The sequence below is a fragment of the Bradyrhizobium guangdongense genome, assembly GCF_004114975.1.
Classification (GTDB): Bacteria; Pseudomonadota; Alphaproteobacteria; order Rhizobiales; family Xanthobacteraceae; genus Bradyrhizobium; species Bradyrhizobium guangdongense.
The window spans coordinates 2,731,238-3,192,610 of record NZ_CP030051.1; the positions used below are offsets into that span (position 1 = coordinate 2,731,238).

The following is a 461,373-nucleotide window of genomic DNA, read 5'->3' on the forward strand; positions in this document are numbered from 1 at the left end:
GCAACGGGAGTGAGACCTCGCGCGCGGATGTGGCCAGCGAGGGGAAACGCGATCTCACCCAGCGGATCCACCACTACAGTACGGTCAAGCTTCGGGTCCTGCAGGACGGTAATCGAGAGCGTATCACCCGATTTGAGGGTCTGGGCGTCGGCAGCGGAAATCAGCCAACCAAAACAAAACAAAACGAGCAGGATCCGCATGTCCATTCCCCCAAAACCGTTAAACCAAAGCCAACTGTCGCGATGCCATCACCCGGATGGTCGATGTCATCGCGCCGCGGCAAACCCCGAGTCTCGAGAGGAAAGTAATGCTCTTCAGCTACTTAGGGAACGGCAGGCGACTGTCTGACGGGAAAAATGCTGTACTGTTGCTTGTCTGCAATAACGTCGCGCACCAGATGTTCGGAGATCACGTCCTGATCATTCGCGAATCCATAGACCAGCGACGTATCGCATAACACGTTGATAATACGAGGAATTCCGCCGCTTGCCGACGCGATAAGCGAGCAAGCTTCCGGAGTGAAGAGTTGCCGCTGGGCTCCCACAGCGCGAAGGCGAAAATCGATGTAGTTTGCGACCTCCGATCGGTCGAGTGGCCTAAGGTGGAAGTCGGACGAGATGCGTTGGGCGAATTGATGCAACTGCGGCATTAGCAATAGATCCCGCAACTGGGGCTGTCCCACCAGGATAAGCTGAAGGATCTGAAACTTGTCCGCGTTGATGTTAGACAGCATCCGGAGATGCTCTAATGCTTCGGGTTCTAGATTTTGGGCCTCATCGATAATAAGGATCGTCCTTCGCCCGCCAGCATATTGTCCATACAGGTAATCCTGGAAGCGTTTGAAAAGGTTGGCATAATCCCCTTCGAATGGCTGGTTCAGGGACATCAGAATCCATTGCAGCAGCTCTTGGCGCCCCTGCGGTGAATTTGAGATCAGTCCAATGGTAATTCCGGCGTTCACCTTTTTCAGGAGGTGCCGTACCAAGGTGGTTTTTCCCGAGCCGATTTCGCCGGTAATTACGGTGAACCCCGCGTTGTTCATGACGCCGAATTCCAGCATCGTGAACGCCATGGAGTGCATTTTACCCCAGTAGATGAGATCGGGATCGGGAAGAATTGAGAACGGCTTCTCCCGAAGGTGATAGAATGCCTCGTACATTGATGTTCCTTGACCGCTGGCGGTCAATATAAACACAATTAGCTAAGAGTACTTCGGTTACAGGCTAGATTTTGCGAGCTACGTAAACGCGCTCCTGCAAAGGTTCAAAGAGCGGAACCCGTTAAGGAAAATTTAAATTTCCTTTCCGCAGGACAACAATTCGTAAGTTCCGTCGAAATTTGATGCTAGAATTAATAAGTGGCAGTTCTTTATCGCTTTCCAGCGCGTTGCTGCCGCCTCGTTTCATTGAAGGCTTCGCTCCATGCTGCAAAAGCTTAATTTCGAGGACGATTTTCAGGCGACCGAACAGGAGGATCGAGGCCACCTCCTGAGACCCGGCTTCTACTGGAGCGTGTTCAAGAGACGGTGGCCCTATTTCGTTCTTCCGTTCATGGTGATCGCGTCCGCGGGTGTTGCCGGAGCGCTGCTCTGGCCCGCGACTTATCTGTCGGAAGGGAAGATACTGGTTCAGACTCAACAGATTCCATCTGATCTCGTCAGGCCGACGGTTACCAATGCTGCTCAAGAACGCATTCAGGTGATCGAGCAGCGAACCATGACCCGCGATAATCTGATCGCCATTGCGGACAGATTCCAGCTTTTCCCCGAAAAGCGAACATTGATGTCTCCGACAGAGCTTGTCGAGCTGATGAGGAAGAGCACGAAGATCGAGCCAGTCGATCTTCACCTGGATTTCAAGCAGCGAACTCGCGCCGCGCTGGAGAACCCAACCATCGTCTTTTCGGTGGGCTTTTTGTACAATGATGCTGCTGTGGCCACGCGTGTGGCCAACGAACTAATGACGCGCATCCTGAATGAGGATTTGCGCGACCGTACAAGTCGCGCAACTGACACCACCAAGTTCTTGGAGCGTGAAGTTCAACGTCTTCAGGCCGAAAATGTCGCCCTTGACGCCAAAATCGCGCAGCTAAAACTTGTGCAGCAGGCGAGGCCGTCTCCGCTGGCTTCCGGTCCCGACGCCCCCGCGGGGACACTTGGGCAGCTCAAGGCTGAGCTGATCCAAAAAGGCGCACTCTACTCGGAGCGCCATCCTGCCATTCAGTCGCTGAAGCGCCAGATCGAGGCGATGGAAAAGGCCACAACAACGCCCGTGGCCCCAGCGGCAGGTAGCAGCAACACGGCCTCGAGTAACGGCAATGATCCTGCGGTTCTCGCGGCAAGCCTGGAGGCCCTTACCGCCCAGCAGGAAGGCTTGCAAAAGAATCTCGAGACTGCAACCGCCAAGCTGATGGCCGCGCGCCTTGGTGAGAATCTTGAAAAGGATCAGCAGTCTGAAAAGCTCGAGGTGATTGAACAGCCAACGGTGCCGCAGGAGCCAGTCAAGCCCAATCGTCCGAAGGTTGCAGCCCTTGCCTTCGCTCTCGCGTTCGCGGCGGGTGCCGGCCTGACATTTCTGATGGAGTTTTCCGACAAGGCCATTCGTCGTAGCTCTGATATGTTCTCGGTTGTCGAGTTTCCGCTCATCGTTTCGATCCCGTACATTACAACGGTTACAGAGACACGCAGTCACCGGAGGCGCATTATAGCTGCCTCTGTCATGGTCATTGCAGCTGTGGTCGGCTTGGCAGCGATCGCATTTTTCGTCCTACCGCCGCTCGATCTGATGTTTGCCAAGGCCCGTGTCGGCCTCTTCCGCCTTTAGGAGTTCGCAAGTGGATTCGATCAAGCACGCAGTCGAGTTGGCACGTTCAGCTGAACAGGGCGCTCGAATTGTCCAACCCCATTCTGTTGGACCGCAGGGCAACGCTTCAGATGCAATCCGGGAGATCCGACTTAATTCCGCGCATCTCGAGAAAAATCGTATTGTGGCGCACGGCGGTATTTCGGGGCAGCCTGGGCGCTACTACGATATGCTCAGAACGCAAGTTCTGCAGGAGATGGACAAAAAGGGATGGCAGTTCCTCGCGGTCACGTCTCCAACGCCAGGATGCGGTAAGACGGTGACGGCTTGTAATCTCGCCATGAGCATCGCGAGACTTCCTGAGCGCTCGGTCCTTCTTGTCGACCTTGATCTGCGTAAGCCTACGCTTGCCACATATTTGGGTTTCAAGCCCGAGCATGACATCATTGACGTGCTTGAGGGGCAAGACGCTCTGGCGTCGGCTGTCGTGGAAGCCGCGATTGGCCCAACCAAGATGCTCGTTTTGCCGGGGTCGACAACTTCTCACAATTCATCGGAGTGGATGGCCTCGCAGACTATGGCGACGCTGCTTGAGCGGATCAAACGGGATTTCAGGTCCCGCACGGTGATCTTCGACTTGCCGCCGATGCTGCTCGGCGATGATGTTATTTCCATTCTGCCCCGTATGGATGCGGTTCTCTTGATTGCAGCTGTCGGAAGCACCTCGGTTGCGGACATCAAGGAGTGCCAAAAGCACCTTCAGCGAACGCCCGTCGTCCGCGTCGTCGTCAACAAAACCGCTGGCGCCGCCGAGGAGGGTTTTTACGGCTACGGCTATTACTAGAAACGTGTCCTCTGCCGAGGCGGGCGGAGCCTCGATGAAAGTCGATCCGAGCAGTCAGACTCTGCTCAAACGCCAGAGCGTGCCGATTGCCCAGGGGGGGCATCGCGCAGCGCCAAGTTGAACCCGGTCGTCTACTCGGATCGGGAGATGTCACCTTACACTTGCCGTGGAAGTTGCGCCTGAAGAGGCTACGACCAGCCCTGTTCAAATCGGAATCAAAAAGGGACAGCCGCCGCAACAAGGCGGCGTGAGATCATAAGGACCTTTACCAGTGGTTGGATTGCGCAAATCTTGCGCGCGATACTGATCCTTGACTCTTTGTCAAGGCGCTTTTTATACTTATGCTGTTTTTATTGTAAATAACCAAATTAACAGTGGAGGATGGAATGAAATTCAATCCCCTCTTTAAGACGGCGCTTCAGCTTCCCATTGCCATCGGCCTGATCTGCTACAGCTGCGGTGCGCAGGCGGCGAGCTATAACATCGACATCTTCACAGGCTACTCGAGCTCCAATCCATTCGGCGGGTCGACATTCCTGGGTGGTGGCAGTCCAAGTCCTGATACGGGCTTCGCGGAGGTGGTGAATAATGGTCCCACGACGTTCACTGGTTCCGTGAGCACTACGGCCGTTTCGAATAGTGCGGGAGATTTGTCCAGTACGTTCCTCGGGCTAACCCTGGCTCCTGGTCAAGCTGTAAGTTTCGCAATCGGCACGGAGTCCAGCAATGTGGGTGGATTTAACGGACCCTTCGGCAGCCCGCAGCCCGGCGTTATCATTACCCTGAACGGGCTGTTCAATGGCCAGTCAGCATTATTGAGCGTGAACGATTCGAACATTCACTCGGGGGTATTTAGAACCAACCCCTTTGGGGTGACGCTCGACAACTACGTTCTCCAAGGCGGAGATCCGCTGGGTAGGGATACTGGCGACGGTTTCGAAGAATCCCAGGCCCAGGGACACGTCAACTTCTCTTCAGTGGGCGCCGTGCCCGAACCCTCCACGTGGGCGATGATGATCCTCGGCTTCTTCGGGCTCGGTTTCCTTGCCTATCGTCGCAAGGAGCAAGTCTCACTGACCGCAACCTGATCATCCGCTTCACCTACGAAACTGCGAGACCGCCTTCGGGCGGTCTTCGTTTTTGGTTTAGCCTCGGAGCAATGTGATCGATCGGGGCGGGAGGGAAGACGCGGTCTCGCGGCAGAAGCCAATCTATTTGCGATGTCGCAAAAATCGTTTTGTCGGCCGATGCGGCGCCTGACTGATCTTCCGGCTCATGATGCCGGGTGCTTCACGTCGAATATGCTCGATCCGGCACTTCCAGTCCGAGCGATGTGCTTGATTGCCGTGCCGAAGCGCCCATGCCGTACCGGGAGCGCGCGTTTAGGCGCAACAGTCTGCGCTCTGCGGGCCAGTGCGCATGCGCCGCGCTGCCTCCCCCCAATCGCCTCGTCCCATCTTGATCAGAGACAGCGAGCCATTCTGGCAGTTGGCCGGATTCCAAGTGACTTGGAGAATGGTCACTTGAACCATGGAACGCCGGAAGCGAACTCAGTTGTTCATCACGCGCGGGAGAGAATGAGGGCGTGCGTAGCTGGATCGGACGGAGGCTGGGGTCGCACAGGGCACGCGTGGAAATGGTGCGACGTCGACGAATGAGATGGCACCGCTCTGCGGGCCGCCAAGCGGGCCAAGTTGGAATTTCGATCTGGCTGCTGGCGCTTGCGCAACAGCACCGCGTGTGATCGCGTTCTGACCGCGCAAAAAAAGGCCGCCTCGCGGCGGCCTTTCGAACTCGTCGTGTTACAGCTCAGGCAAAGCGGAAGCTGGTCCCACTTCGCCGGCGATATGCGGCGAAGCCCACGCCCATGAAACCAAGCAGCATCATTGCCCAAGTGGATGCCTCAGGAACCGCGGGTGCGGCGGGACCCTGCACCGACAGGTCATCAAAGAAGTTGTAAGACGGGTCGTTTCGGCTGGTGATCACGAAGGAATCAGTGCCGTGTCCAATGAAAAAACCGGTGAACGGTAGCCAACCACCGGTGGGGGGAACTGTCGGCGGACCCAATGTCAAGCTGGCGGTGCCGCCCACGTTGATCCCGAGGTCGGCCGGGGTGCCGCCGTAGCTGAAAGCCCAACCCGAGAAGGTGTACAACGCGCCCACGACATCATGGAACGTCTGCGTCAAGATGCCATCGCTGCCGACTGGGCCGCTGAAGAAAGAGTAATTACCGCTATGGACAGGGGAGGTGCCCACACCGGTGAAACCGCCATTCCCCGTCAATGTCCAGCCGGGGGCGAGACTGCCGCTTTCAAAGCCGCCATTTTGGAGCAGCTCAACCGCCTTGGCGGAAGTACCAAGGCCGATCGACATGACTGCCGCTGTGCCGACCGCAATTAATGTTTGACGTATATTCATTTGATCCAAACTCCTCTGCGCAGGTTTTACCAATTATTTACTACCATTCAATCGCAGGGGATTCAAGGGCTCCCGATTTTTTTATTCCGAAAGCCAAAAGCCCAAACTCTAAGCATCAGAACTGGCAATTAATTCGCCTACGATTGCGGGCCTGAAGGCCCACATGATAGGATGAAGATATCGCTTCTGACCAAATTGTCCTGCGTTCCGACGAGAATTTAACGCAAATTAAATGTTATGTCTTGGGGCCGGCTGTCGGTGACCTGCAATATTGGCGTCCTAACCTCTTGAAATTATGTTCTTAGCTGGTGAAAGCCGCAGGCCTTATCCGGGTCCATCACACGGCGGTCACAGACTTCTTTAGCCCGTTTGGCGGCTTTTGCGGTCGCAAGCCCGCTCGGCACGACTTGTTGAGCGCAATCCTCGACCGTGCCGAGGCTTTGGGCATTCCATGACTTTTCCGATCAACACCGGAGTTAAGCAGTGTTGCAAATTTAAAGGAGCATACGGCCGCCACCATCCCCTTGAACGGCTGATTCCATGGCATGCAGCCCTCATGAGTTTGGCCGATTCAAATATACCCATTCCTGGTCGTAGGCGGCCGGGCTATTCAGAGACACCAGAGATGCCTGCGAGGTCGCCTAAGCGCAAAGACCGCGTTCGTGAGCCACCGGCTGTGCGATGATGATCCTGGCCTTCTTCTGACCTCGGTCCTTGGGGGTATCGCCGTACGGACAGATCACACTCGCTGCCGTCCGGTCGCAACCTCGTACGAGACCACGCAAACCGCCGTCGGGCGGTCTCCTGTTTCGGCCAGAACTCCGATAATCTGTTTAGCCTCACAGTATCGCCTCGCATCGGGAACTGGCCCCAACTCAGGCATTGTCTAGATTCGTCGGGCAATGCCCTATTTGCGTCGTGCCAAACCCTGTCTTCAGAGGCCGGGAGGCAGAAAGGCCGCGATCTCGCGCGCAGGCACGAAGTATTTGGCGACGTCGCGATTATAATTCTTGCCCATAGAGAGAGGCGATCGCGCTTGAGTGATCTTCCGACTCATGATCCCCAGCAGGCAACGCTGCTGCACATCGAACACGCCTGACCCGGAATTTCCGGTCCGAGCGACATCCTCAATTGCTGTGCTGAAGCGCCGCAGGCTTATCGGGATCCGCTCGGGCGATATCACCCGCGACGGGACTACGCCTTCAGGCACAACTGTCACAACGGGCTCACCCGCGACCGGTTGGTGGCGGCACACTTCCATGTGGCGAAGACGGAGCCGCATCGGAAGCAGCTTCTCGTCTACAGACAAGAGGGTGAGGTCAGTCGATTCGAAGCTTCCTTCCCTGACGATCTCGGTCGGGTACTCGACGCCCGCAACCACCACTTTCGGCCAGGTTAACCATCCCCGACCTACTACATGGGCGGCCGTTATGAACAAGCCCTTCCCCAGGTAGATGCCATAGCCTGTCCACGTCTGTGTCGGGGTGCGGTGAATATTGACCGCATAGGGGAGCAGCGTCTCCTCGGCGACTTGCAGACTATCTTGGGCCAGCTGGAGCGCCGTGGGCAATGGCGCAAAGCCAAGACCTAACGCGGCAAGAACTAGCGCTCGGCTAAGGTGCAACAGGCGTCCCATGCGCCACCATTGCAGGAGGCGACCCTGCAGCAATGTTCCCAACGTTACGATGCGCCAGTGAAAAATCTCAGCTCCTGGGCGGGGACCGCTGATAAGAGGTCGTGGATAAATTGATCCTGCAACTGGAATGAAGCTTCTTTTGGCAGACCGATTGTAGAAACTCTGATGAGCGCCCCGTCCGGGATCAGCCCGCGCAACCCATACTTGAGGCGACTTAGCTGGTAACTGACCACGCCATTTGTCACATCATTGCCGATCCTAATCCAATAGGTCACCGGCTCGTACCGCGACTCTCGCTCCGCGATGAGGCGCGTGGCCAAGATCGGCGACGCCCCATTTCGAAAACTCACGGGTGCATCAACCTTGTCCGAGATCCTAAAGCCGTTGGCGGTATAGCAGATTTCGGGGCGATGAGCTTTGAGCCGGTAATTCTGAACTGGCCCGTAGGCCACCATCAACATCACGATATGGCCCTGACCGTCCGAATAGCCGCGGCCGACTTCCTGACTGTAGACCTTGGCAGACTGCGGATCGGGCTGGACATACGCCTCGGGATCGACCGGCTGAACCGGGCTAATTTCAGGAACGATCTTCCAAGTTCCAAACTGGCGCGGGATCACGGTCTCCAGGCTTGGAGCAGCCGAGGTTCGCGCCATAAGCTCGCGCGGGGCGAGCACATTGGCCATGACGGCGGAGCCCACAATGGCTACCGAAGCGAGCACAAAATGAATACGGGACAAATGCATGTCTTCAAATATACCGGTCTCAATTGCCTAAGAAAAGCCGGCTCTGGAACAATTTAATGCGAGTGAGAGATTTTAGGCTGTTAACATAAACCAGCCAAATCCCGGCGCCAGACCGGACGTTCGGCTCGACGCGAGGCGGCCAAGCCGATAGTGATCGTAGTACGCTTTTTTGAAGTGGTGCTCCTGACGCTTTGCTCGCCAAGATTATTCATTCAACTCGCTCTCGGGGTTCGCCTATGAGGAACTGGCCGAACTGGCCTTATCACTCCATTGCCGTCGTCCTTTGTTCCGCTGCTTTGCTGGCCGGGTGCGGCAAGAAAGAGCAGGCCACAGCCCAGCGCGGCCAGGTCGTTGCCCACGTCGGCGACGAGGTGATCACCAATCAGGAGCTCGAAAACGAGTTTCGTTTGGCCAACATCCCGCCGGACAAGCAGAAGGATCCTGAAATCGTCAAGCAGGTGCTGGGGCAGCTGGTCACGCGCAAATACTTGTTACAGCAGGCGCTCAATGCCAAGCTCGATCGAGAGCCAGGTGTCCTCCTGGACCTTTTACGGGCGCGCGAGCAGGTGCTCGAAAATGCCTATCTGCTCCGTCGGGTGATGTCCAAGCCGCCGACCAAGGCCGATATCGATCGTTATATTGCGGATAACCCGGCGAAGTTCTCAAATCGGAAGCTTCTGCAGGTCGACCAGATCGCGTTTCCATTAGGTCCGGCAGCTCAATCGGTCGTCGAATCCAGCCGCGAGGCAAAGTCGCTTGATGAACTCGACCAGCAGCTGACGGCGGCCTCCATACCGCACGGTCGCCAGAGCGGTGTGCTCTCGAGCGGCGATGTCGGCCCGGAGCTGTTTGACAAGATCGAAGCCAAAAAAGCGGACGACGTCTTCTTCGTTCGTTCCGGTCAAAACGGGATTTTCTTCAAGGTCCTAGGCGAAGAGACGCGTCCGCTGGAGGGACAGGCGGCGGCCAATCAGGCGCGGCAGCTGATGCGAAATGACGCGCTCAAGGGAGAGATCGGCATTGCGACCTATTCGGCCAACATGGAGGCCAAATTTGAGGGCGAATATCAGCAAATCATGCAAGGGCAGGGGAAGGGCCAATAGGTCCTACGGCTAGGCTCAGCTAAAGGATCGCGACATTTCATGACGACCGTGTTCGATATTCTCACCGTGACGTGCTTTATTGGTTTGGTGGTCGCCTTCTTCCAGTTTACGGATCGAGAGCGCTCGACGCTTTTGCATTTTCTGCTGGCTGGAGTCGTTTTTGCCGTCGCCAATCAAATCGGAAACAACGGCCACTTCTATTTGGCAGCCATCCTTGTGCTGGCAGGCATTGGATATGCAGCGCTGGGGGCCCGCAGATAATTGATTGTTACGGGATTTTTCCGATGCTAACCTATTGAGCATTCAGCACAGCGGATTAATGCATGACATATTCCCAGGTGGTGCAATCAGCAGAAGCTCGGCCCTTGTCCAAATTTTTCTGGCCGGCGCTCCTCTTTGGTTCCGTGTTGGCCGGCTATTTTCCCACTCTCCTCTCCTTGATTGATGGTCCCTGGCAGACCGAGCAGGAGGGGCATGGGCCTCTCATCATGGCGGCCTCGTTGTGGTGGGTCTGGCAGTCTCGTGCCCGTTTGAAGGCGGTTGAATTATCGCCAGCACCGATTGCCGGCTGGGTGATTCTCCTTTGCGGCCTGATCCTGATGTATCTTGCCAGAATTCAACAGGGACTGGTGACGATCGAAATGGCGTCTCTGCTGCCGGTGATCGTGGGATGCATCCTGCTCACGGCAGGCTGGCCGACGTTGCGCATCTTGGCATTCCCGATAGGCTTCCTCATCTTCGCCGTGCCGATGCCTGACTGGCTGATTGACGCCGCGACCGTGCCGCTAAAGGTCTTCATCTCGAACATGGTCACGAAGGTACTGTATGCAGCGGGTTACCCGGTGGCGCAGAACGGTGTGATGATCATGATCGGCTCATATCAGCTCCTGGTGAAGGATGCCTGCTCGGGCATGAACTCAATTTTTGCCCTTTCGGCAATTGGCGTTTTCTACGCATACGCGTTCCGCTGGGAGGAGAAGCTGCGCAGCGTGCTGCTGTTGCTGGCGATCGTCCCGATCACGATTCTTGCCAATTTCGTGCGGGTCTTCACGCTCGTCCTCATCGCTTATTACGCGGGGCCGGACCTTCTTGAGGGGATCGTGCACGATATGACCGGCATTGGCCTGTTCATCGTCGCGGTCGTTCTCATGTTCATGTTTGACGCGGTGCTGGGTTTGGCGTTCGGTCTGGTCAGCCGTCTTCGGAGGCGAAGTTTGCCGGAAGCTCACCCCCATACGGCCTGAGCCTCAGTCGCAGCGATTTCCTTCAGAGCGCATCTCGCTCCGCTGGTGAGATCAATTGTCTTGTTGACTCGGTCTAATCTTAGTTGCGTCTGAGTGGCGCATCAAATCGGTTTGCCGCAGTGCGCGAATGGGGCTTCTTGTTGCGGCTGGCGCGCCTTTCCACAAGGCGAACGTCAAGTTAATTCCCATCCAGGCGCTTAGACCTATCTTCAGGATCGACCGCTGCGGGCTGAGGCTCAGCCCTTTTGCGGTAGGCGCCAATAGAAGCAACGCTGCGCCGCGGACCCAACATAGTCGGTCGTGCAGACTGGTTGAACTGCGGTTTGGTGCGACGCGATAATGGGAAGGTCAAACTCGCTGAGGTGGGGCGTTGGCCTACTCAGGCTCTGTTTACGAGCTCTCGTGCGGTTGCCCATCGAGCCGAATCGCCACAGGCCGGTGCATGTCGCCAAACTGGGCTTTGCGGCTCCTCGTCGGCATTGCTTGTTCGGTGAGCTGCGGTCAACGGCTCGTGAGCACCCGGCCCTCAATCGGAAAGTGCTTGTCTGTGTTATATCATCCGCCAAGCCGCTGCATCCGATGACTGTTTCAGTGGAGCTACGCCATGAGATTTGCATTCGCTCTCCTCTTCCCGGCCGCGCTGCTGCACGTCGGTCCGGCCGATGCTCAAGCGACCCGACTGCGGGTAGAGCACGGAAAATTCATTGTCGCGCAGTCGTACTGCGGCATGTGCACGGACGTGCGAACGGCTTGCGTCCTCAAGTGCAATGGGGCGGGCGGCTGCATTCAGAGATGCGACGACGAGTTTCTCTACTGTCGTGAACAGAATTGTGGGCGTCGCTGAGAGGAATTCTGCGCAAAAAAATTCGATGCTGTAGGCGACGGGTGAATAGAGAAAGCCGCCTACGAGGCTGCTGCGACTTCGTCGTGTTGCGCGTTCGGAGCGGCGCCGTTCTCCACCTCCTCGTCAATTGGCCTCTCCCCGGCCTAATTCTCGAGCCTGGGCGAGACGATGGACCACAAACGCGTACCCCCTTGCAGGTTCACAGCTCGTCAAAAATGCACGTTCCACGAGAATGAGCCGGCGGGCTGATTGAATGTTGGGGGAGCTACGACCCTAAGCGGCATTATTTGCTCTCAATACGTGGCTGCGGCAACAACCTTTAAGATGCTGTGATTACTGGGTAATCACGGCAGCTGTATCTGTGATTAACATGAGTTAGGGATTTTTTTGACATTCCTTTGACTGAAGGATATATTTTAAAAATATTTCTTGCGTATTTGATTGTTGGAGTGAGTCACATGGTGCGATTTAATTCGTTTTTGGCGACGGCGGCTGCACTTATCCCAGGTGCTCTGTTGGCAACGGCGCTTTCGTGTACGGCAGCCAATGCCTCGCTGGTCCTTACGTCCAGCAATGTTGGGGGAGTGACTGACCAGAACGTGCTCTTCCAGAACGTCGTTGGAGACAACACGATGTCGCTGACGGCTGATACCAATTCAAGTCCCAGAAATAGAATTACATTTACCAGCAACGAGAATTTGACTGGTACCACATCGTCAGGCCAAGCGAAAATCTTCGACACCGCAGCAGATGGGTTCAATTTGCTAGGTTGGCACATGGCCAATCCGAGCCTCGGCTTCACGGCGAACGTTTTCAATATCATCGATGCGACAGCCACCTTAGCAAACATCACGGTGGTGACGAACGACCAGACGGAGACGTTTCACAACGTCGCCATCAGCACGCACGGCGATAACTTTTTCACTCTGCAGTCTGGGAGCGGCGAAATCATCGAGAGCGTTTCGATTGCGGCACTCAATGGTGGTCTGTTCGATGAAGTAAGGCAGGAGCGCCTCGGCGGCGTTGGGCCGGTTACGACCGCCGTTCCGGAGCCGTCGACTTGGGCGATGCTGCTACTGGGTTTCGCTGGCGTCGGCTTCGTGGCCTATCGCCGGAAAACCCAAGGGACGGCACTTCGTCTCGTCTGACGCGATCGGGCTCGAACGAGAGAGGAAAAGCCGCCCCCGGGGGCGGCTTTTCGCGTCTGTTGAGTTGGTTGAGCGGAAGCTGGATGGAGGCGGCCATGACGCCGATAGAGCTCGATACATGCTCGACGGATGAACTTTGGACGCTCTATGAGGCGATCGTCGGTATTCTCCAGCGCCGCCTCGAAGGGGAGATGCGTCAGCTGGACGAGCGTCTTGTCGCGCTACGCGGCAGGTTTCAGGCCGGCTCCGACAAGGCGAACCGCTCGCCGAGATTCAGGAATCCGGGCGATCCATCCCAGACCTGGAGTGGCCGCGGCAAACGGCCTCGCTGGGTCACCGAGCTGCTCAAGACCGGGGTGGAACTCGAAGAATTGCGAGCTCAGCAATCCCAATCGGGTTGATCACGGCTTTAAAGATCTGCAGCAGCGTCCCCTGCAGCCGTGCAGGAGAGGCCAGGTCGAGATCTTTTGCGCATCAACGGCGCGACCTGGTCGCCGTTCGCTCGAACAGGCTGACGAGTCTTGCTGCTTCCCGATCGATATCGTGGCGCTCCAGAACTCGAACTCGCGCGTTCGCGCCCATTTCGTTGATCACCTCGGGGCGTACGCCGAGGCACTCCTCCATGGCTGCGGTGAGGGCCTCAACGTCGCCGGCGGGCACGAGCCAGCCATGCTGAGTAGGGACCACTAGTTCTGGAATTCCGGCGACGAAGGTACTGATCACCGGTCTCCGGAGCGCCATTGCCTCCATGAGAACGACCGGTAGCCCTTCAGCGAAACTGGGCAACACCAACGCGCGCGATGCGAGAATTTCCTGCCGGACTTGATCGCTGGAAATCCAACCTGTGATCCGCACGCTTCTTTCGAGCTTGTACCGGCCGATCAGCCGTTCGATCTCGGGACGCATTTCTCCATCGCCGGCGAGCACGAGTTCGAACTCGATGCCGCGTTGGACAAGCCGGTAGGCAGCATCAAGCAGCAGAAGCTGGCCCTTTTGCTCGCACAGGCGCCCGACGCAGACCAGGCGCTGGCTTGCGCTGCTCGCACCGGCCGGCACGGTCTGGTGAAAGCCGGGCTCGAGCCCACAATGGACCACTTCGATCTTGCTCCACTCGTTGTGTGGGACCTGCCGATAAAGCTGACTTCGGCCGAATGAACTGATCGCCACGACGAAATCGGCGCGTGCGATCTTTTCAGGGAGGGCTATCATTGCCGGCTTGTCGAATTCCTCGGGGCCGTGAACGGTAAAGCTCCAGCTCGGTCCGCCAAGTTCGCCTACCAGCATGGCAACCTGTGCGGAATTCGTTCCGAAGTGGGCGTGAAGATGTTCGATCTTCTCGGCGCGCAGCCAGAGAAGCGTGCGGCATGCTTCGAGCAGGTAAATGAGCTGGACGGCAAGCGGCCGCTCAGCGGGACGACGGGTCTTCCAGACCAGCGCGGCGGCGCCCGCAAGGCGGGCGGGGTTGGTGGCGAGGAGTTGCAGAAAGGCCGCGATCAGCGCCACCGCTCCGCTTTGGAGGACGTACCTGGTTCGCTTTTGTTCGAGCTCGTCTTGCTGGCTCAGCTGTGGGTCCCGCCATCCCCTGATCGCGATGCGCAGGACCTCATGGCCCTGCCGCTCGAGCGCCAGGATCTCCCGACGGATGAAGCTATGGCTCACGGCTGGGTATTGGTTGACTAGATATGCAATCCGCATGCGTGAGTATCTTGTCTGTTAGCGAGGAGGCGCATTCACCTTGTCATCGCCTGACGCTTCAAATATTGCTCTAAAGCATTGTAGATGGCTGACTTATCGAGGAAAGACCAGAGTTCAACTGTATATTTGTGGGCACGGTTAACTCAAGCACTGGTGTTAACTGAAAGACTGTGCGCCTCGTGCGATCACTTAAGAGACCCTCGCTTGCCCCTGCGATCCGGAGCCGAAGCCGCCGTGAACGATGCTAGCAAAGCCGGAACGGATTGATTGATGGTCGGTCGTTCAACCGTTTTTAACACCGGGCTCAGGGCGGTCCTGTTCCATCATTTTTTCTTCGATGGCGAGAGCTCCGATGATGCACGGGAGAGACTGAAGCGTCAGTGCGATTGGTTGTGCCGTAACTTCAACCTTGTCACGCTCGGACAGGTGCAACGAGGCCTCGCAACAGACGACCTTCCGCCGAACGCGTTGCTGGTGACGATCGACGATGCCAAAATCGAAATCTTGAGCGTTCTGGATATCTTTCAGAGTTTCGACGTGCCTATCGGCATATTTGCGTGTGTGGGTTGGTCCGCCCGAGAGAACTCTGGTCCAGTCAGCCCGGACATCGCGCTTGCGACCTTGGTGACGAATATCCAATGGTACCAGGGCGCGGCGCTCGAGTTGAACATCAAGGGGCAGATTTTTGGAATTGGCGGTGACCGGGATCAGCGAACTCGTGCAATCGATTCAATCCTGACCTGTGCCGATTGGAGTAAGCTCGCCATCCCGCCGGAGCTGGACTGGAAGCGGCAAGGACGAGGTGCTCGCGTGTGCTGCTCGATTGACGAGTTAGCCGATATTGCTTCGGAGAGGGTTGCCATCGGCGGTCACTCCGTCACCCACATCAAGCTCGCCACCGCGAGCTCCACCAGGCTCCACTATGAAGTCGGCACGACGCAGAAGATATTAACCGATGCAATTGGCCATTGCGGGTCATTTGCCTATCCTTATGGGATGCAGGGAACGCACGACGATGCCACCCATCGAGCTGTCCGGGAAGCTGGTTTTGAGCTCGCCTTCTTGACCCACTCAGGTCTCATAGCCGCCCGGACCGATCGCTTTAGGCTTCCGCGGATATCGATGCCCGACCGGGCGATGTCGCAGCCGGAATTTCGGGTGCGGGCGGCGGGAGCGGGAATTGCATATCGCAAGCTTAAAAGCTTCTTTTCGGTTGGCTAGGCGGGAATGTCATGGTGCTAGGTAATTTGCTCGCCGTCCTCGCTGGTCTCCTTGCCGTGCCCGTCATGATGCTGCTTGTCGAGGTGCTCGCCTCATTGGCCATCTTCCGCGATCAGCTGGCCGAACATCGAGGTGTTGGAAATGCGACGAGTGCAGCGGTTGTCGTTCCAGCGCACAATGAGAGCTCGGGGCTGCTGCCGACGCTTGGAGACCTGATGCCTCAATTGGGACCTCGGGATCGGCTGATTGTGGTCGCAGACAATTGTTCGGATGATACGGCTGCGATGGCGACCGCGGCAGGCGCCGAAGTCATTGAGCGCAACGATCTGTCTCGCATCGGCAAGGGATACGCGCTTGCTCATGCATTGGCGCATCTTAGACAAGATCCCCCGGACATGGTGCTGTTCGTCGATGCGGATTGTCGGGTGCAAGGCGACATGCTTGTGCGCCTGAAGGATGCCTGCGCGTACGCATCGCGCCCTGTGCAGGCTTGTTTTCTGATGACAGCGCCGGAGAAGTCCTCTGTCGACCACAGGCCCGCTGAATTCTTCTGGCTCATACGAAATTGGGTTCGGCCGCTCGGTCTCTGTGGCCTCGGACTTCCTGTGCAATTAATGGGGACTGGGATGATGTTCCCCTGGCGATTGATCCGGGATCTGCGAATGGACGGAAATCTGGTCGAGGATTTGAAGCTTGGTTTGGATGCGGCCGCGCTCGGCTTTCCACCATGTTTCTACCCGTCTGTGGTCGGGACGAGCGAGTTTCCTGAGACGCAGGGCGGCACCGAGACGCAGCGTCAACGCTGGATTCAGGGGCACCTTCAGATGATTCTGCGGCACTTGCCGAGATATTTTCTGCGGGCATTGGTGACCCGCAATCTGGGCCTGCTCGTGCTGGTTCTCGATATGACCGTGCCGCCATTCTCGTTGCTTGTTCTCCTGATTGTATTGTTGCTGTTTGCAACTCTGGCATGGTTTCTTATTGCGGGCACGGCCGTTCCACTCATTCTGTCGCTGATCAATTGCACGGCTATAGTTTTTGCTGTCTTGCTTGCTTGGATGAGGTACGGTCAGCAGATCATCTCATTACGAGAGTTGGCAGGCCTTGCAGCCTCCTTGCCGAGCAAGGTGTCGTACTATGGTCGAGTCTATTTCGGGCGAAAGGTAGCCTCTTGGATCCGTACCGATCGGACGAAGGTCGATCAGTAGACAGGATCGGCCGAAGCGGGACAGAGCGATGAGCTACACATCGGACAGGCTTGTATCGACGCTCGCGACCCGGCCGAACAGGTGGGCCTTCCGGGGGCTAGCCTATGTTCTTCTCCCGATCATTGCATTCGCGAATACCCAACTCGGCGGGGTAAGCTGGGTCTCGTATCTGGGAGTCTTCGTCATAGGTTGCTTAGCAACCTACATCTTGCCGTCAACCACGCCTGTGGGGGCGGTACGAGCTCAGGTGGTGGCGCTTCTCACCCGCCTCTATTCATGGCCGCTGCGCTATCAAATGGCGGCCGCAGTCGTGATCTTCGTGGCAATTGAAATACTCGACCATTACGCGGGAGGTTTCAAGCTTGGCCGAATTTTCAACATCTACATGGCTGCAGTGTTCTCGCACGCTTTGGTTTTCGGATTGCGCAGTTCGCTGTTGATGTGGCTTCTGGCGACACTCACAGTTTATTACGCAGAAGTCCCCCCCGAATATTCTTTCAAGCTGGAAACAATAGCCGAATTCGCCGAGATTTTCGTATTCATGTATCTCGGTCTGTTAGCGCTGGCCAGCGCGTACTTTTTTCGCATCAGCTCCATTATCGGCGATGGCCTGGACGAGCGTCGCTGACGTCAGGCCGGTCATAGAGATCTGCGGAGACTTGTTGCCTTGCGAAAGCCGAGCGTATGCCGGCTTCGCTGCGGCGGAACGGCAGGCGCACCCCGGGCGCAAGGGCCGCAGAGGCTGGGGTGAGCTTTTCTGCTCATTCGGGGGGCGCGAAAATTGCGAGTGCGTCACACTTTTATCTGCTAGTCGACGTGTCACGCGAGCGTTATTAAACCCCGCAGGGTCGGCGTTTGACCCAATTGCAGAAGCATACGTGTGCAAACTATGTTTGGCATGCGACTTGCTCGATTTGATCGTATTTCAGAGCAGGGGATAGCAAATGAAGAACAATATTTCCGAGACAAGGCAGTCCCGTTCGAAGCCCAAGAAGTCAAGCAAGCCAGCCAGGAAGCTCGCGCTTGCGAATATCTCCCAGCGCTATGGGGAAGTTCTTCGCCTGCGGCAGCGCCTGTCGGAGGCTGAAGCCAAAATGGCGCCCCGATGAATAGCGGCGTGGGCCGCAAGCTCGCAGCATCGCTCTACGCGGCTGCGTGTTAGCTTGGCTGGCTGGCTCTGGGCGTTTTTTTCGCGTCCTTACATCGATGGGAACGTGAAGGGCTGCTGCTAAGCGCCTTTGAGGGCTTAGATTGGGCCCCGATGCGCAAGTTTCGCCGCACTGGCGAAGGCGACTTCCCGTGCCGGAAAGCTTCGTGCGCTGTCCAGGCGCCCACAGTTGTGGGCAGACATCGTTTTTGGCAACTACCCCGCCTTACGCTCGACGCGGAACGATGCTATTGCGCATTCCGGCAGTGGGCGAAAACCATTTCGAGAAAATCTAATGTCGAACTCCTTTACGAGCGCCTTGCTCGCGGCATTGAACGCGTCAGTTGAAATCATGCTGGACGATGAACCTGTCGCCAAAGATCGCAAGGAGCCGATCGTCAGCGATCCACCCGTGAACAATCCCACGGCAAGTTTGCCGGCGCGCGGAGACCGCGAAAACAGGTACGCAGTTACCGTCGGCTTCGGAATGGCTAAAATCCGATCCTCAGGGCAGGGCGCTTAGCCGGCAGCTGAGTTTTCCGTCGGCATAATGGCGCTAAATTCGCCAGTAGCTTGCATTTTACGCCATCGGTGTCGACGGGCGTCTTACTTGAGCGCAGCAGGTATAGCGGCTGTGCCACAGCTCACGTTCATCGCTCGGGAAGTTAAGACAACATGTCTGACCTGTCTTGACGTGGAGCGATTCGCTGTTTATTGAATTTTGTTAAATTCCCTTTCGTCTTTTAAATGGGTCATTAAATGTTCGGTCACTTGAAGGCACTCGGCTGTGCGGCGGCTTGCATCATCGGAGCTTTCGTCGCGGCAGCACCGGCGCAGGCCGCGGTTGTTCTGTCCGAAAACTTCAACAGCGTGCCTCAAGGCCTGAACGCATCCACTGTAGGGTCGAACTTCAGCGTCACACAGGGCACCGTGGACGTTATTGGGGCCGGTGGTTCATTTAACTTCTATCCCGGCAATGGCTCCTACCTCGATCTCGACGGCTCGAGCTTTCAGCTCGGCACCATCAGCTCCGCGGCGTTCGGCTCGGGCACTTACACTCTGTCCTTCGATTTTGGCGCCTACACCTACGGTCATGGCTACATCACCGAAAACCTGCACTTCGCTCTCGCTGATTTCAGTCAGACGCTCACTCCAACCGTGGATTCGTCGGTCACGCCGGGAGCTTCGCTGCAGCACTATTCCGTCACCTTCACGACTACCCAAGCCGGCGAGTTGACCTTCTCGGCTCTCAACCCCTTGCATCCCGGGGTCGGCACCAATGTGGGTCCGATCCTCGACAACGTGGTCTTGACGGCCGTACCTGAAGCATCGACCTGGGCAATGATGATTGTTGGCTTCCTGAGCGTCGGCTTGCTCGCCTATCGTCGGAGCTCGAGTGCGAGGCTGCGCATCGCCTGATGCACCTCCGTTCATGACCTTTGAGAGCCGCCGCAAGGCGGCTTTTCTCTTTGGTTTGGTTCGGCGCGGGCTAACTGATCTCGGGTTGCTGCCGCGTTGGAATTCCAGATGCAAAGCGTTCCTGGAGTTGGGTGGGGCTCGTTTCATGGGAGCGGCTTTGTCGATGCGTGATCGGACGCGTCGGCGCCTCCGGCGTTTTTGAAGGGCATCCATTCTTTTCCGAAATAGCGACGAATGACGGTCTTCTCCAAAGGAGCAATATTGTGGTCCGGGACCGACCGCGGCTTCTCATCTTCCGAGGTCTCGGAGCAGGCGGCGACACAATCGATTTTGCGGCTTCGAGAACCCGCTCATCCCGGGCGGATTTGCGCCTTCGGCAGACGAGCAGACCTGCAACCGACATCTGCTCGCGGCGCTCCACTCGTGCCTCCGGGCAAATCGTGCCGGCCTCGTGCGCCGATGAGTGAAACGCCAGTCGCGAATGCATTGGCGAGCGCTTGCGGTGCGCTGTGGCCCTTCGCCCTAAGCAAATTCCAAGTTAGCGCTTTGTGAAAGTGACCCGCGCAATTAATCATCAGGGCGGATAGCAACAACCGTTGATACGGGCCAAGTTGACCTGCTACGTCCAAGGTAATATTTAAATAAGCGCTCCTGATTTGCCTTCGGGAGCTGGAGTTCGGAAATGCCTGTTCGCCGACATCTGCTCACTGGATTTTTTGCCGTCTCGCTCGCACTTTGCCTTCAGCCGGACGGAGCGTCTGCTGCGCTCGTCAACGTGACGAGCTACGACATGAACAACGGGAACGGTTCGACCCAGTTCACGTTCGGCTATAACTATTTCGACTTCAGTTACACAAAGACGGGTCAGGCCTCGCCCGATCCGAACGCCAGCAAGAACGGCTCAAATCAGTCCGTCCCTAACAACGCGGCGCCAAAGGATGCGCCGTTGAGCGGCGGCACGGGCATTCTGACCAATGGCGTCATAGCAACGCAGGTCTATTCCCTTGTAAGCGGCCCGACCGGAAATGTTAGCAATGCCTTCTATACCGGGCCAAACCAGTACGTGGGTTGGAAGTACCAGGATCCCACGATCACTTTTCACTTGGCGAGCGGGCAGTACGTCGGCTCGATTGCGCTTTACGTTGCCGCAAACAACCCGGCCATTGGCGATCTGAACGGTCTGGTTGCGGCACCAAAGGATGTGGTGCTCGACGTCAACGGAAAACCGATTTCGGCGACAATGAGCACGACGTCGCTCAACGCTTTTACTAGCGTGATCACTCTGAGCGGCTTCGGCCACATTTCATCCGATTCGCTGTTCAGCCTCACCCTTGATCGAGGTCCGTTACAGCAGGATGGCATCGACTATTACAATGACCACGTAAAGGGATTCGATCCGGCCCATCCTTACGACACGTCGATGTGCGTTGGATGGTGCGATCCCGATACCGGTCCCTATAGCAGCGGCTTCCGCTACGAGGCTGCCGGCGGTCAGACTGGCGATTTGTTGGCCGGTTCAGGCCTAGAGCCCTGGATCATGCTGAGCGAAGTACAGTTCACCGCGGCCGTGCCTGAGTCTTCGACTTGGATCATGATGATTGCTGGATTTTTTGGGCTTGGCTTCATGGCGTATCGTCGCCGGGGCCACACCGCGCAACTCGCTACGGTCTGACGCCATGGAGATCATCGGGACCTGCATCAGTTGCCTCCCAGCCTCTGCGAGCCTCCTTCTCAACCTGGGTGTCGCGGTTGCCGTGCTCGGCTTCGGCATATGGCAATCGGAGTAGGCGAACGGAGCGGCTGCCGCGGCTCAATCTCGGACAAGCTCTTGGTGGTCTGAGCGCCAGGCGCAGGCAATGTGTGAACGCTGAGCGAAGCCTCTGGTTTGACGTTTCGTCGGATCGCTAACCAGGCTGGGTTCGCTTCAGTCAGACCACCGGAAAGAGGCCTTTGAACGCGGCTTTCTTTCAGAGGCCATATTGCAAATTAAGCAGCAGCAATCGACTTTTGTCGCTGATCATCATTGCCCAGACGGAGCGCTCAAGCACCGCGGAAGAATCGGGCTTAACCCTCCTGACAAGTCTGCGCTTGTGGTGGCTTTGCGAGGGGGCTGACCCATCTCCCGACACGCCGAGCAGGCGCGAATAGTGAGCGCATCGCTGCGATTGTGCAAGGCGGGGCCTGCGGCGCCTCCGACAAGCCCGTGAGCCACATGCGATAGGGTTAGCCTTCACAACCCGACCCCAAAGGAACTCCGCCCTGGAAGGGGGCTTCCAAGTCGATCCAGAGAGTGATTGGTCAGGCGGTTAATGGTGAGGGTTTCGACTTGCGACGATACGAGATGAAGCCCAGACCGCCAAATCCTACAATCAGCATCGCCCATGTGCTTGGCTCGGGAACTGCGGTAATCGCGGTCATCGTGCCGGTAAACGGACCATCTGCAGTAAAGGTAACTTGGGTTACGAATGCAGTCGAATTGTTCGGATCGAGACCCAGGCTTGGATCAATCCCCAAGATTTCGAATGTGCTGACGCCGCCTGGCGCAAACGTGAAAAGCGTGTTGGCGGCGAGATCCTGCGCAAAGGAGTACCCCGACCCGTTCCAGAGATAGAGCCCGTAAGGATGGGACATTCCAAGGTCCGGCAGTCTTACCGACGCGAAGTTTGGATTCCCATTGCCGACCGAGAAAATGTAACCGAGGGCGACGGCCGGATCCAGGTTTACGGACTGACCATGGCTCACGTCGATATTGAAGCTGTAAACCGTTTGGCCCACCGAGTTAACTGACGAGACAGGCACCTGAACTGCTCCGCTAAATTGCGAGACAGCATTTGGGTGAAAATCAAAAAAGCTTTGAGAGCTAGCGCCGGTTGTCGCAACGGTGGAGGCGATCCGATAGTCATCACGGATCACCACGCCGTAGTGGCCATTCGGATTTAGGTTGGCAGAGCTGGGGATCGTGAAGGTGGTTTGGCTTGACGGAAGATCTTGCCGAAAGATGGTCTGTCTGTTGTGGTCGAGATCAATGATGAAGATTTTTGTGTTCTGATGGTAGCCATTCGGCGGAGTGAACGCAGGCGCGTTCCACGAAAGGGTCGGAGTCGTTGTCGTGTTCGAGGTGCCGCTGATGGTGATACCGGTGATGAAAGGGGGTACGCCGATCGTCGGATCGATTGCAAGAGTATTGACTTGCAAAGTATTCGTATAGCCGGGGTTGCTGACCGAAAGATGCCAAGAGCCGAGGAGGTTCGAGTTGTAAGCAATCGTCCTGTCGAACAAATTCGGATCAGGAATGGAGTTGCTATAAGGGACATTAAAAGAGACGGTGTTTGCTCCGACGGTTTGCGTTGCTGTTACCGTGGTGCTGCTACCAAAGGCGAGATCGGCATTTGAACCGGACGGATGAAACCGTCCTCCAAATTCCAGAAACTGAGACCTAACGGGCTGGCCGAATGCCACGTTGCTGGAGTTGTATCCGATGAAATTGAAGGTTCCGGGAAAGCCCGACACACCGGAGTTCTCGACGATGGTGTCGGCTTGAGCAACTGCCGGAGCAACAATTAATGTCGCCATACAAATTGAACGCCACATAGGTCCCCTCCAAAGAAGAAATTAACGCGTCGCGCAACTATTAAATTTTCATTAAAAGATGCGCCCAATTGCGACAATCTGTCAATTGTTGTTTCTGCTCACCTGTGCAGTCCTACGCAACCATGCCGAGCCGCCCGCGTCCGCAGTCCTGGGCAGTGCCAGCGTCTTGGCCAAGGCGCGTCCGGGGTATCAGATGGGTTCAAGCTTCCTCCAACTGGCAAACTCCCCTGGGCCGATTTGCGGGCCCGCGGCGCAAGGCACGGCCCGCTCAGCGCGGGACGCGGGAGTGCCCATGGGCACACGTTCCGGAGATCCTGATCGAGAAGGAGCAGCTTGGGACCCCTTCAGTTCAGGCCTGAGCAGGTGGTTTGGCAGAGGGTGGTGATTTCGTTACCTCGACGCAGGGGCAATTACCGACACACTCTGCATCGGGCCTGACAGGTCGCTGGCTGGGAGCCTTCACGGAGGATAATCGTTCGTCAATCCGCAGCCTGTCGCCTGCGAGAGGTGGATTTGTCCTCAAACGTTTCCTGCCGGCGTAAGAGGCAGAAAAACTGTCCCAGTTTTTTTTGAATTGTGATGAGAGCCGACCGAGCGCGACGTCGCGTGCGCCAGCAAAAACCGCGAGCGGCAGTGTAGTAAGGATCAGGAAGAGTTCCTCTTTGGGAACGCGTGCTACCGCTGTGCCATTGTCTTGATGACGGGCGTGCGACCCACTCGCAATTTTCTGCATTGGAATTTCAGCTTGTGGCCTCGTGCGCCAACCGGACGCCATGCCGTACATTACACTTTCGTTGTAGTCGCTTTTCGCCCAGGCGTTTCTTTGTCTGCGTAGGGTGCCTCGTCAGCTTCGATCTATTCATCTTCGTAGACGATCGTTCTAATCGGCGCGCTCGCAACGAATCGAATTGACGAAAACGCGACGAAGGCGCTACGATGCTTTGAGACAAATCTAAAAAGCTTATTCCGAAATTCGGGTTTTCCTTCGTGCAGTGGTCACGAAGCTCTCATTGCTGTGGCCCGATTTCGTGGCGAGTGTTGGGTGATTAGCCCAACAAGGTCACGCGACCTTGATCGAACTAAGATCGAGCGCCGCGCGACCAACATTTGTTTCGACGGACACGATCTCGTGCGTCGAGAAGATTGACTTGCGCCGGCATGCGTTTTGCCAGCTGTGAGACGTTGGAGATTTTCAATGAAGACCGCATTTCCGAAGGGGCGAAAGCCGCGTGAATTGAAGAAGACCAAAAGGATGTTGAAAAAGTCTCCGGTCGGCGTGACGATCGCGGAACGTTACCTTGAAGTCTTGCAGCTAAGGCGGCGTGTCCTTGAAGCAGATACTTCGCACGTCGGTCGTCACTAAGGATCGGGAATGCGTTCGCTGTACGTTACGTCTCTTGTGGTCGGCATGGTTGCCTGGCTCTGGGCGATCACGACAGGCATTGTGTGGATGTTTGGCGCGTAAGAAGTCGTCCGTTAAGAAGCCGATTTGAGCGGTGAGCCGTCGCTGCTGGCGGCGATGAGGGTGGCCAGGAAGAGGCACCAGAGAGCTCTCAGCCATGCGAGGATGCGCCGGAAGTTATGGCCGACGGCGGAGAGGATGACGTTGGCCGCATCGCCGGCGCGGCCTTTGAGGTAGCAGCGGCCGAGGTGACCATCGGCCTTCAGGTGTCCGATGATGGGTTCGATGGCGGAGCGGCGGCGCAGCTCGCGCTTGATGACCCCGAAGACGCCGCGCTTCTGGCCGGAGATGAAGACACGGCGCGGGTTCTGCGCGTCATGGCCGCGGTATCCCTTGTCGACATAGGCCCGCTCGATCGCACAGCCGGTGAGTGTCTCGGTGCGGTCGATGACATCCCGCAAGGTGTGACCGTCGTACGGGTTATCCGGTAGCGCCCTGGCGTGCAGCACGAACAGGCCGCCGGGAGCCCGGCGGTTGTTGGTGACGATGGAGGCTTTGACCCCGAACTCGTAAGGGGCGGCTGCTTTGCCCTTGCCGATGCACTCGACCTCCGGAGCGTGGAAGGAATAAAGCTTCCAGCCGCGCTGGCGCTGCTGCTGCGAGCGGATCTGGGAGGCCCGGCTGAGCGGGAGGACGAAGGCGTTCTCGAGCACGGTCTGACCTTCGATCTTGCGGCGGATATCGCGGATGATCCGGCCCAGCCGGCTGCGCAGGATGCGCAACTGCCGCTGATGCCGCTTGAATTGCTTGGCATGGGCGTAGCGCCCCGCCATCATGGCCGCGGTCTTGGCAATGCGAAGATAGGACTGCCGCAGCCTGACCCCGTGCTTCCTCGCCAGACGGTTGAGCCCCTTGATCGCGGCGTGCAAGAGCTTGGCATCGGTCGGGAAGGTGATGGCCTTCGGCTGCACGGTGGTATCGACCGTGACCCGCTTGAGGTCCTGACTGCGCAACGCGCCGGCCTCGTGCGCCACCCGCAGGCTCTCGGCCAAGAGCAGCTCCAGCTTGTCGCCGAGCCGCTTGCGCCAGTGGCTCAGGTCCGAGCGCTCGTGCGGGAAGGCGTGCTGAAAGAACTCTTCGCCGGTGAAGTACTGGAAATACGGGTCGTGGACCCAGCGCTCGCACACCCCCTCATCGGACAGGCCGTAAATGTGCTTGAGCAGCAGCAGCCCGATCATGAAGCGGGTCGCGATCCCCGGCCGGCCGTTCTCGCTGTAGAGCGGCGCGATCTCGCCGTCGACCCAGTCCCAATCGACCTTGCCGGCGAGCTGAACCAGCTCGTGCTTCATGTTGATGATCTGGTCCAGTCTGGCCCGGAACAGATCGCCAGATCCCGTCGTCCTTTGCTTCTTCGGTCGCATCGCCACCTCCGATGCGACGACGGAATCATGACTGGCGATTCGACGGAATCCTGAAAATGAAATCGCAAGGTTCCGAGGCCCGAAGCATCAAATCCCTGCAATCCCAAAACAGCCCACAACGATAAATGCGATTCTACCTCAATCGCTTAGCCGCTCCTCACGGACGACTAAGAAACGGCGATCCGAAGGCGGTAGGAAGCCTTGCCGGATCATGAGATCGCGCTGAACATTTGGCTGATTGTCACTTTGATGGGCCGAGCTTTTGTCTCGAATAACGGTCGCGCCGCGCAGCCCATCTAGACGCCTGGCTGCTCAATAATTGATAGACGTTTGCGCGAAGATGCCCTCGGCGCGCTTGTCGCCGGCGAGCCTAAATCGGTATTGCAATGTCAGCTCCCAGTAAGAGGGGGGCGCGATATATTTCGTCTCGCCAAACCAGTAGCGGATCGAGCCACCAAGGCCGGCGGAGTAAGCATCGCGAACCGCGAAGGAATCGTCATAGCTCGCCGCAACGACAGCGTGCGGGAAGAACACCAGGTTTCTGCTGATCGGATCCAGCCGGAAACTGTGACCAAAGCGTCCCTCAAACAGCCCAACCAATTGAGTCTTCTCAAAGAAGCGGTCGACCTCAGCGTAAATGTACCATGTCGGCCAGTGCGTATCGATCGCCCGCAAGTCGGTCCCGACGGTGTAGGAATACGCTGCTCTGAGGAGCGTATCGTCGCGGGCTGCGTCGCCGAGCCTGAATAGCTTGTCAACCTCGAGTACGAGGTTGTGATCGGAGAACGGCTTCCACCGTGCGCCTGCCATGCCTTGCGTCGTGCGCAGCCCAGTTGGACCGCCTGCCTGGTCGTACAGCGTTTCGAACAGGCGGCCGAACACCTCGAACAGCGCGCCGTTTCGGTTTCCGAACTCCTCGGGCCGGTAGTAGATCTCCGATCCCAATTGCGAGGTGTAGGTGCTGGCTGGTGAGTTGATCGTCAAGAACGGATTGGGAGCGGACCCGACCTTGCCGTAGGAAATGGAGCTGTTGACGCCCCAGACGCGGGTCAGATCGGCAACGGTTCGCCGTGTCTCGAACAGTTTCTGATCATCGATATTGATGCGTCCGTCCGCCTTCGCATCGATCCCCTCCTTCAGATAGGCAATGGCTTTCGGATTCTGAAATTGCCGCATCGCCGTGTAGCCAGCATCGATTGTTGCCCGGGGAGGGAGCGCACCATTGGCTTTCGCCCGATCGAACAGCTCCAGCGCCACCTTATCGTTGCCGACCGCGACGCCGATATAAGCCAGGTCTGCGTCCCTGATTGACCGGAGCTGGCCGGCCGCAATGGCCGTGTCGAACATCGCCCGTGCTTCGGGCTTGCGATCCAGCTCCAAGAGCGTGTTGATCTGCGCTTGGATGGCGCCGTCCCGCTGAACGTTGGTCACCGACAGGCGCTCGGCGGACCTGAAGTCGCGCAAGGCTTCTTCCTTCCGTCCCAGGGCTTGGTAGGCGTAGGCGCGCCGGACGGTAAATTCGTAATCCAGGCCCGCGCGGGGCAGCGAGCGCAGCGCCCGCTTCGGATCCTTGGTCTTCAGGGCGATATCGACCAGCGCCAGACGGACATTCCGCACTTGCTCGGCCGGGAGCCCTCGCGCAAGTGCGATCTCCCAGTCGGCCATCGCGCCTCGGTCATTGCCGTTGCGGCTCCGCGCAAACCCCCGCTGAGCGTAAATCTCGGCGTTGGCAACGCCTTCCGCGATGGCACGATCGGCTGTGGCTTCAGCGTCGGCCGGCCGGCCGGCCGTGAGCTGCAGATTGATCAGCAGCAGGCGGCTGCTTGCGATCTCGGGCGCATCCGCGATCGCTTTCTTGGCTTCTTCGATAGCCAGGCCATAGTTCTTGGCCCGGCTAGCCTCGTAGGCCTTTCCAGCCGCTTCGATACCCTCGGCCTTCTTGTCAATGGGGGTAGCAATGCTTTGAACAAGCGGCGCCTGCAGACTGCACACCGAGCCATATGGCGTATCGCGGCAATCCTGCACCGGCATCGGCATGAGCTTGCCGTCGCCTTTCAGCGTCGCCTTGCCTTCGGCGGCGGCATCAGCGTCGCCGATGCGTACGACAACCGATGGATCCGTTTTGGGATACGGTTGAAGCAGGCTCTGAGCCGTTCGGGCCTCACCTGACGCTAAGGCTGCGTCGGCCGCTATGAGACGGATCTGTTTTCTCTCAGAGCCGGTGAGATCGGGCAGAGCGAGTGCCGCCTTGAAGTCGGCGGCCGCCAGGGGGCGGTTGCCGAGCTTCTGGTAAATATACCCCCGCCAGACCATGGGCACGTAGTTGCCGGGATCGAGCTTTATGGCCTCCGATGCGGTCTCTGCGGCGGCTGCCAGACTGTTGTCGGCGAGTTGGGCCGCGAGCAAGAGCAGGCGGTAGGACATCACGTCCGGCCCATATTCGACAGCCTTGCGAGCAGCACGTATGGCTGCCTTGGTGTCACCCCGTTCGAGTGCCTTATAGCCATCGCCAGCCGGCTGTTGCGCGAGGCGCTGGCGAATGTTGGCCTGGCGCGACTCCAGCTCCTGGTTCGCGGAAAAGGTCGCAAGCGCCGCGGAAGTCGCTTGTTCAGCCGAGCCGAGATTTCCCGCAGCCAGGAGCGAGTCGATCAGCAGCAATCGCAGGCGGAGGATATCAGGCCGCAGCGCGACGGATGTAGCAGCCTGGCCTGCAGCTGCTTGATAGTCCCCTCGTCCGAACGCCTTATAGGCCTCCTCGGCAGAGCTGTAGGCTTCGCCCTCGAGGGGACGGTCCGGATCGGCGGCTTGGGCGCCGGCCAGGCTGACCAAGACAAGCGAAAGCAAAAGACCGCCGATGGCGGTCCGCAACCTACGTCGCCCCGGACGTACAGCACCCCAAATGAACATGGCCCCCAACAGGCAAAAAATTTACATCGCAAAGATTAGCTGAGCGGGCGATTTGACGGAACCGGAATTTGATGTGCGACTTGCGACAAAGCCTTCAAAAAACAAGATTTTTCGCGATGTGTTGCGCAAATGCTTCGTCATTTTCTAAGTATTTTCAGGGGGCAAACCGCACGTCATGGAAAATTAAGCTTTTCATCGATTTTTCAAAGCTTCTCCGAGTTCGGCGAGCCATGCGGCCGGACTGGAAATACTAGGCGCAGCCCATTCGCCAACGGCGTCCGGCCCGTTCTGGATTTGCGCCTCGTTGAACTGCCAAACCAGATAGCTGACCGAAGCCGAGGTGAATTCGCTCGATTGGAGGTATTGCAACAGTGTGGCCCAAGGCCCGAGGTCGCCGGGATTCCATTTCAAGGCAACGGGCCGGTCGACCCTGTTGGACAGGCGCTGCGGAAAGCCGAAATAAGGCTGTACGAAGCTGTTGCCGACGAGGGCGACTGGAGAGGGGTCTGCGTCGAGGAGGCCGGCCGCTGGCTTGATCGCAGCCCGGATGACGTAAGTTTCCGGTCCGATGGCGCGCTTTCGCTCGGGAGGCAGGAAGTTGGCGGCAAGGTCACCGAGATGCCGATCACTCATCCATTCGCCGAGCTTTGCTCCGCTTCCGGTACGGCCAGGGAGTGGTCCTTGAGCGGTGATGACGTCCGCGATGAGATCGGCGGTCGCTTCAGCGGCGAATGTCGTCCAGTGAAAATCGGTGCGGTAAAAGACCTCCTTCTTGTCCGCCAAGACCGTCCTGAAGGCATCCCGAAGGTCTGGAGTGTTGACCCCGGCGGCGCGCAGCTCGATGAGTTCCCGATCATAGCGCCCCCGAACGACGTCGGACATTGCTGATCCGTCCGGAAGCAGGCTTTCATAGTATCGCGGTTTAAGAGGGATGATTGCCACGACCAGTTTGATATTCTTCTGGGCCAGCAGGCGTCCGGCATCCGAAATGAGTTTGATGGACGCTCGCTCGGCCTCAGGTTTCGCCGCCGTGAGGCTTTCCCAGCCGGCAAAGAGCCAGTTGGATTTTCCTTCGAGAACTGCATCGTGGGCCATGGCGGATGGCGCGAAAGCAAAAAGCGCGGCTGCAATTGCCACGATCAAACGGATCACGTTCGGCCTCATGGGATCACCTTGTTCGGCGCATGAAGTTTTTTTCGGCGTCGCTCGGCGGGAATACCAAGGATCGCATCGGCCACTCCCATATCACGGCCTTGACGTTCTCCAAGCTCCCCGCCCGCTTGTCGAGGGTCTCGAGGAGGGCGCCGGCGAAACCTCCGCCAGGCTGGCTGATCTGCGCCACCTCTCGAGAGAGCGAGGCTTGGAGGTATTCTACAAACCCAGAGTTCAGCGAGAAGGAAGATCCGGCCAGAATGATCTCCGGTTCCGGAGTGTCGTCGAGGAGCCCGCCCGATCGAGAGACCTCCAGCTTCACCTCCCGCTCCTGTTCGGGCGCCGGCGCGAGCGACCGGGGCGCCTCGGTCAGTCCTGCCAGTCGTGCGAGGTCGCCTGAGCGCTGTCGTATGGATCTATCGACCAGTCTGACCGCATCCTGTCCTGGGCCGAGCGTACGCGTGACCGCCTTTGCGATTTGTCTGGCAGCAAAATGCGCGCCGATCTGATCCCAATGAGTGTCGGTCTTCCAGTAGCCCGGCTTCGGCCAGTCGTTGCGAAGATCGACGACAAAGGCCCCTTCGAGATGGTCGAGTTCGTTCCAAAATTGATCTCTTAACCGCGATTGCACGGCTGTGACCCCACAGAGCTCGGCCTCGACTTGCTCAGCCTTGTCGGGCACGGGCACGATGACAAGACGTGAGCCAGCCAGCCTGATTGCTCGCGTCAACCGTCGGAGCAGTTCTGCACGCAGAGCCATGTTGTCGCGGTCATGGCGCTCAGCGCGAAGCTCTTCGATTGTATAGAGCCAGTCGCCACAACCGGCGCGGACTAGTGGCCCGGCGTCGCCGAGGACCCGGTACTCCAGCCCTGTCACGATGCCCTCCAATGCGGAGCTCCGTGGCACGGCGTTGAAGATCGCCTTGTCGACGTGCTTGGCAAACAGGCCATTCGTCAGATCGCTCACGGTTGTCGTTCTCAGCACATCCGCCAGTGAATCGCGACCTCTGGTCAGCACCGCCGCCAGACCCGAGAAGATCACCGCAAGGACGAGAAGAGCCCTGATCATGCTGAGCCTTCTAAAATTGGAAATACAGGAAGGGGATTACGGTGCGGCTTTGCATCGTCCACAACGCGCAAAGCCACAGCAGCAGAGCCAATTCGAACGGCGGACGTGCGATGTAGCCTTGCACGCGATAGCTTGCCAGTAACGGCGCGTAGACCACCAATAGTCCGATGCATAGCGTCAGGAGTTCAGTTGGCCTAACCGCCGCCCTCATCGGTGACGACAGGGACAGCCCATTAAATCCAAGCAGGCCAGACATCATCGTTTGTGCAACCTGCCAGTCCTGGGCGCGAAACAGCAGCCACCCGATCATGACGAACATCATCGTCAGGATATGCGAGATGGGCGCCGGGATTGCTGGCGCACCGGCTGCACTCCAGAGTCGCGCCGCAATTAACCCTAGCCCGTGCCAAAGGCCCCAGACGAGGAAAGTCCAGTTCGCGCCGTGCCAGAGGCCGCCGAGGGCCATCGTCACCAGCAAATTGAAATAGGAGCGAACCTTGCCGGCGCGGTTTCCGCCAAGGGGTATGTAGAGATAGTCACGAAGCCAACTCGACAGGCTGATATGCCAACGGCGCCAGAATTCGGTGATCGATTTGCTTAGATACGGATTGTCGAAGTTTTCCGGAAATTTCAGACCGACCATCAGGCCCAGACCAATGGCCATGCTGCTGTAGCCGGCGAAATCGAAATAGAGGTGCAGCGTGTAGGCCGCGACGGTCAGAGCGACATCGGCTGCGCCAGGATTCGGCAGCGCGTAGCCGGCGTCAACGAGTGGTGCCAGCGTATCGCCGAGCAGCACCTTCAGAGCAAAACCGAGCATGAAGCGGCGCCATCCCTCGGTGAACTCTGAGAGATTGAAGGAGCGCGACGTCAGCCGTTCCGCCACCGACTGGTAGCGCACGACGGGACCTGCGACGAGGTGGCCGAACATGGCCTGATAGGTGGCGTAATTCACGAGGTTCGGCTCTGCCGCGACGGTCTTTCGGAACACGTCCACCGAATAGGAGATTGCGCCGAACACGAAGAATGAGAGGCCAATGGGCAAAGGCACCGCCGTCCAAGATCCGATCGGTGCCCCGAGGGCCAACAGAGTTTCCGCGAGCAGGTTGGCGTATTTGAACCAGATTAGGCTTGCGAGAGGGGCACCGATGGCCGCGAGCAGGGCAATCCGACGCTCTCTTCCATCGCTTCGGACGATCCACAGACCCGTCGCCCAGGACCAGCAGGCGATGACGATGAGGAGGGGAAGAAAATCGAACCGCCACCAGCCATAGAAGATCAGGCTGAATACGAGGATCGTGGCATTCCGACAACGGGCGGGGACGATCGCATAGATCAGCAGAAAAAGAGGCAGGAAAAGAAAGACAAAGGAATCGCTGACGAACACCATCGGCGTGCAGCCTATCGCTCGCGATAGGGCTCGGTCTCATCCAATTGACCGGTCAGGCGAAGCCGCTCGGCCTCTTTGCGAAGGAATAGGCTGTAGTAGTCGCCGGCGTGCAATTGTGGAAGCGTTAAAGAGGCGCTGGCCTCCTCGCAGGACCCTTCCAGCTTTGCGGTGACAGGATTGATCGTCCGAGAGGACACGGAGGCGAACGGGGCCTGCTGAAAAATGGTCGGCCCCTCCGCGATCTTCAGGGTGGCCGTGCACCCGGGCGCGAGGTTGAAGAAGCGCAGCTTGGCTTTCAAGCCGTCGCTGGAGTTCTGGCCCTCATCGATGGATTGGACGGTCCACTCCGAACTCGGTTTGGCGATCACCAGTGTGAGATAGGCGGCGGCGCCGGGCACGACATCCTTCGAAATCGTTGACCCGTTGACTACAAGGCTCAGAGGCTGGTTTCCCGGAACAGCGCGGTAATAGCTTACCCCCGTCGCTTCATTGAGCTGCATGTTCTCCGAATTGACTTGAACCCGGGGCGGGGCTCCTTCGGATAGCGTGGCAATTCTGACGAAGGCATATCCAGGTGGCGGTCTTGTCGCATACAGGCGTCCGATCTCCTGTCCATGGCTTCGAGGCACCATGAGCATCGAGAGAGACGTCAAGACCGCGACAAGGCTCAACAGCCGTCGACACGAGCCGCCGCGCGAGGAGGAAGAAAGGGCCATGTTGGAATTGGGCATTGTTGAATCGCGCACAGACATAGCATTCAACCCGGTGAGCTGAAATCCGCCCCGGCATGGCCGCTCCTCGCATGGCAAACGGAATTGGTTAGCGCGCTCCTTTTGGACGGTGGTTCATTCGGGTCTGTGGGACAGCTAAGGCCAAGGCTTTCCGGCCGCTGGAGGCCGATGTGGCAGATTGATCGCAACACTGACTTGGCTAAGGTTCAGACGGCCGACGCCGGTCCTTATGGTCTTGTCCTGCCGATGAGACACCATTAAGACTGTTGATCAACCTGAATTGGACTGATCCGGGGGACGCGACAATGTTGAAACTGGCGGGAGCTTTCGCTGGTCTTTCTATGATCCTGGCAGGGGAGGCGTCGGCCGCGCCGCTTCTGGCTCAGACCACGGTCGCCCAGCCTGGCTTGCCGGTCGAGCAAGTCAAAGTCATCTGCAACGAGGCCGGACATTGCTACCGGCCCCCGGTCCGTAGACCCGTCGCGCGCTGGGTCTATGGAGACGGCAACTTCTACGGTCCGTATGATGGGCCCGGCTACTATGGGGATCCTCGGTTGAAGTACAGGGTCTTCCCTTACTTCTGGTGGTAATGTCTGGGCCCGTTGCCCGCATGATTGCCCGTGGACGGACCGGCCGCAGCTCATCCATGTCCAACGCTCGGTGGAGGGGCCCTGGCGCACCTGGCCCGGGCGGCTCCTTCTGTTCTGGGCTAATTTGACCATCAATCGCCGTCCCATCTATCTTCTCTTTAGCCGAAACCGCGCCCTCAACCGGTGAAAGAGCCGAAGAACGAGATGAGCGATCGACCGACAGTCCTGGTCACGGGAGGCGCGGGCTATATCGGCTCGCACGCCTGTCGCGCCCTGACGACTGCCGGTTATCGCCCCGTCGTTTACGACAATCTCTCGACAGGTCATCGCAGCTTCGTTGCCGGTGAGCTGATCACCGGCGATCTGCTCGACGGTGCGAGGCTGGCGCGCGCCTTCGCCGACCACAAGATCACGGCGGTGATGCATTTCGCCGCTGCGAGCCTCGTCGGTGAATCCATGACCGACCCGCAGAAATATTACGTCAACAATGTCCAGGGGACGTTGTCGCTGCTGAAGGCGATGCGCGACGCTGGCTGCCAACGCATCGTGTTCTCTTCGACAGGCGCCGTCTATGGCAACGCCGATTCCAGGAAATTGCCGGAAGATTTTCCCTGCGCGCCGATCAACCCCTACGGGGCTTCGAAGTGGATGATCGAGCGCATGCTCGCCGACTACCGCACCGCTTACGGCTTCGGCGCGTTCTGTCTGCGCTATTTCAATGCCAGCGGCGCCGATCCGGCCGGCGGCATCGGCGAATTGCGTGACAACGAGACCCATCTCATTCCGCGCGCCATGATGGCGTTGCAGGGCCACGCCGATTTCGCCGTGTTCGGCGACGATTACGATACCCCCGACGGCACCGCGATCCGCGATTACATCCACGTCACCGACCTCGCCGCTGCGCATGTCGCGGCGTTGAAGCTGCTCGAAACAGGACATGCCGGCGGCAGCTTCAATCTCGGAACCGGTTCGGGCTTCTCGGTGCGCGAGATTCTCGACGCCATCAGGCAGGAGACGGGGCGCGAGGTGCCGCACACCGTCAAGCCGCGCCGCGCCGGCGATCCCACCTATCTGGTCGCCGACGCCTCTGCCGCGCGAAAGGTCCTCAACTTCGCGCCGCGCCATTCCGACCTGCCGACCGTCATCCGGACCGCCTGGGCCTGGCACCAGAAGGCGCATCCGCTCAAGGTTCTCTAAGGGAGCGACGATGATCAGGCGGGATGGGAGCCGCTGTCTTTTGTGCGGCGTTGGTCGCAACAGGCCTGGTAGGCGGTCAGGAATGGATCCTCCGCTGTGGCATCGACGACAACACCCCGTGCGCCTCCCCTCAAATGATTTGCGCAGCCAGCTTGGCAGCGTCCGCCGCAGGCGCCTTGAGGGCGTTAAACGGAAGGATCGAGAGAAGGCGAAAACCATTTAATTCTTGTCCAAGCCGAAAGGCCGCCAAGCAGCAGGCTGACGAGATACACGCTCCGACCTGCCAGACTTTGGCTATGGTCCCGGGCAATGACGAGATCGCGAAGGCTGGCGCTCCTGCCTTTGGATACGCGACTACCCGACGTGCACATGCTGCGAGCGGCTCGCGCTAGAGAAGCGTTGGGACCAGAAACGTATGTAAAATGGTCGAGGCGCCGAACCAGTCGGCAAAGGCCAGCGAAGTTCTATAGATGGTGCAGACTACAGGCGCGATTGCGCGGCCGAGGCGCTGGAGCTCGCAAACGCGGACAAAGTGGCGAGGGTCGTGTGCAATATCGCTTGCAATGTGAGAGGCGCGTTCGGAGGGGTGAAGCTCTTCATCCATAACCTTACGCCTCCGCAGTCATGAGTCTTATCGGAGCCTCTAGCTTGGGGCCGGGCCGGGGGTGGGATTGGCCGGCTTATAAGGGGCCTCGTCGTCACCTCGCCTGCCGGCGAGACCTTCATCTTGACTACGGCAACAGTGGATTTCGGTACCCGAACCACTCTCTACTGGCGGCGCCGGTATTCTCGTCGACTGTCGCAGGTGAAAGCTTTGGAATTTGCGGTTCGCAAGAATTGTGACTCTTACGCGAACTTCTTAACTCAAGGCAGCGCTCGTGCCATGGAAGCGCTAAGAGGATGATCAGAACCGGGTTAAGCCCGGTGATCGTCTACTGATCGGATCAATGCGTTCCGCGCCCTGCCTAGCGGATCGTATGACCCTTCAAAAGTGAAGGCCTACACCTAGACCGCCTTTGCATTTTCTCACTTTTGACGCGCATTCGCGCGCTGATCGACAAGTTCCTGCGGTACGAATCACTAGCGGCGCGGCCCAACGTACCCGGAACGATCGGGCCCAAGGCTCGTTTTGGCCGAGTGCGCGAAGGAAATGCAAGATCGTGGATTGGTTACTGTTGCTCTCCTCTGTGCTGATTCTAGTTGTTGTGGCCGGGAGAGCTCACTCTCGCTATCTGGACGATCTCGAAGCCGATCCGGAACGTCAGCTGATGCTAGGCATAAGTTTTGAGCAGCCGGCTGCACCAACGCAGCATCGCGACAGCTCACGGCCTATATCGGATAAAACTGAGTTGCGCGACTGAGGCAGTCGGCTGCGATCCAGGCTCTTTTTCTCGGTTCGCTTGCCCGCTCTAGCAGGCTGTTGAAGAAGTAGCCAATCTTCGGGCGAGGAAGGGAATGTCGTTGCCCGCTTTCGAGGCATATCTCACCTTCAAGCGAGCCATCGGCGAGCTCTTCTGCTCAGCCGCGGCCTCTTGCGGGCTCCATCTCGTCGCCGCCGTCCCACGTGAACTCGACGGTATCGCCTTTGCAACGGCCATGTATTGTCCCCGTGAGGCAATCCATGGCGAACTCGCCGCCTTCAGCTGCGAACAGGATGTAAGAACGGGCCCCAGCCGTGTCGTGATCGGGCGTTTCCACGACCCGCCATTTGCCCCGCAAGCTCATGGCTGCACTACCAGCAGCTTGGCTCAGATTGTATGCAGGCGCGCGATTAAGCTTGGTTCGGGGACGCGTGAAAGGGTCGGCTGCCGCATTCCTGCTTCCGTGATCGATACAGAACGATGACACCCCGGCATGCCGCCACATCGAGCCGATTAAAATGCAGCTTCAACCGGTCGAGCTCGCCGGCCGTAATCCGGTAATTGGGCGCACCGAGGAACAGAAGCGCCATCGTGGTCGGCCAGCAAAAGTCGAGCGATTTAGAGAGGATCAACACCGGCTCGCGATCCTTCTCAATCAATGCCCGCTCGACGATGTCGACCGGCAGCGGGCATAGCAGCGAGAGCGCAACGGCCGTTTCATTGAACTTTAGAGAGTGGGCGAACTCAAAGACCTTGTCTTCGGTCAACTCGCCGCGCTCGTGCAGCTTTGCGACGGCTCGCTTAGCAGTGAAATAATCTCTGGAAGCCGGACCAAACCTGGCGTGGACGGTGCCGGTGACGTCGACGACCATCCGGTGGATCTGAGGCCCGATGTCGGGGCGCTCCCGCTCGAGCTTTTGGCGCACTTCTTCGGAGGCTTTGGCGATCAACTGATGGAACAGGTGCCGGGGAATATCCCTTCGAAGTCCCAGGGATTCAGCGAGGATCGAGTCTCCTTCCGAACGCCGCACCAAATGCAGAAACCCGGATTTCGAAAAGCTTGCACCGCCATTTGCGGCGACCGAAGCGACAACCTCCTTGGCGCCACGGATCACGAGAACGTCAGTTACCGCCTCCGGAACGCTCCGCCGCTTAGAGATCGCGAGCAAATGCTCCTGACTCTTGGTCTTGGCGCAAGCAATCAACGTCTCTGCATTGAGGCGCTCCGAATCCTTGAGGATTGGCCCGGCTACATCAATGCAGTCGTCGGAAGCCAATTGGCTTGTCAGGTTATACGGCGCCTTACTGCTCGCAGCGAGCTTTGTTGCCAATTGCGCACGCGCCGTTGTTTCGATCTCCTGGGCGAGCCGGCCAATGATCTCGCCAAACGTCCAGATTTGGTCCTCGGAGTAGGATCCTGCGATCAAGAGATCGGTGGCGTGCCAAATCGCCCGCACGCAGCTCTCGGGATTTCCTCTTGCAACAGCCTCATCCAAATCATGCAAGAGTGACGCGGCTTCGGCCATGGGCGCGCTCTTAACTTGAAAGCATCCAAAGTAATAAATGTAAGAAATGAGGCCACTTCACCGTCCCAGCCTTGAACAAGCGGTAAAGCGCCGGCGCACGCCTCGCACCAGACTTAACTGGCCCTTAACAGTCACGCTGAAATGTAAGCTCGTACTCCGGCGCGAGCGCAGGCACGCAGCAGTACTCGCATCTATGGGACGACTTAAGGAAGAACTCGGCCATCAGCCCTGGTGCTATTCTGCAAGCACCAGTATTCGCGCAATTTCCGCGCTGGACGCAAGGACGGACGCCCAAGGTGTCGCGCCATGGAAAACTGGCCCGCATTGGTCTTAGTCAGTCCCGGGTCGCGCAAAGCATCGCGGCACAGTCCATCGGTGGGTTCAAGACCCCCGGTGCGCGCTTACCTGATGAGGGCCACCTCCTTGAAAGAGGAGACCAAGGCCCGTTCGAGCTTTCCGTTCATTCCACAAAGAACAGTGTAGGCGTCCTCGCGAGACATGGTGGGCCTGTACGCGCGGTGCTCGATTAGCGCAGCGAAGATGTCGGAAATGGTCAGGATTCGGACAATATCAGAAATGCTTTCTGCGCAGAGAGCATCAGGATATCCGCTACCGTCGAGGTATTCGTGATGATGCCGGACAGCATCGAGGATCTCGGCAGAAATCCCAGGCTGTCCCTTGAGCACGTTGTATCCCGTGATCGGGTGGGTCTCGATTAGCGAGCGCTCCCTGACATCGAGCTTTGCCGGCTTGTCCAGGACCTCGAGCGGGATGCTCGCCTTGCCGATGTCGTGGAACAAGGCGGCGGAATAGAGCCGCTCGAGATCCGCCTTGCTTACCCCGAGGCTCAGGCCGAAATCGATGGCGAGTCCTGTCACAAGCAGGCAGTGTTGGTATGTACCTTCGTGATGCCGTCTAACGGTCGTCAGCCATTCGGTGAGACCGTGCTCGAAAATGCAATCGGCGATCCTGCGGCCGGTCTCCTTCGCGCTGCCGACGTCGATTAGCTCGCCGAGCCTGGCCGCAGTGAACATTGAGGCAATCGCCCTTGCCCCGGCTCCAGCGGCTTCGACCGAGTGCGGCCCACTCGTGGAGGAACTTTCTGGCTCGGTTGGGTCAATCAGCGCGGCCAGTAGACGGTTTCGGTTGATGGCTCCAGGCAGGACGAGCGTGGCTCCGAGCGCATAGGCCTGCGAAATGCAGATGTGAGTTGGCTGCTCGACGAGAAAAATACGCTTGGCTGCCCTGTTGATCCGCGCTGCTCGGGTTTTCAGCGCGGAAATATTCCCAACCGAGCGGAGGTCGGCGCGAACGACGACGGCATGAGGTGTCTGCGATAGCTTTGCATCGGCGTCGAGCCGCTCGGCGGCAACCGCAAATTTGCCTTCAACGATTGTGCAAACACCCGCCAGCTTGTCCGACGCATCAGCCAAGATGTCGTTCGGCCTGCAATATTGACCCCCTAAGCCGGGGGATCGGCGTCCAAAATTGACCCCCTACAGATTGGTCTGTTGCGTTGCCTGCTTTGGAACGAAGCAGGTGGTGGGGGATGCTGATCGTGGAGACGATTGCCCGGATCCGGCGCGAGCACTTCATCAAGGGCAAGACGATCAAGGAGATCGCCCGTGACCTGAAGGTATCGCGGAACACGGTTCGGAAGGTGCTGAGGTCGGGAGAGACCTCCTTCGAGTACGAGCGGCAGGTGCAGCCGCGGCCAAAGCTGGGACGATGGGCAGCAGAGCTTGATGGATTGCTGGCGGCGAACGCGGCTAAATCGGCTCGCGAACAGCTGACGTTGATCCGGATCTTCGAAGAGCTGCGCGGCCGCGGCTATGACGGCGGTTACGATGCGGTGCGGCGTTACGCCAGGCGGTGGAGCAAAGAACGCGGGCAATCGACCGCGGCCGCTTATGTCCCGCTGAGCTTTGCCCCAGGCGAAGCCTACCAGTTCGACTGGAGCCACGAGGTGGTCTTGCTGAGCGGCACCACGGTGATGGTGAAGGCCGCCCATGTCCGGCTCTGTCACAGCCGCATGCTGTTCGTGCGGGCCTATCCGCGGGAGACGCAGGAGATGGTGTTCGACGCCCACGACCGGGCGTTCGCCCTGTTCAAAGGCACCTGCACCCGCGGCATCTATGACAACATGAAGACCGCCGTGGAGACGATCTTCGTCGGTAAAGGGCGTCTCTACAATCGCCGCTTCCTGCAGATGTGCAGTCACTATCTGGTCGATCCGGTCGCCTGCACGCCAGCGTCGGGCTGGGAGAAGGGGCAGGTCGAGAACCAGGTCGGGCTGGTGCGAGAACGCTTCTTCACGCCGCGGCTGCGGTTCAAAAACCTCGACGAGTTAAACGCCTGGCTGCTCGACAAATGCATCGCCTACGCCAAGGCTCATCGCCATCCGGAGCTGGTCGATCAGACGATCTGGGACGTGTTCGAAGCCGAACGCCCCAATCTCGTTCCCTATGCCGGCCGCTTCGACGGCTTCCATGCGGTGACGGCATCGGTCTCGAAGACCTGCCTGGTGCGCTTCGACAACAACAAGTACTCGGTCGCAGCCAGCGCAGTCGGACGCCCCGTCGAGGTTCAAGCCTATGCCGATCGCATCGTGATCCGTCAGGATGGACGCATCGTTGCCGAGCACCCGCGATCCTTTGGCCGCGGCGATACCGTCTACGACCCCTGGCATTATGTGCCGGTGCTCGCCCGCAAACCCGGCGCCTTGCGTAATGGTGCTCCCTTCAAAGACTGGGTGCTGCCGGCCGCGATCGAGCGGATCCGGCGCAAGCTTGCCAGCACCGACGATGGCAATCGGCAGATGGTCGACATCCTCAACGCGGTGCTGACTGACGGTCTGCCCGCGGTGGAAGCGGCCTGTGCCGAAGCGCTCAGTCACAGCGTCCATTCCGCCGATGTCGTGCTCAATATCCTGGCCCGTCAACGCGAACCCGCCCCACCGGCCAACATCATGACGCCGGCCGCACTGACGCTCCGTCATGCACCGATCGCCGATTGTGCTCGCTACGACAACCTCCGGAGGACCATCTGATGGAACGAACCCAAATCTTCGACCTCATGGGCGAACTCAAGCTCTACGGCATGAAGGCTGCCTTCGACGAGATCATGGCGACTGCCGTCAAGCGCCAGCACGAACCTCAGCGCATTGTCGGCGACCTGCTCAACGCCGAGATCAACGAGAAGCAAGCCAGGTCGATCAAATACCAGCTCACCATTGCCAAGCTGCCGCTCGCCAAGGACATCGCCGACTTCCAGTTCGACGGCACGCCGATCAATCAGACTCTCGTCAATGATGTCGCTGGCGGCGGCTTCATCGCCCAACAACGCAACGTCGTGCTGGTTGGCGGCACTGGCACAGGCAAAACCCACCTGGCCATCGCCATCGCCAGAAGCTGCATCCGATCCGGTGCCCGCGGCCGCTTCTTCAACGTAGTCGACCTCGTCAATCGCCTCGAGACCGAGACCCGCAACGGACGGCAAGGACGGCTCGCCGAGCATCTGACCCGGATGGACTTCATCGTGCTGGATGAACTCGGCTATTTGCCCTTCGCGCAGTCCGGTGGCCAGCTTCTCTTCCACCTCGTCAGCCGGCTCTATGAGCGCGCCTCCGTCATCGTGACCACCAATCTCGCCTTCGGCGAATGGCCGAGCGTGTTCGGCGACGCCAAAATGACCACCGCGCTGCTCGACCGATTGACCCATCACTGCGACATCGTCGAGACCGGCAACGATAGCTGGCGGTTCAAGAGTCGAGACGACGATCACGCCACCCGCGCTCGTCTCGCCTCCGCTATCCCGGCCAGCTCCGACGAGACGAGCGCTACCAGCAAAACCCGCCGCACGAAGGGGTCAAAATTGGACGCCGATGAGGGGTCAAATTTGCAGGCCGATTGACAATCAAGAGTCCGCCGGTCTAGCCCCCTTTACGGAATAATCTTGAGTTTCTCATCAGAGCTCCAGCGACGGCGACGGCCGGTCTCGAAAACCTCGAACCGTTCAATCTGAGCACTGAACTTATTGCTGTCCATAAGGGCTGTTACACAGCACTCCTCTTAACCCGGCAAGACGGCCCTCACCGGAGGGAGACCCTTTACGTTGGCGCTCGCGGCTTACAATCTGATCCGTCTGCCCAAGCTGCTGGCGGTGCAGCCATGAGCTTGCGGGGCAAATGGCGGGTCTGGAAACGCGCGATCACCGACATGGCTGGGGCGGGTTCTTACATCCTGTTCGCAGCTCTGAAGGCGGCGAGTTCGCCCCGGATTGCCTCACGCGGCAATACATGGCCGTTGCAAAGGCGATACCGTCGAGTTCACGAGGGACGGCAGCGACGAGATAGAGCCGGCAACAGGCCGCCGCTGGGCAGAAAAGCTCGCCGATGGCTCCAGTGAAGGTGAGATATGCCTGAAGGCGCCGACGACATTCCCTTCATCACCTGCCGATTCGCTACTTCTTCAACCGCGTGCTAGATCCAGGTCTGCAGCTCGCGATGCTCGACCTGTGAAACTCGGAATAGATAACTATTTTTTCGGCGCTCTAGCTTTGAGAAGCCCAAGGCGACGAGCATTCCCGCGAAATATCCAGCCATCATACGTCCTCCTCTTCAGCGAAGTGCAGCCTGTTTATAAAACATCGTGGAACATAAATCAGGCGATCGCATCGCCCGAATTGCGGCGCCGATACGTGAAGAAGCTGATGCCGGCGAAGCCGAGAATCATCATTGCCCACGTAGATGGCTCAGGTACGGCCGTAATCGTGAAGACAAATTGTTCATCGGTGTAATTGTTGTCAGTCCAACCCGTCTGATGCAGGCTGAGATCTTCAAAGCCGACATAGGTGCCTTTGGGGATCGTCCCATCACCGTTGAAAGCAGTCGAATACACGTGGTTCACGCCATCAGAGTTCATCTTGATGTCGGAGTAGTAGGTGTAGCCGGTCGTCTTGACGTCGATGTAGAAGACGAGTGTGTCACCGATGGTGACCTTGCCGAAATCATACGACTGTCCGTACGCACTGCTTTGATTTTCTAGAGCAGTGCCTCGGTCCTGCCCGTTGACCAGCAACCCCAGGCTCTCGGTAAAGGAGGCGCCTGAACCATAAAAATATGCGCTCAGCACGCCGTTCGAGGTTGAAGTGAAGGTGTATGTCGTCGGGTTTTCCGTGCCCGGGTTCGGGTAGATGACGTCAGCTTCTGCAGGTGTAGCTAGAGCGAGTATCAGCCCGGCTGTGGCAACGTACATTTTGATCATCGTTGACCTCACACATTAACTTTTAAATACGGATATTTAATAACATATTTAATTAAAGTCAATTCGGCGTATGCGCATGAGCATGAGTTTGCCGTCTCGTGAGTGGGAGATGGCAGGACGGCGCGGGCAAGCCAGCAGGGTGGTGGGAATTCGCCCCTGACCAGAACCAAAAGAGGAATTAGGTCGAGCGGCGTTCGATAAGAACCTGGATAACTCTTGCGGCGCCGCAGCCGCTCACCGCTCCTACAACTTTCTCCATAGCGTCGATCAATCGGCCATGTCGGTCGGGCGTTAATCCCTGCATAGCCTCAAGTGCTAGGGCTACAACAATCACGAACATTAACGATCGGATCAATCGGGCTGGATAAGCAGCCCCGAACAGAAACGCCAAGAAGAAATAGGCGATAATTCGCTGCATCTCTGCCGAGCTTTCCACCGCGGCCTCTGGACGGAAGCGCATAGGCGACAGCGAGACAAAGCAGACGAAGGCAAGAGTGCCCCAAGCCGCTAGCGCCAAGAATTTTTTGAACATCCCGTGCGCATAGCGCGATTGGTGGGTCGTGCCAATGGGATGCTCGCATGACGACGGCGAGGTTGATGCGACCAAATTGGCTCCTTCTGAGCGGCCGTACTGACCCACCAGAACGCCTCGCGGTTCGCGCGCCTCGGGCGATCGCCGCCAACGAAACGCCTTCTAGGCTGCGCTAGGCAGATGCAGTCCTTCCATTTAATGGGCTATCGCCACCCTCGACGCGACTTAGTTAATCGTGTGCCCAGTCTATATAACTGGCTGCGGCATTTATTCCGCCATTGACTACTCTAAAGAAATCGAGAAAAATGGTTCTCATTTAAACTATGCTTGATTTTGTTCGGCGAGGAGATCGGGGGAGCCGGTGACTTGAGCAGACGTTCTGCATTGCGGTCCTGCCAAATGTCTCTTTAGACCACCGAGACTCTCTTCCTCGCCGAAACTGGTAGAGGGCCAGCCTATGGACCGGGCAGAACGTCAGCTTTCCGATCTGCGGCGTCTTCAGCAAGCGCTAGAAAATATTGCGTCCGAACTCGACGAGATCGAAGGACGCTCCCATGCGCGTCTTCGGTACTTGGCAAGCACTCTCTATGAAAGCCCGGTCCGGAGCCTCGAAGCCTGTATGTCCAACTTCGAGATCGCGGTCCGGGGCCGCCTGGCGAATTAGGGCGTGTTCTCCTAAAAGCGTTATGTCGGGTTTGGGGTTCAAGCAGAAATCTTCTGCTCAGCCCGACTCTGAGGGGACCTTCAACTGTTCTCATTCCGCGCTGGTCGCCGTTCGTTCGCTCAGTGGCCTACCTTGACAAGATGTCGCACTTTATTAACTATTCAGCTTAAAAGAACTGCAAATTGCAAAAACTAAAGTCGCTCGGTTTTTTTGGTGTACGGGCGTTTCTTCGATTTATTTCTGCAATTATTCATGGAGGGGGCAATGACTGGACGCTATTTGGCTAAACCATGCGCTGCTTTGCTGGTGCTCGCGAGCACACTGAGTCAAGCCTCGGCTTCTTCGATTACTATCAGTGACCCCTTCATTCAATGGTTCAATGTGGGCCCGAACAATTTGGGCTTCTCTAGCGGCGAGATCATTCGGTACGGGGCGGATAGTGTCGTACCCAACGGCGTATCGGGTGGCACGACGGGCGTGGCTACTACTATTAATGCAGCTACCGGCCAAACCATAACGCGAATTCTGACCGGCCAAACCAGTCCGGGCACTCCAAATTTTTTCCAAGGCAATCTAGCAATCTGCACGACATCGTGCGGCTCGCTTGCAAATAACAATCCGGCCAACCTGACTAATCCGTGGACGCTGACTTTCAACAATCCAAATACCTCGCCTACGTCAGCGCACACGACGGTTTCTCTAGCTGGACAAGGTGAGATCCCATTCGTTCAAAGCGTCACGCTTTCGGGTACCGGTCAGACTCCAACATTCAGTTGGGCACCTCCGCCTGGTACCACCGTCGAAGGTTATCGGATTAATATTTATCAGAACAACTTGATAACTTTTTCGAACGGCCACGTTGTCAACAACGGATTGGTTGTCAGCACAAATCTAAGCCCCAGCATAACTTCTTATTCGGTTACTCCGTCGGATTTTACAATTCCTGGAACGTCACTGCAGTCCAATACGCAATATACGATCGAGATCAACGCCCTGCAGACGCGAAACGGATCATCGACAAACCTGCTCAACGGCAACGTTCAGGCGCTCTCGCGCGTCTATTCCAATTTTCAGATCCTACCAAACGGCACGCCGCCGGTGAATCTTCCCACCACTACCGTCTCGAATGGGCAGATCACCTACGGCTTCAACCTTACAGTCGCTCCGGGCGTGACGTACAATATCGATCCCGCAAGCGCGATTGGCTATATATTTAGAACGGGTCTTGGCGATCCCAATTTTGCCAGTGTGACTTTGCCGACGGGAAACTCCGGTCTTTACGAGTTACTGCTGTGGAACGGTACGTCGTGGGCGTTTGATGCGAATCTTGCGGGAGGTCAGCTGTTCAATTTTGGTGGCACCGGGGTCAGTGAATTCGAAGTGCTCGGTATCAATCCTGGTCTAGATCCCAACAATCCCGTGGCCTTTATCACTGCACTTACGTTCGAGGGGGCGGGTAATTTCACGGGTACGATGACGCCGGTCACGGCTGCAGTTCCCGAGCCTTCGACTTGGGCCATGATGATCCTCGGCTTCTGCGGTGTCGGCTTTATGGCATATCGCCGTCGCAACATCGCCGGCATCGTGAACTGATGCCGACTGCGAACTACAGAAAGCCCGCGACGCGTCGTCTTCTGTATTGCGCCACACTGACCGTGAATGTTGCCTTGTGGTCCAACTTGGACCTCAAGCAATGTCGGTTTCTGCGCCGCTGCTGGGGAGGGGACATTCCGGACTTATGAGTACACGCGCTAGACCAAGGCGCTCCTCGCTCTCCCCGCGAGAGCTTTAAGGCCTCGTTCGGGCAGTCAGGCTGGCTGAAGTTGAGAAGCCCCGAGAACGGTTCGCTTGCGCAGCGTCTGCGCACAAGTCGATCGTTCGTAAGCGTCGTTCTCAGATTCTCAGGCCACCGCTTTAAGTTCGTGACGGCCATAGACCCACGGAAGCAGTTCATCGATGTTGCTGTTTGGATGGCCGTTGACGATCCTGTGAGGGCATCGGTCAGATAGGCAAGCGGATCGACGCCATTCAGCTTACAGGTTTGTATCCGTTCGGCGTGCCGCCGCGTCACCTTCTGAGCAGTTCGGGGTGTTCTTTGTAGAACTTGATGAGCTCGATCAGGTTCTCGATGCCGAAGTCGGTGAACGCCTGGACGCCATCTTCTCCGATGTCATAGACCCAGATGGGTATCGCTCCGGCGGAGACCGCCTTGCGCGGTTTGGTGGAGGATGCAGGCATAGGCATATGACTGACCATATGCCTATGCGAAGGTTTCCCGACTTGAAGTCGTCTCGACGGGCGCTCGACGCCGTTGGACATTGGAAGAAAAGCAGCGGATCGTCACCGAGAGCTATGGCGGGCCAGGTCTGGTGTCGGTGACGGCACGACGTAACGGGCTGTCGATAAGCCAATTGTTCACGTGGCGCCGCTCGGCGCGGGAAGGCAAGTTGAGCGGGGATGCCGCGCCGGTGCTTGTTCCGGTTGAGATCACGCCTGCGGCGGCTCCGAGCTCGAGTGGCGCGCGACAACCGTGTCTTCACCGCCTGCGCAAGGTGCGGGGCCGGCATTGTCGAGGTCGAGCTTGGCGGCGGGTGTCGCGTGCGCGTTGATCGGGACGTGGACACGGAGGCGCTGCAGCGGGTTCTTGAGCTTCTGAGACGGTGATGATTCCGATCCGAGCGGCGTCAGGTTCCGCCGACGACCAGCTCCGGTGAAGACCTCAAGCCGCCGCACCGGCTCCGAGATAGCAGTATGCACTCTTTCCATTCTAAGCCTAACGATCGAAACCGAACCGCAGACTCGCAGATCACCTCGTCATCCGGTAGGTGGCCGCTGAACAGCGCTTACGCTCGCTCCGAAGATCCGAAAAAGTCAGATCGCTTTTTGATGGCAATTGGCGAACGGCGCAGCTTTTGATAAGCCAGTTCTTTGTCGGACCGGACAAAGGCAGCTGCGTGCCAACGATAAGATGAAGCGATCTAGCTCAGACTGGCATACTGTGTCAGTTTTTGAAGCGCATCCTCGGATAGCATTGTCATAGAACGCTCGTAATTGACGGTTCTTCACGCGTTCGCCTTAAAGCTGAGCATCTATGGAATAGCGCGAGCAACTTCAAAGTGGAACGTGATTAGAGTGCGGGGACCGGCACGTTGCGTGTCTTTGGTGTGACAAATTGCTCCGGATTGCAAACATACATAAATACACGCATTCGATCCTTGTCGCAAAAATTTTGTGTACCATGCCACAATCTCGCTGCGTTCGGTCAACACCTTGTCTCGTGGGGTGAGGTGAGTCATTCAGCACGAGGATGAGCGGCAGGCCCACCCTCGACACGCAGAGGTTCGAATGGGGGCTGCAACTTACGATTATGAAAGCGCGCGTGCGCTGTTGTCCGCGCGCGGCAGTGCTCTGCAGCGACCGTTTCAGTTCGTGATCGTAGCCGCTGATTTTTTGCTGATCCTGCTGAGCTATGTGGTCGGGGCGTCCCTTCGTGGTACTACAGTTGCTGCACCCGCCGACGGGTCAGTAGGAGCCGGTTTGTTTGTCGGGGGCGTTTTCGTAACGGTTGCCTATTTTCATGATGTGTACGCGACCCACCGACTGCTCAATTTAGCTTGGCAGCTTCGGAAGGCGCTGTTGATCTGGTTGATGTCGCTGGCCGTCCTTGCCGTCGTCGCCTTCTTGTTAGACTCGACGGACAATCTCTCCCGAGGAACTGTCCTCGTCTTCGCTGCGTTCGGAGGCACTTGCCTGATCAGTCTCCGCGTCGTCTGGCAGGCCGTGTTTGAGACAAGCTTTGCGAGAAGTCGCCTGGTCGATCGCAAGGTAATCTTGCTGAGTCTGAGATCGCTCGATCTTACCTCTAGCCGCTTTAAGGATCTGGGGCGGAACGGGTTTGACGTCGTGCATCATCTTGTTCTCGGGGCCAATTGCGACGATGATCACTGGCAGCGCGCGATCCGCGACGTCATCCGTCAATCGCACACTGCTGATGTTGATGAATATCTGCTCGCGATCGACTGGAATGAGCTCCCGCTGCTGCGTAAGCTAGCGCCCTTTTTGCGCGTTTTACCTCAGCCGATACGCTTGCTACCCGACGATCCGATCGCAGATCTAGTGGCTCGTCCATTTCTCCCGGTCAGCGGAACCGTCGCGATCGAGATTCAGCGACCGCCGCTCAGCATCTTCGAGCGATTGCAAAAGCGCTGCCTTGATGTGGGAGTGGCGTTGTTTGCCCTCGTGCTCCTGATGCCCTTGGTGCTAACCGTTGCCGTTCTGATCAAGCTGGATTCGCCTGGACCGATCATTTTCCGGCAGTCGCGCCGCGGGTTTAATGGCAAGCCGTTCGAGATCTGGAAATTTCGCACGATGACCGTTTGCGAGGATGTTGCGACGACCAGGCAGCCAACCAAAAAGGGTGTGCGGATCACTAGGATCGGGCGCTTCCTTCGCATGACGGGTATCGACGCGCTACCTCAGCTCTGGAACGTATTGCTCGGCAACATGTCGCTGGTCGGGCCGCGCCCGCATGCGCTTGCCCATGACAACTTTTATGACGAGCTGATCAGTAAATATGTTTATCGCCATCATATGAAGCCCGGTCTGACGGGCTGGGCCCAGGTGAACGGATTCCGCGGCGGAATACCCACTGTCGATCTGATGGAAAAACGGGTCGAGTACGACGTTTGGTACGTCGGCAATTGGAGCATCTGGCTCGACCTCAAGATAATGGCGCGCACAGCCTCGGCTGTGTTGTTCCAAGAGGCTTATTGAGCTCGCAACTCAAGACGTGTCAGCAGAGGACGCTTGTCTTCCGGCTCAGTTACGCGGCGGCTTTCGAAAGAAGCGAGCAATCGTATCGCCGAGTGCGATGAGTGGCGGCGCGAGGACAAAAAAAGCTCCTGTTGCGACCGCGACGATCACGTGACGAAGTAAGAGGGGTTCGTCCCGCTCTGCTTCTGTTTGACCGAGTTCGATCGGAGCCGGCGAGAGTTTTTTTCGAGGAGATATCGGCCGCGGTTTACGGGGGCGAACAACGAGCAAAACGAACAGGACGTTGAGCAGAACCCAAATAGCCAAAATTGTGAGGACGATCCGCATCCAAGCCACCAAAAATATGCTAAGAAATAGCTCGAAATTTAACCGCTTGGAACTCTGAAGACAAGGTGCCTTATTCTTCAGCAGCAGAGGCGCCATCGTGCTGCAGGCTAGGGCACAAGTTGGAGCTGGCGAAACCCGGAGGAATACGGGGGAGGCGGAGCGCAGACCCGCGCGCCAGAGTCCATTCACCCGGCTTTGCTCGTTCGCGAACTTGCGTTGGCAATATTCCCAACCCAAGGACCTTGCACCCAGAAAACGCCGCAGGCATGCCAATCGGTGTTAACCGTGCCTCCTGACGAGGTCGGTCATGCCGGCTCAACTCGATGCGAAGTCAGCGATTGTCCAGGCAATCGTCGACAGCAGCAGGTCTGCGCAGAGCACCAGCAGCGCCAGCTTAAGCCATGGTGAACGCTTGCGGCGCAAGCGGACGCAACGTCCCTCCGACCGATTTGGCGGGCTCGAAACACCGATCGCAGAAATGGCTAACTGTATCAAGGTAAGCGGACTCGATAGATGACCTTGAAGTATTTGAATATGAACTGACTGGCCGGGTCGGTTGTCAAGCATAAATCTCGCTGTGCTTCTAAGAAAAAAGGAGACTTCTCGGCTTAAGAAGAAGTCAGCTCTTAAGCGTAGCTGAACTCTTTCGCGCTGGACGACCGGAAATCTTGAGATGGCTCAGTCCCGATAGTCTCCGGTCTACCTGCTCCTGAAGACCAATGATCTAAACCTTTGCCGGCCATTCAATCGGCTTATAGAAAAGCCCGCGGCGCTCGATTTCCTGTCTGAGTTGTTCGGCGCGCTCCTTGGCTGGCCCACTGAGCAGGCGAACGCCTGCTGCGGCCTCGGCGTGCACGTCGTCGCGGATGGCTTCATACATGTGAATGATGAAGTGATCAGAGACGTTCTCGAACGGCATTGGCGCTTCATCCCAAGAGGTGGGGCCGCCAGAGTTTTGGGGGCGGTGTTGCTGGCGGCCCCGTACCGGACCATTGAAATCGTGGTCTTGGGATTTCGGCTTGGGGAAAGACGAGTCCCATCCGGCCTGCGCATAATGCCATCGGCACCTCGCGCATCAAGCTGAGCTTCGAATTAACCTCACTTCTAAACGTTAAGAAGGTCGAAGCGTCTGCGCGACAACGGCTGTTACGGCCGAGACTTCCAAAATGATCGACCTGTATTCGGACGAAGAAAACCGGTAGCACGACAGCTTCTTCGATCTCGTGCCGGGCATTACTGCATTTGCTGGCGGGAGGCTCATCAGGACGCACGCCACGAACTCGAGGTCAACGCAAGACGATTGGTGGAGCGCAATCTGAGCCACGCTTCCTCGAGGGCGAAGCGCTCGCCGGGCTTTAGCCCAGCTCGCGGGTTGGGGCTGCGCTACTTGGTGCGAACCTTCTTAGCAGTCCGCTTTAGGAACTCATCAGGCTCGACTTCGAGTTTGTCGGCGAGGCGGCCGATGACCTTTATGCTGACGTAATAAACGCCCTGTTCAAGCTGGTTCAGATAGCTTCGGCTTATCTCAGCCTCCAGGGCAAGTTCGTCTTGCGACCATCCCCTAGCGTTGCGCAGACGACGCAGGTTGGTGGCAAATGTCTCCCGCAAATCCATGCGGATGAAGATGCCGCTTGTTCAGTATATTGCACCTCGATATACTAAACAAAATGCGATCCACGAACCCTTTGATAGTAAACTCCGCGACCGACCATGCAGATGCCCCCTCTCGATCCTAACGTGGCTGACCTGGCTCCCAGCGGGCCGGTGCTGACATCTTACGACGATGAGCATGTTGTAACGTACATTCGCCTTCTGCAGGCCGAGGGTGAGGGAGCGGACTGGCGAGAAGTCGCTCGCCTCGCCTTGCACATTGATCCCGATCGGGAGCCGGATCGAGCGCGGAAGGCATACCAGAGTCATCTTGCGCGCGCCAAATGGGTGACCGAGCACGCACGTTTGTTACGGGAGCGCGGTCCGAAAGAGACGAAGAAAGTCCTGTAGAGCCGTACGGGGGTGGTTAATTCTCTGGCTATCCTACAGTCTCATGAATCAGGTGCTGGCAAACCGCGCAGACTCCCGCCGCCGATGGCGTATGGGTTGGTCTTGCCGCCAATCCGGCAAGGAAGGTGCGGTTTATCGAGAGGGTGTGCCACCACTCGATCCAGCGGCATTCGTGCGATCGTCGCGAACGGATAGATGGTTAGCGCTCAAGAGGCTGAAGCCGGCGCCGCCTCCGCCTAGCAGAGGAATCAGCGGCGAACAGCGGCCTCCTTCGAGCGGCTGGAGCCTCAGATGCAGAGGCTTGAGCGAGCGTTGGTTTGACGCTCGAGACCTTGGCTCTCTTCTTCCCGTTCTGTGACGATCACACCGCCAGTACCAAATGCCAAGGGGCTCCGCGGGGAAAAGACAGGGAGTGTTTCGAGGTTTTGTCGAGGTGCTTGGACGTCGTTTGCAAAGGGCATGGCATTCTCAGGCAGATTCCAAAAACGTCAGGAGCAAGCCAAAGAAACTCGAGTGGGCCATGTCGACAGACCGTTTCGCCGGTTCTTCTTTTACTACGCCAGCCTACGATCGCGCCGATTTATCCGAATTCACTAAAGCTGGCCGCGCTATCGGTTGCACGAGTTGATAGCAAGAGGACCAGCATGCAAATCTACCGGCCGTGGAGTCTCATCGCGCGCGTCTTTCTCCCGTTTGCTGCTGGATGTTATCTCTCGTATCTTTTTCGAACAATCAACGCTTTGATCGCGACTCATCTCAGTTCGGATGCCGAGCTTGGGACTGCCGACCTTGGATTGCTGACTTCAGTCTATTTCTTTGTTTTCGCGGCGGCTCAGATCCCAATCGGCATATTGTTGGATCGATTTGGACCGCGTCGTGTCCAGAGCGCTCTGCTCCTGCTCGCAGCAGGTGGCGCAGTACTGTTTGCGGTGTCGACCGGCTTCCTGTCACTCTTGATCGCACGTGCAATGATCGGGCTTGGCGTCGCGGCGTCGCTGACCGCAGGTCTGAAATCAGTCATCCTTTGGTTCCCTAGGGAACGAGGTGGCTTGCTTAACGGCTATTTAGTCATGCTGGGCTCGCTGGGAGCGGTGACTGCTACAGCTCCGGCCGAACATTTGCTCACCTGGATCGGTTGGCGGCAGCTCTTTGCGATCCTAGCGATCGCCACCGCCGCGACTGCCATCCTTATCTATGTCGTCGTGCCTGATCGAGCCGTTCCCCCGACAACAGGGCGTGCCACTCTTCGTTCCGTATTCGGCGATCGGCGGTTCTGGCGAATGGCACCGTTGTCGGCGACTTGCGTTGGCTCGTCCTGGTCCCTGCAGGGATTGTGGGCATCGCCGTGGCTCACAGATGTCGAGGGGCTTGATCGCGCAAGTCTGGTCCGCCAGCTTCTTACGATGTCGATCGTCTTGAGCTGCGGGGCCTGGTTGTTCGGTACGACGGTCCATTACATCAAACGGAGAGGACTCGGGCCGGAGACGGTATTAGCGATGGTAGCAATTCTGTTTGTCGCAGCTGAGCTGGCCTTGATCTTGCGAGCACCTGTGCCGTCCATTGTGCCGTGGTCCGTTGTTGCCGTTGTCGGAACGACAACTGTGGCGAGCTTCGCGGTAATAGCTGATCACTTTCCGCCTGAGCTAGCTGGTCGTGCCAATGGCGCTCTAAATCTCCTGCACTTCGGCTGGGCATTTTTGGCACAATTCGGGACTGGCCTGATCCTGGAGCAATGGTCTGTGAATGGTGGCCATAGGCCCGTCCAAGCCTATCAAATCGCGTTCAGTCTCAACGTAGCAATTCAGATCGCGGCGCTGCTCTGGTTCGCGCTGCCTCCGGGCCGAGACCTAGCCTCACAGACGAGGCCGATTCCGTCCTTGGTGCCGGCTGATGTTTTCGACGATGTCGAGTCGATAAGCTCATATGAGGATTGGGTCATTCTCCCGCCCTCGGAAGACGATGTGGCATGGTGAGCAACACCTGGCCGTGGACCGTACGATTGAGTAGCCGTCCAACATCAGTTCTCAGTCTTTCTTTTTCTACGCTAATCTACGATCACGGAAAGCCCCTGTTGCGCAACGTCCGTTGGTGCTCTTTCTAATCATCCCCATCTGAGGACGTTCTTTGGACGTCCTCTTCGGTGGGGGCGAACTGTGGCAATCCATTCCATCCAATCGGAGGCAAATTCGCGCGGTGCGCGAATGCTGCGCAGCGCGCTTGGCGCGGCGATTGCCGGCTACCTCGAAGATGAAGCGATCATCGAGGTGATGCTCAATCCGGATGGTAGGCTGTGGATCGACCGGTTGTCGAATGGTCTGATCGACACAGGTGAAACCATCTCGGCCGCGGATGGCGAGCGCATTGTTCGCCTGGTTGCGCATCACGTCGGCGCCGAGGTGCATGCGGGCGCGCCGCGGGTTTCGGCCGAATTGCCGGGGACGGGTGAGCGCTTCGAAGGACTCTTGCCCCCGGTCGTTGCGGCGCCGGCCTTTGCTATCCGCAAGCCCGCCGTGGCCGTCTTTACACTCGACGACTACGTCGCCAGGCGCATTATGACCTCGCAGCAGGCCAAGACCCTGCAGAACGCGGTCGCGGCGCGAAAGAACATCCTTGTCGCTGGCGGGACATCGACGGGCAAGACCACGTTGACGAGCGCGCTTCTGGCCGAGGTGGCGAAGACCTCCGATCGGGTCGTGCTGATCGAAGACACCCGCGAGCTACAGTGCAGGGCGCCCAATCTCGTTGCGTTGCGGACCAAGGACGGCGTGGCGACGCTGTCGGATCTTGTCCGCTCGTCCCTCCGACTGCGTCCTGACCGTATCCCGATCGGCGAAGTCCGAGGTGCCGAAGCACTCGACCTCCTCAAGGCCTGGGGCACCGGCCATCCCGGCGGCATCGGTACCATCCATGCTGGGACTGCGCTCGGCGCGCTGCGGCGGCTCGAGCAACTCATCCAGGAAGCCGTCATCACGGTTCCGCGCGCCCTGATCGCCGAGACCATCGACCTCGTCGCCGTGCTGGTGGGACGCGGCGCTGACCGCCGCCTGGCTGAGCTCGCCACCGTCTCAGGGCTGGGTGCCACCGGCGACTACAGCCTTTCAACAGCAGGAGACTGACATGCGTCAGCAATTTCGCTTTCTTCGCGGTGCATCGTTGGCTGCCTTCGGCACGATGTTTTTGGCAGTTCAGCCCGCATGGGCTGCTGGTTCGAACATGCCGTGGGAGCAGCCGCTCAATCAGATCTTGCAGTCAGTGGAGGGGCCGGTCGCAAAGATCATCGCGGTCATCATCATCGTCGTGACCGGCTTAACGCTCGCATTCGGGGATTCCTCGGGCGGTTTCCGCCGACTGATCCAGATCGTGTTCGGTCTGTCGATCGCGTTTGCGGCCTCGAGCTTCTTCCTGTCGTTCTTCTCCTTCGGCGGCGGCGTGGTGATCTGATGGATGGACCTATCGCGGGCTTTGTCGTGCCTGTTCACCGCGCACTCACCGAGCCCATCCTGATGGGTGGCGCGCCGCGATCGGTTGCGATCGTCAACGGCACGCTTGCCGCAGCCTTGGGTCTGGGGCTGCGGCTCTGGATAGCGGGTCTCGTCCTCTGGTTCATCGGCCACATGGCCGCCGTCTGGGCCGCCAAGCGCGACCCCGCTTTTGTCGATGTGGTGCGTCGACATCTGCGCATCCCCGGTCATCTCAACAGCTGAGCTCTCGGTCATGATGAACCTTGCCGAATATCGCCATTCCAACGCGCGGCTCGCCGACTTCCTGCCTTGGGCCGCCCTGGTTGACGAGGGAATCATCCTGAACAAGGACGGCTCGTTCCAGCGGACGGCCAAGTTCCGGGGGCCTGACCTCGACAGCGCAGTGCCGGCTGAACTTGTCGCCGTCGCCGGCCGCTTGAATAACGCCTTGCGTCGCCTGGGATCCGGCTGGGCCGTGTTCGTTGAGGCACAGCGCCATTTTGCAGGAGCCTATCCTCCGAGCACCTTTCCGGATGTAGCATCCGCGCTGGTCGACGCGGAGCGCAGAGCTCAGTTCGAAGAGGCGGGCACCCACTATGAGTCCAGTTATTTCCTGACCTTCCTCTACTTGCCACCGGAGGAGGGGGCTGCGAAGGCAGAACGACTTCTCTATGAGGGCCGGGATCGCACCTTTGGAGCAGACGCGCGCGAGGTTCTCCGCGGATTTATCGACCAAACCAGCCGCGTGCTTCAACTGGTCGAAGGATTCATGCCGGAATGCGCCTGGCTCAATGATCAGGACACGCTGACCTATCTGCACTCGACGATCTCGACCAAGCGTCATCGCGTTCGAGTACCCGAAACCCCCATGTACATCGACGCGCTGTTGGCGGACCAGCCGCTGACCGGCGGACTCGAGCCGATGCTGGGTTCGGCCAACTTGCGGGTCTTGACGATTGTCGGCTTTCCAGGAGCGACGACGCCAGGAATCCTCGACGACTTGAACCGCCTGGCCTTTTCGTATCGCTGGTCGACCCGAGCAATCATGCTCGACAAGACCGATGCGACCAAGCTGCTGACCAAAATCCGCCGCCAGTGGTTCGCCAAGAGAAAGTCCATCGGCGCCATCCTCAAGGAGGTCATGACCAACGAGGCGTCGACGCTGCTCGATACCGACGCTCACAACAAAGCGATCGACGCCGACGCGGCGTTGCAGGAACTGGGGTCGGACCAAATTGGACAAGCCTTTGTCACGGCGACCATTGCCGTCTGGGATCGCGATCCCAATGCGGCCGACGAAAAGTTGCGGCTGGTCGAGAAGGTCATTCAGGGCCGCGATTTCACCTGCATGATTGAGACGGTGAACGCCGTCGAGGCGTGGCTCGGTAGCCTGCCCGGGCATGTTTATGCCAATGTCCGCCAGCCACCGGTCTCGACCCTCAATCTGGCCCACATGATACCGATGTCGGCGCTGTGGGCAGGCGAGGCGAGGGATCTGCACTTCGAGGGGCCACCGCTCCTGTTCGGCAAGACCGAGGGATCAACCCCCTTCCGATTCTCGCTTCACGTTGGCGACGTCGGCCATACTCTCGTGGTGGGACCGACTGGCGCCGGCAAATCTGTGCTGCTGGCGCTGATGGCGTTGCAGTTCCGCCGCTACCCGAATTCTCAGGTCTTCGCGTTCGATTTCGGCGGTTCGATCCGGGCGGCCGCGCTCGCCATGGGGGGCGACTGGCACGATTTAGGTGGCGCCTTGTCGGATGGGGACGAAAACCCCGCTGCCCTGCAGCCGCTGGCCTGGATCGACGATCCTTCCGAGCGTGGTTGGGCGACGGAATGGATCGGCGCGATCCTGGCGCGGGAAAAGGTCGAGATCACCCCGGAGGTCAAGGATCATCTGTGGTCGGCGCTGACATCTCTCGCTTCGGCACCGAGGGAGGAACGCACCCTCACGGGCCTGTCAGTTCTGCTGCAGTCGAATTCCCTGAAGCGCGCACTTCAACCCTATTGCCTCGGCGGTCCGTCCGGGCGCCTACTCGATGCCGAATTCGAGCGCCTGGGCGAAGCCTCGGTTCAGGCGTTCGAGACCGAAGGGTTGATCGGGACGAGCGCGGCCCCGGCCGTGCTGGCGTACCTCTTCCATCGTATCGGGGATCGCCTCGATGGCCGGCCCACACTCCTGATTGTCGATGAAGGTTGGCTTGCCCTTGATGACGAGGATTTTGCAGGGCAGCTCCGGGAATGGTTGAAGACGCTTCGGAAGAAGAACGCGTCCGTCATCTTCGCCACACAGTCGCTTTCGGACATTGATGTCTCCGCGATTGCACCGGCTATCATCGAAAGCTGCCCAACGCGATTGTTGCTACCGAACGAACGGGCGATCGAACCGCAGATCACTGCCATCTACCGCCGCTTCGGCCTCAATGACCGCCAGATCGAACTTCTGAGCCGGGCAACGCCAAAGCGCGACTACTATTGCCAGTCTCGTCGCGGCAACCGGATGTTCGAGCTTGGCCTTGGCGAGGTTGCGCTCGCATTCACCGCGGCCTCTTCCAAGACAGACCAGGCCGCCATCTCGCAACTCATCGCCGAACATGGACCCGACGGCTTCGTGCCTGCGTGGCTCCAGCATCGTGGCGTCGCCTGGGCGACAGATCTGATCCCCCATCTCGTCAATCTGGAGAGATCGCTATGAGACCTCTTGGCCTATTGGCGACCACGGCCGCCTTCGCGCTGTTGCTTGGTGTCACGGTGCCCGCACGGGCGCTGATCGTCTTCGATCCCACCAACTACGTCCAGAATGTCCTGACGGCCGCACGGGAACTGCAGCAGATCAACAATCAGATCACCTCGTTGCAGAACGAGGCACAAATGCTGATCAATCAGGCAAGGAATCTTGCAAACCTGCCGTATTCGTCGCTGCAGCAACTGCAATCATCGATCCAGCGTACCCAGCAATTACTGGCCCAGGCCCAGCGCATTGCCTACGACGTGCAGCAGATCGATCATGCCTTCTCGACAAGCTATGCGCCAGCGACCAGCAGCCAGTCGAGCCCGTTGCTGATCTCCAACGCTCAATCGCGATGGCAGAATTCCTATGCAGCGACGCAAGACGCGCTTCGTGTCCAGGCCGGCATCGTTGGCAACCTCGACAACAATCGCATCCAGACGTCTGCCCTCGTAACCTCGAGCCAGAGTGCCAGTGGCGCCTTGCAGGCAACTCAGGCCGGCAACCAGATCCTCGCGCTTCAAGCGCAACAACTTGCCGATCTCACAGCGGCCGCGGCGGCGCAGGGCAGGGCGCAGAGCCTCGAAGCGGCTCAGCGCGCTTCGGCTCAGGATCAGGGGCGAGAGCAGCTCAGGCGTTTTCTGACGCCAGGACAGGGCTATCAATCCTCCAATGTGCAGATGTTCCACTGATGACCGATGTAAGGGCATTCAAGGCGCTGTCGTTGCTTACGACAATCGGCCTGGTGGCCGTCGCGGCCTGCACGATTCAGCTGCGTGGCCGCGACGAATCTGGGGCGGCGCCGAAGGCTGAGCAGAGGACCGATGCAGCCAACGCCGACCTCGTACACTGCCGCGGTGTCATTCCAGAGCAGACGGCAGATTATCGCCACTGCCAGCAGATTTGGGCTGAAAACCGGCGCCGCTTCCTCGGCAGGAGAGATGGCCTTGTAGCTCCCAGCCACAATGACTCAACCAGCTCGATACCTGTCCAAAAGGATCAAAGCCGGGTCCCGCAGGGATATTCGGACCTAGCGGCACCCGAGGCGAACAAGCCATGACTGGTACGGGGATCATTGACCAGTTCCTGGAAGCGTTCACGCGCTATATCGATAATGGCTTCGGGCTGCTGGGGAGTGATGTCGGATATCTCGCAACGACCCTTGCTGCGATCGACATCACGCTCGCCGCGTTGTTCTGGAGTTGGGGAACTGACGAAGACATCATCGCGCGCCTCGTCAAGAAGACGCTCTTCGTAGGGGTCTTCGCGTATCTCATCGACAACTGGAACAGCCTGGCGCGCATCATCTTCGAGAGCTTTGCCGGTCTTGGACTGAAGGCATCCGGCGCAAGCCTGTCCGCATCCGACTTCCTCAGACCGGGTAAGATCGCCCAAGTCGGACTCGATGCCGGCCGACCGCTACTCGATTCGATCTCGAACCTGATGGGCTACATCAGCTTCTTCGAGAATTTCGTCCAGATCGTTGTTCTCCTGTTCGCATGGGTCGTGGTCCTGCTCGCCTTCTTCACTCTGGCGATCCAGCTCTTTGTCACTCTAATCGAGTTCAAGCTCACAACGCTGGCCGGCTTCGTGCTCATCCCCTTTGGGTTGTTTGGCAAGACAGCCTTTGCGGCGGAGCGGGTGTTGGGCAACGTTATATCGTCAGGGATCAAAGTTCTGGTCCTTGCCGTCATCCTTGGCATCGGCTCGACCCTGTTCTCGCAATTCACCGCTGGCTTCGGCGGTGGACAGCCGACCATCGAAGACGCGATGACGCTGGTGCTCGCGGCGCTCTCCTTGCTGGGCCTCGGCATCTTTGGTCCTGGAATCGCAAACGGCCTGGTCTCTGGCGGACCCCAACTCGGTGCCGGCGCCGCGATTGGAACGGGGCTGGCCGCTGGCGGCGTTCTTGCTGCCGGCGCAGGCCTCGTCGCCGGCGGTGCTGGTATCGCTGGCGGAGCGATGGCTGGTGCCGCGCGTGGTGGCGGTGCCGCCTTGAGAAGTGCATCCGTCGCCTATCGAAGTGGCGGCCTCGCCGGCGTCGCGGAGGCTGGCGGTGCGGCTGTCATGAGCCCGTTGCGCCGCGCTGGGGCTGCCCTCGGCAGTGGTGGGCAAGGGGGCGAGCAGGCCGCGAGCACTTCGACCGAAGCGCAGCCCAATTGGGCGCGCCGCATGAAGCGTGCCGAGACCATTCGGCATGCTGCGTCGGCAGCCGGGCAGGCGGTCCGCTCAGGCGATCACAGCGGCAGCGGCTCTTCGGTCGATTTGTCCGAAGGAGAGCGCTGACACGCGGGCAATGCGCGTTCGTCGCGCGTCACCGCACCGGAAATCCGGATACCGCACGACTTGAAACCGATCACTTGATCCCAGGGGCAATATCGATGTTCAAACGACCATCCGTACACTACGGGCGCATGCCCGAGCCGATCACGCCTTACCAAAAGGCGGCGCAGGTTTGGGACGAACGCATTGGATCCGCCCGTGTTCAGGCCAAGAACTGGCGATTAATGGCGTTCGGCTGCCTGGTGCTTTCAGCCGGTCTCGCAGGTGGCCTTGTTTGGCAGTCGAGCCAAGGCTCGATCACGCCCTGGGTGGTCGAAGTCGACCATCTTGGCCAAGCCCAGAGAGTTGCGCCGGCCAACATCGACTATCAACCAACTGATGCGCAGATCGCCTACCATCTGGCGCGCTTCATCGAAGATGTCAGAGGCCTGCCGGCCGACGGCATCGTTCTGCGGCAAAACTGGCTCCGGGCCTATGATTTTACGACGGATCGTGGCGCGGCTGCGCTGAACGACTATGCGCGTAACAACGACCCTTTCGCCAAACTGGGCAAGCTCCAGATCTCTATCGATGTCTCGAGCGTCATTCGCGCCTCTTCGGAAAGCTTTCGGGTCGCGTGGACCCAGCGCACCTACGACAACGGCTCGTTGAGCTCGACCGAGCGCTGGACTGCAATTCTCTCGATCGTGATCGAGACACCGCGCGATGCCGAACGCCTGCGCAAGAATCCTCTTGGCGTTTACGTTTGCGCCATCAATTGGTCAAAGGAGTTGAGTCAGTGACCAAGACGCTATTTGACATTTATTCGAAGCGCGCCGTCCCGCGCGACGGTATCGGTCCCACTTGGCCCGAATTCTTGATCGCGAAGCGAGCACTTTTGTTTGCTCTCCTGCTTGGGTCCTCGGCCCTGGGTGGGTGCGCGACCTACATTCCGCCGGAGATCAGCTATGACGCCGAAGTGGCTCCGTTACCGGCGACGCCGGTGGCCCTCGACGACAGATCGCGACCGCTTCACGTTCCACCCCTCTGGAAGCCTGCTCTCGGCGGCAAGTCGGGAGGGAAGGAAGATGCTGAACCCGTGAGCCGGGTTGAGACCGCAAACAGCGCAGCCCGCGTCGAACCGCGCAAGCGAGGGTATTTCAACGCGGCGCAGATCTACGCCTACAGTCCCGGAGCGCTCTATCAGATTTACGCCGCACCGGGGCAGATCACGGATATCGCGCTCGAGGAGGGAGAACAGTTGACGGGATCAGGGCCGATCGCGGCCGGAGATACCGTACGCTGGGTCGTGGGCGATACCGAGAGCGGGAGCGGCGACACACGACGCGTCCATATCCTGGTCAAGCCGACGCGCGCATCGATCGAGACCAACCTCGTGGTCAATACCGACCGGCGCACCTACCTGATCGAGCTCCGCTCCCGCGAGCGGCCATACATGCCATCCGTTGCCTGGTACTACCCTGAAACGGTAGGCGAACGGTCGCGTTCAGCTGCTGTGAAACCTGCTCTTCCGGATGCGGCGCAGCGCATCTCGCGCTATGCCATCGAAGGCGACAGTCCTCCCTGGCGGCCGCTCGCCGCATATGACGATGGTCGCAAGGTCTACGTCGAATTCCCGCAAGGCATCGTGCAGGGCGAGATGCCTCCGCTTTTCGCCATCGGTCCGGACGGCAAGACCGAGGTCGTCAACTATCGCTCTTACGGCAACGTATTGATCGTCGATCGGCTGTTTGCTGCGGCCGAACTGCGGCTTGGCGGCGAGCACCAGCAGAAAGTCCGTATTGTCCGGACCGACGGGAGGCCTTCGTCATGAACACGTTGAATGGAAACGATCAGGAGCGAGCGGCTCCACCTGAGACACAAGAGGATCAGTCCAGGAGCTTCCGTTTGAGAGCGGAGCACCCGCGCGTGATGCGGTTGTCTCGGAAAGTACTGGCGGGAGGGAGCGCGGTCGCCCTCCTTGTCATCGGCGGAGCCGTGCTGTGGTCGTTCCAGAAGAGTCGACCTCGAGACCAGACGGCCGATGAGCTTTACAGTACCGACCATCACAATGTCGCCGACGGCATTACGGCGCTCCCGAAGGACTACGCTGGCATTCCACGCCAACCGATCCCGCAACTGGGCCCCCCGCTTCCGGGGGACCTCGGCCGGCCGATCCTTGCGGCCCAAGGCCAGTCGCCGACGATCGGCGCTGATCCGGAGCAGCAGCGCCGGGATCAAGAGACCGAAGCAGCCCGCATCAGCCATCTGTTCGCCTCGACCAATGGGAGAGAAGCGCGTGAGCCTACGGCCGCAAGCGTAGGGGGCGATCGCATCGCATCGCAAAGCCCGACGAGTACCAATGACGACGGATTTGCGCAGAACGGTCAGGACCGCAAGCTTGCCTTCGTGAACGCCTCTGCGGACCGCCGCACAGTCAGCCCTGATCGCATCACCAAACCAGCTTCACCATATATCGTGCAGGCTGGAACGGTTATTCCGGGAGCCCTGATCACCGGAATCCGATCGGACCTGCCAGGCCAAATTACGGCGCAGGTCACCGAGAATGTCTATGACACGCCAACTGGCCGCTTTCTGCTTGTGCCCCAGGGGGCGCGTCTGATCGGCGTTTACGACAGTCAGGTCACTTTCGGCCAGTCCCGTGTCTTGCTCGTCTGGACCCGGCTGATCATGCCGAATGGACGTTCAATCGTTCTCGAGCGGCAGCCTGGCGCTGACAGCGCAGGCTATGCAGGCCTCGAAGACCAGGTCGACAATCACTGGGGCGAGCTCTTCAAGGCTGCGGCACTATCGACGTTTCTGGCGGTCGGAACTGAACTAGGGGCTGGCTCGGACACCAATAGCAACGACAGCGCTATCATACAGGCATTGCGGCACGGCGCGTCTGACTCGCTGAATCAAACCGGACAACAGGTAGTTCGCCGCAGCCTCAACATCCAGCCCGCTCTTGCCGTGCGACCTGGCTTTCCAGTTCGCGTCGTCGTCAATCGTGACCTCATACTAGCGCCATACAGAGGGTAACTGCATGCCCAAGCTTAAAATAGCAACACTGCTCGACGATAAACTGGTCAAGGTCGCCGCTGAACTTCCGGCATCAGTGCATCGGGATCTCATCGCCTATGCAGAGGCCTTGGCAAGTGAAAGCGGGCAGCGCATCGATCCGGTGAAACTGATCGCACCGATGCTGGCGCGCTTTATGGCTACCGACCGCGGATTTGCAAAGGCGAGACGAGCCGGTCACGCCCCGGGTGTGGCGGAGGGGAGGGATAGCGTTCTGCCAACAGACTGAGGAAACGCTTCAGAGCCGGATTCTGATTGTCTTCGCGCCAATGCGCATGGAAGTCTACCCGGCTTGGTCCCGTTCCGTCCTGCAACTCTCGGTACACAACGCCAGCGAAGCTTGCGCCAATATCCGATTCCATAGCCAGACTGAGCCCCATGCCCATACTCGTAAGACTCTTGATAATGCCGCGGCTTACGTCATGGCGCTCTACCTTGGGCCGATCGTCGGGTAGTACGAGCTTCGAAATCAAAAGATCCTCGAGCTCTTGTCCTGGATCATACTCACTTAGAAGGATCTTTTCGTTACGCAAATCTGTCCAATAGACGATCTCGCGTGCCGCCAAGACATGATCCTGCGGCAGCAGGATTAGGATGCGTTCGCTCCAGAGCAATAGTGATCTTGTGTCTTTTGAAGCTGGACGTCCAGGGCTAACGACAACGTCGACGGTTCCGTTACCGAGGGCAGTCATCAAACGAAAGCGTGAGCGTTCCATCATTGCCAGTTCAAGCCCTGGTAGCAGCTTCTTGAGCTCACCTATCGTCGCTCGCAAATTGCCGGTGGACATGGATGTGAAGAAACCGACGGAAAGATGGCCGGTATCGCCGCGGCCACCGGACCTCCCGGCGTCAACGAGCATGTCGACCTGCTCCAAGATTAGCCGTGCAATGCGCAAAATTGCGCATCCGGTCAACGTGGGTTTGATACCCCCGCTTGAGCGCTCAAACAGTGAAGTGCCCACGAGGTGCTCGAGCTGACCGATAGCACGGCTGAACGCGGTGTGCTTGATTGAAAGCGCTTCCGCGGCTCGTCGAAAGCTACCGTAGTCACAAGCGGCGACCGCGAGTCGAAGCTGTTGTAGGTCAATAGCTCTCGCTGCGTTTCGCTGGTCGTTCCTGGTCTCAATTTCCGTCATGTTCATAGCTCGGTAAGCGAACTGCAAGATACCCGTCCCCGCTCTAGGCGGGTACGGGCATATCGTTTGTTGGCCTGGATCGTTCTATGCGGCCGCGGAGATTACTGGCGTCCAAAGGGCCGGTGCCGAAAGCCCGCCGGCTTTACGAAGGCTTGCCAGAGTATCCCGCGAGATCTCGAGATAACCGGCCACGGCTAAGGTGTTGCCAAGCGCGGAAGGATTGCCAATGCGCCGCAGGGGCCAACCGGCTCGCCGAAGGATTCGCTCCATACGGACGTCCGTGACGGTAACGATGTCAGTGAGTTGTCTTGAGAGTCCGAACTCGACCATTCCCGCAAATAGCTCGTAAGCAGCACGAGTAAGACCGTGATCTCCCTTCGGAGCATCGGCAGCAACATCGATTGCGAATCTACTACTTTCCCAAACGAGAGGAGTTGATGGCGCGGGTTGGCCTTCAAGAAGCGCCGGGAAGGTGTCGCAAAGCATGGTCGGGCCAAGTGTGGGGAGGAGGCGTACGGAACCTTGCACCTGCCCGTTGTCAGATAGCTGGGTTAGGTAAGCGGGATGCAGTGCATCGAAATCGTCGATCTCCATGTCGCCGCTGGTTTGAACGTCCCATGCCATTCGAAGCTTGAAAACGCGATACCGTAACCGATGCATTTCGACGAGAGTTTCAGCGAACTGGCCATACAAGGGTGGTGTGATAAGCTGAATCATAGTCCCTCCAGGTGTGTACATCGCCACCTTTGGAGCGGATCACGGATCTTAAGTCATTACCTGTAGTTGTAGGGAGGCCGCGTCCCTAATTTTGCTCTTTTCTTTTCACGGCGGCTAAGCGGGCTACCGCTTGCACAATCGTCCGAACACCGAGTTTTTTCTTCGCGCCTTCTAGGTAGAAGGCAACCGTGTTGCGCGAGATGCCGAGAATGCATCCAATCTCCCAAGCGCTCTTGCCCCGAGCTGCCCACTCCAAACATTCGAACTCGCGCGGGGATAGGCATGCCCCCTCTATTTCGTGTACATTTGCTAGCTTTCGGCGGGTATGAGCATGGAAATACATCGCCATAAGCTGAAGAACGCGTCCATGCGATTCAATGAACCGTTCGAATTGTGGGCGGCTCTGGTCAACGGCAAAGGTCAATGCAGCGATGGGGCCGTGGCCATCGTGAATAGGCACCGTAAAGCCAAACCGAATTCCGAATTCCGCGGCCTCTTCGAAAAGCCGATGCTGTGCTTTTGATGTGAACTTCGAGTTGAAATTAACCCCCCATTGAAAGGGCTCGGGGTTTCGAAGAGCTTCTCCGATGACGGGATCAAGCACTTGATAATTGTTTCGTAGATAGTGTGCTACCCACCGCGATGGATATGTAGAGATCAGGCGCGGTTTGCCTTTGCTTGAGTGCTGGAGGGCTAGATAGGCAAAACACGATAGGTCCAAAGCGGTCGCTGTGTCCGCCATGGCTTTGGAGAAGTCTTGGAGATCTTCTGCCGTCGTTAGGAGATCAATGAAATTTTGAAAGATGCGGTGCATCGCTGCCAAGCAAGCCGTGCATGGTGCGAGAGCAGAGATCTCGCCCAATTCGTTGATCGTGCCCAACAAGTGACCAAAGAGCCGCGCTTCGCGGCCGGTGAAGTCAAGGCAAACCCTCTTGTACCAAACACCACAACGTCGTGCCTCGTACAGTTTGTCTTTGCCTATTCTCATAACGCCCCCGGCATTTTGTGCCGAAATCGCAGCCGTCACCCCCAAAGCGCCGAATGTGATGCGGCTACGGGAACAAACGCGAGTTGTTTCAATGCTCCGGACCAGACTACGAATCTGAGGTCGGACGTCGTTCCGGGCGCGCCATTCGGCTTTGTTTTCATTAGATTTTCTTGGCGCCGGCTGAGCGCGTTACCGAGCGTTACCGTAAAACGCTCATGGTGTCTGGCGGGGCGTTGCGGTTTCCAACATTGACTTGCACCGTCGCAGTCGTTCCGACGATCAGGCGATCGACATCTTTGCGCGGGATGCGGACCCGAACCGGAATGCGCTGGGCGAGCCTGACCCAGGAGAACGATGGATTGACGCTGGCGAGCAGGCTGGACCCCAAACTTCGATCGCGGTCCTCGATTCCGCCAGCGATACTCTCGACCCGACCGCTCAGCGTCGTTCCGCTCATCAGCTTCACGTCAACGGCGTCACCAAGGTGGATCCGCGGGATCTTGGTCTCCTCGAAATAACCTTCGACACGCACGGTGTCGATGTCGATCAGCGCCATGATGCCGCGCCCGGCGGCGAGATAGGTGCCGGGCCGTAAATCGAAATTGGTCACGCGGCCGTTCGCGGGTGCCCGGATTTCGGATCGATCGAGATCGAGCCGCGCGATCTGAAGGTCGGCCACGGCCTGACCATAAAGCGCCTTGGCTTGCAAATCCGTAGCCCGGATCGTCTCGCGCTGTTGCTGCGACACGACACCTTCGCTCAGCTTCTCGTATCGTGCGCGGTCGCTCGCTGCCTTCTCCGCGGCGGCTTCGCGGTTGGCCAGAGACGCCTCTGCTTGTTGGACGGCGAGGCGGAACCGATCGGGATTCAGCCGCAGCAAGATATCGCCCTTGCGGACGACCTGATTGTCCCGGACCAGCACCTCGTCGACCAGCCCGGAGACATCGGCGGCAACGGCGATGATGTCGGCGCGGACGCGGCCGTCCCGTGTCCATGGCGCCGCCTCATAATGCTCCCACATGCCGATGCCGACCGGTGCCGCGACGCTCACCATCAGGACAGTGAGCATCATGCGGGGAAACATCGAACTCATCGTTGTCATAGCGGCAGCTTTCCCAGAACAGCGTAGAAGATCTTGGTCAAAATGACGAAGACGGCGAAGTCGAACAGCGCGGGGTGCCACGCATACCTTCGAATATGGTCGCCGATGAATTTGCGGTTGGCCGCGGAGGCGATAAAGCAGGCCGCGAGCGCACAAGCACAGGCCAGCGCAAACGTCGGAACGTAGACGCCGGAAATGGCGATTTCCTCGTTCATGGCATGGCCTTCCTGGACAAAGCATGAGCATCCGGAAACATCGTCCGACGCAGGCCGATCAGCGCGAGCGTTCGCTGCTGGCAGGCGGTCGTGTCTTTGCGCGTGTCGCACAGCGCGTTGTCGATCGCGGCCAGAAGGGCGCGCGCATCGTCAGGCTTCAGTTTCGCGTTGCCGCGGGCCAGCCAGCGAAATGCCCGCGACAGCATCGGCAGAAGCTGCTGGAGGCCAGGGTCGCTGCGCGCGTCCTCGTGCACTGCGGCTTGCCTGAGCGCGAGCAGATCGATGCCGATTTGCAGCGCTGCCAAAGGACGGGCTTCCACCGCGATGTCCGTCGTCGCGCCAGCCAGCCGAGGGATCACCAGGCCGAATCGATCAAGCATGATGCTGGTCCATCTGGCGCGGCTCATCGGCCGCCGTGCAGCAGCCAGCCTCGCCAGATCGGACCAGCCGTGGCGCAGCAGACGCTGCGCCGCTCCCGATGCGGACAGTGAACGCAGCAATCGAATCGCGACGAACGCTGCGAGAAGTCCGATCGTCGCAGCCGCATTGCTATTGATGAACAGAGCGAAGTCGGCGCTGAATTTGTTCTGGAGGTCGAGCGCGCTGATCAGTCCGAGACCAAGCGCCAACGCCTTGATGAAATGCCGGGGATTGGCCTGCAGATAGCCGATCACCAGAAAGGTCGGCGCCAGCGAGAACACCAGCATCGGAAAGCCGGTGATGGCCGGGAAGATCACGAAAAGGTAGATCGCGGCGATCGGCAGGCAGGCCAGCGTCCAGAGCGCGTAGGAAATCAGCGTTGGCGCGGGATCGTCGAGGCTGCTGTAGAGCGCCGCGGCGATGGCGGCGATTTGCGCGGCGGCGCCGCCTTCCGGCCAGGCCGTCGTGATCCAGATCGCGCAGCAGCCGAGCACGGCGACGCCAAGAGCCACGACCGACAGAACGGCAAGGCCGGGATCGCTGTGCAGGCGTCGCCTCACGTGTCGATCCCGCAGGCCAGCTTGGCTCCAAGCGGCAGGGTGAGCACCGCTGTGCAATGCGCGCGACAGGTTTCGCGCGGCAGCCAGCGCTTCGATCAGCGTGGCCAATCTGGCCGCGGTTCCGGCCTCGATCAGCCGATCCCATTCGCTGCGATCGTCCCAGCAGGTTGCTTTGAACGATGTGCAATTTCTGATCAGATCGTCGGCAGTGGCCGGTGATCGCTCCGGCGCACGTGTCCAGTCGGCGAGCTCGGACAGCAGGTGGGTCAACTCGGCCGAGCGCCGCTCTCCCAAGGCGGCGAGTCCGTCCTCCACCGACAGCAGCATCGGCAAGACCAATGCGAGCTGGTCCTGCACGGCACCGATGGCACGCAGGTCCGGCTTGCTCGCGGCGGTGTCGTAGCGCAGGTGCGTCGACAGGATCTCGATTTGCGTGATGTCCGCAGCGAGCTTCCAGCGTCCCGTCTTCGGCGCCCTGTCGACGCGCGCGGAGAGCACATCGGCGGTCCGGGCGAAGGCGTCCGACAATGCGGCGCGGAGGGATTTCAGCACAGGAGTGGTGACGTCGCTCGGAAACAGCAGGGTGTGCACCAGGGTCGCACAGCCGATGCCGAGCAGGATCTCCTCGACCCGCGACAGCGCGGTCACAAATACCATCGCCGGAACGTTGACGCTCGAGAACGCGATTGTCGTCGCTGTGTAGCCTGCCAGCAGGAAAGCATAGCTGCGCGGCGTGCGGTCCTGCAGGGAGATATAGACGCAGAGCCCGGCCCATGCGGTGACGGCAACCGACAACAACGCGGGCTGATCGACCAGGATCGGGACCAGCGCCAGCGCCGCGCAGGCGCCCAGCAATGTCCCGACAAAGCGGTAGACGGCGCGTGACCGAACCGCTCCGGCGAACGGCTGTGCGGTCAGATAGACCGTGAGCATCGCCCAATACGGCCGCTCCAATCCGAGCCGGAAGGCAAAATAGATCGCGAGCATCGCCGCGATGAAGGAGTTCGCCGAGAACAGCGCCCATTTCGGATCGAGCCGGCCGGGCGCTGCTGCTGCGAGAAGCCGAGACAGAAATGGTGAAGGCATGATGTGATCATCCGTGAAGCACGGAGACCATAGGCGTTGCCGCGTCGAGAGAATTTCGTTACTCTGCCAATTAATTGCTAAAGGATGACAATGCGCGGCACGCTTTATCAGCACTATCGGCAGTTCGATCCTGACATCTTGGACCGTCCGATCGTGGCCGGCATGGTGGATACCCGGGAGCAGGAGGACGAACTGCCGGTTCACACCCATCGCAAGGGACAGCTCGTCCTCGCCCAGCGCGGCGGTGTGACATGCGAAGTGCCGAGCGGCCTGTGGATGGTCCCGCCGCGCTGCGGCGTCTGGATTCCCGGCGGTATGCCCCACAGCAATCGCGTGAGCGGCAACGCCAGCCTGCTGTTTCTCTATGTGGATATGGATGCGGCGAGCGTGCCGCAGGAATGCTGCACGCTGTCGATCTCGCCGCTGTTGCACGAGCTGATCCATCGGATGGCGACGCTGCCCCCGCTCTACGATCCCGACGGCCCGACCGCGCAGATCGCCGCGGTGCTCCTCAACGAGTTGATCGCCATGCCGACCGAACGCCTGCATCTTCCGATCACGCGGAGTTCGAAACTGCGTATGATCGCCGATGCCTTGATGGACAATCCGGCCGACCGCCGGACAGTGGCGGAGTGGGCGCAAGCCGTCGCGCTCGGCGAGCGGACGCTGATGCGCATTGTGCTCGCTGAGACCGGCATGACCTTCAGTCGCTGGCGTCAGCAGCTTCAGATCATCGTCGCCATCCAGAAATTGTCTGCTGGCGACACGGTTCAGTCCGTGTCCGGGGCGCTCGGCTACGAGTCGGTGAGCGCGTTCATCACCATGTTCAAGAAGGCGCTTGGCAAGTCGCCGGCGCGCTACTTCTCCGAGCGCGAGGCCGGCCAGACTGGGCCCGGGGAGATCTGTCGCGAGACGAACTGCAAGCTTCGCCGGATGCCTGAGGTGCGGGACACGCTCAATGGACTTTCGCAACGCAGATGGCTGGAGTCAGAGCGCTTCGTTTCGGACGATCTCGATGCCGAAGCCTGACAGTCCCTTGAAGTGATGCGTCGACGACGTGAGGTGACGGATGGAGCTGATCTTGAGATCCCGCAGGATCTGGGCGCCGACGCCGATCTCGCGCCATTGCCGATTGCGGTCGTCTTCGCGCGAACCGATCGGGCCTAGCGGCGCAGGCGGAACGCCCGCCGCGCCGTCGCGCAGATAGACGAGCACGCCGCTGCCATTATCCTTGAAGCGTTGCAGAACGACGTTCATCTTGGCCTGTTCCTGACCCGAGAATAAATCGCGCAGGATGTTGGGTTTGTAGAAGCGCGTGAGGACGTTGGTACCGTCGCCCAGTTCTCCGTAGATATAGGCGACGTGATGAATGGGATCGAAAGGCGAGCGATACGAATAGCCCTGGAGCGGGCCGATCGGGCTCTCCGCCGTGACGCTCGAGACGCGCTCGATCAGCGTCTCACGGGCCTGCCGGAAGCTGATGAGGTCAGCGATGGTGACCTGTTTCAGCCTGTGCTTGTCGGCGAACGCCGCGACCTGCGGACCCTTCATCACCGAGCCATCGTCGTTCATCAGTTCGCTGATGACACCGACCGGCTCGAGACCTGCCAGTCTGCACAGGTCGACGGCGGCCTCGGTGTGACCCGAGCGCATTAGTACGCCCCCTTCTTTTGCGATCAGAGGGAAGACGTGTCCCGGCCGGCAAAAATCGCCAGCGCCAGCGTTGGGGTCGGTGAGTGCACGGCAGCACGAGGCCCGCTCTTCGGCCGAGATGCCCGTTCCGTTATCCGGCCGGTAGTCCACTGACACGGTGAACGCCGTGGTGTGAGCCGAGTCGTTGTTGAGAACCATCGGGTCGAGCCGCAGGCGTCTCGCGTCTTCGAGTGTAATCGGAGCGCAGACGATTCCCGATGTATGGCGGATGACGAAGGCCATCTTCTCAGCCGTACACCGCGAGGCGGCGACGACGAGGTCGCCTTCACCCTCGCGATCGTCGTCGTCGGTGACCACGATGATTTCGCCGTCGGCGAGCGCCTGCAGGGCCGCTTCGATCGATCCCGTCATCTCGGTCGCTCTGCTCGCTGTAACCGATGCGTGCTCGCGTTGGGTCGTGTGCGGATTGTCAGGCTCGCAGCGCCGCTCGAGCACTCTGCCGATTTTGACTTCACCATTATTGCCAACTGGCCGGAGCCCATGGCGGGGCGCTTCATAGTCTTTCCACGCTGTAGCTGGGACGATTGGTGTCGAGCCCAATCGGCGCATCGGACAGCAAAGGACCAGCTGCGTCGTATCGGGATCTTGGTGAGCGCTCCAGAGGGCGCGAGGGGGTGGCGCAAGCCTTCACGGTGACCGGCCGATTGGTGTCGATCGGCAGCACCGTCTTGTGCGAAATGCGCTTGAGGGCCAGATTTGATCGAATGCTGCTGACGCCGGGGATGCGGGATAGTTTGTTGACGATGAGGTCTTCGAGATCTTCGATGTCGGCAGCCATGACGCGGAGCATGTAGTCGCTCTCACCGGTCATCAGGTAGCATTCCATCACCTGGGCCAGCCGGTCGATGGATCGGGTGAAATTCTCGAGTGACGTCTGGACCTGCTTTTCTAGCTTGATCTGGATGAAAGCCGTTACACCAATGCCGAGCACGGCGGGATCAAGAAGGGCGATCCGTCGATCGATCACGCCGAGTTTTTCGAGTGTTCTGACGCGAGCCAGACACGGCGACGGCGAGAGATTGACGCGTGATGCGAGCTCGACATTGGTCAAGCTCGCATTCTGCTGGAGCTCGTTGAGGATCTTGATATCTATTCTGTCGAGAGAGGTTGTCGACATCGCGTGTCTCCCAAATCTGGCAGTCTTCTTGCGGCGCTTATCACCATCGTTTGCGAGGCGATGACAATCGCGTGGTAGACGCTAACCCCAATTGCGCTTGTGGGATTTCGACAAATCACCGACTTGTATCGAAAAACCGTCAACCTTCGGTTTGTGCATTGCGATCAAAGTGTTGGTTGCCTAGTTTCGATACATTTTTTGCACATGCGATATGCAGGCCGATGTTAATCCAACGGATCGATATCGACGTAACGCCCGGCGCTTCATCGAGTGGCTGCCCCCTGGCGCTTGACGGGATGTGCAGCAGAGCTTTGGTGTCGAGCGTCGCAACTCTGCGGCCTTGTTTCGTACGACCGCCTTTCGCCGCGTGTGGCCGTGGTCCCACGTCACTGGCCACACCGCCGGCGTTGCGCGAGACAATGGTTCGGCAGGAACGACCGCCCACCCTCGACGACCCAAAAATGGCAAGGATCGGCCTGACGCAGAGATGGATCAAGCGACCGACAAGTCGTTGCAGCATAAAATGCTGATGAAGCTTCTGTGACACGCGTTGTTCGAGCAGTAATGCTGAGAGGATCGAGCGACTATTCATCCACGATCGCACTGGGGCGGACGGTTGGATTGTCGAGCGTGAAACTGAAGCAAGTCTATCTGACAGCGAACGATCCTGGACGCCTGGCCGACTTCTACGAAGGCCTGGGTCTGAAGGTGCGCTTCGCTGATCCCGGCAAGTGGATCCAGTTCGTGAGCGATGCGGCCGCGTTCTGCGTCGCCGGACCGACGGAGTCGGTCTCGGATCAGCTGCAAGATGCCGTTCTTGTCTTCGATGTCGATGACCTCGAGGCCGCCATGGAGCGTGCCGCAGCCATGGGGGCGCAAGTCGGTGCGGTTCGGGACATGGCCAGTCACGGCCGTGCGGTGAAGGTGCGGGATCCGGGCGGCAACGTCATCCAGTTCTATCAAGCCGCCGGATAGTTCAGGCGCTCACCGGGGCAGCGCTGCATGCCGAACTCACAACCAGACAAAGAGGGCGCATCCATCCCATGAATCCAAGGGTCGTAGCCATGCCGTCCGCAACACCGCCGCTGTCCGAGACGGGCCCACTCGATGCCGCGGCATTCCGCGCTGCGATGCGCAGCGTGCCGGGCACCGTGTCGATCGTCACGACAGGCCGGGCGCCGAACCGCCATGGTCTGACACTGACGGCGGGCTGCTCGCTGTCGGCGGCTCCGCCCAGCGTGCTGGTTTGCGTCAATCGATCTGCCGGTGCGCACGACACCATTCTCAGCAGTGGGTCGTTCTGCTGGAATATTCTGGGGGTCGAGCATCGCGATCTGGCGCTCAAGTTTTCCGGGCAGGACGGCAGCAAGGGCGATATCCGCTTCGGCGACGGTTTGTGGTGCGACCTCAAGACCGGAGCACCAAGTCTGGTCGGCGCGGTCTGCAGCTTCGATTGCCGCGTGGTGAATGCTTACACCGACAGTAGTCACACCATTTTCACCGGAGAGGTGGTGGCTCAGACGGCGAGAGCCGGATGTGAGTCGCTCGTCTACATCGACGGATATTTCGCCGCGCCAAAGGCGGTCTGAAACCCAGGACGACGTCAGGCGCCGCTACCTTTCCGCTACAGCCAGGATGGAACCGATCAGCATGCAAGGAAGACGGAGAGTGTCCATCGCGCATCCATCAGCGGTCGGTCGCTGATGCTGTCGCTCTGGCTCAATGTCATCACGGGTGGGGTGCTCATCGGGCTGGTTTACGGGCTCGTTGCGCTCGGTCTCACGATCATCTTCGGCGTCATGCGCGTGGTCAATTTCGCTCATGGCGAGATGGTCGTGTTCGGGATCTACATCGGATACTGGACCGTTCGAATCTGGGACGTCCCGATCGTTTTGGCCGCCGTGATCGCCGCGGTCGTCATGTTCGTGTTCGGCTATCTGCTGGAGACGCTCGTCGTGAAGCGGTTCGTCAATCGGCCGCATCATTATCAGTTCATCGTCTTCATCGGCCTCTCACTGCTTTTCAGCGGCGTATTGCTGATGTCGTTCGGTCCGGATCCGCGGCCGACGGCGTCTCAGCTGTCCTTCCAGACCGTGAGCGTGGGACCGCTCACCTTGGATTGGGCCCGCATCCAGGCGGCCGCTACGGCCGGACTGCTGATCGCCGCACTGGGAGCCTATCTGAAGTACTCCGCATTCGGCCGATCGCTGCGGGGCGCCGCCAATAATCGACTGGGCGGACTGGTGGTAGGGCTCAATATCCCTCGGGTCTATGCGGTGACCTTCGGCATCGGAGCCGCCTGCGCTGGCGTCGCCGGCGCATTGATCTCGCCGCTGTTCGATGCGCAGCCCTATCTCGCCGTCGACTTCACGCTGCTGGCCTTCGTGACGGTGATCGTCGGCGGTCTCGGCAGCTTCGGCGGCGCTCTTCTGGGCGGCCTGACGATCGGGGTCGCCGAAGCGATCGCGGCCTTGATGTTCACGCCGTCGATGAAAACAGCGCTCCCTTACGCGCTGCTGATCATCATCCTGATTTTCCGTCCGAGGGGGTTTTTCGGTGCAAAGGACATCTGATCAAGCCAGCGAGACCAGGCGTTGGGGAGCCGGCGCTCTGGTCTTCGCCGCCCTGGCCGTGGTGGGTGGCATGTCCAACGCCTATGTCATCTCGCTTCTGACGATCGTCCTGTTGTTCACCTTCATGGGACAATCGTGGAACCTGATGCTCGGGATCGGCGGGCAGCTATCCATCGGTCACGCGCTGTTCGTTGGAATCGGTGCGTATGCAGTGGCGATCCTGAACATCAAATACGGCCTCACCCCGTGGATCGGTCTGCTGCTGGGCGCGGTGATTGCGGGCTTCGTCGGCGCGGTGCTGGCGTGGCTGAGCTTCCGCTTCGAGGTCCGTGGCATCTACTTCGCGCTGCTCACGATCGCAGCCGCCGAATTCGCCCGGATCATGTTCGGCGGGTGGAACTATGTCGGCGGAATGCAGGGCCTGTTCTATCAGGCGCCGAGCGCCACGATGGACCTCGGGATGCTGCGCGGTGACGCGCGGTTCTACTACTTCGTCGCGCTCGCGCTTGCGGCCATCGGCGTCGCGGGAACGGAGCTGATCTCGCGGTCCTATTGGGGCTATGTCTGGCGGGCGATGCGGGATGACGACGAGGCCGCCCGCGCACTGGGGGTGCGGACGTTTCGCCACAAGGTGCTGGTGGTCTCGATATCGGCCGCGACGGCCGCGGTCGGCGGCGGCGTGCTGGGCTTGGTGCAGGGTGCGATCTTTCCGGATTCGATCATGGGCATGGCGATCTCGGTCGACGTCCTGATCGGTCCTGTGGTCGGCGGATTGGGCACTGCGTTCGGTCCGCTGGTCGGCTCGATGGCCGCGATCCCGCTGCATCACGCCATGGGGGCGCTCGGCGACAGCCTGGGCCTCCCCGGACTCAACAGCGTCGCCTACGGGGCGGTGCTGATCCTGGTCGTGTGGTTTCTGCCCGACGGCATCTGGCCGGCGATCGTCCGGCTCTACGGGGCGATCCAGCTGCCGGCGCGCGGCCGGATCTCACAATTGCGGAAGGTCGAGGAATGACCGCGTTGCTCGAGGTGAAGAACCTGACCAAAGCGTTCGTTGGATTGGTCGCGGTCAATGACGTCAGCTTCTCACTGCAGGCAGGCCGCATCACCGCCCTGATCGGGCCGAACGGCGCCGGCAAGACCACCTGCTTCAACCTCGTCGCTGGGGCGCTGAGACCGACCGCCGGGCAGGTGCTGTTCGAGGGGCGTTCGCTCGAACGCGAGCCGCCCGAAGCGGTGTGCCGCATGGGCATTGCGCGCACCTTCCAGATCGTCCGGCCGATGAAAGATATGTCGGTGCTCGAGAATGCCATGGTGGGCGCCTTCAGCTGGACGACGAACGTCAAGGAGGCGCGGGACAAGGCGTATGAGTCGCTCGAAAATGTCGGGCTGGCCGGCAAGGCGAATGCCCGGACGGATCAGTTGACGTTGCCCGATCGCAAGATGCTAGAGATGGCGAAGGCGCTCTCGACCCGCCCCAAGCTGCTGCTGCTCGACGAAGTGATGGCGGGGCTGCGTCCGACCGAAGCGGCCGGCGTCGTCGGCGTGCTGCACCGGCTCGCCGAGGGCGGGCTGACGATCCTGCTGGTCGAGCACGTGATGCGGATCGTGATGGAAGTGGCGTCGACCGTGGTGGTGCTTCACCACGGCGCCAAGATCGCCGAGGGCAAGCCGTCAGAGGTGGTCGCGGATCCTGCGGTGCTGGAAAGTTATCTGGGAGCCGGTTTCCATGCCTGACGACGCGCTTCTCGAAATCGACGACCTGTGCGTGGCCTATGACGGCTCCAATGCGCTGAACGGCGTGTCGCTCCGCATCGGCAAGGGTGAACTGATCTGCGTGGTCGGCGCCAACGGCGCCGGCAAGACCTCTCTGATCCGATCAATCTCGGGGATCGTGCCGTCGTCGCGCGGTTCTGTCAGGATCAACGGAGTCGAAATCTCGCGGCGACCGCCGTGGGACATCTGCGAAATGGGCATCGCTCAGGTCGCCGAGGGCCGCCAGATCTTCAGTGCGCTCTCCGTCGAGGACAATCTGCTGATCGGAGGCTCGCTGAAGCGGGCCAGGCACGACCTGGCAAACACGCTTGATTCCGTCTATCAGCTGTTCGGGCGACTTCGCGAGCGCCGCGACCAGCTCGCCGGCACGCTGTCCGGCGGCGAGCAACAGATGCTGGCGATCGGTCGGGCGATCATGTCGAAGCCAGAAATCGTGATGTTCGACGAGCCGTCGATCGGACTGTCGCCGGCGCTGACCGATGTGATGTTCGGCGTCGTCAAATCCCTCAACGAGCAGGGCATCACGGTCCTTCTCGTCGAGCAGAATGTCGCCAAGTCGCTCGCGCTGAGCAGCCGCGGCTATGTGCTCGAGAACGGCTCCGTGGTGTTGCATGGATCGAGCCGCGATCTTGTCGAGAACCCCGATGTCCAGCGCGCCTATCTGGGATTGTGAGGTGCGCGCTCTCGGCGAGGCATCGGGCGTTGCGGCTCTCTTCGCGCCGCCGTTTGGTCCACCGCTTCCCGGCTGTTGCAGCCGCCTCTCGCTTGGGTCTCATTGATGAACACTGTCGCTTCTCTCCTGATCGAGCGTGATCAAGACCTGGTCACGATCGCGATGAACCGGCCGCCGGCCAATGCGCTGAATGCGCAACTCATCGTCGAGTTGCTAGAGGCGATCCGGCGCCTCGCCGACGACGAGAATCCGCCCGGCATCGTGCTCACCGGAAGCGGCGACCGATTCTTCAGCGCAGGCGGCGACATCAAGGAAGTCGTCGGGATCGACGTCGCGAGGCCGCGCATCCGGTTCTTCCACGAACTCCTCGTGGCCATGGAGAACTATCCGGGCCCGATCGTCTGCGCCGTCCGCGGCTATGCGGTCGGAGGCGCCCTGGAGTTTCTGCTGCATGCGGACTATGTTGTGGCCGATGCGGCGTGCAAGATTGGATTTCCGGAAATCAACCATGGCCTGCTGCCGGTGACCAAAGGCATGCGCCGGGCCGTCGAGAAGCTCGGCGTTCGGGCGGCGCAAGAGCTGCTGTATTGGGGCGAGCTCGTCGGCGCGGATCGCGCCGTAGCGATCGGCGCCGTGAACGAGATCGTCCTGACCGAGGAAGTCGCGTCCCGTGCGCGAGACGTGTGCGGCGCATTGCGGCAGAAAGACCGCAAGCTGTTCCACGCCATCAAGCGATCACTGAACCTCACCGCGCAAATGAGCGATCAGGCGCTCGAAGCAATGACCGTAGCCGACCTCGATGCCTATGTCACAGCCGAGAGCTCAACCAACGCGCGTGCGAGATTTTTGTCAAAGAACAGTAAGGGCTGAGCCGATGACGCGCGGATATCCCGATCAGATCTATCTGGAGCAGATGAGCCATGAGGAAGTCGCCGCGGCGCTGGCCGATGGGTGCACGACGGTGGTGATCCCGCTGGGGGCCATCGAGCAGCATGGACCGCATTTGTCCTTGGGTATGGATGCGGATCATGCCGATGCTCTGGCCGAGCGGATCGCGCGCAGCCGCGGCAACACGCTGGTGGCGCCGACTATCTCTGTCGGCTGCTCGTCTCACCATCTGCCATTCGCGGGTACGATCTCGCTACGGCCGGAGACGCTGGAAGCGATTTGTGTCGATTATTGCACAAGCTTGGCGCGGCACGGCTTCAAGCGCATCCTGATTCACTCGGGCCACATCGGCAATTTTCCGGTCCTGAAGGACATGCTCGGTCGCTTGCGCGAAGCTGTCCCCTCGGATGTCGAAATCCTGGCGTTCGTCGACTCGACGAAATGGATCGACACGTGGCGCGATGCGGTGCGCGAAGCCGGAGGAGACGTGTCGGCCGTCGGCGGCCATGCCGATATCGCCGAGACGTCGCTGATGATGGTCATTCGGCCCGACAGCGTCAGACCGGACCGCTTCGAGGTGGGCCATCTTGGTGGCTTGTCGGAGGCTGATCTCGAACTGATGTGGAAGAACGGCATCCGATCGGTTTCGCAGAACGGCGTGATCGGAAGTCCGTTCGGCTCGAGCCACGCCATCGGCGAAGCGTGCCTCGCGGCGGTTGCGGAGTTGCTGAGCAAGACCTTCGAGAGTGAGGCCGGAGCCGCCGGCGCCCGCCGTTGACGGTCGGCCCGTCCGCTGTGCGGCCAAGCTGCCCGCGGGGTCTGCCATGTTGCGAATACTGACAGCATAAAATTCGGAAAGCTTAACTCCGCAGCGCGGCTTTCGGGCGAAAATATCGCATCGCGTATGAAACCCTGTGCCATCTCGCAAGCTAGAAGGATTTAGACATGGCACTTACGTTTGGGTTCTGGTCTGAACAGGAAACCCAGGTCGGCCACAGTTACTCGCGCAGGCTTCACGAACTGGTCGATGAAGTCCGTCTGGCCGAGAAGGTCGGCTTCGACTGCGTCGCGCTCTCCGAGCAGCACGTGGCACTGGGCGGGATCTCGAGCTCGGCGCCCGAAGTGGTGTTCGGCTATCTGGCCGCGGTGACGTCGCGCGTCAAGCTGCGCGCGGCGGTGACGCTGATGCCGCAGCGCATCAACCATGCTTTGCGTTCGGCCGAGCGGCTTGCGGTGACCGACATCCTGTCCAACGGCCGCATGGAATTCTACGGCGGCCGCGCCAACACCACCATCGCGATGCGGGCGTTCAACGTCGATCCGAACGAAACGCTGGCGCAGATGGAAGAAGGACTGGCGCTGCTGAAAACGGCGATGCGCCAGGACATTTTCACGTTTGACGGCAAGTACTACCAGATCCCTCCGCGCCAGCTGGTTCCGAAGCCGCTGCAGAAGCCGCATCCGGTGATCGGAATCGCGGCGACCAGCGAGCGCAGTCATCTCTGGGCGGCCTCGCAGGGCTTCGCCGTGATGAGCAGCAACATCTATCAGGGCTGGGACGCTCAGCAGAAGCTGATCGACGCCTATCAAAAAAACTGGAAGTGCGACGCGGAGGGACCGCTGCAGCGTCCGCGTATCGGCATTCCGCTGTTCATCGGCATCGGGAAAACGGACGAGCAGGCCAAGGCGGATTATGCCGGCCCGCTGATGCACTATGCCAAGATCTCAACCGATGCCTATCCGCGTCTCGCGGCGATTGCCGACGACTACAAATACATGGGGGAGAGCGTGCCGTCGATGGAGCGTGCCGCCAGCGACTGGGACTATCTGGTCAACGAGTCGGCCACGACGGTGTGCGGCAGCCCCGATACGGTCATTCGTCAGATCGAGAAGTTCGAGGCCATGGGCATCGACGAGGTTCTGCTGCACATGGACTCCGTCCCGCACGAAAAGATCATGGAGGCGATCGACTTGGTCGGTCGCTACGTCATCCCGCATTTCAACGACAGAAACAACGTCGTGCGGCCGACCGAGGAGATCCTCGGGCAGATCCGGCTGATGCGGACCCAGAAGCAGTAATCGAACGGTGAAATCAATGTCGCAATACGGCTACAAGTACCTGATTGTCGAGCAGCGCGCCACTGGCGTCACGATCGTCACGATGAACCGGCCGGAGATCCTCAACGCGATCAACTGGGAGATGCACGAGGAGCTCGAAGACGTCTTCGTCAAGCTGGATCACGATAGTTCTGTCAACGCGATCGTTCTCACCGGTGCCGGGCGCGGATTTTGCTCCGGTGGCGATCAGAAGTCGCTGGATAAGGGAACGCTGCCGTCCCCGACGCGCAGCGGTCGCCACCTCATTCGCAACATGCTGGAAGTCGAAGTGCCGATCGTCGCGGCCGTCAACGGGGTCGCGGTCGGCCTGGGTGCCACGCTCGCGCTGTTCTGCGACGTCATCTATGCGAGCTCGACAGCTCGTTTCGCCGACACGCACGTCAATGCCGGCGTCGTCGCGGGCGATGGCGGCGCGGTGATCTGGCCGCTGCTGATGGGGCCGGTGCGCGCGAAGCACTATCTGATGACCGGCGAATTCATCTCCGCCGAGAAGGCGGCTGCTATCGGCATGATCAACGAGGTGGTCGCGGACGGCAACGTTCTCGATGCCGCGATCGAATACGCCGAACTGCTGGCAAGCGGGCCGAAGGAATCGATCGTGTGGACCAAGTACAGCGTCAACAAGATCATCAAGCAGTACGCCCACCTGCTGCTCGACACCTCTGCGGCGCTGGAGATGTTGACCTTCAAATCGCCCGAGCGGGCCGAGGCGGTCGCCGCATTCGCGGCCAAGCGCAAGCGTTTCGCGGAGCGCTGAGATGAACGTCGCGGAGATGACATCCGGCGCCCAGTTGGCCGATACGACCGTCGCGCAGCTTTTGGCTGCGCGACTCGCGGAGCGGCCCGACAAGACCGCCTTGCAACAAAAGCGTCACGGCACCTGGACCGCCATGACGTGGGGCGCCTATGCGCAGCATGTCGTCAGCCTGGCCAGCGCGCTGCGGCGTGCTGGTCTCGCGCGCGGCGACCGGGTCGCGATCATGGGCGATTCGTCCGAGGAATGGCTGATCGCGGACATGGCCACGATGTGCGCCGGCGGCGTCATGGTGGGCGTGTACTTCACCTCGTCACCGGAAGAAGTGGCTTACTGTCTCACGGATTCAGGCGCGAAGTTCGCGTTCGTCGGCGGGGATCAGCAGCTTCGCATCGTGATCGCCTCCGGTCGGGCCGACCAGCTCCGCGGCATCATCGTGCTCGACCCGGATTGGACCGGCGAGGCCACGGCGTCGATTAAGTCGCTGGCCGACTTTGTCGGACCACACGATGTCGATGCGCATGATTATCTGCAGAAGGAGAGCGCGACAGCAAAGGCGTCCGATGTCGTCAGCATCGGCTATACGTCCGGGACGACCGGAAACCCCAAGGGCGCTATGCTGACGCACCTTTCCATTCTCGCCGGCGTTCATTGCATCACCCTGTTCGGCCCAAGCATGCGCGAAGAGGAACACCGGGTGGTCGTGCATTTGCCGATGTCGCACACGGTCGCGCGCGGGCAGGCGACGACGTTGCCGCTGATCGCCGACGCAGTTCCTTATTTCGGCGAGACGACCGCGGACTTCGCCCAGACGATCAAAGAGGTGAAGCCGACCTACTACATGGCGCCGCCGCGGTTCTACCAGCGTTTTGCGACGCAAATTCTCAGCAAGGTGCATCCCGCCGGCGGTGCGGGAGATCAGAACTACGCGCTCGCCATGACGATCGCGCGCAGGGCGCTCGAAGACCGTCAACGTGGCCATGAAGATGCCTTCGTCTCGAAACTGTTCGCGGCCTGCCGCGAGCAAGTGTTCCTGCCGCTGCTCGCGGAGGTCGGTTTTGACGAGCTGAAGGTCGCGTTCACCTCGTCGGCGGCGATGCCGTCCGAGCTGATGTCGCTGTGGCAGCTGTGGGGCTTGCAGCTCAAGGAATGCTACGGCCAGACCGAATTGGTCGGTGCCAATCTGGTGCAGATGGCGGAGTGGCCGAAGGCCGGCAACGTCGGGGTCCCGTTGCCGGATCCGGCTTGGGAAACCGCCGTGCTCCAGGACGGCGAGATGATCGTCCGTGGACCGGGATTGTTCGCGGGCTATTGGAACAAGCCGGACGAGACGAAAGCGGCGCTTCGCGACGGCTGGCTCTACACCGGCGACATCGTCGAAGTGTCGCCGGAAGGAATCTTCAAGCTGGTTGACCGGAAGAAGGAGATCATCAACACGTCGAACGGCAAATCTATCAGCCCAACTCAGATCGAAAACGAGCTGAGGCACAGCCCCTTCATCTCCGAGGCGGCGGTCATCGGCGAGGGGCGAAAATATCTCACCGCCCTGATCGAAGTGGATGCCACCGCCACAATGGACTGGGCGAAGTCGCGCGACGACAAGATCACGAGTTACGCCGACCTGGCAGCCTCCGAGATCGTCAACCGGCTGATCGAGGCGGAGATCGGCAAGGCCAACGGAAGGCTGTCGCGAGCCGAGCAGATCAAGGCGTTCCGCATTCTGCCGGAGGAGCTGTCGCTCGAGAACGGCGTGATGACGCCGACGCGGAAGAAGCGTCGCAAGCAGATCAACGAGCGCTATCAGTCGCTGATCGCGTCGCTCTACGACGAAACCGAGGAGAAGCTGATCAAGGCCGAGATGGGCCTTTGACGTCGGCGGCCGTTCCCCAAACCTACGAAGCTAATAGTCAAGAGACAGTTCACTCCTTCAGCAACAGGACATCGAGATGACCAAGCGAAGCGGAATCACGCGGCGGACGATTGTCGGAAGCGGATTGGGAATTGCGGCAGGCCTGGTATCAAGGCGATCGTTTGCGGCGAACACGAAGGTGAAGGTCGGAGCGATCATGCCCAGCAGCGGCGTGCTGGCGTTTCCCGGTCAGGCCTGCGTGCGCGGCATCGATCTCGGCGCCAAGTTCGCGCGTGAGAAGTTCGGACTCGACATCGAGATCGTTCACGCCGATACGCAAAGCCGTCCGGAAAACGGCCGGATTGCTGCCGAGAGCCTGATCCGGCAGGGCTGCACCGTGCTGATCGGCGCGTGGGATTCCGGTGCCACCATTTCAGCGCTGCAGGCCTGCGAGGCCGCCAAGGTGCCGATGGTGGTCCACATCGCGAGCGCCACCCAGGTGACTTCGCAGGGCTTCACCCAAGTGTTCCGCTATTACCCCACGTCGCTGACCATCGTGCGGCAATCGCTGGCCGAGCTGAAGTCCGTGCTTGGCACGCTGAAGGATCCGCCGAGCAGCGCCGTCGTTCTCCATCTCAACAACACCATGGGGCAGTCGACGGCGGCCAGCATCGATCAGGCGTGGAGGGAAGTGGGTGTTCCGCTCAAGATCACGCAGTACGTTGCCTATGACGAGAAGGCCAAGGATCTGTCGGTGGAGGTCGCCAAGGCGAAAGCGTCGGGTGCCGATGCTTTGATCTCGGTCACGCGCGTCAACGACGCGATCATGATCGCGCGCGAATGCATCAAGCAGGGTTGGGATCCCAAGATGGTGTTTTCGCCCAACTCCAACGGCGTGTCGGACAAGGCGTATCACGACGCGCTCGGAAAGTACGGTGACGGTCCGGTTCTGTCGGCGTTGTGGCTCAATCCGAAGGGCGCTGAGACCGACAAGATCATGAAGATGTTCGCGGCCGACTACCCGAACGACTGGTTCGATGCCAATGCGGGCTGCGCGTTCGAGGCGGTGCAGATCGTCGCAGACGCCGTGACGCGGGCGGTGTCACCGGAATCGCCGGCGATTCACGGCGCGCTCAAGACGACCGACATGAAGCCTTTCCTGATGTACGGCGACAACACCAAGTTCGACGAGACCGGCCAGAACATCCACTGTTCGATGGTGATGCTGCAGGGTCTGAAAGGCAGGCCGCGGGTGGTGGCTCCAAAGGCCATCGCGGAGGCGTCGCTCGAGTATCCGCTTGCGCCTTACAGCAAACGCTGACGTCGTTCCGTGCGGCCCCGCGAAAGCGTCGTGGGGCCGCGGTCGTCAAATGCCGAGGCAGGGACGTGCGAGCTAGGGCAAACTGTCCGAATTGATCAGGCGCGACCGCTCGGCAAGGAAGCGGCGGGGGCTCTGTCCCATCGTCTTCTTGAACATCGTGATGAACGCGCTGGGCGTTTCGTAGCCCAGTTCCAGCGACACGGCCTGGACCGAACTGCCCGCCGTGAGGCGTTGCATGGCGATCAGAATGTGGAGACGCTGGCGCCAGCGCCCGAAGGTCATCCCTGTTTCCTTGGCGATGAAGCGTGCGAACGTACTCTCGCTCATCGCGTAGCGCGAGGCGACTTCGTCCATCGTGCTGCGGTCGCCCGGATTATTCAACAAGGAGGTCGCGAGGTGTTGAAGACGGGCGTCGGGGGAGATCGGCAGATACATTTCATCTGTCGTCGTCATCTGCACGAGTTCGTCGAGCAAAACCCGGCCGAGACGGCTGGTCGGTCCTTCCAGCGGATAGAGCGGTGGGAACACAGAGAGGCGGTGGATCAATTCGCGCACCAGCGACGTGATCATCAGCGTGCAGCAGGTCCGCGGCAGCATGCTGACCTGTGGATCGATGAACACGGTGTAGAGTTTGCCGAAATCGGCCACGCAATTGCTGTGCTGCACGCCGGCCGGGATCCATACCGCGCCTTGCGGAGGCACGATCCACAAGCCGCCAGGCGCCCGGCACATCACCGAGCCATGCGATGCGACGACCAATTGGCCTTTGCGGTGTGAGTGCAGCGGCAGGTCGTCGTTGTCTTTGCTGGTTTCGAGACAGAATGAAGTGACGGGACGATCGAACTGATCCGGATCGACCGGATCATAGTTGATCCGAAGATCGGGCAGATCCATTCGCGCAAAATCCGGATCGAACTCGGTCTCGGGCGGCATTTTCAATCCTGCCAATTCGTCAAGTCAGTCAAGCCTTGATGCAGATCCTGCTGTTAACCGAGGTTAGCTGATTTGAAAGGTCAGGTCACTAGCCGCGGCGAGCCGTTGAGTTCACCAATCTGCGACAAGATGCCCGCTCCTGCGGCGTGAGCGCGTAGTGATGCGTCATGTTGCGCGGTGATCAAGCGGAAGCATCTGTCAGGCGGCCCACGGTTCGATCACTTGCTGATCAAACCAACAGCAGAGAATGCTGCGATGCGAGCTTCGGCGTCCCTCCGCAGCCAGGCAATCCGTCGGAACGCGGCCGTATTCAGCAGCACGTGCCATAGCACCAGATGCTACCAAGTGCGCGCTTTCTGGAGCCCGACGCATGACTGCACACATCGATCCGCCACGCAAGGCGATCACCGATCAGGACACGATCGAAACCGCCGATTGGCTCGCATCGCTTGGATCGCTCCACCGCAGCGCCGGTGCCGAGCGCGTGCGATACATCCTGGCTGCGCTCGATCGGCGTGCGAAGGAGCTCGGCGTTCTGCCGGACTCTCCGCCGTTTTCGCCCTATCGCAATTCGATTCCACTCGAGCAGCAGAGGCCCTACCCCGGCGACATCGCGATCGAGACGCGCCTGACGGCGATCATTCGCTGGAACGCGCTCGCGATGGTGGTCCGCGCCAACAAGGCCTATGGGGAACTCGGCGGGCACGTCGCCAGCTACGCCTCGGCCGCGGAGATTTTCGAGGTCGGTTTCAATCATTTCTTTCGCGCGTCAAGCTCCGAGTCGGAGGGGGACTTGGTGTATTTCCAGCCGCATTCGTCCCCCGGAGTCTATGCCCGAGCGTATCTCGAAGGCCGACTGTCGGACGAAAATCTGAAGCTGTATCGCCAGGAACTGAGCGGCCCCGGTCTGTCGTCCTATCCGCATCCCTGGCTGATGCCGGAGTTCTGGCAAGTGCCGTCGGCGTCGATGGGCCTCGGCCCGATCAGCGCGATCTACCAGGCGCGGTTCATGAAGTATCTGCAGCATCGCGGCCTGGTGCAGACGGCTGGTCGCCACGTCTGGGGTGTGTTCGGCGACGGCGAGATGGACGAGCCCGAATCGATCGCCGGGCTCGCCCTGGCGGCACGGGAAAATCTCGACAACCTCACCTTCGTCGTCAATTGCAACCTGCAGCGCCTAGACGGACCGGTCCGCGGCAACGGGCAGGTGATTCAGGAACTCGAATCGCTGTTCCGGGGCGCCGGTTGGAACGTCATCAAGGTGCTGTGGGGATCGGACTGGGACGATATCTTCGCGCGCGACAGCAACCATGCGCTCCTGCGCAAATTCGCCGACACCGTCGATGGCAAATATCAGACGCTCGGCGCCAAGGATGGGGCCTACAACCTCGCCAACTTCTTCAGCGAGGACCCCGAGGTCCGGGCGCTGGTTGCGCACATGTCGGACGTGGATATCGACGGCCTGAAGCGCGGTGGCCACGACTTCAAGAAGCTGTTCGCGGCCTTTGCCGCCGCGACGGACACCAAGGGTCGGCCGACCGTCATTCTGGCGAAGACCAAGAAGGGCTACGGCATGGGCGGCGCCGGCGAGTCGCGCATGACGTCGCACCAGGCCAAGAAGCTCGACGTCGACGCGCTGTATGCGTTCCGCGACCGGTTCGCCCTGCCGCTTAGCAACGAGCAAGTCGAGAATTTGGAATTCTTCAGGCCTGCGGAAGACAGCGCGGAAATTCAGTATCTGCGCGCCCGTCGCGCGGCACTCGGGGGCTACATGCCGGCGCGGCGACGCGCTTCGGCGGAGCTGCCGGTGCCGCCGCTGCAATCCTACGCGGAGTTCGCGCTTCGCGGCGACGGCAAGGAGACGTCGACCACTATGGCGATCGCGCGGCTGTTCACCAATTTGCTCAAGGACAAGACGCTCGGCCCGCGCATCGTTCCGATCGTCGCCGACGAAGCCCGCACCTTCGGAATGGCGAACCTGTTCAGGCAGGTCGGCATCTACTCGCCGGCGGGGCAGCTCTACGAGCCGGAAGATGCCGGCTCGATGCTGTACTACAAGGAAGCGATCGACGGTCAATTGCTGGAGGAAGGGATCACCGAGGCGGGGGCGATTTCGTCCTGGACCGCGGCGGCGACTTCCTACAGCACCCATAACTTCCCGTTGCTGCCGTTCTATATCTACTATTCGATGTTCGGCTTTCAGCGGGTCGGCGATCTGATCTGGGCGGCAGCGGACCAGCGCGCGCGTGGCTTTCTGATCGGGGCGACGGCCGGCCGGACGACGCTCGGCGGCGAAGGCTTGCAGCATCAGGACGGGTCCAGCCATCTGATGGCCGCGACCGTTCCGAACTGCCGGGCCTACGATCCGGCATTCTCCTACGAGGTGGCCGTCATCGTCGATCACGGCATGCGGTCGATGCTCGAGCAGGGCAACGACGAGTTCTATTACCTCACGGCAATGAACGAGAACTATGCGCAGCCCTCGATGCCCGACGATGCGCGCGAGGGCATCATCAAGGGTCTCTATCGGGTTCTGCCGAGCGCTGACGGGCCGGGGAAGATCAGGCTGGTCGGCTCGGGTGCCATTCTTCCGGAGGCGCTCGCCGCCGCGGCGATGCTGCAAAGCGAATGGAAAGTGCCCAGTGAAGTCTGGTCGGCAACGAGCTTTTCCGAGCTGGCGCGGGAGGCGCGTGAGGTGGAGCGAACTAATCGGCTCTCGCCGCTGTCGACCCCGGTCGAGAGCCACGTCGCACAATGCCTCGGCGGCAAGGTGCCGATCGTCGCGGCATCGGATTATGTCCGGGCGTATCCGCAACTGATCGGTTCTTACATCGAGGCGCCCTACACGGTTCTGGGCACCGACGGTTTCGGGCGCAGCGATACCCGCGCCGCGCTCAGATCTTTCTTCGAGGTCGATCGCAAGCAGATCGTCGTTGCGGCGCTGTCGGCGCTGGCAAAATTGGGTGAAGTGGCGCGTGAGCAGGTAGCCGAGGCCATCGCCAGCTACGAATTGCCGACCGGCGTTGCATCGCCTTGGTCTCGCTGACAGAGGGCGGAGCGCGCATGTCTCATTCAATTGAAGTCGTTCTGCCGGATATTGGGGACTACAAGGATGTTCCGGTAGTCGAAATCAATGTGTCGGTCGGCGACGAGGTCATGATCGACATGCCGTTGCTGTCGATCGAGTCCGACAAGGCGACGATGGAGGTGCCATCCCCGGCCGCAGGCACGGTGGCCAAACTGATGATCGACGTCGGGACGCGGGTTTCTCAAGGTTCGGTTCTGATGATCCTCGAAGGTCGCGGTGAATCCACCGCGCCTCCGCCGGCGAGTGCGTCGGCGCCACAGGTGGAGCGACGGTTCTCGCAGCAGGAGGCGCTGTCACAGCCGGCGCCCGCCGCTCGAGTCGATGGCTCGCCAGCACGTGCACAGCAGCCGCAGCCCGGCGGGGCTGCGCATGCGTCGCCGTCGGTCCGCGCTTTGGCGCGTGAGCTCGGCGTCGCGCTGGACTCTGTCGTGCCTACCGGCCCCAAGGGCCGGATTCTGCGTGAGGATGTGGCGGCCTTCGTCAATGGAGTGGTGCGATCGGGACCGGCGATGACGCCTGCGCCCGACGCGCCGGTCGATTGGCCCAAGGTGGATTTCGAGAGGCACGGCGCGGTCGAGCGCTTGCCGCTGACGCGGATCCAGAAGCTGACCGGCGCGAACCTCTCGCGCAACTGGAACGTCATTCCCCATGTGACGAATTTCGACAAAGCGGATGTGACCGACGCCGAAGCCTTTCGTCAGCTCGCCAATGCCGAGGCCGCGAAGGACACGGCGAAGCTCACCATGGTGTCGCTGCTGATCAAGGCCGCGGCCTTGGCGCTGCAGAGATACCCGCGCTTCAATTCGTCGCTCGATGGCGATGAGCTGATCCTCAAGCACTACGTCCACATCGGCTTCGCCGTCGACACGCCGAAAGGTCTGGTCGTGCCGGTGATCCGTGACTGCGATAAGAAGGGCCTTCGGCAGATCGCCGCGGAGATGCGCTCGCTCGCCGACAAGGCGCTCGCGGGGCAGCTCGCGTCGGGCGACATGCAGGGCGGCTGTTTCTCGGTGTCGTCTCTGGGAGGCGTCGGCGGTCAGGGATTTACTCCCATCATCAACGCGCCCGAGGTGGCAATACTCGGAGCCGGTCGTGCCGCCTCCGAGGCAGTCTGGAATGGACGCGAATTCGAACCGCGGCTCGTCCTTCTCCTGAGTCTGTCGTGGGATCACCGGGTCGTCGACGGCGTGGCCGGGGCCCGGTTCCTGGGCTTCGTCGCGTCGGTTCTCTCCGATCTGCGGCGCTTCGCATTGTGAGGACGCAGATGCGGACAGAGGAGATCCGGGTCCCCGACATCGGGGATTTCGCAGACGTCGAAGTCGTCGAGGTCCACGTCAGGGCGGGCGACGTCGTCGCGCGAGAGCAGGCTTTGATCACCGTGGAATCCGACAAGGCGACGCTGGAGATTCCGTCGCCGATTGCAGGGGTGATCACGAGCATTTCACTGCGCGTTGGAGACAAGGTGTCTCGAGGCTCCATGATTGGCAGGGCGTCGGCGTCGGACGAAGCGGGCGCGCAAGGCGAGACCGGCTCGGCGGATCAGGCCGATGCTGGCCGGCGCGCAACGGATCTTACACGCTACGATCTTGTCGTAATCGGCGGCGGGCCGGGCGGCTATTCAGCAGCGTTCCGGGCCGCAGATCTTGGACTGAGAACCGCGATCGTCGAACGCTACGGCACCTTGGGGGGAGTTTGCCTGAATGTCGGATGTATCCCGTCGAAGGCGCTGCTTCATGTTGCGGCCATCAAAGAGGAAGCCGAGCGGATCGCCGACATGGGCATTCGCTTCGGCGCGCCGCGGATCGATCTGCAGGCGCTGCGCGCCTTCAAGGACGGCACCGTCGCGAAGCTGACGGATGGGCTGAGCAAGATGGCGGCGGCGCGCCGCGTCACGGTGATCTGCGGTACCGCGAAATTCGTCTCCGCCACGCGGCTCGAGATTGCCGGCGAGGGGGCAAGCTCGCAGCAGATCGATTTCGGACAATGTATCATCGCGACGGGCTCGCGCGCGGTGCAGTTGGCGGTGCTTCCCAAGGACGAGCGGGTCGTGACCTCGACCGGCGCGCTCGCGCTGCGAAGCATTCCGGGCCGCATGCTCGTGATCGGAGCGGGGATCATCGGGCTGGAGATGGCGACCGTCTACAGCGCGCTCGGCGCCAAGATCGATCTTGTCGAAAGGCTTCCCGATATCCTGGCGGGCGTGGATGCCGATGCGGTGAAGATCTGGCGTTCGCGCAACGCGCATCGCTTCGAGCATATCGACCTTGAAAGCAGCGTATCAACTGCCGCGGTGACGCCCGACGGCGTGACGGTTGGTATCGCGGGCGCGTCAGTTGAGACGCGATCCTACGATCTCGTGCTGCAATCTGCAGGCCGCGTTCCTAACAGCGGCGAACTCGGCCTCGAACGGATCGACGTTGCAATCGATTCGAACGGCTTCATTCAGGTCGACGAGCAGATGAGAACGACGGCGCGCAACGTCTTCGCCATCGGCGACGTCGTCGGCGGTGCGATGCTGGCGCACAAGGCCGTTCACGAGGGGCACGTCGCCGCGGAAGTAGCTGCCGGAAAGCCGGCGGCCTTTACCGCGAAGATCGTCCCCAATGTCGCCTACACCGATCCTGAGATCGCCTGGGTCGGCAAGTCCGAGCGTGATGTCGCCGAATCCGGACGGAAGATCCGTTCGACAAAATTCCCATGGGCCGCGTCCGGCCGGGCCATCGCGTCGGGCGCATCCTATGGCATGACGAAGCTGCTGTTCGACGCCGAAACCGGTCGCATCGTCGGGGGCGTGATCGTCGGACCGCATGCCGGCGATATGATCGGGGAAATCTGTCTCGCTATCGAAATGGGGGCTGACGCGATCGATATCGGAAAGACCATTCACCCGCATCCGACCCTCGGCGAGACGATCGGCATGGCTGCCGAAGTCCATGAGGGCATTTGCACCGACCTGCCTCCAATCGCCAGAAAGCCGTAGATCAGTTGGCCCAATCGATGTCCGTTATCGAAGCCCTTGAACAACGTCGCGCCGGTGCCAAACTCGGCGGCGGCGAGAAGCGCATCGAGGCGCAGCACGCCCGCGGCAAGCTGACCGCGCGCGAGCGCATCGAGCTCTTGCTCGACAAGGGATCGTTCGAGGAGTTCGACATGTTCGTCGAGCACCGCTCCACCGAGTTCGGCATGGAGAAGAACAAGATCCCCGGCGATGGCGTCGTCACCGGCTGGGGTACCGTCAACGGCCGCAAGACGTTCGTCTTTGCCAAGGATTTTACGGTGTTCGGCGGCTCGCTCTCGGAAACGCACGCGCTGAAGATCACGAAACTCCAGGACATGGCGATGAAGGCGCGGGCGCCGATCATCGGCCTCTATGACGCGGGCGGCGCCCGCATCCAGGAAGGCGTCGCCGCGCTTGCCGGCTATTCCTACGTGTTCCGCCGCAACGTGCTCGCCTCGGGCGTGATCCCGCAGATTTCGGTGATCATGGGTCCCTGCGCCGGCGGTGACGTCTATTCGCCGGCGATGACCGACTTCATCTTCATGGTGAAGAACACCAGCTACATGTTCGTCACCGGCCCCGACGTTGTGAAGACCGTCACCAACGAGGTCGTCACCGCCGAGGAACTCGGCGGCGCCTCGGTACACGCGACGCGCTCCTCGATCGCCGATGGCGCCTTCGAGAACGACGTCGAGACGCTGCTGCAGATGCGGCGCCTCATCGACTTCCTGCCGTCCAACAACACCGACGGCGCGCCGGAATGGCCGAGCTTCGACGACATCGAACGGGTCGACATGTCCCTGGACACGCTCATCCCCGACAATCCGAACAAGCCCTATGACATGAAGGAGCTGATCCTGAAGGTCGTGGACGAGGGCGATTTCTTCGAGATCGCGGAAGCCTTCGCCAAGAACATCATCACCGGCTTCGGCCGGATCGCGGGCCGCACTGTCGGTTTCGTCGCCAACCAGCCGATGGTGCTGGCCGGCGTGCTCGACAGCGACGCCTCCCGCAAGGCGGCGCGCTTCGTCCGCTTCTGCGACGCCTTCAACATTCCCATCGTCACCTTCGTGGACGTGCCGGGTTTCCTCCCGGGCACCGCGCAGGAATATGGCGGCCTGATCAAGCACGGCGCGAAGCTGCTGTTCGCCTATTCGCAATGCACCGTGCCACTGGTCACCATTATCACCCGCAAGGCCTATGGCGGTGCCTTCGACGTCATGGCCTCCAAGGAAATCGGCGCCGACATGAACTATGCCTGGCCGACGGCCCAGATCGCCGTCATGGGCGCGAAAGGTGCGGTCGAGATCATCTTCCGCTCTGATATCGGCAATCCCGACAAGATCGCTGCGCGCACCAAGGAATATGAGGACCGCTTCCTCTCGCCGTTCATCGCGGCCGAGCGCGGCTATATCGACGACGTCATCATGCCCCACTCGACGCGCAAGCGCATCGCAAGGGCGCTGGCGATGCTGAAGGACAAGAAGACGGAAATGCCGGCGAAGAAGCACGACAATTTGCCGTTGTGAAAATGTTCAAGAAGATTCTGATCGCCAATCGCGGCGAAATCGCCTGCCGGGTCATCAAGACTGCCCGCCGCATGGGAATTGAAACGGTCGCCGTCTATTCCGAGGCCGACCGCGGCGCCCTCCATGTCGAGATGGCCGACGAGGCCGTGCTGATCGGGCCGCCCGCGGCGGCTGAAAGCTATCTGGTCATCGACAAGATCGTCGAGGCCTGCCGCAAGACGGGCGCGCAAGCCGTGCACCCCGGCTATGGCTTTCTGTCCGAGCGCGAGGCCTTTCCGCGTGCTCTGGAGGCTGCTGGCATCGTTTTCATCGGCCCGAACCCTGGCGCGATCGCCGCGATGGGCGACAAGATCGAGTCCAAAAAAGCAGCAGCGAAGGCGAAGGTCTCCACGGTACCCGGCTATCTCGGTGTGATCGAAGACGACAAGCACGCGGTCAGGATCGCCGATGAGATCGGCTATCCCGTGATGATCAAGGCCTCTGCCGGCGGCGGTGGCAAGGGCATGCGCATCGCGCATTCCAAGGCCGAGGTCGGCGAAGGCTTCAATCTCGCCAAGGCGGAAGCAAAAGCCTCGTTCGGCGATGATCGCGTCTTCGTCGAGAAGTTCATCGTCGATCCCCGCCATATCGAGATCCAGGTGCTGGGCGACAAGCATGGCAACGTGATCTATCTCGGCGAGCGCGAATGCTCGATCCAGCGCCGCAATCAGAAGGTCATCGAGGAGGCGCCGTCGCCGCTGCTCGACGAGGCCACCCGCCGCAAGATGGGCGAGCAGGCCGTCGCGCTGGCGAAGGCTGTGAATTACGATTCCGCGGGTACGGTCGAATTCGTCGCAGGCCAGGACAAGAGCTTCTACTTCCTGGAGATGAACACGCGTCTCCAGGTTGAGCATCCCGTCACCGAGCTCGTCACTGGCGTCGACCTCGTCGAGCAGATGATCCGCGTCGCTGCCGGCGAGAAGCTCGCGATCGCGCAGAAGGATGTCACGCTGACCGGCTGGGCGGTGGAATCGCGCCTTTACGCGGAAGACCCGTTCCGCAACTTCCTGCCCTCGATCGGGCGCCTGGTGAAGTATCGCCCGTCGGCCGAAGTGAGCAAGGACGGCATCACCGTGCGCAACGACACCGGCGTGCAGGAGGGCGGCGAGATCTCGATCCACTACGATCCGATGATCGCCAAACTTGTGACTCATGCGCCGTCGAGGGCCGCCGCGATCGAGGCGCAGTCGACTGCGCTGGATTCGTTCTATGTCGATGGTATCAGGCACAACATCCCGTTCCTGTCGGCGCTGATGAACCATCCGCGCTGGCGGGAGGGCAATCTCTCCACCGGCTTCATCGCGGAAGAATTCCCCAAGGGCTTTTCCGTGCGCGTGCCCGAAGGCGAGGTCGCGCGTCGGATCGCCGCGGTCGGCGCCGCCATCGATCACGTGCTCGGTGAGCGCAAGCGCCAGATCTCCGGCCAAATGGGCGGCCGCGTCGTGCAGCGCGAGCGCCGCCGCGCGGTCTGGCTCGATCGCCAGGAGATCCAGCTCGATGTTGGTCGCGAGGGCGACGCGATCGCGATCCGCTTCGTCGGTGCTGAGGGCAAGGCCGGCAATGCGCATCTGTTGCACTCGCCGTGGAAGCCCGGCGATCCGGTCTGGCAGGGCACGATCGATGGTCACATCATCGCGGTGCAGGCGCGCCCGATCGCCAACGGCATTCGCCTCGCGCATCAGGGCGTCGAGGTGCCGGTCTATGTCTGGACCGAAGCCGAAGCGGCCTCGGCGAAGCTGATGCCGGTGACCACGGCGTCCGACACCGGCAAGAAGCTGCTCTGTCCGATGCCTGGCCTGATCGTCTCGATCGCCGTGACCGAAGGGCAGGAGGTCAAGGCCGGCGAGACGCTAGCCGTGGTCGAAGCCATGAAGATGCAGAACGTGCTGCGCGCCGAGCGCGATGGCACCGTGAAGAAGATCCACGCCAGTGCCGGTGCGACGCTCGCGGTCGACGCGCTGATTTTGGAGTTCTCCTGAACACCGCAAGACGCGACCTGAGATGGGCAGCGTGTCTGCAGGAATTCCGGTTACTTCCAGGCAGAAGTCATGTTGGGCAGCTCGGCGTCACTTGGGATTAGGTGGACTTGATGAAAACCGAACGGTTGGCATTGGCATCGGGCTTTGCGCCTGCTTCACGCCAGGACTGGCACAAGCTGGTTGATGGCGTGCTAAAGGGAGCGCCGTTCGAAAAGCTGATTGGTAGGACGTACGACGACTTGAGAATTGAGCCGATTTATCTCCGCGCGAAAGACATTGCACTAGTCGACGGGCGGGCACCCGCGGCGCCTTGGCAGATCATACAGCGCACCGATCATCCAGACGCGGTGACGGCCAATAGGCAGGCCCTTCACGATCTGGAGAATGGGGCGACGGGCCTGGCGCTCGTCTTTGCCGGCGCCAACTGCAGCCGCGGGTTCGGTATCGATCAAACGGCAGGTGCCGTCGCCAATGCTTTGAAGGACGTCCACCTTGATGCCGGCATCGGGATTGAACTTCAAATTGGTACAGACGGGCGTAAGACCGCGATCCATGTTGCGGAATATGTGAAGTCGGTCGGTCTCGATCCTGCCGTCTGCGACATTCGATTTGGGCTCGATCCGCTGGGCGCGTGCGCCCTAAGCGGACGCAGTCCATACACTTGGGAAGAAATCGCACGGAGCGTTGCCAGCACGATCAAAGAGCTTGTAACGCTGGGGTTCAAAGGGCCGTTTGCCGCGAGCGACGGGCGTATCGTTCATGACGCCGGCGGCTCAGAAGTGCAGGAGCTTGCCTTTGTGCTCGCCTGCGGCGTGGCATATCTGCACGCTATGGAGGCGGCGCGCATTCCGCTGGATCAAGCGCGAAGTATGATCTATGCGCGACTCACTGCTGATGCCGACCAGTTTTTGACTATGGCTAAATTCCGCGCGTTGCGGCTCCTCTGGGCGCGCATCGAATCGGCGTGCGGTGTGGCGCCGAGATCGCTGTTCATTGCGGCTGACACGTCCTGGCGCATGTTGACCCGGCGCGATCCCTACGTAAACATGTTGCGCGCTACCTTGGCGACATTCTCTGCGGGAATCGCCGGTGCAAATGCGATCACAGTTCTGCCGCACACGTTGGCGCTCGGCCTTCCAGACTCGTTTGCCCGGCGCGTGGCCCGCAACACGCAGCTTCTGCTGCTGGAGGAAAGCAATCTTGCCAAGGTAAGCGATCCTGCCGCAGGTGCTGGCGGCATTGAGGCGCTAACAACGGAGCTTTGCGACGCGGCCTGGAGGAGTTTTCAAGAGACTGAAAATGCGGGCGGCATTTTTGCCGCTCTACAGCAAGGAACGCTTCAGGCGAAGATCACAGCTACACGCACAGCGCGCCGTGCAAATCTCGCGAAACGCAGCTACCCGCTGACCGGAGTGAGCGAGTTCGCAAACCTTGGCGAAGGTGCAGCGGCGGTACTAAGCGTCAGACCGATAACTCTTCCGCCTAGTTTTGATCAGAAATTCGTATTCGACGCACTGCCGCCGATCCGGCTGGCGGAACCCTTCGAATCGCTCCGCGACAAGTCCGATGCGGTATTGAAGCTACTCGGCGCGCGGCCGCGAGTGTTTCTTGCTAATCTCGGCACACCGACCGACTTTACGGCCCGCGCGACATTCGCCAAGAGCTTCTTCGAAGCGGGAGGAATTGAGGCTATCGACGGCCCCGGCTTCGCTGACCCAGGCGAGCTTGCCCTCGCATTCACGGCATCTGGTGCCCAACTTGCCTGCCTTTGCTCCAGCGATAAAGTCTATGCGGAGCGCGCCGAAATCTCCGCCCAAGCGCTTCAGCAAGTGGGAGCTAGGCACATCTATTTGGCGGGACTTCCCTCTCAATCCGAGGCCGCGTTTCGGCGGGCTGGCATCTGCAGCTTTATTCACGTCGGTTGCGACGCCTTGGCAACGCTAAATGCCGCTTACAACCGGATCCAAAACCCGAAGGTTTCCGGCTAATCGAAAATCGAACGCGAACACACAGATGTCATCCACCAGCGTTATCCCGAATTTTGCAAATATTGGTTTCAAAAGGTGCTCGGTCGCCGCTTCTTCTGTTTCCGTCGATCCGTGGGTGACTCCGGAAGGCATTCCGGTCAAGTCAGCATACGGAGAAGCAGATATCGCCGGGCTCGATTTCCTTGAGACCTATCCGGGCATCGCGCCGTTCCTGCGCGGCCCCTATCCGACCATGTATGTCAACCAGCCCTGGACGGTCAGGCAATATGCCGGCTTCTCCACGGCGGAGGATTCCAACGCGTTCTACCGCCGCAACCTCGCGGCCGGACAAAAGGGCCTCTCGGTCGCGTTCGACCTCGCCACCCATCGCGGCTATGACAGCGACCATCCACGCGTTGGCGGCGATGTCGGCATGGCGGGCGTCGCCATCGATTCCATCTACGACATGCGCACGCTGTTTGCGGGCATTCCGCTCGACCAGATGAGCGTGTCCATGACCATGAACGGCGCGGTGCTGCCGATCCTCGCGCTCTATGTCGCCGCAGCGGAGGAACAAGGCGTTCCGCCGGAAAAGCTCTCAGGAACAATTCAGAACGACATCCTGAAAGAGTTCATGGTGCGCAACACCTACATCTATCCGCCTGCGCCCTCGATGCGGATCATCTCGGATATCTTCGCCTACACCTCGCAAAAGATGCCGAAGTACAATTCGATCTCGATCTCCGGCTATCACATGCAGGAGGCCGGCGCGACGCAGGACCTCGAGCTCGCCTATACGCTCGCCGACGGCGTCGAATACTTACGTGCCGGCCTGGCCGCCGGGCTCGACGTCGACCGCTTCGCGCCGCGGCTGTCGTTCTTCTGGGCGATCGGCATGAACTTCTTCATGGAGGTCGCCAAGCTGCGCGCCGCTCGCCTGCTTTGGGCGAAGCTGCTGAAACCGTTCAATCCGAAAGACCCGCGCTCGCTCTCGCTGCGAACGCATAGCCAGACCTCGGGCTGGTCGCTGACCGCGCAGGACGTGTTCAACAACGTCATGCGCACGACTGTGGAAGCGATGGCGGCAACGCAAGGCCACACCCAGTCGCTGCACACCAACGCGCTCGACGAGGCGCTGGCGCTGCCGACCGATTTCTCCGCCCGCATCGCCCGCAACACCCAGCTGTTCCTGCAGCAGGAGAGCGGCACCACCCGCATCATCGATCCCTGGGGCGGCTCGTACTATGTCGAGCGCCTGACGCGCGACCTCGCGGCCAAGGCCTGGGGCCATATTCAGGAGGTCGAGGAACTCGGCGGCATGGCCAAGGCGATCGAGGCCGGCGTGCCCAAGCTGCGCATCGAGGAAGCCTCGGCCAAGACGCAGGCCCGGATCGATGCCGGCAAGCAGGCCGTGATCGGCGTCAACAAGTACAGGCCGACGGATGAGGCACCGATCGACATCCTGAAGGTCGACAACACCAATGTCCGCCGGCTTCAGATCGACAAGCTGAAGCGGCTGAAGGCGGAGCGCAACCAGAAGGACGTCGATGCCGCGCTCGCCGCGATCACGCGCTCTGCCGGTGAAGACAATGGCAATCTGCTCGCGCTCGCGATCGACGCCGCACGGGCGAAGGCGACCGTCGGCGAAATCTCGGACGCGATGGAGAAGGTGTTCGGCCGGCACCGCGCCGAGATCAAGTCCATTACCGGCGTCTACAAGCGGGAAGCATCCAGCATGGGCAACCGGGTCGAGCAGGTTCAGGCGATGATCGATGCCTTCGAGGAAGCGGAAGGGCGCCGTCCGCGCATCCTGGTCGCCAAGATCGGCCAGGACGGCCACGACCGCGGTCAGAAGGTGATCGCGTCCGCCTTCGCCGACATCGGCTTCGACGTCGACATCGGACCGCTGTTCGCCACCGCCGACGAAGCGGCGCGGCAGGCCGTCGAGAACGACGTGCACATTCTCGGCGTCTCCTCGCTCGCCGCCGCGCATCTGACCGCCGTGCCGGAGCTGAAAGCCGCGCTGAAGAAGCAGGGCCGCGACGACATCATGATCATTGTCGGTGGCGTGGTGCCGCCGCAGGATTACGATGCGCTCTACGCAGCCGGCGCCGAGCCGATCTTCCCGCCCGGGACGGTGGTTGCCGATGCCGCGGATCAGCTGATCCAGAAGCTCAATGCTCGGCTCGGGCACAGTGAGGCGGCAAAGAGTAAGCGCCACGGCAGATAGTAACGGCGTATCGGTCCAGATTGAAAGCTCAAAGCCGGGGCGTCGAACTTTCGAATTGATCCTGCAGTCCGCAGGCAGAGTGCCGAACAGCGTATATCTGGGCTTGGAGAAGATTGGTGTAAGATGCGACGCAAAGGTTTCGTTGCAGTCAATAGGCAAATGCGGACGAATTTGCCTCATATCTTCGCGATCGGCGATGTCGCGGGTAACCCGATGCTCGCCCATAAGGCGGTTCACGAGAGCCATTTCGCGACAGAAGCGGCTGCCGGGCTCAAGAGCTTATTTGACGCGAAGATCGTCCCGAACGTCGCCTAAACGATTGGAGAAATCTGCCCGGTGATCGAGATGGGCGCCGATGCAATTGATCTCAGCAAGACCATCCATCCGCATTCGGCGTTCGGAGAGACAATAGGCCTGGCTGGCCAAGTGAATGAAGGTGTTTGCACGGATGTGTTGCCGGGTCCGAAGTGATCGACCAAGCGGGCGAGCCACTAGAAATCCAAACCTGAGCCGGCTCAGGTGCCTCGCTGCCGATTGTTCATAGGGGACCCGAATATGGCGGGAAGTTCTCGCAGGGAAGTAAAGGTACCTTTGAGCGTTCAAGAGGAGGAATTTGCCGCGGCATGTCGAGACTTCGTTCTGGAGAGGAAACCTGATCTCGCGGCATCCATCGTCATTGTACACAACCAGCTCAGGATTGTGAACGATCCGCATGTTCGGCTCGCGTTTGTAGAACTTGGTCTTGCCAGATTGGTACGAGTTCTACATCTCGCAATCGAGGGCAAGGCGATTGCTCTTAAAAGAGTGCCAAGACTCCTGTTCGACCTGGCGAGCTATAAAAGGAAGATACTCCGCGCGCTAGGTAGGGCCGATTGAGGACAGCCTCTCGGGTTACTAGCACGATCCATTCAACGCGCAGATTAGAGGAGTAGATACTCATCAACGCAACGAGGACCGGCAGTCATCCCTTGGCAGGAGATTCGGATCTCTGAATTGCAAAGGCGGGTACAGCGGTGCGGGATTGCGAGATCGGAGCCGGCCGATGAAATGAACGACCGGACGCGCGGAGCCTGGTGATCGGGACCTTCCAAGTCTCGCGCGCGCTCTTTGTCGTGCTGTCGAAATCGTACGACCCGTCAAATGCCGGAAACGGTGCGGAGAGGTGCCGACTTCAGCACAAAATGCGGTCTGACCTGTACGATAGTATTGCTGCTGGAGGTCGTTCGTTGGGTTTCTGCGATCGAATTCCGCATTCGGCGTCTGCGAAAGATTTGCGATCTTTCGTTTTCCTCCCTCTACTCGGCCCGGCGCGATCGCCGGGCCCTTTTTCTCGGCTGCTGGCCATATCTAGTGCCGCTCGAAGCCGGTTGATCAGCGTCGTATGATCTTCTTCAAGATTTCGGTGAGCGCTCGAAATTCATCTTGGGTCAGCGGAGCGAATGTCTCGCCGGAAATCTCGCCAATAGTTTCAATCGCTGCGTCCGCTATCCGTCTTCCCTTCTCGGTCAAATCTATCTCGCGTCGCCGCGGATCCAGAGGGTCTTTGGAGCTCTTGATGAGGCCGCGAGATTTCAGGCGATTGATAACGCCGGTGATGGTCGCCGAATCATAATGAATTAGCCGTCCTAAGTGGTTTTGCGAGCAAGGACCTACCTCCTTCAATTTCGCTAGCGTAGAGAATTGGGGCCCCGTTAATTCTTCAATCATCTTAGCGGCAAAGATGGACGTGTGAGTACGGAGCGCGACTCGCAACAAAAAGCCCGGTGCGTCATCCAGCCGGTACGAATCTATAGCTTCTTTCACTTTCCCGGCCGCGCGCGGCTTTGTCTCGGGTTGCACCACTTTTTGCTTCCTTGCCGTAGGTTGCCTCAGTTCAAGAAATACAGGCTCTTAGCTCCGAAGGTCTTCGGTGCCGGCCGATTGTCTACATTTCCCGACCTGGGAAATCCATCTTTGTGCGACCTCGTCCTGTTTAATGCGATTTGCGTCGTTGAGAGCCCCGGCAGTGGCCGCCTTCGTTGCATCCGTCGTTGGCATTTGGAAATCCGCTCCGCCTAAGAGGCAAACCATTCTCGCAAGAACTCGGTTAGACCGATCGCTCGGCTTGCCCCGGATCACGGAAAGAAACCAACTCATCGCTTGTAGACGAGCGTAGCGCTTGCATACGAGTGGTAGATGTCGTAGTGTCCTGAGATTGCTCCCGGGGTCTTTTGCTTCTCGCCTTACGGAGCGGCGCACCAAAGTACTGTCGGATTTGCGTATGTCGGCGATTGACAACATGAGTTCCGTTCGACCCGACCTGATTGAAAAGGTCACGGGACGCGCTGAGTACGTTACCGACCTGACGGTTCCGGGGATGCTGCACGGCTTTGTGGTTCGCTCGCCGGCCATTCATGCCCGCATCGTTTCGATTGATACGAGCGCCGCACGATCGATGGGCGGCGTCGTGGACGTGCTCATCGGCGAAGATGTCGCTTCGTTCGGTTGCTGGGGTGTTGTGCTCAAGGACCGGCCGATTATCGCTACCGACCGTGTGCGATATGTGGGCGAACCCGTCGCCGTGGTGATCGCGGAGACAATCGAGATTGCGGAAAACGCCGCAGAACTAGTCGATGTCGAATACGACGAGCTTCCGCGCGCAACGACCATCCAGGAAGCCCTGGCGGAAGATGCGCCGCTCATCCACGAGCGCCACGAAAACCTCGAAGACTTTTACTTCAGGGGTGGGGCACGGCCGACCGAGAGCAGCAACGTATTCCATACTTACCGGAGCAACCTCGGGGACGTCGACGCTGCGGAGGCAGCCGCGGCCTTTATCCACGAAGACCATTTCACCTTCCCGGCCATTTCTCACTTCGCCATGGAGCCGCATGCGGTCATTGCTGATTTCCAGGGCGGTTCCCTCACGGTCTGGGCCGGCGCACAAACGCCGAGCGCTGTTCAGAAGGTGCTCTCGCGCCTCTTCGGACTGCAGTTGGCCAAGGTCCGGGTGATCGTTCCATTTGTCGGCGGAGGGTTTGGCGGCAAGGCCTCGGTGAAGATCGAGCCTTTGGTTGCCGCTGCTTCGTGGAAGGTGCAACGCCCAGTCCGCGTTGCCCAATCCATAGTTGAATCGATGCTCACGTGTCGAAGGTTGGGCGCCGACATTACGATTCGAACCGCCGTGGACGCTGAGGGACGGATTCTCGCGAACAGCGCCAAACTGCTGCTCGATGGCGGGGCATATTCCGACACCGGCTCGGCCGTCGCCACTAAAGCGGCAAATCGCATCATGGGCCCCTACGCGGTGCCCAATCTGCGTCTCGAGGCCTGCGCGGTCTACACGAACACCGTTCCAGGTGCAGCATTCCGCTCGATCGGGGGACCGCAAGCTGTTTGGGCCAAGGAATCGCACATGGATAATGTCGCCGCGGCAATCGGCATGGATCCGGCTGAGTTTCGGTTGCTGAACCTGGCGTCCCGCGGTGAACGCATCCGACCCGATTTGCGGGCGCTCGATATGGATATGAGCGAGCTGATGGGCCGGGTAACCCAGTCGTTCGCATCGGAGGTGAAGGCGTCCAACCGGCAGGCGCGTGGACTGGCAGTCGCCGCAACCGATCCGGCCAATACGCCGATCAGCAACGCGATCGTACGTCTCAAGATCGACGGGTCGATCCTCGTTTCGGTCTCCAGCATCGAAGTCGGCCAGGGTGCGCACGCGACCATGGGGCGGATCGCGGCGCAGACCTTGAAGCAGCCGGCCTCCGCGGTCACCGTCTTGCGCACCGATACCGCCGTCGCTCCTTACGATTGGGGCACAGGCGCAAGCCGATCGACCGTGGTCGTCGGCCTTTCGGTCGAAAATGCCGCACTCGACGCGGCTGATCAGATCCTCGAAATGGTCGCTGACGTCTGGGAGCTTCCCCGGGAGAGCCTGTCGCTCGTTGAGGGTGGTGTCTCGACCGGATCAGAGGTCCTCACTTTTCATCAGATTTTTCACCGCACGTTGGGTGTCGACTCGGGAGAGGTCGTCGGCCGCGGCGCGATTACGCCGCGCTCGAAGAAGGGCGCCCTGGTCGAGTCCCCTCTGTTCTGGGAGACTTCCGCGGGCCTTGTTGAAATCGTTGTCGATGAAGATACCGGCGAGATCCATGTCCCTCGATATGCCAGCGCCGCTGACGTGGGTCGCGTGATCAATCGCGTCGCCGCGGAAGGGCAGGACGAGGGGGCTGCCATCATGGGCATCGGACACGCGCTTTATGAAGTGCTCGAGTTCGAGGATGGCCAGCCCATCAATGCAACGCCGATCGATTATTCGATCCCGCGCATCTCCGACGTTCCCCCCGTGTTTGACACCATCCTTGTCGAAAACGGCGACGGACCTGGTCCAGGCGGCGCCAAGGGAATGGGCGAGGGAGCAATCCTCCCGGTCGCGCCGGCGATCGCCAACGCGCTGTTCTCCACCTACGGCATTCGGATCCCCGACCTACCAATGACGCCCGAAAAGGTATGGCGCGCCCTGCAGAAGAGGAGCTGAAGTCATGGAGTTCAATATGTCGATGGTGGTGCCAGCGACGCCGGCGGAGCTTTGGAGCACGCTGCTCGACGTCCCTCGCATATCGGGTTGCATCCCCGGCTGCGAAAACGTCGAGGAAATCGAGCGGCTTCTGACTTACAAAGCGACCGTCAAACAGAAGATTGGCCCTTTCAAGGTCGAGGTCCCGGCCGACATCATCGTTGAATCGATAACGGAGCCGTCTCACGTCCGCACGCGCGCCACGGGTCGCGACAAGATCACGGGGACGAGGCTGGCGGTTGTTCTCGACGTGACCGTGACGCCGGAAGGGGCAGGGTCCACATTCGCCGTGGACGCGAAGGTGGACGTGCAAGGCCGCCTCGCGACTATGGGGTTCGGCGTCATCAGGCGCCGCGTCGATCAGAACTTCGAGGAGTTCGAGAAGCGGCTCAAAGAAATGCTGGGCGCCGCCTGATCATGCTGCCGTCACCCTTCGAATTCGAGAGGCCTTCGACGATCGCCGACGCCGTAAATGCGGTCGGGGAGTCCGACGACGGCATGTTCTACTCCGGCGGAACCGAACTGCTGCTGGCGATGAAGATGCGCGTCATCCATACGGGTCGGCTTATCGACATCAAGGGAATCCCCGGACTTGATCGCATTGCTCTGAACGATGCGAATGACATCGAAATCGGTGCGCGCTGTACGCACAAGAAGATCGCCAGCGATCCTGTTATTCGCGAGCACGTGCCGGCGCTGTCCTCGCTCTGTGCCAACGTCGCGAACGTCAGGGTCCGCAGCGTCGGAACGATCGGAGGCAATCTGTGCTTCGGAGAGCCGCACGCCGATCCGCCGACGATGCTCGCGGCCTTGGACGCACGGCTGGTGCTCAATGGCCCCAGCGGTACGCGTATCGTTCACGCTGACGATTTCATCCGGAGTGAGCTGGAAACGGTGCGGGAGCCGGATGAGCTTCTGGCAGTCATTGCGTTTTCGCGCCCGACCGGACCGGTGACCTATCGGCGGTTCAAGCATGGTGAGAGGCCCTCGGTGAATGTCGCGATGGCCTGGTCGCTAGGCGTCGGCGAGAGGACAATCAAAAGCGCCCGCGTGCGGGTCGGAGCGCTCGGTTCGCGGCCTCAGCCTTTGAAGGCCGTCGAAGACGCCCTCCAGGGCATATCAGTCGCCGAAGTCCGCCCTGCTATCGAGGCGGCGCTCCCCACGGCGCTGGATGAGCTTGAAGTCAACGAGGATCGGCATGGCGGCGCCGACTATAAGCGCCACCTTGCAGGTGTCTTGCTTCTGCGAAACGCCGAGGAGGCCATCGCCGCAGGCGGGAGCGCGTGAAATGACACATGTGCTGCCCATTTCGTTCTCGCTGAACGGCCAAGCGATCGCGATCGACGTTCCTGCCCATACGCTATTGATCGACCTGATCCGGGATCGCCTTGGCCTGAAGGGGACAAAGCGCTCCTGTGACATGGAGGTGTGCGGCGCCTGCACCGTTCTGCTCGACGGTGAGCCGATATCAAGTTGCACCACGCTCGCCGTCGATATCGATCAGCGGGAGGTCACGACGATCGAGGGCGTAACGCCGCCCGAGGGCCTATCGCGGATTCAGAAGGCGTTCGTGCTTCACGGCGGCCTTCAGTGCGGCTTCTGCACGCCGGGCTTCATTATGGCTGTCACAGCGTTGCTGAAGGCGACGCCGCACCCCACTGACGAAGAAATCCGTCACTACCTGTACGGCAACCTCTGCCGCTGCACCGGATACACCAAAATTTTCGAGGCCGTAAGGAGCCTTGCCGCCGAGCAAGTCTCCGAAGACGCCGCCTAGCCCGTCGCAAGATAGCGCAATGTCGTTTGGAGATATCATGACTCTTGAACAGGTCAGTAAATCGAGTGTCCTCATTGCCGGCGCCGGCATCGGCGGCTTGGCGATGGCGCTTTCGCTGCTTCGTCGCGGCATCGATTGTGACGTATTTGAGCAAGCGTCCGAGTTGCGCGAGGTCGGAGCCGGCCTTTGGATCTCCATGAACGGCGTGCGCGTTCTTCGGGATCTCGGCCTCACCGAACAAGTCGAGCAGAACTGCATCGCGGCCGAGCGACGCTCGATCCGGCTCTGGAACACCGGTGATAGGTGGCCCCTCTACAACCGCAGCTCCGACGCGGCGCGCAATCAGCCCTATCTGCTGCTCCGTGCTCACCTGCTGAAGATTCTCGTCGACGGCGTGCGCGAGTTGAAGCCGGGCGCCATTCATCTGAGCGCCCACGTTGTTGGGTTCAGTCAGGACGACGAAGGGGTTCGGGCCAAGCTTGCTGACGGCTCCGAAGTCGAAGGGCGCGCGCTGATCGGCGCTGACGGTGCGCATTCGAAGGTCCGTCTTGGCCTCATCGGCAAGATCGAGAGCGAGTACACGAAGGCCATCGCCTGGCGTGGTCTCGTGCCCGTCGACCGCCTTGCGCCGCATCAGCGCGAACCCGAGGTGGCAACCTGGATCGGACCCACCGCTCATGTCACTGCCTATCCGGTCCGTTGGCAGAACACCGTCATGATGACCTTTTCGGGCCAGGTCGACCATGACGACTGGCTCCTCGAATCCTGGTCGGAGAAGGGTTCTGTCGAGGAATGCCTGAAGGACTTCGAGGGCTGGCATCCGGACATCATCGAACTGGTCAAGAATGTGGATACCCTGAACAAGTGGGGACTGTTCGTGCGGCCGTCGCTGGGTACGTGGTCGAAGGGATGCGTCACCCTGCTCGGCGACGCCTGCCATTCGATGCTGCCGTACCTCGGGCAGGGCGTGAACATGGCCCTGGAGGATGCATTCGTCCTCGCCCGTTGCTTCGAGGAGAATCCCTATGACCTCGCGGCGGTATTCAAAACGTATCAGGGCCTGCGGCTCGATCGCACCACCAAGGTCGCAAAGTCGGCGGCCGGCATGCTGCCGATCTTTCATAACCAGGCGCTGTGCAAGCCGGAGACGGCGGGTGACTACATCAAGACCCAGTGGGCACCGGACGCGATGGCTGCGCGATACGATTGGATCTACCAGTACGACGCGGCCACCGCGCCGCTTCACTGACATGCTCACGATTGTGACCTCTGGAGCGCAACAGTGACTGGCACCAGGCAACCCTGGGACGACGTGATACCGCTGGACGAGCGCGAAACCTATGCCCTCGCAGGGCTGGGTGGTGCGGCGGGATTCGGCAGACGACCGGCATTGCTGGTCATCGACGTGCAGTATCGTTCGGTCGGCGACCGGCCGATGCCGATCCGCGACGCGATCAAGCAATACCCCACCAGTTGCGGCGAGGCCGGTTGGCATGCGATCGCACACATCGCCGAATTGGTGCGGTTGTTTCGCGAGAAAGAACGGCCGGTGATCTTCCCGCATGTCGCGCGGAAGGTAGGCCAGGACCAGGGCGCGTTCTCCGCGAAGATCCCAGGTATCATGCGGATCCCGTCCGAGGGCTACGACTTCGTCCGAGAGGTGGCCCCGCATCCCGGCGAGTTGCAGCTGCCGAAAACTCAGGCAAGCGCGTTCTTCGGCACTCCGCTTGCGACCTATCTGATCGGTGCCGGCGTCGACTCGCTGGTGGTGACCGGCTGCACGACCAGCGGCTGCGTGCGGGCCTCGGTCGTGGATGCGTGCGCGCTGAACTTCAAATCAATTGTGCCGAGCGATGCGGTCTACGACCGCTCGCCCACGTCCCACGCCGTCAACCTGTTCGATATCGCCAGCAAATACGCGGATGTCATGCCGACGCAGGTCGCCATCGAGCGGCTTCGCGCGCTGTCGGATGACCACACAAAGGATCAGCAGACGTGAGCGGCGCCGCGGCATCCGGATTGCTTTACGGCGCCAATGTGCACGCCAACGGCATTCGGCAGCACTATTTGCGGTTCGGCGGGGCCGGGCCGGCGATCATCATTGTCCCTGGCATCTCGACGACTGCGGCGCAATGGGCCTTCATCGCAGAACGCCTGTGCTCCGGACACGACGTTTTCGTGCTCGATGTCCGCGGTCGCGGCCTTTCCGAAAGCGGCCCGCATCTCAATTATTCGCTCGACGCATACGCATCCGACCTCATCGGGTTCGCTGAAGCGGTTGGAACGGGCCCTTATACGCTGCTGGGCCACTCGATGGGCGGCCGCATCGGAATCCGCGCCGCGCGTTGGCGGCCATCGTCCATGGAGCAACTGATACTGGTCGATCCGCCGGTCTCCGGTCCCGGGCGCCGCGCCTATCCGATTCCGGTCGAACCGCTTCTTAAATTGCTTCAAAGCGCGAAGCGCGGAGAAGCCGACGCGGCGCTGCGAAGCCCCTCTGCTCTGCGGTGGCCCGAGCAGCACATTCGCACCCGGGCCGAGTGGATGCATACCTGCGACGAGCGTGCGCTCGTCGAGAGCCACAAGGGCTTTCATCACGACGACATTCATCGCGACCTCGCCCATCTCGGCGTTCCCACCGCATTGATCGTCGCCGGGCGGGGAGGGGTCATTCGACCTGAAGATGAAGCGGAAATTCGCGGATTGCTGCCGTCGATCGCGATCAGGACGCTGGAAAGCGCGGGTCACCAAATGCAGATCGACGATACCGAGGGCTTCCTTTCGATCGTCGAAGAGCTTCTAGCGCGACCACGCGAAGGCCGCGTGTCTAAGTGCGGCAAACAGGAGATCAGTGAAGATGCCCCGACAAATCGTTGATGTTGAAATGCTCGAGCTCTTCAAGGCCGAGCTGACACTCTGCAAGGTGACGAAGGGCGAAGTCGTTGCGGTCCTGAGCGGCGGCGAGGAGCAGCAGGAATACGCCCAGGCCTTCATGCTGGCCGCGCAGAGCCTCGGCGCAACGACATTTCATCTCAACGTGCCCAAATACGGTCAGGGCAAGGTCGCGGGCCTGCAGGGCCGGCATGCGCTCACGGGCAACCAGCCGGCGATTGATACGCTCAAGCGCGTGGACATGGTGATCGATCTCCTGGGGTTGCTGTTCTCTCGCGAGCAAGCCGAAATTCAGGAAGCGGGCACGCGCATCTTGCGCGTGATGGAGCCGTTCCACATCCTCAAGAAGATGTTCCCGACCGAAGATCTGCGCCGGCGAACGGAGCTTTCTCGAACCCTCCTCCAGTCGGCCAGCAAAATGCGGATCACGTCGCCCGGCGGAACGGACGTAACTTATGGCCTGAAGCAATACCCGGTCATTTCCGAATACGGATACACGGATGAGCCCGGGCGCTGGGATCATTTTCCGTCAGGCTTTGCCTTCACTCAGGCGACCGATGGCGAGGTCAACGGCACGGTCGTGCTGATGCCCGGTGACATCCTCTGCGCGTTCAAGCGTTACATCCAGTCGCCGGTCACGCTGACCGTGAAGGACGGTTATATCGTCGACCTCAAGGGCGAGGGCACCGACGCGCTCCTCATCAAAAACTATATCGACAGTTTCGGCGATCCGCGCGGCTGGGCGATCTCGCATATCGGCTGGGGATCGAACGAGCGTGCCACCTGGCACCACATCGCCGCCTCCCAGGAGCTCGCGTCGGAGCACATCATGAATGCGCTTTCTTTCTACGGAAACGTCCTTTTCTCGACGGGGCCGAACACGGAGCTCGGCGGTACGAATGACACGCCGTGTCATTTGGATATCCCGCTTCGCGGCTGCAGCCTGTGGCTCGACGATATCCACATCCTCGACAAGGGCGACTTTGCTTATCCGGAATTGAGAGCGCCGGGCCGCTAGGCCCCCGCGCATCAAAATCGGTGCCCGGAGCCGCATTTGCGACTCCCAACAACGCAGAAAGCGTTTCGATAACGACCATCAATTGTCCAGTTCTCTCAACGGGAAGCGCACCACATGTCTACGGCGATCGGAACTTCGGAAGATTACACGGCGAGGCAACGGTATTCGATTATGATCTCGGCGATGCTGGGCTACATTCTCGACTTCTACGACGTTCTGATCTTTCCGTTTCTTTTGCCCGCGATCCAACGGTCGATGTCGCTATCGTTGGCCGAGGTCGGTTCACTGCAGGCTCTGACATTGTTCGGGTCGGCCATTGGCGGCGCGCTGTTTGGGATCGTTGGTGATCGACTTGGCCGAAAAACCTCGCTTCAACTCACAATCGCACTGTTCTCGGTTGCCGCGATCATTTCGGCCTTGGCATGGAATTACTGGTCGCTTGCCGTGCTGCGGTTGATCACGGGCATCGGTCTTGGCGGCGAGTATGGCGTAGGCATGGTGCTCTTCAACGAGGCGTGGAAAAAGAGCAGCCGAGGTTTGGGCGCGGCCGCGCTCCAAGGCTGTGCCGTGATCGCGTCATCCACGGCTTCAATCGTTGGCATCTGGCTGATTGCGACGTTCAGCGACGAGTGGAGCTGGCGCATCGGCCTACTGAGTGGCGGTGTGCCCATCCTGCTGATCATCTTCATTCGTTTCTTTATGCCTGAATCCAAGATCTGGCTGGAGTATGAGGCGCAACGCAAGGCCGGTCAGGTCACCGCAGAAGCCCGCACACTTCCCCTTGCGGATCTCTTCCGCAATGGGCTGGCACGGCAGACCGTCATCGCCTTCGTATGGCTGATGAGCTACATGCTCTGCTACTACAGCGTAGTCTCCTTTATTCCGACACTGCTGCTGCGCGATATGCATACGCCAGGTGATGTCGTTCGCACGACAGCCGTTCTGCTGTCGGTGGTCAGTGGCATTTGCTACCTCGCGAACGGCTTTTTCAACGACAGGGCTGGCCGCCGCTTCGGAGCCCTCGTGCCCGCGTTGTTCTGGGTCGGGTCTTTGGTCGGTATGGCTGTGTGGGGCAGCCAGCTCTACGTGGGATCGAAGACTGAGTGGCCGATGTTCTGGCTCTACATTGGCTTCGGCATTGGCAACGTCGCGCTGGGTGTGACGGGCGTCTGGATCTCGGAGCTCTATCCGGTCAACCTGCGTGCGACAGCGGTGTCCACATTCTATATGGGAGGTCGCGGGCTCGGCAGCATAGCCCCTGTGATCGTGCCACTTGCGGCTGCCCATTTCGGCGGAAGCCTTCTCAACGGCATGGTTGCGGTGGCCCTTCCCGCTGCGGCCGTCTTCATTCTCGCCTCTCTTTTGCTGCCCGAGACCCTGGGCCGGGATTTGTCCGCGAAGGGCTTTAAGGTCGACACGGAAACGGAGGCCACGATGAAGGCTGCGTCGGTGTCGAGCGTTTGACGCTGGTGGAAGGGCTTAACCGGCGAGATGAGGGTTGTCGACCTGCTCATCTCGTCGATGCATGCGCAGTGGAAGGAGCTGGCACTCCGTCATCCGATCCTGGTCAACATGGCGCAAGTGTTGGCCGACTTGTAGCGGCTGTAACGAAACCTAAACCGATCACTTGTATACGAGCAATAATCTATGCGCCTGAGTCCGCCGGGCAGTTGCCTTGGAGACGTTCCTTGAAATCACTCAATAACCTGCCGATCACTCCCAAGATCAGCATTCTAGTTGCGATCTCGATGCTGGGCCTCTTCTCAGCTGGATTGCTTGCGGGCTATTTGATGCAGAAGGAAATGATCAATTCGCGTGTCGAACAGACCCGCGCCATCGTCGAGATCGCCAAGAATTTTGCATTAGGCTTGCAGAAGCAAGTCGAGGCGGGCCAACTCACCAAAGAGGCCGCAATTGCTGAATTCTCCCGCCGTGCTCAGACGATGACGTATGACAAGGGCGCGGGCTATATTTTCGCAAATACGATGGAAGGTGTCGCGGTCGCCTCTCAGGATCCAAAGACAGTTGGGGTCAATCGTCTTGACGGCAAGACCAACGGACGTGCGCTGATCCGCGAACTGCGGGACGGCGTGGTGGCGAACGGCGATGTCGTGCTGCGTTACGAGTTTATGAGGCCCGGCGAAAAGGAGCCGATCAGGAAGCTGTCCTACGCGGTAGGCATTCCCGGATGGGACATGTTCGTCGGTTCCGGCGCGTATCTGGATGATCTTGATGCAAAGCTGCAACCGATCATGTGGTCGCTCGGGGGGGCCATCATCGTGATCGGACTGGTCTCGGGTGTCATCGCCTGGTTCCTCGGCCGCAGCATCACTAAACCGTTGGCAGTACTTGGCACGTGCATGAGGCGGCTCGCTGACGGCGAACTCGAACAGGACATTCCAGGTGTAGGTCGGAAAGATGAGATCGGCGCAATGGCCGCGACCGTCCAAGTGTTCAAGGACAACGCGATTCGCATTCGGGGGCTGGAGCAGGTCGAGGCCGAAGCTCAACGACGCACGGCTGCCGAGCGCCGTGCCACCTTGGAGAGCATTGCGAATGATTTTGAGCAAAGCGTCGATGGCATCGTTCGTGCGGTCGCCGCTTCAGCCGCCGATATGCAGGGCACAGCGGATATTATGACCACGACCGCCCGCGATGCTAGTCTGCGCGCGTCCACGGTCGACGCTGCGTCAGAAAAAGCGTCCGGGAACGTCGAAATGGTAGCCGCCGCCGCCGAAGAATTATCTGCGTCGGTAAGGGAGATCTCGCAACAGGTGTTGCAGTCGACCGAGGTCGCGCGCCAAGCTGTTGGTGACGCTGAGCGCACAGACGCTACGGTGCAGGTCTTGGCAAGCGGAGCCGAAAAGATCGGTGAAGTCGTCCAGCTCATCCATAGTATCGCCACGCAGACCAATCTCCTGGCCCTCAACGCGACGATCGAAGCGGCGCGTGCCGGCGACGCCGGACGCGGATTTGCTGTCGTGGCAGCCGAGGTTAAAGCGCTTGCCAATCAGACGGCAAAGGCAACGGAAGAGATCTCCGCGCAGATCGAGACCATGCAGGCAACTACAAACGACGCAGTTCTCGCCATTAACGGAATTACGCAAACGATCGCCAGGATGAGTGACATCACGCTGAGCATTTCCTCCGCGGTCGAGGAGCAGAGTGCTGCGACAAGCGAAATTGCGCGCAACATCCAGTCCGTTGCCGCGGGTTCCAGCGAAATCAGAGGCCATATAGGCAGCGTCAGCACCGCAGCGGCCGCCACCGGTACAGCAGCCGGCGACGTTCTCACTAACGCGCGCGGGTTGGAGAATCAGTCGGATATGCTGCGTACGGCGGTAGACCAATTTCTGACCAAAATGCGAGCCGCCTGACCGGACGTTCCTGCCAGCGGCGCATCGCTCGTGACGTCCGCGCCGAACGCGAGGCAACTCCGCCTTACACATGGTGGTTGGGTGGGAAGTTACGTGATGATCACGCGACCCTTGGATGTTTTGATGCGTTGGATCGCCATTTTTAAGAGATATGTTTCTTTTTCCCTGTCGAGGTTAACAGTTTTATCTTGTGCTCCATAGGAATGCCCGGTTGCAGGTGCCATCCCGCCCCAACGGGTCGCGGTCTCAAGAACGTCGCGACGAATTGGCGAAACGACCGTGAACAAAGCGTGACGGAAACGCCTATTTCTATCAGTGAGATCAATAGCTTAGATGGTGGGGCACCGCGTTCGAGAGGCGGGAGGCTCGGTCAGATCGCAACTTGAACCGAATGTCGGTATCGGTGGTTGCGCCTCCCCGATTTGAAGCTACTCCTAAACGATCTTTGGTGGCGAACGATCGCGCATGAACGGCGGTTTTGGGCGGACTATCGAGATCCGACGTTCCGAGTTAGGCTGCTCTCCAGTAAGAAAACAGGGCTTCCGAAATAGTGGGTTTCGCGATGTAGCGGACCAGGGACTCGAACCCCCGACAATCCCGCGACGGGCCCAGTCGTCCGTTAAGAAGCCGATTTGAGCGGTGAGCCGTCGCTGCTGGCGGCGATGAGGGTGGCCAGGAAGAGGCACCAGAGAGCTCTCAGCCATGCGAGGATGCGCCGGAAGTTATGGCCGACGGCGGAGAGGATGACGTTGGCCGCATCGCCGGCGCGGCCTTTGAGGTAGCAGCGGCCGAGGTGACCATCGGCCTTCAGGTGTCCGATGATGGGTTCGATGGCGGAGCGGCGGCGCAGCTCGCGCTTGATGACCCCGAAGACGCCGCGCTTCTGGCCGGAGATGAAGACACGGCGCGGGTTCTGCGCGTCATGGCCGCGGTATCCCTTGTCGACATAGGCCCGCTCGATCGCACAGCCGGTGAGTGTCTCGGTGCGGTCGATGACATCCCGCAAGGTGTGACCGTCGTACGGGTTATCCGGTAGCGCCCTGGCGTGCAGCACGAACAGGCCGCCGGGAGCCCGGCGGTTGTTGGTGACGATGGAGGCTTTGACCCCGAACTCGTAAGGGGCGGCTGCTTTGCCCTTGCCGATGCACTCGACCTCCGGAGCGTGGAAGGAATAAAGCTTCCAGCCGCGCTGGCGCTGCTGCTGCGAGCGGATCTGGGAGGCCCGGCTGAGCGGGAGGACGAAGGCGTTCTCGAGCACGGTCTGACCTTCGATCTTGCGGCGGATATCGCGGATGATCCGGCCCAGCCGGCTGCGCAGGATGCGCAACTGCCGCTGATGCCGCTTGAATTGCTTGGCATGGGCGTAGCGCCCCGCCATCATGGCCGCGGTCTTGGCAATGCGAAGATAGGACTGCCGCAGCCTGACCCCGTGCTTCCTCGCCAGACGGTTGAGCCCCTTGATCGCGGCGTGCAAGAGCTTGGCATCGGTCGGGAAGGTGATGGCCTTCGGCTGCACGGTGGTATCGACCGTGACCCGCTTGAGGTCCTGACTGCGCAACGCGCCGGCCTCGTGCGCCACCCGCAGGCTCTCGGCCAAGAGCAGCTCCAGCTTGTCGCCGAGCCGCTTGCGCCAGTGGCTCAGGTCCGAGCGCTCGTGCGGGAAGGCGTGCTGAAAGAACTCTTCGCCGGTGAAGTACTGGAAATACGGGTCGTGGACCCAGCGCTCGCACACCCCCTCATCGGACAGGCCGTAAATGTGCTTGAGCAGCAGCAGCCCGATCATGAAGCGGGTCGCGATCCCCGGCCGGCCGTTCTCGCTGTAGAGCGGCGCGATCTCGCCGTCGACCCAGTCCCAATCGACCTTGCCGGCGAGCTGAACCAGCTCGTGCTTCATGTTGATGATCTGGTCCAGTCTGGCCCGGAACAGATCGCCAGATCCCGTCGTCCTTTGCTTCTTCGGTCGCATCGCCACCTCCGATGCGACGACGGAATCATGACTGGCGATTCGACGGAATCCTGAAAATGAAATCGCAAGGTTCCGAGGCCCGAAGCATCAAATCCCTGCAATCCCAAAACAGCCCACAACGATAAATGCGATTCTACCTCAATCGCTTAGCCGCTCCTCACGGACGACGGGCCCATTTGTGGCGTTTCGGATGCGCAGCCCTGCAGTAGTGCGACGCAGCTATCCCGCGTTGGCCTTCAGCCCCGCCGCCTGGATGCCGGCGACCGCGCAGGCCTCGTCGTTGTCCGAGGTGTCGCCGGAAACGCCGACAGCGCCAAGCAAGGTCGTGCCGTCCATGATCAACACCCCGCCGGGGACCGGGACCAGCGCGCCCTTCGCGATCGTGTTCACCGCGTCGATGAAATAGGCCTGCTCCTGCGCGCGCTGATACAGCGCACGTGAGCCCATGCCCATCGCGAGGGCGCCATAGGCCTTGCCATGGGCGATCTCGGCGCGCATCAGGCTGGTGCCGTCCTGGGCGGCCGCGATCTTGAGCACCCCCCGCGCATCCAGGATGGTGACGACCAGCGGCTTTAGCTTCAACTCGGTGGATTTTGCAAAGGCGGCGTCGAGGATTTTGCGGGCGATATCGAGAGTCAGTTCAGCCATGACTGGGTTCCTTTGTAGTGGTTGACGTGGAACTGGAATTGGTTTCGGCGCGGTCGAGGCTCATCGCCAGCACGCGCGCGACGTGAAGCGCCACGCGCTTGCTTCCGTCGTGAATCTGGTGCCGGCAGGAGGTGCCGTCCGCGACGACCACGGTGTCCGGGTGGGCGCGCCGGACCGCCGGCAGCAGCGACAGCTCGGCCATCTCGATCGAGGCGTCATAGGTGTCGGCGCCATAGCCGAACGCGCCGGCCATGCCGCAGCAACTCGACTCGATGGTCTGGACCGTCAGTCCCGGAACGAGCCGCAGCACCTGCTCGACCGGCTTGAAGGCGCCGAAGGATTTTTGATGGCAATGGCCGTGCACCACGACCTTGTCGGCGACAGTACCGAGCGGCAGTTGCAGTCGGCCGGCCTCGGCCTCGCGCACCAGGAATTCCTCGAAGGTGAGGGCATGGGCGCCGACGGCCTTGGCATCGCTGTCCTTGCGCAGCGAGGCGAGCTCGTCGCGGAGCGTGAGGAGACAACTCGGTTCGAGGCCGACGATCGGCACGCCGCGCGCGGCAAACGGCGCGAAAGCGGCGACGAGACGATGGAGCTCGGCGCTGGCTTCCTCGACGAGGCCGGCAGAGAGGAAGGTGCGGCCGCAGCAGAGCGGACGGCTGCCGTTGGCGGGCCGGGGCAGATGCACCCGATAGCCGCCAACCGTGAGCACACGCAAGGCGGCGTCGAGATTCTCGCGCTCATAGATGCGATTGAAAGTGTCAGCGAACAGCACGACCTCGCGACCGGCGGCCGGACCGACAACTTCTGCCGGCGGCATAAAGACGTCACTGCGGAAGGCGGGTAGGGTCCGGCGCGCGCTGATGCCGGCGAAGCGTTCGAACAGCTTTCGCAGCAGCGGGCTGCGGTTGCGCAAATTCGCGATTGCTGCGAACCGGGAGGCGAAGCCGGCGTAACGCGGGAGATAGCCGACCAGCCGATCGCGCAAGCTCAGGCCATGGGTGGCGACACGCGCGGCGAGCACCTCGATCTTCATCTTGGCCATATCGACGCCGGTTGGACATTCGTGGCGGCAGGCCTTGCAGGAGACGCAGAGTTTGAGCGTCTCTATCATCTCATCGGAGGCGAGGGCGTCGGGACCAAGCTGGCCCGATATCGCGAGCCGCAGCGTGTTGGCGCGCCCTCGCGTGACATCCTTCTCGTTGCGCGTGGCGCGGTAGGACGGGCACATCACGCCGCCCTCCAGCTTGCGGCAGGCGCCGTTGTTGTTGCACATCTCGACCGCGCCCTGGAAGCCGCCGCCGGCGCCGGGATAGGCCGACCAGTCGAGCTTGGTCTTGAGCTCGCCCACGCGATAGTCCGGCTTGAAGCGGAACAGCGAGCGATCGTCCATTCTGGGAGCATCGACGATCTTGCCGGGATTGAGCACGCCTTCAGGGTCGAAGCGCTGCTTCACCTCGCGGAAATCGGCGACGAGGCGTGTCCCGAACATGCTCTCGTGGAATTCCGAGCGCACCAGGCCGTCGCCATGCTCTCCGGAATGCGAGCCCTTGTACTCGCGCACCAAGGCAAACGCCTCTTCGGCGATGGCGCGCATCGCCTTGACGTCTTTCTCCAGCTTGAGGTTCAGCACGGGCCGGACATGCAGGCAGCCTTCGGAGGCGTGCGCGTACATCGTGCCGCTGGTCCCATGTTTCGCAAATACTTCGTTCAGGCGCGCCGTATAGTTGGCAAGATGCGGCAGCGGCACGGCGCAATCCTCGACGAAGGAGACCGGCTTGCCCTCCTGCTTCATCGACATCATGACGTTGAGGCCGGCGGCGCGGAAATCGGCGATGGCGCTCTGCAGCGCGGGCTCGGTGATGTCGATCACGCCGCCCCATTTGCGCTTCTCGTTATTCCAGCCGAAGCCGAGATCGCCCATCAGCTCGCCGAGCTGCTTGAGCCGCACCAGATTGTCTGCCTGGTCCTCCTCGGCGAATTCGACCACCAGTACGGCGTCGGGGTCGCCCTTGATCGCGGCGGAGATGATCGGCTTGAACATCGCGATGTCGCGGCCGAGCGCGATCATGGTGCGGTCGACCAACTCGACCGCGATCGGCTTGAGCTTCACCAGATGCTGCGCCGCATCCATAGCCTGGTAGAAACTTCCGAAATGGCAGACGCCGAGCGCCTTGTTGCGGATGACGGGCCAGAGCTTCAGCTCGACCTTGGTGGTGAAGGCGAGGGTGCCTTCGGAGCCGACCAGCAGATGCGCCATATTGTTGCGCGCGTTGCGCGGGATGAGCGCATCGAGATTGTAGCCGCCGACGCGGCGCTGCACTTTTGGGAAGCGCGCCGCGATCTCGTCGGCCTCCCGCGCGCCGAGATCGAGCATATCGCGGAATAGCGCGCGCATGGGCTCGCTGGCGTCGAGATCGGAAAGATCGCCCGAGACCTCGCCGAAGCGGCAGAGCGTGCCGTCGGCGAGCGAAGCCTCCATCGACAGCGTGTTGTCGCGCATGGTGCCGTAGCGCAAGCTGCGGCCGCCACAGGAATTGTTGCCGGCCATGCCGCCGATGGTGGCGCGCGAGGCCGTGGAGACATCGACCGGGAACCAGAGGCCGTGCTTTTTGAGCTGGCGGTTGAGGTCGTCGAGCACGATGCCAGGCTCGACCACGCAGGTACGGCCCGCGACGTCGAGGGACAGGATCTTGTTGAGGTGCTTGGAGAGGTCGACCACCAGGCCCTCGTTGACGGTCTGGCCGCATTGCGAGGTACCGCCGCCCCGCGGGGTGACTTTGACGCCCTCGTCGCGAGCGATCGCCAATGCCCGCAGGGCCTCGTCCATGGTCCTGGGCACGACGACGCCTGACGGCACGATCTGGTAGAAGGAGGCGTCGGTGGCGTAGCGGCCGCGGCTGAAGCCGTCGAACAGGACGTCGCCGGTGATTTCGCGGGCCAGACGCGCCGCCAGACCGTCCTTTGGAGCCGATTCCAGTGATTTTCCGGTCACTTCCGCCGCCATGATCCGCTCTCGCCTGTTTGCCAGCCCGTCTTGCCTAGGGTCGCCGCCCTTGGCAAGGCGAGCCCTGCTTGTTGTGCATTGACGGCTCCCTTCGGGCGAGGGACAAGCCCGGCGAATAGTGATATGCGAGCGGCTCGCCGGACCCGTGGATCGGGCCTCCGGCCGCAAAGCCAAGATCGACTTCAAGACAGACGCCAAGACCGGGAAGGACGCCCATGACCGTGCATACTGGAAGGCATTTCCTACAGATTCCAGGACCGACCAACGTGCCCGACCGGGTGCTGCGGGCGATGGACATGCCGACGCTGGACCATCGCGGGCCGGAGTTCGCCGAGCTCGGTTTCGCGGTGCTGGCCTCGATGCAGCGGGTGTTCCGGACCAAGCAGCCCGTGATCATCTTCCCCTCGTCCGGCACCGGCGCCTGGGAAGCGGCGATGGTCAATGTGTTCGCCCCGGGCGACAAGGTCCTGATGTGCGAGACTGGACAGTTCGCCGTGCTGTGGCGCGGCATCGCCGACAAGTTCAAGCTCGACGTCGACTTCATCCCGAGCGACTGGCGCCATGGCGCCGATCTCGCCGAGATCGAGAAGCGCCTTGCCGCCGACAAGCAGCACGCGATCAAGGCGGTCTGCGTCGTGCACAACGAGACCTCGACAGGCTGCGTCACGCCGCCCCTGGAGGTGCGCAAGATCCTCGATCGCGTCAAGCATCCGGCGCTGCTGATGGTCGACACCATCTCGGGCCTCGGCTCGATGGAATATGAACACGATGCCTGGGGCATCGACGTCTCGGTCGCGGGCTCGCAGAAGGGCCTGATGCTGCCGCCGGGCCTCGGCTTCAACGCCGTCTCCGAGAAGGCGCTCGCCGTTGCCAAGACCAATCCCGGCATGCGCTCCTATTGGGACTGGCAGGAAGTGATCAACTTCAACAAGCTCGGCACCTTCCCCTACACGCCGGCAACCAACCTGCTCTATGGCCTGCGCGAGGCGGTGAAGATGCTCGAGGAGGAAGGGCTGGAGAACGTCTGGTCCCGCCACAAGCGCCACAGCGCGGCAACGCGCGCCGCAGCCAAGGTCTGGGGCCTGGAGACGCAGTGCCTTGATCCCGCCGCGCATTCGCCGGCGCTGACGGGCGTGCGCGTGCCTGACGGCTTCGATGCCGACGCCTTCCGCAAGGTGGTGCTCGACAATTTCGACATGTCGCTCGGCACCGGCCTCAACAAGGTCAAGGGCAAGGTGTTCCGCATCGGCCATATCGGGCATTTCAACGACCTGATGCTGATGGGCACGCTCGCAGGCGTCGAGATGGGCCTGGATCTCGCAAAGATTCCGCACCGGAGCGGCGGCGTGCTGGCGGCCATGGACGTCCTGAAGGGACGCGACGCCGTGCCGATGACTCAAGTGGCCTGAACGATCAAACTGGAAGAAGAAGTGAGCGCGCGATGAACGCACCGGCTATTAGCGAAGACCTGCTCTACTCCGTCACAGACGGCATCGCGCGGATCACCTTCAACCGCCCGCAGGCCCGCAACGCCATGACCTTTGCCATGTATGACCGCATGGCGGAGATCTGCCAGGAGATCAACGTGGACCGCTCGATCAAGGCGCTGATCCTCACCGGCGCCGGCGACAAGGCGTTTGCGTCGGGCACTGACATTTCTCAATTCCGCGCCTTCAAGACCGCGCAGGATGCGCTGGACTACGAGGCGCGGATCGACCGCGTCCTCGGCACGCTCGAACAGTGCCGCGTGCCTGTCATCGCGGCGATCGCGGGGGCCTGCACCGGCGGCGGCGCCGGCATCGCCGCTTGCTGCGATCTTCGCATCGGCACCGAGACGACGCGCATGGGTTTCCCGATCGCGCGTACACTCGGCAATTGCCTGTCGATGTCGAACATCAGCCGAGTCGTCTCGCTGGTCGGTCCTGCCCGCACCAAGGATCTGATCTTCAGGGCGCGCCTGGTCGAGGCGCCGGAAGCGCTCGCGCTCGGCCTGCTCACCGAGATCGTGCCCGATGTCGAGACGCTGCAGCGCCGCGCTGACGAGACCGCGAAGCTCGTCGCGAGCCACGCGCCGCTCACGCTGGAAGCCACCAAGGAGGCGGTGCGCCGCATCCGCCGCACGCTGTCGCGCGAAGAGGGCGAGGACCTGATCCTCAAGGCCTATATGAGCGAAGATTTCCGCGAGGGCATGGACGCCTTCCTCAACAAGCGCTCGCCGAACTGGAGGGGCCGGTAGCGCGCGCTTCGTCAGCCGAAAGTCATAGGCGCGGGAATGTTCGCCGGCTTGAACTCACGACCTTTAGTCCGCACAATGCAACGATAAAATTCCCGGCATCACAAGCCAATAATAACCAGGGGGCGAAACTCGTGCGAATTCCGTTGAAAGCCGTCGGAGCCGCGACGGCCTTGTTGTTGAGCGCGCCCGCCTTTGCCGGCTGGGAACCGACCAAGCCGGTCGAGATCGTGGTGGCGGCGGGCGCCGGGGGCGCCTCCGACCAGATGGCGCGGATGATGCAGGCCGCGATCCAGAAGAACAATCTGATGAAGCAGCCGATGGTAGTCTCGCTCAAGGGCGGCGCCTCGGGTGCCGAAGCGCTGATGTACATGAAGTCCAGCGAGGGTGACCCGAACAAGGTGCTGATCGCCTATTCGCTGATCTACATGCTGCCGCTGTCGGCGAAGATCCCGTTCAACTGGCGCGAGCTCACCCCGGTCTCTGTGATTGCGCTCGACCAGTTCGTGCTGTGGGACAACAGCGCCGGTCCCAAGACTGTGAAGGAATTCGTCGCGGCGGCGAAGGCCGCAAGCTCGCCGTTCAAGATGGGCGGTACCGGCTCCAAGCGGGAGGACCACGTGCTGACCGTCTTCCTCGAGCAGAAGACCGGCGCGAAATTCTCCTATCTGCCCTACAAGTCCGGCGGCGAGGCCGCGACCCAGCTGGTCGGCAACCACACCGAATCCAACGTCAACAATCCATCCGAGAATCTCGAAGTCTGGCGCGCCGGCCAGGTGCGTCCGCTCTGCGTGTTCGACAAGGAGCGCATCTCCTACACGACCAAGGTGACGGACACGCAGTCCTGGGCCGACATCCCGACCTGCAAGGAGGAGGGCGTCGACGTCCAGTACCTGATGCTGCGGGCGATGTTCCTGCCCGGCAAGGTCACGCCGGAGCAGCAGGCGTTCTATGTCGAGCTGTTCCACAAGGTGACACAGACCGCCGAATACAAGGACTATATGGAAAAGCAGGCGTTGAAGCCGATCTTCCTCACCGGCAAGGACATGGTGCAATTTCTCGAGGAAGACGACGCTGTCAACAAGACGTTGATGACGGAAGCCGGATTCGTCGCGAAGTAGGCTCTCTCGCCTCCCCTCGCTTGCGGGGAGAGGTCGCATCGCATCAAAGAATGCGATGCGGGTGAGGGGGACTCTCCACGAGTCTGACTTTCACCGTCCCGTGGAGACTTCCCCTCACCCTAACTCTCTCTCCGCAAGCGGGAAGAGCGGATCAGCCGCAGCAATTGTTAGCTCATGTCCCAAACCGATATTGAAATCGTCGTCGACGATCCGACCGCTCCTGAGGACGACTCCCCCGCCGTCGCGAGCACCAGCACGGTCGAAATCATCGCCTGCCTGCTGCTGCTCGTGCTCGCCGCAATCCTCGGCTACGACAATTGGCGCACCGGCGCCTCCTGGGATTCAACCGGACCGGAGCCCGGTTATTTCCCGTTCTATCTCTCGCTCGTCCTGGGCGGCGCCAGCTTCTACGGTCTGATCGCAGCTCTCCTCGGGCGTCGTGAAACGAGCGAGACCTTCGTCACGCGGGCGCAGGCGCGCCGCGTGATGGCGGTGTTCGTGCCGACGCTGCTGTTCTGTCTGGTGACGCAGTTCCTCGGCCTCTATGTCGCGAGCTTCTTCCTGATTGCGGGTTTCATGCGGGCGATCGGCAAGATCGCGCTGTGGAAGTCGTTGCTCACCGCTCTTGTGTTCACGGCGGCCATGTTCGTCACCTTCGACATCGCCTTCGACGTCATCATGCCGAAGGGACCGCTCGAAGCGGCCTTCGGGTACTAAGCGGGGCCGCGATGGAAGCTTTCGGTCTCCTGCTGCACGGCTTCGCCGTCCTGCTGACGTGGAAGACGCTGGTGCTGATGATGGTCGGGCTGGTGCTCGGCATCTTCGTCGGCGTGCTGCCCGGGCTCGGCGGGCCCAATGGCGTTGCGATCCTGTTACCGCTCACCTTCACGATGGATCCCACCTCGGCCATCGTGATGCTGTCCTGCATCTATTGGGGTGCGCTGTTCGGCGGCGCCATTACCTCGATCCTGTTCAACATCCCCGGCGAAGCCTGGTCGGTCGCAACCACTTTCGACGGCTACCCAATGGCGCAGCAAGGCCGGGCGGCCGAGGCGCTGACCGCGGCGTTCACGTCCTCCTTTATCGGCTCGCTGGTCGCGGTGCTGCTCATCACCTTCCTCGCACCGATGATCTCGTCCTTTGCGCTCAAGTTCGGTCCGCCCGAGTTCTTCGCGGTGTACCTGCTCACTTTCTGCTCCTTCGTCGGTTTGGGGCGCGAAGCCAAGCACAAGACGGTCATCTCGATGTCGCTCGGTCTGCTGCTGGCCGGCATCGGCATGGACACGGTGTCGGGTCAGCTACGCATGACCTTCGGCTCCGCCGAGCTCCTGCGCGGGATCAACTTCCTGGTCGCCGTCATCGGCCTGTTCGGCATCAGCGAGATCCTGCTGACGATGGAGGAGCGGTTGGCGCTGCGCGGCCACGCCGCCAGCATCTCGCTGCGCGTGGTCCTGAGCGTGTGGAAGGACCTGCCGAAATACTGGGTGACGCTGCTGCGCTCCTCCTTCATCGGCTGCTGGCTCGGCATCACCCCCGGCGGGGCGATCGCGGCGTCCTTCATGGGCTACAATCTCGCCAAGCGCTTTGCCAAGGATTCGGAGAGCTTCGGCAAGGGCCGGATCGAAGGCGTGTTCGCGCCTGAGACGGCGGCGCATGCCTCCGGCACCTCGGCGCTGCTGCCGATGCTGGCGCTCGGCATTCCGGGCTCCGGCACCGCGGCGATCCTGCTCGGCGGGTTGATGGTATGGGGGCTCAACCCCGGCCCGCTGCTGTTCGTCGAGCACAAGGACTTCGTCTGGGGCCTGATCGCCTCGATGTATCTCGGCAATGTCGTCGGTCTCGTGCTGGTGCTGACGACGGTGCCGATCTTCGCCTCGATCCTCCGCGTGCCGTTCGCGGCGGTGGCGCCGATGATTGTGGTGTCCTGCGCGATCGGCGCTTATGCCATCCAGAACGCGATGTTCGACATCTGGCTGATGCTAGGCTTCGGTGTCGTCGGCTACGTCTTCAAGAAAATCGGCATTCCCCTGGCGCCGTTCACCCTTGCGCTCGTGCTCGGCAACCGCGCCGAGGACGCCTTTCGCCTGTCGATGATCGGCGCCAGTGGTGACCTCAAGGTGTTCTGGTCGAACGGCTTGGTCGGTTCGATCACGACGTTGGCGATCGTGCTGCTGTTCTGGCCTGTCATCGACGGGGTGCTGGGGCGCCTCGGCTGGACGCAGAGGACCAGAACGACCCCGCGTTAGGAAGGCTCCGTGGGCACGCAATACTGAAATCAACCCAAAGCGTTCATTATGAGGCGAGGCCCGGTTCGCGCCGGGCTATCGTTAGCGACATAGTGCGGTGCTCACACCACCTTGGCGTCCCGGAGCGTTGCGATCTCGTCGGTACTGAAGCCGAACTCTTTCAGCACCTCGTCGGTCTGCTCGCCGAATTCCGGCGGGGGTGCCACCATCCTGCTCGGCGTGCGCGACAACGTCACGGGCTGGCCGACCAGGCGGATTTGCCGGCCCTCGTCGTTGGGCACGTCCTGCGCGATGCCGAGATGCTTGACCTGCGCATCGTCGAACATCTGGTCGATGGCATAGATCGGCCCGCAGGGCACCCCGGCCTCATTGAGCTCGCGGACCCAGGTCTCGGTTGGTTTCGTCACCGTGCGCTTCTCGATCTCGGCGTTGAGGGCGTCGCGGTTCTTCGAGCGCGCCGGTGCCGTGGCATAGTCAGGATTGGTGACGAGTTCGGGGGCGCCGACGGCCTGCGCGCAGCGCTCCCAGATCCGTCCGCCCGTCGTGGCGATGTTGATATAGCCGTCCGAAGTCTTGAACACGCCGGTCGGGATGCTGGTCGGGTGGTTGTTGCCGGCCTGCTTGGCGACTTCCTTTTCCATCAGCCAGCGCGCGGCCTGGAAGTCGAGCATGAAGATCTGGGCCTGCAGCAGCGAGGTCTGCACCCACTGGCCCTTGCCGGAGACCTCGCGCTCGAGCAGCGCGGTGAGGATGCCCATGGCGCAGAACAGGCCCGCGGTGAGGTCGGCGACGGGGATGCCGACCCGCATCGGACCTTGACCCGGCGCGCCGGTGATCGACATCAGGCCGCCCATTCCTTGCGCAATCTGATCGAAACCCGGCCGCTTGTGATAGGGGCCGTCCTGGCCGAAGCCGGAAATGCTGCCATAGACGATGCGCGGGTTGATCGCGGAGAGGCTCGCATAGTCGATGCCGAGCTTCTTCTTCACGTCAGGGCGGAAATTCTCGACGACGACGTCGGCCTTGGCGGCGAGGCGCTTGAACACGGCGAGCCCGCGCTCGTCCTTCAGGTTCAGCGTCATGGCCCGCTTGTTGCGGTGCAAGTTCTGGAAGTCGGAACCCTGCCGCGGGCCGCCTGGCTGCTCACCGCCGGAATCCTCGGTCAGGGCGTCGACCTTGATCACGGTCGCCCCCCAATCCGCGAGCTGCCGCACGCAAGTGGGCCCGGAGCGGACGCGGGTCAGATCGAGCACGGTGAAGCGCGACAGGGCTTCCGAGGCATGCGGAAAGGGCATCTTGGCTGGCTCCGGGAACAGATTGCGGGCCTACCATAGTGCCGAAAGATCGGGCGACAAGACCGGCCCGGCGCCGATACCGCCTGTCAAAATGCGATGCCTCGGTCGGCCTTTGCCCCGTGCAGAGGTCATCGCGACAGTCGCTTGAGCTCCGCGCGCGCCTTCTCGGCCAGCGGGTCGTCGCCATGGCGGGCGATGAACAGCTCGAACGCTTCCGCCGTCCCCTTCTGGCGAGCGAGCTCGTATTCCTCGGCGACGGCTGCCGAGGGGGCGCGAGCTGGGGGAACCGAGGGCGCGCGCCGCGCCTTGCCGCCGTCGTCCGCGTTGGCTTTTCCGACCATGAGAGGCAGTCCTCCGGGGGGCAGGCGATCCGGCGCTGAAAGCGCCATCAGGGCGCCGGCGAAGCCTACACAGATCGGGTGAAGTTTCATGACGTTCCTTGCAAATCACGAGGGTCCGCCGGAACCGGTTTCGTTCCGATCCGTATGACTACGGAATTTGATGCTTAACACAGTGTTGCGGAAGAGGTCGGGCCACTTCGCCCCATTTAAACCAAACGTATATTTCTCAAGGTAGAATCAGTTGTCTATTCCCCGAATCGAACGGGGCTTGCTGTTTCGGAGTTTCCCTTGGCGACCGCAGTCAACGTTAGTGCGACCAACAACGCAGACATCGACGGACTGTTGGCGGGCGTCAAATGGTCCGGCACGATCAGCTATAGCTTCCCCACTTCGTCCGCCACTTATGCCTATCCTTATTCCGGCGGCGACAGTGAACCGACCACGTCGGGCTTTTCGTCTGCGCCGACCCAGATGCAGTCCGCGATCAACTACGCCATTGCGTTGATCAAGAGCTACACCAACGCCAGCATCAGCTATAACGGCACTGGCTCCTCCGACATCATGATCGCGCAGTCGCCGGCTGCCAATCCGACCTCCTACGCCTATTACCCCGGCAACTATGCGGCCGGCGGCGACGTCTGGTTTGGCACGCAATACGACTACACGCAGGCGCAGCTCGGAAACTACTATTTCACGACCGCGCTGCATGAGCTCGGTCATGCCTTCGGCCTCAAGCACAGCCAGGAAACCGGCGGCGTCGCCAATGTCGCGGTGCCGACCGCCCATGACGACAGCGAATACACCGTCATGAGCTACCGCAGCTATGTCGGCGGTCCGCTCACCGGCTACACCAACGAGCAATACGGATATCCAGAGACCTATATGGCCAACGATATCCTCGCGCTCCAGACGCTGTACGGCGCGAACTTCACGACCCAGAGCAGCAATACGGTCTACACCTGGAGCCCGACCACGGGGCAGGAGTTCATCAACGGCGTCGGGCAACTGGCGGATGGCGGTGGCGTCGGCGGTTCCGCCAACCGCATTTACGAGACCGTCTGGGATGGCGGCGGTGTCGATACCTACGACCTGTCGAACTACACCACCAACCTGACCATCAATCTCAATGCCGGCGCCTCGTCGGTGTTCTCCACGACGCAGCTGGCCTATCTCGGCAACGGCCACTACGCGTCCGGGAACGTCTACAATGCCTATCTCTACAATGGCGACACGCGCTCGCTGATCGACAATGCGACCGGTGGTTCGGGCAACGACACCATCATCGGCAACGCCATTGCCAACGTTCTGAAGGGCGGCGGCGGCAACGACACGATCACCGGCGGCGGCGGCAACGATACCATCGATGGCGGTGCCGGCACCGATACGGCGGTGTATTCGGGCAACCAGGCCAACTACAGCATCTCGTACAATTCAACGACGCATGCGTTCACGATCATCGACCAGCGCTCGGGGTCTCCAGACGGCACCGATACCGTCACGAATGTCGAGTATTTCCAGTTTGCCGACGGGACCGTTGCGAGCGATGCGTTTCTCGCGCCAGCCGTCGTGATCGAGCACGCGGGCTCTACGAGTCTTGGGCAAATCAACAGTCACTACTTTCTTGATCCGGCCGCGGGCGGAATAGGGCCCGAGGTGATGCTCAACGGCGCACCGCTCGCCGCGGGGCAGTTTTCCGGCTGGTCCCCGGTGGGAGCCGAGAAGCTTTCGAGCGGTTACGGGCTCGCCATGGAGTCGAGCTCCGGCCAGTTCATCATCTGGACGCTGGACGACAGCGGCAACTACGTGACGAATGCAGCGCCAATCTCCGGCACGAGCGCTGCGCTCGAGAATTACGAGACGAGCTTCCATCAGGATCTGAACGGTGACGGGACTATCGGAATCCCGGCAAGTGCCCTGCCAAGCACGACGATCGAAGCGCACGGCGCGACGAGTCTGGTGCAGGTGGGAAGCAATTACTTCCTCAATCCGACCGCGGGCGGCTCGGGGCCGGAGGTGATGCTGAACGGCGCACCGTTGGCCTCGGGCCAGTTTTCCGGCTGGTCCCCGGTAGGAGCCGAGAAGCTCTCAAGCGGCTACGAACTCGCCATGGAGTCGAGCTCCGGCCAGTTCATCATCTGGACGCTGGATAACAGCGGCAATTACGTGACGAATGCAGCGCCAGTCGCCGGCACCAGCACGACGCTCGAGAATTACGAGCCGAGCTTCCAGCAGGATCTGAATGGCGACGGAGTGATCGGAGTTCCGTCCGGCACGAGCGTCACGACCATCGAAGCCTTTGGCGCGACGAGTCTAGTGCAAATTGGAAGCAATTACTTCCTCAATCCGACCGCGGGCGGCTCGGGGCCCGAGGTGATGCTTCAAGGCGCGCCGCTTGCCGCGGGACAGTTTACGGGTTGGTCCCCGATGGCTGCGGAAAAGACCTCAAACGGGTTTATCTTTGCGATGCATTCGAGCGGATCCGATCAGTTCATTATCTGGACGCTGGACAACAACGCAAACTATGTGACCAACACCGCGCCGATGTCGGGCTCGAGCACCGCGTTGAAGAGCTATGAAGCGAGCTTCCAGCAGGATCTGAACGGCGACGGGGTGATCTCGCCGGCGTCCGCTGCTCCCGCGGCCCCTGCGGACAATGTGGCGCACGACACTTCTACCCACGACACCGCAGATCTCATACATGCGATTCTCAGCCAGCACCCGGGCTTTTTGCTGTCGTGACAGCCATCGACGTAAACTGCGTCGCCCGGTAATCGCCGTCAGTTCTTGGCCAGCGTGCCGGACCGGGATAGTGCTTCGAACAGGAATTCAGCGATCCGCTGATTTGCCAACTCGTTCGTGTGCGCAAAATCAAGGTAGACTGGTTCGGTGACGTCGTTGAGAAGGTTCGTTGCGTCAAACGCGACGACACCGGCGGACGTCAGGGATCCGGTCAACGATTTGAATTCGTCGTGAGCGGCGCGTAGAGCTGGCTCAGTACCTTCCATTGTGAGAAAGTGGTTCTGAACCAAGGGAAGCTCAAAGTCGCGGAGCGGTCGCGTAAACAGGTCGGGCTGCAGGACGTGGACGAAGGCTGCGCCCTTCGAACGGACATAAGCGTTGGTTTCGAGAATGCCGTGAAGCAGCTTCTCCTCCGATTCGACGGCCAGTGATTTGATCTGATCCGGGTGCTTCAGGTGCTCTGGAAGATAGTTCGTCGATTTCGCATACAGCCAATTGAAGAAACGACTGTACCTCGCGAGCCGTTCGATTGCAGGTCTGTTGCGAGCGATGAAGTTGTCGAGGTGTTTACGGTTCTCGCCGACGATCCACCCGTCGAAATTCGCATAGAAGACGCCCTGCATCGCATCGCCCGTACCATCGTAGAACAGCACGATGTCTTGAGGGGCGATCGTCAAGGTCTTTAGGCGCTCCAGCTGTTGGGCGACGTTGACGCCGGATGCACCAAAATTGAGGACTTGAATCTTCGCGATTCCGTGGGACTTGAGAATAGCCTGGAGCCGGCTTGCTATTGTGAAGTCGTCGGGCACTTCGGCGTTGTAAATGGTCGAACTCCCGATCAGGAGAATTCGGCGTTCGGCTGTGCTGGGAGAGCCGACAGTTCGGCGGATGCCCTCGCTGACGTTGAACCAACGGCCGCTGTAGTCCCCGGGATATATGATCCTGGTTCCTTTCGGGTTGATCCAATTCTGATGTGCGCGTGATTCCTGGATGAAATCCTGCGAGAAAAATGGGGAATTCTTGTATGCGGGAGGACGCGAGCTTCGGTAGTCCCACACGCTTGGTGGAACGTACGGAAACAAGAGCCGCGCCACGCCTTCGACACTTAATCCCAAGAACGCAAAGACGACGAGCCATGCCCCAAGCAGCCGCACGCCGGAAGACAGAGCGCGTTTCACGGCGCCGGGGTTCTTGATCTCGCCGCCCTTGCTTGCTTCAGTCGAGGTCAAATGCATGCTCGTAGTTCAATTTGAGGGCGGGATCCTGATCTTCCTTCTTCAAATAAGCGTTGCCGACCACCAGCACTTCAATTTCTGAGCCCATGAAGCATCTAAACGCATCGGTGGGAGTGCAGACGATCGGTTCACCTCGAACGTTGAAGCTCGTATTCACCAGCAGCGGGCAACCTGTAAGAGCTTTGAACCGGGAGATCAGCGCGTGGTACGGCGCGTTCGTTTCACGGTGGACGGTCTGGATACGTGCGGAGTAATCGACGTGCGTCACGGCCGGAATGTCCGATCTGGGAACATTGAGCTTGTCGATGCCGAACAATGAAGCTTCGTCCGGTGTCATTTGCCGTCGGCGCGAACCGACGACGTCGGCGACCAGAAGCATATACGGCGAGTCGCAATCGAGCTCGAACCAATTGGCCACGTCTTCCCTGAGCACCGAGGGAGCAAAAGGGCGGAAGCTCTCGCGATATTTCACCTTGAGATTGAGCAGTTTCTGCATGGTGGGAGATCGCGGGTCGCCAAGTATCGATCTCGCGCCAAGGGCACGGGGCCCAAACTCCATGCGGCCCTGCATCCACCCCACCGCTTTGCCTTCGGCCAGGGCCTGAGCCGTGGCGTCGATGATCTCGTCGTTGGTGAGGGAAGTGAAGCGGGCTTGGGCACCCTGCAATTGTTGCTCGATTTCGGCTTGGCTGAACTCGGGCCCAAGATAAGCGCCCTTCATACCGTCCTGACCGTTGGGCAGCATGCGACGCGGCTGCCGCATGCTCAGATGATATGCGGCCAGAGCGGTTCCGACCGCACCTCCGGCATCCCCAGCCGCGGGCTGGATCCAGATGTCTTCAAAAATTCCTTCCTTGAGGAGCTTGCCGTTGGCGACGCAATTGAGCGCAACGCCTCCAGCGAGACAGAGATTCTTGGCGCCGGTCTCCGTCCGAATGGACCGTGCGATCTTGAGCACGATGTCTTCGGTGACTGATTGGATCGAGGCGGCCATGTCCATGTGAAACTGGGTCAGCAGCTGTTCGGCCGTTCTTGCCGGGTGACCGAACTGATCGGCAAAGCGCTCGTTGGTCATCGTGAGCCCGGTGCAGTAGTCGAAGTACTGCTGATCGAGCCAGAAGCTGCCATCCGGCTTAACGTCGACAATGCGATCGAGGATCTGTTGCGCGTATTTTGGAACGCCGTAGGGTGCAAGGCCCATGACCTTGTACTCGCCGGAGTTGACCTTGAAGCCGAGATAATAAGTAAAGGCCGAATAAAGCAGGCCGAGCGAATGCGGAAAGTGCAGCTCCTTCTGGATAGCGAGATCGTTCCCGCTTCCGATCGCCAGCGAGGACGTCGTCCACTCGCCGACGCCGTCCATCGTGAGGACTGCGGCGTCGACGAAGGGAGAGGGAAAGAAGGCGGACGCGGCGTGAGCAAAATGATGCTCGGAAAAGAGCAGCTTTTTCGGGTCGATATCGACCTCGGCGATTTTTCCAAACTCGCGAAGAAGAAGGTCCTTCTGAAAAAGCTTCTCACGGAGCCACAACGGCATGGCTTTTCGAAAAGACGAAAAGCCTTTCGGTGCAAACGACAGGTAGGTCTCGAGCAGTCGCTCGAATTTCAAGAACGGCTTGTCGTAGAAGGAGATTGCGTCGAGCTCACCCAGCGAGCAGCCGGCGTGTCGCAGGCAGTAGTTGATCGCGTTCGAAGGAAAAGAAGGGTCGTGCTTTCGTCGTGTGAAGCGCTCCTCCTGGGCCGCTGCGACAATATGGCCGTCTTCGATCAGTGCCGCGGCGCTGTCGTGATAGTAAGCAGATATGCCCAGAATCCGCATCGGGGAGGCGGCTAAAACAAGGCATAAATGAACGGCGCGACGGCGCTCGTCTGACTGAGCACGATCAACCCGCCCAGCAGCGCCATCATCACCAGAACGGGGAGTAGCCAAAACTTCTTGCGCACGCGCAAGAATGCCCAAAACTCAGCGAGAAACGACAAGATGATCTCCTAGAACTGATGATGCATGCTCGCGGCGTCCGGCCCAGGAGGTTGGCGCGCTATCCAGTAGGAGGACTTGCCTGGGTCCTTCTTGACGTGAAGGAAGTCCTTGCCGAACGCGCGAGCCAGAAAACCGATCGGTGCGATGACGAGAAAGAACAGGATACCGAGCGCGATAGGCGCGACGATCAGCGACAGCAGATGGCCGAACTTCATCCACAGCCTGTTGAGCGGGCTGAGCCAGGCGGCATTCCGCACGCCGGCGACACCAAACACCACCGCAAGCAGAGCAACGACCATCCAGGTCATCTTGCCTTGATAGGCCAGATGCCCGGCCCAGGCGGCAAAGACGACGGTGAACACAAGCCCGAAGGATCGGTTTGATGGAGTTCCGACCGAAAGACTGCGCGCGCCGAATTCGTGGTGATTGCCGTTCGTCATTTGCCCAGCATGTCGGAATTTAATGCGGGCTCTAGATACAGGCGTTTTATCTTGGTGGCAAATGGAAAGCGAATTCAATCACTTAGAAGTCGAAATAGATGAATTTGGCAGAGCTGCCCTGGCTGAGCGCGATGGCCAGCGTGGCAAGCACCAACAGCAGAGCCCACACCACGGATATCGGTGCGGACTTGAGGGCTAGCCGAATTCTCGCATGGCTATCAAAGGGATGGGCGGCAAGGAACACGACGATCAGGGCGATGGGGTAAGCATGGTCCGACAGGAAGGCCCAAGCGTCTGACGAGGTTCCCATGAAGGGTCCCGCAAGGATATCTTTGGCCACTCCAAGGGTGGGTGAGCGAAAGTAGATCCAAGCGAGCGTCACGAAGTTGAACGTGGCGATGATGCCGAGCCAACGAGGCAATTTGAAATCGGGCCAATAGCGATTGCGCAAATGGTTTGCCGCAAGCCCGCAGCCGTGCAGGCCTCCCCATATGACAAAGGTCCAGTTGGCACCGTGCCAGAGGCCACCCAAGAGCATGGTGATCATGAGGTTGATGATCTGGCGGGCAAATCCGAGCCGGTTGCCGCCCAGCGGGATATAGAGATAGTCGCGCAGCCAGAACGACAAGGTGATGTGCCACCGGCGCCAAAACTCGACAATCGAGCCCGAACTGTAAGGCGATCTGAAGTTCTGCGGCAGGCGAATGCGAAGGAGATAAGCGAGGCCGATCGCCATGTCGGTATAGCCGCTGAAATCGCAGTAGATCTGAATCGAGAAGCCGTAGATCGCAAGCAGATAGTCATAGCTGCCGTGGGGGCCCTGCGCGTAGACCGCGTCGACGTAAGGAGCGATCGCGTCAGCAAAGATCAGCTTTTTGCAGAGACCCAGAACGAACAGGGCCATCCCCAGAGTGAAGCGAGCACCTAACGCTCGCGTCATCTTCGAGAGTTGAGGCAGAAACTCGTTCGGTCGAAGAATCGGCCCGGCGATCAAATGGGGAAAGAACAATACGTAGCCGAGGATCTCCGTGAATCTGCGGACGGGAGGGAAGCGGCCTCGGTAAGTGTCGACCACGTAAGCCGTGAGAGTGAACGTGACGAACGACACCCCGAGAGGAAGCGCAAAGCGAAACCTGTCGTCAGATCCATGCGCGGATGCCCCGAGCACATCGTAGACGAGAAAGTGCGTGTATTTAAATGCGATCAGCGGAGCGAAAAGCAGAATCAAAGTACCAACGAGGCGCCGCTTTCGAATTTCCGGCGCCTTCGCTCGCGCAATGAACAGCACGCCGCCCCATGCGATTGCGCTGAGCAGGTAAGGCAGCCAGATATACTCGATCTTCCACCAGCCGTAGAAGATCGTGCTCCCGACGATCAAAAGGTAGAGACGATAGCGTGGCGGCGTCGCAAGATGAGCGCCGAAATACAAGGCGAAGAAGGCGCCGAAGACCGGATCGGAGAAAAGCATCTCGTTTCGCGATTATGGATCGAGAACGGGAAGAATGGCGTCGGCCATCAATTTGTGACCCAATGCATTGGGATGCGGATCGCCGGGCATCGCCCAAATCTGTTCGGGCGACAGATTGCTCAGCGCCGGAAGAAGATCGACGTACTTGTAGCCATCGGCCTGCGCGATGGCGCGCATTTTATCGTGGATGAAGCCGAACGGATAGTTCTTGAGATTATGAACGTCGGGCATCATTGCGAAATAAAGGTGGATGTTGTTCTTCTTTGCATAGTCGGCGAGCTCGCGAAGCTGACGCTGCATTTCGATGAAGCCCGGCTGATCGTCGCGATAGACTTTCTGATAGTGCTCGATCAGCGACGTTTCGCCGGACCTGTGCAAGACGCGATTTGCTGCGATCCAGATCGTCACGGCAAGCTCGCTGTTCCTCAAGAACCAGTTTCCCGCACTGGGGTCGAGCTGCTCGGCATCGCGAAGAAAGTAGTGTACGACGATATCCGTCGGCTTCAGTCCTTCGAGCTCCGAGAAGAACCGCTGAACGTATCGTTCAGCATTGTAATTGCCGACACCGCCATTGAGGACGTCAACGCTCTCGCCCTTCTCACGCAGGGCAGTCTGGATGCGAGAAGTGACCGTCTCGTTCTCCGGTACGCCCCAGCCGAGGGTGATGGAGCCGCCCAGGAAAAGGATACGGCGCTGGACCTCATTGCGCGGCAATACGGGCCCGCCGCGCAACTTCCAGTCGTTCGTCCGGATTTCCACGGATTGGAGTATCGCGGAACCGTTCTTGATGTGGTCATGTCCCAGCTCAGGCTGGGGGCTAGGAGTCTTCAGCTCTCGGGCGTAGCGCCACATTTCGATATCGTAGTTCTTCATAGAGCTGTTCTTGAGGCGCAGGATGCCTTCGGCTGCGACTACGGAAACCAGCAACGAAAGGCCGAATGCGATTGCCGAGAAGACGAATTGCTTGCGCATGCTGTAGAACCGTTCGGAAATTCGTGATTTTGCCGATCGCCGGCGAGCCAATTTTTGCCCGCTAAGGCCCGGTAGGCCCGCCGATGGATTTGGGTGTCGTTTCCCAAGTTGTCTATCCGTCTTGAGGGGCGCTTTCAATCCACAATCCCGTCGCGCTCCCCGGTACTTCCCGCTATAGAGCCAGCTTAGATCTGTCAGTCCGACGAGGATCGGTTTTGCAACCGTGCCACTGCCATGCGGCTCGCTCGTCTGCCATGAAGGGTGCGTTTTGACCGGTACGCAGATTGATCCGCGAGGGAAGACCGACGGCCCCCGACGCGAGGGGGGGCGTTTCTACCGGCTTGTTCACGGCTGGTCCGCGAACCTTGTACAGATGCTGCTTGCTCTGACGCAGCAGCTTCTCCTGATCCCGACCTTCCTTCATTTCTGGAGCAGTGACACGCTTGCGGCCTGGCTCGCGCTCTATGCGGCCGGCAGCCTCGTCGTTGTCGCCGACGCCGGTTTGCAGCTTCGCGCCATCAACCGCTTTCTCGCCTTCAAGGCCTGCGCCGATTGCGAGGGACGCACGGCGAATTTCTGCGCGCGCATGATGCGGCTCTATCTGGGGATCGTCGTAGGACTCGGCGTATTGCTGATTGCGGGTACCGAGCTGTTTCCGCCCGCGGCAGTCCTCGGATTTCACAAGACGCAGAGCTTCGATGTCGCGATGATCGTCATCACCGTCGGCACGCTGCTCGCTCTGCCCGCCAATCTCGTTTCGGGGCTCTATCGCGTGCGCGGCAAATACAGCCGCGCCGTCTGGTCGCAGAACGTCGCGCTGCTGGTTGGACAGATCGGGCAGTTCATTGCGGTCGCATGGTTCGGCAGCCTGCTTGCGGTCGCCATCACCTACGTCGCGACGCAGATCCTGTTCGCGCTGTTCCTGGTCGTCTACGATGCGCCGCGCCAGCTGCCATTCCTGAAGCGCGGCCGAGCGGTCGCGTCATCGTCCTGGCGCTGGAAGGCCGGACAATTCCGCCTCGCGCTTCCGTTCGCCGTTGCCAACTTGACGGAGATTGCGCTCGCCAACGCGCCGATGCTGCTGGTCAGCGCGATGGTTGCCGATCGCGTGGCGGTCGCGCAATGGGGCCTGATCCGCGTCATCTCGAGCTTCCTACGGGGCATCTGTATCCAGATGACGTTGCCGATCGGCGCCGAGCTCGGCCATGATTTTGCGATTGGAGACAAGGTGCGACTGCGTGGCCTCTATGCCTACGGATCGCTGTTCATCACTGCCATGGCCAGCCTGATCGTCGGCGGGTTGTTGCCGTTCTGGTCGGATTTCTTCGCGTTGTGGACGCATGGCAGCATTCCGAACGATGCCGCGCTCACCGTCACGCTGCTGATGGGCTCGGCCGTCGTCGCGCCGTCGCTGATGGCTCTTGGCTTTGCCAATCATAGCAATCGGGGCGATCTGCTGGTGCGGACCAAGGGAGCGCAGCTGGTCGTTTTCCTGATCCTGTCGGCCGTGCTGATTCCCCGGCTTGGTCCTCTCGGCGCCGCAATCGCGATCGTCGCAAGCGATCTGTTGACCCAGATCGGAATCCTGACGCTCGTGATCGTGCGGCAGACGCTGGCCCATCCGGTTCGCCACATGCTGGTCCTGATCACGATCATGGCCGTGATCATGCTCGGCGGATGGGGCCTTGGATTGGCGATCCGGGGCATTGTGCCGGGCGCGGGGCTGCTGCGCTTCCTGACGGAATGCGCGATCTGGCTCGTGGTCGTTGCCATCGCAGCAAGCCCGCTTCTGATGGAGCGGGTGCGTGGGCGAGTGCTGGCGGCGGTGCCGAACTAGCGTCAGTAGATTTGGGGGTAGCGGCGGTATCGCAGCCGCATCAGGTGCCGGGCGAGCTGGCGATGCCCCTCGTCGATCCGCTCGGCGAAATGGGCGAGCCGTTGCTTGCCGGCCGCGGCGAGGCGGGTGCGCTCCTCGGCCGAGCCAACCTTGGTGATGGCCTCTGCGAGCGATGCGGGATCATCGTAGTCGAACAGAACGGCGGCGTCGCCGGCCTGCGCCTTGAAGGCTTCGGGATAGATCACCGGCGTGCCGACCGCCCAGGCCTCCAGCGGCGGCAGATTGGTCGGGCCGAAATAGGTGGCCATGACAAGCGCCTTGGCGCCGCGATAGAGCGCGCCGAGTTCCGCCGAGGGAACGAATCCGAGCATACGCACGGAATCGCCCAGCTCATATTGTGCGACCAGCGCCTCGAACGCAGTGCGCGCGCCGGGGTCCGAGCCGCACAGCACCAGCGTGTGCCGCTCTCCCTGGTCCCTGAGCAGGCGCATCGCAAGCAGGATGGTCGCGTGGTTCTTGTGCGACCAGAATTGCGCCGGATAGAACAGATAGCCGGGCTCGAGGTCGTGCTTGCTGAGGATCGCGGCATCCGCGGCCTCTTCACTCGTGCCCGGTCGCGACACGTAGACGGACGGCGAGAACGGAATGCAGACGGCGTGATCGCGCTCCATGGCGTAGCGCCGGCACAGCATGTCGATCAGCTCATCGGCGTTGGTGATGACCACGGCGGCCTTGGTGGCGGCACTGCGCCACACGATGTCGCGGCGCTCGAACTGGGCGAACTCGCGAACCTCGTCGAACTCAGGACTGTCGCGGAAGCAGCCGTCGAAAATCGTAATGATGAACGGCAGCTTGTAGAGCACCAGGTTCCAGTTCGACGTGGTGGTGAAGTAGACGATGTCGACGCCGGCGCGGCTCAGCTTCTTCTCGAATGGCGCACACGCGCGCAGGGCGAATTGCAGCAGGTCGAACGGTCCCAGGTACCTGAGGAACAGGAACAGACGGTCGAGCCAGCCGAGCTTCAGATATTCGCTGCTGATGCCGAGATCGGCGAGGATCGCGACGTTGTCCGGCAGTGTCGTGAATACGGTAACCTCGAGACCCGCGGTCTTGGCCCAGTCGCGCATCCAGATGATGTCGGTGAGCGACTGCTGGAAACCGCCGCCGACGTCGAGGGGAAGTTCGAGGAAAATGCCGACGTGATAGCGTTTCACGGCTGCGCGGCCTTTCTCGCGATCGAATAGGCGGCCCAGTCCTTCGTGTTGGGCGCGGCTCCAGACAACCAGGCATAACTGCCTGCCGGCTCGAACCCGCTGGTCCTGAGCGAGGCCTCGACCTCGAACGGAAACCAGTAGCGCATGCGGTGGGTCTCATCGACGCGCCGGATCGTCGAGCGCTCGGTGTCTTCGCAGAACAGGGTGTAGTTCACGCGTACCGTTGCCTTCTGCTCGTCGTGCTCCGATTGCGCGATCCGCGTCAGGCGCAGCGGGGGCTGCTCGATGACCTTCACGCGCGTCTCGACGCCTTGAGCCAGCACGGCGCCGCCATACCAATAATCGAAGAAGAATACGCCGCCGGGCTTCAACGCTGCGTGGGCGGTCCGGAACAGCGCCTCGAGCCGGTCGCGATCGTTCTGATAGCTGGCGACGTGAAACAGTGACACGACTGCGTCAAAGCCGGTTTCTGCGCCGGCCTCGCAGGCGTCTCCCTGCCGGAAGGGGATCTCGAGCCCGGCCTGCGCCGCGCGTGCGTTCGCGCTGGCGATCATGTCGGCGCTGAGATCGACGCCGGCGACGTCCCAGCCGCGACGCGCGAACTCGATCGCATGCACGCCCGTGCCGCAGCCGAGATCCAGCAGCTTGCCCGCGGCGATACCGTGGTCGCGCAGCCGGGCTTCGACAAAATCGACCTCCCCGGCGTAATCCTTGTCCCGGTATAGGAGGTCGTACCACGGCGCGTAGTCGGCAAACACGCTCACGCCAGAATCTCCTTCAGAGCCTGGGCGGAGCGCGCGATCTCATCCTCGGTCAGTGCGAGGCCGCTCGGCAGATAAAAGCCGCGGCGAGCGATGCGCTCCGCGATCGGGTGTCGCTCATTCAGCATGAACCCCATGCGCCGGAGCACGGGCTGCTCGTGCATGCACCAGAAAAACGGTCGCGTGCCGATGCCCTTCTCGGCAAGGCGCCGCATGGCCTCCTTGGCATCGAAGGGAACGTCGTCGTTCAGCACGATTCCGTAGACCCAATAGATGTTGTCGGCATAGTTGGTGCGGGGAACGGGGCGGCGGATGCCCTCGACGTTCTCGAGGTGGCTGTCGTAGAGCCGGCCGATGCGGCGCTTGATCTCGACAGTTCGCGGCAGGCGCTCGACCTGGGCGACGCCGAGAGCAGCCTGGAGGTTGGTCATACGCGCATTCCAGCCGAGCTCTTCGTGGATGAAGCGTTGCTGCGGCTGGAAACAGAGATTGCGAAGGCTGGCGAGACGATCGGCGAGAGCGTCGTCGTCGGTGAGGATCATGCCCCCTTCACCGGTCGTGACATGCTTGTTGGGATAGAAGCTGAAGGTCGAGACATCGCCAAAGCTGCCGCAGGGCGCACCGCGATAAGTCTGGCCGTGCATTTCGGCGGCGTCTTCGATGATCTTGAAGCCGCGGTTGCGGGCAAGCTCGATGATCGGGGCAAGATCGACAGGCAGGCCGTAGATGTGAACCAGCATGATCGCGCGCGTGCGCGATGTGACCGCAGCCTCGACGCCTTCGATCGTCATGTTCCAGGTTGCGGGATCGCAATCCACGGCGACTGGAACGAGGCCCGCGCGTACAATGGCGGCCGCGCAGCTGATGATGGTGAAGGTCGGGATGATGACTTCGTCACCGGGCTCAAGCCCCAGCGCGTGAACCGCGAGGTCGAGCGCGACAGAGCCATTGGTCACCGAAATGCCGTGCCGCCGTCCGGCGGCGCTCGCCATCGATTCCTCGAAGCGCTTGATGAACGGACCTTCCGACGAGATCCATCCGGTACGGATGCACTCAGCGAGGTACTCGGCCTCGTTGCCATCGAGGAGCGGCGTATTGACGGGAACGAAGGCGGAAGTCACAGCGCAGGACCCTTGACCCGTATCTCGGATGCGGGCACCTCGCGAAAGCGCGTCTTGTCGTTCTCGCCGGCATACGGGCCTTGTTTGATCTCGAACATCTCGACCGGCTCGATGACGTGGAAGCCGTGCGCACCGCTGCAGAGCAGGATGATATCGCCGGCGCCGAGCATGCGGCTCTCCAAATACTCCTCCGCTTCGGTATAGAAGTCGACCTGCAGCTTGCCCTTCTGGATGAGGAGGACTTCCTGCGTGAAATGCACCTCTCGCGTCACCTTGTTATGGCGATGCGGCGCAATGCTCTTGCCTTCCGGATGGCTCATGAAGGCGAGTTGTTGCGACAGCTCGGGCGAGGAGAAGAAGGTGATGCCAGGTTCGCGGAACGAGGCGCGAACGATGATCGCGTAGAGCTGCTCGCCGAATCTGACATGTTCGACGTGTTCCATCCGAGGCCTCAAGAAAAAACGCTGAAATCATAGCAACATAGCGCTGCTTTGAGCGGCACTTTGGCTATTTTGACCGGTATCGTCAAGGGCGGAACGGTCCCCCGCGCAGCCGCTCCCTGAGTTTCAACCCATGAAGCGGAGAATGTCTTCGATGCGCCGCCTGAACGTGTGGGTCGAAAGCGTCCGCGCCTGTCCCGCGGCGGCAATCGCGCGACGCTCGTCTTCGTTCCTGAGGTAGCGATCGATCGTCGCGAGGCAGTCGTCGACCGAGCGCCAGACCGCAACCTCGCGGCCTTCCTCGAACAGGGTGTGAAGGTTGTCCTTGAAATCGGTCAGGAGAAATGTGCCGGCGCCAGTTGCTTCGAACAGTCGCGCATTGCCAGCCTCACGTCCGGCCATGTCGATATGCGAGTTGAGTGTGATGCGTGACGAGCGGAGCGCCTGATACATTTCCACGCCCCACGCCTCGCCTTGATAGCAGCGGTGCAGGGGCGAGGAGGCTGGAAGTGTGTGCAGGCCGCTTCCAAATAGCTTCAAGTCGTATGTCCGCGCGACCGCCTCGAGCTGCGCCACCCGCTGCTGGTGATCAGCGGACACAATGCCGACGAACGAAATGTCGATATTGCGCTCAGGTGCCGGCGGAAGAGCGTTGAGGATCTCAGGCTCGAACGCCAGATGAACCACGTCGGCTCTGACTCCCAACTTGCGGAAGGACTGAACGACCTGGAACAGCTGCGAGATCATCAGATCATAGGCCGACCAGTCCTCGCCGCGCGAGGGCACGATGCCGACCTGCCCGACGAGGGTCGGCCGCCCGATGCCCTTGATTTGCCGGGCGAGGCGTGCGTCGACGTGAAAGACGTCCTGGTTCAGGACGAGGTCCGGCTTGAATTCCTCGATCTGAGCCAGCAGAATCCTTTCCGCCTGCGCATCCAGCCGCGGGCTCAGGCCCATCTTGCGTGCCAGCGGCCTGAGGATCGGCTTGAATGGTGCGATCACCCGCTGAAGTGCGCCGGGAATTGTTTGCCGTTGCGCCAGCGTGCCTGGCTCCGGCGGTGGGTCAAAAGCGAGCCCGTGTTCGCGCGCCCACGCGGCCTGCATCCAGGGATTGTTCACGTGAATGTCGGCGGCGGCGTGGCCCGCCGCAGCAAAGTTGCGTGAGTAGAAGTCGGCGACCCCGAACAGGCTGGCATTGCGCGCCCTCATCTGCGCTGCGTACGGCGCCGCGGCGAGATCGGGGGTGCGGCGATACAGCCAGGTCAGAAAGCGCGGATAGTCGGCATTGAGGATGAGGACGCGCATGCGGCTAGCCTGCTTGGTCACTTATGTCGCGCGGCATCACATACCACAACAGAAACAGCAGCACGGATCCATGGGTCAGCATCACCGTCGTGAACGGCACGTTCAGCAGCGTCTGCGGCAACAGCGCCCCGGATACCAGAACAATGCGCTGGGATATACCGGCGGACATGCCGTTGGCGATGGCGATGACGATGCCGCACACGAATGCAGAGATCGGAGCAAGCAGCGGGCCAACCGACGCAACGCCTTCGGTGGCAAAAAGCGAGGCGTTCATGTAGCCACCGATGCCGAACCAATTGTAGATGACGACCGCTATCGGCTCCTGATATGCGCAAGTCATGATCGGCTTCAAATAGCCGATCTGACAGAAGTGGGTCAGCTCGTGAGCGAAAAAGAATTCGTTGTAGTAGTCCATCGCAAGCGAAGGGATGGCTGCCATCCGGAGGTTCACCAGTTGAAAGACCGGCATGGCGAACCGTTCCGGCAATAGACCGTAGTGGTAAAGCCCCACCAAAATCAGGCCCGCTGCTGTCGGGAGCAACAATGACAGGATGGCTGTGAGCCGCAAGCTCACGAACCGCGTTACCACAAGCATAAGGAGGAGCCACGCAGGAGCAAAGAAGGCCTGCTTGCTCAGCGTGACCGGATAGAACAGCGTCAGCAAGACGAGAACGGCGCAAGCCCGCCAGAGGTTTCCACGCACCGCGTAGCATGCGAATGCGAAGGGCAAGAGTGCCGTCGTCGTGGTTCCGACCAGGTAGTTCACCAATGTCGGTGCGGTCAGCGCCTCGCGATATGTGTAAATGGAGTCGAGCGAGACCAGCCTGAAATTGTAGTATGCCCCGATCGCCGCGGCGGCGGCCCCGACCACCACGATGCAGCCCAGTAGCCGTTCGAAAGCCTGCGGAGACAGTGTCAGCAGTCGCGGCAAGGTCGGCCGATGGAGGGCGGGCAGCAGGAACACCACCATTGAGATGGCGGCCGAGAAGCCGCTGAGGCGGTGGTTGTAGGTGAACTCTGAGAAATTGTTGAGCCAGAGATAGCCGGCAATCATGACGAAGAGGTAATAGCCGGCAAAATAGCCGAAGCTGAAATGGGCGCGAGCGAACAAAACGGCCAGAACAGCGAATGCCGCAACCGTGACGACGGCTGCGGGCAGCATCTCGCTGCTGAAGATGACGTGGTATGCAGGATAGAGGCGCGCGACGCAGATAAGCGAAATGCTGGCCAGGGCCAGATGGCACAGGATGAGCAGCGCAACGCTTTGATCGCTGCGACGCCAGCTGGTCACGCCTGCGGCCTGATGTTGTTCAGTATAGACGAGAAGCCCCATTGAGCGGTACAGATATCTTATTCAGGTCAGAGGCACAACGTCGTGCAGAGTTGGTTGTCAATTCTCGAACGTCGGGCCCGAGCCGGCGAGGGGCCTGCGGAGCCCGCCTCATTTAGCCGCATCTTGGGCGTCTAATATGAAATCTCTTCCAAAGGAAGCTGTTCGGTCAAACTGGGCAATGTCGTAGCAATGGCCGAGCAGATTGATCCCGTTGTTGAATCGGAGGCCAGGCGCGTTGCATCCGAAATGGGGATGCCGGTGCTGACGGATGCCGAGTGGGATGTCTTCTTCGGTCGTCGTGTCGGGGTGCTGTCGCTTCAGGCATCGAACAAGATGATGGCTGCTTACGCTGCGGCGCAGGCGATCGCGCAGAGGGAGAATTGATGCGCGTCTTGCTGGCCGTTGTTGCGCTTTTGGCAGCTTATGTTCCTGTCGCTCTCATTCTGGACACGCGCCCGCATCCGGAGGACGCGATTCTGTCCGGACCCTTTATTCGGTATGCAAACTCGAACGCGTTCATGAGTTATCCCGTGCTTCCTGGCGCAATCGCGGACGACGAGGATCATCGCGGACAATCGACCTTGGCGCTGTACGAGGACGGCACGCTGCTCGGACCGGCGCATAGCGCGAACTTGGATGTGCTGGTTAATGGCCGAGGGCGCTATTCGTACTGGCGTCACGGCACGAACATGCTGCTCTTCTCGACCAGCGACAACAGCGACCCCAACACGAACGGTCGGACATACCGGGTTTCTGATCCCAGAGGGCGCGACCCATATCAGGCGCAGCGTCGATAAGCGGGTTCAGTTTCCGAGCGCCGGCGTTCATCGCCCGAGATGTTGATCCTCAGGCTCGAGCTTGAACATGTCTCGCGGCATCAAATACCAAAGGAGAAAAGTGAGGGCGGCTCCCTGAGAAAGGAGCGTCGTCGTGAACGGAATGTTCAAAAAAGCCTGGCCGAGGACGCCGCCAGAAAGCAGGACGAATCTGTTGGGCAATCCGGTCGACATGCGATTGGCGATCGCGATAATGAGGCCGCATACGAAGGCCGCCAGCGGCGCGAATACCGGGCCTAACGAAGCGATGCCCTCCGTTGCGAACAGGGATGCGTTGAAAGAACCGCCGGCGTCATAATATTTGGACATGACGACTGCCAGCGGCTCGTTATAGGGGCAGCCGAGCAGCGGGCCCAGCAGACGAATCTGACAGAAGTAGGTGAGTTGGTGCGTCGCAAAGAAGTGATTGTAGTATTCCATCGCCAATGATGGAATTGCGATCATTCGAAAGTTGACCAGACCGAAATACCCCGGCGCCACGCTCGAGGTCAGCAGTCCGCTGGTGTGAAGAGACAAGAGCGCCACGCCGAGGGACACAGGGACCAGGATCGACAGGACGACCGTCGCTCGCGAGCCGAACATTCCTGAGGCGATTGTCAGGCCGATGATCCATGCTGGCGCAAACAGCGACATCTTGGAAAGCGTGATCGGATAGAAGAGCAGCATCAGCAAAATGACGAATCCTGCGCGCCAGAACTGGCTGCGCAAGGCGAAGCAGGCATACGCGAACGGCAGCAAGGCGCTCGAAACTATTCCGATCGCGTAGTTGAGAGCGGTCGGGAACGCCAATTCTCCCCGAAACTGATAGATGTCATCCAACCCGACGAGCTTGAAATTGTATCTTGCGCCGGCCGCGATCGTTGCGATCGCAACGAGCACGATCGCAATGAGGAGCCGATCGACGGACCGAATCGACAGGGCGTAAATCTGCGACACAGGCGAGAGGATGAGCAGGGCAGGCAGCAGGAATGCCACGGCCGAAACGGCTGCGGATATTCCGCTCAAGAGGTGGTTGTATTGAAGTGGCGCGAAAGCATTGAGCCAGAGAAAACCCAGCATCATGATATAAAGATAGAAGCCGACCAGATAACCGGGGCTGAAGCGTGCAACGGCAAACAGCCAGGAGAGGCTGGCGAACGACAGCGTGGTGAGAACTGCCGAAAGCAGCCATCCGGAATAAAACGCGATATGGAATTCGGGATAGCGGGTGGCGACGTAAAAAAGGGATGCGCAGCAGATCGCGCTACAGGCACACACGAGCGCGGCGAGCTGCCGATTTCCGGGCTCGTAATGGACGGCGTACTTCATCGCAGGCTTGCGGCTCCCCATCCTCGCTAACGCAATTTATGCTTGTCTTCAATCTCTTTGTGAGGGCGCGGAATTCTTCGTTTTGCGCGGGAATCTACAGCAATCTCCTGATTTACAGAGATTTCATATAGTGTAGAAGTAGCCGCCATCTTGATACTCTCGGGGATGTATATGCAAGCGACTCGGATGTTGAGGAACTTCTGTGGTTAGGTTTGGCCTGCTCGGGTGCGGGCGTATCGCCAAGCGTCACTCCGAGCTCCTGGGCGGCGGTATTGTCGAAGGCGCTCGCCTGGTCGCGGCGTGCGATTCCGATCGTGCGCGGGCGGATGCGATCGCCACGAAATTCAAGGTTTCCGCGTATGCCGATCTCAATGAGATGCTCGCGCGCGACGACATTGACGCCGTCGCGGTACTGACGCCGAGCGGGATGCATCCGCAGCATGCGATTGCCTGCGCGCGCGCAGGCAAGCATGTGGTGGTCGAAAAGCCCATGGCGCTGCGGCTGCAGGACGCCGACGACATGATCCGCGCCTGCGATGAAGCCGGCGTAAAGCTCTTCGTCGTCAAGCAGAACCGCTTCAACGTGCCGATCGTCAAGGCGCGTGAGGCGCTCGAGGCCGGCCGGTTTGGAAAGCTCGTGCTCGGCACGGTCCGCGTGCGCTGGTGCCGGGACCAGGCATACTACGATCAGGACGCCTGGCGCGGCACCTGGGCCCAGGACGGGGGTGTGCTGACCAATCAAGCCAGTCATCACATCGACATGCTGGAGTGGTTTTTCGGCGACGTCGTCAGCGTTCATGCGCGTAGCATCACGGCGCTGGTCAAGATCGAGACGGAAGACACGGCGGTTGCAACGCTCAAGTTCCGCAACGGAGCGCTGGGAATCATCGAGGCAACGACGGCGGCTCGTCCGGCGGATCTCGAAGGCTCGCTCTCTATTCTCGGCGAGAAAGGTATGGTCGAGGTCGGCGGTTTCGCCATGAATCATATTCGCCACTGGCGCTTCGTCGATGAGCTGCCGTCCGATAAGGAAGTGATCGAGAAGTTTTCGGTCAACCCGCCGAACGTCTACGGCTTCGGCCACCAAGCCTATTATCAGCACGTCGTCGAATGTCTTGCTGACCGCGGTGCGGCCCTGGTCGACGGGCTGCAGGGCCGCAAGAGCCTGGAGCTGATATCAGCCCTCTACGAATCCATCGAGACCGGGCAGGAGGTGCCGCTTCGCTTCGTGCCCCGCCACAGCCGCTTGGGCATTATCTCGTGAGCGGCCCGGAGCGCCACCAGATCGGAATACGCGACGTCAGGTTCGGCTCTGGCGTCAAGATAGTCGAGCCCTGCAATCTCTACGGTTGTACGATTGGCGATGGCTGCTTCATCGGGCCGTTTACCGAGATCCAGAAGGATGTGGTCGTCGGCGCTCGTACGCGCGTGCAGTCGCACAGTTTCGTCTGCGAGCTTGTCAGCATCGGTGAGGATTGCTTCATCGGCCACGGCGTGATGTTCATCAACGACAGCTTTGCAAGCGGCGGTCCGGCGCGCGGTCGCAAGGAATTGTGGCGCGAGACCAAGATCGGCAGCCGGGTGTCGATCGGCTCGAATGCCACGATCATGCCGGTCACGATCGTCGACGACGTCGTAATCGGCGCGGGCTCGGTGGTGACCAAAGACATCAGCGCGGCCGGAACCTATGCCGGCAATCCGGCGCGACTATTGACCTTGCGGAAGTGACGAATGGCGGTACCCTTCGCTGATCTCCAGCTTCAGTACCAGAACATCAAGAGCGAGATCGACGCGGCGATTGCGGCCGTCATCCGCGACAACGCCTTTATCCGCGGCCCGTTCGTCGATGCGTTCGAACGCGACTTCGCCAAGGCAGCATCGGTCGAGCATTGCGTCTCCTGCGCCAACGGGACCGATGCGCTGTATCTGGCGATGGCCGCGCTCAAGGTGAAGCCGGGCGACGAGGTCATCACGACAGCGCATTCCTGGATTTCGACCTCTGCGATGATCACCCATGCCGGCGCCACGGTGAGGTTTTGCGATACCGATGGTGTGACGTTCACGATCGATCCCGCGGCGATTGAGGCCGCGATCACGCCGCGTACCGTCGGCATCATTCCGGTGCACCTTTATGGTCAGCCCGCCGAGATGGACGCGATCATGGCGATCGCGAGCAAGCACGGTTTGTGGGTGATCGAGGATTGTGCCCAGGCGCATCTTGCCCGCTACAAGGGACGGATGGTCGGAACGTTCGGCGCGGCGGCAACCTATTCGTTTTATCCAGGCAAGAATCTCGGTGCGATGGGCGACGCCGGCGCCGTGGTCACCAATGACGCGGCGCTTGCCGAGCACATGACCAAGCTGGCGCGCCACGGCGGTCTCGTGAAGCATCGGCACGAGATCGAAGGCGTCAACAGCCGGCTCGATGGCATGCAGGCTGCCATCCTCTCCGCAAAGCTTTCGCATCTGGCTGCCTGGACCGAGGCCCGAAAGCGCGCCGCCGCGATCTATGATGCCGGCCTCAATCAGATCGAGGGTGTGAGCGTACCGCAGGTCGCGCCCGGACGTGATCACGTCTATCACCTCTACACCATCCGGCATCCGCGGCGCGATGCGCTGGCGGCTCATCTCAACGCCAATGGGGTGCAGACCGCCATCAACTATCCGACCGCGCTGCCGCTGCTTCAGGCCTACGCGCGATTCGGTCACACGGCGGCGCAATTTCCGCACGCCTACCGGGACCAGACCAGTATCCTGTCGCTGCCGATGTTTGCCGAAATCACGCCGGCACAGCAGGAGAGCGTGATCCGGCTTGTGCGCGAATTTGCATAGCTTCGGCCGCGGGCCCGTCGCCCGCGAGATTTGTTGATTTTTCTCAAAGGCTTGTGCGCTACGCGCGGTTGTGTTTCGCGGCGACGGTTCCCAGGCGCTTGTCGGCTTGCGCCGCATTCAAAACTGGCCTCCAGCGGCCGGAATGTTTAGAAGCGGCCGTGTTAGGTCGGCCGGCGGGTCGGGTGGCCTCGCCAAAGGGGAACAGGAACTTTGCCAAAAGTACTTTTGACGGGTGCGGGCGGATTCATCGGATCGCACCTCGCGGAAGAGCTGGTCCGGCGCAATATCGCGGTGCGCCCGTTCGTGCACTATAATAGCATGGGTTCGCACGGCTGGCTCGATTCTTCGCCGCCCGACATCCGCAGGGAGTTCGACGTCTTCGCCGGCAATGTGTGCGACCCCAACGGCGTGCGCACTGCGATGAAGGGATGCGACGCCGTGCTGCATCTCGCTGCGCTGATCGCGATTCCCTATTCGTACCACTCACCCGACACCTATGTCGAAGCCAACATCCGCGGCACGCTCAACGTGCTGCAGGCAGCGCGCGATCTCGGCGTCGAAAAAGTGATCCATACGTCGACCAGCGAGGTCTACGGGACGGCTCAGTTCGTTCCGATTACCGAGGAGCATCCGCTGCAGGGGCAGTCACCTTACTCCGCGACCAAGATCGGTGCCGACCAGCTTGCGCTGTCGTTCGAGCGCTCATTCGGTACGCCGGTGACTGTGGTGCGGCCCTTCAACACTTATGGTCCGCGGCAATCGGCCCGCGCCGTGATCCCGACCATCATCACCCAGATCGCCGCAGGCGCGCGCAGGATCAAGCTCGGCAGCATCCATCCGACCCGCGACTTCAACTTCGTCGCAGACACGGTCGGTGGCTTCCTGGCTGCACTCGATTCCAAGGCGGGTATCGGCGAGGTCATCAATATCGGCAGCGCGTTCGAGATCTCGATCGGCGACACCGCGCGGTTGATCGCCGAGCTGATGGGAGCTGAGATCGAAATTGAGCATGACGACGTTCGCGTGCGCCCCGAGCGCAGCGAGGTCGAGCGGCTCTGGGCCTCCAACGCCAAGGCGCAGAAACTGCTCGGCTGGTCGCCGCGTTTCGGCGGCGTCGACGGGCTTCGCAGTGGCCTCGAACAGACTATTGCCTGGTTCACCAAGCAGGAGAACCTGGCCCGCTATCGCGTCAATACCTACACGTTGTGAGCACCCCGAGCATGTCCTCCGCGCAAGCGAGCCCGAACCGTCCCGCCGTGCTTGACGTCAAGCCGGTGCTCGACGCCGTCGATGCCGCGCTCGGCTCGGTCCAACGTCCGGTCGAACTGCATGAGCCGCGGTTCGGTGATCGCGAGCGCGAGCTGGTGCTCGATTGCATTGATACCAATTGGGTATCGTCGGCCGGCAAATACGTCACCCGTTTCGAGGAAATGGTGGCGGAGGCGACCGGCTCGCGCCAGGCGGTTGCGATCGTCAACGGCACCGCGGCACTGCATGCGGCGTTGGTGCTCGAGGGCGTCGAGCCTGGCGACGAGGTGCTGCTACCCTCGATCACCTTCGTCGCCACCGCCAACGCCGTAAGCCATGCCGGCGCCGTGCCTCACTTCGTCGACTCGACCTGGGATACGCTCGGGCTCGATCCGCGTGCGCTCGAGGCCCATCTCGATGCTGTCGCGGTGCAGAAGAACGGCAGCTGGGTGAATAGGCATACCGGCCGCCGGCTTCGGGCCATCGTTCCCGTGCACATTTTCGGACATCCTGTCGACATGGCCGCGCTCGGCGCGGTTGCCGCCCGCTACGGCCTCGTGATTGTGGAGGATGCAACCGAGTCGCTCGGCTCGACCTTGAACGGCAAGGGCTGCGGTACGTTCGGCCATTCCGCCGTGCTCAGCTTCAATGGCAACAAGATCGTCACCACGGGTGGCGGCGGCATGATCGTGACCGACGACGAGGCCCATGCCCGCCACGCCCGACATTTCACCTCGACGGCCAAGAAGGCGCATGCTTGGGCGTTCGAGCACGACGAGATCGCCTACAATTACCGCCTGCCCAACATCAATGCGGCACTTGGCTGTGCGCAGATGGAGCGGCTGGCCGGAATGGTTGCGGCCAAGCGCGTCCTTGCCAAGCGGTATCTTGATGCCTTTGATGGTCTCCCCTGGGCGCGCATCTATCGCGAGCCGAGAGGGTCAGAGAGCAATTATTGGCTCAATACGCTGGTGCTCGACCGCGAATACGCCTCCGAGCGCGACCGCTTGCTCGAGGCGCTGCACGGCCACGGCATTCGTGCGCGCCCGCTGTGGACGCCGATGCACCTGTTGCCGATGTACCGCGATTGTCCGCGCGCAGCGCTTCCCGTCGCCGAGGACATGAACGGGCGCTGCATCAACCTGCCGAGCAGTCCGTTCCTGGCTGAAAGCACGAACGATCGCTGATGGCCCGGATCGTTTTCTTCACGATTCACAGCACGACGGCCTGGTGGAAGTTCTTGGCCTCGCGCATGGAGTTTGCCGACGCGGTCGTGCTCAGCGATCTGCGCGATGATGGCGACTATTCGCTGGTCGATGATTTCTATCGCTTCCTCGACAAGGGCGATGCAGCCGCCGCGGCGCTCGACCGGTTCGGCCAGGATGGTTGCGCCGACATCATCCTGCGCTGTCGTGTGCTCCGCAGCATCGATCGCGATATGGCGCTTAGAATGATCGGCGGCATGACGCAGGCGATCGAGCAGGCTTTTGACCGATTGGCCCCCGAGCTGGTGTTGACCTTCACCATCGACCGCTACGTCATGGATGTGATGGAGCGCATCGCCCGGCGGCGCGGTATCGATTTCCTGGAGATGACGACGTCGATCATCCCGGATCAGGTGATGTTGATGCGGCGCGGAAAGCCGGTCCGGCTGCGCGAGCCTTCCGCCGAGGACATCGACGCGGCGGTCAGTCAGCTCTGCCGGGAAGACTTTGCGCCGGCCTATGTCCGCGACGCCAAGCGGTTTTCGCTGGCCAGGTTCTGGCGGATCTTCGGATATTACGCGCTGCGCGGCGCCTTCTTCAACGTCTGGCGTTTTCTCAAGCGCGATCGCTACAACTGCCACTATCTCGACGCGCTCAAGCGGCTGAAGCACAAGGTGCGCATGCGCGACGTCGCCGTACTCGGCCTGCTCGATCACGGTTGGGACAAGCGGCTCGCCGAAGTGGCGCGTGAGCGACGGGTATTCCTCGGGCTGCAGCTATTCCCCGAGGCTTCGATGGACTATTGGCTCGAATCGCAAGGCATGCTCGCGCATGACGACGTGTTGGTGCGTTATTGCGAGCTGCTCGGTCGTGCCGGCTACCGCGTCTTCGTCAAGGATCATCCGCTGCAGTTCGGGTTCCGCCAGCGCGAGCTGTTCGAACGGCTGGCGAAGCTGTCGTCCGTGGTGCTGGTGCCCTACGACGTGCCGGCAAATCTCCTGATCGGAAAGTGCGCAGTGTCGGTGACGTTCACCGGCACCATCGGCTTCCAGGCGGCGCTGGCCGGGTTGTGCTCGGTAACAACCGAGCCGTATTACGCGACCGAGCAGCATTTTCTGCACATCCGCGATACCGACGAGGTCGATGATATCGTCGAGCGGCTGGCGCGGTGGCGATCCCCCGACGATCTCGACTCCACCCGTCGCGCGATCATGCGGCATCTGGCCTCGATCAGTGTCGAGGGCGACTATTTCGGCTGGCGCAAGTTCGATCCCGAGAACGAAGCCCAGCGTGCCGCGGTCGAGTCGCTGTTGCGTTCGCTGAACGCGTACCTGCCGAAATTCTTGAAATCTTGCAGAACGGCCGCGTGACTGGTCTCGCAAAGGCTGCCACGCAAGGTCGTTGGTCCGCAGTGATGGAGCGGCATGATGCGATCTCGTCTGGTTGATCTGCTGAAGCGCCCCGCGGTCGCCGCCCTGGTCGCAACTCTCTTTCTGAGGGTGCTGACGCTGGCAAGCCGCTTCTTGCTGTCGCTGCTGCTGGCGCGGATGCTATCGCCGTCGGACATGGGGGAATACGGCCTGCTGACGGCTGCGCTGGCCTTCGCGCTGCTCGCGGTCGGGCTCGAGTTCTATTCCTATACATACCGTGAGATGGTGCCGGCGAGCCCGGAGCGGCGAACCCGGATCATTGCCGACCAGGCCGCGCTCGGCGGGATGGCGCTATTTGCCGTCGGCTTGGTCGTTGCCGGCGTGGTCGCGGCCGGAGCTTTTCCGGGCCGGCTGGCACCGTGGTTCCTGATCATTCTCGTCACCGAGCATGTCTCGCTCGAGGCAACGCGAATTCTGATCATCACCTCGCGGCCGATTCGGGCCTATGTCGGGGTGTTCCTGCGCGGCGGCGTCTGGGTCTATGTCATCGCGGCGATCATGTTCGCTGCGCCCTCGACGCGTACGCTGGAAGCGGTTCTGGTCTCGTGGGCACTCGGCGGCATGGCGGCGATCGGCTTTTCAGCCATTGCGCTGTCCGATCTGCCCTGGCGCGGACTGCACGGATATCGCCCCGACTGGCAGCGAATTCGCGATGGCTTGCAGACGGCTCGTCCCTTCATGCTGACGGCGGGTAGTGCGCTGGTGATTTCCTACGTCGACCGCTTCGTGATCGATCAATTCGTCGGACGTGATGCGCTCGGCATTTATACGTTCTACTCGACGATCTTGATCGGGTTGTGGTCGCTTGGCGCATCGCTCTCGCACCAGTTTTTGCCCAAGGTGATTGATGGATATGCCAAGGGCGGTCTGGCCTATCGCGCGGCGTTGCGCCCGTTCTTCTGGACGATGCTGGCGCTGGCATTGGGTACGACCCTGCTTTGCGGCCTCGCCATCGGACCGATGCTGGCGATGCTTGGACTGTCGGCCTATGCCTCGGGGATTTCGGTTTTTTATGCGATGCTTCCCGGCATTTTCCTGCGCATGATGTCCGACGTGCCTTCATACGCGATCTACGCCGCGCGATCGGACAGGTCCCTTCTGCTTTGCAATCTCGGATCAGCGCTGATCTCGACGGTGCTCAATATCACGCTGGTTCCACGGCTCGGTATCCTGGGCGCGGCGCTGGCCAGCGGCTTTGCGAGCGCCGCATTGCTTGCCTCGCTGGCGGTCCTCGCTCGCCGCAAATTGCGTGAAAACGGCAGGGAACACGGCGTGGCCGCGTCGGCCGGCCATCCCACCGATCCCGACTTGCTTCATCCCTGATATCTGCAATTGCGGGTCGCGGGTGGTGTTGCTACACAGCGGCCGGTCCCCTTCTGCTTCTTCCTTTAGCTGGACAATATGCAACGATCTGTTTGGCTGGCATGCAAACTGTCGTCGCCCGCGGTTCTCATCGTCCTGATCTGGGGCGTATTACTCGCGCTGGTCGCCGTTGGACCCATCGATTATCCCGGACAGCCATCCACGGCCGTACTGGTCATCGTCGGCATTGGGCTTGCATCCTTTCTGCTGGCGTACCGAGGCGGCGGGTTCCTGTTCGATGTCGGCTTCGCGCGCCGCCCGGAAATGCCGGCGCTCTCGGCAGCCATGCTCAATCGCGTCGTTGCCGGGACCTCGCTGGTCGGAATCGCTGGAATCGCTCTGATGGCGCTGGATCGCACCGTTTTGAGCGGAGTGAATAACGCCAGCTATTCCGAGCTTTTGCGCTGCGCCCCGGGGCTGATCAGCTTCATCGAGATCAAACGGACGCCGATCCTATACCTCGGCTACGTCACGTTCTCGTTTGGCTTCGTCTCTCTGATCCTGTTCCTGTTGAAGGGCGAGGTCATCAAGGGCTGGGCAGCGGCGCTTGCGCAATTGTCTGTCATTTCTCCGGTGGGTTACGCGGTGCTCTATTCGGGGCGCTTCCCGATCCTACTTGCCATGCTTTTGATGCTGTCCACAATGCTGATCCGTGTCAGCCAGGGCCACCGGCTTTTGCCGGCCGGGCACCACCTGCTTCTCAAGGTGATGATCGCGCTCGGACTGTTTGTCCTCTACTCGAGCTGGGTCTGGTCAAGCCGACAGAATTTTTGCATCCAGCTCACGCCCCTGATCAGCGAACTGGAGGGGAAGCAGCGCCAGGCCAACCCGTTGGTAGCCACCCAAACCCCAGAGCCTCCAACGCAACAGGCGCCGAGCAGCCCAGCGGCCCCGCCAACTGCTCGGGCTCCGGCCCAGCCTCCGACGGGGCCACAGGCGGCGCCTGCTACAACGCCTCCGGCGCCTGTCGAGGGAATTTCCGGGACCGACCTCAGTAAGAAGATGGCTGATGCAGCGGCTGTCCCGTCCGCGGCATCATCGCAAACGAACACTGCCGCCAGCGTACTTGCGATCATGCTGGAAGCCTGGAACGTGAAGCCGCGCGGCTATGTCGCCTCCGCGCTCGACGCCGGCTACCTGTCGCCCCAGGCGGCGCTGATCGGACTAAGCAGCTTTTTCTATCTGACTCATGGCGTGCGCACGATCGATATTGGCTGGCAGGCACGCGACCGGTTTTCCCCGCAGCGTGGCATCTATGAGGTCGGAGTGTTGTCACCGATCTTGCGGGTGTTCTTTCCGCAGGTCCAGCAGGTCAGCATCATGGAGGCGGAGCTGAAATCGACGGGAATTTACGGCTTCTTCCCGACGGCATGGCTTGCCGCCTTCATCGATTTCGGAATGATCGGTGCGATCGTCTACATTCTGCTCTGGGGGGCCGTCGCGGGTTGGAGCGCGACCGGTGCAAGGCGGTCGGACCTGTTGACGCCGCAGCTCTTGCTGATCTTTGTGATCTCCAGCATCCTTCTCAGCCCGGTTCAAGGGCCACTGGGCATTGCCAATGCGGCGTTGGTGCTCGGCTCCCTGCTCATCGTCGGGCTAATCGTCGACGGCTGGCCCAGATTTGCGAAACGGGCGGACCCGGTCGCAGCCTGAAACCGGCTTCGTCCGCGCGACGGTCGCGCTGCTATGCCTTCGGCGGCGACAGGCCCTTGAACCATTCGACGGTCTGTTCGATGCCTTCGCCGAAATTGTTCGGCAGTGGCCCACAGACCGCCTCGGTCGCGCTGAGATCGAACTGATATTGGGTCATGATGTTCTTCAGCCGCCGCGAAGTGAGGGGGAACTGCTTCAGGCCGAGCGCAATTGCCGCATCGCCGGTGTGAGCCAACGCCCGTGCGACAAACACCGGCATTCTGGGAATGCGACGCGCGTGAAGGGCGCGCTGAAATGCATCGCCCCAGGCGACGAGGTCGAGCGGTTCATAGTCGGCAAGATAGAATGTCCTGCGATGCACCTGTTCCGGCGGGGCTTGCAGCAATTGTCGGTACTGATAGCTGATATTTCCGACGTAGCTGAACGATTTGAGCAGAGGCGCGCTTCCGACGTGGAAGTAATACCCACGCTGGATCATGCGCAAAAAGCGTTGGTAGTGCGCGCTCATTCCCGGTCCCCACACCGTAGTCGGGCGGACCAGACACCACTGGCTTCCGCCGCCATCCTGCTCGCGAACGATCTGTTCGGTCAGAACCTTGCTGCGGCCGTAGGAGGAGTCCGGATTGTAGTCGGTGTCGCCGCTGGGCCGATAATCGACGCGGCAGACGAGCTGAGATGAGGTCCAAATGGTCCGCTTGATCGACGGGGTGTGCCGAACGGCCTCGATGACATTTCGGACGCCTTCTACGTTAGCAGGGTAATCCGAAACGTCTGCGCTCTCGTCGATGTCGATACGGGCCGCGAGATGAACGAGCGCATCGGGGGTTGCGGCCTGAACCGCTTCCTGCACTCGCTTGGCATCGAGGATGTCACACAGGATGTTCGTCGCCGGCCCTGGACGCTTGTCCAGACCCAGAACTTCGTGGTTCTCCGCGCTCAACCGCTGCGCGAGCGCCTTCCCGATAAAGCCGGAACTGCCGGTCACGAACACTTTCATGCGAATTCGGCTGATTTCGAGGAAAAAGCGGTTGCTTGACCACTCCGCCGCGCTGATCTACCAAATCGACCCATTGATTGCAAACTACAGAAAAACCCTCGCAGCAGCGGATTCTTGCGATCAATCTCTTTCCATCAACGCTCAGGCTCACCCGGCGCTCGCTCTATGAAGGCTTCCATTTCTGCCGTGTTCCAGGCGGTCAACCTCCTGCTGGAGCCGATCGGCCTGCGCCTGTTGCGCACAGATGCGCCGGTGCGCAACTTCGCCTTGTTCTTCAAGCATCTCAAGTCGCTCGACTTCCATGTGAAGACGGTGATCGATGTGGGCATCGCGCTTGGCACGTCTCCGATCTACGATGCTTTTCCGCGCGCCCGCTATTTCCTGGTCGAACCGGTCGCCGAATGCCGCCCGGTTCTTGAGCAACTCAAGCAGCGTCTCAATGCCGAATACTTCCTGGTCGCAGCCGGCGCCGAGAACGGCGACGTCACCATCTATGTGCACGACGACATCTCCGGGTCGAGCATCTTTACCCAAGTCGAAGGCAAGGCACTGGACGGTGAGCCGCGGGTGACCCCAATGCGTCGTCTGGATTCACTGCTGCCGGAGAAGCTGGAGCATCCGGTCTTTCTGAAGATCGATACTCAGGGCGCCGAACTCGAAGTGCTCAAGGGCCTTGGCTCGCGCATTGCGGAGATCGATCTTCTGATCCTGGAGACCACGATGATGCCGATGCGCCACGGAATACCGGTATTTGCCGATATCGTGCGGTTCTGTGACGAAGCGGGTTTTGCCGTTTATGACGTGCTCGAGGGGCACATGCGCTCGCTCGACGGCGCGCTGGCGCAGATCGATCTTGCCTTTGTACGCAAGGACAGCCCACTACGCAGCCAACCGGCCTACTTCAACGCCGATCAGCTCGCGAGCTATTTGAAACGGCCGAGCAGGCTGCGCAGCCTCAACGGCTGATCGTCCCTGACCTCGCCGGCGGCGCCGGTCACATCTCAAATCATGATTTGGAGTGGTCGAAGCACGCTTGGCGAGCTTCCTTGGCGAGAATGGGGGAGCCGTTCTGATTGACGTGGTCGGTGTTCTGGAACATCGATGGATCGTCGAACCGATCCCAGAAACTGACGTACGGGATGTGATTTTCCCGAGCGACTTCCTTGTAGAACTCACGGACCTCATTGAATGTGCGGATGACGTCCGCTCGAACGCGATAGTGTCGGTCCACCGGATAGTTCACCAGGCAAACCCGGGCGCCGCTGGAAACGAGGAATTTGATCAAATTCCGGTAGATGCCCGCCTCATCGCGCGTCCTGAAATCGGTCACCGGCGTGTGGGCAGAGATTTCGTAATCCATGAAGGCATTGAATTTCGCGAGCGTTTCGCTGTCGGGTTCGGGAGCCGGCGGCTCGATCGAAGTTGGGCTAGGGCTTGCGGCGGGAGGCGTCGGCGGCGTCGAGATGTTGGTCGTGGCCTCCGCGAGCGGTCCAGGCGTCCCCCCGGCTTGCGGCTTGGCCATGAGTTGGTCGTTTCGCGTCGCCGGTGATGGTGTTTCTTGCAGCTTGTTTGCCGTGCCCCAAAGCTGATCGTAGGCGGTGGTCTCCTTCTTCACGAGCTGGCCTTTCGCTAGAAACGCACTCCAATAGCCGAGCATGAATCCACGATGTTGTGGATCGAATATCCTCAAGCGAGGTTCGGAATAGTTCTCGGGAACGTAGTCGCCCCGAGCCTGGAGCCGATATTCTGCGAACAGGTGAGGATCGGCTTGAATGATTACGTCACCTGGCTTGATCTTTCCGAAATAGTACCGAACGCGCTGATCCATCTTCCGGATCGTCGTCGCACCAATCCCGAGATTGACAAAATCAGCCGTGTTGTAATCGGGCACGGCTGCAACGTGGGAGTCGCCAAAGGCTGCATTTGGCTGAGTGGAGTTTCTCAGCCTGGCCGAGATCCATTCGAAGTTGTCGTGCGGCATCACTTCGGTGCGGATCAGCCATTCGGATGCCGCCGCACACCCGATAGTGACGGTGCCAAGGATCGCGAAGAAAATCTTGAGCCAGCGTTTAAAACTGGAAGTAGATGAATTCACTTGGAACCCCAGAATAGATGGCGGCCAGCACGGCGATGCCGACGCCAGCTGCAACGACCGCCGACAGCGCTGTTGGACGGAATGCGATCAGCGGAGGGCGAAATTGAAGGTCTCCCGCAAACCCCGAATTCCGATCGAATTCAGCGAGGAGTTGCTGCGAGTTGGGTAACAAGAAGACGAACGCCGTCACAAGAACCATCCAGAGAACGGCCCTGGAGCTCCCGAATGTGACCAGATCGCCGGTGTGCATGTGAAACGTGGACATGACTTGCGTGCTGAGCGAACCCAACAGCGCCTGATATTTCTCGGGCAGCAATATGCCGTTAAATCCCAGCATGGCACGAAGCATTAACTTGGCGCCGAGCCAGGACTCCGAGCGGAAGAACACCCAGGACAGCATGACTGCCGGGAAAACCAGCAGCGAGAAAAGCCGGGAGGCGATCACCAGAGGCACTCTCTGATCCCCGAGCTGGCGTTTCAGGAACTGAAATGCGTGATTGATGATCAGATACGCTCCATGCAGGCCGCCCCAGATCACGAACATCCAGCTTGCGCCGTGCCAAAGGCCGCCAAGGAGCATGACGATCATGAGGTTGGCGTATCGCCGCAGCACGCCGTGCCGATTGCCTCCGAGCGGAACGTACAGATAATCGCGCAGGAAACGGGATAGCGTGATGTGCCAACGCCGCCAGAAATCGATGATGCTGGTGGCCTTGTACGGAGAATCGAAGTTCACCGGCAAACGCACTCCGAAGAGGCGTGACAGTCCGATCGCAATGTCACTGTATCCGGAAAAATCGAAGTAGATCTGAAACGTGAATGCGAGCAGGGCGCCCCACGCATCGAGAAAGCTGATCGGCTGCAGTTGGGCCGCAAGGTGAAACGCCGGCGTAGAATAGGAGGCCATGGTGTCGGCAATGATCACCTTTTTGAACAGGCCGCACAGGATGAGAGCGATTCCTCCAACGACGTGGTTTGCCGAAATGGCTGCCAATCGCGCATCGGTGAACTGGGACATGACCTCCTTGTGATGGATGATCGGACCCGCGATCAGATGCGGAAAGTAGGAGACGAAGAGCGCGTATTTGGGAAAGCCCAGGTCGTCCGAGCGGTCGCGAAAGACATCGACCAAAAAAGCAATCTGGATGAACGTAATGAAGGAAATACCGAGGGGGAGAGTAATCGCTACCGGCTGGAAATCACTTCCAAGGACTGAACTCCAGGTTTGAAGGATGAAGTTCAGATATTTGAAGTAGGCAAGCGAGGCGAGGTTTACGACAATGCCGAAGGCGAGGAGGGCTCTCGACTTGCTGCGCGCGATCTGGATGGCGATGAAGTAGTTGAAGAGGATCGATGAAACGAGGAGGAAGATGTATCTCGGCTCCCATGCACCGTAAAAGGCTGCCGAGCATAGGAATAGCCAGACAAATATCCACTCGACGTTGCCGTACCTGCGGCAGATGAAAAATCCGGTGAGAACGATTGGCAGGAAGATCAGCAGGAAGGACAGCGAGTTGAACAGCACTTGCCTGTTTTCCGATTTATCTGGCGCAGCGAGGCGCTGCGGTTGATAGTGATGCTATCGAATATGTCGGCGAAGTGCGCGCAACGGCCGCCTCAGAGTTCCGCCAGCAGGACGAACAGGCAGCGGCGCTCGCCCTTGTTGACCATGCCGCCGCGGTGCATGCCGTTGCCGTCGAACAGCACGCAATTGCCGTAGTTTGACGTCGCGGCGAAGTGGCCCTCGCGCAGCCGCGCCACCTCGGGCGAATTGTCGGGCAGGTCGCCGCCGAAGTCGGCCTTCTTGCGCAGGAACGCCGGCAGCGCCATGAACTTCTTGCGTGCGTCGGGCTGTCGGCCGGAGAAGCCGGAGAAGTCGTTGGTACGTCGGACCATGCCCTCGAACCAGCCGATCTTTGCGTTCTGGCTGCCGCGGATGTAGCAGAACGGACCGCCGTCCGGACCGATGTCATGGATGTAGATTGCGCATTTCAGCATGCCATAGGTAGCATCGATGTGCAGGTAGCTGCCCCAGGGATCGGCAAGTTGCGTATCCGGGAATACGCGCCTCCAGAATGCGAGGTCCTGGTCGTTGATCTGCGCGTTGACGTGCTTCACGCCGGCCGGCCGGCCGAGATAGGCGCTCGCCGCTTCCATGATGCCATAGCGCCTGAAGATGGACTCGACGGTGGCGAATGCCTGCGGATCGGCCGAGCGCGTGCACCAATAGACGTTGTCGTCGAACTTGCGCTTCTCCGGCGGAATGTTGGCGCGACGCTCGTCGAGCTTGGCGAAGCCCGGATTGGTCACGCTGCGGATCTGCTCGATCTCGTCGGGCGCAAGTGTCAGGCAGACGATGCCGTCGGATTTGATCCTGTTGAGCAGCGCCGGATTCGCGGGTTTTGCGGGACGACGTGAGCCGGTCAGAGTGCCGATCGCGCGACTCGCACGGATGCGCGCATACATCAAGATGTAGCGCAGTGCCGTCTTTGCGTTGAGCCCGCTGAAGCCGGCTTCTTTGGTCAGCAGCGGCATGTTGTCGTAATCGACGATGCGGCGGATTGTGACGAAGGCGAACGTGCGCAGGAATACGTTCAGCGCGTTAATGCGCTCACGGAATGTCGGCTTCGGCAGCATGCCGCCATAGGCCGGATGGGCCTCGTAATCGATCGCGGGAAGCGTCGTGCCGCGATAGGGCGGAATCGGAAGCTCACCAATTTCGACGGCGCGGGCCACCGGCGTCACGTCGGAAAGTGAATCGATCGTCGTCATGTCGCGTTCTCCCGGAACGAGCGCGGTTCGTCTCAAGCTCGCCCCGATCTATACAGCGTGAGGCGCTGCACAGGCAATAATCGCCGGCAGTTATCCGGTCGTTCCGGGCGACTCCGGTGTTGCCGCTAAATCATGGAAATGCTTCGGAAAAGCGCGCTTGATGTCGATCGTTCGAAGGGTTCCAGCGATCCGCTCCGACGCCCCCCCGCGGCCGTAGGGCGGAACTACGCCCGGATCAGGCTGGAACCGGCCCTCGAAGATGCGCGTCAGGCTGGCAAGAATGGCTGCCGAATCGGCGGGACAATCGATGATTGAGGCGGCGCGCAATCGCCCCTTCTGGCGATCACCGATGTTTATCGTGGGCGCGCCGACCGCCGGCGCCTCCAGGATGCCGCTGGAGGAGTTGCCGACCACGGCGTCGGCGAGCCGCAATGCCGCCCAATAGCGCTCGCTGCCAAGCGAGGTGAAGAGATGGGCGCGATCGCCGCGCGTCGCGACAAACGCCCTGATCGCGTCGTCGATGGCGCGATAGCCCGGATCGGCATTCACGCCGGTGAAGATGAAGCTGCGGTCCTCGACCTCGGCGAGCGCGCCGAAGAGCGCTGCGATGTTGGCGGCGTCAGCCTCGGGCTGTGCCGTCGTCGGATGCAGGGTCACCAGCAGGAAGCGCTCAGGGCCGGCGATGCCGAGCTTTGCGAACAACTCGGCGCGGCTCAAGGGCGGCGCGGTATCCGCCAGGTCAAGGCCGGGCGCGCCCACGTTGAAGACGAGAAAGGGCTGCTCCCCCATCTGGATCACGCGCTGACGATAGGGCTCGGCCGCGACGAAGTGCAGGCAAGCCATCTTGGTGATGGCGTGGCGGATCGCGTCATCGAAGGCGCCCGCGGTGATCTCGCCGCCATGGATATGCGCGATCGGGATGTTCAAGAGCGTCGCTGCAACCGCTGCCGCTAGCACCTCGTAGCGATCGCCGAGCACGACGACGATGTCAGGCGCGAGCTTAGGCAGCACCTCGGCAAAGCCGGTGACGCCGAGGCCGGTGCCGCGCGCGATCGTCTCGGCGCGATCGTCATCGAGTGCGAAGTTGATCTTTGCGGCGATCGGAAAGCCGTCGGCCTCGATCGCTCGCCAGGTCTCGCCGAAGCGCGGCACCAGATGCATGCCGCAGGCGATCACGCTCAGCGCAACGTCGTCGGCCGCCTTCAGCCGCGTCAGGATGCCGCGCAGCAGACCGTAGTCGGCGCGCGAACCCGTGACAACGGCGATGTGGCGGCGTGCGCTCATGATTGTCGCCGCCAGGGCGAAGCGTCGAGCATGCCGTGCTCGACGACGTAGGCCGCGTAGGCGAGATCGGCCGCGCTCTCGATTTCGATCGAATGCATGCGGTCCATCATGATGCCGTAGCTCGCGGACGGATCGGCGTAGATCTTGCGATGTTTGCGCATCGCGTCCCAGCCGACAAGGTAGAGCGCGCCGTTCATGGTGACTTCGACGGCCTGATCCTGCCGTCGCTGCGCCGTCGTGGTCAGCATCTTCTCGACAATGCCTCCAATCGAGCCGTCAGGGCCGAGCGTCCCGACGAAGATTGAGGAGACCTCGGTCTCGCGCATGCCGACCACGAGGCTCGCCTTGCGCGCGGCAAAGAGTTCGATGGCCTCATCGAAATGCTTTGGCGTCGCGAAGGGCGAGGAGGGTTCCAGCAGCATGATGGCCTCGTAGCGCCGCTTCTCATGCGTCTCGATCCAGTCCATGGCGTGCAGCACCACGTCGTTGGAGGAGGCCGTGTCGGTCGCGAGTTCGGCCGGCCGCTCGAACAGCATTTCGGCACCATACCGCGTCGCTTCGGCGCGGATCTCGGCGCTGTCGCTGGAGACGATCAGGCGCGAGCAGTAGCGGGACTGCTTTGCGGCGATCGCCTTGTAGCCGGTCAGGCTGAGGCCGCCGATTTCGCGAAGATTCTTGCCGGGAAGGCCCTTCGATCCGCCGCGGCCGACCAGCAGGAACAGTATTTCGGGCGAGTTTGTCATGGGCAACAGGCAATCCTGCGTCAGGGTCATTGCGAACAGGCGCGATTCGTCACTCTGCGGACTTTTGCGAGGCCCGTGGGGAACGCCGCGAACCGCTGGCCTGCGTTGCTTTTACCAGCGTGCTCGACTAAGACAACCGCTTGATTGGCGGGCGATTTCGCTTCGCCCTGGCGACAAAATCCCATGCATCGCAAAACCCTGATCATTGCTGAGGCTGGCGTCAACCACAATGGCGATCGCGCGCGCGCGCTGGCGCTTGTGGAGGCGGCCGCGCGGGCAGGGGCCGACGCCGTCAAGTTTCAGTCGTTCCGTGCCGACAAGCTCGCGACCGCCGGGGCGGCGAAGGCAAGCTACCAGCAAGCGACCACGGGAACGGCACAATCACAGCTCGAGATGCTGCGCGCGCTCGAGCTCAGCCCTGATGACGAGGAACAGATCGCAGCGGCCTGCGTGGCGTCCAAAATTACCTACATGTCGACGCCGTTCGATGCCGACAGCGCCACGCATCTGGTCCGCCGTGTCGGTGTCTCCACGCTGAAGGTCGGCTCGGGCGACCTGACCAATGCGCCGCTCTTGCTGCATCTGGCGCGGTTCGGCCTGCCGATCATCCTGTCGACCGGGATGGGGACACTCGCCGAAGTGGAGCTGGCGCTTGGCGTCATCGCTTTCGGTTATCTCCGCGAGGCGACGGCGTGGCCGACGCCCGCCGATTTCGCGAATTTGTTGCTCGACCGCGCGACCTGGACGGAGCTGCGTGCAAAAGTCACGCTGCTGCATTGTACGACCGAATATCCGGCCGATCCACAATCGATCAATCTGCGAGCGATGGCGACGCTGCGCGATGCGTTTGGCCTGCCAGTCGGCTTCTCCGACCACAGCCGTGGTATCCACATCGCCTCGGCCGCGGTGGCTCTCGGTGCCACCGTGGTCGAAAAGCATCTGACGCTCGATCGCAATCTGCCGGGGCCTGACCACCGCGCCTCGATCGAGCCGGATGAGATGGCTGCGATGATCGCTGCGATCCGCGATGTCGAAGCCGCGCTGGGCGACGGTCGCAAGGTGCCGGCGCCCGAGGAGATTCCAAATCGCGTGGTGGCCCGCCGCAGTCTCGTCGTGCTTCAGCCGGTCCGCGCCGGGGAGCGCTTTACGGAAGACAATCTCGGCGTCAAGCGCCCGGGCGGCGGCATTCCGCCGATCGAATATTGGAGCTATCTCGGCAAGGTCGCCCTGCGCGATTACGCGGCCAACGAGGCGCTGGAGCCATGAGCCTGATCGTGCTCTGTGCCGGCGGTCACGCCCGCGTCATCATCGAAGCCCTGCTGAGCCGTGGCATCCATCCCGCAGCAGCCGCCGATCGCGATGCCACCCGGCTTGGGGAGGTCATAGGCGGCGTCAAGATCACCGGATCGGACGACGACGTCTTGAAGATGGCCGCTGATACGGTCGAGCTTGCCAATGGTCTCGGCAATCGTGCCTCGCGTACCGATTCGGGGTTGTCGGGCCGACGCCTCCTGTTCGATCGGTTTGCAGCGCGGGGTTACAAGTTTCCTGTGATCGCACATGCGTCCGCCGTCATCGCCTCCGATGCACAACTCGGCGACGGCGCGCAGGTGATGGCCGGCGCCGTGATTCAGCCCGCGGCGCGCCTTGGGCGCAACACCCTGATCAATACGCGCGCGGTGGTCGAGCATGATTGCATGGTCGGCGATCACGCACATGTCGCTCCGGGGGCGGTGCTGTGCGGCGGCGTGTCCATCGGGGAGAGCGTCCATATCGGCGCCGGCGCGGTGGTGTTGGTCGGCGTCAAAGTGGGGGCCGGAGCCGTCGTTGCTGCGGGCGCGGTGGTTACAAGGGATGTCGCGGCCGGCGGATTCTCCGGCAACGAATAGGATGAGTTTGTCATGAAGGGTGCATTCGCCGTCAGTGAAGACACGCCGTTGATAGAGACGCTTCGGCGCATCGATCAGGGCAATCTGCAACTCGCCATCGTCGAGCGCGATGGCAGGATCGTCGGCACCGTCACCGACGGCGACGTGCGGCGGGCGCTGCTCGGCGGTGTCGGCCTCGACGCCTCGGTCAGCCTCGTGATGAACCGCATGCCGATCACGGCACCGGTCGGTATCTCGAATCCGGCCGCGCTCAATCTGATGCGCAAGCATTCGATCCATCAGCTTCCGCTCGTCGATACCGAGGGGCGGGTGGTCGAGGTCAAGCTGATCGACGACCTCGCACTCGTGCAGCAATCCGATCACTGGGTCGTGCTGATGGCCGGCGGGCTCGGCTCGCGGCTGAAGCCGCTTACAGACGACATTCCCAAGCCGTTGATCCGCGTCGGAGACAAGCCGATCCTGGAGACCGTGCTCGGCGGTTTCGTGAAGGCCGGCTTCGGCAAGTTCTTCATCTCGGTCAATTACAAGGCCGACATGATACGCGACTATTTCGGCGATGGTTCTGCGTGGGGTGTGGAGATTGACTATCTCCAGGAGAGCGAGCGGCTCGGCACCGCCGGGGCCCTGTCGCTGCTGCCGGAGCGGCCGACGCAGCCCTTCTTCGTCATGAATGGCGATCTGCTGACGACGGTGAACTTCGAGCAGATGCTGAAATATCATCGCGAGCATAAGGCGTTCTCGACCGTCTGCGTGCGGGAGCATTCGGTGACCGTGCCATTCGGCGTGATCGATTTCGACGACCATCGCCTGCTTCGCATTCGCGAGAAGCCGACGCAGAAATTCTTCGTCAACGCGGGGGTCTATCTGCTCGATCCCGGGGTGCTCGATCATCTCGACACCAACGAGGCCATCGATATGCCGACGCTGATCGAGCGCACCATCGCCAAAGACAAGCCGTCGGTTGTGTTCCCGCTGCGGGAGTACTGGATCGACGTCGGCCGCCTCGACGATCTGCAGCGTGCCTCCGACGAGTTCCAGAGGATATTCGGATGAGCACTGAACGCTCGCTCCGCGAAATGATGTCGCTCGACGGCCGCGTCGCCATTGTCACCGGCGGCGCCGGCCATATTGGCCGCGCCATTGCTGCAGGTCTTGCCGAGCTCGGTGCCGCCATCGCCCTGGTCGATATCGCCGCGTCCGCGGGTACCGAGGCAGCGGCGAAGCTGGCCGCCGATCACTCCGTCGAGGCGGCGATGTTCGACTGCGATTTCGAGCAGGGGGAGGCGGTAAAGGATCTGCCACGGCGGGTGCGCGAGGCCTTCGGTGGTATCGACATCATCGTCAATTGCGCAGCCTTCGTGGGCACCAGCGGACTGGAAGGCTGGGCGGTGCCGTTCGAGCAGCAGTCGGACGCGACCTGGCGGCGCGCGATCGAGGTCAACCTCACCGCGCCGTTCGTGCTGATCCAGGCCGCAGCCGAGGACCTCGCGAGGTCGGGCCATGGTAGTGTGATCAATATTTCCTCGATCTACGGCCTCGCCGGGCCCGACTGGCGGCTCTACGAGGGAACCGCCCTCGGGAACCCAGCCGCCTATGCCGCCAGTAAGGGCGGGCTAATCCAGATGACGCGCTGGCTGGCCACCACGATGGCGCCAAAGGTTCGGGTCAATGCGGTCGCGCCGGGGGGCGTCTTCAGGGCTACGCCGGAGCGGTTTTTGAGCCGCTATGTGGCCCGGACGCCGCTTGCGCGTATGGCGCGTGAGGACGATATGAAGGGCGCAGTGGCGTATCTGGCGAGCGACCTTGCAGCCTATGTGACGGGCCAGTGCATTGCGGTCGACGGGGGATGGACGGCGTGGTAAGCCAACGGCAAATCATGCAATTGCAGGAATCTCAGAAATGTTGAGCTGTAGCAAGTGCTTATTGCCCGAAACGGCGGAGGCCACCTCGTTCGACGAATCCGGTTCGTGTAGCGTCTGCGCCCAGATCGAGGTCCGCGACACCCAGATCAATTGGGAGGAGCGCCACGCCCAGATGATGGAACTGGTCGCACAATACCGCGACAAGGGGCTGTATGACTGCATCGTGCCCTATTCGGGAGGCAAGGATAGCGTCTTTCAGCTGTGGTACGTCGTCAAGAAGCTCGGCCTGAAGCCGTTGGTGGTGCGCTTCGACCACTGGTTCTACCGTCCGCTGGTCGAGGAGAACAACACCAGCGTGTTCAAGCAGCTCGGCGTCGACGTCTTGAACTTCACGCCGAACTGGCACGTGGTGCGCGAACTCATGCTGGAATCGCTGAAGCGCCGCGGCGACTTCTGCTGGCACTGCCACACCGGCATCTACGCCCACACCATGCAGATCGCGATCCGCTACGAGACGCCGTTGTTGTTTTGGGGCGAGAGTCTTGCGGAATACCAGTCGTTCTACTCCTACGACGAGATGGAAGAGGTCGACGAGAAGCGCTTCAACCGGGCCATGAATCTCGGCATCACCGCCGACGACATGTACGAGTTCCTGGGCGGCCGCGTTGCCAAGCGCGACCTCTATCCGTTCGTCTATCCGCCGCGCAAGGAGCTGATGCGGATCAAGTGCCGTTCGATCTGCCTTGGCAGCTACATCAAGTGGGACACCAAGAAGCACGTCGAGATCATCAAGCGCGAGCTCGGCTGGAAGGGCCAGGAGGTCGAGGGCATTCCGCCTGAGTACGATTACGAAAAGATCGAGTGCTTCTTCCAAGGGGTGCGCGACTATCTGAAGTACATCAAGCGCGGCATGGGCCGGACCAACCATCTCGCCAACATCGACATCCGCAACAAACGCATGACACGCGAGCAGGGCGAGGCACTGGTGCGCGAGTTCGACGGCAAGCGACCGCCGAGCCTCGATCTGTTCCTCGACTATCTTCAGCTCACCGAGGAGCAGTTTCTGGGCATTGCGATCAAGCACGAGGTCAGTCCGTGGCAGTTCTCGCCGAACACGGTCGAGCCGGGTCGCCGTATGCCGGACATGGACAAGTGGAACAACACGCAAGTGCCCTGGCCGAATCATCCCGGCGTCGAAATCGGCGGCGGCAAGGGATAGGCTGACGAGGGTCCATAGGCGGCGCGAATGTCGCCCCCGGGGGAGCAGGCGATGTCGGGCGTAGCGATCGTCGATTACGGCATCAATAACGTGCGCTCGGTGAAGAATGCCGTCGAATATTGCGGCTTCGATCCGGTGGTGACCCATGACGCCGACGCGATTGCGGATGCTTCCCACGTCATCCTGCCCGGCGTCGGCGCGTTCGGCGATGCCATGATCAACATTCGCGCTCGCGGCATCGATGAGATCCTCGAGCGCCAGGTCCGCGAGAAGGGCAAGCCGTTCCTTGCGGTGTGCCTCGGGATGCAGCTGCTCGCCAACACCTCCGAGGAGCACGCCGATGACGGTGTTGCACATCGTGGGCTCGGCTGGTTCGACGCCGACGTTCAGCGCTTGATGCCGAACGATCCTGCCTTGAAGATCCCGCATATGGGATGGAACATGGTGGCGAAGGAGCGCAACCATCCGATCCTCGCCAATATCCGCGAGAGTAATCTGGCGTTTTATTTCGTACATTCCTTCGCCATGCGCTGCAGGGATGCCGGCGACGTGGTCGGCTTCGCCCAGTACGGCCAACCGGTGACCGCGATCATCGCGCGCGACAATATCGCCGCCACGCAGTTCCATCCCGAGAAGAGCCAGGACACCGGGATCGAGCTGATGAGTAATTTCCTGCGCTGGAATCCCTGAAGCCCTCGCGATGCTGAAGAAGCGCCTTATCCCCAAATTCCTGCTGCGCGATGGCAGGCTCGTCAAATATACCCGCTTCTTCGAGAACGAGCGCGTCGCCGGCAATCCGGTGACGACCGCGAAGGTTTATAACGACTACGGTGTCGACGAGCTGATCGTCCTCGACATCGTGCCGAGCGCGGCCTCGCGCGGCCGCGTGGTCGACATCATCGAGCGGATGTCGGAAGAGATTTTCATGCCGTTCACGGTCGGCGGCGGGGTCAAGACGCTGGACGACGTCAACATGCTGCTCCGCGCCGGTGCCGATAAGGTGTCGGTGAATTCGGAGGCCGTGCGCCGCCCGGAGTTTCTGCGCGAGGCGGCGCGCACCTTCGGCGACCAGTGCATGACGGTGTCGATCGACTACAAGAGGATCAGCCCCAACCATGCCAGCGTATTCATCGACGGAGGCCGCGAGCATGTCGCGCTCGACCCGATCGAATGGGCGCAGCGGTGCGAGGACCTGCACTGCGGGGAGGTGCTGCTCGGCTCGATCGATCGCGACGGCACTATGAGCGGCTACGATCTCGAACTGATCCACAGGGCGGCAAGCGTCTTGAGCGTACCGCTGATCGTCTCCGGTGGCTGCGGTTCGCTCCAGCATGCGATCGACGCACTCGAAGCCGGAGCGTCGGCGGTGGCGATCTCCTCGATGTTCCTGTTTACCGACCACAGCCCGATCAAGCTTCGTAGCCATCTGTTCTCGCGTGGTCTCGACGTGCGCGCCAGCTTCTCGAGCAGGAATTAATACCGTGCAGCTTTCGCTCGCCCGCAACGATCTCGCCGTCTATGTGCGCAGGCAATTCGAGAACCTGTTTCCCGATGGCGCCAATCTCGGCGATCTCCCGAAACTCGTCGACCTTGCGCTCGGCCGGGTCGATCATTGCTTCTCGCGCGTAAGGCTGAAAGGCTTTTTTGCAAACGGCGAAGCGCGGTTCTCGCACTGGCATTCCGACCAATATGCGATCTTCCTTTACTACCTCGCCAATTCGGCGTTTCGCGAGCGGCCCGGCCATCCCATCGCCGACAAGGCCTATGCGCTCAACAAGGCGCTGCACGCGCTGGACGCGTTCTACGAGGTCGAGCTGCCGGACGTGTTCGCGGTCCAACATCCTGTCGGGACCGTGCTTGGGCGCGCCGTCTATTCGGATTATTTCATTTGCTACCACAATTGCACGGTGGGCGCGAACCTCGACAATGACTATCCGTCGTTCGGGCGTGGCATCGTGATGTATGGCGGCAGCCGCGTGATCGGCAAGACTGCAGTAGGCGACAACTCTTTCATGTCGACGGGAGCGATCCTGATCGACGGCGGCACGCTCGCCGCCGACAGCATCTTGCATGGCGTCTATCCGAAGGCGGGGCGCTCGCCGACGTCGCGGAACGTGGTGCGCGATATTTTTGGGATGACGACCTGATCAGGTCAACCGCTTGAACCCGGAGTGAGCCACGGGCCCGCGCAGCAACTGCCTGACGGCCTTCTGATCGACGGCGGTGCGGAGCTCCCGGAACACCTCGGCCGTCGCATCCAGGTAACGATCGACATGGGCGTCGGTATGCGACCACATCGCGTAGAACGAGCCCGTCGCGAGGATGCCGCGGTCCAGCATCATCTGCGTGAACAGCGTGCGCACCTCCTGCGCGTCCGGCAAGTCGAAGGCGAAATGGCCGAGCGGCGAGATGCCGGAAACGTGCAGGGGCAGGCCCGCGGCCTGTGACGCCTCGGTCCAGCCCTTCTGGATGCGCATGCCGATCCGCATCAGGTGCCGCGCGACGTTCTGCTCGCGATGCTTGCGCAAGGTGGCAAGTGCCGCGACCGGGCCGACGCGCTCAGTCCAGGCCGTCGAACTGACGAAGGTTTCCTGCGCCGCGTCCATCACGGAGGCACGGCCGACGATCGCGGCCATCGGAAAACCGTTGGCGATAGCCTTGGCGAACACCGCCATGTCGGGATCGACGCCATAGGCCAGATGAGCACCGCCGGAATTGATGCGGAAGCCCGACGTCACCTCGTCGAAGATCAACGCGGCGCCGCAGCGGTCGGCGAGCGCGCGGATACCCTTGATGAAGGCCGGTTCGGGCTCACTGGAGCGCACCGGCTCCATCACGATGGCGGCGAGCCGTTCGCCATGGGCGGCGACGATGGCCTCGATCTCATCGAGCTTATTGAAGTGGAATGGATGCATCAGGCCGGCGAGTCCACGCGGCACGCCCTTGGTATCGAGGCCGGGCAGCAGATGACCGTCGAGTGCGGTGGTCTCGCCGAGATTGGCGCTGAGGTACCAGTCGTGCCAGCCGTGATAACCGCAGAACGCCACCATGTCGCGGCCGGTCGCGGCGCGCGCGATGCGAACCGCAATCGCCATAGCCTCGCCACCGGCGCGACCGAAACGCACCATGTCCGCCCAAGGATGCAGCTCGACCAGGAGCTCTGCCAGCTCGATATCCTCAGCGCAGTTCAAGGTCGACATCGACCCCATGTCGATCGCACTCTTTACTGCGGCATCGACGTCGGGGTCGGCAAAGCCCAGGATGGTGGCGCCTATGCCGCAATAGCTCATGTCAAGGTAAGTCTTGCCGTCGAGATCGACGACTTCGGCGCCCTTGGCCGATTTGAAGTAAGTCGGCCACTGTTCCGGCAGGAACATTTCCGGCCGCTTTGAAAGCAGCTGCGTTCCACCGGGCATGACCTTGCGCGCGCGTCGGTAAAGCGTTTGGCCGGTGCTCGACATTGGGTTCTCCTGGGCGGAAAGCCTTCGGTGGATACCGCAAGCCCCCGACCCAGGCAAGGCACCGGGAGCAGGTTCTGCATGCCCGAATGGGCGCCCGATACCGCAAGATAGGTCGACTGGTTATGGATGCAGGAATAGGGAGGCGTTGTGGACCCAGTTGCCGCTTGCAGTCTCGGATGTCGTTAGTCTCGCGCGCTCCCCGCCGTCACGTTCGCGCTCCCCGTACGTGGTGGGGTGGCAGGGGTCCGGTGCCCCGACGATTTGAGCCGCGTCACATCCAGTATGCATGCGCCGGCGATTGTGAAGCATTTCATACGCCATCCGATCTTTGGTGGCTTATGCAGATGCGAGCACATCGTTCGGTTGTATATTTATGGAGAGCTTCGTGAAAGTATCTCTAGCTGTCGTCGCGCTTGTCCTGTCATTTCTTTTTTCAACCATCCCGTCATACGCGCAGGCATCTCGGACCTGGGTTTCGGGCGTCGGTGATGACGCAAATCCCTGCAGTCGCACTGCGCCGTGCAAAACCTTTGCAGGCGCGATCTCCAAGACGGCTGCGGGAGGGGAGATCAGCGTTCTCGATCCAGGTGGATTCGGCGCCGTGACCATCACAAAGGCCATCAGCATCACCAATGACGGCGTTGGCGAAGCCGGAGTGCTGGTATCAGGCACGAATGGCATCGTCGTTGCTGCCGGAGCTAGCGATGTTGTTAACGTCCGGGGCGTTGTTATTGACGGTTTCGGCACGGGATTATCCGGCATCCGGATAACCTCTGCAGGCTCCGTAAACGTTCAGAACTGTGTGATCAAGAACTTCAGCGGGGGCGGGACTGGAACGGGAATTAGCTTTGCCCCGAATGCGACGTCTCAGCTGTTCGTATCGGACTCGATCGTGTCCAATAATAGCGGAGGGATCCAGGTCGCCACGGCGTCCGCCGGTACGCATGGCATCTTCGCCGTGCTCAATCGGGTTCAGGTGGAGAATAACGCGACATTCGGGATCAAGGTGGACGGTACGGGCGGTACCGGAGCAATCAGTGCGACTGCGCGAGATAGCGTGTCGGCCGGCAATCTTACCAACGGCATATGGGCGACCGCACCATCTGGCGCATCTGCGATCCGCCTACTCGTTGATCGAAGTGCAGCCGTCAACAACGCGGGTGTCGGCATTTTATCGGACGGTCCGTCTACGCAGGTCATTCTGAACAATTCGGCGGTGACGGGTAACATCACCGGCTTGAGTTTCACGAATGGCGGTACGATGCCGTCACTCAAGAACAGTGCCGTTGCAGGCAATCGAGTGACCGACGGAACCTCGTCCGCAGCTGTCGCGCCGCAGTAGAACGTTTCTACAGCCGGCGCCTCGCATCGGAACGGGGGGCCGGCAGCCCGCCGCCTATCGCTAATTGCGGCGCACTGCCTGGCTGACATCGACCACCACCTGACCGTAGTGAGCAAGGGCGACGTCCTCGCGATATTTCTCGGCGATGCCGGCCGCACGAATACCCTTCTCCATTGTGGCCTGCCGATCGCCGGCGGCCTCGCGAATGGCTCGCGCGAGCTCGGCGGGGTTTTCTGGAGAAACGACCCATCCGATCGCCTCTTCGCCAAGCACGAGCGCGCCTTCGGAATTGGCCTCCGAGGCGACCACGATCGGACGCCCGATCGCGAGGATGTTATAGAGGCGGCTGGGGATCGAGACACCGGCGACATGCTGACGATACGGAATAACCCAGAGATCGGCCGCCGACAGGAATTCCACGAGTTCGTCTTCGGGGACAGGTTTCATGATCGTGACATTCTCAAGAGGGGCCTTGGCATGGAGCTCGTTGAGCGTGGCCCAGCCCACGCCCCATCCCGAGAGCATGAAATGAATGTCCCGGCGGTCTCGTAACAGGCGCGCCGCTTCGAACACCGTGACGGGATCGTGTGTGAAACCGAGATTGCCGGAAAGACCAACGATAAACCTGGAGGAGTCCGGCGCGCGGAATCGGCTGGCCGGATCAATCTTGCGATAGCCGATCGGAATCAGCGCCCAGTTTGGAATATAGTGAAGCTGGTCCGCGACGACACCGGGATATTTTTCGATCAGAGGCGGCACGTCGCGCCCGATCACGACGATCGCATCAAGGCGCCGGAACAGAAGCGTGTTGGCCAAGCGAATGAGGCGCACCGCCAGCGAAGTGGGGCGAACCATACCGGCGGCCTCCAGCGCTTCCGGATAGAGATCATATATCAGGAGCATAGTCTTTGCTCCACGCAATCTGGCGGCGAGAAGCACGGTGTAGGGCAGGGTGAACGGCGTCGTGACGCAGAAGACGATGTCGCCCGACCTTGCCCGCCGCAGGACCGAGAAGAACATTTGGGCAGCAAGCAAGCAGATCGCGAGAGCGCGCTGGACGATCGCGGACTTGCGCGGATTCCAGCTCTTGATTTCGACGACCTCGGGCTTGCCGGCTTTGCCGTCCGCGCGCGAGCCTTGTGTCGCTGAGATCACAACGATCTGCCGATCTCTTGCGAGGCTCTCGGCGATCTTGCCGACATAAACTGCCGTCGTGGTCGTATCGGGCGGATAGAACTGAGCCGCGATGATCAGCTTTGCGGGAGTGGCCATGTGCAAACGCTGTCCTCGGTCAGGCGTGCGGCTGAGGGCCGTTGGCCTGACCTTCCGCCAAATAGGCTCCATAAGCGCGGGCGATACCGTCCTTCAACGATGTCGTCGCCCGCCAGCCGAGCTTGTCGAGGCGGCCGATGTCGAGCAGCTTGCGCGGCGTGCCGTCGGGGCGCGAGGGGTCGAAGGAGATCTCGCCGCGATAGCCGACGATCTCGGCGACCACGCGCGCGAACTCCGCAATGGCGATGTCCTCGCCGGTGCCGATGTTGATCAGCTCGCTGCTGGAGTAGGTCTTCATCAGGTGGACGCAGGCATCGGCCATGTCGTCGACATAGAGGAACTCGCGCCGCGGCGTGCCGGTGCCCCAGACCGCGACGGTCCTGGCACCCGAAAGCTTCGCCTCATGAAAGCGCCGGATCAGCGCCGCGACCACATGGCTCAATTCAGGGTGATAATTGTCGCCGGGACCGTAGAGATTGGTCGGCATCACGCTGATGAAGTCGCTGCCATATTGGCTGCGATAGGCCTCCGCCATCTTGATGCCGGCGATCTTGGCGATGGCATAAGGCTCGTTGGTCGGCTCCAGCGGACCTGTGAGCACGGCATCCTCGCGCAGCGGCTGCGGCGCCAGCTTCGGATAGATGCAGGACGAGCCGAGGAACATCAGCTTCTCGGCCCGGTTCAGATGCGCGGCGTGGATCACGTTGGCTGCGATCGCGATGTTGTCGTAGATGAACTCGGCGCGCAGCGTGTTGTTGGCGACGATGCCGCCGACCTTGGCGGCGGCGAGGAAGATCACCTGCGGCCGCATCTTCGCGAACCAGTCGAACACGGCCGCCTGGTTGCAGAGATCGACCTCGTGCCGCTCGACGGTGACGAGATTTACGTTCTCCCGCGCCAGACGACGCACAATGGCGCTGCCGACCATGCCGCGATGGCCGGCGACGTAGACGCTCTTGCCCTTCAGCTCAAACGGTACGCTTGCCATTCGCAATGTCCCGTTTGGCCTCGGCAAGGTCGCCCGCCATCATCTCTTCGACGAGCTGCGCAAAGCTCCGCTTCGGTTTCCAGCCGAGCACCTTTTGCGCCTTGCTGGCGTCGCCGACGAGCAGATCGACCTCGGTCGGGCGGAAATAGGTCGGATCAATCCTCACCACGATCTTGCCGCTCTTCGCATCGACGCCGGTCTCGTCCACGCCCTTGCCGCGCCATTCGATGCGGCGGCCGACCTGGGCAAAGGACAGTTCGACCAGCTCGCGGACCGAGCGCGTTTCGCCGGTGGCGAGCACGAAATCGTCGGGCTTGTCGGCCTGCAGGATCATGTGCATGCCCTCGACATAGTCCTTGGCATGGCCCCAGTCGCGCTTGGCCTCGAGATTGCCGAGATAGAGCGTCTGCTCCAGCCCAAGCTCGATCCGGGCCACACCGCGGGTGATCTTGCGGGTGACGAAGGTCTCGCCGCGGATCGGGCTCTCATGGTTGAACAGGATGCCGTTCGAGGCAAACATGCCGTAGGCTTCGCGGTAGTTCACCGTGATCCAGTAGCCATAGAGCTTGGCGACGCCATAAGGCGAGCGCGGATAGAACGGCGTGGTCTCCTTCTGCGGGATCTCCTGCACCAGGCCGTAGAGCTCGGAGGTCGAGGCCTGGTAGAACCGCGTCTCCTTCTCCATGCCGAGGATGCGGATCGCCTCCAAAAGGCGCAGCACGCCGATGGCATCGGCGTTGGCGGTGTATTCCGGACTCTCGAAGCTGACGGCGACGTGGCTCTGCGCGGCGAGATTGTAGATCTCGGTCGGGCGGATCTGCTGCACCAGGCGGATCAGGTTGGTCGAATCCGTCATGTCGCCGTAATGCATCAGGAACGGCACGTTGCCGACATGCGGGTCCTGGTAGAGGTGATCGACGCGCGCGGTGTTGAACGAGGACGAGCGCCGCTTGATGCCGTGCACGACATAGCCGAGCGACAGCAAATGCTCGGCGAGATAAGCCCCGTCCTGCCCGGTCACACCGGTGATGAGAGCGACGCGCTGTTTGGAGTCTTGAGCAGTCATAGCTGTTTCTGGATCACCGGCTTGGGATTGACGGGGTTGCGTATCCTACTTTTCCGAGCGTGTCTTGTTTTCCAGCGCGGTCCGACGTCCGCGTAAATGTATTCGTCCATTCAATGGGTTAGTGGGCGTTTATGTGGAACTCTGGAGGGCGCGAGCTTGGTTGCGCAACGAATCTGCCGGTTCCTGCAGGTCTCAGGCGAGCTTGAGCGCCTCGCGCACGAAGGTCGCGAGATTGCCTTCCCGAAATAGCAGGCCACGGATGCCGGCAGCGCGCGCCGCCTTCAGGTCGCGCTCCTGATCGCCGATCAGGAAGCTCCTGTCGGTCGCGACGGGAAAGCGCTTCATGAGGTCAGTGATCATGCCGGGCCCCGGCTTTCGCCGGTCGCTGTCGCGTCGATAGCTCTCGACGACGGCCTCGGGGTGATCGGGGCAATATTCGAACGCGTCGATATGGGCGCCGGCGGCGGCGAGCTCGTCGGCCATCCAGCGATGGAGGGCATGTACGTCGCTCTCCCCGTAGAATCCGCGGGCCACGCCGGACTGGTTGGTGACTACGAAGGCGAAATAGCCGGCCTCATTTACGAGCCTGACCGCCTCGCGCGCGCCGTCGATCCATTTGAACTTGCTGACCTCGAAGAGGTAGCCGGCGTCGTGATTGAGAACGCCGTCGCGGTCGAAGAAGACGGCCGGCCGGGTCGATGTCGTCATGGGGTGCCGCAACAAATGTTTGCGGCCATTGTTCACCGTCCCGCCGGCGGCTTGTCAAGATATCGGCGGCGTCGCACCTACGTCGGTTCCGTCAGCATCATGGTGACAACCAGTCTGCGGCCGCTCCGTACCATGCCGCCGCGGTGGATTCCGAATGGGTCGAACAGGACCGCGTCGCCCTGGTCGCTGGTCACGCGCCATTCGTTGTCGAGTATGGCGTCGGCATATTCGCTGCCGGCGGGCAGATCGACCCCGAACGCGGCTTTGCGCTGCAGGAATTTTGGAAGCGCGTTGAAGAGCCGGCGGTTCTGCGGCTTGGTCGACGACAGGCTGGCATAGTCGTTGGCGCGGCGGATGAGCCCGTCCCAGAAGTTGCGGCTCGCGCGATGGGTTCCGCGGACATAGGTGAACGGACCATTCTCGGGGCCGACCTCGCTCACATAGATGATGAACTTGAGGAGGTTGTAGGTCGCATCGACGTGACAATAGTCGCAGGGCGAGTCCACGACACCAACGTCTCGAAAATGATTGGCCCAGAAGGCGTCGCTCGGGTCGTTGATCTGAGGTACCACATGGGCAATCGCCACCGGACGATCGAGATAGGCGCTCGCCGCGTCGATGACGCCAAGCTCGGACCCCAGTTGATTGAAATAAGCGTAGAGCTCGGGAAAGGCGTCCTTGTCCAGCCACAGCCGCGTCTCGTCGAAATGGCGTTGGTCTGGCGTCTTTTGTGCAAGTCTCGCTTCAAGCGTCCGGTAGTGCGGGGCGAGCAGGTCTCTGATACGGCCGAGCTGTTCTGGCGAGAGGTGAAAACCCGCTATGCCGTCGCGTTTCAGCGTCTTCAGCACGTTGGCACCGGCCGTCGTCCTCGGCTCCGTGGCGCGTCGCGTCAGCCGCCGCAGCTTCTGTGTCGCCACCAGCCGCAGATACGTCGGGGAGCGCCGGACCAGCTCGGCCACCTTGTGCGATTTGTCGCTGGGGCGCGGCAGATGCTCGTAGTCGGCCATCAGACGGGCCGTGATCATGGCAAAGCCCGATGCGAATTTTGCCAGTGCCGCGGCGCGTTCGCCGAGGCTTGGCTTCGGGAAAGCCGTGCCATACGCAGGGTGATTCGGATAATCGATGACTGGCAAATGATTGTACGAATATGGGTGCGATGTCATGGCGCCGCCTTTCCGATGCACCACTGGCTAGGATGGCAGGCGCCGTTCGTCATTGACGTCGATCAATGACGACCCTCGCGATCGGCAGGGTAGCCGGAACGATCAAGCGGTCGACCGCTCGTCCGCAATCACCTTGCCATCGTTCGGCAATATGCCTGGGCTGACCAACTCGACGGCGCCGCCGAGCTTGGTGACGGCGCGCAAACTGGCCGCGATCTCTTCGCGGAGCGCGTCGCCCGGGGCGGTCGTCTCGGCTTTCAGCGTCATCGCATCAGCCTCGCCCTGGCGCGTGACGACGAGGCGCAGTCGCCCGAGCGCGGGATGGCGCTTGCCGATCTCGGCGATCTGCTCGGGGCGGACGAACATGCCTTTGACCTTGGTGGTCTGGTCGGCGCGGCCCATCCAGCCCTTGATGCGCATGTTGGTGCGTCCGCATGGGCTCGTGCCGGGCAGGACGGCCGTGAGGTCGCCGAGCGCAAGCCGGATCCAGGGGTGGTGCGGATCGAGCGAGGTCACCACGATCTCGCCGACATCGCCTGGCCTCACGGGATCGCCGGTGCCGGGCTTGACGATCTCCATGATCAGATCCTCATTCACGACCATGCCCTCACGCGCCTCGGACTCGAACGCGATCAGGCCGAGATCGGCAGTGCCGAAGGCTTGGTAGGCGTCGATGCCGCGCGCCTTGATCTCGGCCTGGAGCGAAGGCGGGAAGGCGGCCCCCGACACTAGCGCGCGCTTGATCGAGGAGACATCCCGTTTGGCGGTCGCCGCGGCATCGAGCAATATCTTCAGGAAGTCCGGTGTGCCGCTGTAGCCGACCGGGCGGTAGGCCTCGATCAACTCGAATTGCTGCTCGGTATTGCCGGGGCCAGCCGGGATCACGGCGCAGCCGAGCGCGCGCGCCGAGGCGTCGAAAATGAAGCCGCCGGGGGTCAGGTGGTAGCTGAAGGTATTGAGCACGATGTCATCTGGGCGAAAGCCGGCCGCGAACAGCGCACGCGCGCCCCGCCAGGGATCGTCCTGGCGTCCCTCCGGCTCGAAGATCGGCCCCGGCGAGGTGAACAGGCGGGCGAACGAGCCCGGGGATGCAGCCACGAAGCCGCCGAAGGGCTGGGAGGCCTTGTGCAGGGCCGGCAGTTCCGACTTGCGCAGCACCGGCAGACCCGCCAGCGTCGCTCTGGAGGTCACCGAGGCGGGATCGACGCCCTTCAGTCGCTCGGCGTAGGCAGGGGCGGCCATGGCGCTGCGGAGCACGCTTGGCAGGCGGGCGAACAGTTCGGCCTCGCGCGCCGCCGGCTCACGCGTCTCGAGGGTGTCGTAATGGGCGGTCATGGCAGGTCTTTCCGGGTTGGCATCCGTTGCGCGCCGCCGCCCGCATGGGTATCAGACGGCCATTGCGGTGGCTTGGAGAGCGCGGAGTGACGGACGAGCGGATCAGTGAGGCTGAAGGAGCGGGCGATGTGATCGCGCGCCTGAAGCGCCGCATGGTCGAGGATGCGCTGCCGATGTGGTCGGCGGTCGGCTGGGATCACGCAGCCGGCGGTTTCATCGACAGGCTGCACCGCGACGGTACGGCGGATACGGCCGCACCGCGGCGCGTGTTCGTGCAGGCGCGCCAGATCTATTGCTACGCCAAGGCGGCCCAGATGGGCTGGTACCCGCAAGGCCGCGCCATCGCCCTCAAGGGGCTCGAGCACCTCCTGGCGAAAGCCAAGGCGCCCGACGGCAAGCCCGGCTATGTGCACCGGCTGACGCCGGAGGGGACGGTGCTGGATTCGCGGCGCGATGCCTACGACCACGCCTTCATCCTGTTCGCCCTGGCGACGGTCTATGCGCTCGACCAGGATGCGCAGATCCGGGCCGAGATCGATGCGCTGCTTGCTTTCCTCGACGGCCATCTGCGCTCGCCGCATGGCGGCGTGCATGAAAGCCTGCCGGTGTCGTTGCCGCGCCGGCAGAACCCGCAGATGCATCTGTTCGAGGCGATGATCGCGTGTTTCGAGGCGACCCACGATCTGTCGTTCCAGAACAGAGCCGGCGAGTTCTTCGCGCTGTTCCTCGCCAATCTCTATGACAAGCGGAAGTGCATCCTGACGGAGTACTTTGAGGAGGACTGGTCGAAAATCGAGCCGGTCAGTGTCGAGCCCGGCCACCAGGCTGAATGGGTATGGCTGCTGAAGGGTTTTGAGCGCATCACGGGCTGTCCCACCGGACCGCGGCGCGCGGAGCTGCTGGCGACCGCGCTGCGCTATCGCGACGCGGCGACCGGCTGCCTTGCCGACGAGGGCGACGATACCGGTCACATCCGCCGTAGCACGCGCCGGCTGTGGCCGCAGACCGAGATGGCGAAGGCCTGGGTGGCGCAGGCCGAGTCCGGTGAGGCAGGCGCGGCGGACGAAGCGCGCGCGGCGCTGGTGCGGCTCGAACGGCATTATCTCAGCCATCCCGTGCGGGGCGGCTGGTACGACCAATTCGACAGCGACGGCAAATCGCTGGTCGACACCATTCCTGCGTCGTCGTTCTATCATGTTCTCTGCGCGGTCACGGAAGCGGAGCAGGTGCTGGGTTGAATTTTCAAAGCCACCGTTTGCGCCGCTTGAAGCTCTTGAGGTTCTTGAAGCTCTTGCGCTGGTCGCCGGCGCCGCCGAGGTAGAATTCCTTGACGTCCTCGTTGTCGCGCAATTCGTCGGCGGTGCCGTCGAGCACGACCTTGCCCTGCTCCATGATGTAGCCGTGGCTTGCCACAGAGAGCGCGGCGCGCGCGTTCTGCTCGACCAGAAGGATGGTGACACCGAGATCGCGGTTGATCTTCTGGATGATCGAGAACACCTCTTTCACCAGCAGCGGCGACAGGCCCATCGAGGGCTCGTCCATCAAGATCATCTTCGGGCGCGCCATCAGCGCGCGGCCGATTGCGAGCATCTGCTGCTCGCCGCCGGAGAGATAGCCGGCAAGGCCCGTGCGCTCCTTCAGGCGCGGGAAATAGTTGAACACCATGTCGAGATCGGCATCGACCTCGCGGTCCCTGCGGGTGAAGGCGCCGAGCTTGAGGTTCTCCAGCGAGGTCATGTCGGCGACGATGCGCCGGCCTTCCATGACCTGGAAGATGCCGCGACGGACGATCTTGTCGGGATCGATGCCGGCGATCGGTTCGCCCTCGAACAGGATCTCGCCGCGCGTGACCTCGCCATCCTCGGTCTTGAGCAATCCCGAGATCGCCTTCAGCGTCGTAGACTTGCCGGCGCCGTTGGCGCCCAGCAGCGCCACGATCGCGCCCTTGGGCACGTCGAGGCTGAGACCGCGCAGCACCAGGATGACGTCGTCATAGACGACCTCGATGTTGCGCACGGCGAGGAGGGGCGGCGCGGGGACGACGGTGGGGGATGGGCGAACGGCTTCTGCAGTTTCGGTCATGCTTCGTTACTCCGCTGTCGTCGCCCGGCTTGACCGGGCGACCCAGTATTCCAGAGACGCCGGAGATTCATCGAGGAGCCGTGGCGTACTGGATCCCCCGCTCCAGTGCGCACTGCGCACAAGGCGGGGGATGACAGTTGCGTGCGTGATTAGAGCCGGCCTCACCAGCCCAGCAGCTCCGGCTTGCGCGGCAGCTCGACGGTCTTGACCTTCTCGAGCTTGATCGTGCCCTTGGCCATGAGGTCGTTGACATCGCCGTCGGTCGGGCCCGAGATCTTAGTGCGGTAGAGGTCGACCTTCAGCGTGCCGCGATGATCCTTGTCGGTCCAGGTCGAGGGATTGCAGACGCCTTCCATTCCGGCCGGCACCCAATCCTTTTTCTGGTAGAAGCCCTTGGCGACGTTCTCACCGGTGGCGCCGCCGTTCTTGGCAGCCCAGTCGATCGCCTCCTTCATGTAGAGGGCCGAGCAGACCGCGGCGACGTAATGCACGGGGCGATAGACCTTGCCGGTGGGATCGGACATCTTGGAGATCTCCATCACCGTCTTCATGCCCGGCGCGTCGCCGCCCCAGCTCACTGCCGTGCGCAGCGGGAAGATCACGCCGTTGGCGGCATCTCCGGCTGTCTTGGCGGCGTTCTCGTCCATGCCCCAGACGTTGCCGAGGAACTGGATCTCGACGCCGGCGGTCTTGCAGGCCTTCATCACCGAGATGTTGGAGGCCGCGGTGTTGCCGAGATAGGCGTAGTTGGCGCCCGAGGATTTCAGGCTCAGGCACTGCGCGCTGTAGTCGCCCGGCGCGAGCGCGAACACCAGCGGCGGCAGCACCTCGAAGCCGAGCTCCTGAGCCATGGCTTCACCCGCGGCCTTTGGCGCGTTCGGATACGGGTGGTTGGCCCCCATATGGACGAACTTGGGCTTGCCGGGCTTGCCTTTGGTCTTCCAATCCTCGGCCGCCCACATCAGCATCGCCCGCAGCGAATCCGAATAGCTTGGCCCGTAGAAGAAATTGTAAGGCGCGGGTTTGGCCTTGCCGCTCGTGCCTTCGGGATCGGTCAGGGCTGCGGCGTAGGAGCCGGACATATCGGGAATCTTGTCCTGTGCGAGGAAACCGGTCAGCGCTTCGGTATCTGCGGTGCCCCAGCCCATGATGGCCGCGACCTTGCTGTCGGGAGCAGACCATTTCTTGTAGAGCGCGATCGCCTTCGGCACCTGATAGCCGTAGTCGTTGGTGTCGACATTGAGCTGCTTGCCGCCGACGCCGCCGTTCTTGTTGACCCAGGCGAAGGTGTCGGCGACGGCCTGGCCGTACGGCGTGCCGACATCGGAAGTGCCGCCGGAATAATCGGCGAGATGGCCGATCGCGATCTGCGCCTGCGCGCTGGCCGAGAACGCGGCGACGGCGATCGCAAGCGATGCGGTGCTCAAAAGGGACGTCATCTTCATGGGTCGGTTCCTCCGGTTTATTGTTTAAGTGAGATTGCCGCGCTCAGTGCGAGAACGGGTAGAGTTTCCAGTATGCCTTGATCTGCCGCCAGCGATGCGCCAGCCCGTCGGGCTCGAACATCAGGAAGACGATGATGATCACCCCGATCGCGATCTCGCGTAGGAAGGTGATGTTGTTGTTGAGCGACAGCGCCTTGTCGATTGCGCCGCCCTTCAGATACAGGCTGAGCAATTCCATCGATTCCGGCATCAGAACGACGAAGGCGGTCCCCATCAGCGTACCCATGATCGAGCCGGTGCCGCCGATGATGATCATCGCGAGGAACAGGATCGAGCGCTCGATACCAAAACCTTCCTGGGAGACCACGAGCTGGTAATGCGCATAGAGCGCGCCGGCGATGCCGGCGAAGAAGGCGGCGAGCCCGAACGACAGCGTGCGGTATTTGGTGAGATTGATGCCCATGATCTCCGCGGAAAGGTAATGGTCGCGGATCGCTACCAGCGCGCGGCCGTCGCGGGTGCGCATCAAATTCGTGACGAGGATGTAGCTCGCCAGCACATAAGCCAGCACGACGTAGAAATATTGCCGGTCGCCGCGCAGCGCGTAGCCGAAGATCGAAAACGGCTCGGCGCTCGCCGGGACCGAGCCGCCTGAGAACCATTCGGCGCGGGAGAAGAAGTCGAGCAGGATGTATTGCGCAGCCAGCGTCGCGATGACGAGATAGAGCCCCTTCAGCCGCGCCGCCGGAATGCCGAAGATCAGTCCGACCAGCGCGGTGACGATCCCTGCGAGCGGAATCGCGAAGAACACCGGGATCGGCGCGTTGTTGGAGATGTAGGCCGAGGAGAAGGCGCCGAGCAGGAAGAAGGCGGCGTGCCCGATCGAGATCTGGCCGGTGAAGCCGACCAGGATGTTGAGTCCCAGCGCCGCGATCGAGAAGATGCCGATCTGGATCAGGATGCTGAGCCAGTAGCCGCTGAAGACCTGCGGCGCCAGGCACAGCAGCGCAACGCCCGCAATCGCGAAGTTGCGGCTGGTGGTGGTCGGGAAGATCGTGGTGTCCGCGGCGTAGGAGGTGCGGAAATCACCAGCGGGAATGAGGGCAGGGCCGGCCATGGTTCAGATCCGCTCGATGTCGTGGGTGCCGAACAGGCCATAGGGCTTGATCATCAGCACGATGATGAGGACGTAGAACGGTGCGATCTCGTAAAGATTGCCCCAATGCAGGTATTCGCTGTCGACATATTGCGCGATGTTCTCGAGCAGGCCGATGATGATGCCGCCCAGTACAGCGCCGCCGACGGAATCGAGGCCGCCGAGGATCGCCGCCGGAAACACTTTGATGCCGTAGGCTGCGAGTCCCGATGATACGCCGTTCACCACGGCAACCACCACGCCTGCAACCGCCGAAACCGTCGCCGAGATTGCCCAGGCCATTGCAAACACGCTTTTCACGGAAATGCCGAGCGATTGCGCGACCTGCTGGTTGAACGCCGTGGCGCGCATCGCAAGTCCATACTTGGATGCGCGGAAGAACCAGGCCATGCCGATCATCATCGCGACCGAGACCACGAGGCTCATCACGTAGACGGTTTGGATCTGGAGGCCGAACAGACTGACCGACTGGCTCTCGAACACGCGCGGAAACGGTTGCGGGTTGACGCCGAACATCCATTTCAGCGTCGCCTGCAACACGGTGGAAAGGCCGATCGTCACCATGATCACGGAGATGATAGGTTCGCCGATCATCGGCCGCAGGATCAGGACCTGGACCGCGATGCCGAACACGAACATGAACACCAGCGTCATCGGCATGCCGATCCAGAACGGCACCTGATATTTCGCCAGCAGCGCCCAACACACCCAGGCGCCGACCAGCAGCAGTTCACCTTGCGCGAAATTGACAACCTGGGTGGCCTTGTAGATCAGCACAAACGACATCGCGACCACGCCATAGAGCGTGCCAACCACGAGACCGTTCACCAGAAGCTGGATGAGGAAGGCAGTGTTCATGTATGGTCTCCTGATGCACCCACATCGTCATTGCGAGCGCAGCGAAGCAATCCAGCATCTTTCCGCGGAGACGGTCTGGATTGCTTCGCTGCGCTCGCAATGAGGGAGTGCGCATGAGATAGCGCGGCCGCAGGCGGGGAGAGGCGAAGGGCAGCGTCGTTCGCGACGGGCACCTGTATCACTCCGCAGCCTCCGCTATGGGGCCGTGTCCGCCGAGGTCCACCACGCGCAGCGTCGTGCGCACGCGTTGCGTGGTGCCGTCCTGAAAGCGGATCACGGTGTCGACGGGGATGTCGCTGTCGCCGCGATAGATCGCGTCGATGATGCCTTCATATTTCTCGTTGATGACGCCGCGGCGCACTTTCCTTGTGCGGGTGAGCTCGCCGTCGTCGGCGTCCAGCTCCTTGTAGAGCAGCAGGAAGCGCGAGATGCGCTGCGCCGGCGGCAGCGTGGCGTTGACGGTCTCGACCTCTTTCCGAAGAAGCGCATAGACCTCGGGCCGAGACGACAAATCGCTGTAGGTCGTGAAGGAGAGCCGGTTCTTCTCGGCCCATTTCGAGATGATGGAGTAACGGATGCAGATCATCGCGGCGAGCGCATCGCGGCCCGCCCCGAGCACCACGGCCTCGGCGATATAGGGCGAGAACTTCAGCTTGTTCTCGATGAATTGCGGCGAGAAGCGTTCACCGCGCGAGGTCTCGGCGAGATCCTTGATGCGGTCGATGACGACGAGTTGCTTGTTGGCATTGAAGTAGCCCGCATCGCCCGACAGCATCCAGCCGTCCCTGATGTCAGCGACGCTGGCTTCCGGGTTCTTGTAGTAACCGAGGAACATGTTGGGGTGTCGCACCACGATCTCGCCGACGCCGTGGACATCAGGATTGTCGATGCGGATCTCGACATTGTCGGCCATCGGAACGCCTGTGGTGTCTGGATCGACCTTGCCCTCGGGATGCAGCGTATAGGCGCCTAGCAGTTCCGTCTGGCCGTAAAGCGTGCGCAGCGGGACGCCCATGGCCTGGAAGAACTTGAACGTATCGGGCCCGAGTGCCGCGCCTCCGGTCGCCGCCGAGCGTAGCCGCGTGAAGCCGAGGCGGTCGCGCAGGGCACGGAACAGGATGGCATCGGCAAAGCCCGAGCGCTTGCCCTGTTCCAGCGCAGCAAGACCCGACTTCATGCCGATGTCGAACAGACGCTGCTTGAAAGACGTCGCGTCCATCACCTTGGCTCGGACATCGGCGGCGATGGATTCCCAGACCCGTGGGGCAAAGAGCACGAATGTCGGCGCGATCTCCCTCAGATCGTTCATCATCGTATCCGGCTCTTCGACGAAGTTGATCTTCATCCGGCAGAGCAGGCCTTTGCCGAGCACATAGACCTGCTCCATGATCCACGGCAGCGGCAACACCGAGACGTATTCGTCGTCCGGTCCTTTCGGATCGAACGCGAGATAAGTCGCGCAGTGGCCGAGCACGCGGCCGGCGGCGAGCATCGCGAGCTTCGGATGTGAGGTCGTGCCCGAAGTGGTGCAGAGGATGGCAACGTCCTCGCCCTTGGTCGCATCGACCAGCTTGTCGTAAAGCTCCGGCTCGCGGGTGGCTCTGATCCGGCCGAGCTCGGCGAACTTCTCGGCCGCCATCAGCCTGGGATCGTCATATTTCCGCATCCCGCGCGGATCGGAATAGATGATGTGCTTCAGCTTCGGCACGCGGTCGGCCAGCGTGAGCAGCTTGTCGACCTGCTCCTCGTCCTCGGCAAAGACGAGCCGGGCCTCGCCGTAGTTGAGGAGGTAGGAGGCCTCTTCGTCGAGCACGTCGCGATAGAGCCCGAGGCTCAATCCGCCGATTGCATGGGTCGCGACTTCGGCCGCAACCCAGTCCGGCCGGTTGTCGCCGATGATGCCGATGACGTCGCCGCGGCCGAGGCCAAGCTCGATCAGCCCGAGCGCGAAGTCGCGCACGCGCTCCTGGTAGTCGTTCCAGGTGAACGGGCGCCAGAGCCCGAGATCCTTCTCGCGCAGCGCGATCTCGTTGCCATGCTCTTTTGCGTTGAGCCGGAGCATCTTCGGATAGGTGTCGGCCTGCGCGACGCGGGCGGCGTAATTCATCATGCCGCGCTCTCCTGCGCCGGCGGCGCATCATCGGGATCGACAAGCACCTCGTCCTCCTCGCCGAGATAGGCGCGCTTGACGTGGGGGTCGGCGAGCACGGCGGCGGGATCGCCTTCGGCGATCTTGCGGCCGAAATCCAGCACCATGACGCGGTGGGAGATGTCCATCACCACGCCCATGTCGTGCTCGATCATCACCACCGTCATGCCGAACTCCTCGTTGAGATCGACGATGTAGCGGGCCATATCCTCCTTCTCCTCGAAGTTCATGCCGGCCATCGGCTCGTCGAGGAGGATGAGACGCGGCTCAAGCGCCATGGCGCGGGCGAGCTCGACGCGCTTGCGCAGGCCGTAGGAGAGGGTGCCGGCTTGCGCTTTCCGCACCGACTGGAGATCGAGAAAGTCGATGATCTCTTCCACCTTGCGGCGGTGCTCGAGTTCCTCCTTGCGGGCGCCGGTGAGCCAGTACAGCGAGCCTGTGAGGAAATTGTTCTTCAGGAGGTGATGGCGGCCGACCATGATGTTGTCGAGCACGCTCATATGATGAAACAGGGCGAGGTTCTGGAAGGTGCGGCCGATGCCGAGCGAGGCGCGCGCATTCGGCGTCAGCCCCGTGATGTCGCGGCCCTGGTAGAACAGCTGGCCTTCGGTCGGCTTATAGCGACCGGAAATACAGTTCACGATCGAGGTCTTGCCGGCGCCGTTGGGGCCAATGATCGAGAACAACTCGCCTTCGTTGATGGCGAAGCCGACGTCGGTCAACGCACGGACGCCGCCGAATCGCAGGGACACGCCGCGCACTTCGAGACTGGTAGCCACCAAATAAATCCCTCCCGGTGATGGCGCATTCAGCGGCGCTCTTCATCCTCTCGGCCGATCCTAATACGGTCGTGCCGGTGAGGCCATGCAGCACATGGTCCCGACCGTAGCCCCGCCGCTGTCATCCCGTTTGGGATCAAAAGCCGCATCGCCCGAGGTGGTTCTCAATAGGGGAAAGCGCTATTTTGAAATGTCTCCAGCCTGACAATTCTGCGACAAAGTTTTTCGGGCGGCTGCGGCCTCCACCTTTCGGCGGATGGTGGTCGGAACGATCATGTTGCAATGCAACAGAAGAATGGAGCGACGAAACCGTGCGGCTGGCCTCTCGACCATGATTTCAGAGGATCAACTGAAGCGCGTCGCTGCCTGGGCGGGAGAGCTCACGCCGGCGGAGATCGAGGTCGCCCGCGCCGGGATCTCGGAACGGTCTTACGGCACCGGCGAGACGGTGTTCATGCGTGGCGACAAGTTCGGTTACTGGGCCGGCATGGTGAGCGGATTGGCCCGCATGGGCGGCGTCTCGCGCGACGGCAAGGAGACCAGCCTTGCCGGGCTCACCGCCGGCGCCTGGTTCGGCGAAGGCAGCGTGCTTAAGAATGAACCGCGCCGCTATGATGTGGTCGCGCTACGCGACAGCCGTGTCGCCCTGATGGAGCGCTCAGCCTTCATGTGGCTGTTCGAGAACAGCGTCGGCTTCAACCGCTTTCTGGTGCGTCAGCTCAACGAGAGGCTTGGCCAGTTCATTGGCATGCTTGAAGTCAATCGCACGCTCGATGCCACCTCTCGGCTTGCCCGAAGCATCGCCTCGCTGTTCAACCCGATCCTCTATCCGGAATCGACCGCGCATCTGGAGATCACCCAGGAGGAGATCGGCGCGCTGTCCGGCATGTCGCGCCAGAACGCCAATCGCGCCCTGAACCGACTCGAGAAGGAGGGGCTGCTGCGATTGGAGTATGGCGGCGTCACCATCCTCGATGTCGAACGGCTGCGCGGATACGGAGACTAGCGCGCGTTGGCGGGCGCATGCACCGGCCAGAGGTCGGCGCGCCAGCGAATGGCGATGGCCAGCATCGCGATGAAGCCCGCGGCGGCGTAGAGCGAGCCTGTTGCCGAATAGCCGATGACATCGATCAGGCTGCCGGCCGCGAGCAATCCGATTGGCAGGCCGTAGATCACCATCATGCGCACGCCCATCACGCGGCCGCGCAGATGCGCGCTGGCCGTCCGCATCAGGATCACGGCGGCCGAGATCATCGACATGCTCTGGGCCGTACCGGCCAGCACGAGGCACATCATGGCGACCGGCATGGTCCTGATCTCGACGAACACCAGCAGCATCGTGTACCAGGCCAGTGTGGCGCCGATCAGGAGCCGGGCAATGCGCAGCCCGCTGACCAGGCTGAGCGTGACCGAGCCGATCAGCGAGCCCAGGGCGAAGCTCGCCGAGAGGTAACCGAGGCCGGTCTGGTCGGTCTGAAAGATGTCGCGCGCGATGTAGGGCAGCAATCCATTGGTCAGCGGAAACGCGGTGAGATTGGTCAGGAACGCGACGCAAAGCGCTGCCAGCATGGCCGGCCCGTTCCAGGAATACACGATGCCTTCCTTGAGATCGCGCAGCAGCCGCGAGCCCGAGTGACTCTCGACCGCACGATGCTGAGCGGGCTTCGGCGGTCGGGTCAGGCACAGCATCAGGACCGCGGCCACGAAATAAAGACAGGCGATCACTGCATAGACTTTGCCGATGCCGAAGGTCGCGAACAGTCCGGCTCCTGTCAGCGCCCCGGCGATGCGCGCGCTGTCCTGGGTCGTGCGGGACAGGCTGATCGCCCCCACCAGCAGCTCGGCCGGCATGATGTCGGCGAGCAGCGCGCTACGCAGGCCGAGATCCGAGGAGCGGATCAGGCCCATGACCGTCACGATGACCATCACTTTGAGCGGTGCCAGATGACCGGTCAGCGCCAGCACCATGATGGTTGAGGCGAGCACCGTGTAGGTGAGGCGCAGCATGACCAGGAGGTCGCGGTGACCGATGCGATCGCCGACCATCCCGAGCACCGGAGCAATCAGCGTCCCCAGATATTGCAGCGACGCGAGGACAGTCAGTAGCAGCACCGAGCCCGTTTCGACCAGGATGTACCAGCCCAGTACCAGCGTCTCGATCTCGAATGCCCAGGAGGTGAGCAGATCGGACGGCCACTGGAAACGATAGTTGCGGATGCGGAATGGCGCGAGCGCCGAACGCCGCGCGGTTGTGCTCACAACGCGATGACGCGTGTCACGGCGATTCCCTTGCCCTTGTCATTTCTCTTTGCTGCTCGGAAGCGTAGCGCCGACGATCCGCGTGTCAATCGCGACCGTCGCGGGCCGCCCCTGCGCCTGGCTCTTACCTCGCCGCAGCTCTCGCTTTTCGTTCCGCGAGCGCCACGGCCATCGCCGAGATCAGCGGGCGCATGAAATAGGCATCATCCGCGGGCGAGATATCGGTACGCAATCCATGCGCTGCGAGCTCGCCGGAAACGGCCGGCCCAACTGATGCGATCAGCGTTCGTTCGAATCCCGCGCGCAGCTTCGCCTCGCTGCCATGTACCTTCGCCGCCTCGATCAGCCGACGCACTTGGCCGAGATTGGTGAGCGCGATCGAATCGATTCGTCCCTCGGCCATGTCATCGATGGCGGCGACGATGTTGGCGTCCGCAGCCTTCGAGTCGTAGGCATAAGGCAGCACCGTATCAACCTCGGCACCTTGTGCGGCCAGCGCGCCGGTCAGCCCGCTGTGGTCCTTGTCCGGATAGAGCTGGAGCCCGAGACGATGTCCCTTCAAATCGAGCTTGCTCAGCATCTCGATCACGCCCTCGGTGGTCGGCTTCTCCGTGGTGTGCTGGGCCTCGAGCGAGATCTCGCGCAGCGCTTTGCCGGGCTTCGGCCCACGGGTGAATTTCCGCGATTTGGCCAGGGCCGCGACAAGGGCCTGGTCGAGCCCACGTGCGCGTGCGAGCTTCATGATCCGCCGCAGGCCCTCTCCGGTCATCAGCACGAGGTCGTCGAGTGGCTTGTCGATGGCGCGGCGGATCCAGGCTTCGACCGGGGCCGGGTCCGGCGCATCCTCGATGGTGAACATCGGGCATTGCACGACTTGGGCGCCTTGCTCGGCCAGAAGCTTCGAGAACTGCGCCTCCTCGCGGGTTTCCAGGATCAGGATGCGGGTGCCGTTCAAGCGGTGGGCCATGGGCGTGCTCCGGTCGGTCGAAATCGCAATGGTCCGTTCATCCTGACTCTGTCGCCGGGATTGGCGCAAGGGTCGCGTCGGTGCTAGAGCAGGGCGCAAATCGCCGGTCGTTCCGCGGATCTGCACAAACCTTCATCAAGGACCATCTCTTCAACAGCCATGCCCGATCATCAATACGTTCTGACGCTGTCCTGTCCGGATCGTCCAGGCATCGTTTCGGCGGTGTCGACCTTCCTGGCGAACTCCGGACAGAACATTCTCGACGCCCAGCAGTTCGACGACATCGAGACCAAGAAATTCTTCATGCGCGTGGTGTTCACCGCGGCCGATCTCGCCGTGGAACTGTCTGCGCTGCAGACCGGCTTTGCCGCGATTGCCGATCGCTTCGGCATGGAGTGGCAGATGCGTGATCGCGCCGCGCATCGCAAGGTGATGCTGCTGGTGTCGAAGTCCGACCATTGCCTGGTCGACATCCTCTACCGTTGGCGCACCGGCGAATTGCCGATGACGCTTGCGGCGATCGTCTCCAACCATCCGCGCGAGGTCTATGCCGGGCTCGATTTCGGCGGCATCCCGTTCCACTATCTGCCCGTCACCAAGGAGACCAAAAGCGAGCAGGAGGCGCAGATCCTCGATCTCGTCGCGAAGACCGGGACCGATCTCGTGGTGCTGGCGCGCTACATGCAGATCCTGTCGGATGATCTGTCGGCCAAACTGTCCGGACGCTGCATCAACATCCACCACTCGTTCCTGCCGGGTTTCAAGGGCGCAAAGCCCTATCACCAGGCCCATGAGCGCGGCGTCAAGCTGATCGGCGCGACCGCCCATTACGTCACGCGCGACCTCGACGAAGGTCCGATCATCGACCAGGATGTCGAGCGCATCAGCCATCGCGACACGCCGGAAGACCTCGTCCGCAAGGGGCGCGATATCGAACGCCGCGTACTGGCACGCGCGATCCGCTATCACCTCGACGACCGCGTCATCCTGAACGGCCGCAAGACCGTGGTGTTTGTGGATTGAGAAACCGTCAATCCGGGGTTCACGAAGCGCGAATCCGGAATCTCGAGATTCTCAGGTGAGCGATTGCGCACCAGAGTTCGATGTTGCGCATCGCCCCGGAATGACAACTGTGCGCTTCCTCAGCGCACGGCAGTGCCCGAGGCGGACCCGGTGGCCCCCTTCTGCGTCTGCTCTTCTTTCTCGCGATCGGCCGCCGGCATCAGCCGCTTGCGCTCGCGTTCTTTCATGTAAGCGTCGTATTGCGGCGTGCCCGGCCGGGGCGGCGCGTCGGCCGGCAGGCCGCCGGCCCATTGCGGAACGTAGTCGCCCATGCCGGCCGAAAGCTTCTCGTTGACGGTGCCGCAGCCAGCAAGGCCTGAAGCCAGCAAGACAACGACGGCAGCGATCGAAGGCGAACGGAAACGCATGAGCATATCTTCTGGGTCGAACTGGACCGGGACGCGAATGATGGGGCGCCCGATGGACGCAGCGGCGTCACCCTAGTCCTCAATCGGTAAAATTGGCCTATTCGACGGCGGTTTCGCGTGTATACATAAAAGGTAATATAGTAAGCCAATTTGCGGCCGATTGGCTTCTTAGACCTGATAAAGTATACATCACGTATGCAGGTGAAGATGCCGAGTGGATCAATTCAACGCCGCCTCCGGCGCATGTTCGAATTCTGCAAGGGAGAGGCGGTTTTCTCCAGCCACGCCGCCGTTGGACGCTCCTAGGGTGCTGCATCAGCTGCCGATAGGCCGTCTGGCTAGCCGCACGGCTTTGTTGTTGACACGGACTTTTTGTTTGTACAATCGTACAAATCTCTCCTCCGTGGTCGGCCGATCGCGCGGCTTGCGCCGAATGGTCGCCCAACGTCCGATTGACAACGGGGTTGCAGAGGACGCCATGTGGCCGCGCGGCATGGCTTGTCCGTAAGTTTAGAGCGCGGCAAGGACCGGGGACTCGGTTCGGCACACAACTTGTCAGGAATGAAGGGGAGGGACGTCCGATGTTCGAACGCAGAATTTTTTCACGCACCGCAGCAGCGGCTGTGGTCGTAAGTCTTGCGGGCCTCGCCCCGGCCAAGGCGGAGGACACTGTCAAGGTGGGTCTGATCCTGCCCATGACCGGCGGCCAGGCCTCGACCGGCAAGCAGATTGAGAACGCGATCAAGCTCTATATGCAGCAGAATGGCGACACCGTCGCCGGCAAGAAGATCGAGATCATCGTCAAGGACGACGCTGCCATTCCGGACAAGACCAAGACCGCCGCGCAGGAGCTGATCGTCAACGACAAGGTCAATTTCATCGGCGGCTTCGGCGTGACGCCGGCAGCGCTCGCGGCCGCGCCGCTGGCGACGCAGGCGAAAATTCCGGAGGTCGTCATGGCAGCCGGCACCTCCATCATCACCGAGCGCTCGCCCTACATCGTGCGCACCAGCTTTACGCTGGCGCAGTCCTCGACCATCATCGGCGACTGGGCGGTGAAGAATGGCATCAAGAAGGTGGCGACGCTGACCTCGGACTACGCGCCGGGCAATGACGCCCTCAACTTCTTCAAGGAACACTTCACCGCCGGTGGTGGACAGGTGGTCGAAGAGGTCAAGACGCCGCTTGCCAACCCCGACTTCGCACCGTTCCTGCAGCGGATGAAAGATGCCAAGCCCGACGCGATCTTCGTGTTTGTGCCGGCGGGTCAGGGGGGCAACTTCATGAAGCAGTATGCCGAGCGCGGGCTCGACAAGGCCGGCATCAAGGTGATCGGCCCCGGCGACGTCACCGACGACGACCTCCTGAACAACATGGGCGACGCCGTGCTCGGGACCGTGACCGCGCACATCTATTCGGCGGCGCATCCCTCGCAGATGAACAAGGACTTCGTCGCAGCCTACAAGAAGGCCTTTGGCAATCGTCCTGGCTTCATGGCCGTGAGCGGCTATGACGGCATCCACCTGATCTACGAGGCGCTTAAGAAGACCAATGGCGACACCGACGGTACCAAGCTGGTCGAGGCCATGAAGGGCCAGAAGTGGGAGAGCCCGCGCGGTCCGATCTCGATCGATCCGGAGACGCGCGACATCATCCAGAACGTCTATATCCGCAAGGTCGAGAAGGTCGACGGCGAGCTCTACAATGTCGAGTTCCAGACCTTCGAAGCCGTGAAGGATCTCGGCAAGACCAAGAAGTGACGCGCGAAAGCGCGTCATCCCGGAGCTCTCTCACCTCTCCTGCTTGCGGGAGAGGTCGGCGCAAAGCGCCGGGTGAGGGTTCTCTCCTTTGTGGGAGTCTTCGTTGTGGAGACACCCTCTCCCCAGCCCTCCCCCGCATGCGGGGGAGGGAGCGCAGCACGGCTCATTGCTACACCTGAGATAGTCTAAAACGCCTGATGACCTCAATCCTCACCAACCTGTTCGATGGCGTGGCCTACGGCATGCTGCTGTTCGTGCTTGCTTGCGGGCTTGCGGTCACGCTCGGCCTGATGAACTTCGTCAACCTCGCCCATGGCGCCTTCGCCATGGCCGGCGGCTATGTTTGCATGCTGCTGGTGAACCAGCACGGCTGGCCGTTCTTCGCGGCCTTGCCGCTTGCCTTCGTCTCGTCCGCGGCGATCGGCATCGTGCTCGAGCGCACGCTCTATCGCCACCTCTATACGCGTAGCCATCTCGACCAGGTGCTGTTCACGATCGGCCTGACCTTCATGTCGGTCGCGGCCGTGGACTACATTCAGGGTTCGTCGCGCGTGTTCATCAACCTGCCGGCCGCGCTGCAGGGGCAGTTCGACCTGTTCGGCGTCGGCATTGGCCGCTACCGGCTCATGATCATCGTGATCTGCGGCCTGCTCACCATCGGCCTGCAGATGGTGCTGGCCAAGACCCGCTTCGGCAGCCGCCTGCGCGCTGCGGTCGATGATCCCCGCGCCGCGAGTGGACTCGGCATCAACGTGCCGCAGGTATTCGCCTTCACCTTCGCCTTTGGCTGCGGTCTCGCCGGCCTCGGCGGTGCACTGAGCGCCGAGATACTCGGTCTCGACCCGTATTTTCCGCTGAAGTTCATGATCTACTTCCTGATCGTGGTCACCGTCGGCGGCTCGTCTTCGATCACCGGCCCGTTCCTCGCCTCGCTCCTGCTCGGCATCGGCGACGTCGCCGGCAAGTATTACGTGCCGAAGATGGGACCCTTCGTGATCTACACCATGATGATCGTGATCCTAATCTGGCGCCCAAACGGCCTGTTCGGCCGCACGGCCGCGCGTTGAGTTTGCCGATGAGCGCTTCGTCAGACGTCGGTTTTCACGCTCAGCGGCAGGCGCGCTGGCACTATGCCGAGGCCGCCTTCTGGCTCGTCGTGCTTGCTTGCGGCTTTCTGTTTCCCACCCGCTATCTGATCATGACCGACATCCTGCGGCTCGCGCTGTTTGCGATGTCACTCGATCTCATCCTCGGCTATGCCGGCATCGTCTCGCTAGGTCATGCCGCCTTCTTCGGTGTCGGTGCTTATGCCGCGGGGCTTCTTGCGCTTCATGGCGTCATCAACGAGCCGGTGCTAGCGCTGATCGCCGCGGGCCTTGCGGCGATGGTGCTGGGCTTTGCCACCAGTTTCCTCGTCATTCGTGGCGTCGACCTGACCCGGTTGATGGTTACGCTCGGCATCGCGCTGCTGCTGGAGGCGCTCGCCGAGCGCTTCTCCAACGTCACCGGCGGCACCGATGGCCTGCAAGGCATCGAGATGCAGCCGATCCTCGGCGCGATACCGTTCGACATGTTCGGCAAGGCCGGCTTCTTCTATTCGCTGGCCGTGCTGTTCGTGCTGTTCCTGCTCGCCCGCCGCATCGTGCATTCGCCGTTCGGCCTGTCGCTGAGGGCGATCAAGAACAACCCGCTGCGCGCGGCCGCGATCGGTATCCCCGTCAATCGCCGGCTGATCGCGATTTATACGCTCGCCGCGTTCTACGCCGGCATTGCTGGGGCGCTGTTCACCCAGACCACCGCGATCGCTTCGCTCGACGTGTTTGCCTTCGACCGCTCGGCCGATCTGATGCTGGTGCTCGTCATCGGCGGCACCGGCTATCTTTACGGCGGGCTGATCGGCGCTGTGGTCTTCCGCATGCTCCAGGAAGTCTTCTCCACCATCACCCCGCAATATTGGCAATTCTGGATCGGCCTCGTGCTGGTCGTGATCGTGCTTGTCGGCCGCCAGCGGCTGCATCGTTGGGTGCTGTACGTGCCGAACCTGGTCATCAAGCAGGTTGGGGGCCGCAAGGCCGTCGTCGCGGTGCCGGAGAGCGACGCATGACCATCGCGCTCGAAACCCAGAACCTCGAAAAGCAGTTCGGCGGCCTGCGCGTCACCCGCGACCTGTCGCTCAAAATCGAGCAGGGCGCACGCCACGCGCTGATCGGACCAAACGGCGCCGGCAAGACCACCGTCATCAACCAGCTCACCGGCGTGCTGAAGCCGAACTCCGGCCGTATCCTGCTTGAAGGCCAGGACATCACCGACCTGCCCGTGCACAAGCGCGTGCTGCGGGGACTGTCGCGGACCTTCCAGATCAACCAGCTCTATCCGGACCTGACCCCGTTAGAGACCATCGGCCTTGCCGTCTCCGAGCGCCTCGGTCACGGCGGCGACTGGTGGCGGCGGATGGGGACGCGCAGCGATGTCAACGGGGAGATCGCCGATCTCCTGACGCGTTTCCATCTGCTCGACGTCATGAACGAACAGACCGTGACGCTGCCTTACGGCAAGCAACGCCTGCTCGAAATCGCAGTTGCGATTGCCGCCAAGCCGCGCGTGCTTCTGCTCGACGAGCCTGCCGCCGGGGTGCCTGAGAGCGAGCGCCACGACATTCTCGCGGTGGTCGGCGCGCTGCCGCGCGACGTGACGGTGCTGCTGATTGAGCACGACATGGACCTCGTGTTCTCCTTTGCCGACCGCATTTCGGTGCTGGTCTCCGGCGCGCTGCTGACCGAAGGTCCGCCCGACCAGGTCGCGCGCGATCCGCAAGTGAAGGCGGTCTATCTCGGTGAGGAGGCGGTCAATGTCTGACCTGCTCGCGATCGAGTCCCTGCGCGCCGGCTATGGCGAGGCGGTGGTGCTGCCGAACATGTCGCTGCGCCTTGCCGAGGGACAGGTGCTGGCGCTGCTCGGGCGCAACGGCACTGGCAAGACCACCTTGATCAACTCGATCGTCGGCGTCACCCGCCGCTTCTCCGGGACTGTCGGGCTTGCTGGAACCGATGTCACGACCATGCGACCCGACCAGCGCGCGCGTGCCGGAATCGGCTGGGTGCCGCAGGAGCGCAACATCTTCCGCTCGCTGACGGTCGAGGAGAACATGACCGCGGTGGCGCAGCCCGGTCCATGGACGGTCGAGAAGGTCTACGAGATGTTCCCGCGGCTCAAGGAACGTCGAAGCAACTTCGGCAACCAGCTCTCCGGCGGCGAGCAGCAGATGCTGGCGATCGGCCGCGCGCTGACCCTCAATCCGAAGGTCCTGCTGCTGGATGAGCCGACCGAGGGCCTTGCCCCCATCATCGTCGAGGAGCTGCTGAAGGCGATCGGTACCATCACCCGGGCCGGTGGCATCTGCTCGATCATCGTCGAGCAGAATGCCCAAAAGATTCTGGGGCTCGCCGACCGCGTTGTGATATTGGAGCGCGGAACGATCGTCCACGATGCTCCGAGCGCAGCGCTGAAGGCCGACCCCTCGGTTCTGGAGCGCCATCTCGGGGTCGCAGGGGCGGCGGCCCACTAACTTGTCTAGCGCGTTTTCTTCACGCGAGCCGGTACCCACCTCGCTCGACAACGCTACAGAAAATACACGGGAGTTAAGAATGCAGCGAACCAGAGCCCCCTTCCGCGCCGACGAAGTCGGCAGCCTCCTGCGTCCCGCCAAGATCAAGGAAGCCCGCGCAAAACTCGAGAAGGGCGAGATCTCGGCCGACGATCTGCGCAAGATCGAGGACATGGAGATCGAAAAGGTCGTGCACAAGCAGGCTTCGATCGGCCTGAAGCTGGCGACCGACGGCGAATTTCGCCGTTCCTGGTGGCACTTCGACTTCCTGGCCAAGCTCACCGGCTGCGAGCTGTTCCATCCCGATACCGGTATCCAGTTCGCGGGCGTGCAGACCCGCCATGACGCAGTGCGGGTGATCGACAAGCTCGACTTCCCCGATAATCACCCGATGCTGGACCACTTCCGCTTCCTGAAGAAGTACGCCGACCAGGCGCACGTCACCGCGAAGATGACGATCCCGTCGCCGGCCGTGCTGCACTTCCGCGGGGGCCGCAAGTCGATCTCCAAGGACGTCTATCCCGATCTCGAGGCCTTCTACGAGGACCTCGGCAAGACCTATCGCAAGGCGGTGAAGGCGTTCTACGATGCCGGCTGCCGTTATCTCCAGTTCGACGACACCGTCTGGGCCTATCTCTGCTCGCAGGACGAATTGCAGAAGGCGCGTGAGCGCGGCGACAATCCGGATGGTCTCCAGCAGATCTACGCCCGCATCATCAATTACGCGCTGGCCGAGAAGCCCGCCGACATGGTGGTGACGACGCATGTCTGCCGCGGCAATTTCCGCTCGACCTGGATTTCCTCGGGCGGCTATGAGCCCGTTGCCGAGACCATGCTCGCCGGAACCAATTACGACGGCTACTTCCTGGAGTACGACAGCGATCGCGCCGGCGGCTTCGAGCCGCTGCGCTTCCTGCCCAAGGGCAACAAGGTCGTCGTGGTCGGCGTCATCACCTCGAAGTTCGGCGAGCTCGAGAAGAAGGACGACATCAAGCGCCGTCTCGAGGAAGCCTCCAAGTTCGCACCGCTGGAGCAACTCGCGCTGTCGCCGCAATGCGGCTTTGCTTCGACGGAAGAGGGTAACGTCCTCTCCGAGGAAGAGCAGTGGGCCAAGCTCAGCCTTGCGGTGGAGATCGCGAAGGAAGTGTGGGGGAATTAAGCTGCCCGTTGGCAGCCGTAGCGCCCCGCGAAGCGGGGCTTTACGGCTGTGCAACTATGAACCCGCGGAATGGTGTGAACGAAGCGCTACGCCCGCTTTGCTATATTGCAGCAGAGGCCGTGCAGCAGCGCAGCGTGTTGCGGAGGTCAACGCCCCGCCTTTCTCCACAAGTGTGGGTAGATCACCACCTCGTGTTATTCTGCGGCAACCCGTGCAGGCTCCGCGACCTGCCGGGTCATGGCGCTCACGACGATCAGCACGATGAAATTCAACATCAGCGCGATAATGCCGATGTTGACATCTTGGATCTCCGGCGGGAGCCACGGCAGCTTGTGAAAATTCGCGCCAGTCAGGCTGACGACGGCAACCGTGGCTACGCCGGCCACAATGCCCGCCACGGCGCCTTCGCGCGTCGCGATGTTGCGTTTTGCGAGGCTGAGCACCAGTGATGGAAACAGCTGGGTGACCAGGCTGTAGCCCATCAGCAGCAACGCCACGATAGTCTCCCCGCCCTTCAATGTGAAGAACACGGCAACCAGCGCCACGACCGGCACCAGGAGTCTTGCCAGCAGAGACACTCTTCGATCGTCAGCCGATGGATCGAGGGCGCGGTACAGATTGTTGGCGATCAAGGTCGCTGCAGTCATCAGGATCATCGATCCAGGCACCAGCGCAGTGAGCACACCTGTCGCGCCGATCACACCGACGAACCAAGGGTCGAATGTCTTCACGGAGAGCTTGAACAGTGCCAAGTCGATATTTGGGCCAGTGAGCCCGGGAACCTGAAGGATCGCTGCGAAGCCGACGAAAAACACGAACAGCAGGATGAGCTGATAGAGCGGCAGCACGATCGCGTTCTTGCGAATGACCCTGGCGCTTCTGGCCGTATAGATCGAGCCGAAGCTGTGCGGCCACATGTAGAACCCGAGCGCCGTGAGCAGCACGGTCGAGGAAAACCACCACAGGCTTTCGCCGTGCGGCGGCAGCACGGTGAATCCTGGCTTGGCCTGTTCGATCGCCGAGAACATCGAAGCGAGTCCACCGTAATAGTGATAGGGTATGTACACCCCAAGGAAGATCACGACGACGAGGATCAAGAGATCCTTGGCGACCGAGGTCCAGGCCGAGCCGTGTACGCCAGAGACCATCACGTAGGCGGCAACGACGATTGCGCCGGTCCAGATCGCGACGGTGGAGGAGATCGCCCCATAGCCGGCGACCTCGACGATGATACCGAGTCCCTTGAACTGAAGAACGAGGTAGGGGATCAACGCTACGATATCGACGATCGCGACGATGACACCCAGTGCCGGACTATCGTATTTGCGCACGAAGAAGTCCGATTGGGAGTAGAGCCGGTGCTCCTTGGCATAGCGCCAGATCGGCGGCAGCATGAAATAGGACAGCACGTAGGCCAGGGTGCCATAGGAGAGAATGTAATAGGCCGGGGCACCCTTGCCGTAGGCGTAGCCGCTGCCCCCGAGGAAGGTGAAGGTCGTGTAGATCTCTCCGGCCAGCAGCAGGAACACGAAGATCGCGCCGAAGCCGCGCCCGCCCACGGTCCACTGTTCCAGGCTCATGTCTTTGCCCCGACGGGCGAGAAAGCCCAGCGCAAGCGCCAGCAGCGCGGCGGCGGCAATGAAGGGTATCGCGCTGTTCAAGACTCTTCCCCCCGGTTGGCGGGATCGGCCGCGTAGATCACGGCCACGATGAGTGACGTGATCAGGATCCACACGACGATCCAGGCCAGCAGGAACGGCAGGCCGAGGATCAGGGGCTCCACCCGATTGACGAAGAACGGGCCGATTATCAGCGCCAGGAAAGGAATAACGGCAATCCAGCGGATGTTGCGCATGGACAAAAGACTCTTGTTCCCGGTGAGAACCGATGCCTTTTGTGAAAGTTCCTGGCCGCTACCAATGACTAAGAACGCGTTCGAGCCCAGTCAAAGACGGTCGATGACAACGAGTGGGTGGCCGGATGGCTTCGATCCTGACGTGGTGGCACAATCGCCACGCTTACTTTTCCGCCAGATAAACCTCGCCCAGTAGCGAGGAGTTCGACCACGGCACCTGCTTGTTCTTCGTGGTCGACACCACCTCAGCCCGCACACGTGTCAGCATCTGCTGCACTTCCAACCCCGGCGTGCCGATGTGGCGGGAAAGCGCGGCGGAGAACGGGGAGTTGGCGGCTTCGCCATCGAGCGCGACCTGGCCCGGCGCGGTCGCGAATGCGATCAGCGTGCCGGCTCCCAACGTTGCACCGGATCCGAGGCTTGATGGCGCGGCGAAGCCAGATACGCCCTCGAGGCCGCGGCTGCTGCCGGCGCTTGCGACCTGCTGCGCCATCGGATTATTGCGGCAGGCATCGAAGATCAGAATGTTGGTACGGACCTGATCGTCGAGGCCGGCCATGATCGTATCCATGTCGATCATCGCTTCTGTCATATTCGCGCCCGGTTTGAGCTCGACGTCGACGGGAATGAGATAGTTGCGGCTGTCGACCTGCACGCCATGGCAGGCATAATAGACCAGTGCGACCTGCGCTCGCGCAGCGCCGCGCAGGAAGTCGCGCGTTATCTTCTGCATCGCGGCTCGATTGAGATCTACACCCTCCGACACCGTGAAGCCGATGTCGCGCAGGCTCTTTGCCACGGCGCGCGCGTCGTTGGGCGGATTGGGAAGTGCCTTCACATGCACGTAGGCGCCGTTGCCGATCACCAGCGCCATGCGCGTGCCGCGAACGGCCGACGCAGACGAAGGCACGGGTGCTGCGCCCGTCTGCTGTGGGAGACGGCCTGCTGCCTGCTGGGTCGTCGGCAAGGGCGCATCGCGCGGGATTGGCGCAGTTGTCTCCGTTACCAATGACAGCCGCACCTTTGCGGTGGCCTGATTGGCCTTGCTGCCGGCGTCGGACGCTACGATCGCGAGCGTCGCCTGGTAGTCGTCGCGCGCATGTGCGTAGTCGCCCTTGGCCTCATAGGCCAGCGCGCGATGCGTGTAGGCGGAGATCAGCACGCTGTTCGGCGGTGTCATCATGTTGACCTTTGGCTTGTCCTTGACGAGCCGGATCGCCTCGCTGCCGTCGGCAATGGCGCGATCGAGATCGCCTCTCGCGCGCCAGATCGCGGTGCGGTTGATCAACGGCTGCGGCAGTGTCGGATCGAGCCGGATCGCCTGGTTGATGTCCGCGAGCGCGCCGTCGGGATCGCCGAGCGCTTCCTTGGCAATGCCGCGGTTCTGGAACGAGAATGCCGATCTCGGATCGGCCCTGATCGACTTGTCGTAGTCATCAATGGCCTTGGCGTAGTCGCCCTTGCCGCGCCAGGCATTGCCGCGATTGTGGAAGATGATGCCGCTGGGCGGGCCGAGTTTCAGCGCATCATCGAAATCCGCAATGGCGATGTCGTAGTCGCCCTTGTCGTAATAGGCCGAGCCCCGCAAGTTGTAGACCGCCTGGCTCGGCTGGAGCCGGATCGCCTCGGTGGTGTCGGCAATGACTTTGGCGTAGGCGCCTTTCTTGTTCCAGCCCACCGCGCGCCAGAAATAGACAGTCGCGAGCTGCGCGCCCTTGAAGACTTTCAGGGCGATGATCTTGGTGCAAGCGTCGACCATCTGGTCCGCCGGCGTCGTCTCGGTTGTGCAGAGCGGCCCGAGCTGACTGGGCGATTGGGCTGATGCCGGCGCCGACCACAGGGGGGGCCGCAAGCAGGGCGAACGCGACGAGCAGGCGGCGCATGGTGCTGTTTCCTTGAGAAGAAGTGCTTGTTTGTTGCCAGGCGGCACCTTGGGGTTCACGCCTGATACGGACGTGGCGTAAAGCAGCCGGTGGTATTCCCTGAGTGGGCAGAATTTGCTACGAGGGAAGTCCCAATTCTTCTGCCCACCATCATCCCACTCATGAAGAACGACGAAATCCTGAGCCAAATCACGGAGTTCTGCCGCAAGGCGGACATGGCAGAATCGACGTTCGGCCGGCGTGCGGTGAACGATGGGAAGCTCGTGCACCGCCTGCGTGAGGGCAAGCGGATCACGATCGACACGCTGGAGCGGATCCAGGCCTATATCGCCGCCTCCACGACTGGCGGCCTGCCGCCGCCGCGCGGGCTCCAGGTGCCTCCGGAAAAGCGCGATCCACGCGGCAATTTCCGCTTCTTCGAGAATCGGCAGAAATATTTGCTGTTCGTCCACACCTGCAGCGAGAAGCGGGTGATCGCCGACCGCGTCGCGCTGGAGCTTGCCACCATCCATCCGCGCCCGCCGGCACTGCGCATTTTCGACGCCGGTGTCGGCGACGGCACGGTGCTGGCGCGAGTGCTCCGCGCCACGCACCAGCGCTATCCACACATGCCGTTCTATGTCGCGGGCAAGGAGCTCAGCCTCGAAGATCTGCGCCTGTCGCTGGAGAAGGTGCCCGACCGCATTTTCGAGCATCCAGCATCGGTTTTCGTCTTCACCAACATGTTCTACTCAGAGGCGCCCTGGCTGACGCCGGCTTCGCCGGCAGCGGCCGCCGCCACGGTCTGGCACGAGGTCCCGCTGCGGGGCGCCTCGTCAGGCGAGTTCGAGCAGCAGATCGCCGAGCTGCGGCCATTCCTGGAGCAGAACTGGCGTGCTGCGATCAGCCCACGCACGGCCATGCCGCTGTATGAGAGGCCGGTCGTTCTCGTGCTCTACCGCGAAGACCACAGATTTCTGCTCGATTCGACCATTCCACGGCCGGGGCAGGCCGAGGCCAATTTCGACCTCGTCATCGCATCCCAGCCATACCGGGCCCTGTCTTCGGTCAACTTCCGGGCCAAACGGATCATTGCACCGCTGGCACGGGCCTTGCGGCCAGGCGGTCGCCTGATCGGTATCCACTCCCATGGTCACGATCCCGGCATGGAAATGATCCAGGCGATCTGGCCCGGAGAAAATCCTTTCTCGGTGAGCCGTCATGAGTTATTGCGCGCCGTTAAGTACGAGCTCGGATCGTTGGGCCGAGACCTCAATTTTAATGCTTACGCGGATAACCGTTCGATCTTCAGGTATGATATGGAAGCGCTGCCCAACGAGGTGACGGGTACGATCGGAACCTCGACAGCCTTTGCAGCGTGGAATGCGGCGGTGTATGTCGCTCAGATTGAGGACGACCGGTTGACAGATATGACTCAAAACGGCCGCACTCTGGATGCCGCCAGGGATGTGCTGCGAAAGTACAACGGGCTCTGGTTTCTCGACGAATCCTACGTCATCTCGCGCCGGCGTGATTGACATAATCCAACTGTAAACATCGCAAACGTCCGCCGGTAGCGGTGGAACAAGGGGTTTCTTGATGCGCGCGTCCTATCTCTTCACCAGCGAATCCGTGTCCGAAGGCCATCCGGACAAGGTCTGCGACCGGATTTCCGACGAAATCGTCGACCTGTTCTACCGCGAAGGGCCGAAGGCCGGCATCGACCCGTGGCAGATCCGCGCCGCCTGCGAAACGCTCGCGACCACCAACAAGGTGGTGATCGCCGGCGAGACCCGCGGACCGAAATCGGTGACCAACGAGCAGATCGAAAGCGTCGTGCGCGAAGCCATCAAGGACATCGGCTACGAGCAGGAAGGTTTCCACTGGCAGAAGGCCGATATCGAGATCCTCTTGCATCCGCAATCGGCCGACATCGCGCAGGGCGTCGATGCGCTGCAGCCGGGCGAAGTCAAGGAAGAGGGCGCGGGCGACCAGGGCATCATGTTCGGCTACGCTACCAACGAGACGCCCGACCTGATGCCGGCCCCGATCTTCTACGCTCACAAGATCCTCCGCCTCATCTCCGAAGCTCGTCACTCCGGCAAGGAGAAGGTGCTGGGTCCCGACTCCAAGAGCCAGGTCACCGTGCAGTACGAGAACGGCAAGCCGGTCGCCGTGCGCGAGATCGTCGTATCGCACCAGCATCTGGTCGAGGACATCTCGTCCAAGCAGATCCGCGACATCGTCGAGCCCTATGTCCGCGAGGCGCTGCCGAAGGACTGGATCACGCCGAAGACGATCTGGCACATCAACCCGACCGGCAAGTTCTTCATCGGCGGTCCCGACGGCGACACCGGCCTGACCGGCCGGAAGATCATCGTCGACACCTACGGCGGCGCGGCCCCGCACGGTGGCGGCGCGTTCTCCGGCAAGGATCCGACCAAGGTCGATCGCTCCGCGGCCTATGCTGCGCGCTACGTCGCCAAGAACATCGTGGCTGCCGGCCTTGCCGATCGCTGCACCTTGCAGCTCGCCTACGCCATCGGCGTGGCGCGCCCGCTGTCGATCTACATCGACACACACGGCACCGGTAAGGTGTCGGAGGACCAGCTCGAGAAGGCGGCGGCGCAGGCGATGGATCTGACGCCCCGGGGCATCCGCAGCCATCTCGACCTCAACCGCCCGATCTACGCGCGAACCTCGGCCTACGGCCATTTCGGCCGCACGCCCGACAATGAGGGCGGCTTCTCCTGGGAGAAGACTGATCTCGTCGAGCCGCTCAAGCGCGCGCTCTAGTTTTTCTTGCGTCGTTCCGGAGCGCTGCAGCAGCGGCGCACCGGAATCTCGAACTGCCGGATTCCAGGTTCGCTCGTTGCACGAGCGCCCCGGAAAGACGAGCCAAACAAACAGGACCTCCCATGAACGCGAAGCCCGGCTTCACCGATTACATCGTCAAGGATATTTCGCTCGCCGATTTCGGCCGTAAGGAGCTCTCGCTCGCAGAGACCGAGATGCCCGGCCTGATGGCAACCCGCGAGGAGTACGGCCCGAAGCAGCCGTTGAAGGGGGCGCGCATTGCAGGCTCCCTGCACATGACGATCCAGACCGGCGTGCTGATCGAGACGCTGGCAGCCCTCGGCGCCGACATCCGCTGGGTCTCCTGCAACATCTATTCGACGCAGGATCACGCCGCCGCCGCAATCGCAGCCGCCGGCATTCCCGTCTTCGCCGTCAAGGGTGAGACGCTGAAAGATTACTGGGACTACACCGCAAAGCTGTTCGACTGGCACGGCGGCGGTCACCCGAACATGATCCTCGATGACGGCGGCGACGCCACCATGTACGTCCATCTCGGCCTGCGCGCCGAGAACGGCGACGCCGCGTTCCTCGACAAGCCCGGCTCCGAGGAAGAGGAAGTCTTCTTCGCGCTGCTGAAGAAGCAGCTCAAGGAGAAGCCGAAGGGTTACTTCGCCGGAATCGCCAACAGCATCAAGGGCGTCTCCGAAGAGACCACCACGGGCGTGCATCGTCTCTACGACATGCAGAAGGCCGGCACGCTGCTCTGGCCGGCGATCAACGTCAACGACAGCGTCACCAAGTCGAAATTCGACAACCTCTATGGTTGCCGTGAATCGCTGGTCGACGGCATCCGCCGCGGCACCGACGTGATGATGTCGGGCAAGGTGGCGATGGTCGCGGGCTTCGGCGACGTCGGCAAGGGCTCGGCCGCCTCCCTGCGCCAGGCCGGCTGCCGCGTGATGGTGTCGGAAGTCGATCCGATCTGCGCGCTACAGGCGGCGATGGAAGGCTACGAGGTCACGACGATGGAAGACGCCGCGCCCCGCGCCGACATCTTCGTCACCGCGACCGGAAACAAGGACATCATCACCATCGACCACATGCGCGCGATGAAGGATCGCGCCATCGTCTGCAACATCGGCCACTTCGACAACGAGATCCAGATCGCGGGTCTGCGCAATCTGAAGTGGACCAACATCAAGCCGCAGGTCGACGAGATCGAATTCCCCGACAAGCACCGCATCATCCTGTTGTCTGAGGGGCGTCTCGTGAACCTCGGCAACGCGATGGGCCATCCGTCCTTCGTGATGTCGGCGTCCTTCACCAACCAGACGCTGGCGCAGATCGAGCTGTTCGCCAACAACAAGGACGGCAAGTACAAGAAGCAAGTCTACGTGCTGCCGAAATCGCTCGACGAAAAGGTCGCGCGCCTGCACCTCGCCAAGATCGGCGTCAAGCTCACCGAGCTGCGCAAGGACCAGGCCGACTATATCGGCGTCAAGCAGGAAGGTCCGTACAAGTCGGACCACTACCGGTACTGAGATCGGAAAGGCCCCTGAGCGATCAGGGGCCTTTTTTCGGTCACATGGATTTCACTGCCGTCGTTCTTTCAAGCGTCGCCGGTTGTTAACGAGGCCCTAACGGCCTTGTTGCATGCTTGGTCTCCATCGCCAGCGGCCAGCGCCCCCATGACATCTGCAGATCAGTCGGAGAGATTTCGGGCGCCCCAGCCGCAGGCACCCGGCACGGAGCTGTTCAATCCGGACCGTCTGCGTGTTGTTGCGCGTTGCTGGATCGCGGTTGCGGCGATCGGCTATGTGGTCGATCTACTGGGGCGAACCCGCGTCGGTCTCACGGACGGCATTCGCAGCCCGTTTGGCGATGATTTCATCAATTATTGGTCGGGAGCCTATCTGGCTCTGCATGGCCGTGCAGCCGAGGTCTACGACTTCGTCGCCTTCCACGATTTCGAGACCTTGGTGGTCGGGCCGCATATCGATCTGTATCACTATTCCTACCCACCGGTTCTTCTGCTGCTGACCGCACCGCTCGCGCTCGTTCCCTATGTCCCGGCGCTCCTCGTCTGGCTGGCGTCGACCTGGTATGGCTTCTATCGTGCGCTGAAGCTCGCCGCCGGCGACAATGCGCTGCTGCTGTCGCTCGCGGCGCCTGCCATGTTCATCAATGCGATCGGCGGACAAAACGGTGCATTGACGGCCGGCGTATTGGGTGGAGGTCTGCTGCTGGTGGATCGCCGGCCAACCCTTGCAGGAGTCCTGTTCGGGCTACTGGTCTACAAGCCGCACCTCGCATTGATGCTTCCTGTTGCGATGATCGCGGGTCGGCGCTGGCGCGTGGTCATGGCAGCGGCAGTCACCGCGGTCCTGCTCATCTGCGCCAGCACGATAGTCTTTGGCCCCGCCGTCTGGGCCGAGTACCAGCACCATGTCTCGGTGCTGCGCACCGCGATCCTCGAGGACGGCTCAGGGGTCTGGCATCGAATGGTCTCGGTCTTCGTGTCGGCCCGGCGCCTGGGGGGAGGCGTTGAATTGTCCTACGCAGTGCAGGGGGTGTTCGCGCTTGCGGCAGCATTGGTCGTTGGCTGGAGCTGGTTGCGCGACGATCCGGCGCCCATTCGCAACGCACTCGTCGTTATCGGTACCTGCCTCGCCACGCCCTATCTTCAGGACTACGACCTCGTGATTGGCGCATTTGCGGTGGTGTGGCTCAAGAACGCTCAGCAGCACTCGCAGATCTCCGCCCACTGGTTCAATGCCGGCGCCGCAATGGTGCTGCTGCTGCCCCTCATGGCCGCCTCGCTTGCCAACGTGAGCGGGCTCGCCTTCGGGCCGCTGTTCTTCATCCCGCCGTTCATCTTGCTTGGCGCGCTGTCGATGGAGCACCGTCGAGCATATTCCACCATCTTGGCCCGTTGACTGGCCGCGGCAAGGATCGGACAATCCTCCCCGGGAGGAGATCCGATGACGAGCGCTCTTCAAGAGGAATATTTCGACGTGCTCATTGTCGGTGCCGGGCTATCGGGCATCGGCGCGGGCTATCATCTTCAGACAAAGTGCCCCGGCAAGAGCTACGTCATCCTGGAGGGGCGCGACTGTATCGGCGGCACCTGGGACCTGTTTCGTTATCCGGGCATCCGCTCCGACAGCGACATGTTCACGCTCGGCTATTCCTTCAAGCCGTGGACCGATCCGAAGGCGATCGCGGATGGGTCGCAGATCCTGAACTATGTGCGCGAGACGGCAGCCGAGAATGGCATCGATAAGCACATCCGCTTCCGCCACCGCGTCAAGCGCGCCGCGTGGTCGACGTCTGAGGCGCGGTGGACCGTCGAAGTCGAACGCACGACTGGCGAGGGCATGACGGAACTCGTGCGCTTCAGCTGCAATTTCCTGTTCATGTGCTCGGGCTACTACAAATACGAGGCGGGCTACACGCCCGAATTCAAGGGCGTCGCGGATTTCGCGGGCCGGATCGTGCATCCGCAGAAATGGACCGACGATATCGACTATGCGGGCAAGCGCGTGGTCGTGATCGGCTCGGGTGCGACCGCGGTGACGCTGGTGCCGGAGCTTGCGAAGAAAGCGGCGCAGGTCACCATGTTGCAACGCTCGCCGACTTATGTGGTGTCGCGTCCGGCGCAGGATCCCGTTGCCAACAAACTCCGCCGCAACCTGCCTGCGCGGCTCGCCTATCATTTGATCCGCTGGCGCAATGTGATGTGGGGGATGTTCTTCTTCCAGCTGAGCCGGCGACGGCCCGACAAGGTGAAGAACCTCATCCTTGGCGGCGTGCGTATGGCGCTCGGACCGGACTATGACATCGCCACCCATTTCACGCCACGCTACAATCCCTGGGATCAGCGGCTCTGTCTCGTGCCCGACGGCGACCTGTTCAGGGCGATCCGTGAAAAGCGCGCCGCTGTGGTCACCAGCGAGATCGACGCCTTTACCCACGATGGCATCCGTTTGAAGGACGGCAGCGAGCTTGCCGCCGACATCATCGTGACGGCGACGGGCCTGGTGCTTCAGGTCGTCGGTGGCCTGGAGGTCAGCGTCGACGGCCGCGCCGTCGATTTCGCCAACACGCTGACCTACAAGGGGATGATGTATGCCGACGTGCCGAACATGGCGTCGGCCTTCGGTTACACCAACGCATCCTGGACGCTCAAATGCGACCTGACCTGCGAGTATGTCTGCCGGCTCATCAACTACATGGACCGGCACAATTTCCGGCAGTGCATGCCGCACAATGACGACGCCGAGATCACCGCACAGCCGTCGCTTGATTTCACCTCGGGCTATGTGCAGCGCTCGGTCGCAAAAATGCCGAAGCAGGGTTCGAAGCGGCCGTGGCGCCTCTATCAGAACTATGCTCTCGACATCGTCTCCTTGCGCTTCGGCAAGATCGACGACGGCGTGATGCGGTACTCGTGATCACGCCGCCGCCTGCGATTACGCCTTGCGCGATGTGAGCGCGAGGCCAAGGTCGATCGCGAGCGCCAATATCACGGCGCCCCCGCCGAGAGCGAACAGGACGAGATAGTCGCCCCCGGTCTGCGCATAGATCCAGGAGAAGCCGTAAGCCGCAGCCGCCTGGAACAGCGCAAAGCTGGTAGTGGCGTGGCTCCATGTCGCACGCTGCTGCTCGCTGGAGTGCGGAACAAGCTCATGGATGCGGCCGAGCACGAGGGGCACGATGCCCGGCGTAAAACCGCCGACCACCACGCTTGATACGATCAACGACACCGGTGCGGTGCTGACGGCCGGAAGCAGTACAGCGGCCGCTTCGATCAGAAAGGCTGCGCGCAAGGCCGGGCCAAATCCGGAGCGGTCTCCGAGATGGCCAGTGACGAGCGGGCCGATGATCGCGCCGAGGCCGTACAGCACCCAATAGCGTGATCCCGCCGCAATGCCCTGGCCCAGACCACGCGCCACGAAATCGACGATGAAGACCATGTGCGGCACCAGCGCGACCGCGTTGAGCCCGTACTGGATCAGGAGCGCCCGGGCGGCCCGCGACGTGTGACGCTGCTTCGTGTGGTGTGAGGATGCAGTATCGCCCTTGGCTTCTGCGGGCCAGTTCCACCAACTCACGAGTGTGAGGACGGCGGCGAGGGCGCCAAGGCCATACCAACTCTGCGGCAAGCCCAGTTGCAGCAACAGCGGCACCAATGTGCCCGATGCAGCCACGCCGAGCCCGACGCCTGCAAAGATCACGCCGCCAACGATGCCGCGCCGGTTGGCCGGGGTGTGTGGCAGGATTACAGAGGCCGCCAACACCATGATGATGCCGCCGGTGAGACCTGAGAGGAAGCGCCAGGCGAAGAACCAGCTAAAGGAGACAGGCGCTGAGCTCGCAAAAAAGGAGAGGGTGGCGAGCAGCATCATTGCGCGCAAGGCGCTGACTGCGCCGATCCGTGCCGCGACTGCTCGCGCCGTAAGCGCGCCGGCGAGATAACCGGCAAGGTTCGCGGCACCGAGATAGACGACGTCGGAGGCACTGAACCACTTTGCCGCGATCAACGCCGGAATCAGCGGTGTGTAGGAAAAGCGGGCGAGGCCAAGCCCGACCAGCGATGCGGCGAGGCCGGCGACGGCATATCGCCAGGTTGTCTCTGACGCCGTGCCCGGCCGCTGCTGCGGCCGGGCGGGCTGCTTGGTATTTGCATTGAGTTCGGTCATGTTATCCTCGTGCGCGCAGGGGCGCGCGGATGCGCTCAGTGGCCGGCGCTCTGGCCGCCATCGACATGCAGGATCTCGCCGGTGACGAAGGACGCGCCCTCCAGATAGAGCACAGCGTCGACGATGTCGGACATCTCGCCCATATGTCCGACCGGGTGCATTGCGGCGTACTGCGCGTGCGTCGACACCGGGTGCATCGGCGATTTGATGATCCCTGGCGCCACGGCGTTCACGCGGATGCCACGCCTGGCGTATTCGATTGCGAGCGATCTGGTCGCGGCGTTGAGGCCGCCCTTGCTCAGCGAGGCCAGCACCGAGGGCACGTTCGAATTGGCCTGGTCGACCAGCGTGGTGGTGATCTGGACGACGTGGCCAGAGCCCTGCTTCTCCATCTCGGCGATCGCGAGCTGGGTGATGTTGAAGAAACCCGCGACATTGGTGCCCATTACGGCTGCATAGTCCTCGGCGGTATATTGCGTGAACGGCTTTGCGACAAATATGCCGGCATTGTTGACCAGCGTGTCGACGCGGCCGAAACGGGCGACGGCCTGCGTAACTACGCGCTCGGCGGTCTTCCGGTCGGCGATGTCGCCGGGAACGGCAAGAATTTCGTCGTCGCCTGACGGCTTGATCGACCTCGCTGTGGCGACCACGCGATAATTGCGATCGCGAAAACCCTGGACGAGGGCAGCGCCGATGCCCTGCGATGCACCGGTGATGATGGCAACCTTCTGCTCGATACCCATGACGGACTCCTGTTGTTGATCCGAGCCAGCGCTCGCCGGCTTGGGCTCTGAGGTAGGCCATGGCGGCCCGGCTGCGAATGCGCGCTGTCCGGCAGACACTCTTTCGCGTCGCGTACGAATGCCCGGCCGGCAGCTGGCGGGAGTTGTCGCGGTTGAGGCAAACGCCTAGCTTGCCGGTTGGATTTCAGAAGGGCCGCGGGAAAGCATGGATCGTCTGGACGCCATGAAAGTATTCGTCCTTGCGGTGGACGAGGGCAGCCTTGCCGCCGCGGGGCGTAAGCTCGGCCGTTCGCCTGCGGCCGTCAGTCGCGCCATCGCCTTTCTCGAAGAGCGGGTGGGCGCGGAGCTGCTGCATCGGACCACGCGATCAATCAAGCTGAGCGAGGAGGGCGAGCGCTACGTCGCGGTGTGCCGCCGCGTGCTCACCGAGTTGGAGGAGGCCGAGGACATCGCGGCCGGACCGCGCACGGTACCGCGAGGACTGCTCACGATCACGGCCCCCGTGGTGTCCGGAGAGATGGTGCTGCGGCCGATCCTCGACGCGTTTCTAGATGCCCATCCGACGGTGTCGGCCAAGCTCCTGCTGTTCGACCGGGCGGTCAATCTGATCGAGGAGGGCATCGATATCGCACTGCGCATCGGTCCTCTCGCCGATTCGGCGATGGTGGCCCTGCGGGTCGGCGAGACCAGCCGGGTCGTAGTGGCCGCGCCGCACTATCTGAAGCAGCATCCGCGCATCACCGAGCCTGGCGATCTCGCCAAGCACCAGATCGTGGCAATGGCCCATCTTCCGAATTCGTGGACCTTTACGGCGCAAGCCGGCTCGTCAGCGCCGCGGACGGTCCAATTTACTCCGCGCCTTGTCGTCAACAGCACCTATGCGGCGGTGGCCTCGGCGGTTGCCGGACGCGGCATCGCGCGGATGTATTCGTACCAGGTCGCCGAGCAGGTCGCTCGCGGTGAGCTTGTGCTCGTGCTCGCCGGCGACGAGGATCCGGAGATGCCGGTACATTTGATCGCTCCGCAGGGCCGGCTCTCGGTACCCAAGGTGCGAGCCTTCACCGACTTCGCCGTGCCGCGGCTGAAGAAGCATTTTGCGCAACTCAAGAAGAGCCTCAAGTCGGGCTAGGCATTGCGGCCACGCCGAGACTGCTCATGTGCCGTTGGCCTGAATCGGTGATGGTTCCGAACGGTTAACGTCGGATTAACGGATGAGTCCTAGCCTGTCTCGGCCGGGTTACCCGCAAGACCGAGGTGAGCCCAATGGAAGCCCAGAAGATCGCGGTCGATGCCGTCGTTGCGCTGACCGATTGCGACCGCAAGGCTGTGGTTGCCTTTATCCGCCAGCTTTATCTCGCCGGTGTCACCGACCCCAAGCGTCTGACCTTCAAGGGTCTCCAGGCGCTGTCGCGGGCCTAATCGGGCTTTTTTGCCAGGCTTCCGTGGGTTTCAGGCCGGCTTGGCTCTCCCCAGCGTGATTGCAACCCACCGGTGAATACCTTGCCGCTTGGTCTGGGCCGGGTTACACGACACCCCGGCTGGGTCACTTGGGATTGGGGAAATGCTGAAACAGCTTTTTGCGCCGCAACTCGTCATTTTGTATGTGCTTGCGGCATCGACCATCTATGTTCATTTCCGGGGCAAGCAGCGGCTGCGCTTCGCGCGCCAGCTCGGGGACCACTCGACCTATCTCGCTCCCTACAATGTGCTGATGTATGCGGGCTCGGCCGTACCGAACAAGCCGGTGATCGCCGTCGAGCAGTTTCCGGAGTTGAAGCCACTCAGCGAGAACTGGGAGACGATCCGCGACGAGGCCGTCCGCCTGTTCGATGAAGGTTTTATCCGCGCGGCTGCCAAGAACAACGACTGGGGTTTCTATTCGTTCTTCAAGAGCGGCTGGAAGCGCTTTTACCTGAAATGGTACGACGACTTCCTACCGTCGGCGAACGCGTTGTGCCCGAAGACGGTAGAGCTGCTCAAATCGATCCCGAGCGTGCATGGCGCGATGTTCGCAATGCTGCCGCCCGGCGGCAAGCTCGGTGCCCACCGCGATCCCTTCGCCGGCTCGCTGCGCTATCACCTCGGCCTGGTCACGCCGAACTCGAACAAGTGCCGCATCCTCGTTGACGGCGTCGAATGCGTCTGGCGTGACGGCGAAGCTTTCATGTTCGACGAGACGTTCATTCACAGCGCGGAGAACGCGACCGACGTCAATCGCATCATCCTGTTCTGTGATGTCGAGCGGCCGATGAAATTCGGCTTCATGACCGCGATCAACCGCTGGGTCAGCCATCACATCGTCAAGGCGTCCGCGACCCAGAACGTCGAGGGCGAGAATGTCGGCGTGCTCAACAAGGTTTTCGGCAAGCTCTACGAAATCCATCTCGGCAGCCGCAAGGTCAAGGAGTGGAACCGCAACGTCTACTACACGCTGAAATACTCGCTAACGGCGCTGATTCTCGGCCTGATCGTGTTTTCAGCGCTGAAGTGATCGGCGAACTTGGACCTATCTGGAACAGAGGGAATGACCTCGTTGCCGTCCGCTGACAGCGAGACGGATCGGTTCTTCCGTCAGTGGCTTGAGACCTTCGCGGGCTATGTCCGCGAGGTCGATTACGCCTCGGCGAGGCCGCTCTTTCATCCTGACGTGCTCGCCTTCGGTACGCACAACGACGTCATTCCCGGCCTCGACCAATGGGTCTCGACGCAATGGGACAACGTCTGGCCCAAGACCACAGATTTCCGCTTCGTCCTCGATCAGGCTTCGATCCTGGCCTCGTCCGACGGCACGATGGCGACAGTGATCGCGCCCTGGACGAGCACGGGCTATCATCCCGATGGCAGCGCGTTCTCACGGCCAGGCCGCGCGACCATGGTGTTTTCCAAAAATAACGATCGCTGGCTCTGCGTGCATTCGCACATGTCGCTCAATCGCGGTGTGCCGCAGGCGAGCCATGCCAATCGTCAGGTGAAGGCCTGGTAGCCTCACGGCCCGCTTCATCGGTCGACTAAAGTTTTAGCCTCGCGTTCTGGTCCAGCTGGAACCCTTGGAACCCAGCATCGTTCACTCCGCAACGAACAACCGATGAAAACCCGCGAGCGGGGGCCTGTCCGAGGGAGCATTCCCATGGCAACACTTGGCCTCGACTCCACCCAGCTCACTGTATCCGAGCACCAGCGGCAGCTTCGTCGCGCCGTGATCGCCTCCACGATCGGGACAGCGATCGAATGGTATGACTTCTTTCTCTATAGCACCGTCACGGGTCTGGTGTTCGCGAAGCTGTTCTTTCCGAACTCCGATCCCTGGGTTGGCACTCTGGAGGCGTTTGCAATCTACGCGGTCGGCTTCGTCGCGCGCCCGATTGGCGCGGCGATCTTCGGCCATTATGGCGACCGCATCGGACGTAAATCCACACTGATCGCGACGCTGCTCTTGATGGGGCTGGCGACCGCCGCGGTGGCTGTGGTGCCGACCTATGCGAGCATCGGCATCTGGGGCGCCGTGATTCTCACAGTGCTGCGATTCGTTCAGGGCGTCGGCGTCGGCGGCGAGTGGGGCGGTTCGGTGCTGATGTCGATGGAATGGGCTCGCAACGACCAATCCCGAGGACTGATCGCATCGTGGCCGCAATTCGGCGTGCCCTGCGGGCTGTTCCTCGCCAATCTCGCCGTGCTGGCGTTCAGCCAGATGGCGGGCGATCAGTTCCTGGCGTGGGGCTGGCGCATTCCGTTCGCGCTCAGCATCATCCTGGTCGCTGTCGGCCTCTACATCCGGCTTGGCATTCTTGAAACGCCGGTGTTCTCGAAGCTTGTGGCTGAGCGTCAGGTCGACCGCACTCCGATGCTGACGGTGATCCGGGACTATCCGAAGGAGATCCTGCTGTCCGCCTTCGCGCGCATGTCGGAGCAGGCACCGTTCTACATCTTCACCGCCTTCGTCTTCTCCTATGGCATCGGCACCCTGCACGTCTCGCGCGACTTCCTGCTCACCGCGGTGCTGTCGGCTTCGGTGCTGTCGTTTATCTCGATCCCGCTCTGCGGCCACATTTCAGACCAGATCGGCCGCAAGAACATGTACATGCTCGGCGCTGCGGCGACGGGCATCTTCGGCTTCATCTATTTCGCGATGCTCAATACGGGATCGCTGACCATCATCTTCGCGGCGATCATCCTGTCGCTGATTCCGCACGACATGCAGTATGGGCCGCAAGCCGCCTTGATCGCCGAGAGCTTCACCGGACGCTTGCGCTACAGCGGCTCCTCGCTCGGATATCAGCTCGCATCCGTGATTGCCGGAGGTCCGGCGCCGTTGATCGCAACCTGGCTGTTCGGCACATTCCACTCTGCGACCGCCATTGCGGTCTACATCGCGATTTGCGCAGTCATGACGCTGGTCGCCACCGCAATGATGACCGACTACACCGGCAAGGACATCAACACGGTTGGCGCGCACGAGCGGCGGATCTGAGACCGCAAAGAAGCCCCGGGTGCGAGGTCCGGGGCTTTTGGTTTTCTGTGACTGGAGCTCAGCCTTACTCCGGCTGGCCGATCGATACCTTCAACGTGCCGACGCCGTCGACGCCGCATTCGAGCTTGTCGCCCGGTTGGAGCTGCGACACACCGGCCGGCGTGCCGGTCATGATAATGTCGCCGGCGGCAAGCTTCACCTGCTGCGAGAGCTGCCAGATGATCTCCGGCACGTTCCAGATCAGCTCGGTAAGGTCACCCTTCTGGGCTTCCTTGCCGTTGACCGTGAGCCAGATCTTGCCCCTTGAGGGATGGCCGATCTTCGAGGCCGGTTGAATTGCGGAGCAGGGGGCAGAGCCGTCGAACGACTTGCCGATCTCCCATGGGCGCTCCTTCTTGCGCGAGGCGATCTGAAGATCGCGACGGGTGAGGTCGATGCCGACGGCGTAGCCGTAGACATGATCGAGCGCCTTCTCGGCGGGAATGTTGAGCCCGCCGCTCTTCATCGCGACGATCAGTTCGACCTCGTGATGCAGGTCCTTGGTCAGCGGCGGATAGGGAATGGTGGCGCCATCGGGCACCAGCATGTCGGCATGCTTGGCGAAGAAGAACGGCGGAGCGCGCTCGTCGTTGCCCATCTCGCGGATGTGCTCGAGATAGTTGCGGCCGACGCACCAGATGCGGCGTACGGGATAGCGGCCGCTTTCTCCAACGACGGGAAGGGAAGCCTGGGGCGGAAGCGGGATGACGTAGGAGGCGGCGTTCATGGAGCGATCTCGCTGCTCTGGGTGGATGAGGGAACTCTATGCGGTCGCGCTGATCGGCGCCAGAGCGCCAGCGTCGTGATGTTGCAGGCGGAAGAAGGAAGCATAGCGGCCGCCGCGACGGAGCAATTCCTCGTGCCGGCCCCGCTCGACGATCTCGCCGCCCTCGACCACCAGAATGCTGTCGGCGTGCATGATGGTGTGCAACCGGTGCGCAATTACGATGGTGGTCCGGTTCTGGCACAGATGCTCGATCGCTTCCTGCACCTGCCGCTCGGACTCGGAATCGAGCGCCGCGGTGGCCTCGTCCAACAGGATGATCGGCGCGTTCTTGATCAGCGCGCGCGCCACCGCGATGCGCTGGCGCTGACCGCCCGAGAGTTGCGTGCCGTGCTCGCCGACTGGCGTATCGTAGCCGAGCGGGAAGCTCATGATGAAATCATGCGCGCAGGCCGCCTTCGCGGCGTCGATGATCTCGTCCTCGGTCGCGCCGGGCCTGCCGAAGGCGATGTTGCTCCGGATGGTGTCGCGGAACAGATAGACGTCCTGGCCGACATAGGCGGTCTGAGCGCGCAGCGACTTGCGGGAGACCGCGCCGATCGACTGGCCGTCGATCACGATGCCCCCCTGCGTGACCTCGTAGAAGCGCAGCAGCAGTGCCAGCACGGTCGACTTGCCGCCGCCGGAGGGGCCGACCAGCGCGGTGACCTTGCCGGGCTCGGCTGTGAAGCTCATGCGGTTGAGCACGGTTTCGCCCGAACGATATGCGAAGCTGACATCGCGCAGCTCGATCCGCGCGTCGGAGAGTTTCAGCGCCGGCTTGTCGTCATCGGAATGCTCGCTCGCCGGGCTGTCGATGATTTCGAGCAGCATGCGGGCGCCGACCAACTGGCTGTTGAGATCGATGTTGAGCCGCGCCAGCCGCTTGGCCGGCTCGGTCGCCATCAGGAACGCGGTCATGAAGGAGAAGAACGCGCCGGGCGTGGCGTTGAGTGCGACCACAGCGTAGCCGCCGTACATCAGGCAGCCGGCGACCGCGAAGCCGCCGAGCATTTCCATCAGCGGATTGGAGCGGTTGGCGACCCGGGCCATCTTGTTGGCGTTGCGCTCGACGATGGCGATGTTCTCGTCGATGCGCTTCTGCATGGTGTCTTCGAGCGTGAACGCCTTCACCGTGCGGATGCCTTGCAGCGATTCCTGCATCGTCTCCATGATGTCGGCAGTGCCGGTGAACTGGTTGTAGGCGAGCCCCTTGATGCGCTTGACCAGCTTGCGCAGCACCAGCATCGCCGGCGGCACCGCGACGAGGCCAATGAATGACATCAACGGGTCCTGCCACACCATTACACCGATCATGGCCAGCAGCATCAAGAGGTCGCGCCCGATGGCGTTGACCAGCATGTTGAGGACGTCGGTGATCGATTTGGCGCCCGCCGTGAGCCGCGCCAGGAATTCGGATGAATGCCGCTCGGAGAAGAAACCGACGCTCTCGCGCATCAGCTTGGCGAACAGCCGGCGCTGGTTGGTGGCGAGGATGGCGTTGCTGATCTTGGTCAGGATCACCATGTGCCCGTAGGTCGCCACGCCCTTGATGAAGAGCAGCACCACCGTGATGGCTGAGAACATCGCGATGCCCGGGATGTTCTTGTCGACATAGGCCTGGTTGATGACCTGGCCGAGCACGTAGGTCGCGCCGGCGGTGGCGCCTGCGGCGGCCGCCATCAGCGCGAAGGCAACGAGGTAACGCCGCCAGTAGACGACTCCCTGTTCCATGACCAAGCGGCGAATCAGGACCGCTGCCGCATAGGGATCGTCGGTGATTTTCTTTGGAAACTGGGCCATCCGGTGTCCATTGACGGCCAAGGGGATAAGCCTGCCCGCGCGTCAGGGATCGATGGGCCTCTGTGCCCGCTAAAGCTCCGCTTTTCAAGCCCAATTAAGGGCTTGCGCCGGAAGCGATTTTAAGCGGAGACGGCGTGGCGGAGTTCGCCATGGCGCTCGCGGAACAGCTTGTCCTCCCAGGCCAGCGCGTGCGCCGCGATGGTCTCGAGGTCCTCGTATTGCGGCTTCCAGTCGAGCAGACCGCGGATGCGGCTGGTGTCGGCGACCATGGTCATGATGTCGCCCGGCCGGCGCGGGGCGTATTGCACGGCGAAGCTGCGGCCCGACACCCGGCGCACGGCGTCGATGGTCTCAAGCACCGAATAGCCGCGGCCATAGCCGCAATTCAGCGTGGTCGAAGCGCCGCCGTTGCGCAGGTAAGCCAGCGCCGAGCGATGCGCCTGCGAGAGGTCCGTGACGTGAATGAAGTCGCGAATGCAGCTTCCGTCCGGGGTCGGATAGTCGGTGCCGAACACGTCGATCTTGGCGCGCTGGCCGGTCGCCGCTTCCACCGCGATCTTGAGCAGATGGGTGGCGCCGACGGTGGCAAGCCCGATGCGCGCCTGCGGATCGGCCCCAGCGACGTTGAAATAGCGCAGGGTCACGTACTGCATGCCGTAGGCGGCGGCAACGTCGTGCAGCATGATTTCGGTCATCAGCTTGGATGAGCCGTAAGGAGAGAGCGGCCGTGTCGGCGCGTGCTCGGGCACCGGCACCTGGTCCGGATTGCCGTAGACGGCGGCGGTCGAGGAGAAGATGAAGCGGCTGATGCCGCGCTTCACCGCGACGTTGAGTAGGTTGCGCGCGGTCATGAAATTGTTGCGATAGTAGCCGAGCGGGTCGCGCATCGAATCCGGCACCACGACGGAGCCCGCGAAATGGATGATGCTCTCGATGTCGTGCTGAGCGATCACGCCCGCGAGCAAATTCTCATCGCCCGCATCGCCAATGAACAGCGGCACGCCCTCGGGCAGATAGGCGGAGAAGCCGGTGGAGAGATCGTCAATCACGACGACGTCCTCGCCGGCTTCCGCCAGCGCCAGGACCGTGTGACTTCCGATATAGCCGGCGCCGCCGGTGACTAGCACTGTCATGATCTCACCCGTCTTCGATCAACGCGGATGCTAGCGTCTGCGTGGTGAAGAGGGGGTATCGGCAGCCCTGAACTGGCCACTATGCTTAATGTTGCGTATAGGGGGACACTAAATGGAGCGTGACGTGGCGAATTCCCCCGGCGATCTGCAAGTGATCGTGCCAAATCTGCACAGGCGCTATTCCGGGGTCACCGCGACCAACCGGATGGTGGCGCCGCGGCTGGCAAAGCTGTACCGCGCAGGCTGGTTCGGCTCGGACGCGCCGCAGGGGATCGCGCGGCTCGGCGCCACCGACGTCCTGAAGCTCTGGCGCCGCAAGCGGCCGCTGATCTGGCATGCGCGCCGCAACAACGAGATGATCGCAGGCGTCGTGCTGCGCGCATTCGGCTGGCCGTTGAAACTGGTGTTCACCTCGGCGGCGCAGCGGCATCACAGCTGGATCACGCGCTGGCTGATCCGGCGCATGGACGCGATCATCGCGACATCGGACATCTCCGCATCATTCCTGAAAGTGAAAGCGACGGTGATTCCGCACGGCGTCGACACCGACGCCTATGCACCGCCGATCGATCGCGCAGCAGCCTTCGCCGAAAGCGGTCTGCCGGGCCGTTATGCGATCGGCTGTTTCGGCCGCGTGCGGGCGCAGAAGGGCACCGATGTGTTCGTCGACGCGATGTGCCGGCTGCTGCCACGCTATCCTGACTTCACGGCCGTGATCGTCGGCCAAGTCACGGCCGAACAGACGCCGTTTGCCAATGACCTGAAGAAACGCATCGAAGCTGCGGGTCTGCAATCGCGCATCGTCATCACCGGCGAGCTGCCGATCGAGCAGGTGCGGCGCTGGTATCAACGGCTGACGATCTACGCCTTCACCTCGCGCAACGAAGGTTTCGGCCTGACGCTGATCGAAGCGATGGCATCCGGCAGCGCGCTGGTTGCTGCACGCGCCGGCGCCGCCGAGCTCGTGGTCGAGGATGGCGTGAGCGGGGTGCTGGTCCCGGCTGGTGATGCCGATGCCTTGGCGACAGCACTCGAGCCACTGATGCGCGATGTCGCTGCCGCGACCGCGATGGGAGAGCGGGGACGGGCGCGGGTGCTGGACAGGTTCAGTCTCGATGCCGAAGCGGCGCGGATCGGCGAGGTCTATCGGCCGCTGTTCTAAACGGCCGACGTTTCGGTGCCGCCGGCGAGAATCTCGAAAACAACCCCATGCACAGTAGGCGGGCCAGACAAATCAATGGCTTGCAAAGCCGGCGCGATGAATTTACGGATTTTACGAAATCAATTTGACTCGTCGGGCAAAACACCGGTAGACTGATATTATCTCGAGAATTCGATGCGCCGCGTCGCTGGCGATTGAGCCCGGACTCAGCCGCGAGCGAACCTGCACGGCTCGATTATGCCGGTGTCTCTCGGTTCGGCTTCTTCCTGGCTTTCTGGCGCAGGAAGCTGACTTCGAGCTCGTCGCCATTCACGCGATCGAGCTGGCACCGCCGATAGGCGAGGCCGGTCGAGGAAAGCAGCAGAAAGAACTCCGTCAGTGTGAGCCCCTCGATCGAGCTCTCGACGCGAAGCGTGGCGGCGTTTTCGGAGACGTCTTTGACGAAACAGGGCCGGCGCCAGGTGCCGTCGATCGCCATCATCTGCGCCGGCAGCGGGCGTTCGAAGGCGACTCGCTGGCTCTCGCGTTCCTTCTCTTTTGGCACGTCTAGCGGGACGTCTGCGGCTGAAGACGCGCACCTGGTCCTGTCGGAGCGTAAGGCGGTGGGCGAAGCCTGCGCTCGTAGCTGTCGGCAAGCTCGAGCAGGCGCTTTCTGGTGAATGGATCCGCCTTGGTGGCGAGCTCGCGGATATGCTCGGCGCGTCCCCTGATGAAGTCTTCGTCCATGGCTGTCCCCCGGAGAACTTGAGAGGATGCCTGGTCTTCCCGAGGGTGTAAGCAACATATGTTAGCCGAGCCATGCGCGCGGCCACGTGAAGGGATCTGTTTCGTCTCCTACGACGCCGGGAACCACATTGAATCGCCTTGGATCATTGCGCTGCTTCCCCGAGCACCCGCTGCGCGATCGCCACGACCTCGTCCGCCGCGATGTCCCGCATGCAGCGATGATCGTTCATCTTGCAGATCGTGCTCTGGCAGGGCTGGCACGACAGCACGCTCTTGTTCTGCACGATGGTCGCGGCAAGGCCGTTGAGGGGCGCCCAGAGGTAGGGGCTGGTGGGACCGAAGATGCCCATGGTGGGCGTGCCCAAGGCGGCTGCGATGTGCATCAGGCCTGAATCGTTGGAGATGGCGACGCCGGCCGCGGCCATAGCCAGCACGCCGTTGCGCAGGTCGTTGCCGGTGAGGTCGCGGACCTCTGGGCCGCCAGCGGTCCCGGGGCCGCCAGCGGCGACGATCTTCTGGGCGAGACCCTTTTCAGCGGGGCCGCCGACGACCCAGACGTCGAGGCCGCATTCGACCAGCAGGCGAGCGGCCTCGGGATAATAGGTCCAGCGCTTGGAGACGCCGACCGATCCGGGGGCGAGTGCGACGGCGGGGCGGGTACTGAGGCCATGGGCTTCGCGCCAGCGGGCGATCTCCTCGGTGGGAACGCGCAATTGCGGTACCGGCCATTCCGCCGGCAGGGGGGCGCCATCGGGCTGGGCCAGGGCGGCGTTCTTGTCGATGAAGCGGGGCAGCTTCTTCTCGCCCCAGCGCCAGCGATTGAGCAGGCCAAACCGGAACTCGCCCACGAAGCCGACCCTTTCAGGGATGCCGGCCAGCGCGGGCGCGATGGCCGCCTTCCAGGTCCGCGGCAGCACCAGGGCGGTGCCGTAGTTCCGCTCCCGTAAAAGCTTCGCCAAGCCGAGTTGGCGGGCGACGGCGAGACGGCCGCGGGGCAGGTCCCAGACAAGCCCCTTCCGCACGCCGGGCATGTAATCGACCAGCGGGGCGCAAAGCGATGTGGTCAGGAGGTCGACCGGCCGATTCGGCCAGCGCTCCTTCAGAACCCGCACGACAGTGTGATTCCGGACGAAATCGCCGATCCACATGTAGGGAACGATCAGGATCGGGCGGGTGTCGCTCCGGTCTGCATCTTCACTAAGTTGCGAATCTTGATTCATTCGTTAATAAGGCCGAAGGCGTGCTGAATGATGGCGTCCGGTTAGCCGCTCCGGGCCGGCAGGTAAAGCGGATGGAGGGCCCATTCCAAAACCGCTTACACTTTGGCGGATCATGCGCTACGGCAGGACCGGGCCGCAAATATCGGGCAGGGTATTGGAATGTTGCTGGTGACCGGCGGAGCCGGTTTTATCGGGTCGAATGTCGTGGCCGCGTTGAACGATGCCGGTCGCAGCGACGTCGTGGTCAGTGATTTGCTCGGCAATGACGGCAAGTGGCGGAATCTCGCCAAGCGCCAGCTTGTGGATATCGTCCCGCCGGCCGAGCTGCTCGATTGGCTGAAGGGCCGCAAGCTGGACGCCGTGATCCATCTCGGGGCGATTTCGGCGACCACCGCCACCGACGGTGACCACGTGTTCGAAACCAATTTTCGCATGTCGATGCGACTGCTCGACTGGTGCACGGCGGGCGCGGTGCCGTTCATTTACGCCTCCTCCGCGGCGACCTATGGCGACGGCGAGACAGGTTTTGACGACGACGCTTCGGTCTCCGCATTGAAGAAGCTGCGGCCGATGAATCTCTACGGCTGGAGCAAGCACATGTTCGACCTCGCGGTCGCCGGGCGCGTCGCGAATGGCGATCCGCTGCCGCCGCAACATGTGGGCTTGAAATTCTTCAACGTGTTCGGGCCCAACGAGTACCACAAGGGCTCGATGATGAGCGTGTTGGCGCGCCGCTTCGACGACGTCAAGGCGGGCCGCGTCGTGCAGCTGTTCAAGTCGCACCGCGAGGGCATCGCCGACGGCGATCAGCGCCGCGACTTCATCTATGTCGACGACGTCGTGCGCGTGATCATGTGGCTGCTGGCAACGCCCGCGGTGTCTGGACTGTTCAATGTCGGCACCGGAAAGGCGCGCAGCTTCAAGGACCTGATGCTGGCCGCCTACGCCGCGCTCGATAGCAGGCCCAACATCGAATATGTCGACATGCCCGAGCAGATCCGCGGCGCCTATCAGTATTTCACCCAGAGCAAGGTCGATCGTCTCCACCGCGCCGGCTATAACGGCGGCTTCACGACGCTCGAGGACGCGGTGAAGGCCTATGTCGGGGATTACCTCGACCGGCCCGACCGCTTCCGCTGAGGCCTTTGATCATGCCGACGCCCATTCTCGATTTCGACGCCCTTGCGCAAACGATCTCCGGCCGCACGGTGCTGTGCATCGGCGACATCATGCTGGACGAGTTCGTCTATGGCGAGGTGTCGCGGATTTCGCCGGAAGCGCCGACGCCAGTCATCGCGGCGCAGCGCAGCGAGCTCCACATCGGCGGCGCCGGCAACGTCGCGCGCAATGTCGCCTCGCTCGGCGCGCGCTGCATCTTCGTCGGTCTCGTCGGCGAGGACGATGCGGGTGCGCGGCTCAAGGCCGCGCTGGCGGACCATGCCGGCATCGAGAGCGTGCTGGTATGCGATCCCTCACGTCCCACCACGCGAAAGGTTCGCTTCGTATCCGAGCATTTCTCCACGCATATGCTGCGCGCGGATTGGGAGCAGGCACAGCCCGCGTCCGAAGAGGTCGAGACCAAGCTGATCGAGGCGATCTTGCCGCAGATCGCGCGCGCCGATGTCGTGCTGCTGTCCGATTACGCCAAAGGCGTGCTGACCGCGCGCGTGATCCGCCACACCATCGATGCGGCGCGACAGGCGGGCAAGACTGTGATCGTCGATCCCAAGAGCCTGAACTGGGCGATCTATCGCGGCGCCACACTGCTCACGCCCAACCGCAAGGAATTCGCAGAAGCCACCCGCAGCCGCGCCGACACGCCGCAAAGCATTGTCGATGCAAGCGAGGACGTGATGCGGCTCGCCGATTGCGAGGCGATCCTGGTCACGCAGGGCGAGCACGGCATGACGCTGGTGCCGCGCAAGGGCGAGGCGGTTCACGTGCCTGCTTTCCCGGTGAAGGTGCGCGACGTCTCCGGCGCCGGTGATACCGTCGCGGCGTCGCTCGCGGTCTCGCTCGCCGCCGGTGCGGATTGGGATACGGCCCTGCGCATGGCGAGTGCGGCGGCCGCCGTCGCCGTCGGCAAGCAGGGCACCGCGAGCGTGAGCGCAGCCGAGCTGCGGCGCAAGATCCTGCCGCATGCCACGCTCGCGGCCGAGGAGAAGGTCGTGAGCGCGCCCGGTGCGCTGGAGGATAGGCTTGCCGAGTGGAAGCGGGAGGGCTTGCGCGTAGGCTTCACCAACGGCTGTTTCGACATTCTGCATCCCGGCCACGTCAAGGTGCTGACCGCGGCGCGCGCTGCCTGCGATCGCCTGATCGTTGGTTTGAACAGCGATGCCTCGGTGCGCCGGTTGAAGGGCGCGGATCGTCCGGTCCAGGACGAGCGCGCGCGCGCCGAAGTGCTGGCCGCGCTCGAAGCCGTCGATCTCGTCGTCATCTTCGAGCAGGACACGCCGATCGACCTGATCACGCGGATCACGCCGAGCGTGCTGGTGAAGGGCGGCGACTACACCCGCGAGCAGGTGGTCGGCTACGACGTCGTCGAAGCCGCGGGCGGAACCGTCGTGCTGGTCGACATTTTGCAAGGTTTCAGCACGACGGCGCTGGTCCATCGCGCGCGGGGAGGGGGCAAGTGACGGACCAGGTGACGGCGCTGGAGCGACAAACGACCGCCCACATGCTGTGGCGGCGTTTCCGCAGCCCGGCGGCGTGGAGCGAGACGGCGGACCTGTTCGCGATTCTCACCGTGGTCTCGCTGCCTTGGTCGACTTCGCTCACGGCGATCTTCAACGCCGCGTTCCTGGTCTGCATGGTGCCGTTCCTCGATCTCAGGGCCTTCCTGCAATCGCTGATGCGTCCGATCTGCGCAGCACCGATCGCACTGTTCCTGCTCGCGCTGGTGGGAACGCTGTGGTCGGATGCAGCCTGGGGCACGCGCCTCTATGCCGTTGGCCCGACGGTCAAGCTGCTCGTGCTGCCCATGCTGTTGTACCATTTCGAGCGCTCGACGCGCGGGCACTGGATCTTCATCGCCTTCCTCGTGTCCTGCGCGTTGCTGTCGATCATGTCGTGGCTCGTGGCGTTCTATCCGCAGCTGTCGCTGAAGCCTTACGATCCGCTCGAACGCGGCATCTTCGTCAAGAACTACATCGACCAGAGCCAGGAATTCACGCTGTGTGCGGTCGCGCTCGCCTATCCGGTGATGATGCTGCTACGCGAGAAGCGCTACTGGCTTGCCGGGCTGCTGGGCGCACTGGCGCTGAGCTTCCTGGTCAACATGGCGTTCGTGGTGGTGTCGCGCACCGCGCTGGTGACCGTCCCGATCATGCTGGGCGTGTTCGCGCTGCTTCATTTGAGGTGGCGCAGCATCGCGATGATCTCCGCCGCATTGATCGCCTGCGCCGCAATCGCCTGGCAGGCCTCGCCGCAACTGCGCAAAACGGCCGATACATTTTCGCGGGACTACCGCTTGTACCGAGAAGAGAAATTGCCGACGTCCATGGGCGAGCGCCTGGAATATTGGCGCTATGCCGCCCAGTTCTTCGTACAGGCTCCGCTGGTGGGGCACGGCACCGGTTCCACGCAGGGACTGTACGAGAGAGCCGCGAAGGAGCCCTCATGGATTCCACGCGTCAGGGTCTTTCCGAATCCGCATAACCAGACGTTGCACGTCGCCATCCAGTGGGGCGTGATCGGCATCGGGGTTCTCTACGCGATCTGGTTGTTTCATTTTCAGCTGTTTCGCGGCGACGGGTTTGCCAAGTGGATCGGCCTTCTCGTCGTGGTGCAGAATGTCTTCACCTCGCTGTTCAACTCGCATTTGTTCGACTTCCACGAGGGCTGGATGTACGTCATTGGCGTCGGGGTCGCCGGCGGCATGGTGATCCGGATGCAACGGGAGACGGCGAAGGTGGTGGAAGTCGGTTCCTGAGCGGTCGCGCGGCTGGCAACTCCGGTCGATATGGGCTATCAGCGCGGTCAGGTTGTACCAATTGGGATATTCATCGGTCGGCGGATGACGCGTCTTTCGCATCTCACTTTGCGCAATTTCATGATCGCGCTCCACGACTTGCTGGCGACGATGGCGGCGCTTTTTGCCGCATTCTATCTGCGCTTCGAGGGCGGCGAGGGCTTCTATGATCGCCTGCCGCTGTTGTTCCGCATCCTGCCCTACTTCCTCGCCTTCAGCGTCGTGGTGTTCTTCATCTTCAACCTGACCACGACGAAATGGCGCTTCATCTCGTTGCCCGACGCGATGAACATCGTCCGCGTCGCGACCGTGCTGACGGTCGCGCTGCTGGCGCTCGACTACATCTTCGTCTCCCCCAATGTCCGCGGTGCCTTCTTCCTCGGCAAGGTGACGATCGTCCTCTACTGGTTCCTCGAGATCTTCGCTCTCAGCGCCTTGCGCATGGCCTATCGCTACTTCCGCTATACCCGGGTGCGACGCCATGCGCGCAACGAGGATGCCGCCCCGACGCTGCTGATCGGCCGGGCCGCGGATGCCGAGGTCTTGTTGCGCGGCATCGAGAGCGGCGCGATCAAGCGGATCTGGCCGGTCGGCGTGCTGTCGCCGTCGAGCTCCGACCGCGGCCAGCTGATCCGGAACCTGCCGGTGCTGGGCGGCATCGACGACATCGAGGACGTCGTCGCCGACTTCACCAAGCGGGGCAAGGCGATCGCGCGCGTCGTGATGACGCCCTCCGCGTTCGAGCCGGAGGCTCATCCGGAATCGATCCTGATGCGGGCACGCAAATTGGGTGTGATCGTCAACCGCATGCCCTCGCTCGAGAGCGGCGACGCGCCGAGATTGACGGCGGTTGCCGTCGAGGATCTGCTGCTGCGGCCGAGCGAAAAGATCGACTATGCGCGGCTCGAGGCCCTGATCAAGGGCAAGGCGGTGATCGTCACCGGCGGCGGCGGTTCGATCGGCTCGGAGATCTGCGAGCGTGTCGTCGCCTTCGGCGCAGCGCGCCTCCTGATCCTGGAGAATTCCGAGCCGGCGCTCTACGCCGTCACCGAAGCGCTCGCCGCGCACGGCACGGGAGCCGCGATCGAAGGGCGGATCGCCGACATCCGCGACCGCGAGCGCGTAATGCGGCTGATGGCCGAGTTCAAGCCTGACATCGTGTTCCACGCGGCTGCTCTCAAGCACGTGCCCATCCTCGAGCGCGACTGGAGCGAGGGCGTCAAGACCAATATCTTCGGCTCGATCAACGTGGCCGACGCCGCGCTCGCCGCCGGCGCCGAAGCCATGGTGATGATCTCGACCGACAAGGCGATCGAGCCGGTGTCGATGCTGGGCCTGACCAAGCGTTTCGCCGAGATGTACTGCCAGGCGCTCGATCATGAACTCGCGACGGGCGGCAGCAGTGCGAAGCCGCCCATGCGGCTGATCTCGGTCCGATTCGGCAATGTGCTGGCCTCGAACGGCTCGGTGGTGCCGAAGTTCAAGGCCCAGATCGAAGCCGGCGGCCCGGTGACGGTGACGCATCCCGACATGGTCCGCTACTTCATGACCATCCGCGAGGCCTGCGACCTCGTGATCACGGCGGCCACGCACGCGCTCGGCACACAACGTCCCGACGTCTCGGTCTACGTGCTCAACATGGGCCAGCCGGTGAAGATCGTCGATCTCGCCGAGCGCATGATCCGTCTCTCCGGCCTGCAGCCCGGCTACGACATCGAGATCGTGTTCACGGGGATGCGGGCGGGCGAGCGCCTGCATGAGATCCTGTTCGCCTCCGAAGAGCCGACCCGCGAGATCGGCGTTGCCGGCATCATGGCCGCGCAGCCGAACGAGCCGCCGATGCAGACCCTGCGCAAATGGATCGCCGCGCTCGACCAGGCGATCGCGCGCGACGATCGCGCGACCATCAGGACCATCCTGAAGGATGCGGTCCCCGAATTCGGGTCGACCGCGGCCTGACCATGCAGCCGCAACACAAGATCGTCGGCAAGATCGTCGTCGCGAGCCAGCACTATCCGCCGGATCCGAGCACGACCGCGGCGATCATGGCCGAGATCGCCTGCCGCCTCGCCACCGAGCATGAGGTCGAGGTGCTGTCGGGCTCGGGTGTCCTGCCGGCCCCGCAGACCGGTGCAGGCAAGCCGCGCGTGATCGCCGTCAGGAACCGGATGGCGGGAAAGGCGGCGCTGGTCCGTCGCGGCCTCTCCGAGCTGCTGTTCGTGCTGCGCATCTTCGGTGCGCTGTTGCGGCGCCTGCGGCGCGGCGACGTCGTGCTCACCGTCACGGCCCCGTTCATGCTGCCTTACGCCGTCGCGGCCGCGGGCTGGCTCAAGGGCGCGCGCTCGGCACTCATCATGCACGACCTGTTTCCCGATGTGCTGGTGATGGCGGGCCTGTTGAAGCCGCGCTCGTTCGTGGCGGGGGTGATGCGGGCCGCCAACAGCCTGATGTTCCGCGCGCTCAATGCCGTGATCACGATCGGCCGCGACGCCGAGCGCCCGCTGCTCAGCTATTCCGGCATGACGCGGAACAAGATCCGCTTCATCCCGAACTGGGCGACGCTGGTGCCTTCAGTGCGGCCGGTGACGCCAGACAATCCGTTCCGCAAGCGACTTTCGGGGCGCTTCATCGTCGGGCTGTCAGGCAATCTCGGATTTACCCATGATCCCGAGATCGTGTTCGAGGCAGCGCGTCTGCTCGAGGACGAGGCGCAGATTCACTTCCTGCTCTCCGGCTGGGGCATCGGCTTCGAGCGGCTGAAGCAGTTGCAGGCCGGTGCGAACCTCTCCAATGTTTCCTTCGTGGCGCGGGTCGAGGATTCCGAGCTGGAGGCGTTCCTCGCCGCGGCCGACCTCTGGATCATCCCGTATCGCAAGGACGTCGCCGGCGTGTCGGTGCCGAGCCGGTTCTACAATCTGCTGGCGGTCGGCCGTCCGGTCGTCCTGGTCTCCGAGCCCGAGGCCGAGGCCGCGCTGACCGTGGTGGAGAACGGGCTCGGCTGGGTGGTGACGCCCGGCCGCGCCGACCAGCTCGCCGCGGCAATCCGTGCCGCGTCCGCGTCGGGCGACGGTGCTCTCGCCGAGCGCGCGGTGAAAGCGGCATCGAAGTTCGACCGCAGCGTTGCGATGAATGCCTACGCAGCCGTGATCGACGAGTTGTTGCACAATCCGAACCTGAAGGAGCAACGATGAGCGAGAGCAGGCGAGTCGTGCTGGTCACGGGAGCGAGCGGCTTCGTCGGCCGCCATGTCGTGCCTGATCTCGTGCGCGAAGGATGGTCGGTTCGCCGAGCGGTTCGCAGCCCGGAGGGCCGCGACGACGAGGTCGTGATCGAGACGATCGGCGCGGACACTGATTGGACGCCCGCGCTCGAAGGCGTCGACGCCGTCGTCCATCTCGCCGCGCGCGTGCACCACAAGCACGAGGAGCATGCGGTCCAGCTCTACCGCAACGTCAACATCGCGGGCACGCTGCATCTGGCGCGTTCTGCGGCGAACGCTGGCGTGCGCCAGTTCATCTTCGTCAGCACGGTTCTCGTGCATGGCCGCAGCAATGAAGGCCGCCCCCCGTTCAGCGAGGACGACATCCTCACGCCGCGCGGCCTCTACGGCATGTCCAAGGCGGCGGCGGAGGCGGGCCTGCGGACGCTCGCGCGCAACAGCGACATGAAGATCTCCGTGGTCCGGCCGCCGCTGGTCTACGGCGCGGGCGCCAAGGGCAATTTTGCGCTGCTGACGCGCGCGGTGAATTTGGGATTGCCGCTGCCCTTTGCCGCGATCCGCAACCATCGCGCCTTTGTCGCCGTGCAGAACCTCTCGTCCTTCATCCTGCACAGGCTCGGCCATTCGGACCCCGCGAGCAATTTCGAGATCTTCCTGGTGGCCGACAGGGAGCAGGTCTCGACCCCCGAATTCATTGAACGCCTGGCGAAGGCCTCCGGCAAGAGCCCGCGGATGTTCGGCATATCGCCCAAGCTGCTGGGCTCGCTGTTCGGCCTGCTTGGCCGTCAGGACGCGCATGACAGCCTGATCGGCTCGCTCGAACTCAACGTCTCCAAGGCGATCGCGACGGGGTGGCAGCCCAAGGTGTCGCTCGACGAGGGCCTGCGGCTGGCGCTGGCGGCTCAGGAGGCCTGAGGGCGGGAGAACCGCCGCAGCACAAAAGCGACCGCGATCGCGCCTCCGACAAGCGCGAGCAGCGTGACCGTCATCGAACCGGAACGGACGGAGAGGACGGCAAGCGCGGCGAGGACGACGTTGAGCGAAAACACGTCACCGATGACCCGCGGAACCGTGAAGCCGTTGTTGGTGGCGCGCTGATAGAAGTGCGAGCGGTGCGCCGACCAGAACTGCTCGCGCCGGGCGATGCGGCGAAACAACGTGATGGTGGCATCCGCGAGATAATAGGCCGGCAGCAGCAGTGCGGCGGCAGCCTGTCCGCGCCAGGCGAGCTCGAGCAGGCACCAGCCGAGCAGAAGTCCGATCGGCAGGCTACCGACATCGCCCAGAAACACCTTGGCGACCGGCCTGTTGAACGGCGCAAAGCCGAGCATCGCGCCGCATAAGGCGGTTGCGATCAACACCGCCGGCCACGGCAATTCGCCGAGCAGCCCGAGCAGCAGCAACCCGGCGGCGACGGGCACCACCTCCGCCACCGTCATCAGGTCGAGCCCGTCCATGAAGTTGACGAGGTTCACGAACCAGATGCCGGCGAGCACGATCAGGCCGCGCTCCAGCGCGAGCGGCAGTGTCGGCACGATGCGCGCATCGTCGGGCGCGGTGAACACCACGGCGCCGACGCAGGCGGCTTGCAGCACCAGCCGTACCAGCACCGGCAGCGAGACGATGTCGTCGGCGAATCCGACCAGCGCGATCACGATCGTCGCAACGACCAGCACCAACGGGATCGTAAGGTTCGCCGAGACTGCCCATGCCAATGCCACGATGAGTGTCGCCGATATCACGGCGATGCCAGCGCCTTGCGGGGTCGGGATGCGATGCGAGGAGCGGGCATTCGGCCGCGCCAGCGCATAGCGCTGAAGCAGGGGCCGGCTGGTCCAGGTGATGAGCGCCGACATCAGCGCGGCGATCACAATGGCAAGCAGCGAGGGCACGATCGTGGGCGCAGTCACTCCGGCACCCCGAGCTGCGCCGAGCCCTGCGCGGCCTTTTCCGCGCTCAGGATCCAGACCAGGCCGCCGAACGCGCCGACGACGAAGAAGACCGCGCCGAACAGCAGCGAGATGTTGACGCCTTCATTGGCGGCGAGCCCGGCGAAGCCGAAGGCCAGCCCCATGCTGGCCTCCCGCACGCCCCAGCCGGCAATCGAGATCGGCATCAAGGTGATCAGCATCACCGGCGGGACCAGCAGGAACACCTGGGCGAACGTGACGGGGGCTGCGATCGACTGCACCACGCACCAGGCGATGACGACGGCAAGCACGTGAACCAGCAGCGACAGGACGGCGATAGCAGGTCCGCGCGTGCGGCTGAAGATAACGCGGTTGGCGATCACGGCGCAGGCATGGAGATGGTGGGTGGCCCACCACGTCTTCAGCCACGGCCATTTCAGCGCGCCGAAGATCAAGAAGCCGATGCCGCCGGCAAGGGCCGCGAAGTCGACCAGCAGCAGCGCCGAGCGTCCGTTCGGATCGGTGATCAGCTGATAGCTCCACGGCAGGCTCGCGACGATGAGGATCGCGAGCGCGACGAGGCCGATGGCGCGATCGACGAAGATCGAATAGGTCGCCGCACGCCACCCGGCACCGGCGCGCGCCACCAGCCAGAGCCGGACCGCGTCGCCGCCGATCGCGGACGGCAGGGTCTGGTTGAAAAAAGAGCCGATCACGTTGTAACGCATGGCGCGGCCGAGCTCGAGCGGCGCACCGCATTCGGCGCTGATCTCGCGCCAGCGCAGCACGCCGACGAAGATCTGCAGAAACGTGACCGCGATCGCCATGCCCATCCAGACGACGCTGCTCGCGGTGAAGCGCGACAACAGCTCTGTGAAATCGACCTTGCGCAGCGCCAGATAGAGCAGCGCCGCTGAGATCAGAATTTTGGCCGTCGACAGCAGGATCCGGCGCATCTCGCCCGCGGGGTTTGCAAGGATTGGAGGCGACCCGACGCCAGGCGCCGAATTCGGCCGCTTTGGTATGGTTTTGGCGCCGATCTTGCAATAGCGGTTATCAGAAGCCGCTAGCAGAACCGCCGATAACGCCAAGGACTAGTCCGTCGAAAACGGCAAAAAGGCGAGCGGACAGGCCTTTTGGGCCCCGCCCTCCACCTGTCTTGACGCCGCGGTCCGTGTATTATCCAAGCCGATCGTACGGTCCACAATTCTGTCGCCTGGTATCGGGACGACTTTCCAAGGTTCGAGATGACGATGGACAAACGCATTATCCCCCTGATCATGTGCGGCGGCGCCGGCACGCGGCTATGGCCGGCCTCGCGCGAGGTACGCCCGAAGCAGTTCCTGCCGCTGTTCGGCGCGCGCTCGACCTTCCAGGACACGCTGCTGCGCGTCTCCGACGCGGCGCTGTTCGACCGACCGATCGTGATCACCAACGCGGCCTACCGCTTCATGGTGCTCGAGCAGCTCGCGGAGATCGGCATCGAGGCCGACGTGATCCTCGAGCCGATGCGCCGCGATTCCGGCCCCGCAATCGCGGCCGGCGCGGCATTCGCGCAAAACCGCACCGGTGAAGCGATCGTGCTGGCGCTCGCCGCCGACCACGTCGTGCAGGACAACGCCGCCTTCGTCGCGGCCTGCCGCGAGGGCCTCGCCGCCGCGAGCCTGGGGCGCATCGTCACCTTCGGCGTCAAGCCGGAGCGGCCGGCGACCGAATATGGCTATATCAACCCGGGCGAGGTGATCTCAGGCGAGGTGCGTGCCGTCGCGCGCTTCGTCGAGAAGCCTGATGCGGCGAAGGCCGCCGACTACGTCAATTCGGGCTATCTCTGGAACAGCGGCAACTTCATGTTCCCCGCAAGCCTGCTGCTCGACGAATACCGCAAGGTCGATGCGGCAAGCGTCGACGCCGTGTCCTCGGCGGTTGCCCATGCCGGCCGCGATCTCGGCTTCGTCACCCTGGAGCCCGAGGCGTTCGGCGCCGCCAAGGCGATCTCGATCGACTATGCGGTGATGGAAAAGACCTCGCGCGCAGCGGTGGTGCCGGTGTCCTGCGGCTGGTCCGACGTCGGCTCCTGGCACGCGGTATGGGAATTGTCCGAGAAGGACGCGCAAGGCAACGCGGCGCACGGCCCTGCCGTGTTCGAGGATTCCCGCAACTGCAACGTCACCACCGATGCCGCGCTGGTCGCGCTCGAAGGCGTCGACGATCTCGTCGTGGTCGCGACCGCGGACGCGGTGCTGGTCTCGCGCCAGCAGGATGCCAACGGCCTCAAGCGGCTCGTCACGAAGCTGAAAGCCGTCGCGCCGAAGGTCACCGAGGAGCATCTGAAGGTGCATCGTCCCTGGGGCAGCTATCAGTCGGTCGACAATGGCGAGCGCCACCAGGTCAAGCGCATCGTCGTGAAGCCGGGCGGACGGCTATCGCTGCAGAAGCATCACCATCGCGCCGAGCACTGGATCGTGGTCCGTGGCGCCGCCCGCGTCACCGTCAACGACACCGTGAAGACCGTGCACGAGAACGAGTCGATCTACATCCCGATGGGCGCGGTGCACCGGATGGAAAACCCCGGTAAAATCATGCTGGAACTGATCGAGGTCCAGACCGGCTCTTATCTCGGGGAAGACGACATCATCCGGATTGAAGACGACTATCAAAGGTCGTAACCAGCGAACTCCGAATCACGCGATCCGGGTCCAAAAGCACTCCGTTTTGGTGCTAAGGCTCGGGGAACGTGTAATTTTTTGAATCAAATCGTGTCCGGTCAAGCAGGCCGGTATTCGCCACATCTGTGGCGACCGTGCTAGAAGCGGCCCGGGGATTTGCGGTGAATCGGGGTTCGATCAGATGAGTTCCAAGGGATCACAACTGGCCAAGGCCGGCTTGCGCGTCGGCGTCATCGGCGCCGGCGTGATGGGCAGCAACCACGCGCGCGTGCTCGCCGGTCTGCCCGGCGTCAGCCTGGTCGGCGTGGTCGATCCATCGCCGGCACACCGGACGCGCGCCACCGAGCTCGCCGGCTGCAACAGCTTCGAGACGCTGGACCAGCTCTTCGCCGCGGGCGTCGATGCCGTCACCGTGGCGGCGCCGACCCATCTGCATCACGAGGTCGCGCTCGCCTGCATCGCCAACAACATCCACGTGCTGGTCGAGAAGCCGATCGCTTCGACGGTGGAAGAGGGCCGGGAGATCGTCGCCGCCGCGCAGAAGGCCGGCGTCACGTTGATGATCGGTCATGTCGAGCGCTTCAATCCGGCCGTCGCCGCCGTCAAGCAGGCGATCGCGGGCGAGGACATCCTCTCTATCGCGATCACGCGCGTCGGCCCGTTCCCGCCGCGCATGTCCAATGTCGGCGTCGTCATCGACCTCGCCGTGCACGACATCGACCTGATCCGCTGGTTTACCGAATCCGACATCGTCGAGGTGCAGCCGCAACTGTCGAGCGCGGTCGCCGAGCGCGAGGACATCGCGCTGCTTCAATTCCGCACCGCCAGCGGCGTACTCGCGCACATCAACACCAACTGGCTGACACCGTTCAAGGCGCGTAGCGTCACGGTCGCGACCCGCGGCAAATACGTGATGGGCGATTTGCTCACGCGCCAGGTCACCGAATGCTTCGGCTTCAAGCCCGACGGCAGCTATTCGATGCGGCATCTGCCTGTCGGTCATGACGAGCCGCTTCGTGCCGAGCTGATCGCCTTCCTCAAGGCGGTGCGCAACGGCGAGACGCCGGCGGTCACCGGCGATGAAGGCGTCGCAAGCCTCGAGATCGCGACGCAGTGCCTCGAGACGCCGTCGCGCCCCGCGGCCAAATCGCCCGCCCTCAAGGGCCCGCGCCGTGTCGCCGGCTAAACCTTTCCATGTCGACCATTCGAGAAGGCGCCAAGAGCCAGGCCATGAACCAGCATCTGCGGTCCGAACCCATTCCGTTCATCGACGTTGCTTCGCAGCGCGTCCGGCTCGGTGCCTCGCTCGACGCTGCCGTCAAGCGCGTGATGGATCATTGCCAGTTCGTCAACGGTCCCGAGGTTTTCGAGCTTGAAAAGCAGCTCGCGGCCTATTGTGGCGCCAAGCACGTCATCGCCTGCGCCAGCGGCACCGATGCGCTTCTGATGGTGTTGATGGCGAAGAACGTCGGTCCCGGCGATGCGGTGCTGTGCCCGTCCTTCACCTTCATCGCGACGGCTTCGCCGGCGGCCCGGATGGGCGCAACGCCTGTTTATGTCGACGTCGACGAGACGACCTTCAACATGAGCCCGGAATCGCTCAAGCGCGGCATCGCGAGCGCGCGCCAGGCCGGGCTGAGGCCGGTCGCGGTCATTCCAGTCGATCTGTTCGGGCAACCCGCCGATCACGACGCCATCGCCGAGATCGCCAGGGCCGAAGGCCTGTTCGTGATCGACGACGCCGCGCAAGGCTTCGGCGCAAGCTACAAGGGCCGCAAGCTCGGCACTTTCGGCCTCGCCACCACGACCAGCTTCTTTCCTGCAAAACCGCTCGGCTGCTTCGGCGACGGCGGCGCGATCTTCACCGATGATGACGACCTTGCCGCGATGCTGCGCAGCATCCGCGTGCACGGGCAGGGTGTCGACAAATACGACAATATCCGTCTCGGCCTGACCGGCCGGCTCGACACCATGCAGGCCGCGGTGCTGATCGAAAAGCTGAAGATTTTCGACGACGAGATCGCGGCCCGCAACAGGGTGGCCGAGCGTTACGCCAGCGGCCTGTCCAACGTGGTGACGGTGCCGCGACTCAGCCCCGGCAACACCTCGGTCTGGGCGCAGTACACCATTCGCCTTCCCGATGGCACCGACCGCGACGGCTTCGCTGCCGCGCTGAAGGCCCAGGGCGTGCCGACCGCGGTCTATTACGGCAAGTCGATGCACCAGCAGTCCGCCTACAAGCAGTACCCGGTCGCAGACGGCGGCCTGCCTGCTTGCGAGAGCCTGTCGCAGGATGTCATCAGTCTGCCGATGCACGCCTATCTGACCGAAGCCGATCAGGCGCGAATCATCGCGGCCGTGCGCGGGGCGATCGCGAGCTGATTTTCTTCACCTCTCCCGTTCGCGGCAGAGGTCGCGCCGAAGGCGCGGGGGGTGGGGGAGGGAGCACAGCTTCCTCGCGGTTTGCACCTAGACCTGATCTCGCCATGCTCTAAAACAGACGCATGCTCGGACGCATCTTCACGGTTGGTGGTTACACGCTTCTGTCGCGGCTGACGGGATTTGCCCGCGACATCATGCTCGCGGCGATCCTCGGCGCCGGTCCCGTAGCCGACGCCTTTTTCGTGGCGCTGCGGCTGCCCAATCATTTCCGCGCGATCTTTGCCGAAGGCGCCTTCAACGCGGCTTGGGTGCCGGCCTACGCCCATGTCCATGGCGAGAAGGGGGAGGGGGCCGCGCACCTGTTCGCCGACCGCATCTTCACGCTGCTGCTGGCCTCGCAGGTGGTCTTGCTGGTCGTCGCCTGGCTCTTCATGCCGCAGGCGATGAGCTTGCTTGCGCCCGGCTTTTCCGACGATGCAGAGCAGCGCAGGCTCGCGATCGAGCTGACCCGGATCACCTTTCCCTATCTGTTGCTGATCACGCTGGTGACGCTCTATGGCGGCATGCTGAACGTGATGCAGCGCTTTGCCAGTGCCGCGGCCGCTTCGATCTTCCTCAATGTCGCGATGATGATGACGCTGGCGCTCGCCGCCTGGTTTCCGACCGCGGGCCACGCCGCGGCCTGGGGCGTGCTGATCTCCGGATTCATGCAATATTTCCTGCTCGCAGGCGATCTGGCGCGCCATGGCGGCCTGCCGCGCTTTGCGCCGCTCAAGCTCGACGAAGACGTTCGCGGTTTCTTCAAGGCGCTGGGGCCGGCGACACTGGGCTCTATGGGAACGCAGGTCGCGCTGTTCGCCGATACCATCATCGCGACCTTCCTGCCTGCTGGTGCGCTGTCGGCGCTCTATTACGCCGACCGGCTCAACCAACTGCCGATCGGCGTCATCGGCATCGCCATCGGCACGGTGCTGTTGCCGGAGATGTCGAAACGGATCACGGCCAACGACCATGACGGCGCGATGAAGGCGCAGCGCCGGGCCTTTGATTTTACGCTGCTATTCTCGATCCCCTTCGTGGCGGCCTTCCTCACCGTGCCCGACGAGATCATGCGCGCGCTGTTCGCCCGCGGCGCATTCTCCAAGGCCGACGCGGTCGCCGCGGGCGGCACGCTCGCGGCCTATGCCATCGGTCTGATCCCGTTCGTGCTCATCCGCAGCGCCGTCGCGACCTTCTATGCGCGCAAGGATACAGCTACGCCGGTCCGCGCCTCCTTGACCGGGATCGCGGTGAACGTCGCCCTCAAGGTCGCTCTGATGGGATCGCTCGCCCAGATCGGGCTGGCGCTCGCAACCGCCGTCGGGGTCTGGACCAATCTGCTGCTGGTGCTGTTCTTCGCGGTGCGGCGCGGCTTTCTCGTGCTCGATCGGGCCTGGCTGTTATCGCTCGCCAAATTCCTGCTGACAGGGATCGTCCTCGCCGCTGCCTTCTGGCTAATTGCGCGCTTTGGCGGTTCTGCGCTGCGCACGATGCGTTTCCATGACGAGGTGATGCTGGTGCTATTGGCCGCCGGGGGCACCATGGTCTACGCCCTCGCGATCTTGATCCTGTTCGGCCGCAGCTGGCTGGTCTCGCTGGTGCGTGGCTAAAGCGCGATGAGATTAGGATGAATCATCATCGCGCTTTAGGTTTTTGTTTGAGCATGATCTTTTCGGAAAACCGCTTCGCACTTTTCCGGATCGTGCTTTAGCAGGCAATCAGCTGACGCTCTGCACGACGGCCCGCTTCCGCCACATCTCCGTCAGGAGGCGTGCGGTGAACGCGCCGGCTCGAATCGAAGGGGCTTCGATGAACCGATACGCCAGTGCTGCGATGCCGATCGCTGCGACAAGTGACGTCACCATCACGAACAGGTTGGCCCAGGTCTGTATCGGTACGATCGAGTCATAATGGACCGCGACGAGGGCGCAGACATAGAAAATCGGCCAGTGCACAAGGTAGAGGCTGAAGGAGATGCGCCCGAGAAAGCGGAGCGGCGCGGTCGTCGTCCACTGCAGCATGTCGCTTGACGATACCACCGCGCCCACCATCAGCGCGGCTGCGGTCGCCGAAACCAGGACAACGTGCACCGTATAGAACTCATCGTAAGAGCCGGCGATCTCCAGACCGATGAGGCCCGCGATAAAGGCAATCGCAGCAAGCTGCCCTCGGCCCGCGAGCAGCGCGGCAAACTCCTTGACGAGGAAGCGACCGAAATAGAACCAGAGGAGCGTTCGGTAAAGGCTAGTCGCGAGCAGGATCGTGATCACGGCGAACAAGGCCCAGCGCCATCGCGGTTCGATCCTGCCGTGCGCAGCGACTGCGAATGGCAACATCAGGGATCCCAGGAGCTCCGGAAAGAGCGTCCAGGTCGGGCCATTCACCCGGTTGGAGCCGAGCAGCAGATTATCCCACAGATCCTGCCAGGTCGGTTGCGGCCAGAACAGGTGCTGGAAGCCGGGCGTGAGGCCGGCCGGCGCCGGATCAAGGCGCATGAGGCGCTCGCAGGCGAAGGCGAACAGGACCGCCGCTGCAAAGGGTGGAAACAGCCGGAATAGCCGCCGCGCCAGGTAAGGTCCGATTTCAAGGTTGCGTTCGAGCGAGGCCCCGAGCACGTAGCCGCTCAGGACGAAGAAGAACATCACGGCCGCAGCCGGATTGGCGGCCAGGAGCACCGTGTTGAAGAACACGTGTTGCGGATTGCTCGGAAAAACATGCGTCGCGTGGAATATGCAGACCGTCAGGCAGGCGAGGCCACGCAGCGATTCCAGCCGTGGGTCGAATGGCGAGCTGGGGGGAGCATTCACCCCTGTGAGCGGCGACATGGTCATCGCGAAAGTGCGGCCCCGAATGAGAGCGTCTGCGGCTCACGATGCGTCGTTGGGAAATACGCGGCCAAGTGCCATCCCGTGACCTGAAGCCCTTGAAGACGGCTGACACCCGTCTGTGCAGCCTCAGAGCTGGAGAGGTGTCTGGTCATGCGAGGTCCCTGAGTCCCAACGTGACCACACTAAATCCGAAGATATGTAGCGCGGGTTAAATTCGGACCTGCAACTTGTCCGAATGTCCGTCGATCCCGTCTACAGCGCGTCCGGCCGGCCGGGGGCCTTCATGCCGTCCGCCGATCATGGTATGATAGCCATGTTCAGGTGCGGTCCTCGGGCAATAGATGCGATGAGGCAGTGACCATGGCATTCGGCTTTTTCAAGCCCCAATCTCGGATCGACGACTTTGCCACGGGCAATGCCGATCTGCTGATCCTGATCGGCCGCATCCTGCTTGCATGGGTCTTCGTTGGAAGCGCCTACGGAGCGCTCACCAACTTCAGTGGCTCAGTTGGCTATTTTCGCTCGCTGAACCTTCCAGTGGCGCAGCTGTTCACGATCATCACCGTCACGCTTGAAATACTCATGTCGGTTGGTTTGATAGTTGGCATCGGTACGCGCTACTGCGCAATCCTGGTTTTTTTGTTTGTAGTCTCCGCGACCGCAATAGCACATCGTTACTGGGAATATCCTGCCGGTCCGCAACAGATCGGCCAGTACAATAACTTCTTGAAGAACATCTCGATATTGGGAGGCGCTCTGCTGATCCTGGTCACCGGAGGAGGCCGGTTCTCCCTCGATCGGAGGCTGGCAGGCTAGCAGCTGTTCATTTCAGCCGCTCTCGTCAACCAATTCCTGGATGATCGGGAGCCGAGGCGCAAGCATCGTCGCTACCTCACAGAGTCGAAGAGAGCGCAGAGCGTACCACGTGCACGCTTGGCCGTTCGTCTTCTTGCATCATCAAGGCGCGCGCAGTCATGCCAGTTTGGCAGCAGCCGCGCGGTGCGGTAATTTGCGTCACTTCGCCCTAAGCCTAAATGTGACTTCGAGCAGATGGTTGAGGAGTTTCGAGAGGGGCTTCAGGCGCTGGGCGGCGATCCCAAAAAAAAGCATTAGCCACGTCGCCAGTGCGGCACACCACAATAGGCTTTCCAGTGATTCGGGCATGGGAATGCTCTTTTAAATAAGTGCTTGAAATGCGAGCAGTCTTGCCGAACGAAACCCGTGTGACAAGTCCTCCAAAAAGTGGCAACGGACCGAAATTGCACGGAAAACCGCCTCGCCCTGACATTCGCCAAGGCTCGGGATGGGTTGAGCGTTCGCGATAGCCAGCAAGAATCGTTCTCTTGATCGGATTGCACCAACGATTTGGTTGGTATCAGCTCTGTCCCTAAAGCGACCTGCTTCGCGAGTTGAACCCACGCTACTAGCTCGACGCAAGGAGCTCGCGTCCGCTAGACACCGTGATTCAAGCCTCAGGTTACCGAGCGGCAGCATTGCCGATGTGAAGGCGTCACGCTCAATGCCGAGCTTCGGCAAAAATGTTTCGAGCTAAGCCGCGCAGATCTTCGAGCTTCGCTCGCAGATCCAGAAGCTCCTTGTGCAATTCAAGCCTCCGGCTGCCCGTGGGACAGTTCGCGATCAGGTTGGCGGTCTGAAGAATGGAGATGTCGAGAAGGAGTATGGCGCGACGAACGGCTTCTTCCAGACCGGATCGACGGCGTGTCACTGGAAATTCCACGACGTTATGCATAGCCAGACCGAGTACCCGTTATCTTGCCAAATATCTGGCCGTCTTGAGCAACTCGCTCCGCTGCGCGGATTCGGGAAGTTTGGCCAGCTCAGCTGCAAGCAGATCGATCAGCTCGCCGCGTCTTTCCGGATGCCTTTCCTTACTCAGCAGTTCTCTGAAGTGGATGACTTTTTGAATGGCCGGGACGGTATTGTCCATCGCAGAACTCACGTCGTCTCTCCGTTCTGATCGCTAAGATGCTATGCTACTTTGCGTCGTCGGCGAACTGCCGTCCAAGATCGGATTCTGCAAAGTGTGCTCAATTTTCGCAGGGCTTATTGAGCAATTCCCAGCTGAGCGAGAAAGAAAATGACCGCCGAACGTGAAGTTCGACGGTCAGTTTTTTTCGTTGCGTGTGGCGAAACGATGGGGCGGCTGCCACAGCGACGAAAAGACAATCGTATAACTAGGTTATTCAAAGCTGGTCGGCTTTAGTTATCTTTACATTTATCTACCGCGGTGATGCGCTGGCACAACGATTCCGCATCGCCGGATTCTGCAAACATTGCTCAACGCCTGCATCGAAGCTCTCTTGATCCATATCAACTCAAGATGCGTTTTCCGACCCAGTATTATTGATTGCCCCCGTTTCGTGATTCCCAATGGATGAGATGGACTATCCCCTTAGCCGCTCTCCGGTTGTCCGCACTCGCGACCCGGAAGAGATGAGGAATGCGCTGAAGACGGTGTATGGGGCGACTGGATTTGCGGTCGCGAATTCAACCGATTTCGAAGCGGTGGCAAATTACCTAGTTTTACCTCACATCGGGCTCGGCTTTTGTGGATATGCTGCCAAAACAGAGGTCGAATTTCCCGAGGGCGATTTTGCAAGATTGCAAGTCGGCCTTAAGGGCAAAGCGGGCGTCGTTTTAGGCAATTCGACGACGCTGCCGGTGGACGAGCAGCACTCCGGGATAACCCCGGCGGGGCAGCCAGCTACCATCATATTCGAAGCTGGGTTCGAGCAGCTAATCCTTCGCATAAAAACGAGCGCACTGGAGAAGGCGTTAACGGCGCTCTTGGGGGCATCACCTCGTGGGGCGCTCTTACTTGACCCCACCGCTGCACCGAAGCAGCCTGCGGCTCATCTGTTGCGCCAGCTCACCATGTTCTTGGCCGATCAGCTAAATTCAACGGCAGCGCAGTTACCTAAACCGACGCTAGTCGAACTCGAGCAAGCGCTGATCATGACGTTCCTGTCGGCTCAGAGGCACAACTACACCGACATTTTGGATGGCCGCGCCACGGAGCCAGCGCCACTCGTAGTCCGGTTGGCCGAAGAGTACATAGAAGCAAATTGGGCTCGCGCGGTTGTCATCGAGGAGTTAGCATCCCAGACGAACACCAGTATTCGCAGCCTTTATGCGGCGTTCAAAAAGCATCGAGGATATTCGCCGATGCAATTTGCAAAGTCCGTTCGGCTCCGACACGCCAGAAGAATGCTCCTGGAAGGAAATCCGAGAACTTCCGTGTCTCAAATCGCCTTCAAATGCGGCTTCGGCAATTTAGGCCATTTCGCCAGTGACTTCCGACAAATGTTCGGAGAGCTTCCTTCGGAAGTTTTCGCGCGAGCGCGGAGTTGAAATGAGCAACTGGCCTGCACTAGGCCTCGGCGCAGTCTCGGAGCGCTCGCAAGCTAAGACGCAAGCCAGTCTTGATGTGGGTCAAACTGTCGGGGGCCGAAGCGGCTAGGATTAAAACCTTACGAGCCAGCGTCGGAGCGGGACATGGTGAAATCTGGTGTGAAATCTTTGCTCATTGCCGGTCTTGCCGCTGGTTTCGGCGCCGCGGCCCAGGCTGAAGATCTCGATATCGGCAAATCAGAATTTCAGTCGTCGTGCGCGAGTTGCCATGGCACGGACGCCAGGGGCAAAGGACCGGTTAGCGACCAACTCAAGACATCGCCTCCCGATTTGACGATGCTGGCCAAGAACAACAACGGCGTGTTTCCCACAAATGCCATTTATGAAACCATAGATGGATCCAAGACGATTCCCGCTCACGGCACGCGCGAAATGCCGATTTGGGGGGAGCGATTCAACCCCATTGTCAAGTTGCCTCACTATGTTGATCCGTCTTACTGGAAGCTCGCCGGGGCGGAGCAAGACCCGGACCTTGTCGTGCGAAAACGCATCCTCTCTGTTGTCGATTATCTCAGTCGAATTCAGCAAAAATAATCGCTGACAAGGGTGGGGATGATTTGCCCATCGCGCCTTAGGCAAGGCTCGCCCAAAAGATGTAGTCGATCTTTGCACAGCTCTTGATTACGCGCGGCCGCCGTGGTATTGGCGTCCGCATGTTTAAATGCACGCGCAAAGTCAACTTCAACCACATGACCCGCTTCGGCTGGGCCGTGGAAGGAGTCGTGCGCTAGCAATTCGACGATGACATCTTTTCCACCAGGCCCCGCCGGCGTCGGACGGGGCCTTTTGTTTGGCCACGCTCCCTGCCGGCACAATAGCAGGAGCATGCGATGCCACCACAACAGACGAACATTTCACCCGGGATCGGGGCCGATGCCGCAAGGCGCGGCCTCAATCTCTCCATCGCGCAGGCAAAGGACGCAATCGATCAGGCGTTGGCCGCACGCCTCAAGGCGTCCGCGACGGCGCTGAACAAGAATGCTGCCGAAGCAAATGCAGCATCGAGGCGGAGCGTCCTCGGTCTGCTCAAGCAAGCCTGGTTTGCTTTTCTGGCGCGGCGCCAGAACCCGCGGCTCACCGTGCACGACCTGAGCGACAGGGAGCTGCTGGATATCGGCCTGACGCGCGGCGAGGTCGACTACCTCTCGCCTCAGCGCGCCATCGATAATCTGCGAGACAGAACGCGGTATCTCTGGAACCGTGGCGGGATGTAAATGATCAACCGTAAGACATGGGCATGCGCTCTGAGAACAAGCGGGCGCCCGTGCGCTCGCTTGTTCTCAGGCGCGCGCCGCGGCGCTGATTTGGCAGCTTGTATCGGCCCGCTGGCCGGGACCGAGCGCGTCGAGGCGTCATGGCGGAGTTCACAGGGATATGACCGAACTGCGGCCGTTTCGTCCTACCCCGCTGTGACAAGCGAGGCACGAGGCAATTTTTCGCGGGCCTTGCCGCTCTAAAGCCGTTTGCCTTGCCAGTTTTTCCACGGCAATATGCCGCCAAAACAACCATGAGAAACGGGAAGACAGAATGGCGGCTCCCATCAAGTTCGGCGTTGGTCAAAGCGTGCTGCGCAAAGAGGACGACGCGCTGATCCGCGGCAAGGGCCGCTATACCGACGATTACGCGCCGCAGGCCGCGCTGCGCTGCCTGATGCTGCGCTCGCCGCATGCGCATGCCAAATACACGATCGACGCCAGCCGCGCCCGCGCCCTGCCTGGTGTGGCACTGATCCTGACGGCCGACGACGTCAAGGATCTCGGCAATCTGCCGTGCCTGTTCAACCTCGAGACCGATCCGTTCACCGGCCCGCCTTATCCGATCCTCGCCAAGGACGAGGTGCGGCATGTCGGCGATGCCGTCGCCTTCGTGGTCGCCGAGACCATCGACCAGGCACGCGATGCGATCGAGGCGATCGACGTCAAATGGAGCCCGCTGCCATCAGTGACGGGGGTCGTCAACGCCGTGAAGAAGGGCGCGCCGCAGGTCTGGCCGGATAAGTCAGGCAACGTGCTGTTCGACGTCTCGATCGGCGACAAGAAAGCCACCGAAGCGGCGTTTGCCAAAGCGCATGCGGTCGCCGAAATCTCCATCGTCAATCCGCGCGTGGTCGCGAGCTTCATGGAAACGCGCGCGGCGGTCTGCGAATACGACGCCAGGAACGACCATCTGACACTGACGGTCGGCAGCCAGGGCAGCCATCGCCTGCGCGACATTCTCTGTCAGAACGTGCTCAACATCCCCACCGACAAGATGCGGGTGATCTGCCCCGATGTCGGCGGCGGTTTCGGCACAAAGCTGTTTCCCTATCGCGAATACGCCCTGATGGCGGTCGCGGCGCGCAAGCTGAGGAAGGCCGTGAAGTGGGCGGCCGATCGCTCCGAGCATTTCATGGGCGATGCGCAGGGCCGCGACAACGTCACATCAGCGAAGATGGCGCTCGCCGAGGACGGCAAGTTCCTCGCGATGGATTGCGACCTGATGGGCGATATGGGCGCGTATCTGTCGACCTTCGGGCCCTACATCCCGCATGGCGGCGCCGGCATGCTCCCGGGCCTTTATGACATCCAGGCCTTCCACTGCCGGGTGCGCACCATCTTCACGCACAGCGTGCCGGTCGATGCCTATCGGGGCGCGGGGCGGCCCGAGGCGGCCTATGTCATCGAGCGCCTCGTCGATGCCTGCGCGCGAAAACTCGACATGACGCCGGACGCGATCCGCCGCAAGAACTTCATTCCGCCGAAGGCGCTGCCTTACAAGACCGCGACCGGCAAGGTCTACGATTCCGGCGACTTCGCCGCGCATCTGAAGCGCGCGATGGAGATCGCCGCTTGGAAGGAATTTCCAAAGCGCGCCAAGGCGGCCAAGAAGCAGGGGCTGATCCGCGGCGTTGGGCTTGCGAGCTATGTCGAGGTCTGCGGCGTGATGGGCGAGGAGACCGCCAATGTGCGGCTCGACCCCAACGGCGACGTCACGGTCCTGATCGGTACGCAATCGAGCGGGCAGGGCCACCAGACCGCCTATGCGCAGATCGTCGCCGAGCAGTTCGGCGTTGCGCCCGAGCGGGTGCACGTCCGCCAGGGCGACACCGCGGAGATCGCCACGGGCCTCGGCACCGGCGGCTCGGCCTCGATCCCCTCAGGAGGCGTCAGCGTCGAGCGCGCCACCCGCGAACTCGGCCAGAAGCTCAAGGAGATCGCGGCGCAGGCGCTGGAAGCGAGCGCCGGCGATCTCGAGATTTCGGACGGCGTGATCCGCATCGCCGGCACCGACCGTTCGATCTCGTTCGCCGATCTCGCCAAGCGGCCCGGCGTCGACTCATCGAAGCTCAACGGCAGCGCGACTTTTGCCAGCGCCGACGGCACCTACCCGAACGGCACGCATGTGGCGGAAGTCGAGATCGATCCGGCCACCGGCATTATCAAAATCGTCAACTACGTGATCGTCGACGATTTCGGCAAGACCCTCAATCCGCTGCTGCTGGAAGGCCAGGTGCATGGCGGCGCCATGCAGGGCATCGGCCAGGCCTTGATGGAGCAGGTGGTCTATGGCGCGACCGACGGCCAGCTCATCACTGCCACCTACATGGATTACGCGCTGCCGCGCGCAGCTGATGGTCCGTCCTTCACGTTCGAGACCCACAACATCCCCTGCACGACAAATCCGATGGGCGTGAAGGGCGCGGGCGAGGCCGGCGCGATCGGCTCCTGTCCGGCCGTCGTCAACGCCATCGTCGATGCGCTCTGGCGCGAATACAAGATCGACCACATCGACATGCCGGCAACGCCGGAGCGGGTGTGGATCGCGATCAGCGAGCACCATCGCCGTCACAGCCTGTAAGGCGTGGCGCCTGCGGCGGGAATAATCGCCCGCCGCCGGGTTCTATCCAAGAACGATCTTCCCCAACTGTCTTGCGAGCCGGAGATACAGGCCGATGAAACGTATGTTGATTGTCGCGGGCACGCTTGTGCTGGGTGCGGGTGCCGTGATGGCGCAACAGGAGGTTGCCGTTCAGCAGGACAATCTGATGCGCTCGCAGGCCAAGAGCCTGTACACGGTCATCCTGAAGATGACCAAGGGCGACATTCCCTACGACCAGAAAGCCGTCGACGAGGCCATCGCCAATCTGGAGAAGGACGTCGCCAAGATTGCGAAGACGTTCGAGGTCAATCCCAAGCAGGACGTGGTCAACGCGACCTATGGCTCGTCGCCGAAGGTCTGGCAGCAGAAGGCCGATTTCGATTCCAAGATTCCGCCCGTGCAGAAGGCGCTCGCCGACGTCAAGGGCAAGATCCACGATGTTGCGAGCCTGAAGACCGCCTACACGGCGATCAACGACCGCTGCAACGATTGCCACGAGACGTACCGGCTGAAGTTGAAGTAGCGGTCGAATTCGTAGCCCGGATGGAGCGCAGCGCAATCCGGGTGAGCTGTCGAGGCCGATGCAGTTGTCCAGGATTGCGCTACGCTCCATCCGGGCTACGTAGCGCGTCGTCAATTTCTCCTCGCACGCCCTGACGCATCGCCGTCAGAAGGACTATGTTTGCTTGCGCCGCGGCGTTGATGTCTCACGCTGTCAGGAGTTCCGACGCGCGGCGGCGATCTCAGGCAACAGCGAGACAGGCCATGGCAAAACCGTTCCCGTCGAAGACCCATATCGGCAACCATATGCTGCATCCGGAAACGCTGATGCTGACATATGGCTACGACCCGCAGCTGTCGGAAGGCGCCATCAAGCCGCCGGTGTTCCTGACCTCGACCTTCGTGTTCAAAACGGCCGAGGACGGGCAAGACTTCTTCGATTACGTCGCCGGCCGGCGCGAGCCGCCGGAAGGCATGGGAGCCGGGCTGGTCTATTCGCGCTTCAACCATCCCAACAGCGAGATCGTCGAGGACAGGCTTGCGATCTACGAGCGCACCGAAGGCTGCGCGCTGTTCTCTTCCGGCATGGCGGCGATCTCGACGACCATTCTCGCCTTTGTCCGTCCCGGCGACGTCATCCTGCACTCCCAGCCGCTCTATGGTGGCACGGAGACCCTGCTGACGAACACGCTGTCGCGCTTCTCGATCGGCGCGGCCGGCTTTGCCGACGGCGTTGACGAAGCCACGGTCAACCAGGCCGCCGAGGAGGCGATGCGCAAGGGCCAGGTCTCGATGATCCTGGTCGAGACGCCGGCCAACCCGACCAATGGCCTCGTCGACATCGCGCTGATGCGCCGCGTCGCCGACAGCATCGGCAAGACGCAGGGCCACACGCCAATCATCGCCTGCGACAACACGCTGCTCGGCCCGGTGTTTCAGCGGCCGATCGAGCACGGCGCCGACATCTCGCTGTACTCGCTGACCAAATATGTCGGCGGGCATTCCGACCTGATTGCGGGCGCAGCGCTCGGCACGAGGGCGGTCATGAAGGGCATCAAGGCGCTGCGCGGCGCCATCGGCACCCAGCTCGATCCACATTCCTGCTGGATGATCAACCGCTCGCTCGAGACCTTGAGCCTGCGCATGGAGAAGGCCAACAGCAACGCGCACCTGGTTGCGGATTTCCTGCGCGATCACGCCAAGGTGGCGAAGGTGCACTATCTCGGCCATCACGAGGAAACCTCGCCCTCGGGGCGGGTATTCGCGCGGCAATGCCTCGGCGCTGGATCCACGTTCTCCTTCGACATCGTCGGGGGCCAGGCCGCGGCGGAGAAATTCCTCAATGCGTTGCAGATCTTCAAGCTCGCGGTCAGCCTTGGCGGAACGGAGTCGCTGGCTAGCCTGCCCGCCACGATGACCCATTCCGGCGTCCCCGCCGATATCCGCCGCAAGATCGGCGTGCTCGATTGCACCATCCGCCTGTCGATCGGCATCGAGAATCCGTCGGATCTGATCGCCGATCTCGAGCAGGCGTTGAGCGCGGCGTGAATGCGCTTCAATCCGGAATCGAAAAGGCCGGACGCATTGCTGCGCCCGGCCGTCGTATAAGAGGCCGCCGTGAACTTACTTCGTCACCTGGCCGCGGATTTCGCCGCCCGGGTTGGCCGCGGTGTGAATGTTGACGTAGAGCTTGCCGGCGAGGAGATCAGAGGCCTGCGCATCGGTCAGCGTCGCCGAGCCTTCGACCGGGCTGTTGGCCGCGCCGGGAATCGGGATCGCGACGCCCGCGTTCTTGCCGGCCTCGGCGGGGCCGTGGAAATGGGCCGCGGTCGCGGGGCCGGAGAGGCCGGAATAGGTCAGCTTCCAGGAGAGCTTCTTGGTGGCAGCATCATAGTCGAGATCGGCCTTGCCGGTGCCGCTGCTGGTGGTGGCGGGGACTTCGGACTTGCCGTCCAGCGTCGCCTTCAGCTTCTCCGCGCTGGCCGGGCTTGCGAATGCGACGGCAGCCCCGAGGGCCAGCGTGGCAAAAAGCGCTTTGTTCATGGGTCTCTCCCTGTTGACGCCTGATTGCAGTCAAACTTGCAAACAGTGCGACTGCGACTTTATTCCCGGATTACAATCACACCATCTAAAATATTCGTGGCTGGAGCGGCTGTGGGATGATCCGTAAAACGGCTTGAGTTCAACGGGATCCCGCAATGCTGCGACGAACAATTTATGTCATTTTGATTGCTGCTGTCGTAGCCTTTGCCCTCTATTGGTGGCTGACCGCGCCGACCGCACTCGCCTTGCCGGCACCGACGCGCGGACCGGACCTTGCCAACGGGCAGGAGCTGTTCAACGCCGGCGGCTGTTCGTCCTGCCATGCCGTGCCCAACCAGCCCGATCGCCTGAAGCTCGGGGGAGGCCTCGCGCTCGGCTCGCCGTTCGGCACGTTCTATGCCCCGAACATTTCGCCTGATCCGACCGACGGCATCGGCCGCTGGAGCGAGGCCGAGTTCATCAATGCGGTGATGCGCGGCATTTCGCCCGACGGCACGCACTATTTCCCGGCATTTCCCTACACTTCCTACCACATCGCCAAAGTCGATGATGTCCGCGATCTCTTCGCCTATTTGAAGACGCTGCCGGCGGTGTCGGGGCGGGTACGCGACCACGACCTGCCGTTTCCCTTCAACATCCGCCGCAATGTCGGCATCTGGAAATTGCTGTTCATGGATGTCGGGCCGTTCGTGCCGGACGCAAAGCGTTCGGCGCAATGGAATCGCGGTCGCTATCTGGTGAACGGCTTCGGCCATTGCGCCGAGTGCCACAGTCCGCGCAATTTTCTCGGCGGCGTCATCGCCGCGCAGCGCTTCGCCGGCGGTCCCAATCCGGAAGGCGAGGGCTGGGTCCCCAACATCACGCAGAAGGGCATCGGTGACTGGAGCGAGAGAGATATCGCCGACTTCCTCGAGACCGGCGACATGCCCGAGGGCGACAGCGCATCGGGCGCGATGCGGCCGGTCATCAAGAACCTCGCGCAGCTGAGGCCAGAGGATCGTGCTGCGATGGCCGCCTATCTGAAGTCGCTTGCGCCGGTCGACGGGCCGACGCCGCCCAAACGCGCGAATCCGCCCAGCTAGCTCGCGCCGAACGCCTTGAAGGTGATGATCGTGAGCGTGTCCTGGATGCCCGGCAGCACCTGCACCTTCTCGTTAACGAAGTGGCCGATGTCGGTGTCCTTGTCGACATAGAACTTCACCAGCAGATCGTATTGGCCGGCCGTGGAATAGATCTCGGAGGCGATCTCGGCTTCGGCAAGCGCGTTGGCCACCGTGTAGGACTGGCCGAGCTTGCATTTGATCTGGACGAAGAAAGGAACCATTGCAGTCACTCCGAAGGCATCTCTTGCCGGCTAATAGGCCAAAACCGGCCTGATTTAGCAAGCCGCCAGATACCAGTCCTGTCTTAGGAGGTCACGGACGCGGCGGCAAATGCGTCCCTGAGCCGCTGGGCAAGCTCGGCCTTGCGATAGGGCTTGGTCAGGACGACCGAATGGGCCTGTGCGCGACCTTGCTCCACCAGGCTCTCCAGCGCATAGCCTGAGGTGAACAGGACCGGCAGGGCGGGCCTGATACGCCGGGCCTGATCGGCGAGCTCCCAGCCGCTCATCCCGCCGGGCATGACGATATCGGTGAACAGCAGGTCGATGCCGGGGTCAGCGCGCAGCCGCTGCAAGGCCTCCTGACCGTTGACGGCGGCGAGGACATTGTAGCCGAGCGCCTCCACCCGGAGGATCACCGAGGAGCGCACGAACGGATCGTCCTCGGCGATCAGGATGGTCTCATGGCCGCGCGGTGCGGCCTCTTCGCTCTCCAGTACGTCGACTAGCGGCTGTCCGCCGCCGGCGCGCGGCAGATAGATCCGGACGGTCGTCCCCAGGCCTTGCTCGCTATAGATCGAGACATGGCCGTCGGATTGCTTGGCGAAGCCATAGACCATGCTGAGCCCGAGCCCAGAACCCTTGCCGACCTCCTTGGTGGTGAAGAACGGCTCGAAGGCGTGCTCGATCACCTCAGGCGTCATGCCGTCACCGTCGTCCGTGACCGATATCAGAGCGTAGGCGCCGGGCGCGACTTCCGGGTGCAGGGCGCGATAGTCCTCGTCGATCGCGGCGAGCTCGGTGCTCAGCGTCAGACGGCCGCCTGACGGCATCGCGTCCTGCGCATTCAGCGCCAGGTTCAGCACGGCGGATTCGAGCTGGGAGGGGTCGGCAAAGGCCTTGATCGTGCCGGGTCCGAAGGCGGTGCTGATCTCGATATTCTCGCGCAGGGTGCGCTTGAACAGCTTGAGCATGGACAAGATGAGCTCGCGGCAATCGATCGTCTGCGGCCGCAACAGCTGCCGGCGGCTGAAGGCGAGCAGCCGCTGCGTGAGCTCCGCGCCGCGTTCACCGGACTGGCAGATATCGTCGGCGAACTGGCGCAGATCCGGCCGGGCCTTGAGCTGCTCGCCGAGATGCTCGGCATTGCCGATGATCACGGTCAGCAGGTTGTTGAAGTCGTGCGCGATTCCGCCGGAGAGCTGGCCGACGGTTTCCATCTTCTGCGCCTGCTGGAGTTGCTGCTCGGTCAGCTTGCGCGCGGTCAGATCGTGGATGATGCCGACGAAGATCAGCTCGCCGTCCTGCATGGCCTGGCCGACCGACAGGTCCATCGGAAAAGTCGATCCGTCCTTGCGCAGGCCAGTCGTCTCGCCGCCGGTCGCGAAGCCGGGGACCGGGCCGTCGGACCCGGCGCCGGCTCCGCCTGGCATCAGCACCCTGACGTTCCTGTTGATCACCTCTCTGGCCTGATAGCCGAACAACCGCTCGCAGGCCGGGTTGAACAGCAGGATGCGGTTCTGCGCATCGAACAGGATGACGCCGTCGACCGCGGTCTCGACGACCGCGGTGAGACGCGCCACGCTTTCGCGCATTGCGCGCTGTGCCTCTTCCACCTGCTTGAGCAGCTGCGTCGCGTCGCGGCGCTTGGTCTCCTCCTCCTCGAGCGCGGCCTGGACCTTCTGCAGCTCGAACGGGGAGGGGATCGTCAGGATCTTCGGCAACAGCGGCCAGAGCGCGGCCGCGGTGAAGATCGACGCGATCGCGGTCGCCGCCTTGACAAGGCCCTCGATGCCGTAGATCGGCACCCAGAGCGTGTAGATCGACAGCACATGCGTCAGCCCGCAGGCCATGATGAAGGCCGCGAATGCCCAAAAGACCCAGCCAAATTTGAGGTCACGCCGTTTGGTGACGAGGATCGCGAGCGCAAACGGGATCGAGAAATAGGCGAGCGCGATGCTGGCATCGGAGACGACGTGAAGCCAGATCAGCTCGGGTTCCCATAGCAGGCAGATGCCATGCGGCGAGAACATCGACGTGTCGAGGAGGCGTTGGAAGAAGGCCCACATGATACAGTCCGAGAGGGTTGCAGGCCGGGGCGGCCCGCAACATCGCGTTGCCTGCGAATCGGCCAACGTTTCACCATCTGGAGTTGCGTGCCAAGGCCGGGTGATACCGAGGTCATGATGTCGCCCGTTATGCACGCTTGCGGGACGACAAGCCGGCAACGCTTCCCCTTCGCCTGATTCGGCCGCGCCCCCGCAGGTCCGGCTTGCCGGTGTGCCTTGCCAGTGTGCCTTGCCGGTGCCTTGCGAGCGCGCTAGGACAAGCAGGTCAGGACAGAGCATGGCCGAGTATTGTTCAAGCAAGCGTATGCTGCGATGATGGCGCCCGTGGCGCTCACCATCGCCGGCTCCGATTCGAGCGGCGGCGCCGGCATCCAGGCCGATCTGAAGACCTTCGCCGCGCTCGGCGTCTATGGCGCGTCCGCTATCACGGCGCTGACGGCGCAGAACACCGAAGGCGTCGCCGGGATCCACGCCGTGCCTGCCGATTTCGTCACCGCGCAGATCGATGCAGTGTTCGCCGATCTGGCCGTCGGCGCGGTGAAGATCGGCATGGTGGCGCAGGCCGGCACGATCGAGGCGATCGTTGCCGCGCTGTCGCGCTGGAAGCCTCGCCACGTCGTGCTAGATCCGGTGATGGTCGCAACGTCGGGCGATCGCCTGCTGGCCGCTGAAGCCGTCGAAGCCTTGCGCACGAAGCTGATGCCGCTTGCATCGGTGATCACGCCCAATCTGCCTGAGGCCGCCGCGCTGCTCGACGAGCCGGTCGCGCGAAGCGAGGCCGAGATCGAACGTCAGGGGCGTCGGTTACTCGGTCTTGGCTGCCGCGCGGTCCTGATCAAGGGCGGGCACGGCGAGGGCCGTGAGAGCATCGACTATCTCGTCAGCACCGACACAACGATCGCACTCGCCGCGCCGCGCGTTGCGACCCGCAACACCCACGGCACCGGCTGCTCGCTGTCCTCGGCCGTCGCCGCGGGTCTTGCCAAGGGCGAAGATCTCGAGACGGCTGTTCGCAACGCCAAGACCTGGATCAGCGCGGCCATCGCGGCCGCCGACCGCTTCAGCATCGGTCATGGCCACGGGCCGATCCATCATTTCCACAACTTCTACTGAGATCGCCGTCGCGGCGCTCCATTCACCGGCGTGGCCACGGTTTTCCGGCATTTTGCGGAGAACCAGGGCGGCCCGATGTCGCCTGATTGTCGCATGCGGCTGATATTCGCAGGGAGGGCGAGGCAAGGTCTGATTCGTATCTGAGGGTGCCTCAAAGGTTCAATCGTCATCCCCCTGTCACGGGACATTGTTACAGGCTGTCGCATGGGAAGTTACGATGTGAGTGACGAGAGCCCGGAGCGGCGCTTTCGCACGTTGTTCATCTCCGACGTCCATCTCGGAGCCCGCGGCTCGCAAGCCGACCTTCTGCTAGACTTCCTGCGCTACCACGACGCCGATACGATCTATCTCGTCGGCGACATCGTTGACGGCTGGGCGCTGAAATCCGGCTGGTACTGGCCGCAATCGCACAACGATCTGGTGCAGAAGCTCCTGCGCAAGGCGCGCAAGGGCGCCAAGGTCATTTACATCCCGGGCAATCACGACGAGTTCCTGCGGAAATATTACGGCACGCATTTCGGCGGCATCGACGTCGTCGAGAACACCGTCCACACCGGCGCGGACGGCAAGCGCTATCTCGTCATCCACGGCGATATCTTCGATCTCGTGGTGCAGAACGCGCGTTGGCTCGCCCATCTCGGCGACAGGGCCTACGATTTCGCGATCCGGATGAACCGGCTGGTCAACTTCTTCCGCCGCATGTTCGGCGTGCGCTACTGGTCGCTGTCACAATGGGCCAAGCAGAAGGTCAAGAAGGCGGTCAACTATATCGGCGCCTTCGAGGAGGCCCTTGCCGCCGAGGCGCGCCGCCATGAGGCCGACGGCGTGATCTGCGGGCACATCCACTACGCCGTAATCCGTGACGAGGCCGGTATCCGCTACATGAACTGCGGTGACTGGGTGGAAAGCTGCACGGCAATCGTCGAGCACGAGGACGGCCAGTTCGAGATCATCACCTGGGCCGATCACTTGCAAAAGCCCGCGCCGGTCGCGCAAGTGGCCGCAAAGGCGGCCTGATGCGCATCCTGGTCGCGACCGACGCCTGGCATCCGCAAGTCAATGGCGTCGTTCGGACCCTGACCAAGCTTGCGGACGCGGCCACCGCGCTCGATGTCGAGTTCTGTTTTCTCACGCCTAGTTCGTTCCGCACCTTCGCGATGCCGAGCTATCGCGACGTGCGGCTCGCGATGCCGCGCGCAGCGCGCATCGCGAAGCTGATCGCGGAGGCGCGGCCCGACAGCATTCATATTGCGACGGAAGGGCCGATCGGCCTGATGGTCCGCCGTTATTGCCGGCAGCGCAAGCTGCCGTTCACGACCAGCTTCCATACCCGCTTTCCCGAATATGTCCGCGCCCGCGTGCCGGTTCCGGGCTCGCTGATCTGGCGCGCGCTCCGCCGTTTCCACAGCCCGAGCCGTGCCGTGATGGCGGCAACGCCGGCGCTGGCCCGCGAGCTCGGCGAGCGAGGGTTCGAGAACGTCGTGCTGTGGCCGCGCGGTGTCGACACCCATCTGTTCCACCCCCGCGCTGTCGACCTCTGCCTGCCCGCCCCGGTGTTCCTCTCGGTCGGCCGCGTCGCAGTGGAGAAGAACCTGGAGGCGTTCCTCGACCTTGATCTGCCCGGTACCAAAGTGATCGTCGGCGATGGCCCGGCGCGCAACGCCCTGGAAGAGGCCTATCCCGACGCGATCTTCCTGGGCGAGAAGCACGGCGAGGAGTTGGCCGATCTCTATGCCGCGGCCGACGTCTTCGTGTTTCCGAGCAGGACCGACACGTTCGGCCTGGTCCTGCTCGAGGCGCTGGCGAGCGGCCTGCCGGTTGCCGCCTTTCCGGTGAAGGGGCCGCGCGACGTCATCGGCGATGCGCCGGTCGGCGCGCTGGAGGAGGACCTGCGCAGTGCCTGCTTTGCCGCGCTCGACATCTCGCGGCAGGCCTGCGTCGAATTCGCCGCCGAATACACCTGGGAGGCTTCGGCGCGGGCCTTTGTCGACAGCATTTTGGCTGTTGATGCGGTGCTGCCGGGCCGGAAAGGGGCGGAACAGCCGCGCTTCGTGGCCTGATTGGAGAGAAATCCTCGCGCGCAGGTGTCTTGCCCGGTCCGCTCCCGCCGCGATAACATCGCGCCATGTCCGAACAGCCCCTTCCGGTCGGCCCCGCCGATATCGACGCCGCAGCGCGCGTGCTCGCGCCCTTCGCCGTCCGCACCCCGCTGTTGTCCTTTCCCGTGCTCAACGAGCGCGTTGGCGCCAACGTCTTCCTGAAGCCGGAGATGCTCCAGCGCACCGGCTCGTTCAAGTTCCGTGGTGCCTTCAACAAGGTGTTCTCGATCCCGCAGGACAAGCGCGCCGGCGGCGTCGTCGCGTTCTCCTCCGGCAACCACGCCCAGGGCGTGGCGGCGGCGGCGAAGATCCTGGACATGCAGGCGACCATCGTGATGCCGGCGGACGCGCCGCTGTCCAAGCGCGAGCGCACTAAATCCTATGGCGCCGAGGTCGTGCTGTACGATCGTGACAAGGACGATCGCGAGGCGATCTCGCGTGGCATCGCCGAGAAGCGCGGCGCGACATTGGTCCGGCCCTATGACGATCCGTTTGTGATCGCGGGCCAGGGCACCGCCGGCCGCGAGATCGCGCAGGACATGGCAACCCTCGGCCTTACCCCCGACATCGTGGTCGCGCCCGCTTCCGGCGGCGGCCTGATCGCCGGGGTCGCCACGGCCGTAAAGGCGCGTTATCCGCAAGCCCAGATCGTCGTGGCCGAGCCCGAGGCGTTCGACGATCACGGGCTGTCGCTAAGCGTCGGCCATCGCGAGCCGCATCCGCCGGCGGGCCGCACCATCTGCGATGCCTTGATGGCGCTGATCCCGGGCGAGATGACCTTTGCGATCAACAGCAAGCTGCTCGCGCGCGGCGTCACGGCCTCGGACAAGGAAGTCGGCGCAGCGGTGGCCTTTGCCTATCGCGAGCTGAAGCTCGTCGTCGAGCCCGGCGGCGCGGTGGGTCTTGCGGCGTTGCTGGCGGGGCGTCTCGATGTCGCCGGCAAGAACGTCGTCATCGTGCTGTCAGGCGGCAATGTCGATGCGGATCTGTTCGCCGAGCTGGTGGCGTAAGTTTCTGAGCTATTAATCTCAAGAAGGGGCAGAGCGTCGCGGCTGTGCCCCTGCTGTATTTGCCGCTTGGTGAATTCGGCTTGCCCGCTTGCTCGGTGCAACCTCTCCCGCTTGCGGGGTGGCGTCGGCCGCCTTCGGCGGCCGTTCTCTTTAAAACACCGAGGCAAAGCCTCGGCTGCGGCGAAGCGCCGGGTGGGGGCTCTGTCCTCTTGGGGATTGTCCCATTGCGGAGACACTCCTCTCCCCAATCCTCCCCCGCAAGCGGGGGAGGGAGCGCACTATCTACAGGGCATCAGTGCATGAACCCGCGGTGATTGCCGCCGCCCATCATCGGCGCCTGGTTCATCGACTGGCGGAAATTGTTTCCGCCGCCATTGTTGATCCGGTTGATGGTGCTGAACTGCGGACGGGTGTTCTGCACCTGGACCTTGTTGACCGGATTGTTGTTGAGCTTCACGCCGTTGTTGATGTGGATCGGATTGGTCTGCGTCTGAACGTTCACTGGCTTCACATCGACAGTCGAGCCGCCCTTGCCTGTTGTCACGGGCATGCTCACGACCTTACCCGCCGTGCCGGTGTTGGCTTTGCCCGTGGTCGGCGTCGTGGTGCTCACCGGCAGCGTCGTGATCTTGCCGATGCCGCCAGTGCTCGTCGTGTTGGTCGGCGCGGGCAGGGTGACGATCTTGCCAGGGATTTGCGACGGCGTGCCATTGCCGAGCTTGCCGACGTTGCCATCGACCGGCTTCTGCACGATCGGCAGGTTGCCGTTCGCCTGCATCCCGCCATTGCCGTGCTGCATCAGCGGCATGTATTTGGGCGCGCCGAGATTGCCGATCTTCAGGGTCGGGGCAATGTTCTGCGGAGCCAAGAACTTCGTCGCCTGCATCAGGGGGATCAGCTTCGGCTGCGCCTCGAGCTTCAGTGCGACTTGCGCATAGGGGCTGCTGTTGTACTTGTCGTAGAAGGCCTTGTAGCCGAACGGCGAGTTCAATAACACGGCTTCATGCCAGGCCTGCGAGATCAGCAGGTTCGCGAGCAGCCAGCGGATGTGATCGCACAGCGGGTCGTGCGGGTACATCGCGACGAACTCCTGATAGTACTCGGGCCGGCCCTCCGACAGTACGTAATCATAGGCTTGGCGCGCCGAACGGCTCGGCAGGTTCGAGGCCATCTGCACCACCGGCGCATGCACCGGCGCGCGGTTGGCGGCAACGACCGTGTCGCCGAAGAAAGTGAAGTCGGAGGTGAGCGAGGAGCTCTCCCAGGGAACTTGCGCGCCGCTGGTGCTCTGGTTCACGGCGAGACGCACGCGCTTGAACAGCTGCTCGATCGGCACGTTGGGCTCGCGCGCGATGTTCAGGAAGGCCTGCGTGTAGGGGCTGTGGCCGCCCGTGCCGTCGAGCGCCTCGGCGCCCGGCGCGGTCGAATAGCCGACGATCGAGCCGTTCGGCGCATCGACGATGGCAAGGCCCCGGCCGGCGTCATTCACCTTCGGGAACGGGTTGTTACGGCAGGCATCGAGGATGACGATGCGCATCCGGCTCGGGATCGTCTCCAGCGTCGACATCACGTCGACCAGGCGGACGGAGTCGTTGACGAGCTCGGTTTGGTTCGAGACCTTCGCATCGACGGGAACGAGATAGTTCTCGCCGGCGAGCTGTACGCCGTGGCCGGCGTAGTAGACCATCGCCACGGTGTTCGGGCCGCGTGCGGACACCTTGGCCGAGAAATCCTGCACCACGCGCAGCATGTCGTTCTGGCCGAGGTCGGTCGCCGAGATCACCTCGAAGCCGGCCGAGTTGAGGAATTGCGCCATCGACTGCGCGTCATTGTCAGGGTTCGCGAGCTGCGGCGCGTTCTGGTAGTTGGAATTGCCGATCACCAGCGCCACCCGCTGCTCCGGGCCTTGCAGCGCGGTCGGGGCGGGTTCGACAGGGGCGACTTGCGCGGAAACCGGGCCGCAGGCGAAGCCGAACAGGCTTCCCAGCAGACCAGCTGTCATCAGGACGGATTTCAGGCGGACCATGGCGTGCTCCTTTGGCACTCATCTCGATGCGAGATTGGTTGCAAGGAACCTAGGTCGCGTTCGCGTCCGGGGTCCGTGATCCCGGTCACGATGCGGAAGTGCGTGATCCAGGTCACGCGAGGGGCGGATATGCGTCACATGTCGCTCTCCGTGCCCCGGACGCAGCGCAGCGCTCTTTAGCGGTGCGCTGCTGTGCCGGGCCCATGTCTCCGAAAGCATTCGTGTGGCGTGGGTTCCCGGCTCTGCGCGGCAGCGTTGCATGCTGCAGCGCGTCAGGGACACAAGAGATCGCCCTTACGAGAAGAACGCGATCTTCTCGGCTTGGGTCATGCGGCGGATCGGGGCGAGCGCATCGTTGGCGGCGGGGCGGGGTCGTTGCAGGATGCCGCTGGCCAGGATGGTGGCGCCGAGCGAGGGCGCGGGCAGGGGTGACGGCGTCGGCAGGATTGCGCTGGGTGCTGCGTTGAGTGATGCAGCGGCCGCCATGGCGGGAGCCGGCTGCTCCATCACTTCGGCGGCTGCTTCCGCGATGGCATCCGTCAGGCGCGCGAGCGATTCCATCGCGATCGGGGCCTCAGTCACCGGCTCCTCGACATTAGGCTCCTCGACATGGGGCACGACCGGCGCTTCCATGGCGACCGGCTCCGCGATGTCAGCGGCCATCGTTTCCGGCATCGGCGCAGGACTGGCTGCTTCCATTTCCGCGGGCTCGACGATCGCGTCGAACTCCGGATCGGGCGCGGCCATCTCTAGCGCGATGGCCTCGAGGATGGCTTCGTCCTCGGCTTCCGCGGCGGCATCGAGCGAGAATTCGTCGGTGATCTCGGCGACGGCTTCGGGCTCGGTGAGGCCTTCCTCGACGGCAGCAACATTCTCTTCGATCGCGGTGTGGCTTTCGGCGATCTCCGGCGCGATCGCGGCGTCCGCCATCGCCTCCCCAGTGCCGCCGCTCGTCTCAACGGCCGCCTCGGGCTCAGGCTCGGGCGCGGCGATCTCCGGCATCTCCGTAAAAGCCACGGGAGTGTCGCTGGCGATCGCCGCTGGCGCCTCGGCCTCAGGCGCTTCCGCGACCGGCGGAGCTTCCTGCGCAGGCACCGGAGCAGGACGGGCCGAGCTCTGCGGCGCTGCGCCGCCGCCGGCCTCGGTCTGCTCGAGACGATCCCTGAGCAGATCAAAGGCGGCCTTGAGGTCGGCGCGCGGGTCGATGGTCGACGTCTGGGCGCAGGCTTCTTCGATCGAGGCGAGCTGCGAATCAATGAGGTCGCAGATCCGCCCGTCGGCGCCGATCTCGCGCCAGCGCCAGGAGATCTCCTTGATGATGCGAACGCCGCGCGTAACAGGCGCAAGGCTCGCCGCGATCGCGGCGGGATCGAAGGCTTTGCCGGCGGCGCTTTCTGCCTCCTCGACGGCGCGGCGGATCGCGACCAGCGCTTCGGGCAGGCGGTCCTCGACAACAGGTTGTCGCTGTGCCGCAAGGCTTTCTTCGATTTTCGCGACCGCGTCGAGCACCATGCGGGTATCGGCATTGCGGTTGCGCTTGGCGTATTCGCCGAGGAACCAGCGACCGCGCGCGGTCTCCATGAATGCTTCGCGGATCGCGTCGTAATCCTGCTCGTTCGGCTCGGCCGCGCGGGCAGACATGGGCGAAAGGGCGAATGCTTCGTTGGCCATGACAATCTCGTCGCGCAAATCACCGCGCGTTACTGTAACGATCACCACGATATCGACCGAATCGCAATTGGTTTGATGCCGTCCGAATCACAAATCTCCACACCAGCATCAGTCAAGCGGCGATTCGCCGTGAGCCTTGCGCTGTTCTATTCGGCGGTGTTCGCGGTATCAGGCACGCATCTGCCGTTCTTCCCGGTCTGGCTCAAGGCGGTCGGCATCGACGCGTCCTGGATCGGCCTCATCAACGCGCTGCCGGCGCTGACGCGCTTCACCACGCTGCCGCAGATCACCGCCTTTGCCGAAAGACAACATGCGATTCGCGCCGGCATGATGATCTCGGTGCTGGCCACCGCGATCGGCTTTGCGGCTGTCGGCCTGCAGCATCGGCCGCTGGCGCTGTTTGTGATCTACGCGCTCACCTGCATCATGTGGACGCCGACGACGCCGCTCACCGATGCCTATGCGCTGCGCGGCGTCGCGCGCTACGGGCTCGACTATGGGCCCTTGCGGCTATGGGGCTCGGCGGCGTTCGCCGCCGGCTCGCTCGCTTGCGGCTATCTCGTCGACATCATTGCAGCGCGCGAGCTGATCTGGATCATCGTCGCCTGGGCCGTCGTTGCAGTCCTCGCCGGCCTGCTGCTGCAGCCGCTCGACGAGGTCAGGCGGAAGACGACGGAGACACATGCCGGCAAGGCGCTGCTGCGCGATGGTGGCTTCTGGGCGGTGATTGCGTCGGCTGCGCTGATCCAGGGCAGCCATGTCGCTTATTACACGTTCTCGGCCATCAATTGGCAGCTCCATGGCATCAGTGGGCTGACGATCGCGGGGCTGTGGACGCTGGGCGTGATCGCCGAGATCATCGTCTTTGCGCTGTCGCCGCGCTTTTCGCTGCGTCCGTCATCGCTGATGGCGATCGGGGGCTTGAGCGCCGTGCTGCGCTGGATCGTCACGGCCAACGAGCCGCCACTGGCGCTGCTTGCGATCGCACAGCTCGGTCACGGCCTCACGTTCGGGATGACTGTCGTCGGCACCATGAATCTGCTGGTGCAGCGCGTGCCGTCGCATCAGATCGCGCGCGGGCAGGGCTATCTCGCCGCATGCAGCGGATTATTGGGCGCGGTGACCTCGATCGCCTCGGGCGCGATCTACGCCCGCATCGGCGACAGCCTGTATTACGTGATGGCAGCGATGGCCGCGGCTGGGGCGCTGGTGATCTGGTTAGCCCGGCACCGGCTCACGGCTCAGCCCCAGAGCGAGGCCTCCGGCGGATAGACCAGGCTCTCGTCGTAACGTAGCCCGTGATCGCGGTCGCGCGCCAGCAGCAAGGGGCCGTCGAGATCGACGAAGCGCGCCTGCGGCGTCACCAGCATTGCAGGCGCCATCGACAGCGAGGTTGCGACCATGCAGCCGATCATGATCTCGAAGCCGAGCGCTTGGGCGGCATCGGCCATGGCCAGCGCCTCGGTGAGGCCGCCGGTCTTGTCGAGCTTGATGTTGACGGCGTCGTAGCGGTCGCGGAGCGGCGCAAGGGAATTGCGGTCATGCACGCTCTCGTCGGCGCAGACGGTGAGCGGCCGCCTGATGCGCGCCAGCGCCTCGTCTTTGCCTGATGGTAGCGGTTGCTCGACCAGGGTGACGCCGACGGCGGCGCAGGCGGCGAGGTTCTGTTCCAGATTGGCCTCGGTCCAGGCCTCGTTGGCGTCCACGATGAGCTCGGACTCCGGGGCCGCCCTGCGCACGGCCGCGATCCGCTCCGGATCGCCGTCCCCGCCGAGCTTGATCTTGAGCAGCGGCCGGTGCGCCGCCCTGGCGGTCGCCGTCGCCATCGCCTCCGCCGTGCCCAGCGAGATCGTGTAGGCGGTGGTGCGCTCGCCGGGCATGGGGCGGTCGAGCAGGCTCCAGGCCCGCCGGCCGGTCGCCTTGGCCTCGAGATCGATCAGAGCACAATCTAGGGCATTGCGGGCAGCGCCAGGCGGCATAGCGGCCTGGAGAGCCTGCCGCGTCAGCCCGTCCGCGACAGCCCGCTGCATGGCCTCGATCGCGGCCAGCGTCGCCTCGGGCGTCTCGCCATAGCGGGGATAGGGCACGCATTCGCCGCGGCCGGTCAGGCTGTTTTGGCTTAACTCGGCCACAACGGTCACGGCTTCGGTCTTGGCGCCCCGGCTGATTGTGAAACTGCCGGCGATCGGAAACCGCTCGATTCGCACCGTGAGGACGGGAACATTGCTGGAAGTCATTTTGAACTCTGGCGAAATCTGAACCTGCTGGTTACCTGTAGCAACTAACATTAACCAGTTGGGGATACCTTTTCCGGGTAAGGGCGTGTGCGCAACTATCTGATTTCCTCCGCCCCGGGTCGGGAGCGGACATCTTGAGCGGCGATCCCAAGCTGGAACGGATTGCCAAGGGCAATGCGCTGGCTCTCTGTGCCACCGGAACCTGGACCGCGAGCTTCGCGCCCGCGCTGGAGCGGATGGTGGCCGATGCCGAGAAGCTCGCCGGCGGTCCCCAGAGCATCTTCATCGACGTGTCCGAGGTCGCCAAGCTCGACACCTTCGGCGCCTGGCTGATCGAACGGCTGCGACGCAGCCTGACGCAAGGGCCCGTCGAGGCGCAGATCGCCGGGCTGTCGGCGAATTATTCGAGCCTCGTCGACGAAGTGCGCCGTGTCAGGGCGACGCCGGTGGTCGAGACCTCGACGATCACCATCACCGGCATGCTGGAGCAGATCGGCCGGACCGTCGCGGGCCTCGCCGGTACGGTCGCCGGCCTCGTCGACATGTTAGGTGCGGTGCTCGCCGCGGGCGGCCGGGTGCTGATCCATCCACGCTCGTTCCGCCTGACCTCGACCGTGCATCACATGGAGCAGGTTTGCTGGCGCGCGGTGCCGATCATCGTGCTGATCACCTTCCTGATCGGCTGCATCATCGCGCAGCAGGGCATTTTCCACTTCCGCCGCTTTGGTGCCGACATCTTCGTCGTCGACATGCTCGGCGTCTTGGTGCTGCGCGAGATCGGCGTGTTGCTAGTCGCCATCATGGTGGCGGGCCGCTCGGGCAGCGCCTACACCGCCGAGCTCGGCTCGATGAAGATGCGCGAGGAGATCGACGCGCTGCGCACCATGGGCTTCGACCCGATCGAGGTGCTGGTACTGCCGCGCATGCTGGCGCTGGTGCTGGCGCTGCCGATCCTCGCCTTCCTGGGCGCCATGGCCGCGCTCTATGGCGGGGGGCTGGTCGCCTGGCTCTATGGCGGCGTCGATCCGGAGGCTTTTCTTTTGCGCTTGCGCGACGCCATCTCGATCGATCATTTCATCGTCGGCATCGTCAAGGCGCCCGTCATGGCCGCGGTGATCGGCATCGTCGCCTGCGTCGAAGGCCTCGCCGTGCAGGGCAGCGCGGAATCGCTCGGCCAGCACACCACTGCGTCGGTGGTGAAAGGCATCTTCTTCGTCATCGTGATGGACGGCGTGTTCGCCATCTTCTTCGCCTCGATCGGGATGTGACGATGGCGGGCGAGATTGAAAATCCCATTATCCGCGTCCGCGACATCACCGTGCAGTTCGGTGCGACGCGCGTGCTCGACGGCCTCAACCTCGACGTCAAGCGCGGCGAGATTTTGGGATTTGTCGGGCCCTCCGGTGCGGGCAAATCGGTGCTGACGCGGACCATTATCGGCCTGGTGCCGAAGGTCGCCGGCTCCATCCAGGTGTTCGGCGTCGATCTCGATTCCTCCAGTACCTCGCAGCGCCGCAATGTCGAGCGGCGCTGGGGCGTGCTGTTCCAGCAGGGTGCGCTGTTCTCCTCGCTCACCGTGCGGCAGAACATCCAGTTTCCGATGCGCGAATATCTTCGCGTCTCGCAGCGGCTGATGGACGAGATCACCATGGCCAAGCTTGCCATGGTCGGGCTCAAGCCTGAAGTGGCCGAGCGTTTCCCATCGGAACTCTCAGGCGGCATGATCAAGCGCGTCGCGCTCGCACGCGCGCTGTCGCTCGATCCCGACCTCGTGTTCCTGGACGAGCCGACCTCGGGCCTCGATCCGATCGGCGCCGGCGATTTCGACGAACTGGTGCGCACGCTTCAGCGCACTTTGGGGCTGACCGTTTTCATGGTAACCCACGATCTCGACAGCCTTTACACAGCTTGCGACCGCATCGCCGTTTTAGGGAACGGTAAGATCATTGCGGCAGGGTCGATCGCTGACATGCAGGCCTCACAGCATCCTTGGCTGAGGCAGTATTTCCATGGCAAGCGCGCCCGCGCGGTGATGAGTTGAGTAGCCGGAGCACCTGATGGAAACGCGGGCCAATTACGTCCTGATCGGATCGTTCACGCTGGCAGTGATCGCGGCGGCGATCGGCTTCGTGCTCTGGTTCCAATCGCTGCACACCACCAAGCAGCGCAGCCCCCTGCGCGTCGTGTTCGAAGGCCCAGCGGCCGGCCTACGCAACGGCGGCAGCGTCAATTTCAACGGTATCCGAGTGGGCGAGGTGGTTTCGGTGAAGCTCGACAATCCGCGGCGGGTTGTCGCACTCGCCATGGTCGAGAACAACACCCCGCTTCGCAAGGACACCCTGGTCGGCCTCGAATTCCAGGGCCTCACAGGCGTTGCCGCGATCTCGCTCAAGGGCGGCGACGAGGCCGCGCCGCCTCCGCCGCTCGACGAGGACGGCATTCCGACGCTGACGGCCGATCCGAACAGGCTTCAGGACGTCACCGAGGCGATCCGCGGCACGCTGCAGAACATCAACAAGATCGTCGCGGACAATCAGGAATCGGTGAAGAACTCGCTGAAGAACCTCGAGACCTTCACCAACTCGCTCGCGCGCAACTCCGAGAAGATCGATGGCGTGATGGCCAAGGTCGACGGCGTGATGCTCAAGGCCGACGGGGTGATGCTCAAGGCGGACAATCTCATGCTCGGCCTCAATACGCTTGCCGGCGGCAAGGACGGCGGCGAGCTGTTCCTGACCGTGAAATCGATCCGTGAACTCGCCGAAGATTTCGACAAGCGCTCCGGTGCACTGATGACCGACGGCCGTCGCACGCTCGGCGACATCAGCCGCGCCGTGAATAATTTCGATCGCAACCCGACCCGCGTGCTGTTCGGCGCCAGCAACAGCAGCGCACAGCCCGCCCCGCCGCCCGAGCCGCCGAAGCCGGCGCCCGCCGCGAGCGGCCGACGGCAGTAAGCGCAACTCCTCCGTCATTGCGAGCGTAGCGAAGTAATCCGGACTGTTTCCGCCGGGGCAGTCTAGATTGCTTCGTCGCCAGCGGAAAATTGCTTCGCAATTTGTCGCGAGCTCCTCGCAGCAATGACGAGGACTGCCGTGCCGATACGAAAGTATGGGGGTCTCGCCGAGCCAAGGTAGGGGGAGGGGCAGGCGGGCGATGTCGGCTATATCGCGCTCAAGGCGCGCTTCACGAAGAGCGCGCCGACTTCACTCACAGGGGAGGAGAGAGCGTGATACGTCTGCTGCTGCTGTTGCCGTTCATCGGGCTGATGATCGTGCCGTTTTACAATATCCGCGAGCCGCATCTGTTCGGCTTTCCGTTCTTCTACTGGTATCAGCTCGCCTGGGTGCCGCTGACCTCGCTGCTCACCTACATCGTCTACAGGAGCATGCGCCGTGCTGACTAATGTCGATAGCGCGGCGTTTGCCGTATTCCTCGCTCTGTTTATCCTGGTCACCGGCATGGGCTTCGTCGCCGCGCGCTGGCGCAAGCCGGAGACGCTCGCCCATCTCGACGAGTGGGGCCTCGGTGGCCGCAAGTTCGGCACCTGGATCACCTGGTTCCTGGTCGGCGGCGATTTCTATACAGCCTACACAGTGATCGCCGTTCCCGCTCTGGTCTATGCGGTCGGCGCCTACGGCTTCTTCGCGCTGCCCTACACCATCATCGTCTATCCCTTCGTGTTCGCGGTCATGCCGGTGTTGTGGAAAGTCGCCAAGGAGCGCGGCTACGTCACCGCAGGCGACGTGGTGCGCGGCGCCTATGGCTCGCGCGGGCTCGAGCTTGCCGTTGCGGCCACCGGCGTGCTGGCGACGATGCCCTACATCGCGCTTCAGCTGATCGGTATGGAGGTCGCGATTAAGGCGCTCGGGCTGAGCGGCGAGGTGCCGCTCGTTCTGGCCTTCCTGGTGCTGGCGCTCTACACCTATTCGTCGGGCCTGCGTGCCCCGGCGCTGATCGCCTTCGTCAAGGACATCATGATCTACATCGTGGTAATCGCCGCGGTTGCGATCGTGCCGTCCAAGCTCGGCGGCTATGGCGCGATCTTTACCGCGGCGGATGCAGCGTTTTCGGCGAAAGGCTCGGGAGGCATCCTGCTGTCGCCAGCGCAGATCGTGCCCTATGCCTCGCTGGCGTTGGGCTCGGCGCTCGCCGCTTTCATGTATCCGCACACGCTAACCGGCATCTTCGCCGCGTCGGGCGGCAACACCATCCGCAAGAACGCGATGCTGCTGCCGGCCTATACGCTCTTGCTCGGGCTGCTCGCGCTGCTCGGCTACATGGGCCATGCCGCGGGGCTCAAGCTCGCGAGCAACAACGATGTCGTGCCGGAGCTGTTCAAGACGCTGTTCCCGAGCTGGTTCGCAGGCTTTGCGTTCGCGGCGATCGCGATCGGCGCCTTGGTGCCGGCGGCCGTCATGAGCATCGGGGCGGCCAATCTGTTCACCCGCAATTTCTGGAAGGTGTGGATCGATCCGAAGGTGACGCCGGCGGGTGAGGCGAAGGTTGCCAAGATCACCTCCATGCTGGTGAAGGTCGGCGCACTGCTCGCCATCCTCTTCATGCCGACGCAGTTCGCGCTCGACCTGCAATTGCTCGGGGGCCTGTGGATCCTGCAGACACTGCCCGCCCTCATCTTCGGGCTCTATCTGAACTGGTTCTCCAGCACGGCGCTGCTGACCGGCTGGGCCGTCGGCTTGGCAGGCGGATCGTGGCTGGCGTGGTCGGACGGGCTGAAGCCGCTGCATGGCATCGACTTCGGCGCCGGCAAGGTCGCGATCTACACCGGACTGCTGGCGCTCGCGCTCAACATCGTGGTCGCCGTGGTGGTCAACCTTGTGCTCAAGGGCCTGCCGCAGGCCGGCCTGTCGCGCGAGGCGGCCTGACGTCAAGTTCGGATCGGCGGCCGGCCGGCCGCCGATCCCAAATCTGCCTTCCACGCGCTTGAAAACACTCTAGTATCCGGGACCGTTCATGAGTACGCAGGATCGATCTCGAGTGAGGATGTCTTGCAGGCGTGGTTCGTTCTTGCGGTCGCAGCCGGTTATGTAACCACGCTGTTCCTGATTGCTTGGTGGGGCGATCGGCGGAGCGTGGACGGACCGCTTGTCTCGCCAAAATCCTGGGCGGCTGCTATCAGCTATTGCCTGACACTTGCCGTCTACAACACCTCCTGGAGCTTTTACGGGTCGGTCGGCCGCGCTGCCACGAGCGGGCTCGACTTCGCCACGATCTATATCGGCCCGACCTTGGTGCTGCTATTCGGCCAGCCGCTGCTATCCAGGGTGATCGCGATCGCGAAAGCGCAGAACGTCACCTCGATCGCCGACTTCATTGCCGCGCGCTACGGCAAGAGCCAGGTGCTTGCGGCCTTCGTGACGCTCGCTTCGCTGCTCGGCGTGCTTCCCTATATCGCGCTTCAGCTCAAGGCCGTCGGCAAGAGCTTCGACTATCTGATCCTGCAGCCTGAGCGCGCCGGCGGCGAGGCGCTGCGGTTCTGGCAGGATTCGGCCTTCGGCGTCGCCGCGTCGATGGCGCTGTTCGCCATTGTGTTCGGCGTCCGCCATGTCCATGCCAGCGAGCATCACCGCGGCTTGATGCTCGCGATCGCGTTCGAGAGCATGGTCAAGCTGGTCGCATTCCTCGTCGTGGCGCTGTTCGTGCTGTTCGGACTATCGGGAGGACCGGCCGCGCTGCTGTCGCACTTCTCCTCGGATCCGCAACTGGCCGGGATCCTGGCCTTCGATCCGACGCAGCCGGTCTGGCCCTCGACGATCATCATCTCGGCGATCGCCTTTCTGTGCCTGCCGCAGGCGTTCCACGTCGCGGTCGTCGAGAACGAGAGCCCCGGTCACACGCGCACCGCGGCGTGGCTTTATCCAACCTATCTTGCGTTGTTCAGCCTGCTGATCCTGCCGATCGCGGCCGCCGGCCTTTCGAGGTTCGGCGCGATGATGGACCCCGACACTTATGTCATCTCGCTGCCGATTGCGGCGAATGCGGGTACGATCAGCCTGATCGCCTTCCTGGGCGGGCTTTCGGCCGCGACCGGCATGGTGATCATGACCTCCGTCGCGCTGAGCACCATGCTCTGCAACGACGTCATCATGCCGCTGCTGCTGCGCTCGCGCGTCTTCGGCCTGCGCGCCCAAAGCCGGCCGATGACCTCGGTGCTGATGACGGTACGGAGGCTCTCGATCCTCGGCATCCTGCTGCTGGCCTATCTAATGCACCGCCTGGTCAACCAGGCCTATCCGCTCACCGTGATCGGGCTGTTGTCGTTCGTCGCGGTCGCGCAGTTCGGTCCGGCATTCGTCGGAGGCCTGTTCTGGCAGCGTGCCAATAAGATCGGCGCCTCGATTGGGATCGCGGCCGGATTTTCCATTTGGGCCTATACGCTGCTGCTGCCGTCGGCGGCGCCGCTCTGGCCCGCCTTCGAGGACATCGTTCGCAACGGCCCGTGGCAGCTCGCGCTCCTCAAACCGAACGCGTTGTTCGGCCTCGAAGGGCTTGATCCGATCTCGCACGCGACGCTGTGGAGCCTTGCAGCCAACCTCGTCTGCTTCGTCGCGGTCTCGCTGGTGGGGCGGCAAACGACGATCGAGCGCAACCAGGCTGCGGCATTTGCCGATGGCGTCGTCCGCGACACGGGGCCGAAGCTGTCCTCACGTGTGGTGGTCCGGCTCGACGATCTCCGCGCGCTGGCACGGCGCTTTGTCGGTGCGGCGCGCGGCGAAGCGGCCTTCGACAGCTATGTCGCGGCGCGCATGTCGGGCTCCGGGCCGCGCCTCGATCCATCGGGGCTAGTCGATCTCGATTCGATCCGCTTCACCGAAAATCTTCTTGCCGGCGCGATCGGCGCTGCCTCGGCGCGCGTGGTGATTGCGGCCTCGCTGGAAGGACATTCGCTGTCGCGGCGGGCGGCGATGGCGATGCTGGACGAAGCCTCGGAAGCCCTGCGCTTCAATCGCAGTCTCCTGCAGAGCACGCTCGAGAGCGTGCCGCAGGGCATCTGCGCCTTCGATGCCGATTTCAACATCACGGCCTGGAACGGGCGGTTCATCGCGCTGCTCGACCTGCCGCCGGATTTCGTGCGCGTCGGCCTTCCGCTCGCCGAGCTCATTGCCTTCAACGTCGAGCGCGGCGAATATGCCGCCTCCGAATTTGCAGCTCTCCTGGTCAATCGCGATGTCGCGACCCAGAGCTGGCCCTATTTGTACGAGCGCAAGCGTCCTGACGGCACGGTGCTCGAGATCGTTTATGACCGCATCGCCGAGGGCGGCTATGTCTCGACCTACACCGATGTGACCGAGCGTCACCGCGCCGCGGAAGCGCTACGGCGGGCCAACGAGGATCTCGAGCTGCGCGTCCGCGAGCGGACCGAGGCGCTCGAGCAGGCCAAGGCGGAGGCCGAGCAGGCTAATCTCGGCAAGACCCGCTTCCTGGCGGCGGCGAGCCACGATCTGCTGCAACCGTTGAACGCGGCGCGTCTGTTCCTGTCGGCGCTCGACGAAAGTCTGCAAGCCTCTTCGCATGCCGGTGCGGCCGAGAAGGAGCGAACGCTTGCCGGCAGCGCCATTACGGCCTTGCGCTCGACCGAACATGTGCTCGACAGGCTGCTTGACATCTCCTCCTACGATGCCGGCGCGGTCCGCGCCGAGCCGTTCGACTTTCCGATCGCCGATCTTCTCGTGCAGCTGAACGTGGAGTTCTCGGCGATGGCGCGCGAGCGTAGCCTCGCCTTCCGCGTCGTCGATTGCTCTCTCTCGGTGCGCAGCGACCCGCATCTGTTGCGGCGAATTCTTCAGAACCTGTTGTCGAACGCGCTGCGCTACACGCCCAAGGACACATCCAAGGACAGATCCAGGGGACGCATCCTGCTCGGCTGCAGGCGGCGCGATGGCCATCTGCGCATCGAGGTCTGGGATACCGGCATCGGCATCGCCGCGGCGGACCAGAAGCGGATCTTCGAGGAATTCCAGCGCCTGACGCCCGGATCGGAGAAGGGGCTGGGCTTGGGACTTGCGATCGTCGACCGCGTCTCGCGGCTGCTGGGGCATCCCGTCGATGTCCGTTCGCGTCCTGGACGCGGCTCATGCTTTGCCGTCACGGTGCCGCTCGCGCAGGGACCTGGAACGCCGCTCCAGCGCAAGGTGGCGGCCACGGCGCCTGCGACGACCGAGCGACAGCTGACGATCCTGTGTCTGGACAATGATGCGACGATCCTCGACGGCCTGACGGCGCTGCTCGGCGGCTGGGGTCATCGCGTGCTGGTCGCAACCGATGCGAACCGTGCCATGGCCGCGGCAGCGGCAAGCCCACCTGATGTCGTGCTGGTCGATTATCATCTCGATGGAGAACGCACCGGCTTGGACTTTCTCGACGATCTCAGGCAGAAGTCGGGACGCGGCATCTGCGCGCTGGTCGTCACCGGCGATCGCAGCGAGGCGGTCCGCGCAGCGGCGAGGGCGCGCGGCTGCGAGGTGCTGTCCAAGCCGGTCAAGCCGGCGGCGCTGCGGCGCTGCCTCGGCGGCGAAGCGTTGAGCCGCCAGTTCGGGACCAAACAGGGAGCTTCCTCGGCGTGACCATGCGCATCCTTATCGGCGATGATCACCCGCTGGTGCAGGCCGCGCTCCGCAGCGCGCTCTCGACCGTGCTGCCCGATCTCGACATCATCGCCTGCCAGTCGCTTGAGGAGGCGGTGAGCGTGCTCTCGGCGCGGTCGGACGACATCGACCTGATCCTGTGGGATCTGACCATGCCGGGGATCCAGGGATTTGCCGCGCTGTTCATTCTGTCGGCGCAATTTCCGACGGTGCCGGTGGCGATTATCTCGGCGCGGCAGGACGCCGCCACAATCCGACGCGCCATCGCCTATGGCGCATCCGGCTACATCCCAAAGTCGCTCAGCCTGCCCGAGATGGCGGAAGCGATCACGAGGATCCTCGCCGGCGAAATCTGGATGCCGCCCAATGTCGGCGGCCGCGGCTCGATCCAGAGCGCCGATGTCGAACTCGCCGGCCGCATGGCCTCGCTGTCGGCGCAACAGCTGCGCATTCTCGCGATGATCGTCCAGGGCAAGCTCAACAAGCAGATCGCCGGCGAGCTCGACATCGCCGAGCAGACTGTGAAGGGGCACGTCTCGACAATTCTGCGCAAGCTCGGCGTCGGCTCGCGGACCCAGGCTGCCGTGCTGGCCGAGCGGCTGTCATTCGGGCAGCCAGGCGGAACCTGAGTTCGCGAGGGAACCTGGTTTCCAAGCGTCAAAAGCAAAACGAAGGCCGTGAGGCCTCCGTTTGCATTCCGTTGCTAGTGAGCCCGGTCCGCTTACCCCAGCCGTCCCGCCGCATGCGCGAGCAGCGTGTACACCAGGCCCGTCTCCGAAGTCAGGTGGCTGCGCAGTTCCTGCGGACCGCGGTTGTCGCGGGCGACCTCATCGAGCAGGCGCTCGAACTCGCCGATATAGCGGTCGACCGTGCCCTTGAAGTTGCGGTCGGCGCGGTACTTGCGGGCGACCTCGTCGAAGGCCTTCTGGCCGGCAGGCGTGTACAGGCGCTTGGTGAAGGCCTTGTTCTCGCCGCGCTGGTAGCGGTCCCACATCTCGGCCGCGAGGTTGCGGTCCATCAGCCGGCCGATGTCGAGCGACAGCGACTCCAGCGGATTGCTGCTGGCCTGCGGATGCGGAGCGGGGGCAGCCTGGCGGCTACGCGGAGCCTCACGTCCGCTCGGAGCGGCCTGGTCAGCATCCGTGCGGTTGAGCAGATCCGACAGCCAGCCGTCGCGGCCGGGGTCGTTGCCGCCGGGGGCGACTGGCGGAGCCTCGGTGCGACGCGAGGAGGCGGGCAAGCCGAGGTCCGGCGGCGGCAGCGTCGAGGCGCTGGCGGTGTCGCGCATGCGGGTCTCGGTCACACGAACGCCCGCAGTGGCCATCATCGGCTCTTCCTGGCGCTGGACGGCGACAGAAGCGCGGCTCGCCGTGGTGACATCGAGGCCGCGGCCGTGCTGGGCCACGATGCGGTTGAGCTCGGCGAGCGCCTCGATCTGGTCGACGATCACCTTGCGCATCTGCGCGGTGCTCTCGGCAGCCTCCTGCGGCATCTCGAGCACGCCGCGGCGCAGCTCGTTGCGGGTGGCCTCGAGCTCGTTGTGCATCTCCAAGGCCATCTGCTTCATGCTGGCAACGAGGTTGCCGAACTTCTCGGTCGACTGCTTGAACATCGCATCCGCCTCGTCGGTGGTCTGGCGGTAGATGTCGTGCATGGCCTCGATGGTCTGGCGGTGCTCTTCTTCGGACGCCACGCGAACCGCCTCGAACTGGCGGGTGATCGCGGCCGAGCCTGCGCCGGCGGTCTCCGCGACCACGCGGGCGATGTCGCGGGCCCGCTCTTCGGCCGCAGCGAGCGACTCATCGAGCAGCCCGGTGAAGCGCGACAGGCGCTGGTCGAGATCGGCGGTGCGCAGGTCGATGGTGGTGACGAGCGATTCCAGCGCCGCCTTGCGTTCGGCGAGCGAGGCGGTGGTGTTCTTGTTGCTCTGCTCGACCACCTGGGCGGCATCGACCAGCGCCTTGCCGTGCGCGTCGAACTGGGTCGACAGCTCGCCGAGGTCCTGGAGCGCCTTCGTGGTCTTCGAATTGAACACGTTGAGCTGGTCTTCCAGGTTCTGCGTCGCTTCCCCGTTGCGCGAGGTGACGTCGTTCATCGCCGAGACGAAGTCGGCGACACGCGTCACCAGCGCCCGCTCGAGCGAATTGAGGTTGTCGTGGGCGCCGGTCAGCACCTCCTGGAGGAGGATGTTGCCTTCGCGCAGCCGCTCGAACAGGGCGACCGTGTCGGTGCGCAGGATCTTGCTGGTCTCCTGCATCTCGGTGACGGCCGCGATCGAGACCTGGCGCGACTGGTCGATCGCCGCACGCGAGGCCGCCTCGAGGTCCTTGAGCGAGCGACCGACCGCGCTGGTCGCGACCTCGCTCGCCGCGTTGATGGTGCGCGCGACTTCGTTGCCGTTGCCCATCATGGTCTGCGAGAAGGCCTGGCCGCGCGTCTCGATCGACTTCAGCGCGTCGGAGGTGACGCGGTCGATGTCGAGCGTGAGCTGGCTGGTCTTCGAGCCGATCGCGTCCACGAGCGAGCCGCGCTTGGCGTCGATCATGTTGGAGAGGCGGTCGGCCTGCTGCTGCACATAGGTGACGATCTCGTCGGTCTTGCCGGTCATGGCTTGACCGAAGCTCGAGCTGGCCGCGAGCACCGAACGCTCGACGTCGGCCGAGCTGGACTTGACCCGCGAGCTCGCCTCGTTGGAGGCGGAGATCAGCGCGTTCTGGGCGTTGAGCGCGCTGCTCTGGATATCGCTGGTCGCGTTCGCCGTCGCCGTGCTCAGCGCGCGCTCGATCTCGGTCGAGATCGTGCGGATCTGGCTCGCGGCATCCGCCGAGGTCGAGGTCAGCGAGGTCTGGGCCTCGCGGGCGCTGTTGAGGATGGTCGAGGCAGTATCGGCGCCGACGGCGGTCAGCGTGCGCTCGATGTCCGTTGTCAGCGACTTGATCTGGCTCGCCGCGTCGGTCGACGCGGTGATCAGGGTACCCTGGGCCTCGCGGACACCGCTGGTGAGCGCCTCGATGGTGGCGCCGCCGGCGGTTGCCAGCGCGCGCTGCATCTCGGCTGCGAGCGAGCGGACCTGGCTGGTCTGCTCGGCCGAAACCGCGAGCAGGGTGCTCTGGGCGTCGCGGGCGCTGGCCGTGATCGTCTCGGCGGTGGTCTGGCCGACCTGCGACAGCGAGCGGTGCACCTCGGCCGCCAGCGACTTGACCTGGCTTGCCGCATCGGAGGACGCATTGACCAGCGTGCTTTGGGCTTCGCGTGCGCCGGCCAGAATGCTCTCCGCGGTCGAAGTGCCGGCCATTGAGAGCGAGCGCTGCACGTCGGCGGTAAGAGCCTTCACCTGGTTCGCCGCATCCGCGGATCCCGCGACCAGCGTGTTCTGGGCCTCGCGTGCACCGCTCATAATCGTTTCGGCAGTCGAGGTGCCGGCCATCGAGAGCGAGCGCTGCACGTCGGAGGACAGCGCCTTGATCTGGTTGGCGGTCTCGGTCGAGGCCGCGATCAGCGCGCTCTGCGCATCGCGCGCGCCGGCGGTGATTGATTCCGCCGTGGTGGTACCGGCCAGCGACAGCGAGTGCTGCACGTCGGCGGTCAGCGTCTTGACGTGGTTGGCCGCATCCGAAGACGCCGTGACGAGCGTGGTCTGCACCTCGCGGGCGCCGGCCAGGATCGAGGCCGCCGTGGCCGAGCCGGCCGCGGAGAGCGTCCGCTCGACGTCGGCCGCGAGCCCCTTGATCTGGTTGGAGGCATCGCCCGAGGCGGCGATCAGGGACGACTGCGCCTCGCGGGCGCTGGTCAGGATCGAGTTCGCAGCACCCGTGCCGACCGCAGTCAGCGCGCGCTCGACCTCGGCAGAGGTCATCTTGAGTTGGGCGTTGACGTCGGAAGAGACGGTCATCAGCGACTGCTGCGCGGCGCGCGCACCGGTCTGGATCGTCTCGCTGGTGTTGACCACGAGGTTGGTGAGTGAGCGCTCGGCATCTTCGACATGCGAGCGGATCGCAGTTGAGATCATCTCGGCGCGGGAGATCATGTCCTCGCTGGCCTGGCGGCCGCTGCTCTCGATGCGGCCGGCGACGGCCTCGACACGCGAGCCGAGCAGGTCTTCGAACTGCGCCACGCGGACGTCGATGTCGCTCGCGACAGCGCCGACCTTGGTCTCGATCGCCTGCTGGATGTCCTGGAAGCGCGCCGTGACCGTGTCGGTCAGGTGCATGCTGCGGCCGTCGATGAGTTCGCCGACACTGGTGATGCGGCGGTCGACCGCCTCGATCGCCTGCGCCGTGCCATCCGTGAGCGTCGAGGTTAGCAGGGTGAGGCGGGCGTCGATCGACTGCACGGCCTGCGAGGCGCCGTTGGTCACCGCTGACGTCAGGTAGGTCAGGCGGGAGTCGATGGATTCGAGCGCCTGCGTCGCGCCGCCGGTCAGCGTCGTCGTGAGGTGGGTCAGGCGCGTATCGATCGACTGGATCGTCTGCGAGGCGCCGTCGGTCAGCGACGTCGTGAGATGGGTGAGGCGGGAGTCGATCGACTGGATCGCCTGCGTCGCGCCGTCGGTCAGCGTCGTGGACAGCGCGTTGAGGCGTCCATCGATGGTTTCGGTGACGGACTTCGCACGTGCATCGAACGACTGCTCGAGCGCGCCGACGCGGCCCCCGAGCTGCTCGTCGAAGGTCTTGATATGGCCTTCGATCGTGCTGTCGAGGCTGGCGATCTTGCCGTTCAGCGAGGCGTCCAGGCTGGACACGCGTTCGCCGATCGAGGTCTCGAACTGCAACAGGCGCTGGTCGAGAACGGCCGTGATCTCGCCGCCGTTGGAGCTGAAGCGGGCGTCGAAATTGTCGACATAGGTCTTCAACGATTCGTGGATCTCGTGCGTGCGCTGGCCCATGCGCTCGACGATTTCGCCGCCGAAGGTCTTCACGGTGCGGTCGAACTCGGAGATGTGGCGCGTGATCAGGGCACCCAGGGTGCCGGAATCGCGGGCGAACTTTTCGACCAGCTCGCTCCCCTGGTTCTTCACCAGTTCGTCGAACGCGCTCATCTGCAACGACAGCGAGTCGTGCGCGGTCTCGGTCTGGCTGACGACCTTGGCGACGAGGGTATTGACGGTGGCGTCGAGCGCTTCGCTCGCCTTGTCGCCTGAGGTCATGATCTGGCCGGCGAGGCGGTTGCCGGCGTCGTCGATCTTAGCGGAGAGGTCGTTCGAGCGCAGCTCGAGCTCGAGCAGCAGCGAGTCCGACGAATTCTTCAAGCTGTCGTGCACCTGCTCGGTGCGCTCGGAGATGCCGTCGACGATCGCGGCGGAACGCTGCTCGAACTCGCCGGTGATGCGGTCGATGCGCTCGTTGAGCATCTCGTGGACACGGTCGGCGAGGTCGACGAACTCGTCGTGGACGTGGCCGGTCTTGAAGTTGAGGCTGGTGGTCAGCCGCTCGCTCGCGTCCAGCACTGCGCGAGTGGTCTCTGCGCTGGCCTCCTCGAGACGGTCGAGCAGATCGCCGCCACGCTCGCCGAGCGCCAGGATCATGTTGTCGCCGGCATGGCTCAGCGCGCTCGTGATATGGGCGCCGCGCTCTTCCAAAGCGCCGGTGATGGATTTTGCGACTTCGTCGACGCGGGAAGCGATCGCGTCCGAGATCAGCGCGATGTCGTGGCGCAAATCGATCTGCACGCCGGAAATGGCGCTGCGAACTTGTTCTGCCTGGCCGACCAGGTTGTCGCGCTGATGGGCGATGTCCTGAAGCAGGGCACGGATGCGGACTTCGTTGTCGGAATAAGCGCGCTCCAGCGCCGCGACCTCGTTGGCGACCAGCGTCTCGAGCTCGCCGGCGCGCGCAATCGCGCGTTCGATGCCGTCGCCCATCGCCGCGACCTCGCGGCGGATGGCCTGGCCAACGGTGACCATGGAATCGGAGGCCGAGCCTTCCGGCTCGGAGAAGCGGATCGCGACCTGCGCCATCGCCTGCGCGACCTGGCTCATCTGCTGACCGCGCCAGACCAGGCTGGCCAGGAAGTAGAACAGCATGATCGGCGCGAAGAACATCGTGGCAAGGCCGGCGATGGCCAGCACGCCGCCGCTCTCGCCCATCGCGGCCCGGATCGAGGGGAGGAAGCCGACCGTCAGCGCGGCGCAAGCCGCCAGCCAGACCACGGTGAAGATGGTCGCGCCGGTATAGATGTTGCGGGCAGGGCGGCCCGTTTGCAGCGACTGGAGCAATTGGCCGATGGTCTCGCGGTCGTCATTGGCGGCGCGGCGCGAGGGGCGAGGTTCCTCGACGGAATCGAACGCCGCACGCTCGTTGGCGGCAGGACGCGGCTCGAAGGACGGCTCGTCGAACACGGGAGGTGCGGGCGGTGCGACCGGAGGCGCGGTTTCGTTGCGCATCGAGGCGTTGCGGCTGGTATCGGCAGCCGTGTCGCTGATGTTGAGGGCTTCTTGGATCGCAGAAAGCGCAACTTCTGTGGGGTCTTTGACCTTTTTGGGAGTATTGGCCATGTTCAGTCCGAGCCCTCGTTATTTGTACGCGTCCCCCCGCGAGCCCTGCGCGCTACGCAAGCCCACAGACCGGATCATGCCGCTTGCGCGGATCTCCGAGCCATCCCCACCCGGACGGCTTGTCCGCCAATTTCTGCAACATCCTATTGGCAGAGCGTCGCGAATGAAATGCCCGCGATTAAGACATTCTTAATCATCGTTAACAGGAATGGGCCGTAACACCTTAGGCCTAAATGAAATTCTCCACCGGACTCGGCGGATTGCGGCAACTTTTCGTCAAGAACCGGGCAGATTTGCGTAAAACAGCCCAAACACTTCGTTAACCATTTCCATGCTTCGGTGGGGCAACCGCCGAGCCGGCGGACCATCGCGCGATGCCGGGGCCTGCGCCATGACACCTGAACTGCAACGGATGGACTGGATGCCCTCGCCCCCGCTTGCGCCCATCGACAGCCCGCTCGACCTCGACCATCTCTCCCGCATGACGCTCGGCGATGCCGAGCTGGAACAGGAAGTGCTGGCGATGTTCGCCGAGCAGGCCGTCAGGCTGCTCGCGGCCATGGCTGCGCTGCCGCCCGAGACCGGCGCGCTCGCCCACAAGCTCAAGGGCTCGGCGCGCGGAATCGGCGCCTTTGCGGTGGCGGATGCCGCTGCCAGCCTGGAGGTCGCGATCCGGCGTGGCCATGACAAGCCGCAGGCCTTCGCTGCGCTGAAAGAGGCAGTCGCCGAGGCCCGCGCCGCGATTGAAACGATCCTGAAGCACTAGATCGGTCCGAGCTTGCCGGCGACGATAGGTTAGCGGCTTGTTTCCAGGGGCTTTCCCCGCGCGAACCGGCGCCGACTTCGCGACAAAACGCTATGGCGCCCGCCTGACCGACCCGTTATAGGACAGCCCGGACCCTCATTACTCCCAATCAACATCGCGGCAGCACGAGCACACATGGCCAAGATTCACTTTGTCGACCACAAGGGCGAAACCCGCACGGTGGAAATCGAGAACGGCGCGACCGTGATGGAAGCCGCCATCCGCAACAGCATTCCCGGCATCGAGGCCGAGTGCGGCGGCGCTTGTGCCTGCGCGACCTGCCATGTCTATGTCGACGAAGCCTGGCGCGAGAAGGTCGGCAGCCCGACGCCGATGGAAGAGGACATGCTCGACTTCGGCTTCGACGTGCGCCCGAACTCGCGCCTGTCCTGCCAGATCAAGGTCTCCGACGAGCTCGACGGGCTCGTGGTAGCGACGCCGGAACGGCAGGCCTGATCGTCTCTCCCAGCTATCAGCTGTGCGGCGGCGCGACATCGATGCCGCGCTTGTGCCAGGGCTTGAACTTCGCGATCACCTCCGCCGTCAGCGGGGACGGCCGGCGTGTCGTCTCGTCGAGCAGGACGCCGACCGAGGTCGCCGAGGCGATGCATTTTCCTTCCGAGAACACGACCTGCTCGAACGTCACGGACGTGCGTCCCAGCTTCACCACGCCGAGGCCGAGCTCGATCCTGTTCGGCCAGCGCAACTCGGCACGGAAATGCATGTCGAGCCGCACCATGATCCAGGCGAGGCCAGGCGGCGTCAGCCCGTATTGAGGCAGCTTCATCAGCGTGACACGGCCGGTCTCGAAATAGGTGGCGTAGACCGCGTTGTTGACGTGCTGGTTCGGATCGAGATCGCCGAAGCGGACATTGTCGCTGAGGCGAAAAGGAAAGTCCTCCAGGCGCGGCGTCGTATCGAGGCGGCTTGGTGCGTTCACCGATTGATCTCCGTCATATCGCATCCCGTTACAGCCCAGTTATGCTGACCCGGCAAGTGGGCGCGGCCGCGGGGCGCTCCCGCTTTTATGCCTTCCCTGATCCATCCCCGTTGGTTAGACAGACAAAGTCACCTCGGCCCGAAGGGCGCCGTCCCACCGACAACGATCGATAAAGAGACGACATGAGCGATGTGATCAAAACCGATGTGCTGATTATTGGCGCCGGCCCCTGTGGCCTGTTCGCCGCCTTCGAGCTTGGCCTTCTCGACATGAAGGCGCATTTCGTCGACATCCTCGACAAGGTCGGCGGCCAATGTGCCGAGCTCTACCCGGAAAAGCCGATCTACGACATCCCCGGCATTCCGCAGGTCTCAGGCCAGGGCCTCACCGATGCGCTGATGGAGCAGATCAAGCCGTTCCACCCGACCTTCCATCTCGGCGAGATGGTCGAGACGGTGGAGAAGATCGGCGATCCCGCGTTCCGCTGCACCACGGATGCCGGCAAGATGTTCGAATGCAAGGTGCTGGTGATCGCAGCCGGCGGCGGCTCGTTCCAGCCCAAGCGCCCGCCCGTGCCGGGGATCGAGGCCTATGAAGGCACCTCGGTACACTATGCCGTGCGCAAGATGGAGGCCTTCCGCGACAAGAACGTGCTGATCGTCGGCGGCGGCGATTCCGCACTCGACTGGACGCTCAATCTGCATCCGGTTGCCAAGCGCATCACGCTGTTGCACAGGCGCGACGAGTTTCGCGCAGCACCCCATAGCGTGGAGCAGATGCGCGCGCTGGTGGCGGGCGGCAAGATGGATCTCAAGCTCGGCCAGGTCACCGCGCTGTCGGGCGCGGATGGCAAGCTCTCCGGCGCCACCATTAAGGGCAACGACAACAGCGTCAGCGATATTGCCTGCGACACCATGCTGCCGTTCTTCGGCCTGACCATGAAGCTCGGCCCGGTCGCGAACTGGGGCATCGCGCTGGAGAACAATCTGGTGCCGGTCGAGACGAGCGCGTTCGAAACCAACGTACCGGGCATCTTCGCCATCGGCGACATCAACACCTATCCCGGCAAGATCAAGTTGATCCTGTGCGGCTTCCACGAGGGCGCGCTGATGTCGCAAAAAGCCCACCGCTACGTCTATCCGGAGAAGCGGCTCGTGTTCCAGTACACGACCTCGTCCTCCAGCCTGCAAAAGAAGCTCGGTGTCAACTGACCGCTACGCGAACGGGGCAGGCACCCCATGTTTCTGGCGCTGGAACCGTTCGCGAAATCGCCGTAGTCTGCGGCCATTGCAGTGGCGGCTTAACAAGGTGATCATAATGCGGAATCCTTTTTCGAGCTTTCGGCTGCTCTCGCTCCTGACGTTCGCCGTCGTGGCGGCGATTGGTGTGACGAAACCGGCTGCCGCGCAACAGCCGACCGCGGCAGGCCTATGGCAGAAGGTTGAAGACGGCAGGCCGGTGGGCTGGTTTCTCTTCATCGACCACAACGGCATTTTCGAAGGCGTGATCGCCAAGACCTTCCCGCGTCCCGGCGACGATCCGAACGAGGTCTGCTCGAAATGCACCGACGATCGTAAGAACCAGCCGGTGCTCGGGCTCTCCTTCATCCGCGACATGAAGCGCGACGGGTTGAAATATGAGGGCGGCAACGTGGTCAATCCGCGCGACGGCAACGTCTGGAAGGCCAAGATGAGCGTGAGCCCGGATGGCCAGGTCCTGACCATGCGCGGCTTCCTCGGCATTTCCCTGTTCGGCAAGGATGAGACCTGGCAGCGCCTGCCGGACGCCAATCTGGCTCAGGTTGATCCGGCTATCATCGCCAAATATCTTCCCGCGCAGGCTGCCGCGACCGTGCCGAAGCCCGCGTCTGCGGCGAAGAAGGGCGGCGCAATGATGGCACCGGCGCCCAAGCAGTAAGGGCTGCCAGGGTGACGAGCCTCAATACGTCCGCGCCTTCTGGCAAGGCGCATAGAACGTGCCGTTGCCGGCAGCGACCCGCTCGAGGCATTGCCGGGGATCGGTGATCTCACCGTCCACCTCAAAATAATAGGCCTGCTGTCCGAGGCTCAGGACGTAATGTCCCGGCGGAAGTTCGAGGTCCGCATCGCTGGCGTGAAGCTCGTACATTTCAGGCTTGCCCGGAATCGGCGCGATCCGAAACGGATAGGAGAAGTTGCGGATCACGCCGGCGTCCTCTCCGCCGCCCGACATCTTGCTCGCAGCGTTGGTCGAGAACTCTCTGATCTTCGCGACCACCCGGACCTCGAGGCGCTCCGGGATCACGTTTGAAATGTCCCGGCGAAACACGATGAACTTGACGTGCCCGTTCGGCAGATGCGGCCGGTCGGGCTTTTTGAACTCCGGTGAGATCGCAATTCGCATGTCCGGCGCCATCACGCTGATGGCGTTCAACTCAGCCAGCGATTTGTCGTCGATCAGGGCGTAGATGCCGTAGTCGGTGGGAAGCACGCGCGTTGGCGGAGGCGGGGCGGAGGGGACCATTTCGGGCTTGGCCACCGTGACGGTTGCCTCCGGCTTGGGCGCGACCAGCGCGATCTCCGGCGCTTGCGAGGAAATCAGTCGGCGTAGCGCAGCGATCTTGTCTCTGTGCGAAACGATCAGACTGACCGCGCTGACGACAACCAGGATGGCCGCTGTCCGCTTGATCACCGGCCAGAGGGGACCCGAAACCGCAGGCAGCTTACTGCGGGACGTTCCGATGCCCGGCGATAGGACGGTCGCGGCGCCGGAGACCAGAACACCGCCTGCTTCGCTCATCCTGGATGACGCGAGTTGTTGTTGCGGCAGACGCTCTAGCGGCGCCTGCTCGCGCGAGAACTTCTCGACCTCGTCGATCGCGACCTCGAGGGCCTGCTTCATGTTGTCGATGTTCTTCGCGTCGGCGTAGGTGAACTGCTCCTTAAGCTTGTAACGCGCGAGATCGTAGACCATCTGCCGCCTGGCTTCAGCGTCGTCCTTCACCGTATCGAGCATGCGCGAAATCACGAGCGCGAACTGCACCTGGTTTGCAGGCAGATCGGTCGGATCCTGTTGACCGGGAAGCAGCTCTCTGGAGTCGCTCATCGCGCTGACGGTCCAATGCCTGTCACGCCGATACCCAATTCTTCCATTCGAAACAGCCGGTTAAACGATTGCGGCCGCCCCCGCGTCCGCTTCGTACACGTGCTGGCATGACAAGGAAAGTCTCCGGAGCAGAACGACGGACCATCGGCACGTCACATCTTCAGGAGGGACAGCCGGATCGGGCGCGCTTGTCGCGCCAGTAGTTCCCCGGGAATGCGCGCTGGCGCCGGATTTGCATAGTAATCGGCAAAGTTGCCGGAGGAACGAGTCGCCGCTGCCGCGCCCGGCGAAGGGCGTGAGGGATGTTGCTTGTTCCTTGCGAGGCCGATCCGTGAGATGACGCAATGAGGCTTGCAAGACTGTGTGCAGCAACGCTGCTGGTGCTGATGACGCCGCTGGCAAAATCGGCCTTCGCGCGTGATGACGGGCGCTATGCCAACTCGCCGCTCAAACCCTGGTTCGAAAGCCTGCGCAGCGAGTATGGGCAGTGCTGCTCGGACGCCGACGGCTATGTCGTCGCCGATGTCGATTGGGAGTCCGACAAGGGGCACTATCGCGTGCATCTCGATGAGGAGTGGGTCGTCGTGCCCGACGGCGCCGTGATCACCGAACCAAACAAGATCGGTCGCACCATGGTGTGGAAGCACTATATCGACGGCCACCCGCGGGTGCGGTGCTTCATGCCGGGCAGCATGACCTGAAAATGCTGATGGCGCCCGCACGAGATGCGGGCGCCATCAGCGACATAAGGGATCAGCGTGCTTCGCTGTCCGACCTCGCGCTTGCGAGCCGCTTGGCGCGGGGGGACAGCACCATCATCTGCGCGGGCGAGGCCGGCATGCCGGCGACCTCCGTCGTGGGTGCGGCTGGTTGCTGCTCCACGCCGGCGCCGCCGAGCACCTGGACTTGCATCGTCGAGATCGGAAACGACTTCGCCTCGTAAGAGGGAAGCTCGCCGGCGAAGGCGCTTGCCATGCCTGCAATCATCGCGCCGGTAACGGCAATCAAAGTAAGAACGCGCATGTCAAAATCTCCGTGAAGATATCAATCGGAGGTTTGGTCGCGGCGGCGCAGGAACAGGTTCGCTTGTCTACGAACATTCAGCCGGTCATGGCGGACATATTTGACTGCGTGAGGCGTCGAGCGCGAAACGGGGAAGAAGTTTTTCGCGCCCATGTTTCCGGACGGTTTCACTACAGTGGGGCAGCGCCTAGGCGATGCGCTTGCATATCCGGGTGACGGAATTGAAAGACGGCAATGAAAGAGCTCAACGCATGCGGAATGTTGCGGCGCGGATGTCGGTTGGTGTCGCACCGTAGGCGCGACGGAAGGTTCGATTGAAATAGGATAGATCGCTGAAGCCGCAATCGAACGCAATGGTGCTGACCGTATAGCCTGCGAAGTGAGGATCCTTCAGCATCTCCAGGGCGCGTTCGAGCCGTCGCGCAAGAACGAACTCAGAGAAGCTCATTCCTTCTCGCTCGAAGAGCTTGTGCAGGTAACGCGGCGTGAGGCCATGCTGCGCGGCGATCTTCGCCGGCGACAGGGCGTGATCGCCGAGGTTGCTGCGGATGTCGGTCTTGATGGCTTGTAGCCGCGCCGCTGCGACGCCGCCGTGACGAGCCTCGTAGGCGACATCCTCGCCGGCGCCGATCGCAAGCGCGGAGAGATCGATAATGTGGTTCGCGACCACTTGCGCGAAGGCTGCGTCGGTGAATGCGACGTCCTGATGCAATGTGTCCACGTAACGGATCAGGAGGCGTAACGCGGCGTTCTCCGCCGGAATCTGCCGCGCGTACGCGGAATCCAGATCCTTCACCAGACCCGACAGTCGTGGCCTCGGGAGCACGATCGTCAGGAACTTGCCGAGGTTGTGCATCGTATTGACGGACGGATCGGTCCCCGAGATGACGACGGCGGTGCCGGGGCGACAGGACGTTTTCGCGGCCGAGCTGTCTCGTGGTGGCGCCGCCCGAGAGCAACACGGACAAGCCGAAGCCGTCGCGTGCGCCGATCAGGTGCTGACGCTCGATCCGATAGTGGGCGGCCGAGCGAGATCCGGAGACGAGCTCGATGCCCGGCAGCCCCTGGAATTTGACGCTTGCGTGAAACGGATCGTCGCCGATCGTCTCGATATCGACCTTCGCGATGTTGTGGCCGTAGATCTCGCGCCATTTAGTCAGGCGCTGCTGGGGCGCAAACGCTTCAGTCGAGATCGCGACGGGCGAAAACGGTGAATTGGGCGAGGTCATCGAGACTATGTAGGGATTGAACGTCCGATGGTTCGATCGCTACCACCGGCACATGCGTCGGGCAATTGCCTGCGGCGACAGGATGTTGCGGGAAAGCATCATCGCGCGCCGATGACGCATCGAGGGCCCCCTGGTCCAAGGGAGTTCACTATAATCCAAGTCGCGCCAATCCCGGCCCGGTAGATGTTTCCGGCACAGGCGCGCCGCAGAATCGGATTCGGAGCGTCTGAAATGAGGAAATGACCGGTGAAGAAAGAGCTCTTCGTTGCGCTGAGCATGTTGATCGGGGCAACCGCCGCCGCCCGGGCCGCCGATCTCTCGCAATCGCCCTACGTCAAGGCGCCGCCGCTCGAGAGCGGGCTCTATGACTGGACCGGAATTTATCTCGGAGCAAACGTCGGCTATGGCGTCGCCCGGGACCAGAGCACCGTTGGCTTTCCTGGCTTTTTCGGAGCACCGGTGCCACCGCCCGAATCCGTAACTCAGGCTCCGGCCGGTTGGCTGGGCGGTCTGCAGGCCGGCTACAACAAACAGTTGGGCAGCCTCGTTCTCGGCATCGAAGGTGACTGGCAATGGAGCGGGCAACGGGATTCCGCTTGCGTGTTCACGTGTGATGACGAAAGCACCGTCAGGATCGAGCAGAAGCTCCGCGACTTCGGCACGGTACGGGGGCGCCTCGGTTACGCAGCCGGCAGCGTGCTGTTTTATCTGACGGGCGGCTTCGCCGTGGGTCGGGTCGATGCGAACGTTGCCCTGGTGCGCGCGCTCGAGGGCACGGTGAATGCTGCGAGCTTCAATCACACGCTGACCGGCGGCACGGTCGGCGGCGGAATAGAGGCGGCGCTGTTTGGTAATTGGACCGGCAAGGTTGAATATCTGTACATGGATCTCGGCAGCGTGTCGGATTCTTTCACGACGGCGATTCCAGGGGGGACGATCACCACCCGTGTCACAAGCGACATCCGCGAGCATATTGTACGCGCCGGATTGAACTATCGCTTTGGCGGCGCCGGGCTCGCTTCCACCGAGACGAAGCCGCGCGCGATTGCGGCAGCGCTCCACAGTTGGAGCGGCTTTTACGTGGGGGCCAATGCGGGCTATGGCGTCGGCCGCGATCCGGCGACATTCGGCCGTGCCACAGCACTCGGCAGCGGGCTTCCGGAGACGTTTACGATTGCGCCGGGCGGAGCTGTGGGCGGAGGCCAGCTGGGGTATAATTGGCAATTCGCCCAGTGGGTCGTCGGCGTCGAGACTGACCTTCAGGCCGCACATCAGGTTGATGACGCCTGTGTGGGAGCCTGCGAATTGACCTTCAACACCGGGATGACAATCCAACGGACACTCGGCTGGTTCGGAACAGTGCGCGGTCGACTTGGCTACGCGACCGGTCCTGCCTTGCTCTATATGACCGGCGGCGCCGCCTACGGCCAAGTGCGCACCGGCATCACCGACCTTGGCGGGGCCGGTGTAGTCTCTTCGGCAAATGCAACTCACACGAAGGGCGGCTGGACTCTCGGCGGCGGCATCGAAGGCGCTATCTCGGGTCCATGGAGCGCCAAGCTGGAGTACCTCTATGTGGATCTCGGGAACGTGTCCGATACGTTCGCAACGCCGGCACTCTTCAGTCCTCCATTCCGGACCACGACCGTCTCAGGCGGCATTCACGATCACGTCTTCCGTGCGGGTTTGAACTACCGCTTCGGAGCGGATTCCATCGTGGCGAAATATTGAGGCAGAGGCCTTCAATCTCGCCTGAGCCGCAGGGCCGTCAGACCTCAGGTCACCGGCGCTGGATTGAACAGCGTGAGATCGTTGTGGATGCCCCAGCGGTCCGACCACGGCTTGGTGCGGCCGGAGGCGACGTCGAGGATCAGGTGGAACAGGTCCCAGCCGGTTTCCTCGATGGTCTTGGCGCCGGTGGCGATGCCGCCCGCGTCGAAATCGATCAGGTCCTTCCAGCGGCGCGCAAGCTCGGTGCGGGTGGCGACCTTGATCACGGGGGCGGCCGCAAGGCCGTAGGGCGTCCCGCGGCCGGTGGTGAACACCTGCAAGGTCATGCCGGACGCGAGCTGGAGCGTGCCGCAGATGAAGTCGCTCGCCGGCGTTGCCGCGAACAACATGCCCTTTTGCGTGGCCTTCTGGCCGGGTGAGAGCACGCCGGTGATGGCCGATGAGCCCGACTTGACGATCGAGCCCAGGGATTTCTCGACGATGTTGGCGAGACCGCCTTTCTTGTTGCCGGGCGTGGTGTTGGCGCTGCGGTCCGCGCCGCCGCGGGCCAGATAGGAATCGTACCAGGCCATCTCGCGCACCAGCGCGCGGCCGACGTCCTCGTTGATGGCGCGGCGCGTGAGCAGCTGAATGGCGTCGCGCACCTCCGTGACTTCGGAGAACATCACGGTGGCACCGGCGCTGACCAGCAGGTCCGCAGCGAAGCCGACGGCCGGGTTTGCGGTAACGCCGGAGAAGGCGTCGCTGCCGCCGCATTGCAGACCGACGACGAGATCGGAGGCGGGGCAGGTCTCTCGGGTCCGCTTGTTGAGGATCTTCAGTCGCGCTTCCGCCTGGGCCATGATCGCTTCGACGATTGCGCCAAAACCGTCGAAGGCTTCGTCCTGCATGCGGACGATGGCATCGCTGACGCCTTCCGGCACCAGCCGTTCGGGCGCCAGCTTTTCGCAGCCGAGGCCGACGACCAGGATCTCGCCGCCGAAATTGGGATTAAGTGCGATGTTCTGCAGCGTGCGGATCGGCACTACAGCGTCGGGCGCGGTGATCGCGACGCCGCAGCCATAGGCGTGCGTCAGCGGCACGACGTCGTCGACATTGGAGTACTTCGGCAGCAGCTCGGCACGGATGCGCTTGACGGCATATTCCATCGTGCCCTTGACGCATTGCACGGAGGAGGAGATGCCCAGAATGTTTTTTGTGCCCACCGAACCGTCGGGATTGCGATAGCCTTCGAAAGTGAAGCCTTCGAGCGGCGGCAGCGGTGCGGGGACGGCGGTGGAGATTTCGAGCTTGTCCAGGGCAGGGGCCTCCGGCATGCGGATGCGGGCCTCATCGACCCATTCGCCGGCCAGGATCGGCGAGAGCGCGTAGCCGATCACCTCGCCGTAACGGATGATCGGCTCATCTTGCGCGATGTCGACCAGCGCGGTCTTGTGCCCTTGCGGCACGAAGGCGCGCAGCGTCAGTCCGCAGGCAAAGCGGGAGCCGGCGGGAAGCCCGAAATCGTTGACCACGATCGCGACGTTGTCGCGCGCGTTGAGCTTGATGTAGCGGGGCTGTTCTTTCGCTGCGACGTCCTGGTCCATTTGCGCTTGCCTCCGAAATCGTAGGGTGGGCAAGGCGCAACGCGCCGTGCCCACCGTCTTCACACCGAGGGTAAGTGGTGGGCACGCTTCGCTTTGCCCACCCTACGAGATCTTCGCCGTGGTTAGCCGGGGAAGGTATAAGCCGTCTTCACCGTGGTGTAGAACTCGCGTGCATAAGAGCCCTGCTCGCGGGCGCCGTAGCTCGAACCCTTCCGGCCGCCGAACGGTACGTGATAGTCGACGCCAGCGGTGGGCAGATTGACCATCACCATGCCGGACTCGCTGTTGCGCTTGTAGTGCGAGGCGTATTTCAGGCTGGTGGTGCAGATGCCGGAGGCGAGGCCGAACTCGGTGTCATTTGAGATGGCGAGGGCTTCCTCGTAGTTCTTGGCGCGGATCACGGCGGCAACCGGCCCGAAGATTTCCTCACGCGCGATGCGCATGTTGTTGTTGGCCTCGGTGAACAGTGCCGGCTGGAGATAGTGGCCGGGATTCTCGCGCTTGAGGAGCTCGCCGCCGAAGGCGAGCTTGGCGCCCTCATCCTGGCCGATCTTGATGTAGCGCAGGTCCTGGTCGAGCTGGCTCTGGTCGACCACCGGGCCGATATGCACGCCGGCCTTGAGCGCATCGTCCACCGAGAGGCTGTTCAGCCGCTCGGCCACCGCGGCAACGAAGCGGTCGTGGATGCCCTCGGTGACGATCAGGCGTGAGGAGGCGGTGCAGCGCTGGCCGGTCGAGAAATACGCCCCGTTGACGGCGACCTCGACCGCGGTCTTCAACTCGGCGTCGTCGAGCACGACCAGCGGGTTCTTGCCGCCCATCTCGAGCTGGAATTTCTTCATCGGGTTCGACAGCACGCAGGCCTGGGCGATCTTGCGCCCCGTCTGCACCGAGCCGGTGAACGAGATCGCGGCGACGTCAGGATGCTCGAGCAGGGTCTGGCCGACCACCGAACCGGAGCCGACAACGAGGTTGAACACGCCGGCCGGAATGCCGGAGCGGGTGATGATCTCGGTGAGCGCATGTCCGGAGCCCGGCACCAGCTCGGCCGGCTTGAACACGACGGTGTTGCCGTAGCAGAGCGCCGGCGCGATCTTCCAGGCGGGGATCGCGATCGGGAAATTCCAGGGTGTGATCATGCCGACGACGCCGACGGGCTCGCGGGTGAGCTCGACGTCGAGGCCGGGACGGACGGAGGCGCCCTTCTCGCCGATCAGGCGCAGCGCCTCGCCGGCGAAGAACGCGAAGATCTGGCCGGCGCGCGCAACCTCACCGATGCCCTCGGGCAACGTCTTGCCTTCCTCGCGGGCGAGCAGGCGGCCGAGCTCTTCCTTGCGGGCCAGGATTTCGGTCGAGATCTTGTTCAGCGCGTCGTAGCGCACCTGCGGCGTCGACTGTGCCCAGGCGGGGAAGGCGGCCTTCGCGGCGGCGATCGCCTTCTGGGTCTGCGCCTTGTCGGCCTTGGCGTATTCGCCGACGAGGTCATTGGTGTTGGAGGGGTTGATGTTCCTGGTGACGCCGGAGCCGTCGACCCATTCACCGCCGATGAAGTTCTTGAGGATCGCAGTCATCTCTTTTTTCCTCCAAGGAAGTTTTCTTACCGAACGAGGCAGGGCCTCTTGTCGTCGAAGGTCCAGCCCGGGATCAAGTCCTGCATGGCGATAGCGTCATCTCGGGCGCCAAGTCCATGCTTCTTGTAGAGCTCATGCGCGGCCTCGATGGCCGCGCGGTCGATCTCGATGCCGAGGCCCGGACGATCCGGGACCGCGATCTTGCCGCCCTTGATCTGGAGCGGCTCCCTGGTGAGCGCCTGGCCATCCTGCCAGATCCAGTGGGTGTCGATCGCAGTGACCTTGCCGGGAGCGGCGGCGCCGACATGGGTGAACATGGCGAGCGAAATGTCAAAGTGGTTGTTGGAATGCGAGCCCCAGGTCAGGCCGTTGTCGCGGCAGGTCTGGGCAACGCGCACCGATCCCTGCATGGTCCAGAAATGGGGGTCGGCCAGCGGAATGTCCACCGCCCCGAGACGCAACGCATGGGAGAGTTGCCGCCAATCGGTGGCGATCATGTTGGTCGCGGTCGGAAGGCCCGTGGCGCGGCGGAACTCGGCCATGATCTCGCGGCCGGAGAAGCCGGCCTCAGCGCCGCAAGGGTCCTCGGCATAGGCGAGGATGCCGTGCATGTCCTTGCAGAGGCGGATGGCCTCGTCCAGCGACCAGGCGCCGTTGGGATCAAGCGTGACGCGCGCGTTGGGGAAGCGCTTGGCGATGGCGGTGACGGCTTCGATCTCCTGCTCACCGCGCAGCACGCCGCCCTTCAGCTTGAAATCGGCGAAGCCGTAATGGTCGTGGGTGGCTTCCGCGAGCCGGACCACCGTTTCCGGCGTCATCGCCTCCTGATGACGGAGGTTGAACCAGTCCGCCTTGCCGCTCTCGCCCGTGACATAGTCGAGCTTAGACTTGCGCCGATCGCCGACGAAGAAGAGATAGCCCAGCGTCTCGACGCTCTTGCGCTGCTGGCCTTCGCCGAGCAGGGCGGCGACCGGAAGATTGAGATGCTGGCCAAGCAGATCGAGCAGGGCGGATTCGATCGCGGTGACCGCGTGGATCATCACGCGCAGGTCAAACGTCTGCTTGCCGCGGCCGCCGGCGTCGCGGTCGGCGAACTTGGTGCGCACATCGGCGAGAATGTTGTTCATCGCGCCGACGGTCTTGCCGATCACGAGATCGCGGGCGTCCTGGAGCGTCTGCCAGATCCTTTGCCCGCCCGGCACCTCGCCGACACCGGCGTGGCCGGCATTGTCGGTGAGGATAACGATATTGCGGGTGAAGAACGGCGCGTGCGCGCCGCTCAGATTGAGGAGCATGCTGTCGCGACCGGCGACCGGGATCACCTGCATGGCCGTAACGACCGGTGCGCCAGAGATATCCGTCTGGGCCATCGCGCGCTTCTCCCTGTTGCCTTTATTCTGCAGCCTGTTGTGACGATCGAATGGCGGGCAGCTTCTTCACCAACGCGGTCAGTTCCGCAATCTCCTGCTCGGTGAGGTCCGTGAGCGGCGGGCGAACCGGGCCGGAGTCGCGGCCAATCACCTTCATGCCGGCCTTGATGATCGAGACCGCATAGCCCTTCCTGCGGTTGCGGATCGCGATCAGCGGCAGGATGAAATCCTTCAAGCCGGCATGGATCGTCGCATGGTCGCGCTTGCGCACGGCGGTGTAGAAGTTGGTGGCGAATTCCGGCACGAAGTTGAACACGGCCGAGGAATAGGTCGTCACGCCCATATCAAGATAGGGCAGCGCGAACGTCTCCGCGGTCGGCAGGCCGCCGACATAGGTCAGGCGGTCGCCGAGCTTGGTGTAGACGCGCGTCATCAGTTCGATGTCGCCGATGCCGTCCTTGTAGCCGACCAGGTTCGGACAGCGCTCGGCGAGACGCGCGAGGGTGTCGGGCTGCAGGATGGCGTTGTCTCTGTTGTAGACGATGACGCCGATCTTCACGGAGGCGCAGACGGCCTCGACGTGAGCGGCAAGGCCTTCCTGCTCGGAATGGGTGAGGTAGGGCGGCAGCAGCAGCAGACCGTCCGCGCCGGCCTTTTCGGCGCCGATTGCGATCTCGCGGGCGATCGCGGTGCCATAGCCGGTACCGGCGAGCACGGGCACGCGGCTCTTGGTCTCGTCGACGGCCACCTTGACCACTTCAGAGACCTCGGTCGGAGTTAGCGAGAAGAACTCGCCGGTGCCGCCGGCAGCGAACAGGCCGGCGACGTCATAGCCGCACAGCCAGTCCATGTTGGCGCGGTAGGTCGCCTCGTCGAAGGAGTAGTCAGCCTTGAACGGCGTGACGGGGAAGGACAGGAGGCCCGATCCGATCTTCTGGGCCATTTCCTGCGGGGTCATCTTGCTCATGGGCGCTGTCCCTGTGTTCCAGTGTTGGGGAGGACGCAAGAGGCCGCGCGTCCATGCGCCGGTGTTTAGGCAACCGTTCGATGCGCGTCCAAGCCAAAGCCTATATCGACCGATGCGGATTGAGCATCAATCCTCCACCGCCTCCACCGAGGACAATTCGCTGGCGATCTTGACCAGCGCGGACAGCAGCGGGTTCTCGTCGTCGCGGCGCCACACCATGAACAGCTCGACCGGCACGCGGTTGCGCAGCTTCAGCGGACGCAGCCGGACGTCGGTGATCTTGAGGCCGGCAGCCGCGGCCGGCACGATGGCAAGGCCAAGGCCGGCGCGGACCATCGCGAGGATCGAGTGGATCTGGCTGAGGTGCTGGACATAGCGCGGCAGGATGTCGGCCCGTGTGAACAAAGCCACCAGGAGGTCGTGAAAGTAGCGGCTCTCATAGGGCGAATACATCACGAAGGGCTGGTCGTCGAAGTCCTTGATGGTGATGCTGTCGGCATTGGCGAGCGGGTGCTTTTTCGGGATCGCGGCGAGCAGGGGCTCGGCGACGACGCGGCGGCTGGTCAGTTCGGGCCGCGCGATCGGCGGGCGCAGCAGGCCGGCATCGATCTGGCCCGAGGTCAGCGCCTCGAACTGGTCGCCCGACACCATCTCCTTCAACGAAAAGTCCACCTCCGGCAGCTTGGCGCGGCAGGCCGCGATCAGCTCGGGCAGGAAGCCGTAGGCGGCGGCAGCCGTAAAGCCGATTTTCAGCGAGCCGGTCTTGCCGAGCGCGATACGGCGGGCGACCTGCGAGGCGCTTTCGGCGAGCTTCAGGATGCGGCGTGCCTCGGGGAGGAAGCTGCGCCCCGCCGGCGTCAAGCGCACCGAGCGGCTGGTGCGCTCCAGCAGCGGCGCGTCGATGATGTGCTCCAGCACCTGGATCTGCCGGGACAGCGGCGGCTGGGTCATGTTCAGCCGCGCGGCAGCGCGGCCGAAATGCAGTTCCTCCGCCACCGTGACGAAACAGCGGAGCTGGTTGAGGTCGAACATTGATACATGCCTTAGATGGATAAGGCGTTTCCCCGGCACTTCTAGCATCGATCACCCCCAAAACAAAGACGGCGGCCTTGCGAGCCGCCGTTGAGTTGCCTGGTCAAGCTCTCATGGAGCCCTCAGGAGGAACGTTTGAGCACCACCCGCTCGATCTTGCCCACGATCACGAGATAGGCGAAGGCGGCCACCAGAGCGTTGAGTCCGACGAACACCAGCGCGCCATTGAAGGAGCCGGTCGCGGCCAGGATGTAGCCGATCACGATCGGCGTGGTGATTGATGAGAGGTTGCCGAAGGAGTTGAACAGGCCGCCCGACACGCCGCCTGCCTCCTTGGGTGAGGTGTCGGAGACGACCGCCCAGCCGAGCGCGCCGATGCCCTTGCCGAAGAAGGCGAGCGCCATGAAGCCGACCACCAGCGCCTGGCCCTCGACATAGTTGCAGGCGATGATCGACATCGACAGCAGCATGCCGCCGACGATCGGGATCTTGCGCGCCATGGTCAGCGAGCCGCTCTTGCGCAGGATGGCGTCGGAGATGATGCCGCCGAGCACGCCGCCGATGAAGCCGCACAGCGCCGGCAGCGTCGCGACGAAGCCGGCTTGCAGGATCGAGAGGCCGCGCTCCTTGACCAGGTACACCGGGAACCAGGTCAGGAAGAAATAGGTCAGCGTGTTGATGCAGTACTGGCCCAGATAGACGCCGAGCATCATGCGGTTGGAGAGGAGCTGGCGGATGTGGTCCCATTTCGGACCGGAGTCCGGCGCGCGCTCGTCCTTTGGTGCGTCGAGATCGACCAGGGCGCCGCCGTCCTTGATGTAACCGAACTCGGCTTCGTTGATCGAAGGATGTTCTTTCGGCCCGTAGACAGTCTTGATCCAGGCGAGACCCATAACGACGCCGAGCCCGCCCATCACGAAGAACACGTAACGCCAGCCGTAATCATGCGCGATCCAGCCCATCAGCGGCGCGAAGATCACGGTGGCGAAATACTGCCCCGAATTGAAGAAGGCCGATGCGGTGCCGCGCTCGTTGCCGGGAAACCAGGCCGCGACGATGCGGGCGTTGGCGGGAAAGGACGGCGCCTCTGCGACACCGACGAGGAGGCGAAGCGCGAACAGCACGACGATGGCAGCACCGGCGCTGAAGAAGCCGACCCAGCCCTGCATCATCGTGAACAGCGACCAGACGATGATGCTGAAAGCGTAGACGAGGCGCGAGCCGTAGCGGTCGAGCAGCCAGCCGCCCGGCACCTGCGCGACGACGTAGGACCAGCCGAAAGCCGAGAAGATCCAGCCCATCGCCACGGGATCGAGATGAAGCTCCTTGGAGAGCGCCGGGCCGGCAATCGACAGTGTGGCGCGGTCGGCATAATTGACGGTCGTGAACAGGAACAACATGGTCACGATGAACAGCCTGACGCGAGACCTCCTCACGTCCGCCGCGGACACCACTGCGCTCATCATGCGCCTCCTCAAGTCGAATGTTTCCTCAAGGCGACTCCTAGAGGCGCGCGCGGGAAAGTGTCCAAGTTGAAGGGGGTATCGATTGATGCCGTTTTTGAATTGATGGAACGGCAGCAGCCCGGGTGGTGGCAGCTAGACCAATGCCAGGTTGGTCGGATGCACGCCGGTGAAGATGCGCTGGAGGCTCTCGTTGCCAAGGCCGAAGACGTGCCCGAACAGATCGGCAAACAGCGCGCGATAATCGGTCAGCACGGGATAGTCGCGGTTCTGGAACAGATGCGCCTGCTCGACCTTGACCTGCTCGCCGAGGATGCGGCCGCCGTTGATACCGCCACCGAGCACCCAGTAGACGCTGCCATGACCGTGATCGGTGCCGCGGTCGCCGTTCTCGCGGAAGGTGCGGCCGAATTCCGAGATCACCACCACCACTGTATCCCGCCACGCTGCCGGCCCGACTTCCTCGGAGAAGCCGACCAGGGCGCGACCGAGCTCGCCGAGCCGGTCGGCGAGATAGCCGTTGGCGGCGCCCTGGTTGACATGCGTGTCCCAGCCGCCGACGTCGACGAAGCCGAGATTGAATTGCTCGCGCATCAGGCGGCCGATGCGCCGCGCCGACAATTCGAAGCCGCGCGGCGAGACCGCGCCGCGATTGGCGGCATTCATCTCCTCGGAGACCGAGCGGTAGACGTCGTCGCGGACCCGAAAACCCTCCGACACCGAGGCGGCGAGGTTCGACTGCGCGTACATCTTCTTGATCAGATCGGCCTGGCGATCGTCGACGCCGGGCTTGGCGACATTGCTGATGCCGGTATTCGGGACCTGCGTCTTGCCGCGGAAGATCAGCGGCAGCTGGTCGGTGAAGGCGATCGGCTTGGCGCGAGCCAGCTCAGTGGCGAGCCGGCTCATGAAGCCCGAGCGATAGTCGCGAGCCACCGGCAGATTGGCCGAGCTCGATCGTGTCCTGGGTTTCGAAATGGCTTCGGGTCAAATCGTCGCTGGTGCCGGCGAAGGGAATGAAGGCGATCTCGCGCTTGGCCCAGAGCGGATAGATGCTGTCGCGCAAGGCCGGATGTAACCCCCAATCGGCGTCGAGCGCGAGCGCGGCGTTGGGATTGCCGGCGTCCGGCCTGGCGATGGCGAGCGTCGGCCGCGATCCGCGGTAAAAGTCGCTCGAGACCGGCACCACGACGTTCGCGGCATCATAAGCGCCGCGCAAGAACACCACCAGCATGCGGGCGTCGGTCGCCGGCGCGGCCCAGACGCGGCCCGCCACCGTGAGCGGAGCGAGCGCGGCAAAGGTCTTGATCAACTCGCGGCGGTTCATGGCGATCTCCTTTGCTCAGTGCATGAATTCCGGCGACGACAGGAACAGCGTGTTCCAGTCCTGCGGTGAGATCGCCCTGTCCAGCGAGGCCAGCGTCGCCGGGCCGAGAGTGTTGCGAAGACCGTTGAAGTAGAGCGCGTTCTGGAGCAGCGGGAACGCGGGCTGCTCGACCGGATTGGGACCTTCGGATTTGAACAGGCCGGACGAGCCGGATCCGATCTGACGCGCGATCTCGAAGCGAACCATCATCTGTCCGGGGCCGTTCCAGGCGGCCGAGGTCAGCGCATAGCCGTCCGGCGTCTCGTGGTTGAACAGGCCTTCGCCGAGGCGATTGATCCAGCCCTGGATCGGCGCGGTGTTCAGGATCACCCTGTCGTCATAGGCGAGGCGAACGGCCGACAGCACATATTGCACGGGATCCTTGAAGCGGGTGCCGGGCTTCAGCGCAGCCTCGAATTCGCTCGAATGAATCATCGTCGCGAGGACCGAGGCGATGTCGCCATCGGTGGATTTGAACGTCTGCGCCATCCGCTGCACGAGTGCTTCCGGCGGATTGTCGGAGACGAAGTAGGTCGCGATCTTGCGCGACAGATGGCTTGCGGTGGCGGGATGATGGACCAGGATGTCGATGGCCTCGTCGACCTCGGCGAGCCCGCGCCCCTTGATGACGTGCCCTAGAAAGGTCTTGTCGCTGTAGTCGTGACGGGACGGATTGAATTCGAAGGCGCCCTCGCGCACGAGCTGGGCCTGCAATTCCGGCTTGAGCTTCGGGTCTTCCGGCCTGGTGTCGATGCCGACCCCCGTGAGAATCTTCGCCAGCGCCTCGACGTCGGCCTGCGTGTAGCCGGAGCCGACGCCCATGGTATGCAGCTCCATGATCTCGCGGGCGTAGTTTTCGTTCAGGTGGCCAGCCGCGTTGTCGGCATTGTCGAGATAGCGCAGCATCGCGGGGTGATGCACGGTCGCCGCGAGCAGGTCGCGAAATTTGCCGAGCGAATTGGGGCGGATGGCGTGATCGACGTAGTCGCCGATCAGCACGCGCAGATTCGACTTGTACTGGTGGACGTTGAAGTGATTGAACCAGAACCAGACCATGCGCTCGCGCAGCTGGTCGGGCGCGTAGAGCGCGTGCAGGATGGTGCGCGCCGCGGCCTGCTTGGCGCGATCGCTCATTGCCTGCTGAAACACCTGCTGCGCCGCCTTTTTCTGGTCGGGATCGGCGACCTGGTTGGCGCTCTTGGATTGCTGTTCGAAGGCGACCGCAATGTCGAACGGGAAGCGGTGCACGTCGGGCATCGCCTCGATCTGCGCCTTGGCCGCTTCGGGCAATGCCGGATTGCCGGCCGGATGCAGCTGTTCCTGCAGCCAGCGCTCGGCACCGATGCCGTGCATGTGCGCGGCACTCGAGGTGCTCACGCCGAAAGTCAGCCGATCGAGCAAAGCGAGATCATGCGGGTTGAGGTCGTCGGCACGGGCGATGTTCGGCATCAGTCCTGTGGACAGGGCGACGAGCGCCGCGAGGCGCGACCGACGCAGCCGACGATATGCGCTTCTGCTATCCACGGTCGATCCCGGCGGGTTCGGACTGCATGAGGACGCCCACATCCCATGACGCGTGCTTCATCATGCGCCCGTCGGCTGAACCTGCCCTGAATGGAATGGACTCAATTGACGGCAGCGCCATCAACTTCCAGCGAGCGGCAACGGGTTCCGGCGCCGTGGACTATTGCTGCGCGCCCGGCAGGAGCGGAGCCAACAGTCCGCGCGTGACGCCTGGCGGCACGGCGTCCAGGCCGAGCACGGCGCTCGCGGAAGGCAGCGTCGCATCCGCCATCGCGGCGTGGCCTTCGGCGCTGGGATGCACGGCACCGCCATAGACGGCCGAGAGCACGCCCCAGGTCGCGTCGTGAATGTCGCTCGGCTGGCTCGCCGCCGGCAGGCCCTGCGGATAGGTCATCGCCGCGAAATAGCTGTCATTGGCGTCGCGGATCCAGCGCGCGCGCGGCAGATAGGCGCGATACTCGGAGGCGCCGCGGCCGCACAGCATCGGCTGGCTTGCCGCGCTGACGATATCAGGATTGAAGCTCTGGCCATTCTCGGCAAAGCAGGTGCGGTCAAACTCGGGATCGCTGCCCGCATGGGCGCAGAAGCCATGATCGGCAAACGCGGTCTGGTGCGCATCGACGAAGGTCATGCGGTCGGCCTCGGGGTCGCGGCACAGCGCGCCGCGCGTGCAGGTGGCGAGCCCCTTCAACTGCGGCAGGAATTCGGTGTCAACGAAGGTCGAGACGCGGGCGAGCCGCTGCGGATCGGCGTTGAAGGCGGGATGGATGTCGAACCCGGCGCGGCCGCCGCGGCAGGGCACGCCGCCGTCGGCCAGCGCCGGATTGGCGTAGGAGACGTAGACGACGTGCGAGAGATCGCCGCCGACCAGCGGCTTGAGCGCTTCGCGCAGCTTGACGAAATTCTGCGGCAGCTCCCGCTGCAGCGCGTCGCGGGAATCGTCGACGCTCGCCATCACGCCGGAGCGGCGGAATAGCGCACGTTCGGTCGCGGTGTCGACGATGACGTCGGCGACGAGGCCTGAGAAGTAGACGTCGTTGGCGCCGATCGAGAGCAGCACGAGATCGAGATTGCGGTCCGGCTGGCGCTTCTTCGCCGCAGTGACGGCCTCGCGCAGTTCGGCGACCTGCGCGTTCACGCTGGTGTTGCAGACGCCGGACTTGCCGGGCGGGCATTCACGGGCGCGTTGCGAACCGAGCAGCCCGTCGCTGATGCTGGCACCGGTGCAGGCGAGCGGCAGGTAGGTGACGGCGATATGAGTGTAGCGCACCGCGAGCGCGAGCGCGGTGCGAGTCTGGTAGCTGTACAACGAGCGATGACAGGGCGAGTTGAACCAGAGCGCGCTGTAATGCTGCCAATTGGCGAGCGTATCCGGGGCCTCGCAGGCGCGGCCGCCCTTGTAGCCGGCGCGGCTCGGCCGGTAATATTGTGCGCCGGCGGTGCCGAGATAGGAGCGGAAGCAAAAGCCCTCATCGGACAGCGCCAGCGGTCGGTCCGGATTGCCTTCGCCGGAGGCGATGCTGTCTCCAAGGCCGGCGATGAAGATGTCGCGGACCTGGATCTCGGTCTGGATACGCTGGCTCGGATCGGAGCCAGAGGAGACGTCGACGGTCGCCACCGTCTGCTTGCCGTAGCGCACCCGCAGATTGATCGGCTCGGCGCAGTCGAAGGTCGAGGTCTGCGGTCCGTCGCCGTCGTCGAACGACCAGGCGCAGGTGGCGCCGACCGGCACCGCGCCGGTCAGGCGAACGGTGATGGGGTGGTCGATTGGGGTGATGTAGTTCTCTTTAACGTTATCGCGGGTGCAGGGCTGGTTGACCCGGCCCTGGAGGTCGATGCAGAGCCGGTTGACCATGTTGCGAGCCCAGCCGCGGCCCTCGCTCTGGAGTTCCAGCGACTGTTCGGCTGCGAGAATGCTGCGGTTACGCGCGTTCTCCACATGCAGCAGGAAGTCGCGCTCTTCCCGGAACAGGCGGAAGCGGTTGCGGACCTCCCAATTGATCTGCATCGCCCCGGCATCCTGGGCGGCTGCGGGCTGGAACGGCAAAACGGAAACGAGCCCGGCCAGCAGCAGGGTGCCCGCGAGACATCGACGAAGGGAAACAGAGATCATGATCCGCGTCTTCAACGGCAAAGTTGAGGCGGAAATAAGAGAGCATAGCTCGCCTGCCTGCAACTTTTGTCTGCCGCTTTCACGGGTAGCCGGCATCATCGCCGGCCAGCCTCACCGTTTGCTGGCTTGGCGCAGCGACCGCTCGTGCTCCATTGCCGTGACCTGCTTGGGCAGGTTGGCCTGCGCGCAGGCTTCCGCTAGTCGTCGCCGCTCCTGCCAGGGCTGGACCACGTTCATCCAGAGCTCGCGAGTGCCCATGATGGAGATGGCGAGGCCGAACGGGATCACGAAATAGAGAATGCGGAAGACAAGCAGGGTCGCCAGCAGCTGCTCGCGGCCGAATTCGGGCAGCGCCACCAGCATGGCGGCGTCGAACACGCCAATCGAGCCGGGGGCGTGGCTGGCGAAGCCCAGTAGCGTTGCCAGGATGAACACCACTGCGAGCGACAGGAAATCGATCGGCGGATCGGCCGGTATCAGCAGGTACATCGCGAAGGCGCAGAAGCCGAGATCGACCACCCCGATCAGAATCTGCACCAGCGTCAGCGGCGCCGACGGCAGCACCACCTTCCAGCCCTTCTGGCCGAGCTCGCGGCGCTTCTCGCCCATGCCGAGCCAGACCAGATAGGCGGCGATGGAGGCGAGGCCGCCGAACGCGATCAGCCGGTTAATCGACGACGGCAGCTGGTCCATGTAGGAGGCCGCATCCGGATGCAGGGCCATGCCGATCGACAGCACGAAGATGTTACCGAGCCAGAAAGTCAGGCCGGACAGGAAGCAGATCTTGGCGACGTCGATCGCGTTCAGTCCATAATCCGAATAGATCCGGAATCGGATCGCTCCGCCGGTGAAGACCGTGGCGCCGATGTTGTGGCCGATCGAATAGGACGTGAAGCTTGACAGCGCTGCGATGCGATAAGGGACGTGCTTCTTGCCGATCGTTCGCAGTGCAAAAAAGTCATAGAAAGTCAGCGTACAGAACGCGAAGAACACGCAAACAGCGGCGAGCCCGATATGCGCGCGGGGAATCTCGGTTAACGCGGTCAGGATGACGCCGGTGTCGATGCCCTTGAGGGTTCGCAACAGCGTGGTGACCGCGAAGGCGATGATCATCACGCTCGCGGCAATGCCCAGCCGTCGCCAGCCGATCCATCTCTTGAAGCCGCGTTTCAGCGCGGGCAGCAGTCCGTGCATTCATCCTCCCGGCGGGGGGCAGATCCGACCCGGCCAGACATTGGCAGATCGGCTACGATCGTGGCCAAAGGCAGGCGTCGATCGCAAGACATGATAAAGCTCATTTAAGGCAAAACCGGCGGCTTGTGCAGCCCTTGACAACAATAGGTTCTACGTCGGACCGGCCGGTCTTGTCACACGCGGTTCATATCGGGCGCGTTAAGCATACGAGTCGCGACAAGTGGCTCAAGCCCGCGTCCGGAGATTGACATCGTTTCATATCCCGGCCCCGCCGACATTGTTCCAGCTCAAGTGTCATGCGCCGTTTCGGAACGTCGATGGCCTCTGTTCGTTGGGCCTCATCAGCAATCGAACATGGCGAAACAGGCGGCTTTCCTGCAGGCCGACGCCGCCGTGTTCCCGAACCGAAGAGGACCGGAACGATGGGACTGTTCACAAAAGACATCAAGACCATGAACGACCTGTTCGTGCATCAGCTCCAGGACATCTATTACGCCGAGCAGCAGCTCACCAAGGCGCTGCCGAAAATGGCAGAAAAGGCCAACGATCCGCAGTTGAAGCAGGGCTTTTTGACGCACCTCGAGGAAACCAAGCAGCACGTCAAGCGGCTCGAGGAAGTGTTCAAGATGCACGGTGCCCAGGTGAAGGCGGTGGATTGTCCAGCGATCGACGGCATCATCGAAGAGGCCGATGAGACCGCCGGCGACGTCGCGGACAAGGCGGTGCTCGACGCAGCGCTCATCAACGCGGCGCAAGCCGCGGAGCATTACGAGATCGTCCGTTACGGTAGCCTGATCGCCTGGGCCAAGCAGCTCGGCCGCAACGACTGCGCCACCGTGCTGGCCAAGACGCTCGAGGAAGAGAAAGCAACGGACAAGAAGCTGACGTCGCTGGCCGAAAGCAAGGTGAACCTGCGGGCGGCGAGCTAAAGGTCAGGAGATCCTCTGGAGACGCCGCGCATCTCGCGCGGCGTCTTTTTTGGGCTGGGTCTAGTCGGCGTGGTATTTCAGCCCGAACACCAGCGCAACGACGGCAAAGACCGCAATCGTCGTGGCGAAGACCAGGCTCGCCACGGTCGAACTGATCAGGGTCGAGAGCACGCCAATTCCGATCACCGGAAGCGCGTTGCCGAGAAAGCAGCAGATGAAATAGGCCGACACCACTTCGGCGCGACGATCGTTGGGCGCGATCTGGTTCACGAGCTGCAGGCTGCCGCGATAGCCAAGGCCCGCCGCCACGCCGCTCGTTGCGGTTGCCGCGATCATGAGGCCGAGCGATTCCAGGAACTGCGCCGTCACGAGCAGAACGAGGCTCGGCAACATCAGGCCGAGCGACCATAGCATTGCAGCGCGGCTCGACATCGACCGCGTCAGGGCAATGACGAATGCAACGGCAGAAGCGAGCTCGAGGAAGATCGCGCCGGCGACCGCGTGGCTGGTGATGTGCAGCTCGCCGGCGAGCACGGTTGGCGCGAGCGCGGCGAAAAAGGCAACGAGGGACATGGCGCCGAAGCCCGTGACCGCGGGCGCGACGAATTGGGTCCGGATCGACGGCGGCACGTTAGCGCGCGGCCGCACCGACAGCTGCGCGAGAGCCGCGAAGGGACGCCTGACGGTCTCCCGAGCGAAGGCGAGAAGGGCCGCGACCACGACCAGCACCGCGAGATAGACGATGAACGGCGTTCGCAGAGGAAATGCGACATATTCGGCGAGCAAGCCCGCGATCAATGCGCCGACCCCTAGGCCGGTGAAGTTCGCGATCGTTGCGATCACCGTGGCGCGGGAACGGTCTTGCTCGGCGATCAGTTCCGCCAGCCATGCGGTGCCAGTTCCGGCGCCGATCCCGATCGCAAGACCGCTGAGCACCCGCGCGATGTAGAGCGAGGCGATCCCGTGCGCGAACAGGAAAACGAAGGCGCCCACGATGGCGATGCCGATCGCAATGACCGCAGTGCGCCGCCGCCCGACTTGATCGGACATCCGGCCGAATATCAGGAGCGCGGTCAGATTTCCGACGACGTAGACGGCATAGATCAGAGTCAACGTGATCTGGGAGAAACCCAGCTGCTGCATGTAGACAATGTAGAGCGGGGTTGCGACCGTACTGCCGGCGAACAGCGCGCCGATCATGCTCGCGACGGCAATGATGGTTGCCGTCCTGCCGAACTCTGATCTTGCGATTGACGGAACTGAAGTGTTGCCAGCTCTTGCCATGACTTCGCTGCCTTGAAGAGAACTAACGGGCTCAACACCGGGGAATCCGACGCCGTTCCCATGCCTCCATGCGGACGGGGCTTGCATGGCAAGCAGAACGAGAGACGTCGATGCTTTTCCATCCGAGGATATATTTCCACCCGCGATGATGCTTCGATCGCGGACGAAGCATGATCCCGCAACGAAAGCCTAGCAGTGGCGTTCACCCGCAAACAGGAGGTGGACCATGCCGGCAGATTTTCTTCAGCTGCAATCCTTTCCGAACGGGTGGAGCGCGCCAGGCGCACGAACTGCAACCTCGCTCACGCTGGCTGCGATGAGCCTCGGCTATGGCGTGGTGCAGCTCGACGTCACCATCGTCAACACTGCGCTCGAGACGATGGGCAGGACGCTGGGCGGCGGCGTTGCCGGATTGCAATGGGTGGTGAGTGCCTACACCATCGCTTTCGCCGCCTTCATCCTGACCGCCGGCGCACTCGGCGACCGCATCGGCGCCAAGCGAATCTTCATGGCGGGATTTGCGATCTTCACCGCGGCCTCACTGGCGTGCGCGCTTTCGCCCAATGCGATCGTGCTGATCGGCGCGCGGCTGGTTCAGGGGCTGGCGGCGGCGATCCTGGTGCCGAATTCGCTGGCACTGCTGAACCACGCCTATACCGACGATCGAGCGCGCGGCCGTGCCGTCGCGGTCTGGGCCGCCGGTGCGAGCCTGGCGCTGACTGCCGGCCCCTTCGTCGGCGGTGCGCTGATCACGCTGGTCGGCTGGCGCGCGATCTTCCTGGTCAACCTTCCAATCGGCCTCGCCGGTCTGTGGCTGAGTTGGCGCTACGCCAGCGAGACCACGCGGGCGCGCTCGCGGGAGATCGATCTGCCCGGCCAGCTTGCCGCGATCGGCGCGCTCGGCTCGCTTGCCGGGGCGATCATCGAGGCCGGCGCGCTTGGCTGGGGCCATCCAGCCGTGATCGCGGCATTCGTGGCCTCGGCAGTGCTTGCGGCGCTGTTTGTCTCGCGGGAGAGCCGCACGAGGCATCCGATGCTTCCGCTGGGCTTGTTCAGGCACCGGCTGTTTACGCTCACCACGATCGTCGGTCTGCTCGTGAATGTCGCCATCTACGGCCTGATCTTCGTACTCAGCCTGTACTTCCAGCGGATCAATGGCCTGTCGGCCTGGTGGACCGGGCTCGCTTTCGTGCCGATGATGGGCGCGGTGCTGCCGGTCAATTTGCTGGCGCCGCGGCTCGCCGAACGTATTGGTCCGTGCCCGACCATCGTCGTCGGCGCCTGCATTTCCGCGCTCGGCTGCCTTGGCCTCGTCTGGATCAAGGCCGGGACGAGCTATTGGGCGATGTTTGCTCAGCTGATCGCGATCAGCGGCGGGCTTGGCCTCCTGGTGCCGCCGTTGACTTCGACCTTGCTCGGCAGCGTCGAGAAGGCGCGCTCCGGTATCGCCGCCGGCGTCCTCAATGCGACGCGACAGACGGGGAGTGTCCTTGGGGTCGCTCTGTTCGGCTCGCTGATTGCCTCCGACCACACCTTCATGGCCGGTCTTCAGCAGTCGCTCATCATATCGGCGGCCGTGCTGCTGATTGCGGCTGCCGTGATCGGCTTCGGCGCGAGGACGGCCTGACCGGCTAGCTGCGGCGCAGCGCGAAATGCGCGCCGCAGAACGCCATCACGGCGCCGAGACACAGCGCGGCGAGTCCTGCCAGCACGCCGGATACGGTCGGGATCGGGCTCGGCGCCGAGGCGGCCTGTCCGGCACCCGCGAGCAGGAGCACGCCGACCGCGATCAGGAACTGGCGCATCCGTTGCGGGATCTGGCCGGAGACGGCGCTTTGCATCAACGTCGCGGTGAAATAGCCGCCGGAGAATCCGACCGTCGCGATCAGCCACCACGCGATCGCCGCGCCCGTCGGCACGAACTCGCGCGTATCGGCGCGCCAGAGGCCCCCGAGGTCGAGCCCGTAGCGCGCGCCCAGCATGTGCACCGCGAGCGCGAGCAGCACGCCCGCGATCATGGCGGCGCCGAGAATCAGGCGGCGCGGAAAATAGATCGTCTCAGCCATGCCTCGCTTGTAGGATGGGGAAGGGCGATCGCGCAAGCAGATCGCAGACGGGATCGATGATCGAGATGCAGGTTTTGGACGGGCAGAGCGGATCGGTCACGAGCTACGCCTACAAGGCGTCGCTGATCCGCTCGGCGCATCGCTTCGAGCTGACCGACGAAGGATTATCCTGGCACATCGCCGGCCGCTCGGGCGTCTGGCGCTACGACGAGATCGGTGCAATCAGGCTATCGTTCCGTCCGGTCTCGATGCAGCAGCATCGTTTTCGCGCGGACATCAGCCACATCAAGGGCGGCCGCATCGCGATCCTGTCGACGAGCTGGCAGACCGCAGCGTTGATGGCGCCGCAGAACAATGGCTTTCGGCAGTTCATCGTCGAGCTGCACGCGCGGATGGCCATGTCAGGCAGTCGGGCCGAGCTGACCGCCGGGCTCGGCGGCAGGACCTATGCGGCCGTGCTGGCGTTCATGGCGATGCTGGCGGCGGCGATGGCCGCGCTTCTGATCCGCGCGCTCCTGATCGGCGAATTCGCCGGCGTGCTGTTCATCCTCGGCTTTGCCGCGCTGTTCGCCTGGCAGGTCGGCGGCTTCATCCGCCGCAACCGGCCGCGGCGCTACAGTTTTGATCAGCTGCCGCGGTCCTTGCTCCCGTAGCGCTATTCCGTCGAGTCGAAATCTTCCTCCTTGGTGCCGAGCAGCGAGACGATGGTGCGCAGGCCGGAATCGAGCTGCTCGAATGAGGGCGGGGCGAGCGCGAGGCGCACCGCGTTCGGGGCATGGCCATGCGCGACCGCAAAGGTCGAGGACGGCGTCAGTGCGATGCCGCGCCTTGCGGCCGCAGCAACGAAGGTCTGCGAGCGCCAATGCGGCGGCAGCGTCAGCCAGAGATGATAGGAGCGCGCATCGGCTGCGATCTGGTAGCCGGCGAGCAGCCGCGCCGCGGTCTGCTGGCGGCGGGCGGCGTCGATGCGCTTCAGCCGCGTCAGCTCGGCGACGGTGCCGTCGGCCATCAACCGCTGTCCGGCGGCGAGCGCGTGGCCGGAGGCGATCCAGCCGCCGGTGCGGACCGCGCTCATCACGCTTTCACGCAAACGAGGCGGCGCGACGAGAATGCCGAGCGCAAGTCCTGGCGCGACCTTCTTGGAGAGGCTATCGAGCACTATGCAGCGGTCGGGCCCGAGCGCGGCCAGCGGCGTATCGTCGGCGAGGAAGCCGTAGACGGCGTCCTCGATGATGGTGAGGTCGAGCTTCTCGGCAACGCGCATGAGGTCGGCGCGCCGTGCCGCGTTCATGGTGACGCCAAGCGGATTCTGGATGATCGGCTGGAGATACAGGGCCGACAGATGTGCTTCGCGATGTGCCTTCTGAATTGCGTCGGGCCGCGCGCCATGTTCGTCCATCGGGATCGGCACCAGCGTGATGCCGAGCCGCGCGGCGATGCTCTTGACGTAAGGGTAGGTGAGGGCCTCGACGCCGCAGCGGCCGCCGGTCGGAACGAGCGCTGCGAGCGCCGCTGCGAGCGATTGCTTGCCGTTCGCGGTGAACACGATCTGCTCGGCCTGGGGCGCGAAATCCTTGCGCGCGAGATAGGCCGCGGCGGCATTGCGCGCGCTCTTGGTGCCGGTACTGGTAGAGGTGCGCAGCACGGCTTCGAGCGCATCGACCCGCTCGAGCCCGGCGAGGCTCCTGGCGATCATCGCCCATTGCTGCGGCAGCAGGGGATAATTGACCTCGAAATCGATGCGCGCGTCGCGCGGCTCGGTGATCGTCTCGACTTGGCGCTTGATGTCGCCGGAAATGAAAGTCCCGCGGCCGACCTCGCCGACCACGAGCCCACGGCGCAATAGCTCCGTGTAAACACGGCTGGCGGTCGAAACCGCAATGCCGCGGTCATAGGCAAAATTGCGCTGCGGCGGCAGCCGGTCGCCGGGTCTTAACGTGCCCTTAGCGATATCTGCGGCAATGGCATCCGCAAGCTTCACGTACTCGAACTTGGACATTATTGCACCGAGAGCAATGTTTTCCTTGCTCCGAGCAATGTACTGGAGCATCTAAGTTCCATCAAGTTCCGCGATTGAGCCGAGGTGAGCGAGAGCAATCCGACGGCAAAATGGGGCGCAGATGCTTTCCGCATTTGCGCCACCGCATCTGCTTCGCCGCGCGGGACACAAGGCCGGAGAAAAAACATGACCACGATCTCGCAAACTGCAGGGCGTAGTTTACGCCCATCCTCGTCGAGCGGATTTTTTGCCACGCTTGCTGGCGCCGCCTATGCCCTGTTCGATCGCCTGCAGCGCCGCACCGCCGTCAAGACGCTGAACGAGCTCGACGACCGCGCCTTGCGCGACATCGGGATCACCCGCAGCCAGATCGAGGACGCTGTTTACGGGCAGTTCAAGGCCGAGCTAACGCGGTATCTGTGAGCGCTGGGTCCCGCCTCTGTAGCGCAGCGTCGAGAGACGCTGCGGTACGTCCGGGGCACGAGCGCGGAGATTCCGCGTACCGCTGTTTCCACACGGTCATTGCGGCGGTCGAGAGCTCGAACCTCCACGCGACTAGGCCAATGCGGGCTGGCCCCACACGCTGCCGTAAGCTCGATCGTCATCGGAGCGGTCAGGCCTGCGGCGAGGCTGCGTTGGCGCGCTACGCTGTCGCCGATGCCTGATATCCAGGCGCTGCATTCGGGCGGTGATACTGCCGGCAAACGCCGCCATCCGCGTCGTTGCCTGTTTGACGACGAACAGGATCGTGCTGATGCGGCTGAGCACGCCCATCAGGATCAGCACCGAGAAGATGTCGATATAAGCGAGGAAATCGCCAACCAGCATCAGCTCCGGCGGAATTGGAATCCTGTGGTAGTAAGCGAGCACGATGATCACGACAGGGACGAAGGCGATGACCTTCCGCACCGTCAGCCGGTCGAGCAGCGCGGCCAGTTGGACGACCAGCACCTCCCATAGCGCGTCACCGATTGCGAGTGGGACCTCGTAGGTCCATCTGCGCCACCATTGCTTCACGACATTGCTCCGAGGTTAGTGCCGCACCACCAGCACAGAACATTTGGCGTAGCGCACCACATGGCCGGCATTGGATCCGAGGAAATAGGTCCGCATCGCCGGCCGGTGCGAGGTCATGACGATCAGGTCGGCCTTCATGTGCGCGGCTTCCTCGAGGATCTCGTGATAGATGCCGCCCTGCCGCACCACGCTGGAGATGTGAGCGGCGTCGATGCCGGATTCGCGCGCGACGATGGCGAGCGCCTCCTCGGAAGTCTGGCGCTGCTGTTCGTCGAAATCGGCCGGGACATATTCGGCCAGCATGACCGGCGTCATCGGCAGCACGTTGAGCAGCCGGATCGATCCGCCCCAGTTCTGGGAGAGCGTTGCTGCGGTTTCGATCGCCGGCTTCGCCAGATCGGTGTCGGCGAGGTCGATGGGCACGAGGATGGACTTGAACATCTGCGCCTCCCTAATGTCCCAGCTGGATCGATCTGGAGACTGCGCCCGCGCGTCTTATCCCAGTCGAAGCAGCTTGGGGCTGACAAACAGCACCAGTTTGCCGCGGCGGTAGGCCACGTCGCCCCAATCCTTGACGTCAAAGTCGAGGATCGCAAGCCCCGCGGTGGGCAGATTGTCGGCGAGCGCCCTGGCGCCGGCCGGATCGCCGCTGCCCATCAGCATCAGGGCAGCCTCGTGCATGCCGGGATTGTGGCCGACCAGCAGCAACTGCGCAGGGTCGGTCAGGATCGTTGCAGTGCGAATGGTTTCGAGAATCTGCGCAGGGTCCGCGCCGTAGAGTTCCGGCAGGATCTCGACCTGGGGCGCCGCGACGCGGTCCTTCATGGCCTGCCAAGCGAGGTCCCAGGTCTGCCGGGCGCGGGCCGCATGCGACACCAGCACGGCCTCGGGGACGGGGGGATGGCTGGCGATCCAGTTACCCATCTGTGCGGCATCCCGCTGGCCGCGCTCGTCGAGCCGGCGGTCCTGGTCACGGCCGCTCGGCGCGTCGGTCTCGGTCTTGGCGTGACGCAGCAACATCAAACGGCGCATGGCATTCTCGAATCGTTCCACGTCCAGAATAATCTACAGGCGGGCGTTGAGGACAAGGTGACAAAACCGCTGCACACTCTTCCGGATCATGCTCTAAGAAAGCGACATGAGCGAGACTTTCACAAGCATGTCCCAGGAAGAAGCCGGCTTTCGTGAGCGTGAGCGGCTGTCGTTCGATCTCGACGCCGACATTTGCGTGATCGGAGCAGGACTGGCGGGACTGTCCATTGCGCTGGAGGCGGCCCGGCTCGGGGCCAGCGTCGCAGTGCTCGAGGGCCGCCATGTCGGCTGGAACGCGTCGGGCAACCAGCTCGGTACGGTGATGCCGGGGTTCGCACTGCCGCTCGCCGATCTGATCGAGCGCATCGGTTTCGAGGATGCCGGCGAATTGTGGTCGCTCTCGAAGGAGGGCGCCGAGTTCGTCCGCGCCGTCGCCACGGAAGAGAACATGCCCGATATCGGCCTCACCGACGGCGTGCTCGAGGTCTCCAACGTCGATGCCGGCGACCGGCTGATCAGCCGGCTCCAGATGCTCAACGAGGATTTCGACACCGAGGCCGAGGGCTGGCAAGTCGATCGCGTGCGCGAGGCGCTCAAGACCGATCGTTATTTCCACGGCGTCTATTACCCCAAGGCGTTCCAGCTCGACGGCCGCAAATATGTGCATGGCCTCGCCGCGCTGGCACGGCGGGCCGGCGCGCGCATCTTCGAGGATACGCCCGTCGTCAGCATCGATCATTCCGGCATCCGCAAGCGCATCGTCACGCCGTCGGCGCGACTGCGCGCAGGCCACATCGTGCTTTCCGGCAACATTCATCTCGGTGCGCCGTTGCGGCGCCTGTCGGAGACGCTGCTGCCGGTCTGGCGTTACGCCGGGATCACCGCGCCACTCGGCGAGCGCCTGCACGGGATCATCGGCTTCAAGGGATCGGTGATGGATTCCGACGGTGTCGATCATTTCCGTATCGTCGACGGCGACCGCCTGATGTGGGAAAGCCCGGAGACCACCTGGGCCGCGCGTCCGCAGCGCTTTGCAGGCAGCGTCAAGCGTCGCATCCGGTCGATCTTCCCGGAGCTCGGCAATGTCGAGATCAGCGAGACATTCGGCGGCGCGACAGGCCAGACCGTGCACGGGATGCCGCAGATCGGCCAGTTGCGCAAAGGCCTTTGGGTGGCAAGCGGGTTCGGCCGCCAGGGCATGAACACCTCAGCCATGGCCGGACAGCTGATCGCGCGCAGCATCCTGTGGGGCGACGAGCGCTGGAAGCTGTTCTCGCCGTTCGAGCTGGTCTGGGCCGGCGGCACCACCGGACGGGTCGCGGGCCAACTGGTCGGCATGTGGGGCAGAGCGAGCTCTGCTGCCGCGGGGGCGCTTGCCCGGTACCGCGAGCGGGCGCGGGTAAAGGACAGGGAACGCGAGGCGCGGCTGGCCGAGGCCAACCGGGCCGCCGGCACCGGTCCGCGTCATCAGCCCCCAGGGGTTCGGCCGCGGATGGCCCCGCCACAGCCGGCTGCGCCGGAGGAGGTGGAACCGGGCGCCCAAGAGACCGTTCAAGAGACTGGTCACGAGACGGTCCAAGAAACTGTCCGAGAGACCTCCCAAGAGCAGGGCGTCGCGCAATAAAGGCGGGAAAAATTCCGCCTGGAAGTGTAACGTCGGCCGTTAGAGCCCGTATCTCAGGGCGTGGTCCCCGCGCACGGAGAATGAGATGTTTGACCGCCGCATCCTGCTAACGACTGTCGCCGGCCTGTTTGGCCTTTCGGCCTTCCGCTGGCTGAGGGCAACGCCGGCCCGGGCCGGAGAGAAGGCCGCGCAAAGATTCGAGATCGAGAAGACCGACGCCGAGTGGCGCGCCCAGCTGACGCCGCAGCAATACGAGATCCTGCGCAAGGAGGGCACCGAGCGGCCCGGCTCCAGCCCGCTGCTGAACGAGCACCGCAAAGGCGTCTTCGCTTGCGCCGGCTGCGACCTGCCGCTGTTTACCTCGGAGACCAAGTTCGAGAGCGGCACGGGCTGGCCGAGCTTCTACCAGCCGATCGAGGGCAATGTCGGCAAGACCGAGGACCGCACCTTCGGCATGGTGCGCACCGAGGTGCATTGCAGGCGCTGCGGCGGCCATCTCGGCCATGTCTTCGACGACGGTCCGAAGCCGACTGGATTGCGCTACTGCATCGACGGTTTCGGGCTGGTGTTCCACCCGGCGACGCCGTCGGCGACATAGGGCGTCAATTGACGAGATTCCCCGGCAATTGTTGCCGGTCCGGCAATTATGCCCCGGTCACTCGGCCGGGGCATATCTTTTTAAGTCATTGATTTTATGAAGATACCTGCTTTGGCATAGCCCTTGCGAATGTCTCCCCGATTGCGGCCATAAGTCGATCCGCCGCCGCGACCGGATTTGGAGACAAAGTTATGGGTATCTTCGATGCAATGAATACCTCGGTGGGTGGTCTGCAGGCGCAGTCCTTCGCGCTTCAGAACATTTCCGGCAACATCGCCAACTCATCGACCACCGGGTACAAGGGCATCGGCACCAGCTTCGTCGATCTCATTCCCGACGCCTCAGTCCCGAGCAAGCAGGTCGCGGGCGGCGTGACGGCAAATGCGAAGGCCACCATCACCACGCAGGGCACGATCTCGTCCTCCAGCGTCGCCACCAACATGGCGATCACCGGTGATGGCTTCTTCTCGATCCAGAAAGCCACCAGCATCGTCGACAACTTGCCGCAGTTCAGCGGCGTCACCTATTACACGCGGCGCGGTGACTTCCAGCTCAACGCCAACGGCAACCTCGTCAACGGCGCCGGCTACTATCTGATGGGTGTCACGGTCGACCCGAAGACCGGAAACCCGACCGGCAACGTGGCGTCCGTCCTGAAATTCCAGAACAACTTCATCCCGGCGCAGGCGACAACCTCGATCCAGTACGCCGCGAACCTTCCTTCTCAGCCGAACACGGCAGCGAGTTCGACTGCGGCGAGCAAGACGCTGCTGGCGGCGGGCGGCTTGAATCCGTCCGATTTCGCCGCCAATCCGTTGCCGGTGGGTACCCCGCCTCCGCCTTATGTGAACGCAACGATCTCTGGCGCCGCCGCGACCGGCAATCTGCGTTCACCCTACACGTCGACGACGGTGACTGGTTCGGTGGCGCTGCTGAACAGCGCTTCGGCGGCGGCGAGCAGCAGCACGTCCCTCGACCCCAGTGCATCTCCGCATCTCGCCGCCTCGCTGGCTGGCCAGACGCTGTCGATCAACAATGGCAGTGGCGTTTATACGATCACCTTCGACAACACCATTTCGGGCATCACCACGACTGCCACCAGCACCACGATCGGTCTCAAAAGCCCCACCACGAATACGGTGAACGATATCCTGAATGCGATTGCAACGGCCGGCGGGGCCGGCAACGGCGTCAGTGCGGTCGTCAACACGAGCGGCAACATCCAGATTACCGGCGGCGTCAACGTCGATCTTACGATCAGCGGTACCGCGGCCACTACGCTTGGCCTCAGCAACGTGACGCGCGGGGGCAACGTGCTGTCCACGCCTCCGATCACCGGCAACACGCTGCTCAGTGGCGCCGCGACGCCCGGCGGCCCGGAAGTTCTTTCATCGGGTTTCACGGCGGGCCCTCCGACCGCCGATACCATCACGGTGAATGGTCAGACACTGACTTTCGTTTCCACGGCCCCGCCCATCGCCAACCCGAACCAGATCAGCACCAGTGACACCATCTCGACCTTGCTTCAGAAGATCGACTTTCTCAGCGGCGCTTCGGGCTCATCGATCAGCAACGGCGTGATCACGCTGAATACCGGTACCGCCAGCCCCGCCCTGCAGGTATCCAGCAACAACACCGCTGCCTTGGCCGCGCTCGGCTTCACGTCGGCCATCAACAAGCCCCGCGGCGGTGGCGGCACCGCCGGCACCGGCACCGTGATCGGCAACGACGTCGCCACGTTTACCAAGGAATCGATCAGCGGCGGCGCGGTCACCGCCTACAACGCCGCGGGCACGCCGGTGAACCTGCAGCTCCGATGGGCCAAGACCGACAGTGCCTCGCTGGGTACCGGTCATACCGATAGTTGGAACCTGTTCTACCAGACCGATCCGAGCGCGACCGGCACGGCGGTCGGCTGGGTCAACACCGGACAGACGTTCACCTTCGCCGCCGACGGCTCGCTGACCTCGCCGAGCGGCTCGGGCGTCACCATCAACAATGTCAGCGTCAGCGGCCAGCAGCTCGGCTCCGTCGCCTTCAACATCTCTTCGGGCGGGTTGACGCAATATGCCAGCACCAGCGGCGCGGTGACCATCAACACCATCACCCAGAACGGCTATGCCGCCGGCCAGCTCCGTTCGGTTGCGGTCAACAACAGTGGCCTCGTGGTCGGCACCTTCTCCAACGGCCAGAACCTCGACCTCGCCCAGGTGACGTTGTCGCACTTCAACGGCACCAACTATCTCAAAGCAATGGACGGTGGCGCTTATTCAGCGACCGACCAGTCGGGGCCGGCGATCGACGGCGCCTCGGGCAGCATCAGCGGCTCGTCCCTGGAAGGTTCGAACACCGACATCGCCGACGAATTCACCAAGCTGATCGTGACCCAGCAGGCCTATTCGGCCAACACCAAGGTGATCACGACGGCGAATTCGATGGTGCAGGACCTCCTCAACGTGTTGCGCTGATCGGCGCGTAACGTAACCAAAGGCGGCAAGTAAGATGGGTTTGAGTTCAGCCCTTGCCAGTGCGATGAGCGGCCTGCGTGCCAACCAGGCCGCGCTGTCGATCGTCTCCTCGAACGTCGCAAACTCGCAGACGCCGGGTTACGTCGCCCAGACCGCGAACCAGATCGAGGTCACCACCGGCGATTTCGGCTCGACGGCGAAGACGACAGGCGTCAGCCGCGACATCGACAGCTATGTGCAAAACCAGCTGCGCACCGAGACCGGCGGCAGCGGCTATGCCGACCAGATGGCCAACATCCTGAAGCAGCTTCAGAGTGTCTATGGCACGCCCGGCAACAGCGGCACGCTTGAAAATGCGCTGAACACCTTCACCTCTTCGCTGCAGGCGCTCTCGACCAGCGCAGGCTCGTCCTCGGCGCAGCGGGTCGCGCTCGGTGCCGCCCAGGCGCTGGCGACCCAGCTCAACGTCACCACCAAGGGCATCCAGTCGCTGCGCTCCAACGTTGAGCAGGATCTCAGCACCTCCTCGCAAGCCGCCAATGCGGCGCTGAACCAGATCGCCGACATCAACACCAAGCTCCAGGGCCTGTCGCCGACCGATCCGTCCGCGGCAACCCTGATGGACCAGCGCGACCAGGCCATCAACAGCCTGTCGAAATATGTTGACGTCCGCGTCACCACCGACGGATCGAACCAGGCCAACATCTATACGACCACGGGTGTCCAGCTGGTCGGTGCGGGACTGGCCTCGCAATTCTCCTTCGCGTCTTCCGGCGCGCTGTCGGCGACCTCGCTCTACAACATCGATCCGGCCAAGTCCGGCGTCGGAGCGCTCACCCTCAAGCTGCCGAACGGCTCGTCCATCGACGTCGTCGGCAACAACGTCGTCTCCTCGGGCCAGATCGCGGCCGACCTGAAGCTGCGCGACGAGACCCTGGTGCAGGCGCAGAACCAGGTCGACCAGCTCGCCGCGACAATGTCGAGCGCGCTGTCGGACAAGACCACGGCGGGCACACCGGTCTCCGGTCCGCCTGCCGGCTTCGACATCGATCTTTCCGGCGCGCAGCCGGGCAATAGCGTCAACATCACCTATACCGATTCCACCAATACCCAGCGCCAGATCACGCTGGTGAACGTGACTGATCCGACCGCGCTGCCGCTGCCGAATGCCAGCAACGCCAATCCGATGCAGATCGGGGTCGATTTCTCCAACGGCGTGGGCGCGATCGCGTCCGCGATCAACACCGCGCTGTCAGGCTCGCACCTGACTTTTTCCGCGGCGCCCTCGCCGGCGACCGCGACGACGCTGCGCGTCACCGACGACAACAGCGGCCTCGCCAAGGTCAATTCGGCGTCGAGCAGCAAGACGGTGTCCTCGCTGACCTCGGGCGGTCCGCAGCTTCCGCTGTTCACTGATGGCGGGCAGGCGCTCTATACCGGCGCGATCACGGGCTCGGGCTCGCAGATGACGGGCCTTGCCGGGCGTATCGCCGTGAACACGCAGCTCACCGCCGACCCGACCAGGCTGTCGATCTACAACACCTCGCCGGTCACGCCCACCGGCGACACCACGCGCTCGGATTATCTCTACTCACAGCTGACCAGTGCGGTCTTCTCCTATTCGCCGCAGACCGGCCTCGGCTCGGCGAGTCAGCCGTTCACCGGCAGCGTCTCGAATTACCTGCAGCAATTCCTGAGCGTGCAGGCCAACGCCTCGACCCAGGCGACCCAGCTGCAGCAGGGCCAGAGCGTCGTGGTCTCGACGCTGCAGGCCAAGTTCAATTCGACCTCCGGCGTCAACCTGGACTCGGAGATGTCGAACCTGATCCAGCTCCAGAATGCCTATGCAGCCAACGCCCATGTCATGTCGGTGGTGCAGAGCATGATGAACACGTTGATCCAGGCTCAAGGGTAATCAGTAGGGCTCTGAAACATGTCGATCAGCAGCATCAATTACGGCTCGTCGGTTCTCGGCGCACAAATCCGTAACATCAACCAGCAGCTCACCGACCTGTCGACACAGCTCTCGACCGGGAAGCTGTCGCAGAACTATTCCGGCATGGGCACCAACGAAGGCTTTGCGATCGCCTCGCGCGCGCAGCTTTCGAACATCGCCGCCTATACCGACACGATCACCAACGTCAACGTCAACATCAACCTCGCCAACACGGCGCTGCAGTCGCTGACGACGATCCGCAACACCGTGCAGACGGGCTCGGCCAGCACTGCGCAGAACCTCAACGTCAACGGTCAGACGGTGGCACAGACCACGGCGGCCGCGCAGTTCGGGTCCATGGTCGGCGTCCTCAACACGCAGTCGGGCAACCGCTATCTCTTCTCCGGGACCGCCTACAACACGCAATCGGTCGCCAATGCCGGCGATATCATCGACGGCACCACGACGCAGGCGGGCCTGAAGCAAGTCATGGCCGAGCGCCAGGCCGCCGATCTCGGTCCCAACGGCATGGGCCGGCTGGTGCAGTCGACCTTGCTGTCCGGGGCGATCCAGGTGCAGGAGGATTCGCAGACCTCGCCGTTCGGGCTGAAGATCGCGGCGGTGTCCTCGACGCTGACGGGTGCGACCGTGACCGGCCCGAGCGGATCGCCGGTCGCGTTCTCGGTCAATCTCAACGGCGTCAATCCGAACAATGGCGACAAGCTCAGCGTGCAATTCACGCTGCCTGACGGTTCGACCGAGCAGATCGACCTGACCGCGTCCACTGCGACGCCAACGCCGGTCGGCAGCTTTGCGATCGACCCGGGCAATCCCAATGTCATTCCACCGGTTCCCTCCAACCCTGCCAATACGTCGGCCAACCTCAACACCGCGCTGAACACCGCGATCAAGAAGCTCGCTGGCACTTCGCTGGTGGCGGCATCCGCCGTTGCGGCGGGCGACAATTTCTTCAATACGGCGGGATCAGCCACCGCGAACGGGGCGGCCAACGGCAATCTGGTCTCCTATACCTCGATGACCGGGACGGGTTCGGTCGCGTTGCAGGACAGTGCATCGGCGGTTGCGTCTGCGACCACGTCGCTGGATCCGTCGGCGACGCCCCATCTCAACGGAGCCGTTCTCGCCGCGCTCGCCAACGCTCCGACCGGTACCACCCTGACCATCACCGGCGCGAACGGCGCCCACACCATCACCTTCGACCCCAACGTCACCACCGTCACGCCGGCCAGCGGCAATACCACGATCGGATTGGCTTCGGGCAGCACTGCGAAGGTGTCCGATATCTTGAATGCGATCGCGACGGCGGCCGGTATCCCATCCGCCAACGTAACCCTGAGCCCCAGCGGCAATATCCAGATCGCGACCGGCGCCGGCACGGACGTGGCGATCGCCGGCGGCCCGGCGGCGACTGCGCTCGGTCTCAGCAGCGTGACGCGCGGCACCGCGTCGTCGAACCCTCCGATCACCGGGGCAACTGTGCTCAGCGGCACTGCGACCACGGGTGGCCCGGAAGTCCTCCAAACGGCGTTCCAGGCTGGGTCGGCGGGTCCGCCTGCCGTGAACCCCGATACCATCACGGTGAACGGTCAGACGCTGACTTTTGTCGCCTCGGGCGCCAGCGGACCAAACCAGATCAACATTACCGACAACGTCACAACTCTGCTCAGCAAGATCGATCAGCTCACCGGCACCTCGAAGCCGTCGACCATCCATGGCGGCGTCATCACGATCAACACGGACGATCCCGGCAGCCTCAACATCACGAGTTCGAACAGCACGGCGTTCCAGGCGCTCGGCTTCACGAGCACCCCGGTCACGGCGGCAAAGGCTCCGCTGCGCGTCGGCTCGTCGCCCTTCGGCTCGGCGACGACGCTGGTGAACGGCTCGGCCACGACCGTGAAATGGTACACCGGCAATGACGGGCCGGGCTCGGCGCGCTCGACCGCGGTGGCGCGGGTCGACGATTCCGTCACGGTGCAATACGGCGCGCAGGCCGACGAGAACGCCATCCGCAAGCAGTTGCAGGCCATCGCCGTGTTCGGCACGTTCTCGACGTCGCCGACCGGGCAATATGCGGGCGGGCAGGTCTCCGCGCTCAGCCTGCGCACCACGCAGGCGCTGACGCCGCAGCCCGGGCAGCAGAAGATCGAGGACATCCAGACCGACATCGCGATGGCCCAGAACACGATGAAGGATTCGACCACGCGCCAGACCCAGGCCAAGGCGCAGCTGCAAACCATCGTCGACCAGGCCGAATCGGCCTCGCCCGACCAGGTCGCCGCCGAGATTCTGTCGCTGCAGAACGCGCTCCAGGCGTCCTACCAGACGACCGCCAAGCTCGCGGAGCTTTCGCTGGTCAAGTTCCTGTAACGGCGCATTAAGGCGGCGTTAACCATGCCTGTTTACCTCTTGGTGAGGATTTGAGCGGGGCCCGGTCGATGTCGGACAACATGCAGCTGGTGGTGGCGACGCCGTGTTTCGGCGGCCAGGTCTCGAGCATCTACGCGAGCTCGATCTTCGCTCTCCAGCGCGCCGTGCACGGCATGTCCAATCTCGCCCTCAAGGTGCTCTTGCGCGACGGCGATGCGCTGATCACCCGCGCTCGCGCCAATCTGGTCGCGATGTTCCTGGACGATCCCGACGCGACACATTTCCTGTTCATCGACGCCGATATCGGTTTCAAGCCCGAGCAGGTGTTCCGCCTGATCGAATGCGGTGCCGACGTCGTCGCCGGCTGCTATCCGATCAAGCGGGTCAACTGGGACAAGGCCGCACGGGCGATCCAGGCCGGCCGCACCGATGTGACCGCGGCGTCGCTCGACTACGTGCTCGAGATCGAGGACCCCGATCGCATCGTGGTGGTCAACGGCTTTACCCGCGTGCGCTATGCGGGCACCGGCTTCCTGATGATCCGGCGCCAGGCGCTGGAGGCGATGTGCCGCCATCCGGACTATGCCAATCTGCAGTTCTTCCGCGAGCATTCGCATGACTCGCTGGTCACGAGTCCGAACAGGTTCGCCCTGTTCGAATGCATGATCGATCCGGCGACCGGCACCTATCTTTCGGAGGACTTCGCCTTTTGCAGGCGCTGGACCGATATCGGCGGTGAGATCTGGGCCGATATCCAGAGTCCGCTCGACCATGTCGGTCCGTCGGTCTTCCACGGCGACATCGCCTCGCAATTCGCACCCGCGCCTGTAGTTGCGGCCGTGGACGCGGCGTGAGCCTGCCGGGATGAGCGTCGGCGCATCCCGCCTGTCAGACATCGAGCGCGCACCCGACGGGGGCTCGCGCTATCGCCTGCGCGATCTCTTCACGCCGCTGGATACGCTGCTTGTCTCCGGCGGAGACGGGCGGCTGGCGCTTGACCCGAAGGAGCGCGTCAACGGCTATGGCTGCGCGCCGTCGCCTGAGTCCGAGATCTGGAATTTCGCCTCGTCGACCGCATCGACCATCTCGCGGCCTGGCTATGACCGTGCCGCAATGGCACGCGAGGAGCTGGTGCACAAATCGCTGTTCGACGAGGTGGAGATCGCCTTCGACCGGCGCTGCGAGGATATGCGTGAGGAATTGCGCGGGCACTTCCAGCTTCCGCCGCGCGTCGACATCGTGTTGTCGCCATCGGGCACGGACTCCCAGCTCCATGCCTTGTTCCTGGCCCACGCGGTGCTCGGCGCTCCGCCGGTGACGATCGTGGTCGGCGCCGACCAGACCGGCAGCGGCACCATTCATACGGCGCGCGGCCACCATTTCAGCGCGATGATGGCGAGCGGCGTTGCCGTACGCAAGGACGGCGCGATCGCGGGGCTTGCGGGCGACAGCATCGCGGTGCCGCTGCTCGACGCCGCTGGCTTTGCGATGCGAGGTGACGCGGATGCCGCGGTCGTGCGCACTATCGAGGACAGCCTCGCGCAAGGCCGGCGCGTTCTGTTGCACATCATGGATTCGTCAAAGCTCGGCTGGCGCGCGCCGAGTGCCGCCTGTCTCGATGAGATCGCGCGGCGCTGGCCGCGCAAGGTTCAGGTCGTCGTCGATGCCTGCCAGGCGCGGCTCGGCCGCCGCCGGCTCCGATCCTATCTCGATCGCGGCTATATGGTGCTGATCACCGGTTCGAAATTCTTCGGCGGGCCTGCCTTCAGCGGCGCGCTGCTGGTGCCGAAAGGGATTTCGCGCGCGCTCGACCGGATCGAAGGGATCGCGCCGGGCTTCTTCGATTATGCCGGCCGCTGCGATTGGCCGATGGCATGGACGGCGTTGCGCTCGCGTTTCGAACGTCGGCCGAATTTCGGTCAATGGCTACGCTGGGAAGCCGCGCTGGCCGACATCGGCAACTACTATGCCGTGCCCGGCGCGTTCCGCGGCAAGGCAATGGCCGAGCTTGCGGCAGGCGTCGACAGCATGATCGCCTTGTCGCCGTCGCTGCGGGCCGTGCCGGCGGCTCTCGGCGCCGCTGATGCCGATGATGAAGAATTTACGCAGCCTTCGATCTTTCCGTTCACGCTAATGCGTAACAGTAAGCCGGTGTCCGTCGCCGACACCAGTGCCGTGCATCGCGCGCTTGCGCGCGACATGAGCGATGGTATCGTCGGCAGTGCTGCGGACCGGCAGGTTGCCGCGCAGCGCTGTCTCATTGGCCAGCCGGTGCGGCTGGAGCAAGCGGACGCCGCGCCGCAAGCCGCGTTGCGGCTGTGCGTCGGCGCGCGGCTCGTTACCGAAGCCTGGTCGGTCGACAGCGCGCAGGCGCAAGCTAATGTGCAGGACATCCTCGATCGCATCGCGCATGTCCTGGTGAAGATCGAACTGCTGCTTGACCGTACCGCCGCCGTGCCGGCGTAGTCCGTATTCGAGGTGTGAGATGTTGCATCCGCTTGCCGCGCCCAATTATGCCGACCGTATCGGCTTTGCGCATTTGACCCGCCAGGCCTTCGAGGGCGTCGATCTGCATCCGTTGCGTGATCAGCTCCTGTCGCGTATCGCGGAAGGCACGGCGCAGGCCGGCGAGGGGCTGGATCTGTCGCTGATTGCCCAGTTGATGGGCGAGAAGGAAGCCGGCCTCGTGATCCAATCCGAGGTACTGTCGTTCCATCAGCTGTTTCGCACGCCTGCCGCCGTGCCGAAGCCGGGACTGCGCGTCCTTGCGCTTGCCGCCGACATCGACATGGGCGGCAACACGCCGATCGAGTTCTTGCTCGAAGGCTCGGACATCGAGCTCCTGACGCTCTATGTGACCAAGGACAAAGGCCTGCCGGAAACGTTGCCCGAGCACGACGTCGCCATCGTTGTCGCATCCGATTCCGAGGAATGTCGCGAAGCGCTGGCGCTGATCGAAAAGGCCGCACCGAACTGGCCGCGGCCGCTGCTCAATCGCCCGGAGTTGATCGGCAATCTCGACCGCGACAAGCTGTTCCGGCTGCTGGCCGATATTCCCGGTCTCGACATCCCCGTGACGGCTCACGCAACGCGCGCCCAGTTGACCGATCTCGCGGAAGGCCGGATCGCTTGCGGAGATATTACGGGTGAACTGCACTTTCCGATGATCGCGCGGCCGCGTGGCACGCATGCCGGCGTCGGGCTGGCCAAGCTCGACGATGCGGCCGCCCTCGCGGCGTATCTCGCCGAGCGGCAGGAGCAGGACTTCTTCGTCGCGCGTTTCGTCAACTATGCGGGCCCGGACGGACTCTTTCGCAAGATCCGGCTCACCATGGTCGACGGCAAGCCTTATGCCTGCCATATGGCGATCGCCGACCGCTGGGACATCTGGTATCTCAACGCCTATATGGCGTTCAGCGAAGAGAAGCGCGCCGAAGAAGCCGTCTTCATGCAAGACTTCGATCATGCCTTCGCGGCGCGCCACAGACAGGCGCTCGACGAAATGAGCCGGCGCGTCGGGCTCGATTATTTCATCGTCGATTGCGCCGAGAACCAGAACGGCGAGCTGCTGGTGTTCGAGGCCGACAACACCGCCGTCGTGCACAACATGGATTCGCCTGTCGTGTTTCCATACAAGCCGCCGCAGATGCGCAAGATCTTTGCCGCCTTCACCGCGATGCTGACGCGGCATGCCGAAGGCGCTGCAAAGGCGGCCGTGGAGAGTGCGGCATGAACGAGATCATCCGCAATCCGCAAGCGGGCGTCTCGAATGGATCGCTCGATCCGCAGGACTGGAACGAATTTCGTGCGCTCGCTCATCGCATGCTGGACGACGCCATCGACGGCATCGCCAACGTCCGCGCGCGCCCGGTCTGGCGGCCGATCCCCGACGAGGTTCGGGCGGCGATCAGAACCGACGTGCCGCATGAGGCGACCGATCTCGCCGAGGTCTATCGTGAATTTTCCGAGCATGTCGCGCCTTACGCGACAGGCAACATTCATCCGTGCTTCATGGGCTGGGTGCACGGCGGCGGCACGGCGGTCGGCATGGTCGCGGAGATGCTCGCGGCCGGCCTCAACGCCAATCTCGGCGGACGCGATCACATGCCGATCGAGGTCGAGCGCCAGATCGTCGAGTGGATGCGCGGCCTGTTCGGCTTTCCGAAAGGAGCGAGCGGCATCTTCGTCACCGGTACGTCGATGGCCAACCTGATGGCGGTGCTGGTGGCGCGTACGAGCGCGCTCGGCGCGCTGGCGCGGCAACATGGTCTCGGCACCGACGGCGCGCTGCTGACGGCCTACGCATCGAGGGCCGCGCATGGCTGCATCTCCCGCGCGATGGATATCGCCGGGTTCGGCACCGATGCGCTGCGCAAGATCGATGTCGATGCCGACCATCGCATCGACGTCGCCGCGCTGCGCGCGCAGATTGCCGTCGATCGGGAGTCCGGGTTCAGGCCGTTCCTTGTCACGGCCTCTGCCGGCACCGTCGATATCGGTGCGATCGACGATCTCAGGGCCGTCGGGGAGCTGTGCCGCGAGGAGGGGATCTGGTTTCACGTCGACGGCGCCTTCGGGGCGCTCGCGATCTTCTCGCCCGAGCTTGCGCCGCTGCTCGACGGCATCGCCCTTGCGGACTCGATCGCCCTTGATTTCCACAAATGGGGCCAGGTGCCCTATGACGCCGGCTTCCTGCTGGTGCGTGACGGTGAACGTCACAGGGAAGCCTTTGCACAGCCGGCTGCGTATCTGAGCCGCGAGGCGAGGGGGCTTGCGGCCGGCACCGTGTGGCCGTGCGATCTCGGTCCGGATCTGTCGCGCGGCTTCCGCGCGCTGAAGACGTGGTTCACGCTCAAGACGTTCGGCATCGACCGGCTGGGTGCGGTGATCGCGCGAAGCTGCGCGCTCGCAAGATACCTCGAGACGCGCGTGCTGGCCGAGCCGAGGTTGGAGCTACTCGCGCCTGTCAATCTGAACATCGTCTGCTTCCGTTACCGCGCCGGCGATGCGGTCAATCGCGAGATCGTCGCCGATATCCAGGAGTCCGGCATTGCCGCGCCGTCGGGCACGACGCTGGACGGCAGGTTCGCGATACGTGCCGCGATCGTCAATCATCGCACCGCCGAGACTGACATCGACGCACTGGTGTCGGCGGTGCTGGAGTTCGGCGTGAAGCGCACCGGGGGCTTGGTCGAAGTGGAGGCGCCGCCGCTCGCGACGCAGTAGTCGTCCGTGAGGAGCGGCTAAGCGATTGAGGTAGAATCGCATTTATCGTTGTGGGCTGTTTTGGGATTGCAGGGATTTGATGCTTCGGGCCTCGGAACCTTGCGATTTCATTTTCAGGATTCCGTCGAATCGCCAGTCATGATTCCGTCGTCGCATCGGAGGTGGCGATGCGACCGAAGAAGCAAAGGACGACGGGATCTGGCGATCTGTTCCGGGCCAGACTGGACCAGATCATCAACATGAAGCACGAGCTGGTTCAGCTCGCCGGCAAGGTCGATTGGGACTGGGTCGACGGCGAGATCGCGCCGCTCTACAGCGAGAACGGCCGGCCGGGGATCGCGACCCGCTTCATGATCGGGCTGCTGCTGCTCAAGCACATTTACGGCCTGTCCGATGAGGGGGTGTGCGAGCGCTGGGTCCACGACCCGTATTTCCAGTACTTCACCGGCGAAGAGTTCTTTCAGCACGCCTTCCCGCACGAGCGCTCGGACCTGAGCCACTGGCGCAAGCGGCTCGGCGACAAGCTGGAGCTGCTCTTGGCCGAGAGCCTGCGGGTGGCGCACGAGGCCGGCGCGTTGCGCAGTCAGGACCTCAAGCGGGTCACGGTCGATACCACCGTGCAGCCGAAGGCCATCACCTTCCCGACCGATGCCAAGCTCTTGCACGCCGCGATCAAGGGGCTCAACCGTCTGGCGAGGAAGCACGGGGTCAGGCTGCGGCAGTCCTATCTTCGCATTGCCAAGACCGCGGCCATGATGGCGGGGCGCTACGCCCATGCCAAGCAATTCAAGCGGCATCAGCGGCAGTTGCGCATCCTGCGCAGCCGGCTGGGCCGGATCATCCGCGATATCCGCCGCAAGATCGAAGGTCAGACCGTGCTCGAGAACGCCTTCGTCCTCCCGCTCAGCCGGGCCTCCCAGATCCGCTCGCAGCAGCAGCGCCAGCGCGGCTGGAAGCTTTATTCCTTCCACGCTCCGGAGGTCGAGTGCATCGGCAAGGGCAAAGCAGCCGCCCCTTACGAGTTCGGGGTCAAAGCCTCCATCGTCACCAACAACCGCCGGGCTCCCGGCGGCCTGTTCGTGCTGCACGCCAGGGCGCTACCGGATAACCCGTACGACGGTCACACCTTGCGGGATGTCATCGACCGCACCGAGACACTCACCGGCTGTGCGATCGAGCGGGCCTATGTCGACAAGGGATACCGCGGCCATGACGCGCAGAACCCGCGCCGTGTCTTCATCTCCGGCCAGAAGCGCGGCGTCTTCGGGGTCATCAAGCGCGAGCTGCGCCGCCGCTCCGCCATCGAACCCATCATCGGACACCTGAAGGCCGATGGTCACCTCGGCCGCTGCTACCTCAAAGGCCGCGCCGGCGATGCGGCCAACGTCATCCTCTCCGCCGTCGGCCATAACTTCCGGCGCATCCTCGCATGGCTGAGAGCTCTCTGGTGCCTCTTCCTGGCCACCCTCATCGCCGCCAGCAGCGACGGCTCACCGCTCAAATCGGCTTCTTAACGGACGACGCAGTAGCCACGACCAGCTGAAACGACAACGGCCCCGGAGAGGATCCGGGGCCGTTGTCGTCTGCGCTGGTCTTGAGATCAGGCGGCCGTGCTGACGTCGGTCTTGTCCGCCTCGGTTTTGGGATGCGTGGCCTCGAACTGCTCGCGCAGCTTGTCCTCGTAGGCGATCAGTTTGCGGGCATCCTTCAGCGCCCGGTAGAGGTCGCCGCTCATGATGTTGTTGTTGATGCCTTCGATAATGGACCAGGCGCTCGGCACGGCGGTGACGATGTCGCGCACCAGGTTGAAATAGGTGCCGTGCTGGCTCTGCGGGTCCGGCGAAATATACATGAGCTGCACGGCCAGATAGACCAGCTTGGCGGGCGTGTCGGCGGTCTCCGGCGTGAGGATGTCGCGCTCGCGCAGGATCGGAACGTTCTCGCCGTCGATCAGAAGGCGGGCGCGCTGGTCCGTGTTGGTGATGACGCAGTTCCCGACGATGATGCGTTCGTGCGGTTTGAGCTCGACCTTGAGAGCCATGCCTGTTCTCCATAAACGCTTTTGTAACGAGCGGCCCGCGCGTCCCAATCCAACGGCTGCCGATCCTGATTTGGGTCCAATCCTTGCTGAATGTGGTTAACGGGTCGTAAACATTTGCCAGATCGCTAAAAAATGAAGCGGCGCCAATATGTTGCCCACTTGCGAAGATTCCGTCCGGAACCTCGCAGCGAGTCGTTTCGGTCCGACGCGGAGAAACTGGGGGTTTCATTTCACGGATTGTTAGAGGCTCGGAGGCACCGTCCGCCGGTCGTTTGATCAATATCGGTCAAACAGGACGCGTAGCTACCAGAAAGGTAACAGTATGTCCGGTATCGTTCTCTCCGCATCGGTTCGCCAGAACCTGCTCTCCCTCCAGTCCACCGCCGACCTCCTCGCCACCACCCAGTCCCGTCTGTCGACCGGCAAGAAGGTGAACTCGGCGCTGGATAATCCCACCAACTTCTTCACCGCCCAGTCGCTCGACAACCGCGCCAGCGACATCAACAACCTGCTCGATGGCATTGCCAACGGCGTGCAGGTGCTGCAGGCCGCCAACACCGGCATCACCTCGCTGTCGAAGCTGCTCGACTCCGCGAAGTCGATCGCCAACCAGGCGCTGCAGACCACGGTCGGCTACTCCACCAAGTCGAACGTCTCGACCACGATCGCCGGTGCAACCTCGTCCGACCTGCGCGGCACCACCACCTACTCAAGCGCGACCGCGCTGACCAACGTGCTGTTCGATGGCACGGCCGGTGGCGCTCACGCCGCAACCTCGACCACCACGCTCGGCGGCACGATCGGTACCGTGACTGGCTCGGTTGTTCAGGACAACAACGGCGGCGGTGCGGCCAACATCACCGCGACGACGCTGCTGTATGGTGACGGCCTCGCGGGCGCGACCTCCGGTCTGACCACGGGCGCCGCGACCCAGTTCACCGACGGATCGAGCTTCACCGTCAACGGCCACACCATCACCTTCAAGGCGGGTGCTGTTCCGGCTGCGGCGTCGGCTCCGAGCGGCTATGGCGTCAGCGGCAACCTCGCGACCGACGGCAATGGCAATTCGATCGTCTATCTCGGTGCGAGCGCCACGAATTCGACAGCCACGGTTGGCGATGTTCTGAAGGCGGTCGACCTTGCCAGCGGCGTCCAGAATGCGGTCGTATCCGCGGGTGCGGCGACGATCACCACCAACACCAGCCAGACGACGTCCGTGAGCGCGCTCGCCGGCGGCAAGATCACGCTGGAAACCTCGACGGGTGCCGATCTCAGTGTGGTTGGCAAGGCCGACCTGCTGAAGGCTCTCGGTCTGACCTCGGCGACCGGCTCCGGCAATGCCACAGTGACGGCGAGCCGCACCACGAGCTCGGGCAGCCTCGGCACCCTGATCACGGATGGTTCGACGCTGACCGTCAACGGCAAGACCATCACGTTCAAGAACGCAGGTACGCCTGCGGCGGCCAACGTTGCCACCGGATCCGGCGTCAGCGGCAACGTCGTCACCGACGGCAGCGGCAACTCGACCGTTTACCTGGAAAAGGGCACGGTTGCCGATATCTTGAATGCGATCGACCTCGCCACCGGCGTGCAGACCGCATCCAACTCCAGCGGTACGGCAACCCTGAGCACGGCGACCGGCCAGACCAACTCGTCGATCGTTGCGGGCGCGCTGCACATCTCGACCGGTGCGAACTCGGATCTGACGATCACCGGCACGGGCAATGCGCTCTCGACCCTCGGCCTCACCGGCTCGACGGGTACGGGCACCTCGTTCACCGCGAGCCGCGCTGCGGCAGCTGGCGGCGTCTCCGGCAAGACCTTGACCTTCACCTCCTTCAATGGCGGCACGGCGGTCAACGTCACGTTCGGCGACGGCACCGGCGGTACGGTCAAGACGCTCGATCAGCTCAACACGGCGCTTCAGGCCAACAACCTGACGGCCACGATCGACGCCAACGGCCTGCTCACCGTCTCGGCGACCAACGACTATGCGTCGTCGACGATCGGCTCGGCGGCTGCCGGCGGCACGATCGGCGGCACCATCACGTCGGCGCTGACCTTCACCAACGCGACGGCGCCCGTTGCTGACGCTGTTGCCCAGGCGACCCGTTCCAACCTGGTCAATCAGTACAATAACATCCTGACGCAGATCGACACGACCTCGCTGGACGCCTCGTTCAACGGTGTCAACCTGCTCAACGGCGACCAGCTCAAGCTGGTGTTCGACGAGACCGGCAAGTCGAACCTGAACATCACCGGCGTGACCTTCAACTCGAAGGGTCTCGGTCTCGCCGCGCTGACGCAGGGCACCGACTTCATCGACAACTCGGCCACCAACAAGGTGCTGACCAAGCTGAACACGGCCTCGAGCACGCTGCGCTCGGAAGCCTCGACGCTCGGTTCGAACCTCTCGGTGGTGCAGGTGCGTCAGGACTTCAACAAGAACCTGATCAACGTGCTGCAGACCGGTTCGTCCAACCTGACGCTGGCCGATACCAACGAGGAAGCGGCCAACAGCCAGGCGCTGTCGACCCGCCAGTCGATCGCGGTCTCGGCGCTCTCGCTGGCCAACCAGTCGCAGCAGAGCGTGCTCCAGCTGCTCCGCTAATAGCTGACGACATCGCAATCAAGTCATGGCGGCGGGGCCTCGGCCCCGCCGCTTTTTTGTGGGTCGTTGAGAGGCGACGGCCTGGTGAGACGGCCTTGGCGAAAGGTAACTCTCGGTTATGGTTAACGGGGAGCAAACGCCAGGAAAAGCCGAGAAAGTTCAGGGGGATCGTCATCGCGCGGGACCGGCTTCCGCAGCGTTATGGTGAACCGGCGCTTACGGTTCACGCGCAGATTTCACCCTTTGTTAGCCATGTCCACGCAGGCTGCGCGCGTCACTCGATCCGAAGCGATCGAACGAAGACGCGTAAACCAGAAGGGTAAGAGTCATGTCCGGTATCGTTCTCTCTGCGTCGGTTCGTCAGAACCTGCTCTCTCTCCAGTCCACCGCCGATCTCCTCGCCACCACCCAGTCCCGTCTGTCGACCGGCAAGAAGGTGAACACGGCGCTGGATAACCCCACCAACTTCTTCACCGCCCAGTCGCTCGACAACCGCGCCAGCGACATCAACAATTTGCTCGATGGCATCGCCAACGGCGTGCAGGTGCTGCAGGCCGCCAATACCGGCATCACTTCGCTGTCGAAGCTGCTCGACTCCGCGAAGTCGATCGCCAACCAGGCGCTGCAGACCACGGTCGGCTACTCCACCAAGTCGAACGTCTCGACCACGATCGCCGGCGCGACGGCCTCCGACCTGCGCGGCACCACGACCTATACCAGCGCAACCGCGCTGACCAACGTGCTGTTCGACGGTACGGCCGGCGGTACCCACGCCGCAACCTCGACCACCACGCTCGGCGGCACGATCGGTACCGTGACCGGCTCGGTTGTTCAGGACAACAACAGCGGCGGTGCGGCCAACATCACGGCGGCGACGCTGCTGTATGGTGACGGCCTCGCGGGCGCGACCTCCGGTCTGACCACGGGCGCCGCGACCCAGTTCACCGACGGATCGAGCTTCACCGTCAACGGCCACACCATCACCTTCAAGGCGGGTGCTGTTCCGGCTGCGGCGTCGGCTCCGAGCGGCTATGGTGTCAGCGGCAACCTCGCGACCGACGGCAATGGCAATTCGATCGTCTATCTCGGTGCGAGCGCCACGAATTCGACAGCCACGGTTGGCGATGTTCTGAAGGCGGTCGACCTTGCCAGCGGCGTCCAGAATGCGGTCGTATCCGCGGGTGCGGCGACGATCACCACCAACACCAGCCAGACGACGTCCGTGAGCGCGCTCGCCGGCGGCAAGATCACGCTGGAAACCTCGACGGGTGCCGATCTCAGTGTGGTTGGCAAGGCCGACCTGCTGAAGGCTCTCGGTCTGACCTCGGCGACCGGCTCCGGCAATGCCACAGTGACGGCGAGCCGCACCACGAGCTCGGGCAGCCTCGGCACCCTGATCACGGATGGTTCGACGCTGAACGTCAACGGCAAGACCATCACGTTCAAGAACGCAGGTACGCCTGCGGCGGCCAACGTTGCCACCGGATCCGGCGTCAGCGGCAACGTCGTCACCGACGGCAACGGCAACTCGACCGTTTACCTGGAAAAGGGCACGGTTGCCGATATCTTGAATGCGGTCGACCTCGCCACCGGCGTGCAGACCGCATCCAACTCCAGCGGTACGGCGACCCTGAGCACGGCGACCGGCCAGACCAACTCGTCGATCGTTGCCGGCTCGCTGCACATCTCGACCGGCGCGAATTCGGATCTGTCGATCACCGGCTCGGGCAATGCGCTGTCCGCGCTCGGCCTGACCGGCTCCACCGGCACAGGTACCTCGTTCACCGCGAGCCGCGCCGCAGCTCCCGGCAGCATCTCCGGCAAGACCCTGACCTTCACCTCCTTCAATGGCGGCACGGCGGTCAACGTCACGTTCGGCGACGGCACCGGCGGCACGGTCAAGACGCTCGATCAGCTCAACGCGCATCTTCAAGCCAACAATCTGGCCGCCACGATCGACGCCAACGGCCTGCTCACCGTCTCGGTGATCAACGACTATGCGTCGTCGACCATCGGCTCGGCTACGGCCGGCGGCACCATCGGCGGCACGATCACGTCCGCCTTGACCTGGACCAACGCGACGGCCCCGACCGTCGATGCGGTCGCTCAGGCCACGCGCTCCAATCTTGTTGCCCAGTACAACAACATCATGTCGCAGATCGACACGACCTCGGTCGACTCGTCCTTCAACGGCGTGAACCTGCTCAACGGCGACCAGCTCAAGCTGGTGTTCGACGAGACCGGCAAGTCGAGCCTCAACATCACCGGCGTGACCTTCAACTCGAAGGGTCTGGGTCTCGCCGGCCTGATGCAGGGCACCGACTTCATCGACAACGCAGCGACCAACAGGGTGCTCACCAGCTTGAATGCGGCCTCGAGCACGCTGCGGTCGGAAGCTTCCACGCTGGGTTCGAACCTCTCGGTCGTGCAGGTTCGTCAGGACTTCAACAAGAACCTGATCAACGTGCTGCAGACCGGCTCGTCCAACCTGACGCTGGCCGATACCAACGAAGAAGCGGCCAACAGCCAGGCGCTGTCGACCCGTCAGTCGATCGCGGTCTCCGCGCTGTCGCTGGCCAATACGTCGCAGCAGAGCGTGCTTCAGCTGCTCCGCTAAGTAGCTGAATCAATAAGATAAAAGAGAGCGGCGGGGCTTCGGCCCCGCCGCTTTTTTGTTGCGGGGTTCGGGCCACTTGCTGCGTAACCCCGCATTAACCCTATCCCTTAAGTCGCCGTTAACCATACTTTAAAGGAGACCCCCTAAGACTCCACCAAAGCCCGCTTTCCAGATCGGCGAGCCCGATTCGTATCCGGTTCAAGAGGAAGACCGCCAATGTCCAACATCGTTCTCTCGGCGTCCGTTCGTCAGAACCTGTTGTCGCTGCAATCCACGGCCGACCTGCTGGCTACGACGCAGCAGCGCCTTGCGACCGGCAAAAAGGTCAACACGGCGCTGGATAATCCAACCAACTTCTTCACGGCGCAGGGGCTCGACAACCGCGCCAGCGATATCAGCAACCTGCTCGATGGCATCAATAACGGCGTGCAGGTGCTGCAAGCCGCCAATACCGGCATCACCTCGCTGTCGAAACTGATCGACAGTGCGAAGTCGATCGCCAACCAGGCGCTGCAGACCACGGTCGGCTATTCCACCAAATCGAACATCTCGACCACCATTCCCGGTGCGACGCCAGCGGACCTGCGCGGCACCACCTCTTATGCGAACGCCGTCGCCAACAGCAACGTGGTTTACTCAGGCGCGGCCGGCGGCGCGACGGCTGCAATCGGCACCAACACCCTCGGTGCAACGGCCGGCACTGTGGCTTCGTCGGCCGTCGTCAATGACAACAGTGCGACGCCCATCACCAACACGACTCTGCTCTATGGTGCTGCCGGCGCCCTGACCACCCAGGCCGCGTCGTCGTTCAAGGACGGCGACACGTTCACCGTCAACGGGCACACCGTCACGATCCGAGTTGCGGCGCTTCCGACGGCCGCCCAGCTGTCCGCCGGCCAGAGCATCGTCGGCAACGATGTCACCGATGGCAGCGGCAATACGACCGTCTATCTCGGCACGGGTGCGAACTCCACCGCAACCGTTCAGGATCTCACGACCGCCTTCGATCTTGCGAGCGGCGCCCGGTATGTCGCCTCGATCAACGCCTCGACCCTAGTCGCCACGCTCGGCGGCACGGCCAGCAACACGGCTGCTGGTATCACGACCCTGACGAGTTCTACCGGTGCCGACCTGACACTCACCGGCAAGGCCGACAGCCTCGCGGCGCTCAAGCTCACCGGGGCGACGGGCGGCGGCCCGACCACGATCACCGCGACGCGTCAGACGACTGGCAGCAGCCTCAGCACCCTGATCACCGACGGCTCGACCCTGAATGTCGACGGCCACATCATCACGTTCAAGAACGGCAATGCCGCCGCGCTCGGCGCAGTGCCGACCGGCTCGGGCGTCTTCAACACCAACCTGATCACCGACGGATCGGGCAACTCCACGATCTACCTTCAAGGCGGCACCCTTCAGGACGTGCTGACCGCGATCGACCTCGCGACCGGCACCAAGACGGCCTCGATTTCTGGTGGCGTCGCCGCCATTGCCACGCCCGGGGTTGCCTCTACGATCGCGTCGAACGGCACCCTGAAGCTGAGCACCGGCACCAACGCGGATCTGTCGATCACCGGTACCGGCAACGCGCTTTCCGCTCTTGGCCTCACCGGCGCGACAGGGACGGCCACTGCGTTCACGGCCTCCCGGACCTCCGGCGTCGGAGGCATCAGCGGCAAGACGCTGACCTTCACCTCCTTCAACGGCGGCAAGCCGGTGAACGTCACCTTCGGCGACGGCACCAACGGCACGGTCAAGACGCTCGACCAGCTCAACGCGCAGCTCCAGGCCAACCATTTGACGGCGACGGTCGACGCCAATGGCCTGCTCACGATCTCCACGGTCAACGAGTACGCCTCCTCGACGCTCGGCTCTACGATCGCCGGCGGCGCGGTTGGCGGCACGATCACGAGTGTGGCCTCCTTCACGACGGCGCAGCCGCCGATCCAGGATCCGGTCGCGCAGACAGCGCGCTCCAATCTGGTCGGCCAGTTCAACAACATCCTGGCGCAGATCGACACCACCTCTCAGGACTCCTCGTTCAACGGCGTCAACCTGCTCAATGGCGATACGCTGAAGCTGATCTTCAACGAGACCGGCTCTTCTACGCTCAACATCAACGGCGTCGTCTTCAATTCGGCCGGCCTCGGTCTCAGCAATCTGGTCCCCGGCGTCGACTTCATCGACAACGGCGCGACCAACAAGGTGCTCACCCAGCTGAATTCGGCCTCGAGCACGCTGCGTTCCGAAGCATCCGCGCTCGGCTCCAATCTCTCGATCGTGCAAGTGCGGCAGGACTTCTCGAAGAACCTGATCAACGTGCTGCAGACCGGCTCGTCCAACCTGACGCTGGCCGACACTAACGAGGAAGCGGCCAACAGCCAGGCGCTGTCGACCCGGCAGTCGATCGCGGTCTCCGCGCTGTCGCTGGCCAATCAGTCGCAGCAGAGCGTGCTGCAGCTGCTCCGCTAATTCAAAGCGCGAGAATCGAATCTTCAGGAAGAACGGCGGGGCTAATGCTCCGCCGTTCTTTTGAGGAAGTTCGCTAAGAGGGGATTAGCCGAGATTGGTGCGCATGATGCAGTGCAAGTTTACAGCTCGTGTCTTGCGCATCTATGCTCGCGCTGATGAAGCACTCTGCGGCCCGTAATTATGCGGAGTGCTTCCAAGCGCACACGTAAGCAAATCTTAAGCGGTGATGCATAGGGTTGGGAAAGAAATCCTTAAGTCCGTTCAACGGACTAGGAAGCTTCCAAGGTGTGATTGATGTCGAACTCTGCTGCCTCGGCCTACGCGCGTGTTGCAACCACCACCGCATCTCCTCGCGACGTCGAGGCGCAGACTCTGCTGAAGGCCGCGAACAAGCTGCAGGATGCCGTCAACAATGGCGACCCATTCAGCGAGCAGACCACCCAGGCACTGATGTTCAATCGCAAGCTCTGGACGATCTTCCTCAGCGAAGCAATGCGCGACAACAACCCACAGCCGGTCGATGTCCGGCAGAAGATCGCCAACATCAGCGTGTTCGTGCTGAGCCAGACCGCGGCGCTGCAGATGAGCCCGCAGTTCGATCACTTCCGCCCGCTGATCGAGATCAACCGCAACATTGCTGCCGGATTGTCCGGCCGGCCGTAACGGATCGCGCTGCCGGCTCGAGCTATCTCGAGACCGCCAAATCACGCTCGACAGCTGATCCGGTTGGCGACTTAAGCGCTGAGGTCCGTGTTGAGCGGGCGCGAGGGCTCCGACTTCAAATCCAGCGCATGGAAATAGGCCCGCCGGCGCAGCATCGCCTCGTCGGGGAACTGGTCGACCACCGCCTCAGTCTTGTCATTGACGACCTGGAAGACCATGGACGCCGCCGCCTGGTCGAATATGACCTGGCGCGAGATGTTCTCGTTGCTCTGCAAATCATTGCGCGCGGGTGCACTGGTATCGCTCGCCGCGACGGTCTGACTCACGGGCAAATCGGTTTGCACGGCATCGTTCGCCGCCGAATTCGACGTCGTCACGATCTGCGCGGGGACCGGGATCCCCACCGGTCTGATGCTGAAATCTGTACTCATGGCAGCCTCCTGGTTGCCTTACGTGAGTCAAATCCCAACCCCTCTCAATACGCAACCATGGAACACCAGGATTGAACACCCGGTTAGGAAACGTACCTAACCGCGCGACGCTTTTGTCGCGCGGTTTTTCGTAAAATTGAAAATAGCTTTGCGGAGGCTCAGAGCGAGCGGCTGACCGCGAGCGGTGTGATGTGGCGCGGGCCGGGAGCCGCACGCCGTCCCGCCGCGGTATAGGTGTTCGGCACGTTGCGCTTCTGGATCTCGGCATTGACGCCGCGCACGACGCTCTCGGAGACCGCATGTGCGGTCGCGAGCACGGTGAGGTTGACCTGCAGCATGGCGCGGAAGGCGTCGTGATGCCGATGCAGCGTCGAGAGCAACTCGGGGGCGGATTTCGCCAGCTTGTCCTGGTTCGCCTTCAACTGGCCGACGGCGCCGACATAGCGTCGCGACAGCTCTTGCTTCTGGCTTTCGAGCGTCATCGCCTCGCGGACCTTGCCGGCGCGGACCAGTTCGGTCTCACGTTCGATCAGGCCGAGCAGGGCGCTCATGGCGTCCATCAGGTCCTCCGCGAGCTTGCGCGCCTCGGCGCTGCCGGGCGTGTTGTTCGCTCGCTGGGCAGGCATCTGCTGACGTGAGGCGTTGAACTGGCTCATCTCGAATGGACCTTATGCCGTACGAAGAGTGGTCTTGGCCTGCTGCATGATCAGGGTGCGGTAGACGTCGCGGGAGATGCCGACGCCGCCGGCGCTGGCGAAGTTCTTGGAATATTGCTCGGTCAGCATCGAACGCCACACCCCGGTGCCCGGCGTGTCGCCGAACGGGCCTTCGCCCTTCAGGCCCGAGGTCATCTGCGCGAACATGCTGTTGAGGAACATGCCCTCGAAGTCGGTGGCGGTCTTCTGCGCCTTGGCCTGCTGCTGCGGCGAGACCTTCTGAAGCGCGGCGGCGAGCTCGAAATCCGGCCGGCCGTTGCGGCTTTCCACGGAGAAAGCGGGGTTCGAGGAGAGGGCCGCGGTGGCGAGGCGCGCCGTCTTGAGCATGCCGGTCTGCATCACATCACCTCGATGTCGGCTTCGATCGCACCCGCGGCCTTGATCGCCTGGAGGATGCTGATGAGGTCGCGGGGGCCGATGCCGAGGCCGTTGAGACCGTCGACGAGTTGCTGGAGCGAGACGCCGTTCTTGACGAGGGCCAGTTTCTTGCCGTCTTCGGTGACGCCGACGCTGGAGCGTGGGGTGACCACGGTGCGGCCGCGCGACAGCGGGTTGGGCTGGCTCACCTGCGGGCTCTCCGAGATCGTGACCGTGAGATTGCCCTGTGCGACCGCAACCGTCGCGACACGGACATCGCGGCCCATCACGATGATGCCCGAGCGTTCGTCGATGATGATCTTGGCGGCGAGGTCCGGATCGACCTGGAGCTGCTCGATCTCGGTGAGAAAGGCGACGACGTTGCCCTTGAACTCCGGCGGAATCGAAAGCTGCACGGTCGAGGGGTCGATCGGCTCGGCCGACTTGACGCCGAGATAGTCGTTGATGGCCGCCGCAATGCGCTTGGCGGTGGTGAAGTCCGCATTGCGCAGCGCGAGCCGCACGTTCGGCAATCGGTTCAGCGCGAACTCGATCTCGCGCTCGATGATTGCGCCGTTGGCGATGCGGCCGACGGTCGGGACGCCGCGGACGATCTTGGCCGCGTCGCCCTCGGCCTGGAAGCCCGAGATCGCGAGCGAGCCCTGCGCCACCGCATAGACGTTGCCGTCGGCGCCGAGGAGGGGGGTGACGAGCAGGGTGCCGCCGCGCAGATCCTTGGCATCGCCGAGGGCGGACACGGTGACGTCCATGCGCGTGCCTTGGGTCGCGAAGGCCGGCAGATTGCCTGTGACCATCACGGCGGCGACGTTGCCGGTGCGGATGGTGGCGCCGCGGATGTTGACGCCCATGCGTTCGAGCATCGCTTGCAGCGACTGCTTGGTGAAGGGGATGTTGTTGAGGGTGTCGCCGGTGCCGTTGAGGCCGACGACGAGGCCGTAGCCGATGAGCTGGTTCTGCCGCACGCCTTCGATATTGGCGAGATCCTTGATGCGCGAGGTCGCGCTTGCAGGTGCGATCGGGAGCGCCAGCGCTGACAGCGCGGCGCAGGCCACCGCAACGGCCCCGCTCAGAATCCTCACCCAACGAACGCCTGGCATCCTCTGCTCCCCAAGCTCCTCAAAGAGCCTCCTCACATCTCGGACCGTCTGCGACACTCCCATGACGAGCTGGTCCGACGCTGTCCTTGCGAGGGCTGTGCCAACGCGAGGCGGCGGGGTAGGCGATTGAATAGGTTGAATAAATCTCTTTCGATCGGCGCGAGCCGGCGTTCGCCTTGAGGAGCGAAACTGCCGCCTCCCGGCAGATTTTGCCGGGCCGTTTACGCCCCGTTAACCATAAAGCGGCGAATGTGGCGCATCGATCACCCGGATTGCTCCGATGCGCATCTACGGACCGAATGGCACCACGCTTGGGACGCCGGCCAGCCAGGCCAGGCGAACGAGCTCCGGCACCTTCGTGCTGCCGGACACCTCGTCGGCGCAGGAGACGCGCAGCGCTGCCGCACCGAAAGCCACCGCCAACATCGACGGGCTGCTCGCGCTGCAGGGCATCGAGGAAGATCCGGTCGAGCGCCGCAAGCGCTCGGTCGCCCGCGGCAAGACCGCGCTCGACGTGCTCGACGATCTCAAGATGGGACTTCTCTCCGGCAATCTCGATGCATCGACGGTAATGCGGCTGCGCGATGCGGCTGCGAACCTGAAATCATCCTCGGGCGATCCCGGTCTGGATTCCGTACTGTCCGAGATCGAGCTGCGCGTCGAGGTCGAGCTGGCGAAGGCCGGGCAGGGCTAAACCTGTAGGCTAGCGTCGCCCGGCGGGCTAAGCTTTCACGATCATCCTACGCCGCTTCCTCCTTCTGTTGCGTATCGTAGCGGCGCTGGGCGGCGAGCACGTCCTTCAGATTCTCCTCGGCCCAATCGCGTAGCGGATCGACCGCGGCGGCAAGTGTCAGGCCGAGCTGCGTGATCGAATATTCGACCGTCACCGGGACTGTGGCGATGGCGCGGCGCTTGAGCAGGCCGTCGCGTTCGAGCGACTTGAGAACCTGGCTCAGCATCTTCTGCGAAATGCCTTCAATCGTGCGGCGCAACTGATTGAAACGCATCGGCTCCTCGCGCAACAGCAACAGGATCAGCACGGCCCATTTGTCTCCGACCCGGTCGAGGATCTGGCGCGTTGGGCATTCGGCGGCATAGACGTTCGGCTTCATTTCAGATCCTCGTGCTTGCTTGGGCCGGCCAGCTGTTGTTCCGGTTACTCCTGTGTAATCAGGTAAGCACAAAGTGCTCTCTTAACACCAGCATTCTTTGCGATATCTAGTCACCATTGGTTACTATAGAAGCGAAGGAGCCTTCCATGAAAATCGCAGTCGCCGGTGCCTCGGGTCGAGCCGGTTCGGAGATCACCAAGGAACTGTCCCGCCGCGGCCATGCGGTGACCGCCATTGCCCGGAACCCTGAGAAGATCGCGGCACTGCCGAACGTCACGCCGATCAGGGGCGACGTGCTCGACCAAGCGGGTCTTGCCAAGCTGTGGGCCGGGCACGACGTGGCCGTCAGTTCCGTGCACTTCCTGGCGAGCGACCCGCATAAGCTGATCGGCGCCGCCAAGGATTCGAAGGTTGGGCGTTATCTGGTGGTCGGCGGCGCCGGCAGTCTCGAGGTCGCTCCCGGCGTCAAACTGGTCACAACTCCCGGTTTTCCGGCCCAATATAAGGCCGAGGCAGAGGCGGGCTCTGCCTTCCTCGATTTGTTGCGGCAGGAAAAGGACCTGAACTGGACCTTCCTCTCGCCCTCGGCGCTGTTCGTCGAGGAAGCGCGGACGGGCAAGTTCCGGCTCGGCACGGACCAGCTTCTCGCAGATGCGAACGGTAAGAGCTGGATCAGCTTTGCGGACTACGCCATTGCACTCGCCGACGAGATCGAGAAGCCGGCCCACTCAAGGCAGCGCTTCACGGTCGGCTACTAGGTCTTTTGGCCGCCTCCGAGCCCTCCAGGATAAACGTTCTTGTGCAAGGGCTTGGGGGCGCCAACCGCGCCATTAAGGAAATATTGTCTGTCACGGGAGGCCACTATATAAGGCCCGGCTCAACGGACCCCGTTCCGTTCGCGAGTCGTTGCTTAAGAAGATAGGCCGCCCTTGGAAAAGTTGAAAAACTACCGACCGACCGAAAAAGAGCCTTTCATGAACGACCGGCAGAAGGAGTACTTCCGTATGAAGCTCCTTGCCTGGAAGGATGAGATCCTCAAAGAGTCCAAGCTCACCCTGCAAGCGTTGCAGGAGGAGAACGTGAACCACCCCGATCTTGCCGATCGGGCATCGTCCGAAACCGACCGTGCCATCGAACTCCGCGCCCGAGACCGCCAGCGCAAGTTGATCGCCAAGATCGACGCCGCGCTCCAGCGCATCGAGGACAACACCTACGGGTATTGCGAGGACACTGGCGAGCCGATCTCGTTGAAACGGCTCGAAGCCCGGCCCATCGCGACGCTCTCGGTGGAAGCGCAGGAGCGCCACGAGAAACGCGAGAAGGTCTATCGCGACGAATAAAGTCCGAGCCGCAGCGATGCGGCTCTTTGTTTTTGGGCTCACGGTGCCGCTTGAGCGCCGCCGGTTTGGCGCGTAAATTCGCGCCGCCATGATGATTTGCACTCTCAATATCGCTTCGGTGTTTTTCCTGGGCTGATCCCGCTTCGGCACGGAAGCGCTGATCGACCCCGCCGGCTTTCGCGCGCGGGATTCCAGTGAACCGAATGAGCCGGCCAGGTTCCGCATGACGCGGACCAATAACGGCCGGCGACAGCTTGAGAGACAATCATGACCGATCGAGATGACTCGCGTGCGCTCAGCGCCGCGCAAATTGCTCAATTCATCGCACAGGGCTTCGTCCGGATCGACAACGCCTTTCCGCGCGCGCTCGCCGAACAGGGCCGCGCCATCCTGTGGCGCGATCTGCCCTGCAGAGAGCATGATCCCGCGACCTGGACGCGTCCGGTGATCCGGCTGTGGCAATCCGCCGTTTCCGGAGATCGCCAATACAAAAGTGCTGCATCGCGCGTTCGATCAGCTGGTCGGCGCCGGCCGCTGGCGGCCGCGCAAAGATATCGGCGGCACCTTCGCGGTGCGCTTCCCGCATCCCGATGACCCCGGCGACGCTGGTTGGCATATCGATCTCAGCTTTCCCGGCGAGGATTGCGACCACAACGAGCGGCACGAGTTCTCGGCCTGGCGGGCCAACATCGTTTCGCGCGGCCGCGCGCTGTTGATGCTGTTCCTGTTCTCCGATGTCGGCGAGAACGATGCGCCGACGCGGATCAGAGTCGGCTCGCACATGCCGATGGCGCGCTATCTGGCGCCTGCGGGCGAGGCCGGACGGTCGCGCATGGTCCTCGACGAGATGGGCGCCGACTGCCCGCTCGCGCTGGCGACCGGCGAGGCCGGAACGGTTTGTCTGTGTCACCCTTTCCTGGTGCATGCTGCGCAAAAGCACCGAGGAAAGACCCCGCGCTTCATGGCGCAGCCGGATCTACCTCCGGCTGAACCGTACCGGCTGGACCGCGCCGATGGCAGTTACTCGCCGGTCGAAATCGCGATCCGGATGGCGCTTGGCCTCGCCTGAGACGAGCTAATGCGGTTTCGTCCTGTCGTGGCGTCGGTTCAGACGCCACGACATCGCGCTGATCGTCGGGATCACGAAAACTGAATCGCGATCAATGAGCTAGAGTCGAATCCTGCCAGCTCACGTGAGTTCGGATGAGAAAAAGCCTTCACTTCAGGTGAGGACGGTTTTGAGAGTCGCATCAAGGAGATCGACGCGGATGCTGAGAGACCGACCGAGCAGGTTCCGCTGCATTCATGTCTCATGCGACGCTGCAAGGCGCGCCTCTCCATAAAGCCTGGACCAGCTCAATATTTCCTTAAACGCCGGCAGCAGGCCGTAAGCCGCATCCGTCAGTTCGTACTCGACCCGCAACGGCTTCTCGGCGAAGGCATTGCGCGACACCAGCCCGTCCTGCTCGAGTTCGCGCAGCTGCGTGGTCAGCATCTGCTGGGTGATGCCGCTGATCGACCTCCGCAAGGCACCGAAGCGAACCGCGCCGTTCATCAGCGCGAACAGGATCTCCAGTTTCCATTTGCCGCCGAGCGCGTGGATGGCGCGCTTGAAGTCGGCGAGCAGGGCAGCGTCGGGGCTGCAGTCGCAATCGCCGTCGCAAACGCTGGTCAGGTTTTCCATACCGGTCTCGAAATCCATTCTACTTGTTCCGCTAGGAGATAGTGACCAGATGCGGGCTTGAGCAGGGTGGCGGATCAAATTCGCCGGTCCGCGCAATCAGGGGAATTTGGCGATGAGCAGCGTTCTGGTCACCGGCGGGTCCGGCTTCGTCGGTATCCATGTCGTCCTGCAACTCCTTGCCGCCGGCCATCAGGTGCGCACCACGCTGCGCCGCCCGGACCGGCAGGCCGACGTGCTGGCGATGCTGCGCGAGGGCGGGGCGGCGTCACCCGAGCGCCTCTCGTTCTTCACTGCCGATCTCACGGCGGACGAGGGCTGGCAGGCGGCGGTGACGGGGTGCGACTACGTGCTCCATGTCGCCTCGCCGCTGTCGACCAGTGTTCCCAAGGATGAGGACGAGATGATCATCCCGGCTCGCGACGGCACGCTGCGGGTGCTGCGCGCGGCACGTGATGCCGGCGTCCGGCGCGTCGTCATCACCTCGTCGCTGGGCGCAATCGGTTACGGCCACCCGCCGCGGGAGCGGCCGTTCGACGAGACCGACTGGACCAATCTCGAAGGCGCCGACGTGCAGCCCTATATCAAATCCAAGACGCTGGCGGAGCGGGCGGCCTGGGATTTTTTGGCGCGCGAGGGTGCCGGGGTCGAGATCTCGGTGATCAACCCCGCCGGGATCTTCGGTCCGGTGCTGGGGCCGGACTTCTCCGGCTCGATCGAAATTGTCAAATCGCTGCTCGAGGGCGCCATGCCGGCGGTGCCGCGGGTCTATTTCGGCGTGGTCGACGTCCGCGACGTCGCCGATTTGCATTTGCTGGCGATGACCTCGCCGGAAGCGAAAGGCGAGCGCTTCATCGCGGTATCAGGCGAGACGCTGTCGATCCTGGATATTGGAAGGGTGCTGCGGCGGGAATTGGGAGCCAAAGCGCGGCGGGTTCCACGGATCCAGGCTCCGGACTGGCTGGTGCGGCTGGCCGCGCGCCGGATTCCCTTGCTGCAAGCCGTCGTGCCGATGCTCGGACGTGTCAGGCATTCGACCAGCGCCAAGGCGAGGTCGGTGCTTGGCTGGCAGCCGCGCTCCAACGAGGAAGCGATCCTCGCCACCGCCGAGAGCCTGATTCGGCTTGGCCTGGTCAAGGCGTGAGGCCGCCCGCCGCCCGCGCTTGTCAGGCCCGGGCGGGGATGCTGAAGTGCCCACCTCGAATGCGATCGCGTAGCGTGGGAGGCGGCGCCGATGGACAAAATTCTCGAAGCCGCAAAGGCGATCGCGCTGGCGCGCCGCAACCATGCGCCGCTCGCGGCGCTGGACCATCCCCCTGACGACGAGGCCGAGGGCTATCAGGTCCAGCGCGCGCTGCATGATCTCCTGCTGCCACATGTCGGCCCGCTGGTCGGCTACAAGATCGGCTGCACCAGCCACGTCATGCAGGAGTACATCGGCATCCCGCATCCTTGCGGCGGTGGTGTGTTCCAGAAAGTTGTGCATGAGAGCGGGGCGAAGCTTGCGGCGTCCGACTATGTCCGCGTCGGCGTCGAGTGCGAGATCGCGGTGCGGCTGAAGCGCAACCTCGCTGCGGGCGAGGCGCCGTTCACGGCCGAATGGGTCGGCGAGGCCGTTGATAGCTATCACCCAGCCATCGAGATCGTCGACGACCGCTATATGAAGTGGGAGACGATGGGCGCGCCGACGTTGATCGCCGACGATTTCTTCGCCGCGGGCTGCGTGCTTGGCGAAGCGGTCCCGCGCTCGTCCGTGCCGGACCTGAGGGCGGTCAAGGGGCGCGCCCTCGTCAACGGCGAGGAGGTCAGCCACGGCACCGGCGCCGACGTGCTCGGCCATCCCCACAACGCACTCGCCTGGCTCGCCAATCACCTCGCCGTCGAAGGCAAGGGCCTGCATGCGGGACAGCTCGTGCTAACGGGAAGCCTGGTGAAGACGCTGTGGCTGAAAGCCGGCGACAAGGTGCGGATGGAGCTGGACGGGCTGGGCGTGGTCGAGGCGGAGTTTATGTAATGCTCTCTCCGCAATGACGGAGTGTGAGGTTGCGGCGTCGCTGTAATTGCGCGGACTTGCACCGCTGCCATAACGACACCACAGCCCAAAAATACATGCGGCCCTCGCCAGGGGAGCTAGCGAGGGCCGCGTAGTACATCGTCGTTCGCGCCTAGGTTCGCGAGCACGATGTGGGAGCTGGGGAGAATTTAGAAGGGCAGCAGCACGTCCATGACTTGCTGGCCGTAGCGCGGCTGCTGCACGTCGGTGATCTGGCCGCGGCCGCCATAGGCGATGCGGGCCTGCGCGATCTTGCTGGAATCGATGGTGTTGTCGCTCTGGATGTCTTCGGGACGGACGATGCCGGCGACCACGAGCTCGCGGATCTCGTAGTTGACGCGGATCTCCTGCTTGCCTTCGACCACGAGGTTGCCGTTCGGCAGCACCTGGGTCACGACGGCGGCGACGTTGGTCTGCAACGCTTCAGTCCGGTTGACCGAACCTTTGCCGTCGCTGGAGGCGGTGGCGTCGGCGGTGAGAATGCGGCCGGGCAGGATTTTATTGGCCTGGGTAATGGTCTTCGCGCCGATGAAATCGGTGATGCCCGAATCTTCCTTGTTGGTGCGGCTGCGCTGGGTCTCGTTGGAGAGGTTGGCCTTGTCGGTGATGTTCACCGTCACGGTCAGGAGGTCGCCGACATGCGTGGCGCGCTGGTCCTTGAAGAAGGCGCGGCTGCCGTTGCGCCACAGCGAGTTGGGATTGTAGGAGGCGACTTCCGGCTTCGGCATCGGCATCTGCACCGGCTTGTAGCCGGGCTGCGTCGTCGGGTTGTCGATCGCCGACAGCTTGGGTTGCTCGCCGATCTGCGACAGACGATCAATCGATGAGCAGCCACCGAGCGCGCAGCTGGCCAGCAGCAGGGCAGAGATCGCGAGGCGACGTAAACGGGAAGCCGAACTGAAAGCGGACATGACGAACTCTTACTTGGCTTGAGCTTGCGAGACGCGAGCTTGGGGTATCTGGGCTTCCGCAACCTGGGCCGGCGAGGCCGGGGCCTGGACCAGGCTGCGGAGGAGGGCTGCGGTGTCGACGGGGGCGGGCGCTTCGTCGCGCTTGAGTGAGGAGGTCTGCTCGACGGCAGCGGCCATTGGCGCGGACTGGCTGGCGCCCTGCACCGTCACCTGGCCGCGGCCGGTGACGACGCCGGTCAACGTGCGCTTGGTCTGCAGATTGAGCACGCTCACGGTGTCGCCCTCGGCGCCGCCCTCGAGCGCCTTGCCGCGGGTGGTGAGATAGATTCCGGGGACCTCGTAGATGACGGTGACGCTCTGGTCGCGCGACACGAATTCCGGCTTGGCGATGTCGGCGACGCGAATCGGCGTGCCGGCGCGCATCGCCCGGCGCAGCTGCATGCCGACCGTGCGCTCGCGCGAGGCGGGCTCGCCCGTCACATCCGCTTTCGGCCGACGCTCCTGGGCGACGTCGGAGGATTTCAGCATCTCGCTGCGATCAATGTCGCGGGTCAGGACGGCGACCTCGACCGTCTCGATCGCGGTGCCGGTCATGCGCAGCTTGGTCGGAACCGGATTGCTGTCGTTGCTGATCTCGAAGGCGATGTCGAAGCGGCCGCCGCGAGCGTCGTAGCGGGTCGCGACCGCCTGCAGCGAACCGGTGTTGGAGGCGTCGAGCCGCATGTCGGAGATGCCGCGGTCGAAGGTGATGGTGATGTTGGCCGCGTCGCCCAGGCCGAAGCGATGCTCGAGCGCGGAGGCGACCGCGTTTTCGAGATCCTTGCTTGCGATCGTGCGGGCAAGGCGGGTGACCTGCACCTCCTTGATATCGCCGGTCATCACGCCGATCACCTGCTTGGCGCGGAGCACGCTCAGGACCTGGGCAACCGGCAGCGCGCCGGTGGTGCCGAGATCGGGCGAGCGATAGATCGGGATCAGAGCGGACGAACCGGCATTGTCGATGAGGTCGCCGACCCGCACCACGTCGGAGGTGACGGTGACATTGGCGCGCAACGTCGGCGCAGCGATGCCGTCGTCGGCGGCCTGCGCCGGGAGCGCCAGCGCAAGCAGCACGGAGAGGGTGACGAGCGTGGTACGAATCATGGTCAGCACCTCAGCGGAACAGCGCCGTGGTCGATTGCATCATCTGGTCGGCGGCGCTGATGACCTTGGCGTTCATCTCGTAGGCGCGCTGTGCAGCGATGAGATCGCTCATTTCCGAGACGACATCGACGTTGGCCTGCTCGAGGCTGCCTTGCGTGATCTTGCCGTAGCCTTCGGAGTTCGCAGTGCCGTCCTGCGGCGTGCCCGATGACGTCGTCTCAATGAACTGGTTGCTGCCGACCGGCTGCAGGCCCGCCTTGTTGATGAAGCGGGTCAAGCCGATCTGGCCGAGAACGGTGTTGGTCGAGGAGCCCGGCAGGGTCACCGTCACCTGGCCCTGCTCGTTGACGGTGATGCCCGAGGCATTGTTCGGAATCGTGATGGTCGGCTGCACCGGATTGCCGGCCGCGGTGACGACGCGACCCTGATTGTCCATTTGGAAGGTGCCGTCGCGGGTATATTGGTAGGTGCCGTCGGGCATCAGGATCTTGAAAAATCCTTCGCCCGAGATCGCGAGGTCGAGATCGTTGCCGGTCTGCGACAGCGTGCCCTGGGTCATGCTGCGCGGCGTGCCGACAGTCTTGACGCCGCCGCCGATGTCGACACCGACAGGCAGGATGGTGCCCTGGTCCGAGGCCTGGGCGCCGACGCGGCGAACGTGTTCGTAGATCAGATCCTGGAACGCCGCGGTCTGCTTCTTGAAGCCGGTGGTGCGCAAGTTGGCGATGTTGTTGGAGATCACCTGAACGTTCAGTTCCTGTGCCGCCATCCCGGTCGCTGCAGTGTGAAGCGCCTGCATGTCAGTTCTCCTTCAATCAGGCCGGAACGTCGGCGAGCTTCTCGATCGCCGATTTGTGGAGGTCGCTCTGCTGCTGGAGCAGGTTGGCGATCGCGGTGTAGCTGCGCATCACCTCGACCATGCGGCTCATCTCGCCGACCGAGTTGACGTTCGACTTCTCGACATAGCCCTGCTGCAGGGTGGATTTGGTGTCGGGCTGCTGGGTGGCGGAGCCCGTGTCATAGAGATTGGCGCCGAGCTTGATCAGCTTGGCCGGATCGTCGAACGTCACCATGCGGATCTTGCCGCGGATCGAGTCGGTCTTGGCCGTGCCTTCCACCACCGTCACGGTGCCGTCGGGGGAGACGTTGATGTCGTGGTCGGTCGGCTGGAACACGATCGGACCGCCCGTGCCGAGCACGAGGTTGCCGTCCGAGGTCATGAGCTGGCCGGTGCTGCTGAGGGCGAACTTACCGTCGCGGGTGTAGCGCTCGGCGCCGTTGACCTGCACGGCGAAAAAGGCGTTGCCGCTGATCGCCATGTCGAGCGGGTTGTTGGTCGCCTCCATCGGCCCCTGGCCGACGTCGCGGTAGGTGCCACGGTCCTGCACATAGGAGACCCGGCGGTCGGAGCCGACGAAATTGTCCTCATGCGCGTTCGAGTTGAGATATTCCTCGAACAGCGAATGGTCGGCCTTGAAGCCGTTGGTGTTGACGTTGGCGACGTTGTTGGCGATGACATCCATCTGCCGTTCCAACGTCATCTGCCGTGACAAGCCGATCAGAAGCGCATTCTGCATCGGTCAATCTCCCCTGCGTGAGCTCGGCCATTTCGCTCTCCCAAGCGCCGTAGCCGATCCCGTGAACGAGGCCGTCGGGTTCTCCCAAACCGTTCGGTCTCGGCCCTCTCTCAGCGAAAGCCGTGCCAACTCTGAAAAACACGTAATTACAATTGGTTGGCTATTTTCCCGCGTTCCCGGCGGGAGGCAGAAAGGTTCTGTTAGCCATGTTTGCCCGGCAGATTTTTCCTAGCGGAGGGCCAATCGAAAGGTTCCGTTAACCATTATTACCGTAGCGTTTGCGCCTAAGAGGAGCGCATCGCGCCGGGACATTTGTATCGCGTCACTGTCTGTCAGGAGGCTTCGCTCTTTCGATTCCGTTTGAGATGAGCGAGCCCGGACGACCATGGCAGAGAATGAAGCGGAAGGCGGCGCAGCCACTGAGGGCGCCGAAGCTGCCCCGCCGAAGAACAAGCTCAAGCTCATCATCATGGCCGTCGGCCTGCTTGCCGTTCTCGGCGGGGGCGCCGCGACCTGGTTCTTCTTCTTCCGTCATGGCGATGAGGAGCATCATGCCGAGGCGGCGCCTCCGCCGAAGCCACCGGCCTTCGTCGACGTGCCCGACATGATGGTCAACCTCGCCGGCGCGCCCGGCGAGCGCGTGCAGTATCTGAAGCTCAAGATCGTGCTCGAGCTGAAGGAAGAGAAGCAGATCGAGGCGATCAAGCCGTCGATGCCGCGGGTCACCGACATCTTCCAGACCTATGTGCGCGAGCTCCGCTCCTCCGACCTAAACGGTTCGGCCGGCATCTTCCGCCTCAGGGAGGAGCTGACCAAGCGCGTCAACGCCGCAGTCGCGCCGATTCAGGTCAGCGCGGTGCTGTTCAAGGAAGTCGTGCTCCAGTGAGGATGCTGCGGAAGGGGACGGGCTAGCGTCATGGCTGGCAACGAGCAGATGGACCAGGATGCGATTGCCGCCCAATGGGAGGCATCGCTCGATTCCGAGGATCCCGCGGAGGCCGCGAAGGCTGCTGCTGAAAACGAACTGTCGGAAACCATGGCCCTGCAATGGGCCGCCATGGTCGAGGACGGCAGCCGCGATCTCGGCAACGGCAAGAATTCCGGCGAACGGGTGCTGTCGCAGGAGGAGATCGACAATCTCCTCGGCTTCACCGTCGGTGACGTCACGCTCGACGACCATTCCGGCATCCGCGCGATCATCGATTCGGCGATGGTCTCCTACGAGCGTCTGCCGATGCTCGAAATCGTCTTCGACCGCCTGGTGCGGCTCCTGACGACCTCATTGCGTAATTTCACCTCCGACAACGTCGAAGTTTCGCTTGACCGCATCACCTCGGTGCGGTTCGGCGACTACATGAACTCGATCCCGCTGCCGGCCGTGCTCTCGGTGTTCAAGGCCGAAGAGTGGGAAAACTTCGGAATGGCGACGGTCGATTCGAGCCTGATCTACTCGATGATCGATGTGCTGCTCGGCGGTCGCCGCGGCAACAGCCAGCTTCGCATCGAGGGGCGTCCATACACCACGATCGAGACCGAGCTGGTCAAGCGCCTCGTCGAGGTGGTGCTGGCCGACGCCGAGCAGGCGTTCCGGCCGCTGTCGCCGGTGACCTTCACGATCGACCGGCTCGAGACCAATCCGCGCTTCGCCGCGATCAGCCGTCCCGCCAATGCGGCGATCCTGGTGCGCCTGCGCATCGACATGGAAGACCGTGGCGGCAATATCGAGCTGTTGCTTCCCTATGCGACCATCGAACCGATCCGGGCCGTTCTGCTCCAGATGTTCATGGGCGAAAAGTTCGGTCGCGACCCGATTTGGGAAGGCCATTTCGCCACCGAGATCAACCGGGCCGAGATCGCCGTCGATGCCGTCCTCTATGAGGCCGATATTCCGCTCAAGCAGCTGATGCGGCTGAAGGTCGGCGACACGCTGCCGCTGGAAATGCGCGCCGACGCGACCGTCTCCGTACGCTGCGGCGACGTCATCCTCACGGAAGGGCGCATGGGCCGGGTTGGCGACCGCGTCGCGATCCGCGTGACGAAACCCTTGCGCAAGCCAAGTACGACACTTGCGATGTTCGAGAAGGTGGACGAACAGAACAAGCTAATGGAGGCCCCATGAACCACTCCCTGGGAATGGCGATCGAGACGCTGGTGGCTATCCTGCTGATGCTCACGATCGGCTACTGCATCCTGCTGAACAAGCGGCTGACGCGGCTGAAGGCGGACGAGCATTCGCTGAAGGCCGTGATCGGCGAGTTGATTACCGCGACAGAGATCGCCGAACGCGCGATCGGCGGGCTGAAGCTCGCGGTGCGCGACGTCAACGAGAATCTCGGCAGCCAGCTCGCGGCTGCGACGCAGATGTCCGACCAGCTCTACAAGCAGCTCGGCGAAGCCGACAACGTGGTGCGCCGTCTTTCCAAGATCGCGATCGCGGCGCGCCCGGTCACCAATCCGGAAGCCGCCGCCGCGCCTGCGGCCAAGGCCTCGCCTGCGAAGGCGGTGGCCGCCGCCGCCGAAGCCTTCTCCGAACGCCGACGGTCCAACGGTCTCGCCGCATAAAGTCAGGTATGAAGTCGTTTCGTAACATACGCGTCATTCCGGTCGTCCTCGTTGCGGTCGCGGGCCTTGCCATGCTGAAAGTGGCAGGGCTCGTGATCAATGGCGGCTATGTCTTCGACTATCAGCCGAACAGTGTGAAGAAGTCCTGGGCCCAGGAGAATCTGAACTTCCCGACCGGGCGCGAGGACCCTGACATCACCGGCTCGACACATGGCGAGCCGAAGGAAGCGCCCAAGCCTGCCGCGCCCGAAAGCAAGCCCGAGGGCACCCCGGTCAAGATGGACGAGGCCCAGCCGCAAGTCTCGGCCTCTGAGCGTGCGATCCTGGAACGTCTGCAGGCGCGTCGCCAGGAGATCGAGTCCCGCCAGCGCGAGATCGATATACGCGAGAGCCTGTTGAAGTCGGCCGAGAAGCGCATCGAGAGCAAGGTCGAGGAAATGAAGGCGGTGGAATCCCGCATCACCGCGACCCAGGCCGAGCAGAAGGCGGCCGAGGCCGCGCGTATGAAGGGCCTCGTCACCATGTATGAGGGCATGAAGCCCAAGGATGCCGCGCGGGTGTTCGACCGCCTCGAGATGGGCGTGCTGATCGAGATCGCCTCCGCGATCGCCCCTCGCAAGATGTCGGACATCCTGGGACTGATGTCGCCTGAGGCTGCCGAGCGGCTCACGGTCGAGATGGCGCGCCGCGCCAACGGGGGCGGGGATCAGGCTGCTTCCGCCGGGGACCTGCCGAAGATCGACGGTAAGCCGACGCAAAAGCCGAATTGAGGGCTCATACTTAAGAAGTCCTTAATTGGCAAAACCTACATTCGAGGGCATGGGCCGGCATCAGTGCCGGCGTGGACCCGTCGAGCCGGAAGAAATGCCGCCAATGGCGCGAGAGGCTGCCGCTGGATTTGTGTCGCGAGCCCGCGCCGTGGCGCTGGGACTGTCGCGCCATGTCCGCAAGGCGGTCTTGTTGTCGGCCTGCGCGCTGATCGGCCTTGGCACCGTTGCGCGCGCGGCCGATCCCATCAGGGGCGAGGCGAGCTTTTCGGCCGGTGGCGGCTTTGCCCGTCTCGTGATCAAGCTCGGCGAGGACGTTCCCTCCGAGGTGACGACCGCCGGCTCCATCCTGATCATTCGCTTCGAGCGTCCCGTCGACGTTCCCGTCGATCGCGTGCCGGAAGGTGCGCCCGATTATGTGAATTCCGCCCGGCGCGACCCCGACGGCAACGCGATCCGGCTGTCGCTGGCCCGGCGCGTCACCGTCAACACCATGAATGCCGGCGAGCGGACCTTCATCGACCTCTTGCCGGAGGGATGGAAGGGCCCGCCGCCGCCGCTGCCGATGGATGTGGTGAAGGAACTGGCCGAGCGCGCCCGTGCGGCCGAGCGCGCGTTGCGCGCCCAACGCGCCGCGGCGGAGGCCAAGAAGCGTCCCGCGATCCGCGTGCGTGCTTCGGTGCAGCCGACTTTCGTGCGCTTCGTGTTCGAGATGCCCGATGGCGTCGGGGTTTCCTCAGTTCTCAACGAGCAGAAGCTGACGCTCGCCTTCAACGCCAACCTCAATTTCGACCTTGCGGATGCCGTGGTCGCAGCGCCTCCGAATGTCGCCTCGATCAAGCAGAAAACCGACATCGACCAGACCAGCGTCGAAATCGCGCTGATCGGCGATTCCGATGTGCACTCCTTTCGCGACGACAAGAACTATGTCGTCGACGTTGCGTTCCAGCCCGACCGGGGCAAGGCGGCCGCAACGCCTGAAGCCGCGATTGCGCAAGCCGGGGCCGGCGGTCACGCACCGGCGGCGGAAAAGCCGGCAGCTGCGAAGCCGAACGACGCTCATCGCGAGATCACCCCGCCGACGTCGGAGACGATCGCGCGCGAAGCCAAGATCGACGTCAAGCCCGATGCGAAGTCCGACGCCACGGCGCCGATCGCTGAGGCGCCGAAGCCGGCGCCTGCGGTCGCGGTCCCCGTGACGAAAGCCCCGCACGCTGCCGATGCGCCCAAGGAGGCTGTAGCACCCGCGAAGGAGGCGGACGTGCCGGTCGTGCCCGTCAAGCCGGCGCCGCCTGCGGTTGCCGAAGCGCCTAAGGAGGTCGTGGCGGAAGCGGCCAAGGAGCAGGTCAAGGAAGCGCCTAACGAGACCGCGAAGCCTGCTGTCAAGCCGGCGCCTGCAGAGGCGCAAGCTGCGCCATCGGCTTCCGTTGCCAGCGTCGATGCGCGGCGCGATAGCGATGGCCTGCGCGTGACGTTCCCATTTGCCGTGGCGACGCCGGCCGCAGCGTTCCGCCGCGGCGACACGGTGTGGCTGGTATTCGACTCGCCGAAACCGATCGACGTCGAACCGATCCGCACCCGGGGCGGCGCGATGATCGGCGAGGTCAGTCGCATGTCGCTCGAAAAAGGGCAGGCGGTGCGCATCCGTCTTACCCGTCCGCTGGTCTATGCGCTGAGCAGCGAGGAGGTGGGCAAGGAGACCAACTGGCTGCTCACGCTTGCCGACAAGATCCAGGCGACGCCGCTGCCGCTGATGATGTCGCGCAACATCACCGATCCCGCGCTCGCAAACATCGCCATCCCCTTTGCCAATCCGGGCCTGCTGCACAAGCTCACCGATCCCGATGCCGGCGACATGCTCTACGTCGTCACCGCGCAGCGGCCGGTTCGAGGCTTCATCAAGCGGCAGGATCTCGTCGATCTCTCGCTGCTGGAATCCGCCCACGGCATCGCGATCCGGCCGAACTCCGACGAGGTCGGCGTCGAAGTCGGTGCCGACAAGGTCATTCTCGGCAAGAAGGGCGGCCTGACGCTGTCGCCGGTCGACGTCTCGGCCGAGCGCGCGCCGACCGCGGTGCGGCCGGTGTTCAGTCCGGAGGCCTGGCGCAAGGGTCAGTCGGAAGATTTCTGGACGCGGCAGAGCGATCTGATCACCGCGATCTCGGCCGTCGAGCCGGCGCAGCGTTCGCTGCCGCGGCTCGATCTCGCCCAGTTCTACATGTCGCGCGCGATGTATTACGAGGCCAAGGCCGTGACCGAACTGATGCTGGCCGATCCCCTCAACAAGGAGGAGAGCAGTGCGCTGATCATCCACGCGATCGCGAGCATCCTGATCGGGCGGCCGGCCCAGGGCCTGAAGGATCTGGCCAATCCCGTGATCGGCAACAGCCATGATTCCCAGCTCTGGAAGGCGCTCGCCTATGCGCGCCAGGGCAAATGGGCGGATGCCCGCGAAAAATTCAAGAACGTCGAATTCGCCATCGCCTCGCTGCCGCTCGACATCCAGCGCATCGTCACGATGGATGCGATGCGGGCCTCGCTCGAGGTCAAGGACTATGCCGGCGCCTCCAAGCGCCGCAGCGAGATCGAGGTGATCGGTGTTCCGCCGGAGGCTGCGCCCGGGTTTGCCGTGCTGCGCGGACGGCTCGCCGAAGCGCTCGGCCACGACAAGGACGCGCTCGACGACTACAGGTTCGCCGTCGACTCGAAGGACCGGCAGGCCGCCGCCGAAGCCAAGCAGCTCGAGGTCGCGCTGCGGCAGAAGCGCGACGAGATCGGCAAGGACGAGGCGCTGCGCGAGCTCGAGACGCTGTCGATGACCTGGCGCGGCGATGCGATCGAGGTCCGGACGCTGCAGATGCTGTCGCAGCTCTATTCCGAGAACGGACGCTACCGCGACGCGCTCACCGCCGCGCGGACCGCGACCAGGCTGCAGCCGAACGCGGACGCCTCGCGCCAGGCGCAGGATCTGGCGTCGGACCTGTTCACGCAGATCTTCCTGGGGCCGAAGGGTGACGAGCTGCCGCCGGTCGAGGCGCTCGGGATGTTCTACGAGTTCCGCGAACTGACGCCGATCGGCCGCCGCGGCGACGAGCTTATCCGGCGCCTCGCCGATCGTCTCGCCTCGGTCGATCTGCTCGACCAGGCCTCCGAGCTGCTGCAATACCAGGTAGACCACCGCCTCGAAGGCGCGGCGCGTGCCCAGGTCGCCGCGCGCCTTGCCATGATCTATCTCGCCAATCGCAAGCCCGACATGGCGATCACGGCGCTGCGGGCGAGCCGCATCAGCGACCTCTCCGGTGAGCTCAGGCAGCAGCGCCTGCTGCTGGAGGCACGCGCGCAGAGCGACGTCGGCCGCCATGACCTCGCGCTGGACATCGTCTCGAACGTATCGGGGCGCGAGGTGCTGCGGCTGCGGTCCGACATCTTCTGGGCGGCGCGGCGCTGGCGCGAGTCCGCCGAGCAGATCGAGCTGTATTACGGCGACCGCTTCCGCGACTTCAAGCCGCTCAACGCCGTGGAGAAGAGCGACATCATCCGTGCCGCGGTCGGCTACGCGCTCGCCGACGATTCGATCGGGCTGTCGCGCTTCCGCGAGAAATACACGCCGCTGATGAGCGAGAGCGCCGACCGGCTCGCCTTCGACATCGCCAGCAAGCCGGCAGCTGCCTCCAGCGCCGAATTTGCCGAGATCGCCAAGCTCGCCGCAAGTGTCGATACGCTGGACGGCTTCCTCCGCGAGATGAAGCAGCGCTTCCCCGATGCCAGCGCGCGTGCGCCGGGCTCGCCGCAGGCCAAGGACGAGGCCGAGCACACCGGCTCGCTGCCATCGATTCCGGTGGTGCGGCAGATCAAGATGATGCGGTAGCGAAAACGACCCCATTGCACAGTAGACGGCAGCAATCCCATCGATGAATTGGCCGATGCTGCGCGTGAATGCGGATTTTTCGAAATAGATTTGACTCCTCGGACAACACCGGCATGATGCCATCATGCGCATCGCCCCGCTGTCGCCAGGATACCCCGTGGCCAAGCTCGGCGCGCGATGGCTCCTTGTACGGTGCTACCCCCCGTAACTCTGCACCAGGCTCCCCGCCACCAGCGACCAGCCGTCGACCAGCACGAAGAAGATCAGCTTGAACGGCAGCGAGATCGTCGCCGGCGGCAGCATCATCATGCCCATCGACATCAGCACCGAGGCGACGACGAGGTCGATGATCAGGAAGGGGAGGAACAGCAGGAAGCCGATCTCGAAGGCGCGCTTCAGTTCGGAGATCATGAAGGCGGGGACGAGGATGCGCAGGGCCAGCTCGTCGGGTGTGGCCGGCGGCGGTTCACCCGACAGGTCCAGAAACAGCTTCAGGTCCTTCTCGCGCACGTTCTTCTGCATGAAGCCGCGCAAGGGGACGGACGCACGCTGAAGAGCATCCTCGACGCCGATCTGGTTGGCGACGAGCGGGCGGATGCCGTCGTCGTAGGATTTCTGCAGGACCGGTCCCATCACGAAGAAGGTGAGGAACATCGCCAGCGCCAGGATCACCGAATTCGGCGGCGCGGTCGCGGTCCCCATGGCGGTGCGCAGCAGCGAGAGCACGACCACGATGCGCGTGAACGACGTCATCATGATCAGGATCGACGGCGCGATCGACAGCACCGTGAGCAGCGCGATCAGCTGGATCGCGCGCTCGGTGACGCCGCCACCGCCCTGGCCGCCGAGATTGATGCTGATGTCCTGCGCGTGCGCAGGCGTGACAAGGAAAGCCGTGGCGAGCACGGCCGCGGCGATCAGGACAGAAGGGACAAGAACTCTACGCGGGAAGGACGGCAGCCTCACGAAGACGGCTTCGGACGGCCGAGCAGCGAGGCCATCTCGTCTTCGAGATTTTCAAAGCTGGTCTTCTCCGCGGCCGGCTTGGCCGGCGCGGCCGGAGGTGCCGGCGGCTCGGCGCGTGCGGCGCGTAGTGGAGGCGCATCCGGTGCAACGGGGGGAGCAATGGTCTCACCGGCCGGACGGCGCAGGGCCGCCTCGAGGCGCTGCGCCATCTCGGCGAGATTTTGCTCGGCGCTCGATGGTGCGGCAGCCGCAGGAGCCGGCGGCGGAACGGGTGGTGCCTGTAATCCCGACGGGGCCTGCGTTACGGGCGGTGCGGGCGGCGGCGCGGCTGCGCGCTCGGCGCGCACCGGAGGCACCTTCACCGGCTCGCTCTGGCGCGGCGGGCGCGGCATCGGCGGCGGCTCGCTGCGCGCGACGCGCGGCGGCATCGGCTCGGGACGGGGCTCACGCTCGAAGCGCGGTGGCGTCGGTTCAGGCGAGAAGCCGCCGAGCTGCGGTTCGCCGCGGCGCTCGGCCAGGTTCGGTGCCGGCCGACGGACCTCATCGGCGAAAGAGGGACGTGCGGGCCGCGGCGGCGGCTCCGGCATGTGCGGTTCGGGATGGTCGAGCACTTCGGGCCGCGGGGCTTCGTCGGTCCAGCTGCCGGCGTCGGGCATCGGCGCGAGTCGCGGCGCCTCGGCCGCGCTGGGGCGTTGCGGAATCTGGTCACGGCCAGCCGCGGCTCGAACGATATTGGGCTCGACGACGATGTCGGTCGGACCGCCGATCATCAGGAGATGTTCGACATTGTCCCGGCGGACCAGCACAAGGCGCCGGCGGCCATCGACCGCGGCGGCGTCGATCACGGCGAGCCGGGGCATCCTGCCGCGCTGGGTATTGGCGCCAAGCCGGGTGCTCGCGAATCGGCGGACCAGCCACGCGGCGACGCCGATCAACGCCAGCACGACGATGAACGCGACGATGAAGGTGATAGGGCTACCGTTCATACCTGTCCCCGGTAAATGGCGCTTCTCTCGTGCCTATGGTCGGACGTGCCGACCACCGGCCTGCGATGCCCCAAAACTGCGATTTCTTAACGTTCCACGGCAAGTTTTGCCGTCCCCAACTCTTAATAACCCATGAATCGCCCGATCCAAAACGACTTCTTGGCCTCTGCGCAGGCCGCCAAGCGGTCGGGTTAATGCGGCTTTTGAAGGGGGCGAATCACGGCGAGCCGTTTCATGTCTCAATCAGAAACATGTATCCGCCGTGCCTTAACCACCTGTTAACCATACACGCGGCAAATTCTGCCTAGCTTGGGGCCAAGGTTTGCACTTGGGACCTCTTGCGAGGCGGAAGGAGCCGCAACGATGTCCATCAACGATCTCCCGGTCCTGTCGGCGCTTCGTACCAAGATGCAGTGGCACCAGGAACGCCAGCGCGTCCTGTCCGAGAACGTCTCCAATTCCGACACACCCAATTTCCGGCCGCGCGAGCTGGTCGAGCCGAAATTCGACAGGGCCGGCACGCCTGCGAGCTCGATGGGCCCGCTGGCGATGACCGTCACCAGTGCCTCGCACATGACGCCCTCCGGCGCGGCCTCGACCTTCGACCAGAACAGAAATGCGGGGTTCGAGACCCGTCCTGCGGGCAACGCCGTCAATCTCGAAGAGGAGATGATGAAATCCGCCAACAACCAGATGGATTACGCGGCGGTGACCTCGCTCTATGCCAAGAGCCTGCATCTTCTGAAGACCGCGATCGGCAAGGGTTAGAGCTAGGGGAGCCTCGACATGGCCAATGACAGCAGCGACTTTGCCCGTTCCATGGCGATCGCAACCTCCGGGTTGCGGGCGCAGGCCGGGCGGATGCGGGTGATCTCGGAAAACATCGCGAACGCGGACTCGACCTCACAGAGCGCGGGCGGCGATCCCTATCGGCGCAAGGTGCCGACGTTCTCCTCGGCGCTCGACCGCACGCTCGATGCGCAGGTCGTCACGCTCGGCAGGATCAAGCCCGACCAGTCCGCCTTCCGCGTCAAGTACGAGCCGAACAATCCGGCGGCCGATGCGAGCGGCAACGTCAAATATCCCAACGTGAATTCGGTGGTCGAGATGACCGACATGCGCGATGCGCAGCGGTCCTACGAGGCCAATGTCAACATCATCAGTGCAACGCGCCGCATGATCCAGCGCACGCTCGACATCCTCAAGACCTGACAGGGAATTCTTAAGCCATGGCAACACCGACAATCGCGGCCAATGCCTATGCCAACCTTGCGCGCGTGCTGGAAAACGGCGGCGCCGGCAAGGGCAGCGAGCCGAACGGGCAGTCCTTTTCCTCGCTGCTGAAGGACGCGATCGGCAGCGTCGTGGAATCCGGTCGCAAGTCCGACGCGCAGACCGTGGCGATGGCCAACGGCAAGGCCAACGTGATGGACGTGGTGACGGCGGTCGCCGACACCGACGTCGCGGTGTCGACGCTGGTCTCGGTCCGCGACCGCGTGATCGCGGCGTATGAAGACATCATGAAGATGCCGATCTGATTTTGCCTCCGAGGGGATAGGTCTTCGCATCGCCCCGCGACGGCGGTGAGGAGGCGAGGGAATGAATAAAGGAATTCTGCAATGACCGGACCCGAGACCCTCGACGTCGCACGCGATGCGATCTGGACCATCGTGATCGTGTCCTCGCCGCTCATGGTGGTCGGGCTCGTGGTCGGCGTGATCGTGTCGCTGTTCCAGGCGCTGACGCAGATCCAGGAACAGACGCTGGTCTATGTTCCGAAGATTCTAGCCATCTTTGCCACGATGCTACTGGCGCTACCCTTCATGGCCGATGCGCTTCATTCCCATATGCTGCGGATCTCATCGCGAATCATCGGCGGCTGAGGCACAATGCGCTCACCATGCGCATCGACGTCTCGCTGCTGCCGGCCCTTGCCGCAGCCTTCATGCTCGCCTTCGCCCGGGTCGGCGCGATGGTGATGCTGCTGCCGGGGCTCGGGGAAACCAACATTCCGACGCGGGTCAAGCTGTCGATCGCGCTGGTTCTGACGCTGATCATCCTGCCGCTGCATCGGAACGCCTATCATGTCGATATGGGCTCGCTCGCGCCGATGCTGGTCCTGATGCTGCATGAGATCGTGATCGGCATCGTGCTTGGCGCCACCGCGCGCGTGACGCTCGCGGCGCTCCAGGTCGCGGGCGCCGTGATCGCGCAGCAGATGGGGCTCGGCTTCGTCACCTCGGTCGATCCGACGCAGGGCCAGCAGGGCGTGCTGGTCGGCAACTTCCTCACCATGCTGGGCGTGACCCTGCTGTTCGCCACCGACAGCCATCATCTGGTGATCGCGGCCCTGAACGACAGCTATTCGATCTTCGCGCCGGGCGAGACCGTGTCGAGCGGCGACGTTGCTGCGCTGGCCACGCGGGCCTTCTCGGCCGCGTTCCTGCTCGGCTTGCAGCTGTCGGGGCCGTTCCTGGTGTTCGGCCTCGTGTTCAACATCGGGCTTGGGGTGCTGGCGCGCTTGATGCCGCAGATGCAGGTCTATTTCGTCGGCGTGCCGCTGTCGATCTTCGCGGGCTTCATGGTGCTGGCCGTGGTGCTCACCGCAATGATGGGCACCTATCTCGACTACTTCATCGGTGTCATGCACCAGATGATGCCGTTGAAATAAGGGCGAGGCTAGTGCCGCCGATTTGAAGTTCCTGCAGTGCCAGCCGCAAATCCGACCAGGAACTTCAAATGGATCAGCGGCACTAGCAACCTTAGAGTCTTGTAGCGCCCCTGTGCTTTCCGAAGTTCGTGCACAGGGGCCGCAAAAGTGACGAACTTCGGAAAGCGGGCGCTACGTGGCTGAAGACAAGGATCCAGAGAGCCAAACAGAAGACCCGACGCAAAAACGTCTCGAAGAGGCGCTTGAACGCGGCGACGTCGCCAAGAGCCAGGAGATCAACACCTGGTTCATGATCGCGGGCGGCACGCTCGTGGTCTCGACCTTCTCGGGCTCGGTCGGCGGCGGGCTGTTGACGCCGATGCGCAATCTGCTCGCCAATTCCTGGATGATCAAAACCGATCCCGGGAATTTGCTCGCGCTGATGCAGCAGATCGAAGTCGCCGTGCTGGCTGCCGTCGGCGTGCCGCTTCTGATGCTGGTGATCGCGGCCATCGCCGGCAACATGCTTCAGCACCGGCTGGTATGGTCGGGCGAATCCCTCAAGCCCAAATTCAGCAAGCTCTCGCCGGCAGCCGGCTTCAAGCGCATCTTCGGCAAGCAGGCAGGGGTCAATTTCCTGAAGGGCATCGGCAAGCTCGTCGTGCTCGGCGCGGTCATGACCACGATCCTGTGGCCGGAGCGGCACCGCATGGAGGCGATGGTCAAGCTCGATCCGATGGCCATGATGGGCGCCGCCACCAGCCTGACCGTCCATCTGCTCGGCGCGGTGGTCGCGGCCCTCGCGATCATCGCCATCGGCGACTATTTCTTCCAATATCGCAGCTGGTTCCAGCGGCAGAAGATGTCGCTCCAGGAGATCAAGGAAGAGTTCAAGCAGTCCGAAGGCGACCCGCACATCAAGGGCAAGCTCAGGCAATTGCGGCAGCAGCGCTCCAAGAAGCGCATGATGGCCGCGGTTCCCAAGGCCTCGGTGATCATCACCAACCCCACCCACTATTCCGTGGCGCTCTCCTACGAGCGCGGCATGTCGGCGCCGATCTGCGTCGCCAAAGGCGTCGACAACCTCGCTTTCAAGATCCGGGAGATCGCGCGCGAGCACGACATTCCGATCGTCGAGAACGTGCCGCTGGCCCGCGCGCTCTACGCCACCGTCGAGATCGACCAGGAGATCCCGATGGAGCACTACCATGCGGTCGCCGAAGTCATCGGCTACGTCATACGGATGAAGCGCGGTTTTAGTGCCGCACGGCAATAAAACCCCCGAAAAGTACCGGAAATGGCCGTAAACTGGGAATCAGCGTACCTTTTGGCCCTGCTGCCCTTGCGTCTGCGGGTCCGATTCAGGCAGGGAGGACCCGACGAGCCCCACGGCGCGTTGATTCTCTGCCGACAGGCCAAACCAGCGTGAAATGACCGCCGAGACCGACCACGACCTGTCACGCGAGCCCGTTGCGGCGCCTGAGCCGTCGCCGCGCTCGGGCAGCATTGCGCTGGTGCTGCTGGTGGCCACCGGCCTCGTCGCGGTCGCGATCGGGCTGATGACGCTCGGGCGCGCGCAGGCGCAGCCCTACATCCTCGGCATCCTCGCCGTGCTGGCGATGATCGGCCTGTTCAACCTGTTTGCCTTCGCCGCCGGCATCGTCCGCTTCGCCGACCGCAATCTCGACGATCCCATCATCGCCCGCATCTCCGATCATGCCTTCGACGGACTCGCGGTGACCGATGCGCGCGGCCACGTGATCTATTCCAATGCGGCCTATCTGACCCTGACCGGCGCCAGTGGCCCGCAGGACGTCCGCCCGGTCGAGCGCGTCTTCATCGGCAACCCCGACGTCTCGGAAGCCGTGTTCCGGCTGCTCAAGGCCGCGCGCGAAGGAAAACGGCAGCAGGAAGAAGTGCGGATCTCCGGCCATGACGGCAATCAGGGCCGCTGGCTGCGCATGCGGGTGCGCCCGCTCGGCAACGGCAAGCGCGAGGCGAGATATGCGGTGTGGTCGATCGCCGACATCACCCGCGACCGCGAGCGCCAGGAGGACGTGTTCCAGGAACTGCAGCACGCGATCGAATATCTCGATCACGCGCCGTGCGGCTTCTTCTCGGTCAATCCCGCCGGCGAGCTCGCCTATGTCAACGCGACGCTGGCGAACTGGCTCGATTACGACCTCGCCGAGATCGGCTCCGGCGGCCTGAAGCTCGCCGACATCGTCTCCGGCGACGGCGCTGCGCTGCTGAGCGCGATCGTGGCGGTGCCGGGCGAGGTGAAGACGGAAGTCTTCGACATCGATCTGCGCATGCGCACCGGCAAGACCATGCCGGTCCGGCTCTATCACAAGCTCGCCTTCGGCGCCGACGGCGCGCCGGGGCCGTCGCGCACGCTTGTCATCAGCCGGGCCCGCGACGAACGCAGCGATCCCGATCGTGCCGCCGAAGTGCGCTTCATGCGCTTCTTCGACCATACGCCGATGGCGATCGCCACCGTCGATCGCGCCGGCAACGTCGTGCGGGCAAACGCGCGCTACGCCAAGCTCGCGCAGGCCCTGGGGCTCGACAGCGCCAGCAAGTCGATCTTCCGCGCCGTCAATGCCCGGGACCGCCATCTGGTGATCGCGGCGATCAACCAGGCTGCCGAAGGCCAGGCCGACATCGCGCCGGTCGAGGTGGCGCTGGAGGGACCGAAGGAGCGCTGGGGCCAGTTCTTCGTCACGCCGGTCGACGCGGCCGAGAACGACGCGGAAGCTGCGATCGTCCACATGCTCGAAACCACCGAGCGGCGCGCGCTGGAGAACCAGATCAACCAGTCGCAGAAGATGGAGACGGTCGGTCAGCTCGCCGGCGGCATCGCCCACGACTTCAACAACGTGCTGTCCGCCATCATGATGGCGAACGACTTCCTGCTGAACGCGCACAAGCCGACCGACCCGTCGTTCCAGGACATCATGCAGATCAAGCAGAACGCGACGCGCGCTGCGACCCTGGTGCGTCAGCTACTGGCGTTCTCGCGCCGGCAGACGCTGCGGCCGCAGGTGCTCGATCTCGGCGATGCGCTGTCCGATCTCACCATGCTGCTGCGCCGTCTGATCGGCGAAAAGGTCAAGCTCGACCTGATCCACGGCCGCGACCTCTGGCCGGTGAAGGTCGACGTCTCCCAGTTCGAGCAGGTCATCGTCAACCTCGCGGTGAACGCGCGCGATGCCATGCCCGACGGCGGCAAGCTGATCATCCGCACTGCCAATGTCGCGAGCGAGGAGGCCGGCAAGCTCGCCTACAAGGGCATGCCGGCGGCGGACTATGTGCGGATCGAGGTCGCCGATACCGGCACCGGCATTCCCGCCGATATCAGGGACAAGATCTTCGAGCCGTTCTTCTCGACCAAGGAGGTCGGCAAGGGCACCGGCCTCGGTCTTTCGACCGTGTACGGCATCGTCAAGCAGACCGGCGGCTTCATCTACGTCGATTCCGAACCGGGGCAGGGCACCTCGTTCCACATCTTCCTGCCGCGTCATCACGCCGAGCCGGAGGTGCAGGTCGAACAGCCCGCGGTGGCGACCGCGACCCATGGGGCGAAGGAAGCCGCGCCCGCAGCCGTCGAGGCCAAGCCCCGCACCGATCTCACCGGGCAGGGCACCATCCTGCTGGTCGAGGACGAAGAGGGCCTGCGCGCGCTCAACGCGCGCGGCCTGCGCTCGCGCGGCTACACCGTGGTCGAGGCCGAGAACGGCGTCGAGGCCATGGAGGTGCTGGAGGAGCAGAGCGGCGCGATCGATCTCGTCGTCTCCGACGTGGTGATGCCTGAAATGGACGGGCCGACCTTGCTCAAGGCGATGCGGGAGAAGAACCCCGAAATCAAGTTCATCTTCGTCTCCGGCTATGCCGAGGACGCCTTCGAGAAGAGCCTGCCCGAGGGCCAGCAATTCGACTTCCTGCCGAAACCGTTCACGCTCAGCCAGCTCGTGGCGGCGGTGAAGGAGACGATGACAAAGCAGGGTTAGCTCGCTCTACTCCGTCATTGCGAGGAGCGAAGCGACGAAGCAATCCAGACTATCTCCGCGGTGGCAGCCTGGATTGCTTCGCTACGCTCGCAATGACAGGGAGGGAGCGGTCCCCCTCGTTTCGCCGCCGGTAACCGGCGACCATAGCTCCCCGCGCCCGGCCAAATCCCCGGCAAATCAGGGCTTTTGCCGGATCCCCGCGACCGAGGGCCGCAGCTATAAGTCGCGGAACCGGCTTCCCTTTTGACGAAGGCTGCCCATCTTACTGGCACGTCCCCATGCCGGGGATTTGGGAAACGCACATGAATTTCTCGCAATGGTCCCGCACTCTCGTGAAGACGATTGCCGTCGTTCTGGCGCTGGCGCTGCCGACGGCGCTTGCGATCTCCTCCGCTGACGCCCGCGTCGGCGGCGGCTTCTCGTCGGGTTCGCGCGGTTCGCGGACCTTCTCGGCCCCGCCGTCGACCACGACTGCGCCGGGTTCGACCTCGCAATTCAACCGCACTTACAGCCAGCCGGGTGGCGGCTTCAACAATGCTGCGCCCTCGCGCGGCGGCCTGTTCGGCCGTGGCGGCGGCTTCCTGGGCGGTCTTGCGGCCGGCTTCCTCGGCGCAGGCCTTCTGGGCATGCTGTTCGGCGGCGGTCTGTTCGGCGGCCTCGGCGGGCTGTCGTCCATTCTGGGCCTGATCATCCAGATCGTGCTGATCGTGTTCGTGGTGCGGCTGGCGATGTCCTGGTGGCAGCGGCGCAATTCGCCGCAGGCAGCCTATGCCGGCGCAGCTCCGGGACCGCAGGCGAACTATCGCAGCGGCCTTGGTGGCGGCTTCGGCTTCGGCGCCAACAACAACGCGCCGCTCGAGATCAAGCCTGACGATTACGAGGCGTTCGAACGCCTGCTCGGCGACATCCAGTCGGCCTGGTCGAACGAGGACGTGGCCAAGCTGCATACGCTGGCGACGCCGGAAATGGTCTCCTATTTCGAGCAGGACCTCGCCCAGAACCGCGCCCGCAACGCCGTCAACAAGGTGACCAACGTCAAACTGTTGCAGGGCGACCTCGCGGAAGCCTGGCGCGAAGGCGAGACCGACTACGCGACCGTGGCGATGCGCTTTGCGCTCACCGACAAGACCGTCGACCGCAACACCGGCGCGATCGTCGCCGGCAGCGAGCAGCCGGGCGAAGTCACCGAAGTCTGGACCTTCGCCCGCCGCCCGGGCAGCCCTTGGGAATTGTCGGCGATCCAGCAGACCAACTGATCGCTCCAAGAGCGAGAAGCGAGGGCGTCGTGCCCCAGGCACGACGCTCTTTTTGTTTGGGCTGCGTACTCTCTCCACGTCTTCGCTGCGCTCGCAATGACGGAGTATGGGGCGTGAGCGTCGCGCTCCCACCCTGCCGGAACCTTCGGATGCGTGCTACATTGGCCCTTGCTCGCCAACGCTCACGGAACGCTTCCATGAAATATGAGCTCTACTACTGGCCCGAGATCCAGGGCCGCGGTGAATATGTGCGGCTGGCGCTGGAGGAGGCGGGGGCGGATTACGTCGACGTTGCGCGCGGTCCGCGCGGCACGGCTGCGATGATGAAGATGATGGACGCCCACAAAGGCACGCCGCCCTTTGCGCCGCCGTTCCTGAAAGCGGGCAAGCTCGTCATCGGTCAGACCGCCAACATCCTGCTCTATCTCGGCGACCGTCACGGACTTGCGCCGAAGACGGAAGCCGGAAAGCTCTGGGTGCATCAGCTTCAATTGACCATCACCGATTTCGTGGTCGAGATCCACGACACCCATCATCCGCTCGGTCCATCGCTGTATTACGAGGACCAGAAGGCGCCGGCGAAGAAACGCACCGCCGATTTCTGGGACGAGCGCGTGCCGAAATATCTCGGCTATTTCGAGCAGCTCCTCGAGGACGCGGGCGGCGCCCATGTCACCGGCCGTCGTCTCACTTACGTCGATCTCTCGCTGTTCCAGATCGTCGACGGGCTGCGTTACGCCTTCCCGAAGCGCATGACGGCGTTCGAAAAGAACATCCCCGGCCTAGTCGGTCTGCACGACCGCGTCGCGGCCCGGCCGAACATCAGGGCTTACCTGGCAAGCGAGCGTCGCATTCCCTACAACGAGCAGGGCATCTTCCGGCACTACAAGGAGCTGGATGCCTGAGTCACCACACGCCGGGGATCAGGCGATAGCGCACCCGCACCGCGTAATCGGCGTAGCCTGATAGTCCCGCGATCAGCGTCCGCTCCTCGATGCGGATGCGCACCGCGATCAACAGCACGAGGATCGGCGCGATCGCAAGTCCCCACCACGAGCCGAGACACAGCGGCACGCCCGTAAAGAACATGAGCATGCCGCTGTACATGGGATGACGGACGTGAGCATAAGGCCCTGACGAGATCACGTGCTGGGCGCGCTCAGCCTGCAGCTTCACCACGGGCGCGGCGAACGAGTTCTCGCGAAATACCCACATCGTGAACAGCGTGCAGGCGAGGTACAGCACGAAGCCCAGGGCCTGCAATGCGAGCGGTACATGCGAGGCACCGGCGCGCCGGTCGAGACCGATGGCGATGAGCCAGACCAAAATGGCCGCCATGAAGGCGATCATGAAGGCCTTGTCGGCGCCCGGCTGGTCTCGCTTGATCACCGGACGAAGCCGCTCTGCCAGCAGCCCCGGATCGATCCGGTAGAGCCACCAGCCGCAGAGCGGGCCGACCACGGCGGAGGTGACGAGGAACACCCAGGCCGACGGCCAACGCAGCGTGCCCGCGGAAGCGAACAACAATGCGCCCATCGCGATGACGAAGATCGTGTTCTGCAACAAGAGGCGGGCGATCATGCGCGGGTCCCCGGGCAATCTCGCACGAGCTTGGCCGCGCTATCGGGCAAAGATGGGGCCGGACGCGCGAAAGGCCCGGTCAACCCGACCGGGCGATCTTCGTAGTGCAGGATCAATCAGGCGAGCTGATCGATCCGCGTGCCCTGGCCGGGCGGCAGCGGCGCGGGCGGCGTCGGCTGATCGGTCGGGTCGGTATCCCGGGTCTTGGTCTGGTCGTCCTGCTTGGTCGTGTCGTAGCTCGGGACCACGATCGCGATCGGCGGCGGAGCAACGGTCGAAACGTTGGAGACGCTCATCCACGGATCCTCACAGATGGAAACAATTGATCCTGCGCCGTAGGAGACGAAGTTTCCTTCAAGACAATCATTAAAATGCGAGGAATCCGGTGCGCGCTACTCGTCCTTCGGCCGGGTGATCGCGATCGCGGCTTCGGTCTTGGTGCGGGTGCATTCCATGTTGAGGCGCTTGTAGCGCATCGTGACCTTGTCGCCGCGCAGCAGGCCCATGCGTTTCAGGCAGCGCGTCGCGCCGGTCGTGGTGTCGTCCTTGGTCACCGTGAAGATGATCGCCGCCGCGGAGGCCACCAGATCATAGAATTGCGGCGTCGGCTTGCGGTCGCCCTTGGCATAGAGCTCGTTGGAATAGGCGGCTCCTTGCGCGCGGCAGCCGAGCGACAGCTCCTTCGCCGCCGGGTGGCTAAGATAGATGATGTTGGCGGCCTTGAAGTTGACCTTGAGCCCGTCGATGCCGCCGGCGAGCTGCTTGGCGATGTCGTCGCACTGGTCGGCGCGCGCAGGCGCAGAGATGGTCACAAGGCCGATGATTGCGGCGGCGAACCAGATCGCGCCGCGAAAGTCCACTTTGAAAATCATGATGAAAAGCCCCTTAGGGCGCGCATTCAACCGTCGCTGCCCGCGAAGCGCAAGGGGGGGCAATCCGGTCCTGGACAATGCCCGCCACGGGCACGATTCGGGATGCCCCGGCCGCGCCGGAACGCCTTCCCTTTGCGGCAAAAAAGCTTAGAACGCTTCCATGCTTAGAGGCCCCTAAAGGGCTCCAGAACCCGAGATCCGCCCATGAACGCTCCGACCGCCTTTCCCGACCAGTCCAAGCCCGTTCCGCCCTACAAGCACACCCCGCTGTTCCCGCTCGGCAAGGACGAGACGCCCTACAAGAAGATCTCGACCGAGGGCGTGCGGGTCGAGAAGGTCTTGGGGAAGGACATGCTGGTGGTGTCGCGCGAGGCGCTGCGGGCGCTGTCGGAGGCGGCTTTTGGCGACATCAACCATTATCTGCGCCCGGGCCATCTGAAGCAGCTCCGCGCGATCCTGGAGGACGGCGAGGCGAGCCCGAACGACAAGTTCGTCGCGCTGGACTTTTTGAAGAACGCCAACATCGCGGCCGGCGGCGTGCTGCCGATGTGCCAGGACACCGGCACCGCGATCATCATGGGCAAGAAGGGCTGCAACGTCATCACCGACGGTGACGACGAGGCGGCGCTGTCGGAAGGCGCGCGCGATGCGTACCTGCGCCGCAACCTGCGCTACTCGCAGGTGGCGCCGCTCTCGATGTACGAGGAGAAGAACACCGCCAACAACATGCCGGCGCAGTGCGAGATCTACGCCGAGGGCGACGACGCCTACAAGTTCATGTTCATGGCGAAGGGCGGCGGCTCCGCCAACAAGAGCTTCCTGTTCCAGGCGACGCCCTCGGTGCTGACGAGGGACCGGCTGCTCGCCTTCCTCAAGGAGAAGATCCTCACGCTCGGCACCGCGGCGTGCCCGCCCTATCACCTTGCGATCGTGATCGGCGGCACCTCGGCCGAGCTCTGCATGAAGACGGTGAAGCTCGCCTCCGCACGCTATCTCGATGCGCTGCCGACGCACGGCTCGCCCGACGGCAACGCCTTCCGCGACGTCGAGATGGAGAAGGAAATCCACAAGATGACGCAAAGCCTGGGCGTGGGCGCGCAGTTCGGCGGCAAGTATTTCTGCCACGACGTCCGCGTGATCCGCATGCCGCGCCATGGCGCCTCGCTGCCGATCGGGCTCGGCGTGTCGTGCTCGGCCGACCGCCAGGTGCTCGGCAAGATCACCAAGGACGGCGTCTATCTCGAGGAGCTCGAGCACAACCCGGCGCAATATCTGCCGCAGGTGGAGGAATCGCTCGGCGGCGAGGTCGTCAAGATCGACCTCAACCAGCCGATGAAGGACATCCTGGCGACGTTCTCGAAGTACCCGATCAAGACCCGCGTCTCGATGACCGGCACCATGATCGTCGCGCGCGACAGCGCGCATGCCAAGCTGCGCGAGCGGCTCGAGCGCGGCGAGCCGCTGCCTGATTATTTCAAGAACCACCCGGTCTATTACGCAGGCCCCGCCAAGACGCCCGAAGGCTACGCTTCCGGCGCGTTCGGTCCGACCACGGCAGGCCGCATGGATTCCTTCGTCGATCAGTTCCAGGCCGCCGGCGGCTCGATGGTGATGGTGGCCAAGGGCAACCGCGCGCCGGCGGTGCGCGAGGCCTGCAAGAAGTATGGCGGCTTCTATCTCGGCTCGATCGGCGGCGCCGCAGCGAACCTTGCCGAGCACTGTATCAAGAAGGTCGAGGTGCTCGAATATCCCGAGCTCGGCATGGAAGCGATCTGGCGCATTGAAGTCGTCGACTTCCCGGCGTTCATCATCATCGATGACAAGGGCAACGACTTCTTCAAGGAGCTCAATCTGGGCTAACTCTTCACCTCGCCCCGCGAGAGCGGGGCGAGGCAGAAGGTCAAGCGCGCGTGCCAGTGAACGGGAAGCTGCCCATCGGGCCGATGCTCGCCTCGCCCGAGATGCTGTCGCCGGAAACCTTGCCGGAGAAAGCCAGCGTCAGCGGCATCGGATTGACGATTGAGACCTTCCAGGCGAGGTCGTCGCCGTTCACGGTGCCCTCGAAGATCTCGGTGGATTCACCTTCCGCGCCCTGCGTGCCCGTCAACGTGCCTCCGGAGCTCTTCACGCTCAGCGTCGTCTGGCGCTCGCCCATCGGCGTCGACAAAGTCAGATTCCAGTTGCCGTCCACGGCCATTCGCGTCTCCCGAACGATGATTTCGGCGGGCTGCGATGATCCGCAGCCAGTCCAGGGGCGAGGCTATAGCGCAACTTGAAGCCGCCGCCTAATGCCTCCTTGAGCGACTATCAGGCGCGGGCCGCCGCGCGCCGGCGGCTGGTGACGACGAGCCTGAACACCACATACTGCACGGCAAAGGCGAGGGCCTTGGCGCCGCCCGCGACCGCGGAGATGTAGAACGCCCACAGCTTCAGGTCGCCGGTGGCGGCGACCGCGATGGTGCCGGCGCCGAGCACGAACATCAGCGCGGCCCAAGCATAGCCCGCGGCGGTGACATATTCCGGCGCGGTCTCGACCACCATCGGCGGCATGTAGCGCAGCATCCAGCCGCGCTTGAGCATGATCACGCCGATCGCGAAATGTGCGATCGCAGGCTTTGCCATCACAAAGCGCGGATCGTTGGTCAGCAGCGTCACCGTACCCAGCACGACGACCAGCGCGACGCTCGCATAGGTCATATAGCCGAGCTCGCGCCCCTTGATGCGGGCATAGATCACCTGGGCGATCGCCCCTGCAATCGCCACCGACGTCGCCAGGATGACGTTGTCGGTGACCAGATAGATCACCAGGAAGACGATGGCCGAGAGGAAGTCGGAGGCGAGGCGGGCGAATACGTCCTTCATTGTCGGTCCTGTCTCACTGGGCTTCGGGCAGCGCGCCGGCAGGCGCACCATGCTTGATCTGACGATATTCAGGATACCATTTGGTGAAATAGATTGCGCTGTTGCGGGCGGCGAAGGCGACCGCAATCCCCGACCAGACCGGCAGGCCCGGGAAGTAGAGCAGCACGATGTTGGCGGCCATCATCAGCAGAGCGGCGATCGTCCATGCGCCGGTGATGATGTAGTTGGCGGTGAGGAAGCCGGGCATTGCCGCGGTCTCGGCCGGAACGGATTCGATCGCGTATTGCAGCGTGAAAGGCCGGCGCGCGAGCATCGAGCCGAGCGAGATGACGAAGATGCCGATGTCGACCGAGAGCTTGACGCCGAGCGGGCTGAGCGTGGGGTCGCGCAGCGCGAGGTAGAGACCGAGCCCTGCGAACAGGATCGCGGAGCCGGCGGCAAGGATCTTTACCGAGCGGCCGCGCGCAACATCGATCGCAATCGTGACGAGGCAGATGGCGGAGCCCGCGAACACGCTGACCGTCGCCGATGTCATGAACATCAGGAAAGTGTAGACCCCATAGGGGGCTAGGATCAGGAAGATCGTCATGGTCGCCTCGATCGCATCGATCTTTACGATGTCAAGATTGATAATGCAGGGGCGATGCCGGGTCAAGTTAAATCTTTACACTGTCAAAATAATGGCGATCATCTTCAATAAATCAATTGTTGCAAGGACTTGGTCCGAAATTTCGTCGGCAATGGCGGCCCAGGGCAGGCGCGACAGGATGGTCAGCGCGCAGGAGATCAACAGGCCGATGGTCAGGAAGATGCTGCCGGCGCGGCAGATGGTGAATTTGAGCGAGCCCGGCGCTGCGTACATGCCGAGCGGATGCAACAGCCGGGACAGCAGGAGCGCACTCATCAGCAGGTGAATGCGCAGCGGCGAAGCGCCGGATATTTCGAGCAGGGCGACCATCAGGACGATGATGGGGACATATTCCATGAAATTGCCATGGGCGCGGATCGCGCTGCGCAGGCCTTCGTTGCCCCCATCGTTGAACGGCGCGCCGCTGATCCGCCGCAGTCGGACGACTTGCAGCGCGAGCGCAGCGTAGATCAGCGCGAGGATGGCGAGATAGTTCGCCGTGATCGTGGGGACGTGCATGCGGACCTCCATGCGCTGTCATTCCGGGGTACGCGAAGCGTCGAGCTACGGTGCGCAATTGCGCACCTGAGAATCCATTTCGCAAAGGAACGCGCGGTGAAATGGATTCCGGGTTCGCGCGAAGGGCGCGCCCCGGAATGACAAAAACTATACCGCGCCCACCCAATTGCCGTGAAAGCCGTCGGGCACGCGATGGCCGAGCTGTACCAGCGCGGCGGGGCCGGCCTCGATGTCGGTGGCATTGAAGACGGCGAGGTCGCTGCGGTTCTCCCGCCCGCGCCAGACCACCGCCAGCAGCCAGCCGTCACCTTCCGCCGCATCCTTCGATCGCTCGACGAACACGGGCTCGGAGATAGTATCGCCTGATGGCAACAGATATTGGCCGAGCCGCTTGCCCGCGCCCTCGACATGGACGATGCCTGACAGCGCGCCGAACATCGGCGCCTTCGGATTGGCACAGGCGTACCAGCCGTGTCGGCTCTTCAGGCCGGCACGTCGGTCGTCGATGCGCGGGAATTCGCCGGTGAGATCGTCGAGATAGGTTTGCTGGAAGCGGTCGGTATTGTCCGCGAGATCGAACCTCCAGCGGCAGTGACGGGCGCGCGATTTCTCCGGATCCGTCGGCCGGCCGTCAGAGTGCGGAAACAGCGGGGCCTCTTCGAACTGCATGACGTCGGCGACGATGCGATTTCCGTCCTCCCACGCATTCATGATGTGGAAGACGTAGCAGGCTTCGCCGTGGAACCAGACGATGTCCTTTGCCTTGCCATTGCGCTTCATCACGCCGACATAGGCGCCTTTCTCCGGTTCCCACGCATAGGGCGGCTTGCCGCTCATCGCACGTTCCCTGCTGCCGGTGAGGGGCAGGATCGGAAACAGCACGTGATTCTCGGTGACGATGAAGTCGTGCACCATGCTGGGATAGGGCGTCTCGAAACGTTCGAAGCGCGTGACCTTGCCGCTCGCATCGATCGATCCGTAGGAGAGGGCTGACGTCAGCGGCCCCGCCGCATTGTAGCCGAAGAACACCAGCTCGCCCGTCACGGGATCGATCTTTGGATGTGCGGTGAAGGGGCCGGCGATGCGGCCCTGGTAATTGCAATAACCGCGCGTTGCCAGCGTGCCCGGCTCGATCTCGGTCGGCAGATGTCCTTCTTCGAGCGCGAGCAGCTTGCCGGCATGGAAAACGATATTGGTGTTGGCGACGCCGCCGTCGGTGAGATCTGGCGGCGCATCCGGCAGCTTGCGGCCGAAGCCGCCGAACAGCGCGCGGCCCGCACCGTGCTCGGCGAGCCATTTCGGTGTGCGGACCCAGCGATTGCGATAGCTGGCGCGCCCCTGTTCGAGATGAAAGGCGTGCAGCATGCCGTCGCCGACAAACCAGTGGGCGCCGGGGGAAGAGAATTGCGGGTTGGGACCGTTGCGGTAGAGCGTGCCGTTCAGCTCGCGCGGCAGTTCGCCGATGATGTTAAGGAAGGGCGCGTCCGCCTCGAACGGGATGGGCGCGATGTTGTTGCGGCGCTCGGCGGTCGCATCCTGAAGCACGGCGTATTCTCCTTATCTTTACATCGTAAAGATTGGATAGAGCCGAAAGCCGCATTCGTCAAGTGAAATCTTTACACTGTCAATATCGCGTCATATAGCTTGTAAATGGCCAAGAAAGACACCAAGAGCGAAACGGCGCGGCGTCCGCGCCAGCCGAAAAAGACGCCGCCTGCATCGGGTCCGGCGAACGCAAAGACCGAAACGCCTTATCATCATGGCGCCTTGCGCGAGGCGCTGCTCGACGCGGCCGAACGGGTGCTGGAGCGCGACGGGCTCGCCGGCCTGACGCTGCGCGCGGTGGCGCGCGAGGCCGGCGTCTCGCATGCCGCGCCGACCCATCATTTCGGCGATCTGACCGGGCTCGTCAGCGAGCTCGCTGCGATCGGCTTCCGCCAGTTCAATGCGGCGATGACCGCCGCCTGCGAGGCGATCACCTCGCCGATGGAACGGGCGCTGGCGCGGCCGAAAGCCTACGTCGCCTATGCGCAGGCGCATCCCGGCATGTACGGTCTAATGTTCCGCACCGAGCGGCTCGATTATTCCAGGCCATCGCTGCACGAGGCCGCGGAATCCTCTTTCGCCGGACTTGCCAATGCCATCGGTGCGATGCGGCAGGAGCCGATCAGCGGCGACAAGTTGACCATCGAGCAGGGTGCTGCGATCGCGCGAGCCTGGTCGATGGTGCACGGTTTCACCATGCTGCTGCTCGACGGACGGCTCGAGGATATCTTGCAGCGGCTGCCCGCGGGCACGACGGCCGAACAGCTTCTGGAGGCGATCCTGAGGTCGACGGTGGCGGGGAAACTCCCGAGGTAGTGCCAGGCAGGCCGATGTGGCGGGCACCATGACGACGCCCGCATCTTGCGGAACTCCATCCATCGGCATCTTCGCTGTGGGTAAGTTCACTGTGGGCAAGGCTCGGACACAGTCCGAAAGACCTGACAGCGGCGCGGAATCGTTCTAGAAGAGCGGCTTCGCTTGGGCATCCGGCCCAGTTTGCGTCCTCATTTCTTTCGATCATGCCAGCCATCGCTCCCCGCAAAGCCTATCGCGTCGGTCGTTCCAAGACCGGACTCGGCCTCTTCGCCACCATGCCGATCAAGAAGGGTACCCGGATCATCCGTTATTTCGGGCCGATCCTGGACTGCCGCATTCCTGAGCAGGACGAGATCGAGAACAAATATCTGTTCGAGCTCAACGGCCGCTGGACGATCGACGGCTCGGTGCGCAAGAATCTCGCCCGCTACATCAACCATTCCTGCCGGCCCAACGCCGAATCCGACGTTCGCCCGCGCGAGCGAAAGGTGTTCATCCGCGCCATCAAGGACATCGAGCCGGGCGAGGAGATCAACTACGATTACGGCACTGACTATTTCAAAGCCTATCTGAAGCCGATCGGCTGCAAGTGCCCCTCCTGCGAAAACAAGCGCAAGAAACAGCGCGCCGAGGCGCGTGCCGAACGCGCCAAGGTCAAGGCCCGCGCAGAGCGCAAGGCGCAGAAGGCGGGTGCGAAAACCACCGCGGTGAAAAAGAAGAAGCTGAACGGCAAGCATTTTGCCGGCAAGGTCGGCCGCGCGAAGGGATAATTCTCTGTACGGCGTGGGTTGCGGCTCAGCGCCGCAACGCGAGAGCGTTGCAGCGCGTCCGGGACACGAGATCTTCACGCAGTCGCTACACGCCCGCTCTTCCCCAGGCCCACATATTGCAATTCGGCGAACACGCCCGCCGCAATCGCCTGCGCCACGATCATCAGCTCGCCCGCGACATTCGGTGACACCGCGCCCGAGAACAGCAGCGCGATGCTGCCAACCGTCCAGGCGGCGTTGCCGATCACGACCAGCAGCACGAGCGACTTCGGCACCATCGTGCGCGAAGCCAGCCAGCCGACCAGCGCGACGTAGGCGATCAGGAACAGGCCGGTTTCGCGCAACAGCGCTTCAGGCAGGTTGAACAGCGTCGCGAACGCTCCGGCGCCGAAGGTGAAGCCGATTGCGGCGACCCCGCTGAAGATGGCATCGGCGAGCAGGGCGCGGCGCAGGAAGCTGGATGCATCGATCATGAGAAGTCTCCATGGTTGGTTGGACGCGGGGTGAACTCAGCGCAGCCCGCGCCACCAGGCGCGGAGCAGGCGGGTAAGACGGACCGGACAGAGGCTCCTGCCGACGCTGTGCTCGAAGGCGGTGACCTGCGCGACGACATAGTCGCCGGTCGAGTGCACCAACGGCTCGGGCATGTTGAGTCCGCGCGCCAGCATCCGGGTCGCGAAGGTCACGGCCCAGGGGAGAATGTGGTCGGCGACGGTCCGGTAGAGCAGCAGCGCAATCATGGTCATCTCCTGTCGTGACCGAAGATGCGCTGGTCGAAGCCGCAATTCGATTACCTCGGTGGTAATGGATGGGGCGAAATGTGCGTGGTAGGTTTCCGGCCATGAACGCACATGCATCCTCGGCACGCGCCGAACCCAGCCAGCCGCTCCATATCGGCGATCATTTGCGCGAATGGCGGCAGCGCCGCCGCATGAGCCAGCTCGATCTGGCGGGCGAGGCGGAGATTTCGGCGCGGCATTTGAGTTTCGTCGAGACCGGCCGGGCCGCGCCCTCGCGCGAGATGGTGTTGCGGCTCGCCGAGCGCCTCGACGTTCCCTTGCGCGAACGCAACGTGCTGCTCGTTGCCGCCGGCTACGCGCCGGCCTTTCCGCAGCGTCCGCTGGAGGATCCCGCCTTGAAATCAGCCCGGCAGGCCATCGATCTCGTCCTCAAAGCGCATGAGCCAAATCCGGCGCTGGCCTATGACCGGCACTGGAACCTGGTGTCCGCCAACCGCATGGTGGCGCCGCTGCTCGCCGGCGTCCCGGAGCGGCTGCTGGGCCAGCCCTTCAACGTGCTGCGGCTCGCCTTTCATCCCGAAGGATTGGCGCCGCGCACGGTCAATCTGGCGGAGTGGTGCGCGCATCTGCTCGAGCGCCTGCACCGGCAATGCGAGGCGACGGCCGATCCTGAGTTGATCAAGCTCTACAACGACCTCAAGAGCTATCCCATTCCGGCGCGATCGGGGCCGCTGGCGGGCGACAATGTCGCGATTCCCTTCAAGCTGCGGCAGGACGGCGAGATACTCAGCTTCTTCTCCACCACCATGGTGTTCGGCACGCCCGTCGACATCACCCTGTCGGAGCTGGCGCTGGAGACGTTCTTTCCGGCCGACGAGCGCACAGCCGAGCGGCTCAGGAAGATGGCCGCAGCCATGTCCTAGCGGTCTCGTCCAGTCCCCTTGCCTCGGGGTGGGTTCGGCTTATCTTGGGGCCAACCCGCACCGCCCCAAGGAGGCGCTCATGAGCACCCTGAAACCGCTCCAGATCGACGTCGTCTCCGACGTGGTGTGCCCCTGGTGCTATATCGGCAAGCACCGGATCGAGAGCGCGCTGGCGCTCGTGCCGGACGTGCCGGTGAAGCTGAATTTCCGTCCGTTCTTCCTTAATCCCTGGGTGCCGCGCGAGGGCATCAGCCGCGAGGATTATCTCACCACCAAGTTCGGCTCGGTGGAGGCCTATAAAGGCATCGCCGGCCGTGTGGTTGCGGCGGCCAGCGACGAGGGGCTCGTCTACAAGCCCGAACTGGTCGCGCGCCAGCCCAACACGACCGACTGCCACCGCCTGATCCTGTGGGCCGAGGCGATCGGCAAGGCGCCCGAAATGAAGCAGCGCCTGATGGAGCTGTATTTCCGCGACGGCGGCGATCTGACCGACGTGAACGTGCTGGTGCAGGCGGCGGCCGATGTCGGCCTCGATGCCGATGATGTCCGCAAGCGCCTCGCCAGCGATGAGGACGTCGCACGCGTCTCGGCCGACGCGCAGGAGGCCGCCGAGAAAGGAATCTCGGGCGTGCCGACCTACGTGTTTGCGCAAAAATACGCCGTTTCCGGCGCGCAGGATCCGAACCTGCTCGCCCGCGCCATCCGCCAGGTCTCGGCCGAGATCAACGCGCAGGCGGCGGAGTAGCGCGAACTATTTGCGGAGCAGGTGGATCGCGCGGCGCGCCGTCTCGCGCGCCAGGCCGCGCATAATCAGCGCCGCGTGGATCAGTGCAACGATCGGATCGTGCCGCCGCAGCGGGATTAGCACGTCGCCGATGGCAAAGCGGCCGCGCCAGATCGGGTTGATCATGGGGTGGTCGGCGCTTGCGGTGGAATCCGCGCTCGCAATGACCGGATCGGCGCAGAGATGGCGTGTCAGATCGAGCGTGAGCTGCACACCCGGCGAATATCTGGCGAAGCGCTCGTCAATGCCGAGCTTGAAGAAGAAGGCGCGGTCCTGGTGCCGCAGCACGATGCCGGCGGCGACCGGCGTCGCACCGGCGTGGAGCGTCACGATCTCGCACTGCGCGGTCTCGGCGAGCGCGGGCACGGCGCGACGGATGAAGGCCGCATCGCCCGCGTCCTGAAGCAGCGCGGTGCCGCGCTTGCCCTTCCAGCCGCTGGCTTCGAGCTGCAGGAAGGTTTCGAGCGCGGGCTTGATCTCGTCCACCTTGCGCGCGACGTCGAAGCTGATCGCGCCATGCTCCTCCAGGCGGTGCCGCTGCCGGCGCAGCTCCTTGAGCTTCTTGGCGCCGAGGGCCTCCTGCAGCAGCCTGTCGCCGTCCTGTGTCGCGTCGAGGCTGGCACGGACATAGGAGCTGAGGACGCGTGACGTCAGGCGGTCACGGCCGAGCGCTTCCTTGAGCGAAGCCATTGCGGCGCCATCGAGCGCCACGTCGCGCAGGATCAGCGCATGGGCGCCGGCCTTGCGAGCCCGCTGCAACAGGCGCGTCGCGGCCTCGACCGAGGCGTCGCGGTCGATCAGCGGGCTGCTAAGCGTGCCATAGGGATGCGCGCTCACCAAAGCGGGGAGGGGAATCTTCCAGGCTTGCCAGAGCGAGACGACCGGCATCAATCCGATCAGCCGCGTCGACGAGCCGCCGCAGACCGACAGGGCCGAGGCGCCCGTACGGCCGCGTGCGCTTGCGCTGACGGCGAGCTCCCAGGCAGGCAAATAATAGCCGTTCGGCTCGACCGCCCGCTGCGCCAGTGCGCGCCACGGGCCGGGCTCGATCGCCGTGAGCGGGACGAGCGCGGGCGTTGCATCCTTCGATGCCGGACCAATCGCAGCCTGGTGCGCGATATCGACCACGTCCAATTGTCCCCGTTCACGTCGGGAGCGCCGGCGTTACGGGATCATGCTTAGCGCAAACGTTTGAAAATACCGTTGGGATGCGCGTTCAATTCGAGCGGTAGCGTTAACCGCTCGTTGACCACAGGCGGCCCGGTTCGGAGTGCAGCATGGAGAAGGCGATGCCCATGAATACGCTGTAGGCGAGCACCATCGCGAGGGAGAAGGCTGCGGGAAGCGCGCCGAGCTCCAAATGCGACGCGAACGGGCCTCTCCCGAGGATCGGAAAGTAGAACAGTCCCATCGCGATCCAGCCCATGATGCCGAAGACGAATCCCTTCACGACCGCGTTGTGGCCGGGCAGCAGATGGTAGGTGGACCGGAAGAGGATGCCGAGCACCAAAGTGCCGTTCACGAAGGACATGGCCCAGGGCACGGTCGGATGCACGGCGCCGCCGAGCCAGTCGCTCAGGCCATGCTGAAGATCCCGGTAGGGGTGAAAAGTCGGAAGCCAGCCCATCCAGCGCTTCACGAACATGACAGTGCTGTGGGCGGCGTTGCCGCACAGGCCGGCCGCCATGGATTTCCAGACCTTATGAGCTCCTATCTGGTGCATCGCCCTTTCGCCGAGTTCATCATCGGTCGGCCGGCACAAAATGGTCGCGGGCGGTCGCCGTCTGTCCGCTCGCAACATCGGTCGACCCGATCTCGACATTCACGGTCGACTTCGGCAACTGCGCCGGAGGAACCTGCACCGACATCCTGATCTCGCGGGTCTGGTCCTGACCGACCTCGACGATCAGCCTGCCGTCCGGCTGGCGCTCGATGCCGGCGATGCGCGCAGTCGCTCCCGGCAGACCCGAGACCTCGATTGCGAACGATCGCGCCATGCCCTTGTTGAGGAGGCGAACGGTATAGTCGTTGCGCACCCCGCCGTCGGCGAGCTGCACGAACAGCGGATTGCGCTCGTGCAGGACATTGATGCTCATCGTACTGCGTGTCGCAAGGGCATAAAGCATGATGGTCCCGACGAGGGCGATGGCGGCAGCATAGATCAGCGTGCGCGGGCGGATCACGCGATAGATCGGCGCCTTGCCCTCGCGGCGGCGCTGCATGTTGATGTCGGTGTCGTAGCCGATCAGGCCGCCAGGCCGGCCGATCTCGCCCATCACGTTGTTGCAGGCATCGATGCAAAGGCCGCATTGGATGCAGCCGAGCTGGATGCCATGGCGGATGTCGACGCCGGTCGGGCAGACATTGATGCACTGATGGCAGTCGACGCAGTCACCGGCGACATCGCCATGGGCACGGGCGGCCTCCGCCTTCTTCACCGACATGCGCGGCTCGCCGCGGTCCCGGCGATAGGTGACGTTGAGCGCCCACTCGTCGGTCAGTGCCGCCTGGATGCGCGGCCAGGGGCACATGTAGATGCAGGTCTGCTCGCGGGCGTGCCCGGCGAAAAGGTAAGTCGTGGCGGTAAGGATGCCGATCCAGAGATAGGCGATGAAGGGGGCCTGGAAAGTCGCCAGTTCTTTCACCAGGGTCGGTGCGTCATCGAAATAGAGCACCCAGGCGCCACCGGTCCACCACGCGATCATGATCCAGAGGAAGTGCTTGGTTGCGACTTTCCGGATGTGATCGAAGCTCCAGTAACGCTTGTCGCCCTGCATGCGCTCGCGCCGGTCGCCTTCGACCCAGCGCTCGACCGCGTAGAACAGGTCGGTCCACACCGTCTGTGGGCACAAATAGCCACACCACAGCCGCCCCGCCACCGCGTTCATCAGGAACAGCGTCATCGCAGCGATGATCAGCAGGCCGGTGAAGTAATAGACCTCCTGCGGCCACAGCTCGATGAAGAAGAAATAGAAGCGGCGATGCGGCAGGTCGATCAGCACCGCCTGGTAGGGCAGGCCGGGCCCGCGATTCCAGCGCACGAACGGCAACAGGTAGTAAATCCCGAGCGTGACGCAGAGGATCGCCCATTTGATGCGGCGGAACGTGCCGTGCACCGACTGTGGATAGACCTTCTTGCGCTTCTCGTAGAGAGGCCCTTCGATGAAGGTGTCGTCGGTCATGGCAAATTCCCCCGCATCACAATCTACGCCGGCGCGTTCACGAGAACGCGCAGCCGCTGTTCAGGCCCAGCTTCTTGAACACGATCGCCGCGGGGCAGAAGCCCGTAAACGAGGCCTGCAACATGTTCAGCCCGGCAAAGGCCGTCAGCAGGTACCAGTACTCATTGACGTATGTGCCCAGCGCAAGTCCGAGCAGGACGACGAATCCTGCGAAGGCGAGAACGGCTTTATCGACATTCATGGTATGCTCCTCTTAGGTGTGATCACGTGAACGGGTCAGACTGGCCTCGGTCCAGGCCACGATGCTGCGTGCGTCCATCGCGCCGGCCTGGCGGGCAATCTCGCGCCCGCCGCGCATCAGCAGCAGCGTCGGGATGCCGCTGATGTTGAAGCGTGACGAGATTGCAGGCGCGTTGTCCGAATTGAGTTTCAGCAGCCGGACCTTCGGCTCCAGCTGTTGTGCGGCGCGCTCGAACATCGGCGCCATGGCGCGGCACGGGCCGCACCAGGGCGCCCAGACATCCACCAGCACGGGAATATCGTTGTTGGCGACATGGCGGCTGAACGCTTCTTCGTTCACCTCGATCGGATGACCGGTGAACATCGGCTGGTGACAGGCGCCGCAGCGCGCGCCCTCAGGCGCGCGTTCGACTGGCAGGCGATTGATGCGCCCGCAACTGCCACAGACGATCTGGCGTGGCGTGCTCATGTGCCGGTTCGAACCTCCTTGATCTTGGCGATATTCAGCTTGTCGAGAACGAAGCGCTCGTAGAACGGCTCGCTCTCGCCGCGCCGCATCTTGCGCAGGAAGTATTTCTCGAAAGCGACCTTGGCGAAGTGCACCCACTCGCCCTTGGACGACCAGTTCACGTTGCGCGGCGGGATCTGCGGCTGCGCGAGGAAGGCGACGCCGTTATCGCCGAAATCGGCGAGGCAGATCGCATTCCAGGTCGGTTGTGCCGTCGGCGCCTTGCCGCGGAGCAGGGCGCCGATGTTGATCGCGGTCGCCGTCACCATGGATTCGATCATGAAGCCGGTCTTGGGAACACCGACCGGCACCGGTGTCGCGCCGACCGGCGCGATCGCGACGCAGACACCGACCGCGAAGATGTTGGGGAAGGTGGGGTTCTGCTGATGCTTGTCGACGACCACGAAGCCGCGCGGATTCGTCAGTTTCTCGATGCCCCGCACCGCCTCGACGCCGCGAAACGCGGGCAACATCATCGAATAGGCGAAGGGCAGCTCGTGGGCCTTGTGAGACGTGCCGTTGTCGGCGAACTCCTCCACCGACATCATGCCGGGGGCGACCTTGTCGACGCGGGCGTTGGTGATCCACTTGATGTGCTTCTCGCGCATCTCGCTTTCGAGAAGGCCTTTGGTGTCGCCGACGCCATCGAGCCCGAGATGGCCGATATACGGCTCCGAGGTGACGAAGGTCATGGGGACCCGGTCGCGCAGCTTCCGGCGGCGCAGCTCGGTTTCCAGAATGAAGAGAAATTCGTAGGCCGGGCCGAAGCAGGAGGCGCCTTGAACGGCTCCGATTACGACCGGACCGGGATTGGCCGCGAGCTTCTCGAAGGCTTCACGGGCATGCGCGGCATGGTCGACGTGGCAGATCGACTGGGTGTGGCCCTGCGGCCCGAGACCCGGAATTTCGTCGAACGCCAGCTCGGGGCCGGTGGCGACGACCAGATAATCATAGTCGATCGACGTGCCGTCGCCGAGTTCGACACGGTTCTCGGTCGGGTGGACACGCTTTGCGCCCTGTGTCAGCAGCCGCACGCCCTTGCGCTTCATGACATCGGCGAGATCGATCTCGATCTCTTCGCGCTTGCGCCAGCCGACCGCGACCCAGGGGTTCGAGGGCACGAAATGATAGACGGCGCCTTGCGAGATGACGCTGAGACGATCGTCCTTTCTCAATTGGGGCAGCAATTCATAGGCCATCAGCGTTCCGCTCAGGCCTGCTCCGATTACAACGACTTCCGCCATGGGTACCTCCGTTGGACCGATCTGCTCCGCCGGTTCAGTTCCGGCTGTCGTGCAGTGCTTGACTATATATTCGTAATTTCGTATATACGCAAGTATGAAGATGAACATTGAAGTCATGGAGCGGGCGGCGGATCAGGCGAGCGAGCTGCTGAAGGCTCTCGCGAACCGGCACCGGCTGCTGATCATCTGTCAGTTGATTGACGGCGAGCGATCCGTCGGCGAACTCGCCGAGTTTCTCGACCTGCGGGACTCCACCGTTTCGCAGCATCTTGCGCTCCTTCGCAAAGATGGCCTGGTGTCCGCCCGACGCGAGGCGCAGACTATCTTCTATTCGATCGCCAGCGAGCCGGCGCGCGAAGTGCTGAAGACGCTCTATCAGGCATTTTGTGCGCCGAAGTCCGCCAAGGCCAAATCAAACTAGGAGAGGTCGGGAAAGGGCGCCTTGAGCAGGATCAACGCGCCCCACCCCGATGCAGATGAAATGACCCACGCAGCGGCGTGGTGATGCGTTGATCATGACACGGAATTGTTCCATGCGATGTATGGCAAGGTATTTGGGCTTGCTGGCCGCCTTCGCGGCCCTCGGCCTGTCCGGGACACCGGCGACGGCGGCCGAAACACTCGTCGTGACGCGGCAATCGATCGCCGACGAAAAAGCCGTATTCGCCACCGTCGAAAGCATCAGCGTGGTGCCGGCGCGCGGGCGCATCGGCGGCACGGTGGCCCAGCTCAACGTCAGGGAAGGGGACCGCGTTGCCGCGGGCCAGGCGATCGCGACCATCGGCGACGAAAAACTCGTGCTGCAGATGAAATCGCTCGACGCGCAGATCGAGGCGCTGCAGGCACAGGCGAACCAGGCGCAGCTCGACTTCACCCGGACCGAAGGGCTGGTCGAGCGCGGTATCCTGCCGCGGATCAAGCTCGACGAGCAGCGCACCGCACTGAACGTCGCCGAAAACGGCTTGCGGGCCAAAACGGCAGAACGCGCTGTCATCAACGAGCAGCTCAATCAGGGGCAGGTGCTGGCGCCTGCGGATGGTCGCGTGCTGAAGAGGCTCATCACCGTTGGCTCGGTGGTGCTCGCGGGCGATCCCATCGTCACGGTCGCCCAGCAGAATTTCAAACTGCGGCTTCGCGTGCCGGAGCGGCATGCGCGCTTCCTCAAGGCGGGAGACAAGATTCGCATCGACGGCGCGGAGTTCGTCGGCGAAGCCGCCAAGTCGGGCGTCATCGACCTCGTCTATCCCCAGATCGAAGAGGGGCGCGTCATTGCGGATGCGACCGTCGAAGGCCTCGGTGAGTACTACGTCGGTGACCGCTTGCGGGTCTGGATCTCCGGCGGCACGCGGTCGGCCTTCATTGTCCCGTCGAGCTACGTGACGAGCCGGTTCGGCATCGATTACGTTCGGCTTCAGAAAGACACCGGAGCGATCGATGTGCCGGTGCAGCGCGGCCGCGAGTTGCCGACCCCGACGCTTCCCGACGGTCTCGAGATCCTGTCCGGCATTTCAGCCGGCGACCAATTGGTGCGGCCGTGAATCTCGGGCTGTCGGGTCGGTTGACCAGGTCGACCATCGCATCTCCGCTGACGCCGCTGTTCCTGCTTGCGGCGCTCGTCGTCGGGCTGATCGCCGTGGTGGTGATCCCGCGCGAGGAGGAGCCGCAGATCAGCGTTCCCATGGTGGACATCCGGGTCAATGCCGACGGCCTGCGCGGGCCGGACGCCGTGGAGCTGGTGAGCAAGCCGCTGGAATCGATCGTCAAGGGCATCGACGGCGTCGAGCACGTCTACAGCCAGACCGAGGACGACCGCGTGATGGTGACCGCGCGCTTCCTGGTCGGCACCAAGTTCGAGGACGCGATCCTTCGGGTGCACGAGAAGATCCGCGCCAATCTCGATCGCATTCCCGTCGGCATCCCCGAGCCACTGATCGTCGGCCGGGGCATCAATGACGTCGCGGTGACGGTGCTGACGCTCTCGCCGAAGCCCGAAGCGGCCAGCCGCTGGACCGAAAAGGATCTGTACGAGCTCGCCGACAAACTGCGCGCCGAGCTGATGAAGGTGGACGATATCGGCCTAACCTACGTTTCGGGCGGCGCGCCGCAGCAGATCCGGGTCGAGCCCGATCCTGAGAAGCTGTCGCTGTTCGGCGTCACGCTGCAGCAGCTCGTGGCCAAGGTGAAGGATGCCAACCGCTCGTTCCTGGCGGGACAGGTGCGCGATGCCGGCCTGGTGCGGAACGTCGCGGCCGGCCAGACGCTATCGGGTATCCCGGATATCGGATTGCTGCTCATCACGAGTCGCGACGGCCGCCCGGTCTACGTCAAGGACGTCGCCTCCGTCGTCGTCGGGCCGAGCACCATCGAGCATCGGGTCTGGACGGATTCCCACGACGCGGGGGGGCAGTGGGCCCGCACGCCCGCAGTCAGCCTGGCCCTGGCCAAACGCGCCGGTGCCAATGCGGTTGTCGTATCGGAAAACATTGCCAAACGCCTCGATGGCCTGAAGTCTCGCCTCATCCCCGACGACGTCCAGGTGACGGTGACGCGCGACTACGGCGAGACGGCCAACGAGAAGGCCAACGAGCTGTTGTTTCACCTCGGGCTCGCGACAATCTCGATTGTGGTCCTAATTGCGATCGCGATCGGCTGGCGCGAGGCACTTGTGACTTTCGTCGTGATCCCCACGACGATCCTGCTGACGATGTTCGCCGCCAACCTGATGGGCTACACCATCAACCGGGTCAGTTTATTCGCGCTGATCTTTTCTATCGGCATTCTCGTCGACGACGCCATCGTAGTGGTCGAGAACATCGCGCGGCATTGGGGCATGCGCGACGGCCGGCCGCGCGTGCAGGCGACCATCGAGGCCGTGGCGGAAGTCGGCAACCCCACCATCGTCGCGACCTTGACGGTGGTCGCCGCGCTGTTGCCAATGCTGTTCGTGTCGGGCCTGATGGGCCCCTATATGGCGCCGATTCCAGCCAATGCGTCGGCAGCCATGCTGTTCTCGTTCTTCGTCGCGATGGTGGTGGCTCCGTGGCTGATGCTCAAGCTCGCGCCGAGAGGCGATAACGCCGCGGCCCATGCGGCGCACGATGAGGGCCGGCTCGGCAGGATCTACCGGCGCTTCGCCACGCCGATCGTGCGGAGCAAGCGTTCGGCCTGGATATTCCTGCTCGGCGTCGGTGTTGCGACGCTGCTGTCGATGACGCTGTTTGCGACCAAGTCGGTGACGGTGAAGCTTTTGCCGTTCGACAACAAGTCCGAGATCGCGGTGGTTATCGATCTGCCGGAAGGGGCGAGCCTGGAAGCGACCGAGCGCGTGCTGTTCGGCGCGGCCGAGCTTGCGCGACAAGTGCCGGAGGTCACCTCGCTGCAATCCTACGCTGGCACACCGGCGCCCTTCAATTTCAACGGCCTGGTGCGGCACTATTATTTGCGCGAGCGCCCCGAACTCGGTGAGGTCCAGGTCAATCTGGCGCCGCGCGGGGAACGCAAGCGCGCCAGCCATGAGATCGCGCTCGAGCTGCGGGAGAAGATGAAGGCGCTCGATCCACCCAAGGGCACCAGCATCAAGGTGGTCGAAGTACCGCCCGGGCCCCCGGTGCTCTCGACCCTGCTTGCCGAGGTTTACGGACCTGATGCGGCCACCCGCCGCGCCGTCACTGCGGAACTGAAGAAGATCTTCGCGGAGGTGCCCTTCATTGTCGACATCGATGATTCCATCGGCGAGAAGCGGCCCCGGTTGCGGCTCTCGATCGACCAGGAGCGGCTTGAATTCTTTGGCGTCGAGCAGCGCGATGTCTACGATACGATCCAGGCGTTGTTCGGCGGCACCTCGATCGGCTATTCGCATCGCGGCGAGGATCGCAATCCGATCGAGATCGCGGTGCATCTCGGAAAGCGCGATCTGGTCTGGGACGAGGCGCTGGCCTCTACGCCCGTGCCGGCCAATACGTTGCCCGGCAGCAAGACGGTGGTCGAGCTCGGTCAGGTCGTGAAGGCGACGATGGAAGAGGGCTCGCCCACGATCTTCCGCCGTGACGGCCGCTTTGCCGACATGGTGATGGCCGAGCTCGCCGGGCGTTTCGAGGCGCCGCTCTACGGCATGCTCGCGGTCGCCGATCGAGTCGATGCCCATGACTGGGGCAAGCTGCCGAAGCCTGCGATCAACCTGCACGGCCAACCGTCGGACGAGTCCCGCCCCACGCTGCTGTGGGACGGCGAATGGGAAATTACCTGGGTGACCTTCCGTGACATGGGCGCAGCTTTCGGTGCCGCAATCCTCGGCATCTACGTCCTGGTGGTCGCCCAATTCCGGAGCTTCCGCCTGCCGCTCGTCATCCTGACGCCGATCCCGCTCACGCTGATCGGCATTCTGATCGGGCACTGGCTGTTGAGCGCGCCGTTCACCGCGACCTCGATGATCGGTTTCATTGCGCTCGCCGGAATCATCGTACGTAACTCGATCCTGCTGGTGGACTTCATCCGGCACAGCTCTGGAGACGGTAAGTCGCTTCGCGAGGTGGTGTTGGAGGCTGGGGCGGTTCGCTTCAAGCCGATCCTGCTCACCGCGCTTGCGGCCATGATCGGCGCCGCGACCATCCTGCTCGATCCGATTTTTCAGGGATTGGCGATTTCGCTTCTGTTCGGGCTTGCCTCGTCGACGCTGCTGACCGTGCTGGTGATTCCCGCGATCTATATCGCCTTGCGCGCACCGCCCGAGGCGAATTCGACCACAATCAAATCCAGCTAGCGAGGGTCCGATGGACAAGAACTATGTCGACATCACCCGGAATATTTCTGCAAACTTGAGGAAGCTGCGCAACGATATTCCCGACACGATGAAGGGATTTGCCGTGCTCGCCCAGGCGGCCACGCGTGATGGCGCGCTCGACAAGAAAACCAAGGAGCTGATTGCGCTCGCGCTCGGCGTCGCCGCGCACTGCGACGGCTGTATCGGATTTCACACCGAAGCGCTCGTCAAGCTCGCTGCGACGCGCGAAGAGGTCGAGGAAGCGCTGGGCATGGCCGTCTATATGGGCGGCGGCCCGTCGCTGATGTATGCCGCGGATGCGATCGCGGCATATGAGCAGTTCCAGCAGCAGGCGGTTGCCGTCTGATCTGATCTGCCGACGAGCCAGGCAAACGGGACCGGACGAATGTTCTCGTCCGGCCCGTTCGTCATGATGCGAGGTTTACCAGCGGTCGTCGCCAACGCCGACGCCCACGCTTACGCCCGGCGCGCGAATGCCGACGCCGGCACGCGGGCCATCGTCCCAGTCGCGATAGGTACGGCGCTCGTAATAGCGTTCGCGCGGCATCCTCGCATAGGAATCGCGCACGATCACGCGCGCGCCGCCGTGGGTGCGATAGCAATTACCGGCGTCATCACAGACGAGCCGGACCTCCTGAATGAGATCGGGGCTGGTGTATTCGCTGGTCGTGTAGAGATCGGCGGCCTTCGCGCCGCTCGTCGCAGTGAGAGCCGCCACACCGGCCAGCACTGCAATCGTGAACGTCCTCATCCTGTCCTCCTCGGAAACTGCCCTCGGCGGTAACAAGAATGGGAGGCCACGATCGTTCCGGGAGAATTACAGGTTTTTCCCGGAACCTGATTGCCGCATGATGCGGTACGCCCCTAGATCGGCTCGTAGGCTTCCGAGCCGCAGATATCGTCGGCTTCCGCGCGCCGCCGGTCGACGACTTTTCCGCCCGATATCGTCACGATGTAGGTCTGGGTGCCCAGTGCCGAACCGGTGGCGGAGGTGAGCTCGGCGCGGACGCAGGCGGTCCAGCCCGGTCCGCGAACCTCGTGATGAGGCAGCGCGACCTGCACCTCGCGCGGATAAGAGGTGTTGAGGAAGACCACGTCGATCTGCTCGCGGACCACGCGCTTGACGTCGGGCGGAGGTTCTGGCGGAGGCTGCTCGGCTTCCTTGACGCGCATGAAGTCGGGCACAGGTGCGCGGCTATCGGCGAAGCCGCATCCGCCGAGCGTGAGCGTGCCAGCGAGCATCGCCACACGAGCAACAATTCGCAACATTTGAAGGTCCCCTGCGGGCCAACAGATAGGGGCGAATTCGGCGGGACGAAGCCCTGTCCGATCAACATTTGCTGAAGCGGTGGAATCCGCTTCATTGCTATTCCGGGATTGCAGGCTAGTTTGTACCCCAGGTGAGGGGGATTGCGCTCATGAGGATTTTGGTCATAGCGGCGCTGGCGCTGGCGCTGGCGGTCGGTTCAGCGCAGGCGCAGATGGGCGGCCGGCGACAGCCCAACGAGGGGGGCCAAAAGGCGGACAACAAGTCCAAGGTCGATGAGAAAGCTTACAAGGCCGCGCTCGAGCGCATTCCTGAGCCCAAGGAAAAGTACGATCCTTGGGATGGTGCGCGTCCGAGCGCGCCCGCGAAGAAGCCGAAATAGAGTGAAGCAGGTGACGGCGGACCGCCTGACATTCCTGGTCGTCCTGCTGCTGGTCGTGCGATCCCTGCGTCGCCATGGAGAGCCGGTTGGTGAGCCCGGCGGTTCGCGCCTTTCGTCCCTGCGCGACATCGACGATCTCTGGCAACGTGGCGGGCGGTCCCGCTGATGATCGTCGCGCTACGCTCGCGTCGTATCACGCAATCATAACCGCGTTGTGGATGCGATGCGAACAGTCGTTCACTTTGCGTGCGTCATTGCACGAAGGCGAGGCCGATGCGCCGCTCGTTGCGCCAGACGGCGCGGCAATTCCGCACGAAACCGTCGCACGTGATCGACAAAGTGAATGATTGCGGTAGTGTGAGGGGAGTGTCGATCTCGATCGCCGCGCCGCCTTCCGATATGTTTCGCACCGTGCACGCAATCCCTCTATTTTCAAAGGAGATCGTGCCGCCCTTGAAGACCCGGTGTCGTTGCGTTGCACGCTGCTCGATCATGGCCTTTAATCCATAATGGAACGTGAGAATTAGTGCATAGAAATTACGTTGAACTAAACTCAATACTGGCGCTACTTGCATAGCGCTTCAGACTTCGTTTACGACGTTGAGGCGGCGAGTCACTTTCGCCGAGTTTGTCCGCTTCTGCTCGCCGCAACGTTCTCGCTGGCGTCGATGCTTGCCTACGCCGTCAAGTGAGACCTTTCCATCATGACGTGCAAGCAATTCCTCGACGGCGGCGAAGACAATATAGGGATCGTGCTGACCTGGATGGACGGCTGGGACAAGAGCGACGAGGACAACGCGATCATCGACACCGAAGTATTCGTCGAGAACGCCAAGAAGTTCGGCGCCAGCATCGTCACCGCCGCCGACGAAATCCTCGGCAAGTGATTCTTGAAAAGTAGTTCGTGAAGCGTGCCGATGGCGGCGTGAGCGTGATCGCGCCTCGGTGTTGCTTCGACGGTCGTGCTTCGACGTCTTGGAGAGCCGCGGAGCGCTTTGCGCTCAGGCGGCTCTCTTCGTTTCGGACGCTGCTCAACCCGGCAGCATTGCAAACGCACTCGAGACCATCGCCACCTGCTTGTTGTCGGCGGCGGAGAGCAGGGTGACGCGGCCAAAGCTCATCGTTCGCCCGAGCCGTACCACGCGTGCATCCGCCAGCACGTCGGACGAGGAGACCGCGCGCATAAAATGCGTGGTCTGGTCCACCGTCGTCATCGGGCGATAGCCGCTGTTGGCGGCGAGATTCGCGATCACCATCGCGGTGTCGGCGAGGGCCATCAACGCCTGGCCACAGACCACGCCGCCGTTGCGGCACAGCCGTTCCGAGAACGGCATGCGGAGCAGCGCGCCCGGCTGCCAGTCCTGAGCTTCCGGAGGCGGGGTGTATTCAATACGCTCGATGGAGAGGTTGAGATCTTGGATCCAGGGCGCAAAGACCTCGCCGAGGACGCGTCTGGCCTCAGCGATGCCGAACTCGGTGTCTGGCTGCGATGGCATTGCTGTCTTTCCCTCCTGTGTTGCCGGATGTTTCGTTCATTCTGCCTGCGCGGGCGCGGCAAAGTCACCGGGGCGGCGGCTTGAAAATGCCTGAGTTGGCCCGATATGATGCCATGCTTGGGAGCGGGTGGACGATGTTGCGTCGATGTGTCCTGGTAGTTTGCCTGGCCGTGCTCAGTCTGGCGTTGAACGGCTGCACCAAGTGCGGGCCGATCTGGGACGATTGGCTCCATGGGCCGAAATCATGCAGATCGGATCGGCTCTAGCGGATTGAAGCGGCGCAAGGAGCCGTGGAGAGGGACAGGGGCGGGATCGCCCCCTTTGTCGATGATCGAGGAGTGAGTGATGAAGCTTTTCCGTATGGGGGCGGTGCTGGCGGTGCTGGCCGGACCGGCGTTCGCGCAGGAGGCGCCCCATATCAACCTGCTGGCGGACGGCCCGTCCAAGACCGACGACGAGAAGGCCGCCGATGCCGCGCGGGACAAGGCCTATAAGGAAACGCTGAAGAAGATTCCGGACGCCAAAACCTCCAACGATCCCTGGGGCGGCATGCGCGCCGACCCGCCGAAGCAGCCCGCGCCGAAGGCGGCCGCCAGCAGCGCGCCCAGGAAGCCCAAGGCGGGCACAGCCGCGAACTGACGGTGGTGCCGAAGGCGGCTGATGCCTCCGATGGGACTCCCCTTCGCCCGGACCTGATCCTACATTTCCTCGCAGTAGGTTGCGTTGAGGAGTGAGGACAATGGCGGATCGCCCCCGGGACCTCGCCGAGCGGATGGCGCGGCGGCGCAAGCAGGCCGCCAGGACGGCCGGCACGCCCGCTGACGGTTATCTGCGAGAGAGCTTCACCCTGCCGCGCGCGGCGGCCAGGGCAAGAGCCCAGGCCTTCTTCGCGCGCTATCCCAAGGCCGGCTATATGAGCGAAGTCGAGACCTGGCGCGAACTGCCCGGCGGCGACATCGAATTCACCATGCGGCGGCTGCCGAGCGCCGACTAGCCGCGGTCCGGCTGGGGCGCTTCAGGCGGTCTTGCGACCGATGGCCCTCAGCTCCCGATCGATTCTCAGCTGTACCCGGCGGATCGCCAAAAGGTCGATCTTCGTCTCGGTTTTGCCCGTCTTGGTCTGGTCGCCGATCTGGAACTGCCATTGCCAGATGCCCGGGCTCGCCGTCTTTGCAACCGTGAACTCAACGCCCCTGTGGTTCATGGTCACCTCCACGATTCGCTTGCCATGCCGAGTAACATGTTGTGCGTCGTAATATTCCCTCGACAAGCAAAAAGTGGAGTTAAGTCAAAGATAGTTCTTCGGAATTCGGCAAGTGCGCGCAGTGCGAAACAAGCGAAATCGGATTCCGAAAGATAAAAAGCGCCGCCGCCAATTCCGGCGGCAATTCCCGGGTTCCATCCGGCGGCAAAATAGGTCAGGAACTCTGTTCTTGGCCGGAGAACCACGGAGCTCCCTCTTGGTGGTCGAGGTTCGCGCGCCCCGGAGCGCGCAAGAAAAAGCCCCGCCAGGAGAGAGCCGGGCGGGGCAGAAGGTTTATTGGAGGCTGAGGTGCTGGGCTGCAACACCATAGCCGGACAACGGTAGCGCGTTCAGCTTACGGGAGCCTGACAGGCAAGCTTGTGCGTGGCTTGTGGGCCGGTCGCGAGCCGCGCTCACGTCCCAATTCAGACATCCAGCTGCAGAATTTCAGACACATCCGTTCGCGACACTTTGCGCGCACGGCGAAGCCATGGGGGATACGTGGCGCGCCGAGAGTGGGTGGCATCATGGACAAGGTAGAGCGGTCATTCGCCGCCGCGACGGCGGCTGGCTTCGTGGTGCTGGTGATCGGCATCGTGCTGCTGGCGCTGATGTAGCGGCAGCCGCCGCCAAAGCGCGTCAGAACAACCTCATGCGCGGGAGGCAACAGCCTTTTTCGCAGGAGGCAACAGCCTGTTTCGGCTAGGGTTGTCAGTGCACCTGGATCTGGTCCAGCGGCAGACGGAGATCGGCGGCGCGCTCGGCGCGATCCTTCCTGCGGAACTCGTTTTCCTTGCGTTCGAACTTCGCCAGCTCCTGGAGCGCCGCCTTGCGCACGGGTTTGCGACTGCCGGCATTCTGGTGCGTGTTGTCAGTCATGATCTGATCCCCCGTTCCGGGGGGCTATCCCAAGGGAAAGCCGGTCGCCGCGGAAAAGTTCTGTGCCGAAGCATTCCGCAAACATGACAGCAGCCCGGCTCTCCCGTCGTTGATGCGCATCGTCTTCGAAGGCCGACGCCACGTCACATTTTGCGGAGGGCAGGGCCGCTGGTTGCTTGGCGTGCTATCGTGCCGCGTGACCCCGGAGATGGCCATGGGCTTCTGGCTTTTCGTCGTCGTCTCGATTGGATCGATCCCGCTCGCTTACGCGATGGCACGCGAGCGCGGCAGGTCGTCGAATGCGTGGTTCTGGATCGCGGTTGTGGTCGGACCCCTGGCGCCTCTGGCGCTCCTGATCCTCGGCAATGCGAAGCGCCCGGCGTCGGCTGGTTGAAGCGGGCTAATTCCGAAGCGGGCAAGCCAAATGAAAGAGGCCGCCAACTGAGGCGGCCTCTTTCATGAGGGAGGAGACTAGTGGGAAGCTACAATCGCTGCCATGCCGAATGCCATCACGCAGGCAACGGCCAGAGACCAGAGGGTGATTGCGATCTCTTTAGGCATGTCTCATCAACTGTGCGCGGCTTGGCTCGTTCCAAGTTTGCCACTGGCTCCAATGATAAGAACCAACGGGGGGTGATTTGTCACAACCTGTTCTCGGTAGGAGAACTACGGTGTTCATCAGGGGAGCACCACCCAAGCCGGTCACGCCAGGACGAAACAAGGCCACTGCGAAATTCAACTTAGGCCACTCGGGGATAAAACAGGCCAGCGCCCGAAATCCGGTGCTGTCCTAATTAGGACACTCGTCCAACCAAAGTAGGACAACGCCGATTCACATATGTTCTAGTCGGAACCTCAGCGACCGGGAAAACTCGGCAAGCCGGGGAGGAAACAAAAGATTTCATTTCGAATAATTTGAAACCCGGGGAGGGGCCGCTGTTCAAAAGCAGTGGCCCTTTTAATTAGCGCGAACCTTGGTTCGATTGCGAGGTTTCCCTGATGCCTTGATGCGTTTCCCTCAACGCACCAACAGGCTGGCCTGGCTCTCCGTGGTTGCCTTGGAAATTTACGGGTGATGGAACCTGCCGGGAACTTCCGAATTCTTGGACTCGCATTCGCTCCCACCGGATGCCCTAACAGGCTCCAGCCGTCCCCAACAACGGCTGGGGCCTTTCTTTCGCTCACCCGCGGAGGGGAATTAGGACACTTAGCGAAATCCGGTGCTGTCCTAATTAGGACACCCGTAACGATGAATTAGGACACTGCGGCGAAGATAGCGGCGTCCGGGGTCGGGGATGTTACCTTTCTGGCTAGGACAAGGCCCCGGGTAACCGCGAGTACCGGGGCCTTTCTGTGTGCGCTCGCAGCAACGAATTGGGATTGTCGATCTAACTGGAACGGCCTAACACGTCCGCGCTATGGGACGCTCAAGAGCCCAAGTCTAGGGAAGAAGAGTAAGCGTAGCGCCGAGGCCCTTTGGATTGTGTGTGCGGAGTCTTGAGAGCACCGTTAGAAGAGTCATCTTCTGGAAGGGTGCTCACAATGGACGACCATTCTGACGACATAAGACGACCGTTGTCACCACGTATCGAGGTGTACGCAGGCGCAGGTCGCAAGCGCTGGCCGGACGGTTTGAAGGCACAGATTGCCGCAGAAAGCCTTGAACCCGGGGCGATTGTTACAGATGTCGCGCGTCGCCATGGCTGCCGGCCCCAGCAGGTGCACGACTGGCGGCGCCGGGCGCGTTTGGCCAGTTGGTGCTGCCGGCTTCGGCGGACATGCTGTCGTTCGTGCCGGTGGTGTCGGAATCGGCGCTACCGATGGCGGCAGAGCCCACCGGGTCGCCGGAAGCAGCCGTTGTGACGGTTGAGCTTCAGGGGGCACGAGTGGAGGTGCGAGGGACGCCCAGCCTTGCTGTGTTGAGTGATGTGTTCTTGGCGCTTCGACGGGCACGTTCATGCTGACGCCGCCTGCGAGCCTTACGATTTACGTGGCGACGCAACCTGTGGACTTCAGAAAAGGTGCGGAGGGCTTGGCGCTGTTGGCGAAGGAGACGCTAGGCCATGACCCTATGAAGGGCGTGGCAGTGGTGTTCCGTGCGAAGCGCGCGGATCGGGTGAAGATTGTCGTCTGGGATGGCAGCGGCCTAGTGCTGTATTGGAAGCGGCTCGATAGCAACGGCTTCAAATGGCCTCCCATCGTGGCCGGCGTGATGCGGATGAATGCCGCGCAGCTGTCCGCTCTTCTGGCAGGCATGGATTGGACGCGGATGCACGCGCCTCGAATCCCGCAGCCGAAAGCACTTGCGTAAAGATACAAATCTTCGCTGCATCGGGGCGCGAAGCATGGCAGACTTGGGCCAATGAGTGATTTGCCCGATGAGCTGCCGAGCGATCCAGCTGAGTTGCGTGTCTTTGCCGCGGCTCTGCTGGATCGCTGCGCCAGGCTCGAGCGGTTGCTCAAGCTTGCGAAGGATGCGCAGTTCGGTCGGTCCTCGGAAAAGCTGGACGCTGATCAGCTTCAGCTTGTTCTGGAGGATATTGATCAGGCCGTCGCCGCTCTCGAAGCAGCCGAAGATCGTGCCAATCCCAAAACATGCGGGAAGAGAGCTGCCGCGCGCAGAGCCAATCGTGGTCAGTTGCCGGAGCATTTGCCGCGCATCGTCGAAACCCTGATGCCGGCGGCAACCTGCTGCCCGTGCTGCGAAGGCGCCCTTTTTGAGTTCGGTCACGATGAGAGCCAGAGGCTGGACGTCGTACCGGCGCAGTATCGCGTCATCATCACCCGCCGGCCTAAACTGGCCTGCCGCGCCTGTCATGGCGTCGTCCTCCAACACGCTGCGCCCGAGCGATTGATCAAGGGGGGACTGCCCACCGAGCGTCTCGTCGCGCATGTAATCGACGCAAAGTATCATTGGCATTTGCCGCTTTACCGTCAGGCGCAAATGCTGGCGACACACGGTATCGCCATCGATCGTTCCACGCTCGCCTTCTGGGTCGGCTATGCCGCCCAGGAATTGAAGCCGTTGTGGCATCGTCTGCGCCAGCTTCTGCTCGCCTCTTCGAAGCTCTGTGTCGATGAAACTCCGGCGCCGGTGCTGGATCCGGGGCGCGGCAGGACCAAAACCGGCTACTTCTGGGCGCTGTCGCGCGACGACAGGCCCTGGGCCGGACCTGACCCACCTGGCGTGGTTTATGCCTACGCACCGGGCCGTGGGGCGGTTCACGGCTTGAGGCTGCTCGAGGGCTATCGCGGCATCATCCACTGCGACGGCTATCAGGCATACAAGACCATGACCCAAGAGAAGCGTGCGGGCGCCTTGTCCGGAACGCTCGCCTTCTGCTGGTCGCATCTGAGGCGCCAGTTTGTGAAGATCGAGCGCGAGGCGGCGCCTGCGCCAGCTCCGGTTGCCCACGAGGCCCTTGAGCGCATCGCCCGGCTCTACGCGGTCGAGAAAGTCCTCCGCGGCCGGTCTGATGCCGAGCGCCGCGCGGGCCGACAAACGCATGCCCGGCCTCTGGCTGCAGCCTTGAAGCAGTGGTTCGAGGCAACGCTTGATCACCTTGCGCAGAAGAGCGACACGGCGAAGGCTTTGCGTTACGCGCTGCGTCATTGGGATGGCCTGACGCTCTACCTTGATGACGGTCGTATCGAGATGGACACGAATGCGGTCGAGCGTGCGATGCGGCCGATCAAGCTCAACGCCAAGAACTCCCTTTTTGCCGGTTGCGACGAGGGTGCCGAGAATTGGGCAGTCCTGGCTTCGTTAATCGAGACCTGTAAGCTCAATAGCGTCAGCGCCGAGCATTGGCTCTCCGATGTCCTCGCAAAGCTCGTTAATGGCTGGCCTGCGGCGCGACTGGACGAACTGCTTCCCTGGGCATCGACCTACACGATGCATGCGCTCGATCCGAGATTGGCAGCATGAGCCTTAACACGACCGCCGTCCGGATCAAGGTGACCCTCAAGGACGTGAAACCGGAGGTGATGCGATGTCTTGTCGTACCCATCACCCTGCGCCTTGATCGGCTGCATCTGACGCTTCAGGCGGCGTTTGGCTGGACGAATAGCCATCTCTTCGAGTTCCTGGCCGGTGACGGCCGTTGGGGTATCCCTGATCCCGATGGAGATTTTGACCCTCAGCCCATCGATGCCCGTAAGACGCGGCTCTCCAATATCGTTCAAGAGACCGGCGCCAAGACGATCCATTATCTCTACGACTTCGGCGACAGCTGGGATCACGTGATCAAGCTTGAAAAGTGGTTCGACAACACGACAACGGAGGGACTTCCCTTCTTGCTCGAGGCCGCCGGCCGTTGTCCTCCGGAAGATGTCGGCGGTGCATCAGGCTATGCCGAATACCTCGATGCCATCAGCGACTCCACCCATCCGGAGCACGAACAAATGCGCCTCTGGGGCCCCGAGCAGTTCGATCCCAACGTCGTCGACCGGAAGGCGCTTGAGGCCACCGTCAACGCATTGTCGGAAATATGGAAGCCTCGGCGACGCACCACGCGCTCAAAATAGCCGTCAAGCGCCGTTCAAAAGGGCCGCAGAGCTACGCTTACGAAGAAGACGGCCAAGGCTCCAGTCCAATCAGCCCGGACTGGGGCCTTTTTGTTTTGACACCCGCAGAGGGGGATTAGGGCACTACGTCGCTGGGGCCCTAGCAAGCGCATCTTGCGAGCGGCGGAGCTGTTCGTCCAACTGAGCCATCTTCACGCGTTTCACGCGCTCGCAGTACTCAAGATATCGCTCCAAGCGCTCCCAATCGCTCGGCAACATGTTTTCCTCCGGGACAGTACCCGAAATCCGGTGCTGTCCTAGTTAGGACACCCGCAGAGGGGAATTAGGACACCGTGGGATAGGACTTGCTACGGGATTGCCGAAGGTCGATTCGCCTGTCTAGCTGCGTGCATGACAGTTCGCGTACACCCGGAGCCCGGAACCATAGTTCGGGTCGATTTGAATGAGGGTTTCCGCCCGCCAGAAATGTGTAAGCGGAGGCCTGCAATCGTTCTATCACCGCCGATTCCCGGCCGCGCAATCATGTGCACGGTGGTTCCGCTGAGTACCACAGCACCTAATCCGGTGTTGCCGCACCATATGGAAATCACGCTTGATCCTGTGTTGCCCCATCCCTATTCGTCACCAAGAATGTGGCTCAAGGGGGATATCGTTTTAACCGTGGCGTTCCATAGGCTTAGGCATCTTCACACGGGCGAATGGAACAATGGGCAACGAGTCTACGACATACGCGTTATCGAAGCCGAGGTATTCGAAAGAGTGCAGGCATGTGTGCGCGCGGGCCTCGGGCTTTAACTTGACGTTAATGCACGTTACCCCCATATTTCACAGGTCGCCGGCAACGTCCGGCAATTAAGTCCAGCCCTAAAAAGCTGGCCTCTAAGGCTAGGTGATCGCAAACCTGCTTTGGTGACTTTAAAAGCCCCGGTCTAACAGCCGGGGCTTTTGCTTTATTGCTTCCCGCCGTCGATTACCCGGAAATTGCGGACCGTCCGTATCCGTCCGGTGAGGGCCGCCTTGTCGAATGAGGCGCATTGTTGAGAACTGTCCTTATGGACAGTGATAGGCGCAGTGCCCAAGTCGAACGGCTTGAGGTGGTGGACACGGGCCGGCGACGGCGCTGGTCCGAGGACGAGAAGCTCAAGATCGTCCTGGAGAGCTTACAGGCACCGCGCCAGGTCGCGGCAACGGCGCGGCGGTATGGCGTTTCGCGATCATTGCTACTGCGATGGCGACGCTCGTTTCGGCCGGAGCCGAAGGATGCCGCCGATCATCCTGGCTTCGTACCGGCGATGGTGGCCGCGGAATCAGGGCCGACGCCTTGTCCAGTCGCACCGGCCAGCAGCGGCGGGTCGATCGAGATCGAGTTTGCGGCCGGGGCTCGGATGCGGATCACGGGCACGGTCGACGCGGCGACGCTGAAGGCCGCGGTGGCGGCACTGGCAGATGGACGCCTCCGGTGATCCCCATTGCGTCGGGCGTGCGGGTGTGGATTGCGACCGGACACACCGATATGCGTCGCGGCATGAACTCGCTGGGCTTGCTGGTGCAGGAAGCCTTCAAGCGAGACCCGCACGGCGGCAACCTCTATGTGTTCCGTGGCAGGAGCGGCAAGCTGATCAAGATCCTTTGGCACGATGGACTGGGCATGTCGCTTTATGCCAAACGGCTGGAGCGCGGCCGCTTCCTGTGGCCGTCGTCGGCTGATGGCGTGGTGACAATCACCCCAGCCCAGCTTGGCTACCTGCTGGAGGGCATCGACTGGCGGATGCCACAACAGACCTGGCGACCGCAGGCGGCTGGCTGATCGCTGGGATTTGAATCGGTGGTACTATCAGCGGTCCGGACAGAGACCGCGCTTTGTGATTCTCTGGTCGGCGATGGGCGCTGATGATTCTCTTCCCGACGATGTGACCACGCTGCAGGCGATGCTGCGCGCCGAGCGAGCGGCCCGGTTGGCTGCGGAGGCGGAAGCCCAGGCGGGGAGCTTGCTGATCGAGAAGCTCAAGCTCACGATCAAGAAGCTGCGGCACGAGCAGTTCGGACAGTCCTCCGAGCGAGGCGCATTGTTGGACCAGCTCGAGCTACAGCTCGCCGACTTGGAAGAGACCGCGGCGCAAGCTGAGACCGCGGCGCAGATAGCCGCCGAGAAGATTGCGGTGCCATCGTTCGAGCGCCGCAAACCAGCTCGCCGGCCACTGCCGGAGCATTTGCCGCGGGAGCGTCTTGTTTATCCGGTGCCTGCGAGCTGCCCGTGCTGCGGCGACAGCCGGTTGCGCAAGATTGGCGAAGACGTGACCGAGACGCTGGAGCTCGTTCCGCGCCAGTGGAAGGTGATCCAGCACGTGCGCGAGAAGCTCGTCTGCCGGGCCTGCGAAGCGATCACCCAGCCGCCGGCTCCCTCGCATCCGATTGCGCGCGGGCGTGCAGGGCCCAAGCTGCTGGCCCATGTCCTGTTCGCCAAGTACGGCCTGCACCTGCCGCTTCATCGTCAGAGCGATGTCTACCAGCGTGAAGGCATCGACCTCGACGTATCGACGCTCGCGGACTGGGTAGGTGCCTCCGCGGCAACCCTGATGCCTCTGGTCGATGCGATCCGGAGCCACGTCTTCGCAGCCGAGCGCATCCATGCGGATGACACCACAGTGCCGGTCTTAGCCAAGGGCAAGACCCGGACCGGCCGGCTCTGGACTTACGTGCGCGACGACCGTCCGTTTGCCGGCCCAGATCCGCCGGCGGCCGTGTTCTTCTACTCGCCCGATCGTGGCGGTGCGCATCCGGAGCAGCATCTGGCCGGCTATGCCGGACTGATGCAGGCCGACGCCTACGCCGGTTTTGGCAGGCTCTACGAGGCCAATCGCAAGGGCGGCCCGATCATCGAGGCCGCGTGCTGGGCGCACGGCAGACGCAAGTTCTTTGATCTCGCGCGGCTCAGCAAGGCGCCGATCGCGGCCGAGGCGGTCAAGCGCATCGATGTCCTGTTCGCCATAGAGCGCGAGATCAACGGCCTTGCGCCGCAAGAGCGCCTGCGTGTGCGCCAGGAGCGCAGCCGCCCCTTGATCGTCGAGCTCGAGGCGTGGTTGCGCGAGCAGCGCGCCAAGCTCTCCAGGAACAACGATACGACCAAAGCGATCAATTACTGCCTCAGCCGCTGGGATGCATTTAGCCGCTTCCTTGATGACGGACGGCTTTGCATGTCGAACAATGCTGCCGAGCGCGAGCTTCGGGCTGTCGCCGTGGGCAGAAGAAATTGGACCTTCGCCGGCTCCGATGAGGGCGGTCGGCGTGCATCTGCGATCTACACCCTCATCGCCACCGCCAAGCTCAACGACATCGATCCACAGGCTTGGCTCGCCGACGTGCTGGCTCGCCTACCGGATCATCCGGCCAAGCGCATTGACGAACTCATGCCCTGGAATTGGCGACCTCAGAACGTCGCCCACGCCGCATAGCGCGATCAGCGCTCCGCCAAAAGCTGCCTAGCCGGGGCCTTCGCCGGATGCGTACGACCGTCCGAACCGGCTTGTTCGGTTCTAGCGGAAGCACGGCATCGATCAAATCGCCAATCGTCCAGACGCGATCTGCAACGCCAATAGCAACCGCTGGCGTGGTCCGCAAGGACTCATGGACGCGGCAAAGGTTGTAGTGAGCAACGTACAGGCTGACTGCCGCTGCGTGGTTGGTGAGCTTCTTTGAGAAGCCGTTAGTGAGGCGGGCAAAGCGCTTCTGCGTCATGCGCAGCGTGAGGTTTTGGCGTTCAACGTAGCTGGTCGAAATCTTGATCGGGAAGCCGCTTGCTACCTCGCGCTCTACTGCGATTACCTCAGCCGGGCTGTAGCGGCGCGCGGCGTCTTTTACAGCCAGGTTTGTTACGCTGTAGGTCTTTACGATCACGCCATGGTGCGCCTTCCCACGGAAGGCGTCGCGGATTGCTACGCGGTAGGGGTGGAAGCCATCCGTGCTGATTTCGGGCTCCCCCTGCGGATTCCGATCGATGTCGCCCAGGATTCCGAGATGATCTCGCCCACCATTCCGATTTGAAGTCGCCCACCCGTTCCGAGATGATGTCGCCCACCATTCCGGGATGATGTCGCCCGGGTGACGAGGCCTCTTCTGGCTCCCATAGGGTCAACCTTTCGGTTTTGCGAAGGGGGACCCTGGATGCCGACGGAGAGGCTTGCGATGCGCCGTGTGCGCGATGTGATCAGAATGAAGGCGGCTGGGCTGCCGAGCCGCGAGATTGCTCGGCGGATGGGCGCGGCGCCCTCGACAGTGCGGCTGACCATCCGGCGATTCGAGGCCGCAGGCCTGAGCTGGCCGTTGCCCGACGAACTCACGGACGCGGCCCTGGAGGCCCGCCTGTTCGCCAAGACTGGCAACGGCAACCGGCAGGGTCATCGCCGCATCGCCGAGCCCGACTGGGCGGCGGTGCACCGCGAGCTCAAGCGCAAGCACGTGACGCTGTCGATCCTGTGGGAGGAGTACATCGGCGCCGAGCCCGGCGGATACCGGTACTCGCGCTTCTGCGAGCTTTACCGCGCCTGGGAGGGACGCCTGTCGCTGACGATGCGCCAGGCGCACGCGGCCGGCGACAAGCTGTTCGTCGACTACGCGGGCGACGGCGTGCCGGTGGTGGTCGACCGCCTCACCGGCGAGCGGAGGACGGCGCAGATCTTCGTCGCCGTGCTCGGCGCCTCGAGCTTCACCTACGCGCAGGCGACGTGGACGCAGGGGCTCGCCGACTGGATCAGCGCCCATGTTGGCGCCTTCGCGGCGATCGGCGGCGTCCCGGCGCTCTTGGTGCCTGACAACACCAAAGTCGCAGTCATCAAGGCGAGCCTCTACGACCCGCAGATCAATCGCACCTATGCGGAGATGGCCGCGCATTACGGCACGGCCGTCTTGCCGGCGCGACCTCGCAAGCCGCGCGACAAGGCCAAGGTCGAGCAGGCCGTCCTCATCATCGAGCGCTGGCTGCTCGGCCGCCTGCGCCACCGCGTCTTCTACAGCCTCGCCGAGGTCAACGCAGCGATCGGCGAGTTGCTCACCAGGCTCAACGAGGAGCGGCCGATCCGGCGGATCGGCGTGACGCGCCGCCGGTTGCTCGAGGAGATCGACCGGCCGGCGCTCAAGCCGTTGCCGACGAGCCCCTACGTGCTCGCCGAATGGCGGATCCGCCGCGTCAGCCTCGACTACCACGTCGAGGTGGAGAAGCATTATTACAGCGTTCCGCATCGCTTCGCGCGTGCCGAGGTCGAGGTGCGGTTCACCGCCCGCACCGTCGAGATCTTCCACAAGGGCGAGCGGATCGCCGCGCATCAGCGCATGAGTGGCAATCACAAGCACACCACCGTGCCGGAACACATGGCCTCCAGCCATCGGCGCTACGCCGGCTGGACTATCGGGCGTATCCGTCAGGACGCCGCCGCGATCGGGCCGGCAACCAGCGCATTGTGCGACCTCATTCTCGACGAGCGCTCGCACCCCGAACAAGGCTTCCGCGCCTGTCTCGGCATCCTCAGGCTCGCCGCCTCCTATGGGCGCGAACGGCTGGACGCGGCGGCTGCGCGGGCGATCGACATCGGCGCGCGCACCTATGGCTCGGTCAAGTCGATCCTCGCCAACAATCTCGATCGGCGTCCCGCTCACCAGCGCTCCGCGGACGATGCGCCGATCCTGCATGCCAACATCCGCGGACCGCGCTACTACAATTAGGAGACCGTCCCTTGCTCACCCATCCGACCCTCGACCGCCTCAACGCCCTCGGCCTCCACGGCATGGCCAAGGCCTTCGCCGACATCGAAGCCGCCGGTGAGGCTGGCAGCCTCGGTCACGCCGAATGGCTTGCCCTGCTGCTCGAACGTGAAGCCTCGCTGCGGCACGACAAACGGCTCGCCACTCGCCTGCGCTACGCCAAGCTGCGCCAGCAGGCATGCGTCGAGGACATTGACTATCGCACCCCGCGCGGTCTCGACCGCCCGCTGTTCGCCAAGCTTGTCGAGGGCCGTTGGATCGACGACCACGTCAATCTCCTGATCTGCGGACCGGCAGGCGTCGGCAAGAGTTGGCTCGCCTCGGCGCTCGGCCACAAGGCCTGTCGCGACAATCGCTCCGTGCTCTATCAGCGCGTCCCGCGCCTGTTCGACGATCTGGCGCTCGCCCGTGGCGACGGTCGTCACCCACGCCTGTTGCGCGGCCTTGGCCGTGTCGATCTGCTGATCCTCGATGATTGGGGCCTCGAGCCGCTCGATGCTGGCGCCCGTCACGACCTCCTGGAAATCCTCGAAGATCGCTACGGTCATCGCTCCACCATCGTCACCAGCCAGCTCCCCGTGGACCAGTGGCATCTGCTCATTGGAGATCCCACCTATGCCGACGCCGTGCTCGATCGCCTCGTCCACAATGCCCATCGGCTCGACCTCACCGGTGAGAGCCTGCGCCGAACCCGGCAATCCGCCCGAAACACCTGAGTGCTGTGGACATGCCGCTGCGCTTGGGCACTATGGAAAGGTGACAGTCCAGACTTTGCTGGAGGTGGCCAACGTCTATGACGTTGCGCTGCAAATTAGATTTGTCCCGTTTTCTACGTTCATTAGCAATACGCGTGACGTATCTCCTGCGTCAATGCGGGTGCCGGAATTCAAGGACGATCAAGGATTTGCGCAAGCAAATTCGAAGTCAATCAGCGTGTTCTTACGTCCAGCTAGCAGCCGAGTTATCGCTACAGGGTGGATTGACGATCTTGGATCTGTCGATCCGGCCGCCATTAGCGTGCTTCCAAAGCCTGTGCGCATTGGAGGAACTGTAAATGTCATCCACTGACCAAAATGCAGCCTCTGGCTTCGTATCAGAATCTGCGATTCATCGCGCTCCTGATTGGCGGGTGGTTTACTGCAATATATTGGGAATAGGTTGGGGGGAAAATGAAGCAAGGCTCAACGTTGCTTTCGATGAGGATTTGGCAAAGCCCGGCAGCAATGTTCGGGAAGAACTCATTGTTGTCATGCCCCATCGAGCAGCAAAGATTCTGGCCCACACTCTGAGCACTATCATTGCCAACTACGAGGCCAACAATGGTCCGATACCGTTCCCGCAAGAGAAGTTACAAGAGATTGACAGTTCCATTAAAGAGCAAGCATCTCGCGGAAAGCCAGTGGACAAGTGAAAGAGGCTGCCAACTGAGGCGGCCTTACTCTTTGGGCGGCTCGGGATGCCACACGACGGGCACCGGGAGCCTTAGCAGTTCCTCAGAGCGCGAAAGCGCGTCCCACGACCGACGCAGCAATTCACGCGTCATGTCTTCTTTGGCTTGGTGTCGGTGCACGCGCTCGTTGAGATGCTTGCGCAGCCATTCACGGTCTTCCGGCAGCATTGGCTCTCCCGTGGCAGCGCCCACGGATTAACGTAGGTTAAAACGCTCAGTTCCTCCGTACATTTGTGAACTTAGGACACTGCTCAATTTAAATTAGGACACGGGCCTCGGAATACGGACAGTACCCGAAATCCAAAAAGAACATATTGCGAACATAGAACAAATAGGGTACGTTGTAGATATCGACGACCCGCCGCGCCAATCGTTTGTCCCACACGCGAATCCTCGCCATAAGGAGCACGACCCAATGTCCACCACTGCCCTGCGTATCGTCGAAGGATCTTCCATGGACAAGAGTAAAGCTCTGGCTGCCGCGCTCTCTCAGATCGAGCGCCAGTTCGGCAAGGGCTCGGTGATGAAGCTCGGCAAGAACGACCGTTCGATGGACATCGAGGCGGTGTCCTCAGGTTCGCTCGGGCTCGATATCGCGCTCGGCATCGGCGGCCTGCCCAAGGGCCGTATCGTCGAGATCTACGGGCCGGAATCCTCGGGCAAGACGACTTTGGCACTGCACACGGTGGCGGAGGCCCAGAAGAAGGGCGGCATCTGCGCCTTCATCGACGCCGAGCACGCGCTCGACCCGGTCTATGCCCGCAAGCTCGGGGTCAACATCGACGAGCTGCTGATCTCCCAGCCCGACACCGGCGAGCAGGCGCTGGAAATCTGCGACACGCTGGTACGCTCGGGTGCGGTGGACGTGCTGGTGGTCGATTCGGTGGCGGCGCTGGTGCCGAAGGCCGAACTCGAAGGCGAGATGGGTGATGCGCTGCCGGGCCTGCAGGCTCGTCTGATGAGCCAGGCGCTGCGCAAGCTCACGGCCTCGATCAACAAGTCCAACACCATGGTGATCTTCATCAACCAGATCCGCATGAAGATCGGCGTGATGTACGGCTCGCCCGAGACCACGACCGGCGGCAACGCGCTGAAATTCTATGCCTCGGTCCGCCTCGACATCCGCCGCATCGGTGCGATCAAGGAGCGCGACGAGGTGGTCGGGAACACCACCCGCGTCAAGGTGGTGAAGAACAAGCTGGCGCCGCCCTTCAAGCAGGTCGAGTTTGACATCATGTACGGCGAGGGCGTCTCCAAGATGGGCGAGATCCTCGATCTCGGCGTCAAGGCCGGCATCGTCGAAAAGTCCGGCGCCTGGTTCTCCTATGACAGCCAGCGCCTCGGCCAGGGCCGCGAGAACTCGAAAGCGTTCCTGAAAGCCAATCCCGACATCACCGCCAAGATCGAGACCGCGATCCGCCAGAACTCCGGCCTGATCGCCGAGCAGATCCTCGCCGGTGCGCCCGAGCGCGACGCCGACGGTGAAGAGCCCGCGGACGAGTAGACCCTAAGCAGAGAGTTTTCGCGAGGAGCGGGCGCTGAGGACGTTGAGTTGCCGACGTCATCAGTGCCCGTTTCCTTTTGGCGGGGAGTGGGTGGGGCGACTTGCCGTCGCATTTGATCCTAACAGCGGCCTCACCATGCGATCCAGGACGCTACGCGGGAAATTTACGTCTGGCGGGGGGCATAGCCTATTAATCTGGCGAGCGGAGCGGAGATGGATGTGCTGCATGATGCGCTGTCGCAAGTTTCTTAGATCGGCATCGATAGAGCCCATCGCGCGTTTGAATAAGCCAGCCATTCCGAGAGCGGCCTTCAGGGGAACGATAAAGTCCCTTCTCGTTTCGAACGCCGTAATTCCCGTTTTCGATCTCGCGATGAGAAAAGTCCACGATGTCCGAACGAATTTGGATGACAGAACTCGGAGATAGGGTAATGCCCGCGCAACTCTGTTTGGATACCATTCACCTGGGTCAGCGTTGACAAACACGACCAGCGGTTTGCCTGAAGCGTAAGCTGCGCCACCCTTCTTTTCGTTATCGTCAATGGCCCCTAGGATCAGTGCTCGTGGGTCGGTAGCAGCGCCACCACTCTGGCGCGGAACCATTACATGCTCGGTTGGAAAGCTCCCGCGGTGTCCTCGTCGCGGATGATGCCGTCGCCGCCAATGGGGTCGTTTGTGCTCGCAATCGATAAGTTGCGCCCATCTATGGCATTAGCGGTGGCGCACAGCAGCCAGTTGGCCAACGCTTCTCATAAGCGCATGTGGCCGAAATTCTGAAATGGCTTTCCGGTCTGAAGATGCTCCGCGTCGTCTTTGACGTAAAGCTCAAGCGTCTTGAGGGCGACCGCCATGCTTTTGAATTTTCTCACAGGTATACAGGTATATTGATCATCAGCCGCCCCCATCGGCCAGGACCGTAGGGTGGGTTAGCGCAGCGTAACTTACCGCTGTCTGTCTCCGCGGAAGCAGAAGCGGTGGGTTGCGCTTCGCACAGCCGCCCGCTAACCGACCCTATCAAGCTTACTCCGCGGCCTCGGCATAATCGTTCACCGGCGGGCACGAGCACACCAGATTGCGGTCGCCGTAGACGTTGTCGACACGCCCGACCGGACACCAATATTTATCGGTGCGCGAGACCCCATCGGGGAAGCAGCCTTCGGCGCGGGTGTAGGCGCGCTTCCAACCGTCGTCTGCGATATCGTGCACGGTGTGTGGGGCGTGGCGCAGGGGCGAAGCCTCGATCTTGAAGCGGCCGGTCTCGACCTCGGCGATCTCTTTCCGGATCGCAATCATGGCGTCGCAGAAGCGGTCCAGCTCCGCCTTCGATTCCGACTCGGTCGGCTCGATCATCAGCGTGCCCGGCACCGGGAAGCTCATGGTCGGGGCGTGGAAGCCGTAATCGATCAGGCGCTTGGCGATGTCGTCGACCGTGACGCCTGACGTCGTCTTCAGCGGCCGGGGATCGACGATGCACTCATGCGCGACGCGCCCCCTGGGGTTCTTGTAGAGCACCGGGAAGTGCGGCTCCAACCTTGCTGCGACGTAGTTGGCGTTGAGGATCGCGATCTCGGTGGCGCGCTTCAGGCCTTCCCCGCCCATCATCAGGATGTAGATGTAGGAGATGGTCAGGATCGAGGCCGAGCCGAACGGCGCGGCCGAGACCGGGCCGACCGGGGCATCCGCGCGCGTTGCGGGGTGGCCGGGCAGGAACGGGGCGAGGTGCGCCTTGACGCCGATCGGGCCCATGCCAGGGCCGCCGCCGCCATGCGGGATGCAGAAGGTCTTGTGCAGGTTGAGATGGCTGACATCGGCGCCGTAATCGCCGGGCCTGGAAAGGCCGACCTGCGCGTTCAGGTTGGCGCCATCCAGATAAACCTGGCCGCCATGGCCGTGCACGATGTCGCAGATCTCGCGGATATGCTCCTCGAACACGCCGTGCGTCGAGGGATAGGTGATCATGACCGCGGCAAGGTCCTTCGAGTGCTTTTCCGCCTTGGCGCGGAGATCATTGACGTCGACGTCGCCGTTCTTCTCGCAGGCGACCACCACCACGTCCATGCCGACCATCGCGGCGGAGGCCGGATTGGTGCCGTGGGCGGAGGAGGGGATCAGGCAGATTTTCCGGTGCGCCTCGCCACGCGAAGCGTGATAGCCGCGGATCGCGAGCAAGCCGGCGTACTCGCCTTGCGCGCCGGAATTCGGCTGCAGCGAGATCGCGTCATAGCCGGTGATGTCGCACAGCCACTTTTCGAGCCGCGCGAACAGCGCGTGATAGCCGCTCGCCTGCTCGCGCGGCACGAACGGATGCAGGGTCGCGAACTCCGGCCAGGTCAGTGGCATCATCTCGGTGGTCGCGTTCAGCTTCATGGTGCAGGATCCCAGCGGGATCATCGCGCGATCGAGCGCGAGGTCGCGATCACTGAGCTTGCGCATATAGCGCAGCATCTCGGTCTCCGAGCGATGCGCATGGAACACGGGGTGGGTGAGGAACGCCGTGGTGCGCTTCAGCGCCTCCGGCAGGGCCTCGCGCGTGGTGGCGTCGATCTCGGCGTACGACAGCGTGCCGCCGAAGGCGCGCCAGAGCGCTTCGACCGTCGCAGGCGTCGTGGTCTCGTCGAGCGCGATGCGCAAGTTCGCATGGCCGATCCCGAGATTGATCTTCTCGGCGGCGGCGCGCACGATGATCTCGGCGCGCCTGGCCCCGGCATCGATGCTGATCGTATCGAAGAAGGTTTCGGATTGCGGCGCGAATCCGAGCTTGCGCAAGCCCGCGGCGAGCACCGTCGTGCGGCGATGCACGTTGCGCGCGATCTGCGCGAGACCCTCGGGACCGTGATAGACCGCGTACATCGCGGCGATGACAGCAAGCAGCACCTGCGCGGTGCAGATGTTGGAGGTCGCCTTCTCGCGCCGGATGTGCTGCTCGCGGGTCTGCAGCGCCAGGCGATAGGCCGGGGCGCCGCGGCTATCCACGGAGAGGCCGACGATGCGGCCGGGGAGCGAGCGCTTCAACGCATCGCGCACCGCCATATAGGCGGCGTGCGGTCCGCCATAACCCATCGGCACGCCAAAGCGCTGGGCAGAGCCGATCGCGATGTCGGCGCCCAGCTCGCCGGGCGAGGCGAGCAGGGTCAGCGCCAGGAGATCGGCGGCAACGATCGCGAGCGCGCCCTTGGCCTTCAGAGCCGCGATCACCGGCCTGAGGTCGCGCACCGCACCCGAAGAGCCCGGATATTGCAGCAACGCACCGAGCACCTCCGCCTTGTCGAGCTCGGTGAGGGGATCGCCGACGATCAGACTCCAGCCCAGCGGCTCGGCGCGGGTGCGCATCACGGCTAGCGTCTGCGGATGCACGTCCTTGTCGACGAAGAAGGCCTGTGCCATCACCTGCGAATGCCGCTCGGCGAGCGCCATCGCTTCGGCAGCGGCCGTGGCCTCATCGAGCAGCGAAGCGTTGGCAACGTCCAGGCCGGTGAGGTCGCAGATCATGGTCTGGAAGTTGAACAGCGCTTCCAGCCGGCCCTGGCTGATCTCGGGCTGGTAGGGCGTATAGGCCGTGTACCAGGCCGGGTTCTCCAGGATGTTGCGCTGGATCACCGTCGGCAAAATCGTGCCGGAATAGCCCTGGCCGATCAGCGAGGTGAAGACCTGGTTCTGGCGCGCGAGCTCGGTCATATGCGCGATCGCCTCGGTTTCGCTCAGCGGCTTGCCGAGATCGAGCGGGGCCGCCTGGCGGATTGAACTCGGCAGCGTTTCCGCCATCAAGGCGTCGACGCTTCTAGCGCCGACGGTCTCTAACATTGCGGTGACATCGCGCGCTGACGGGCCGATGTGGCGGCGAACGAAAGAGGTAATCTCGCCATTGCATTTGCGGTGCGCGGTCATCGCTTGCTCCATCGCTTTAAGCCGTATGCGCCTTGTAGGCGGCTTCATCCATGAGGCCGCCGAGCTCGCTCTTATCGGCAATCTTGATTTTGAAGAACCAGGCCTTGCCTTGCGCGTCCGAATTCACCAGCGCCGGCTCGGCGGCGAGCTCGGGATTGGTCGCGAGCACTTCGCCCGAGATCGGCGCGTAGACGTCGGAGGCGGCCTTGACGGATTCCACGACGGCGGCGGCTTCCGCCTTCTTCAGCACGCGGCCGAGCTTGGGCAGCTCGACGAACACGACGTCGCCGAGCTGCTGCTGCGCATAGTCGGTGATGCCGACGGTGGCGACGTCGCCCTCGATGGCAAGCCATTCATGGTCGGAGGTGTACAGCGTGGTCATTGTCGATCCTCAGCGTTTGTAGGTGTTTTTCACGAAGGGCATGGCGGCGACCGTGAGCGGCAGCTTTTGTCCACGCACCTCGGCAAAGAGTTTTGTCCCGAGCGCACTTAAGGCAGTCGGCACATAGCCCATCGCGATCGGGGCATTCAGGCTCGGGCCGAATCCGCCCGAGCTGACCTTTCCGATCGGCTCGCCTCCGGCTTGATCCGCAAACAGCAGCGCGCCTTCGCGCACCGGCGCGCGGCCCTCAGGCCGCAGTCCGACGCGGCGGCGGGATGCGCCGTGATCGAAATGGGTGAGGATCTTGTCGGCGCCGGGAAAACCGCCGGCGCGTGCACCGCCCGTGCGGCGGCTCTTCTGCACCGACCATTCCAGCGCGGCCTCGACCGGTGTGGTGGCGGTGTCGATGTCGTGGCCGTAGAGGCAGAGCCCGGCTTCCAGCCGCAGGCTGTCGCGGGCGCCAAGCCCGATCGGCATCACGTCGGGATTTTGCAGCAGCATCTGTGCGAGGCGTTCGGCATCGGCAGCGGGAACCGAAATCTCGAACCCGTCTTCGCCGGTGTAGCCCGAACGCGAGACGAAGCACTTGATGCCGGCGACCTCGTGCGGACCGGCATCCATGAATTTCATGGCGGGCGCCGCTGCACACAGTTTCGCCAGCGCCGATTCCGCCTTGGGGCCCTGGAGAGCGATCAGTGCGCGGTCGGCGAGCGATTCGATCTCGCAGGCGTCCGCAAGATTGGCGCGCAGATGCGCCTCGTCGGCGTCCTTGCAGGCGGCGTTGACGACCAGGAATAGGTGATCGCCGAAATTGGCAACCATCAGATCGTCGAGAATCCCGCCGTCTGCATTGGTGAACTGGGCGTAGCGCTGCCGCCCCTCGGCGATCGCTACGATGTCCTGCGGCACCAGGCGTTCCAGCGCGCGGGCGGAGTCCTCGACCTTGCCCGACTTCGGCCGCAAGCGGAGCTGGCCCATATGGGAGACGTCAAACAGGCCGGCGGAAGCTCGGGTATGAAGGTGCTCTTTCAGCACGCCCGCAGGGTACTGCACGGGCATGTCATAGCCCGCGAACGGCACCATCTTGCCGCCGAGCGACACATGCAGGTCATAAAGAGGGGTACGTTTCAGGGATTTCCGGTCGTCGGGTGCAAGCATCTCGGGGCCCTCGGCGGTTCCCCTGGGACGATTCCCCTGGGACACCAGTCGAAGCCCCATCTGTCGCTGTGCCTGAGAGTATTATCCCGTCGGCGGGTGCCGGGCGGGCTTAAGCCCGTCGGCGCCTCTTTCCAGATGTCGTCAAAGCCACGCGGTCCTTTTGCCTGAGAGTTTCCGGGGCGGTTGCTCCTTCGGCGCCGGCAGATGTGCCGGTCTCTCCCGACGTGGCCGTACGATACAGATGGGTACAGACCACAGGCCAGCCAAGCCTGTCAACGCGGCTTCTGCGTCTTTCAACGGGATTGCAACGGGGCTTGCACCAGGACCTGCGCGCCTGCGGCAACCCTCTGATCTCCTTGCACAGTTTCTGGACAGGGAAGCTGGCCTTGTCTAAAAGCGCTTTGGCCCGCAGATATCAGCCGAAACGTCAGTTTGGACGGCAAGGAAGCGGGTTCTAAAGCGCGATGATTGTTTGAGCATGATCTTTCCGGAAAACCGCTTCCCACTTTTCCGGATCATGCTCTAGCACACCCGATTGGATGAACATGAGCGGCGTCAACGAGATCAGGTCGACCTTTCTGAACTTCTTTGCCGAGAACGGCCACGAGATCGTGTCGTCCTCGCCCCTGGTGCCGCGCAACGATCCGACTTTGATGTTCACCAACGCCGGCATGGTGCAGTTCAAGAACGTCTTCACCGGCGTCGAGAAGCGGCCCTATCAGCGCGCCACCACCTCGCAGAAATGCGTGCGCGCCGGCGGCAAGCACAACGACCTCGACAATGTCGGCTACACCGCGCGCCATCTCACCTTCTTCGAGATGCTCGGCAACTTCTCGTTCGGCGACTACTTCAAGGAGCGCGCGATCGAGCTGGCCTGGAAGCTCATCACCAAAGACTTCGGTCTGAAGAAGGACAAGCTGCTCGTCACCGTCTACCACACCGACGACGAGGCGCACGGGCTCTGGAAGAAGATCGCCGGGTTCTCCGACGACCGCATCATCCGCATCCCGACATCAGACAATTTCTGGGCGATGGGCGACACCGGCCCGTGCGGCCCTTGCTCGGAGATCTTCATCGACCGCGGCGATCACATCTGGGGCGGCCCTCCGGGCTCGCCGGAAGAGGACGGCGACCGCTTCCTCGAGTTCTGGAATCTCGTGTTCATGCAATACGAGCAGGTGACGAAGGAGGAGCGCGTGGATCTGCCGCGTCCTTCGATCGACACCGGCATGGGTCTGGAGCGCATGGCCTGCATCATGCAGGGCGTCGACAGCGTGTTCGAGACCGATCTGTTCCGCCATCTGATCGACGCGACCGCATCCGCGCTCGGCAGCGGCCCGACCGAGCAGACCGTCGCCTCGTTCCGCGTCATCGCCGACCATCTGCGTTCTTCCGCTTTCCTGGTTGCGGACGGCGTGCTGCCCTCGAACGAGGGCCGCGGCTATGTGCTGCGCCGGATCATGCGCCGCGCGATGCGCCATGCGCAGCTGTTGGGCGCCAAGGAGCCGCTGATGCATCGCCTGGTCTGGGCGCTGGTTCGCGAGATGGGCCAGGCCTATCCTGATTTGATGCGCGCGGAGAATTTGATCGAGGAAACGCTGCGGCTGGAAGAGACCCGCTTCCGCAAGACGCTGTCGCGGGGCCTTGCCATCCTCGACGAGAAGAGCGCGTCCTTGAAGAAGGGCGACATGTTCGACGGCGACGTCGCCTTCACCCTATACGACACCTATGGTTTTCCGCTCGACCTGACGCAGGACGCGCTGAAGTCGCGCGGCATCGGCGTCGACCAGGCTGCGTTCACCGACGCGATGGAGCGGCAGAAGGCCAAGGCGCGCGAGTCCTGGAAGGGGTCGGGCGAGGCGGCCTCCGAGGCGATCTGGTTCCCGCTGCGCGAGAAGCTCGGGGCCACCGAATTCCTGGGCTACGAGACCGAGAGCGCCGAAGGCGTGGTGTCCGCGCTGGTGAAGGATGGTGCTGAGGTCGCAAGCCTGAGGGCGGGTGACACCGGCGCCATCGTGCTGAACCAGACGCCGTTCTATGCGGAATCAGGCGGCCAGGTCGGCGACACCGGCGTGCTCACCGGCGAAGGTGGCATCAAGTTCCGCGTCACCGACACGCAGAAGAAGCTCGGCGATTTCTTCGTGCATGTCGGCACCGTCGAGAGCGGCGAAGTGAAGGTCGGCACCGCGCTGCAGCTCGAGGTGGATCATTCCCGGCGCTCCTCGATCCGTGCGCATCACTCGGCGACGCACCTCATCCACGAGGCGCTGCGCCAGGTGCTCGGCGATCACATCGCTCAGCGCGGCTCGATGGTCGCGCCGGACCGTCTGCGCTTCGACTTCGTGCATCCGAAGCCGATCACGGCGGAAGAGCTCGCCCGCGTCGAGGACATCGCCAACGACGTGGTGCTGGAGAACGACGAGGTCACGACCCGCGTGATGGGCGTCGACGAAGCCCGCGAGGCCGGGGCGCGCGCGCTGTTCGGCGAGAAATATGGCGACGAGGTGCGCGTCGTCTCGATGGGCAAGACCGCGCGCGAGCGCGGCGCCAATGCGCTCGGCTGGTCGGTCGAACTCTGCGGCGGCACGCATGTCCGCCGCACCGGCGACATCGGCCTGATCACGCTGACGAGCGAGAGCGCGGTCGCTTCGGGCGTGCGCCGCATCGAGGCGCTGACCGGCAATTACGCCCGCAAGCACGCCAACGACACCATGACTTTGGCGAAGACCGCGGCGAACGAGCTGCGCACGTCCCTCGACGACGTCCCGGCGCGCATCGCCGCGCTGATGGAGGAGCGCAAGAAGCTCGAGCGCGAGCTCTCGGATGCCCGCAAGAAGCTGGCGATGGGCGGCGGCGCGTCCGCCGGCAATGGCGCGGCCTCCGGGGTACGCGAGGCGGGTGGCGTCAAGCTGATGGCGCGCGCGGTCGAAGGCATCGAGATGAAGGATCTCAAGAGCCTCGCCGACGAGGCCAAGAAGCAGATCGGCTCCGGCGTCGTCGCCATCGTCGGCGTCACCGAGGACGGCAAGGCTGGCGTCGTGGTCGGCGTCACCGCCGATCTCACCGCGCGCTTCAACGCCGTGAACCTCGTGCGCGTCGCCTCCGAAGCGCTCGGCGGCAAGGGCGGCGGCGGCCGGCCCGACATGGCGCAGGCGGGCGGCCCTGAAGGCGCCAAGGCAACCGAGGCGCTGGCTGCGATCGAAAAAGCGATGGGGGCGGCGTAACCGCCATGCGCCTCGTTCCGCGAGGACGTGGGCTTCGCGATCCGAATTTGAGGGATCGCCTCTACGAATTGCTGGAGCACGATCCGCTCGCTTACTCGATCGGGTCGCGCTTCATCCAGCTCATCATCGGCGTCATCGTGTTCAACGTGGTCGCGATGGTGCTCGCCTCGGTGCCGGAGCTGGACGCGCAGTTCGCCGTGCTGTTCTCGTCCGTCAGCATCCTCTGCGTGATCGTGTTCGCGCTGGAATATCTAGCGCGGCTCTGGACGGTGGCGGGCCACACGCCGCGCAAGGGCTCGGCGCTCGCCGACCGGCTCGGCTATGTTTTCTCGGCGCTCGGCATCATCGACCTCATGGCGTTCCTGCCGGCCGCGGTGGTGCTGGCCACGGGCCGGCACGCGACGCTGGCGGCGCTCGGCGTGCTGCCGTTCTTCAAGCTGATCCGCTATTCGCCGGCGATGCGCTCGCTGCTTGCGGCCGTGCATGCCGAGCGTCGGGCACTGATCGGCTGCATCGTCATCCTGGCCGGTGCGGTCCTGACCTTCGCCTCGCTGCTCTACGCCATCGAGCGCGACGTGCAGCCGGACAAGCTCGGCACCATCCCCCAGGCGATGTGGTGGGCGATCGTGACGCTCGGCACCGTCGGCTATGGCGACGTCGTGCCGGTGACGGCGCTAGGCAAGATCATCTCGGTGTTCACCATCATCTCGGGCTTCGCGATGATCGCGCTGCCGGTTGCGATCATCTCGACCGCCTTTGCCGAGGAAGTGAAGCGGCGCGACTTCGTCGTCACCTGGGGCATGCTGGCGCGGGTGCCGCTGTTCTCGCATCTGGGAGCGGCGGAGATCGCCGACATCATGCGGCTGCTCCGCGCGCGTACCGTGGAGCAGGGCGAGATCCTGGTTCGTCGCGGGGACGCGGCCTCCTCGATGTATTTCATCACGGCCGGCGAGGTCGAGATCGCGCTGCCGAGCCAGCATGTGCGGCTTGCCGACGGTACGTTCTTCGGCGAGATCGCGCTGCTGCACAAGACCAAGCGCAGCGGCACCGTGACGGCGACGCGCAAGACGCGTCTCTTGGTGCTCGATGCCCAGGATTTTCATGCCCTGATCGCGCGCATGCCGACGCTGGCGGCGCATGTCCACCGGACGGCCAAGGCGCGGCTGGAAGAGACCGGCGGCGATCTGGCGCCCGCCGAGCTCGCGCAAGCCGAGCGTGAGGGCACCGACCGCTGAGCGCTCAGCCCTTCTTCAGGAAAACATACTCGGCCGAGTAGGGCGCACTTCTGAACTCGCCGGCCTTGTCGCAGGCGCCCTCGAGCTTGCCGCCATGGGTGTTGGTGCGCTGGACCGTCGTGACCGGCGTCAGCACGCCGCTGCCGCGGTGGGCGGTGACCTCCAGCTTCAGCCAGGGGATGTCGGCGGCCGTTGCGCCCGGCGCATTGCCGGCGGCCTTGGCACCCACGGCGCTGCCGTCGGCGTGCTCCCAAGTCGGCCCGGCATAGTGGCGGCCGACGGTCTTGCCGTCGGACAAGAGTGTCGCGATCGGCTCGCGGAAGCTCCAAGCGAGCTTGCCGTCGGTGCCGGCCTTGCACTCATAGACCTGCGCGCCCTCGGCGTGGACGCTGAGCACGATGCTCTCACCGGATGCGGCGATGGCGTCAGGGAGCGGGTCTGCGGCGGAGGCCGGCCCGATCATGGCCGCGAGCAACAGCAGGCAGGGGGCGGCAAGCTTGATGAACATGGTCGGTCTCCACGGAGGGCTCTCACAAAAAGAACGGGCCGCGCTCAAGGACGCGGCCCGTAATGATGGCTGGCCCAGTCGGGCGAAATTGCGGTTGGCAGCTTACGCCGCCAGCGCCTTCACCAGGTTGTCAGCGACCTTGTCGAGGAAGCCGGTGGTCGAGAGCCAGCGCTGGTCGGCGCCGACCAGGAGCGCGAGGTCCTTGGTCATGTAGCCTTCCTCGACGGTGTCGACGCAGACCTTCTCCAGGGTGGTCGCGAACTTGGCGAGCTCGGCATTGTTGTCGAGCTTGGCGCGGTGGGCGAGGCCACGGGTCCAGGCGAAGATCGAGGCGATCGAGTTGGTCGAGGTCTCCTTGCCCTTCTGGTGCTCGCGGTAGTGACGGGTCACCGTGCCGTGGGCCGCTTCCGCTTCGACGGTCTTGCCGTCGGGGGTGAGCAGCACCGAGGTCATCAGGCCGAGCGAGCCGTAGCCCTGCGCGACCGTGTCGGACTGCACGTCGCCGTCGTAGTTCTTACAGGCCCAGACGTAGCCGCCGGACCATTTTAGCGCCGAGGCGACCATGTCGTCGATCAGGCGGTGCTCGTAGGTCAGGCCCTTGGCGTCGAACTCCTTCTTGAACTCCTTGTCGAAGATCTCCTGGAAGATGTCCTTGAAGCGGCCGTCATAGACCTTCAGAATCGTGTTCTTGGTCGACAGGTAGACCGGGTAGCCGCGCAGCAGGCCGTAGTTGAACGAGGCGCGGGCGAAGTCGATGATGCTGTCGTCGAGATTGTACATCTCCATGGCGACGCCGGCGCCCGGAGCCTTGAACACTTCCTTCTCGATCACGGTGCCGTCCTCGCCGACGAACTTCAGCGAGAGGGTGCCCTTGCCCGGGAACTTGATGTCGGTGGCGCGGTACTGGTCGCCATAGGCGTGGCGGCCGATGATGATCGGCTTGGTCCAGCCGGGAACGAGACGCGGCACGTTCTTGCAGATGATCGGCTCGCGGAAGATGCAGCCGCCTAGGATGTTGCGGATGGTGCCGTTCGGCGACTTCCACATCTGCTTGAGGTTGAACTCCTTCACCCGGGCTTCGTCGGGGGTGATGGTGGCGCACTTGACGCCGACGCCGACCTTCTTGATCGCCTCGGCGGCGTCGATCGTCACCTGATCGTTGGTCTGGTCGCGGTACTCCATGCCCAGGTCGAAATAGAGCAGCTCGACATCCAGGAACGGGTTGATCAACTTATCCTTGATGTACTGCCAGATGATCCGGGTCATCTCGTCGCCATCGAGTTCGACGACGGGATTGGATACCTTGATTTTTGCCATGATCGGGGAAGCCCTCTTCGGAATGGGCACTTGCGGTGCGCCGACGTGAATATCCGCCGCCTCTTAGCACCTGATAGCAGCGGGCGAAAGCCAAGTGATTATGCACTTTTAGCCCATCCAGCTTCCACGGACGGGGGGCGGAGCCGGCCGCCGCGGCCCGGGCCGGATCAAGGTTTCCGCCCAGGTTCAAAAGCCGAATCCAACCCGTTATTTCCCTTGAGAATTCTGTCAGGACAGGCAAACGACAGGCGGACAAAGCCCGCCGGTCGGCAGCCGGCTCTGAATCAATTCCTAAGAGCGCCTCGCCAGGGCCTTGAGAACCAGAGTGAAAGCGAAACGAGATGTCGGGGACTGACAAGAGCAAGACGGGAATGTCCCTCGACGGCCCCATCGTGATCCTGGTCGAGCCGCAGCTCGGGGAAAACATCGGCATGGCTGCGCGCGCGATGGGCAACTTTGCCCTGAGCGCTCTGCGCATCGTCAACCCGAGGGACGGTTGGCCCAACATCGCCGCCCAGCGCGCCGCCGCTGGCGCCGACCACATCCTGGAAAAGGTCGAGCTGTTCGACACGGTCGAGCAGGCGGTCGCCGACCTCGATCTCTTGTTGGCCACCACCGCGCGGCCCCACGACCAGGCCAAGCCGGTAGTTGGGCCGGAGGCTGCAGCGAGCGAAATCGCCGGGCACATCGCCACCGGCGGCAAGGCCGGCATCCTGTTCGGCCGGGAGCGCTGGGGCCTGACCAATGAGGAGGTCGGGCTCTCCAATCGCATCATCACCTTTCCGGTCAATCCGGGGTTTGCCTCGCTCAACCTTGCCCAGGCCGTGCTGCTGGTGGGCTATGAATGGTTCAAGCAGGCGACCTCGGGCGCGCTGCCGCACGCCATGCCTGAGCGTTCCGAGCGCGCCTCGCAGCACCAGATGCAGGCCTTCTTCGACAACCTCGTGCGCGAGCTCGACAAGGTCGAGTTCCTGCGCCCGGCCGAGAAGCGCGACACCATGCTGGTCAATCTGCGCAACATCTTCACCCGGATGGAGCCGACCAAGCAGGACATGCACACCCTCCATGGAGTGATCATGGCCATCGCGGAAGGCCGCAAGGGCCCGGCCAAGGGCGGCGTGCTCGATGGCGAGCAGGCCACGCGCCTGCGCGCACTTTTGGCCGAGCACGGGCAGGGCGGCGGCGTCCCTGATAGCGGCTCGACCGTGCGCGGCCTTGCGCGCCTGCTCCGCCGCAACCCGACCGATGCCGAACGCCTGCTTTGGCAGGCGCTGACGCGCGACCGCCGCTTCGCAGGTGGGTTCAAGCGCCAGACTCCGGTCGGCCGCCACATCCCCGATTTCGTCTCTTTCCCGCACCGGATCGCGATCGAGCTGGTCAACCCGGGCGAGGGCGAGACCATCGCCGCCGACCGCGCCTCGCGGCGGGCTTGGCTGGAGGCGCGCGATTACCGCGTGCTGGAGATTCGGGCTGCGGATGTCGAGCGCGATCTCGAGGCGGAGCTGGTGCGGCTGCAGGGGATGATCGGGCAGAGCCCGTAGGAATCACACGCGCAGGTTTCCTAGGGTGGGCAAAGGCGCATAGCGCCGTGCCCACGACCTTTTCGCCTCCGAGCGAGGTGGTGGGCACGCTTTGCTTTGCCCCGCCCTACGAGACCGTCACCTATCGCCCGAGCTGCACGTCGCGGTCGACCGCGATCCATGTCGTCTTCGCCACGGCCAGCAACCTTCCTGCTTCGTCATGCAGCGCGGCCTCGGCGGTGCGCTTGCGGCCGTCGCGGCCGGTGGGCCAGGTGGTGATGATGCAGCGGTCGCCGGGGCGCGGGCGGGCTTCGATCCGCGCTGACATTCGCCCGAGCAGGAGCGGGGTTCGGTCGACAACGCTGCTCTGCGGATCGCAATTGCAGGCGAAGCCGGTGGGACAATCGAGCGCAGACCAGAGGAATTCCGGCGCGACCAGTCCGTCCCCGGCGGCGAGATTGGGGTCCGGAATCCAACTCGCTGCGAGCACGGGCGTGTGTGGGTGTCGTCCGAGCGGGCCGGCGAAAATGCGCAGGCCGTCGCCCTCGGCCCTTGCGGGGCCGCAGACGAAGCAGGTCGGCAGCGGATGCTCGTGCGGCTTCATCGGGGTCAGCAATTCGGCGGCGCAGGCTTCCTCGAAGCTGGCCTTTTCCAGTCGCGCAAGCTCGACACTCATCGCGCGTCCGGTCGCAACGAGTTTGGCGCCGTCGCGAAGCTCCCATGTTCCTTCGTCGGTTGCGGTTGTCGCGAGCGGCGTGTCCAGGGGCGGCGGTGCGCGCAACGTCACCTCGGCGCCTCCGGGAATGTGCTGGGCCAGCCGACCGCAAACATAGCCGCCGTTGCCGGAGTTCGGCGGACCGCAATAGCGCTTGTCGATGATGATTTCGGTCAAGTCTTGCCTTCCTCTCTTGCCTGTCCTCGCGCACTCTATCGGATCTTAAGCACGATTCTTCCCTGAACCGTCCGATTGGCCATGGCGCGCATGGCTTCACTTGCCTCCTCCAAAGGGAGGACGCGACCGATGTGCGGGCGGATTGCTCCTTCGGCCAGCAATTGCATCAGGGTGTCGTTCATGCGCGCGGCCTCGTCGGGAAATTTCTCGGCCCAGGCGCCGACGAAGACGCCGATGATGGCGTAGTTCTTCAGCAGCGGCAGGTTCATCGGAATCTGTGGAATCACGCCGCTGGTGAAGCCGATCGGCATCAGCCGCCCGCCCCAGTTCATCAACCGGGCCATCTGCTCGAGGATAGTCCCTCCGACATTGTCGAAGCCGATATCGATGCCCTGGCCTGAGGTGATCGACTTGATCCGGTCGCGCAGATCCTCGCTGCGGTAATTGACGACCTCGCTGGCGCCATAGCGTCGCACCAGTGCGGCCTTGTCGTCGGAGCCGACACCGGCGACGATGCGCAGGCCGAGATGGCGAGCGAGATCAACGGCGGCGAGCCCGACGCCGCCGGCCGCGCCCGTGACGAACAGGGTTTCATCGGCTTTCGCGCGGGCGCGCTCGACCAGTGCATAATAGGCGGTACCGTAGACGTGCAGCACGGTCGCCGCCGTCTCGAACGCGACACCGTCAGGCAGACGCACGCTCTTGGATTCCTTTGCGATCATCCGTTCGGCGTAGGCGCCGGTCCAGCTGCTGCACGCCACGCGATCACCCGGGGCGAATGTTGTGACTCGCTCGCCGACGGCGATCACGACACCGGCCGCTTCCGTGCCTGGCACGAAGGGCAGCGACGGCCGCATCTGGTAGAGGCCCGAGACCATCAACTGATCCATGAAGCTCACCGAAGCCGCATGGACCTCGATGAGGATCTCGTTGCCGGCGGGCCGGGGCACCTCGATCTCGCCGACGCACAAATCCGCAGGACCTGTGAACGCGTGGCAGAGAACTGCTTTCATCGTGGCGCTCCATGGCATGGCGGACTTTCTCGCCGGTCACTCAGCGGCGTCGCGTATCCCGCCACGAGCTTGACGAAATCGGCCTGCCGCGTGGCGCCGGTCTTCTCGAACAAGCGACGGAGATGCGTCTTGACCGTCGAACAGGCGACGCCGAGCCCGCGGGCTACTTGCGGAACGCCTCCGAGCTCCACGATCGCGAGCAGCACGCGCAGCTCGGTTGTGGTCAGCTTGAACGCGCGGCGGAGCGCATCCGAGCGGGTGGGGATCGCCAGCGCCGCCTTGCGAACGAACAACGCGGCCACGGCTGTGCCAGCGGCACCCGCGCATTGATGCGGGGCTGATCGCAGCGGCAGCACATGGGCGATGTAGCGATCCCCGTCCAGCCCGCTCATCGGGATGGCGATAGCGCCCGGGTAAGCGTCGCCGCCGCCAATCGGCGCCAGGACCTGCCGCAATGTCTGACTGACGGCGGGATCGCAGGCCATCAGCTGGCCGCGGATATCGAGCAGGACGTTGCAGGTCGCGAGAATGGCCCGCCCGGCCGCGTTGGCGTGAAGGAGCCGCGCATGTGCGTCAACGAGATACGTGCCGAATTCGAGCCCATCGAGCATATCGGCGAACGTTGCCGCGTCCACGGACAGCAGGGGGAGAGGGAAGAGCGCGTTCATTGGGGCGATCCGATGGGCTGGCGATCTTCGGTCTGGCGGCGAACAAACGGACCCGGCAGTAGCATGGGAACGCGGCGGCGATAGTCCTGGTAGGCGGTGCCGAACACCGCGATCAGGTCGCGCTCCTCGAACTGCAAAGCGACCAGGATGTAGGCGGTGTTGGCGAGCGCGAACAACAGATGGCCGATCGTCATCTCGGGCGTCGCCCAGAACGCGAGCAGAAAGCCAAGCATGATGGGATGCCGGACGAGCTTGTAAAGCAGGGGTGTCCGGAAGGATTGAGCCGGCATCTCGACTCCGCGCCAGGCGACGAACGCCTGGCGCAGGCCGAACAGATCGAAATGATCGATCATGTGGGTCGAGGCGAATGCGATCAACCAGCCGAGCCAATGCACTGAGGTCAGCAGCCCGGCTGCAAGGCCTTCAGTCTGCCAGATCACAATCGGGATCGGACGCCATTGCCAGAACAGCAGGAGCAGGATCAGGCTGGAGAGCAGCACATAGGTGCTGCGCTGGCAGGCCGCGGGAAGGAGTTTGGCCGACCAACGCTTGAAAGCCGGGCGCGCCATCACGCTGTGCTGGAGGGCAAACAGGCTCATCAGCAAGAGGTTGACGATGACGGCCTCGCCCAAATTCGAGGAGGTGCCGACGTCGATCGACTTCGGCACGACATAATTGCCGACGAAACCGAGCGCATAGAGAAACGAGAGCGTGAACAGAGCGTAACTTACGAGTGCGTAGAGCAGGATCAGGACGCGCGAGACCATGTTTTTTCCTATTGTGCCGGATGCAGCGGTGCCGCATGCAAGAGCCTGAATCGTTCGCAGGCGAACGGGCTCGATCTGGCGTAAGGACTATTGTTCGACCGTCCCCTGTGCGTCCCCCGAGTGGAGGAAGGATTCCATGACGGCTTTCTCGCTTGCGGCGTTCGGGTTCCCAGAGGTCCATGCCGACGGCCGCCCGGTCAAGCTGGCCCTGCGCAAGGGGCTTGCGCTGCTGGTCTATCTTGCGGAGGCCAAAAGCGCCGTCGCCCGGGACGTGATGGCCACGCAGTTGTGGCCCGAGACTGACCGCGAGACCGGTCTGGCGCGCTTGCGGCGGCTGCTTCATCGGATCGAGCTCGCGCTTGGCGAGCCGGTGTTCGAGACCGACCGCACCAGCATGCGCTGGTCTCCGGCGGTCGAGCTGACGCTAGATACGCATCTGTTCGAGAGCGCCTGCGACCGCGGCGCGTTCGAGGAAGCCTGTCAGATCTACCGTAGCGACTTCCTCGCGGGCTTCTCGCCGGAGGACGCGCCCGAGTTCGACGATTGGGCGTTCTTTCGCCGCGAGGCGCTGCGCGGGCGGCTCGTGCATGCGCTGGAGCGGCTGGTGCAGGACAAGAATGCCGCCGGCGATCATGTTGCTGCGATCACGCATGCGCGCAGGCTGGTCGAGCTCGATCCGCTCAGCGAAGTCTACGGCCGGCATCTGATCCGCAGCCTGCTGCTGTCAGGCGATCGCAGGGCGGCGGAGCGGCACCACGCCGCGCTGACGCAGCGGCTGCGCGACGAGCTCGACGTAGCGCCGGAGGCCGAGACCGAGGCGCTGATGAGTCCCGCTGCGGCGCCGCCGGCTGTGCCGACGACGCGGTACGTCAAGGGCTCGGGCGTGCATCTGGCCTATCAGACCTATGGCAGCGGCTCGCTCGATATCCTGGTCATGCCGGGCTTCGTCTCGCATGTGGAGCGCGCCTGGGAGCATCCCGCCAGCCGCAAATTCCTGGCCTCACTGATGAAGCTCGGTCGCCTGATCGTGTTCGATCGCCGCGGCATCGGGTTGTCCGACCGTGTCGGGTCAGCTCCCGATATCGACGTCACCGCCGAGGATATCGGCACCGTGCTGCAGGCGGCGGAGTCGCGCCGTGTCGTGCTGTTCGGTGCCTCCGAGTGTGGGCCGGCTTGCGTCAAGTTCGCGGTCGATGAGCCGCGCCGCGTCGCCGGTCTCATTCTGTTCGGCGCATTGGCAAAAGGCTGCTGGGCTGGGGACTACCCGCATGCGCTGCGTGCCGGCCAGTACGATGCGTGGAGCAAGCATCTCGTCACGCAATGGGGCGGCCCGGTCGGGATCGAAGTTTTTGCGCCGAGCCTTGCCGAGGATCCGCAGGCGCGCGCCTGGTGGGCGGGGTTGCTGCGCGCAGCCTCCAGTCCCGGCGGCATCTCGGCCGTGCTGGGCGCGTTTCGCGACGCCGACGTGCGGCACCTGCTGCCGCAAATCACGGTACCGACGCTGGTGCTGCACCGGCGCGGCGACAAGGCGGTTCGGATCGCGGCCGGCCGCGACGTCGCGAGCCGGATTCCCGGCGCGCGATTCGTCGAGCTCGATGGCGACGATCACTGGTTCTTTGCCGGCGATCAGCAACCGGTGCTGGAGGCGATCGGGCGGTTTACGGAAGAAATGAAGCGATAGGGCTCGGTCTCGTAGGGTGGCAAAGCGAAGCGTGGCCCACCGTGCCGTTCGAGATCAACCTATGAAGTTCGTGGGCACGGCGCTGCGCGCCTTTGCCCACCCTACCGGACCGGTGCAAGATCACACCGCCTCCAACTCGCGCTTCTTCTTCGCCTTGCTCTGGCTGAGCAGGGGGCCGGCCGTGAGAGCTGCGGTGTCGGCGACGCCCGGATCGCGCGAGATCATCGCGGCCACGATCGCACCATCGATGATGAGGCCGAGCTGGTGCGCGAGCACGGCGGGATCGGTCGAGCCGAGCTCGCCGGCGAGTTTTTCGATGTGGCCGAGCACGATCTTCTTGTGCTTGAGCGCGATGGTGCGGAATTGCTTGGCGTCTTTGTCATGCTCGCCGACGGCGTTGATGAAGGGGCAGCCGTAGAAGCGCTCTTCGGCAAACCAGCTCTTCAGCGCAGGGAAGATGCGCGTGAGTTTCGCCTGCGCATCGCCGCCGCCTTGCTCCATGGCGCCGATGAACCATTCGCGCCACTGCCTGCCTTCGCTCTCCAGCACGGCGTTGACCAGATTGGTCTTGGAGCCGAACAACTTATAGAGCGTGGTCTTGGCGGTGCCGGCTTCCTCGATGATCGCATCGATGCCGGTGGCGTTGATGCCGTTCTTGCAGAACAGATGCGAGGCCGCACTGAGCAGGCGCCCGCGCGCGGACTCGTCGTCGCCTGCGCCGGCGTGGGGCGAACTGGAATTCTTCTTCGATGCAGCTTTTGCCATGATTGCAAACTTACCTGCAGGCAGGTCGCATCAGCAAGACGCATCTGTTCGGCGCCGAAAAGATTCGCATGGGGATGCGCATTTGCATCGCCTTTGAGCAAAGCGCAGCCGGTCAAGCCGTGGGCAGGCGAGGCTAAGCGGCTCCAATGTCTGGTTTTTCGATTTCGAGCGGCTCTGGCACGCTCCGTGCAAGGAAACAGACCGTTCGGTATCCTGCCGATTTCCAACTTCTGCCAGGGAGAAGATAATGACTGCCGTCGTTCAAAAGACAGTGCTGACGGGTTGCCTCGCGCCCATCGACAAGAATGGCCTCGAGCAACTGATCGCGAGCGGCAAGGCCAATCCGAAGGTCGTCAAGACCTTGAAATGCAAGACGGTCGCGGAAGGCAAATTCCGCCACGCCAACTACATCCGCAACCTGCCGCCCTACATCGTCGACGAGCCGCCGGGCCTCCTGGGTGACGATACCGCGCCCAATCCATCGGAGGCTTCGCTCGCCGCGCTCGGCTCGTGCCTCGCCGTCGGCCTGCACGCCAACGCCGTGCATCGCGGCTGGACCGTCAACAAGCTCGAGCTGGAGCTCGAGGGCGACCTCAACATCACCGCGGTCTGGGGCACCGGCGACGTCTCCGACAAGCCGGTCGGCTTCACCGATGTCCGCGTCAAGGTGGACATGGAATGCGAGGGCATCTCGTCGGACGACATCAACGCGCTGGTCGCCCATGTGAAGAAGTGGTCGCCGGTCGCCAACACCTTCACCCGCCCGGTCAATCTCGAGGTCGGCATCTAGGCTCACGGCAACAGGACATCAGGTGCGGAAGACGATCATGGGTTCACTGGCTTTATCTCGAACCGAAGTTATGGATCAGCCCGCACCGTCCATTGCGGGCGAGGTGGCGCGGATCGCACGCGAGCAACTCGCGCCGCTCGCCGCCGGTATCGACGACGGCACGGTCTATCCGGCCGAGGTGCTGCGTGCATTCGGCGCGGTCGGCGCCTGGAGCAGTCACGTGCCTCAGGAGGGACCTGCGGATTTGCGCTGCGCCATCCAGGCGATGGCGGCGATCGGCGAAGTCTGCGGCAGCACGGCCTTCATGGCCTGGTGCCAGAACACGCTGGTCTGGTACGCCGCCAACTCGACCAACGTGAAGCTCGCCAAGCGCTTTGGCGATGCCTTCTCGACCGGCCGCGTGCTCGGCGGCACCGGGCTCTCCAATCCGATGAAGAGCTTCTTCGGCATCGAGAAACTGAAATTGAAAGGGCGCAAGGTCGAGGGCGGCTACATCGTGCGCGGTGCGCTGCCCTGGGTCTCCAATCTCGGGCCGGGCCATTATTTCGGCACGATCTTCGAGCGTGAGGACGACAAGGGCACCGCAAGCGGCGGGCCCCGGACTGTCATGTTCCTGGCCGACTGCTCGGACCCCGCGATTACGTTGACACCGTGCAAGCCGTTTCTCGCCATGGACGGCACCGGAACCTACGGCGTGCAGTTTCGCGAGGTGTTCGTACCGGATGAATTGATCTTGGCGGATCCCGCCGAACCTTTCGTCAAGAAGATCCGCGCCGGTTTCATCCTGCTCCAGGCCGGCATGGCACTCGGCCTCATCAGGGACTGCATCAACATCATGGACGAGGTCGGCAATCCGCTCGGCCACATCAACCGCTATCTGCCGCAGCAGCCGGTGCACTTCCGCGATCTCGCGAGCGAGCTCGAGGCCGAGACCATGGCACTGGCGCGCGACCCCTACAATGAAGAGGAGACCTATTGGCGCAAGGTGATTGCGCTCCGTCTTCGTGCCGGCGAAGCCAGCGTCGCGGCGGCCCATGCAGCGATGCTGCATTGTGGCGCACGCGGCTATCTCAAGAGCCACCGCGCGCAGCGTCGGCTGCGCGAGGCCTATTTCGTCGCGATCGTCACGCCTGCCACCAAGCAGCTGCGCAAGATGCTCGCCGATTCCTGATCTTTGCGAGTCCACCCCCGAAAGACCCCCAACCTCAACGGAGAGGCTGCCATGACTGACGTTCTGATCACTGCCGTCGAACTCGCCGATCTCTTGAAGCTAGAGCCCTGTGTCGTGATCGACACCCGTAATCCCGACGCCTACGCCGCCGGACACCTTCCGGGTGCCGTCAACGTGCACGAGATCTTCACCTTCCTGGCGACCTCGACGCCGGAGGGCATCAGCGAGCTGAAGACGAAGTTTGCCGACGCCTTCGGCGCGGCCGGTCTCTCCGGCAAGGAGACGGCGGTGATCTACGAGCAGTCGATGAATTCCGGCTTCGGCCAGTCCTGCCGCGGCTATTACCTGCTCACCATGCTCGGCTACCCCAAGGTGAAGGTGCTGCATGGCGGCTTCGAGGCCTGGTCGGGCGCGGGCTTCCCTGTGACCAAGGATGTTCCGACACCGGCCAAGGCCTCGTTCGCCATCGTGCCCGAGGCGGGCGACATCCTGATCGACGCCAAGACCATGCTCGCGGCGGTCGGCAAGCCCGGCATCGCCATCCTCGACGTCCGCGACGTCGACGAGTGGATCGGCGACAGCTCCTCGCCGTACGGCAAGGATTTCTGCCCGCGCAAGGGCCGCATCCCCGGCGCCGTCTGGCTCGAATGGTACCGCATGATGAAGCCGACCGCCGAGGGCCCGCGCTTCAAGTCCAAGGACGAGATCCTGGCGGAATGCGCCACCGTCGGCATCTCGCCGACGACGCCGGTTTATCTCTACTGCTTCAAGGGCGCGCGCGCCTCCAACACCTTCCTCGCGCTCAAGAACGCCGGCGTGAAGGACGTGCGGATGTATTTCGGCTCCTGGAACGAATGGTCGCGCGATCCGTCGCTGCCGATCGAGCAGGGGCTGCCGGTGGCTGCCCAGGTAACAGGCAAAGCGGCATAGAACCTGCATGTTTCCCGTGGCCCGGTTGCACAAGGTGCAGCCGGACCACGATGGAATTTTGAGCCGACGCGGCGGCCAGCGAAGCACGCCGCTCGGATGTGACAAAGGGGCGCAGCAGCATGTCCATTTTCGACGATCCCTTGGATGCCGACCGCGATCTTCAGCGTGGTTGCAGTTGTGGCCTGCACCAATCCGCGGCGGAGCACGACCAGGCGGCGGCGCTACGCTGCGAGCCTGTCGAGAGCGAGGAGAAGCGTTACGAGGGCGTGGTTGCCTCCGCCGTGATGCGCGCGATGTTTCCGCAGGACATGGCTCGGCGCGCGTTTCTGAAATCGGTGGGCGCATCGACCGCGCTTGCGGCGCTCTCGCAATTCTTCCCGCTCAAGACGGCGACCGACCTGTTCGCCGATACCGGTGCGCCGGAAAAGAAGGACCTCAAGGTCGGCTTCATCCCGATCACCTGCGCGACGCCGATCATCATGGCGGCGCCGCTGGGCTTCTATGCCAAGCACGGCCTCAATGTCGACGTGGTCAAGACCGCCGGTTGGGCCGTGATCCGCGACAAGACCATCAACAAGGAATACGACGCCGCGCACATGCTGGCGCCGATGCCGATCGCGATCTCGCTTGGCCTCGGGGCCAACGCCATTCCGTTCACAGTGCCCGCGATCGAGAACATCAACGGACAGGGCATCGTGCTGGCGACCAAGCACAAGGATAAGCGCGATCCCAAGGACTGGAAGGGGTTGAAGTTCGCGATCCCCTTCGACTATTCCATGCACAATTACCTCTTACGCTATTATCTCGCGGAAGCCGGTCTCGATCCTGACACCGACGTGCAGCTGCGATCTGTGCCGCCGCCGGAAATGGTGGCGAACCTCCGCGCCGACAACATCGACGGCTTCCTCGCCCCCGACAACATCTGCCAGCGTGCGATCTATGACGGCGTCGGCTTCATGCATCTGCTTTCGAAGGAGATCTGGGACGGTCATCCCTGCTGCAGCTTTGCCGCGAGCCGCGAGTTCATCACCACGGCGCCGAACAGCTTTGCCGCGCTGACTCGCTCCATCGTCGATGCCACCGCCTATGCCTCGAAGGCGGAGAACCGCAAGCAGATCGCGGAAGCGATCGCGCCCGCCAATTACATCAACGCGCCGGTGACGGTGCTCGAGCAGGTACTGACCGGCACCTATGCCGATGGTCTCGGCGGCGTGAAGACCGACGCCAAGCGCGTCGATTTCGATCCGTTCCCCTGGCAGTCTTTTGCGGTCTGGATGCTGACGCAGATGAAGCGCTGGGGCCAGATCAAGGGCGATGTCGATTACAAGGCGGTCGCCGAGCAAGTCTATCTGGCGACCGACACCAAGAAGCTGATGACCGAGATGGGCCTGTCGCCGCCTGCGAGCGCCTACAAATCGTTCGCGGTGATGGGTAAGACCTTCGATCCGGCCAAGCCGGAGGATTACGTCGCGAGCTTCAAGATCAGGAAGGCGTCCTGAGGCAATGAACTCCTCCTTTCGCCTCCGGGCCGGCCTCGTCTCGATCGCGCTGCTCGCTGCCTTTCTCGGCATCTGGCATCTTGCGACGCGCTCGGCAGGGCCCGTGGCCACGATGAGCCCGGAATATGCCAAGCTGATGGGCCTGACCGCGACGCAGGGCAAATCCGCCATGCCCGGCCCGCTCGATGTCGGTGCCAAGCTGTGGGAGCATTTGAGGAAGCCGTTCTACGACAACGGGCCGAACGACAAGGGGCTCGGCATCCAGCTTGCCTATTCGATCGCCCGCGTCGGCACCGGCTATCTGCTGGCGGTGCTGGTCGCGATCCCGCTCGGTTTTCTGATCGGCATGTCGCCGCTGCTCAGCAAAGCGCTCGATCCCTTCATCCAGGTGCTCAAGCCGATCTCGCCGCTGGCCTGGATGCCGCTCGCGCTCTACACCATCAAGGATTCCTCGATCTCCGCGATCTTCGTCATCTTCATCTGCTCGATCTGGCCGATGCTGCTCAACACCGTCTTTGGTGTCGCCAGCGTTCGCAAGGAATGGATCAACGTGGCGCGGACGCTGGAGGTCGGCACCTTCAGGCGCGCCTTCACCGTGATCCTGCCAGCGGCGGCGCCGACGATCTTGACCGGCATGCGGATCTCGATCGGCATCGCCTGGCTCGTGATCGTCGCCGCCGAGATGCTCGTCGGCGGCACCGGTATCGGCTACTTCGTCTGGAACGAGTGGAACAACCTTTCGATCACCAACGTGATTATCGCGATCCTGCTGATCGGCATCGTCGGCATGCTGCTCGACCAGATCCTCGCGCGCTTCACGCGCATGGTCAGGTTTCCGGAGTAGGGCGCGATGACCGGCAAGTTCGTCTCGATCGAAGGTATCGCGAAGCGCTATTCCGGCGCGAGCGGTACGACGACAATCTTCGAGAATCTCTGGCTGTCGATGGCGCGCGGCGAGTTCGCCTGTGTGATCGGCCATTCCGGCTGCGGCAAGACGACGGTGCTCAACATCCTCGCCGGCCTCGATGAGCCGAGCGAAGGCGCCGTCATCGTCGATGGCCGGGCGATTTCGGGTACCAGCCTCGACCGTGCCGTGATCTTCCAGAGCCATGCGCTGCTGCCCTGGCGCACCGTGCTCGGCAATGTGAGCTATGCGGTCAGCTCGAAATGGCGGAGCTGGGATCGTGCCAAGGTGAGGGCGCATGCGCAAAGCTTCATCGATCTCGTTGGCCTCACCGGCTCCGAACACAAGCGGCCGTCGGAGCTGTCGGGCGGCATGAAACAACGGGTCGGCATTGCGCGGGCGCTGTCGATCACGCCGAAGATGATGCTGATGGACGAGCCGTTCTCGGCGCTGGATGCGCTGACGCGCGGCACGCTCCAGGACGAGGTGCGGCGGATCTGTCTCGAGACCGGGCAGACCGCGTTCATGATCACCCACGACGTGGACGAGGCGATTTACCTCGCGGACAAGATTTTCCTGATGACCAACGGTCCCGGCGCCGTGCTAGCCGAGATCGTCGAAAATCCCCTGCCGAGGGATCGCGGCCGCACCGATCTGCACCGCCATCCGCTGTACTATGCGCTGCGCAACCACATCGTCGATTTCCTGGTGACTCGCAGCAAGACCTTTGCCGCCGAGACGCCGCATCACGATCCCCGCAACGTGCCGATTGTTCACATCGGCAAGCCCGGCCTTGCGATCGCATCGAGCGGCGAAGAGCCGCGACCGACCTGGATATCCGGGACCAATCCCGGATTGAGTGCCTGACAAGGAGACGCCAACATGAAACGCGAAGACCTCACCGAGAAGCTGCTCGACATCAAGCGCGAGAAGGGCTGGAGCTGGAAATACATCTGCGAGAAGATCGGCGGCTATTCCGAGGTGCTGATCACAGGCGCGATCCTCGGCCAGATGAAGTTGACCAAGCCGCAGGCGGCGAACGCCGGCGAATTGTTCGGCCTGTCGAAGGCCGAAGTTGCGATGCTGAACGAGACCCCGATGCGCGGCATGCCGATGCCGCCGACCGATCCCCTGATCTATCGCTTCTACGAACTGGTCATGGTCAACGGCCCGGCGTGGAAGGCGTTGATCGAGGAGGAATATGGCGACGGCATCATGTCGGCGATCGACTTCGACATGGTGATGGAACGTCTGCCGAACCCGAAGGGCGATCGCGTCAAGATCACCATGTCGGGCAAATTCCTGCCGTACAAATATTACGGCGCCAGCGGCAATGTGCCGGAGTATGGATTTAAGGAAGGCTGAGACCTTCCGTCATCGCGAGCGAAGCGAAGCAATCCAGAATCTTTCCACGGCGGCAGACTGGATTGCTTCGTCGCCAGCGCAAAATTGCTTCGCAATTTCGTCGCGGGCTCCTCGCAATGACGGTGAAACCTGTCAGAGGATCGCGCCGGGCGTGTACTTGGCCGCCTCGGGCTTCGCCTTCGCCAGTGCGTCCACCTGCTCGGCAAAGTAGTCGACCTGGGCGCCGGCGTCGCCGGAATTGGCGCGGCCGTGCTCGAGCACTTGGGCGAGCTCGGCTTCGCTGAGGCCGAGACGCTGATCGGCGGCGAGACGCTTCAAGAGATCGTTCTGCACGATCTTGCCGGTGCGCAGATCGCGGATGGCCGCGACCGCGTGCTCCTTGATCGCCTCGTGCGCGCCTTCACGGCCTGCGCCTTTCTTCACGGCTTCCATCATCACCGTGGTGGTCAGCAGGAAGGGCAGATAGCGGTTGAGCTCGGTTGCGACGACGGCGTCGAATATTTCCATCTGGTCGAGCACGGAGAGCAGGGTCTCGAGCAGGCCGTCCATGGCGAGGAAGGCGTCGGGCAGCATGACCCGGCGAACGACCGAGCAGGAGACGTCGCCCTCGTTCCACTGATCGCCGGCTAGGCCCGCCGCCATGGCGAGATAGCCCTTCAGCACGACATGCAGGCCGTTGATGCGCTCGCAGGAGCGGCTGTTCATCTTGTGCGGCATCGCGGACGAGCCGACCTGGCCCTTGGCAAAGCCTTCGCTGGCGAGCTCGTGGCCCGCCATGAGGCGCAGCGTCTTGGCGAAATTGCCGGGACCGCTGGCGAGCTCGGTGAGCACGCTGACGGCGCGGAAGTCGAGGCTGCGCGGATAGACCTGGCCGACCGAATCGAAGCTCCTGGGCAGGCCGAGGTGCTTGAGAATCTGCTTTTCGAGCGCGCGCGCCTTGCCGGCATCGCCGTTGAACAGCGTGATCTGGTCGAGCCTGGTGCCGACCGCGCCCTTCAAGCCGCGCGCGGGATAGGTGTCGAGCACATTGACCAAGCTCTGATGCGACACCAGCATCTCCTCGCCGAACATGGCGATGCGCTTGCCGAGCGTCGTCACCTGCGCGGCGACGTTGTGCGTGCGCGCGGTGAACGGCATGTCGCGAAACTGCTTGGCGTGCCTGGCAAAGCGAATCAGGGCGGCGATGCTCTTGGTCTCGATCAGCTGCAGCCCGCGATAGACCTGGAGCTGCTCCACGTTCTCGGTGAGGTCGCGGCTGGTCATGCCCTTGTGCAGGTGCTCGTGACCGGCCAAGTCGCAGAACTCCTCGATCCTGGCTTTGACGTCGTGGCGCGTGATGCGCTCGCGCCGCATGATGGAGTCGAGATCGACCTGGTCCTTCACGCGCTCGTAAGCTTCGATTACGCCCTCGGGCACCGGGATGCCGAGGTCGCGCTGGCCTTTCAGCACGGCGATCCAGTAGTCGCGTTCGAGGCGAACCTTGCCCTCGCCGCTCCAGATGGCGCGCATGGCAGGCGAGGCATAGCGTTGGGCGAGGACGTTGGAAATGTGATCCTGTGACATGCCGCCCATTTGGCACCGCTGGGGGCCGGCTGCAAGTCCGGGAGGAGGAGCGGCGGCCGGGCTTCCATCGCCGTCTGCCGCCGCTGTTAAGCTTACTTTCCGGTCTTCACCTCGGCGGCTGCGACCGCGATCAACTCGCTCATCTTGGCGCGAATCGCCTGCTCGGTGATGGCGACGTTTTTGGCGGCGAAATCGGCCATGATTTTGCGCAGGACGTCGCCGTCGCCGGCTTCCTCGAAATCGGCCGCGATCACCTCCTTGGCATAGGCCGAGGCGGCTTCGCCCGAGATTCCGAGCTTTTCGGCCGCCCATAGCCCCAGCAGCCGGTTGCGGCGGGCTTCTGCCCTGAATTTCTGCTCCTCGTCGAGGGCGAACTTCTTCTCAAAGCCTTCTTCGCGCTTGTCGAATTCGCTCATGCGTCTTCCAATTCCTTCGGCTGAACGGACCCGGCGGCCCTCGTTGCGAGGGCTCCCGCCCATGCCTACATAGAGGGCACTATCGGCGAAACAACGAGCCGAAAAGCCGCAGGCAAGGCGGTATAAGTCAGCGTCGGATGGGCCGGATCGATTGTGCTGGGACAGCCAATCGGATAGGTTGCCTAAAGGCTTGGTTCCCGTTCTGTTTCCTCAGGTTTTCCGTCAGGTTTTCCTTGGGTTCGGATCGGTTCCAAACCGTTCACGGCAGCTCCGCTGTGGGTCGTAACCTGGTAACCGGAGCACACCAAATACATGGATTTCAACAAAACACGGTACATCCCAATGAGCCGTCGGCGTCGCATTTACGAAGGCAAGGCAAAGGTTCTGTATGAAGGTCCCGAGCCCGGTACCCTGATCCAGCACTTCAAGGACGACGCCACCGCGTTCAATGCGAAAAAGCATCAGGTGATCGAGGGCAAGGGTGTCCTCAACAACCGGATCTCGGAGTACCTGTTTCAGCACCTCAACGATATCGGGGTGCCGACCCATTTCATCCGCCGCCTGAACATGCGCGAGCAGTTGATTCGCGAGGTCGAGATCGTGCCGCTCGAGGTGGTGGTGCGGAACGTTGCCGCCGGCTCGCTGTCGCAGCGCCTCGGCATCGAGGAGGGCACCCAGCTGCCCCGTTCGATCATCGAATTCTATTACAAGAACGACCAGCTCAACGACCCCATGGTGTCGGAAGAGCACATCACCGCGTTCGGCTGGGCCACGCCCCAGGAGATCGACGACATCATGGCGCTCGCCATCCGCGTCAACGATTTCCTCACCGGCCTCTTCCTCGGCATCGGCATCCGCCTCGTCGACTTCAAGATGGAGTGCGGCCGGCTGTTCGAGAACGAGATGATGCGCATCATCGTCGCCGACGAAATCTCGCCGGACAGCTGCCGTCTGTGGGACATCAAATCGAACGAGAAGCTCGACAAGGACCGTTTCCGTCGTGACCTCGGCGGCCTGCTTGAGGCCTATACGGAAGTTGCAAAGCGCCTCGGCATCCTCATGGAGAACGAGCGTCCGCAGGGCACGGGTCCCGTGCTGGTGAAGAGCTGAAGAGGAAGATGACGTGAAGGCACGTGTCACCGTTACCTTGAAGACCGGCATCCTCGATCCGCAGGGCAAGGCCATCGAAGGCGCGTTAAAGTCGCTCGGCGTCGACGGCGTCGCCAGCGTGCGCCAGGGCAAGGTGTTCGACATCGAGCTAGCAGGCGCCGACAGGGCCAAGGCCGAAGCCGCGCTGAAGGACGCGGCCGACAAGCTGCTCGCAAATACCGTGATCGAGAATTATGCAATCGAGATGAAAGCATAAAGGCGGGCGGAATGTCCGAAGTGACGCCAGAGCTGATGTTCGAGGTTTCGAAATCGGTCCAGGCGCGGCTCGCGCAGGTCGATGGTAAAATCGATGAAATGAAGCAGGAAATCCTGGCGTTGCGGACGTCCCAGAATGCTGCTCGCCAAGACGTTACGAGTGTCTTTCAGGAGATCGCAGCAGTTCATGCCACCTTGGTGAGGCATGAAGGCCGGCTCGATCGCATCGAGCGCAGGCTCGAGCTCAACGAGACGCCTGTCCGATAAAACCGGACGGGCGCTCACAACCAGCCGGCGCGGCGGAAGCGCCAATAGAGCGCGGCGCACGAGATCGCCATCACGCCGAGCAGGGTGTAGTAGCCGTACTCCCATTGCAGCTCCGGCATGTTCTTGAAGTTCATGCCGTAGATGCCGGCAAAGGCGGTTGGCACGGCCAGGATCGCAAGCCACGAGGCGAGCTTCTTCGACACCGCCGTCTCCTGCGCCTGGCCCACCAAGAGGCTCGCCTCGAAGGCAAAGGCCAACACCTCGCGCATGGAATCGATCCGCTCCTGGACGTTGCGGACGTGATCGGTGACGTCGCGGAACAGCGGCTGCATGGCCTTCCGCACCATCGACAGCTCGTCGTGCTCCAACCGGCGGCAGACCTCGACCAGCGGTCCGATCGCGTTGCGCAGCCGCAGGAGGTCGCGGCGCAGCATGTACAATCGCTCGATCTGCGCCTTGCTAATCGGCTTCGAGAGCACGTCGTCCTCGATGCCTTCCACTTCGTCGTGAATGCTCTCGAGCACGGGAGAGTAGTTGTCGACAATGAAGTCGAGGATCGCATAGAGGATGTAGTCCTCGCCGCGGGCGAGCGCCCGCGGGCAACTTTCGCAGCGCTCGCGGACCGCTGTGTAGGAGGTCGAGGCGCCGTGGCGGACGGTGACGAGATAGCCTTCGCCGACGAAGATGTGCGTCTCGCCGAAGGTAATCCGGCCCTCGATCAGCTGCGCCGTGCGCGCCACGATGAACAGGGCCTCGCCGTATTGCTCGATCTTCGGCCGCTGATGGGCGTGGTCGGCGTCCTCGATGGCGAGGTCGTGCAGGTCGAACTGCTTCTGCACTGCGCCGAGCAGCGCGGTATCCGGCTCGTGCAGGCCGATCCACACCACATGGCCGGGCTTGGCCCGCCAGCTCGAGGCTTCGCTGATGGCGATGTTCGCGACGCGCCGGCCGTCGACATAGGCGCCTGCAGCGACGACGCCCTCGGTGGACACCGGTTCGGCAGGAGATATGGGCCGCGACGGGACATTCATGGCTTCCATCCCCGGGCAAGATCGTTGGGCACAGGCCTTGGCTATGGCCTGTGTACAAGGCCATCAAGCAAGGCTAGCACTGGTAAAATCCCCGTCAAATGGCTATGTCTCCTGATGAATTGGCCCGCGGGGCCAGCCCGATTCCAGCCATTGTCGGAACCCGAAGCATGAAAGCCGCCGTCCTCGTCTTTCCCGGAATCAACCGCGAGCGCGACATGGCGCGGGCGCTGAAGCTGATCTCGGGCCACGAGCCGGCGATGGTCTGGCATGCCGAACCGACGCTGCCCGCCGGCACCGACCTCGTGGTCGTGCCCGGCGGCTTCTCCTACGGCGATTATTTGCGCTGTGGTGCGATTGCCGCGCGGGCGCCCGTGATGGATGCGGTGCGCGATTATGCGGCCAAGGGCGGGCTCGCGCTCGGCGTCTGCAATGGTTTCCAGATTCTCTGCGAGTCCGGCCTCTTGCCGGGCGTCCTGATGCGCAATGCGCGGCTGAAATTCATCTGCAAGGATGTGCATCTGCGCGTCGAGCGCTCCGACTCGCCGTTCACGCGCGGCTACAATGCCGGCCAGGTGATCCGCGTGCCGGTCGCGCATGGCGAAGGCAATTACGAAGCGGATGAAGAGACCATCAAGCGGCTCGAAGGCGAGGGGCGGGTGCTCTATCGCTATTGCTCGGCCGATGGCGTCGTCGACGATGCCAGCAACATCAACGGCGCGGCGCATTCCATCGCCGGCATCGTCAACGACAGGGGCAACGTGCTCGGCATGATGCCGCACCCGGAAAACCACGTCGAAGACATCATGGGTTGCACTGACGGCCGCGGCCTGTTCGCGGGCCTTACCGCACATCTGGAAAAGGCCGCGTAAGCTTCATTGCGTCCTGGCGCGGGTGGTCACCCGTGCCGGGCCGTCGAATTATGCGTTCGGCGGCGGGAGCGACTTGCGCTTCATCCGCTTGATCGTGCCGGAAAACGTCAGCAAAAGCCGCTCGCCGGCCCTCATCTCCCCGCGCAGGAAGATCAGCGAGCCGCCGGCGCGGCTGACTTTGCCGGTGCATTCGATCAGCTCGCCCTCGCGGGCCGCGTCGAGGAATTCGCAGGCAAAATTGGTCGTCACCGCCCGGCTGTCCAGGACATGGGTGGCGATCGCAAACAGCGAATAGTCGGCGAACGCCATGTAGCAGCCGCCGTGGACGTTGCCGGAGCCGTTGAGGTGCTTCTTCTCGACGCGGAAGGCGCAGCGGACGCTGCCATCCGCCTCGATCCGGTGCCAGAAGGGGCCGACATGGGCTTCAAAGCTGTCGCGGATCCAGGTCCGCCAGCCCAGGAATTCGCCCTCGGTGGCGATGTGGAGATCGGGACGGCGGGGCGGGGGCGTTTTGGTCAATTCGTGCAAGGAAATAGGCCTTCAATTGCGGATCTTGAGTCCTTAAATCCGATCTGTCCACGCCATGCAATTGCTGTTCCCTCGGGCCGCACGCCCGCAAAACGTGGGACAGCGGGAAAATGCGCCATAAAGGGCTTTCCGGAAGCCCTCGATGTTCCTAAGAACGGCCAAACCGCCGCCGAAAGCCCCTGAAGCCATGAAGAACGAACCCAAGATCACCCCCGAGCTGGTTGCCGCCCACGGGCTCAAGCCCGATGAATATGAGCGCATCCTGAAGCTGATCGGGCGGGAGCCGACCTTCACCGAGCTCGGCATCTTCTCGGCGATGTGGAACGAGCACTGCTCGTACAAGTCCTCGCGCATCCATCTGCGCGGCTTGCCGACCAAGGCGCCCTGGGTGATCCAGGGCCCGGGCGAGAACGCCGGCGTGATCGACATCGGCGACGGCCAGGCGGTGGTCTTCAAGATGGAGAGCCATAACCATCCGAGTTACATCGAGCCGTATCAGGGCGCGACCACCGGCGTCGGCGGTATCTTGCGCGACGTCTTCACCATGGGCGCACGCCCGATCGCCTGCCTCAACGCGCTGAGCTTCGGCGCACCCGAGCATGCCAGGACGCGGCATCTCGTCTCCGGCGTCGTCGCCGGTGTCGGCGGCTACGGCAATTCCTTCGGCGTGCCGACGGTCGGCGGCCAGGTGCGCTTCCACACCCGCTATGACGGCAACATCCTCGTCAACGCGATGGCGGTGGGCCTTGCCGACGCCGACAAGATCTTCTATGCGGCCGCTTCCGGCGTGAACATGCCGATCGTCTATCTCGGCTCCAAGACGGGTCGCGACGGCATCCACGGCGCCTCGATGGCCTCGGCCGAGTTCGACGACAAGTCCGAGGAGAAGCGTCCGACCGTGCAGGTCGGCGACCCCTTCGCCGAAAAGCTGCTGCTGGAAGCCTGCCTCGAGATCATGGAGAAGGGCTGCGTCATCGCGATCCAGGACATGGGCGCGGCGGGCCTGACCTGCTCGGCGGTCGAGATGGGCGCCAAGGGCGACCTCGGCGTCGATCTCGATCTCGATGCGGTGCCGACCCGCGAGATCGGCATGAGCGCTTACGAGATGATGCTTTCGGAAAGCCAGGAGCGCATGCTCATGGTGCTCAAGCCCGAGAAGGAAAAGGAAGCCGAGGCGATCTTCAAGAAGTGGGGCCTCGACTTCGCGGTGGTCGGCTACACCACGCCGAGCAAGCGCTTCGTGGTCAAGCACGGCGGCGACGTCATGGCCGACCTGCCGATCAAGGAGCTCGGCGACGAGGCGCCGGTGTACGACCGTCCGCACGTCCCGTCCGTCGCACTGCCGATCGTGCATGCGCGCGAGGTGCCGGCGCCGATGGCGCTCGGCGCCGCCCTGGAGAAGCTGATCGGAACGCCCGACATGTGCAGCAAGCGTTGGGTCTGGGAGCAGTACGACCACGTCATTCTCGGCAATACCATGCAGCGCCCCGGTGGCGATGCCGCCGTCGTGCGCGTGCAGGACGGACCGAAGGGCCTGGCGCTGACTGTCGACGTTACGCCGCGCTATTGCGAGGCCGATCCTTATCAAGGTGGTATGCAGGCCGTGGCGGAGGCCTGGCGCAACATCACCGCGGTCGGCGGCAAGCCGCTCGCGATCACCGACAATCTCAATTTCGGCAACCCTGAAAGGCCCGAGATCATGGGCCAGTTCGTCGGCTGCCTGAAGGGCATCTCGGAAGCCTGCCGAACGCTCGACTTCCCGGTCGTGTCGGGCAACGTCTCGCTCTACAACGAGACCAACGGCCGCGCGATCCTGCCGACGCCCTCGATCGGCGGCGTCGGCCTGCTGGACGATTTCACCAAATCGGCCACGCTGGCGTTCAAGGCCGAAGGCGAGGCGATCCTGCTGGTCGGCGAGACCCATGGCTGGCTCGGCCAGTCGGTTTACCTGCGCGACATCTGCGGTCGCGAGGAGGGCGCGCCGCCGCCGGTCGATCTCGCCGCCGAGAAGCGCAACGGCGATTGCGTGCGCGGCACGATCCATGCGGGCACCGCGACCGCGGTGCATGATCTCTCCGACGGCGGCCTTTTGATCGCGCTCGCCGAGATGGCGATGGCGAGCGGCATCGGCGCCAAGCTGCTGGCGGCGCCGACGGCACTGGTGTCACAGGCCTATTGGTTCGGCGAGGATCAGGCGCGCTATCTCGTCACTGTGCCGGAAACCGAAGCCGGCCGCGTGCTCGCCAAGATGCGCGGCTGCGAGGTGCCTTGCGTGCGGATCGGCACCACGGGCGGCGATGCGATTGCGATCGCGGGCGAAGCGCCGGTGACGATCGACAACTTGCGGACCTCGCACGAGCGCTGGCTGCCGGATTATATGGGGGGGAAGGCAGCGTAAGCTGCGGCTACAAATTCCGTCATTGCGAGCGCAGCAAGCAATCCAGACTGGTCCCGCGCAGGGATTCTGGATTGCTTCGCTGCGCTCGCAATGACGATTGGAGATATCTTGGCCTCACAACACGTGCGAGGCGCCCGGAATTTTCCGTAGGCTCGCCGTCACGCCCCAGCTCAACATCACGGTCAGCACGAAGCCGATTGCGGCCTTCACGATCGCCGGCAGTTCATAGTCGAACAGCGCATACTGGATCCACAGCGCGATCGGGTAGTGCACCAGAAACATGCCATAGGCATCGGCCTGCATGCGGTCGAGCAGGGTCGGTCCCGGCGTCTTCGAATGCAGGAAGAAGGCGAGGATCGCCAGCAGGATCGAAGCCGAGAACAGCGCGAAGAACGTGCCGTAGAAGACATGGTACCAGTGCGGCAGCACGTCCGGATTATCGAGGATTTCGCGCTTGATGTAGATCATGCACCACATCAGGCAGTACGGGATCAGCGTCACGATTACCCAGAGCCAGCGGCTGTTCGGCAGCTGCCCATCGGCACTGGGGATGCCGCGATCGAAATTCGCAGCCCCCACGCTGACGCCAATGAAGAAATAGGCGAAGTAGAGCAGGATGCGGCTCGCCTGCACCGAGAACGGACCGAACTCGAACCACCTGTTGGCGCCGAAATAGACCAGTGCGGGCACATAGGCGATGATGGTGACGACCGCGAGCATCAGCCAGAAGGCGGCCGGCTGCTTGAATCCCCGGATCGAGATGCGGTTGCCTGGATCGACCAGATGCGTCGAGACCCGGTAGAGCAGGCTCGCGGTGAGGTCGAACGCCAATAGAACCCAGACGAACCAGATCGGGCCGCTCGGCCACGGTCCTGATGTGACGGTCTTCCACCAGAACGCCGCGAAGGTCAGCTCGGGATCTTCGCGCAGCGCGATCGCGTAATAGGCGAGCGGAATCACGGTGAACGCCGCCACCGCGAACGGCAGGCCGAGCCGCAGCAGGCGGTCGCGTAGGAAGACCTGCGGCGCCTTGCGCGCGATGCCGGGCCAGGTGAACAGGCCCGACAGGAAGAAGAACATCGCCATGAAGAAGCTGTCGGTGGCGAGCACGATGATGTCGAAGCCGATCCAGGACGCCGGATCGGTGTGACCGAAATGGGTGTAGGGAATGACGGCGTGATGCAGCAGCACCACCAGCGTCAGGAAGGTGCGGGCGCGGTCGAGCGACAGATTGCGTACCTTGGCCTTCGGTTCGGCATGCGTCTCTGCGGCGATCGTCGCAGAGTGTGACATCGTAATCATGGTCGCCCCGGTCGCGTGTCTATCCGGCCGGACTGTGCCGCCGGGAACCCGATTCAGCAAGGGCAGTTTGCGTTGCGAAAACTATCCGTCAGCCTGAAGGAACCAGTTCCCCATAAGGCCGTTAGCGTCCCCGAAAAGGTGAGGGGCCGCCGGTTGCGGCCGCCGATATGCGGAGCTGGCGATGACGATCTTGAAATGGGCGCTGATCTTCCTGCTGATCTCGATCGTGGCCGGCGTGCTCGGCTTCACCGGCATCTCGGCCGCCTCCGCCGATGTCGCCCGGTTCCTGTTCTATGTGTTCGTCGTGATCTTCCTGGTGCTGCTGATCCTGGGGCTCACGATCTTCAGGGCGTAGCGAGGCCGTCACGTCGGCCCTCGATCGCGCGCGAACGGCATGACGTGGGCCATCAGCTCCGCCAGGAATTCATCGGGACGATCGAACGGAATGAAGTGTCCCCCGCCGTGCACCCGGACGAATTCCTTGTGGGGCGCCGTGATCTGGTTGAAGAGCTGTTCGGCTGGCTCGCTCGGCGTGTTGTAGTCCGCATCGCCCTCGCTGAAGATCATCGGAATCGGAAACGAGAGTCCGAGCGAGGCGACGTCGCGCTTGAACATGGGGCCCTCGCGTCCGCGCAGATATCGTGCGGAGAAGGCCATGCCTTTGCGCCAGTTATACCAGTCCCGCAGCGAGAAATCCGGCATGAATAGGGGGGGGACGGGGCCCGCCAGCCGGAAGCTCTCGATGGATGGCAGGGCCAGCGCTTTGCTCCATTTGTCCGCAACCAGACGATTTTGCGGATTCATCAGAGGCCGTGCGGCAATCGGCGCCAATTCTGCCAGAGCCTCGCTGTTGCCGGCGGACTGCGCCAACTCTTGCAGATGCGTGATCGCGAGCTCGAACGACTTCTCGAATGTTGTCCTGCCGACCATCTGTCCCGTGCCGACATAGGCATAAAACAGATCCGGCCGCTGCTTGGCGATGTGAATGCCCAGGAACGAGCCCCAGGAATGCCCGACCAGGACGATCTTGTCCTTGTGTAGATGCGCTCGCAAATATTCGGCCAGCTCGACGCCATCCTGCGTCATTCGCTCCAGCGTCATTGATGGCGCGAGTGCCTCACCAGCGGCGCCATAGGTACGGCCGGCGCCGCGCTGGTCCCATTGCACGACGGTGAAATGCTTTTCCCAGGGCAGCCAGCCTGATGAGATCGGCCAGCTCGACCCTCCGGGGCCGCCGTGGACGAACAGGAGAACCGGGTTATCCCGATCCTCGCCGCGGATTTGAATCCATTGCTTGACGCCGCCGATGTCGACATATGCGCCCTCCTGCACGCCGTTGGGAGAGCGGATCGCGAGGGTTTCGGCGGCAAGATTTTGGCGGTAGGCGCGAAAACCAAATCCGGCAGCGGCGATCATGACGAAGACGCCGGCCAGCCCGAGCAACGAGACCCCGACCAGTCGTGCGGCCTTGCGTGGCATCTTGTGCCTTATATCGACTGGGAAAGCAGCCCGATGGCCGCCCTGGCCTTGCGGCGCCGTCAGTCTATCCCACTTCCTCGATCTTCACCTTGTCCGGATAGAAGGCGAGGTGGCCTGCTATTTCCGTCATCGCGGGGAACGGCGTCTCGTAGGTCCAGATCGCGTTGTCGAGCGTCTTGCCGTCGGCCTTGATGCTGTAATAGCTGGCGTCCCCCTTGTAGGGACAGTGGGTGGTGCGCTCGGTGCGCTCCAGCAGCGCCATGTTGGCATCCTCCCGCGGCAGATATTGCACTGCCGGATATTTGGCCTCTTTCAGCGTCAGCGCCCTGCTGCTCTCGGCAACGACGATATCGCCCGCCATGATGCGGACGCGGCGGGGGTTTTGGGTGATGGTGATAGGGTGGTCCGGCCCTGGAAGCTTCATGATTTCACGCCTTTTCGATCGATCTGCCGCGCGCGGCACTTTGTCGTGCCTTTATCCCGATGGGATCAGGGATATAGTGCCTGGAGGCGTGACGTAGAAGGCCGTTCACGCTAAGTTTGGCCCCGCCGGAGAGGGGACCCCGGCAGCGATTCGATGCCTAAGCCGTAAGCCGACAGAAGGAGCAAGACCCGAATGCCCATGGACGCCCACGATATCGAGGCGATGATCAAGGCAGCGATCCCCGATGCCGAGGTGACCATCCGTGACCTCGCCGGCGACGGCGACCACTATGCCGCGACCGTGATCTCGGAATCCTTCCGCGGCAAATCCCGCGTCCAGCAGCACCAGATCGTCTACCGGTCCCTGCAAGGCCAGATGGGTGGCGTGCTGCATGCGCTGGCGCTGCAAACCGGAGTACCGGGCAGCTGACCTGATCGGCGCCTGATCTGATCGTGCGACGGGGACGATGATGGCTGCGGAGAATAAGCGCGGCGCGATGTTTCGCGTGATCGTGCCCAACCAGCCAAGCCGCGTCACCAATGCCGAGCTGTTCTTCGACCTCGTCTTCGTCTTCGCCGTCACCCAGATCTCGCATACGCTGCTGCACCATTTCACGCCGCTCGGAGCGGTGCATGTCACCGTGCTGTTTCTCGCGGTGTGGTGGGTGTGGGTCTACACCGCCTGGGTCACCAACTGGCTGAATCCCGATCTGACACCGGTCCGCCTCCTGCTGTTTTCGATGATGCTGGGCGGCCTCGTGCTGTCGACGACGATCCCGACCGCCTTCGAAGGGCGGGGCCTGTGGTTTGCGGTCGCCTATGCGGCCATGCAGGTCGGCCGGACCGCGTTCTGGATGTTCGCGACGCCGCGCCATCGCATCGCCGTCCGGCATAACGCAATCCGCATCCTCGTCTGGCTCTCGATCTCGGCGGTGTTGTGGATCGCTGGCGGCTTTTCGGACGGCGAGACGCGGTTATGGCTGTGGATCGCCGCTGTCACCTGGGAATACATCTCGCCCGCGGTGCGCTTCTGGGTACCGAGGCTGGGCTTCTCGTCGGTGGGGGCCTGGGCCGTTGAGGGCAGCCACATGGCCGAGCGCTGCTCACTCTTCGTGATCATCGCGCTCGGCGAAGCCGTGGTCGTCAACGGCGCGACCTTTGCCGAGCTGGACTGGACCGCAGACAACATGCTCGCCTTCATCGCAGCATTGGTCGGCAGCATTGCGATGTGGTGGGTCTATTTCCACAAGGGCGCGGAAGCCGGCTCCGAACGGATCTCGAAATCAGCCGAATCCGGTCGGTTGGCGCGGCTCGCCTACACCTATCTGCACATGCCGATCGTCGCCGGCATCATTCTGACCGCCGTCTCCGACGAATTGGTGCTGAAGCACCCCTCAGGGCACTCGGACGTCCGCACCATCGTGAGCACGATCGGCGGTCCGCTGGTGTTCCTGGTCGGCACCATCCTGTTCAAGCACGCGATCCGCGGCTTCCTCCAGCTCTCCCACGGCATCGGCATCGTCGCGCTCGCGGCGCTGTGGTGGTTCGCTGCAGACCTGTCACCGCTCTGGCTGACGGTCGCGACCAGCGTCATCATGATCGTGGTCGCGATGTGGGAGTCGGTGTCGCTGGGCTCTAAGCCGGAGGAGGCCAGCGAGCATTGAGCGTTAGTCAGCCGCCTCCAGTGCATGCACCGAGAACATCTTCGCCGCATCCGTCCAGCTCTCGCGCACGCGCCAGCCGGCGCCTTGCGCCAGCGCCGCGAACCGCTCGATGCTGTATTTGTAGCTGTTCTCGGTGTGGATGCTCTCGCCCGGCTTGAACGAGAAGCTGGTGCCGAGCAGGCGCACGGTCTGGCTCTTGCGGCTGATCAGGTGCATCTCGATGCGGTGCCGCGCGTGGTTGTATATCGCGCGGTGGGTGAAGGCGGAGAGGTCGAAATTGCCGCCAAGCTCGCGGTTGATCCGCACCAGGACATTGAGGTTGAAGCGCGCGGTGACGCCGGCCGCGTCATTATAGGCGGCATGGAGCAGGCGCTCTTCCTTCTCTAAGTCGGCGCCGACGATCATCTGCGCGCCCCGGCCGAGGATCTGGCGGGCGCTCTTGAGGAACGCCTGCGCTTCATCGGGCTCGAAATTGCCGATGGTCGAGCCGGGGAAGAAGCCGACCTTGGGCATTGATGCGACCGCCTTCGGCAGCTCGAACGCAGTGGTGAAGTCCGCGGCGACCGGATAGATGCCGAGAGCAGGGAAGTCGCGCTTCAGGCCATTCGCCTGCGCCTGAAGGAAGTCGCCGGAGATATCGACGGGGACATAGGCCGCGAACTTCGACTGGTTCAGCAGCAGACGGACCTTCGTGGTCGCGCCGGCGCCGAACTCCACCAGCGCGGCATTTTCCGGAATGATCTTGGCGATCTCGCTGCCACGCTCCTTCAGGATCGATAGCTCGGTGCGCGTCGGATAATATTCCGGCAGGCGCGTGATCGCCTCGAACAGCTCCGACCCTGTCGCGTCGTAGAAATATTTCGGCGACAGTTTCTTCGGCTGCTGCGAGAGGTCCTCGATGGCCTCGCGGGCGAAGGCAGTGGTCTGCTCGTCGGGAAGATGGGCTTCGGCCAAAGCGCTGGCGTGCACATTCATGATACTCTCCTGAACGCGCTGTCCGGCGCGCATTGATCGTCGGATGAGAACTAGAAATAGTCAGCGAGCCGCAACCCCGTGAATTGCCAACGGTGATGCGGATAGAAGAAGTTGCGGTACGTGACGCGGCTGTGACCTTCGGGCGTCGCCAGCGAAGAGCCGCGCAGCACCAGCTGGTTGACCATGAATTTGCCGTTGTATTCGCCGAGCGCGCCTTCAATGGCGCGATAGCCGGGGTAGGGAGAATACGAAGAGCGGGTCCACTGCCAGACGATGCCGAAGGCATCGTTGAGCTGCCCCGCCCGGGCTGCGACCTCCCATTCCGTCTCGGTCGGCAGATGCTTTCCGGCCCAGCGCGCGAACGCATCGGCCTCGTAATAACTGATGTGGCAGACGGGCGCGTCCGGATCGACCGGCTTCAGGCCGGCGAGGGTCATCACCTGCCATCCGCCATCGACCTCACGCCAATGGCCCGGGGCCTGCCAGTCTTCCTTGCTGGCCGTGGCAAAGCCGTCCATCAGCCACAGCGTTGCCTTCGCGTAACCGCCATCGCGCATGAAGGCGAGCCATTCGCCGTTCGTGACGAGATTGCGGGCGACCTTCACCGGGCCGACGAGAGCGCGATGCGCGGGCTTCTCGTTGTCGAAATGGAAGCTGTCGTCGACATGGCCGACGGTGTGGATGCCTTCGTTGAGCGTCAGCCACTCCTCGCCGCCGCGCGTCGCGGCCGGAAAGCGCCAGTCGTTGTCGTAAGCCGGATAGACCGGGTTCTGTGCGAAGGCATGCAGGATGTCGGTGAACATCAATTCCTGATGCTGCTGCTCGTGATTCAGCCCGACCTCGACCAGAGGCGCGACCGCACGAAGCTTGTCCTCGCCGGCCTCGCGGAAGAACCCGACGACGGCCGCATCGACATGCCTGCGATAGGCGCCGACCTCGCTCGCGCTGGGCCGGGTGATGTCGCCGCGATGATTGCGGGCATGGCGCGGGCCGGCACTGACGTAATAGGAATTGAACAGGAAGGCGAAGTCGGGATGGAACGGCCGATAGCCAGGCGCGTGTTCGCCGAGCAGAAACTGCTCCCAGAACCACGTGGTATGCGCCCGGTGCCATTTGATCGGGCTGGCATCCGGCATGGACTGGATCTGCTGATCTTCCGGTGAAAGCGGTGCAGCCCGGCGCTCGGTCTCGTTGCGCACGGCGAGAAAGGCGGTTTCGAGCCCCTGAGCGAGGCTGCCTGGGACGGGCGATGGTGACGAAAGCGGCGGGGTGGCCGTAGCGGAGGCTTGTTTCGTCACGTTTTTCTCCAGACAGGACAAGAGAACGTTGTTGGCGAGACCAGGTTCCAAAACCAGGGTTCGTCCTAGATAGGGGCTCCGTTACGGTATGAAAGTCCTCTCCAGCGATGATATTGATGTCATCAGCCTATGGACCCGGGTGGGGCAAACCGTCCGCCGCCGGCCTCTCGCCGCCATTTTACTTTGGATGCACAACGGTTTGGGCTACATATATAGGCAGGCATCGGGTTAGATCGGCTGAGCCGGCCCGAGGATTTGGTTGAGGGCTCCGCCCCAGAAGGACACGGATATGAGCATTGCGGAATTCATCGACAACGAAGTGAAGGCGAACGACGTGGTTCTGTTCATGAAGGGGACGCCGCAATTTCCGCAGTGCGGTTTCTCCGGCCAGGTCGTCCAGATCCTCGACCATATCGGCGTCGGCTATAAGGGCCTCAACGTCCTTGAATCCGCCGAGCTCCGCAACGGCATCAAGGAATACTCGAACTGGCCGACGATTCCGCAGCTCTACGTGAAGGGCGAGTTCGTTGGCGGCTGCGACATCGTCCGCGAGATGTTCCAGGCCGGCGAATTGCAGCAGCTCTTCTCCGAGAAGGGCGTCGTCGTCGCGGCCTGATCCGTGACGGTGCTGACGCGCCGGATCGGCGGCGTCCAGCTCGAGATCATCGTTGCCGACATCACCACGCTGAGCGTTGACGCCATCGTCAACGCCGCCAATACGTCGCTCCATGGCGGGGGCGGCGTCGATGGCGCGATCCATCGGGCGGCCGGGCCCGAGCTGGTCGCCGAGTGCCGCATGCTGCACGGCTGCAAGACCGGCGACGCAAAGATCACCAGGGGATATCGGCTCAAGGCCGCACATGTGATCCACACCGTCGGGCCGGTCTGGAATGGCGGCACGCTCGGCGAGGACGATCTGCTCGCCTCCTGCTATCGCCGCGCGATGGAGCTGTGCGGCAAGCACAACCTGAGCTCGGTGGCATTTCCGGCGATTTCGACCGGCATCTATCGTTTCCCGGCCGACCGGGCAGCCGAGATTGCGGTGCGCACGACGATCGAAGGGCTCAGCGCCGCGCCATCCGTGGGTCGGGTCATTTTCTGCTGTTTCTCCGAGCCAAGCGCCCAACTCCATGCCGAGGCGCTCGGACGGCACGGCAGCCCTTGTGCCTGACAACCCCTTCAGTACACTCCGCCGGCCATGTTCCGGGGAGGGGATATGATTTTACATTTTCGACGATTTGCCTTGCTCTGCGGTGCGCTTCTATCGCTCGGCGCGATGTCGCTCGCGCGCGCGGAAGGCACTTACGAAATTCCCGCCGGCGCCCATTTCAATCAGGACAAGCTCGCCAAGGTCAGCGAGTTCTTCAAGAACGAGGTCGCGACCGGCAAGATCGCGGGGGCAACCGTGCTGATCGAGCAGCACGGCAAGCCGGTCTATCACGAAGCCTTCGGCGTGCAGGACGTGGTCAGCAAGGCGCCGATCACGGACAAGACCATCTTCCGCCTGTTCTCGATGAGCAAGGCGATCACCTCCGTCGTCGCGATGCAATTGATCGAGGACGGCAAGATCAAGCTCGACGATCCCTTGTCGAAATACATCCCGTCCTTCGCCAACGTGAAGGTCGGCGTCGAGAAGAAAGCCGAGGACGGCACCAAGTCGCTCGAGCTGGTGCCGCCGAACCGGCCGATCACGATCCACGATCTGATGACGCACACGTCGGGCATCACCTATGGCTTCTATGGTGACAGCCTGGTCCGCAAAGCCTATCGCGACGCCAACATCTACGCCGGCGATTTCGACCTCGCCGAGTTCGCCGAACGCATCGCCAAGCTGCCGCTGCACAACCAGCCGGGCGCGCTCTGGCAATACGGTCATTCCACCGACGTGCTGGCGCGCGTGATGGAGATCGCGGCGGGCAAGCCGCTGATCGACATCATGCGGGAGAAGCTGCTCGACCCGCTCGGCATGGTCGATACCGGCTTCTTCGTCACCGACCCCGCCAAGCAGAAGCTTCTGGCGCAACCGGTGCCGAACGATTCCGACTTCCGGGTCGGCCGCATCAACGATCCGACCGTCGTCAAGAAGATCCAGTTCGCCAGCGGCGGCATGGTCACGACCATGGCCGACTATCAACGCTTCGCCCAGATGCTGCTCAACGGCGGCACGCTCGACGGCAAGACCATTCTCAAGCCCGCGACGTTCAAGCTGATGACGACCGACCAGATCGGCCCGGCTTCCGGCGTCGATCGCGATTATTTCTATTTCCCCGGCGACGGCTTCGGCTTCGGGCTCGGGCTTGCGGTCCGCACCGATCCCGGCAACGCCAAGCCGCCGCCGCCCGGCGATCTCGGCGAGCTGAAATGGGACGGCGCCTCCGGCTGCTATTTCGTGATCGATCCCAAGCAGGACATGTTCTTCGTCCTGCTGGAGCAGACCCCGAGCGAGCGCCAGCGCGTGCAGCGGACGCTGAAGCAGTTGATCTATGAGGCCATGGAGAACTGAGGCTCTCGTCCTCGTTGCCGCGCTTGCTCTGCTGGTCGGTGCGGCGCGGCCCGTCCGCGCCGAAATGCCGCTCGCCCGCAGCTTCACGGCTGCAGGACTTGCCCGCGTCAGCGCGCTTCTCGGTCGCGAGGTCACCGCCGGCAGGATTCCCGGCGCGATCCTGCTGATCCAGCAGCACGGCAAACCCGTGCTCTTCGAAACGTTCGGCCTGCGCAACGTGAAGACAGCGCAGCCGATGACGGATGACACCATCTTCCGCCTCTACTCGATGTCGAAGCCGATCACCTCCGTGGCGGCGATGATGCTGGTGGAGGACGGCAAGCTCGCGCTCGACGATGCCGTCGCCAAATACATTCCGGCCTTTGCCGATGTGCAGGTTGGCGTCCCCGCGGCCGACGGCGGGCTGGCGCTGCAGCCGCTGGCGGGACCGATCACGGTACGCGACCTGCTCCGACACACCTCCGGCATCACCTATGGCTTCTACGGCGACAGTCCTGTGCGCAGGCTCTATGCCCAGGCCGGTCTGTTCGACGGCGATCCTGACAACGCAGAATTCGTCGCGCGGCTCGCGCGCCTGCCGCTCGCCGAGCAGCCGGGAACGCTGTGGGACTACGGCCATTCCACCGATGTGCTCGGGCGGGTGATCGAGGTCGTCTCGGGCCTGTCGCTCTATCAATTCGAGAAGCAGCGGCTGCTCGATCCCTTGGCGATGCGCGACACGGCGTTCTTCGTCGCCGACGAGGCTAGGCGGCCGCGGATCGCCGAGCCCCTGCCCGGGGACTGGTTCGATCGTCCCGTTGCCGGCATCACGGAGGCGACCGCGCCGCGTCGCTGGGAGTCCGGCGGGGCCGGCATGGTCGGCACGATTCGAGACTATGCGCGCTTTACGCAGATGCTGCTCAATGGCGGCGAGCTCGACGGTCGCCGCTATCTCAGGCGCGAGACCGTGGCGCTGATGACATCGGACCAGATCGGTAAGGGAAGCGGCGTGACGAAAGATCCCGGGTTCTACTTTCCCGGGCGTGACAGCGGCTTTGGTCTCGGCTTTGCCGTGCGCATCATGGCGGACGGTCGGGTGCCGGCGGGCGAGTACCGCTGGGACGGCGTCGGCGGCACCTTCTTCTTCATTGATCCCGCCGACGACATGTTCGTGATCTGCATGATGCAGTCGCCCGCGCAGCGCGGGCCCATCCAGGACGAGCTGAAGCGGCTGGTCTACGGAGCGCTTGTGCGCTGACTACGCGGCGCGCACGATCTCGCGGACGTATCCGATCGTCTCATCGATCTGGCTCGCGTTGACGTCGAGATGGGTGCAGGCGCGGATGCGGCCGTCCATCATCGCGAGCGTGACGCCGCGCTGGCGGAGTAGCGCGACCATCTTGTCGCCGGGAACGCCGGCGCCGTCGGGCTTGAAGAACACGAGATTGGTCTCGGGCTCCTGCACCTCGATGCCTGCGATCTGCGACAGCCCGCGCGCGAGCGCGCGCGCATTGGCGTGATCGTCGGCAAGCCGCTCGACGTGATGGTCGAGAGCGTAGATGCAGGCGGCCGCGCAGATGCCGGCCTGGCGCATCGAGCCGCCGAGGCGCTGCTTCCACTGCCAGACCGCATCGATGAAGGCGCGAGAGCCCGCAAGCACGCCGCCGATCGGTGCGCCCAAGCCCTTGGAGAAGTCGATCCAGGCCGAATCCCAACCCGCGGTCATGTCGCGCGGGGAGATGCCGCTTGCCACGGTGGCGTTGAGGAGGCGCGCGCCATCCATGTGGGTGACGAGGCCATGTTGCTTGGCGATTGCGACGATCTCGTCGAGCGCGGCCTTCTTCCAGATCGTGCCGCCGCCGATATTGGCGGTCTGCTCGACGCTGACGACGGTCTGCGGCGGCTGGTAGCGCGTGCGCGGGTGCAGTGCTTTCCGGAGCGTCTCCGGCGTGAACTGGCCGTCGGCGCCCATCAGCTGTGTCACCTGGAAGCCTCCGATGGCGGCATGCGCGCCGCCCTCGCGGGCGATGATGTGCGCGGTCTCGTGCGCCAGGATCTCGTCCCCGGGACGGCAATGCACCAGCGTCGCGGTGACGTTGCACATCGTGCCCGAGGGCATGTAGACGGCCGCCTCCTTGCCGAGCAGATCCGCAACACGCTCGCACAGCGCATTCACGGTCGGATCGTCACCGACTTGCTCGTCGCCGACCTCGGCTCGCGCCATCGCATCGCGCATCCCAGCCGTCGGCTTGGTCTGCGTGTCCGAGAGCAGATTGATGCGCACCGGCGGCGCCTTGGGATCAACAGGAGGAGGGATGTAGAGCATGCGACGGCTCCTCAAAGCATTGCGGCCACTGAAATGTGGCTCTTAAGTAAAAAGGCCCCGGCGAACCGGGGCCTTTCGATATTCAGATCTTAGCGCGAATAGAATTCGACGACCAGATGGGGCTCCATCTGCACCGGGAACGGCACGTCGGAGAGGCCGGGGACGCGCACGTACTTGGCGGTCATCTTGCCGTGATCGACTTCGAGATAGTCGGGGGTGTCGCGCTCGGGGAGCTGGCTGGCTTCGAGAACGTGGGCGAGCTGCTTGGAGGCTTCCTTGACCTCGATCACGTCGCCGATCTTGACCTGATAGCTCGAGATGTTGACCTTGCGGCCGTTCACCTTGATGTGGCCGTGGTTGATGAACTGACGGGCGGCGAAGATCGTCGAGACGAACTTGGCGCGATACACGACCGCGTCGAGACGACGCTCCAGGAGGCCGATCAGGTTCTCGCCGGTGTCACCCTTGAGGCGGCTTGCCTCGACATAGATGCCGTGGAACTGACGCTCGCTGATGTTGGCGTAGTAGCCCTTCAGCTTCTGCTTGGCGCGCAGCTGCACGCCGAAGTCGGAGAGCTTGCCCTTGCGGCGCTGGCCATGCTGGCCGGGGCCGTACTCGCGGCGGTTCACGGGGCTCTTCGGGCGGCCCCAGATGTTCTGGCCCATACGGCGATCGATCTTGTACTTCGCCTCACTGCGCTTAGTCATCGCGTCCTCTTCGGTTGCATTGATATGAGGAAACGCGCCCTCCTGTGTGACGGGGAAATCCCGGCACCGACAGGTCCAATTCCCAAAGCATAAGGAAACGGACCACGGGTCGCGAAACGCTTCGCGGGCCGAAACCGGCCCGCGAGCAGGCGGCTTTTAGGGGAATTTGGGGTTCGCTGTCAATGCGAACGGCCCCGGAATCACGTCCTGACGGCCCGGATCGGCTTCGCGCCTGCCGCGCTCAATTCGGCAGCGATTTCAGTGTTCAGGACCTGTTCCAGCCGGGTCAGGACCCGGGCAATGGGGGCGGCATCGGTGACCCGATGATCCCAGCGGATCACGACATGGATGGTCTGGTCGGGCTCGACCACCCCATAGCTCACGATGAAGGGGCCGGGGGTGACGGGATGAAGCTCGCCGCCGCCATAGGCCGCCACCGAGCTCACCGCGAAACTCCCGAACCAATTGCCCCGCTGCCGGCCGAAATTGAGCCCCACGGCCCAGGACAGGCGCCGCAGCGGCAGCGGCAGACGGGTGGCGCGCATGATCTTGCGGAACATCGGGATATCGTCGATCGGAGCCGTCTTGGCGCGCCGGATCTCGGCATCAACCGCGGACAGCGTCATGGCCTCGGGAGCTGCGATTCGCTGCGGCATCACGCATTCCTCGCCGTTCTCGACCCGGGCGATGGCGACCAGCGCCACGCTTTTCGGCAGCTCGTAGAGCGACGGCCAGGGCCATTTGGCATAGACGGTGCGCAGGACCGGCTCGTCCCTGGCGACCAGGGCGAAAGCCTTGACGAATATCGCCGCCCAGCCGGCCGGCGCCAACACGCCTGCACGGGCCTCCAGCAGGGAACGAATCTTGAGCGAGCGGGACAGTGAAACGAACGGCACGTCCATCGACGCCCGCATGAGGTCGCAGATCAGGCGGCGCGGCAGCGAAATGGTCTTGGGCGTCCCGCGCATCTCTCTTTCGGTTCCCGCGGATTAAAATATAGGCAACGAGCGGGTCGCCCGCTGCCCCCTTTAGCACAATCAACCCGCTTTGGGGCGGCTGGTTCGCCCTTTCACGGCACTGGCAAGGGTGGCGGCCTGTTCTTACGGAAGTTAAAAATTATTTGTAATTTCAAGATCTTTGAAGCGGCGTCGGGCATCGTGCACTAGGCCTGCCGCGATCTGGTCAGCGCCTGATCCCATCGAACGCGGCCATGATGCCGCGCTGGAATAGCGACCAGTCGAAGCCGAGCGCGATCGCGCGGTAGCCACGGTCGATCAGTTGGTTGGCCTGGTCGGCGGTCCGCGCAACGCCGCCGATCGGCACGCCGCTTCTGAGGATGCCGGCTTCGGCGCGGGCGACCAGTTCGAGCAGCTCGGGGTCATCCATTCGGCCGCGCTTGTTGATGGACGTCGCAAGATCGCCGGGACCGATAACCGCGACATCGATGCCTGGTGTTGCCATGATCTCGTCGATGCGGTTGACGGCATCGACATGCTCGATGGTAACCATGCAGATCATCTCGTCGTCGGCTGACGCCATGTAGTCCGGCATCGATTGGCCCCAGCGAAACGGAGCGTGGAACGGTCCCCAGAGCCGGTCCCCGCGCGGCGGGTAGCGCACGCTGCGCACCGCCTTCTCGGCCTCGGCGCGATTGGTGATCATCGGGAAGTTGATGCCGAAGGCGCCGATGTCCATCGGCGCTTTCGCAAGCCACGGCTCGTTCGCGGCGATCCGCACCAGGGGCGTGCAGGGCGTACCGGTCGTCGCCGCGATCATCGCATGCGCTTCGGTGAGCCCGATCGGCCCATGCTCGAGATCGACGATGATCCAGTCGAGCGAGCGCGCCATAATCTGCACCATCTGCACGCTCGGGATCGTCGCGATCGCGCCGAAGGCGGGGCGCCCCTCGCTCCACATCTGGCGGAGGCGATTGAGCGGCGTGGCTGGGATCGACATGGAAAGACCTTGCGCGGGATGGCGAGGCGCGAAGCCTAGCAGCGCGCCGCCTGGGCGCAAGGTCAGGCGACTGCGCGCCCGCCGAAGAACGGCGTCAGGGCCGGTCCGAGCCCGTGCACGCGGTTCGACGTGAAAATCATCTCGGCGCCGGATTGCACGTTGTCGCCGCTGCGCGGGGCGAGCAGATCCGAAACGCGGCGGGCGATCGCGGGCGCCGGATCGATCCAGTCGACGGGCCAGGGTGCCAGCCGCTCCAGCCGATCGAGCAGCAGCGGGTAATGCGTGCAGGCGAGCACGATCGTGTCGGTGCGTGCGCTCGCATCGGACTCATCTCCGACGAAGCAGGGGGCGAGCTCGGCAAGGATATCGGCGTCACTGATCGCCTGGCCGCTGAGCTCGCGTTCGGCGAGCGAAGCAAGCTCGGGCGAACCGACCAGCGTCACCTCGCATCCTTGCGCGAAATCGCGGATCAGCGCCTTGGTGTATTCGCGCTTGACCGTGCCCTTGGTGCCGAGCACCGAGACGCGTCGAGTCTTCGACCGGGCGCAGGCCGGCTTGATCGCCGGCACCGTGCCGACAAAGGGTACGGAATAAGCGGCACGCAGATGCGATAGAACCAGGGTGGACGCGGTGTTGCAGGCGATGACGACGAGGTCAGGGTCATGGGTGCCGATCAGCTTCCCCATCAGCGGCACCACGCGGGCGATGATCTCGTCCTCGCTGTGATGGCCATAGGGGAAGAAGGCGTCGTCAGCGACGTAGGTATAATGGGCATCCGGGCGCGCAGCCACGACCTCACGCAGGACAGTGAGGCCGCCAAGGCCGGAATCAAATACCAGGATCGTCGAGGAATTGCTCACATCAGCACCCTAGCCCGTCATGGTTACCATTCGGTTTTTAGGGCGGTTTTGCGGCGAGGACGGCCGGCGCAGACTTTTTCGGCCTTTCAACACGCCACAATCACCTCTCCGGACGAAGCAGCGGCGGCCAGGACCGTCACATCTTGTTGGCTTATGTGCTGCTGGCCCTGATCGCAGACCATGTGATTACAGCCGGGCCGTCGCCCTTCGAGGGCCGCTGAAGAAGCGGCCGCCTCAGGGTGACCGGGATGGTATGATGCGTCGTTACGACTGATCGCAGGAGACTCCCATGCTCACCGTCCATCACCTCGGCAAATCGCAATCCGAACGCATCGTCTGGCTCTGCGAGGAGCTCGGGATCCCCTACGAGCTGAAGCGCTATGCGCGCGATCCCGTCACCATGCTGGCGCCGCCTGATTACAAGGCGCTGCATTCGATCGGAGCGGCGCCCGTCATCACCGATGGCGATCTCGTGCTCGCCGAATCCGGCGCCATCGTCGATTACATCATCGCCAAATACGGCAAAGGCCGTCTCGTGCTCGGTCCGGAGGCCCCCGAATTCGCGCAATTCCTGTACTGGTTTCACTTTGCCAACGGCACGCTGCAAGCCGGCATGGGGCGGCTGATGCTGCTGAACCGGCTCAAGCTCGCTGATGACAATCCGATGCTGGTCGCGATCAGAGCGCGCGTCGATCGTGCCTTCGAGCTCGTCGACGCGCGCGTGCGCGATGCCGAATATCTCGCCGGCGGCACCTTTACGACGGCCGACATCATGATCGGCTTCTCGCTCACCACGATGCGCTACTTCCAGCCGTATGATCTCCAGCGCTGCCCGAACGTGGTCGGATATCTCGGTCGCATCGGCGCACGTCCGGCTTACCGGCGCGCGATGGAGAAGGGCGATCCCGGCATGGCGCTCTTGCTGAGCTGAGCGGCGGTCAGGCGATCTTGTTCGTGGTCGCCGCCTGGGCTGCGGCCAGCTGCTTCTGCAGGCGATCGATGTTCTGCAGGAGGCGCTGGCTGGTCAGCACCAGGAAGTAATAGCCGAACTGCGGGTCCTGGAAGTAGATCTCCAGCAACCGGTCATAGGTGATGGTCAGCACCTGGCCGTCTTCGATGCATTCGATCGTTGCGGTGCGCCGGTTGTCCGGCGTAAGGAAGCCGAACTCTCCCATGAGGGCTCCAGGCCCGATTTCGACGCCGATCTCCTTCACGAGGAATTTGCCGGTGACGGTGAGAAGCATCTCCTTGGCCGGATCGCCCAATCTGAACAGCGTGTCGCCGCGGCGGTATTTGCGCTCGGCCATGAACGGCTTGAGCCATTCGATCGACATGTCGCCTTCGGCGGCGTGGCGCGCCTTCTTGACCAGCTTGAGCATCTGCCGCAGGCGAAAAGCGTTGATCGGAAGCAAAAGCAGATACAGCAGGAACGTCGAGACATTGGCCGAGAGCGCGCCGAAAAGAGCGAAGAAGGCGCAACCCACCATGTTGGCGACGCGCAAGGGCACCATTGTCCGCATCAGGAGGGTGGCAACGAAGAAGATGGCGCCGACCGCGGCGAACATGTTGGCCAGCGTGATGTTGTGAACGAAGATCTCGAGCAGGCGATTGAAGATCGCGTCCCAAGTGACGTCGTTGGGGTCGAGGCCCATCTGGACCAGGATCTTCGCGATCCTGAGATTGTCCGTTGCCGCATCCAGAATGCGGTCGAGGATCGACGAAATGTCTACGCTGCCGGACGGCATGGTACTAACCCCGCATAAGGCCTTCAGTCCCGGTATCCGCGGCAGGTATAGCCGAAATCGAATGACGACCGCTTGAAATGAAACCTTCGGCCGTCCTGCCGCAACGGGCAAATTTTAGCCTGCTTGGGCGTTTCGGCAATTGCCCGTTGGTTGCGTGCATGACGGGGCCCCCGTGATTCGGGAGGGCGCCGCAGAGTGACTTTGCTGCCCGGACAGGCCGGCGCGCTCACGACGGCCCGTGGGCTCGGATGCGTTGTTCCGCTAGGGCTTGGCGCCGGGTTGGAGGACCTGCTGCTCGACGAGCGTAAGGTGACCCGGCAGGGCGCCGGCGCGCAGCAGCATGGCGATGCTGTTGGCCTCCTCGAGCGTGAAATTGCCGGAGATCTGGACCGAGCCGCCGGTGATAGGCTCGCGGATCACGGGAGCGGAGATCACCCTGCCGTCGAGCACGATGGCGAAGGCTTTGCCGACGTTCTCTTCGGTGACGTGGGCAAAGCGCCGCGTGCCGCGTCCGTTAAAGCGGAACTGGGCGATCGGCTCCTTGGTGCCGGTCGCAAAGCCAGGCGCTGCATAGTTGATGTCCTCACCGTCGAGCGCACTGGCTTTGGTGACCAGATAAGGCTTCTTGTCCTTGAAGCCGAGCAGGACTTCGGAGCCGTCAGGTGGGGTGCCGGATTGCGCCTGCTCCGCCAGCATCGAAACATCAACCGGATGGAAGCTGACCGTAACCTTGTGGGCAAAGATCGCGGTGATGCGCTCGGGATCGCTGACGCCCGGCAGAAAGATCCGGATGCGGTCGGTCCCGTCAGGGGCCACGCTCGCGAGCTTGACGCCGGCGTCCTTGAGACGCTGTTCGACCATGGCGATGGCGTCTTCGACGAGATCGCGCAGCCGCGCCGCCGAGGCCGCGTCGGTCGGCGCCAGCCTGACCGCTCCGTCACTGCCGTTGGTCACGGCGATCGCATGCGAGGGCAATCCTTCCGCGTCCGAGGCGAGCTTGCGCGCGAGCTGTTCGCGGGCTTTGGCGTCGGCGATCTTCAATTCGACACCACCGCCGCGGATCGCAAGGCCTGAGAAGGCGATCTGGCCGTCGTGCAAGATCTTGTAGACGTCGTCGCGCAAATCCGTGACCACGCTCTCGCGCAAGCCTTCGCTGTCCACCTTGTAGATGATGCGTGACCCGCCCAGCCTTTCCATCTTGTCGCCGATGAAAGCAGCGATCTTGCCGCGCATCTTGTCGAATTGACTGTCCTCGGCGAGCGTGGCGCGCGGCATGGCGATCGCCGACGCAAAGATTACCGATCCCAGTGCAAGCGCGGCGATCAGCGATCTGGTGCGGTGTTGCAGGGGCCTCGTCATGATGTCCTCGCGTCTCGCGGCATTGGCGTCCGGCGAAGCCGCTCCCAGTTGGTCCGCGAATCGCGCTAAGAGGTTCATTCCTAACCGAATCTTTGGGATGAAATGTAGTAATTTCAGTTGCTTGCTAGCGTAACCGGGATACGCATTTGCGTGACCGGGATACGCGTGCTATGCTCTCTTATCGGGAGCAAAGGCCTGTGATCCCAGCGAAGAAGAGAATTCGAAAATACAGAAAAGAGGGCGGCGCCGCGGATTTGGTGCGCGTCGAGGTCCTCATTCCGCCGAGCGCCCGAAACGAAGTGCTGGCGATGGCTTCTCGCATGCGGGCCGAGCATCGCCAGACCAGGGACCTCCAGTTGCTGCTCGACAATGCGCTCCGTCTGTACGGATCGCGAATACTCGACAACGTCGATCTCGGCCGCCTTCCCGATATCCGGTCCCGTGCTGCCGTCGCTGCGCGCGCAATGATCGATCGCGGCGACGCAAGGGCGTTTGCAATGGGCAGGAAGATTCTGGACCGCGTCAGCGAGCGCGAGCATTGAGATGGCCCTCAGCAAACTGCAGAGCGACATCCTTCGTCTCCTGGCCAAGAACCGGTCCGAGAGCAGCTATTTCGCCGGTGGCTTGATGCTGAACAAGGACTGGCAGAGACGATCCGACGACATCGATATATTCCACGACACCGACGAAGAAGTAACCGAAAGCGCAAAGGCCGACCTGGCGCTTCTCGAGGCTGCCCGCTTCAAGACGCATCGCGATTTCATTATCTATGGCTGCGTCGATGCGACTGTTTCGCGCGAGGGCGAATCCACGATCATCCAGTGGTTCGCGGAGACGAAACTTCGCTTTTTTCCGCTCGTTAGGGATCAGGAATGGGGAGCTCGCCTTCATCAGGCGGATCTCGCCATCAACAAGGTTCTCGCCGCGGCAGGTCGTTCAAAGGCGCGCGATATCGCTGATCTTGTCGCAATCGGCCGCGACTATTGCCCGCTTGGACCACTTGTGTTCGCCGCCGCCGGCAAGCCGCCCAATTTCTCGCCGCGTCGAACCATCGATGAGATCCGCCGGCATGCATTGTCGATTCCGGCGGAGGAGTTTGCAGCCGTGAGGGGCTTGCCGGGCGAATGGTCAGCCGCCTTCATTCGGGACGAATTGCTCCGGCTGATCGAGTCGGCAGACCGGTACGTGATGTCGGCGCCGCCGGAGCTGACCGGAATACTTGCCGTCGACTCAGCGGGGGTCCCGGTTGAAATTTCTGATTCGAACCGTGCGGATGCAATCCTGCGAAAGCCAACTGCTGAGCCGGAAGTGATGCCCGCGCCGGCCGATTTCAACGCGGTGGGCTGGACGCCGGATCGCCCGTAACGTCTCCCAGGCCGACGGCGAGCTCTAACGTGCGGCCAATTGCATCGGGCAATGGACGAACGCCGGATCATCCATCATTGTGGTCCCGCTCGACCGGTCACCGGTCGGGGCCCCGCCGACCCAAATGTCAAAAGACAGGCGGCGAGGGCCGACATCTGAGGGAGGACGATATTCCATGGCGGGCATCCACGCGCTCGATCGGCTCATCGGCAATGACTATCCGGAGCTTTTGACGGACGAGGAGGTCCGGGCCTTCGAGCAGGTCCCTTATGCCGATCGGGTCGCGGCCGAGAGCACCTACGATGCCATCCGGCTCGGTGCCGCCCGCAACCCGGACGGGGCGGCACTCCAGTTTCTCCAAAATGCCGATCCGGCCGATACGCCTGTTGTGGTCACCTACCGCGATTTCATCGCGCGCGTCACGCAGGCCGCCAACATGTTTCATGCGCTCGGCGCGGAGAAGGGCGATGTCATCTCCTTCATGCTGCCGCTGCTGCCCGATGCCTTCGTGACGCTGTTCGGCGCCGAGGCCGCCGGCATCGCCAATCCCGTCAACCCGCTGCTCGAGCCGCACCAGATCGCGGAAATTCTGGAAGCGGCGAATACCAAGATCCTGGTCGCGCTCGGGCCGGTGCCGGGCACCGACATCTGGCAGAAGGTCGAGCAGATCCGCCCGCAGCTCAAGCATCTCAAGGCGATCGTGCAGGTGGCGGGCGGCGGTGATCCCGCCAACGGAATTTTCGCGTTCAACGACCTGATCAAGCAGCAGCCGGCTGACCGGCTTGTCAGCGGGCGCAAGATCGCGAGCCACGATATCGCGGCCTATTTCCATACCGGCGGTACCACCGGCACGCCGAAGCTCGTGCGGCACACCCACGCCAATCAGGTCTATCAGGCCTGGGCGCTGAATCTGATGCTGAAGTCCAAGCCCGGCGCCAACCTGCTGTTCGGCATGCCGCTGTTTCACGTCGGCGGATCGCTGACGCAGGTGCTCCTGACGCTGTCGAGCGGTGGTTCGCTGGTGGTGTTGTCGCCGAGCGGCTGGCGCAATCCGAACGCGGTGAAGAACATCTGGGGGCTGGTCGAGCGTTTCAAGCCGGAAGCGCTCTCGAGCGTGCCGACGGTGCTGGCCGCAGCCCTCGCGGTGCCGCCCGGCAATGCCGACATTTCCAGCCTGAAATACGCAGCCGGCGGTGGCTCGGCGATTCCGGTTGCGGTCGGCTCGGCGATCCAGGAGAAGCTCAAGCTGCCGGTGGTCGAGGTCTACGGCATGACGGAGACGTCGAGCGTGCACACGCTCGCTTTCCCGTCGCGGCCGATCCGGCTCGGTTCGGTCGGCCTGCCCATGCCTTACTCGCGCGTGCGCATCGTGCAACTCGATGCCGACGGCAATTTGATCCGCGACTGCAAGCCGGACGAGATCGGCGTCGTCATCATGGCCGGCCCCGGCGTGTTCGGCGGCTATCTCAACGACGCCCACAACAAGGGCGCCTTCGTCGACAAAGTCTGGGTCAATTCCGGCGATCTCGGCCGGTTAGACGCCGACGGCTATCTCTGGATCACCGGCCGTGCCAAGGACCTCGTCATTCGCGGCGGCCATAACATCGATCCCGCGCCGATCGAGGAGATCATGTTCCGCCATCCCGCCGTCGGCTTCGCCGCGGTGGTCGGCCAGCCCGACGCCTATGCCGGCGAGCTGCCGGTCGGTTACGTGCAGTTGAAGCCGGGCGCAAAGGTCGAGCCCGGCGAGCTCGAAGCATGGGTGCGCGAGCGCACGCCGGAGCGTGCCGCTGTCCCCGTGCAGGTCATTCCGATCGATCCGATGCCGGTGACCGGCGTCGGCAAGGTGTTCAAGCCGCAACTGCGCTGGGACGCGGCGCAGCGCGCGTTCACCAAGGTGCTGGCACCCCTCGTCGCGCGTGGCATCGATTGCAAAGTGAAGGTCGGCGCCCATGGCAGCCACGGCTCGATCGCCACGGTGACGCTTACAGGCTTGCCTGCAGACCAGCGCGAGGCCGTCGCCGGCGAGGTGCACACGCTGCTCGCGCCGTTCGTGATGCGGCACGAGGTGGTGCAGGCGTAACGGAGGGGCCAGAGAAGGTCGCGCTTGCGACGTCCACGGGCCGCTGCTGTAGGGCGGGCAAAGGCGTAAAGCGCCGTGCCCACCTTCTCCCTTCGAGACAGTTGTTGGTGGGCACGCTTTGCTTTGCCCACCCTGCGAGATCGACGTTCGTTACGCCGGCATCCGCGTCTCGATCAGGCGCACCCAGAATGATGCGCCGTGGCCCAAAATGTTGTCGTTGAAGATGTAGCCGGGGTGGTGGCATTCGTTGCCGTCGCCCATGCCGACCAGCACCATCGCGCCGGGGCGCGCTTCCAGCATGAAGGAGAAATCCTCGGCGCCCATCATGGGGACGAACTTGTCGTTGACGCGCTCGGCACCGACGATGTCACGGGCGACGTCGGCGGCAAGCCCGGCCTCGCGCGCATGGTTCATGGTCACCGGATACATCCGAGAGTATTTCGTCTCGGCCGAGCCGCCATAGGCGCGCGCGACGCAGTCGGCGACTTCGCCGATGCGGCGCTCGACGAGATCGCGCACCTCGGGGTCGAGCGTGCGCACGGTGCCGCCGAGCTCGGCCACCTCAGGAATGATGTTGAAGGCCGTGCCGGAGTGGAACTGGGTGATCGAAATCACCGCGGACTTCAGCGGATCGACGTTGCGCGCCACGATGGATTGCAGCGCATTGACGATCTGCGAGCCGATCAGCACGCTGTCGACGGATTTGTGCGGGCCGGCGCCGGCGTGGCCGCCCTTGCCGCGAACGGTGATCTGGATGTTGTCGGAAGACGCGAGCATCGGGCCGGGCGTCGTGGCGAAATGGCCTTCGGGCAGGCCGGGCATGTTGTGCATGCCGTAGACCTCCTGGATGTTCCAGCGTGTCATCAACCCGTCTTCGACCATGGCCTTGCCGCCGCCGCCACCTTCCTCGGCGGGTTGGAAGATCAGAACCGCGGTGCCGTCGAAATTGCGCGTCTCGGCGAGATATTTGGCGGCCCCCAGCAGCATCGCGGTATGGCCGTCATGGCCGCAGGCGTGCATCTTGCCGGGAACTTTCGAGGCGTAAGGCACGCCCGAGGTTTCCATGATCGGCAGCGCGTCCATGTCGGCGCGCAGGCCGATGGTCTTGCCGGAGACCGACTTGCGGCCGCGGATCACGCCGACGACCCCCGTGCGCCCGATGCCGGTCACCACCTCGTCGCAGCCGAACTCGCGCAAGCGATCGGCAACGATGCCGGCGGTGCGATGGACTTCGTAGAGCAGCTCGGGATTCTCGTGGAAGTCATGGCGCCAGGCGGCCATTTCGTCGGAAAGGGCGGCGATGCGGTTGACGATGGGCATGGGGTCGGTCCGTTTCTTGTTCGTAAGTCGGGCAGATAGCGTAACCCGCCGCGATGCCGGGGTGAAAGGCGGATTGCGCGCCAATTCGCCGCTCAGGGACGTTTCGACTCGCCTTGAAAATCGTGGCGCCAGATGGCGGCCGGTCTAACAAAATTTATTCGTATCAATGGCTTGGCGGCGAGAACGATGAGTCGATGGCGGGGGCGACGGGCAGGGTTCGGTCGACTGGATGACCAAGGCTCAAGTATTGACTGTCAATCACGGATCATTGAATGACAGATATTGAAATCTGTCAGCGAGACGTGTATATCCGTCTCCGGACGCTCCGATTGGGCGTCCCGCGGTTACCTCCAAGGGGAGCCCGACATCCGAAATACTGCTCGGATCGAGGGTCGTCATCGAAGGGCGAGGGCCGCGGACGAATGGAGACTTACGACAATGACGACCGAAATCATCAA

Annotated in this window: 414 protein-coding genes, 11 pseudogenes and 1 riboswitch (1 of these 426 running past the window's edge); of the genes and pseudogenes, 244 read left to right on the forward strand and 181 right to left on the reverse strand. The window is 62.8% G+C overall.

The window, feature by feature from the left end; all coding sequences use genetic code 11:
* Both X265_RS12990 and X265_RS12995 read right to left on the reverse strand, forming a co-directional pair.
* Positions 1–200, reverse strand: the 5' portion of a protein-coding gene (locus X265_RS12990) for a polysaccharide biosynthesis/export family protein (RefSeq protein ID WP_128965166.1). The gene continues 388 nt to the left of window position 1, outside the view; only the first 200 of its 588 coding nucleotides appear in the window; it begins with the start codon at positions 198–200; its stop codon lies off the left edge, out of view.
* Positions 201–322: 122 nt separating this feature from the next.
* Positions 323–1,159 carry an ExeA family protein gene (locus X265_RS12995; protein ID WP_128965167.1) on the reverse strand — a complete coding sequence of 279 codons (837 nt, stop codon included), beginning with the start codon at positions 1,157–1,159 and terminating at the stop codon, positions 323–325.
* 262 nt (positions 1,160–1,421) lie between these two features.
* Between X265_RS12995 and X265_RS13000 the strand changes: the two genes are divergently transcribed.
* From X265_RS13000 to X265_RS13010, 3 genes are all read left to right on the forward strand, one after another.
* Positions 1,422–2,822 (forward strand): GumC family protein, encoded by a 1,401-nt coding sequence (locus X265_RS13000; RefSeq protein ID WP_128965168.1) that lies wholly within the window; start codon positions 1,422–1,424, stop codon positions 2,820–2,822.
* Positions 2,823–2,832: 10 nt separating this feature from the next.
* Positions 2,833–3,645 carry a CpsD/CapB family tyrosine-protein kinase gene (locus X265_RS13005; RefSeq protein ID WP_128965169.1) on the forward strand — a complete coding sequence of 271 codons (813 nt, stop codon included), beginning with the start codon at positions 2,833–2,835 and terminating at the stop codon, positions 3,643–3,645.
* A 386-nt stretch (positions 3,646–4,031) separates the two neighbouring features.
* Positions 4,032–4,733, forward strand: a complete 702-nt coding sequence (locus tag X265_RS13010) for a PEP-CTERM sorting domain-containing protein (protein WP_128965170.1) — start codon at positions 4,032–4,034, stop codon at positions 4,731–4,733.
* Between the two features lie 721 nt (positions 4,734–5,454).
* On the opposite strand, the pseudogene X265_RS42270 reads toward X265_RS13010, so the two are convergent.
* From X265_RS42270 to epsI, 3 genes and pseudogenes are all read right to left on the reverse strand, one after another.
* A pseudogene (locus X265_RS42270) lies at positions 5,455–5,568 on the reverse strand (PEPxxWA-CTERM sorting domain-containing protein); the annotation flags it as partial.
* Positions 5,569–6,997: 1,429 nt separating this feature from the next.
* Entirely contained in the window at positions 6,998–7,699 is a 702-nt protein-coding gene (locus X265_RS13020) for a trypsin-like peptidase domain-containing protein (RefSeq protein WP_128965171.1), read from the reverse strand.
* A 44-nt stretch (positions 7,700–7,743) separates the two neighbouring features.
* A complete protein-coding gene (gene epsI, locus X265_RS13025) occupies positions 7,744–8,445 on the reverse strand; it encodes an exosortase-associated protein EpsI, V-type (protein ID WP_128965172.1) in 702 nt (233 codons plus the stop codon).
* 236 nt (positions 8,446–8,681) lie between these two features.
* On the opposite strand from epsI, the gene X265_RS13030 reads away from it, so the two are divergent.
* The 5 genes from X265_RS13030 (at position 8,682) to X265_RS13050 (ending at position 13,185) form a co-directional block, all read left to right on the forward strand.
* Positions 8,682–9,548: a SurA N-terminal domain-containing protein gene (locus tag X265_RS13030; protein WP_128965173.1), complete on the forward strand. Its 867-nt coding sequence runs from the start codon at positions 8,682–8,684 to the stop codon at positions 9,546–9,548.
* Positions 9,549–9,587: 39 nt separating this feature from the next.
* Positions 9,588–9,809 carry an XrtV sorting system accessory protein gene (locus X265_RS13035; protein ID WP_128965174.1) on the forward strand — a complete coding sequence of 74 codons (222 nt, stop codon included), beginning with the start codon at positions 9,588–9,590 and terminating at the stop codon, positions 9,807–9,809.
* Between the two features lie 62 nt (positions 9,810–9,871).
* Positions 9,872–10,792 carry an exosortase V gene (gene xrtV / locus X265_RS13040; RefSeq protein WP_128965175.1) on the forward strand — a complete coding sequence of 307 codons (921 nt, stop codon included), beginning with the start codon at positions 9,872–9,874 and terminating at the stop codon, positions 10,790–10,792.
* A gap of 1,242 nt (positions 10,793–12,034) precedes the next feature.
* Entirely contained in the window at positions 12,035–12,784 is a 750-nt protein-coding gene (locus X265_RS13045; RefSeq protein WP_208764278.1) for a PEPxxWA-CTERM sorting domain-containing protein, read from the forward strand.
* Between the two features lie 95 nt (positions 12,785–12,879).
* Positions 12,880–13,185 carry an H-NS histone family protein gene (locus tag X265_RS13050; protein ID WP_164938556.1) on the forward strand — a complete coding sequence of 102 codons (306 nt, stop codon included), beginning with the start codon at positions 12,880–12,882 and terminating at the stop codon, positions 13,183–13,185.
* A 73-nt stretch (positions 13,186–13,258) separates the two neighbouring features.
* Here the strand turns inward: X265_RS13050 and X265_RS13055 are convergent, their stop codons facing one another.
* Positions 13,259–14,479 carry a glycosyltransferase gene (locus tag X265_RS13055; RefSeq protein ID WP_128965177.1) on the reverse strand — a complete coding sequence of 407 codons (1,221 nt, stop codon included), beginning with the start codon at positions 14,477–14,479 and terminating at the stop codon, positions 13,259–13,261.
* Between the two features lie 270 nt (positions 14,480–14,749).
* Here X265_RS13055 and X265_RS13060 point away from each other — a divergent pair, with 270 nt between their 5' ends.
* The 7 genes from X265_RS13060 to X265_RS13085 all read left to right on the forward strand — a co-directional run bounded on the left by X265_RS13060 (position 14,750) and on the right by X265_RS13085 (position 21,146).
* Complete coding sequence (locus X265_RS13060; protein ID WP_128965178.1) at positions 14,750–15,700, forward strand: polysaccharide deacetylase family protein; 951 nt, start codon at positions 14,750–14,752, stop codon at positions 15,698–15,700.
* Positions 15,701–15,711: 11 nt separating this feature from the next.
* Positions 15,712–16,908 (forward strand): glycosyltransferase family 2 protein, encoded by a 1,197-nt coding sequence (locus X265_RS13065; RefSeq protein ID WP_128965179.1) that lies wholly within the window; start codon positions 15,712–15,714, stop codon positions 16,906–16,908.
* 28 nt (positions 16,909–16,936) lie between these two features.
* The gene (locus X265_RS13070; RefSeq protein WP_128965180.1) at positions 16,937–17,536 is read left to right on the forward strand and encodes a DUF4118 domain-containing protein; all 600 of its coding nucleotides are present in this window, start codon (positions 16,937–16,939) and stop codon (positions 17,534–17,536) included.
* A gap of 316 nt (positions 17,537–17,852) precedes the next feature.
* The gene (locus X265_RS40435) at positions 17,853–18,017 is read left to right on the forward strand and encodes a hypothetical protein (RefSeq protein WP_164938557.1); all 165 of its coding nucleotides are present in this window, start codon (positions 17,853–17,855) and stop codon (positions 18,015–18,017) included.
* A 333-nt stretch (positions 18,018–18,350) separates the two neighbouring features.
* On the forward strand, positions 18,351–18,578 hold the full coding sequence (locus tag X265_RS13075; protein ID WP_128965181.1) for a hypothetical protein: 228 nt from the start codon (positions 18,351–18,353) through the stop codon (positions 18,576–18,578).
* A gap of 236 nt (positions 18,579–18,814) precedes the next feature.
* On the forward strand, positions 18,815–19,474 hold the full coding sequence (locus X265_RS13080) for a hypothetical protein (RefSeq protein ID WP_128965182.1): 660 nt from the start codon (positions 18,815–18,817) through the stop codon (positions 19,472–19,474).
* 682 nt (positions 19,475–20,156) lie between these two features.
* Positions 20,157–21,146: a PEP-CTERM sorting domain-containing protein gene (locus X265_RS13085; RefSeq protein WP_128965183.1), complete on the forward strand. Its 990-nt coding sequence runs from the start codon at positions 20,157–20,159 to the stop codon at positions 21,144–21,146.
* Positions 21,147–21,772: 626 nt separating this feature from the next.
* Here X265_RS13085 and X265_RS42275 read toward each other — a convergent pair.
* A pseudogene (locus tag X265_RS42275) lies at positions 21,773–21,889 on the reverse strand (PEPxxWA-CTERM sorting domain-containing protein); the annotation flags it as partial.
* A gap of 2,371 nt (positions 21,890–24,260) precedes the next feature.
* On the opposite strand from X265_RS42275, the gene X265_RS40440 reads away from it, so the two are divergent.
* Positions 24,261–24,428, forward strand: coding sequence for a hypothetical protein (locus X265_RS40440; RefSeq protein WP_164938558.1), 168 nt, complete (start codon positions 24,261–24,263; stop codon positions 24,426–24,428).
* 113 nt (positions 24,429–24,541) lie between these two features.
* On the opposite strand, the gene X265_RS13095 is transcribed toward X265_RS40440, so the two are convergent.
* The 6 genes from X265_RS13095 to X265_RS13120 form a co-directional block, all read right to left on the reverse strand.
* A complete protein-coding gene (locus X265_RS13095) occupies positions 24,542–25,888 on the reverse strand; it encodes an IS5 family transposase (protein ID WP_128963208.1) in 1,347 nt (448 codons plus the stop codon).
* Positions 25,889–26,200: 312 nt separating this feature from the next.
* Entirely contained in the window at positions 26,201–28,756 is a 2,556-nt protein-coding gene (locus X265_RS13100; RefSeq protein WP_164938559.1) for an NfrA family protein, read from the reverse strand.
* A gap of 231 nt (positions 28,757–28,987) precedes the next feature.
* Positions 28,988–29,947, reverse strand: a complete 960-nt coding sequence (locus X265_RS13105; protein WP_164938560.1) for an alginate O-acetyltransferase AlgX-related protein — start codon at positions 29,945–29,947, stop codon at positions 28,988–28,990.
* A 16-nt stretch (positions 29,948–29,963) separates the two neighbouring features.
* Positions 29,964–31,016 carry an alginate O-acetyltransferase AlgX-related protein gene (locus X265_RS13110; protein WP_128965187.1) on the reverse strand — a complete coding sequence of 351 codons (1,053 nt, stop codon included), beginning with the start codon at positions 31,014–31,016 and terminating at the stop codon, positions 29,964–29,966.
* A 10-nt stretch (positions 31,017–31,026) separates the two neighbouring features.
* Complete coding sequence (locus tag X265_RS13115; protein WP_128965188.1) at positions 31,027–32,406, reverse strand: MBOAT family O-acyltransferase; 1,380 nt, start codon at positions 32,404–32,406, stop codon at positions 31,027–31,029.
* Positions 32,407–32,417: 11 nt separating this feature from the next.
* Complete coding sequence (locus tag X265_RS13120) at positions 32,418–32,906, reverse strand: hypothetical protein (RefSeq protein WP_347339908.1); 489 nt, start codon at positions 32,904–32,906, stop codon at positions 32,418–32,420.
* Positions 32,907–33,931: 1,025 nt separating this feature from the next.
* On the opposite strand from X265_RS13120, the gene galE (X265_RS13125) reads away from it, so the two are divergent.
* Positions 33,932–34,924, forward strand: coding sequence for a UDP-glucose 4-epimerase GalE (gene galE / locus X265_RS13125; RefSeq protein WP_128965190.1), 993 nt, complete (start codon positions 33,932–33,934; stop codon positions 34,922–34,924).
* 1,771 nt (positions 34,925–36,695) lie between these two features.
* On the opposite strand, the gene X265_RS13135 is transcribed toward galE (X265_RS13125), so the two are convergent.
* Positions 36,696–37,811: a DUF2336 domain-containing protein gene (locus tag X265_RS13135; RefSeq protein ID WP_164938562.1), complete on the reverse strand. Its 1,116-nt coding sequence runs from the start codon at positions 37,809–37,811 to the stop codon at positions 36,696–36,698.
* A 401-nt stretch (positions 37,812–38,212) separates the two neighbouring features.
* Positions 38,213–39,247 carry an HD-GYP domain-containing protein gene (locus tag X265_RS13140; RefSeq protein ID WP_128965191.1) on the reverse strand — a complete coding sequence of 345 codons (1,035 nt, stop codon included), beginning with the start codon at positions 39,245–39,247 and terminating at the stop codon, positions 38,213–38,215.
* Between the two features lie 113 nt (positions 39,248–39,360).
* Between X265_RS13140 and istA (X265_RS13145) the strand changes: the two are divergent.
* Positions 39,361–40,851, forward strand: a pseudogene (istA, locus tag X265_RS13145) (IS21 family transposase); the annotation flags it as partial.
* An 8-nt stretch (positions 40,852–40,859) separates the two neighbouring features.
* Positions 40,860–41,723, forward strand: a complete 864-nt coding sequence (istB, locus tag X265_RS13150) for an IS21-like element helper ATPase IstB (RefSeq protein ID WP_128963210.1) — start codon at positions 40,860–40,862, stop codon at positions 41,721–41,723.
* A gap of 749 nt (positions 41,724–42,472) precedes the next feature.
* Here istB (X265_RS13150) and X265_RS42280 read toward each other — a convergent pair.
* Both X265_RS42280 and X265_RS13165 read right to left on the reverse strand, forming a co-directional pair.
* Positions 42,473–42,580 (reverse strand): annotated as a pseudogene (locus X265_RS42280) (PEPxxWA-CTERM sorting domain-containing protein); the annotation flags it as partial.
* A 673-nt stretch (positions 42,581–43,253) separates the two neighbouring features.
* Positions 43,254–43,607, reverse strand: coding sequence for a VanZ family protein (locus tag X265_RS13165; protein ID WP_128965192.1), 354 nt, complete (start codon positions 43,605–43,607; stop codon positions 43,254–43,256).
* 2,155 nt (positions 43,608–45,762) lie between these two features.
* Between X265_RS13165 and X265_RS42285 the strand changes: the two are divergent.
* A pseudogene (locus X265_RS42285) lies at positions 45,763–45,864 on the forward strand (PEPxxWA-CTERM sorting domain-containing protein); the annotation flags it as partial.
* Between the two features lie 308 nt (positions 45,865–46,172).
* On the opposite strand, the pseudogene X265_RS42290 reads toward X265_RS42285, so the two are convergent.
* Both X265_RS42290 and X265_RS13180 read right to left on the reverse strand, forming a co-directional pair.
* Positions 46,173–46,327: pseudogene (locus X265_RS42290) on the reverse strand (transposase domain-containing protein); the annotation flags it as partial.
* A gap of 11 nt (positions 46,328–46,338) precedes the next feature.
* A complete protein-coding gene (locus X265_RS13180) occupies positions 46,339–46,527 on the reverse strand; it encodes a hypothetical protein (RefSeq protein ID WP_128965194.1) in 189 nt (62 codons plus the stop codon).
* A gap of 62 nt (positions 46,528–46,589) precedes the next feature.
* On the opposite strand from X265_RS13180, the pseudogene X265_RS42295 reads away from it, so the two are divergent.
* A pseudogene (locus X265_RS42295) lies at positions 46,590–46,700 on the forward strand (transposase); the annotation flags it as partial.
* Positions 46,701–46,758: 58 nt separating this feature from the next.
* Here X265_RS42295 and X265_RS41335 read toward each other — a convergent pair.
* Positions 46,759–47,028: a hypothetical protein gene (locus tag X265_RS41335; RefSeq protein ID WP_244659497.1), complete on the reverse strand. Its 270-nt coding sequence runs from the start codon at positions 47,026–47,028 to the stop codon at positions 46,759–46,761.
* Between the two features lie 588 nt (positions 47,029–47,616).
* On the opposite strand from X265_RS41335, the gene X265_RS13195 reads away from it, so the two are divergent.
* On the forward strand, positions 47,617–49,044 hold the full coding sequence (locus tag X265_RS13195; RefSeq protein ID WP_128965195.1) for an exopolysaccharide biosynthesis polyprenyl glycosylphosphotransferase: 1,428 nt from the start codon (positions 47,617–47,619) through the stop codon (positions 49,042–49,044).
* Between the two features lie 45 nt (positions 49,045–49,089).
* On the opposite strand, the gene X265_RS13200 is transcribed toward X265_RS13195, so the two are convergent.
* The 3 genes from X265_RS13200 to X265_RS13210 all read right to left on the reverse strand — a co-directional run bounded on the left by X265_RS13200 (position 49,090) and on the right by X265_RS13210 (position 50,985).
* Positions 49,090–49,371: a hypothetical protein gene (locus X265_RS13200; protein WP_128965196.1), complete on the reverse strand. Its 282-nt coding sequence runs from the start codon at positions 49,369–49,371 to the stop codon at positions 49,090–49,092.
* A 724-nt stretch (positions 49,372–50,095) separates the two neighbouring features.
* Positions 50,096–50,290: a hypothetical protein gene (locus X265_RS13205; protein WP_128965197.1), complete on the reverse strand. Its 195-nt coding sequence runs from the start codon at positions 50,288–50,290 to the stop codon at positions 50,096–50,098.
* Between the two features lie 464 nt (positions 50,291–50,754).
* On the reverse strand, positions 50,755–50,985 hold the full coding sequence (locus tag X265_RS13210) for a helix-turn-helix domain-containing protein (protein ID WP_128965198.1): 231 nt from the start codon (positions 50,983–50,985) through the stop codon (positions 50,755–50,757).
* A gap of 96 nt (positions 50,986–51,081) precedes the next feature.
* Here X265_RS13210 and X265_RS41340 point away from each other — a divergent pair, with 96 nt between their 5' ends.
* The 13 genes from X265_RS41340 (at position 51,082) to X265_RS13275 (ending at position 63,133) form a co-directional block, all read left to right on the forward strand.
* Positions 51,082–51,372, forward strand: a complete 291-nt coding sequence (locus tag X265_RS41340) for a DUF2285 domain-containing protein (protein ID WP_128965199.1) — start codon at positions 51,082–51,084, stop codon at positions 51,370–51,372.
* 644 nt (positions 51,373–52,016) lie between these two features.
* Entirely contained in the window at positions 52,017–53,345 is a 1,329-nt protein-coding gene (locus X265_RS13220) for an MFS transporter (protein ID WP_128965200.1), read from the forward strand.
* 228 nt (positions 53,346–53,573) lie between these two features.
* On the forward strand, positions 53,574–54,488 hold the full coding sequence (gene trbB / locus X265_RS13225) for a P-type conjugative transfer ATPase TrbB (RefSeq protein ID WP_188637451.1): 915 nt from the start codon (positions 53,574–53,576) through the stop codon (positions 54,486–54,488).
* Position 54,489: 1 nt separating this feature from the next.
* Positions 54,490–54,813 carry a TrbC/VirB2 family type IV secretion system protein gene (locus X265_RS13230; RefSeq protein ID WP_128965202.1) on the forward strand — a complete coding sequence of 108 codons (324 nt, stop codon included), beginning with the start codon at positions 54,490–54,492 and terminating at the stop codon, positions 54,811–54,813.
* Positions 54,813–55,076 (forward strand): VirB3 family type IV secretion system protein, encoded by a 264-nt coding sequence (locus X265_RS13235; protein WP_128965203.1) that lies wholly within the window; start codon positions 54,813–54,815, stop codon positions 55,074–55,076. The genes X265_RS13230 and X265_RS13235 overlap by 1 nt, the downstream gene beginning before the upstream one ends.
* Before the next feature lie 10 nt (positions 55,077–55,086).
* Positions 55,087–57,528: a conjugal transfer protein TrbE gene (gene trbE / locus X265_RS13240; protein ID WP_128965204.1), complete on the forward strand. Its 2,442-nt coding sequence runs from the start codon at positions 55,087–55,089 to the stop codon at positions 57,526–57,528.
* A complete protein-coding gene (trbJ, locus tag X265_RS13245; protein ID WP_128969251.1) occupies positions 57,525–58,253 on the forward strand; it encodes a P-type conjugative transfer protein TrbJ in 729 nt (242 codons plus the stop codon). Before trbE ends, trbJ begins: the two co-directional genes overlap by 4 nt.
* Complete coding sequence (gene trbK-alt / locus X265_RS13250; RefSeq protein ID WP_128965205.1) at positions 58,253–58,621, forward strand: putative entry exclusion protein TrbK-alt; 369 nt, start codon at positions 58,253–58,255, stop codon at positions 58,619–58,621. Before trbJ ends, trbK-alt begins: the two co-directional genes overlap by 1 nt.
* Positions 58,618–59,847 carry a P-type conjugative transfer protein TrbL gene (gene trbL / locus X265_RS13255; RefSeq protein WP_128965206.1) on the forward strand — a complete coding sequence of 410 codons (1,230 nt, stop codon included), beginning with the start codon at positions 58,618–58,620 and terminating at the stop codon, positions 59,845–59,847. The genes trbK-alt and trbL overlap by 4 nt, the downstream gene beginning before the upstream one ends.
* Before the next feature lie 95 nt (positions 59,848–59,942).
* Positions 59,943–60,626: a conjugal transfer protein TrbF gene (gene trbF / locus X265_RS13260; RefSeq protein ID WP_128969252.1), complete on the forward strand. Its 684-nt coding sequence runs from the start codon at positions 59,943–59,945 to the stop codon at positions 60,624–60,626.
* Between the two features lie 50 nt (positions 60,627–60,676).
* A complete protein-coding gene (trbG, locus tag X265_RS13265) occupies positions 60,677–61,657 on the forward strand; it encodes a P-type conjugative transfer protein TrbG (RefSeq protein WP_373291755.1) in 981 nt (326 codons plus the stop codon).
* On the forward strand, positions 61,654–62,865 hold the full coding sequence (locus tag X265_RS13270) for a TraB/TrbI/VirB10 family type IV secretion system protein (protein WP_128965207.1): 1,212 nt from the start codon (positions 61,654–61,656) through the stop codon (positions 62,863–62,865). The genes trbG and X265_RS13270 overlap by 4 nt, the downstream gene beginning before the upstream one ends.
* Before the next feature lie 4 nt (positions 62,866–62,869).
* On the forward strand, positions 62,870–63,133 hold the full coding sequence (locus X265_RS13275; RefSeq protein WP_128965208.1) for a DUF2274 domain-containing protein: 264 nt from the start codon (positions 62,870–62,872) through the stop codon (positions 63,131–63,133).
* Here X265_RS13275 and X265_RS13280 read toward each other — a convergent pair.
* From X265_RS13280 to X265_RS13305, 6 genes are all read right to left on the reverse strand, one after another.
* A complete protein-coding gene (locus tag X265_RS13280; RefSeq protein ID WP_128965209.1) occupies positions 63,045–64,040 on the reverse strand; it encodes a LysR family transcriptional regulator in 996 nt (331 codons plus the stop codon). The genes X265_RS13275 and X265_RS13280 overlap by 89 nt on opposite strands.
* A gap of 84 nt (positions 64,041–64,124) precedes the next feature.
* On the reverse strand, positions 64,125–64,757 hold the full coding sequence (locus tag X265_RS13285) for an acyl-homoserine-lactone synthase (protein WP_128965210.1): 633 nt from the start codon (positions 64,755–64,757) through the stop codon (positions 64,125–64,127).
* 85 nt (positions 64,758–64,842) lie between these two features.
* Complete coding sequence (locus tag X265_RS13290) at positions 64,843–65,571, reverse strand: LuxR family transcriptional regulator (protein ID WP_128969254.1); 729 nt, start codon at positions 65,569–65,571, stop codon at positions 64,843–64,845.
* Between the two features lie 373 nt (positions 65,572–65,944).
* Complete coding sequence (locus tag X265_RS13295) at positions 65,945–66,847, reverse strand: efflux RND transporter periplasmic adaptor subunit (protein WP_128965211.1); 903 nt, start codon at positions 66,845–66,847, stop codon at positions 65,945–65,947.
* Positions 66,844–67,062 carry a DUF1656 domain-containing protein gene (locus X265_RS13300; protein ID WP_128965212.1) on the reverse strand — a complete coding sequence of 73 codons (219 nt, stop codon included), beginning with the start codon at positions 67,060–67,062 and terminating at the stop codon, positions 66,844–66,846. Before X265_RS13300 ends, X265_RS13295 begins: the two co-directional genes overlap by 4 nt.
* A complete protein-coding gene (locus X265_RS13305) occupies positions 67,059–69,677 on the reverse strand; it encodes an FUSC family protein (RefSeq protein ID WP_347339910.1) in 2,619 nt (872 codons plus the stop codon). Before X265_RS13305 ends, X265_RS13300 begins: the two co-directional genes overlap by 4 nt.
* 30 nt (positions 69,678–69,707) lie before the next feature.
* Here X265_RS13305 and X265_RS42075 point away from each other — a divergent pair, with 30 nt between their 5' ends.
* Positions 69,708–70,157 (forward strand): helix-turn-helix domain-containing protein, encoded by a 450-nt coding sequence (locus X265_RS42075; RefSeq protein ID WP_347339911.1) that lies wholly within the window; start codon positions 69,708–69,710, stop codon positions 70,155–70,157.
* On the opposite strand, the gene ribB is transcribed toward X265_RS42075, so the two are convergent.
* From ribB to X265_RS13325, 3 genes are all read right to left on the reverse strand, one after another.
* Positions 70,116–71,192 (reverse strand): 3,4-dihydroxy-2-butanone-4-phosphate synthase, encoded by a 1,077-nt coding sequence (gene ribB, locus X265_RS13315; RefSeq protein WP_128965215.1) that lies wholly within the window; start codon positions 71,190–71,192, stop codon positions 70,116–70,118. The genes X265_RS42075 and ribB overlap by 42 nt on opposite strands.
* Before the next feature lie 142 nt (positions 71,193–71,334).
* A complete protein-coding gene (locus X265_RS13320) occupies positions 71,335–71,892 on the reverse strand; it encodes an Lrp/AsnC family transcriptional regulator (protein WP_244659496.1) in 558 nt (185 codons plus the stop codon).
* Positions 71,893–72,097: 205 nt separating this feature from the next.
* Complete coding sequence (locus X265_RS13325) at positions 72,098–72,550, reverse strand: hypothetical protein (protein ID WP_128965217.1); 453 nt, start codon at positions 72,548–72,550, stop codon at positions 72,098–72,100.
* Between the two features lie 38 nt (positions 72,551–72,588).
* On the opposite strand from X265_RS13325, the gene X265_RS13330 reads away from it, so the two are divergent.
* From X265_RS13330 to X265_RS13385, 12 genes are all read left to right on the forward strand, one after another.
* Positions 72,589–72,933 (forward strand): VOC family protein, encoded by a 345-nt coding sequence (locus X265_RS13330; protein WP_244659495.1) that lies wholly within the window; start codon positions 72,589–72,591, stop codon positions 72,931–72,933.
* Between the two features lie 89 nt (positions 72,934–73,022).
* Positions 73,023–73,547 (forward strand): flavin reductase family protein, encoded by a 525-nt coding sequence (locus X265_RS13335; RefSeq protein ID WP_128965219.1) that lies wholly within the window; start codon positions 73,023–73,025, stop codon positions 73,545–73,547.
* A gap of 114 nt (positions 73,548–73,661) precedes the next feature.
* A complete protein-coding gene (locus tag X265_RS13340; protein WP_128965220.1) occupies positions 73,662–74,531 on the forward strand; it encodes a branched-chain amino acid ABC transporter permease in 870 nt (289 codons plus the stop codon).
* A 70-nt stretch (positions 74,532–74,601) separates the two neighbouring features.
* A complete protein-coding gene (locus tag X265_RS13345) occupies positions 74,602–75,546 on the forward strand; it encodes a branched-chain amino acid ABC transporter permease (protein ID WP_128969255.1) in 945 nt (314 codons plus the stop codon).
* Positions 75,543–76,268, forward strand: coding sequence for an ABC transporter ATP-binding protein (locus tag X265_RS13350; RefSeq protein WP_128965221.1), 726 nt, complete (start codon positions 75,543–75,545; stop codon positions 76,266–76,268). The genes X265_RS13345 and X265_RS13350 overlap by 4 nt, the downstream gene beginning before the upstream one ends.
* On the forward strand, positions 76,261–76,980 hold the full coding sequence (locus X265_RS13355; protein WP_128965222.1) for an ABC transporter ATP-binding protein: 720 nt from the start codon (positions 76,261–76,263) through the stop codon (positions 76,978–76,980). Before X265_RS13350 ends, X265_RS13355 begins: the two co-directional genes overlap by 8 nt.
* Before the next feature lie 105 nt (positions 76,981–77,085).
* The gene (locus X265_RS13360; protein WP_128965223.1) at positions 77,086–77,850 is read left to right on the forward strand and encodes an enoyl-CoA hydratase/isomerase family protein; all 765 of its coding nucleotides are present in this window, start codon (positions 77,086–77,088) and stop codon (positions 77,848–77,850) included.
* A gap of 4 nt (positions 77,851–77,854) precedes the next feature.
* On the forward strand, positions 77,855–78,646 hold the full coding sequence (locus X265_RS13365; RefSeq protein WP_128965224.1) for a creatininase family protein: 792 nt from the start codon (positions 77,855–77,857) through the stop codon (positions 78,644–78,646).
* 167 nt (positions 78,647–78,813) lie between these two features.
* Positions 78,814–79,947 (forward strand): LLM class flavin-dependent oxidoreductase, encoded by a 1,134-nt coding sequence (locus X265_RS13370; RefSeq protein WP_128965225.1) that lies wholly within the window; start codon positions 78,814–78,816, stop codon positions 79,945–79,947.
* Between the two features lie 16 nt (positions 79,948–79,963).
* Complete coding sequence (locus X265_RS13375) at positions 79,964–80,743, forward strand: enoyl-CoA hydratase/isomerase family protein (RefSeq protein WP_128965226.1); 780 nt, start codon at positions 79,964–79,966, stop codon at positions 80,741–80,743.
* Between the two features lies 1 nt (position 80,744).
* The gene (locus tag X265_RS13380; RefSeq protein ID WP_128965227.1) at positions 80,745–82,610 is read left to right on the forward strand and encodes an AMP-dependent synthetase/ligase; all 1,866 of its coding nucleotides are present in this window, start codon (positions 80,745–80,747) and stop codon (positions 82,608–82,610) included.
* A gap of 76 nt (positions 82,611–82,686) precedes the next feature.
* A complete protein-coding gene (locus X265_RS13385; RefSeq protein ID WP_128965228.1) occupies positions 82,687–83,910 on the forward strand; it encodes an ABC transporter substrate-binding protein in 1,224 nt (407 codons plus the stop codon).
* A 72-nt stretch (positions 83,911–83,982) separates the two neighbouring features.
* On the opposite strand, the gene X265_RS13390 is transcribed toward X265_RS13385, so the two are convergent.
* The gene (locus tag X265_RS13390; protein ID WP_188637450.1) at positions 83,983–84,843 is read right to left on the reverse strand and encodes an AraC family transcriptional regulator; all 861 of its coding nucleotides are present in this window, start codon (positions 84,841–84,843) and stop codon (positions 83,983–83,985) included.
* A gap of 370 nt (positions 84,844–85,213) precedes the next feature.
* Here X265_RS13390 and mdeB point away from each other — a divergent pair, with 370 nt between their 5' ends.
* From mdeB to X265_RS41345, 8 genes are all read left to right on the forward strand, one after another.
* On the forward strand, positions 85,214–87,889 hold the full coding sequence (gene mdeB / locus X265_RS13395) for an alpha-ketoglutarate dehydrogenase (protein ID WP_128965229.1): 2,676 nt from the start codon (positions 85,214–85,216) through the stop codon (positions 87,887–87,889).
* Between the two features lie 17 nt (positions 87,890–87,906).
* Positions 87,907–89,187 (forward strand): 2-oxo acid dehydrogenase subunit E2, encoded by a 1,281-nt coding sequence (locus X265_RS13400; RefSeq protein ID WP_128969257.1) that lies wholly within the window; start codon positions 87,907–87,909, stop codon positions 89,185–89,187.
* An 8-nt stretch (positions 89,188–89,195) separates the two neighbouring features.
* Entirely contained in the window at positions 89,196–90,911 is a 1,716-nt protein-coding gene (lpdA, locus tag X265_RS13405; protein WP_128965230.1) for a dihydrolipoyl dehydrogenase, read from the forward strand.
* Between the two features lie 17 nt (positions 90,912–90,928).
* Positions 90,929–92,458 (forward strand): acyl-CoA carboxylase subunit beta, encoded by a 1,530-nt coding sequence (locus tag X265_RS13410; RefSeq protein ID WP_128965231.1) that lies wholly within the window; start codon positions 90,929–90,931, stop codon positions 92,456–92,458.
* Between the two features lie 2 nt (positions 92,459–92,460).
* Complete coding sequence (locus X265_RS13415) at positions 92,461–94,476, forward strand: acetyl-CoA carboxylase biotin carboxylase subunit (protein ID WP_128965232.1); 2,016 nt, start codon at positions 92,461–92,463, stop codon at positions 94,474–94,476.
* Positions 94,477–94,586: 110 nt separating this feature from the next.
* Complete coding sequence (locus tag X265_RS13420; protein WP_128969258.1) at positions 94,587–96,464, forward strand: methylmalonyl-CoA mutase family protein; 1,878 nt, start codon at positions 94,587–94,589, stop codon at positions 96,462–96,464.
* A gap of 25 nt (positions 96,465–96,489) precedes the next feature.
* Entirely contained in the window at positions 96,490–98,673 is a 2,184-nt protein-coding gene (gene scpA, locus X265_RS13425) for a methylmalonyl-CoA mutase (RefSeq protein WP_128965233.1), read from the forward strand.
* Positions 98,674–98,832: 159 nt separating this feature from the next.
* Positions 98,833–98,988 carry an FAD-dependent oxidoreductase gene (locus tag X265_RS41345; RefSeq protein ID WP_244659493.1) on the forward strand — a complete coding sequence of 52 codons (156 nt, stop codon included), beginning with the start codon at positions 98,833–98,835 and terminating at the stop codon, positions 98,986–98,988.
* Between the two features lie 1,056 nt (positions 98,989–100,044).
* Here X265_RS41345 and X265_RS13440 read toward each other — a convergent pair.
* A complete protein-coding gene (locus X265_RS13440) occupies positions 100,045–100,515 on the reverse strand; it encodes a MarR family winged helix-turn-helix transcriptional regulator (protein ID WP_128965236.1) in 471 nt (156 codons plus the stop codon).
* Between the two features lie 418 nt (positions 100,516–100,933).
* On the opposite strand from X265_RS13440, the gene X265_RS13445 reads away from it, so the two are divergent.
* The 10 genes from X265_RS13445 (at position 100,934) to X265_RS13490 (ending at position 112,295) form a co-directional block, all read left to right on the forward strand.
* Positions 100,934–103,192, forward strand: coding sequence for a xanthine dehydrogenase family protein molybdopterin-binding subunit (locus tag X265_RS13445; RefSeq protein ID WP_128965237.1), 2,259 nt, complete (start codon positions 100,934–100,936; stop codon positions 103,190–103,192).
* 4 nt (positions 103,193–103,196) lie between these two features.
* Positions 103,197–103,646: an SRPBCC family protein gene (locus X265_RS13450; RefSeq protein ID WP_128965238.1), complete on the forward strand. Its 450-nt coding sequence runs from the start codon at positions 103,197–103,199 to the stop codon at positions 103,644–103,646.
* Positions 103,647–103,648: 2 nt separating this feature from the next.
* Positions 103,649–104,518: an FAD binding domain-containing protein gene (locus X265_RS13455; RefSeq protein ID WP_128965239.1), complete on the forward strand. Its 870-nt coding sequence runs from the start codon at positions 103,649–103,651 to the stop codon at positions 104,516–104,518.
* A gap of 1 nt (position 104,519) precedes the next feature.
* Positions 104,520–105,008, forward strand: a complete 489-nt coding sequence (locus X265_RS13460) for a (2Fe-2S)-binding protein (protein WP_128965240.1) — start codon at positions 104,520–104,522, stop codon at positions 105,006–105,008.
* 37 nt (positions 105,009–105,045) lie between these two features.
* Complete coding sequence (locus tag X265_RS13465) at positions 105,046–106,257, forward strand: FAD-dependent monooxygenase (protein ID WP_128965241.1); 1,212 nt, start codon at positions 105,046–105,048, stop codon at positions 106,255–106,257.
* Positions 106,258–106,320: 63 nt separating this feature from the next.
* Positions 106,321–107,007, forward strand: a complete 687-nt coding sequence (locus X265_RS13470; protein WP_245478053.1) for an isochorismatase family protein — start codon at positions 106,321–106,323, stop codon at positions 107,005–107,007.
* Positions 107,004–107,885, forward strand: a complete 882-nt coding sequence (locus tag X265_RS13475) for an alpha/beta fold hydrolase (RefSeq protein ID WP_128965243.1) — start codon at positions 107,004–107,006, stop codon at positions 107,883–107,885. The genes X265_RS13470 and X265_RS13475 overlap by 4 nt, the downstream gene beginning before the upstream one ends.
* Positions 107,866–108,918, forward strand: coding sequence for a 2,5-dihydroxypyridine 5,6-dioxygenase NicX family protein (locus X265_RS13480; protein ID WP_128965244.1), 1,053 nt, complete (start codon positions 107,866–107,868; stop codon positions 108,916–108,918). The genes X265_RS13475 and X265_RS13480 overlap by 20 nt, the downstream gene beginning before the upstream one ends.
* Before the next feature lie 114 nt (positions 108,919–109,032).
* Positions 109,033–110,382, forward strand: coding sequence for an MFS transporter (locus tag X265_RS13485; protein WP_128965245.1), 1,350 nt, complete (start codon positions 109,033–109,035; stop codon positions 110,380–110,382).
* Between the two features lie 284 nt (positions 110,383–110,666).
* On the forward strand, positions 110,667–112,295 hold the full coding sequence (locus X265_RS13490) for a methyl-accepting chemotaxis protein (RefSeq protein WP_128969259.1): 1,629 nt from the start codon (positions 110,667–110,669) through the stop codon (positions 112,293–112,295).
* Between the two features lie 619 nt (positions 112,296–112,914).
* Here X265_RS13490 and X265_RS13495 read toward each other — a convergent pair.
* The 3 genes from X265_RS13495 to X265_RS13505 all read right to left on the reverse strand — a co-directional run bounded on the left by X265_RS13495 (position 112,915) and on the right by X265_RS13505 (position 117,916).
* Positions 112,915–114,261: an IS5 family transposase gene (locus X265_RS13495; RefSeq protein WP_128963208.1), complete on the reverse strand. Its 1,347-nt coding sequence runs from the start codon at positions 114,259–114,261 to the stop codon at positions 112,915–112,917.
* A gap of 219 nt (positions 114,262–114,480) precedes the next feature.
* Complete coding sequence (locus tag X265_RS13500) at positions 114,481–114,909, reverse strand: GlcG/HbpS family heme-binding protein (protein ID WP_128965246.1); 429 nt, start codon at positions 114,907–114,909, stop codon at positions 114,481–114,483.
* Complete coding sequence (locus tag X265_RS13505) at positions 114,902–117,916, reverse strand: FAD-binding and (Fe-S)-binding domain-containing protein (RefSeq protein WP_164938564.1); 3,015 nt, start codon at positions 117,914–117,916, stop codon at positions 114,902–114,904. The genes X265_RS13500 and X265_RS13505 overlap by 8 nt, the downstream gene beginning before the upstream one ends.
* 215 nt (positions 117,917–118,131) lie before the next feature.
* On the opposite strand from X265_RS13505, the gene X265_RS13510 reads away from it, so the two are divergent.
* The 5 genes from X265_RS13510 (at position 118,132) to X265_RS13530 (ending at position 123,516) form a co-directional block, all read left to right on the forward strand.
* Positions 118,132–119,325: a pyridoxal-phosphate-dependent aminotransferase family protein gene (locus tag X265_RS13510; RefSeq protein ID WP_128965247.1), complete on the forward strand. Its 1,194-nt coding sequence runs from the start codon at positions 118,132–118,134 to the stop codon at positions 119,323–119,325.
* A 32-nt stretch (positions 119,326–119,357) separates the two neighbouring features.
* Positions 119,358–120,152 (forward strand): enoyl-CoA hydratase/isomerase family protein, encoded by a 795-nt coding sequence (locus X265_RS13515; RefSeq protein WP_128965248.1) that lies wholly within the window; start codon positions 119,358–119,360, stop codon positions 120,150–120,152.
* A gap of 131 nt (positions 120,153–120,283) precedes the next feature.
* A complete protein-coding gene (locus X265_RS13520; protein ID WP_128965249.1) occupies positions 120,284–121,270 on the forward strand; it encodes a Bug family tripartite tricarboxylate transporter substrate binding protein in 987 nt (328 codons plus the stop codon).
* Between the two features lie 174 nt (positions 121,271–121,444).
* Positions 121,445–121,987 carry a tripartite tricarboxylate transporter TctB family protein gene (locus tag X265_RS13525; RefSeq protein WP_128965250.1) on the forward strand — a complete coding sequence of 181 codons (543 nt, stop codon included), beginning with the start codon at positions 121,445–121,447 and terminating at the stop codon, positions 121,985–121,987.
* Between the two features lie 11 nt (positions 121,988–121,998).
* Complete coding sequence (locus X265_RS13530) at positions 121,999–123,516, forward strand: tripartite tricarboxylate transporter permease (RefSeq protein ID WP_128965251.1); 1,518 nt, start codon at positions 121,999–122,001, stop codon at positions 123,514–123,516.
* Positions 123,517–123,617: 101 nt separating this feature from the next.
* Here the strand turns inward: X265_RS13530 and X265_RS13535 are convergent, their stop codons facing one another.
* Positions 123,618–124,811, reverse strand: coding sequence for a CaiB/BaiF CoA transferase family protein (locus X265_RS13535; protein ID WP_128965252.1), 1,194 nt, complete (start codon positions 124,809–124,811; stop codon positions 123,618–123,620).
* Between the two features lie 128 nt (positions 124,812–124,939).
* Positions 124,940–125,152, reverse strand: coding sequence for a hypothetical protein (locus X265_RS13540; protein WP_308421706.1), 213 nt, complete (start codon positions 125,150–125,152; stop codon positions 124,940–124,942).
* Positions 125,153–125,440: 288 nt separating this feature from the next.
* Between X265_RS13540 and X265_RS13545 the strand changes: the two genes are divergently transcribed.
* Positions 125,441–127,891 carry a M10 family metallopeptidase C-terminal domain-containing protein gene (locus X265_RS13545; RefSeq protein ID WP_128965254.1) on the forward strand — a complete coding sequence of 817 codons (2,451 nt, stop codon included), beginning with the start codon at positions 125,441–125,443 and terminating at the stop codon, positions 127,889–127,891.
* A 38-nt stretch (positions 127,892–127,929) separates the two neighbouring features.
* On the opposite strand, the gene X265_RS13550 is transcribed toward X265_RS13545, so the two are convergent.
* From X265_RS13550 to X265_RS13570, 6 genes are all read right to left on the reverse strand, one after another.
* Positions 127,930–129,120, reverse strand: coding sequence for an SGNH/GDSL hydrolase family protein (locus X265_RS13550; RefSeq protein WP_128965255.1), 1,191 nt, complete (start codon positions 129,118–129,120; stop codon positions 127,930–127,932).
* On the reverse strand, positions 129,107–130,945 hold the full coding sequence (locus tag X265_RS13555; protein ID WP_128965256.1) for a carbamoyltransferase family protein: 1,839 nt from the start codon (positions 130,943–130,945) through the stop codon (positions 129,107–129,109). Before X265_RS13555 ends, X265_RS13550 begins: the two co-directional genes overlap by 14 nt.
* A gap of 11 nt (positions 130,946–130,956) precedes the next feature.
* On the reverse strand, positions 130,957–131,106 hold the full coding sequence (locus X265_RS40445) for a DUF5989 family protein (protein ID WP_164938565.1): 150 nt from the start codon (positions 131,104–131,106) through the stop codon (positions 130,957–130,959).
* A gap of 9 nt (positions 131,107–131,115) precedes the next feature.
* Positions 131,116–131,547: an SxtJ family membrane protein gene (locus tag X265_RS13560; protein WP_128965257.1), complete on the reverse strand. Its 432-nt coding sequence runs from the start codon at positions 131,545–131,547 to the stop codon at positions 131,116–131,118.
* A gap of 82 nt (positions 131,548–131,629) precedes the next feature.
* A complete protein-coding gene (locus X265_RS13565; RefSeq protein ID WP_128965258.1) occupies positions 131,630–133,015 on the reverse strand; it encodes an MBOAT family O-acyltransferase in 1,386 nt (461 codons plus the stop codon).
* Positions 133,016–133,027: 12 nt separating this feature from the next.
* The gene (locus X265_RS13570; protein ID WP_128965259.1) at positions 133,028–133,987 is read right to left on the reverse strand and encodes an SGNH/GDSL hydrolase family protein; all 960 of its coding nucleotides are present in this window, start codon (positions 133,985–133,987) and stop codon (positions 133,028–133,030) included.
* A gap of 373 nt (positions 133,988–134,360) precedes the next feature.
* Here X265_RS13570 and X265_RS13575 point away from each other — a divergent pair, with 373 nt between their 5' ends.
* Entirely contained in the window at positions 134,361–135,824 is a 1,464-nt protein-coding gene (locus tag X265_RS13575) for an MATE family efflux transporter (RefSeq protein WP_128965260.1), read from the forward strand.
* Between the two features lie 2 nt (positions 135,825–135,826).
* On the opposite strand, the gene X265_RS13580 is transcribed toward X265_RS13575, so the two are convergent.
* From X265_RS13580 to X265_RS13605, 6 genes are all read right to left on the reverse strand, one after another.
* The gene (locus X265_RS13580) at positions 135,827–137,038 is read right to left on the reverse strand and encodes a glycosyltransferase (protein ID WP_128965261.1); all 1,212 of its coding nucleotides are present in this window, start codon (positions 137,036–137,038) and stop codon (positions 135,827–135,829) included.
* Complete coding sequence (locus X265_RS13585; protein WP_128965262.1) at positions 137,035–137,802, reverse strand: class I SAM-dependent DNA methyltransferase; 768 nt, start codon at positions 137,800–137,802, stop codon at positions 137,035–137,037. The genes X265_RS13580 and X265_RS13585 overlap by 4 nt, the downstream gene beginning before the upstream one ends.
* Positions 137,799–138,920 (reverse strand): DegT/DnrJ/EryC1/StrS family aminotransferase, encoded by a 1,122-nt coding sequence (locus tag X265_RS13590; RefSeq protein WP_128965263.1) that lies wholly within the window; start codon positions 138,918–138,920, stop codon positions 137,799–137,801. Before X265_RS13590 ends, X265_RS13585 begins: the two co-directional genes overlap by 4 nt.
* Positions 138,917–139,363: a cupin domain-containing protein gene (locus tag X265_RS13595; RefSeq protein WP_128965264.1), complete on the reverse strand. Its 447-nt coding sequence runs from the start codon at positions 139,361–139,363 to the stop codon at positions 138,917–138,919. The genes X265_RS13590 and X265_RS13595 overlap by 4 nt, the downstream gene beginning before the upstream one ends.
* Positions 139,364–139,486: 123 nt before the next feature.
* Positions 139,487–140,665 carry a CgeB family protein gene (locus X265_RS13600; protein WP_128965265.1) on the reverse strand — a complete coding sequence of 393 codons (1,179 nt, stop codon included), beginning with the start codon at positions 140,663–140,665 and terminating at the stop codon, positions 139,487–139,489.
* A 4-nt stretch (positions 140,666–140,669) separates the two neighbouring features.
* Positions 140,670–141,998 (reverse strand): hypothetical protein, encoded by a 1,329-nt coding sequence (locus X265_RS13605; RefSeq protein ID WP_244659406.1) that lies wholly within the window; start codon positions 141,996–141,998, stop codon positions 140,670–140,672.
* 189 nt (positions 141,999–142,187) lie between these two features.
* Here X265_RS13605 and X265_RS13610 point away from each other — a divergent pair, with 189 nt between their 5' ends.
* Complete coding sequence (locus tag X265_RS13610) at positions 142,188–142,382, forward strand: hypothetical protein (RefSeq protein WP_128965266.1); 195 nt, start codon at positions 142,188–142,190, stop codon at positions 142,380–142,382.
* Complete coding sequence (locus X265_RS13615) at positions 142,382–142,795, forward strand: hypothetical protein (protein ID WP_128965267.1); 414 nt, start codon at positions 142,382–142,384, stop codon at positions 142,793–142,795. The genes X265_RS13610 and X265_RS13615 overlap by 1 nt, the downstream gene beginning before the upstream one ends.
* Positions 142,796–142,822: 27 nt before the next feature.
* Here X265_RS13615 and X265_RS13620 read toward each other — a convergent pair whose 3' ends face one another.
* Complete coding sequence (locus tag X265_RS13620) at positions 142,823–144,142, reverse strand: hypothetical protein (protein WP_128965268.1); 1,320 nt, start codon at positions 144,140–144,142, stop codon at positions 142,823–142,825.
* 202 nt (positions 144,143–144,344) lie between these two features.
* On the opposite strand from X265_RS13620, the gene X265_RS13625 reads away from it, so the two are divergent.
* The 8 genes from X265_RS13625 to X265_RS13660 all read left to right on the forward strand — a co-directional run bounded on the left by X265_RS13625 (position 144,345) and on the right by X265_RS13660 (position 153,872).
* Positions 144,345–145,406: a Gfo/Idh/MocA family protein gene (locus X265_RS13625; RefSeq protein WP_128965269.1), complete on the forward strand. Its 1,062-nt coding sequence runs from the start codon at positions 144,345–144,347 to the stop codon at positions 145,404–145,406.
* The gene (locus X265_RS13630; RefSeq protein ID WP_128965270.1) at positions 145,403–145,870 is read left to right on the forward strand and encodes an acyltransferase; all 468 of its coding nucleotides are present in this window, start codon (positions 145,403–145,405) and stop codon (positions 145,868–145,870) included. Before X265_RS13625 ends, X265_RS13630 begins: the two co-directional genes overlap by 4 nt.
* Before the next feature lie 3 nt (positions 145,871–145,873).
* Complete coding sequence (locus X265_RS13635; protein ID WP_128965271.1) at positions 145,874–146,974, forward strand: DegT/DnrJ/EryC1/StrS family aminotransferase; 1,101 nt, start codon at positions 145,874–145,876, stop codon at positions 146,972–146,974.
* Between the two features lie 210 nt (positions 146,975–147,184).
* On the forward strand, positions 147,185–148,183 hold the full coding sequence (locus X265_RS13640; RefSeq protein ID WP_128965272.1) for an NAD-dependent 4,6-dehydratase LegB: 999 nt from the start codon (positions 147,185–147,187) through the stop codon (positions 148,181–148,183).
* Between the two features lie 11 nt (positions 148,184–148,194).
* Positions 148,195–149,409: a LegC family aminotransferase gene (locus tag X265_RS13645; RefSeq protein WP_128965273.1), complete on the forward strand. Its 1,215-nt coding sequence runs from the start codon at positions 148,195–148,197 to the stop codon at positions 149,407–149,409.
* Positions 149,409–150,797: a polysialyltransferase family glycosyltransferase gene (locus tag X265_RS13650; protein WP_128965274.1), complete on the forward strand. Its 1,389-nt coding sequence runs from the start codon at positions 149,409–149,411 to the stop codon at positions 150,795–150,797. The genes X265_RS13645 and X265_RS13650 overlap by 1 nt, the downstream gene beginning before the upstream one ends.
* Positions 150,798–150,851: 54 nt before the next feature.
* Positions 150,852–152,180 (forward strand): lipopolysaccharide biosynthesis protein, encoded by a 1,329-nt coding sequence (locus X265_RS13655; RefSeq protein WP_128965275.1) that lies wholly within the window; start codon positions 150,852–150,854, stop codon positions 152,178–152,180.
* A gap of 78 nt (positions 152,181–152,258) precedes the next feature.
* On the forward strand, positions 152,259–153,872 hold the full coding sequence (locus X265_RS13660) for a hypothetical protein (RefSeq protein WP_128965276.1): 1,614 nt from the start codon (positions 152,259–152,261) through the stop codon (positions 153,870–153,872).
* Between the two features lie 31 nt (positions 153,873–153,903).
* Here the strand turns inward: X265_RS13660 and X265_RS13665 are convergent, their stop codons facing one another.
* Positions 153,904–154,869: an NAD-dependent epimerase/dehydratase family protein gene (locus X265_RS13665; RefSeq protein ID WP_128965277.1), complete on the reverse strand. Its 966-nt coding sequence runs from the start codon at positions 154,867–154,869 to the stop codon at positions 153,904–153,906.
* Between X265_RS13665 and X265_RS40450 the strand changes: the two genes are divergently transcribed.
* Together X265_RS40450 and X265_RS13670 are read left to right on the forward strand one after the other, a co-directional pair.
* Positions 154,868–155,038 carry a hypothetical protein gene (locus X265_RS40450; protein ID WP_164938566.1) on the forward strand — a complete coding sequence of 57 codons (171 nt, stop codon included), beginning with the start codon at positions 154,868–154,870 and terminating at the stop codon, positions 155,036–155,038. The two genes, X265_RS13665 and X265_RS40450, sit on opposite strands and share 2 nt — an antisense overlap.
* On the forward strand, positions 155,035–155,835 hold the full coding sequence (locus tag X265_RS13670) for an FkbM family methyltransferase (protein WP_128965278.1): 801 nt from the start codon (positions 155,035–155,037) through the stop codon (positions 155,833–155,835). Before X265_RS40450 ends, X265_RS13670 begins: the two co-directional genes overlap by 4 nt.
* A 40-nt stretch (positions 155,836–155,875) precedes the next feature.
* Here the strand turns inward: X265_RS13670 and X265_RS13675 are convergent, their stop codons facing one another.
* The 5 genes from X265_RS13675 to X265_RS13695 form a co-directional block, all read right to left on the reverse strand.
* Positions 155,876–156,964 (reverse strand): SGNH/GDSL hydrolase family protein, encoded by a 1,089-nt coding sequence (locus tag X265_RS13675; protein WP_128965279.1) that lies wholly within the window; start codon positions 156,962–156,964, stop codon positions 155,876–155,878.
* On the reverse strand, positions 156,939–158,489 hold the full coding sequence (locus X265_RS13680) for an MBOAT family O-acyltransferase (RefSeq protein ID WP_128965280.1): 1,551 nt from the start codon (positions 158,487–158,489) through the stop codon (positions 156,939–156,941). The genes X265_RS13675 and X265_RS13680 overlap by 26 nt, the downstream gene beginning before the upstream one ends.
* Positions 158,490–158,581: 92 nt before the next feature.
* Positions 158,582–159,736 (reverse strand): phytanoyl-CoA dioxygenase family protein, encoded by a 1,155-nt coding sequence (locus X265_RS13685; protein WP_128965281.1) that lies wholly within the window; start codon positions 159,734–159,736, stop codon positions 158,582–158,584.
* 90 nt (positions 159,737–159,826) lie between these two features.
* Complete coding sequence (gene neuC, locus X265_RS13690) at positions 159,827–161,020, reverse strand: UDP-N-acetylglucosamine 2-epimerase (protein WP_128965282.1); 1,194 nt, start codon at positions 161,018–161,020, stop codon at positions 159,827–159,829.
* The gene (locus tag X265_RS13695) at positions 161,017–161,763 is read right to left on the reverse strand and encodes an acylneuraminate cytidylyltransferase family protein (RefSeq protein WP_194417920.1); all 747 of its coding nucleotides are present in this window, start codon (positions 161,761–161,763) and stop codon (positions 161,017–161,019) included. Before X265_RS13695 ends, neuC begins: the two co-directional genes overlap by 4 nt.
* Positions 161,764–161,946: 183 nt before the next feature.
* Here X265_RS13695 and neuB point away from each other — a divergent pair, with 183 nt between their 5' ends.
* The 8 genes from neuB (at position 161,947) to X265_RS41060 (ending at position 168,880) form a co-directional block, all read left to right on the forward strand.
* A complete protein-coding gene (gene neuB, locus X265_RS13700; protein ID WP_128965284.1) occupies positions 161,947–163,029 on the forward strand; it encodes an N-acetylneuraminate synthase in 1,083 nt (360 codons plus the stop codon).
* On the forward strand, positions 163,026–163,652 hold the full coding sequence (locus tag X265_RS13705) for a NeuD/PglB/VioB family sugar acetyltransferase (RefSeq protein WP_128965285.1): 627 nt from the start codon (positions 163,026–163,028) through the stop codon (positions 163,650–163,652). Before neuB ends, X265_RS13705 begins: the two co-directional genes overlap by 4 nt.
* 12 nt (positions 163,653–163,664) lie before the next feature.
* The gene (locus X265_RS13710) at positions 163,665–164,705 is read left to right on the forward strand and encodes a nucleotidyltransferase family protein (protein ID WP_128965286.1); all 1,041 of its coding nucleotides are present in this window, start codon (positions 163,665–163,667) and stop codon (positions 164,703–164,705) included.
* Positions 164,702–165,514: an SDR family oxidoreductase gene (locus X265_RS13715; protein WP_128965287.1), complete on the forward strand. Its 813-nt coding sequence runs from the start codon at positions 164,702–164,704 to the stop codon at positions 165,512–165,514. Before X265_RS13710 ends, X265_RS13715 begins: the two co-directional genes overlap by 4 nt.
* A 61-nt stretch (positions 165,515–165,575) precedes the next feature.
* The gene (locus X265_RS13720) at positions 165,576–166,733 is read left to right on the forward strand and encodes an N-acetyl sugar amidotransferase (RefSeq protein WP_244659407.1); all 1,158 of its coding nucleotides are present in this window, start codon (positions 165,576–165,578) and stop codon (positions 166,731–166,733) included.
* A gap of 51 nt (positions 166,734–166,784) precedes the next feature.
* Entirely contained in the window at positions 166,785–167,423 is a 639-nt protein-coding gene (gene hisH, locus X265_RS13725; protein ID WP_244659408.1) for an imidazole glycerol phosphate synthase subunit HisH, read from the forward strand.
* Positions 167,424–167,433: 10 nt separating this feature from the next.
* Entirely contained in the window at positions 167,434–168,210 is a 777-nt protein-coding gene (locus tag X265_RS13730; protein ID WP_128965290.1) for an imidazole glycerol phosphate synthase cyclase subunit, read from the forward strand.
* Positions 168,211–168,214: 4 nt separating this feature from the next.
* The gene (locus X265_RS41060) at positions 168,215–168,880 is read left to right on the forward strand and encodes an LbetaH domain-containing protein (RefSeq protein ID WP_208764281.1); all 666 of its coding nucleotides are present in this window, start codon (positions 168,215–168,217) and stop codon (positions 168,878–168,880) included.
* Here X265_RS41060 and X265_RS13740 read toward each other — a convergent pair whose 3' ends face one another.
* Positions 168,881–170,194 carry an aminotransferase class III-fold pyridoxal phosphate-dependent enzyme gene (locus tag X265_RS13740; protein WP_128965291.1) on the reverse strand — a complete coding sequence of 438 codons (1,314 nt, stop codon included), beginning with the start codon at positions 170,192–170,194 and terminating at the stop codon, positions 168,881–168,883.
* Between the two features lie 385 nt (positions 170,195–170,579).
* Here X265_RS13740 and X265_RS13745 point away from each other — a divergent pair, with 385 nt between their 5' ends.
* Positions 170,580–171,536, forward strand: coding sequence for a right-handed parallel beta-helix repeat-containing protein (locus X265_RS13745; protein ID WP_244659409.1), 957 nt, complete (start codon positions 170,580–170,582; stop codon positions 171,534–171,536).
* A gap of 60 nt (positions 171,537–171,596) precedes the next feature.
* On the opposite strand, the gene X265_RS13750 is transcribed toward X265_RS13745, so the two are convergent.
* The 6 genes from X265_RS13750 to X265_RS13775 form a co-directional block, all read right to left on the reverse strand.
* A complete protein-coding gene (locus tag X265_RS13750) occupies positions 171,597–172,808 on the reverse strand; it encodes a glycosyltransferase family 4 protein (RefSeq protein ID WP_164938568.1) in 1,212 nt (403 codons plus the stop codon).
* Positions 172,809–172,827: 19 nt separating this feature from the next.
* On the reverse strand, positions 172,828–173,796 hold the full coding sequence (gene fcl, locus X265_RS13755; RefSeq protein ID WP_128965294.1) for a GDP-L-fucose synthase: 969 nt from the start codon (positions 173,794–173,796) through the stop codon (positions 172,828–172,830).
* Positions 173,777–174,862, reverse strand: coding sequence for a GDP-mannose 4,6-dehydratase (gene gmd, locus X265_RS13760; protein ID WP_128965295.1), 1,086 nt, complete (start codon positions 174,860–174,862; stop codon positions 173,777–173,779). Before gmd ends, fcl begins: the two co-directional genes overlap by 20 nt.
* Before the next feature lie 192 nt (positions 174,863–175,054).
* Positions 175,055–175,570 (reverse strand): D-glycero-alpha-D-manno-heptose-1,7-bisphosphate 7-phosphatase, encoded by a 516-nt coding sequence (locus X265_RS13765; RefSeq protein ID WP_128965296.1) that lies wholly within the window; start codon positions 175,568–175,570, stop codon positions 175,055–175,057.
* Positions 175,571–175,647: 77 nt separating this feature from the next.
* A complete protein-coding gene (locus tag X265_RS13770; RefSeq protein ID WP_128965297.1) occupies positions 175,648–176,733 on the reverse strand; it encodes a phytanoyl-CoA dioxygenase family protein in 1,086 nt (361 codons plus the stop codon).
* Between the two features lie 102 nt (positions 176,734–176,835).
* Entirely contained in the window at positions 176,836–178,068 is a 1,233-nt protein-coding gene (locus X265_RS13775) for a phenylacetate--CoA ligase family protein (protein ID WP_128965298.1), read from the reverse strand.
* 86 nt (positions 178,069–178,154) lie between these two features.
* Between X265_RS13775 and X265_RS13780 the strand changes: the two genes are divergently transcribed.
* Positions 178,155–179,306, forward strand: coding sequence for an AGE family epimerase/isomerase (locus X265_RS13780; protein ID WP_164938569.1), 1,152 nt, complete (start codon positions 178,155–178,157; stop codon positions 179,304–179,306).
* Between the two features lie 4 nt (positions 179,307–179,310).
* Here X265_RS13780 and X265_RS13785 read toward each other — a convergent pair whose 3' ends face one another.
* The 6 genes from X265_RS13785 to X265_RS13810 form a co-directional block, all read right to left on the reverse strand.
* A complete protein-coding gene (locus tag X265_RS13785; RefSeq protein WP_128965300.1) occupies positions 179,311–180,150 on the reverse strand; it encodes an ABC transporter ATP-binding protein in 840 nt (279 codons plus the stop codon).
* 161 nt (positions 180,151–180,311) lie between these two features.
* Positions 180,312–181,595, reverse strand: a complete 1,284-nt coding sequence (locus tag X265_RS13790) for an ABC transporter substrate-binding protein (protein WP_128965301.1) — start codon at positions 181,593–181,595, stop codon at positions 180,312–180,314.
* Between the two features lie 43 nt (positions 181,596–181,638).
* Positions 181,639–182,712: a branched-chain amino acid ABC transporter permease gene (locus tag X265_RS13795; RefSeq protein ID WP_128965302.1), complete on the reverse strand. Its 1,074-nt coding sequence runs from the start codon at positions 182,710–182,712 to the stop codon at positions 181,639–181,641.
* Positions 182,713–182,715: 3 nt separating this feature from the next.
* Positions 182,716–183,609: a branched-chain amino acid ABC transporter permease gene (locus X265_RS13800; protein ID WP_128965303.1), complete on the reverse strand. Its 894-nt coding sequence runs from the start codon at positions 183,607–183,609 to the stop codon at positions 182,716–182,718.
* Positions 183,610–183,787: 178 nt separating this feature from the next.
* On the reverse strand, positions 183,788–185,719 hold the full coding sequence (locus X265_RS13805; RefSeq protein WP_128965304.1) for a long-chain fatty acid--CoA ligase: 1,932 nt from the start codon (positions 185,717–185,719) through the stop codon (positions 183,788–183,790).
* Complete coding sequence (locus tag X265_RS13810) at positions 185,716–186,537, reverse strand: ABC transporter ATP-binding protein (RefSeq protein WP_128965305.1); 822 nt, start codon at positions 186,535–186,537, stop codon at positions 185,716–185,718. Before X265_RS13810 ends, X265_RS13805 begins: the two co-directional genes overlap by 4 nt.
* A 331-nt stretch (positions 186,538–186,868) precedes the next feature.
* Here X265_RS13810 and X265_RS13815 point away from each other — a divergent pair, with 331 nt between their 5' ends.
* Positions 186,869–187,543, forward strand: coding sequence for a Crp/Fnr family transcriptional regulator (locus X265_RS13815; RefSeq protein ID WP_128969263.1), 675 nt, complete (start codon positions 186,869–186,871; stop codon positions 187,541–187,543).
* Here the strand turns inward: X265_RS13815 and X265_RS13820 are convergent.
* Positions 187,540–188,796, reverse strand: a complete 1,257-nt coding sequence (locus X265_RS13820; protein WP_128965306.1) for an MFS transporter — start codon at positions 188,794–188,796, stop codon at positions 187,540–187,542. The two genes, X265_RS13815 and X265_RS13820, sit on opposite strands and share 4 nt — an antisense overlap.
* Before the next feature lie 124 nt (positions 188,797–188,920).
* Positions 188,921–189,763 carry a uroporphyrinogen-III synthase gene (locus X265_RS13825; RefSeq protein ID WP_128965307.1) on the reverse strand — a complete coding sequence of 281 codons (843 nt, stop codon included), beginning with the start codon at positions 189,761–189,763 and terminating at the stop codon, positions 188,921–188,923.
* A gap of 159 nt (positions 189,764–189,922) precedes the next feature.
* Here X265_RS13825 and purU point away from each other — a divergent pair, with 159 nt between their 5' ends.
* Positions 189,923–190,786, forward strand: a complete 864-nt coding sequence (purU, locus tag X265_RS13830) for a formyltetrahydrofolate deformylase (protein ID WP_128965308.1) — start codon at positions 189,923–189,925, stop codon at positions 190,784–190,786.
* A gap of 119 nt (positions 190,787–190,905) precedes the next feature.
* Here the strand turns inward: purU and X265_RS13835 are convergent, their stop codons facing one another.
* Positions 190,906–191,199 (reverse strand): hypothetical protein, encoded by a 294-nt coding sequence (locus X265_RS13835; protein WP_128965309.1) that lies wholly within the window; start codon positions 191,197–191,199, stop codon positions 190,906–190,908.
* 575 nt (positions 191,200–191,774) lie between these two features.
* Between X265_RS13835 and X265_RS13840 the strand changes: the two genes are divergently transcribed.
* From X265_RS13840 to X265_RS13870, 6 genes are all read left to right on the forward strand, one after another.
* Positions 191,775–192,953, forward strand: a complete 1,179-nt coding sequence (locus tag X265_RS13840) for an ABC transporter substrate-binding protein (protein ID WP_128965310.1) — start codon at positions 191,775–191,777, stop codon at positions 192,951–192,953.
* A gap of 197 nt (positions 192,954–193,150) precedes the next feature.
* On the forward strand, positions 193,151–194,020 hold the full coding sequence (locus X265_RS13850; RefSeq protein ID WP_128965311.1) for a branched-chain amino acid ABC transporter permease: 870 nt from the start codon (positions 193,151–193,153) through the stop codon (positions 194,018–194,020).
* 8 nt (positions 194,021–194,028) lie between these two features.
* Positions 194,029–195,057 (forward strand): branched-chain amino acid ABC transporter permease, encoded by a 1,029-nt coding sequence (locus X265_RS13855; protein ID WP_128965312.1) that lies wholly within the window; start codon positions 194,029–194,031, stop codon positions 195,055–195,057.
* Complete coding sequence (locus X265_RS13860; RefSeq protein ID WP_128965313.1) at positions 195,054–195,809, forward strand: ABC transporter ATP-binding protein; 756 nt, start codon at positions 195,054–195,056, stop codon at positions 195,807–195,809. The genes X265_RS13855 and X265_RS13860 overlap by 4 nt, the downstream gene beginning before the upstream one ends.
* Complete coding sequence (locus X265_RS13865; protein WP_128965314.1) at positions 195,802–196,518, forward strand: ABC transporter ATP-binding protein; 717 nt, start codon at positions 195,802–195,804, stop codon at positions 196,516–196,518. The genes X265_RS13860 and X265_RS13865 overlap by 8 nt, the downstream gene beginning before the upstream one ends.
* Positions 196,519–196,597: 79 nt before the next feature.
* A complete protein-coding gene (locus X265_RS13870; RefSeq protein ID WP_128965315.1) occupies positions 196,598–197,716 on the forward strand; it encodes a cobalamin-independent methionine synthase II family protein in 1,119 nt (372 codons plus the stop codon).
* 194 nt (positions 197,717–197,910) lie between these two features.
* On the opposite strand, the gene X265_RS13875 is transcribed toward X265_RS13870, so the two are convergent.
* The 3 genes and pseudogenes from X265_RS13875 to X265_RS13885 form a co-directional block, all read right to left on the reverse strand.
* On the reverse strand, positions 197,911–199,377 hold the full coding sequence (locus X265_RS13875; protein ID WP_128965316.1) for a sodium:solute symporter family protein: 1,467 nt from the start codon (positions 199,375–199,377) through the stop codon (positions 197,911–197,913).
* Positions 199,374–199,571 carry a DUF3311 domain-containing protein gene (locus X265_RS13880; protein WP_128965317.1) on the reverse strand — a complete coding sequence of 66 codons (198 nt, stop codon included), beginning with the start codon at positions 199,569–199,571 and terminating at the stop codon, positions 199,374–199,376. Before X265_RS13880 ends, X265_RS13875 begins: the two co-directional genes overlap by 4 nt.
* A 163-nt stretch (positions 199,572–199,734) precedes the next feature.
* Positions 199,735–201,454, reverse strand: a pseudogene (locus X265_RS13885) (caspase family protein).
* Positions 201,455–201,615: 161 nt separating this feature from the next.
* On the opposite strand from X265_RS13885, the gene X265_RS13890 reads away from it, so the two are divergent.
* From X265_RS13890 to X265_RS13910, 5 genes are all read left to right on the forward strand, one after another.
* Positions 201,616–202,971 (forward strand): hypothetical protein, encoded by a 1,356-nt coding sequence (locus X265_RS13890; protein ID WP_128965318.1) that lies wholly within the window; start codon positions 201,616–201,618, stop codon positions 202,969–202,971.
* Between the two features lie 61 nt (positions 202,972–203,032).
* The gene (metK, locus tag X265_RS13895) at positions 203,033–204,229 is read left to right on the forward strand and encodes a methionine adenosyltransferase (protein WP_128965319.1); all 1,197 of its coding nucleotides are present in this window, start codon (positions 203,033–203,035) and stop codon (positions 204,227–204,229) included.
* Between the two features lie 122 nt (positions 204,230–204,351).
* Positions 204,352–205,773, forward strand: a complete 1,422-nt coding sequence (gene ahcY / locus X265_RS13900; RefSeq protein WP_128965320.1) for an adenosylhomocysteinase — start codon at positions 204,352–204,354, stop codon at positions 205,771–205,773.
* 147 nt (positions 205,774–205,920) lie between these two features.
* The gene (locus X265_RS13905; protein ID WP_128965321.1) at positions 205,921–207,168 is read left to right on the forward strand and encodes a glycosyltransferase family 87 protein; all 1,248 of its coding nucleotides are present in this window, start codon (positions 205,921–205,923) and stop codon (positions 207,166–207,168) included.
* Positions 207,169–207,213: 45 nt separating this feature from the next.
* On the forward strand, positions 207,214–208,686 hold the full coding sequence (locus tag X265_RS13910; RefSeq protein ID WP_128965322.1) for a flavin-containing monooxygenase: 1,473 nt from the start codon (positions 207,214–207,216) through the stop codon (positions 208,684–208,686).
* A gap of 18 nt (positions 208,687–208,704) precedes the next feature.
* Here the strand turns inward: X265_RS13910 and X265_RS13915 are convergent, their stop codons facing one another.
* Entirely contained in the window at positions 208,705–209,934 is a 1,230-nt protein-coding gene (locus X265_RS13915) for a YbfB/YjiJ family MFS transporter (protein WP_128965323.1), read from the reverse strand.
* A 35-nt stretch (positions 209,935–209,969) separates the two neighbouring features.
* A complete protein-coding gene (locus tag X265_RS13920) occupies positions 209,970–210,680 on the reverse strand; it encodes an SDR family NAD(P)-dependent oxidoreductase (protein ID WP_128965324.1) in 711 nt (236 codons plus the stop codon).
* A gap of 205 nt (positions 210,681–210,885) precedes the next feature.
* On the opposite strand from X265_RS13920, the gene X265_RS13925 reads away from it, so the two are divergent.
* From X265_RS13925 to X265_RS13940, 5 genes are all read left to right on the forward strand, one after another.
* Positions 210,886–211,809, forward strand: a complete 924-nt coding sequence (locus X265_RS13925) for a LysR family transcriptional regulator (protein WP_128965325.1) — start codon at positions 210,886–210,888, stop codon at positions 211,807–211,809.
* A 134-nt stretch (positions 211,810–211,943) separates the two neighbouring features.
* The gene (locus X265_RS40455; protein WP_164938570.1) at positions 211,944–212,099 is read left to right on the forward strand and encodes a hypothetical protein; all 156 of its coding nucleotides are present in this window, start codon (positions 211,944–211,946) and stop codon (positions 212,097–212,099) included.
* Positions 212,100–212,241: 142 nt separating this feature from the next.
* Complete coding sequence (locus tag X265_RS13930; protein WP_128965326.1) at positions 212,242–213,171, forward strand: aspartyl/asparaginyl beta-hydroxylase domain-containing protein; 930 nt, start codon at positions 212,242–212,244, stop codon at positions 213,169–213,171.
* A 33-nt stretch (positions 213,172–213,204) separates the two neighbouring features.
* Complete coding sequence (locus X265_RS13935; RefSeq protein WP_128965327.1) at positions 213,205–213,663, forward strand: YybH family protein; 459 nt, start codon at positions 213,205–213,207, stop codon at positions 213,661–213,663.
* A gap of 144 nt (positions 213,664–213,807) precedes the next feature.
* On the forward strand, positions 213,808–215,148 hold the full coding sequence (locus X265_RS13940) for an MFS transporter (RefSeq protein ID WP_128965328.1): 1,341 nt from the start codon (positions 213,808–213,810) through the stop codon (positions 215,146–215,148).
* A gap of 64 nt (positions 215,149–215,212) precedes the next feature.
* Here the strand turns inward: X265_RS13940 and X265_RS13945 are convergent, their stop codons facing one another.
* The 3 genes from X265_RS13945 to galE (X265_RS13955) form a co-directional block, all read right to left on the reverse strand.
* Positions 215,213–215,914, reverse strand: coding sequence for a fumarylacetoacetate hydrolase family protein (locus X265_RS13945; protein ID WP_128965329.1), 702 nt, complete (start codon positions 215,912–215,914; stop codon positions 215,213–215,215).
* 36 nt (positions 215,915–215,950) lie between these two features.
* Complete coding sequence (locus tag X265_RS13950; protein ID WP_128965330.1) at positions 215,951–217,753, reverse strand: ABC transporter ATP-binding protein; 1,803 nt, start codon at positions 217,751–217,753, stop codon at positions 215,951–215,953.
* Positions 217,754–217,872: 119 nt separating this feature from the next.
* Complete coding sequence (gene galE, locus X265_RS13955; protein ID WP_128965331.1) at positions 217,873–218,886, reverse strand: UDP-glucose 4-epimerase GalE; 1,014 nt, start codon at positions 218,884–218,886, stop codon at positions 217,873–217,875.
* Between the two features lie 124 nt (positions 218,887–219,010).
* On the opposite strand from galE (X265_RS13955), the gene X265_RS13960 reads away from it, so the two are divergent.
* Positions 219,011–220,048, forward strand: coding sequence for a glycosyltransferase family 4 protein (locus tag X265_RS13960; RefSeq protein WP_128965332.1), 1,038 nt, complete (start codon positions 219,011–219,013; stop codon positions 220,046–220,048).
* Between the two features lie 235 nt (positions 220,049–220,283).
* Here the strand turns inward: X265_RS13960 and X265_RS13965 are convergent, their stop codons facing one another.
* From X265_RS13965 to waaF, 3 genes are all read right to left on the reverse strand, one after another.
* On the reverse strand, positions 220,284–220,529 hold the full coding sequence (locus X265_RS13965; protein ID WP_373291692.1) for a PilZ domain-containing protein: 246 nt from the start codon (positions 220,527–220,529) through the stop codon (positions 220,284–220,286).
* A gap of 65 nt (positions 220,530–220,594) precedes the next feature.
* Positions 220,595–220,774, reverse strand: coding sequence for a hypothetical protein (locus X265_RS13970; RefSeq protein WP_128965334.1), 180 nt, complete (start codon positions 220,772–220,774; stop codon positions 220,595–220,597).
* Positions 220,775–220,917: 143 nt separating this feature from the next.
* Complete coding sequence (gene waaF, locus X265_RS13975) at positions 220,918–221,994, reverse strand: lipopolysaccharide heptosyltransferase II (protein WP_128965335.1); 1,077 nt, start codon at positions 221,992–221,994, stop codon at positions 220,918–220,920.
* Between the two features lie 159 nt (positions 221,995–222,153).
* Between waaF and rfaD the strand changes: the two genes are divergently transcribed.
* The 6 genes from rfaD to X265_RS14005 all read left to right on the forward strand — a co-directional run bounded on the left by rfaD (position 222,154) and on the right by X265_RS14005 (position 230,099).
* The gene (gene rfaD / locus X265_RS13980) at positions 222,154–223,134 is read left to right on the forward strand and encodes an ADP-glyceromanno-heptose 6-epimerase (protein ID WP_128965336.1); all 981 of its coding nucleotides are present in this window, start codon (positions 222,154–222,156) and stop codon (positions 223,132–223,134) included.
* An 11-nt stretch (positions 223,135–223,145) separates the two neighbouring features.
* Entirely contained in the window at positions 223,146–224,630 is a 1,485-nt protein-coding gene (rfaE1, locus tag X265_RS13985) for a D-glycero-beta-D-manno-heptose-7-phosphate kinase (RefSeq protein WP_128965337.1), read from the forward strand.
* 8 nt (positions 224,631–224,638) lie between these two features.
* A complete protein-coding gene (locus X265_RS13990) occupies positions 224,639–225,925 on the forward strand; it encodes an O-antigen ligase family protein (RefSeq protein ID WP_128969264.1) in 1,287 nt (428 codons plus the stop codon).
* Positions 225,926–226,009: 84 nt separating this feature from the next.
* Complete coding sequence (locus tag X265_RS13995) at positions 226,010–227,923, forward strand: nucleoside-diphosphate sugar epimerase/dehydratase (RefSeq protein ID WP_164938571.1); 1,914 nt, start codon at positions 226,010–226,012, stop codon at positions 227,921–227,923.
* A 2-nt stretch (positions 227,924–227,925) separates the two neighbouring features.
* Positions 227,926–229,155, forward strand: coding sequence for a glycosyltransferase family 4 protein (locus X265_RS14000; protein WP_164938572.1), 1,230 nt, complete (start codon positions 227,926–227,928; stop codon positions 229,153–229,155).
* Positions 229,152–230,099 carry an NAD-dependent epimerase/dehydratase family protein gene (locus X265_RS14005; RefSeq protein ID WP_128965340.1) on the forward strand — a complete coding sequence of 316 codons (948 nt, stop codon included), beginning with the start codon at positions 229,152–229,154 and terminating at the stop codon, positions 230,097–230,099. The genes X265_RS14000 and X265_RS14005 overlap by 4 nt, the downstream gene beginning before the upstream one ends.
* Here the strand turns inward: X265_RS14005 and X265_RS14010 are convergent.
* Both X265_RS14010 and X265_RS14015 read right to left on the reverse strand, forming a co-directional pair.
* Positions 230,087–231,040 carry an MraY family glycosyltransferase gene (locus tag X265_RS14010; RefSeq protein WP_128969265.1) on the reverse strand — a complete coding sequence of 318 codons (954 nt, stop codon included), beginning with the start codon at positions 231,038–231,040 and terminating at the stop codon, positions 230,087–230,089. The two genes, X265_RS14005 and X265_RS14010, sit on opposite strands and share 13 nt — an antisense overlap.
* A gap of 50 nt (positions 231,041–231,090) precedes the next feature.
* Entirely contained in the window at positions 231,091–232,050 is a 960-nt protein-coding gene (locus tag X265_RS14015; RefSeq protein WP_128965341.1) for a lysylphosphatidylglycerol synthase transmembrane domain-containing protein, read from the reverse strand.
* 297 nt (positions 232,051–232,347) lie between these two features.
* Between X265_RS14015 and X265_RS14020 the strand changes: the two genes are divergently transcribed.
* The 4 genes from X265_RS14020 to murJ all read left to right on the forward strand — a co-directional run bounded on the left by X265_RS14020 (position 232,348) and on the right by murJ (position 237,791).
* Positions 232,348–233,760: a mannose-1-phosphate guanylyltransferase/mannose-6-phosphate isomerase gene (locus X265_RS14020; RefSeq protein WP_164938573.1), complete on the forward strand. Its 1,413-nt coding sequence runs from the start codon at positions 232,348–232,350 to the stop codon at positions 233,758–233,760.
* 181 nt (positions 233,761–233,941) lie between these two features.
* The gene (locus X265_RS14025; protein ID WP_128965343.1) at positions 233,942–234,946 is read left to right on the forward strand and encodes a Gfo/Idh/MocA family protein; all 1,005 of its coding nucleotides are present in this window, start codon (positions 233,942–233,944) and stop codon (positions 234,944–234,946) included.
* 8 nt (positions 234,947–234,954) lie between these two features.
* Positions 234,955–236,142: a DegT/DnrJ/EryC1/StrS family aminotransferase gene (locus X265_RS14030; protein ID WP_128965344.1), complete on the forward strand. Its 1,188-nt coding sequence runs from the start codon at positions 234,955–234,957 to the stop codon at positions 236,140–236,142.
* A gap of 122 nt (positions 236,143–236,264) precedes the next feature.
* Entirely contained in the window at positions 236,265–237,791 is a 1,527-nt protein-coding gene (gene murJ / locus X265_RS14035) for a murein biosynthesis integral membrane protein MurJ (protein ID WP_128965345.1), read from the forward strand.
* Between the two features lie 108 nt (positions 237,792–237,899).
* On the opposite strand, the gene X265_RS14040 is transcribed toward murJ, so the two are convergent.
* Complete coding sequence (locus X265_RS14040; RefSeq protein ID WP_164938574.1) at positions 237,900–239,006, reverse strand: acyltransferase family protein; 1,107 nt, start codon at positions 239,004–239,006, stop codon at positions 237,900–237,902.
* A gap of 363 nt (positions 239,007–239,369) precedes the next feature.
* Between X265_RS14040 and X265_RS14045 the strand changes: the two genes are divergently transcribed.
* Entirely contained in the window at positions 239,370–239,825 is a 456-nt protein-coding gene (locus X265_RS14045) for a DoxX family protein (protein ID WP_128965347.1), read from the forward strand.
* Positions 239,826–240,525: 700 nt separating this feature from the next.
* Here the strand turns inward: X265_RS14045 and X265_RS14050 are convergent.
* Together X265_RS14050 and X265_RS14055 are read right to left on the reverse strand one after the other, a co-directional pair.
* Positions 240,526–240,735: a hypothetical protein gene (locus X265_RS14050; protein WP_128965348.1), complete on the reverse strand. Its 210-nt coding sequence runs from the start codon at positions 240,733–240,735 to the stop codon at positions 240,526–240,528.
* Between the two features lie 42 nt (positions 240,736–240,777).
* The gene (locus X265_RS14055) at positions 240,778–240,957 is read right to left on the reverse strand and encodes a hypothetical protein (RefSeq protein ID WP_128965349.1); all 180 of its coding nucleotides are present in this window, start codon (positions 240,955–240,957) and stop codon (positions 240,778–240,780) included.
* A gap of 443 nt (positions 240,958–241,400) precedes the next feature.
* Here X265_RS14055 and X265_RS14060 point away from each other — a divergent pair, with 443 nt between their 5' ends.
* The 6 genes from X265_RS14060 (at position 241,401) to X265_RS14085 (ending at position 248,348) form a co-directional block, all read left to right on the forward strand.
* The gene (locus tag X265_RS14060; protein ID WP_128965350.1) at positions 241,401–242,381 is read left to right on the forward strand and encodes an AraC family transcriptional regulator; all 981 of its coding nucleotides are present in this window, start codon (positions 241,401–241,403) and stop codon (positions 242,379–242,381) included.
* A 144-nt stretch (positions 242,382–242,525) separates the two neighbouring features.
* Complete coding sequence (locus X265_RS14065; RefSeq protein ID WP_128965351.1) at positions 242,526–242,975, forward strand: c-type cytochrome; 450 nt, start codon at positions 242,526–242,528, stop codon at positions 242,973–242,975.
* A gap of 296 nt (positions 242,976–243,271) precedes the next feature.
* Positions 243,272–243,655 carry a YjiS-like domain-containing protein gene (locus tag X265_RS14070; RefSeq protein WP_128965352.1) on the forward strand — a complete coding sequence of 128 codons (384 nt, stop codon included), beginning with the start codon at positions 243,272–243,274 and terminating at the stop codon, positions 243,653–243,655.
* 313 nt (positions 243,656–243,968) lie between these two features.
* Positions 243,969–246,278, forward strand: coding sequence for a xanthine dehydrogenase family protein molybdopterin-binding subunit (locus X265_RS14075; protein ID WP_128965353.1), 2,310 nt, complete (start codon positions 243,969–243,971; stop codon positions 246,276–246,278).
* 94 nt (positions 246,279–246,372) lie between these two features.
* Positions 246,373–246,822: a cytochrome c gene (locus tag X265_RS14080; protein ID WP_128965354.1), complete on the forward strand. Its 450-nt coding sequence runs from the start codon at positions 246,373–246,375 to the stop codon at positions 246,820–246,822.
* Between the two features lie 242 nt (positions 246,823–247,064).
* Positions 247,065–248,348: a cystathionine gamma-synthase family protein gene (locus tag X265_RS14085; protein ID WP_128965355.1), complete on the forward strand. Its 1,284-nt coding sequence runs from the start codon at positions 247,065–247,067 to the stop codon at positions 248,346–248,348.
* A gap of 75 nt (positions 248,349–248,423) precedes the next feature.
* Here the strand turns inward: X265_RS14085 and X265_RS14090 are convergent, their stop codons facing one another.
* Positions 248,424–248,843, reverse strand: coding sequence for a CHRD domain-containing protein (locus tag X265_RS14090; protein ID WP_128965356.1), 420 nt, complete (start codon positions 248,841–248,843; stop codon positions 248,424–248,426).
* A 155-nt stretch (positions 248,844–248,998) separates the two neighbouring features.
* On the opposite strand from X265_RS14090, the gene X265_RS14095 reads away from it, so the two are divergent.
* Positions 248,999–249,925 (forward strand): c-type cytochrome, encoded by a 927-nt coding sequence (locus X265_RS14095; RefSeq protein ID WP_128965357.1) that lies wholly within the window; start codon positions 248,999–249,001, stop codon positions 249,923–249,925.
* Here the strand turns inward: X265_RS14095 and X265_RS14100 are convergent.
* Complete coding sequence (locus tag X265_RS14100; protein ID WP_018317369.1) at positions 249,922–250,167, reverse strand: Lrp/AsnC ligand binding domain-containing protein; 246 nt, start codon at positions 250,165–250,167, stop codon at positions 249,922–249,924. The genes X265_RS14095 and X265_RS14100 overlap by 4 nt on opposite strands.
* 83 nt (positions 250,168–250,250) lie before the next feature.
* Positions 250,251–252,233, reverse strand: a complete 1,983-nt coding sequence (locus X265_RS14105) for a PAS domain S-box protein (protein ID WP_128965358.1) — start codon at positions 252,231–252,233, stop codon at positions 250,251–250,253.
* Positions 252,234–252,545: 312 nt separating this feature from the next.
* Between X265_RS14105 and thiD the strand changes: the two genes are divergently transcribed.
* From thiD to X265_RS14125, 4 genes are all read left to right on the forward strand, one after another.
* Positions 252,546–253,346 (forward strand): bifunctional hydroxymethylpyrimidine kinase/phosphomethylpyrimidine kinase, encoded by an 801-nt coding sequence (gene thiD / locus X265_RS14110; protein ID WP_128969266.1) that lies wholly within the window; start codon positions 252,546–252,548, stop codon positions 253,344–253,346.
* A 204-nt stretch (positions 253,347–253,550) separates the two neighbouring features.
* The gene (locus tag X265_RS14115; protein ID WP_128965359.1) at positions 253,551–254,363 is read left to right on the forward strand and encodes a UDP-2,3-diacylglucosamine diphosphatase; all 813 of its coding nucleotides are present in this window, start codon (positions 253,551–253,553) and stop codon (positions 254,361–254,363) included.
* Complete coding sequence (locus X265_RS14120; RefSeq protein ID WP_128965360.1) at positions 254,363–255,406, forward strand: glycosyltransferase family 4 protein; 1,044 nt, start codon at positions 254,363–254,365, stop codon at positions 255,404–255,406. Before X265_RS14115 ends, X265_RS14120 begins: the two co-directional genes overlap by 1 nt.
* 65 nt (positions 255,407–255,471) lie before the next feature.
* Positions 255,472–256,455, forward strand: a complete 984-nt coding sequence (locus X265_RS14125) for a threonine/serine dehydratase family protein (protein ID WP_128965361.1) — start codon at positions 255,472–255,474, stop codon at positions 256,453–256,455.
* Between the two features lie 292 nt (positions 256,456–256,747).
* On the opposite strand, the gene X265_RS14130 is transcribed toward X265_RS14125, so the two are convergent.
* Both X265_RS14130 and X265_RS14135 read right to left on the reverse strand, forming a co-directional pair.
* Positions 256,748–258,481 (reverse strand): caspase family protein, encoded by a 1,734-nt coding sequence (locus X265_RS14130; protein ID WP_164938575.1) that lies wholly within the window; start codon positions 258,479–258,481, stop codon positions 256,748–256,750.
* Between the two features lie 294 nt (positions 258,482–258,775).
* Positions 258,776–260,152 carry a hypothetical protein gene (locus X265_RS14135; RefSeq protein ID WP_164938576.1) on the reverse strand — a complete coding sequence of 459 codons (1,377 nt, stop codon included), beginning with the start codon at positions 260,150–260,152 and terminating at the stop codon, positions 258,776–258,778.
* A 75-nt stretch (positions 260,153–260,227) separates the two neighbouring features.
* Here X265_RS14135 and X265_RS14140 point away from each other — a divergent pair, with 75 nt between their 5' ends.
* Positions 260,228–261,424, forward strand: a complete 1,197-nt coding sequence (locus tag X265_RS14140) for an MFS transporter (protein WP_128965364.1) — start codon at positions 260,228–260,230, stop codon at positions 261,422–261,424.
* Here X265_RS14140 and dgcA read toward each other — a convergent pair.
* Entirely contained in the window at positions 261,394–262,389 is a 996-nt protein-coding gene (gene dgcA / locus X265_RS14145; RefSeq protein WP_128965365.1) for an N-acetyl-D-Glu racemase DgcA, read from the reverse strand. The two genes, X265_RS14140 and dgcA, sit on opposite strands and share 31 nt — an antisense overlap.
* A 134-nt stretch (positions 262,390–262,523) precedes the next feature.
* On the opposite strand from dgcA, the gene X265_RS14150 reads away from it, so the two are divergent.
* The 7 genes from X265_RS14150 (at position 262,524) to X265_RS14180 (ending at position 271,624) form a co-directional block, all read left to right on the forward strand.
* Positions 262,524–263,657 carry an MlaE family ABC transporter permease gene (locus tag X265_RS14150; protein ID WP_128965366.1) on the forward strand — a complete coding sequence of 378 codons (1,134 nt, stop codon included), beginning with the start codon at positions 262,524–262,526 and terminating at the stop codon, positions 263,655–263,657.
* A gap of 2 nt (positions 263,658–263,659) precedes the next feature.
* Positions 263,660–264,430: an ABC transporter ATP-binding protein gene (locus tag X265_RS14155; RefSeq protein ID WP_164938577.1), complete on the forward strand. Its 771-nt coding sequence runs from the start codon at positions 263,660–263,662 to the stop codon at positions 264,428–264,430.
* Between the two features lie 16 nt (positions 264,431–264,446).
* A complete protein-coding gene (locus X265_RS14160; protein WP_128965368.1) occupies positions 264,447–265,346 on the forward strand; it encodes an MlaD family protein in 900 nt (299 codons plus the stop codon).
* A 272-nt stretch (positions 265,347–265,618) separates the two neighbouring features.
* Complete coding sequence (locus tag X265_RS14165; protein WP_128965369.1) at positions 265,619–265,795, forward strand: DUF3311 domain-containing protein; 177 nt, start codon at positions 265,619–265,621, stop codon at positions 265,793–265,795.
* Entirely contained in the window at positions 265,785–267,275 is a 1,491-nt protein-coding gene (gene mctP, locus X265_RS14170) for a monocarboxylate uptake permease MctP (RefSeq protein ID WP_128965370.1), read from the forward strand. The genes X265_RS14165 and mctP overlap by 11 nt, the downstream gene beginning before the upstream one ends.
* Before the next feature lie 123 nt (positions 267,276–267,398).
* Positions 267,399–270,974 carry a hybrid sensor histidine kinase/response regulator gene (locus X265_RS14175; protein WP_164938578.1) on the forward strand — a complete coding sequence of 1,192 codons (3,576 nt, stop codon included), beginning with the start codon at positions 267,399–267,401 and terminating at the stop codon, positions 270,972–270,974.
* A complete protein-coding gene (locus X265_RS14180) occupies positions 270,971–271,624 on the forward strand; it encodes a response regulator (protein ID WP_128965372.1) in 654 nt (217 codons plus the stop codon). Before X265_RS14175 ends, X265_RS14180 begins: the two co-directional genes overlap by 4 nt.
* Before the next feature lie 92 nt (positions 271,625–271,716).
* Here the strand turns inward: X265_RS14180 and X265_RS14185 are convergent, their stop codons facing one another.
* Positions 271,717–277,488, reverse strand: coding sequence for an apolipoprotein A-IV repeat region-like domain-containing protein (locus X265_RS14185; protein WP_128965373.1), 5,772 nt, complete (start codon positions 277,486–277,488; stop codon positions 271,717–271,719).
* A gap of 391 nt (positions 277,489–277,879) precedes the next feature.
* Here X265_RS14185 and X265_RS14190 point away from each other — a divergent pair, with 391 nt between their 5' ends.
* Together X265_RS14190 and X265_RS14195 are read left to right on the forward strand one after the other, a co-directional pair.
* Entirely contained in the window at positions 277,880–278,254 is a 375-nt protein-coding gene (locus X265_RS14190; protein ID WP_128965374.1) for an Hpt domain-containing protein, read from the forward strand.
* Between the two features lie 174 nt (positions 278,255–278,428).
* On the forward strand, positions 278,429–278,749 hold the full coding sequence (locus tag X265_RS14195; protein WP_008143731.1) for a 2Fe-2S iron-sulfur cluster-binding protein: 321 nt from the start codon (positions 278,429–278,431) through the stop codon (positions 278,747–278,749).
* A gap of 16 nt (positions 278,750–278,765) precedes the next feature.
* On the opposite strand, the gene X265_RS14200 is transcribed toward X265_RS14195, so the two are convergent.
* Positions 278,766–279,233, reverse strand: coding sequence for an acyl-CoA thioesterase (locus X265_RS14200; protein ID WP_128965375.1), 468 nt, complete (start codon positions 279,231–279,233; stop codon positions 278,766–278,768).
* Positions 279,234–279,415: 182 nt separating this feature from the next.
* Here X265_RS14200 and X265_RS14205 point away from each other — a divergent pair, with 182 nt between their 5' ends.
* Together X265_RS14205 and X265_RS14210 are read left to right on the forward strand one after the other, a co-directional pair.
* Positions 279,416–280,444, forward strand: a complete 1,029-nt coding sequence (locus X265_RS14205; RefSeq protein WP_128965376.1) for an NAD(P)/FAD-dependent oxidoreductase — start codon at positions 279,416–279,418, stop codon at positions 280,442–280,444.
* A 106-nt stretch (positions 280,445–280,550) separates the two neighbouring features.
* Positions 280,551–281,150 carry a DUF2147 domain-containing protein gene (locus tag X265_RS14210; RefSeq protein ID WP_164938579.1) on the forward strand — a complete coding sequence of 200 codons (600 nt, stop codon included), beginning with the start codon at positions 280,551–280,553 and terminating at the stop codon, positions 281,148–281,150.
* A 21-nt stretch (positions 281,151–281,171) separates the two neighbouring features.
* On the opposite strand, the gene X265_RS14215 is transcribed toward X265_RS14210, so the two are convergent.
* Positions 281,172–282,317, reverse strand: coding sequence for a hypothetical protein (locus X265_RS14215; protein WP_128965378.1), 1,146 nt, complete (start codon positions 282,315–282,317; stop codon positions 281,172–281,174).
* A 344-nt stretch (positions 282,318–282,661) separates the two neighbouring features.
* On the opposite strand from X265_RS14215, the gene X265_RS14220 reads away from it, so the two are divergent.
* Positions 282,662–283,018, forward strand: a complete 357-nt coding sequence (locus tag X265_RS14220) for a hypothetical protein (protein WP_167506281.1) — start codon at positions 282,662–282,664, stop codon at positions 283,016–283,018.
* Between the two features lie 52 nt (positions 283,019–283,070).
* On the opposite strand, the gene X265_RS14225 is transcribed toward X265_RS14220, so the two are convergent.
* Both X265_RS14225 and X265_RS14230 read right to left on the reverse strand, forming a co-directional pair.
* Positions 283,071–283,340: a hypothetical protein gene (locus X265_RS14225; RefSeq protein WP_164938580.1), complete on the reverse strand. Its 270-nt coding sequence runs from the start codon at positions 283,338–283,340 to the stop codon at positions 283,071–283,073.
* A 244-nt stretch (positions 283,341–283,584) separates the two neighbouring features.
* Entirely contained in the window at positions 283,585–284,196 is a 612-nt protein-coding gene (locus X265_RS14230; protein ID WP_128965379.1) for an AraC family transcriptional regulator, read from the reverse strand.
* Positions 284,197–284,224: 28 nt separating this feature from the next.
* On the opposite strand from X265_RS14230, the gene X265_RS14235 reads away from it, so the two are divergent.
* Positions 284,225–284,554 carry a hypothetical protein gene (locus tag X265_RS14235; protein ID WP_128965380.1) on the forward strand — a complete coding sequence of 110 codons (330 nt, stop codon included), beginning with the start codon at positions 284,225–284,227 and terminating at the stop codon, positions 284,552–284,554.
* 261 nt (positions 284,555–284,815) lie between these two features.
* Positions 284,816–286,300, forward strand: coding sequence for an outer membrane protein (locus tag X265_RS14240; protein WP_128965381.1), 1,485 nt, complete (start codon positions 284,816–284,818; stop codon positions 286,298–286,300).
* A gap of 44 nt (positions 286,301–286,344) precedes the next feature.
* On the opposite strand, the gene garD is transcribed toward X265_RS14240, so the two are convergent.
* The 10 genes and pseudogenes from garD to X265_RS14290 form a co-directional block, all read right to left on the reverse strand.
* Positions 286,345–287,886: a galactarate dehydratase gene (gene garD, locus X265_RS14245; protein ID WP_128965382.1), complete on the reverse strand. Its 1,542-nt coding sequence runs from the start codon at positions 287,884–287,886 to the stop codon at positions 286,345–286,347.
* 122 nt (positions 287,887–288,008) lie between these two features.
* Positions 288,009–289,457 (reverse strand): aldehyde dehydrogenase family protein, encoded by a 1,449-nt coding sequence (locus X265_RS14250; RefSeq protein ID WP_128965383.1) that lies wholly within the window; start codon positions 289,455–289,457, stop codon positions 288,009–288,011.
* A 26-nt stretch (positions 289,458–289,483) separates the two neighbouring features.
* Positions 289,484–290,827 carry a glucarate dehydratase gene (gene gudD / locus X265_RS14255; RefSeq protein ID WP_128965384.1) on the reverse strand — a complete coding sequence of 448 codons (1,344 nt, stop codon included), beginning with the start codon at positions 290,825–290,827 and terminating at the stop codon, positions 289,484–289,486.
* A 22-nt stretch (positions 290,828–290,849) separates the two neighbouring features.
* A complete protein-coding gene (gene kdgD, locus X265_RS14260) occupies positions 290,850–291,794 on the reverse strand; it encodes a 5-dehydro-4-deoxyglucarate dehydratase (RefSeq protein ID WP_128965385.1) in 945 nt (314 codons plus the stop codon).
* A 126-nt stretch (positions 291,795–291,920) separates the two neighbouring features.
* The gene (locus tag X265_RS14265) at positions 291,921–292,826 is read right to left on the reverse strand and encodes a LysR family transcriptional regulator (RefSeq protein ID WP_128965386.1); all 906 of its coding nucleotides are present in this window, start codon (positions 292,824–292,826) and stop codon (positions 291,921–291,923) included.
* A gap of 122 nt (positions 292,827–292,948) precedes the next feature.
* Positions 292,949–294,289, reverse strand: coding sequence for an MFS transporter (locus tag X265_RS14270; RefSeq protein WP_164939004.1), 1,341 nt, complete (start codon positions 294,287–294,289; stop codon positions 292,949–292,951).
* A 135-nt stretch (positions 294,290–294,424) separates the two neighbouring features.
* A pseudogene (locus tag X265_RS14275) lies at positions 294,425–295,616 on the reverse strand (DUF1501 domain-containing protein).
* Between the two features lie 15 nt (positions 295,617–295,631).
* Complete coding sequence (locus X265_RS14280) at positions 295,632–297,179, reverse strand: DUF1800 domain-containing protein (RefSeq protein WP_308421708.1); 1,548 nt, start codon at positions 297,177–297,179, stop codon at positions 295,632–295,634.
* Between the two features lie 160 nt (positions 297,180–297,339).
* Positions 297,340–299,292, reverse strand: a complete 1,953-nt coding sequence (locus tag X265_RS14285) for an SGNH/GDSL hydrolase family protein (RefSeq protein ID WP_128965389.1) — start codon at positions 299,290–299,292, stop codon at positions 297,340–297,342.
* Between the two features lie 111 nt (positions 299,293–299,403).
* Complete coding sequence (locus X265_RS14290; protein WP_128965390.1) at positions 299,404–300,486, reverse strand: lysylphosphatidylglycerol synthase transmembrane domain-containing protein; 1,083 nt, start codon at positions 300,484–300,486, stop codon at positions 299,404–299,406.
* Between the two features lie 422 nt (positions 300,487–300,908).
* Here X265_RS14290 and X265_RS14295 point away from each other — a divergent pair, with 422 nt between their 5' ends.
* Positions 300,909–301,415, forward strand: coding sequence for a YciE/YciF ferroxidase family protein (locus tag X265_RS14295; protein WP_092303054.1), 507 nt, complete (start codon positions 300,909–300,911; stop codon positions 301,413–301,415).
* A 60-nt stretch (positions 301,416–301,475) separates the two neighbouring features.
* Here the strand turns inward: X265_RS14295 and X265_RS14300 are convergent, their stop codons facing one another.
* A complete protein-coding gene (locus X265_RS14300) occupies positions 301,476–302,699 on the reverse strand; it encodes an MFS transporter (protein WP_128965391.1) in 1,224 nt (407 codons plus the stop codon).
* A gap of 226 nt (positions 302,700–302,925) precedes the next feature.
* Between X265_RS14300 and X265_RS14305 the strand changes: the two genes are divergently transcribed.
* Positions 302,926–304,326, forward strand: coding sequence for an MFS transporter (locus tag X265_RS14305; protein WP_128965392.1), 1,401 nt, complete (start codon positions 302,926–302,928; stop codon positions 304,324–304,326).
* Positions 304,327–304,330: 4 nt separating this feature from the next.
* Here X265_RS14305 and X265_RS14310 read toward each other — a convergent pair whose 3' ends face one another.
* On the reverse strand, positions 304,331–304,765 hold the full coding sequence (locus X265_RS14310) for a hypothetical protein (RefSeq protein WP_128965393.1): 435 nt from the start codon (positions 304,763–304,765) through the stop codon (positions 304,331–304,333).
* A 65-nt stretch (positions 304,766–304,830) separates the two neighbouring features.
* Between X265_RS14310 and X265_RS14315 the strand changes: the two genes are divergently transcribed.
* Positions 304,831–305,418, forward strand: coding sequence for a hypothetical protein (locus X265_RS14315; protein ID WP_128965394.1), 588 nt, complete (start codon positions 304,831–304,833; stop codon positions 305,416–305,418).
* 2 nt (positions 305,419–305,420) lie between these two features.
* Here X265_RS14315 and X265_RS14320 read toward each other — a convergent pair whose 3' ends face one another.
* Entirely contained in the window at positions 305,421–306,764 is a 1,344-nt protein-coding gene (locus X265_RS14320; protein WP_164938581.1) for an aminotransferase-like domain-containing protein, read from the reverse strand.
* Positions 306,765–306,950: 186 nt separating this feature from the next.
* Between X265_RS14320 and X265_RS14325 the strand changes: the two genes are divergently transcribed.
* Entirely contained in the window at positions 306,951–307,187 is a 237-nt protein-coding gene (locus X265_RS14325; RefSeq protein ID WP_128965396.1) for a DUF1127 domain-containing protein, read from the forward strand.
* Between the two features lie 132 nt (positions 307,188–307,319).
* On the opposite strand, the gene X265_RS14330 is transcribed toward X265_RS14325, so the two are convergent.
* Genes X265_RS14330 through X265_RS14340 form a run of 3 tightly spaced genes read right to left on the reverse strand, consistent with a single transcriptional unit; the run spans position 307,320 to position 308,813 of the window.
* Positions 307,320–307,781, reverse strand: a complete 462-nt coding sequence (locus tag X265_RS14330) for a hypothetical protein (protein WP_128965397.1) — start codon at positions 307,779–307,781, stop codon at positions 307,320–307,322.
* A gap of 15 nt (positions 307,782–307,796) precedes the next feature.
* Entirely contained in the window at positions 307,797–308,222 is a 426-nt protein-coding gene (locus X265_RS14335; RefSeq protein WP_128965398.1) for a universal stress protein, read from the reverse strand.
* 54 nt (positions 308,223–308,276) lie between these two features.
* Positions 308,277–308,813: a SixA phosphatase family protein gene (locus tag X265_RS14340; RefSeq protein WP_164938582.1), complete on the reverse strand. Its 537-nt coding sequence runs from the start codon at positions 308,811–308,813 to the stop codon at positions 308,277–308,279.
* 106 nt (positions 308,814–308,919) lie between these two features.
* Between X265_RS14340 and X265_RS14345 the strand changes: the two genes are divergently transcribed.
* The 10 genes from X265_RS14345 to X265_RS14390 all read left to right on the forward strand — a co-directional run bounded on the left by X265_RS14345 (position 308,920) and on the right by X265_RS14390 (position 324,570).
* Positions 308,920–310,437, forward strand: a complete 1,518-nt coding sequence (locus X265_RS14345; RefSeq protein ID WP_244659415.1) for an NAD(P)/FAD-dependent oxidoreductase — start codon at positions 308,920–308,922, stop codon at positions 310,435–310,437.
* A gap of 85 nt (positions 310,438–310,522) precedes the next feature.
* Complete coding sequence (gene msrB, locus X265_RS14350; RefSeq protein WP_128965400.1) at positions 310,523–311,035, forward strand: peptide-methionine (R)-S-oxide reductase MsrB; 513 nt, start codon at positions 310,523–310,525, stop codon at positions 311,033–311,035.
* A 191-nt stretch (positions 311,036–311,226) separates the two neighbouring features.
* A complete protein-coding gene (locus X265_RS14355) occupies positions 311,227–313,503 on the forward strand; it encodes a flagellar hook-basal body complex protein (RefSeq protein ID WP_128965401.1) in 2,277 nt (758 codons plus the stop codon).
* 34 nt (positions 313,504–313,537) lie between these two features.
* Complete coding sequence (flgK, locus tag X265_RS14360) at positions 313,538–315,418, forward strand: flagellar hook-associated protein FlgK (RefSeq protein ID WP_128965402.1); 1,881 nt, start codon at positions 313,538–313,540, stop codon at positions 315,416–315,418.
* An 18-nt stretch (positions 315,419–315,436) separates the two neighbouring features.
* Complete coding sequence (locus X265_RS14365) at positions 315,437–317,830, forward strand: beta strand repeat-containing protein (RefSeq protein WP_128965403.1); 2,394 nt, start codon at positions 315,437–315,439, stop codon at positions 317,828–317,830.
* 68 nt (positions 317,831–317,898) lie between these two features.
* Entirely contained in the window at positions 317,899–318,684 is a 786-nt protein-coding gene (locus X265_RS14370) for a hypothetical protein (protein WP_128965404.1), read from the forward strand.
* Between the two features lie 10 nt (positions 318,685–318,694).
* The gene (locus X265_RS14375; protein ID WP_128965405.1) at positions 318,695–320,296 is read left to right on the forward strand and encodes a hypothetical protein; all 1,602 of its coding nucleotides are present in this window, start codon (positions 318,695–318,697) and stop codon (positions 320,294–320,296) included.
* Between the two features lie 19 nt (positions 320,297–320,315).
* Positions 320,316–321,563 carry an ATP-grasp domain-containing protein gene (locus X265_RS14380; RefSeq protein ID WP_128965406.1) on the forward strand — a complete coding sequence of 416 codons (1,248 nt, stop codon included), beginning with the start codon at positions 320,316–320,318 and terminating at the stop codon, positions 321,561–321,563.
* Entirely contained in the window at positions 321,560–323,056 is a 1,497-nt protein-coding gene (locus X265_RS14385; protein ID WP_128965407.1) for a pyridoxal phosphate-dependent decarboxylase family protein, read from the forward strand. Before X265_RS14380 ends, X265_RS14385 begins: the two co-directional genes overlap by 4 nt.
* Positions 323,057–323,223: 167 nt before the next feature.
* Entirely contained in the window at positions 323,224–324,570 is a 1,347-nt protein-coding gene (locus X265_RS14390; protein WP_128963208.1) for an IS5 family transposase, read from the forward strand.
* Positions 324,571–324,656: 86 nt separating this feature from the next.
* On the opposite strand, the gene flbT is transcribed toward X265_RS14390, so the two are convergent.
* Positions 324,657–325,097, reverse strand: a complete 441-nt coding sequence (gene flbT, locus X265_RS14395) for a flagellar biosynthesis repressor FlbT (protein WP_128965408.1) — start codon at positions 325,095–325,097, stop codon at positions 324,657–324,659.
* A 322-nt stretch (positions 325,098–325,419) separates the two neighbouring features.
* On the opposite strand from flbT, the gene X265_RS14400 reads away from it, so the two are divergent.
* The 4 genes from X265_RS14400 (at position 325,420) to flaF (ending at position 333,460) form a co-directional block, all read left to right on the forward strand.
* Positions 325,420–327,708 (forward strand): DUF1522 domain-containing protein, encoded by a 2,289-nt coding sequence (locus tag X265_RS14400; protein WP_128965409.1) that lies wholly within the window; start codon positions 325,420–325,422, stop codon positions 327,706–327,708.
* 328 nt (positions 327,709–328,036) lie between these two features.
* Positions 328,037–330,325 carry a DUF1522 domain-containing protein gene (locus X265_RS14405; RefSeq protein ID WP_128965410.1) on the forward strand — a complete coding sequence of 763 codons (2,289 nt, stop codon included), beginning with the start codon at positions 328,037–328,039 and terminating at the stop codon, positions 330,323–330,325.
* A 216-nt stretch (positions 330,326–330,541) separates the two neighbouring features.
* Positions 330,542–332,797, forward strand: a complete 2,256-nt coding sequence (locus X265_RS14410) for a DUF1522 domain-containing protein (RefSeq protein WP_128965411.1) — start codon at positions 330,542–330,544, stop codon at positions 332,795–332,797.
* A gap of 294 nt (positions 332,798–333,091) precedes the next feature.
* The gene (flaF, locus tag X265_RS14415) at positions 333,092–333,460 is read left to right on the forward strand and encodes a flagellar biosynthesis regulator FlaF (RefSeq protein WP_128965412.1); all 369 of its coding nucleotides are present in this window, start codon (positions 333,092–333,094) and stop codon (positions 333,458–333,460) included.
* A gap of 71 nt (positions 333,461–333,531) precedes the next feature.
* On the opposite strand, the gene X265_RS14420 is transcribed toward flaF, so the two are convergent.
* The 4 genes from X265_RS14420 to X265_RS14435 all read right to left on the reverse strand — a co-directional run bounded on the left by X265_RS14420 (position 333,532) and on the right by X265_RS14435 (position 336,082).
* On the reverse strand, positions 333,532–333,891 hold the full coding sequence (locus X265_RS14420; protein WP_128965413.1) for a hypothetical protein: 360 nt from the start codon (positions 333,889–333,891) through the stop codon (positions 333,532–333,534).
* Between the two features lie 158 nt (positions 333,892–334,049).
* On the reverse strand, positions 334,050–334,547 hold the full coding sequence (locus X265_RS14425; protein ID WP_128965414.1) for a hypothetical protein: 498 nt from the start codon (positions 334,545–334,547) through the stop codon (positions 334,050–334,052).
* 12 nt (positions 334,548–334,559) lie between these two features.
* The gene (gene flgJ / locus X265_RS14430) at positions 334,560–334,946 is read right to left on the reverse strand and encodes a flagellar assembly peptidoglycan hydrolase FlgJ (protein ID WP_164938583.1); all 387 of its coding nucleotides are present in this window, start codon (positions 334,944–334,946) and stop codon (positions 334,560–334,562) included.
* Positions 334,946–336,082, reverse strand: a complete 1,137-nt coding sequence (locus X265_RS14435; protein ID WP_164938584.1) for a flagellar basal body P-ring protein FlgI — start codon at positions 336,080–336,082, stop codon at positions 334,946–334,948. The genes flgJ and X265_RS14435 overlap by 1 nt, the downstream gene beginning before the upstream one ends.
* Positions 336,083–336,362: 280 nt before the next feature.
* Here X265_RS14435 and X265_RS14440 point away from each other — a divergent pair, with 280 nt between their 5' ends.
* Entirely contained in the window at positions 336,363–336,776 is a 414-nt protein-coding gene (locus X265_RS14440) for a flagellar assembly protein FliX (protein ID WP_128965417.1), read from the forward strand.
* 46 nt (positions 336,777–336,822) lie between these two features.
* On the opposite strand, the gene X265_RS14445 is transcribed toward X265_RS14440, so the two are convergent.
* Complete coding sequence (locus X265_RS14445) at positions 336,823–337,194, reverse strand: winged helix-turn-helix transcriptional regulator (RefSeq protein WP_128965418.1); 372 nt, start codon at positions 337,192–337,194, stop codon at positions 336,823–336,825.
* 146 nt (positions 337,195–337,340) lie between these two features.
* On the opposite strand from X265_RS14445, the gene X265_RS14450 reads away from it, so the two are divergent.
* The 3 genes and pseudogenes from X265_RS14450 (at position 337,341) to X265_RS14460 (ending at position 339,603) form a co-directional block, all read left to right on the forward strand.
* A complete protein-coding gene (locus X265_RS14450; RefSeq protein ID WP_128965419.1) occupies positions 337,341–337,952 on the forward strand; it encodes an NAD(P)-dependent oxidoreductase in 612 nt (203 codons plus the stop codon).
* Positions 337,953–338,168: 216 nt separating this feature from the next.
* The gene (gene dksA / locus X265_RS14455; RefSeq protein ID WP_008142458.1) at positions 338,169–338,534 is read left to right on the forward strand and encodes an RNA polymerase-binding protein DksA; all 366 of its coding nucleotides are present in this window, start codon (positions 338,169–338,171) and stop codon (positions 338,532–338,534) included.
* 267 nt (positions 338,535–338,801) lie between these two features.
* Positions 338,802–339,603, forward strand: a pseudogene (locus tag X265_RS14460) (phytanoyl-CoA dioxygenase family protein).
* A gap of 234 nt (positions 339,604–339,837) precedes the next feature.
* Here the strand turns inward: X265_RS14460 and X265_RS14465 are convergent.
* Entirely contained in the window at positions 339,838–340,236 is a 399-nt protein-coding gene (locus X265_RS14465) for a winged helix-turn-helix transcriptional regulator (RefSeq protein ID WP_188637372.1), read from the reverse strand.
* 94 nt (positions 340,237–340,330) lie between these two features.
* Between X265_RS14465 and X265_RS14470 the strand changes: the two genes are divergently transcribed.
* Together X265_RS14470 and X265_RS14475 are read left to right on the forward strand one after the other, a co-directional pair.
* Complete coding sequence (locus X265_RS14470; RefSeq protein ID WP_128965420.1) at positions 340,331–341,359, forward strand: SDR family oxidoreductase; 1,029 nt, start codon at positions 340,331–340,333, stop codon at positions 341,357–341,359.
* 90 nt (positions 341,360–341,449) lie between these two features.
* Entirely contained in the window at positions 341,450–342,229 is a 780-nt protein-coding gene (locus X265_RS14475) for a 2-keto-4-pentenoate hydratase (RefSeq protein ID WP_128965421.1), read from the forward strand.
* Between the two features lie 188 nt (positions 342,230–342,417).
* Here X265_RS14475 and flgH read toward each other — a convergent pair whose 3' ends face one another.
* From flgH to flgF, 4 genes are read right to left on the reverse strand one after another with little or no spacing between them, the layout of a single operon-like run.
* On the reverse strand, positions 342,418–343,179 hold the full coding sequence (gene flgH / locus X265_RS14480; protein WP_128965422.1) for a flagellar basal body L-ring protein FlgH: 762 nt from the start codon (positions 343,177–343,179) through the stop codon (positions 342,418–342,420).
* A 9-nt stretch (positions 343,180–343,188) separates the two neighbouring features.
* Positions 343,189–344,322, reverse strand: coding sequence for a flagellar basal body P-ring formation chaperone FlgA (gene flgA, locus X265_RS14485; protein WP_164938585.1), 1,134 nt, complete (start codon positions 344,320–344,322; stop codon positions 343,189–343,191).
* Positions 344,323–344,332: 10 nt separating this feature from the next.
* Positions 344,333–345,121 carry a flagellar basal-body rod protein FlgG gene (gene flgG, locus X265_RS14490; protein WP_128965423.1) on the reverse strand — a complete coding sequence of 263 codons (789 nt, stop codon included), beginning with the start codon at positions 345,119–345,121 and terminating at the stop codon, positions 344,333–344,335.
* Between the two features lie 16 nt (positions 345,122–345,137).
* Entirely contained in the window at positions 345,138–345,899 is a 762-nt protein-coding gene (gene flgF, locus X265_RS14495; protein ID WP_128965424.1) for a flagellar basal-body rod protein FlgF, read from the reverse strand.
* 385 nt (positions 345,900–346,284) lie between these two features.
* Between flgF and fliL the strand changes: the two genes are divergently transcribed.
* The 5 genes from fliL (at position 346,285) to X265_RS14520 (ending at position 353,096) form a co-directional block, all read left to right on the forward strand.
* Positions 346,285–346,785 (forward strand): flagellar basal body-associated protein FliL, encoded by a 501-nt coding sequence (gene fliL, locus X265_RS14500; protein ID WP_128965425.1) that lies wholly within the window; start codon positions 346,285–346,287, stop codon positions 346,783–346,785.
* 30 nt (positions 346,786–346,815) lie between these two features.
* Complete coding sequence (fliM, locus tag X265_RS14505; RefSeq protein WP_128965426.1) at positions 346,816–348,018, forward strand: flagellar motor switch protein FliM; 1,203 nt, start codon at positions 346,816–346,818, stop codon at positions 348,016–348,018.
* A complete protein-coding gene (locus X265_RS14510; RefSeq protein ID WP_128965427.1) occupies positions 348,015–348,461 on the forward strand; it encodes a DUF6468 domain-containing protein in 447 nt (148 codons plus the stop codon). Before fliM ends, X265_RS14510 begins: the two co-directional genes overlap by 4 nt.
* A gap of 8 nt (positions 348,462–348,469) precedes the next feature.
* Complete coding sequence (locus X265_RS14515; protein ID WP_128965428.1) at positions 348,470–349,231, forward strand: MotE family protein; 762 nt, start codon at positions 348,470–348,472, stop codon at positions 349,229–349,231.
* Positions 349,232–349,334: 103 nt separating this feature from the next.
* Entirely contained in the window at positions 349,335–353,096 is a 3,762-nt protein-coding gene (locus tag X265_RS14520; protein WP_164939005.1) for a tetratricopeptide repeat protein, read from the forward strand.
* Positions 353,097–353,291: 195 nt separating this feature from the next.
* On the opposite strand, the gene fliP is transcribed toward X265_RS14520, so the two are convergent.
* Positions 353,292–354,062 (reverse strand): flagellar type III secretion system pore protein FliP, encoded by a 771-nt coding sequence (gene fliP / locus X265_RS14525; protein ID WP_128965429.1) that lies wholly within the window; start codon positions 354,060–354,062, stop codon positions 353,292–353,294.
* On the reverse strand, positions 354,059–355,048 hold the full coding sequence (locus tag X265_RS14530; RefSeq protein ID WP_128965430.1) for a flagellar biosynthetic protein FliO: 990 nt from the start codon (positions 355,046–355,048) through the stop codon (positions 354,059–354,061). The genes fliP and X265_RS14530 overlap by 4 nt, the downstream gene beginning before the upstream one ends.
* Before the next feature lie 363 nt (positions 355,049–355,411).
* On the opposite strand from X265_RS14530, the gene flgB reads away from it, so the two are divergent.
* From flgB to X265_RS14575, 9 genes are all read left to right on the forward strand, one after another.
* Complete coding sequence (gene flgB / locus X265_RS14535) at positions 355,412–355,816, forward strand: flagellar basal body rod protein FlgB (protein ID WP_128965431.1); 405 nt, start codon at positions 355,412–355,414, stop codon at positions 355,814–355,816.
* An 18-nt stretch (positions 355,817–355,834) separates the two neighbouring features.
* Complete coding sequence (flgC, locus tag X265_RS14540) at positions 355,835–356,260, forward strand: flagellar basal body rod protein FlgC (protein ID WP_128965432.1); 426 nt, start codon at positions 355,835–355,837, stop codon at positions 356,258–356,260.
* Between the two features lie 17 nt (positions 356,261–356,277).
* On the forward strand, positions 356,278–356,586 hold the full coding sequence (fliE, locus tag X265_RS14545) for a flagellar hook-basal body complex protein FliE (RefSeq protein WP_128965433.1): 309 nt from the start codon (positions 356,278–356,280) through the stop codon (positions 356,584–356,586).
* Positions 356,587–356,667: 81 nt separating this feature from the next.
* Positions 356,668–356,931: a flagellar biosynthesis protein FliQ gene (gene fliQ, locus X265_RS14550; RefSeq protein WP_027534765.1), complete on the forward strand. Its 264-nt coding sequence runs from the start codon at positions 356,668–356,670 to the stop codon at positions 356,929–356,931.
* Between the two features lie 17 nt (positions 356,932–356,948).
* Positions 356,949–357,719 (forward strand): flagellar biosynthetic protein FliR, encoded by a 771-nt coding sequence (fliR, locus tag X265_RS14555; protein ID WP_128965434.1) that lies wholly within the window; start codon positions 356,949–356,951, stop codon positions 357,717–357,719.
* A gap of 175 nt (positions 357,720–357,894) precedes the next feature.
* Entirely contained in the window at positions 357,895–358,974 is a 1,080-nt protein-coding gene (gene flhB / locus X265_RS14560; RefSeq protein WP_128965435.1) for a flagellar biosynthesis protein FlhB, read from the forward strand.
* Between the two features lie 154 nt (positions 358,975–359,128).
* On the forward strand, positions 359,129–361,708 hold the full coding sequence (cckA, locus tag X265_RS14565; RefSeq protein WP_128965436.1) for a cell cycle histidine kinase CckA: 2,580 nt from the start codon (positions 359,129–359,131) through the stop codon (positions 361,706–361,708).
* Between the two features lie 278 nt (positions 361,709–361,986).
* Complete coding sequence (locus X265_RS14570) at positions 361,987–362,964, forward strand: Tim44 domain-containing protein (RefSeq protein ID WP_128965437.1); 978 nt, start codon at positions 361,987–361,989, stop codon at positions 362,962–362,964.
* Positions 362,965–363,161: 197 nt separating this feature from the next.
* Positions 363,162–363,869 (forward strand): glutathione S-transferase, encoded by a 708-nt coding sequence (locus tag X265_RS14575; protein ID WP_128965438.1) that lies wholly within the window; start codon positions 363,162–363,164, stop codon positions 363,867–363,869.
* 1 nt (position 363,870) lies between these two features.
* Here the strand turns inward: X265_RS14575 and X265_RS14580 are convergent, their stop codons facing one another.
* The 3 genes from X265_RS14580 to X265_RS14590 all read right to left on the reverse strand — a co-directional run bounded on the left by X265_RS14580 (position 363,871) and on the right by X265_RS14590 (position 365,417).
* The gene (locus tag X265_RS14580; RefSeq protein ID WP_128965439.1) at positions 363,871–364,545 is read right to left on the reverse strand and encodes a methyltransferase family protein; all 675 of its coding nucleotides are present in this window, start codon (positions 364,543–364,545) and stop codon (positions 363,871–363,873) included.
* Positions 364,546–364,661: 116 nt separating this feature from the next.
* Positions 364,662–364,841, reverse strand: coding sequence for a hypothetical protein (locus tag X265_RS14585; RefSeq protein ID WP_128965440.1), 180 nt, complete (start codon positions 364,839–364,841; stop codon positions 364,662–364,664).
* Between the two features lie 96 nt (positions 364,842–364,937).
* Positions 364,938–365,417, reverse strand: a complete 480-nt coding sequence (locus tag X265_RS14590) for a hypothetical protein (protein WP_128965441.1) — start codon at positions 365,415–365,417, stop codon at positions 364,938–364,940.
* 204 nt (positions 365,418–365,621) lie between these two features.
* Between X265_RS14590 and X265_RS14595 the strand changes: the two genes are divergently transcribed.
* Positions 365,622–367,277, forward strand: coding sequence for a fumarate hydratase (locus X265_RS14595; protein ID WP_128965442.1), 1,656 nt, complete (start codon positions 365,622–365,624; stop codon positions 367,275–367,277).
* Between the two features lie 40 nt (positions 367,278–367,317).
* Here the strand turns inward: X265_RS14595 and X265_RS14600 are convergent, their stop codons facing one another.
* The 5 genes from X265_RS14600 to X265_RS14620 form a co-directional block, all read right to left on the reverse strand.
* Positions 367,318–367,614: a hypothetical protein gene (locus tag X265_RS14600; protein WP_128965443.1), complete on the reverse strand. Its 297-nt coding sequence runs from the start codon at positions 367,612–367,614 to the stop codon at positions 367,318–367,320.
* Between the two features lie 110 nt (positions 367,615–367,724).
* A complete protein-coding gene (locus X265_RS14605; protein WP_128965444.1) occupies positions 367,725–368,279 on the reverse strand; it encodes an inner membrane-spanning protein YciB in 555 nt (184 codons plus the stop codon).
* Positions 368,280–368,292: 13 nt separating this feature from the next.
* The gene (locus tag X265_RS14610; protein ID WP_128969271.1) at positions 368,293–368,868 is read right to left on the reverse strand and encodes a hypothetical protein; all 576 of its coding nucleotides are present in this window, start codon (positions 368,866–368,868) and stop codon (positions 368,293–368,295) included.
* A gap of 75 nt (positions 368,869–368,943) precedes the next feature.
* Positions 368,944–369,426: an MAPEG family protein gene (locus X265_RS14615; protein ID WP_164938586.1), complete on the reverse strand. Its 483-nt coding sequence runs from the start codon at positions 369,424–369,426 to the stop codon at positions 368,944–368,946.
* Positions 369,427–369,573: 147 nt separating this feature from the next.
* On the reverse strand, positions 369,574–370,971 hold the full coding sequence (locus X265_RS14620; protein ID WP_128965446.1) for a carotenoid oxygenase family protein: 1,398 nt from the start codon (positions 370,969–370,971) through the stop codon (positions 369,574–369,576).
* A 105-nt stretch (positions 370,972–371,076) separates the two neighbouring features.
* On the opposite strand from X265_RS14620, the gene X265_RS14625 reads away from it, so the two are divergent.
* Positions 371,077–371,787 (forward strand): TetR/AcrR family transcriptional regulator, encoded by a 711-nt coding sequence (locus X265_RS14625; protein ID WP_128965447.1) that lies wholly within the window; start codon positions 371,077–371,079, stop codon positions 371,785–371,787.
* Positions 371,788–371,990: 203 nt separating this feature from the next.
* Complete coding sequence (locus X265_RS14630; protein WP_128965448.1) at positions 371,991–372,557, forward strand: SET domain-containing protein; 567 nt, start codon at positions 371,991–371,993, stop codon at positions 372,555–372,557.
* A gap of 74 nt (positions 372,558–372,631) precedes the next feature.
* Here X265_RS14630 and X265_RS14635 read toward each other — a convergent pair whose 3' ends face one another.
* Together X265_RS14635 and X265_RS14640 are read right to left on the reverse strand one after the other, a co-directional pair.
* Positions 372,632–373,030: a hypothetical protein gene (locus tag X265_RS14635; RefSeq protein WP_128965449.1), complete on the reverse strand. Its 399-nt coding sequence runs from the start codon at positions 373,028–373,030 to the stop codon at positions 372,632–372,634.
* A gap of 36 nt (positions 373,031–373,066) precedes the next feature.
* Positions 373,067–373,297 carry a hypothetical protein gene (locus X265_RS14640; RefSeq protein WP_188637376.1) on the reverse strand — a complete coding sequence of 77 codons (231 nt, stop codon included), beginning with the start codon at positions 373,295–373,297 and terminating at the stop codon, positions 373,067–373,069.
* Between the two features lie 101 nt (positions 373,298–373,398).
* Between X265_RS14640 and X265_RS14645 the strand changes: the two genes are divergently transcribed.
* The gene (locus tag X265_RS14645) at positions 373,399–374,220 is read left to right on the forward strand and encodes a helix-turn-helix domain-containing protein (protein WP_128965451.1); all 822 of its coding nucleotides are present in this window, start codon (positions 373,399–373,401) and stop codon (positions 374,218–374,220) included.
* 79 nt (positions 374,221–374,299) lie between these two features.
* On the forward strand, positions 374,300–374,965 hold the full coding sequence (locus tag X265_RS14650; RefSeq protein WP_128965452.1) for a DsbA family oxidoreductase: 666 nt from the start codon (positions 374,300–374,302) through the stop codon (positions 374,963–374,965).
* A 6-nt stretch (positions 374,966–374,971) separates the two neighbouring features.
* On the opposite strand, the gene X265_RS14655 is transcribed toward X265_RS14650, so the two are convergent.
* The 6 genes from X265_RS14655 to X265_RS14680 form a co-directional block, all read right to left on the reverse strand.
* The gene (locus tag X265_RS14655; RefSeq protein WP_128965453.1) at positions 374,972–376,132 is read right to left on the reverse strand and encodes a GNAT family N-acetyltransferase; all 1,161 of its coding nucleotides are present in this window, start codon (positions 376,130–376,132) and stop codon (positions 374,972–374,974) included.
* Positions 376,133–376,238: 106 nt separating this feature from the next.
* On the reverse strand, positions 376,239–376,691 hold the full coding sequence (locus X265_RS14660) for a DUF6789 family protein (RefSeq protein WP_244659310.1): 453 nt from the start codon (positions 376,689–376,691) through the stop codon (positions 376,239–376,241).
* 55 nt (positions 376,692–376,746) lie between these two features.
* The gene (gene ccoG, locus X265_RS14665) at positions 376,747–378,186 is read right to left on the reverse strand and encodes a cytochrome c oxidase accessory protein CcoG (RefSeq protein WP_128965455.1); all 1,440 of its coding nucleotides are present in this window, start codon (positions 378,184–378,186) and stop codon (positions 376,747–376,749) included.
* A gap of 37 nt (positions 378,187–378,223) precedes the next feature.
* On the reverse strand, positions 378,224–378,427 hold the full coding sequence (locus tag X265_RS14670; protein ID WP_128965456.1) for a YgaP family membrane protein: 204 nt from the start codon (positions 378,425–378,427) through the stop codon (positions 378,224–378,226).
* A 12-nt stretch (positions 378,428–378,439) separates the two neighbouring features.
* A complete protein-coding gene (gene trxC / locus X265_RS14675; RefSeq protein WP_128965457.1) occupies positions 378,440–378,895 on the reverse strand; it encodes a thioredoxin TrxC in 456 nt (151 codons plus the stop codon).
* Positions 378,892–380,178, reverse strand: coding sequence for an NAD(P)/FAD-dependent oxidoreductase (locus X265_RS14680; protein ID WP_128965458.1), 1,287 nt, complete (start codon positions 380,176–380,178; stop codon positions 378,892–378,894). Before X265_RS14680 ends, trxC begins: the two co-directional genes overlap by 4 nt.
* A 115-nt stretch (positions 380,179–380,293) precedes the next feature.
* Here X265_RS14680 and X265_RS14685 point away from each other — a divergent pair, with 115 nt between their 5' ends.
* The 4 genes from X265_RS14685 to X265_RS14700 all read left to right on the forward strand — a co-directional run bounded on the left by X265_RS14685 (position 380,294) and on the right by X265_RS14700 (position 385,304).
* Positions 380,294–380,599, forward strand: a complete 306-nt coding sequence (locus X265_RS14685; protein WP_244659311.1) for an ArsR/SmtB family transcription factor — start codon at positions 380,294–380,296, stop codon at positions 380,597–380,599.
* 121 nt (positions 380,600–380,720) lie between these two features.
* The gene (locus X265_RS14690) at positions 380,721–381,716 is read left to right on the forward strand and encodes an efflux RND transporter periplasmic adaptor subunit (RefSeq protein WP_164938587.1); all 996 of its coding nucleotides are present in this window, start codon (positions 380,721–380,723) and stop codon (positions 381,714–381,716) included.
* On the forward strand, positions 381,713–384,937 hold the full coding sequence (locus X265_RS14695; RefSeq protein ID WP_128965461.1) for an efflux RND transporter permease subunit: 3,225 nt from the start codon (positions 381,713–381,715) through the stop codon (positions 384,935–384,937). Before X265_RS14690 ends, X265_RS14695 begins: the two co-directional genes overlap by 4 nt.
* A 10-nt stretch (positions 384,938–384,947) precedes the next feature.
* Positions 384,948–385,304, forward strand: a complete 357-nt coding sequence (locus tag X265_RS14700) for a carboxymuconolactone decarboxylase family protein (RefSeq protein WP_128965462.1) — start codon at positions 384,948–384,950, stop codon at positions 385,302–385,304.
* Between the two features lie 75 nt (positions 385,305–385,379).
* On the opposite strand, the gene X265_RS14705 is transcribed toward X265_RS14700, so the two are convergent.
* Positions 385,380–385,709 carry a hypothetical protein gene (locus X265_RS14705; protein WP_128965463.1) on the reverse strand — a complete coding sequence of 110 codons (330 nt, stop codon included), beginning with the start codon at positions 385,707–385,709 and terminating at the stop codon, positions 385,380–385,382.
* Positions 385,710–385,822: 113 nt separating this feature from the next.
* Positions 385,823–386,227: a hypothetical protein gene (locus X265_RS14710; protein WP_128965464.1), complete on the reverse strand. Its 405-nt coding sequence runs from the start codon at positions 386,225–386,227 to the stop codon at positions 385,823–385,825.
* 149 nt (positions 386,228–386,376) lie between these two features.
* Here X265_RS14710 and X265_RS14715 point away from each other — a divergent pair, with 149 nt between their 5' ends.
* Both X265_RS14715 and X265_RS40460 read left to right on the forward strand, forming a co-directional pair.
* On the forward strand, positions 386,377–386,607 hold the full coding sequence (locus X265_RS14715) for a hypothetical protein (RefSeq protein ID WP_128965465.1): 231 nt from the start codon (positions 386,377–386,379) through the stop codon (positions 386,605–386,607).
* A 1-nt stretch (position 386,608) separates the two neighbouring features.
* Positions 386,609–386,773 (forward strand): hypothetical protein, encoded by a 165-nt coding sequence (locus tag X265_RS40460; RefSeq protein WP_164938588.1) that lies wholly within the window; start codon positions 386,609–386,611, stop codon positions 386,771–386,773.
* A gap of 85 nt (positions 386,774–386,858) precedes the next feature.
* Here X265_RS40460 and X265_RS14720 read toward each other — a convergent pair whose 3' ends face one another.
* The gene (locus tag X265_RS14720; RefSeq protein ID WP_164938589.1) at positions 386,859–387,101 is read right to left on the reverse strand and encodes a PilZ domain-containing protein; all 243 of its coding nucleotides are present in this window, start codon (positions 387,099–387,101) and stop codon (positions 386,859–386,861) included.
* Between the two features lie 174 nt (positions 387,102–387,275).
* Between X265_RS14720 and X265_RS14725 the strand changes: the two are divergent.
* A pseudogene (locus X265_RS14725) lies at positions 387,276–387,494 on the forward strand (HdeA/HdeB family chaperone).
* 144 nt (positions 387,495–387,638) lie between these two features.
* Here the strand turns inward: X265_RS14725 and X265_RS14730 are convergent.
* Positions 387,639–388,103: a PaaI family thioesterase gene (locus tag X265_RS14730; RefSeq protein ID WP_128965467.1), complete on the reverse strand. Its 465-nt coding sequence runs from the start codon at positions 388,101–388,103 to the stop codon at positions 387,639–387,641.
* A gap of 345 nt (positions 388,104–388,448) precedes the next feature.
* Here X265_RS14730 and X265_RS14740 point away from each other — a divergent pair, with 345 nt between their 5' ends.
* Together X265_RS14740 and X265_RS14745 are read left to right on the forward strand one after the other, a co-directional pair.
* Complete coding sequence (locus X265_RS14740) at positions 388,449–388,742, forward strand: hypothetical protein (protein ID WP_128965468.1); 294 nt, start codon at positions 388,449–388,451, stop codon at positions 388,740–388,742.
* Positions 388,743–388,842: 100 nt separating this feature from the next.
* Positions 388,843–389,097, forward strand: coding sequence for a hypothetical protein (locus X265_RS14745; RefSeq protein ID WP_128965469.1), 255 nt, complete (start codon positions 388,843–388,845; stop codon positions 389,095–389,097).
* Positions 389,098–389,118: 21 nt separating this feature from the next.
* Here the strand turns inward: X265_RS14745 and X265_RS14750 are convergent, their stop codons facing one another.
* Positions 389,119–389,307: a hypothetical protein gene (locus X265_RS14750; protein WP_128965470.1), complete on the reverse strand. Its 189-nt coding sequence runs from the start codon at positions 389,305–389,307 to the stop codon at positions 389,119–389,121.
* Between the two features lie 750 nt (positions 389,308–390,057).
* Complete coding sequence (locus X265_RS40465; protein WP_164938590.1) at positions 390,058–390,225, reverse strand: hypothetical protein; 168 nt, start codon at positions 390,223–390,225, stop codon at positions 390,058–390,060.
* A 214-nt stretch (positions 390,226–390,439) separates the two neighbouring features.
* On the opposite strand from X265_RS40465, the gene X265_RS14755 reads away from it, so the two are divergent.
* The 9 genes from X265_RS14755 (at position 390,440) to tnpC (X265_RS14795) (ending at position 398,204) form a co-directional block, all read left to right on the forward strand.
* Positions 390,440–390,619: a hypothetical protein gene (locus X265_RS14755; RefSeq protein WP_128965471.1), complete on the forward strand. Its 180-nt coding sequence runs from the start codon at positions 390,440–390,442 to the stop codon at positions 390,617–390,619.
* Between the two features lie 1,148 nt (positions 390,620–391,767).
* On the forward strand, positions 391,768–392,088 hold the full coding sequence (locus tag X265_RS42300; protein WP_373291631.1) for a transposase: 321 nt from the start codon (positions 391,768–391,770) through the stop codon (positions 392,086–392,088).
* Positions 392,089–392,182: 94 nt separating this feature from the next.
* Positions 392,183–392,536: an IS66 family insertion sequence element accessory protein TnpB gene (tnpB, locus tag X265_RS14765; RefSeq protein ID WP_128965472.1), complete on the forward strand. Its 354-nt coding sequence runs from the start codon at positions 392,183–392,185 to the stop codon at positions 392,534–392,536.
* 51 nt (positions 392,537–392,587) lie between these two features.
* Positions 392,588–394,153: an IS66 family transposase gene (tnpC, locus tag X265_RS14770; protein WP_128965473.1), complete on the forward strand. Its 1,566-nt coding sequence runs from the start codon at positions 392,588–392,590 to the stop codon at positions 394,151–394,153.
* The gene (locus tag X265_RS14775; protein WP_128965474.1) at positions 394,150–394,752 is read left to right on the forward strand and encodes a plasmid pRiA4b ORF-3 family protein; all 603 of its coding nucleotides are present in this window, start codon (positions 394,150–394,152) and stop codon (positions 394,750–394,752) included. Before tnpC (X265_RS14770) ends, X265_RS14775 begins: the two co-directional genes overlap by 4 nt.
* Before the next feature lie 465 nt (positions 394,753–395,217).
* The gene (locus X265_RS42305) at positions 395,218–395,547 is read left to right on the forward strand and encodes a type II toxin-antitoxin system PemK/MazF family toxin (protein ID WP_430648587.1); all 330 of its coding nucleotides are present in this window, start codon (positions 395,218–395,220) and stop codon (positions 395,545–395,547) included.
* A gap of 257 nt (positions 395,548–395,804) precedes the next feature.
* Positions 395,805–396,215, forward strand: a complete 411-nt coding sequence (tnpA, locus tag X265_RS14785; protein ID WP_128965476.1) for an IS66-like element accessory protein TnpA — start codon at positions 395,805–395,807, stop codon at positions 396,213–396,215.
* The gene (gene tnpB / locus X265_RS14790; RefSeq protein ID WP_128965477.1) at positions 396,212–396,559 is read left to right on the forward strand and encodes an IS66 family insertion sequence element accessory protein TnpB; all 348 of its coding nucleotides are present in this window, start codon (positions 396,212–396,214) and stop codon (positions 396,557–396,559) included. The genes tnpA and tnpB (X265_RS14790) overlap by 4 nt, the downstream gene beginning before the upstream one ends.
* Positions 396,560–396,632: 73 nt before the next feature.
* A complete protein-coding gene (tnpC, locus tag X265_RS14795; RefSeq protein WP_128969273.1) occupies positions 396,633–398,204 on the forward strand; it encodes an IS66 family transposase in 1,572 nt (523 codons plus the stop codon).
* Here the strand turns inward: tnpC (X265_RS14795) and X265_RS41355 are convergent.
* Positions 398,158–398,646, reverse strand: coding sequence for a hypothetical protein (locus tag X265_RS41355; RefSeq protein WP_373291632.1), 489 nt, complete (start codon positions 398,644–398,646; stop codon positions 398,158–398,160). The two genes, tnpC (X265_RS14795) and X265_RS41355, sit on opposite strands and share 47 nt — an antisense overlap.
* A 3-nt stretch (positions 398,647–398,649) precedes the next feature.
* Between X265_RS41355 and X265_RS41360 the strand changes: the two genes are divergently transcribed.
* From X265_RS41360 to X265_RS14815, 4 genes are all read left to right on the forward strand, one after another.
* Positions 398,650–398,793 carry a hypothetical protein gene (locus tag X265_RS41360; RefSeq protein ID WP_244659312.1) on the forward strand — a complete coding sequence of 48 codons (144 nt, stop codon included), beginning with the start codon at positions 398,650–398,652 and terminating at the stop codon, positions 398,791–398,793.
* A 141-nt stretch (positions 398,794–398,934) separates the two neighbouring features.
* Positions 398,935–400,467 (forward strand): IS21 family transposase, encoded by a 1,533-nt coding sequence (gene istA, locus X265_RS14805; protein WP_164938591.1) that lies wholly within the window; start codon positions 398,935–398,937, stop codon positions 400,465–400,467.
* 11 nt (positions 400,468–400,478) lie between these two features.
* Positions 400,479–401,222 (forward strand): IS21-like element helper ATPase IstB, encoded by a 744-nt coding sequence (istB, locus tag X265_RS14810; protein ID WP_092235715.1) that lies wholly within the window; start codon positions 400,479–400,481, stop codon positions 401,220–401,222.
* Between the two features lie 338 nt (positions 401,223–401,560).
* Positions 401,561–401,917, forward strand: coding sequence for a hypothetical protein (locus X265_RS14815; RefSeq protein ID WP_128965479.1), 357 nt, complete (start codon positions 401,561–401,563; stop codon positions 401,915–401,917).
* Positions 401,918–401,941: 24 nt separating this feature from the next.
* Here the strand turns inward: X265_RS14815 and X265_RS14820 are convergent, their stop codons facing one another.
* Complete coding sequence (locus tag X265_RS14820) at positions 401,942–402,124, reverse strand: hypothetical protein (RefSeq protein ID WP_128965480.1); 183 nt, start codon at positions 402,122–402,124, stop codon at positions 401,942–401,944.
* 247 nt (positions 402,125–402,371) lie between these two features.
* Between X265_RS14820 and recA the strand changes: the two genes are divergently transcribed.
* On the forward strand, positions 402,372–403,460 hold the full coding sequence (recA, locus tag X265_RS14825) for a recombinase RecA (RefSeq protein ID WP_128965481.1): 1,089 nt from the start codon (positions 402,372–402,374) through the stop codon (positions 403,458–403,460).
* Positions 403,461–404,480: 1,020 nt separating this feature from the next.
* Here the strand turns inward: recA and gcvP are convergent.
* The 3 genes from gcvP to gcvT are packed head-to-tail and all read right to left on the reverse strand — an operon-like array spanning position 404,481 to position 408,885.
* Positions 404,481–407,345, reverse strand: a complete 2,865-nt coding sequence (gcvP, locus tag X265_RS14830) for an aminomethyl-transferring glycine dehydrogenase (protein WP_128965482.1) — start codon at positions 407,343–407,345, stop codon at positions 404,481–404,483.
* Positions 407,346–407,361: 16 nt separating this feature from the next.
* Entirely contained in the window at positions 407,362–407,727 is a 366-nt protein-coding gene (gene gcvH, locus X265_RS14835; RefSeq protein WP_128965483.1) for a glycine cleavage system protein GcvH, read from the reverse strand.
* A gap of 9 nt (positions 407,728–407,736) precedes the next feature.
* Complete coding sequence (gene gcvT / locus X265_RS14840; protein WP_128965484.1) at positions 407,737–408,885, reverse strand: glycine cleavage system aminomethyltransferase GcvT; 1,149 nt, start codon at positions 408,883–408,885, stop codon at positions 407,737–407,739.
* A 143-nt stretch (positions 408,886–409,028) separates the two neighbouring features.
* Positions 409,029–409,117: riboswitch (glycine riboswitch) on the reverse strand.
* A gap of 313 nt (positions 409,118–409,430) precedes the next feature.
* Between gcvT and alaS the strand changes: the two genes are divergently transcribed.
* Complete coding sequence (alaS, locus tag X265_RS14845; protein ID WP_164938592.1) at positions 409,431–412,109, forward strand: alanine--tRNA ligase; 2,679 nt, start codon at positions 409,431–409,433, stop codon at positions 412,107–412,109.
* A gap of 5 nt (positions 412,110–412,114) precedes the next feature.
* Positions 412,115–413,344, forward strand: a complete 1,230-nt coding sequence (locus X265_RS14850; protein WP_128965486.1) for a cyclic nucleotide-gated ion channel — start codon at positions 412,115–412,117, stop codon at positions 413,342–413,344.
* Between the two features lie 4 nt (positions 413,345–413,348).
* On the opposite strand, the gene X265_RS14855 is transcribed toward X265_RS14850, so the two are convergent.
* Together X265_RS14855 and X265_RS14860 are read right to left on the reverse strand one after the other, a co-directional pair.
* Positions 413,349–413,852 (reverse strand): DUF3455 domain-containing protein, encoded by a 504-nt coding sequence (locus tag X265_RS14855; protein WP_128965487.1) that lies wholly within the window; start codon positions 413,850–413,852, stop codon positions 413,349–413,351.
* A 102-nt stretch (positions 413,853–413,954) separates the two neighbouring features.
* Positions 413,955–415,169: an NADP-dependent isocitrate dehydrogenase gene (locus X265_RS14860; RefSeq protein ID WP_128965488.1), complete on the reverse strand. Its 1,215-nt coding sequence runs from the start codon at positions 415,167–415,169 to the stop codon at positions 413,955–413,957.
* A 341-nt stretch (positions 415,170–415,510) separates the two neighbouring features.
* On the opposite strand from X265_RS14860, the gene X265_RS14865 reads away from it, so the two are divergent.
* Complete coding sequence (locus X265_RS14865) at positions 415,511–416,710, forward strand: TrmJ/YjtD family RNA methyltransferase (protein ID WP_128965489.1); 1,200 nt, start codon at positions 415,511–415,513, stop codon at positions 416,708–416,710.
* A 121-nt stretch (positions 416,711–416,831) separates the two neighbouring features.
* Here X265_RS14865 and X265_RS14870 read toward each other — a convergent pair whose 3' ends face one another.
* The 4 genes from X265_RS14870 to mddA are packed head-to-tail and all read right to left on the reverse strand — an operon-like array spanning position 416,832 to position 420,029.
* Positions 416,832–417,581, reverse strand: a complete 750-nt coding sequence (locus tag X265_RS14870) for a hotdog family protein (protein ID WP_128965490.1) — start codon at positions 417,579–417,581, stop codon at positions 416,832–416,834.
* A gap of 35 nt (positions 417,582–417,616) precedes the next feature.
* Positions 417,617–418,594, reverse strand: coding sequence for an NADPH:quinone oxidoreductase family protein (locus X265_RS14875; protein ID WP_128965491.1), 978 nt, complete (start codon positions 418,592–418,594; stop codon positions 417,617–417,619).
* On the reverse strand, positions 418,591–419,262 hold the full coding sequence (locus X265_RS14880) for a helix-turn-helix transcriptional regulator (RefSeq protein WP_128965492.1): 672 nt from the start codon (positions 419,260–419,262) through the stop codon (positions 418,591–418,593). Before X265_RS14880 ends, X265_RS14875 begins: the two co-directional genes overlap by 4 nt.
* A complete protein-coding gene (mddA, locus tag X265_RS14885) occupies positions 419,259–420,029 on the reverse strand; it encodes a methanethiol S-methyltransferase (protein ID WP_128965493.1) in 771 nt (256 codons plus the stop codon). The genes X265_RS14880 and mddA overlap by 4 nt, the downstream gene beginning before the upstream one ends.
* A 136-nt stretch (positions 420,030–420,165) precedes the next feature.
* Here mddA and X265_RS14890 point away from each other — a divergent pair, with 136 nt between their 5' ends.
* Positions 420,166–421,710, forward strand: a complete 1,545-nt coding sequence (locus X265_RS14890; protein ID WP_128965494.1) for a bifunctional AfsR/SARP family transcriptional regulator/alpha/beta hydrolase — start codon at positions 420,166–420,168, stop codon at positions 421,708–421,710.
* A gap of 120 nt (positions 421,711–421,830) precedes the next feature.
* Here the strand turns inward: X265_RS14890 and X265_RS14895 are convergent, their stop codons facing one another.
* A complete protein-coding gene (locus X265_RS14895) occupies positions 421,831–422,475 on the reverse strand; it encodes a TetR/AcrR family transcriptional regulator (RefSeq protein ID WP_128965495.1) in 645 nt (214 codons plus the stop codon).
* 247 nt (positions 422,476–422,722) lie between these two features.
* Between X265_RS14895 and X265_RS14900 the strand changes: the two genes are divergently transcribed.
* From X265_RS14900 to cynS, 7 genes are all read left to right on the forward strand, one after another.
* Positions 422,723–423,265, forward strand: a complete 543-nt coding sequence (locus tag X265_RS14900; RefSeq protein ID WP_128965496.1) for an OsmC family protein — start codon at positions 422,723–422,725, stop codon at positions 423,263–423,265.
* A gap of 37 nt (positions 423,266–423,302) precedes the next feature.
* Positions 423,303–424,436 (forward strand): acyl-CoA dehydrogenase family protein, encoded by a 1,134-nt coding sequence (locus X265_RS14905; RefSeq protein ID WP_164938593.1) that lies wholly within the window; start codon positions 423,303–423,305, stop codon positions 424,434–424,436.
* A 51-nt stretch (positions 424,437–424,487) separates the two neighbouring features.
* Positions 424,488–425,366 (forward strand): sulfurtransferase, encoded by an 879-nt coding sequence (locus X265_RS14910; protein ID WP_128965498.1) that lies wholly within the window; start codon positions 424,488–424,490, stop codon positions 425,364–425,366.
* Between the two features lie 119 nt (positions 425,367–425,485).
* Positions 425,486–426,865: a CmpA/NrtA family ABC transporter substrate-binding protein gene (locus X265_RS14915; RefSeq protein ID WP_128965499.1), complete on the forward strand. Its 1,380-nt coding sequence runs from the start codon at positions 425,486–425,488 to the stop codon at positions 426,863–426,865.
* A 4-nt stretch (positions 426,866–426,869) separates the two neighbouring features.
* Positions 426,870–427,709 carry a nitrate ABC transporter permease gene (gene ntrB, locus X265_RS14920; RefSeq protein WP_128965500.1) on the forward strand — a complete coding sequence of 280 codons (840 nt, stop codon included), beginning with the start codon at positions 426,870–426,872 and terminating at the stop codon, positions 427,707–427,709.
* 6 nt (positions 427,710–427,715) lie between these two features.
* Entirely contained in the window at positions 427,716–428,636 is a 921-nt protein-coding gene (locus X265_RS14925) for an ABC transporter ATP-binding protein (protein WP_128965501.1), read from the forward strand.
* Between the two features lie 15 nt (positions 428,637–428,651).
* Positions 428,652–429,134, forward strand: coding sequence for a cyanase (gene cynS / locus X265_RS14930; protein ID WP_128965502.1), 483 nt, complete (start codon positions 428,652–428,654; stop codon positions 429,132–429,134).
* A 132-nt stretch (positions 429,135–429,266) separates the two neighbouring features.
* On the opposite strand, the gene purB is transcribed toward cynS, so the two are convergent.
* On the reverse strand, positions 429,267–430,697 hold the full coding sequence (purB, locus tag X265_RS14935) for an adenylosuccinate lyase (RefSeq protein ID WP_128965503.1): 1,431 nt from the start codon (positions 430,695–430,697) through the stop codon (positions 429,267–429,269).
* A gap of 92 nt (positions 430,698–430,789) precedes the next feature.
* Positions 430,790–431,113, reverse strand: a complete 324-nt coding sequence (locus tag X265_RS14940) for a DUF1476 domain-containing protein (RefSeq protein WP_128965504.1) — start codon at positions 431,111–431,113, stop codon at positions 430,790–430,792.
* 342 nt (positions 431,114–431,455) lie between these two features.
* Here X265_RS14940 and purC point away from each other — a divergent pair, with 342 nt between their 5' ends.
* The 3 genes from purC to X265_RS14955 are packed head-to-tail and all read left to right on the forward strand — an operon-like array spanning position 431,456 to position 432,745.
* Complete coding sequence (gene purC, locus X265_RS14945; protein ID WP_172782948.1) at positions 431,456–432,223, forward strand: phosphoribosylaminoimidazolesuccinocarboxamide synthase; 768 nt, start codon at positions 431,456–431,458, stop codon at positions 432,221–432,223.
* A 13-nt stretch (positions 432,224–432,236) separates the two neighbouring features.
* A complete protein-coding gene (purS, locus tag X265_RS14950) occupies positions 432,237–432,479 on the forward strand; it encodes a phosphoribosylformylglycinamidine synthase subunit PurS (RefSeq protein WP_128965505.1) in 243 nt (80 codons plus the stop codon).
* Between the two features lie 11 nt (positions 432,480–432,490).
* Positions 432,491–432,745 (forward strand): hypothetical protein, encoded by a 255-nt coding sequence (locus X265_RS14955; protein ID WP_128965506.1) that lies wholly within the window; start codon positions 432,491–432,493, stop codon positions 432,743–432,745.
* 14 nt (positions 432,746–432,759) lie between these two features.
* On the opposite strand, the gene corA is transcribed toward X265_RS14955, so the two are convergent.
* The gene (gene corA, locus X265_RS14960) at positions 432,760–433,776 is read right to left on the reverse strand and encodes a magnesium/cobalt transporter CorA (protein WP_128965507.1); all 1,017 of its coding nucleotides are present in this window, start codon (positions 433,774–433,776) and stop codon (positions 432,760–432,762) included.
* Between the two features lie 167 nt (positions 433,777–433,943).
* On the opposite strand from corA, the gene purQ reads away from it, so the two are divergent.
* Positions 433,944–434,645, forward strand: a complete 702-nt coding sequence (gene purQ / locus X265_RS14965; RefSeq protein ID WP_128965508.1) for a phosphoribosylformylglycinamidine synthase subunit PurQ — start codon at positions 433,944–433,946, stop codon at positions 434,643–434,645.
* Between the two features lie 48 nt (positions 434,646–434,693).
* Here the strand turns inward: purQ and X265_RS14970 are convergent, their stop codons facing one another.
* Complete coding sequence (locus X265_RS14970) at positions 434,694–435,173, reverse strand: PaaI family thioesterase (protein ID WP_164938594.1); 480 nt, start codon at positions 435,171–435,173, stop codon at positions 434,694–434,696.
* Between the two features lie 187 nt (positions 435,174–435,360).
* Here X265_RS14970 and purL point away from each other — a divergent pair, with 187 nt between their 5' ends.
* The gene (gene purL / locus X265_RS14975) at positions 435,361–437,571 is read left to right on the forward strand and encodes a phosphoribosylformylglycinamidine synthase subunit PurL (RefSeq protein WP_128969275.1); all 2,211 of its coding nucleotides are present in this window, start codon (positions 435,361–435,363) and stop codon (positions 437,569–437,571) included.
* A 114-nt stretch (positions 437,572–437,685) separates the two neighbouring features.
* Here the strand turns inward: purL and X265_RS14980 are convergent, their stop codons facing one another.
* Entirely contained in the window at positions 437,686–438,873 is a 1,188-nt protein-coding gene (locus tag X265_RS14980; protein WP_128965509.1) for an acyltransferase family protein, read from the reverse strand.
* Positions 438,874–439,054: 181 nt separating this feature from the next.
* Here X265_RS14980 and X265_RS14985 point away from each other — a divergent pair, with 181 nt between their 5' ends.
* Positions 439,055–439,228, forward strand: a complete 174-nt coding sequence (locus X265_RS14985) for a DUF1328 domain-containing protein (protein ID WP_092228199.1) — start codon at positions 439,055–439,057, stop codon at positions 439,226–439,228.
* Positions 439,229–439,236: 8 nt separating this feature from the next.
* Here the strand turns inward: X265_RS14985 and X265_RS14990 are convergent, their stop codons facing one another.
* Together X265_RS14990 and X265_RS14995 are read right to left on the reverse strand one after the other, a co-directional pair.
* Positions 439,237–440,352, reverse strand: a complete 1,116-nt coding sequence (locus X265_RS14990; protein WP_128965510.1) for an alpha/beta fold hydrolase — start codon at positions 440,350–440,352, stop codon at positions 439,237–439,239.
* Between the two features lie 64 nt (positions 440,353–440,416).
* On the reverse strand, positions 440,417–440,776 hold the full coding sequence (locus X265_RS14995; RefSeq protein ID WP_128965511.1) for a DUF427 domain-containing protein: 360 nt from the start codon (positions 440,774–440,776) through the stop codon (positions 440,417–440,419).
* A gap of 192 nt (positions 440,777–440,968) precedes the next feature.
* Here X265_RS14995 and X265_RS15000 point away from each other — a divergent pair, with 192 nt between their 5' ends.
* Together X265_RS15000 and X265_RS15005 are read left to right on the forward strand one after the other, a co-directional pair.
* Positions 440,969–441,205, forward strand: coding sequence for a BolA family protein (locus tag X265_RS15000; RefSeq protein ID WP_092293730.1), 237 nt, complete (start codon positions 440,969–440,971; stop codon positions 441,203–441,205).
* A 40-nt stretch (positions 441,206–441,245) separates the two neighbouring features.
* A complete protein-coding gene (locus tag X265_RS15005) occupies positions 441,246–442,439 on the forward strand; it encodes a low temperature requirement protein A (protein ID WP_164939006.1) in 1,194 nt (397 codons plus the stop codon).
* 3 nt (positions 442,440–442,442) lie between these two features.
* On the opposite strand, the gene egtD is transcribed toward X265_RS15005, so the two are convergent.
* Entirely contained in the window at positions 442,443–443,414 is a 972-nt protein-coding gene (gene egtD, locus X265_RS15010) for an L-histidine N(alpha)-methyltransferase (RefSeq protein ID WP_164938595.1), read from the reverse strand.
* A gap of 50 nt (positions 443,415–443,464) precedes the next feature.
* Positions 443,465–444,763, reverse strand: coding sequence for an ergothioneine biosynthesis protein EgtB (egtB, locus tag X265_RS15015; protein WP_164938596.1), 1,299 nt, complete (start codon positions 444,761–444,763; stop codon positions 443,465–443,467).
* A 238-nt stretch (positions 444,764–445,001) separates the two neighbouring features.
* Here egtB and grxD point away from each other — a divergent pair, with 238 nt between their 5' ends.
* Genes grxD through X265_RS15035 form a run of 4 tightly spaced genes read left to right on the forward strand, consistent with a single transcriptional unit; the run spans position 445,002 to position 448,452 of the window.
* A complete protein-coding gene (gene grxD, locus X265_RS15020; protein ID WP_128965515.1) occupies positions 445,002–445,328 on the forward strand; it encodes a Grx4 family monothiol glutaredoxin in 327 nt (108 codons plus the stop codon).
* A gap of 3 nt (positions 445,329–445,331) precedes the next feature.
* The gene (locus tag X265_RS15025; protein ID WP_128965516.1) at positions 445,332–445,883 is read left to right on the forward strand and encodes an O-acetyl-ADP-ribose deacetylase; all 552 of its coding nucleotides are present in this window, start codon (positions 445,332–445,334) and stop codon (positions 445,881–445,883) included.
* Between the two features lie 45 nt (positions 445,884–445,928).
* Complete coding sequence (locus X265_RS15030; protein ID WP_164938597.1) at positions 445,929–447,215, forward strand: serine hydrolase domain-containing protein; 1,287 nt, start codon at positions 445,929–445,931, stop codon at positions 447,213–447,215.
* Positions 447,196–448,452: a serine hydrolase domain-containing protein gene (locus X265_RS15035; RefSeq protein ID WP_128965518.1), complete on the forward strand. Its 1,257-nt coding sequence runs from the start codon at positions 447,196–447,198 to the stop codon at positions 448,450–448,452. The genes X265_RS15030 and X265_RS15035 overlap by 20 nt, the downstream gene beginning before the upstream one ends.
* Here the strand turns inward: X265_RS15035 and X265_RS15040 are convergent, their stop codons facing one another.
* The 5 genes from X265_RS15040 to murI all read right to left on the reverse strand — a co-directional run bounded on the left by X265_RS15040 (position 448,453) and on the right by murI (position 453,043).
* On the reverse strand, positions 448,453–449,520 hold the full coding sequence (locus tag X265_RS15040) for a threonine aldolase family protein (RefSeq protein WP_128965519.1): 1,068 nt from the start codon (positions 449,518–449,520) through the stop codon (positions 448,453–448,455).
* A gap of 89 nt (positions 449,521–449,609) precedes the next feature.
* Positions 449,610–450,227 carry a 30S ribosomal protein S4 gene (rpsD, locus tag X265_RS15045; RefSeq protein WP_128965520.1) on the reverse strand — a complete coding sequence of 206 codons (618 nt, stop codon included), beginning with the start codon at positions 450,225–450,227 and terminating at the stop codon, positions 449,610–449,612.
* 200 nt (positions 450,228–450,427) lie between these two features.
* Positions 450,428–451,195: an acyltransferase gene (locus X265_RS15050; protein WP_128965521.1), complete on the reverse strand. Its 768-nt coding sequence runs from the start codon at positions 451,193–451,195 to the stop codon at positions 450,428–450,430.
* 214 nt (positions 451,196–451,409) lie between these two features.
* On the reverse strand, positions 451,410–452,183 hold the full coding sequence (locus X265_RS15055; RefSeq protein WP_128965522.1) for an HpcH/HpaI aldolase family protein: 774 nt from the start codon (positions 452,181–452,183) through the stop codon (positions 451,410–451,412).
* Positions 452,184–452,245: 62 nt separating this feature from the next.
* Complete coding sequence (gene murI, locus X265_RS15060) at positions 452,246–453,043, reverse strand: glutamate racemase (protein ID WP_128965523.1); 798 nt, start codon at positions 453,041–453,043, stop codon at positions 452,246–452,248.
* A gap of 289 nt (positions 453,044–453,332) precedes the next feature.
* Between murI and X265_RS15065 the strand changes: the two genes are divergently transcribed.
* Positions 453,333–453,974 (forward strand): glutathione S-transferase family protein, encoded by a 642-nt coding sequence (locus tag X265_RS15065; RefSeq protein ID WP_128965524.1) that lies wholly within the window; start codon positions 453,333–453,335, stop codon positions 453,972–453,974.
* A gap of 7 nt (positions 453,975–453,981) precedes the next feature.
* Here the strand turns inward: X265_RS15065 and X265_RS15070 are convergent, their stop codons facing one another.
* Together X265_RS15070 and X265_RS15075 are read right to left on the reverse strand one after the other, a co-directional pair.
* Positions 453,982–454,788 carry a Crp/Fnr family transcriptional regulator gene (locus tag X265_RS15070; protein ID WP_164938598.1) on the reverse strand — a complete coding sequence of 269 codons (807 nt, stop codon included), beginning with the start codon at positions 454,786–454,788 and terminating at the stop codon, positions 453,982–453,984.
* A 261-nt stretch (positions 454,789–455,049) separates the two neighbouring features.
* On the reverse strand, positions 455,050–456,147 hold the full coding sequence (locus tag X265_RS15075; protein WP_128965526.1) for a SecDF P1 head subdomain-containing protein: 1,098 nt from the start codon (positions 456,145–456,147) through the stop codon (positions 455,050–455,052).
* A gap of 146 nt (positions 456,148–456,293) precedes the next feature.
* Between X265_RS15075 and X265_RS15080 the strand changes: the two genes are divergently transcribed.
* The 3 genes from X265_RS15080 to X265_RS15090 all read left to right on the forward strand — a co-directional run bounded on the left by X265_RS15080 (position 456,294) and on the right by X265_RS15090 (position 459,595).
* Positions 456,294–456,689 (forward strand): hypothetical protein, encoded by a 396-nt coding sequence (locus X265_RS15080; protein ID WP_245478054.1) that lies wholly within the window; start codon positions 456,294–456,296, stop codon positions 456,687–456,689.
* Position 456,690: 1 nt separating this feature from the next.
* On the forward strand, positions 456,691–457,512 hold the full coding sequence (locus X265_RS15085; protein WP_128965527.1) for a hypothetical protein: 822 nt from the start codon (positions 456,691–456,693) through the stop codon (positions 457,510–457,512).
* Between the two features lie 175 nt (positions 457,513–457,687).
* Positions 457,688–459,595: an acyl-CoA synthetase gene (locus tag X265_RS15090; protein ID WP_128965528.1), complete on the forward strand. Its 1,908-nt coding sequence runs from the start codon at positions 457,688–457,690 to the stop codon at positions 459,593–459,595.
* Positions 459,596–459,745: 150 nt separating this feature from the next.
* Here the strand turns inward: X265_RS15090 and X265_RS15095 are convergent, their stop codons facing one another.
* Positions 459,746–460,915, reverse strand: a complete 1,170-nt coding sequence (locus tag X265_RS15095; RefSeq protein WP_128965529.1) for a M20 aminoacylase family protein — start codon at positions 460,913–460,915, stop codon at positions 459,746–459,748.
* Positions 460,916–461,373: the final 458 nt, after the last annotated feature.

Bases quoted from the DNA above. Each gene is read 5' to 3' on its own strand.
- X265_RS14265 (WP_128965386.1), bottom strand. From the start codon at position 292,826: ATGTTCGACCTCAACCAGCTCCGCTGTTTCGTCACGGTGGCGGAGGAA.
- X265_RS14315 (WP_128965394.1), top strand. From the start codon at position 304,831: ATGCAGGTTTTGGACGGGCAGAGCGGATCGGTCACGAGCTACGCCTAC.
- X265_RS14850 (WP_128965486.1), top strand. From the start codon at position 412,115: ATGCGCCTCGTTCCGCGAGGACGTGGGCTTCGCGATCCGAATTTGAGG.
- X265_RS13055 (WP_128965177.1), bottom strand. From the start codon at position 14,479: ATGCGGATTGCATATCTAGTCAACCAATACCCAGCCGTGAGCCATAGC.
- X265_RS15095 (WP_128965529.1), bottom strand. From the start codon at position 460,915: ATGCCCATCGTCAACCGCATCGCCGCCCTTTCCGACGAAATGGCCGCC.
- X265_RS13850 (WP_128965311.1), top strand. From the start codon at position 193,151: ATGACCTCAATCCTCACCAACCTGTTCGATGGCGTGGCCTACGGCATG.
- trxC (WP_128965457.1), bottom strand. From the start codon at position 378,895: ATGAGCACGCCACGCCAGATCGTCTGTGGCAGTTGCGGGCGCATCAAT.
- X265_RS13445 (WP_128965237.1), top strand. From the start codon at position 100,934: ATGTCGGCGATTGACAACATGAGTTCCGTTCGACCCGACCTGATTGAA.
- X265_RS14435 (WP_164938584.1), bottom strand. From the start codon at position 336,082: ATGCCAGGCGTTCGTTGGGTGAGGATTCTGAGCGGGGCCGTTGCGGTG.
- X265_RS13415 (WP_128965232.1), top strand. From the start codon at position 92,461: ATGTTCAAGAAGATTCTGATCGCCAATCGCGGCGAAATCGCCTGCCGG.
- X265_RS14640 (WP_188637376.1), bottom strand. From the start codon at position 373,297: ATGATTGCGCTGCTGCTCTACCGGACCGTCGCCGACCACATTCTCCCC.
- X265_RS13555 (WP_128965256.1), bottom strand. From the start codon at position 130,945: ATGCGGATTCTGGGCATATCTGCTTACTATCACGACAGCGCCGCGGCA.
- X265_RS13375 (WP_128965226.1), top strand. From the start codon at position 79,964: ATGTCGCAATACGGCTACAAGTACCTGATTGTCGAGCAGCGCGCCACT.
- tnpA (WP_128965476.1), top strand. From the start codon at position 395,805: ATGGACAGTGATAGGCGCAGTGCCCAAGTCGAACGGCTTGAGGTGGTG.
- X265_RS13390 (WP_188637450.1), bottom strand. From the start codon at position 84,843: ATGCCGCCCGAGACCGAGTTCGATCCGGATTTTGCGCGAATGGATCTG.
- flaF (WP_128965412.1), top strand. From the start codon at position 333,092: ATGTCGAACTCTGCTGCCTCGGCCTACGCGCGTGTTGCAACCACCACC.
- X265_RS13385 (WP_128965228.1), top strand. From the start codon at position 82,687: ATGACCAAGCGAAGCGGAATCACGCGGCGGACGATTGTCGGAAGCGGA.
- X265_RS14615 (WP_164938586.1), bottom strand. From the start codon at position 369,426: ATGCACGTCCCCACGATCACGGCGAACTATCTCGCCATCCTCGCGCTG.
- X265_RS13540 (WP_308421706.1), bottom strand. From the start codon at position 125,152: ATGGTCGGAAAAGCCAACGCGGACGACGGCGGCAAGGCGCGGCGCGCG.
- hisH (WP_244659408.1), top strand. From the start codon at position 166,785: ATGTCGGGCGTAGCGATCGTCGATTACGGCATCAATAACGTGCGCTCG.
- X265_RS14595 (WP_128965442.1), top strand. From the start codon at position 365,622: ATGAACGCTCCGACCGCCTTTCCCGACCAGTCCAAGCCCGTTCCGCCC.
- X265_RS14080 (WP_128965354.1), top strand. From the start codon at position 246,373: ATGAAACGTATGTTGATTGTCGCGGGCACGCTTGTGCTGGGTGCGGGT.
- X265_RS13340 (WP_128965220.1), top strand. From the start codon at position 73,662: ATGCTGTCGCTCTGGCTCAATGTCATCACGGGTGGGGTGCTCATCGGG.
- X265_RS14090 (WP_128965356.1), bottom strand. From the start codon at position 248,843: ATGAACAAAGCGCTTTTTGCCACGCTGGCCCTCGGGGCTGCCGTCGCA.
- X265_RS14085 (WP_128965355.1), top strand. From the start codon at position 247,065: ATGGCAAAACCGTTCCCGTCGAAGACCCATATCGGCAACCATATGCTG.
- X265_RS13855 (WP_128965312.1), top strand. From the start codon at position 194,029: ATGAGCGCTTCGTCAGACGTCGGTTTTCACGCTCAGCGGCAGGCGCGC.
- X265_RS14905 (WP_164938593.1), top strand. From the start codon at position 423,303: ATGGGTTCACTGGCTTTATCTCGAACCGAAGTTATGGATCAGCCCGCA.
- X265_RS14105 (WP_128965358.1), bottom strand. From the start codon at position 252,233: ATGTGGGCCTTCTTCCAACGCCTCCTCGACACGTCGATGTTCTCGCCG.
- ribB (WP_128965215.1), bottom strand. From the start codon at position 71,192: ATGACGGGATCGATCGAAGCGGCCCTGCAGGCGCTCGCCGACGGCGAA.
- X265_RS13645 (WP_128965273.1), top strand. From the start codon at position 148,195: ATGTCCTCCGCGCAAGCGAGCCCGAACCGTCCCGCCGTGCTTGACGTC.
- X265_RS14680 (WP_128965458.1), bottom strand. From the start codon at position 380,178: ATGGCGGAAGTCGTTGTAATCGGAGCAGGCCTGAGCGGAACGCTGATG.
- X265_RS14115 (WP_128965359.1), top strand. From the start codon at position 253,551: ATGGGAAGTTACGATGTGAGTGACGAGAGCCCGGAGCGGCGCTTTCGC.
- X265_RS13165 (WP_128965192.1), bottom strand. From the start codon at position 43,607: ATGTTCAAAAAATTCTTGGCGCTAGCGGCTTGGGGCACTCTTGCCTTC.
- X265_RS13490 (WP_128969259.1), top strand. From the start codon at position 110,667: ATGCTGGGCCTCTTCTCAGCTGGATTGCTTGCGGGCTATTTGATGCAG.
- X265_RS14195 (WP_008143731.1), top strand. From the start codon at position 278,429: ATGGCCAAGATTCACTTTGTCGACCACAAGGGCGAAACCCGCACGGTG.
- alaS (WP_164938592.1), top strand. From the start codon at position 409,431: ATGAGCGGCGTCAACGAGATCAGGTCGACCTTTCTGAACTTCTTTGCC.
- trbE (WP_128965204.1), top strand. From the start codon at position 55,087: ATGATGAACCTTGCCGAATATCGCCATTCCAACGCGCGGCTCGCCGAC.
- X265_RS13285 (WP_128965210.1), bottom strand. From the start codon at position 64,757: ATGATTCAGCTTATCACACCACCCTTGTATGGCCAGTTCGCTGAAACT.
- X265_RS15065 (WP_128965524.1), top strand. From the start codon at position 453,333: ATGCTCACCGTCCATCACCTCGGCAAATCGCAATCCGAACGCATCGTC.
- X265_RS13860 (WP_128965313.1), top strand. From the start codon at position 195,054: ATGACCATCGCGCTCGAAACCCAGAACCTCGAAAAGCAGTTCGGCGGC.
- X265_RS13930 (WP_128965326.1), top strand. From the start codon at position 212,242: ATGCTGAAACAGCTTTTTGCGCCGCAACTCGTCATTTTGTATGTGCTT.
- tnpC (WP_128965473.1), top strand. From the start codon at position 392,588: ATGAGTGATTTGCCCGATGAGCTGCCGAGCGATCCAGCTGAGTTGCGT.
- X265_RS14095 (WP_128965357.1), top strand. From the start codon at position 248,999: ATGCTGCGACGAACAATTTATGTCATTTTGATTGCTGCTGTCGTAGCC.
- X265_RS13530 (WP_128965251.1), top strand. From the start codon at position 121,999: ATGGAAGCTTTCGGTCTCCTGCTGCACGGCTTCGCCGTCCTGCTGACG.
- gcvP (WP_128965482.1), bottom strand. From the start codon at position 407,345: ATGACCGCGCACCGCAAATGCAATGGCGAGATTACCTCTTTCGTTCGC.
- X265_RS14710 (WP_128965464.1), bottom strand. From the start codon at position 386,227: ATGTTGCGAATTGTTGCTCGTGTGGCGATGCTCGCTGGCACGCTCACG.
- grxD (WP_128965515.1), top strand. From the start codon at position 445,002: ATGAGCATTGCGGAATTCATCGACAACGAAGTGAAGGCGAACGACGTG.
- X265_RS14100 (WP_018317369.1), bottom strand. From the start codon at position 250,167: ATGGTTCCTTTCTTCGTCCAGATCAAATGCAAGCTCGGCCAGTCCTAC.
- egtD (WP_164938595.1), bottom strand. From the start codon at position 443,414: ATGAATGTGCACGCCAGCGCTTTGGCCGAAGCCCATCTTCCCGACGAG.
- X265_RS13080 (WP_128965182.1), top strand. From the start codon at position 18,815: ATGTTCGGTCACTTGAAGGCACTCGGCTGTGCGGCGGCTTGCATCATC.
- xrtV (WP_128965175.1), top strand. From the start codon at position 9,872: ATGACATATTCCCAGGTGGTGCAATCAGCAGAAGCTCGGCCCTTGTCC.
- X265_RS13615 (WP_128965267.1), top strand. From the start codon at position 142,382: ATGCGCGTCTTGCTGGCCGTTGTTGCGCTTTTGGCAGCTTATGTTCCT.
- X265_RS13710 (WP_128965286.1), top strand. From the start codon at position 163,665: ATGAAGGGTGCATTCGCCGTCAGTGAAGACACGCCGTTGATAGAGACG.
- X265_RS13290 (WP_128969254.1), bottom strand. From the start codon at position 65,571: ATGCACCGCATCTTTCAAAATTTCATTGATCTCCTAACGACGGCAGAA.
- X265_RS15050 (WP_128965521.1), bottom strand. From the start codon at position 451,195: ATGCGCGGGACGCCCAAGACCATTTCGCTGCCGCGCCGCCTGATCTGC.
- X265_RS14995 (WP_128965511.1), bottom strand. From the start codon at position 440,776: ATGAAGCTTCCAGGGCCGGACCACCCTATCACCATCACCCAAAACCCC.
- X265_RS13535 (WP_128965252.1), bottom strand. From the start codon at position 124,811: ATGCCCTTTCCGCATGCCTCGGAAGCCCTGTCGCGCTTCACCGTGCTC.
- X265_RS14220 (WP_167506281.1), top strand. From the start codon at position 282,662: ATGAGGCTTGCAAGACTGTGTGCAGCAACGCTGCTGGTGCTGATGACG.
- X265_RS13560 (WP_128965257.1), bottom strand. From the start codon at position 131,547: ATGACGAACGGCAATCACCACGAATTCGGCGCGCGCAGTCTTTCGGTC.
- X265_RS14375 (WP_128965405.1), top strand. From the start codon at position 318,695: ATGAGCGTCGGCGCATCCCGCCTGTCAGACATCGAGCGCGCACCCGAC.
- tnpC (WP_128969273.1), top strand. From the start codon at position 396,633: ATGGGCGCTGATGATTCTCTTCCCGACGATGTGACCACGCTGCAGGCG.
- X265_RS13665 (WP_128965277.1), bottom strand. From the start codon at position 154,869: ATGAAAGTGTTCGTGACCGGCAGTTCCGGCTTTATCGGGAAGGCGCTC.
- X265_RS14075 (WP_128965353.1), top strand. From the start codon at position 243,969: ATGGCGGCTCCCATCAAGTTCGGCGTTGGTCAAAGCGTGCTGCGCAAA.
- X265_RS14775 (WP_128965474.1), top strand. From the start codon at position 394,150: ATGAGCCTTAACACGACCGCCGTCCGGATCAAGGTGACCCTCAAGGAC.
- X265_RS13180 (WP_128965194.1), bottom strand. From the start codon at position 46,527: ATGGTCAGTCATATGCCTATGCCTGCATCCTCCACCAAACCGCGCAAG.
- X265_RS14055 (WP_128965349.1), bottom strand. From the start codon at position 240,957: ATGGACAATACCGTCCCGGCCATTCAAAAAGTCATCCACTTCAGAGAA.
- dgcA (WP_128965365.1), bottom strand. From the start codon at position 262,389: ATGACTTCCAGCAATGTTCCCGTCCTCACGGTGCGAATCGAGCGGTTT.
- X265_RS13515 (WP_128965248.1), top strand. From the start codon at position 119,358: ATGAACGCACCGGCTATTAGCGAAGACCTGCTCTACTCCGTCACAGAC.
- X265_RS41340 (WP_128965199.1), top strand. From the start codon at position 51,082: ATGCAGATGCCCCCTCTCGATCCTAACGTGGCTGACCTGGCTCCCAGC.
- rfaE1 (WP_128965337.1), top strand. From the start codon at position 223,146: ATGCCGACGCCCATTCTCGATTTCGACGCCCTTGCGCAAACGATCTCC.
- X265_RS14135 (WP_164938576.1), bottom strand. From the start codon at position 260,152: ATGGCCAACGAAGCATTCGCCCTTTCGCCCATGTCTGCCCGCGCGGCC.
- X265_RS40455 (WP_164938570.1), top strand. From the start codon at position 211,944: ATGGAAGCCCAGAAGATCGCGGTCGATGCCGTCGTTGCGCTGACCGAT.
- purQ (WP_128965508.1), top strand. From the start codon at position 433,944: ATGAAAGCCGCCGTCCTCGTCTTTCCCGGAATCAACCGCGAGCGCGAC.
- X265_RS14520 (WP_164939005.1), top strand. From the start codon at position 349,335: ATGGCGCGAGAGGCTGCCGCTGGATTTGTGTCGCGAGCCCGCGCCGTG.
- X265_RS14365 (WP_128965403.1), top strand. From the start codon at position 315,437: ATGTCGATCAGCAGCATCAATTACGGCTCGTCGGTTCTCGGCGCACAA.
- X265_RS14405 (WP_128965410.1), top strand. From the start codon at position 328,037: ATGTCCGGTATCGTTCTCTCTGCGTCGGTTCGTCAGAACCTGCTCTCT.
- X265_RS14420 (WP_128965413.1), bottom strand. From the start codon at position 333,891: ATGAGTACAGATTTCAGCATCAGACCGGTGGGGATCCCGGTCCCCGCG.
- X265_RS14940 (WP_128965504.1), bottom strand. From the start codon at position 431,113: ATGAGCGAATTCGACAAGCGCGAAGAAGGCTTTGAGAAGAAGTTCGCC.
- X265_RS14730 (WP_128965467.1), bottom strand. From the start codon at position 388,103: ATGCCATCGCAGCCAGACACCGAGTTCGGCATCGCTGAGGCCAGACGC.
- X265_RS13280 (WP_128965209.1), bottom strand. From the start codon at position 64,040: ATGACGGAAATTGAGACCAGGAACGACCAGCGAAACGCAGCGAGAGCT.
- trbL (WP_128965206.1), top strand. From the start codon at position 58,618: ATGACTGGTACGGGGATCATTGACCAGTTCCTGGAAGCGTTCACGCGC.
- X265_RS14425 (WP_128965414.1), bottom strand. From the start codon at position 334,547: ATGAGCCAGTTCAACGCCTCACGTCAGCAGATGCCTGCCCAGCGAGCG.
- X265_RS13205 (WP_128965197.1), bottom strand. From the start codon at position 50,290: ATGCCGTTCGAGAACGTCTCTGATCACTTCATCATTCACATGTATGAA.
- X265_RS13905 (WP_128965321.1), top strand. From the start codon at position 205,921: ATGACATCTGCAGATCAGTCGGAGAGATTTCGGGCGCCCCAGCCGCAG.
- X265_RS14210 (WP_164938579.1), top strand. From the start codon at position 280,551: ATGCGGAATCCTTTTTCGAGCTTTCGGCTGCTCTCGCTCCTGACGTTC.
- X265_RS13325 (WP_128965217.1), bottom strand. From the start codon at position 72,550: ATGAATAGTCGCTCGATCCTCTCAGCATTACTGCTCGAACAACGCGTG.
- X265_RS14985 (WP_092228199.1), top strand. From the start codon at position 439,055: ATGACGATCTTGAAATGGGCGCTGATCTTCCTGCTGATCTCGATCGTG.
- X265_RS13650 (WP_128965274.1), top strand. From the start codon at position 149,409: ATGGCCCGGATCGTTTTCTTCACGATTCACAGCACGACGGCCTGGTGG.
- X265_RS14045 (WP_128965347.1), top strand. From the start codon at position 239,370: ATGGCATTCGGCTTTTTCAAGCCCCAATCTCGGATCGACGACTTTGCC.
- flgC (WP_128965432.1), top strand. From the start codon at position 355,835: ATGGCCAATGACAGCAGCGACTTTGCCCGTTCCATGGCGATCGCAACC.
- X265_RS13835 (WP_128965309.1), bottom strand. From the start codon at position 191,199: ATGCTCATGCGTTTCCGTTCGCCTTCGATCGCTGCCGTCGTTGTCTTG.
- X265_RS13345 (WP_128969255.1), top strand. From the start codon at position 74,602: ATGTCCAACGCCTATGTCATCTCGCTTCTGACGATCGTCCTGTTGTTC.
- X265_RS13360 (WP_128965223.1), top strand. From the start codon at position 77,086: ATGAACACTGTCGCTTCTCTCCTGATCGAGCGTGATCAAGACCTGGTC.
- X265_RS13365 (WP_128965224.1), top strand. From the start codon at position 77,855: ATGACGCGCGGATATCCCGATCAGATCTATCTGGAGCAGATGAGCCAT.
- gcvT (WP_128965484.1), bottom strand. From the start codon at position 408,885: ATGCTTGCACCCGACGACCGGAAATCCCTGAAACGTACCCCTCTTTAT.
- X265_RS14980 (WP_128965509.1), bottom strand. From the start codon at position 438,873: ATGATTACGATGTCACACTCTGCGACGATCGCCGCAGAGACGCATGCC.
- waaF (WP_128965335.1), bottom strand. From the start codon at position 221,994: ATGAATCAAGATTCGCAACTTAGTGAAGATGCAGACCGGAGCGACACC.
- X265_RS40435 (WP_164938557.1), top strand. From the start codon at position 17,853: ATGAAGAACAATATTTCCGAGACAAGGCAGTCCCGTTCGAAGCCCAAG.
- X265_RS13500 (WP_128965246.1), bottom strand. From the start codon at position 114,909: ATGGCTGAACTGACTCTCGATATCGCCCGCAAAATCCTCGACGCCGCC.
- X265_RS14300 (WP_128965391.1), bottom strand. From the start codon at position 302,699: ATGGCAAGAGCTGGCAACACTTCAGTTCCGTCAATCGCAAGATCAGAG.
- X265_RS13655 (WP_128965275.1), top strand. From the start codon at position 150,852: ATGATGCGATCTCGTCTGGTTGATCTGCTGAAGCGCCCCGCGGTCGCC.
- X265_RS13730 (WP_128965290.1), top strand. From the start codon at position 167,434: ATGCTGAAGAAGCGCCTTATCCCCAAATTCCTGCTGCGCGATGGCAGG.
- X265_RS13220 (WP_128965200.1), top strand. From the start codon at position 52,017: ATGCAAATCTACCGGCCGTGGAGTCTCATCGCGCGCGTCTTTCTCCCG.
- X265_RS14900 (WP_128965496.1), top strand. From the start codon at position 422,723: ATGACTGCCGTCGTTCAAAAGACAGTGCTGACGGGTTGCCTCGCGCCC.
- dksA (WP_008142458.1), top strand. From the start codon at position 338,169: ATGAACGACCGGCAGAAGGAGTACTTCCGTATGAAGCTCCTTGCCTGG.
- X265_RS13605 (WP_244659406.1), bottom strand. From the start codon at position 141,998: ATGGGGCTTCTCGTCTATACTGAACAACATCAGGCCGCAGGCGTGACC.
- X265_RS15040 (WP_128965519.1), bottom strand. From the start codon at position 449,520: ATGCTCTACATCCCTCCTCCTGTTGATCCCAAGGCGCCGCCGGTGCGC.
- ahcY (WP_128965320.1), top strand. From the start codon at position 204,352: ATGAACGCGAAGCCCGGCTTCACCGATTACATCGTCAAGGATATTTCG.
- flgG (WP_128965423.1), bottom strand. From the start codon at position 345,121: ATGCAGGCGCTTCACACTGCAGCGACCGGGATGGCGGCACAGGAACTG.
- X265_RS14070 (WP_128965352.1), top strand. From the start codon at position 243,272: ATGCCACCACAACAGACGAACATTTCACCCGGGATCGGGGCCGATGCC.
- X265_RS13060 (WP_128965178.1), top strand. From the start codon at position 14,750: ATGGTCGGTCGTTCAACCGTTTTTAACACCGGGCTCAGGGCGGTCCTG.
- flgJ (WP_164938583.1), bottom strand. From the start codon at position 334,946: ATGCAGACCGGCATGCTCAAGACGGCGCGCCTCGCCACCGCGGCCCTC.
- cynS (WP_128965502.1), top strand. From the start codon at position 428,652: ATGAAACGCGAAGACCTCACCGAGAAGCTGCTCGACATCAAGCGCGAG.
- X265_RS14205 (WP_128965376.1), top strand. From the start codon at position 279,416: ATGAGCGATGTGATCAAAACCGATGTGCTGATTATTGGCGCCGGCCCC.
- X265_RS14160 (WP_128965368.1), top strand. From the start codon at position 264,447: ATGGAAACGCGGGCCAATTACGTCCTGATCGGATCGTTCACGCTGGCA.
- X265_RS14285 (WP_128965389.1), bottom strand. From the start codon at position 299,292: ATGATCTCTGTTTCCCTTCGTCGATGTCTCGCGGGCACCCTGCTGCTG.
- X265_RS14610 (WP_128969271.1), bottom strand. From the start codon at position 368,868: ATGACGATCTTCCTGATCCTAGCCCCCTATGGGGTCTACACTTTCCTG.
- X265_RS13400 (WP_128969257.1), top strand. From the start codon at position 87,907: ATGTCTCATTCAATTGAAGTCGTTCTGCCGGATATTGGGGACTACAAG.
- X265_RS14290 (WP_128965390.1), bottom strand. From the start codon at position 300,486: ATGCACGGACTGCTGCCCGCGCTGAAACGCGGCTTCAAGAGATGGATC.
- X265_RS13610 (WP_128965266.1), top strand. From the start codon at position 142,188: ATGGCCGAGCAGATTGATCCCGTTGTTGAATCGGAGGCCAGGCGCGTT.
- X265_RS14320 (WP_164938581.1), bottom strand. From the start codon at position 306,764: ATGTCCAAGTTCGAGTACGTGAAGCTTGCGGATGCCATTGCCGCAGAT.
- X265_RS14020 (WP_164938573.1), top strand. From the start codon at position 232,348: ATGGACAAACGCATTATCCCCCTGATCATGTGCGGCGGCGCCGGCACG.
- X265_RS13565 (WP_128965258.1), bottom strand. From the start codon at position 133,015: ATGCTTTTCTCCGATCCGGTCTTCGGCGCCTTCTTCGCCTTGTATTTC.
- X265_RS13370 (WP_128965225.1), top strand. From the start codon at position 78,814: ATGGCACTTACGTTTGGGTTCTGGTCTGAACAGGAAACCCAGGTCGGC.
- neuB (WP_128965284.1), top strand. From the start codon at position 161,947: ATGCATCGCAAAACCCTGATCATTGCTGAGGCTGGCGTCAACCACAAT.
- flgH (WP_128965422.1), bottom strand. From the start codon at position 343,179: ATGTCCGCTTTCAGTTCGGCTTCCCGTTTACGTCGCCTCGCGATCTCT.
- X265_RS14530 (WP_128965430.1), bottom strand. From the start codon at position 355,048: ATGAACGGTAGCCCTATCACCTTCATCGTCGCGTTCATCGTCGTGCTG.
- fliE (WP_128965433.1), top strand. From the start codon at position 356,278: ATGGCAACACCGACAATCGCGGCCAATGCCTATGCCAACCTTGCGCGC.
- X265_RS13740 (WP_128965291.1), bottom strand. From the start codon at position 170,194: ATGTCGAGCACCGGCCAAACGCTTTACCGACGCGCGCGCAAGGTCATG.
- X265_RS14890 (WP_128965494.1), top strand. From the start codon at position 420,166: ATGACGGCTTTCTCGCTTGCGGCGTTCGGGTTCCCAGAGGTCCATGCC.
- X265_RS13660 (WP_128965276.1), top strand. From the start codon at position 152,259: ATGCAACGATCTGTTTGGCTGGCATGCAAACTGTCGTCGCCCGCGGTT.
- X265_RS13750 (WP_164938568.1), bottom strand. From the start codon at position 172,808: ATGGCCACTCCCGCAAAGCTGATCATCGCGGCTCAGTTCTATCCGCCC.
- murJ (WP_128965345.1), top strand. From the start codon at position 236,265: ATGCTCGGACGCATCTTCACGGTTGGTGGTTACACGCTTCTGTCGCGG.
- X265_RS13495 (WP_128963208.1), bottom strand. From the start codon at position 114,261: ATGCGACCGAAGAAGCAAAGGACGACGGGATCTGGCGATCTGTTCCGG.
- X265_RS13705 (WP_128965285.1), top strand. From the start codon at position 163,026: ATGAGCCTGATCGTGCTCTGTGCCGGCGGTCACGCCCGCGTCATCATC.
- X265_RS14130 (WP_164938575.1), bottom strand. From the start codon at position 258,481: ATGGTCCGCCTGAAATCCGTCCTGATGACAGCTGGTCTGCTGGGAAGC.
- X265_RS13945 (WP_128965329.1), bottom strand. From the start codon at position 215,914: ATGAACGCCGCCTCCTACGTCATCCCGCTTCCGCCCCAGGCTTCCCTT.
- X265_RS13110 (WP_128965187.1), bottom strand. From the start codon at position 31,016: ATGATCAGGGCTCTTCTCGTCCTTGCGGTGATCTTCTCGGGTCTGGCG.
- X265_RS13620 (WP_128965268.1), bottom strand. From the start codon at position 144,142: ATGAAGTACGCCGTCCATTACGAGCCCGGAAATCGGCAGCTCGCCGCG.
- X265_RS12995 (WP_128965167.1), bottom strand. From the start codon at position 1,159: ATGTACGAGGCATTCTATCACCTTCGGGAGAAGCCGTTCTCAATTCTT.
- X265_RS14015 (WP_128965341.1), bottom strand. From the start codon at position 232,050: ATGCGCCGGATCCTGCTGTCGACGGCCAAAATTCTGATCTCAGCGGCG.
- fliR (WP_128965434.1), top strand. From the start codon at position 356,949: ATGCGCATCGACGTCTCGCTGCTGCCGGCCCTTGCCGCAGCCTTCATG.
- X265_RS14740 (WP_128965468.1), top strand. From the start codon at position 388,449: ATGAAGCTTTTCCGTATGGGGGCGGTGCTGGCGGTGCTGGCCGGACCG.
- X265_RS13120 (WP_347339908.1), bottom strand. From the start codon at position 32,906: ATGCAGCTCAATGAAGCGACGGGGGTAAGCTATTACCGCGCTGTTCCG.
- X265_RS13210 (WP_128965198.1), bottom strand. From the start codon at position 50,985: ATGGATTTGCGGGAGACATTTGCCACCAACCTGCGTCGTCTGCGCAAC.
- X265_RS14140 (WP_128965364.1), top strand. From the start codon at position 260,228: ATGCCGTCCGAATCACAAATCTCCACACCAGCATCAGTCAAGCGGCGA.
- X265_RS13870 (WP_128965315.1), top strand. From the start codon at position 196,598: ATGCAGCGAACCAGAGCCCCCTTCCGCGCCGACGAAGTCGGCAGCCTC.
- X265_RS14440 (WP_128965417.1), top strand. From the start codon at position 336,363: ATGCGCATCTACGGACCGAATGGCACCACGCTTGGGACGCCGGCCAGC.
- trbK-alt (WP_128965205.1), top strand. From the start codon at position 58,253: ATGACCGATGTAAGGGCATTCAAGGCGCTGTCGTTGCTTACGACAATC.
- X265_RS13085 (WP_128965183.1), top strand. From the start codon at position 20,157: ATGCCTGTTCGCCGACATCTGCTCACTGGATTTTTTGCCGTCTCGCTC.
- X265_RS13915 (WP_128965323.1), bottom strand. From the start codon at position 209,934: ATGACCGAACTCAATGCAAATACCAAGCAGCCCGCCCGGCCGCAGCAG.
- X265_RS15085 (WP_128965527.1), top strand. From the start codon at position 456,691: ATGGCCCTCAGCAAACTGCAGAGCGACATCCTTCGTCTCCTGGCCAAG.
- X265_RS13815 (WP_128969263.1), top strand. From the start codon at position 186,869: ATGATTTCAGAGGATCAACTGAAGCGCGTCGCTGCCTGGGCGGGAGAG.
- trbF (WP_128969252.1), top strand. From the start codon at position 59,943: ATGTTCAAACGACCATCCGTACACTACGGGCGCATGCCCGAGCCGATC.
- X265_RS14190 (WP_128965374.1), top strand. From the start codon at position 277,880: ATGACACCTGAACTGCAACGGATGGACTGGATGCCCTCGCCCCCGCTT.
- purB (WP_128965503.1), bottom strand. From the start codon at position 430,697: ATGTCACAGGATCACATTTCCAACGTCCTCGCCCAACGCTATGCCTCG.
- X265_RS14630 (WP_128965448.1), top strand. From the start codon at position 371,991: ATGCCAGCCATCGCTCCCCGCAAAGCCTATCGCGTCGGTCGTTCCAAG.
- X265_RS14910 (WP_128965498.1), top strand. From the start codon at position 424,488: ATGACTGACGTTCTGATCACTGCCGTCGAACTCGCCGATCTCTTGAAG.
- X265_RS15070 (WP_164938598.1), bottom strand. From the start codon at position 454,788: ATGCCGTCCGGCAGCGTAGACATTTCGTCGATCCTCGACCGCATTCTG.
- X265_RS14310 (WP_128965393.1), bottom strand. From the start codon at position 304,765: ATGGCTGAGACGATCTATTTTCCGCGCCGCCTGATTCTCGGCGCCGCC.
- X265_RS14040 (WP_164938574.1), bottom strand. From the start codon at position 239,006: ATGTCGCCGCTCACAGGGGTGAATGCTCCCCCCAGCTCGCCATTCGAC.
- flgK (WP_128965402.1), top strand. From the start codon at position 313,538: ATGGGTTTGAGTTCAGCCCTTGCCAGTGCGATGAGCGGCCTGCGTGCC.
- X265_RS13510 (WP_128965247.1), top strand. From the start codon at position 118,132: ATGACCGTGCATACTGGAAGGCATTTCCTACAGATTCCAGGACCGACC.
- X265_RS14750 (WP_128965470.1), bottom strand. From the start codon at position 389,307: ATGAACCACAGGGGCGTTGAGTTCACGGTTGCAAAGACGGCGAGCCCG.
- X265_RS13695 (WP_194417920.1), bottom strand. From the start codon at position 161,763: ATGACAAACTCGCCCGAAATACTGTTCCTGCTGGTCGGCCGCGGCGGA.
- X265_RS13195 (WP_128965195.1), top strand. From the start codon at position 47,617: ATGGGGGCTGCAACTTACGATTATGAAAGCGCGCGTGCGCTGTTGTCC.
- X265_RS14820 (WP_128965480.1), bottom strand. From the start codon at position 402,124: ATGCTGCCGGAAGACCGTGAATGGCTGCGCAAGCATCTCAACGAGCGC.
- X265_RS14650 (WP_128965452.1), top strand. From the start codon at position 374,300: ATGAGCACCCTGAAACCGCTCCAGATCGACGTCGTCTCCGACGTGGTG.
- X265_RS14575 (WP_128965438.1), top strand. From the start codon at position 363,162: ATGAAATATGAGCTCTACTACTGGCCCGAGATCCAGGGCCGCGGTGAA.
- cckA (WP_128965436.1), top strand. From the start codon at position 359,129: ATGACCGCCGAGACCGACCACGACCTGTCACGCGAGCCCGTTGCGGCG.
- X265_RS13000 (WP_128965168.1), top strand. From the start codon at position 1,422: ATGCTGCAAAAGCTTAATTTCGAGGACGATTTTCAGGCGACCGAACAG.
- X265_RS13600 (WP_128965265.1), bottom strand. From the start codon at position 140,665: ATGCGCGTCCTCATCCTCAATGCCGACTATCCGCGCTTTCTGACCTGG.
- lpdA (WP_128965230.1), top strand. From the start codon at position 89,196: ATGCGGACAGAGGAGATCCGGGTCCCCGACATCGGGGATTTCGCAGAC.
- X265_RS15075 (WP_128965526.1), bottom strand. From the start codon at position 456,147: ATGACGAGGCCCCTGCAACACCGCACCAGATCGCTGATCGCCGCGCTT.
- X265_RS14590 (WP_128965441.1), bottom strand. From the start codon at position 365,417: ATGATTTTCAAAGTGGACTTTCGCGGCGCGATCTGGTTCGCCGCCGCA.
- X265_RS40465 (WP_164938590.1), bottom strand. From the start codon at position 390,225: ATGACTGACAACACGCACCAGAATGCCGGCAGTCGCAAACCCGTGCGC.
- X265_RS14875 (WP_128965491.1), bottom strand. From the start codon at position 418,594: ATGAAAGCAGTTCTCTGCCACGCGTTCACAGGTCCTGCGGATTTGTGC.
- garD (WP_128965382.1), bottom strand. From the start codon at position 287,886: ATGGACCAGGACGTCGCAGCGAAAGAACAGCCCCGCTACATCAAGCTC.
- X265_RS15035 (WP_128965518.1), top strand. From the start codon at position 447,196: ATGAGGCCATGGAGAACTGAGGCTCTCGTCCTCGTTGCCGCGCTTGCT.
- X265_RS13450 (WP_128965238.1), top strand. From the start codon at position 103,197: ATGGAGTTCAATATGTCGATGGTGGTGCCAGCGACGCCGGCGGAGCTT.
- X265_RS13805 (WP_128965304.1), bottom strand. From the start codon at position 185,719: ATGATGAATTACGCCGCCCGCGTCGCGCAGGCCGACACCTATCCGAAG.
- fliM (WP_128965426.1), top strand. From the start codon at position 346,816: ATGGCTGGCAACGAGCAGATGGACCAGGATGCGATTGCCGCCCAATGG.
- istA (WP_164938591.1), top strand. From the start codon at position 398,935: ATGCGCCGTGTGCGCGATGTGATCAGAATGAAGGCGGCTGGGCTGCCG.
- X265_RS14605 (WP_128965444.1), bottom strand. From the start codon at position 368,279: ATGAAGGACGTATTCGCCCGCCTCGCCTCCGACTTCCTCTCGGCCATC.
- X265_RS15030 (WP_164938597.1), top strand. From the start codon at position 445,929: ATGATTTTACATTTTCGACGATTTGCCTTGCTCTGCGGTGCGCTTCTA.
- X265_RS14325 (WP_128965396.1), top strand. From the start codon at position 306,951: ATGACCACGATCTCGCAAACTGCAGGGCGTAGTTTACGCCCATCCTCG.
- X265_RS13670 (WP_128965278.1), top strand. From the start codon at position 155,035: ATGAAGGCTTCCATTTCTGCCGTGTTCCAGGCGGTCAACCTCCTGCTG.
- X265_RS13460 (WP_128965240.1), top strand. From the start codon at position 104,520: ATGACACATGTGCTGCCCATTTCGTTCTCGCTGAACGGCCAAGCGATC.
- X265_RS13965 (WP_373291692.1), bottom strand. From the start codon at position 220,529: ATGATGGCGATCGACGGCACCTGGCGCCGGCCCTGTTTCGTCAAAGAC.
- X265_RS14635 (WP_128965449.1), bottom strand. From the start codon at position 373,030: ATGATCGATGCATCCAGCTTCCTGCGCCGCGCCCTGCTCGCCGATGCC.
- trbB (WP_188637451.1), top strand. From the start codon at position 53,574: ATGCTGCGCAGCGCGCTTGGCGCGGCGATTGCCGGCTACCTCGAAGAT.
- X265_RS13305 (WP_347339910.1), bottom strand. From the start codon at position 69,677: ATGCAGGCGTTCGGTCGGCATGGCGATCAACTCGTTGAGGAGCACCGC.
- X265_RS14895 (WP_128965495.1), bottom strand. From the start codon at position 422,475: ATGGCAAAAGCTGCATCGAAGAAGAATTCCAGTTCGCCCCACGCCGGC.
- X265_RS41360 (WP_244659312.1), top strand. From the start codon at position 398,650: ATGGTGCGCCTTCCCACGGAAGGCGTCGCGGATTGCTACGCGGTAGGG.
- X265_RS13070 (WP_128965180.1), top strand. From the start codon at position 16,937: ATGAGCTACACATCGGACAGGCTTGTATCGACGCTCGCGACCCGGCCG.
- X265_RS14005 (WP_128965340.1), top strand. From the start codon at position 229,152: ATGAGCGAGAGCAGGCGAGTCGTGCTGGTCACGGGAGCGAGCGGCTTC.
- X265_RS13865 (WP_128965314.1), top strand. From the start codon at position 195,802: ATGTCTGACCTGCTCGCGATCGAGTCCCTGCGCGCCGGCTATGGCGAG.
- tnpB (WP_128965472.1), top strand. From the start codon at position 392,183: ATGCTGACGCCGCCTGCGAGCCTTACGATTTACGTGGCGACGCAACCT.
- X265_RS13380 (WP_128965227.1), top strand. From the start codon at position 80,745: ATGAACGTCGCGGAGATGACATCCGGCGCCCAGTTGGCCGATACGACC.
- X265_RS14305 (WP_128965392.1), top strand. From the start codon at position 302,926: ATGCCGGCAGATTTTCTTCAGCTGCAATCCTTTCCGAACGGGTGGAGC.
- X265_RS14625 (WP_128965447.1), top strand. From the start codon at position 371,077: ATGGCCAAGAAAGACACCAAGAGCGAAACGGCGCGGCGTCCGCGCCAG.
- X265_RS14235 (WP_128965380.1), top strand. From the start codon at position 284,225: ATGACGACGGCGGTGCCGGGGCGACAGGACGTTTTCGCGGCCGAGCTG.
- trbJ (WP_128969251.1), top strand. From the start codon at position 57,525: ATGAGACCTCTTGGCCTATTGGCGACCACGGCCGCCTTCGCGCTGTTG.
- X265_RS42305 (WP_430648587.1), top strand. From the start codon at position 395,218: ATGTGTAAGCGGAGGCCTGCAATCGTTCTATCACCGCCGATTCCCGGC.
- X265_RS14745 (WP_128965469.1), top strand. From the start codon at position 388,843: ATGGCGGATCGCCCCCGGGACCTCGCCGAGCGGATGGCGCGGCGGCGC.
- metK (WP_128965319.1), top strand. From the start codon at position 203,033: ATGCGCGCGTCCTATCTCTTCACCAGCGAATCCGTGTCCGAAGGCCAT.
- X265_RS13035 (WP_128965174.1), top strand. From the start codon at position 9,588: ATGACGACCGTGTTCGATATTCTCACCGTGACGTGCTTTATTGGTTTG.
- galE (WP_128965190.1), top strand. From the start codon at position 33,932: ATGAGCGATCGACCGACAGTCCTGGTCACGGGAGGCGCGGGCTATATC.
- X265_RS13465 (WP_128965241.1), top strand. From the start codon at position 105,046: ATGACTCTTGAACAGGTCAGTAAATCGAGTGTCCTCATTGCCGGCGCC.
- X265_RS13940 (WP_128965328.1), top strand. From the start codon at position 213,808: ATGGCAACACTTGGCCTCGACTCCACCCAGCTCACTGTATCCGAGCAC.
- X265_RS13970 (WP_128965334.1), bottom strand. From the start codon at position 220,774: ATGGACGAAGACTTCATCAGGGGACGCGCCGAGCATATCCGCGAGCTC.
- X265_RS14065 (WP_128965351.1), top strand. From the start codon at position 242,526: ATGGTGAAATCTGGTGTGAAATCTTTGCTCATTGCCGGTCTTGCCGCT.
- purL (WP_128969275.1), top strand. From the start codon at position 435,361: ATGAAGAACGAACCCAAGATCACCCCCGAGCTGGTTGCCGCCCACGGG.
- X265_RS13920 (WP_128965324.1), bottom strand. From the start codon at position 210,680: ATGGGTATCGAGCAGAAGGTTGCCATCATCACCGGTGCATCGCAGGGC.
- corA (WP_128965507.1), bottom strand. From the start codon at position 433,776: ATGAATGTCCCGTCGCGGCCCATATCTCCTGCCGAACCGGTGTCCACC.
- X265_RS13010 (WP_128965170.1), top strand. From the start codon at position 4,032: ATGAAATTCAATCCCCTCTTTAAGACGGCGCTTCAGCTTCCCATTGCC.
- X265_RS13825 (WP_128965307.1), bottom strand. From the start codon at position 189,763: ATGGCCCACCGCTTGAACGGCACCCGCATCCTGATCCTGGAAACCCGC.
- X265_RS14755 (WP_128965471.1), top strand. From the start codon at position 390,440: ATGGGCTTCTGGCTTTTCGTCGTCGTCTCGATTGGATCGATCCCGCTC.
- galE (WP_128965331.1), bottom strand. From the start codon at position 218,886: ATGACAGTGCTAGTCACCGGCGGCGCCGGCTATATCGGAAGTCACACG.
- X265_RS14400 (WP_128965409.1), top strand. From the start codon at position 325,420: ATGTCCGGTATCGTTCTCTCCGCATCGGTTCGCCAGAACCTGCTCTCC.
- X265_RS14000 (WP_164938572.1), top strand. From the start codon at position 227,926: ATGCAGCCGCAACACAAGATCGTCGGCAAGATCGTCGTCGCGAGCCAG.
- X265_RS40440 (WP_164938558.1), top strand. From the start codon at position 24,261: ATGAAGACCGCATTTCCGAAGGGGCGAAAGCCGCGTGAATTGAAGAAG.
- rfaD (WP_128965336.1), top strand. From the start codon at position 222,154: ATGTTGCTGGTGACCGGCGGAGCCGGTTTTATCGGGTCGAATGTCGTG.
- X265_RS13455 (WP_128965239.1), top strand. From the start codon at position 103,649: ATGCTGCCGTCACCCTTCGAATTCGAGAGGCCTTCGACGATCGCCGAC.
- X265_RS14715 (WP_128965465.1), top strand. From the start codon at position 386,377: ATGAGGATTTTGGTCATAGCGGCGCTGGCGCTGGCGCTGGCGGTCGGT.
- X265_RS13505 (WP_164938564.1), bottom strand. From the start codon at position 117,916: ATGGCGGCGGAAGTGACCGGAAAATCACTGGAATCGGCTCCAAAGGAC.
- X265_RS14510 (WP_128965427.1), top strand. From the start codon at position 348,015: ATGAACCACTCCCTGGGAATGGCGATCGAGACGCTGGTGGCTATCCTG.
- X265_RS13950 (WP_128965330.1), bottom strand. From the start codon at position 217,753: ATGGCCCAGTTTCCAAAGAAAATCACCGACGATCCCTATGCGGCAGCG.
- X265_RS14385 (WP_128965407.1), top strand. From the start codon at position 321,560: ATGAACGAGATCATCCGCAATCCGCAAGCGGGCGTCTCGAATGGATCG.
- X265_RS14705 (WP_128965463.1), bottom strand. From the start codon at position 385,709: ATGAGGACGTTCACGATTGCAGTGCTGGCCGGTGTGGCGGCTCTCACT.
- X265_RS13635 (WP_128965271.1), top strand. From the start codon at position 145,874: ATGGCGGTACCCTTCGCTGATCTCCAGCTTCAGTACCAGAACATCAAG.
- X265_RS13775 (WP_128965298.1), bottom strand. From the start codon at position 178,068: ATGACCGCCCATTACGACACCCTCGAGACGCGTGAGCCGGCGGCGCGC.
- flgB (WP_128965431.1), top strand. From the start codon at position 355,412: ATGTCCATCAACGATCTCCCGGTCCTGTCGGCGCTTCGTACCAAGATG.
- ccoG (WP_128965455.1), bottom strand. From the start codon at position 378,186: ATGACCGACGACACCTTCATCGAAGGGCCTCTCTACGAGAAGCGCAAG.
- X265_RS14060 (WP_128965350.1), top strand. From the start codon at position 241,401: ATGGATGAGATGGACTATCCCCTTAGCCGCTCTCCGGTTGTCCGCACT.
- X265_RS14380 (WP_128965406.1), top strand. From the start codon at position 320,316: ATGTTGCATCCGCTTGCCGCGCCCAATTATGCCGACCGTATCGGCTTT.
- X265_RS14855 (WP_128965487.1), bottom strand. From the start codon at position 413,852: ATGTTCATCAAGCTTGCCGCCCCCTGCCTGCTGTTGCTCGCGGCCATG.
- X265_RS13410 (WP_128965231.1), top strand. From the start codon at position 90,929: ATGTCCGTTATCGAAGCCCTTGAACAACGTCGCGCCGGTGCCAAACTC.
- X265_RS13075 (WP_128965181.1), top strand. From the start codon at position 18,351: ATGTCGAACTCCTTTACGAGCGCCTTGCTCGCGGCATTGAACGCGTCA.
- X265_RS13570 (WP_128965259.1), bottom strand. From the start codon at position 133,987: ATGCGCAAGCAATTCGTCTTCTCGGCAATCGCATTCGGCCTTTCGTTG.
- X265_RS14685 (WP_244659311.1), top strand. From the start codon at position 380,294: ATGGAGCGGGCGGCGGATCAGGCGAGCGAGCTGCTGAAGGCTCTCGCG.
- flbT (WP_128965408.1), bottom strand. From the start codon at position 325,097: ATGGCTCTCAAGGTCGAGCTCAAACCGCACGAACGCATCATCGTCGGG.
- X265_RS14295 (WP_092303054.1), top strand. From the start codon at position 300,909: ATGGGACTGTTCACAAAAGACATCAAGACCATGAACGACCTGTTCGTG.
- X265_RS14125 (WP_128965361.1), top strand. From the start codon at position 255,472: ATGTCCGAACAGCCCCTTCCGGTCGGCCCCGCCGATATCGACGCCGCA.
- X265_RS14120 (WP_128965360.1), top strand. From the start codon at position 254,363: ATGCGCATCCTGGTCGCGACCGACGCCTGGCATCCGCAAGTCAATGGC.
- X265_RS14355 (WP_128965401.1), top strand. From the start codon at position 311,227: ATGGGTATCTTCGATGCAATGAATACCTCGGTGGGTGGTCTGCAGGCG.
- mdeB (WP_128965229.1), top strand. From the start codon at position 85,214: ATGACTGCACACATCGATCCGCCACGCAAGGCGATCACCGATCAGGAC.
- X265_RS14475 (WP_128965421.1), top strand. From the start codon at position 341,450: ATGGACAAAATTCTCGAAGCCGCAAAGGCGATCGCGCTGGCGCGCCGC.
- X265_RS14250 (WP_128965383.1), bottom strand. From the start codon at position 289,457: ATGACTGCGATCCTCAAGAACTTCATCGGCGGTGAATGGGTCGACGGC.
- X265_RS14335 (WP_128965398.1), bottom strand. From the start codon at position 308,222: ATGTTCAAGTCCATCCTCGTGCCCATCGACCTCGCCGACACCGATCTG.
- flgF (WP_128965424.1), bottom strand. From the start codon at position 345,899: ATGCAGAATGCGCTTCTGATCGGCTTGTCACGGCAGATGACGTTGGAA.
- X265_RS13275 (WP_128965208.1), top strand. From the start codon at position 62,870: ATGCCCAAGCTTAAAATAGCAACACTGCTCGACGATAAACTGGTCAAG.
- X265_RS14860 (WP_128965488.1), bottom strand. From the start codon at position 415,169: ATGGCAAAAATCAAGGTATCCAATCCCGTCGTCGAACTCGATGGCGAC.
- gcvH (WP_128965483.1), bottom strand. From the start codon at position 407,727: ATGACCACGCTGTACACCTCCGACCATGAATGGCTTGCCATCGAGGGC.
- X265_RS14690 (WP_164938587.1), top strand. From the start codon at position 380,721: ATGGCAAGGTATTTGGGCTTGCTGGCCGCCTTCGCGGCCCTCGGCCTG.
- X265_RS14585 (WP_128965440.1), bottom strand. From the start codon at position 364,841: ATGAGCGTCTCCAACGTTTCGACCGTTGCTCCGCCGCCGATCGCGATC.
- purU (WP_128965308.1), top strand. From the start codon at position 189,923: ATGCCCGATCATCAATACGTTCTGACGCTGTCCTGTCCGGATCGTCCA.
- neuC (WP_128965282.1), bottom strand. From the start codon at position 161,020: ATGAGCGCACGCCGCCACATCGCCGTTGTCACGGGTTCGCGCGCCGAC.
- X265_RS15000 (WP_092293730.1), top strand. From the start codon at position 440,969: ATGCCCATGGACGCCCACGATATCGAGGCGATGATCAAGGCAGCGATC.
- X265_RS14025 (WP_128965343.1), top strand. From the start codon at position 233,942: ATGAGTTCCAAGGGATCACAACTGGCCAAGGCCGGCTTGCGCGTCGGC.
- istB (WP_128963210.1), top strand. From the start codon at position 40,860: ATGGAACGAACCCAAATCTTCGACCTCATGGGCGAACTCAAGCTCTAC.
- X265_RS14155 (WP_164938577.1), top strand. From the start codon at position 263,660: ATGGCGGGCGAGATTGAAAATCCCATTATCCGCGTCCGCGACATCACC.
- X265_RS14225 (WP_164938580.1), bottom strand. From the start codon at position 283,340: ATGCGCGTTCTTACTTTGATTGCCGTTACCGGCGCGATGATTGCAGGC.
- X265_RS13785 (WP_128965300.1), bottom strand. From the start codon at position 180,150: ATGACCGAAACTGCAGAAGCCGTTCGCCCATCCCCCACCGTCGTCCCC.
- X265_RS14345 (WP_244659415.1), top strand. From the start codon at position 308,920: ATGAGCGAGACTTTCACAAGCATGTCCCAGGAAGAAGCCGGCTTTCGT.
- gudD (WP_128965384.1), bottom strand. From the start codon at position 290,827: ATGGCCCAGACGGATATCTCTGGCGCACCGGTCGTTACGGCCATGCAG.
- X265_RS13795 (WP_128965302.1), bottom strand. From the start codon at position 182,712: ATGGCCGGCCCTGCCCTCATTCCCGCTGGTGATTTCCGCACCTCCTAC.
- purC (WP_172782948.1), top strand. From the start codon at position 431,456: ATGAGCCGTCGGCGTCGCATTTACGAAGGCAAGGCAAAGGTTCTGTAT.
- X265_RS13135 (WP_164938562.1), bottom strand. From the start codon at position 37,811: ATGGCCGAAGCCGCGTCACTCTTGCATGATTTGGATGAGGCTGTTGCA.
- X265_RS14410 (WP_128965411.1), top strand. From the start codon at position 330,542: ATGTCCAACATCGTTCTCTCGGCGTCCGTTCGTCAGAACCTGTTGTCG.
- X265_RS14990 (WP_128965510.1), bottom strand. From the start codon at position 440,352: ATGCCACGCAAGGCCGCACGACTGGTCGGGGTCTCGTTGCTCGGGCTG.
- X265_RS13420 (WP_128969258.1), top strand. From the start codon at position 94,587: ATGAAAACCGAACGGTTGGCATTGGCATCGGGCTTTGCGCCTGCTTCA.
- X265_RS14010 (WP_128969265.1), bottom strand. From the start codon at position 231,040: ATGTCGGCGCTCATCACCTGGACCAGCCGGCCCCTGCTTCAGCGCTAT.
- X265_RS14670 (WP_128965456.1), bottom strand. From the start codon at position 378,427: ATGAATGTCGATAAAGCCGTTCTCGCCTTCGCAGGATTCGTCGTCCTG.
- X265_RS14470 (WP_128965420.1), top strand. From the start codon at position 340,331: ATGAGCAGCGTTCTGGTCACCGGCGGGTCCGGCTTCGTCGGTATCCAT.
- X265_RS13300 (WP_128965212.1), bottom strand. From the start codon at position 67,062: ATGAACGAGGAAATCGCCATTTCCGGCGTCTACGTTCCGACGTTTGCG.
- X265_RS14570 (WP_128965437.1), top strand. From the start codon at position 361,987: ATGCCGGGGATTTGGGAAACGCACATGAATTTCTCGCAATGGTCCCGC.
- X265_RS13115 (WP_128965188.1), bottom strand. From the start codon at position 32,406: ATGGTGTTCGTCAGCGATTCCTTTGTCTTTCTTTTCCTGCCTCTTTTT.
- X265_RS13765 (WP_128965296.1), bottom strand. From the start codon at position 175,570: ATGACGACATCGACCCGGCCGGCCGTCTTCTTCGACCGCGACGGCGTT.
- X265_RS14700 (WP_128965462.1), top strand. From the start codon at position 384,948: ATGGACAAGAACTATGTCGACATCACCCGGAATATTTCTGCAAACTTG.
- X265_RS13235 (WP_128965203.1), top strand. From the start codon at position 54,813: ATGGATGGACCTATCGCGGGCTTTGTCGTGCCTGTTCACCGCGCACTC.
- X265_RS14030 (WP_128965344.1), top strand. From the start codon at position 234,955: ATGTCGACCATTCGAGAAGGCGCCAAGAGCCAGGCCATGAACCAGCAT.
- X265_RS13715 (WP_128965287.1), top strand. From the start codon at position 164,702: ATGAGCACTGAACGCTCGCTCCGCGAAATGATGTCGCTCGACGGCCGC.
- X265_RS13065 (WP_128965179.1), top strand. From the start codon at position 15,712: ATGGTGCTAGGTAATTTGCTCGCCGTCCTCGCTGGTCTCCTTGCCGTG.
- X265_RS14925 (WP_128965501.1), top strand. From the start codon at position 427,716: ATGACCGGCAAGTTCGTCTCGATCGAAGGTATCGCGAAGCGCTATTCC.
- X265_RS14465 (WP_188637372.1), bottom strand. From the start codon at position 340,236: ATGGATTTCGAGACCGGTATGGAAAACCTGACCAGCGTTTGCGACGGC.
- X265_RS14660 (WP_244659310.1), bottom strand. From the start codon at position 376,691: ATGGCGGCCGGCCTGTGCGGCAACGCCGCCCACAGCACTGTCATGTTC.
- X265_RS14445 (WP_128965418.1), bottom strand. From the start codon at position 337,194: ATGAAGCCGAACGTCTATGCCGCCGAATGCCCAACGCGCCAGATCCTC.
- X265_RS13770 (WP_128965297.1), bottom strand. From the start codon at position 176,733: ATGACATCGCACCCATATTCGTACAATCATTTGCCAGTCATCGATTAT.
- X265_RS13790 (WP_128965301.1), bottom strand. From the start codon at position 181,595: ATGAAGATGACGTCCCTTTTGAGCACCGCATCGCTTGCGATCGCCGTC.
- X265_RS13095 (WP_128963208.1), bottom strand. From the start codon at position 25,888: ATGCGACCGAAGAAGCAAAGGACGACGGGATCTGGCGATCTGTTCCGG.
- X265_RS14815 (WP_128965479.1), top strand. From the start codon at position 401,561: ATGTCATCCACTGACCAAAATGCAGCCTCTGGCTTCGTATCAGAATCT.
- X265_RS14915 (WP_128965499.1), top strand. From the start codon at position 425,486: ATGTCCATTTTCGACGATCCCTTGGATGCCGACCGCGATCTTCAGCGT.
- X265_RS14955 (WP_128965506.1), top strand. From the start codon at position 432,491: ATGTCCGAAGTGACGCCAGAGCTGATGTTCGAGGTTTCGAAATCGGTC.
- fcl (WP_128965294.1), bottom strand. From the start codon at position 173,796: ATGGCAAGCGTACCGTTTGAGCTGAAGGGCAAGAGCGTCTACGTCGCC.
- X265_RS13050 (WP_164938556.1), top strand. From the start codon at position 12,880: ATGACGCCGATAGAGCTCGATACATGCTCGACGGATGAACTTTGGACG.
- X265_RS13230 (WP_128965202.1), top strand. From the start codon at position 54,490: ATGCGTCAGCAATTTCGCTTTCTTCGCGGTGCATCGTTGGCTGCCTTC.
- X265_RS13200 (WP_128965196.1), bottom strand. From the start codon at position 49,371: ATGCGGATCGTCCTCACAATTTTGGCTATTTGGGTTCTGCTCAACGTC.
- gmd (WP_128965295.1), bottom strand. From the start codon at position 174,862: ATGACTGCTCAAGACTCCAAACAGCGCGTCGCTCTCATCACCGGTGTG.
- X265_RS41345 (WP_244659493.1), top strand. From the start codon at position 98,833: ATGCGGACGAATTTGCCTCATATCTTCGCGATCGGCGATGTCGCGGGT.
- X265_RS13335 (WP_128965219.1), top strand. From the start codon at position 73,023: ATGCCGTCCGCAACACCGCCGCTGTCCGAGACGGGCCCACTCGATGCC.
- X265_RS14865 (WP_128965489.1), top strand. From the start codon at position 415,511: ATGTCGGGGACTGACAAGAGCAAGACGGGAATGTCCCTCGACGGCCCC.
- X265_RS14600 (WP_128965443.1), bottom strand. From the start codon at position 367,614: ATGGCCGTGGACGGCAACTGGAATCTGACTTTGTCGACGCCGATGGGC.
- X265_RS15055 (WP_128965522.1), bottom strand. From the start codon at position 452,183: ATGTCGATCCCAGCCACGCCGCTCAATCGCCTCCGCCAGATGTGGAGC.
- flgA (WP_164938585.1), bottom strand. From the start codon at position 344,322: ATGATTCGTACCACGCTCGTCACCCTCTCCGTGCTGCTTGCGCTGGCG.
- X265_RS14230 (WP_128965379.1), bottom strand. From the start codon at position 284,196: ATGCACAACCTCGGCAAGTTCCTGACGATCGTGCTCCCGAGGCCACGA.
- X265_RS13935 (WP_128965327.1), top strand. From the start codon at position 213,205: ATGACCTCGTTGCCGTCCGCTGACAGCGAGACGGATCGGTTCTTCCGT.
- X265_RS13925 (WP_128965325.1), top strand. From the start codon at position 210,886: ATGGATCGTCTGGACGCCATGAAAGTATTCGTCCTTGCGGTGGACGAG.
- X265_RS13525 (WP_128965250.1), top strand. From the start codon at position 121,445: ATGTCCCAAACCGATATTGAAATCGTCGTCGACGATCCGACCGCTCCT.
- thiD (WP_128969266.1), top strand. From the start codon at position 252,546: ATGATGGCGCCCGTGGCGCTCACCATCGCCGGCTCCGATTCGAGCGGC.
- X265_RS14720 (WP_164938589.1), bottom strand. From the start codon at position 387,101: ATGATCGAGCAGCGTGCAACGCAACGACACCGGGTCTTCAAGGGCGGC.
- mddA (WP_128965493.1), bottom strand. From the start codon at position 420,029: ATGGTCTCGCGCGTCCTGATCCTGCTCTACGCACTCGTAAGTTACGCT.
- X265_RS14450 (WP_128965419.1), top strand. From the start codon at position 337,341: ATGAAAATCGCAGTCGCCGGTGCCTCGGGTCGAGCCGGTTCGGAGATC.
- X265_RS13995 (WP_164938571.1), top strand. From the start codon at position 226,010: ATGACGCGTCTTTCGCATCTCACTTTGCGCAATTTCATGATCGCGCTC.
- X265_RS13350 (WP_128965221.1), top strand. From the start codon at position 75,543: ATGACCGCGTTGCTCGAGGTGAAGAACCTGACCAAAGCGTTCGTTGGA.
- X265_RS40450 (WP_164938566.1), top strand. From the start codon at position 154,868: ATGCGAATTCGGCTGATTTCGAGGAAAAAGCGGTTGCTTGACCACTCC.
- X265_RS14390 (WP_128963208.1), top strand. From the start codon at position 323,224: ATGCGACCGAAGAAGCAAAGGACGACGGGATCTGGCGATCTGTTCCGG.
- X265_RS14370 (WP_128965404.1), top strand. From the start codon at position 317,899: ATGTCGGACAACATGCAGCTGGTGGTGGCGACGCCGTGTTTCGGCGGC.
- X265_RS14645 (WP_128965451.1), top strand. From the start codon at position 373,399: ATGAACGCACATGCATCCTCGGCACGCGCCGAACCCAGCCAGCCGCTC.
- rpsD (WP_128965520.1), bottom strand. From the start codon at position 450,227: ATGACTAAGCGCAGTGAGGCGAAGTACAAGATCGATCGCCGTATGGGC.
- X265_RS15005 (WP_164939006.1), top strand. From the start codon at position 441,246: ATGGCTGCGGAGAATAAGCGCGGCGCGATGTTTCGCGTGATCGTGCCC.
- fliQ (WP_027534765.1), top strand. From the start codon at position 356,668: ATGACCGGACCCGAGACCCTCGACGTCGCACGCGATGCGATCTGGACC.
- X265_RS42300 (WP_373291631.1), top strand. From the start codon at position 391,768: ATGGACGACCATTCTGACGACATAAGACGACCGTTGTCACCACGTATC.
- X265_RS14185 (WP_128965373.1), bottom strand. From the start codon at position 277,488: ATGGCCAATACTCCCAAAAAGGTCAAAGACCCCACAGAAGTTGCGCTT.
- X265_RS14215 (WP_128965378.1), bottom strand. From the start codon at position 282,317: ATGAGCGACTCCAGAGAGCTGCTTCCCGGTCAACAGGATCCGACCGAT.
- X265_RS13030 (WP_128965173.1), top strand. From the start codon at position 8,682: ATGAGGAACTGGCCGAACTGGCCTTATCACTCCATTGCCGTCGTCCTT.
- msrB (WP_128965400.1), top strand. From the start codon at position 310,523: ATGTTTGACCGCCGCATCCTGCTAACGACTGTCGCCGGCCTGTTTGGC.
- X265_RS13840 (WP_128965310.1), top strand. From the start codon at position 191,775: ATGTTCGAACGCAGAATTTTTTCACGCACCGCAGCAGCGGCTGTGGTC.
- X265_RS13685 (WP_128965281.1), bottom strand. From the start codon at position 159,736: ATGACGACGATCGATTCACTTTCCGACGTGACGCCGGTGGCCCGCGCC.
- recA (WP_128965481.1), top strand. From the start codon at position 402,372: ATGTCCACCACTGCCCTGCGTATCGTCGAAGGATCTTCCATGGACAAG.
- fliL (WP_128965425.1), top strand. From the start codon at position 346,285: ATGGCAGAGAATGAAGCGGAAGGCGGCGCAGCCACTGAGGGCGCCGAA.
- X265_RS14880 (WP_128965492.1), bottom strand. From the start codon at position 419,262: ATGAACGCGCTCTTCCCTCTCCCCCTGCTGTCCGTGGACGCGGCAACG.
- X265_RS13355 (WP_128965222.1), top strand. From the start codon at position 76,261: ATGCCTGACGACGCGCTTCTCGAAATCGACGACCTGTGCGTGGCCTAT.
- X265_RS14580 (WP_128965439.1), bottom strand. From the start codon at position 364,545: ATGATCGCCCGCCTCTTGTTGCAGAACACGATCTTCGTCATCGCGATG.
- ntrB (WP_128965500.1), top strand. From the start codon at position 426,870: ATGAACTCCTCCTTTCGCCTCCGGGCCGGCCTCGTCTCGATCGCGCTG.
- X265_RS13800 (WP_128965303.1), bottom strand. From the start codon at position 183,609: ATGAACACTGCCTTCCTCATCCAGCTTCTGGTGAACGGTCTCGTGGTT.
- X265_RS13575 (WP_128965260.1), top strand. From the start codon at position 134,361: ATGCTGCTTGCTCTGACGCAGCAGCTTCTCCTGATCCCGACCTTCCTT.
- kdgD (WP_128965385.1), bottom strand. From the start codon at position 291,794: ATGAGCAAGATGACCCCGCAGGAAATGGCCCAGAAGATCGGATCGGGC.
- X265_RS13295 (WP_128965211.1), bottom strand. From the start codon at position 66,847: ATGACAACGATGAGTTCGATGTTTCCCCGCATGATGCTCACTGTCCTG.
- scpA (WP_128965233.1), top strand. From the start codon at position 96,490: ATGTCATCCACCAGCGTTATCCCGAATTTTGCAAATATTGGTTTCAAA.
- X265_RS13595 (WP_128965264.1), bottom strand. From the start codon at position 139,363: ATGGAACACGTCGAACATGTCAGATTCGGCGAGCAGCTCTACGCGATC.
- X265_RS13910 (WP_128965322.1), top strand. From the start codon at position 207,214: ATGACGAGCGCTCTTCAAGAGGAATATTTCGACGTGCTCATTGTCGGT.
- X265_RS13485 (WP_128965245.1), top strand. From the start codon at position 109,033: ATGTCTACGGCGATCGGAACTTCGGAAGATTACACGGCGAGGCAACGG.
- X265_RS15090 (WP_128965528.1), top strand. From the start codon at position 457,688: ATGGCGGGCATCCACGCGCTCGATCGGCTCATCGGCAATGACTATCCG.
- X265_RS13880 (WP_128965317.1), bottom strand. From the start codon at position 199,571: ATGCGCAACATCCGCTGGATTGCCGTTATTCCTTTCCTGGCGCTGATA.
- X265_RS13020 (WP_128965171.1), bottom strand. From the start codon at position 7,699: ATGGGACGCCTGTTGCACCTTAGCCGAGCGCTAGTTCTTGCCGCGTTA.
- X265_RS14340 (WP_164938582.1), bottom strand. From the start codon at position 308,813: ATGCGCCGTTTGATGTTGCTGCGTCACGCCAAGACCGAGACCGACGCG.
- X265_RS13890 (WP_128965318.1), top strand. From the start codon at position 201,616: ATGAAGAACGACGAAATCCTGAGCCAAATCACGGAGTTCTGCCGCAAG.
- X265_RS14270 (WP_164939004.1), bottom strand. From the start codon at position 294,289: ATGAGCGCAGTGGTGTCCGCGGCGGACGTGAGGAGGTCTCGCGTCAGG.
- X265_RS42075 (WP_347339911.1), top strand. From the start codon at position 69,708: ATGATCGCCGATGCCTTGATGGACAATCCGGCCGACCGCCGGACAGTG.
- X265_RS13480 (WP_128965244.1), top strand. From the start codon at position 107,866: ATGCCCCGACAAATCGTTGATGTTGAAATGCTCGAGCTCTTCAAGGCC.
- epsI (WP_128965172.1), bottom strand. From the start codon at position 8,445: ATGCATTTGTCCCGTATTCATTTTGTGCTCGCTTCGGTAGCCATTGTG.
- X265_RS14515 (WP_128965428.1), top strand. From the start codon at position 348,470: ATGAAGTCGTTTCGTAACATACGCGTCATTCCGGTCGTCCTCGTTGCG.
- X265_RS13270 (WP_128965207.1), top strand. From the start codon at position 61,654: ATGAACACGTTGAATGGAAACGATCAGGAGCGAGCGGCTCCACCTGAG.